General features: G+C 51.3%; 408 protein-coding genes, 6 tRNA genes, 1 other RNA gene, 1 pseudogene and 2 riboswitches (2 of these 418 running past the window's edge). Of the genes and pseudogenes, 308 read left to right on the forward strand and 108 right to left on the reverse strand.

What is annotated here, in order from left to right:
* Window positions 1–657 carry the 5' portion of a type I pantothenate kinase gene (coaA, locus tag SNR34_RS08510; protein ID WP_236416020.1) on the reverse strand. It extends 273 nt beyond the left edge of the window, so the window shows 657 of its 930 coding nt (coding positions 1–657); the start codon lies at window positions 655–657; its stop codon lies off the left edge, out of view.
* 197 nt (window positions 658–854) lie between these two features.
* On the opposite strand from coaA, the gene SNR34_RS08515 reads away from it, so the two are divergent.
* From SNR34_RS08515 to odhB, 8 genes are all read left to right on the forward strand, one after another.
* Entirely contained in the window at window positions 855–1,640 is a 786-nt protein-coding gene (locus SNR34_RS08515) for a DUF3891 family protein (RefSeq protein ID WP_236416018.1), read from the forward strand.
* Window positions 1,641–1,751: 111 nt separating this feature from the next.
* Window positions 1,752–2,240 (forward strand): NUDIX domain-containing protein, encoded by a 489-nt coding sequence (locus SNR34_RS08520; protein ID WP_486181703.1) that lies wholly within the window; start codon window positions 1,752–1,754, stop codon window positions 2,238–2,240.
* 364 nt (window positions 2,241–2,604) lie between these two features.
* A complete protein-coding gene (locus SNR34_RS08525) occupies window positions 2,605–3,090 on the forward strand; it encodes a GNAT family N-acetyltransferase (protein ID WP_236416012.1) in 486 nt (161 codons plus the stop codon).
* An 86-nt stretch (window positions 3,091–3,176) separates the two neighbouring features.
* Window positions 3,177–3,443 (forward strand): cupin domain-containing protein, encoded by a 267-nt coding sequence (locus SNR34_RS08530; protein WP_290371450.1) that lies wholly within the window; start codon window positions 3,177–3,179, stop codon window positions 3,441–3,443.
* A gap of 66 nt (window positions 3,444–3,509) precedes the next feature.
* Window positions 3,510–3,962 (forward strand): NUDIX domain-containing protein, encoded by a 453-nt coding sequence (locus tag SNR34_RS08535; protein ID WP_236416010.1) that lies wholly within the window; start codon window positions 3,510–3,512, stop codon window positions 3,960–3,962.
* 188 nt (window positions 3,963–4,150) lie between these two features.
* A tRNA-Pro gene (locus SNR34_RS08540) sits at window positions 4,151–4,224 on the forward strand.
* Window positions 4,225–5,125: 901 nt separating this feature from the next.
* Window positions 5,126–7,999, forward strand: a complete 2,874-nt coding sequence (locus tag SNR34_RS08545; RefSeq protein WP_486181704.1) for a 2-oxoglutarate dehydrogenase E1 component — start codon at window positions 5,126–5,128, stop codon at window positions 7,997–7,999.
* Between the two features lie 5 nt (window positions 8,000–8,004).
* Complete coding sequence (odhB, locus tag SNR34_RS08550) at window positions 8,005–9,279, forward strand: 2-oxoglutarate dehydrogenase complex dihydrolipoyllysine-residue succinyltransferase (protein ID WP_486181705.1); 1,275 nt, start codon at window positions 8,005–8,007, stop codon at window positions 9,277–9,279.
* Window positions 9,280–9,426: 147 nt separating this feature from the next.
* On the opposite strand, the gene SNR34_RS08555 is transcribed toward odhB, so the two are convergent.
* The 4 genes from SNR34_RS08555 to mnmL form a co-directional block, all read right to left on the reverse strand.
* On the reverse strand, window positions 9,427–10,428 hold the full coding sequence (locus tag SNR34_RS08555) for an alpha/beta fold hydrolase (RefSeq protein WP_486182431.1): 1,002 nt from the start codon (window positions 10,426–10,428) through the stop codon (window positions 9,427–9,429).
* A 57-nt stretch (window positions 10,429–10,485) separates the two neighbouring features.
* Window positions 10,486–11,463 (reverse strand): type I phosphomannose isomerase catalytic subunit, encoded by a 978-nt coding sequence (locus tag SNR34_RS08560; RefSeq protein ID WP_236416007.1) that lies wholly within the window; start codon window positions 11,461–11,463, stop codon window positions 10,486–10,488.
* A gap of 244 nt (window positions 11,464–11,707) precedes the next feature.
* Window positions 11,708–12,292, reverse strand: coding sequence for a tRNA 5-(aminomethyl)-2-thiouridylate-methyltransferase MnmM (gene mnmM, locus SNR34_RS08565; RefSeq protein WP_486181706.1), 585 nt, complete (start codon window positions 12,290–12,292; stop codon window positions 11,708–11,710).
* A 1-nt stretch (window position 12,293) separates the two neighbouring features.
* Window positions 12,294–13,247: a tRNA modification radical SAM protein MnmL/YtqA gene (mnmL, locus tag SNR34_RS08570; RefSeq protein ID WP_343259783.1), complete on the reverse strand. Its 954-nt coding sequence runs from the start codon at window positions 13,245–13,247 to the stop codon at window positions 12,294–12,296.
* 373 nt (window positions 13,248–13,620) lie between these two features.
* Between mnmL and SNR34_RS08575 the strand changes: the two genes are divergently transcribed.
* Complete coding sequence (locus SNR34_RS08575; RefSeq protein WP_236416004.1) at window positions 13,621–13,824, forward strand: hypothetical protein; 204 nt, start codon at window positions 13,621–13,623, stop codon at window positions 13,822–13,824.
* Window positions 13,825–13,973: 149 nt separating this feature from the next.
* Window positions 13,974–14,723 carry a tRNA (guanosine(46)-N7)-methyltransferase TrmB gene (trmB, locus tag SNR34_RS08580; protein WP_236416003.1) on the forward strand — a complete coding sequence of 250 codons (750 nt, stop codon included), beginning with the start codon at window positions 13,974–13,976 and terminating at the stop codon, window positions 14,721–14,723.
* Between the two features lie 245 nt (window positions 14,724–14,968).
* Here trmB and SNR34_RS08585 read toward each other — a convergent pair whose 3' ends face one another.
* Together SNR34_RS08585 and SNR34_RS08590 are read right to left on the reverse strand one after the other, a co-directional pair.
* Window positions 14,969–16,123, reverse strand: a complete 1,155-nt coding sequence (locus SNR34_RS08585; protein ID WP_236416002.1) for an MGDG synthase family glycosyltransferase — start codon at window positions 16,121–16,123, stop codon at window positions 14,969–14,971.
* A gap of 50 nt (window positions 16,124–16,173) precedes the next feature.
* Window positions 16,174–16,701, reverse strand: a complete 528-nt coding sequence (locus SNR34_RS08590) for a phosphatase PAP2 family protein (protein ID WP_236416001.1) — start codon at window positions 16,699–16,701, stop codon at window positions 16,174–16,176.
* A gap of 694 nt (window positions 16,702–17,395) precedes the next feature.
* Between SNR34_RS08590 and SNR34_RS08595 the strand changes: the two genes are divergently transcribed.
* The 9 genes from SNR34_RS08595 (at window position 17,396) to SNR34_RS08635 (ending at window position 26,095) form a co-directional block, all read left to right on the forward strand.
* A complete protein-coding gene (locus tag SNR34_RS08595; RefSeq protein ID WP_236416000.1) occupies window positions 17,396–18,634 on the forward strand; it encodes a glycosyltransferase family 2 protein in 1,239 nt (412 codons plus the stop codon).
* Between the two features lie 316 nt (window positions 18,635–18,950).
* Window positions 18,951–19,445: a translation initiation factor IF-3 gene (gene infC / locus SNR34_RS08600; RefSeq protein WP_236416326.1), complete on the forward strand. Its 495-nt coding sequence runs from the start codon at window positions 18,951–18,953 to the stop codon at window positions 19,443–19,445.
* A gap of 24 nt (window positions 19,446–19,469) precedes the next feature.
* Window positions 19,470–19,673, forward strand: coding sequence for a 50S ribosomal protein L35 (gene rpmI / locus SNR34_RS08605; RefSeq protein WP_017689665.1), 204 nt, complete (start codon window positions 19,470–19,472; stop codon window positions 19,671–19,673).
* Window positions 19,674–19,761: 88 nt separating this feature from the next.
* A complete protein-coding gene (gene rplT, locus SNR34_RS08610; protein WP_236415999.1) occupies window positions 19,762–20,121 on the forward strand; it encodes a 50S ribosomal protein L20 in 360 nt (119 codons plus the stop codon).
* Window positions 20,122–20,678: 557 nt separating this feature from the next.
* Window positions 20,679–21,719, forward strand: coding sequence for a BMP family lipoprotein (locus SNR34_RS08615; RefSeq protein WP_236415998.1), 1,041 nt, complete (start codon window positions 20,679–20,681; stop codon window positions 21,717–21,719).
* 219 nt (window positions 21,720–21,938) lie between these two features.
* On the forward strand, window positions 21,939–23,477 hold the full coding sequence (locus SNR34_RS08620) for an ABC transporter ATP-binding protein (RefSeq protein ID WP_236415997.1): 1,539 nt from the start codon (window positions 21,939–21,941) through the stop codon (window positions 23,475–23,477).
* Window positions 23,470–24,549: an ABC transporter permease gene (locus SNR34_RS08625; protein WP_236415996.1), complete on the forward strand. Its 1,080-nt coding sequence runs from the start codon at window positions 23,470–23,472 to the stop codon at window positions 24,547–24,549. Before SNR34_RS08620 ends, SNR34_RS08625 begins: the two co-directional genes overlap by 8 nt.
* Window positions 24,550–25,512, forward strand: a complete 963-nt coding sequence (locus SNR34_RS08630; protein ID WP_486181707.1) for an ABC transporter permease — start codon at window positions 24,550–24,552, stop codon at window positions 25,510–25,512.
* 208 nt (window positions 25,513–25,720) lie between these two features.
* Window positions 25,721–26,095: a hypothetical protein gene (locus tag SNR34_RS08635; RefSeq protein WP_236415994.1), complete on the forward strand. Its 375-nt coding sequence runs from the start codon at window positions 25,721–25,723 to the stop codon at window positions 26,093–26,095.
* Window positions 26,096–26,242: 147 nt separating this feature from the next.
* Here SNR34_RS08635 and SNR34_RS08640 read toward each other — a convergent pair whose 3' ends face one another.
* On the reverse strand, window positions 26,243–26,689 hold the full coding sequence (locus tag SNR34_RS08640) for a GNAT family N-acetyltransferase (RefSeq protein ID WP_339277067.1): 447 nt from the start codon (window positions 26,687–26,689) through the stop codon (window positions 26,243–26,245).
* Between the two features lie 103 nt (window positions 26,690–26,792).
* Between SNR34_RS08640 and SNR34_RS08645 the strand changes: the two genes are divergently transcribed.
* The 4 genes from SNR34_RS08645 to ilvC all read left to right on the forward strand — a co-directional run bounded on the left by SNR34_RS08645 (window position 26,793) and on the right by ilvC (window position 30,879).
* Window positions 26,793–26,921, forward strand: coding sequence for a hypothetical protein (locus SNR34_RS08645; protein WP_486181708.1), 129 nt, complete (start codon window positions 26,793–26,795; stop codon window positions 26,919–26,921).
* A 476-nt stretch (window positions 26,922–27,397) separates the two neighbouring features.
* Window positions 27,398–29,149, forward strand: coding sequence for a biosynthetic-type acetolactate synthase large subunit (gene ilvB, locus SNR34_RS08650; RefSeq protein WP_236415991.1), 1,752 nt, complete (start codon window positions 27,398–27,400; stop codon window positions 29,147–29,149).
* Complete coding sequence (gene ilvN / locus SNR34_RS08655; protein WP_236415990.1) at window positions 29,146–29,628, forward strand: acetolactate synthase small subunit; 483 nt, start codon at window positions 29,146–29,148, stop codon at window positions 29,626–29,628. The genes ilvB and ilvN overlap by 4 nt, the downstream gene beginning before the upstream one ends.
* 258 nt (window positions 29,629–29,886) lie before the next feature.
* The gene (gene ilvC / locus SNR34_RS08660) at window positions 29,887–30,879 is read left to right on the forward strand and encodes a ketol-acid reductoisomerase (RefSeq protein ID WP_236415988.1); all 993 of its coding nucleotides are present in this window, start codon (window positions 29,887–29,889) and stop codon (window positions 30,877–30,879) included.
* A 245-nt stretch (window positions 30,880–31,124) separates the two neighbouring features.
* On the opposite strand, the gene SNR34_RS08665 is transcribed toward ilvC, so the two are convergent.
* Complete coding sequence (locus tag SNR34_RS08665; protein WP_486181709.1) at window positions 31,125–32,105, reverse strand: aldo/keto reductase; 981 nt, start codon at window positions 32,103–32,105, stop codon at window positions 31,125–31,127.
* Window positions 32,106–32,325: 220 nt separating this feature from the next.
* Here SNR34_RS08665 and leuB point away from each other — a divergent pair, with 220 nt between their 5' ends.
* The 15 genes from leuB (at window position 32,326) to zapA (ending at window position 53,693) form a co-directional block, all read left to right on the forward strand.
* Window positions 32,326–33,411, forward strand: a complete 1,086-nt coding sequence (gene leuB / locus SNR34_RS08670; protein ID WP_486181710.1) for a 3-isopropylmalate dehydrogenase — start codon at window positions 32,326–32,328, stop codon at window positions 33,409–33,411.
* Window positions 33,412–33,694: 283 nt separating this feature from the next.
* Complete coding sequence (locus SNR34_RS08675; protein WP_236415981.1) at window positions 33,695–34,234, forward strand: peroxiredoxin; 540 nt, start codon at window positions 33,695–33,697, stop codon at window positions 34,232–34,234.
* Window positions 34,235–34,578: 344 nt separating this feature from the next.
* Entirely contained in the window at window positions 34,579–34,995 is a 417-nt protein-coding gene (locus SNR34_RS08680) for a hypothetical protein (RefSeq protein ID WP_236415979.1), read from the forward strand.
* A 462-nt stretch (window positions 34,996–35,457) separates the two neighbouring features.
* On the forward strand, window positions 35,458–36,564 hold the full coding sequence (locus SNR34_RS08685; protein WP_236415977.1) for an ATP-binding protein: 1,107 nt from the start codon (window positions 35,458–35,460) through the stop codon (window positions 36,562–36,564).
* A 147-nt stretch (window positions 36,565–36,711) separates the two neighbouring features.
* Entirely contained in the window at window positions 36,712–37,665 is a 954-nt protein-coding gene (locus SNR34_RS08690) for an AAA family ATPase (protein ID WP_486181711.1), read from the forward strand.
* A 1-nt stretch (window position 37,666) separates the two neighbouring features.
* The gene (locus tag SNR34_RS08695; protein ID WP_486181712.1) at window positions 37,667–38,782 is read left to right on the forward strand and encodes a DUF58 domain-containing protein; all 1,116 of its coding nucleotides are present in this window, start codon (window positions 37,667–37,669) and stop codon (window positions 38,780–38,782) included.
* Entirely contained in the window at window positions 38,779–40,095 is a 1,317-nt protein-coding gene (locus tag SNR34_RS08700; protein ID WP_486181713.1) for a hypothetical protein, read from the forward strand. The genes SNR34_RS08695 and SNR34_RS08700 overlap by 4 nt, the downstream gene beginning before the upstream one ends.
* Window positions 40,096–40,176: 81 nt before the next feature.
* The gene (locus SNR34_RS08705) at window positions 40,177–41,133 is read left to right on the forward strand and encodes an aldolase catalytic domain-containing protein (protein ID WP_236415969.1); all 957 of its coding nucleotides are present in this window, start codon (window positions 40,177–40,179) and stop codon (window positions 41,131–41,133) included.
* Window positions 41,134–41,468: 335 nt separating this feature from the next.
* Window positions 41,469–43,586 (forward strand): bifunctional diguanylate cyclase/phosphodiesterase, encoded by a 2,118-nt coding sequence (locus SNR34_RS08710; RefSeq protein ID WP_236415967.1) that lies wholly within the window; start codon window positions 41,469–41,471, stop codon window positions 43,584–43,586.
* Between the two features lie 132 nt (window positions 43,587–43,718).
* A tRNA-Pro gene (locus SNR34_RS08715) sits at window positions 43,719–43,792 on the forward strand.
* 10 nt (window positions 43,793–43,802) lie between these two features.
* Window positions 43,803–43,873: transfer RNA gene (locus tag SNR34_RS08720), tRNA-Gly, on the forward strand.
* Window positions 43,874–44,349: 476 nt separating this feature from the next.
* Window positions 44,350–46,227 carry a ribosomal protection-like ABC-F family protein gene (gene abc-f / locus SNR34_RS08725; protein ID WP_486181714.1) on the forward strand — a complete coding sequence of 626 codons (1,878 nt, stop codon included), beginning with the start codon at window positions 44,350–44,352 and terminating at the stop codon, window positions 46,225–46,227.
* 374 nt (window positions 46,228–46,601) lie between these two features.
* Window positions 46,602–47,636 carry a phenylalanine--tRNA ligase subunit alpha gene (gene pheS, locus SNR34_RS08730; protein WP_486181715.1) on the forward strand — a complete coding sequence of 345 codons (1,035 nt, stop codon included), beginning with the start codon at window positions 46,602–46,604 and terminating at the stop codon, window positions 47,634–47,636.
* Between the two features lie 98 nt (window positions 47,637–47,734).
* The gene (pheT, locus tag SNR34_RS08735) at window positions 47,735–50,188 is read left to right on the forward strand and encodes a phenylalanine--tRNA ligase subunit beta (protein ID WP_486181716.1); all 2,454 of its coding nucleotides are present in this window, start codon (window positions 47,735–47,737) and stop codon (window positions 50,186–50,188) included.
* A 364-nt stretch (window positions 50,189–50,552) separates the two neighbouring features.
* Complete coding sequence (zapA, locus tag SNR34_RS08740) at window positions 50,553–53,693, forward strand: cell division protein ZapA (RefSeq protein WP_486181717.1); 3,141 nt, start codon at window positions 50,553–50,555, stop codon at window positions 53,691–53,693.
* A 106-nt stretch (window positions 53,694–53,799) separates the two neighbouring features.
* On the opposite strand, the gene SNR34_RS08745 is transcribed toward zapA, so the two are convergent.
* A complete protein-coding gene (locus SNR34_RS08745; RefSeq protein WP_236416323.1) occupies window positions 53,800–54,177 on the reverse strand; it encodes a cupredoxin domain-containing protein in 378 nt (125 codons plus the stop codon).
* A 225-nt stretch (window positions 54,178–54,402) separates the two neighbouring features.
* Window positions 54,403–54,768, reverse strand: coding sequence for a phage holin family protein (locus tag SNR34_RS08750; protein ID WP_236415956.1), 366 nt, complete (start codon window positions 54,766–54,768; stop codon window positions 54,403–54,405).
* 194 nt (window positions 54,769–54,962) lie between these two features.
* Here SNR34_RS08750 and SNR34_RS08755 point away from each other — a divergent pair, with 194 nt between their 5' ends.
* The 4 genes from SNR34_RS08755 (at window position 54,963) to SNR34_RS08770 (ending at window position 59,855) form a co-directional block, all read left to right on the forward strand.
* Window positions 54,963–57,329: an endonuclease MutS2 gene (locus SNR34_RS08755; RefSeq protein WP_339277083.1), complete on the forward strand. Its 2,367-nt coding sequence runs from the start codon at window positions 54,963–54,965 to the stop codon at window positions 57,327–57,329.
* 71 nt (window positions 57,330–57,400) lie between these two features.
* On the forward strand, window positions 57,401–57,820 hold the full coding sequence (locus SNR34_RS08760; RefSeq protein WP_236415952.1) for a DUF350 domain-containing protein: 420 nt from the start codon (window positions 57,401–57,403) through the stop codon (window positions 57,818–57,820).
* A gap of 126 nt (window positions 57,821–57,946) precedes the next feature.
* On the forward strand, window positions 57,947–58,507 hold the full coding sequence (locus SNR34_RS08765) for a hypothetical protein (RefSeq protein ID WP_339277085.1): 561 nt from the start codon (window positions 57,947–57,949) through the stop codon (window positions 58,505–58,507).
* 130 nt (window positions 58,508–58,637) lie between these two features.
* Window positions 58,638–59,855: an MFS transporter gene (locus SNR34_RS08770; RefSeq protein WP_486181718.1), complete on the forward strand. Its 1,218-nt coding sequence runs from the start codon at window positions 58,638–58,640 to the stop codon at window positions 59,853–59,855.
* A 69-nt stretch (window positions 59,856–59,924) separates the two neighbouring features.
* Here the strand turns inward: SNR34_RS08770 and SNR34_RS08775 are convergent, their stop codons facing one another.
* On the reverse strand, window positions 59,925–61,154 hold the full coding sequence (locus tag SNR34_RS08775) for an NAD(P)/FAD-dependent oxidoreductase (protein WP_343259771.1): 1,230 nt from the start codon (window positions 61,152–61,154) through the stop codon (window positions 59,925–59,927).
* 97 nt (window positions 61,155–61,251) lie between these two features.
* Here SNR34_RS08775 and SNR34_RS08780 point away from each other — a divergent pair, with 97 nt between their 5' ends.
* The 7 genes from SNR34_RS08780 to SNR34_RS08810 all read left to right on the forward strand — a co-directional run bounded on the left by SNR34_RS08780 (window position 61,252) and on the right by SNR34_RS08810 (window position 65,531).
* The gene (locus tag SNR34_RS08780; protein ID WP_236415942.1) at window positions 61,252–61,485 is read left to right on the forward strand and encodes a hypothetical protein; all 234 of its coding nucleotides are present in this window, start codon (window positions 61,252–61,254) and stop codon (window positions 61,483–61,485) included.
* Between the two features lie 35 nt (window positions 61,486–61,520).
* A complete protein-coding gene (locus SNR34_RS08785) occupies window positions 61,521–61,916 on the forward strand; it encodes a spore coat protein (RefSeq protein ID WP_236415940.1) in 396 nt (131 codons plus the stop codon).
* 156 nt (window positions 61,917–62,072) lie between these two features.
* On the forward strand, window positions 62,073–62,573 hold the full coding sequence (locus SNR34_RS08790; RefSeq protein WP_236415938.1) for an Lrp/AsnC family transcriptional regulator: 501 nt from the start codon (window positions 62,073–62,075) through the stop codon (window positions 62,571–62,573).
* Between the two features lie 13 nt (window positions 62,574–62,586).
* The gene (locus tag SNR34_RS08795; protein ID WP_290371449.1) at window positions 62,587–63,795 is read left to right on the forward strand and encodes an aminotransferase class I/II-fold pyridoxal phosphate-dependent enzyme; all 1,209 of its coding nucleotides are present in this window, start codon (window positions 62,587–62,589) and stop codon (window positions 63,793–63,795) included.
* A 142-nt stretch (window positions 63,796–63,937) separates the two neighbouring features.
* The gene (locus SNR34_RS08800; protein WP_236415936.1) at window positions 63,938–64,207 is read left to right on the forward strand and encodes an aspartyl-phosphate phosphatase Spo0E family protein; all 270 of its coding nucleotides are present in this window, start codon (window positions 63,938–63,940) and stop codon (window positions 64,205–64,207) included.
* Between the two features lie 196 nt (window positions 64,208–64,403).
* Complete coding sequence (locus SNR34_RS08805) at window positions 64,404–64,955, forward strand: type 2 periplasmic-binding domain-containing protein (RefSeq protein ID WP_236415934.1); 552 nt, start codon at window positions 64,404–64,406, stop codon at window positions 64,953–64,955.
* Window positions 64,956–64,997: 42 nt separating this feature from the next.
* Entirely contained in the window at window positions 64,998–65,531 is a 534-nt protein-coding gene (locus SNR34_RS08810) for a bifunctional adenosylcobinamide kinase/adenosylcobinamide-phosphate guanylyltransferase (protein ID WP_236415933.1), read from the forward strand.
* A gap of 92 nt (window positions 65,532–65,623) precedes the next feature.
* Here the strand turns inward: SNR34_RS08810 and SNR34_RS08815 are convergent, their stop codons facing one another.
* The gene (locus SNR34_RS08815; RefSeq protein ID WP_236415931.1) at window positions 65,624–66,235 is read right to left on the reverse strand and encodes a DedA family protein; all 612 of its coding nucleotides are present in this window, start codon (window positions 66,233–66,235) and stop codon (window positions 65,624–65,626) included.
* 225 nt (window positions 66,236–66,460) lie between these two features.
* Between SNR34_RS08815 and SNR34_RS08820 the strand changes: the two genes are divergently transcribed.
* From SNR34_RS08820 to SNR34_RS08855, 8 genes are all read left to right on the forward strand, one after another.
* The gene (locus SNR34_RS08820; RefSeq protein ID WP_486181719.1) at window positions 66,461–67,051 is read left to right on the forward strand and encodes a cob(I)yrinic acid a,c-diamide adenosyltransferase; all 591 of its coding nucleotides are present in this window, start codon (window positions 66,461–66,463) and stop codon (window positions 67,049–67,051) included.
* Window positions 67,052–67,076: 25 nt separating this feature from the next.
* On the forward strand, window positions 67,077–68,066 hold the full coding sequence (locus tag SNR34_RS08825) for an RluA family pseudouridine synthase (protein WP_486181720.1): 990 nt from the start codon (window positions 67,077–67,079) through the stop codon (window positions 68,064–68,066).
* Window positions 68,063–68,422: an arsenate reductase family protein gene (locus SNR34_RS08830; RefSeq protein ID WP_486181721.1), complete on the forward strand. Its 360-nt coding sequence runs from the start codon at window positions 68,063–68,065 to the stop codon at window positions 68,420–68,422. The genes SNR34_RS08825 and SNR34_RS08830 overlap by 4 nt, the downstream gene beginning before the upstream one ends.
* Before the next feature lie 151 nt (window positions 68,423–68,573).
* Window positions 68,574–69,467, forward strand: coding sequence for a 5'-3' exonuclease (locus SNR34_RS08835; protein WP_486181722.1), 894 nt, complete (start codon window positions 68,574–68,576; stop codon window positions 69,465–69,467).
* A 5-nt stretch (window positions 69,468–69,472) separates the two neighbouring features.
* The gene (locus SNR34_RS08840) at window positions 69,473–70,579 is read left to right on the forward strand and encodes a phosphodiester glycosidase family protein (protein ID WP_486181723.1); all 1,107 of its coding nucleotides are present in this window, start codon (window positions 69,473–69,475) and stop codon (window positions 70,577–70,579) included.
* 24 nt (window positions 70,580–70,603) lie between these two features.
* Complete coding sequence (locus SNR34_RS08845) at window positions 70,604–71,299, forward strand: MOSC domain-containing protein (RefSeq protein ID WP_486181724.1); 696 nt, start codon at window positions 70,604–70,606, stop codon at window positions 71,297–71,299.
* A 25-nt stretch (window positions 71,300–71,324) separates the two neighbouring features.
* Window positions 71,325–72,203, forward strand: a complete 879-nt coding sequence (locus SNR34_RS08850) for an ROK family protein (RefSeq protein ID WP_290371448.1) — start codon at window positions 71,325–71,327, stop codon at window positions 72,201–72,203.
* A gap of 228 nt (window positions 72,204–72,431) precedes the next feature.
* Window positions 72,432–73,433, forward strand: coding sequence for an HRDC domain-containing protein (locus SNR34_RS08855; protein ID WP_236415925.1), 1,002 nt, complete (start codon window positions 72,432–72,434; stop codon window positions 73,431–73,433).
* 109 nt (window positions 73,434–73,542) lie between these two features.
* Here SNR34_RS08855 and corA read toward each other — a convergent pair whose 3' ends face one another.
* Window positions 73,543–74,478 (reverse strand): magnesium/cobalt transporter CorA, encoded by a 936-nt coding sequence (corA, locus tag SNR34_RS08860; RefSeq protein ID WP_236415924.1) that lies wholly within the window; start codon window positions 74,476–74,478, stop codon window positions 73,543–73,545.
* Between the two features lie 449 nt (window positions 74,479–74,927).
* A riboswitch (SAM riboswitch) is annotated at window positions 74,928–75,058 on the forward strand.
* A 256-nt stretch (window positions 75,059–75,314) separates the two neighbouring features.
* On the opposite strand from corA, the gene metA reads away from it, so the two are divergent.
* The 7 genes from metA (at window position 75,315) to SNR34_RS08895 (ending at window position 82,706) form a co-directional block, all read left to right on the forward strand.
* Window positions 75,315–76,232, forward strand: a complete 918-nt coding sequence (gene metA / locus SNR34_RS08865) for a homoserine O-acetyltransferase MetA (RefSeq protein WP_486181725.1) — start codon at window positions 75,315–75,317, stop codon at window positions 76,230–76,232.
* 24 nt (window positions 76,233–76,256) lie between these two features.
* On the forward strand, window positions 76,257–77,444 hold the full coding sequence (locus SNR34_RS08870) for a PLP-dependent transferase (protein ID WP_486181726.1): 1,188 nt from the start codon (window positions 76,257–76,259) through the stop codon (window positions 77,442–77,444).
* Window positions 77,437–78,615: an aminotransferase class I/II-fold pyridoxal phosphate-dependent enzyme gene (locus SNR34_RS08875; RefSeq protein WP_486181727.1), complete on the forward strand. Its 1,179-nt coding sequence runs from the start codon at window positions 77,437–77,439 to the stop codon at window positions 78,613–78,615. Before SNR34_RS08870 ends, SNR34_RS08875 begins: the two co-directional genes overlap by 8 nt.
* A gap of 5 nt (window positions 78,616–78,620) precedes the next feature.
* Window positions 78,621–79,010 (forward strand): YybH family protein, encoded by a 390-nt coding sequence (locus SNR34_RS08880; RefSeq protein ID WP_486181728.1) that lies wholly within the window; start codon window positions 78,621–78,623, stop codon window positions 79,008–79,010.
* A 341-nt stretch (window positions 79,011–79,351) separates the two neighbouring features.
* A complete protein-coding gene (gene mqnC, locus SNR34_RS08885; RefSeq protein ID WP_236415914.1) occupies window positions 79,352–80,491 on the forward strand; it encodes a cyclic dehypoxanthinyl futalosine synthase in 1,140 nt (379 codons plus the stop codon).
* 239 nt (window positions 80,492–80,730) lie between these two features.
* Window positions 80,731–81,696, forward strand: coding sequence for an aldo/keto reductase (locus SNR34_RS08890; protein WP_486181729.1), 966 nt, complete (start codon window positions 80,731–80,733; stop codon window positions 81,694–81,696).
* Complete coding sequence (locus tag SNR34_RS08895) at window positions 81,693–82,706, forward strand: zinc-binding alcohol dehydrogenase family protein (RefSeq protein ID WP_486181730.1); 1,014 nt, start codon at window positions 81,693–81,695, stop codon at window positions 82,704–82,706. Before SNR34_RS08890 ends, SNR34_RS08895 begins: the two co-directional genes overlap by 4 nt.
* Before the next feature lie 355 nt (window positions 82,707–83,061).
* Here SNR34_RS08895 and SNR34_RS08900 read toward each other — a convergent pair whose 3' ends face one another.
* From SNR34_RS08900 to SNR34_RS08915, 4 genes are all read right to left on the reverse strand, one after another.
* Entirely contained in the window at window positions 83,062–83,967 is a 906-nt protein-coding gene (locus tag SNR34_RS08900) for a YitT family protein (protein ID WP_236415909.1), read from the reverse strand.
* Window positions 83,968–84,073: 106 nt separating this feature from the next.
* Window positions 84,074–85,312: a cation:proton antiporter gene (locus tag SNR34_RS08905; protein ID WP_486181731.1), complete on the reverse strand. Its 1,239-nt coding sequence runs from the start codon at window positions 85,310–85,312 to the stop codon at window positions 84,074–84,076.
* Window positions 85,313–85,316: 4 nt separating this feature from the next.
* The gene (locus tag SNR34_RS08910; RefSeq protein ID WP_236415906.1) at window positions 85,317–85,811 is read right to left on the reverse strand and encodes a cation:proton antiporter regulatory subunit; all 495 of its coding nucleotides are present in this window, start codon (window positions 85,809–85,811) and stop codon (window positions 85,317–85,319) included.
* A 334-nt stretch (window positions 85,812–86,145) separates the two neighbouring features.
* Complete coding sequence (locus tag SNR34_RS08915) at window positions 86,146–86,547, reverse strand: hypothetical protein (protein ID WP_236415905.1); 402 nt, start codon at window positions 86,545–86,547, stop codon at window positions 86,146–86,148.
* 180 nt (window positions 86,548–86,727) lie between these two features.
* Here SNR34_RS08915 and SNR34_RS08920 point away from each other — a divergent pair, with 180 nt between their 5' ends.
* From SNR34_RS08920 to SNR34_RS08995, 16 genes are all read left to right on the forward strand, one after another.
* Window positions 86,728–87,672 carry a putative sporulation protein YtxC gene (locus SNR34_RS08920; RefSeq protein WP_486181732.1) on the forward strand — a complete coding sequence of 315 codons (945 nt, stop codon included), beginning with the start codon at window positions 86,728–86,730 and terminating at the stop codon, window positions 87,670–87,672.
* A gap of 429 nt (window positions 87,673–88,101) precedes the next feature.
* Complete coding sequence (gene thrS / locus SNR34_RS08925; RefSeq protein ID WP_339277110.1) at window positions 88,102–90,039, forward strand: threonine--tRNA ligase; 1,938 nt, start codon at window positions 88,102–88,104, stop codon at window positions 90,037–90,039.
* 460 nt (window positions 90,040–90,499) lie between these two features.
* Window positions 90,500–91,036 (forward strand): 3D domain-containing protein, encoded by a 537-nt coding sequence (locus SNR34_RS08930; RefSeq protein ID WP_236416314.1) that lies wholly within the window; start codon window positions 90,500–90,502, stop codon window positions 91,034–91,036.
* 115 nt (window positions 91,037–91,151) lie between these two features.
* Entirely contained in the window at window positions 91,152–91,337 is a 186-nt protein-coding gene (locus tag SNR34_RS08935) for a hypothetical protein (protein ID WP_236415900.1), read from the forward strand.
* Window positions 91,338–91,519: 182 nt separating this feature from the next.
* Entirely contained in the window at window positions 91,520–92,551 is a 1,032-nt protein-coding gene (gene liaF, locus SNR34_RS08940) for a cell wall-active antibiotics response protein LiaF (RefSeq protein ID WP_236415898.1), read from the forward strand.
* 6 nt (window positions 92,552–92,557) lie between these two features.
* The gene (locus SNR34_RS08945; protein WP_236415897.1) at window positions 92,558–93,595 is read left to right on the forward strand and encodes a HAMP domain-containing sensor histidine kinase; all 1,038 of its coding nucleotides are present in this window, start codon (window positions 92,558–92,560) and stop codon (window positions 93,593–93,595) included.
* Complete coding sequence (locus SNR34_RS08950; protein ID WP_236415896.1) at window positions 93,592–94,254, forward strand: response regulator; 663 nt, start codon at window positions 93,592–93,594, stop codon at window positions 94,252–94,254. The genes SNR34_RS08945 and SNR34_RS08950 overlap by 4 nt, the downstream gene beginning before the upstream one ends.
* A gap of 140 nt (window positions 94,255–94,394) precedes the next feature.
* Complete coding sequence (locus tag SNR34_RS08955) at window positions 94,395–96,023, forward strand: S1C family serine protease (RefSeq protein ID WP_486181733.1); 1,629 nt, start codon at window positions 94,395–94,397, stop codon at window positions 96,021–96,023.
* A gap of 179 nt (window positions 96,024–96,202) precedes the next feature.
* Window positions 96,203–96,892, forward strand: coding sequence for a response regulator transcription factor (locus SNR34_RS08960; RefSeq protein ID WP_486181734.1), 690 nt, complete (start codon window positions 96,203–96,205; stop codon window positions 96,890–96,892).
* Between the two features lies 1 nt (window position 96,893).
* Complete coding sequence (locus tag SNR34_RS08965) at window positions 96,894–98,354, forward strand: sensor histidine kinase (protein ID WP_486181735.1); 1,461 nt, start codon at window positions 96,894–96,896, stop codon at window positions 98,352–98,354.
* Window positions 98,355–98,421: 67 nt separating this feature from the next.
* Window positions 98,422–99,378: a 4-hydroxy-3-methylbut-2-enyl diphosphate reductase gene (locus tag SNR34_RS08970; RefSeq protein WP_236415891.1), complete on the forward strand. Its 957-nt coding sequence runs from the start codon at window positions 98,422–98,424 to the stop codon at window positions 99,376–99,378.
* Window positions 99,379–99,839: 461 nt separating this feature from the next.
* Entirely contained in the window at window positions 99,840–100,904 is a 1,065-nt protein-coding gene (gene aroF, locus SNR34_RS08975; RefSeq protein WP_236415888.1) for a 3-deoxy-7-phosphoheptulonate synthase, read from the forward strand.
* A gap of 528 nt (window positions 100,905–101,432) precedes the next feature.
* Window positions 101,433–102,857, forward strand: a complete 1,425-nt coding sequence (gene glnA / locus SNR34_RS08980) for a type I glutamate--ammonia ligase (protein WP_236415886.1) — start codon at window positions 101,433–101,435, stop codon at window positions 102,855–102,857.
* 336 nt (window positions 102,858–103,193) lie between these two features.
* Window positions 103,194–104,303: a 3-phosphoserine/phosphohydroxythreonine transaminase gene (gene serC, locus SNR34_RS08985; RefSeq protein WP_236415884.1), complete on the forward strand. Its 1,110-nt coding sequence runs from the start codon at window positions 103,194–103,196 to the stop codon at window positions 104,301–104,303.
* Window positions 104,304–104,550: 247 nt separating this feature from the next.
* The gene (trmL, locus tag SNR34_RS08990) at window positions 104,551–105,015 is read left to right on the forward strand and encodes a tRNA (uridine(34)/cytosine(34)/5-carboxymethylaminomethyluridine(34)-2'-O)-methyltransferase TrmL (RefSeq protein ID WP_236415882.1); all 465 of its coding nucleotides are present in this window, start codon (window positions 104,551–104,553) and stop codon (window positions 105,013–105,015) included.
* A 170-nt stretch (window positions 105,016–105,185) separates the two neighbouring features.
* Complete coding sequence (locus SNR34_RS08995) at window positions 105,186–105,440, forward strand: AbrB/MazE/SpoVT family DNA-binding domain-containing protein (RefSeq protein WP_236415880.1); 255 nt, start codon at window positions 105,186–105,188, stop codon at window positions 105,438–105,440.
* Window positions 105,441–105,523: 83 nt separating this feature from the next.
* Here the strand turns inward: SNR34_RS08995 and SNR34_RS09000 are convergent, their stop codons facing one another.
* On the reverse strand, window positions 105,524–106,435 hold the full coding sequence (locus tag SNR34_RS09000) for a serine hydrolase domain-containing protein (protein ID WP_236415879.1): 912 nt from the start codon (window positions 106,433–106,435) through the stop codon (window positions 105,524–105,526).
* A gap of 465 nt (window positions 106,436–106,900) precedes the next feature.
* On the opposite strand from SNR34_RS09000, the gene SNR34_RS09005 reads away from it, so the two are divergent.
* The 6 genes from SNR34_RS09005 (at window position 106,901) to SNR34_RS09030 (ending at window position 116,964) form a co-directional block, all read left to right on the forward strand.
* A complete protein-coding gene (locus SNR34_RS09005) occupies window positions 106,901–107,665 on the forward strand; it encodes an alpha/beta hydrolase (RefSeq protein WP_236415878.1) in 765 nt (254 codons plus the stop codon).
* Between the two features lie 12 nt (window positions 107,666–107,677).
* Window positions 107,678–108,637, forward strand: coding sequence for an ABC transporter permease (locus SNR34_RS09010; protein WP_236415877.1), 960 nt, complete (start codon window positions 107,678–107,680; stop codon window positions 108,635–108,637).
* 20 nt (window positions 108,638–108,657) lie between these two features.
* A complete protein-coding gene (locus SNR34_RS09015) occupies window positions 108,658–109,557 on the forward strand; it encodes a carbohydrate ABC transporter permease (protein WP_236415876.1) in 900 nt (299 codons plus the stop codon).
* A gap of 55 nt (window positions 109,558–109,612) precedes the next feature.
* Window positions 109,613–111,211 carry a type 2 periplasmic-binding domain-containing protein gene (locus SNR34_RS09020; RefSeq protein WP_236415875.1) on the forward strand — a complete coding sequence of 533 codons (1,599 nt, stop codon included), beginning with the start codon at window positions 109,613–109,615 and terminating at the stop codon, window positions 111,209–111,211.
* A gap of 178 nt (window positions 111,212–111,389) precedes the next feature.
* Complete coding sequence (locus SNR34_RS09025) at window positions 111,390–113,555, forward strand: glycoside hydrolase family 3 N-terminal domain-containing protein (protein WP_486181736.1); 2,166 nt, start codon at window positions 111,390–111,392, stop codon at window positions 113,553–113,555.
* A 40-nt stretch (window positions 113,556–113,595) separates the two neighbouring features.
* Window positions 113,596–116,964: a GH36-type glycosyl hydrolase domain-containing protein gene (locus tag SNR34_RS09030; protein WP_486181737.1), complete on the forward strand. Its 3,369-nt coding sequence runs from the start codon at window positions 113,596–113,598 to the stop codon at window positions 116,962–116,964.
* 338 nt (window positions 116,965–117,302) lie between these two features.
* Here the strand turns inward: SNR34_RS09030 and SNR34_RS09035 are convergent, their stop codons facing one another.
* On the reverse strand, window positions 117,303–118,367 hold the full coding sequence (locus SNR34_RS09035; RefSeq protein ID WP_486181738.1) for a phosphodiester glycosidase family protein: 1,065 nt from the start codon (window positions 118,365–118,367) through the stop codon (window positions 117,303–117,305).
* On the reverse strand, window positions 118,364–118,774 hold the full coding sequence (locus SNR34_RS09040; protein ID WP_236415871.1) for a hypothetical protein: 411 nt from the start codon (window positions 118,772–118,774) through the stop codon (window positions 118,364–118,366). Before SNR34_RS09040 ends, SNR34_RS09035 begins: the two co-directional genes overlap by 4 nt.
* Before the next feature lie 381 nt (window positions 118,775–119,155).
* Between SNR34_RS09040 and SNR34_RS09045 the strand changes: the two genes are divergently transcribed.
* The 3 genes from SNR34_RS09045 to SNR34_RS09055 all read left to right on the forward strand — a co-directional run bounded on the left by SNR34_RS09045 (window position 119,156) and on the right by SNR34_RS09055 (window position 121,981).
* A complete protein-coding gene (locus tag SNR34_RS09045) occupies window positions 119,156–119,812 on the forward strand; it encodes a response regulator (RefSeq protein ID WP_236415870.1) in 657 nt (218 codons plus the stop codon).
* Between the two features lie 106 nt (window positions 119,813–119,918).
* Entirely contained in the window at window positions 119,919–121,142 is a 1,224-nt protein-coding gene (locus SNR34_RS09050; protein WP_236415869.1) for an aminotransferase-like domain-containing protein, read from the forward strand.
* Window positions 121,143–121,354: 212 nt separating this feature from the next.
* Entirely contained in the window at window positions 121,355–121,981 is a 627-nt protein-coding gene (locus SNR34_RS09055) for an FMN-dependent NADH-azoreductase (protein ID WP_236415868.1), read from the forward strand.
* Window positions 121,982–122,083: 102 nt separating this feature from the next.
* Here the strand turns inward: SNR34_RS09055 and SNR34_RS09060 are convergent, their stop codons facing one another.
* The gene (locus tag SNR34_RS09060; protein WP_236415867.1) at window positions 122,084–122,947 is read right to left on the reverse strand and encodes a DUF2161 domain-containing phosphodiesterase; all 864 of its coding nucleotides are present in this window, start codon (window positions 122,945–122,947) and stop codon (window positions 122,084–122,086) included.
* A 422-nt stretch (window positions 122,948–123,369) separates the two neighbouring features.
* Between SNR34_RS09060 and SNR34_RS09065 the strand changes: the two genes are divergently transcribed.
* From SNR34_RS09065 to SNR34_RS09080, 4 genes are all read left to right on the forward strand, one after another.
* Complete coding sequence (locus SNR34_RS09065; RefSeq protein WP_236415866.1) at window positions 123,370–125,265, forward strand: PrkA family serine protein kinase; 1,896 nt, start codon at window positions 123,370–123,372, stop codon at window positions 125,263–125,265.
* A gap of 345 nt (window positions 125,266–125,610) precedes the next feature.
* On the forward strand, window positions 125,611–126,615 hold the full coding sequence (locus SNR34_RS09070; protein WP_236415865.1) for a globin-coupled sensor protein: 1,005 nt from the start codon (window positions 125,611–125,613) through the stop codon (window positions 126,613–126,615).
* A 130-nt stretch (window positions 126,616–126,745) separates the two neighbouring features.
* Window positions 126,746–127,750 (forward strand): LacI family DNA-binding transcriptional regulator, encoded by a 1,005-nt coding sequence (locus SNR34_RS09075; protein ID WP_236415863.1) that lies wholly within the window; start codon window positions 126,746–126,748, stop codon window positions 127,748–127,750.
* 328 nt (window positions 127,751–128,078) lie between these two features.
* Entirely contained in the window at window positions 128,079–130,544 is a 2,466-nt protein-coding gene (locus tag SNR34_RS09080; protein WP_339277132.1) for an EAL domain-containing protein, read from the forward strand.
* 117 nt (window positions 130,545–130,661) lie between these two features.
* Here the strand turns inward: SNR34_RS09080 and SNR34_RS09085 are convergent, their stop codons facing one another.
* Window positions 130,662–132,104, reverse strand: a complete 1,443-nt coding sequence (locus tag SNR34_RS09085) for a SpoVR family protein (protein WP_236415860.1) — start codon at window positions 132,102–132,104, stop codon at window positions 130,662–130,664.
* A gap of 247 nt (window positions 132,105–132,351) precedes the next feature.
* Complete coding sequence (gene yhbH / locus SNR34_RS09090) at window positions 132,352–133,518, reverse strand: sporulation protein YhbH (RefSeq protein WP_236415859.1); 1,167 nt, start codon at window positions 133,516–133,518, stop codon at window positions 132,352–132,354.
* Window positions 133,519–133,766: 248 nt separating this feature from the next.
* On the opposite strand from yhbH, the gene SNR34_RS09095 reads away from it, so the two are divergent.
* The 9 genes from SNR34_RS09095 (at window position 133,767) to SNR34_RS09135 (ending at window position 143,800) form a co-directional block, all read left to right on the forward strand.
* Entirely contained in the window at window positions 133,767–135,128 is a 1,362-nt protein-coding gene (locus SNR34_RS09095; RefSeq protein ID WP_486181739.1) for an MFS transporter, read from the forward strand.
* 381 nt (window positions 135,129–135,509) lie between these two features.
* Window positions 135,510–136,736 (forward strand): sulfotransferase family protein, encoded by a 1,227-nt coding sequence (locus SNR34_RS09100; protein WP_339278357.1) that lies wholly within the window; start codon window positions 135,510–135,512, stop codon window positions 136,734–136,736.
* Window positions 136,733–138,661 (forward strand): asparagine synthase-related protein, encoded by a 1,929-nt coding sequence (locus SNR34_RS09105; protein ID WP_236415857.1) that lies wholly within the window; start codon window positions 136,733–136,735, stop codon window positions 138,659–138,661. The genes SNR34_RS09100 and SNR34_RS09105 overlap by 4 nt, the downstream gene beginning before the upstream one ends.
* 33 nt (window positions 138,662–138,694) lie before the next feature.
* Window positions 138,695–138,832 carry a paeninodin family lasso peptide gene (locus tag SNR34_RS09110; protein WP_236415856.1) on the forward strand — a complete coding sequence of 46 codons (138 nt, stop codon included), beginning with the start codon at window positions 138,695–138,697 and terminating at the stop codon, window positions 138,830–138,832.
* 137 nt (window positions 138,833–138,969) lie between these two features.
* Window positions 138,970–139,911 (forward strand): aldolase, encoded by a 942-nt coding sequence (locus SNR34_RS09115; RefSeq protein WP_236415855.1) that lies wholly within the window; start codon window positions 138,970–138,972, stop codon window positions 139,909–139,911.
* Window positions 139,908–140,207 (forward strand): lasso peptide biosynthesis PqqD family chaperone, encoded by a 300-nt coding sequence (locus SNR34_RS09120; RefSeq protein WP_236415854.1) that lies wholly within the window; start codon window positions 139,908–139,910, stop codon window positions 140,205–140,207. The genes SNR34_RS09115 and SNR34_RS09120 overlap by 4 nt, the downstream gene beginning before the upstream one ends.
* A 4-nt stretch (window positions 140,208–140,211) precedes the next feature.
* A complete protein-coding gene (locus SNR34_RS09125; protein WP_339277139.1) occupies window positions 140,212–140,697 on the forward strand; it encodes a lasso peptide biosynthesis B2 protein in 486 nt (161 codons plus the stop codon).
* On the forward strand, window positions 140,687–141,877 hold the full coding sequence (locus SNR34_RS09130) for a nucleotidyltransferase domain-containing protein (RefSeq protein WP_486181740.1): 1,191 nt from the start codon (window positions 140,687–140,689) through the stop codon (window positions 141,875–141,877). Before SNR34_RS09125 ends, SNR34_RS09130 begins: the two co-directional genes overlap by 11 nt.
* A 27-nt stretch (window positions 141,878–141,904) precedes the next feature.
* Window positions 141,905–143,800, forward strand: coding sequence for an ABC transporter ATP-binding protein (locus SNR34_RS09135; protein WP_486181741.1), 1,896 nt, complete (start codon window positions 141,905–141,907; stop codon window positions 143,798–143,800).
* An 87-nt stretch (window positions 143,801–143,887) separates the two neighbouring features.
* On the opposite strand, the gene cysC is transcribed toward SNR34_RS09135, so the two are convergent.
* Window positions 143,888–144,526: an adenylyl-sulfate kinase gene (cysC, locus tag SNR34_RS09140; protein ID WP_486181742.1), complete on the reverse strand. Its 639-nt coding sequence runs from the start codon at window positions 144,524–144,526 to the stop codon at window positions 143,888–143,890.
* 217 nt (window positions 144,527–144,743) lie between these two features.
* On the opposite strand from cysC, the gene pdaA reads away from it, so the two are divergent.
* The gene (gene pdaA, locus SNR34_RS09145; protein WP_339277145.1) at window positions 144,744–145,529 is read left to right on the forward strand and encodes a delta-lactam-biosynthetic de-N-acetylase; all 786 of its coding nucleotides are present in this window, start codon (window positions 144,744–144,746) and stop codon (window positions 145,527–145,529) included.
* Window positions 145,530–145,599: 70 nt separating this feature from the next.
* Here the strand turns inward: pdaA and SNR34_RS09150 are convergent, their stop codons facing one another.
* On the reverse strand, window positions 145,600–146,448 hold the full coding sequence (locus SNR34_RS09150) for a DegV family protein (RefSeq protein WP_486181743.1): 849 nt from the start codon (window positions 146,446–146,448) through the stop codon (window positions 145,600–145,602).
* A gap of 44 nt (window positions 146,449–146,492) precedes the next feature.
* Window positions 146,493–146,927, reverse strand: coding sequence for a hypothetical protein (locus SNR34_RS09155; RefSeq protein ID WP_486181744.1), 435 nt, complete (start codon window positions 146,925–146,927; stop codon window positions 146,493–146,495).
* Between the two features lie 291 nt (window positions 146,928–147,218).
* Between SNR34_RS09155 and SNR34_RS09160 the strand changes: the two genes are divergently transcribed.
* Entirely contained in the window at window positions 147,219–147,605 is a 387-nt protein-coding gene (locus tag SNR34_RS09160) for a DUF423 domain-containing protein (protein WP_486181745.1), read from the forward strand.
* 70 nt (window positions 147,606–147,675) lie between these two features.
* Here SNR34_RS09160 and SNR34_RS09165 read toward each other — a convergent pair whose 3' ends face one another.
* Window positions 147,676–148,185: a hypothetical protein gene (locus SNR34_RS09165; protein ID WP_236421147.1), complete on the reverse strand. Its 510-nt coding sequence runs from the start codon at window positions 148,183–148,185 to the stop codon at window positions 147,676–147,678.
* A 352-nt stretch (window positions 148,186–148,537) separates the two neighbouring features.
* On the opposite strand from SNR34_RS09165, the gene SNR34_RS09170 reads away from it, so the two are divergent.
* Both SNR34_RS09170 and SNR34_RS09175 read left to right on the forward strand, forming a co-directional pair.
* Window positions 148,538–148,990 (forward strand): AAA family ATPase, encoded by a 453-nt coding sequence (locus SNR34_RS09170; protein WP_486181746.1) that lies wholly within the window; start codon window positions 148,538–148,540, stop codon window positions 148,988–148,990.
* A 73-nt stretch (window positions 148,991–149,063) separates the two neighbouring features.
* Complete coding sequence (locus tag SNR34_RS09175; protein ID WP_486181747.1) at window positions 149,064–149,306, forward strand: hypothetical protein; 243 nt, start codon at window positions 149,064–149,066, stop codon at window positions 149,304–149,306.
* A gap of 438 nt (window positions 149,307–149,744) precedes the next feature.
* On the opposite strand, the gene SNR34_RS09180 is transcribed toward SNR34_RS09175, so the two are convergent.
* Window positions 149,745–150,431 carry an MIP/aquaporin family protein gene (locus SNR34_RS09180; protein WP_486181748.1) on the reverse strand — a complete coding sequence of 229 codons (687 nt, stop codon included), beginning with the start codon at window positions 150,429–150,431 and terminating at the stop codon, window positions 149,745–149,747.
* A 214-nt stretch (window positions 150,432–150,645) separates the two neighbouring features.
* On the opposite strand from SNR34_RS09180, the gene SNR34_RS09185 reads away from it, so the two are divergent.
* Complete coding sequence (locus tag SNR34_RS09185) at window positions 150,646–151,593, forward strand: SMI1/KNR4 family protein (RefSeq protein WP_486181749.1); 948 nt, start codon at window positions 150,646–150,648, stop codon at window positions 151,591–151,593.
* A gap of 143 nt (window positions 151,594–151,736) precedes the next feature.
* Window positions 151,737–152,219: a hypothetical protein gene (locus SNR34_RS09190; protein ID WP_486181750.1), complete on the forward strand. Its 483-nt coding sequence runs from the start codon at window positions 151,737–151,739 to the stop codon at window positions 152,217–152,219.
* 504 nt (window positions 152,220–152,723) lie between these two features.
* Here SNR34_RS09190 and SNR34_RS09195 read toward each other — a convergent pair.
* Window positions 152,724–153,164 (reverse strand): hypothetical protein, encoded by a 441-nt coding sequence (locus SNR34_RS09195; protein WP_343259734.1) that lies wholly within the window; start codon window positions 153,162–153,164, stop codon window positions 152,724–152,726.
* A gap of 397 nt (window positions 153,165–153,561) precedes the next feature.
* Between SNR34_RS09195 and SNR34_RS09200 the strand changes: the two genes are divergently transcribed.
* Entirely contained in the window at window positions 153,562–153,864 is a 303-nt protein-coding gene (locus SNR34_RS09200; RefSeq protein ID WP_236421156.1) for a YunC family protein, read from the forward strand.
* Window positions 153,865–153,931: 67 nt separating this feature from the next.
* Here SNR34_RS09200 and mtnA read toward each other — a convergent pair whose 3' ends face one another.
* The gene (mtnA, locus tag SNR34_RS09205) at window positions 153,932–155,005 is read right to left on the reverse strand and encodes an S-methyl-5-thioribose-1-phosphate isomerase (protein WP_486181751.1); all 1,074 of its coding nucleotides are present in this window, start codon (window positions 155,003–155,005) and stop codon (window positions 153,932–153,934) included.
* A gap of 21 nt (window positions 155,006–155,026) precedes the next feature.
* On the reverse strand, window positions 155,027–156,244 hold the full coding sequence (gene mtnK, locus SNR34_RS09210; RefSeq protein ID WP_236421158.1) for an S-methyl-5-thioribose kinase: 1,218 nt from the start codon (window positions 156,242–156,244) through the stop codon (window positions 155,027–155,029).
* Window positions 156,245–156,518: 274 nt separating this feature from the next.
* Here mtnK and SNR34_RS09215 point away from each other — a divergent pair, with 274 nt between their 5' ends.
* The 9 genes from SNR34_RS09215 to SNR34_RS09255 all read left to right on the forward strand — a co-directional run bounded on the left by SNR34_RS09215 (window position 156,519) and on the right by SNR34_RS09255 (window position 166,035).
* Entirely contained in the window at window positions 156,519–156,980 is a 462-nt protein-coding gene (locus tag SNR34_RS09215; RefSeq protein WP_236421159.1) for a Dps family protein, read from the forward strand.
* Between the two features lie 105 nt (window positions 156,981–157,085).
* Window positions 157,086–157,664 (forward strand): DUF1802 family protein, encoded by a 579-nt coding sequence (locus SNR34_RS09220; protein WP_486181752.1) that lies wholly within the window; start codon window positions 157,086–157,088, stop codon window positions 157,662–157,664.
* Between the two features lie 367 nt (window positions 157,665–158,031).
* A complete protein-coding gene (gene sufC, locus SNR34_RS09225; RefSeq protein WP_339277157.1) occupies window positions 158,032–158,814 on the forward strand; it encodes a Fe-S cluster assembly ATPase SufC in 783 nt (260 codons plus the stop codon).
* Between the two features lie 24 nt (window positions 158,815–158,838).
* Window positions 158,839–160,143 carry a Fe-S cluster assembly protein SufD gene (gene sufD / locus SNR34_RS09230; RefSeq protein ID WP_236421162.1) on the forward strand — a complete coding sequence of 435 codons (1,305 nt, stop codon included), beginning with the start codon at window positions 158,839–158,841 and terminating at the stop codon, window positions 160,141–160,143.
* On the forward strand, window positions 160,140–161,360 hold the full coding sequence (locus SNR34_RS09235; RefSeq protein WP_339277158.1) for a cysteine desulfurase: 1,221 nt from the start codon (window positions 160,140–160,142) through the stop codon (window positions 161,358–161,360). Before sufD ends, SNR34_RS09235 begins: the two co-directional genes overlap by 4 nt.
* Window positions 161,350–161,781 carry a Fe-S cluster assembly sulfur transfer protein SufU gene (gene sufU, locus SNR34_RS09240; protein ID WP_236421164.1) on the forward strand — a complete coding sequence of 144 codons (432 nt, stop codon included), beginning with the start codon at window positions 161,350–161,352 and terminating at the stop codon, window positions 161,779–161,781. The genes SNR34_RS09235 and sufU overlap by 11 nt, the downstream gene beginning before the upstream one ends.
* Window positions 161,782–161,801: 20 nt before the next feature.
* Window positions 161,802–163,199 carry a Fe-S cluster assembly protein SufB gene (gene sufB / locus SNR34_RS09245; RefSeq protein WP_339277159.1) on the forward strand — a complete coding sequence of 466 codons (1,398 nt, stop codon included), beginning with the start codon at window positions 161,802–161,804 and terminating at the stop codon, window positions 163,197–163,199.
* 587 nt (window positions 163,200–163,786) lie between these two features.
* Window positions 163,787–165,079: a group II intron reverse transcriptase/maturase gene (gene ltrA / locus SNR34_RS09250; RefSeq protein WP_236421567.1), complete on the forward strand. Its 1,293-nt coding sequence runs from the start codon at window positions 163,787–163,789 to the stop codon at window positions 165,077–165,079.
* A gap of 239 nt (window positions 165,080–165,318) precedes the next feature.
* Complete coding sequence (locus tag SNR34_RS09255; RefSeq protein WP_486181753.1) at window positions 165,319–166,035, forward strand: M23 family metallopeptidase; 717 nt, start codon at window positions 165,319–165,321, stop codon at window positions 166,033–166,035.
* 168 nt (window positions 166,036–166,203) lie between these two features.
* Here the strand turns inward: SNR34_RS09255 and SNR34_RS09260 are convergent, their stop codons facing one another.
* A complete protein-coding gene (locus tag SNR34_RS09260) occupies window positions 166,204–167,253 on the reverse strand; it encodes an HD-GYP domain-containing protein (protein ID WP_236421166.1) in 1,050 nt (349 codons plus the stop codon).
* 116 nt (window positions 167,254–167,369) lie between these two features.
* A complete protein-coding gene (locus SNR34_RS09265) occupies window positions 167,370–168,125 on the reverse strand; it encodes a molybdenum cofactor biosynthesis protein MoaE (protein WP_339277162.1) in 756 nt (251 codons plus the stop codon).
* 119 nt (window positions 168,126–168,244) lie between these two features.
* Here SNR34_RS09265 and SNR34_RS09270 point away from each other — a divergent pair, with 119 nt between their 5' ends.
* From SNR34_RS09270 to SNR34_RS09300, 7 genes are all read left to right on the forward strand, one after another.
* Entirely contained in the window at window positions 168,245–169,675 is a 1,431-nt protein-coding gene (locus SNR34_RS09270) for a bifunctional metallophosphatase/5'-nucleotidase (protein ID WP_236421225.1), read from the forward strand.
* A gap of 104 nt (window positions 169,676–169,779) precedes the next feature.
* Complete coding sequence (locus SNR34_RS09275; protein ID WP_236421226.1) at window positions 169,780–170,862, forward strand: HD-GYP domain-containing protein; 1,083 nt, start codon at window positions 169,780–169,782, stop codon at window positions 170,860–170,862.
* A gap of 213 nt (window positions 170,863–171,075) precedes the next feature.
* Window positions 171,076–172,215 carry a radical SAM/CxCxxxxC motif protein YfkAB gene (gene yfkAB / locus SNR34_RS09280; protein ID WP_236421167.1) on the forward strand — a complete coding sequence of 380 codons (1,140 nt, stop codon included), beginning with the start codon at window positions 171,076–171,078 and terminating at the stop codon, window positions 172,213–172,215.
* Window positions 172,216–172,263: 48 nt separating this feature from the next.
* Complete coding sequence (locus SNR34_RS09285; protein WP_343259731.1) at window positions 172,264–173,649, forward strand: hemolysin family protein; 1,386 nt, start codon at window positions 172,264–172,266, stop codon at window positions 173,647–173,649.
* A gap of 273 nt (window positions 173,650–173,922) precedes the next feature.
* A complete protein-coding gene (locus tag SNR34_RS09290; protein WP_290371506.1) occupies window positions 173,923–174,162 on the forward strand; it encodes a spore coat associated protein CotJA in 240 nt (79 codons plus the stop codon).
* Window positions 174,152–174,427 carry a spore coat protein CotJB gene (locus SNR34_RS09295; RefSeq protein WP_236421169.1) on the forward strand — a complete coding sequence of 92 codons (276 nt, stop codon included), beginning with the start codon at window positions 174,152–174,154 and terminating at the stop codon, window positions 174,425–174,427. The genes SNR34_RS09290 and SNR34_RS09295 overlap by 11 nt, the downstream gene beginning before the upstream one ends.
* A 232-nt stretch (window positions 174,428–174,659) precedes the next feature.
* Window positions 174,660–175,229, forward strand: a complete 570-nt coding sequence (locus tag SNR34_RS09300) for a manganese catalase family protein (RefSeq protein ID WP_236421170.1) — start codon at window positions 174,660–174,662, stop codon at window positions 175,227–175,229.
* A 146-nt stretch (window positions 175,230–175,375) separates the two neighbouring features.
* Here the strand turns inward: SNR34_RS09300 and SNR34_RS09305 are convergent, their stop codons facing one another.
* From SNR34_RS09305 to SNR34_RS09320, 4 genes are all read right to left on the reverse strand, one after another.
* A complete protein-coding gene (locus tag SNR34_RS09305) occupies window positions 175,376–176,368 on the reverse strand; it encodes a 3-oxoacyl-[acyl-carrier-protein] synthase III C-terminal domain-containing protein (protein ID WP_236421171.1) in 993 nt (330 codons plus the stop codon).
* 58 nt (window positions 176,369–176,426) lie between these two features.
* Complete coding sequence (locus SNR34_RS09310) at window positions 176,427–176,777, reverse strand: hypothetical protein (protein ID WP_236421172.1); 351 nt, start codon at window positions 176,775–176,777, stop codon at window positions 176,427–176,429.
* A 174-nt stretch (window positions 176,778–176,951) separates the two neighbouring features.
* Window positions 176,952–177,320 (reverse strand): carboxymuconolactone decarboxylase family protein, encoded by a 369-nt coding sequence (locus SNR34_RS09315; protein WP_339277166.1) that lies wholly within the window; start codon window positions 177,318–177,320, stop codon window positions 176,952–176,954.
* Window positions 177,321–177,331: 11 nt separating this feature from the next.
* Window positions 177,332–178,969 (reverse strand): thiamine pyrophosphate-binding protein, encoded by a 1,638-nt coding sequence (locus SNR34_RS09320; RefSeq protein WP_486181754.1) that lies wholly within the window; start codon window positions 178,967–178,969, stop codon window positions 177,332–177,334.
* Window positions 178,970–179,377: 408 nt separating this feature from the next.
* Here SNR34_RS09320 and SNR34_RS09325 point away from each other — a divergent pair, with 408 nt between their 5' ends.
* Together SNR34_RS09325 and SNR34_RS09330 are read left to right on the forward strand one after the other, a co-directional pair.
* Window positions 179,378–180,349, forward strand: coding sequence for a Gfo/Idh/MocA family protein (locus SNR34_RS09325; protein WP_343259729.1), 972 nt, complete (start codon window positions 179,378–179,380; stop codon window positions 180,347–180,349).
* A 140-nt stretch (window positions 180,350–180,489) separates the two neighbouring features.
* Window positions 180,490–181,179: an HAD hydrolase-like protein gene (locus tag SNR34_RS09330; RefSeq protein ID WP_236421176.1), complete on the forward strand. Its 690-nt coding sequence runs from the start codon at window positions 180,490–180,492 to the stop codon at window positions 181,177–181,179.
* A 177-nt stretch (window positions 181,180–181,356) separates the two neighbouring features.
* Here SNR34_RS09330 and SNR34_RS09335 read toward each other — a convergent pair whose 3' ends face one another.
* The 5 genes from SNR34_RS09335 to SNR34_RS09355 are packed head-to-tail and all read right to left on the reverse strand — an operon-like array spanning window position 181,357 to window position 187,741.
* The gene (locus SNR34_RS09335) at window positions 181,357–182,592 is read right to left on the reverse strand and encodes a YheC/YheD family endospore coat-associated protein (RefSeq protein ID WP_339277170.1); all 1,236 of its coding nucleotides are present in this window, start codon (window positions 182,590–182,592) and stop codon (window positions 181,357–181,359) included.
* 38 nt (window positions 182,593–182,630) lie between these two features.
* Complete coding sequence (locus SNR34_RS09340; protein ID WP_486181755.1) at window positions 182,631–183,734, reverse strand: YheC/YheD family endospore coat-associated protein; 1,104 nt, start codon at window positions 183,732–183,734, stop codon at window positions 182,631–182,633.
* Window positions 183,734–185,107, reverse strand: coding sequence for a YheC/YheD family endospore coat-associated protein (locus tag SNR34_RS09345; protein WP_236421179.1), 1,374 nt, complete (start codon window positions 185,105–185,107; stop codon window positions 183,734–183,736). The genes SNR34_RS09340 and SNR34_RS09345 overlap by 1 nt, the downstream gene beginning before the upstream one ends.
* Window positions 185,108–185,159: 52 nt before the next feature.
* Complete coding sequence (locus SNR34_RS09350) at window positions 185,160–186,344, reverse strand: YheC/YheD family endospore coat-associated protein (RefSeq protein WP_486181756.1); 1,185 nt, start codon at window positions 186,342–186,344, stop codon at window positions 185,160–185,162.
* Between the two features lie 29 nt (window positions 186,345–186,373).
* Window positions 186,374–187,741 carry a YheC/YheD family endospore coat-associated protein gene (locus SNR34_RS09355; RefSeq protein WP_236421181.1) on the reverse strand — a complete coding sequence of 456 codons (1,368 nt, stop codon included), beginning with the start codon at window positions 187,739–187,741 and terminating at the stop codon, window positions 186,374–186,376.
* Between the two features lie 28 nt (window positions 187,742–187,769).
* Here SNR34_RS09355 and SNR34_RS09360 point away from each other — a divergent pair, with 28 nt between their 5' ends.
* The 4 genes from SNR34_RS09360 (at window position 187,770) to SNR34_RS09375 (ending at window position 190,270) form a co-directional block, all read left to right on the forward strand.
* On the forward strand, window positions 187,770–187,958 hold the full coding sequence (locus SNR34_RS09360; RefSeq protein ID WP_486181757.1) for a hypothetical protein: 189 nt from the start codon (window positions 187,770–187,772) through the stop codon (window positions 187,956–187,958).
* A 55-nt stretch (window positions 187,959–188,013) separates the two neighbouring features.
* Window positions 188,014–188,361: a YlbF/YmcA family competence regulator gene (locus SNR34_RS09365; protein ID WP_236421182.1), complete on the forward strand. Its 348-nt coding sequence runs from the start codon at window positions 188,014–188,016 to the stop codon at window positions 188,359–188,361.
* A gap of 98 nt (window positions 188,362–188,459) precedes the next feature.
* Window positions 188,460–188,744 carry a hypothetical protein gene (locus SNR34_RS09370; protein ID WP_236421183.1) on the forward strand — a complete coding sequence of 95 codons (285 nt, stop codon included), beginning with the start codon at window positions 188,460–188,462 and terminating at the stop codon, window positions 188,742–188,744.
* Between the two features lie 191 nt (window positions 188,745–188,935).
* Window positions 188,936–190,270: a DRTGG domain-containing protein gene (locus SNR34_RS09375; RefSeq protein WP_236421184.1), complete on the forward strand. Its 1,335-nt coding sequence runs from the start codon at window positions 188,936–188,938 to the stop codon at window positions 190,268–190,270.
* Between the two features lie 124 nt (window positions 190,271–190,394).
* On the opposite strand, the gene SNR34_RS09380 is transcribed toward SNR34_RS09375, so the two are convergent.
* The 3 genes from SNR34_RS09380 to SNR34_RS09390 form a co-directional block, all read right to left on the reverse strand.
* Window positions 190,395–190,724, reverse strand: a complete 330-nt coding sequence (locus SNR34_RS09380) for a YtpI family protein (protein ID WP_236421185.1) — start codon at window positions 190,722–190,724, stop codon at window positions 190,395–190,397.
* 99 nt (window positions 190,725–190,823) lie between these two features.
* Window positions 190,824–191,312, reverse strand: coding sequence for a cytochrome b-c1 complex subunit 9 (locus tag SNR34_RS09385; protein ID WP_236421186.1), 489 nt, complete (start codon window positions 191,310–191,312; stop codon window positions 190,824–190,826).
* A 27-nt stretch (window positions 191,313–191,339) separates the two neighbouring features.
* Window positions 191,340–191,666 carry a YtrH family sporulation protein gene (locus tag SNR34_RS09390; protein ID WP_236421187.1) on the reverse strand — a complete coding sequence of 109 codons (327 nt, stop codon included), beginning with the start codon at window positions 191,664–191,666 and terminating at the stop codon, window positions 191,340–191,342.
* Window positions 191,667–192,062: 396 nt separating this feature from the next.
* Between SNR34_RS09390 and SNR34_RS09395 the strand changes: the two genes are divergently transcribed.
* The 8 genes from SNR34_RS09395 (at window position 192,063) to SNR34_RS09430 (ending at window position 201,827) form a co-directional block, all read left to right on the forward strand.
* Window positions 192,063–195,788, forward strand: a complete 3,726-nt coding sequence (locus SNR34_RS09395) for a DNA polymerase III subunit alpha (protein WP_486181758.1) — start codon at window positions 192,063–192,065, stop codon at window positions 195,786–195,788.
* 232 nt (window positions 195,789–196,020) lie between these two features.
* The gene (locus SNR34_RS09400; RefSeq protein WP_236421228.1) at window positions 196,021–196,512 is read left to right on the forward strand and encodes a phosphatidylglycerophosphatase A family protein; all 492 of its coding nucleotides are present in this window, start codon (window positions 196,021–196,023) and stop codon (window positions 196,510–196,512) included.
* Window positions 196,513–196,764: 252 nt separating this feature from the next.
* Entirely contained in the window at window positions 196,765–196,953 is a 189-nt protein-coding gene (locus SNR34_RS09405) for a glutamate decarboxylase (protein WP_236421189.1), read from the forward strand.
* 418 nt (window positions 196,954–197,371) lie between these two features.
* Window positions 197,372–198,265, forward strand: coding sequence for an acetyl-CoA carboxylase, carboxyltransferase subunit beta (gene accD / locus SNR34_RS09410; protein ID WP_486181759.1), 894 nt, complete (start codon window positions 197,372–197,374; stop codon window positions 198,263–198,265).
* Window positions 198,266–199,297 carry an acetyl-CoA carboxylase carboxyltransferase subunit alpha gene (locus SNR34_RS09415; RefSeq protein ID WP_343259724.1) on the forward strand — a complete coding sequence of 344 codons (1,032 nt, stop codon included), beginning with the start codon at window positions 198,266–198,268 and terminating at the stop codon, window positions 199,295–199,297.
* A gap of 105 nt (window positions 199,298–199,402) precedes the next feature.
* Window positions 199,403–200,830 carry a pyruvate kinase gene (pyk, locus tag SNR34_RS09420; RefSeq protein ID WP_236421192.1) on the forward strand — a complete coding sequence of 476 codons (1,428 nt, stop codon included), beginning with the start codon at window positions 199,403–199,405 and terminating at the stop codon, window positions 200,828–200,830.
* Window positions 200,831–200,918: 88 nt separating this feature from the next.
* Window positions 200,919–201,425, forward strand: coding sequence for an acyl-CoA thioesterase (locus SNR34_RS09425; protein WP_236421193.1), 507 nt, complete (start codon window positions 200,919–200,921; stop codon window positions 201,423–201,425).
* 6 nt (window positions 201,426–201,431) lie between these two features.
* Complete coding sequence (locus SNR34_RS09430; protein WP_236421194.1) at window positions 201,432–201,827, forward strand: FxsA family protein; 396 nt, start codon at window positions 201,432–201,434, stop codon at window positions 201,825–201,827.
* Window positions 201,828–201,911: 84 nt separating this feature from the next.
* On the opposite strand, the gene ytvI is transcribed toward SNR34_RS09430, so the two are convergent.
* Complete coding sequence (gene ytvI, locus SNR34_RS09435; RefSeq protein ID WP_236421195.1) at window positions 201,912–203,030, reverse strand: sporulation integral membrane protein YtvI; 1,119 nt, start codon at window positions 203,028–203,030, stop codon at window positions 201,912–201,914.
* A gap of 555 nt (window positions 203,031–203,585) precedes the next feature.
* Here ytvI and citZ point away from each other — a divergent pair.
* The 4 genes from citZ (at window position 203,586) to SNR34_RS09455 (ending at window position 207,662) form a co-directional block, all read left to right on the forward strand.
* The gene (gene citZ, locus SNR34_RS09440) at window positions 203,586–204,698 is read left to right on the forward strand and encodes a citrate synthase (RefSeq protein WP_236421196.1); all 1,113 of its coding nucleotides are present in this window, start codon (window positions 203,586–203,588) and stop codon (window positions 204,696–204,698) included.
* A 156-nt stretch (window positions 204,699–204,854) separates the two neighbouring features.
* Entirely contained in the window at window positions 204,855–206,147 is a 1,293-nt protein-coding gene (icd, locus tag SNR34_RS09445) for an NADP-dependent isocitrate dehydrogenase (protein WP_236421197.1), read from the forward strand.
* A 15-nt stretch (window positions 206,148–206,162) separates the two neighbouring features.
* A complete protein-coding gene (mdh, locus tag SNR34_RS09450) occupies window positions 206,163–207,104 on the forward strand; it encodes a malate dehydrogenase (RefSeq protein WP_339277185.1) in 942 nt (313 codons plus the stop codon).
* Between the two features lie 132 nt (window positions 207,105–207,236).
* Window positions 207,237–207,662, forward strand: coding sequence for a hypothetical protein (locus tag SNR34_RS09455; protein ID WP_236421199.1), 426 nt, complete (start codon window positions 207,237–207,239; stop codon window positions 207,660–207,662).
* A gap of 226 nt (window positions 207,663–207,888) precedes the next feature.
* On the opposite strand, the gene SNR34_RS09460 is transcribed toward SNR34_RS09455, so the two are convergent.
* On the reverse strand, window positions 207,889–209,463 hold the full coding sequence (locus tag SNR34_RS09460; RefSeq protein WP_486181760.1) for a histidine kinase N-terminal 7TM domain-containing diguanylate cyclase: 1,575 nt from the start codon (window positions 209,461–209,463) through the stop codon (window positions 207,889–207,891).
* Between the two features lie 361 nt (window positions 209,464–209,824).
* Between SNR34_RS09460 and SNR34_RS09465 the strand changes: the two genes are divergently transcribed.
* The 12 genes from SNR34_RS09465 to SNR34_RS09520 all read left to right on the forward strand — a co-directional run bounded on the left by SNR34_RS09465 (window position 209,825) and on the right by SNR34_RS09520 (window position 222,991).
* The gene (locus tag SNR34_RS09465; protein WP_236421201.1) at window positions 209,825–210,694 is read left to right on the forward strand and encodes an SDR family oxidoreductase; all 870 of its coding nucleotides are present in this window, start codon (window positions 209,825–209,827) and stop codon (window positions 210,692–210,694) included.
* A 231-nt stretch (window positions 210,695–210,925) separates the two neighbouring features.
* Window positions 210,926–211,291, forward strand: coding sequence for a cupin domain-containing protein (locus SNR34_RS09470; RefSeq protein ID WP_343259722.1), 366 nt, complete (start codon window positions 210,926–210,928; stop codon window positions 211,289–211,291).
* Window positions 211,292–211,315: 24 nt separating this feature from the next.
* Window positions 211,316–213,145, forward strand: coding sequence for a two-component system histidine kinase PnpS (gene pnpS / locus SNR34_RS09475; protein ID WP_236421203.1), 1,830 nt, complete (start codon window positions 211,316–211,318; stop codon window positions 213,143–213,145).
* Window positions 213,146–213,263: 118 nt separating this feature from the next.
* Window positions 213,264–213,992 carry a response regulator transcription factor gene (locus SNR34_RS09480; protein ID WP_236421204.1) on the forward strand — a complete coding sequence of 243 codons (729 nt, stop codon included), beginning with the start codon at window positions 213,264–213,266 and terminating at the stop codon, window positions 213,990–213,992.
* 164 nt (window positions 213,993–214,156) lie between these two features.
* A complete protein-coding gene (locus SNR34_RS09485; RefSeq protein WP_486181761.1) occupies window positions 214,157–215,359 on the forward strand; it encodes a methyl-accepting chemotaxis protein in 1,203 nt (400 codons plus the stop codon).
* A gap of 213 nt (window positions 215,360–215,572) precedes the next feature.
* On the forward strand, window positions 215,573–216,328 hold the full coding sequence (gene pstB, locus SNR34_RS09490; RefSeq protein ID WP_236421206.1) for a phosphate ABC transporter ATP-binding protein PstB: 756 nt from the start codon (window positions 215,573–215,575) through the stop codon (window positions 216,326–216,328).
* Between the two features lie 55 nt (window positions 216,329–216,383).
* A complete protein-coding gene (gene phoU / locus SNR34_RS09495) occupies window positions 216,384–217,043 on the forward strand; it encodes a phosphate signaling complex protein PhoU (RefSeq protein WP_236421207.1) in 660 nt (219 codons plus the stop codon).
* Window positions 217,044–217,299: 256 nt separating this feature from the next.
* A complete protein-coding gene (gene polA, locus SNR34_RS09500) occupies window positions 217,300–219,954 on the forward strand; it encodes a DNA polymerase I (RefSeq protein ID WP_339277191.1) in 2,655 nt (884 codons plus the stop codon).
* Window positions 219,955–220,069: 115 nt separating this feature from the next.
* On the forward strand, window positions 220,070–220,900 hold the full coding sequence (gene mutM / locus SNR34_RS09505) for a DNA-formamidopyrimidine glycosylase (RefSeq protein ID WP_236421209.1): 831 nt from the start codon (window positions 220,070–220,072) through the stop codon (window positions 220,898–220,900).
* A gap of 145 nt (window positions 220,901–221,045) precedes the next feature.
* Entirely contained in the window at window positions 221,046–221,825 is a 780-nt protein-coding gene (locus SNR34_RS09510) for an MntP/YtaF family protein (protein WP_236421210.1), read from the forward strand.
* Window positions 221,826–221,834: 9 nt separating this feature from the next.
* On the forward strand, window positions 221,835–222,431 hold the full coding sequence (gene coaE / locus SNR34_RS09515; protein ID WP_236421211.1) for a dephospho-CoA kinase: 597 nt from the start codon (window positions 221,835–221,837) through the stop codon (window positions 222,429–222,431).
* Window positions 222,428–222,991 (forward strand): lytic transglycosylase domain-containing protein, encoded by a 564-nt coding sequence (locus SNR34_RS09520; protein ID WP_339277197.1) that lies wholly within the window; start codon window positions 222,428–222,430, stop codon window positions 222,989–222,991. The genes coaE and SNR34_RS09520 overlap by 4 nt, the downstream gene beginning before the upstream one ends.
* Before the next feature lie 99 nt (window positions 222,992–223,090).
* Here the strand turns inward: SNR34_RS09520 and SNR34_RS09525 are convergent, their stop codons facing one another.
* Window positions 223,091–223,309: an alpha/beta-type small acid-soluble spore protein gene (locus tag SNR34_RS09525; RefSeq protein ID WP_236421213.1), complete on the reverse strand. Its 219-nt coding sequence runs from the start codon at window positions 223,307–223,309 to the stop codon at window positions 223,091–223,093.
* Window positions 223,310–223,422: 113 nt separating this feature from the next.
* On the opposite strand from SNR34_RS09525, the gene nrdR reads away from it, so the two are divergent.
* Window positions 223,423–223,890 (forward strand): transcriptional regulator NrdR, encoded by a 468-nt coding sequence (gene nrdR / locus SNR34_RS09530; protein WP_236421214.1) that lies wholly within the window; start codon window positions 223,423–223,425, stop codon window positions 223,888–223,890.
* A 213-nt stretch (window positions 223,891–224,103) separates the two neighbouring features.
* A tRNA-Ala gene (locus SNR34_RS09535) sits at window positions 224,104–224,176 on the forward strand.
* Between the two features lie 296 nt (window positions 224,177–224,472).
* Here SNR34_RS09535 and SNR34_RS09540 read toward each other — a convergent pair.
* Both SNR34_RS09540 and SNR34_RS09545 read right to left on the reverse strand, forming a co-directional pair.
* On the reverse strand, window positions 224,473–224,949 hold the full coding sequence (locus SNR34_RS09540; protein ID WP_339277200.1) for a hypothetical protein: 477 nt from the start codon (window positions 224,947–224,949) through the stop codon (window positions 224,473–224,475).
* 212 nt (window positions 224,950–225,161) lie between these two features.
* Entirely contained in the window at window positions 225,162–225,572 is a 411-nt protein-coding gene (locus tag SNR34_RS09545) for a hypothetical protein (RefSeq protein ID WP_486181762.1), read from the reverse strand.
* 499 nt (window positions 225,573–226,071) lie between these two features.
* On the opposite strand from SNR34_RS09545, the gene SNR34_RS09550 reads away from it, so the two are divergent.
* From SNR34_RS09550 to SNR34_RS09570, 5 genes are all read left to right on the forward strand, one after another.
* Entirely contained in the window at window positions 226,072–226,791 is a 720-nt protein-coding gene (locus tag SNR34_RS09550; RefSeq protein WP_486181763.1) for an SDR family NAD(P)-dependent oxidoreductase, read from the forward strand.
* A 262-nt stretch (window positions 226,792–227,053) separates the two neighbouring features.
* Window positions 227,054–228,706 (forward strand): helix-turn-helix domain-containing protein, encoded by a 1,653-nt coding sequence (locus SNR34_RS09555; RefSeq protein WP_486181764.1) that lies wholly within the window; start codon window positions 227,054–227,056, stop codon window positions 228,704–228,706.
* A gap of 114 nt (window positions 228,707–228,820) precedes the next feature.
* A complete protein-coding gene (locus SNR34_RS09560; RefSeq protein ID WP_486181765.1) occupies window positions 228,821–229,783 on the forward strand; it encodes an iron-hydroxamate ABC transporter substrate-binding protein in 963 nt (320 codons plus the stop codon).
* Between the two features lie 11 nt (window positions 229,784–229,794).
* Window positions 229,795–230,805 carry a FecCD family ABC transporter permease gene (locus SNR34_RS09565; RefSeq protein ID WP_486181766.1) on the forward strand — a complete coding sequence of 337 codons (1,011 nt, stop codon included), beginning with the start codon at window positions 229,795–229,797 and terminating at the stop codon, window positions 230,803–230,805.
* Window positions 230,802–231,812, forward strand: a complete 1,011-nt coding sequence (locus SNR34_RS09570) for a FecCD family ABC transporter permease (protein WP_486181767.1) — start codon at window positions 230,802–230,804, stop codon at window positions 231,810–231,812. The genes SNR34_RS09565 and SNR34_RS09570 overlap by 4 nt, the downstream gene beginning before the upstream one ends.
* 136 nt (window positions 231,813–231,948) lie before the next feature.
* Here SNR34_RS09570 and SNR34_RS09575 read toward each other — a convergent pair whose 3' ends face one another.
* From SNR34_RS09575 to SNR34_RS09585, 3 genes are read right to left on the reverse strand one after another with little or no spacing between them, the layout of a single operon-like run.
* Entirely contained in the window at window positions 231,949–232,242 is a 294-nt protein-coding gene (locus tag SNR34_RS09575; RefSeq protein WP_339277211.1) for a putative quinol monooxygenase, read from the reverse strand.
* A gap of 42 nt (window positions 232,243–232,284) precedes the next feature.
* Complete coding sequence (locus tag SNR34_RS09580; RefSeq protein ID WP_236418441.1) at window positions 232,285–232,935, reverse strand: nitroreductase family protein; 651 nt, start codon at window positions 232,933–232,935, stop codon at window positions 232,285–232,287.
* A gap of 27 nt (window positions 232,936–232,962) precedes the next feature.
* A complete protein-coding gene (locus SNR34_RS09585; RefSeq protein WP_486181768.1) occupies window positions 232,963–233,382 on the reverse strand; it encodes a MarR family winged helix-turn-helix transcriptional regulator in 420 nt (139 codons plus the stop codon).
* A 385-nt stretch (window positions 233,383–233,767) separates the two neighbouring features.
* On the opposite strand from SNR34_RS09585, the gene SNR34_RS09590 reads away from it, so the two are divergent.
* The 8 genes from SNR34_RS09590 to SNR34_RS09625 all read left to right on the forward strand — a co-directional run bounded on the left by SNR34_RS09590 (window position 233,768) and on the right by SNR34_RS09625 (window position 242,815).
* Window positions 233,768–234,289 (forward strand): TetR/AcrR family transcriptional regulator, encoded by a 522-nt coding sequence (locus SNR34_RS09590; protein WP_236418430.1) that lies wholly within the window; start codon window positions 233,768–233,770, stop codon window positions 234,287–234,289.
* Window positions 234,290–234,405: 116 nt separating this feature from the next.
* The gene (locus SNR34_RS09595) at window positions 234,406–235,362 is read left to right on the forward strand and encodes an SDR family NAD(P)-dependent oxidoreductase (RefSeq protein ID WP_486181769.1); all 957 of its coding nucleotides are present in this window, start codon (window positions 234,406–234,408) and stop codon (window positions 235,360–235,362) included.
* Window positions 235,363–235,701: 339 nt separating this feature from the next.
* Window positions 235,702–237,126 (forward strand): FAD/NAD(P)-binding protein, encoded by a 1,425-nt coding sequence (locus tag SNR34_RS09600; protein ID WP_486181770.1) that lies wholly within the window; start codon window positions 235,702–235,704, stop codon window positions 237,124–237,126.
* A 217-nt stretch (window positions 237,127–237,343) separates the two neighbouring features.
* Window positions 237,344–237,817 carry a hypothetical protein gene (locus tag SNR34_RS09605; RefSeq protein WP_236418416.1) on the forward strand — a complete coding sequence of 158 codons (474 nt, stop codon included), beginning with the start codon at window positions 237,344–237,346 and terminating at the stop codon, window positions 237,815–237,817.
* 252 nt (window positions 237,818–238,069) lie between these two features.
* Window positions 238,070–238,816 carry a DeoR/GlpR family DNA-binding transcription regulator gene (locus tag SNR34_RS09610; protein ID WP_236418414.1) on the forward strand — a complete coding sequence of 249 codons (747 nt, stop codon included), beginning with the start codon at window positions 238,070–238,072 and terminating at the stop codon, window positions 238,814–238,816.
* 2 nt (window positions 238,817–238,818) lie between these two features.
* The gene (gene pfkB / locus SNR34_RS09615) at window positions 238,819–239,736 is read left to right on the forward strand and encodes a 1-phosphofructokinase (RefSeq protein ID WP_339277217.1); all 918 of its coding nucleotides are present in this window, start codon (window positions 238,819–238,821) and stop codon (window positions 239,734–239,736) included.
* An 80-nt stretch (window positions 239,737–239,816) separates the two neighbouring features.
* On the forward strand, window positions 239,817–241,784 hold the full coding sequence (locus tag SNR34_RS09620; protein WP_486181771.1) for a PTS fructose transporter subunit IIABC: 1,968 nt from the start codon (window positions 239,817–239,819) through the stop codon (window positions 241,782–241,784).
* A 236-nt stretch (window positions 241,785–242,020) separates the two neighbouring features.
* Window positions 242,021–242,815 (forward strand): class I SAM-dependent methyltransferase, encoded by a 795-nt coding sequence (locus SNR34_RS09625; RefSeq protein WP_486181772.1) that lies wholly within the window; start codon window positions 242,021–242,023, stop codon window positions 242,813–242,815.
* Window positions 242,816–242,919: 104 nt separating this feature from the next.
* On the opposite strand, the gene SNR34_RS09630 is transcribed toward SNR34_RS09625, so the two are convergent.
* Window positions 242,920–244,059: a zinc-dependent alcohol dehydrogenase gene (locus SNR34_RS09630; RefSeq protein WP_486181773.1), complete on the reverse strand. Its 1,140-nt coding sequence runs from the start codon at window positions 244,057–244,059 to the stop codon at window positions 242,920–242,922.
* Between the two features lie 78 nt (window positions 244,060–244,137).
* A complete protein-coding gene (locus SNR34_RS09635; RefSeq protein ID WP_486181774.1) occupies window positions 244,138–245,301 on the reverse strand; it encodes an oxalate decarboxylase family bicupin in 1,164 nt (387 codons plus the stop codon).
* 286 nt (window positions 245,302–245,587) lie between these two features.
* On the opposite strand from SNR34_RS09635, the gene SNR34_RS09640 reads away from it, so the two are divergent.
* From SNR34_RS09640 to tet, 6 genes are all read left to right on the forward strand, one after another.
* Window positions 245,588–246,490, forward strand: a complete 903-nt coding sequence (locus tag SNR34_RS09640; protein WP_236418387.1) for a LysR family transcriptional regulator — start codon at window positions 245,588–245,590, stop codon at window positions 246,488–246,490.
* 202 nt (window positions 246,491–246,692) lie between these two features.
* Complete coding sequence (locus SNR34_RS09645; protein ID WP_486181775.1) at window positions 246,693–247,352, forward strand: spermidine synthase; 660 nt, start codon at window positions 246,693–246,695, stop codon at window positions 247,350–247,352.
* A gap of 142 nt (window positions 247,353–247,494) precedes the next feature.
* Window positions 247,495–249,111 (forward strand): sensor domain-containing diguanylate cyclase, encoded by a 1,617-nt coding sequence (locus SNR34_RS09650; protein ID WP_486181776.1) that lies wholly within the window; start codon window positions 247,495–247,497, stop codon window positions 249,109–249,111.
* A 241-nt stretch (window positions 249,112–249,352) separates the two neighbouring features.
* Entirely contained in the window at window positions 249,353–249,814 is a 462-nt protein-coding gene (locus tag SNR34_RS09655) for a GNAT family N-acetyltransferase (RefSeq protein WP_339277228.1), read from the forward strand.
* Between the two features lie 65 nt (window positions 249,815–249,879).
* Window positions 249,880–249,942: a tetracycline resistance efflux system leader peptide gene (locus SNR34_RS09660; protein WP_445259785.1), complete on the forward strand. Its 63-nt coding sequence runs from the start codon at window positions 249,880–249,882 to the stop codon at window positions 249,940–249,942.
* A 30-nt stretch (window positions 249,943–249,972) separates the two neighbouring features.
* Window positions 249,973–251,349 carry a Tet(L)/Tet(K)/Tet(45) family tetracycline efflux MFS transporter gene (tet, locus tag SNR34_RS09665; RefSeq protein ID WP_486181777.1) on the forward strand — a complete coding sequence of 459 codons (1,377 nt, stop codon included), beginning with the start codon at window positions 249,973–249,975 and terminating at the stop codon, window positions 251,347–251,349.
* Window positions 251,350–251,383: 34 nt separating this feature from the next.
* Here the strand turns inward: tet and SNR34_RS09670 are convergent, their stop codons facing one another.
* On the reverse strand, window positions 251,384–252,376 hold the full coding sequence (locus SNR34_RS09670; protein ID WP_486181778.1) for a Gfo/Idh/MocA family protein: 993 nt from the start codon (window positions 252,374–252,376) through the stop codon (window positions 251,384–251,386).
* Window positions 252,377–252,603: 227 nt separating this feature from the next.
* On the opposite strand from SNR34_RS09670, the gene SNR34_RS09675 reads away from it, so the two are divergent.
* Window positions 252,604–252,688 (forward strand) — tRNA-Leu (locus tag SNR34_RS09675).
* 62 nt (window positions 252,689–252,750) lie between these two features.
* Here SNR34_RS09675 and SNR34_RS09680 read toward each other — a convergent pair.
* Complete coding sequence (locus SNR34_RS09680; protein WP_236418351.1) at window positions 252,751–252,942, reverse strand: hypothetical protein; 192 nt, start codon at window positions 252,940–252,942, stop codon at window positions 252,751–252,753.
* Window positions 252,943–253,094: 152 nt separating this feature from the next.
* Between SNR34_RS09680 and SNR34_RS09685 the strand changes: the two genes are divergently transcribed.
* Window positions 253,095–254,243, forward strand: coding sequence for a sn-glycerol-1-phosphate dehydrogenase (locus SNR34_RS09685; protein WP_486181779.1), 1,149 nt, complete (start codon window positions 253,095–253,097; stop codon window positions 254,241–254,243).
* 302 nt (window positions 254,244–254,545) lie between these two features.
* Here the strand turns inward: SNR34_RS09685 and SNR34_RS09690 are convergent, their stop codons facing one another.
* The gene (locus SNR34_RS09690; protein WP_236418347.1) at window positions 254,546–255,142 is read right to left on the reverse strand and encodes a helix-turn-helix domain-containing protein; all 597 of its coding nucleotides are present in this window, start codon (window positions 255,140–255,142) and stop codon (window positions 254,546–254,548) included.
* A 430-nt stretch (window positions 255,143–255,572) separates the two neighbouring features.
* Between SNR34_RS09690 and SNR34_RS09695 the strand changes: the two are divergent.
* The 12 genes and pseudogenes from SNR34_RS09695 to SNR34_RS09750 all read left to right on the forward strand — a co-directional run.
* A pseudogene (locus tag SNR34_RS09695) lies at window positions 255,573–255,983 on the forward strand (phage holin family protein); the annotation flags it as partial.
* 332 nt (window positions 255,984–256,315) lie between these two features.
* Window positions 256,316–256,603 (forward strand): Dabb family protein, encoded by a 288-nt coding sequence (locus SNR34_RS09700; RefSeq protein ID WP_236418340.1) that lies wholly within the window; start codon window positions 256,316–256,318, stop codon window positions 256,601–256,603.
* Between the two features lie 174 nt (window positions 256,604–256,777).
* A complete protein-coding gene (locus SNR34_RS09705) occupies window positions 256,778–257,227 on the forward strand; it encodes a DUF86 domain-containing protein (protein ID WP_236418330.1) in 450 nt (149 codons plus the stop codon).
* Between the two features lie 24 nt (window positions 257,228–257,251).
* The gene (locus tag SNR34_RS09710) at window positions 257,252–258,190 is read left to right on the forward strand and encodes a DUF4261 domain-containing protein (protein WP_486181780.1); all 939 of its coding nucleotides are present in this window, start codon (window positions 257,252–257,254) and stop codon (window positions 258,188–258,190) included.
* A 151-nt stretch (window positions 258,191–258,341) separates the two neighbouring features.
* A complete protein-coding gene (locus tag SNR34_RS09715; RefSeq protein ID WP_236418324.1) occupies window positions 258,342–258,737 on the forward strand; it encodes a YtxH domain-containing protein in 396 nt (131 codons plus the stop codon).
* Window positions 258,738–258,962: 225 nt separating this feature from the next.
* On the forward strand, window positions 258,963–259,772 hold the full coding sequence (gene racE / locus SNR34_RS09720) for a glutamate racemase (RefSeq protein ID WP_486181781.1): 810 nt from the start codon (window positions 258,963–258,965) through the stop codon (window positions 259,770–259,772).
* A gap of 281 nt (window positions 259,773–260,053) precedes the next feature.
* Window positions 260,054–261,280, forward strand: a complete 1,227-nt coding sequence (locus SNR34_RS09725; protein ID WP_486181782.1) for a M14 family zinc carboxypeptidase — start codon at window positions 260,054–260,056, stop codon at window positions 261,278–261,280.
* Window positions 261,281–261,434: 154 nt separating this feature from the next.
* Entirely contained in the window at window positions 261,435–261,689 is a 255-nt protein-coding gene (locus SNR34_RS09730) for a hypothetical protein (protein WP_339277240.1), read from the forward strand.
* Between the two features lie 145 nt (window positions 261,690–261,834).
* Window positions 261,835–262,137, forward strand: coding sequence for an iron-sulfur cluster assembly accessory protein (locus tag SNR34_RS09735; RefSeq protein ID WP_236418301.1), 303 nt, complete (start codon window positions 261,835–261,837; stop codon window positions 262,135–262,137).
* A 20-nt stretch (window positions 262,138–262,157) separates the two neighbouring features.
* Window positions 262,158–262,379 carry a YuzB family protein gene (locus tag SNR34_RS09740; protein ID WP_236418299.1) on the forward strand — a complete coding sequence of 74 codons (222 nt, stop codon included), beginning with the start codon at window positions 262,158–262,160 and terminating at the stop codon, window positions 262,377–262,379.
* A gap of 89 nt (window positions 262,380–262,468) precedes the next feature.
* Window positions 262,469–262,750 (forward strand): hypothetical protein, encoded by a 282-nt coding sequence (locus SNR34_RS09745; protein ID WP_236418297.1) that lies wholly within the window; start codon window positions 262,469–262,471, stop codon window positions 262,748–262,750.
* A gap of 131 nt (window positions 262,751–262,881) precedes the next feature.
* Window positions 262,882–263,712, forward strand: coding sequence for an aldo/keto reductase (locus tag SNR34_RS09750; protein WP_486181783.1), 831 nt, complete (start codon window positions 262,882–262,884; stop codon window positions 263,710–263,712).
* Between the two features lie 96 nt (window positions 263,713–263,808).
* Here the strand turns inward: SNR34_RS09750 and SNR34_RS09755 are convergent, their stop codons facing one another.
* The 4 genes from SNR34_RS09755 to SNR34_RS09770 form a co-directional block, all read right to left on the reverse strand.
* Complete coding sequence (locus SNR34_RS09755; protein ID WP_236418286.1) at window positions 263,809–264,540, reverse strand: DsbA family oxidoreductase; 732 nt, start codon at window positions 264,538–264,540, stop codon at window positions 263,809–263,811.
* A gap of 152 nt (window positions 264,541–264,692) precedes the next feature.
* Window positions 264,693–265,124: a cytidine deaminase gene (locus tag SNR34_RS09760; protein ID WP_486181784.1), complete on the reverse strand. Its 432-nt coding sequence runs from the start codon at window positions 265,122–265,124 to the stop codon at window positions 264,693–264,695.
* Complete coding sequence (locus tag SNR34_RS09765) at window positions 265,121–267,082, reverse strand: LTA synthase family protein (protein WP_486182432.1); 1,962 nt, start codon at window positions 267,080–267,082, stop codon at window positions 265,121–265,123. The genes SNR34_RS09760 and SNR34_RS09765 overlap by 4 nt, the downstream gene beginning before the upstream one ends.
* A 340-nt stretch (window positions 267,083–267,422) precedes the next feature.
* Window positions 267,423–268,571 (reverse strand): THUMP domain-containing class I SAM-dependent RNA methyltransferase, encoded by a 1,149-nt coding sequence (locus SNR34_RS09770; protein WP_486181785.1) that lies wholly within the window; start codon window positions 268,569–268,571, stop codon window positions 267,423–267,425.
* A gap of 216 nt (window positions 268,572–268,787) precedes the next feature.
* Between SNR34_RS09770 and SNR34_RS09775 the strand changes: the two genes are divergently transcribed.
* Complete coding sequence (locus tag SNR34_RS09775) at window positions 268,788–269,420, forward strand: O-methyltransferase (RefSeq protein ID WP_486181786.1); 633 nt, start codon at window positions 268,788–268,790, stop codon at window positions 269,418–269,420.
* Window positions 269,421–269,568: 148 nt separating this feature from the next.
* On the opposite strand, the gene SNR34_RS09780 is transcribed toward SNR34_RS09775, so the two are convergent.
* Together SNR34_RS09780 and SNR34_RS09785 are read right to left on the reverse strand one after the other, a co-directional pair.
* Window positions 269,569–270,780 carry an asparaginase gene (locus SNR34_RS09780; RefSeq protein ID WP_486181787.1) on the reverse strand — a complete coding sequence of 404 codons (1,212 nt, stop codon included), beginning with the start codon at window positions 270,778–270,780 and terminating at the stop codon, window positions 269,569–269,571.
* Window positions 270,781–271,227: 447 nt separating this feature from the next.
* Window positions 271,228–272,466 carry an MFS transporter gene (locus tag SNR34_RS09785; protein ID WP_343259621.1) on the reverse strand — a complete coding sequence of 413 codons (1,239 nt, stop codon included), beginning with the start codon at window positions 272,464–272,466 and terminating at the stop codon, window positions 271,228–271,230.
* Window positions 272,467–272,635: 169 nt separating this feature from the next.
* Here SNR34_RS09785 and hemE point away from each other — a divergent pair, with 169 nt between their 5' ends.
* The 9 genes from hemE to SNR34_RS09830 all read left to right on the forward strand — a co-directional run bounded on the left by hemE (window position 272,636) and on the right by SNR34_RS09830 (window position 282,810).
* Entirely contained in the window at window positions 272,636–273,700 is a 1,065-nt protein-coding gene (gene hemE / locus SNR34_RS09790) for a uroporphyrinogen decarboxylase (RefSeq protein ID WP_236418256.1), read from the forward strand.
* Window positions 273,693–274,643, forward strand: a complete 951-nt coding sequence (gene hemH / locus SNR34_RS09795) for a ferrochelatase (RefSeq protein WP_236418248.1) — start codon at window positions 273,693–273,695, stop codon at window positions 274,641–274,643. Before hemE ends, hemH begins: the two co-directional genes overlap by 8 nt.
* Window positions 274,643–276,067, forward strand: coding sequence for a protoporphyrinogen oxidase (gene hemY, locus SNR34_RS09800; RefSeq protein ID WP_486181788.1), 1,425 nt, complete (start codon window positions 274,643–274,645; stop codon window positions 276,065–276,067). The genes hemH and hemY overlap by 1 nt, the downstream gene beginning before the upstream one ends.
* 265 nt (window positions 276,068–276,332) lie before the next feature.
* Entirely contained in the window at window positions 276,333–277,781 is a 1,449-nt protein-coding gene (locus tag SNR34_RS09805; RefSeq protein WP_486181789.1) for a CapA family protein, read from the forward strand.
* A 23-nt stretch (window positions 277,782–277,804) separates the two neighbouring features.
* Window positions 277,805–278,557: a glycerophosphodiester phosphodiesterase gene (locus SNR34_RS09810; RefSeq protein WP_486181790.1), complete on the forward strand. Its 753-nt coding sequence runs from the start codon at window positions 277,805–277,807 to the stop codon at window positions 278,555–278,557.
* Window positions 278,558–278,601: 44 nt separating this feature from the next.
* On the forward strand, window positions 278,602–279,231 hold the full coding sequence (locus SNR34_RS09815) for a fumarylacetoacetate hydrolase family protein (protein ID WP_236418207.1): 630 nt from the start codon (window positions 278,602–278,604) through the stop codon (window positions 279,229–279,231).
* A gap of 196 nt (window positions 279,232–279,427) precedes the next feature.
* Window positions 279,428–280,237, forward strand: a complete 810-nt coding sequence (locus tag SNR34_RS09820; RefSeq protein ID WP_343259616.1) for a DUF92 domain-containing protein — start codon at window positions 279,428–279,430, stop codon at window positions 280,235–280,237.
* A gap of 13 nt (window positions 280,238–280,250) precedes the next feature.
* Window positions 280,251–280,829 carry a TetR/AcrR family transcriptional regulator gene (locus SNR34_RS09825; RefSeq protein ID WP_236418195.1) on the forward strand — a complete coding sequence of 193 codons (579 nt, stop codon included), beginning with the start codon at window positions 280,251–280,253 and terminating at the stop codon, window positions 280,827–280,829.
* A 49-nt stretch (window positions 280,830–280,878) separates the two neighbouring features.
* Entirely contained in the window at window positions 280,879–282,810 is a 1,932-nt protein-coding gene (locus SNR34_RS09830) for an ABC-F family ATP-binding cassette domain-containing protein (RefSeq protein WP_486181791.1), read from the forward strand.
* A 339-nt stretch (window positions 282,811–283,149) separates the two neighbouring features.
* Here SNR34_RS09830 and SNR34_RS09835 read toward each other — a convergent pair whose 3' ends face one another.
* The 5 genes from SNR34_RS09835 to SNR34_RS09855 all read right to left on the reverse strand — a co-directional run bounded on the left by SNR34_RS09835 (window position 283,150) and on the right by SNR34_RS09855 (window position 287,270).
* The gene (locus SNR34_RS09835; protein WP_339277260.1) at window positions 283,150–284,190 is read right to left on the reverse strand and encodes a M42 family metallopeptidase; all 1,041 of its coding nucleotides are present in this window, start codon (window positions 284,188–284,190) and stop codon (window positions 283,150–283,152) included.
* 137 nt (window positions 284,191–284,327) lie between these two features.
* Window positions 284,328–284,684 carry a LapA family protein gene (locus SNR34_RS09840; RefSeq protein ID WP_486181792.1) on the reverse strand — a complete coding sequence of 119 codons (357 nt, stop codon included), beginning with the start codon at window positions 284,682–284,684 and terminating at the stop codon, window positions 284,328–284,330.
* Between the two features lie 167 nt (window positions 284,685–284,851).
* Complete coding sequence (gene pepF / locus SNR34_RS09845; protein ID WP_236418163.1) at window positions 284,852–286,642, reverse strand: oligoendopeptidase F; 1,791 nt, start codon at window positions 286,640–286,642, stop codon at window positions 284,852–284,854.
* A gap of 207 nt (window positions 286,643–286,849) precedes the next feature.
* Complete coding sequence (locus SNR34_RS09850) at window positions 286,850–287,035, reverse strand: hypothetical protein (protein WP_236418152.1); 186 nt, start codon at window positions 287,033–287,035, stop codon at window positions 286,850–286,852.
* A 1-nt stretch (window position 287,036) separates the two neighbouring features.
* Window positions 287,037–287,270: a hypothetical protein gene (locus SNR34_RS09855; protein WP_236418150.1), complete on the reverse strand. Its 234-nt coding sequence runs from the start codon at window positions 287,268–287,270 to the stop codon at window positions 287,037–287,039.
* Between the two features lie 163 nt (window positions 287,271–287,433).
* Here SNR34_RS09855 and SNR34_RS09860 point away from each other — a divergent pair, with 163 nt between their 5' ends.
* The gene (locus tag SNR34_RS09860; RefSeq protein WP_236418149.1) at window positions 287,434–287,631 is read left to right on the forward strand and encodes a cold shock domain-containing protein; all 198 of its coding nucleotides are present in this window, start codon (window positions 287,434–287,436) and stop codon (window positions 287,629–287,631) included.
* Between the two features lie 124 nt (window positions 287,632–287,755).
* Here the strand turns inward: SNR34_RS09860 and SNR34_RS09865 are convergent, their stop codons facing one another.
* Window positions 287,756–288,925 carry an MFS transporter gene (locus tag SNR34_RS09865; RefSeq protein WP_486181793.1) on the reverse strand — a complete coding sequence of 390 codons (1,170 nt, stop codon included), beginning with the start codon at window positions 288,923–288,925 and terminating at the stop codon, window positions 287,756–287,758.
* A 40-nt stretch (window positions 288,926–288,965) separates the two neighbouring features.
* The gene (locus SNR34_RS09870; RefSeq protein WP_236418145.1) at window positions 288,966–290,303 is read right to left on the reverse strand and encodes a multi antimicrobial extrusion protein MatE; all 1,338 of its coding nucleotides are present in this window, start codon (window positions 290,301–290,303) and stop codon (window positions 288,966–288,968) included.
* Between the two features lie 233 nt (window positions 290,304–290,536).
* On the opposite strand from SNR34_RS09870, the gene SNR34_RS09875 reads away from it, so the two are divergent.
* Together SNR34_RS09875 and pfkA are read left to right on the forward strand one after the other, a co-directional pair.
* Entirely contained in the window at window positions 290,537–291,562 is a 1,026-nt protein-coding gene (locus tag SNR34_RS09875) for a tetraprenyl-beta-curcumene synthase family protein (protein ID WP_438286768.1), read from the forward strand.
* A 55-nt stretch (window positions 291,563–291,617) separates the two neighbouring features.
* Window positions 291,618–292,589: a 6-phosphofructokinase gene (pfkA, locus tag SNR34_RS09880; RefSeq protein ID WP_236418134.1), complete on the forward strand. Its 972-nt coding sequence runs from the start codon at window positions 291,618–291,620 to the stop codon at window positions 292,587–292,589.
* Window positions 292,590–292,675: 86 nt separating this feature from the next.
* Here the strand turns inward: pfkA and SNR34_RS09885 are convergent, their stop codons facing one another.
* The 3 genes from SNR34_RS09885 to SNR34_RS09895 all read right to left on the reverse strand — a co-directional run bounded on the left by SNR34_RS09885 (window position 292,676) and on the right by SNR34_RS09895 (window position 295,391).
* A complete protein-coding gene (locus tag SNR34_RS09885) occupies window positions 292,676–294,046 on the reverse strand; it encodes an MATE family efflux transporter (RefSeq protein ID WP_486182433.1) in 1,371 nt (456 codons plus the stop codon).
* 165 nt (window positions 294,047–294,211) lie between these two features.
* Window positions 294,212–294,400, reverse strand: a complete 189-nt coding sequence (locus SNR34_RS09890; protein WP_236418123.1) for a hypothetical protein — start codon at window positions 294,398–294,400, stop codon at window positions 294,212–294,214.
* 178 nt (window positions 294,401–294,578) lie between these two features.
* Complete coding sequence (locus SNR34_RS09895) at window positions 294,579–295,391, reverse strand: YitT family protein (RefSeq protein ID WP_438286767.1); 813 nt, start codon at window positions 295,389–295,391, stop codon at window positions 294,579–294,581.
* 322 nt (window positions 295,392–295,713) lie between these two features.
* Here SNR34_RS09895 and cshA point away from each other — a divergent pair, with 322 nt between their 5' ends.
* The 4 genes from cshA (at window position 295,714) to SNR34_RS09915 (ending at window position 299,129) form a co-directional block, all read left to right on the forward strand.
* A complete protein-coding gene (gene cshA, locus SNR34_RS09900) occupies window positions 295,714–297,279 on the forward strand; it encodes a degradosome RNA helicase CshA (RefSeq protein ID WP_236418112.1) in 1,566 nt (521 codons plus the stop codon).
* Between the two features lie 221 nt (window positions 297,280–297,500).
* Window positions 297,501–298,325, forward strand: a complete 825-nt coding sequence (locus SNR34_RS09905; RefSeq protein WP_236418101.1) for a YesL family protein — start codon at window positions 297,501–297,503, stop codon at window positions 298,323–298,325.
* A gap of 49 nt (window positions 298,326–298,374) precedes the next feature.
* Window positions 298,375–298,565: non-coding RNA, 6S RNA (ssrS, locus tag SNR34_RS09910), on the forward strand.
* Between the two features lie 171 nt (window positions 298,566–298,736).
* Entirely contained in the window at window positions 298,737–299,129 is a 393-nt protein-coding gene (locus SNR34_RS09915; RefSeq protein WP_236418091.1) for a DUF1499 domain-containing protein, read from the forward strand.
* 76 nt (window positions 299,130–299,205) lie between these two features.
* Here the strand turns inward: SNR34_RS09915 and tpx are convergent, their stop codons facing one another.
* On the reverse strand, window positions 299,206–299,724 hold the full coding sequence (tpx, locus tag SNR34_RS09920; RefSeq protein WP_343259610.1) for a thiol peroxidase: 519 nt from the start codon (window positions 299,722–299,724) through the stop codon (window positions 299,206–299,208).
* A gap of 149 nt (window positions 299,725–299,873) precedes the next feature.
* On the opposite strand from tpx, the gene SNR34_RS09925 reads away from it, so the two are divergent.
* The gene (locus tag SNR34_RS09925; RefSeq protein ID WP_343259609.1) at window positions 299,874–300,500 is read left to right on the forward strand and encodes a rhomboid family intramembrane serine protease; all 627 of its coding nucleotides are present in this window, start codon (window positions 299,874–299,876) and stop codon (window positions 300,498–300,500) included.
* A 69-nt stretch (window positions 300,501–300,569) separates the two neighbouring features.
* Window positions 300,570–301,478 (forward strand): glutamate biosynthesis transcriptional regulator GltC, encoded by a 909-nt coding sequence (gene gltC / locus SNR34_RS09930; RefSeq protein ID WP_236418077.1) that lies wholly within the window; start codon window positions 300,570–300,572, stop codon window positions 301,476–301,478.
* Between the two features lie 44 nt (window positions 301,479–301,522).
* On the opposite strand, the gene SNR34_RS09935 is transcribed toward gltC, so the two are convergent.
* Window positions 301,523–302,203, reverse strand: coding sequence for a zinc metallopeptidase (locus SNR34_RS09935; RefSeq protein ID WP_236418075.1), 681 nt, complete (start codon window positions 302,201–302,203; stop codon window positions 301,523–301,525).
* 29 nt (window positions 302,204–302,232) lie between these two features.
* Entirely contained in the window at window positions 302,233–302,661 is a 429-nt protein-coding gene (locus SNR34_RS09940; protein ID WP_236418524.1) for a MerR family transcriptional regulator, read from the reverse strand.
* 349 nt (window positions 302,662–303,010) lie between these two features.
* Here SNR34_RS09940 and SNR34_RS09945 point away from each other — a divergent pair, with 349 nt between their 5' ends.
* The 3 genes from SNR34_RS09945 to SNR34_RS09955 are packed head-to-tail and all read left to right on the forward strand — an operon-like array spanning window position 303,011 to window position 306,276.
* Window positions 303,011–304,411 (forward strand): ammonium transporter, encoded by a 1,401-nt coding sequence (locus SNR34_RS09945; protein WP_236418073.1) that lies wholly within the window; start codon window positions 303,011–303,013, stop codon window positions 304,409–304,411.
* A gap of 36 nt (window positions 304,412–304,447) precedes the next feature.
* On the forward strand, window positions 304,448–305,542 hold the full coding sequence (locus SNR34_RS09950) for a DUF294 nucleotidyltransferase-like domain-containing protein (RefSeq protein ID WP_486182434.1): 1,095 nt from the start codon (window positions 304,448–304,450) through the stop codon (window positions 305,540–305,542).
* Window positions 305,539–306,276 carry an exonuclease domain-containing protein gene (locus SNR34_RS09955; RefSeq protein ID WP_486181794.1) on the forward strand — a complete coding sequence of 246 codons (738 nt, stop codon included), beginning with the start codon at window positions 305,539–305,541 and terminating at the stop codon, window positions 306,274–306,276. Before SNR34_RS09950 ends, SNR34_RS09955 begins: the two co-directional genes overlap by 4 nt.
* Here the strand turns inward: SNR34_RS09955 and SNR34_RS09960 are convergent.
* A complete protein-coding gene (locus SNR34_RS09960) occupies window positions 306,262–306,750 on the reverse strand; it encodes a M67 family metallopeptidase (RefSeq protein ID WP_339277277.1) in 489 nt (162 codons plus the stop codon). The genes SNR34_RS09955 and SNR34_RS09960 overlap by 15 nt on opposite strands.
* Before the next feature lie 198 nt (window positions 306,751–306,948).
* Here SNR34_RS09960 and SNR34_RS09965 point away from each other — a divergent pair, with 198 nt between their 5' ends.
* The gene (locus SNR34_RS09965) at window positions 306,949–307,500 is read left to right on the forward strand and encodes a TlpA disulfide reductase family protein (RefSeq protein WP_236418058.1); all 552 of its coding nucleotides are present in this window, start codon (window positions 306,949–306,951) and stop codon (window positions 307,498–307,500) included.
* A 97-nt stretch (window positions 307,501–307,597) separates the two neighbouring features.
* Here SNR34_RS09965 and cimA read toward each other — a convergent pair whose 3' ends face one another.
* A complete protein-coding gene (cimA, locus tag SNR34_RS09970) occupies window positions 307,598–309,217 on the reverse strand; it encodes a citramalate synthase (RefSeq protein ID WP_486181795.1) in 1,620 nt (539 codons plus the stop codon).
* 370 nt (window positions 309,218–309,587) lie between these two features.
* Here cimA and SNR34_RS09975 point away from each other — a divergent pair, with 370 nt between their 5' ends.
* The 3 genes from SNR34_RS09975 to SNR34_RS09985 all read left to right on the forward strand — a co-directional run bounded on the left by SNR34_RS09975 (window position 309,588) and on the right by SNR34_RS09985 (window position 312,891).
* Window positions 309,588–310,889: a DNA polymerase IV gene (locus SNR34_RS09975; protein ID WP_290371470.1), complete on the forward strand. Its 1,302-nt coding sequence runs from the start codon at window positions 309,588–309,590 to the stop codon at window positions 310,887–310,889.
* 117 nt (window positions 310,890–311,006) lie between these two features.
* Window positions 311,007–311,249, forward strand: a complete 243-nt coding sequence (locus SNR34_RS09980; RefSeq protein ID WP_236418054.1) for a ferredoxin — start codon at window positions 311,007–311,009, stop codon at window positions 311,247–311,249.
* A gap of 247 nt (window positions 311,250–311,496) precedes the next feature.
* A complete protein-coding gene (locus SNR34_RS09985) occupies window positions 311,497–312,891 on the forward strand; it encodes a L,D-transpeptidase (RefSeq protein WP_486181796.1) in 1,395 nt (464 codons plus the stop codon).
* Between the two features lie 61 nt (window positions 312,892–312,952).
* Here the strand turns inward: SNR34_RS09985 and SNR34_RS09990 are convergent, their stop codons facing one another.
* Window positions 312,953–313,090, reverse strand: a complete 138-nt coding sequence (locus tag SNR34_RS09990; RefSeq protein ID WP_236418049.1) for a hypothetical protein — start codon at window positions 313,088–313,090, stop codon at window positions 312,953–312,955.
* 276 nt (window positions 313,091–313,366) lie between these two features.
* Between SNR34_RS09990 and SNR34_RS09995 the strand changes: the two genes are divergently transcribed.
* From SNR34_RS09995 to SNR34_RS10005, 3 genes are all read left to right on the forward strand, one after another.
* Entirely contained in the window at window positions 313,367–314,464 is a 1,098-nt protein-coding gene (locus tag SNR34_RS09995) for a quinone-dependent dihydroorotate dehydrogenase (protein WP_236418047.1), read from the forward strand.
* 249 nt (window positions 314,465–314,713) lie between these two features.
* Window positions 314,714–315,529, forward strand: coding sequence for a GTP diphosphokinase (gene yjbM / locus SNR34_RS10000; RefSeq protein WP_236418045.1), 816 nt, complete (start codon window positions 314,714–314,716; stop codon window positions 315,527–315,529).
* Window positions 315,516–316,019 (forward strand): DUF309 domain-containing protein, encoded by a 504-nt coding sequence (locus tag SNR34_RS10005; RefSeq protein WP_486181797.1) that lies wholly within the window; start codon window positions 315,516–315,518, stop codon window positions 316,017–316,019. The genes yjbM and SNR34_RS10005 overlap by 14 nt, the downstream gene beginning before the upstream one ends.
* Before the next feature lie 173 nt (window positions 316,020–316,192).
* Here the strand turns inward: SNR34_RS10005 and SNR34_RS10010 are convergent, their stop codons facing one another.
* The gene (locus SNR34_RS10010) at window positions 316,193–316,738 is read right to left on the reverse strand and encodes a thioredoxin family protein (RefSeq protein WP_236418042.1); all 546 of its coding nucleotides are present in this window, start codon (window positions 316,736–316,738) and stop codon (window positions 316,193–316,195) included.
* A gap of 218 nt (window positions 316,739–316,956) precedes the next feature.
* Here SNR34_RS10010 and SNR34_RS10015 point away from each other — a divergent pair, with 218 nt between their 5' ends.
* The 4 genes from SNR34_RS10015 (at window position 316,957) to SNR34_RS10030 (ending at window position 320,860) form a co-directional block, all read left to right on the forward strand.
* On the forward strand, window positions 316,957–318,582 hold the full coding sequence (locus tag SNR34_RS10015) for an RsmB/NOP family class I SAM-dependent RNA methyltransferase (RefSeq protein ID WP_486181798.1): 1,626 nt from the start codon (window positions 316,957–316,959) through the stop codon (window positions 318,580–318,582).
* Window positions 318,579–319,325, forward strand: a complete 747-nt coding sequence (locus tag SNR34_RS10020; RefSeq protein ID WP_236418040.1) for a pseudouridine synthase — start codon at window positions 318,579–318,581, stop codon at window positions 319,323–319,325. Before SNR34_RS10015 ends, SNR34_RS10020 begins: the two co-directional genes overlap by 4 nt.
* Window positions 319,326–319,477: 152 nt before the next feature.
* Complete coding sequence (locus SNR34_RS10025; RefSeq protein WP_486181799.1) at window positions 319,478–320,284, forward strand: Cof-type HAD-IIB family hydrolase; 807 nt, start codon at window positions 319,478–319,480, stop codon at window positions 320,282–320,284.
* Between the two features lie 21 nt (window positions 320,285–320,305).
* Window positions 320,306–320,860 carry a GNAT family N-acetyltransferase gene (locus SNR34_RS10030; RefSeq protein ID WP_486181800.1) on the forward strand — a complete coding sequence of 185 codons (555 nt, stop codon included), beginning with the start codon at window positions 320,306–320,308 and terminating at the stop codon, window positions 320,858–320,860.
* Between the two features lie 152 nt (window positions 320,861–321,012).
* Here SNR34_RS10030 and SNR34_RS10035 read toward each other — a convergent pair whose 3' ends face one another.
* Window positions 321,013–321,996 carry an MBL fold metallo-hydrolase gene (locus SNR34_RS10035; RefSeq protein WP_486181801.1) on the reverse strand — a complete coding sequence of 328 codons (984 nt, stop codon included), beginning with the start codon at window positions 321,994–321,996 and terminating at the stop codon, window positions 321,013–321,015.
* 91 nt (window positions 321,997–322,087) lie between these two features.
* Window positions 322,088–323,488: an RsmF rRNA methyltransferase first C-terminal domain-containing protein gene (locus SNR34_RS10040; RefSeq protein ID WP_486181802.1), complete on the reverse strand. Its 1,401-nt coding sequence runs from the start codon at window positions 323,486–323,488 to the stop codon at window positions 322,088–322,090.
* Window positions 323,489–323,636: 148 nt separating this feature from the next.
* Here SNR34_RS10040 and SNR34_RS10045 point away from each other — a divergent pair, with 148 nt between their 5' ends.
* Window positions 323,637–324,782 carry a glycosyltransferase family 4 protein gene (locus tag SNR34_RS10045; protein WP_486181803.1) on the forward strand — a complete coding sequence of 382 codons (1,146 nt, stop codon included), beginning with the start codon at window positions 323,637–323,639 and terminating at the stop codon, window positions 324,780–324,782.
* 95 nt (window positions 324,783–324,877) lie between these two features.
* Here the strand turns inward: SNR34_RS10045 and SNR34_RS10050 are convergent, their stop codons facing one another.
* Window positions 324,878–325,936, reverse strand: a complete 1,059-nt coding sequence (locus SNR34_RS10050; RefSeq protein ID WP_486181804.1) for a YkvI family membrane protein — start codon at window positions 325,934–325,936, stop codon at window positions 324,878–324,880.
* Between the two features lie 199 nt (window positions 325,937–326,135).
* Between SNR34_RS10050 and SNR34_RS10055 the strand changes: the two genes are divergently transcribed.
* From SNR34_RS10055 to SNR34_RS10070, 4 genes are all read left to right on the forward strand, one after another.
* Window positions 326,136–326,717: a xanthine phosphoribosyltransferase gene (locus SNR34_RS10055; RefSeq protein WP_236418029.1), complete on the forward strand. Its 582-nt coding sequence runs from the start codon at window positions 326,136–326,138 to the stop codon at window positions 326,715–326,717.
* A gap of 97 nt (window positions 326,718–326,814) precedes the next feature.
* Window positions 326,815–327,144 carry a hypothetical protein gene (locus tag SNR34_RS10060; RefSeq protein ID WP_236418028.1) on the forward strand — a complete coding sequence of 110 codons (330 nt, stop codon included), beginning with the start codon at window positions 326,815–326,817 and terminating at the stop codon, window positions 327,142–327,144.
* A gap of 143 nt (window positions 327,145–327,287) precedes the next feature.
* The gene (locus tag SNR34_RS10065; protein ID WP_486181805.1) at window positions 327,288–327,506 is read left to right on the forward strand and encodes a hypothetical protein; all 219 of its coding nucleotides are present in this window, start codon (window positions 327,288–327,290) and stop codon (window positions 327,504–327,506) included.
* Between the two features lie 131 nt (window positions 327,507–327,637).
* Window positions 327,638–327,967 carry a carboxymuconolactone decarboxylase family protein gene (locus SNR34_RS10070; protein ID WP_486181806.1) on the forward strand — a complete coding sequence of 110 codons (330 nt, stop codon included), beginning with the start codon at window positions 327,638–327,640 and terminating at the stop codon, window positions 327,965–327,967.
* Window positions 327,968–328,091: 124 nt separating this feature from the next.
* Here SNR34_RS10070 and SNR34_RS10075 read toward each other — a convergent pair whose 3' ends face one another.
* The gene (locus SNR34_RS10075; RefSeq protein WP_236418023.1) at window positions 328,092–328,556 is read right to left on the reverse strand and encodes a C40 family peptidase; all 465 of its coding nucleotides are present in this window, start codon (window positions 328,554–328,556) and stop codon (window positions 328,092–328,094) included.
* Window positions 328,557–328,562: 6 nt separating this feature from the next.
* Window positions 328,563–328,694: riboswitch (cyclic di-AMP (ydaO/yuaA leader) on the reverse strand.
* A 330-nt stretch (window positions 328,695–329,024) separates the two neighbouring features.
* On the opposite strand from SNR34_RS10075, the gene SNR34_RS10080 reads away from it, so the two are divergent.
* The 4 genes from SNR34_RS10080 to SNR34_RS10095 all read left to right on the forward strand — a co-directional run bounded on the left by SNR34_RS10080 (window position 329,025) and on the right by SNR34_RS10095 (window position 333,705).
* Window positions 329,025–329,109, forward strand: a tRNA-Leu gene (locus tag SNR34_RS10080).
* A gap of 293 nt (window positions 329,110–329,402) precedes the next feature.
* Window positions 329,403–331,010, forward strand: a complete 1,608-nt coding sequence (locus SNR34_RS10085) for an alkaline phosphatase family protein (protein ID WP_486181807.1) — start codon at window positions 329,403–329,405, stop codon at window positions 331,008–331,010.
* A gap of 702 nt (window positions 331,011–331,712) precedes the next feature.
* The gene (locus SNR34_RS10090) at window positions 331,713–332,540 is read left to right on the forward strand and encodes a GNAT family N-acetyltransferase (protein WP_486181808.1); all 828 of its coding nucleotides are present in this window, start codon (window positions 331,713–331,715) and stop codon (window positions 332,538–332,540) included.
* Window positions 332,541–332,769: 229 nt separating this feature from the next.
* A complete protein-coding gene (locus tag SNR34_RS10095) occupies window positions 332,770–333,705 on the forward strand; it encodes a divergent polysaccharide deacetylase family protein (protein ID WP_486181809.1) in 936 nt (311 codons plus the stop codon).
* On the opposite strand, the gene SNR34_RS10100 is transcribed toward SNR34_RS10095, so the two are convergent.
* On the reverse strand, window positions 333,680–334,453 hold the full coding sequence (locus tag SNR34_RS10100) for an N-acetylmuramoyl-L-alanine amidase family protein (protein WP_236418015.1): 774 nt from the start codon (window positions 334,451–334,453) through the stop codon (window positions 333,680–333,682). The two genes, SNR34_RS10095 and SNR34_RS10100, sit on opposite strands and share 26 nt — an antisense overlap.
* Before the next feature lie 194 nt (window positions 334,454–334,647).
* Between SNR34_RS10100 and SNR34_RS10105 the strand changes: the two genes are divergently transcribed.
* Entirely contained in the window at window positions 334,648–334,824 is a 177-nt protein-coding gene (locus SNR34_RS10105; RefSeq protein WP_236418013.1) for a YqzE family protein, read from the forward strand.
* Between the two features lie 62 nt (window positions 334,825–334,886).
* Here the strand turns inward: SNR34_RS10105 and SNR34_RS10110 are convergent, their stop codons facing one another.
* The 4 genes from SNR34_RS10110 to SNR34_RS10125 all read right to left on the reverse strand — a co-directional run bounded on the left by SNR34_RS10110 (window position 334,887) and on the right by SNR34_RS10125 (window position 339,380).
* The gene (locus SNR34_RS10110) at window positions 334,887–335,309 is read right to left on the reverse strand and encodes a hypothetical protein (RefSeq protein WP_486181810.1); all 423 of its coding nucleotides are present in this window, start codon (window positions 335,307–335,309) and stop codon (window positions 334,887–334,889) included.
* Window positions 335,310–335,360: 51 nt separating this feature from the next.
* Window positions 335,361–336,446, reverse strand: coding sequence for a hypothetical protein (locus SNR34_RS10115; RefSeq protein WP_486181811.1), 1,086 nt, complete (start codon window positions 336,444–336,446; stop codon window positions 335,361–335,363).
* A gap of 148 nt (window positions 336,447–336,594) precedes the next feature.
* Window positions 336,595–337,626 (reverse strand): YqhG family protein, encoded by a 1,032-nt coding sequence (locus SNR34_RS10120; RefSeq protein WP_339277305.1) that lies wholly within the window; start codon window positions 337,624–337,626, stop codon window positions 336,595–336,597.
* Window positions 337,623–339,380, reverse strand: coding sequence for a DEAD/DEAH box helicase (locus SNR34_RS10125; protein WP_236418003.1), 1,758 nt, complete (start codon window positions 339,378–339,380; stop codon window positions 337,623–337,625). Before SNR34_RS10125 ends, SNR34_RS10120 begins: the two co-directional genes overlap by 4 nt.
* A 720-nt stretch (window positions 339,381–340,100) precedes the next feature.
* On the opposite strand from SNR34_RS10125, the gene SNR34_RS10130 reads away from it, so the two are divergent.
* Window positions 340,101–342,182, forward strand: a complete 2,082-nt coding sequence (locus SNR34_RS10130; protein WP_343259587.1) for an acyltransferase family protein — start codon at window positions 340,101–340,103, stop codon at window positions 342,180–342,182.
* A gap of 272 nt (window positions 342,183–342,454) precedes the next feature.
* Window positions 342,455–345,010, forward strand: a complete 2,556-nt coding sequence (locus SNR34_RS10135; protein WP_486182435.1) for a beta-mannosidase — start codon at window positions 342,455–342,457, stop codon at window positions 345,008–345,010.
* A gap of 94 nt (window positions 345,011–345,104) precedes the next feature.
* Here the strand turns inward: SNR34_RS10135 and SNR34_RS10140 are convergent, their stop codons facing one another.
* On the reverse strand, window positions 345,105–346,220 hold the full coding sequence (locus SNR34_RS10140) for an FAD-dependent monooxygenase (RefSeq protein WP_486181812.1): 1,116 nt from the start codon (window positions 346,218–346,220) through the stop codon (window positions 345,105–345,107).
* Between the two features lie 252 nt (window positions 346,221–346,472).
* Between SNR34_RS10140 and SNR34_RS10145 the strand changes: the two genes are divergently transcribed.
* Window positions 346,473–346,955, forward strand: a complete 483-nt coding sequence (locus SNR34_RS10145) for a MarR family winged helix-turn-helix transcriptional regulator (RefSeq protein ID WP_236417995.1) — start codon at window positions 346,473–346,475, stop codon at window positions 346,953–346,955.
* A 132-nt stretch (window positions 346,956–347,087) separates the two neighbouring features.
* Here the strand turns inward: SNR34_RS10145 and SNR34_RS10150 are convergent, their stop codons facing one another.
* Window positions 347,088–347,387 carry a hypothetical protein gene (locus tag SNR34_RS10150; protein ID WP_236417991.1) on the reverse strand — a complete coding sequence of 100 codons (300 nt, stop codon included), beginning with the start codon at window positions 347,385–347,387 and terminating at the stop codon, window positions 347,088–347,090.
* Window positions 347,388–347,533: 146 nt separating this feature from the next.
* Between SNR34_RS10150 and SNR34_RS10155 the strand changes: the two genes are divergently transcribed.
* The 5 genes from SNR34_RS10155 to SNR34_RS10175 all read left to right on the forward strand — a co-directional run bounded on the left by SNR34_RS10155 (window position 347,534) and on the right by SNR34_RS10175 (window position 352,535).
* Window positions 347,534–349,555: a Na+/H+ antiporter gene (locus SNR34_RS10155; protein WP_486181813.1), complete on the forward strand. Its 2,022-nt coding sequence runs from the start codon at window positions 347,534–347,536 to the stop codon at window positions 349,553–349,555.
* Window positions 349,556–349,707: 152 nt separating this feature from the next.
* The gene (locus tag SNR34_RS10160) at window positions 349,708–350,646 is read left to right on the forward strand and encodes an aldo/keto reductase (RefSeq protein WP_343259583.1); all 939 of its coding nucleotides are present in this window, start codon (window positions 349,708–349,710) and stop codon (window positions 350,644–350,646) included.
* A gap of 114 nt (window positions 350,647–350,760) precedes the next feature.
* Window positions 350,761–351,534, forward strand: a complete 774-nt coding sequence (locus SNR34_RS10165) for a polysaccharide deacetylase family protein (protein WP_339277317.1) — start codon at window positions 350,761–350,763, stop codon at window positions 351,532–351,534.
* 165 nt (window positions 351,535–351,699) lie between these two features.
* Entirely contained in the window at window positions 351,700–351,906 is a 207-nt protein-coding gene (locus SNR34_RS10170; protein WP_486181814.1) for a YwbE family protein, read from the forward strand.
* Entirely contained in the window at window positions 351,903–352,535 is a 633-nt protein-coding gene (locus SNR34_RS10175; protein ID WP_486181815.1) for a DUF4269 domain-containing protein, read from the forward strand. Before SNR34_RS10170 ends, SNR34_RS10175 begins: the two co-directional genes overlap by 4 nt.
* Here the strand turns inward: SNR34_RS10175 and SNR34_RS10180 are convergent.
* Entirely contained in the window at window positions 352,504–353,934 is a 1,431-nt protein-coding gene (locus SNR34_RS10180; protein WP_486181816.1) for a hypothetical protein, read from the reverse strand. The genes SNR34_RS10175 and SNR34_RS10180 overlap by 32 nt on opposite strands.
* Before the next feature lie 638 nt (window positions 353,935–354,572).
* Here SNR34_RS10180 and SNR34_RS10185 point away from each other — a divergent pair.
* The 21 genes from SNR34_RS10185 to SNR34_RS10285 all read left to right on the forward strand — a co-directional run bounded on the left by SNR34_RS10185 (window position 354,573) and on the right by SNR34_RS10285 (window position 384,336).
* Window positions 354,573–356,396 (forward strand): sensor histidine kinase, encoded by a 1,824-nt coding sequence (locus SNR34_RS10185; RefSeq protein ID WP_486181817.1) that lies wholly within the window; start codon window positions 354,573–354,575, stop codon window positions 356,394–356,396.
* Window positions 356,371–357,984, forward strand: coding sequence for a response regulator transcription factor (locus tag SNR34_RS10190; RefSeq protein WP_486181818.1), 1,614 nt, complete (start codon window positions 356,371–356,373; stop codon window positions 357,982–357,984). Before SNR34_RS10185 ends, SNR34_RS10190 begins: the two co-directional genes overlap by 26 nt.
* Window positions 357,985–358,158: 174 nt before the next feature.
* Window positions 358,159–359,145, forward strand: coding sequence for an ABC transporter permease (locus tag SNR34_RS10195; protein ID WP_236417972.1), 987 nt, complete (start codon window positions 358,159–358,161; stop codon window positions 359,143–359,145).
* An 18-nt stretch (window positions 359,146–359,163) separates the two neighbouring features.
* Window positions 359,164–360,072: a carbohydrate ABC transporter permease gene (locus SNR34_RS10200; RefSeq protein WP_236417970.1), complete on the forward strand. Its 909-nt coding sequence runs from the start codon at window positions 359,164–359,166 to the stop codon at window positions 360,070–360,072.
* Between the two features lie 176 nt (window positions 360,073–360,248).
* The gene (locus SNR34_RS10205; RefSeq protein WP_486181819.1) at window positions 360,249–361,793 is read left to right on the forward strand and encodes an ABC transporter substrate-binding protein; all 1,545 of its coding nucleotides are present in this window, start codon (window positions 360,249–360,251) and stop codon (window positions 361,791–361,793) included.
* Between the two features lie 262 nt (window positions 361,794–362,055).
* Window positions 362,056–362,709 carry a hypothetical protein gene (locus SNR34_RS10210; RefSeq protein WP_486181820.1) on the forward strand — a complete coding sequence of 218 codons (654 nt, stop codon included), beginning with the start codon at window positions 362,056–362,058 and terminating at the stop codon, window positions 362,707–362,709.
* A gap of 367 nt (window positions 362,710–363,076) precedes the next feature.
* Window positions 363,077–364,831 (forward strand): sensor histidine kinase, encoded by a 1,755-nt coding sequence (locus SNR34_RS10215; protein WP_486181821.1) that lies wholly within the window; start codon window positions 363,077–363,079, stop codon window positions 364,829–364,831.
* Window positions 364,832–364,873: 42 nt separating this feature from the next.
* Entirely contained in the window at window positions 364,874–366,493 is a 1,620-nt protein-coding gene (locus tag SNR34_RS10220) for a response regulator (protein ID WP_486182436.1), read from the forward strand.
* 125 nt (window positions 366,494–366,618) lie between these two features.
* On the forward strand, window positions 366,619–368,304 hold the full coding sequence (locus SNR34_RS10225) for an extracellular solute-binding protein (protein ID WP_236417958.1): 1,686 nt from the start codon (window positions 366,619–366,621) through the stop codon (window positions 368,302–368,304).
* A gap of 245 nt (window positions 368,305–368,549) precedes the next feature.
* Window positions 368,550–369,440 (forward strand): ABC transporter permease, encoded by an 891-nt coding sequence (locus tag SNR34_RS10230; RefSeq protein ID WP_486181822.1) that lies wholly within the window; start codon window positions 368,550–368,552, stop codon window positions 369,438–369,440.
* A 30-nt stretch (window positions 369,441–369,470) separates the two neighbouring features.
* Window positions 369,471–370,349, forward strand: a complete 879-nt coding sequence (locus SNR34_RS10235; RefSeq protein ID WP_236417954.1) for a carbohydrate ABC transporter permease — start codon at window positions 369,471–369,473, stop codon at window positions 370,347–370,349.
* 37 nt (window positions 370,350–370,386) lie between these two features.
* Window positions 370,387–371,463 (forward strand): glycoside hydrolase family 53 protein, encoded by a 1,077-nt coding sequence (locus tag SNR34_RS10240; protein ID WP_339277333.1) that lies wholly within the window; start codon window positions 370,387–370,389, stop codon window positions 371,461–371,463.
* Window positions 371,464–371,505: 42 nt separating this feature from the next.
* Window positions 371,506–373,578: a beta-galactosidase gene (locus SNR34_RS10245; RefSeq protein ID WP_486181823.1), complete on the forward strand. Its 2,073-nt coding sequence runs from the start codon at window positions 371,506–371,508 to the stop codon at window positions 373,576–373,578.
* Window positions 373,579–373,751: 173 nt separating this feature from the next.
* Window positions 373,752–375,194: an NAD-dependent malic enzyme gene (locus SNR34_RS10250; protein WP_236417951.1), complete on the forward strand. Its 1,443-nt coding sequence runs from the start codon at window positions 373,752–373,754 to the stop codon at window positions 375,192–375,194.
* A complete protein-coding gene (locus tag SNR34_RS10255) occupies window positions 375,194–375,916 on the forward strand; it encodes an HD domain-containing protein (RefSeq protein ID WP_343259577.1) in 723 nt (240 codons plus the stop codon). Before SNR34_RS10250 ends, SNR34_RS10255 begins: the two co-directional genes overlap by 1 nt.
* 230 nt (window positions 375,917–376,146) lie before the next feature.
* Window positions 376,147–377,214, forward strand: a complete 1,068-nt coding sequence (locus SNR34_RS10260) for an FUSC family protein (RefSeq protein ID WP_236417947.1) — start codon at window positions 376,147–376,149, stop codon at window positions 377,212–377,214.
* A gap of 81 nt (window positions 377,215–377,295) precedes the next feature.
* Complete coding sequence (locus tag SNR34_RS10265) at window positions 377,296–377,757, forward strand: pyridoxamine 5'-phosphate oxidase family protein (protein ID WP_486181824.1); 462 nt, start codon at window positions 377,296–377,298, stop codon at window positions 377,755–377,757.
* Between the two features lie 292 nt (window positions 377,758–378,049).
* On the forward strand, window positions 378,050–380,425 hold the full coding sequence (gene helD / locus SNR34_RS10270) for an RNA polymerase recycling motor HelD (protein ID WP_486181825.1): 2,376 nt from the start codon (window positions 378,050–378,052) through the stop codon (window positions 380,423–380,425).
* A gap of 175 nt (window positions 380,426–380,600) precedes the next feature.
* Window positions 380,601–380,960, forward strand: coding sequence for a hypothetical protein (locus SNR34_RS10275; protein WP_486181826.1), 360 nt, complete (start codon window positions 380,601–380,603; stop codon window positions 380,958–380,960).
* Between the two features lie 165 nt (window positions 380,961–381,125).
* Window positions 381,126–382,967, forward strand: coding sequence for an adenine deaminase (locus SNR34_RS10280; RefSeq protein WP_339277341.1), 1,842 nt, complete (start codon window positions 381,126–381,128; stop codon window positions 382,965–382,967).
* Between the two features lie 439 nt (window positions 382,968–383,406).
* Window positions 383,407–384,336 carry a hypothetical protein gene (locus tag SNR34_RS10285; protein ID WP_486181827.1) on the forward strand — a complete coding sequence of 310 codons (930 nt, stop codon included), beginning with the start codon at window positions 383,407–383,409 and terminating at the stop codon, window positions 384,334–384,336.
* Window positions 384,337–384,432: 96 nt separating this feature from the next.
* Here the strand turns inward: SNR34_RS10285 and SNR34_RS10290 are convergent, their stop codons facing one another.
* Entirely contained in the window at window positions 384,433–385,347 is a 915-nt protein-coding gene (locus SNR34_RS10290) for a helix-turn-helix domain-containing protein (RefSeq protein ID WP_236417935.1), read from the reverse strand.
* 172 nt (window positions 385,348–385,519) lie between these two features.
* Here SNR34_RS10290 and yicI point away from each other — a divergent pair, with 172 nt between their 5' ends.
* The 4 genes from yicI to bcbE all read left to right on the forward strand — a co-directional run bounded on the left by yicI (window position 385,520) and on the right by bcbE (window position 393,447).
* Window positions 385,520–387,838, forward strand: a complete 2,319-nt coding sequence (gene yicI, locus SNR34_RS10295; protein WP_486181828.1) for an alpha-xylosidase — start codon at window positions 385,520–385,522, stop codon at window positions 387,836–387,838.
* A 77-nt stretch (window positions 387,839–387,915) separates the two neighbouring features.
* Entirely contained in the window at window positions 387,916–388,932 is a 1,017-nt protein-coding gene (locus SNR34_RS10300; RefSeq protein WP_486181829.1) for a phosphotransferase family protein, read from the forward strand.
* A 21-nt stretch (window positions 388,933–388,953) separates the two neighbouring features.
* Entirely contained in the window at window positions 388,954–391,842 is a 2,889-nt protein-coding gene (locus SNR34_RS10305; protein WP_486181830.1) for a glycoside hydrolase family 3 C-terminal domain-containing protein, read from the forward strand.
* Between the two features lie 294 nt (window positions 391,843–392,136).
* Window positions 392,137–393,447 carry a bacillibactin exporter BcbE gene (gene bcbE / locus SNR34_RS10310; protein WP_486181831.1) on the forward strand — a complete coding sequence of 437 codons (1,311 nt, stop codon included), beginning with the start codon at window positions 392,137–392,139 and terminating at the stop codon, window positions 393,445–393,447.
* An 89-nt stretch (window positions 393,448–393,536) separates the two neighbouring features.
* On the opposite strand, the gene SNR34_RS10315 is transcribed toward bcbE, so the two are convergent.
* Entirely contained in the window at window positions 393,537–394,820 is a 1,284-nt protein-coding gene (locus tag SNR34_RS10315) for an MFS transporter (RefSeq protein WP_486181832.1), read from the reverse strand.
* Between the two features lie 6 nt (window positions 394,821–394,826).
* Window positions 394,827–395,273, reverse strand: coding sequence for a MarR family winged helix-turn-helix transcriptional regulator (locus tag SNR34_RS10320; protein WP_236417922.1), 447 nt, complete (start codon window positions 395,271–395,273; stop codon window positions 394,827–394,829).
* A 246-nt stretch (window positions 395,274–395,519) separates the two neighbouring features.
* On the opposite strand from SNR34_RS10320, the gene SNR34_RS10325 reads away from it, so the two are divergent.
* The 3 genes from SNR34_RS10325 (at window position 395,520) to SNR34_RS10335 (ending at window position 397,264) form a co-directional block, all read left to right on the forward strand.
* Complete coding sequence (locus SNR34_RS10325; RefSeq protein ID WP_236417921.1) at window positions 395,520–395,972, forward strand: RbsD/FucU family protein; 453 nt, start codon at window positions 395,520–395,522, stop codon at window positions 395,970–395,972.
* Between the two features lie 141 nt (window positions 395,973–396,113).
* On the forward strand, window positions 396,114–396,584 hold the full coding sequence (locus SNR34_RS10330) for a GNAT family N-acetyltransferase (RefSeq protein ID WP_339277357.1): 471 nt from the start codon (window positions 396,114–396,116) through the stop codon (window positions 396,582–396,584).
* Between the two features lie 59 nt (window positions 396,585–396,643).
* A complete protein-coding gene (locus tag SNR34_RS10335; protein WP_486181833.1) occupies window positions 396,644–397,264 on the forward strand; it encodes a TraX family protein in 621 nt (206 codons plus the stop codon).
* Between the two features lie 68 nt (window positions 397,265–397,332).
* Here SNR34_RS10335 and SNR34_RS10340 read toward each other — a convergent pair whose 3' ends face one another.
* Together SNR34_RS10340 and SNR34_RS10345 are read right to left on the reverse strand one after the other, a co-directional pair.
* On the reverse strand, window positions 397,333–401,040 hold the full coding sequence (locus SNR34_RS10340; RefSeq protein ID WP_486181834.1) for a non-ribosomal peptide synthetase family protein: 3,708 nt from the start codon (window positions 401,038–401,040) through the stop codon (window positions 397,333–397,335).
* 47 nt (window positions 401,041–401,087) lie between these two features.
* Window positions 401,088–402,827, reverse strand: a complete 1,740-nt coding sequence (locus SNR34_RS10345; RefSeq protein ID WP_339278362.1) for a methyl-accepting chemotaxis protein — start codon at window positions 402,825–402,827, stop codon at window positions 401,088–401,090.
* Window positions 402,828–403,357: 530 nt separating this feature from the next.
* On the opposite strand from SNR34_RS10345, the gene rpiA reads away from it, so the two are divergent.
* From rpiA to SNR34_RS10395, 10 genes are all read left to right on the forward strand, one after another.
* Window positions 403,358–404,029 carry a ribose-5-phosphate isomerase RpiA gene (gene rpiA / locus SNR34_RS10350; protein WP_236417914.1) on the forward strand — a complete coding sequence of 224 codons (672 nt, stop codon included), beginning with the start codon at window positions 403,358–403,360 and terminating at the stop codon, window positions 404,027–404,029.
* Between the two features lie 130 nt (window positions 404,030–404,159).
* Window positions 404,160–404,621, forward strand: coding sequence for a MarR family winged helix-turn-helix transcriptional regulator (locus SNR34_RS10355; protein WP_236417913.1), 462 nt, complete (start codon window positions 404,160–404,162; stop codon window positions 404,619–404,621).
* Between the two features lie 232 nt (window positions 404,622–404,853).
* Window positions 404,854–405,201 carry a hypothetical protein gene (locus SNR34_RS10360; RefSeq protein ID WP_236417912.1) on the forward strand — a complete coding sequence of 116 codons (348 nt, stop codon included), beginning with the start codon at window positions 404,854–404,856 and terminating at the stop codon, window positions 405,199–405,201.
* Window positions 405,202–405,215: 14 nt separating this feature from the next.
* On the forward strand, window positions 405,216–405,929 hold the full coding sequence (locus SNR34_RS10365; protein WP_486181835.1) for a class I SAM-dependent methyltransferase: 714 nt from the start codon (window positions 405,216–405,218) through the stop codon (window positions 405,927–405,929).
* Window positions 405,930–406,090: 161 nt separating this feature from the next.
* Complete coding sequence (locus tag SNR34_RS10370) at window positions 406,091–407,077, forward strand: N-acetylglucosamine kinase (RefSeq protein WP_486181836.1); 987 nt, start codon at window positions 406,091–406,093, stop codon at window positions 407,075–407,077.
* 79 nt (window positions 407,078–407,156) lie between these two features.
* A complete protein-coding gene (locus SNR34_RS10375) occupies window positions 407,157–407,591 on the forward strand; it encodes a GNAT family N-acetyltransferase (protein WP_486181837.1) in 435 nt (144 codons plus the stop codon).
* A gap of 207 nt (window positions 407,592–407,798) precedes the next feature.
* Window positions 407,799–408,257, forward strand: coding sequence for a MarR family winged helix-turn-helix transcriptional regulator (locus SNR34_RS10380; RefSeq protein ID WP_339277368.1), 459 nt, complete (start codon window positions 407,799–407,801; stop codon window positions 408,255–408,257).
* On the forward strand, window positions 408,254–411,421 hold the full coding sequence (locus SNR34_RS10385) for an MMPL family transporter (protein ID WP_339277370.1): 3,168 nt from the start codon (window positions 408,254–408,256) through the stop codon (window positions 411,419–411,421). Before SNR34_RS10380 ends, SNR34_RS10385 begins: the two co-directional genes overlap by 4 nt.
* Before the next feature lie 240 nt (window positions 411,422–411,661).
* A complete protein-coding gene (locus SNR34_RS10390) occupies window positions 411,662–412,288 on the forward strand; it encodes an SGNH/GDSL hydrolase family protein (RefSeq protein WP_236417904.1) in 627 nt (208 codons plus the stop codon).
* A gap of 167 nt (window positions 412,289–412,455) precedes the next feature.
* A complete protein-coding gene (locus tag SNR34_RS10395; protein ID WP_486181838.1) occupies window positions 412,456–413,508 on the forward strand; it encodes a phosphotransferase in 1,053 nt (350 codons plus the stop codon).
* Window positions 413,509–413,597: 89 nt separating this feature from the next.
* Here SNR34_RS10395 and SNR34_RS10400 read toward each other — a convergent pair whose 3' ends face one another.
* Entirely contained in the window at window positions 413,598–414,275 is a 678-nt protein-coding gene (locus SNR34_RS10400) for a tetratricopeptide repeat protein (protein WP_486181839.1), read from the reverse strand.
* Window positions 414,276–414,354: 79 nt separating this feature from the next.
* Window positions 414,355–415,239 carry a helix-turn-helix domain-containing protein gene (locus SNR34_RS10405; RefSeq protein WP_339277376.1) on the reverse strand — a complete coding sequence of 295 codons (885 nt, stop codon included), beginning with the start codon at window positions 415,237–415,239 and terminating at the stop codon, window positions 414,355–414,357.
* Between the two features lie 179 nt (window positions 415,240–415,418).
* Here SNR34_RS10405 and SNR34_RS10410 point away from each other — a divergent pair, with 179 nt between their 5' ends.
* Window positions 415,419–416,939, forward strand: coding sequence for a tagaturonate reductase (locus SNR34_RS10410; protein WP_486181840.1), 1,521 nt, complete (start codon window positions 415,419–415,421; stop codon window positions 416,937–416,939).
* Window positions 416,936–418,450: a UxaA family hydrolase gene (locus tag SNR34_RS10415; protein ID WP_339277379.1), complete on the forward strand. Its 1,515-nt coding sequence runs from the start codon at window positions 416,936–416,938 to the stop codon at window positions 418,448–418,450. The genes SNR34_RS10410 and SNR34_RS10415 overlap by 4 nt, the downstream gene beginning before the upstream one ends.
* A gap of 50 nt (window positions 418,451–418,500) precedes the next feature.
* Here SNR34_RS10415 and SNR34_RS10420 read toward each other — a convergent pair whose 3' ends face one another.
* From SNR34_RS10420 to SNR34_RS10430, 3 genes are all read right to left on the reverse strand, one after another.
* Window positions 418,501–419,184 (reverse strand): AlkZ-related protein, encoded by a 684-nt coding sequence (locus SNR34_RS10420; RefSeq protein ID WP_486181841.1) that lies wholly within the window; start codon window positions 419,182–419,184, stop codon window positions 418,501–418,503.
* Window positions 419,185–419,203: 19 nt separating this feature from the next.
* The gene (locus tag SNR34_RS10425; RefSeq protein WP_343259556.1) at window positions 419,204–420,175 is read right to left on the reverse strand and encodes a helix-turn-helix transcriptional regulator; all 972 of its coding nucleotides are present in this window, start codon (window positions 420,173–420,175) and stop codon (window positions 419,204–419,206) included.
* Between the two features lie 404 nt (window positions 420,176–420,579).
* The gene (locus SNR34_RS10430) at window positions 420,580–422,607 is read right to left on the reverse strand and encodes a beta-galactosidase (protein ID WP_486181842.1); all 2,028 of its coding nucleotides are present in this window, start codon (window positions 422,605–422,607) and stop codon (window positions 420,580–420,582) included.
* Between the two features lie 131 nt (window positions 422,608–422,738).
* Here SNR34_RS10430 and SNR34_RS10435 point away from each other — a divergent pair, with 131 nt between their 5' ends.
* From SNR34_RS10435 to SNR34_RS10505, 15 genes are all read left to right on the forward strand, one after another.
* Window positions 422,739–423,572, forward strand: a complete 834-nt coding sequence (locus tag SNR34_RS10435) for an AraC family transcriptional regulator (protein WP_236417891.1) — start codon at window positions 422,739–422,741, stop codon at window positions 423,570–423,572.
* 192 nt (window positions 423,573–423,764) lie between these two features.
* Complete coding sequence (locus SNR34_RS10440) at window positions 423,765–424,562, forward strand: alpha/beta hydrolase (RefSeq protein ID WP_486181843.1); 798 nt, start codon at window positions 423,765–423,767, stop codon at window positions 424,560–424,562.
* Between the two features lie 58 nt (window positions 424,563–424,620).
* The gene (locus SNR34_RS10445) at window positions 424,621–425,283 is read left to right on the forward strand and encodes an SGNH/GDSL hydrolase family protein (RefSeq protein ID WP_339277388.1); all 663 of its coding nucleotides are present in this window, start codon (window positions 424,621–424,623) and stop codon (window positions 425,281–425,283) included.
* A gap of 132 nt (window positions 425,284–425,415) precedes the next feature.
* Window positions 425,416–426,303: an SMP-30/gluconolactonase/LRE family protein gene (locus tag SNR34_RS10450; protein ID WP_486181844.1), complete on the forward strand. Its 888-nt coding sequence runs from the start codon at window positions 425,416–425,418 to the stop codon at window positions 426,301–426,303.
* 547 nt (window positions 426,304–426,850) lie between these two features.
* The gene (locus tag SNR34_RS10455; protein WP_486181845.1) at window positions 426,851–429,934 is read left to right on the forward strand and encodes a X2-like carbohydrate binding domain-containing protein; all 3,084 of its coding nucleotides are present in this window, start codon (window positions 426,851–426,853) and stop codon (window positions 429,932–429,934) included.
* A gap of 406 nt (window positions 429,935–430,340) precedes the next feature.
* The gene (locus SNR34_RS10460) at window positions 430,341–431,894 is read left to right on the forward strand and encodes a response regulator (RefSeq protein ID WP_486181846.1); all 1,554 of its coding nucleotides are present in this window, start codon (window positions 430,341–430,343) and stop codon (window positions 431,892–431,894) included.
* A gap of 18 nt (window positions 431,895–431,912) precedes the next feature.
* The gene (locus SNR34_RS10465; protein ID WP_486181847.1) at window positions 431,913–433,685 is read left to right on the forward strand and encodes a sensor histidine kinase; all 1,773 of its coding nucleotides are present in this window, start codon (window positions 431,913–431,915) and stop codon (window positions 433,683–433,685) included.
* Between the two features lie 378 nt (window positions 433,686–434,063).
* A complete protein-coding gene (locus SNR34_RS10470) occupies window positions 434,064–435,362 on the forward strand; it encodes an extracellular solute-binding protein (protein WP_486181848.1) in 1,299 nt (432 codons plus the stop codon).
* 145 nt (window positions 435,363–435,507) lie between these two features.
* Window positions 435,508–436,395, forward strand: coding sequence for a carbohydrate ABC transporter permease (locus tag SNR34_RS10475; protein WP_236418479.1), 888 nt, complete (start codon window positions 435,508–435,510; stop codon window positions 436,393–436,395).
* Window positions 436,388–437,218 (forward strand): carbohydrate ABC transporter permease, encoded by an 831-nt coding sequence (locus SNR34_RS10480; RefSeq protein WP_236417878.1) that lies wholly within the window; start codon window positions 436,388–436,390, stop codon window positions 437,216–437,218. The genes SNR34_RS10475 and SNR34_RS10480 overlap by 8 nt, the downstream gene beginning before the upstream one ends.
* Before the next feature lie 143 nt (window positions 437,219–437,361).
* Window positions 437,362–440,412 (forward strand): beta-galactosidase, LacZ type, encoded by a 3,051-nt coding sequence (lacZ, locus tag SNR34_RS10485; RefSeq protein ID WP_486181849.1) that lies wholly within the window; start codon window positions 437,362–437,364, stop codon window positions 440,410–440,412.
* A gap of 275 nt (window positions 440,413–440,687) precedes the next feature.
* Window positions 440,688–441,803: an RNA-guided endonuclease InsQ/TnpB family protein gene (locus SNR34_RS10490; RefSeq protein ID WP_486182437.1), complete on the forward strand. Its 1,116-nt coding sequence runs from the start codon at window positions 440,688–440,690 to the stop codon at window positions 441,801–441,803.
* A gap of 218 nt (window positions 441,804–442,021) precedes the next feature.
* Entirely contained in the window at window positions 442,022–442,315 is a 294-nt protein-coding gene (locus SNR34_RS10495; RefSeq protein WP_486181850.1) for a hypothetical protein, read from the forward strand.
* 99 nt (window positions 442,316–442,414) lie between these two features.
* Window positions 442,415–442,750 carry a helix-turn-helix domain-containing protein gene (locus tag SNR34_RS10500; protein WP_339277401.1) on the forward strand — a complete coding sequence of 112 codons (336 nt, stop codon included), beginning with the start codon at window positions 442,415–442,417 and terminating at the stop codon, window positions 442,748–442,750.
* A 49-nt stretch (window positions 442,751–442,799) separates the two neighbouring features.
* Window positions 442,800–443,672 (forward strand): methionyl aminopeptidase, encoded by an 873-nt coding sequence (locus SNR34_RS10505; RefSeq protein ID WP_486182438.1) that lies wholly within the window; start codon window positions 442,800–442,802, stop codon window positions 443,670–443,672.
* A 271-nt stretch (window positions 443,673–443,943) separates the two neighbouring features.
* Here SNR34_RS10505 and mraY read toward each other — a convergent pair whose 3' ends face one another.
* Window positions 443,944–444,897: a phospho-N-acetylmuramoyl-pentapeptide-transferase gene (gene mraY / locus SNR34_RS10510; protein WP_486181851.1), complete on the reverse strand. Its 954-nt coding sequence runs from the start codon at window positions 444,895–444,897 to the stop codon at window positions 443,944–443,946.
* A 302-nt stretch (window positions 444,898–445,199) separates the two neighbouring features.
* Here mraY and SNR34_RS10515 point away from each other — a divergent pair, with 302 nt between their 5' ends.
* From SNR34_RS10515 to coaD, 6 genes are all read left to right on the forward strand, one after another.
* Window positions 445,200–446,135, forward strand: a complete 936-nt coding sequence (locus SNR34_RS10515; protein WP_486181852.1) for a LytTR family DNA-binding domain-containing protein — start codon at window positions 445,200–445,202, stop codon at window positions 446,133–446,135.
* Window positions 446,136–446,314: 179 nt separating this feature from the next.
* On the forward strand, window positions 446,315–447,160 hold the full coding sequence (locus SNR34_RS10520) for an ABC transporter ATP-binding protein (RefSeq protein ID WP_486181853.1): 846 nt from the start codon (window positions 446,315–446,317) through the stop codon (window positions 447,158–447,160).
* Window positions 447,157–447,882: an ABC transporter permease gene (locus tag SNR34_RS10525; protein ID WP_236417866.1), complete on the forward strand. Its 726-nt coding sequence runs from the start codon at window positions 447,157–447,159 to the stop codon at window positions 447,880–447,882. The genes SNR34_RS10520 and SNR34_RS10525 overlap by 4 nt, the downstream gene beginning before the upstream one ends.
* Window positions 447,883–447,923: 41 nt before the next feature.
* Complete coding sequence (locus SNR34_RS10530) at window positions 447,924–450,212, forward strand: preprotein translocase subunit SecA (protein WP_486181854.1); 2,289 nt, start codon at window positions 447,924–447,926, stop codon at window positions 450,210–450,212.
* Between the two features lie 409 nt (window positions 450,213–450,621).
* Window positions 450,622–451,227 (forward strand): 16S rRNA (guanine(966)-N(2))-methyltransferase RsmD, encoded by a 606-nt coding sequence (gene rsmD / locus SNR34_RS10535; protein ID WP_486181855.1) that lies wholly within the window; start codon window positions 450,622–450,624, stop codon window positions 451,225–451,227.
* Window positions 451,220–451,735 carry a pantetheine-phosphate adenylyltransferase gene (gene coaD, locus SNR34_RS10540; protein WP_236417856.1) on the forward strand — a complete coding sequence of 172 codons (516 nt, stop codon included), beginning with the start codon at window positions 451,220–451,222 and terminating at the stop codon, window positions 451,733–451,735. Before rsmD ends, coaD begins: the two co-directional genes overlap by 8 nt.
* Here coaD and SNR34_RS10545 read toward each other — a convergent pair.
* On the reverse strand, window positions 451,713–453,035 hold the full coding sequence (locus SNR34_RS10545; RefSeq protein WP_486181856.1) for a nucleoside recognition domain-containing protein: 1,323 nt from the start codon (window positions 453,033–453,035) through the stop codon (window positions 451,713–451,715). The two genes, coaD and SNR34_RS10545, sit on opposite strands and share 23 nt — an antisense overlap.
* 208 nt (window positions 453,036–453,243) lie before the next feature.
* Here SNR34_RS10545 and SNR34_RS10550 point away from each other — a divergent pair, with 208 nt between their 5' ends.
* Window positions 453,244–454,284 (forward strand): SepM family pheromone-processing serine protease, encoded by a 1,041-nt coding sequence (locus SNR34_RS10550; RefSeq protein WP_486181857.1) that lies wholly within the window; start codon window positions 453,244–453,246, stop codon window positions 454,282–454,284.
* Between the two features lie 1,089 nt (window positions 454,285–455,373).
* On the opposite strand, the gene SNR34_RS10555 is transcribed toward SNR34_RS10550, so the two are convergent.
* The gene (locus SNR34_RS10555; RefSeq protein WP_486181858.1) at window positions 455,374–456,606 is read right to left on the reverse strand and encodes a nucleotidyltransferase; all 1,233 of its coding nucleotides are present in this window, start codon (window positions 456,604–456,606) and stop codon (window positions 455,374–455,376) included.
* Between the two features lie 167 nt (window positions 456,607–456,773).
* The gene (hmpA, locus tag SNR34_RS10560; protein WP_486181859.1) at window positions 456,774–458,012 is read right to left on the reverse strand and encodes an NO-inducible flavohemoprotein; all 1,239 of its coding nucleotides are present in this window, start codon (window positions 458,010–458,012) and stop codon (window positions 456,774–456,776) included.
* A gap of 540 nt (window positions 458,013–458,552) precedes the next feature.
* Here hmpA and SNR34_RS10565 point away from each other — a divergent pair.
* The 5 genes from SNR34_RS10565 to SNR34_RS10585 all read left to right on the forward strand — a co-directional run.
* Complete coding sequence (locus SNR34_RS10565) at window positions 458,553–459,059, forward strand: YceD family protein (RefSeq protein WP_236417844.1); 507 nt, start codon at window positions 458,553–458,555, stop codon at window positions 459,057–459,059.
* 66 nt (window positions 459,060–459,125) lie between these two features.
* Window positions 459,126–459,299 (forward strand): 50S ribosomal protein L32, encoded by a 174-nt coding sequence (gene rpmF, locus SNR34_RS10570; protein WP_090923906.1) that lies wholly within the window; start codon window positions 459,126–459,128, stop codon window positions 459,297–459,299.
* A gap of 401 nt (window positions 459,300–459,700) precedes the next feature.
* Window positions 459,701–460,246: a transcription factor FapR gene (gene fapR / locus SNR34_RS10575; RefSeq protein WP_236418461.1), complete on the forward strand. Its 546-nt coding sequence runs from the start codon at window positions 459,701–459,703 to the stop codon at window positions 460,244–460,246.
* Window positions 460,243–461,238 carry a phosphate acyltransferase PlsX gene (gene plsX / locus SNR34_RS10580; protein ID WP_339277419.1) on the forward strand — a complete coding sequence of 332 codons (996 nt, stop codon included), beginning with the start codon at window positions 460,243–460,245 and terminating at the stop codon, window positions 461,236–461,238. The genes fapR and plsX overlap by 4 nt, the downstream gene beginning before the upstream one ends.
* 8 nt (window positions 461,239–461,246) lie before the next feature.
* On the forward strand, window positions 461,247–461,373 hold the 5' end (the start) of the coding sequence (locus tag SNR34_RS10585) for a beta-ketoacyl-ACP synthase III (protein WP_236417842.1). It continues 863 nt past the right edge of the window; the window shows 127 of its 990 coding nt (coding positions 1–127); its start codon is at window positions 461,247–461,249; its stop codon lies off the right edge, out of view.

The following is a 461,373-nucleotide window of genomic DNA, read 5'->3' on the forward strand; positions in this document are numbered from 1 at the left end:
ATAGATGGAGAAATCGAAAAAATCGCTGACCAGCAAAGGCGTCTCCTTTTTCACCTGAAGTACGTTAATGCCTTCCAGAATAAGGATGTCCGGTTGGGAGATGACCTTTTCTTCACCCGGAATGACGTCATAGGCCAAATGGGAGTAAACAGGAGCTTTGATCTCAGGCTTGCCTGATTTCACGTCTCCCATGAATTGAATCAGCGCTTTGATATCATAGCTTTCAGGAAAGCCTTTGCGATTCATGATGCCTTTCTCTTCGAGCACGGCATTAGGGTAAAGGAACCCGTCGGTGGTGACCAGGTCAACCCGCGGTTTGCTTTTGCCTCTGGCCAGCAAGGTCTGAAGCAGGCGCGCGGTTGTGCTTTTGCCCACGGCAACGCTGCCTCCGATTCCGATAATATAAGGTACGGGTACCGCTTCCTTTTTCATGAAAGAGGCCGTCAATCGATTGAGCTCGCGCGAAACTCTGGCGTATAGGTCAATAAAGTGGGTAAGAGGTAGATAGATGTCTTCCACTTCCTGAATGGATACTTCCTCGTTAAGACTTTTCAGCTGCTTGAGTTCAGCCTCCGTCAATGTAAGCGTGGCCTGCTGCTCTTTCAGTCCGGCCCATTCCTTGCGGTCAAACTCGATGTACGGTGAATATGGATTCATGAGATCCCGCTTTCTATATGTAATATAGTCTGTGACACAGTCTTTAGTGTACCAAATTTCAGGGAACTGACAACATCTTGACATGTACCATTTTGTTGCAGGGTGACGAAAGTCGCTGGTTAGCAGCTTGTCCATGAAGGCAGTTCCCTTGATTCAACACGCAAAAATATATATACCATGCGGAAGGGTGACGGCAAATGATCGTATACGAGAGAGAGCATGATTTTGTTTTGACCACGCAGCATGAACATGGACTGGCAGCAGGTGAGCTCGCGGCACATTGGAAAACGGAACTGCTGCCGGAGGGAACCCAGCGGGATGAACTCCTTCTGGCGACTAAGGAGCATGATCGAGGGTGGATTGAGCTTGATGCCGCTCCTTTCTGGAACGATTACAGCCAGTCGCCGTATTCATTTCGGGATTTTCCGCTGCGCCCGCGATTTGTCTTTTATCGAAAGGGAGTCGAAGAAGTCTGCCAAAAGAGCCCGTATGCCGGCCTGCTCTGCAGCAAGATGTACACGGATCTGTTCCAGAAAACGTTGGGGGCCAGTCCGCAAGACGATGAAAACATCCGGAATTATCTTGAAACGGAGCGAGAGTACCAGCTTGCGTTGGAAATGCGGTTGGGCGGGGGAGAAGAGATGCAGCGGAGGGTCGAACGGGATGTGGGGATTATGCTGTTCTGCGACCAGCTAAGCCTGTTTCTGTGCATGGAAGAGCCGGGAACGCCCGCGGCGCGTTACGAATTTTTCTCGAAGGGGCTGACATGTTCGTTCGATGCTTGCGCAGGGCAAGTGATTCAGGCGGAATGGTTGTCCGGTGAAAAGGTGGGATTGTCTTATTTTCCGTTTGCGGAGGATTTTATCGTTACTTTGCCTTACAAATCCGTGCCGAAGGCGAGTATTCGCAAATTTGGCCTGCTGCAGGCGTATGGGCGTGCGGAGTGGAAGGAACGCAGGGTGCGGATTACGTCAATGACGTGACGGCCTGAGCTAAGTCGGCGGACTGCGAGCTGTCAGGTGCGGTCCGCTTTTGTAATTTTTGAATATATCATCGATCGTTTGAGGATCAAGGCGTCAGGTAGGAGGACTAGCATGAGAGTGGAAATTTATACGATGTGCATGGTATGGGATAAAGCAGCCGGAAGGGTACTGTTAATGAACCGGCCGGACCGGAAAGGTTTTCCGGGGTACATTGCGCCAGGGGGAAAGGTGGACTTTCCGGAGAGCATTGTGGACGGTGCCGTGCGGGAGGTCAGGGAAGAGACAGGGCTTCAGGTGAAGGAGATCACGTATAAAGGGTTGGACGAATTTTGCGATCCTCTGCAGGAACTTCGCTATATGGTATTTAATTATGTAGCGACATCGTTCGAAGGGGAACTTCTGCCGGACCCGCCTGAAGGCGAGCTGTTGTGGGTAGCGAAAGAACAGGCGCTTGAACTGCCGATGCAAAATTGGTTCGCCGAACGGTTTCCGCGATTTTTCGAAGAAGGCACGTTCGAGCGGAGTGTCATTTGGGAAAAGTCGACGCAGCGTACGTTAAAGGAAACGTTTATGACATTTAACGACGCCGTCATGAAATAAAGGATGCTTGGTTTGCTATAGACCCATATTATCCTTTCTGTATATTCATATCCATATATTGTGATATAATGAAGATTGGCTTTGCTGAAAGAAGGAGGAAATCTATGGGGATTACATATCAATCCGATGTAGAGGGAATCAAGCATGATCAAGTTGCGGAAGGCTATTTTATGAACGAAAAGGAATGCGCAAGGCTTCGGGCATGATGATCCGACATTATGCCAATCAAGCAGGGAAAGGCGAGGCATGAAATTTGTTTTGCATTTCAAACAGATCGTTAAGTACATACGTTATTAAGAATGAATGCTGGATTTCGCAAGCAAGGCGAAAAGAATATTGAATGGGGAAAAGGTGGAGAGTCGAAATGAGGCTGTCGTTCCGGATCTTGAATTGGGAAGAAGAAAAACCGTACGATCTATTATTGATGGCGGACCCTTCCAAAGCGATAGTTGACGAGTATCTGAATCGAGGCGTTTGTTTTATCGCGGAATATGAAGGAGAGATGGTGGGGGAATTCGTGCTGCTCAAAACCCGTCCGGAGACGGTGGAGATCGTCAACATTGCCGTTCAGGAGGAATTGCAAGGACAGGGTGTCGGCCGGCACATGATCAAGGAAGCGATTAAGGCCGCACGCAAAATGGGCGGGAAAACCGTTGAGATTGGTACGGGGAATTCAAGTCTGCATCAATTGAAGCTCTATCAACGCTGCGGCTTCCGCATTGTGGGGGTCGATCGCGATTTCTTTATAAGGCATTATGATGAAGAGATTATTGAGGACGGCATTCGCTGCGTGGACATGATTCGTTTATCAATGGATCTGGAGCAGGTTGGAGAGGAGCATGAGGTATAGAAATTTATAGCTTGAATGTAGAGGACGGTCGTATCATTACGGCATTTGGAAGCGAGGGAGCTCAAATAACCCCGGTATTGAGAAGCATGGCGGATTGTCATGTAGCCTGCCTGAGACTTGCTGCCGGAGGTCATCTTGGTTTGCATCCTGCAGTATCAGAGCAGGTGTTTCTGGTGCTGGAAGGTGAGGGATGGGTAGAAGGCGCCGATGGACAACATGAAAAGATCCGTGCAGGCGAGGCTGCTTATTGGAGAAACGGAGAGAACCATCAATCCGGTTCCGATCAGGGCCTTACCGCGTTGTTGATTGAAGGAGAGAACTTGGCCATGCGCCTGGCTCTGCGGAAGCAATAAAAGGGGACGAGCGTAAAGTTAGTGTATGGCGCAAACCTGAACAGGAACGAGTAAAGGAGCCGATCCATGAATCGACATACACACTTGGGTGTTTATGGTTTGATCGAATGCGAAGGGAAATTTTTGCTGATTCGCAAAGCGCGAGGCGCTTATCAAGGGAAATGGGATTTGCCGGGCGGCAGGCCCGAATTCGGCGAATCTCCGGAATCTGCCTTGCATCGCGAGATTGAAGAGGAAACAGGGCTCACGGATGTTGAAGTCGCTATCTACGGTGCTCAATCCAACGTCGTTCACTGGATGTATCAGGGGCAACCCGAAGAACTGTATCATATAGGCATTCTGTATGATGTGAGATTGAAGTTTGCGACAGATGCGACGAAGATCAGAAAAGAACCGGACGGACACGATTCGCTCGGTGCCGGCTGGTTTACGCGGGATCAAGTTCACGAGGTAGCTTTAACCCCTTTTGCGGAGCACATGCTACGTAATCATGTTCAGGCGAGTTCTCGAAACGAATGAAACTGGAGAGAAGTATCGTTTACGTAGGCACGGTTTCTGAAGCCTTCTTTCTATTTTGCTTCTGTTAAATATTGCAAGAATGCTAATGTATGCGCTATAATAGGGTCATACGTGGCAGTCGGTTTGGGTGAGACGAACAGAACTGCCGCATAGGGAAACAGTGCATGGGGCTGGAAACTGGCCAATATCGGGGTATAGCGCAGCCTGGTAGCGCGCACCCTTGGGGTGGGTGAGGTCGTGGGTTCAAATCCCGCTACTCCGATTGTCATTTTCTTTGGCCTATTGTAAGGGAGTTCACTTTGGAAAATCGATGAGCAATTGATCTATAACGCGCGATACATTAAATGGAGAGCATACAATACTTCTCATGTTGGATCATTCCGATGTGAGAAGTATTTTTGTTGTCCCTACACATGCGGGTGAGGCCCGAGGCTGACCTATAAAACTTTATATAACAATTAGTTATATGTTATTATACTATTTAGGCATAAATTACGAGGCAAACTTTGGTTTTAAGCATACGATGGAACATCAAAAAGCTTCTTGACAGCAAACTTGAAGAATCAGGATTTCACCAAAACGTGGATAAACGGCCCGTGCCCGGCTTATTTTACATAATTGCGGCACGGACGGGTGAAGGGTTCCATGACAGGTCGAAATCCTTCACGATGCTAAAATCCGATGATGGGCAATGAATTGCATGTAAACCTATTTTTTTGCGAGCTGCTGTTTGTTCAAGGACATAATGGTCCAAAATTATATCAGGAGTCCTTTTTTTAAAGTGTTTTATGCCGTAATGCTCCGATTCATCTAATTTATGCATCAATCGGACTAAAAATAGGAAATGCTCCTGAGCGAGAAAGTTTATAGAATGGTATTAGAAACATGAACTTCATCACAGCATGATCGAAGAAAGTGTGGCCCTCGAACGGATCAGGACAATACTCGATATCTGTGCGATGGCATACCGAAAAAACTTGTTTTGAGCATTTTTGAAAACGCAGACAAACGTTGACGGAAGCGTCGGAACAACGTAATTGCCACAGTCAGCACGATGATTGGACTTCATGAAAAATTTCGCTTAAAATGTTGATCGAACGCGAATTTAGGCGGTCAATGATTTCCGTCAAAACAACGACTAAATCAAGACGGAGGGAACGTCGATGACGATCGAGGAAGGCAACAAGAAACCCTGGGAGAGTTACTATGGACCTAACCTGGGATACGTACAGGAGCAATACGAATTATTTTCTCAAGATCCAGGATCGGTAACCCCGGCCTATCAGGAATTGTTTGAACAATGGGGTGCTCCGCCGATGCCCGGCAGAGATGCACATATAGCCACGCAATCTGGTTCTGCCCAAAACGCGACCGGAAGCGTGGATATCCAATTATTACAGAAAGCGGTTACAGCGGGTAAGCTGGTATGGAATATCCGGACTTACGGTCACCTTGCTGCGGACATCGATCCGCTTGGCATCAGTGAGTCGGCGGATACATCGCTGTTGGAACCAGAGCATTTCGAATTGAACGAAGAGGACCTCAAGGCGTTGCCGGCTTCCCTGATCTGGGAAGGCGCTGACGGCCAGACGTTAAACGGATGGGATGCCATTCAACGTTTGCGCCAGATTTACACGGGGCCGATTGCTTATGAATTCAGCCATGTCCATGACGTCCGTGAACGCGAATGGTTGAACCGGCGGGCGGAATCCCGGACGTCTCCGGCTCCGCTTACCCATGAGGAACGCAAGGCATTGCTGAAACGTCTCGTGGAAGCCGAGCAGTTCGAGGATTTCCTTCATAAAACATTTGTGGGTCAGAAGCGTTTCTCCATCGAAGGTAACGACGTGCTCGTACCGATGCTGGATGAAGCTGTGCGAATCATGGCGCATTCGGGCTCAAGCCACATCCTGATGGGGATGGCTCACCGCGGTCGTCTGAACGTCCTTGCCCATGTGCTGGGGAAACCTTATAGCAAAATTTTCGCTGAATTTCATCATTCCCCGAACAAGGATCTCGTTCCGTCGGAAGGTTCGACCGGCATCAATTACGGCTGGACGGGGGATGTCAAATATCACTTAGGGGCCAATCGCTACGTCAAAGAAGGCGAAACGGTGCAGGCTCGCTTGACGCTTGCCAACAATCCGAGCCACTTGGAATACGTCAATCCGGTAGTGCAAGGGTTTGCCCGTGCCGCACAGGACGATCGCAGAGACCCAGGCTATCCGAAACAGGACGTAAGCAAAGCGGCAACCATTCTGATGCACGGCGACGCAGCATTCCCGGGTGAGGGAATCGTGGCGGAAACGCTCAATTTCAAAGCATTGCCAGGGTATCAAAATGGCGGGACCATTCACATTATCGTTAACAACCGCCTCGGGTTTACGACCGATAGTTCCGATTCGCGGTCCACATATTACGCCAGTGACCTTGCGAAAGGGTATGAAATCCCGATCGTGCACGTCAATGCCGACAACCCGGAAGCGTGTATCGCGGCCATTCGCATGGCGGCTGAGTATCGCAATCGTTTCAAAAAGGATTTCCTGATCGACCTGATCGGGTACCGCCGTTACGGCCATAACGAAACGGACGATCCGGAAACGACGCAGCCGACCGTATACGAAAAAGTGAAAAACCATCCAACCGTCAGCCATCTGTATCAGGATCAGCTGAAAAAGGATGCCATTGTCGACGATGCCCTGATCGGGAGCATTCGCGAGGATGTAGGCAATCGTTTGAAAGAAGCTTATGAGCAGATGAAAAACAATGAAGTACGTGAGAAAGGGCAGCTGCAAGCTGCGCAGCCGGAAGCCGTATCTCTCATGCCAACGGCTGTTCCGCTGGACCGATTGCGCGGCATCAACGCCGATTTGCTCAAATGGCCGGAAAACTTCAACGTGTATCCGAAGCTGCAGCGTATTTTGCAGCGTCGCAAAACGGCGCTGAACGAAGGGGAAAAGGTCGATTGGAGCCTTGCGGAAACGCTGGCCTTCGCGACCATTATCGCCGACGGCAAACCGATTCGGATCAGCGGGCAGGACGCGGAGCGCGCCACGTTCGCTCACCGGAATCTTGTGCTTCACGATGCGGTCAACGGGTCGAAATATTGCCCGCTTCACCATCTGCCGCAGGCGAAAGCTTCGTTTGCCATCTACAACAGCCCGCTTTCCGAAGAATCGGTGTTAGGCTTCGAATACGGCTATAACGTGTACTCCCCCGAGACGCTAGTGATCTGGGAAGCGCAATTCGGCGATTTTGCCAACTGTGCGCAAGTTATTTTCGACCAGTTCGTATCTGCAGGCCGCGCCAAATGGTCGCAAAAATCAAGCCTGGTCATGCTGCTTCCGCACGGCAATGAAGGTCAAGGTCCGGAACATACCAGTGCCCGGTTGGAGCGTTTCCTGCAGCTCGCGGCCGAGGATAACATGATGATCGTAAACCTGAGCAGATCGTCGCAATATTTCCATTTGCTGCGCCGCCAGGCTTCGCTGACCGACACCGAAGACGCCAAACCGCTTGTCATGATGTCGCCGAAAAGCCTGATCCGCAATCCGCGTGTGGCTGCTCCGGCATCGGAATTCAGCGAAGGCCGCTTCGAACCGATTCTGGAACAAGCAGGCCTGGGGACGAAAGCGGATCGCGTTGAACGCATCGTACTGTGCAGCGGCAAAATCGCCATCGATCTGGAAGATGCGATCGAAAAAGACAAGAACGATTGGTCATGGCTCCACATTATCCGTGTTGAGCAGCTCTACCCGTTCCCTGCCGAAGAAATCAAGCGTGTGCTGGCCCGTTTCAGCAATGCGAAGGAACTGGTGTGGGTGCAGGAAGAAAATAAAAACATGGGCGCATGGACGTACATGGAACCTCGCCTCCGCGAGATTGCTCCGGAAGGGACAACAGTGCGCTATGAAGGCCGTCCTGAGCATGCAAGCCCATCCAGCGGGTATCAGCGCGTACACAGCCTGGAACAGCAGCAGATCATTACGGCAACCTTGAAGCAAATGACAAAGAACAATATTCCACTGGGGAGGTAACAGCTGTGAGTGAAATTAAAGTTCCCGCCATGGGCGAATCGATTACGGAAGGAACCGTATCCAGATGGCTTGTCAAAGAAGGAGATGCCGTCAATCAGGGAGATGTTCTTCTGGAGCTTGAGACGGATAAGGTAAACATCGAGATCAGTGCGGAAGAGAGCGGGGTTTTGGAAAAAATCCTTCGGCAGGAGGGAGATACCGTCGAGATCGGCGAAGCGATCGGTATCATCGCTGTTGGAGCGGGAGCCGCAAGTGCTCCTGCCTCCCCAGCTGCTTCCGACCCTGCGCCTGAACCGAAGAAGCAAGCTCCGGCTCCACAGGCTGTTGCTCCCGCATCGGCGGCTCCGGAAGTTTCCGAAGCGGGCGTGAAGGCAGCTTCTCCTGCTGCGCGAAAGCTTGCCCGCGAGCGCGGCATTGAGCTGGATCAAGTGCAAAGCAAAGACCCGATCGGACGTGTTTACCAAGAGGACGTCAAAAATCACGGCAGTCAACCGGCTGCTCCGGCTACTCCGGCCGCACAGGTACCCAGCAAGCCGTCTGCGCCGAGTGCGCCCGCTCCTAGCGCAGCTACATATGCGAAACCCGTTGAGCGCCAGCGCATGACGCGCCGCCGGGCAACGATTGCAAAACGTCTGGTGGAAGCACAGCAAACGGCAGCGATGCTGACCACGTTTAACGAGGTCGACATGACGGCGATCATGGACGTGCGCAAACGCCGCAAAGACAAGTTCAAGGAGAAGCATGACATCGGCCTTGGCTTCATGTCCTTCTTTACCAAAGCGGTCGTTGGGGCGCTGAAAAAATTCCCGATGATCAACGCTGAAATCGATGGCGAAGACATCATTCTCAAAAAATACTATGACATCGGCATTGCCGTTTCGGCGAAGGAAGGTTTGGTTGTGCCTGTCGTCCGTGATGCGGATCGCTTGAGCTTTGCCGAGATCGAACGCAGCATTGCAGATCTGGCATCCAAAGCACGTACGAACACGCTGGCCTTGTCTGACCTCCAGGGAGGAACGTTCACCATCACTAATGGCGGTACGTTTGGCTCGCTGTTGTCCACGCCGATTCTGAATACACCTCAAGTAGGTATTCTCGGCATGCATAACATCCAGCTTCGTCCGGTGGCGATCGATGCCGAGCGCATGGAAAACCGTCCAATGATGTATATTGCGTTGTCTTATGACCATCGCATCATTGATGGTGCGGATGCCGTACGCTTCCTGGTGACGATCAAAGAACTGCTGGAAGATCCGGAATCGCTGCTGATTGAAGGATAATTCAAGCGTACAAGCAGGTAAGCGATGATGCTTTCCTAAGCACTTATTGACATTTCAAAAGAATGAACGAAGAAGCCCCTGATCGGGGACACAGCCTGTGCTGTGTCCGATCAGGGGCTTCTGTCTTTGATAGAGTTAACGTGTCCCTCACAAGGAGTCGGCCGGAAAATTGTCGGCGATGGCGTTTGTTTCTGTGCCTGTGTCTGCAGCAGCGCCGCTGAGCAGCGGTAAATGCCGTTCCAGCCACTCCAGGATGTCCTGGGTCACCTCCGCTCGGTTCGTTTCGTGCAGCATTTCATGGCGTCCACCCGGGTACAGGCGAACCTCGATATCTTGCAGCTGCAGCTTGCGATATTGGGCAACGAGGTTCTGAACGCCTTTGCCATGCAAGCCAACCGGGTCCTGTTCGCCGGAAAACAGGAAAACGGGTTTATCTTTGGGGATGCCCGCCATGTTATGGGGAAGATGGATTTCCAGCAGCAGCCGGAAAAAATCCCGGAAAAATCCTGCGGTGCAGATGCTGCCGCACATGGGGTCATCAATAAATTTTTTGACTTCGGCCTGATCCCTGGAGAGCCAGTCAAAAGGCGTTGCCGCGGGGCGGAACGCGCGATTAAAGCCGCCAAATACGATGGCGTTAAGCAGCAAGCTATGATGTGCGGCCCCTTGGAGGCTGCATTGCAGCCAGGCCAGTTTTTCACCCAATTGCAGCAGGCTGCGTTTACCGTTGGTACCTGACAAAATAAAGGCCGAATAACGTTCATGACCCGCATACATGAGATGCTGAACCAAAAAAGACCCCATGCTATGTCCCATCAAAATGATGGGTACCCCCCGATGCTCCTGGGCGGCAACTTCCCCCAGGTTCATCATGTCGCTTGCCATCCAGCGAAATGCATCTGAGCCTGCATCGCCCAGCATATCCGGGCTTCCAGCCGTTTTTCCATGCCCGCGGTGGTCATTGGCATATACGGCGTATCCGCTTTGCGTGAGCGATTGGGCAAACTCTGCATATCTGGCCGCGGTTTCAGCCATGCCGTGTCCAATCTGGAGCACGCCTTTAACGGAAGTATCCGAAGAGGGCAGCCAACGATACACGTGGATTCGGCTCCCGTCATTGGCGATGAGGTCAAAGGTCGATTCCTGCATGAGCATAGCTCCCTTCTTCATGATACAAACCTCGTTCCTATTCCCGTCCGATGCCAATTAAGGAAGGTATGAACGGAGCACAGTGGCGTTCCCATCCATCGTATAAGCGCCGAGATTGGCCGGAAGCAGGTAACATTGCCCTGCCTTCAGTTCGACGCGCTCCGCGTCGCTGTTGCCCCATCTCAGCAAACCGCTGCCGTCGCAAACGACGAGAATGGTGAAGCTTTCCGCATCCGTGGTGAGCTCCCATTGATTGCGCACGACGCCTTTTTCGACGACGAAATAAGGGCATTCCGCAAGTTTCAGCCATTCTCCCGGAACGGCGTTGCCTGTTTTCATCGTTGTGGCACCTGCGCCTTCGTAAGCTGTTACGTTAAGGGAATCCTCAATGTGCAGTTCGCGCGGCTTTCCGTCAAGACCAGGGCGGTTGTAGTCGTAGAGACGATAAGTGGTATCCGAATTTTGCTGGATTTCGGCGACGACCACGCCAGCGCAAAGGGCGTGAACCGTTCCCGCAGGGATGAAGAACGTGTCGCCTGCTTCAACGGGAACTTGGCGCAGCGTATCCATCACCGTTCCGTTTTCCAGCGCGGATTTCAACGTTTCCCGATCCACGCCGTCGTTCAGGCCATAAATGATGTGCGCGCCCGGTTTGGCATCGAGTACGTACCACATTTCTGTTTTGCCGAGCTCTCCTGGAGGAAGTTCTGCGTAGTCGTCGGTCGGATGGACTTGAACGGATAAATCGTCATTGCAGTCCAGCAGTTTGATTAGAAGCGGGAAGCGTCCGCCTTTTTTGGAAACGCCTTTGGTTCCGAGCCATTCCGTGCCGAGCAGTTCGCGCACTTCATCCAAGCCTTTTCCCGCCAACTCGCCGTTGATCACTTTCGTTGTTCCGTTCGGATGGTCCGCAATCATCCAGCCTTCGCCGATATGTCCTTCGGGCGGGGTCAGGCCGAATTGCTCCAGCGCACGCCCTCCCCAGACGCGCTCTTTAAATTCAGGTTGAAATTGCAAAGGATATGGTTTAGTCATCGTATAGTTCTCTCCTCTATTATATAAAATGGCGAATCACTTTAATCAGCACATGTTGCTGAACAACATGTATACGGTTGCATGATGATATGTATAGCAGGCCATTGCGCCAACGGCGTCAAACCGGGCCTCAGAGCCGGGATGGCTTCTGTTGGCAGACAGCGGCATGCAGTATAAAACGACAGGATGACAGTGGGCAAGGGCTAAATGCTGCACATAGCCCTTTAGACCGTGACCGTGCAAATTACTTTTTTTCGATGCCGATCAAAAAAGGTGAGGTTTCCCGCTGCAATTGACGGTAAACGACCGTCTGGGCTTGCTCCACCGGCAAGGCAGACGCCCACTGCCAAACGGCATCGGCTTCCTGGGCCCCTCCGTCATGGCCCGGATAGAGCACGGTGGTTATGATGCCACGGGGCCGCAGGAGCTGCAGGGCGGCTTCCAGAGCACCAATGGTACTATCCGTCTGGGTAATGATAGACGAATCTGCCCCTTCCGATGGCAGATAGCCAAGGTTGAACATCACCGCGCCGACCGACCCATGCCAATCTTCGGGAACGGCCTCGGCCATGCGTTCATGGCCAAGCTGCAGCAGGGAGATGGAACCCAGCTTGGCTGCATCCTCTTGTTTGCGAATGCGCGCTTGAGCGAGCGCGAGGGCTTCGTTTTGAATATCGAAACCGATCACCTGTCCGCGCGGGCCTACCCTTTGCGCAAGAAACAATGTATCCGCTCCAGTGCCAACGGTCGCGTCAATGGCGAGATCCCCGGGCTGCAAACGAGCGGAAATCCATTGATGGGCACAACTGAGCACCGATAAAAATCCCATATCAGCATCTCCTCCAATACTTGCCCTGCCAGGAATCCCGTTCACGAAGCTCCCGGTCAATGGAATTGAGCACTTCCCATTTCTTGAGCGACCACATCGGTCCGATCAGCAGATTGCGTGGCGCGTCGCCGGTCAGGCGGTGCACGATCATTTCCGGAGGCAGCATTTCCAACGTATCCACGATCAACTTGATATACTCGTCCTGCTCCAGGAAACGCAGCAGCCCGGCTTCATACTGTTTGACCATCGGCGTTTTGCGCATGAGGTGAAGCAGATGGATTTTGATGCCCTGCACATCCATATTGGCTACCGCGCGCCCGGTATCGAGCATCATTTCATGCGTTTCCTGCGGCAATCCGTAGATGATGTGCGTACATACGCGGATGTTGTGCCTGCGCAGTTTGACGACGGCTTCCTCGTAACATCGGGTATCATGTGCCCGGTTGATCAGGGTGGAGGTGGACTCGTGGATTGTTTGCAATCCCATTTCGACCCATAGATAGGTTCGCTCGTTCAATTCAGCCAAATATTCAACCACGTCATCGGGCAGACAGTCGGGACGCGTCGCAATCGAGAGGCCGACCACGCCGGGCTGCCGCAGGATGACTTCGAAGTATTCACGGAGGACTTCGACAGGGGCATACGTATTCGTATAAGCCTGAAAGTAACCGATATATTGGGCGTTCGGCCACTTTAGATGCTGCTTGTCCCGAATAGTATTAAACTGCGTTACCAGATCGTCGCGTCTGCTGCCGGCGAAATCCCCTGATCCGCGGGCACTGCAGAAAGTGCAGCCGCCTTTGGCAATGGAGCCGTCGCGATTGGGACAAGTAAAGCCGGCGTCCAGCATGACTTTGAACACTTTGTTGTTGAATTCGTTTTTCATTTCATGGTTCCAGGTATGAAACCGTTTATCCCCCCATAGGAGGGGAGTATCGATTGCAGGTGCGTTCATATTGTTTCGGGTGCTCCTTTAACGGCCATCCTCCATACGCGAAAAAAGGAAAGGCTCTTATCTGTTCACGATCAGGAACGGATTTCGGAAATCCGCATCTGTATGGACTGCTATTATTGTATCAAAAAATGGGGGCAGTGTGCATCCGTCGTCCGGACGCGATATCGAGGCCTTCATCCAAGCTGTAATGCTCCATTTTAAATCGCTTTCAACTCTCAAAAATAGGCCGGAAATTCAACGATTTCACTTGAAATAGTTCACATGATGTGTTATATTTAAACCAACGTCAGACACATCCAAAGGGTACTTATTCATCACGGCAATTGAATGAATTTTGACGTCATGGACCATATTATACCGTGAGGTGATATGAATGAATTCCCAAGTCAAAAATAATAATGATGTTCATCGCGTTTCCGTTGAGTTGACGGCAGAAGAGGCGCTGGCCCTGACAGGTGTTCGTTTTAATGGCAATCCGAAAGTGAAAGCGGCTGCAAGGCAAAAAGTTCGCGATGCTTTCGAAAAGACATTTGATTTTTCACACCAAGATAAGGTAGACTATGAACTGTTAAAGTAGTTGGACCCCAATTCCAAATATATCGGAAAAGGAATCTTTGTTATTTGCCTCATCGGCAATTCAAAGATTCCTTTTTCTTTGCCCTTTACAATTCGCCGCTTCTTCGGCACAATGATTCTGAGACAAGTATCAGCAAACGGAGGAATAAGATGCGTTTACGTGGAAGAAAAGGGATCCGGGAAAGCCTGGAGCAGCAGGAAGACCTCGTGATTTTGGATCCCAAACAATACAAGGGACAATGGTCCAAACTGTTTGGCAATGATCGTCCGATCTTTGTGGAATTCGGCATGGGCAAAGGCCAGTTCATTAGCCAGATGAGCCATAAACACCAACAGTACAATTTTATCGGTTTTGATATGTTCGATGAACTGGTGCGAAGAGCCAGTGAGAAGGCGAGAAAGGCATGGAATGAGGACGCGGTCGACACGCCGCCGAACCTCAAGCTGGCTTTGGCTAACATCGAGAGCATCGAAGAAATATTCGAACCTGGCGAGCTCGAACGCATTTATTTGAATTTCAGCGATCCGTGGCCGAAGGCAAAACATGCACGCCGCCGTTTGACGCATCCCCGTTTTTTGAAGAAATACGTCGAATTGCTGAATGCCAAAGGACAAATCCATTTCAAGACCGATTCGGAGACGTTGTTTGAATTTTCCCTTAACGCATTTGCGGACTTTGGCTTGCAAATGACGAATCTATCGCTCAACTTGCATCGGGATGGATTGAACGAAGAGCATGTCATGACCGAGTACGAGCAGAAATTCATGGGCAAAGGCATGAACATCCACCGCGTTGAAGTGATCGTTGGGGAAGAGGCTTTGCGTGAATATCAGCAAATCCGTCTGGACAAATACAAAGTACGTGAAGCGAAAGACAACAAGGAAACGAGTGAAAAGTAGAAAAACGGCACCGGGTTGGCTGCAACCTGTGTGCCGTTCTTTTTGCGCTGGCAGGTCGCGAACGGAGCATTCTGATTCGAAATTTTGCTTTTTGCGCCTGCATTGAACTTTGGTCATCGGGGTTTCGTTGGTGGAGTCGGTTCCGTCCTAGGTTTAGGCAAAGCTGGTGCGCACACAAAGGCGCCTTCAAGCATGAAGGCGCCTTTGTGTAGAATGATTGAAATTGCACGATAAAACCGCGATCATTACGGGGCAGGGTTCGCGTTCTGGTCAGGCTGCGTGCGAAAGTCAAGCAGATCGAGAATGCTCTGAGCGCTTTGCAGCGGGTGGTACTTCGCGATCTGCGCCAAATGACGCTTCCGCCTGCGAACGATATCCGGGTATTTGTGGAGCAGTCTGTTCATCCATTTGACGATCACGTCGAAGGAAGAGATAGACTCCCCGAGTCCTCTGGAAGTAAAATACTGCACATTCTCTTCTTCCTGGCCCGGAATGGGATTGTGGAACAGCATGGGAATGCCTTTGGCAAGCCCTTCCGAGCATGTCATGCCGCCGGGTTTCGTGATGAGCAGGTCCGAAACTTCCATTAATTTGTCGATTTCTTTGGTATAGCCCATGATATGAATGTTTTCTTTCTGATAAGTAGGGTTCTGCTCCATGTCCGTTCTTGCTTTGTCATTGCGGCCCAAGCAGAAAATAATCTGAATATCCTCGTGCCAGCGCGTCAAAAACTGGTTGATGACTTCATCGCTGAGCATGCCCCAGCCGCCACCCATAACAAGTACGGTAGGCATGTCTTTTAAGCCGAACTTGCTGCGGATTTCATCTTTGCCTGGATGCTCCCAAAAACTCGGGTGCACGGGAATGCCTGTAACCCGAATGCGGTCTGAGGACACTCCGCGCAGCAGCAGTTTGGATCGTACCTCTTCGGTAGAGACGAGATACAGGTCGACTTCGGGGCTGATCCACGTTCCGTGCGCATCGTAATCGGTAATGACCGTGCACAGCGGCACCATGATGCCCAAACGTTTCAAGCGGGAGATGACCGCGCTTGGTATCGGGTGGGTGCATACGATGACATTGGGCCGAAGCTGGCGCACGATGCTGCGCGTATGCGTATAGAACAACTTGTGCAGGGCGAGCGTCGTGAACCGGTTCAGCGATTTTTTATACTGGTGTTTGTATACGTAACCCACCAGCTTCGGCTGTTTGGTTACCGTTTTTTTGTAAGCTGTAATGATCAGCGGCGCAACCCTGGGATTCAAAAAGCTTCCCAGTTCAAGCACCTTCGTCTGCACGCCAGGCGATAGCTTGCGCAAACTGCTGGAAAGTGCATAAGCTGCCTGGGTATGACCTGCACCAAAGCCTTCGGATAATAGGAGTATTCGTTTCTTTTCCACGCTTGCTTCACCTGTTCCTGCTAGGTTTTCCTTAGTCTAACATATCTGCTTTATGCCCATAATGCAACTGTTGCCAGTGCGACTAAAGTACCGATTGTTGCCCCTGCTAGTACGTCTGAGGGATAGTGCAGCCCGAGATAAATGCGAGAAAATCCGACAATAAGTGCAACCGGCAATAAAGCGCATAACAGAATGAAGTCCATGGCCATAAAAGGGACGGTCACCGAAAAGATGGCTGTAGTATGCCCGGATGGAAAAGAATGATCCGTAAGCGGGTTGCGGAACGTGATCGCATCCGGCAGTGCGAGATACGGCCTGATGCGAGGGTACAGCTTTTTGGCGATGGCAACAGGAATGTGGCTGACTGCCAAAGCGATGCAGGCCTGCAGCCCGGTTGTGCTCCACGGTGCCGGAGCCAGCAGCCATATCAACAAGGATACGGTGATCGAAGCGGTCGCTCCGCCGAGATGAGTGAAATAGTATAGCCAAAAATTCATAAAGCGATTATGAAGTCGACCATTAATCCACATGAAAACATTGCGATCATACTCTTGAAACTTAACGAATAAACGGCTCATTTTGGCCTCCTGCCAGTCAGGCCGCCCAGACGGCGGCGGTATTTCTGTCATTGTGCTTCCGGATCGCCCTGATTGTTATATAACCGTTTTTCGTGAAGTCGGGGTTATTCAGGTACATGTTTATCATATTTTTAAATGATGTCCTTTTCAAGAAGAAGACATGTAAAGAACGTAAAATGAATGTTAAACTATGGTTGCCCAACCAGTTTGCTTTTTGACTTGGACGAGCCAAAACGGCTACAATGATTCAATGTGGCGGAATGGGGTAAAGAAAATGTGAGTTTCTTTAGAACTTTTTGCCGGCCGTAAACGTTATTTTAGTGAAGTCTCTTTCCGACCAACGGCAGGAGGGTGAACACAAACAGGGACTTTAGAAATAAAAATAAAGGAAACGGCTGAAAATAGGATATAACGGGCATGAATCCAAGGGTGTGGTGCAACGGATTGCCAATTCAGCGTTTTAAGATCACATTTCTGCTTCAATACGTGGAATCGAGGTTTTGACAAATGGCTGAAAAGCATCCAAAATCGATAAAGCAGCAAACTGCTGGCAACCATGCCTGAGACATCTGCGTAGTAATCAAAGCAACGGGTCATATTCTGCATCAAACAAAAACAAACAACATGCAGAAACAAAAAAGACAAAAACGAAAAGCAAAAAAGGGTCTGAAAAAAAAGGGGGTAACAGAGAACGATGTTGGACGCTATATTCGTCACGCTGCAGGTCATTCTCGCGCTGCTGGCTGTGTACCAATTCACGTTTTCACTGTTCGGTCTGTATAAGAAAAAGAAAAAGAAGCATTACCCTGCGACAAAGTCCTTCGCGGTGCTGGTAGCGGCCCATAACGAAGAGCAGGTTATCGGGGCATTGATGGAAAATCTCAAGCAGCTGGATTACCCGAAGGATCTGTACGACGTATTCGTCATTTGCGACAACTGTACGGACAGCACGGCGCAAATCGTGCGCGAGCACGGATGGAATGCCTGTGTGCGCACCAACCCGGATCTGCGAGGCAAAGGATATGCCATCGAGTGGATGCTTAAATATTTATGGGGCCTGCCGCGCCAGTATGATGCGGTTGTCATGTTTGATGCGGACAATCTGGTTGACCGCAACTTCCTGCTCGAAATGAACAATGATTTGTGCAACGGAGCTCGCGTTATCCAAGGTTATATCGACACGAAAAACCCGGAAGATTCCTGGATCACTGCGGCTTACGGCGTATCGTACTGGTACATCAACCGTCTGTGGCAGCTGTCCCGCCACAACCTGAATATGGCGAACTTCCTTGGCGGTACGGGAATGTGCTTTGAGACCAATCTGCTGAAGGAAATCGGATGGGGCGCCACAAGCTTGGTGGAGGACCTGGAGTTTACCATGCGAAGCGTGCAACGCAACGTATATCCGGTATTCAATTACGATGCCAAAGTGTTCGACGAAAAGCCATTGACGTTCAAGGCTTCGGCCAGACAGCGCCTGCGCTGGATGCAGGGTCACTTTACCGTCGCGCGCAGATATTTCTTCCCTCTGTTGTGGAAAAGCATCAAGGAACGCAGTCTGGTCAAATTCGACCTTGCCATTTACGGTGCGAACGTTTATGTTGTCTTGCTGACGTTTTTGCTGACTGCGATAATGTGGGTCGATACAGCCGTCTTCAACGGTCCGAACATCGCCAATATTTATGGATACTTCCCGCTTTGGGTCGGATTTCTGGCAATCGGTTTGAACATTTTGACGTTCCTGTTGTCGATGGCTCTCGAGAAAGTTAAATTTGCCAAAGTGTACATGTACCTGATCGTATTCCCGATCTATCTGCTCTCCTGGTATCCCATCACGTTCTATGCGTTCTTCACGCAGAACAACAAGCAGTGGAGCCATACGCAGCATACGCGGGTTGTACGTCTGGATGAGGTGCAGAGCAAACAAGGATAACGTTGAACGAGGCATGCGGCCATCGGCTGTGCGCCTTGATTCATAAAATGGTTGACAATGCTTTTCCAAAGTGATATATTGTTCTAGTGCTTTGAAAGAGAATAGACTGGAATCACAAGCAGAAGTCCGACTTCTCACCTGACCAACATATGTTGGCTGGTCAACGATCCCAATCATTATGAATTTATGTGAAGTATGTTCATGAGGAATGGTGTTGATTACAGGGATGTCGGTAGCTAGACCGGCATCCCTTTTATTTTTGTGTAACAGGATATTCAAAATGACCTGGAGGTGGACTGTTATTAGTAAAGATCACATGATTAATGATGAGATTCGGGCGAAGGAAGTACGCCTTGTCGGAGCTGAGGGAGAGCAAATCGGGATTAAGCCCATTCGTGAAGCGCTGCAAATGGCGATTGATCTGAACCTGGATCTGGTCAATGTGGCTCCGCAGGCTAAACCGCCGGTATGTCGCATCATGGACTATGGCAAATTCCGCTATGAGCAGCAAAAGAAAGAAAAAGAAGCCCGTAAGAACCAGAAAATTGTGGATATTAAAGAAGTATGGTTCCGTTCCAATATCGAGGAGCATGATTTCCAAACGAAGCTTCGCAATGTAGTTAAGTTTTTGAAAGAAGGCGACAAAGTGAAATGTTCCGTGCGTTTCCGCGGACGGGAGATTACACACGCTTCGGTTGGTCAGAAAATTTTGGAACGCGTCAAAACGGAAGTTGCAGAACTCTGCACCGTTGAGCGCCAACCGAAACTGGAAGGCCGCAGCATGATTATGATTCTGGCTCCAAAAGCCTGATAACATTGAAGGAGGAAACACAACATGCCTAAAATGAAAACACACAGCAGTTTGAAAGGACGCTTCAAAATCACCGGTTCCGGTAAAGTCCTGCGTTACAAAGCTCACAAAAACCACTTGCTTTCCCACAAATCCAAACGTGCTAAACGCGTCCTGAACGGCAACCCGGTTATGGCTGCTGGAGACGTAAGACGTTTGAAACAAGGTCTGGCTAACCTGAAAGGCTAATTCAAAAATTCGTACGTGATATGGGGGGACGGCCTCGGCTGTACGCATATCAGGATACATTTAATATTTATTTGGGAGGTTCTTTAATATGGCAAGAGTAAAAGGCGGTTTTGTAGTACGTCGTCGTCATAAGAAAGTATTGAAACTGGCTAAAGGTTATTTCGGTTCCAAACACCGTATTTTTAAAACAGCTAACGAGCAGGTCATGAAATCCCTGGTATACGCATACCGTGACCGTCGTCAAACGAAACGCAACTTCCGCAGACTGTGGATCGTTCGGATCAACGCAGCAGCTCGTCAAAACGGACTGTCCTACAACAAGCTGATCCATGGATTGAAATTGGCTGGCGTAGACATGAACCGCAAAATGCTGGCTGATCTGGCTGTTAACGACATCAACGCGTTCAACTCCTTGGCTACTGTAGCCAAAGGCAAACTTAACGCTTAATCAAGAAACGCAATTCCAAGCCGCCGTACCTATATGGCGGCTTTTTCTACGCCACAATCCTTAATTGCATACTCTGCCTGAACGGAGGAGACACTGGAAATGTAGTGGCGGAAAGGATATCAGCTTAGTCACTTACATATCATTGGCTGTGTGAAATAATGCAAGTTTTTTTGAGTGAAATCAAGTTGGAAATATAACAAGAGTCACATTTTTGTCACATAACGTAACATCGTTTTGACGTTAGTGTGTTAAATCGCTAAATTTTAAAGCGTTTCCAACAAAAAAAGTACAAAAATAAGTGAACTTTGCTAAGGAACATCTAGATTTATACACTGGTTAAATGTATAATCACCTCTGTAGGCTAGTCCTAAACTTTTCTTTCTTGGTCATAATGTTCGGTTTTTCGACAGATCAACGGGCTGGATCAGCAAGGAATTAAGGTTTATTGCTTGATAAACCATACATTCCAATGATTATCTGCGTCTGATATCTGTTCATTTCGTCCAATATGGCTCGGATTGGAATTAGGTATATATCATTAAGGGGGAACAGATTAAATGAAGAAGTTTTTGAGCTTGTCCTTGTCGATGCTGCTTGCCGGTTCCGTACTGCTTGCAGGTTGCGGCAGCAAACCTGCTGAAGAAAATAATGCAGGTGGAAGCACTGAAGCACCTAAAACGGAAACTGCCAGCGATGTGACGATCGGTATGGTAACCGATGTCGGCGGCGTTAACGACAAATCCTTTAACCAATCCGCTTGGGAAGCTCTGCAAGCAACAGAGACTGAAACCGGAGCGAAAGTAAAATACCTGCAATCCAAAGCTGATGAAGAGTATATTCCTAACTTGAACGAGTTTGTTAAAAACAACTACTCCTTGACTTGGGGAATCGGGTTCCAATTGGCTGATGCGATCAAAACGGTTGCTGACCAAAACCCGGATGCCAAACTGGCCATCATCGACAGCGTTGTGGATGCGCCAAACGTTAAATCCGTAACCTTTGCTGAAGAAGAAGGGTCTTACCTCGTAGGCGTTGTTGCCGGACTGAGCACAAAAACGAACAAAATCGGTTTTGTCGGCGGTATGGACAGCCCGCTGATCAAGAAATTTGAAGTTGGCTTCAGAGAAGGCGTAAAAGCTGTAAATCCGGATGCCGAATTTATTTCCAACTACACAGGCGCGTTCGACAAGCCTGACCTTGGTAAAGCAGCGGCAGCGACACTGTACAACAAAGGCGTAGATATCATTTTCCACGCTTCGGGCGCAACAGGAAACGGTGTGTTCAACGAAGCGATCGCTCGCAAGAAACAAGGACAAGACGTATGGGTTATCGGTGTCGACAAAGACCAATCCCTTGAATTTGGCGACGATGTGACCCTGACTTCCATGATCAAAAAAGTTGACGAAGCGGTTAAACGCGTGAATAAAGAAGTGATCGACGGTACGTTCAAAGGCGGAGCAGAAAATCTGACTCTGAAAGAAAACGGCGTAGGCATCGCAGACACATCCACGAAAAACGTATCCAAGGAAATCCTGGACAAAGTGGAAGAGTACAAACAAAAAATCATCAGCGGCGAAATTAAAGTACCTACCGAATAATATGGTTTGCAAATAAGGAAATACGTCATTGGGCCGGTCTTGACCGGCCTTATGATTGCCCGCAGCTTATCTTGGCCAGCGAAGCCTCCAAAAGGAGCGTTTCAGACATATTGCATGAAGAACAATCGCAAGAAGCATTCGGTCTAACAATTAACGTCGATGGACGTTTTTCTTTCGTTTTGCGGAACCACACACTATATCAGTTATAAGGGTGATTACATGGGTGCAGGAACCCCCGTCGTTGAGTTAAAACAAATCACGAAGCGTTTCCCAGGCATTGTTGCCAACGACGCTATCAGCCTTCAGCTTCGAAAAGGCGAGATTCATGCTTTATTGGGCGAAAACGGTGCTGGTAAGTCAACATTGATGAATATTGTATTTGGCCTCTATCAGCCGGATGAAGGATCCATTGAGGTGAACGGCAAGCCGGTGATCATTGATAGTCCAAACAAAGCGATTGAGCTTGGCATCGGCATGGTGCATCAGCACTTTAAGCTTGTCCAGCCGTTCACGGTAACAGAGAACATTATTTTGGGATCTGAGCCTACCAAAGGTCCCAACATTAACTATAAAAAAGCAGCAGCAGAAGTACAGCGCCTGTCCGAACAATATGGACTTCAGGTGAACCCGCATGCCAAAATCCACGATATCTCGGTGGGTATGCAGCAGCGCGTTGAAATCGTGAAGACCTTGTATCGCGGTGCGGACATTCTGATCTTTGACGAGCCTACGGCCGTATTGACTCCGCAGGAAATCAAAGAATTGATGCAGATCATGAAGAAGTTGGTGGCCGAAGGCAAATCCATTATTTTGATCACGCACAAGCTGAAAGAAATCATGGAAATTTCCGATACGGTTACCATCATTCGCCGAGGCAAAGTTATCGATTCGGTGAAAACGTCGGAAACCAACCCGAACGAGCTGGCCGAAAAGATGGTTGGACGCAACGTAACGTTTAAGGTAGACAAAAAACCTGCGACTCCGGGTGCGAACGTGCTGGAAGTCAGCAATTTGTCGTCCAAAAACAAGGAAGGCATTTCCGTTCTGAATCAGCTTAACCTGAATGTGCGCGCCGGAGAAATCGTCGGCATTGCAGGCGTTGACGGCAACGGCCAGAGCGAGTTGATCGAAGCGCTCACCGGCCTGCGCAAAGTGGACGGCGGCTCCATTCGTTTGCAAGGGAAAGAACTTGCCAACCAGTCTCCGCGTTATATCTCGGAATCCGGGTTAGCGCATATTCCCGAAGATCGGCATAAACATGGACTTGTTCTCGATTTTTCCGTTAGTGAAAACATTGTTCTGGAGTCTTATTACAAGGCGCCTTATACCCGCAGAGGGTTCCTCAATTTTGACGCGATCAAAAAACAAGCCAAAAGGCTGGTCGAGGCGTTTGACGTGCGTACACCAAGCATTGAAACGAAAGCCCGCTCTTTGTCGGGAGGGAACCAGCAGAAAGCGATTATTGCGCGCGAAGTCGACAAAAATCCGGAGCTTCTTATCGCTGCTCAGCCAACCCGCGGTTTGGACGTTGGTGCGATCGAGTTTGTGCAAAAGCAATTGATTGCCCAGCGGGATCAAGGGAAGGCCGTTTTGCTGATTTCGTTCGAACTGGATGAGATCATCAACGTGTCTGACCGCATTGCCGTCATCTACGAGGGACGGATTGTGGGCGAGGTGCTGCCGGAAGAAACCAATGACAGGGAGCTCGGCTTGATGATGGCGGGCAGCACCCAAAAGAGAGGTACTGTGCATGAGTAACATATTGAAATGGTTTACCCGAGATTCCTTTATTTTGCCTGTTGTGGCCATCGTCATGGGATTGATTTTGGGCGGAATCGTCATGCTGTTCGGTGGATACAACCCGGTTGAAGCATATAGCGCGCTGTTCACCAAAGTGTTTGGCGATATGTACAACTTCGGCGAAGCCGTGCGGGAGATGACACCGCTCATCATGACCGGGCTTGCGTTTGCATTCGCTTCGCGCGCAGGTTTGTTTAACATCGGGGGAGAAGGTCAATTTCTCGTAGGTATGACGGCTGCGACGTTTGTCGGGGTTAAATTTGCAGGTCTGCCTATTTATATCCATGCACCGCTCGCCATGATCGCGGGAGCCCTTTTCGGTGGACTGTGGGCGGCGATTGCCGGTTATTTGAAGGCTGCGCGTGGCGTAAACGAAGTTATCAGCAGTATCATGCTGAACTGGATCGGGCTTTATCTGGCTAATTTGATCGTGCGCCAATTTCTGCTGCTTCAGGGCGAAAACCGTTCCGTCGATATTAGCGAATCGGCTTCGATCAGTTTGAACTGGCTGTCTGAGTTGATGGGCAATTCCCGCGTGCATTTGGGTACGCTGATCGCTCTCGTTTTGGCCGTGGTCTTTTATATTTACATGTGGAAAACGAAACAGGGTTATGAAATCCGTGCTGTAGGTCTCAACCCTAATGCGGCCGAATATGCGGGCATGCACGTAAATCGCAACATTGTCAAAGCGATGTTCATCAGCGGTATGCTTGCAGGTCTTGGCGGAGCGTTCCAGGTTCTGGGCGTATTCCAATATCAGACCGTGATGTCCGGTTCTCCGGGAACGGGCTTTGACGGCATCGCGGTAGCGTTGATTGGTTTGAATCATCCGTTCGGCGTTCTGCTCGGAGCTTTGTTGTTCGGTACGCTTACTTATGGCTCTGCGGGGATGAGCTTTGCCGCGGATGTGCCGCCTGAAATCATTCGGATTGTGATCGGTTCGATTATCTTCTTCATTGCGGCACAAGGCATCGTGCGCTGGGTACTTAAACCGTTCTATTCCAAGCGCAAGAAAGAGAAGGTGTTGTAGATGGACTTGTTGACAATTGGGCAAATTATCAATACGACGCTTGTCTTTGCCACGGCATTGATTTTTGCATCCCTAGGCGGAATTTTTTCGGAAAAGTCCGGTGTAACCAACCTCGGAATTGAAGGTTTCATGGTCTTTGGCGCGTTTGCGGCAGGGATTGGTGCACACTATGCTCAGGAAGCGGGCATGGGAGGAACGACTTCGGCATGGATGGGTGTACTGTGCGCTGTTTTGCTAGGCATACTGGTATCCTTGATTCATGCGGTCGCGTCCATTACGTTTAAAGCGGATCAAATCATCAGCGGGATCGTGATCAACTTCCTGGCGGCAGGAAGCACGCTGTATTTGGTTAAATTGTTGTTTGAAGGTTCCGGGGACTCCCCGTTGGTGCAAGGTTTCAACAAATTCGACGTGCCGCTGCTCAAGGATATTCCTTTGCTCGGTGAAGCGTTGTTCAAGAACGTATATCCGACAACCTATCTGGCGATCGTATTTGTTTTCCTGACGTATTACATCATGTTCAAAACACCTTTCGGTCTTCGGTTGCGTTCCGTGGGCGAGCACCCGAGTGCAGCGGATACTGTCGGTGTGAAAGTTCGCCGTTACCGTTATGTTGCGGTGATGATCAGTGGCGCGCTCGCAGCAGTTGGCGGGGCGGCCATTACATTGACAACGACAGGAACGTTCTCCCATAATACGGTATCCGGACAGGGGTATATTGCGATTGCAGCCATGATCTTTGGTAAATGGAACCCGATCGGTGCCTTTGGCGCAGCCGTATTCTTCGGTTTCTCGCAAGCGATCCGGAACTATGTACAGTTGTTCGAATGGACGCAAAGTATTCCCCAGGAAATTATTTATATGCTTCCATACCTGCTCACACTGATTGTGCTGATTGCTGCGGTAGGGCGTTCTTCCGCGCCATCCGCATTGGGCGAACCGTACGATCCCGGGAAAAGGTAGTTTCACCGACAAATGTGAACATCACCATATCAGGTTTTACCATAAAGGGCCCGCGCTTGCGGGCCTTTTTCTGTTACATTCATTCGTTTGGAAGCCGCTCAACAGGGTAGGGGGAATCCCCCAAATTTTTGGGCATGGACAAAGAAACAGGCGAACCATGCTTTGGACGAATACACTGTTTTGAACGATCCGAGGAGGAGGGGAAAGTATGAGATCACGAATTACGCGTACTGATGCGATGAAGTTTGTTGGCCAAAATATCGTTGCGGTCAAAAAGGACGGAACTCGGGTTACTGGAAGACTGGTGAAGATATCCGGAAACAAGCTTGTGTTGAAACGCATAGACGGCAAAAAGGTTCGCACAAAAGCAATTTTGCCACTCGTTTTATTTGATTTGTTGGCTATTGCAACCTTGCCGTATGCTTATGGCCCTGGTTATGGAGCACCTGGACCAGGTTATGGGCCGGGTCCGAAACCGGGATGTGGAGCGGGGTATGGCCCTGGCTATGGGGCCGGGTACCCTGGGATTGGTCCTGGCTTCAGTCCTTATGGACCGGGCCCGCGTCCACCAGGATTTTACTAAAGACGATTGATTTCGCCCTTCCGGTCGAATGAATTATACCGATAGACGGTTGTTTGGGGGAGCAGAGGCGGCGACAAGGACCACGAAGGACGGCAAATGCCTAAATTGGTTTCGGGGAGACGGCGAAGAGTGCTCCTCTTTTCGAGCTCAGATGTTTTTTTCGAGCTCAAAGCAGCGGCTGATCATGATATATCGGATGATGCGATATCCTTGTTTTTGATAAAACTGAAGTCCTTTCATATTTCCTTCGTCCACCATGACTTTGGATATTTTGCAGCCGCGTGATGTGGCGAATGTTTCTGCTTTATGCAGGAGCGTTTGCCCGTATCGTTTGCGCTGTTCTTTGGCGGAAACGGCCATCATGTCGATGTACAGCAGCTCGCCATGCATGAGAAGATGGATGAAGGCCAAGGCTTCTTTGTCGGGACTCGGAGAAATCACGAAGGTCATGCCCCTGCTCATCCGCAGGGGTATTTCTTTGCGAATTTTGTTGATATCGTTCTCACCCATATGGGACAACGGAACAAGTTCGGTATCGATTAACCGCATGATGGCGGCATCGTCCAGTTTGGATTTGCGCTGCCGAATGACCATGCCGGGCCTCCTTTCGTAAGAGGTCTTGGTGCTCGTATATTTTATGCCTGGATGAAGTTGAAAGGTGACTGAATGAAAGAGTGAAAATGGGTTATGTTAAACGATGGAAGCGTTGAAAGAAATGCTTAAGCTATGTCCTGTTCCCAATATTGCGTATTGGATTCAGGGAGAAAAAATATTTTCATTTTGGAAAGCGCTGCGGGAAAGCGCCGTGTTTGTTACGAGCATATGAAACGGGCGTTCTGAAATTAATTAAAATCAGGTATTGACTTATCTGCTGCCGGGGTCATATAATGTTCCTAACATTTAACGAGAATATTTTATCGGCTATGAAGAGGACGAAGTTTTAAGGGCTCTTTTGCTCAGAGAGTGGCTGGATCTGCTGAAACCACCACCATTACCCCTTATATACGAGCTCACCTCGGAGCTGTTTTCCTGAAAAGCAATGGAGATCATTCCTTGCCTATTAGGGGGAATCGTATGCCTGCGTTACAGGCAACAGGTACGGGAACGACTTTGATCGTTTTACGTCATCGTCTTTTTAGTACCTGGTAAGGTCCGTTATTGCGAAATAGCGGGCAAAGTTGGGTGGTACCACGGAAGAACAACCTTTCGTCCCTCGCAAGCATCATTATGTTTGCAGGGATGGAAGGTTTTTTTGTAACTTCAAATGTCAGAATGGTGTAAATTCCGAGAGGAGGATGACTGATGGGAGCTCATATTCCAGAAGTACGATCAACAGATGAATTACGTGAAAAATGGATGAAGCCGGAGGTCATTAGCGGTTCTGAAATTTTGCTGAGAAGCTTGCTGCTGGAAGGCGTCGAGTGTGTCTTTGGATATCCGGGCGGTGCCGTATTATATATCTACGATGCGATGTACGGCTTCGAAGATTTCAAACATGTGCTTACGCGCCATGAACAAGGTGCCATTCACGCAGCAGACGGTTATGCGCGGGCAAGCGGCAAGGTTGGCGTGTGCATCGCGACTTCCGGGCCGGGGGCGACGAACCTGGTTACAGGCATTGCCACGGCTTATATGGATTCCGTACCGCTCGTCGTTATTACGGGGAATGTCGTTTCCAGCTTGATTGGTTCGGATGCATTCCAGGAAGCAGACATTACCGGCATCACGATGCCGATCACGAAACACAGCTATCTGGTCAAAGATGTCGAGGATCTGCCGCGTATCATTCATGAAGCATTCCACATCGCGAACACAGGACGCAAAGGTCCGGTGCTTATCGACATTCCGAAAGATGTTTCGGCCAATAAAACGTTGTTCGAACCACTGACAGGTCCGGTTACGCTGAGAGGATACAATCCAACGACGGTACCGAACAAGCTGCAGATCGATCGTCTGGCCCAAGCGATTCAGGAAGCGGAACGTCCAATGATCATCGCTGGCGGCGGTGTCGTTTACTCGGGCGGACATGAAGCGCTGTTGGAATTCGTGGAAAAAACGGGCATTCCGATTACGACAACATTGCTTGGACTCGGCGCTTTCCCAAGCGGTCATGAACTGTGGACGGGAATGCCGGGCATGCACGGAACGTACACGTCCAACCAAGCCATCCAGCAAGCCGATTTGCTGATCAACATCGGGGCACGCTTTGATGACCGGGTAACGGGCAAGCTTGACGGCTTCGCACCGCTTGCAAAAATCGTGCATATCGACATCGACCCGGCAGAGATCGGTAAAAACGTTGCCACTGACATTCCGATCGTAGGAGATTGCAAAACGGTTTTGGAATTGGTCAACAAGGAAGTGCAGCGTGCAGAACGTGCGGATGCCTGGAGAGATCAGATCAAGCAGTGGAAACAGGAAAAACCTTACCGTTACAACGATTCGAACGAAGTGCTGAAACCGCAATGGGTTATTGAAATGCTGAATGAAACGACCAAAGGCGAAGCCATTGTAACAACGGACGTCGGTCAGCATCAAATGTGGGCGGCCCAGTATTACAAATTCAACCAACCACGTTCATGGGTAACTTCAGGTGGTTTGGGAACGATGGGCTTTGGATTCCCGTCGGCGATCGGCGCGCAGATGGCAAACCCTGACAGACTGGTTATTTCCATCAATGGCGACGGCGGCATGCAAATGTGTTCCCAAGAGCTTGCAATTTGCGCGATCAACAACATACCGGTCAAAATCGTCATCATCAACAACCAGGTGCTCGGTATGGTTCGTCAGTGGCAGGAGCTCATTTACGACAACCGCTACAGCCACATCGATCTGGCAGGAAGCCCGGATTTCGTAAAATTGGCTGAGGCTTACGGCGTTAAAGGCCTTCGTGCAACCAACAAAGAAGAAGCGCAGCGTGCTTGGCAAGAAGCCTTGGACACAGACGGTCCGGTCGTTGTAGAATTTGTTGTAAGCAAGGAAGAAAATGTGTACCCGATGGTTCCGCAAGGAGCAACGATCAATCAAATGCTGATGGGAGATGCTGAGGAATGATAAGACATACGATATCGATTTTGGTCAACGATCAGCCTGGTGTCCTGCAGCGTGTTTCTGGATTGTTCGGTCGACGCGGTTTCAATATTGAAAGCATTACAGTAGGTCAATCGGAAGAGCCGGGATTGTCCCGGATGGTCATTGTGACGGTCGGCGATGACAAAACGATCGAGCAAATCGAGAAACAACTGTACAAAATTATTGATGTCATCAAAGTTGTAGACTTTAGCATCAAGCCAATGGTTGCCCGCGAGCTCGCTTTGATCAAAGTGAAGTCCGAACCGGCGGAACGTCCGGAAATTATGGGCGTCGTAGAAACGTTCCGCGCAGCGGTCGTGGATATCGGTCCAAATAGCCTGATGGTTCAAGTGGTTGGGGATACCGACAAAATCGATGCGATGATCGAGCTGCTCAAGCCTTATGGCATTCGCGAATTGTCCAGAACCGGCGTAACGGCCCTTGTTCGGGGAAATGCATAAAGCGCATCGAGCAATGAGGATTCCTCCTCACCCGCGAATGTAAACGAATAAGTTAACCAATGGATTGATACAAGCTAACATTTTAGTGATGTAACGCTTGAAAAGAGAGATACATCCCCGCTTTAATGGGCGGGTGTCTGAATGGATCGGAGCATGTAAACCCCATGCATCACGGTTTCGCCGGCTATGGTCCACGGTCCCTTGAGACACCCGCTCATTATTGAAGGGTTCTTTACAAAATAAAGGAGGACTTAAAACATGGCAGTTACTACTTATTATGAACAGGATGCAGAGCTTAGCGTATTGAAAGGAAAAACGATCGCCGTTATCGGTTATGGTAGCCAAGGCCATGCCCAAGCACAAAACTTGCGCGATAGCGGACTGAATGTGGTTATCGGACTTCGCGAAGGTAAATCGTACGATGCAGCAAAAAACGACGGCTTTGAAGTATTGTCTCCGGCAGAAGCAACAAGCCGCGCTGACGTGGTTCAAATCTTGCTGCCTGACGAAACACAAGCAGCTGTATACAAAAACGAAATCGAACCAAACCTGAAAAAAGGCGCAGCTTTGCTCTTCTCCCACGGTTTCAACGTTCATTTCGGCCAAATCGTTGCTCCGAAAGACAGCGATGTATTGCTGGTAGCTCCTAAGTCCCCTGGCCACATGGTACGTCGTACGTACGTGGAAGGATTTGGCGTACCTGGCTTGATCGCGATCGAGCAGGATGCAACAGGCAAAGCCAAAGAAATCGGCCTTGCTTATGCAAAAGGTATCGGCTGCACGCGTGCAGGCGTGATCGAAACTTCCTTCCGTGAAGAAACAGAAACAGATCTGTTCGGTGAGCAAGCTGTTCTGTGCGGTGGCGTAAGTGCCCTTGTAAAAGCAGGATTCGAAACGCTGACAGAAGCAGGATATGCTCCTGAAATGGCATACTTCGAGTGTCTGCATGAGCTGAAACTGATCGTTGACCTGATGTACGAAGGCGGTCTGGCTAGCATGCGCGACTCCATCAGTAACACGGCTGAATACGGTGACTATGTAACGGGTCCTCGCGTCGTAACTGAAGATACGAAAAAAGCAATGAAAGAAGTGCTTTCCGATATCCAACAAGGTAAATTCGCTCGCGACTTTATCCTTGAAAACCAATCCGGTCGTGCGTTCTTGACAGCAACTCGCCGCAACGAGTCCGAGCACCCAATCGAAGTGGTTGGCGGTCAATTGCGTGAAATGATGCACTGGATCAAAAAGTAAGTCCCGTTTTCATTTGATCTTAATCTTACAGCTTCAACAGAAAATAGCGGCCATGCTTATGCGTGGGCCGCTATTTCTGATACGAGAAAGGTACCGTAAGGAGAGAAGATGCCATTACGTCCTCTGTCGACCAGCACAAAAATAAAGTCTGACCCGGCTTTTTTGCATAAGGGTCAGACTTTATTTGCGTTAATTGCGTTATATGATAAATGCTATTGCCTAAATCTGTTCATGCACAGCAGACGTTACCAAGCATAAGCGTTTGGTGCGTGTCCACCAGGCCCTGGGAAAATCTCGTCCAGGCGCTTGAGCACTTCCGCATCGAGCGTAACCTCAAGGCATTTGAGCGCCGTTTCGAATTGCTCCAAAGTACGTGGGCCGATAATCGGTGCGGTAACCGCCGGGTTGGCGGCAACCCAGGCCAGGGCGACGGTATCCTGCGGTTCGCCAAGCTCGCGGCACAGGGCGGCGAATTGTTCCAGCTGCTGCTGCTGACGGTCGATGCGTTCGGCAATGCCGCTGCTGCGTGAGCCTTCCAGCTTCTGGAGCGCGTTGCGTCCGAGCAATCCGCCATCCAGCGGGCTCCACGGAATGACGCCAAGCCCGAGCTCTTTGGCGGCAGGCAGCACTTCCAGTTCCGGCAAACGGCAATTTAGGCTGTATTTGTGCTGTTCGGACACCAGGCCGAGAAAATGGCGGTTTTTGGCTTCGCTCTGGGCAATGGCAATCTGCCAAGCGGCGAAGTTGCTGGAACCGACGTAACCGACTTTTCCTTGATGGACGGCATTCTCGAACGCTCCCCACAGCTCGTCCCAAGTAACGGCAGGGTCCACATGATGCATCTGGTACAGTTCGATATGATCCGTTTGCAAACGGCGGAGGGAGCCTTCCAGATGGCGCCTGATTTTATATGCAGAGAGACCGCTTTCATTGTTGGGACCATCGGTGTCGTCGTGCATGGAGCCGTATACCTTGGTGGCAAGCACGACTTTTTCCCGGCGGTTGCCGCCTTGTTTGAACCAGCGCCCGATGATTTCCTCCGTTAGCCCGGAGTTTTCTCCCCACCCGTAAATGTTGGCCGTGTCGAAGAAGTTGATTCCGGCGTCCAATGCCGCATCCATGATGCGGAAAGCTTCCTTTTCATCCGTAGCGGGTCCAAAGTTCATCGTGCCGAGACAGATCCGGCTTACCTTGAGTCCTGATTTTCCCAAGTACGTGTACTGCATGATTACAATCCCTCCTGTACTAACCTGAAATGGAATTACCGTTTCCATTGTAACCCATACGGAAGGGGACGAACAACGACGCTCACTCTCTTATAGGCAAAATCTATTAAAGTCATAGATTGTATATCTTGGTCAAATGGACGTGTAATATGATAAAAAGGAGAGAGTTGATTCAACGATACGTTTGAAATGAATGAAACGATGTAAGGAGAGGACAACCATGGCAGATGTAAAAAAGATTGCAGTTATCGCGGGTGACGGAATCGGACCCGAAGTTGTGGCCGAGGCGGAAAAAGTATTGAAACGCACCGAGGAAGTATTTGGTTACCGTTTTGAAACAGAGCATGCTCTGTTCGGCGGAATCGCCATCGATGAGAAAGGAACCCCGCTTCCTGAAGAAACGCTGGCTGTATGTAAAAGTGCTGACGCGGTCCTGCTTGGTGCCGTTGGCGGTCCGAAATGGGATAATAACAGCAAGGAGCTTCGCCCGGAAACCGGTTTGCTCGGCATTCGCAAAGAGCTTGGCTTGTTCTCGAACCTGCGTCCGGCGGTCGTGTTCAATTGCCTGAAGGATGCTTCCACGCTTAAACCTGAAGTGTTGGAAGGAACGGACCTGATGGTCGTACGGGAACTGACGGGCGGGATTTACTTCGGGGAGAAGTTCAGACGCGAAAGCGATCAAGGTCAAGAGGCCGTGGATACATGTGCTTATAATGTTACGGAAGTGGAAAGGATCGTCCGCCAGGCATTCGAAATCGCGCAAGGACGCCGCAAAAAGCTGGCTTCCGTAGACAAAGCGAACGTGCTCGAAACCTCCCGCCTCTGGCGCGAAGTCGTTAACCGCGTGGCTCCGGACTATCCGGACGTTGAACTGGAGCATGTATTGGTCGACAACTGCGCGATGCAATTGCTGCGCCGCCCGGCCAGCTTTGACGTGATCGTTACGGAAAACATGTTCGGCGACATCCTTAGCGATGAAGCAGCGATGCTGACCGGTTCGATCGGCATGCTCGCCTCCGCGTCGCTGGGTGAAGGCAGCTTTGGCCTTTATGAGCCGGTGCACGGCTCCGCTCCGGATATCGCCGGCCAAGGCTTGGCGAATCCGATCGCTACCATTCTTTCGCTCGCCCTGATGTTCCGTACAACGTTCGGTTATGCGGAAGGCGCCGATGCCATCGAAGCGGCCGTATCCGAAGTGCTGAATGCCGGACACCGCACGAGTGATATCGCCGTGGACAAGAGTGCGGCGATCAGCACCACCGAGATGGGCGACCTGATCGTTGCAGCGATCAAAAAACAAGCTTAATATGTATTGACCGTTCAAGCAGCCTTTTGCTTTCCGACAGGATCGTAGAGGGCTGCTTGTTTTCACGATTGCTGCACAGAATGTCAATAAATTTTCTTATTTATAATAATTATAAAAAAATAACGTTTATAATCTTGACTTTGATAAGTCCGAATGATAACATTTTAAATGTACTCGTTATGCGGTACACAACATCATTCATCGCAGGACAAGCGACTTAGCGTGTCCTGATCTAAGCACTCCGCAAGGAGGCTTACATAATCCCAAAGGAGGAATTTTAGTTATGGCAGAACGTTTGGTTGGCAGACCAGCACCTGATTTTGCAATGGAGACAGTAACAGGAGACGGACAAGAATTTGGTTCCGTTAAACTGTCCGATTACCGCGGTAAATGGCTCGTATTTTTCTTTTATCCTTTGGATTTCACATTCGTGTGTCCTACTGAAATCACTGCTTTGAGCGATGCTTACGAGCAATTCAAAGCTTTGGATACCGAAATTCTCGGCGTGAGCGTTGACTCCGTGCACAGCCACAAGGCATGGATCAACACGCCTAAAGACAGCAACGGTTTGGGCCAACTGAACTTCCCGCTGGCTTCCGATATCACGAAACAAGTTGCTAAAGATTACGGCGTTCTGATCGAAGAAGAAGGCGTTGCATTGCGCGGGCTGTTCATCATCGATCCAGAAGGCGAATTGAAATACCAAGTGGTGAACCACAATGACGTAGGCCGCAGCGTTGAAGAAACGTTGCGCGTACTGCAAGCATTGCAATCCGGCGGATTGTGTGCAATGAACTGGAAACCAGGCGACAAAAACCTGTAAGCCGAATCAACTTGAACAATACAAGTTCAAGCCCTCACCCCGTAAGGGATGAGGGCTTTTTGCACCCTTTTTGTGAAAATTGCCCATGATTGTTGTTTAATAGAAGATAAATACGTGTTATTAATGTAAAATATAAATGTTAGGTATTTGGGGCTTCAAAAGAGGAATCGCTCCATGTAGAGTCGAATAGGGTATGAAAACCAGAATCATGTTGAACCATTGCTGAACATACTATTTTATAAATGTTGAATACGGATGAAACCATCCCCGGACGGAAGAGCCAGAGATACCCTGAAGGTCAATATCGGTTAATTTTCGGCACGTTAGAAGGAGGATGAACAAGAATGAGTTACTGCTGTGGGGCAAGTATGGTGGGAACAAAGGGCACACTGAAGCACTACCGAACCCAGGTTCATAATGTTCCCCTGCTGTTTTGCCCGGTATGCCACCGGGTCGAGGTGCATTACAAAGTGGAAAACGAATATGAGATTTTGGCTGAATACGCGCATGGAGACGGTGCTTCCGAAATCGACTTTCAAGACTACGTCACCGAGGACGAAGACGCCATCTTCGAAAACTGCATCAGCAGGGAGAGCGAGGATGCGCTTGTCATTGTACAGCGCCAGATCGACATGTCGCTTGATTTGCTGCGGCTTGCCAAGGAAATGAAGGATGAGAAGTGGGAAAGCGAGCTGAAACGACGCCTTGCCGTTATGAGCCAGCGCAGATTGAAGATTCAGCATAACAAAAGCGGACTCTAGGTGATGCCTTTATCCGCTGAATAGATGTTTTTTTCTGAAGCGAAGCGGATTCGCAGTTTGCGGATTGGCTTCGCTTTCATGCATTCATTTTGAATACAGCCGTCCGCCGATTCGAGTTTTTTCTTAAAATAATTTCCATTCGACACTTTCTCCGATTGACTCTCTTCCATAAACTTGTCTATGATAAAAACAGACTTGCGAAAGTGGCGGAGCAAAAATTGGTTTGTTTTTTGGAATAGGATAAGCTTAGAATGGAACCTTCATCTTATTTTTCGGGATCGTTTACTGGTTACCGGGAATGCAGAGCAGCCTGAGTTCCGGACATGCAATCCATATTTCGGCTAAGCTCCCTTAATGAAAGGGCACCGGTAATGAACAACAAAAATCGGCCCTTCCTGTTTCTGTGATGATATGATGTCCGAATGGCAAGTTTATCATTTACGTGAAAAGGAGGAACCTGACATGATTAGTGAATTTCAGGAAACAGTGATTCAACCAACAAACGGGCTTCCTAACGTGCATCTGGATAATAATAAGTATGAGAATGTGCTGGAGCATCTGGATAGCGGGATCATGTTGTTTGACAGCAACGGTGTTCTGACATTCATTAATGTTCAGATGGCGAAACTGTTGGAGCTGCCCAGAAGTTTGTTGAGTGGCTGCACCCTGATGGAAATGCTGCATCATCCGCAAATGAGCCGATACAAAAAAAAGAAGATCCTGCGTATTTATCGGGAGACTATCTTTCACCGTAAGCGCTATCATGAGCTTATTGATGAGTATGGAAGGCATTGGCTGGTTACCGTAACCTATGGCGACCAGATGGATGGAGATTTTTTATTCAGCGTTAAGGACGTGTCCGACTATAAACAAATCGAACAAACCGCTTATCAAAATGACAAGCTTGCGATGCTGGGACGTATTTCGGCTTCGATCGCCCATGAGATCCGCAATCCACTAACGGCCATCCGCGGCTTCATTCAGCTGCTCCGTCCCCATCTGCTGCAGCTCGGCAAGGATGAATATGCCCGAATCATACTGACCGAGATCGATAGGGCGAATGATATCATTTATGAATTTCTGAACTCTTCGAAGCCTTCGGCACCTCAGAAGACCATTATGTCCGTGGATTCCCTTCTGAAAGAAGTGGTATTGCTCACAGAGAGCGAAGGTTTAATGAAGGGATGCGAGATCACGCTGGATGTGGCGACCGATGCGTCGATGAATGTGTCCATTGATGTCAAGCAAATTAAGCAGGTTATTCTGAATATGGTAAAAAACGCGATGGATGCCATCGAAGATGTAGGGGAGGAACATGCGGGGCTCATTCGCATTTCCACGGCCATAGAAAACCGATACGTTAAAATCTCCATCGCCGATAACGGACAGGGCATGGACCATAACACGCTTGTTCGCTTGTTTGATCCGTTCTTTACGACTAAAGAAAGCGGAACCGGACTTGGACTGTCGGTCAGTTACCGAATCATCAAAAACCATGGAGGCACGATTGCAGTGGAAAGCCAAAAGGGCGAGGGGACCCTTTTTATCATCAAGCTGCCACTGGTGTAACCCATGCCAAACAACAGGAGTCCGGCGAATTTGGCGGATGCCTGTTGTTTTTTTATTGGATGAAATGAGTTATCGTTATAAGGAATACGTTTACATAAATAGCGTTTTTGGAGAAAGGAAGGTAGGTGCGTCTTGGATATTCGGGAAATGGAACAGTTGAAAAATCATGTGTTGGAGCATGTCGGGCAAGTGATTGTAGGCAAAGATTTTACGGTGGAGCTGGTGTTGACGGCGATGGTTGCGTCAGGGCATGTGCTGCTTGAGGATGTGCCCGGCACGGGGAAAACGATGCTGGCCAAATCGATCGCTGCTTCGGTGGATTGCTCCTTTCAACGCATTCAGTTTACGCCGGATTTGTTGCCATCCGATCTGACGGGCATTCACTTTTTCAATCAAAAGCAAGGGGATTTCGAATTCCGGAAAGGCCCTTTGTTCGCGAATTTCGTCCTTGCCGATGAAATCAACCGAGCCACACCGCGTACCCAGTCCAGTCTGCTGGAATGCATGGAGGAGGGCCAAATCAGCATTGACGGCATAACCAAACGGCTTGAAAAGCCGTTTGTCGTAATCGCGACCCAAAATCCAGTCGACAATCAAGGAACGTTCCCGTTGCCTGAGGCGCAGATGGACCGTTTCATGATGAAAATCCGTATGGGATATCCCAGTTTGGATGAAAGCGTCGAGATTTTGAGACGTACCGTGGCGGGGAGATCTGCAGCTGCCTTAACCGCAATCGTCACGAGGGAGCGGTTACTGCAGGCTCAAGAAGCATATCGTTCCGTGCGAATCGAGGAAGATCTGCTGCGATACATTACCCATTTGGCGGAAGAAACCCGCAGCCATCCCGAACTGTCTCTCGGAGTCAGCCCCCGTGGAGCACAGGCGCTGCTAAAAGCTAGCCAGGCTTGGGCAGCGCTGCATGGCAGGGATTATGTGCTTCCTGATGACATCAAGCTGCTGGCCAAGCCCGTGCTGGCCCACAGATTGGTGCTGCGGAACAGAGTGCGCCAACAGGAAGGCATGGCGGAACGCATCATTGACGATCTGCTTGGCCGAATCGACGTACCTACTGAAAATGCCGCTCTAGGCAGTGGGCGATAAGATGGCACTGCTATGGCTAATCGTTGTTGGAGGGCTTGTCATCGGACTGCATGGTCTGGTGTTTGGGCGCCCGGCTCTGCGAAGGATGACATATGCCAGGGAATTCAGCAAAAGGCGTTGTTATGCCGGGGAACAGGTTGAAATGATTGAAACGATCGCTAACGAGAAGCGTTTCTCGGTTCCTTGGCTCAGATTGGAGGCCATGATGCCAGGCTCGTTTATATTTCGAAGCGGCTCGGGTGTGGATATTAGCCAGGGAGACATCTATCAGAACCATAAAAGCATATTTACGTTAAAACCATTTACCCGCATTACCCGGAGGCATCCTTTTACATGCGCCCGTCGCGGGATTTACACCATGAATACGGTCACGATGACGGGAGGAGACTTGTTTGGGTTATGGAGTTTCTCCAAACCGCTGCCCGTGGAACTCTCTATGGTGGTATATCCTGCTTTGGTCGCTGAAGAGGATATGCCGGCCATATATCAGATCTGGCAAGGCGAGGTGGAGGTCTCGCGCTGGATCGTGGAGGACCCGTTCCTTATTTTAGGGGTGAGGCCATATGGCCCGACGGATCCGATGAATCGGATTCATTGGAAGGCAAGCGCGCGAACCGGCGAGCTGCAAGTGTATAAACAGGGATGGTCGGCTGATCCGCAGTCATGGATTATCGTGAACGTTCAGGAATCGGCAGAAATGTGGAGCGTGGTGACCCGCCCGGACGTAATCGAACGCGCGCTAAGTTATGCAGCCACGGTTGCAGGAGATGCTGTCCGCAGGGGGCTTCCTGTCGGTTTCGCGCACAACGGCTATCGGGCCAAAGGGGGACAGGATCCGCTGCGCATTGAACCGGACTATGGAACGCCGCACCTGGAACTGCTGCTGGAGGCCATGGCTGAGGTAGAGCTCAAATGCATGACCCCGATGGAACAGTTTCTGCGGACCGAAGCAGAATATGGTGAACTTGCCGAGCAGGCGTACAGCTACCTCCTGATCACATCTTATGTTTCCGAAGCGATGGAGCGGGAGATTGCACGTTTGCAGGAACAGGGACACAAGGTGACTATTCTTCCTGTCGTCGAGGTACAGACTGACAGCAGGGCGGTGAGTGCGTGACAAAGGTTGAATTTTTTTCCGACGATCGTTGGTTCTGGCGTTCATTGTGGGCAGTATGGCTGCAAGGCATTTATATGTACCCGCTGCTTGTTGTCACCGGGCTATACTCAGGCACGCGTCTGCCTTTCATTCTCTTGATGGTTCATGGCGGGGCAGGACTGCTGGGCGTAATCGTAGGGAGAAGATATAGGGGGACACGGAGAAAGGCATGGTTGCGCTTGGGCGCGTCATTCGTCATGGGCATGTTGGCCATGGTTGTTGCCTTGCCATTCTCATTACCCTTATTGGATCTGGTTTCAGTGGCGGTATGGGGAGCATTCGCCGCATATATGGGATTGACTCCCGAGCCTGAACTGAGATCCACGTTGAGCTGGAGGCTGCAAATGTTTGGCGTCGCTGGAGCAATTGTGGCAAGTGCCGTCTCCAGTCTGGAACCTTTCCGTGTTTTGCAGCCGTATAACAACACGCTCTATGTATCGGGGGGGATCAGCTTTGTTGCCTGGTTGCTTGGCATTTATTTCGCCCAACTGGACCGGGCCATGCTGAACGACGGCAATCGGAGAATGGTGCTGAAGGAATTTGTCAGGGCCAATCATGTTCGTTTGCTTGTCCTGTTGGTCGTGATTGGCGCCATTGGAGCTTTTCCAAGCTTGGCCGCCTGGCTGGTTCCGCTGCGAGACCGTTTGCTGTCTTGGATCCGATCGCTATTGGGTTCGTCTTCTTCCTCTGAACCGCCTCCGCCTCCTTCCGCTGCCAATGAGCCGTTGATGTTTCCTGGGGAAGCCGAGGGTTCGCCGGGAGAGCCGTCCATGCTGTGGAATATTCTCGGTTGGGCAGTCTTGGGACTCGTCGCAGTGGTCATCGTCTGGCTGGTTGTGCGCTTGGGCAAAAGAGTGTTCATCAAATGGGTTGAGCGTTTTAAACGTTGGCTGGAACCTGCCGAATCCAAGAAAGAGCCGATTACCGCTTATATGGATGTCAGCGAATCGCTGCAAGTGCCTGCGAAGAAACGAAAACCATGGTTTCGGAAAAAGGATTCGCTGCCGTCGGAAGATGCTGAACGTGTGCGTTATTATTACGGGCGCTGGATCAGAAATGCCAAGCGGTTGGGTGTGCGCTTACCGGATTCCTCAACCCCTTTGGAGGCGGCTGAGGTCATCGGTCGTGAGCGGGGCACCCATAAACGGGAGGAAAGCAGGCTGACCGAGGTTTTGCCGCATGCTTATAATGAAGTGCGATATGGAAATAAAGTTCCGGACCATGAGGCGCTGAAGGAAATCGACCGGATCTGGAAGTCCGAAAGAGCAAAATAAACCCGTAATCCCTTTACTTTTCTTGTGTCGTTCAAGTATCATGAGAGGAATACACAAGATGGTGAGAAAAGGAGCAAATAAATGAAGACAAATCATAGCAAAATTGTGGATTGTACGATCCGTGACGGCGGATTGGTCAATAACTGGGACTTTAGCGTGGATTTCGTTCAGCGGTTGTATGCCGGATTGAACGAAGCCGGCGTTGATTATATGGAAATTGGCTACAAAAATTCTCCCAAACTGCTCAAAGGCGCAGAAAACGCGGGTCCATGGCGTTTCCTGAACGATGATTTCCTGCGCAAAGTCATCCCGAACAAAGGCAACACAAAGCTGTCTGCTCTGGTTGATGTCGGCCGCGTGGACGAGAGCGACATTTTGCCCCGCAGTGAAAGCATGCTGGATTTGATTCGCGTGGCATGCTACAGCAAAGATGTGGACAAGGCGCTTGATCTGGTACAAACGTTCCATGATCGCGGATATGAGACAACGCTGAACATCATGGCATTGTCCAACGTGATGGAAAATGAATTGTTGGAATCGTTTGAACTGATCAAAGAAAGCTCGGTGGATGTAGTCTACATCGTGGATTCCTACGGCAGCTTGGATCACAATGACATGAAATACCTGGTGGAGAAATTCAAAACGCATCTGCCGAACAAACGTCTGGGCGTGCATACGCACAACAACATGCAGCTTGCCTTCTCCAACACGCTGGTGGCTGCCGAGCTCGGCGTAGAACTGCTCGACGCCTCCGTCTACGGCATGGGGCGTGCAGCGGGCAACTGCCCGACCGAATTGCTCGTTGCGCATCTGAAAGGGACCAAGTACAACTTGCGTCCGGTGCTTGGCGTACTGGAGGAATTGATGGTTCCGCTCCGTGAAAAAGAAGAGTGGGGTTACATCTTGCCTTATATGATCACTGGAACGTTGGATGAACACCCTCGTTCGGCCATGGCGCTTCGTTCGTCCGAGAACAAGGATAAGGTTGTCGATTTCTATGACAAGCTTACAACGCCAGAAGTGAATTTTGACAAATAAAATAGGTCCATTTGCTGTTGTAGAATTTGAAAACACGAACTTCCTCAGGGGGTTCGTGTTTTTTTTAGTTCTTATTTCCTTGGTTTTTAATATTTATATGAATAATTGTTCCTATAGGCTCATTTTTTTTAGTTCACGTCCGCAAAATAAAATGTTATTATGTACCAGATAGCATGTTAAACATGGGAATTGAACGTTAGTAGAAGAGAAATTGTCGAATGATGTAGAAAATTACGGTCAATCTTTCCGCGATGATCTCACTAACGGAGATTCCGACGTATGTTAGGGTTCAGCTTATTTCAGGATAGGTAATCCAGGGAAGGACAAAACAAGGCATGAAGGCTAATCTACAGGATCAGAGAATGGTAGGCTGGGTCGCCATTGGCGGTCTGATATGTTTCATCGCAGCTCAATGGTTTCGTTCCTCCGAAAGCTCTGATCTGATCGTATCGGCATATCCGGTTCTTATGTTATTGGGAGGGTTTGCAGCAGCTGCGGCGTGTATCGGCATATATAATCAGAGCTGGCTGTTCCAGACCCAGAAGCTGACCTTACGCCGAATTTCGTTAACGACATTGTTTTTGCTGATCGGACTGTTTGAACTTGTTCACATTGTGTCGTTTGCAGAGGGAATTCCGAACGGAGCGATGCTGGAATCGGAATTTTCGCTCAGAATGATGACATGGGGATCGCTGTTATGCGCATTGGGTTTGCTACTGATTTATGCGATGGGAGACAAGGAAGTTGCGTCTCCACGCAAAATTTTGCTTTTTGGCGGAACGTTGGTGACTTTTGTCGTTTTGTATACGTTGGGCATTCAGGAGTGGAACGGGTTCCCTAAGCTGATGCAAGGCAGCGTCCTTAGCCCAACGTTTATGCAAATCCATTTTGCGATTGGATTGCTGTACGGCGTTGCGGCCATTATTTTGTTCGTTAAATGGAAACAAAATAAAGAAGCTGAACTAGCCTCCCTTTTGTGCGGGGTCATGTTTTTTTTCTATGCGGAATGTTATTACGTTGCTGCAGTACGTTTTGATGATCTGAACTTGTGGTTTGGTCTGGTCAGCAATTGCCTCGGTTACTTTCTGATTCAAAAAGGACTTTATGTGTCCGTTGTGGATACGCCATTTCTCAAACAGCAGGTCGCCGAAGCCAAGATGAATTATATCGCTCATCATGACGATGTAACCGGGCTGCCGAACAGGCGTCGCCTGACGCAGCGTCTGAGAAGCATGATGGACGAAGCGGTGGAGAAAGAGCAGCTTGTCGGGGTTTTGGTCTTGAATATTAATCGTTTCAAAAACATTAACGATTCGCTTGGGCAGAAGGCGGCCAATGACGTTTTGCGCCAAGTAGGGCAATTGCTGAAAAACTCGGCTCTCCCCGACGAAGAAGTATTCGGGTTGGGGCGGGATGAGTTTGTCGTGACCATAACCGGATTTCCGGAAGCCGAAACGGCATTAAGGCGGGCGAGAACGGTCATGCAATTGTTCGAGAAACCTGTTCAAGTGGACGGAAACGAATACCATTTGACGCTTGGCGCAGGACTCGCCCTGTACCCTCATGACGGCGATTCGCCCGAAGAGATTATTCAAAACGCGGATACCGCGCTTCATTATGCGAAGGAGCAGGGCATAGAGCTGAACCGCTATGCCCATTCGATGCAGATGAAAGCGCTGGAACGGATGCAGCTCGAGAATGACCTGCGCAAGGCGCTTGATCGGGGGCAATTTTATCTGGTGTATCAACCTCAGGTTAATTTGGCGAGCGGCCTGATCGTAGGCATGGAGGCATTGGTACGATGGCAGCATCCGGAGAGAGGCTCGGTATCGCCAGCGGATTTTATTCCATTGGCCGAAGAGAGCGGGTTGATCGTTCCCCTTGGAGAATGGGTGCTCAGGGAGGCGTGCAAACAGAACAAGCTCTGGCAGGAGGCCGGTTATCGCAAGTTATGCGTATCGGTGAATTTGTCCATGAGGCAATTCAGGCACTCACATCTGTTGGACAATATCCGCAGCATTTTGGAGGAAACGGGACTTGATCCGGCATGGCTGGAATTGGAGATCACGGAAAGCATGACGTTTGATAAAGACCGTGCTTTTGAACAACTGCGCAATATTAAAGAGATCGGTGTTCACATCAGCATCGATGACTTCGGAACGGGCTATAGCTCCTTGCACTATCTAAAGGATCTGCCAATTGACCGGCTCAAAATCGACCGTTCTTTCGTCAACGAGGTGATGGTGGATCGCAACAATGCGGCAATTGTATCGACCATTACTTCCATGGCCCATCACCTGCAGTTGAAAGTGACGGCGGAGGGCGTGGAAAATGAGGAGCAGCTGTCCTTTTTGCGTGACCAGCATTGCCATGAAGCGCAGGGTTATTTTTTCAGCAAGCCGATCGAGGCTGCCGATTTCGAACATTTGTTTTTGCGCGATGCGGCAGGATAAGCATGGGGCAGCGGCGTGATGACGCTTCTGCCCATTTTGGCATGATCGACTTTTCATTGAGCTAAAAACCGTTGCACGGGAAAGGTGGACATGATATATTGAATTATGTAAAAACGATGTTAAGCGCGTTGTCGGGACGTAGCTCAGCTTGGTAGAGCACCTGGTTTGGGACCAGGGGGTCGCATGTTCAAATCGTGTCGTCCCGATCTTTTTCATGCGGGTGTAGTTCAATGGTAGAACTCCAGCCTTCCAAGCTGGTAGCGTGGGTTCGATTCCCATCACCCGCTTTATGATGAGGCAGCACTCCAGCCCTTGCGACAGCAAGGGTTTTTTCGTGGTTTCACGAGATGGAGGGGAAGGGGCTTAAGGAGCTTCGCGGGAATGGGCTTTGCTTTTGGAGGAGTTTCTGATACAATGGCGGAGTAACGATACTCCGCATGAATGAGAGGTAACCATACGTCCCATGAAGTAAGACACATGAAATCGAACCTTATGAACTGCACAGTGTTATTGACGCAGTCAGCCGCAGCGGCTGAGCAATGAGGGATTCGTGTGTCCAATTCGGCATTTGGGATCAGATATGGGAGTACAGTGTGCGTATGCATATTTTTACGCAGCACCCTGTTTTTAGGGTTGCTCTGTTCATGTCTTGGCGTATCCATATGTCCGTTTGAGATTTCATGTATTTTCGAATTGCCAGACCGCCGGCTGCTGCCGGTGGTTTTTTTGCTTTTTAATTCGAATTCAGGAAGGATGAGAGCTCATGACGACATTGGTACGCCTGCATGAAGTATCGAAGGATTGGAATGGGATGGAGTTGTTTTCAGGGTTGAGCCTGGAAATCAATGAAGGAGAACGGCTGGCGATTCTAGGCCGAAATGGATGCGGCAAAACGACGCTGCTGCGGATGATTCTTGGTGAAGAAGACGGCGGGGGGCGTATTGAACGGCACCTTCCCCAGCGGGAATGGAGTTATATGAGGCAGCGCTCCAGCATTGCTCCCGGGACGCTTGTACTGGATGCGGTGCGGCAGGAAAGCGGGGCGCTTCATGAAGTGAAATGTAAGCTGGAACGTTTGGAACAACGCATGAGCAGCGGGGAAGGAGATGATGAGCAGCTGCTTGCCGACTATGCTGCGGCGTTGGAGCATTACGAGCGGTTGAACGGGTACATGTGGGAGACCGACGTGGAAAAAACATTGGGCAAGTTGGGGTTGACTCAGGAACACTGGAATCGGACATATGATTCCCTGAGCGGCGGGCAAAAAACAAAAGCGCGTCTAGCCGGCCTGCTGGTCAGCCGTCCCCGGTTCCTCATCCTGGACGAACCGACGAACCATCTGGATGAGGAGAGCATGCGCTGGCTGGAAGAATGGCTGGTTTCCTATGAAGGGACGCTGCTGTTTGTATCGCATGACCGGACGTTCATCGATCAGGTCGCCACGAGTGTCGTTGAGTTTACGAATAAGGGACTTACGAAATATAAAGGCGGATATTCGGATTACAAAACGTACAAGGAGCAGGAGCTGCGCAAGCAAGAAACGCTTTATCGCAACCAGGAACTGGAGCGAAAAGCATTGCAGGAGGCGATCCGCAATTATCAGCAGTGGTTCCATAAGGCGCACAACTCGGCAACCGATGTTGAGGTGAAGATTACCCAAAGCTTTTACAAAGCGAAAGCCAACAAAAACATATCCCGTTACCATGCCAAGCAGAAACAGTTGGATCGTTTGGAACGAGATCGGGTGGAAAAGCCGCGCGAGGCGCCCAAGCTGAACATGGAATTGCAAGTGAATACGCTTCACGCCCGGCAATTGCTTGCGATGGAAGGGGTCAATTTTGCCTATCCGGGCGGGCCGCCGCTGTTCAGCGATTTACGGTTTGCCGTGGAACGCGGCGACCGGTTGGCCGTGCGCGGGCCAAATGGTACGGGTAAAACAACACTGCTCAAACTGCTGATCGGCGAACTGGATCCGGTGCAGGGCCATGTAGCGCGCCATCCGCAATTGAAGATCGGTTATTTTTCGCAGGAGCTGGAAGGATTGCCCGAGGATGTTACGCTGCTGGACAGTCTGCTGACCCTGCCGTCCATGACGCAAAGCGCAGCGCGCACGCTTCTGGGATGTTTCCTGTTCTCGCGGGATGATGTGTTCAAGCGAATCGGAGATCTGAGTATGGGAGAGAAATGCCGGGCGGCGTTCCTGCGGTTGTACTTTGGCGGGGCCAATCTGCTCGTTCTTGATGAACCGACCAATTATTTGGACATCGATACGCAGGAAGTCATGGAGGATGTGCTGAAACGGGCTTCCGGCGCGTTGGTTCTTGTCTCCCATGACCGAATGTTGACGAAGGCGCTTGCCAATCGACTGCTTGATCTGGAGCCGGGAGGCAAGGTACGCCGATTTGAAGGAAGCGTGGAGGAATTGGAGGAATCGTTGAAGCTGCGGGATAGCGCGTTGACCATCCGGGATGCCGACGACGAAAGACTGCGACTTGAACTGCGGTTATCCGAGCTGCTGTCGCCGTCCCTTCATCCTGGAAAGGGAACGGTTGCCGATCCGGAACAGGAGGCCGGGCGTGCGGCGGAGACAGCCGAGATTCGGGAAATTCAATTCCGGCTCAAACAGTTGCAAAAGGGCTGACTTTTGCTTATAATTATGAACATTCAACGCTTGAGTTAACCTAAACCAACTTATGCAAACGTGATGATGGAGATAAGTAAGCAGTGCCTCTGGACAGGGAGGAAGCGCCGCGGATTGAGAGCGTTTCTGTAGAAAAGGGCTGTTGAAATTCACTCCGGAGCGGTTCCTTGAACATGGCTGCGTTCATTGCTGCCATCAGTAGGGGCAAACGGCTAACGGTCGTTATTCCGTTTAGAGTGAGACATACGGGCTGCGCGGTAAGCGGCGTGGCAGAACGGGATGTCTAACAAGGGTGGTACCACGGTCTTTTCGTCCCTTTATGGGGAGAAAAGGCCTTTTTTGTTGCAATAAAACCACATGAGGGGGCTGTTCACATGAAAGAACGTTTGGAGGCATTAAAGATCGAAGCGCTGGATCAATTGTCCAGTGTTAACGATCCGCAGACGCTTGGTGATCTGCGCGTAAAGTATTTGGGTAAAAAGGGCGCGTTGACCGAGATTTTGCGCGGTATGGGCGCGCTGAGCGCGGAGGAGCGCCCGGTCATCGGCCAAGTGGCCAACGACGTTCGCGGCGCCATCGAAGCCGTGATCGAGAGCAAACAGGAGCAGTTCACGAAAGAAGAGACCGTAAAACGTCTCCAATCCGAAACGATCGACGTTACATTGCCTGGCCGCCGTGGGCGCCAAGGGGGATTGCACCCGCTAACCAAGGTGGTGCAGGAAATCGAAGATATTTTCATCGGTATGGGTTACCGCGTAGCGGAAGGTCCGGAAGTCGAAACCGATTATTTCAACTTCGAGGCATTGAATCTGCCTAAAAACCACCCGGCCCGCGACATGCAGGATTCGTTCTATGTCACTGAAGAACTGCTGATGCGTACCCATACTTCTCCGGTTCAGGTTCGCTCCATGCAAGCGATGCAGGGTGAAGTGCCGCTGAAGGTCATCTGCCCAGGCAAAGTGTACCGTCGCGATGATGACGATGCAACGCACTCGTTCCAGTTCAACCAGATTGAAGGCATCGTGATCGGCGAAAACATTCGCATGAGCGATCTGAAAGGCACATTGCTGCAATTCGTACGCGAAATGTTCGGGCCTCATACGGAGATTCGCTTTCGTCCAAGCTTCTTCCCGTTCACCGAGCCAAGCGCTGAAGTGGATGTCACTTGCGTGCAATGCGGAGGCAGCGGCTGCCGGATGTGTAAACAAACAGGCTGGCTTGAAATTCTCGGTTGCGGCATGGTTCATCCTAAAGTGCTTGAAATGGGCGGTTACGACCCGGAAAAATACAGCGGTTTTGCCTTCGGCATGGGCGTTGAGCGTATTGCCATTCTGAAGTACGGCATCGACGATATTCGTCATTTCTACAACAGCGACCTGGCATTCCTTAAGCAGTTCGGGCGGTTGTAAGCGATAGAACCATACATTCTTCTGCGCGTGTCAGCATGATTTGGCATGATCGCGCCCAGGATCGAAACATCAAATATAGATTAAGGAAGTGAACGTGCATGCGAGTATCGACGGATTGGCTGTCTGATTATATTTCCCTGGAAGACGTGGCGCCACAGGAGCTGGCGGAGAAAATCACCCGTTCCGGCATCGAGATTGACGTGGTGGAGAACCGCAACCAAGGCGTGAACAAGGTTGTTGTAGGTTATGTGAAAAGCAAGGAAAAACATCCGGATGCCGACAAACTGAACGTTTGCATCGTGGATGCTGGGCAGGAAGAGGATTTGCAGATCGTCTGCGGCGCGAAAAACGTGGATGCAGGCCAAAAAATCGCGGTTGCCCTTGTGGGTGCCAAATTGCCTGGCGGGCTGGACATCAAAAAAGCCAAGCTGCGCGGCGTTGTATCCATGGGCATGATCTGTTCGGCGAAAGAATTGGGTATGAACGACAAATTGCTGCCGAAGGAACAACAGGAAGGCATTCTGGTGCTGCCTGAAAATACCGAAATCGGAACGCCGATTGCCCAGGTTCTCGGTCTGGACGATCATGTCCTGGAACTGGACCTGACGCCGAACCGTTCGGATTGCCTCAGCATGCTGGGTGCGGCTTACGAAGTCGGTGCCATCCTGGGACGCGACGTGAAGCTGCCTGATCCGCAGCAGCATCTGGTGGAGATTTCGGATGCGGCGGCAAACCACATTTCGGTGCAAATTTCGGCTGCGGAGCAGTGTGCTCACTATGCAGCTCGTTATGTTACGGGCATCAAATTGGGAGCGTCCCCGCTCTGGATGCAAAATCGCCTGATGGCAGCGGGCATTCGCCCGATCAACAACGTCGTCGACGTAACCAACTATGTCATGCTGGAATACGGTCAGCCGCTGCACGCATTTGATGCGGATAAATTGGAAAAAGGGCACATTGACGTGCGTATGGCGCAGGAAGGCGAAACCATCGTGACGCTGGATGGCCAAGAGCGCAAACTGGAGCCGCACATGCTCTTGATTACGGATGGCGTGAAACCTGTGGCGATCGCCGGAGTCATGGGCGGCGAGAATTCCGAGGTTGCGGAAGGCACTGTCAATCTGTTGCTTGAATCTGCCAAGTTCGATGGCGGAACTGTACGGAAAACGTCGCGCCAACTGGGGCTGCGTTCCGAAGCGAGCCTGCGTTTTGAGAAGGAAGTGGATCCTGGAGCAGTCATTGCTGCATTGAATCGGGCTGCGGAATTGATCCAACGTTATGCGGGCGGCGAAGTTCATCAGGGGATCGTTCAGGCAGGAACGGAATCCGCAGAGAAACGCGTCGTGAAATTGTCGCTGGACAAACTCAACCGTTATCTTGGAACAGATCTGTCGCTGCTTGAGGTTAAAACGATATTCGCCCGTCTGCACTTCGCCTGCGGCGATGCCGAACAAGGCATCCTGGACGTGGAAGTTCCGACGCGCAGAGGGGATATCACACTGGATGTGGACTTGTTCGAAGAAGTAGCACGCCTGTACGGGTACGACAACATTCCGACTACGCCGATCGAAGGGCCTACGACGCCTGGGGCATACACGCGCGCTCAAGCAATGCGCCGCACGATCCGCGGTTTGCTTGCAAACAGCGGCTGGCAGGAAATGATCAGCTACTCCTTCGTACATCCGGATAAGGCATCCTTGTTCCCGTCCCTGACGGCAGGCAGCAAAACGGTAAAATTGGCCATGCCGATGAGCGAAGACCGCAGCGTGCTCCGTACAAGCGTACTTCCGCAAATGCTGGATGCCGCGGTGTATAACATGAATCGGAAACAGGACTCCCTGGCGGTATTCGAAGTGGGCAGCGTGTTCTTCACGGAAGAGGAGCAGTTGACCAAACAACCGCATGAAATTCCGGTTTTGAGCATGCTGCTTACGGGCCATCGTGCTCCTCAACAATGGAATGCCGGTGCGGAAAAAGTCGATTTCTTCGATTTGAAGGGGGCTTTGGAGGAACTGTTTGCTTATCTGGGTCTGGAGAGCCGTATTCGTTTCGTGGCCAACCAGCCGGAAGGATACCATCCGGGACGTTCCGCATCCGTATATTTGAGCGATCTGCATGGCGGCGAGGATAAGCTGATCGGAACGATGGGCCAATTGCATCCGGAACTGCAATTGCAGTATGATCTTAATGATGTGTATTTGGCAGAGATCGGTCTTGAAGCGATTTACAGCGATGCGGATGGGGATATCCGTTACCGCGAGCTTCCGCGTTTCCCTGCGGTTGAACGGGATATTGCGGTCGTTGTCGGCAAAGACGTCGAAGCGGGAGCCATGCTCCATGCCATTCGTGAAGCAGCTGGGGAATTGATGCAAACCGTACAGGTATTCGACGTGTTCACCGGAAGCAAATTGGGAGACGACAAGAAGAGCGTAGCAATGGCTCTCGTGTACCGTCATCGCGAGCGCACGCTGACCGATGAGGAAATTACCGAGGTTCATTCCCGCGTCGTTTCGCGCCTGGAAGAACAGTTCGGCGCGGAGCTGCGCAAATAGGGACGAAGCATCTTCTCACTGAGTTAACAAACGAAGCCGTGCTGCCCAAGCGCCATGAAGACCGGACAGAGGGGGCTTTCGGTTCAGTCTCGCCTCTCACCTTCGGCTGAATGGATTGCAAATAAGCTGATTGTGGCCGCTAAAATAAGATGGATTTGCAAGGAAGACGGAACGTGCTTTAAATGAAGTCCCTCTTGAAATATCAGGAAGCCGATTCCTTGGCGCTTTTACTTTCTGATATTATGAAAAAGAATTAGCAGGAATTGCTTAAAGTCACATCGAATCCTTAGCATTAGAGGATTGATGTGACTTTTTTTTGCTGACAGCCAAGAATCAACATACAGACTTGAAGGAGGGCACAACTGTGACTACACCTGATCGTACTCGCGTCACCGTAGAGATATACGGGACTTCTTATAAATTGGTCGGCAGCAGTGCCGAATACATGAAACAAGTGGCCAGCTTGGTGGATGAACGAATGAATACCATCTCCAAAAACCACTCCCGCTTGGACACGCCGCGCATCGCGGTCCTCGCGGCTGTACATATGGCCGAGCAGTCGCTCCAGGCTCAGGAGATCCGGAATGAGCTGAAGATGTTGACCGGCGAACGGACGGAATTGAGAAACGAGCTTAATCGCTTGAACGCAATTCAGAGTGAACACCGCAAGGAACTGGAACAGCGTGATCAGGCCATTGCGGAAGCCATCAAACAAAAGCAGGAAGCCGAGCAGGCCCAAGCCAAAATGGCGGCGGACAACAAGGCGGAGATTGCACGATTGAATGCGATGTTGGAGCAGGAAAGGACCCGGTTTGCTGAACGCGAGAAATCGATGCAGGCCCAGCATGCTGCCCAACTTAAGCAAGAGGCCGAGAAGCAGCAGGCAAGGTTGAGAGAAGCAGAAGCGAAAGCAGCCAATCAGCTAAAAGAAGCGCAAGCTCAAGCAGCGGCGCAGCAAAAGGAAATGCAGAGCCGTGCTGCCGCAGAACTTCAACAGGCTCAAGCGAAGGCGGCGGAGCAGCTGAAGGCAGCGAAGGAGCAGCAGGCGCAGGCGGAAGCACGCCTGAAAGAAGCAGAAGCTCGCGCAGCCACGGAGCGCCAGCAGCTTGAAGCGAAAACGGCGGAGCAGCTGAAGGCAGCGAAGGAGCAGCAGGCGCAGGCGGAAGCACGCCTGAAAGAAGCGGAAGCTCGCGCAGCCGCGGAGCGCCAGCAGCTTGAAGCGAAGGCGGCGGAGCAGCTGAAGGCAGCGAAGGAGCAGCAGGCGCAGGCGGAAGCACGCCTGAAAGAAGCGGAAGCTCGCGCAGCGTCGGAACGCCAGCAGCTTGAAGCGAAAGCGACGGAGCAGCTGAAGGCAGCGAAGGAGCAGCAGGCGCAGGCGGAAGCACGCCTGAAGGAAGCGGAAGCACGCGCAGCCGCGGAGCGCCAGCAGCTTGAAGCGAAGGCGGCGGAGCAGCTGAAGGCAGCGAAGGAGCAGCAGGAGCAGGCGGAAGCGCGCCTGAAAGAAGCGGAAGCTCGCGCAGCCGCGGAACGCCAGCAGCTTGAAGCGAAGGCGGCGGAGCAGCTGAAGGCAGCGAAAGAACAAGCAGAGGCTGCTATACTAGCCGAACTGGAGCAGGCCGAAGCAGAGCTGAACAAGGTGCAGTCGGAAGCGGCCAAACAGGTCGAAGAGCTGCAAGCCACCATGGAACGGCGTTTGCAGCAGGCTGAAGAAGAGAAGGCCCGGCAAATTGGTGAGCTCCAGGAGAAGGCCGATAAAGAACGTGCAATCATTCAGCTTGAAGCAGAACAAAATCTTCAGAACGAAATCGGTCGGGTTACGGTTGAATTCCGTGAAGCCAAGGAGCAGTCGGAACTCGAATGGATGGAAAAAGAGGTTGCCTTTGAGGCGAAGCTGGAGGCTGAAGCGAAACAAAAGAATGAACTCGCGGCGGCAGCGGCTGCCTTGGAAAAAGAACAAAGCAAGTTAAAACAGCAGTTGGAAGAGGAGAGACAGGAGGCAGAGGAGCTGCTGCGCGACGTCGAAGCTCAGCTTGGCGCCGTTCGTGAGCAGCTTGCGAGCACGCAGCAGCTGGTCACGGAGCAGGAAGAGAAAATTGCGCAGGAACTGGAACAGCTTCAGTTGTTGCAGGAAGAAAAGGCCGCGCGCATTCAGGAGAAAGAAATCCAAACGCGGCGAATCGCCGAACTGGAGCAGCAGCTGAACGAGCTGAAGCAAGATAGCGCACGCCTGCAGGAAAAATTGCGTACAGCCGAAGCGGAAACAAGCCAATCCCGGGAAGCCGAACAGCAATGGAAGCAGCAGTATAATGAAGTCGTCGAGCGGGAATCTGCCTTGTCCGCGCAGCTTCGCAAAGCACAGGATCATCAGGCGCGGCTGGATGACGAGGTTCTGCGCTTGCAGGCAGCGGCATCGAGATCCGAGGAAGAGCAGCGCGGTCTGCAAAAGGTGCTGGAACAGGCTCATGCAGCCGTGCGTACGCTTCAGAACGAAATCGGCATGCTGACCAAGAGCGAGCAATCGTGGAAAGAGCTTGCCGAGCAGCGGCTTGCGGAGATCGGCGAATTGGAAACGCAAGTCCTGGAGGCCGTGGAACAGAACGAAACGCTTGAAGCCGGGGTGCAGTCCCTTCACGATGAATTGTCCGTCATCAAGGAAGAGGCGGATTCCTTCCGTAAAGAGGCCAACCGTTACAAGCAGGATTTTGCCCGCATCAATGATGAACATCAGCGACTCGCAGCAGAGCTGCACGACGTAACGGACGAACTGCATTCGCTGCAGGAAAGCTACAAGCAAATTCGCAGCGATTACGACGATGCATTGCAGCGCGAAGAGATCGGCGCGAGGGAATTGGAAAGACTGCAAGCCGAGAATCGCTCCATCAAGCAGTCGCTTGTAGAAGCAAACGATCAGGTAAAGATGCTGTCCGAACAAGTGGGCGAACAAGCAGCACAAATTTCGCAGACGGAAGAAGAAGCATTGGAGTGGCAGATCAAACACGAAGATTTGATGGCCAAACATGCCGAGCTTTCCGCACGGGTCGAACAACTGACTGCGCGTGAAGAGCAAATGCAGCAGAAGCTTGACGAGGCTTCAAGGAACGACCAGGTTTGGCAGCGACGTGCAGACGAATGGGCGGTGCAGGAGCAGGCTTGGCAAGAACGTTGGACTGCGCTGGAGAACGAATTGAACATGTGGCAGCAGGAAAGTGCGGTCAGCGTCGAAAAGGTAGAACAGCTGGAGAAAGAATGCAAGCAGCTGGAGCAGCTGCATGCAGGTGCGGTTGAAGAAAAGCAATCGATGGAAACGGAACTTCACGATATCGGCGAACGATTCGAGCTCGCAGCCAATCAATTGCGTCTGCTGCAGGTGGAGCGCGAAATAGAGCGTGAGAAAGCCGAGCAATTGAACACCGAATATCGGCAGCTGCAGGACGAGTATGCGAAACTCCAAACCGAATACAACGAGTGGATCGAACTCATCGAGCAGGACCAAAGTCAGCAATAACAGATACGGATATAACATTCAGGGTATGATCACTTGTGCGATCTGTTATAATACAAGAAGAGCTCCCGTCTAGTTGCGGGGGCTCCTTGTGATTGAACGTTTATGTTTATTCCTCAACGATGATTTTGGAGATCATTCTGCTATGACCGCTTCCGCACCATACGGAGCAGGACACCTGAAATTCTCCGGCCTTATCGGGAGTAATCACTTTTGTGTTTTTCTGGGAATCGAGCGACAGGTTTAGTTCTGGCACGAGAATGCCATGGTTTCCTTCCACATTCTCATACACGATTTTGACCGGGACGCCTTTTTTGATACGGTATTCCGGCTGATCGAATTCATAATTGCTCGCTTTGATGACAAGCTCTTCGCTTGCGGTCACGTTCGCTTCGGACTCGGCGCTGTCGCTGGAGCCTGTCCCGCCACAGGCGGTGAGCATGAGTGCCAGCATGCAGATCGCTAGCCATGCGATTCCTTTTTTCATCATGTGCCTCCTTTAGCCTGTTGAAATAGATGGAATTTGAATGATTTCCTCAAATCATCATACTTCATTCCATGAGAACATGACCATGCCGGCTTTGTCATCTTTTTGAAAAATGCAAAGCGCAAAAACCTCTTCAGGCGGAAAGCCTTCGGAGGTTTATTGGACAAGCCTTTTCAGTTGTCGAGACGTGAATCAAAGTCCCTCGAGATTAGACCGATATTTCGGTTACGAATTGTTTTTGGAACTTCGACCGGCTTCAAACGGCGTGGATACCGGGATAAAGAGGTCGATGATGCCGATCACCAGAGCCGCCAGAATGGCTCCGAGCAAAGTGACTCTTACATGATCGACCACATACTGGCCAAGCCAGATGACCAGGGCACTGACGATGAAACCTACGATGCCTCGGCCAAACGGAGTAACCCGTTTGCCAAATACGCCTTCAATGATCCAACCAAGCAAGGCGATGACCAAGGCCAGCATCAATGCGCTCCAGAATCCGCCAACGGCAAATCCCGGCACAATCCAGCTGACTACCATCAACACGATCGCGGCAATGACGAATCGTACGACATGTCCCAGGAAATTCATACGGTTTACCTCCTTTTCATCAGATCGGATATGCATGGGACATCCAGTTCACAATGTTAATGTAGATGTTGCAATATCCTGACACCCGTAGTTTGTGGCGGAATGCTGCAACTTATGTGTGGAAGGATTCGTTAAATAGCGCAGCTACGATTCATTCGTTATAATACAGATATAGCTTGGAAGGAGTTGTACACTTGGACACGAAAATTTTGCACACATTAGAATACCGGAAAATTTTAAATACATTGCAGGGCTTTGCCCAAACCTCCATGGGGAAACGCAAAGCCGAACAGTTGGAGCCGGTGAGTGAGCTGGAGGAAGTAAAACGGCTGCTTCAACAAACCGATGAGGCTGCGACCTACGATCGCCTGAAAGGAATGCCTTCTTTTGGCGGTATCGTGGATATCACGGCATCCGTTAAACGTGCGGAAATCGGCGGTACCCTCAATCCGCATGAATTGCTGGGCATTTCCAATACAACCCTTGCGGCCCGCAGGCTGAAACGGCAAATTGCGGCTTTGCATGAGGATGAGCCATTGGAAACACTGGTTTTTATCAGCGACCAGCTCTCGGAGCAAAAAGCGTTGGAGGATTCGATTCGCAGCTGCATCGATGACAGTGCCGAAGTCGCCGACACGGCGAGCGTGACGCTGGCTCAGATCCGTCGTGAACTCCGGGGCGGGGAAGCGCGTATCAGGGAGAAGCTGGATTCGATGATCCGTTCCTCTACGGTGTCGAAGATGCTTCAGGATCAGTTGATTACGATTCGGGGCGACCGCTTCGTGATCCCGGTCAAAGCGGAGTATCGCTCTTACTTTGGCGGGATCGTGCATGACCAATCGGGTTCGGGGGCAACCCTTTTTATCGAGCCGGAATCCATCGTAGCCATGAACAACAAGCTGCGGGAGACGCGGATTCGCGAGGAACGGGAAATAGAAGTCATTCTGCAAAAATTGACGGCGTTAGTCAGCGAGCAGGCCGAATGGCTGCTGTACGATGTCGATTTGCTCGGTTCGCTCGACTTCATATTTGCCAAGGCACGCTTGGCGCGTGAATTAAAGGCAACGCTTCCGCGCATGAATGACCGCGGGTTCATCAAGTTGAAAAAAGGCCGCCATCCGCTCATTGCCATCGAAAATGTAGTGCCTACCGACGTTGAACTCGGAAACGATTATACGTCGATCATCGTCACAGGACCGAATACGGGCGGTAAGACGGTTACCCTCAAAACGATCGGATTGTTGAGTCTAATGGCCATGTCCGGATTGTTCGTTCCCGCTGAAGATGGCAGCCAGCTCTGCGTATTCGATGCCATTTATGCGGATATCGGCGACGAACAAAGCATTGAGCAAAATCTCAGTACGTTTTCCAGCCATATGACCAACATTATTCGGATTTTGAAAAACATGACCCCGAAAAGCCTGATCCTGCTTGATGAGCTTGGTGCGGGAACCGACCCGGCCGAAGGCTCGGCTTTGGCTATATCCATTCTGGAACACATGCATAGCTCCGGCTGTCGCATGGTTGCGACGACGCACTATAGCGAATTGAAGGCCTATGCGTATGAGCGGAAAGGCGTGATCAATGCAAGCATGGAGTTTGACGTAAACACGTTAAGCCCAACCTATCGTCTGCTTGTTGGTGTGCCGGGCCGCAGTAACGCGTTTGCCATTGCGGAGCGTCTGGGACTGCCCGGCCACATTCTCGACTATGCACGCGGCGAAGTGAAAGAAGAGGATCAGCGGGTTGAGCATATGATCGCTTCTTTGGAAGAGAACAGACTTACCGCCGAGCAGGAGCGCGAACGCGCCGAACAGCTGCGTCAGGACATGGAGAAGCTGCGCAGCCGTTACCAGTCCGATCTGGAAAAACTGGAGCAGCAGCGTGATCGTCGAATTGAGAAAGCCGAGGAAGAAGCGAGAAGCATTATCGACAAAGCCAGAGCGGATGCGGAAAAAATCATTGCCGATTTGCGTCAGTTGGCCATGGAAGAGGGAGCTTCCGTCAAAGAACACAAACTTATCGCGGCACGCAAACAGCTGGATGAGGCAGAGCCCGAAAAACGCAAAAAAGCGGTCAAACGCACAGGCTCCGTTCCGAAGACCCGTGCGATCGGCCCGGGGGATGAAGTTCTTGTGTACAGCCTGAACCAAAAAGGGCATGTGGTTGAACTGGCGGGAAGCAAGGAAGCCTTCGTGCAGCTCGGCATTATGAAAATGAAGGTCTCTTTGGACGATCTGGAATTGCAGCAGTCCGCTCCGGCGGTGAAGCCTAAGCAGAAACCGGTAACGGGCGTGAAGCGCACACGCGATGACAATGTCCGCAGCGAGTTGGATCTGCGTGGGGCCAATTTGGAAGAGGCGTTAATGGAAACGGACCGTTTCATTGATGAAGCCTTTCTGGCTAACTTAGGCCAAATTTACATTATTCATGGTAAAGGGACCGGTATTTTGCGTTCGGGTATTCAAGAATATCTGCGCAAGCATAGACATATTAAAAGCTACCGGTTAGGCAATTACGGAGAAGGCGGTAATGGTGTGACCGTAGCAGAGTTGGAATAACAGGGCGTAATCAAGCATGTTCCGCTGGATCGGTTGCGCTTGACAGCAGGAACGGGGAAGGAGAGCGATGAGTGAAGGGGACGATTGACCAGCTGCTGTCCCATCCGCTAGGGATGGTTCTCGGTTTTTTCTCGGTTGCGATTATGGAGTTGCTTGTTTTTCTGGCTTGTTTCGAGTTGGTCACGAAATACAAATGCTGGGATGAAATCAGAAAGGGCAACGTGGCGGTAGCTATGGCTACGGGTGGCAAAATTTTTGGCATTTGCAATGTGCTTCGTTTCTGCATCCAGGCCAAATCTTCCGTGTATGAAGCGATGATCTGGTCGTTTGTAGGTTTTATTTTGCTGCTGATCGCCTATTTTCTATTTGAGTTTTTGACGCCGGTCTTCTCCATTGACAAAGAGATCGCGGCGGATAATCGGGCCGTTGGATTGATTTCCATGATTATTTCGGTCGCGCTGTCTTTTGTCATCGGCGCAAGCATCATGTAAGGAGGCCTTGCATGAAAATTTTAATACGTATTTTGTTTGCGGCATCGATTGTATTTTTTGCCATCGGTGTGATCTACGTCATGAACACGTGAAATGATGTTTGAATAAAGAAAGGTTGATCAGGTTATGGAGAAAACAATATGCCCTTGGTGCCAAACCGAAATCGTATGGGATGAGGAACTTGGGCCAGAGGAAGAGTGCCCTTATTGTCATAATGAACTGAACGGGTATCGCACACTCAACATCACGCTGGGTGACGAGGAAGGTGCCGAGAGTGTTTATGACGAAGAGAACGAAGTGGAGGATGACGATCAGACAGCCGATCTGACTGCACTTTGGGGAGAAGAGGTTGAACTGAAGATGCCTGAACTGCGCACGTTAACGAAGTATGCGGACGAAGGCCATGATTTGCTTCAATATGAAGAAGGTGTGGAGAAGCAGCTCGACGTGCAGGAGGAGGTACCGGAGTGCCCTCACTGCCGGGAATTTATGGTGCTGACCGGCACACAAACCACGACTGCAGAACATTTTGCCTCTGTTCACAACCATGCATCGGGTTCCGGTCTCCTGATGCCAATGCCATTTACGGTTCAGATGTATGTCTGTTCAGGTTGTTTCCAGGTTCAGTATAGTCTTGCTGAAGAAGATCGGATGCGTCTGATTCAAAACCTGAGTGCTCGTAAATAACAGCAAACGCGTAATTCACTGAAAATCGTATAGACTTCCAGAGGTTTCATCATGTTTTTCTTCACCTTGGGGCAGGTTAACGTTATGACTGCCTGCTACCTATATTTCAGGTGGATGAAGGAGGAAGCAGATGAAGGTTACTCTGGGCCGACAATCCATTCTGCTGCTTGGCGTGAATGGATTGTTTGCGTTAGCCGGGGCTTTGTCCGGAACATTTCTGAATGTCTACTTGTGGAAAAGCCGGCCCGATTACAGCATGCTGGGATGGTTCACCGTGAGTCAACAGCTTGCTCTTGGCGCAACATTCTGGCTTGCCGGAAAATGGGTCAAGGAACATGACAAAATGATCGCTTTGCGTCTGGGCACCGGGTTATCGGGCTTGTTCTACATGCTTGTCCTGTGGGCGGGGCCAAAGGCGGTGGATTGGATCTGGCCGCTGGGCATCCTGCTCGGCTGTTCATTGGGGTTGTTCTGGCTTGCCTTTAACGTTGTATATTTTGAGGTGACTGACCGTGAAAACCGGGATTTGTTCAACGGATGGGTGGGGCTGCTGGGCTCCGTGACGGGCATCGTTGGTCCTTGGTTCTCCGGTTTGATCATCTCACGGATGGCTGACAATACCGGGTACCGGCTCATATTTACGGTATCGCTTGTCATCTATGTCATTGCCGTCGTGTGCAGCTTTTTCCTGAAAAAAAGAAAGGTCAGCGGTACATACTGTTGGACGGAACCGCTGAAGCAGTTATCCCGTAAGGGCAGCCCCTGGAGACCACTTGGCGTGGGGTTGATCGCTCAGGGGGTGCGAGAGGGTGTTTTTGCATTCTTGATCGCACTGCTCGTATATGTCGCCACCCAACAGGAGTATAAGCTTGGGCAATTCTCATTGATCACTTCATCCGTCGCGCTGGTGAGTTACTGGGCCGCAGGAAAATGGTTCAAACCTCGTTACAGGTCTATGGGGATGCTGTCCGGAGCGATATTGTTGTTCTTGGTTCTTCTGCCTCTATTATGGAAGGTTGGTTACGGCACCTTGCTGTTCATGGGAATCGGTTCGGCCATCGGCATGCCGCTGTACATGCTGCCGATGATTTCGGCAGGTTTCGATCTGATGGGGACAAGTGACGAAAACGTGGAGAAAAGAGTGGAACTTGTCGTATTGAGAGAGCTATGCCTCATGACCGGAAGACTGTTGGGGTTGGCATCGTTTTTGGTCATCGTTCAGAGTCAGCCATCGTTGCAAGAGATGGTATGGTTGATCGTTGCCCTGGGTGCATTTCCGCTTGTGGGATGGATTGCCATCCGCAGTTTGCTTAGCACGCATGATCCGAGGGCACCTCAGCGAAAATAAAAGAATAACAGGGTACTTGCGCCGAGTTCAGTTCTCGGGCAAGTACCCTGTTTTAGTTTGCTCCATGGCTTATTTCCATGATGCGGGAGAGGGTTTGTTGGTTCGTGTAAGTGAAAAGAGCTCCATATCTCCGTTTGGAGTACCCGTAACGGCGTCTGCCAGTATGGAGGCTGCAATCATGCTGTATACCGTCCCATTCCCTCCGTAACCCTCAAGAAAATAGGAATGAGGGAATTCCGGATGGGGGCCGATTAATGGCAGCCCGTCATGGGTATTGCCGAATACGGCCCCCCATGTGAAATCGACTTCCAGGTCTGGCAGAGGGAAGTACGCACGAACCTTCTTCAAGAGTTGTTCGCCGCAATGCTTGGCTCGGTGCTCTCTCTGATCCTTGCGCGGCAAATCTTCATCCATCCCGCCTGCCACGATTCTTCCGTCCATCGTTGTCCGCATGTATGTGTATGGAAGCGCGGATTCCCAAATGAGATAGCGGTCATACCAACTGCTCAGATCCGGCAAAGGTTTGGTTACAATGACATAGGAAGTCTGGAGATAGGCCGTTTGATCCTTCTTGATGGACTGGGTTTCGTATCCTGTCGCAAAAATCACTTTGCGAGCATGAATCCGTCCACCCGGCGTATGGCACAACACGCCGTCTTTGAGGAAATCGCAATGGATCATGGCCGTTTTTTCGAAGATCCGGACCCCTTTTTTCGCAGCGGAATGAAACAAACCGTGTACGAAACGAAACGGATTCACCTCGGCATCGCCTCGGGTTAAAAGAGCAGCTGGTTTGCTAATCGAGAGGTGCTTGTTAATACGGCCGGCATCCCAAAACGCTGCGTCGAAACCGTATCGCTGCAAAGTCCGGGCCTCTTTCTCCAGTATGTGAATGTCTTCTTGACTGCTGGCAAAGCGAAGACTATTTCTTGGGATGAAACAAGGATCCGTATCCAGCGTACCCGCGAGTCGTTCGAGCTGCGCCATGGCATCCCGGCAAAGTTCGTAAAACCGGACGCCGGTATATTCGCCGAATGTATGGATGCAAGAGGTCAACGTTTTGTCATTTGTGTTTTGCAGCAGACCGGCACTGGCCAAACTGCTGCCGTGAGCAATGTTTCTTTTTTCAATGACGACCGTATCCACCCCCTGATCGGCAAGCAGCCGTGATGCTAATGCGCCTCCCATGCCGCCACCGATGATGAGGCAATCGCATGTAAGATCCGTTTGCAGCACAGGGTATGTTGGCGCATCGGTCATCGTGGAAGGCCAGAAGGGCGTACCATATACAAGTTCCAAGAGGGGCAACTCCTTTTCGGTAAGGGATTCTGTATACTTTCGGAAGACAAGGTAAAAATAATCCCGCATGCACTTCAGGTTAAGGAGGATCATTCCTATGCAACATGCGCAAATCCAGGCACTCAGTCCCAAAGAGCTGAATTACATCGCGGACTCCATTTCCAATGAGGAACTGTTGATCAAGCAGTGTGCGGCAACGGCCTCAACCACGCAAATTGCACAAATCCAGCAAGCTTTGAACCAGTACGTTCGCTCCCATGAACAGCATTTGAACACGCTGACTGCCGCGCTGCACCAGCATCAGTCCATTGCTCCTACGCAACCCCAGTAAGGCCCAAAATCAAAAACGCTGAAGGAGGAAGCCCTGTGTATTCTCAATCTTTGTCATCCGGGGGAAGTTTTATGCAGGAACAAGACCTGCTCAGTTCGATTCTCGCAAACCTGAGACGCACGGCGCGCGAGTATACGACCGCCACAACGGAAGCGGCTTGTCCGGCGGTTCGCCAAATGTTTATGGATTTGACGAACGATACGCTCAGGCTGCAGGGCGAGCTGTTCAATCTGATGCAGCAAAACAATATGTATTCCGCTTCGTCGAAGGCGCTCCGCCAGGACATAGACAAGCAAATCCAGTCTGCCCATCAAGCGCAGCAGAAATGCCAGCAGTTCGTGCAGGAGAAAAGCACGCAATCTGCCACGTACAACCATGCACCCAACGTTCCGCAGCATCCGGCAAATTACGGCAATCCCTATTACGTGTAATTTCCCGGAACGAGTTTTGAATCCGAAAAAAGCAGAGCATACCACCGCTTGCCTGAATTCCGAGCAGGCGGTTTTTGTGTTTGCACAGACGTTAAATTCATGTAATATTAGTATTAATTCATTTTCAGGAACCTGATAAGTGCTGGAGGGAAAGGCATGAAGGATTTGAACGATTTGCAATTGAAAGTTCTCGATCTGTTGAAGGAAGATGCTAGAAGAACTCCTGCATTGTTGTCGACACTGCTCGGCGAACCGGAGGAACATATCAAAAAGGCTGTCGAAGAACTGGAGCAAGAACACGTCATCGTGAAGTACGCCACGGTCGTAAACTGGAGCAAAGTGCACGACGAGAAGGTCACGGCGTTGATCGAAGTGCAAATTACGCCTGAACGGGGGCGCGGTTTTGAAGGGATTGCGGAGCGGATCTATCTGTATCCTCAGGTCAAATCCGTTTACTTGATGTCTGGCGCGTATGACCTGCTCGTCGAAGTCGAGGGCGGCAACCTGCGCGAGGTAGCCAATTTTGTGTCGGAGAAGCTGTCTCCCATCGATTCGGTCCTTTCGACCAAAACCAACTTTATTCTCAAAAAATACAAGCAGGACGGGATTATTTTCGAGGACCATCAAGAAGATAACCGTCTCATGATCTCGCCGTAAAGGAAGATGTGTCATGATATTGAATGAACAGACAACAGGAAGCACCAAAACCATGAATTCATATTTGTCGCCACTGGTTCAGCAAATTCCTCCTTCCGGCATCCGCAAGTTTTTCGACTTGGTCGGAGACAACAAGGATATCATTACGCTAGGGGTCGGCGAGCCGGATTTCATCACGCCGTGGCATATGCGCGAAGCGTGCGTGTATTCGTTGGAACGCGGCATGACCAGCTACACCTCCAATGCGGGCATGCCCCAGCTGAGGGAGGCGCTCAGCGAGTATTTGGATACTCAATTCCATACGAAATATGATCCAAAAAACGAAATCATCGTAACGGTCGGCGGCAGTGAAGCCATTGACTTGGCCTTGCGCGCGCTCATCGTGCCAGGAGACGAAATTTTGATCCCGGAGCCGTCGTATGTAGCGTATTCTCCCATTGCTTCCATAGGCGGCGGCGTGCCGGTCGGCATCGAAACGTATGCGAAGGACCAGTTCAAACTTACGGCAGAAGCGCTTGAGGCCAAGATCACGCCTAAATCCAAGGTCGTCATTCTCTGTTATCCAAGCAATCCGACGGGAGCGATCATGACGCATGAGGATTGGCTGCCGATCGCTGAGGTAATCAAAAAGCATGATCTGATCGTCATCGCGGATGAAATTTATGCCGAGCTGACGTACAACCAAAAGCATGTCAGTTTTGCAGCCGTCCCCGACATGAAGGATCGCACGATTCTGGTCAGCGGTTTTTCCAAAGCATTTGCCATGACGGGCTGGAGAATCGGGTACATGTGCGGGCATCCCGAGTTGATCTCGGCGATGCTGAAGATTCATCAATATACGGTGATGTGTGCGCCGGCCATGGGTCAGGTAGCTGCTTTGGAGGCATTAAGGAACGGAATGGCCGAAAAAGACCGGATGGTGGAATCGTATAACCAGCGGAGACGATTGATCGTGCAAGGATTCAGAGACATCGGTCTCGATTGTCACGAGCCTCAGGGCGCGTTCTATGCGTTCCCGAGCATTCAAAAGACGGGGCTCAGCTCGGACGTATTTGCCGAACGCCTATTGACGGAGAACAAGGTAGCCGCCGTGCCAGGAAACGTATTTGGGCCTCAAGGTGAAGGCTTCTTGCGGTGTTCCTATGCGACATCTGTCGCGCAGTTGAATGAGGCATTGGATCGGATTGGAAATTTTGTCCATAAAGTGTTGAAAGAGGGATAACAGATTGTAGCAAAAGCTGTTGATGTTACATTTCGGATATACGGAAAAAATAACTTTCTTTTACAAGATTTTATGATATAATTTCATTTTGAAATAAGTTTTCATAAAATTGAAATAAAATCCATTCCAAGGAGGGTTAGCTTTGTTCTGTGTTGAATATGATTTACCGACGAATCGTGGACATTATTTGGCAGAAGGCGATCATGGCGACCGATGGTCGGTGAACCCTGACCACGCATCTTTGCATAACGTTTCCTTGGAAGAAGAGATCCATATGTTGCGATGCAAAATGGAACAGTTATTTTTGGAGGAGAAATCCTTCACTTCGGATATCGTTATTGAAATCAGCAGCTTGCTCGATCTGAAAATCAACGAATATTACATGAAGCAGAAACCGACAAAAGGCAAATAATTTTGTCCTTGAGCGAAAACGTTACCTGTAAGGAAATGAGACCCCCATCCGGGGTCTTTTTTGATGATCGTTGAGAAAAGACAAATGATACAAAATGGTCTTGTAAAAGGCATAAGAGGCCTGGACGGGCACGCTGTTTTTGCGAGTGGGATAATTGTGATATATTTGTAGTTAGGAGAATAGAGGGGGAATGGGGATGAAAAGGTTTTGGGGAATGCTGTTCATCGTTTCGATCGTTTTGATGCTGTCCGGATGTGGCGGCAAGGATGGTTTTACCATTTTCATCATTGATAATCAAGGCAATCCGTCGGTCATTTCCGAACAGCTGCAAACCAATTTGCAGCAAAAACTGGGTGAAGAACCGAAGGTTGAAGTCATTACTAGCGCGATGTACGACGTGCAAAAAATTTTGGTCGAGTATGCGGCCGGTGGACATGACATTTTCATCTTGCCCGAGGCAGACATGAAACAATATGGAAAAAGCGGGTCCAATGTTCCGCTGGAAGATACGTTTGATGCCGAGAAATACAAACGGGGTGTGTTTGACGGAGGCGTCCTGGTTGAGCAGGGCGAGGGAGACAACGGTTCTGACATCAAAACAGAATCTCATCTCTACGGTATTCCGCTGGAGGAGATGCAAATGTTCAAGGACGTGAAATATGCGGCCAGCAATTTGTTTGCCACGATTCCGGTGTCCGCTTCCAATGTGGATGAGGCCAAAAAAGTTTTGAAGGCGTTGACAGAATAAGAGAGCTTCCATTCAAACACATCGACAGAGGAGGAGAGCGGATTGCTGATAACGGTCACAGGCGGCGTCGGCAGCGGCAAAACCCGGTTTGCCCTCGACTATGCAGCCCGGATTAGCCGGGAAGGGATCTATTTGTCCACAGGCGACCATGATCCAGTGAATCCGGAGCTGCCGTCCGCTCATTACCGGGCCATATCGGCAGTGAAAGGGCCCCAATTGGCCCAGGTTATTGATCAGATCAACCGGGAATCGAATCTTTATTTGGCGGATCAGCGCATTCTTATTGTGGATAGCCTAACCGCATGGATGGCGGCGAGCTTCGACGTCTGTGACAATCTGAACGAACAGAGGAACGATACCCAGAAATTGCTTGGCGCATTGCTTTCGTACCAGGGAAAACTGCTCGTCATTACGAACGAAATGCATGCATCGCTGCAACCTTCCGAGAAAGAGCGAGTTTTCGCAGCTCGCATGGCGTCCGTGAACCGGATGCTTCAATCTCACTCGGATCGGATGTTTATGCTCGTTTCAGGGCTGGCCATTGATTTGAAATCACATGCGCTGCGATATGAATAAATGTTGAACCCATGCAATAAGCCTCGGCCATTCCACTTAGGGAGGGACCGAGGCTTTACTCATGTATATCCGTATCTATTTAAGCGAGTTTGTTACTTGCGGGATTTGATCCGTTTGATCCACCAGATGACAAAAATAATGGCTGCAATCGCAACAATGACATAAACAACCAGTGAATAGACATCCATGAACTCCAAAATGCTCTCCCACGATGCGCCAAGCGCGGCGCCGACCGAAACAAGGATGATGTTCCAGACCAGTGTGCCAATCGTTGTAAAGAGAATAAACAGGCCAAATTTCATGTTGGACATGCCTGCCGGAATGGAAATCAGGCTGCGAACCAGCGGCACCATGCGGCAGAACAATACCGTCCATATCCCATACTTGTCGAACCAAGCATCGACGCGGTGGATATCTTCCTTCTTGATGCGCAGGATATGGCCCCAGCGATCCACGATTTTTTCCAGGCGTTCAACGTCGATCAGCAGCCCGATGCCGTACAGGATGATGGCACCAAGCACCGAACCGATCGTTGCCGCGATAATAACGCCGGGAAGGGTGAGGCCGGTATAGGTGGTCATAAATCCGCCAAAAGGCAAAATAATTTCCGAAGGAATGGGCGGGAACACGTTCTCCAGGGCAATGATCAACGCAATGCCGATGTATCCGTATTGTTCCATGAAATCGGTGATCCAGTTTTGCATAATCGTCTCCTCTACTATAAAATGACATAGATTTGGCGCGCATTCGCAGAACATACCAATTGTGGTATACGTATAGGGCCTGAGGTTGGTTTCTGAAAATTTGCATTTCCGTCACACCCGCAGGTCAAGTATACTGGTAAAGTTGAGGACAAGAAGAATGTAGTCGATCTTACCCATGCTCATGGGAACGCTGACGTTAAAGATTTAGCCAATGGAGGGATCAAGATGGGCATATATACAAGAACCGGTGATGAAGGGCAGACTTCGGTGATCGGAGGACGAGTGGTCAAGGACGACGATCGGGTGGAGGCTTATGGCACGATTGATGAGTTGAACTGTTTTGTCGGTCAGGCCATCAGCCTCATCGATGATGCAAAGGGCTCGTTCGAAGACCTGAAAGAACAGCTGTCGGAGATTCAACAGGAGCTGTTTGATTGCGGCTCCGATCTGGCGTTTGTCAACATTACGGAAAATCGGTATAAAGTAAAAGACGACAAGGTTGCGCGGCTGGAGCAATGGATTGATCTGTTCGATGCCGAAAATCCGAAAGTGGAGCGGTTCATCATTCCTGGGGGCACCCTGCTGTCTTCTGCGCTTCACGTATGCCGCACCGTGTGCCGTCGTGCCGAACGCCGGGCAGTCACGCTAGGGCAGCATACCGACATCAATCCGTCTGTGCGTCGTTACTTGAACAGGCTGTCGGACTATTTCTTTGTGGTTGCCCGGACCGCCAATGCAAGACAGCAGGTACAGGATGTTGAATACGTTCGCAGCAAAAAGGTTTTCCGCCGCAAAGAGGCAAAGAGTGAGGAATGAACGGCAAAGGAATGAAAAGGAACCAATGAACGGTTATTACACACCAATCACATACACGGTATCCGAGCAGGAGGAAGGTTGGCTGCTGAAGACGGTCCTTCAGCGACGCCTTCACGTATCGCGCAAACTTCTGTCACGACTGAAGCTGACAGAGCACGGCATTATGTTGAATGGAGAGCGAGTGTATATCAGCGTCAAGGTGGCTGCAGGAGATCTCGTCGAAATTCGGATGGAGCAGGAGGAGTCGGATGATATTCTTCCCGAAGAACTGCCTTTTTCCATTTTATATGAGGATGAGCACCTGCTGATCGTAAACAAGGATGCAGGCATCATCGTACATCCTACGCATGGTCACTATACGGGAACATTGGCGAACGGCGTCGTGCATTATTGGAAAGCCAAAGGCGAACGTGTCCGTTTTCGTCCGGTGCATCGGCTGGATCAGGAAACGTCGGGCGTGCTGGCCATTGCCAAAAATCCGTATGTGCATCAGCATGTGTCGGAACAGATGATAGCAGGCACGGTAGACAAGCGTTATATCGCTTTTGTGCACGGCAGCCCTACCCCGGAAGAAGGGACGATCGACGGTCCGATCGACCGCGACCCCGAGGAGCCGCATCGCCGGATCGTCACGCCGGACGGTTACCCTGCCCGTACGCTCTATAAGACATTAGCGAAATGGGATGGAGGAACGGCGAGCGAAGTGAGCCTTAAGCTGGAAAGCGGCAGGACGCATCAGATTCGCGTGCATATGACGTCGATCCACTGCCCGCTGATCGGGGACAGCATGTACCAAACATTGCCGGACGCGGGCATTGACGCCCGAACGGTGGCCTTGCGAGCTGAGCGGGACGGTTGGATCGATCGGCAGGCTTTGCATGCATGCGAGCTGTCGTTCGAGCATCCGATTTTGCGTAAGCGAATGACGTTCCATGCCCCGCTTCCTGCAGACTTGCAGGATCTGAAGCAGCGCTTGCAGCAAGAGAACGAGAATACGGAGGAACAGGAATCATGAGCCGATTGAAAGTTTATCAATATGCCAAATGCGGCACCTGCCGCAAAGCGGTCAAATGGCTGGAAGGCAAGGGGCACGAGTTGGCATTGGTGCCGATCTTTGACGCCCCTCCTTCCGAGGCGGAACTGAAACAACTCATCGAGCTGAGCGGGCTTGACGTGAAGAAGTTTTTCAACACCAGCGGTGAGGTCTACAAGGAGCAGCAGCTCAAAGACAAGCTTCCGGGCATGTCGACGGACGAGCAAATTCGTTTGCTTGCATCGAATGGCCGCCTTATCAAACGTCCCATCGTCACGGACGGAACAAAGGTCACTGTCGGATTCAAGGAAGAGACGTTCGAGCAGGTATGGAGTTAGGTTTGAAGCATGCCCTGATCGACAAGACGTTTCCGGTATCGTCCAAAAAACAGGGCTTTTTTGGCTGGCCGCCGCTTGGCGGAACTATGCTATAATGTTAGAATTATAGCGGTCATTTTTTGATATAGAAGACAGGAGAGATTAATTCGAAGTGAATCAACGTAATGAACCTACTTTGTTGCTGGTAGACGGTATGGCAGTGTTGTTCAGGGCGTTCTATGCGACATCTGCGAGCGGATATATCAGACGTACAAAGGCAGGATTGCCGACCAACGCGGTGTACGGGTTTATCCGTTACTTCTGGGATGCGGTCCAGACTTTTGGGCCAAGCCATGTCATCTGCTGCTGGGATATGGGAGGCAAGACGTTTCGCGGTGAAGAATATGCGGCATACAAAGGGAACCGGGCGGAAGCGCCGGATGATCTGATTCCCCAATTTTCGCTGATTCGTGAGGTCATGGACTGTCTTGGCGTTCCGAATATCGGGGCTCAAGGCTTTGAAGCCGACGATTGTATCGGTACCCTCGCCAAATACTACACCGAGCAGAACAACATGAACGTCATGGTGTTGACCGGGGATCATGACATGCTGCAGCTGATCAATGACCGGACAAGCGTGATCATCATGAAAAAGGGACACGGCAATTACATGGTATACACTCCCGATTCCTTGATGGAAGAGAAGCAGCTTGCCCCGCGTCAGATCATTGACATGAAGGGTCTTATGGGCGATGCCAGCGACAATTATCCGGGCGTTCGCGGCATTGGCGAGAAGACGGCGCTCAAACTGGTGCAGGAGTACGGCTCCATTGAGGGAATTTTGGATAATTTGGATCAATTGACGCCTTCGGTCCGGAAAAAGATCGAGAACGATCTGGACATGCTTCATTTATCCCGCAGATTGGCAGAGATTCATTGTGAAGTACCCGTAGCTTGCGCATTGGATGTATGCGAGTTCCAACTTGACCCGGATGCGGTCATGGACAAATTCGAGCAACTTGAGATGAAGAGCCTCGGCTCTTGGATGGGAGTGGCGACAGGTTGAGCAGCATGAACACGCGAGGAATCGGCAAAAAGTGGTGGACCGGGGCAATGGCCCTGATCCTGGCTTTGCCGGTATTATTGTCAGGAGCCGTGGGCGCTCCCGAAACAGCAGAAGCCAAAGCGGCAATCAGCACCAAAGTACAAAAAGTGAAAACGGCAGGACGCACCTTTACGGTGCAAACGGTCAGCATTCCGAAAGGAACGCCGGTGACGGTGGGACTTGCCAAAAAACAAGTGGGACAGACAGCTACGCTGCCATCGATCGTAAAGGCTTACGGTGCGCAAGCCGCGATTAACGGAGCTTTCTTCGAGGCCTATAACGGGGCACCGGACCCATACGGCATGCTGATTGCCAATAGCAAAGTGATACATATCGGAAGATACGGAACAAGCATCGGTTTCAAAGCGGACGGCACGGCGATCATGGATTCATTGCAGGTGAGCCTGACGGGCAAGGTTACCGGCAAAGACGGCAAGCCGCGCAGCTGGTACGCTACCTTTGTCAACCGCACGCCAGCGGAAAACGCCAACATCAGCATGTTGTATACGCCGGAGCGAGGCGGCAAGGTCGGATTCAAAGGCGGGATCGCCGTGGTGATCGAAAAGGGTGTCGTGACGAAGAAGTTAACAAACAATAACGTCTCCATTCCGAAGAACGGATCGGTTCTGGTCTTCTCAGGCACGCTGAAATCCATGGCAGATCGTTTTGACGTGGGCTCTGCCGTAGAGATGAACTATAAATACACGAATGCCTCAGGCAAGGAGATTCCTTGGGAAGATGTTGTGACAGCGGTAGGAGCCGGTCCACGTTTGGTAAAAGACGGGAAAGTGGCGGTGAATCCGGTGAGCGAGGGCTTTAAGGATACCAAGATTCTGAACGCTTCAGGCGCTCGAAGCGGAATCGCCATCATGGCTGACGGCTCCGTAATGCTGGCTACCGTTCCGGGAGCCACGATCAAGGAGTGGGCTGCCGTCATGCAGAAGCTTGGAGCCAAACAAGCGATGAACCTGGATGGCGGAGCCTCTTCAGGCCTTTATGCCGGCGGCAAGATGCTGACTTCCCCAGGGCGGTTGCTTAGCAACACCCTTGTATTCGGCGGTTCGGTGAAATAAAACGGAGAAGCATAGGAGGTTGTCATGATGAAGATGACGCATCATCCGAAGTCAGATCAGGCTGGCCCAGCCGTGCTTGCGGTCAACGTTGGGCAGCCCCGGCCGTTGCCTGGCCAGAAGCGGGAAGTTTTGAGCGGCATCGTGAAAACGCCCGTGTCGACACAGGTATTCCTGTCGTTCACCGGTTTGGCCGGGGATGGCCAGGCCGACCTGGTGCACCATGGCGGACCGGACAAGGCCCTCTGCGTTTATGACTACAGCCGTTACCCGGCTTTGGAGCAGCTGATGGATCGCAGGCTTGACTGGGGGGCATTTGGTGAAAATCTGACGGTGGCGGGCTGTCCGGAAGAAGTGATTCGGATTGGCGACGTGTTTGAACTCGGTGAAGCCGTCGTACAGGTCAGCCAACCGAGGCAGCCATGTTTCAAATTGGGCGCCAGGTATGATTACAAAGAGCTTCCGGTCTATTTTCAGGAAAGCGGGCATACCGGATTTTATTTTCGCGTACTCCGTGAAGGTGAAATCGGCCCTGGTTCGGCGTTTAGACGTGTGACCACGGATGAAACATCGATGACCGTAATGGAAGCCAACCGGATCATGCATCAAGGAAAGCAGGATGCTGCTGCGATGCGTTCGCTTTTGACTATTTCCGCGTTGTCGGATAGTTGGAGAGAAACATTGCTCCAACGGCTGGACAAGCTGGACAACGAAAACAACTGATGATCTGAATGGGAGCGTGACTGAATTGACGATTTTAGGTGCAATTGAAGCAGGTGGTACCAAATTTGTGTGTGGAATTGGGACAGAGCAAGGCGAGGTGCTTGAACGGGTAAGTTTTCCGACGACAACGCCGGAAGAGACGATGGCTCAAGTCATCGCTTTCTTTGAAGGCAAAGATATCGCGGCGCTTGGGGTAGGATCCTTTGGACCCATCGATCCGATCGAAGGAAGTCCGACCTATGGCTACATTACGACAACGCCAAAACCGCATTGGGGGCAGTACAACCTGATCGGCAAACTGAAAGAGCATTTCGACGTGCCAATGACGTTTGATACGGATGTTAACGGGGCAGCATTGGGTGAAGCTACTTGGGGGGCTGCTCAAGGGTTGGACAGCTGCTTGTATATCACCGTGGGGACAGGCATCGGGGCAGGTGCGGTCGTCGGGGGCAAAATGGTTCACGGTTTATCCCACCCGGAGATGGGACATATCGTGGTGCGCCGTCATCCAGAAGATGCGTATGAAGGCTTCTGCCCTTATCACGGCGATTGCCTGGAAGGGTTGGCAGCAGGTCCGGCGATCAACAAACGTTGGGAGCAACCGGCTTATGAACTGTCGCCGGACCATAAGGCGTGGGAGCTCGAAGCCCATTATCTGGCACAGGCATTGATGAACTTTGTGCTGATCCTCTCCCCGCAAAAGATCGTTATGGGTGGCGGGGTCATGAAGCAAGAGCACCTCTTCCCGATGATTCAGGGCAAACTGCAGGAGCTTCTGGCTGGATACGTCCAGCATCCTATGATTCAATCCGAAATCGATCAGTATATCGTTCCGCCTGGACTGGGCGATAACGCGGGCTTGTGCGGTTCGCTTGCGCTTGCGAAATTAGCATTGGAAAAATAGGTTTGTTCTATTTGCAATATAGAAATAATGCCTCTTTTTACCTTCGAAACGGTTGACGAATTTTTCCAATATGGTATGATATGAACAACAGCATAGCACGGTTGATGAGGAAGCACCTCTCTTGCATTACATTGCAGGAGGGGTGCTTTTTGTGCTGCCCATCAGCATGATGGCCTGGCATGGTGTCTGGTTGGCTGTGCTCTGCTATAACATAAGGAGGAGTCCAAGATGGAAATTATTTTCATGAACAGATTAACCAGAATGTTCGAGCAGGAAGAGCAGCCTGCCCAGTTGTGGATCGGTGAAGAAGAGGGAAGCTGGCAGTTGGTGTGGAGCCGTTATGAAGCAGGAGATCGCGAGGATATGGTCTGGTACGAGGGGGATTCATGGGACGAATTGCTGCATGTTTACCGCCATCAGTTGGCTACGCGCATGGGTGAAGGATATCGACCGCTGCTGCAAGGCTTGTTTCATGACGGCGACGAGTTGAAAGATCGCGGTTATGGCGGACAGCGTCTGCAATGTTACAGCGAATTGCACAGCAATGAGGTGTTGTACGAGGATCTTTGCGCCTGGCGCAGGCAACGAGCCGCTTCGGACCGCAAAGCCCCGTATTTCATCGCGACGAATCGCTTGCTCCGCATGATTAGCGCATATGTTCCTCAAACGTTGGAGGAGTTGATGCAGCTCCCGGGCGTGGGCGAGAGCAAAGCGTCCGAATACGGCCAAGAGTGGCTCGAGCATACGCATGGCATGCAGCGATCTCATGATTTTCCGCTCGATTGGGTATATGCCGCGCTCAAGGAAGAAGAATACGAGAGTTGGCTGTACAAACAGAAGGAGCATAAATACAAGCAGGAACTGGAAAAATTTACGACGCGCAAACAGGTGCTTGAAGGCATGAAAGAAGGACTTACTTTGGAAGAGATCGTCAATCGGTCCGGTTTGTCGCGCAGGGAACTGATTGAATGGCTTGAAATTTTGGATGACGAAGGATACGACACGGATTCCTTGCTGGATGCCGAACTGGCCGTGATGCCCGAGGAAGAACAGGAAGCAGTGTGGAATGCGTATGAAGTGCTTGGCGATTCGTTTCTTAAACCTGTGATGCAGAAAGTATATGGCCCGGACAGACCTAGCGGAACGAATTTGGAGCAAGTGTACGAGCGTTTGCGCATGATTCGCATTCGTTTTCGCCGCTCTGCAGAAACCGCGAAAAATGCAGGATAACACCGGGAGAACGGAAACGGGAGGGGTGTTGTGACGGAGGCAAAAAAAAGACGAGGCATACCCGAAACCAGGGCTGCCTCGTCGACCGTTTGACAGTTGCATAGGTTGTTCAAATCCAGTCTTTTTTGCGGAAAATAAAGAACATGCTCAAACCTAAAGTAATCATGATGCCGATGACGACGAAATAACCATATTTCCAATCGAGCTCAGGCATGTTCGTGAAGTTCATGCCGTAAATTCCGGTAATGACCGTCAGCGGCATAAATACCGTCGTGATGGCGGTAAAAACACGCATGATCTCATTCGCGCGGTTGGCGATGCTGGATTGATAGGCTTCGCGCAAGTTGCCCATCAGATCCCGGTACGTTTCGAATGTCTCCGATATTTTAACGGCGTTCTCGTAGATGTCGCTGAAATATTTTTGCAGCTGATCATCGATGAGACGCAAATCTTTTTTGTTCAGCGTATTGATGACCTCTTTCTGAGGTCCCAGTACTTTTTTCAACCATAAAATCTCACTGCGAAGCCCGATGATTTCGTTCAGGTGGGATTTTTTGGTGTGCATCAGAATGTCTTCCTCGAGCTTCTCGATGCGGGCCTCGATCCGATCGCCCACCGTGAAGTAATTGTCGACGATCAAGTCGATCAACAAGTACAAGAAACGGTCCGGCGTGTTGGCTTCCTGTTCCCATAAGATGGGCTTCAGTGTACGCAGCTCGCTGACCTTTTGTTTGGTCACGCTTATAATGAAATGTCTGCCCAAAAACAGGTTGACAGCCCGCAAGAAGATTTCCTCATCATCGAATCGAATGCTGTTAATGACGATAAAATAATGATTTTCGTAAATTTCGATTTTTGGACGCTGTTCGTCCTCGCTGAGGCAGTCCTCCACCGCCAGGTCATGGATCATGAACAGGGGCTGGAGCACCGCCAAATCGTCAACGTCTGCATCGATCCAGTAGAATCCCTCTGCTGGTGGCGTCAGCGTTTGTTCAATATCGTCCACCGGGATAAATACACCGTTGTTTACCAACCGGATTTTCATCGTTATCCACTCCTTCTGCACCCGCCACTATGGCGGATCACTCTTGAATTAGGGCGCAAAGGAACAGATCAGCCGGTCGGCAGCGGGGTCTGGAGATCAGACGGGATGACTTGGTATCCAAACGGAATAAACGTCCCGCTGCCGGCATGCTGATGTCAATTCACTATGCAGTTTGCTGGAACTCGTCTGCCAATCAGGCCTCGGGTCGCCATCCATTGAATATGTCACCTCTCACATAAGGGTATGCAACACTTGTCTAGTATACCGCTCGTACATGGTGCTTTCAAGCGTAAAAATGTGTCGATTTTGGCGCCACACAGCAGTCTATGAATGTAGGGAACAAACGGTTCCGCTTCATAAAAACAGACCTGCAAACATATGCTTGACGAGTAGGCGTTATTGTTTTAAAGTATACGTTAAACATGCTATCAACAATTGAATACGGCGAAATCTTATCAAGAGTAGGTGGAGGGACTGGCCCGATGAAACCCGGCAACCGGCGGCATAACCGCACGGTGCTAATTCTTGCAGCGACTAAGTGCACATACATTGAGGCACTGTTGTTACTGAGAGATGAGAGAGGCGCATATCCGTTTTACATATGACCTTTCTCGGAGTCCGAGGAAGGTCTTTGTTATAATTATCGGAATGACTGGGCTTTGGGCATCCGATTGTTCTGGTATATGCACCGACTTCTCAGCACTGATTTTCGCTAAGCAATTTAAGGCTGTCCCGTAGACGACAAGGGCTGCATGTGGACATTGCGTCTGCGCTCGGAGACCAGCTCTTGGCAGCTAAGCCTGCATCTATCTATGCTTAAGGAGGAGTTACACACCATGCCGATCAAAATACCAGATGCCTTGCCCGCAAAGGAAGTGCTTGCGGGAGAGAACATTTTCGTAATGGATGAATCGTCTGCTTACAAGCAGGATATTCGCCCATTGCGCATTGCTATTTTAAACCTGATGCCGACCAAAGAAACAACGGAAACCCAATTGCTCCGCCTTGTGGGGAATACGCCGATTCAGGTGGACATCGTGTTGGTGCATCCGAAATCCCATACCTCCAAAAACACGTCTCAGGAATATCTCAACCTGTTCTACAAAACGTTTGACGAGATTGAGCATCGCCGTTTCGACGGCATGATCATTACCGGCGCCCCAGTGGAACAGATGGATTTCGAAGACGTGAACTATTGGAAGGAAATCCAGGAGATTTTCGAATGGACCAAAACCAACGTTACGTCGACCATGCATATATGTTGGGCTTCGCAGGCGGGTTTGTATCATCATTTTGACGTGCCGAAAATTCCGCTGGCCGAAAAATGCTTCGGCGTTTTCCCGCACACGGTGAACAAATCCCATGTTCCGCTCCTGCGCGGATTTGACGAAGTGTTCAACATCCCGCATTCCCGCCATACGGAAGTACGGCGCGAAGATATTTTGAAAAACGACAATCTCGAAATTTTGTCCGAGTCGGAGGAGGCAGGCGTGTTCCTGGTAGCCACCAAGGACGGCAAGCAAATTTTCGTGACAGGCCATGCCGAATACGATCCTCTTTCGCTGAAATGGGAATATGATCGTGATGTGGCCAAAGGATTGAACATCGATCCGCCGAAATATTACTTCCCGAATGACGACCCTTCCCGTGTTCCTCCGGCAACCTGGCGGGCGCATGCAAACTTATTATTCTCTAATTGGCTCAATTACTATGTGTATCAGGAAACCCCTTACGATATTGGTCCGCAAATTTAATTGTGATAACAGGAGGATGCAGCAATGGAAGACAACAAGCTGAAAATTGAAAGTCGACTGGCCCAAATCGGGTCCGTCAATGAACCGGTCACGGGCGCGGTGAATTTTCCGATCTATCAATCAACGGCGTTCCGCCATCCAAAGCTGGGGCAGAGCACCGGGTTCGATTATATCCGCACGACCAATCCGACCCGCAAAGTGTTGGAGGAAGCAGCAGCTGCATTGGAATCCGGCGATGCCGGGTTTGCGTGTAGTTCGGGCATGGCTGCCCTGCAAACGATCTTCTCCCTGTTCGGACAGGGGGATCATCTAATCGTGTCGCTGGATCTGTATGGCGGAACCTATCGCCTGCTGGAACGGATTTTATCCCGTTTCGGCGTAACAGCCAGCTATGTAGATACCAATGACCTCGCGGCGCTTGAAGAAGTGCGCAAACCGAATACAAAGGCGGTATTCATTGAAACACCGACAAACCCGCTGATGATGATCACAGATATAGAGGCCGTTAGTGCTTGGGCGAAAAGCCATGGTCTGTTGACCATCGTCGATAATACGCTCTTGACGCCGTTCTTCCAACGTCCGATTGAGCTTGGAGCCGACATCGTCATCCACAGCGCGACCAAATATTTGGGCGGTCACAATGACGTGCTTGCCGGTCTGATCGTAACGAAAGGCGAGCAATTGTCTGCCGAAATGGCATTCCTGCATAACTCCATCGGTGCCGTGTTGTCCCCGAGCGATTCTTACCAGTTGATGAGAGGGATGAAAACGCTGGCTCTCCGCATGGAACGCCATGAGCACAACGCGTTGACGATTGCGAAGTATTTGCTGGAGCATCCTGCAGTGGCCGAAGTGTTCCATCCCGGTCTGTCGGATCATCCAGGCCATGAGCTGCAAAACAAACAGTCCAGCGGTAACACCGGGATTTTCTCCTTCAAGGTGAAGGATGCCCGTTATGTAGAGCCGGTCCTGCGCCATATCAAGCTGATCGCTTTTGCCGAAAGCCTGGGCGGGGTCGAATCGTTGATGACGTATCCTACCGTGCAGACACATGCCGACATCCCGCTTGAAATCCGCGACGCCGTAGGCGTGGATGACCGTTTGCTTCGCTTCTCCGTTGGCATCGAGCATGTGGATGACCTGATTGCCGACCTGGGCGGTGCGCTTGAGGCAGCGCAGCGCGAAGTTGAAGGAGGGGAAAGCCATGAGTGAGCAGAACCATAACGGGAACGAACAGGCAAGCCGGCTGAAATTCGATACCAAATTGCTTCATTTCGGCGATGAGGTGGACAAGGCCACCGGCGCTTCCAGCGTGCCGATATATCAGGCTTCGACGTTCCATCATTTCGATATTCACAATCCGCCGCAGCATGACTACTCCCGTTCGGGCAACCCGACACGCCAGGCGCTGGAAGATTATATTGCCCTGCTGGAAGGCGGCGTACGAGGCTTTGCCTATTCATCGGGCATGGCGGCGATCTCCAGCGTGTTTATGATGTTTTCTGCCGGGGACCATGTCATCGTGACGGAAGACGTATACGGCGGCACTTACCGCCTGCTGACGTCCATTTTGAACCGGATGAACATTGAGACGACATTCGTGGACATGACGAATCTCGGCGAGGTGAAGGCGGCAATCAAGCCAAACACCAAAGCAGTATATATTGAAACACCGTCCAACCCGACGCTGAAAATTACCGACATCGGCGCGGTAGCTTCATGGGCTCAGGAAAATAACCTGATCAGCATTTTGGACAACACGTTTATGACACCTTATTACCAGCGTCCGATCGAGCTTGGCGTTGATATCGTGGTGCACAGTGCGACCAAGTTTCTGGGAGGACACAGTGACGTGCTGGCAGGTCTTGCCGTTGCGCGTACGGAGTCGCTGGGACGCCAGTTGAAGCAGCTGCAAAACGGTCTGGGCACCGTGCTTGGCGTACAGGAATCGTGGCTGCTCATGCGTGGGATGAAAACGCTGGGCGCACGCATGGCGCACAGCGAACAGAGCACGGCCAAACTGGCCGCATGGCTCAGCGGACGCAGTGACATCGAGGCTGTCTTCTATCCAGGGCTGCAGGAGCATCCCGGCCGCGAAGTGCATGAGCGTCAATCGAGCGGATATGGAGCCGTTGTATCCTTTGATGTAGGGTCCGGTGAGCGTGCCAAAGCCGTATTGAACCGCGTGAAACTTCCAATTGTTGCCGTGAGTCTCGGAGCGGTCGAAAGCATCCTGTCCTATCCTGCGATGATGTCGCATGCCGCCATGCCTGCCGAAGTACGGCGTGATCGCGGCATTACGGACGGATTGCTCCGGTTCTCCGTCGGGCTTGAGGATATCGACGACCTGATTGCAGATCTGGATCAGGCATTACGGGGGTAATTTTATTGGGATCTATCGAGGCAGAGGATTATATCCAAGCATTGGAACGTTATATCGAAGCAACGAATACGCATGATTTCCAAAATGTTAGACAGCTGCTGCATCCCAATGCGGTTTATTGGTTCTCGGATAAAACGTGTACATCGCCAGAAGAGATCCAGGCTTATTTTGAACATGCCTGGGATATGATCAAGGAAGAGGTCTACTCTGCAGCAGATGTCCAATGGATTGCCGTTGACGGGAATACGGCGACCTGCGTTTACCAATATAAATATGAAGGATATTTGCAGGGGAAATTGGTCAAGGGCAGTGGACGGGCAACCAATGTCTTCATTAAAGATACGGAGCTAGGCTGGAAACTGATCCACGAACATTTAAGCAGCATTCCGGGTTAACGTAACCCGGGAATAGGATGCTCTTTGGGAAGTATTCCAACTGTTTCAGGCAATTTCAGGGCTCAAGCATCGCTGCCATTATCGCGTCTTTTGAATATTCATATTTTTACTTATTTTTAAAGCACCTTATTCATAAGGTGCTTTTTTTCACATGTAACCTGTGTTACGATAGATAGAGCATTAACGAACTGCGATGTTGCCACCAGAACTTGCCTATATATGAAACGCATTTTGCAATTGCATCCAATGATCGATATGCAGGTTGGCCTGCTGCAAAATGCCATTGAACAAGTCGGGACGGATCGTGATCATATTTCTCTTCATGAGGGAGGCTTTTCACAATGAGTACGGTAGACCGTATCCTAGATAAAGCCCTTCGGGGCGAACGTTTGGACCTGGAAGACACGATTCAGCTGTTTGAATCGAACGAGATCGACAAAATCGGGGCTGCTGCCAATGTTATCATGAAACGCATGCATCCCGAGCCTTACAGAACTTTCGTCATTGGGCGTAACGTCAACTACACCAACGTGTGCGACGTCTACTGCCGTTTTTGTGCTTTCTATCGCCGGCCGGGTTCGGATGAAGGCTATGTGCTTCCGGATGAGGTGATTTTCCAGAAAATTCAGGAAACCGTTGACGTTAACGGCACCGAAATTTTGATGCAGGGCGGCACCAACCCCAATCTGCCATTCAGCTATTACACCAATTTGCTCAAAGCGATCAAGGAGCGTTTCCCTGAAATTACGATGCACTCCTTCTCGCCGGCTGAAATCCGCAAAATGGTCGAAGTGTCGGACGGCCTGACATTGGAAGAGGTTATGCGGGAAATTCATGCTGCCGGACTCGATTCCTTGCCTGGCGGCGGAGCGGAAATCCTCGATGATCGGACTCGCCGCAAAATCAGCCGCCTGAAAGGTTCCTGGCGGGATTGGATGGACGTCATGCAGACGGCTCACCGCATCGGCATGAACACAACCGCAACGATGGTGATCGGGTTGGGCGAAACGATGGAAGAGCGTGCGCTGCACTTGATGCGCGTCCGCGAAGCACAGGATGAATGCATCGCGAACAACTATGATTCCGAAGGTTTTCTGGCCTTTATTCCATGGACCTTCCAGCCGGATAATACAAATCTGAAGCTGGAACGCCAAACGCCGGAAGAGTACTTGAAAACGGTCGCGATCAGCCGCCTCGTGCTCGACAACATCAAAAATATCCAGTCTTCCTGGGTAACGATGGGACCGGAAATCGGCAAAAAATCGCTGGAATTCGGATGTAACGATTTCGGCAGCACGATGATTGAAGAAAACGTCGTTTCTGCCGCAGGTGCGACATATAAGGTCAACATTGGCTCCATTTTGCAGCTGATTCGCGAATCCGGCTATATTCCGGCACAGCGTAATACCAAATATGAAATCCTGCGCATGTTCGACGAAGAACAGAATGCGGTAGAGCATGATTTCGTGATGCAAAACTAGGATGTAAACGTCATTATAATATCTTCCGGCCCGCCTTTTTCTCTTCAAGAGAAGGGGCGGGTTTTTTCAGGATGATCATGTACCTACAAAAAATATAATCGAATAAAGCTCAGAAAAAGATCAAAAAAGAGTACATATTGCACGTTGAACGCTATTTTATAATCATTTTAAGCTGATAAAATGAAAGGGCATTCAGAACGGAAGAAGTATATATCATCATGAAAGGAGTGGGCTTCCTTATGAAACAAAGAGTGTTGGGCAATACAGGCCTGAAGGTGCCCGTGCTCAGTTTTGGTGCATCCTCCCTGGGTTCGGTATTTCGGGATATTGATCGCAGCGAAGGCATACGGACCGTGCATGCGGCGGTGGACGCAGGAATGAATTATATCGATGTTTCCCCTTATTATGGGTTGACCAAAGCGGAAACGGTGCTCGGCGAGGCGCTTAAGTCGCTCCCGCGCAGTTCGTATACGCTCTCTACCAAAGCAGGACGTTACGGTGAAAACGCATTTGATTTCTCCCGCCAACGCATATTGGACAGCGTGCAGGAAAGTTTGGCGCGGCTCCATACGGATTATATCGATATCCTTTTTCTGCATGATATCGAATTCGTTCCGGCCGACATCATCATTGAGGAAGCGTTTCCGACGCTGTTGCAGCTGAAAGAACAAGGCATTATCCGATATGCGGGCATTTGCGGCTTGCCCCTGCAGCTGTTCGAATACATGCTGGCTCGGGTTGAGGCGGATGCCATCATCTCCTATTGCCATTATGCGCTGAACGACAATTCTTTATTGTCCTTGCTGCCGCTTCTGGACAAAGAAGGCGTGGGCCTGGTCAACGCCTCTCCTCTTTCGATGGGATTGTTAAGCACGAGAGGAACGCCTGCTTGGCATCCTGCGGATGACGAGGTGAAGCAGGCATGTCTGGACGCAGCCCGCTTCTGCACGGAACAGGGGAGCGATATCGCCAAGCTGGCCGTGCAGTTTGCCACAGCCCACGAAAGAATTCCGACCACGCTGGTGAGCAGTGCAAATGAGCGGAACATTCGCAACAACGTGGCCTGGATCGAGGAGCCTATGGATGAGGAATTGCTGAACGAGGTGCTCCGCATTTTGGCTCCGATCCATAATGTCACCTGGACGAGCGGACGGCCCGAATATAACGAAAAAAGGCAGCAGACAGCCAAGGGGGAACCGAAATGAGAGCGATCGTATGCGAAGAGATTAACCGTCTGGCCCTTCGGCATGTGGACGAGCCTGTCATGGGTGATCAAGAAGCGCTGGTATCGATTCGCAGAATAGGCATTTGCGGCACCGATCTTCATGCGTATAAAGGAAATCAGCCTTTTTTTACTTACCCGCGTATTTTGGGGCATGAATTGGCAGGCGTAATTGATCAAATCGGAAACAATGAAGCCGGTTTGCAGCCGGGAGATCAGGTTAGCATCATTCCTTATCTTCACTGCGGTCAATGCATCGCGTGCCGAAGAGGAAAAACCAACTGTTGTGTTTCCATGCAGGTGATGGGCGTGCATGTGGATGGCGGAATGCGCGAGCAAATTGCCGTTCCCGTGTCACACCTGGTCAAGGCAAACGGCCTGACCCTGGACGAAACGGCCATGATCGAACCACTCAGCATTGGCGCGCATGCCGTCAGAAGGTCGGCCATACAACCTGGAGATCAGGTCGTGGTCATCGGAGCCGGACCGATCGGTCTGGGCGTTATGGCATTTGCGAAGCAGGCAGGAGCGAGGGTCATTGCTGTCGACCGAAATGCGAACAGGCTGGAACTCGGCCGGACCTGGGCCGGGGCGGATGAACTTGTTATTGCAGCGGACGACGCAGCAGGCCGGATTGCCGATTTAACCTCAGGGGATTTTGCAACCTCCGTTTTTGACGCCACCGGAAACGTGCAATCGATGAATGAAGCGATTCGTTATGTTGCTCATGGTGGGCAATTGATTTATGTCGGTTTGGTGAAGGCGGACATTGTTTTGCATGATCCCGAATTTCACAAACGCGAGATGGAAGTGCTGGGAAGCCGCAACGCCACGCGTGAGGACTTTGAACGTGTGATGGCTGTATTGCGCGGGAAAACGTTGAATATGGACGGCTTCATTACCCACAGGGCACGCTTCGAGGAATTGCCTGATTTCATGAATCGGCTGCTGCTCCCTGAAACGCAGGCCGTAAAAGCCGTTGTTGAACTGTAAATAAATGTGCCGACCGGGAATTTGGCGGACGTGTGCTGCAAAATAAATATATAAACGGCAAAAAATATACACACGTTAACGAAGAGGCAGAACCAATCTGAAGAAGCGAAGCGTTCGCTTAAAAGCTTTCTGAAAGAAAGCTGCATCGGAAGCAGAGGCTTATCACCGGATTACTCCTTAGAAAAGGAGATTCAAAATAATCTGGGGATAACAGCGATCGGAAGATGGTACTGCACTCGTAGTGGCCTAGTGTGAATGATTAATGCAATTTCTATAACAACAAAAAACTCTCTCTGATCTGGTGCGGAAGCATGCCACACACAGATCAGAGAGAGTTTTTATTTGAATCCCCTGGTTATTTTTCAGGGTGGGTAACGATGCCGGCATGCGGATCGATATGCCGTACGACCGATTTGAGCCAGATCATTTCCAGAACGTGGATTTCATAATAGAGCGTGCCGGGAATTTGCTGAATCCAGCCATCCGCGTTAGCGGGTTGCGTTATGTCTGCAGCTGCAAACGGTATTCCAGGTTCACGACGCAGTCGTTTGCGCAGCGCGGCCTGCACCTGATCGCTTTTGGAGGTCAATATATACAACTTGCGCTTCGACGTAAATCCCCGAAAAGCAATATACACCATCTCGTACGCAATCAGGTAGGCAATCACGGAATACATCGCTTGATCCCAGCCGAATACAACACCGGCTGCCGTCAGAATCAACAAGTTGATCAGCATAATTATTTTTTCAACCAGCATCCGCTTCCCGCTAAACAGGCGTTCCGGCGGACGGGAGGACGGATCACCGATTTCCAGCGTATCCAGCGTTCCGCCATACCTTACTACAAGTCCGATGCCTAGTCCAAGGCACAGACCGCCGAAGATGGCTGCAGCCAGAGGATGCTCTACCAGTGGCGGCATTGGATAAAGCACGAGGGCGCCGATCGAAAAGACAACCAGCCCGAGAACGCTGACCAATACGAACTTTTTTTGAACGATCCGATAGGACAGAAAAATAAAAGGTACATTAAACAAAAACAGGAACAAACCGATTCGCATCTCTGTCCAGTGAGCGAATAGCGAGGACAGGCCCGTGATTCCGCCGATAATGATTTTGTTCGGATGTAAGAACAATTCAAGGCCCACGGAGGCCAGAATGCCGCCAACGACCACCAAAAGCAGGTTAAGCAGACGATGCGTAGGCTTCGTTCGGGTCTTGGCGGGCGATTGCGCCGGATTAGCCGAGATCAGAGGTGCTTTCATGCGTCATCCTCCTTTGCGGCTGCGAGCCCTTCTCCCCGGGTGGGTTACAGAAAGAACGGCGAATGAGCCGCGATTGGTTTCAAGGGATTGCCTGGGTCAGAAGGCATCAGCCTTCTTCCTGAAGCACCTTGGTTTCTTCTTTCTTTTTACGAGGGTTCTTGAACTTGAATATTTTGTCCAGCAATCGGAAGACGTGCTTGGATTCTTTGGTCAACAACGGCCCGAGTATAGCCAGAATCAGAACGTACAGTGCCGCGAAAGGCTGCAGAATCGGCAGTAGTCCGCCTGCTTTACCCATGTTGGCCATGATGATAGAAAACTCACCGCGTGAGACAATAGTCAGTCCGATATTGGCGGAAGCTTTCGGTGAAAGTCCGGCGCTTCGTCCTGCCAGCATGCCTGCCAGGAAGTTGCCGAATAAGGTAACGATCACCGCGATCAAGGCAAGCCATACCGCTTCCCCGCCCAAGGCCAACGGATCGATGGACAGACCGAAGCTGAAGAAAAAGATGGCGCCGAAGAAGTCGCGGAATGGCAGAATCAAGTGTTCAATGCGTTTCGCATGCTCCGTTTCCGCCAGTACCAGACCGACGAGCAAGGCTCCGATGGCTTCCGCAACGTGAATGGTTTCGGAGAAGCCGGCGACCAGGAACAATGCACCGAAAACGACAAGCGAGAATAGCTCGTTGGAACGGATTTTGAGAGCTTTGTTCAGCAACGGCGTCGCTTTGCGCCCCAGTATGATGACGATAAGCATGAAACCAAGTGCGACAAGAGCGGACATGAGCACGCCTCCGATGGAAGACGAGTCGCTGAGCACTAGTCCGGACAGGATGGAAATATATACGGCGAGGAACACATCCTCGAACATAATAATGCCAAGAATCATTTCCGTTTCCGGGTTTGCCGTCCGTTTAAGGTCAACCAGCACTTTTGCCACAATGGCACTGGAGGAGATGGTCGTGATTCCAGCGATAACTAGCGCTTCCGCTACCGGAAATTGCGCAGCAAAACCGAGTACCAAACCTAGCGTAAAGTTGATGGCGATATAGATCGAACCACCGACCGCGATGGAACGGCCGGATTTGATCAACCTCCCGACCGAGAATTCCAATCCGAGATAGAAGAGCAGGAACAGAATCCCGATTCGTCCCATAAAGTCGATGAAGGGTTGGCTTTCGATAAAACGAAAATCCAAATGCCAGATTTTCATCGCATGGGGGCCGACGGCCATCCCGATCAAGATATAGAACGGAACGACCGAAAAGCGCAGTTTTGCCGAGATCAGGCCCGCAGCCGCGATGAGCACAAGGGCCAAACCGATTTCAAATACCAAATGGTCCATGCAGTCACCCCCTTCCGGTCAGAAGGAGAGACTTGAACAGCTTCTGCTGGTTGCGTTCGCCAACGGCAACAACCGTGGATTCTGCCGTGATCACGACCTCCGGACCGGGGCTGATATGTTTTTTGTGATTTTTCTCTACAACGGCAATGACTGTTGCCCCGGAGTTCTGACGCACATCCAGTTCTCCGATGGATTTGCCGATGCAGCCAAAAGAGGATTCGATTTTATACCATTCGATGATCAGGTCATCGAAAGTGACTTCAATGTTTTCGAGCTGCTTCGGTTTGTAGGTCAATCCGCCTACAATGGCGGCAATTTGTCTTGCTTCATGATCATCGAGCGTAATCATGGAGATACTTTGATCAGGGTCGTCGTATTCGAAATGATACATTTCCCGTCTTCCGTCATCATGGATAATGACAACGATTTTGTCTCCGCTGCTCGTTTCAATCTGAAATTTTCGGCCGATTCCCGGCAAATCTGTTTCACGTACATCCATTCGTTAAATGCCTCCTTAATATTGAAGGCCGGTCGAAAGTCAGGCGATTACCCGAAAATCAGATGATAGTCCACCGAGGAACGGGGGATTGAGGACGTGAAAATACGCCATGCTCAGACAGGTAAACAGAGCCGTGACTTTCAACTACACAGCCTTTATCGTAATTTGGGTGAGCAAGGTACAACAATTACAGCTCAAATAAGACGATGCTATCGAACAATCCAATCATTAACGTTTGCATAATGGGTATTAAGTTATGCACAAGCGCACCGTCGTGCCAAGAGGGCAGAGGCGACTCTATGCAAGGCAGCCTAAAATACGGATTACGTCACAATCAGAGCGCATTCGCGTACTTTGGTGCAAAGGAAGGGGATGACACAAACAAACTCGTGAATTTGATGGGCAGCAGAAATAATCTGCGTTTAAACAGATAAATCAACGGTTTAAAGGGCAGACGGGGAGCGGGAATTCGCAGCAGCAACAATAAGTTGACCACAAGAAACACAGGCCTGCTATGCGTAACCGCCAGCAGCTTGGACATGATTTGCGGATATTTGCGAATTAAAGGCTTTTGCTGGGACTCCGTAATTTGAAGCGCCGCCTCCTTGTTGGAGGTTGCATCCACAGACACACCTACAGCAGATTCCGACTGCATGGGAATAGGGAAGCACAAGCCCTGAAATACGCACAAAATAACGATCATGAGGCATCTGAGCAATTCCGAATATGTTCTCATCTTGGCTTCCCTCCTTTTCCGTGAAACATACTGTTATAAAAATAATAACACATTTTTGTCTTTTCTCCAAACCGGATTATTCGATGTTGAGAAATCATGACACCCTTTCCATCAATCCGCTTCGTATATCCCTGTTGGCCTTGCCATATACTTTGAACAGGATGGAAAGGAGTGAGCGACGTGGAATTGTTCAATGTATGGACAGAGGTGTCCGGAGCGGATGAGGCTGAACGTTTTTACCGGTGCGTCAAAGAGAAAACCAAAGGATTACATATAAGCAAAAGAGGTTTTCGGCTCACGTTCAAACATAAGAACGGGAGAGCCGTCTGGGTATGCAGAGGCAATGAAAAGCATGCCGATTTTCAGCAATGGCTGCCCAAAATCAGCGAAGTGCTGGCATTCGGCTTGGCGGATTTCATTATGGAAACCCAGGAACGATCCATCGCGGAACGCCTGATCTCCAAAGCCTGCTCGGTGATGGAGCAAGACGAGATCGAGAAGGTTAAACGGATTTTCATGCCGCTCCTTGATCAACATGTGATGGGGCAGCAGGGAATGCGGGAACGGAGACGAAATACATTGGCCAGCAGTTTGCGAAAGGATCTGGAGGAGGTCCATTTTTTTTCGCTGGAAGGCATCATCCGTTTCCGTATAAAGCAGTACAGACAGGAGCTTCAGGAGCTGGTGGAATACGCCATTGACGAGTTCTGGATGGATCGCCAGTACGAGGAGTTTATGGGGCTGCTTAAATACTTTGTATTTTTCCAGGAAGCGAAGGTGCCATTGGTACATCTTGTGCACAAAGGCTCCCATGAGTTCCGGGTGTTTGATGCTTCGTTCAATCCGCTGCCTGTTCAAAAAGACGAGCAGGTTGTCGTCGAAATGCCGGGACTGGAGCTGGAAATGGACATTGAGGACATGATTGTCAGCACCTTGATCTCCATCTCTCCCGAAAAAGTGCTGCTGCACACACGCACCCCGGATCTCCCTATTATTTCAACGATCCGCAACATTTTTGAGGACAAGGTTCAGATCTGCCACCAGTGCCCCGAGTGCGAGGTGCTCCGGACGGGACTGATGACAGGTCTTGACGCAAGTGATCTTGGCAATTATAATAACTGTTGATTCATGAAGTCTTCACTTCATGGCCGTACGATTCAATCTATAATAAAAGCGTTGACAAAGACATGAGCCATGCGCAAGGTTGGTGCAGAGAGGGGAAACAAGGCTGAAATTTCCTCCGAAAGCCACGTTTGGTTTACCCCTTTGTAGCTGCAGTTTTGAAAACGGCTAAGCCTGTGCATCTGACGACAGGCATTCGTCGCAAGTAAGGACTTGCCGGGTCATGCCCGTTATCGACATGCCAATGAGGGCTGCATGCCATAAGTTTTGTGAAAGGCAGCCGAATTAGGGTGGAACCACGAGTATGATCACACTCGTCCCTTGACCGGGACGGGTGTTTTTTGCGTTTTTGCCGAAATGGCGGGAACCGCATAGATTTCAGTCCGTCTCCGTGAGGACACAGCTCTAACATTCATAGGAGGAATGAGACCAATGACAGTAAACATTAAACTTCCGGACGGCTCCGTCCGCGAATATGCCGAAGGAAGCAACATTGAGGACGTAGCAGCTTCGATTAGCAGCGGATTGCGCAAAAATGCGGTAGCCGGCAAATTGGATGGCATCGTGGTAGACTTGTCCACACCGCTTCATGAAGGAGCTTTGGTCGAAATCGTGACCCAGGATACTCCCGAAGGACTTGAAGTGATGCGCCATAGTACCGCACACTTGCTCGCTCAAGCCGTTAAACGCTTGTACGGAAGCAAAGAGGTTCATCTCGGCGTGGGACCTGTTATCGAAGACGGATTTTATTACGACATGGATTTGGAACATCCGCTTAACCCGGAAGATTTGCAAAAGATCGAGAAGGAAATGGAACGCATTGTTGGCGAAAACCTGCCGATCGTTCGTAAAGAAGTTAGCCGCGAAGAAGCGATCCGCACCTTTGAAGAGGTGGGCGATCCGTACAAGCTGGAACTGATCCGTGACCTGCCCGAAGACAGCGTAATTACGATTTATGAGCAAGGCGAGTTCTTTGACCTTTGCCGTGGTCCGCACGTGCCTTCCACAGGCAAAATCAAAGTGTTTAAACTGATGAACGTTGCCGGGGCTTACTGGCGCGGAGACAGCAAAAACAAAATGCTGCAGCGTATCTACGGAACGGCTTTTGTGAAAAAGGCACAACTGGACGAGCACCTGCGCCTGCTGGAAGAAGCCCGCAAGCGGGATCACCGCAAGCTGGGCAAGGAACTGGAAATCTTCACCTTCTCCCAACTCGTGGGTCAAGGCTTGCCGATCTGGCTGCCGAACGGGGCGAAGCTTCGCCGTACACTGGAGCGTTACATCGTGGACCTGGAGGAAAGCCTGGGATACCAGCATGTCTACACACCGGTTCTGGGTAACGTGGAATTGTACAAAACGTCCGGTCACTGGGAGCATTATCAAGAGGACATGTTCCCGAAAATGGAAATGGATAACGAAGAGCTCGTGCTCCGCCCAATGAACTGTCCTCACCATATGATGGTGTACAAGTCCAGCATGCACAGCTATCGCGACCTTCCGATCCGCATTGCCGAACTGGGCATGATGCATCGTTACGAAATGTCCGGTGCACTGACAGGACTGCATCGCGTGCGTGCAATGACGCTGAACGATTCCCATATTTTCTGCCGTCCGGACCAGATCAAAGAAGAATTTGCACGCGTGATCGAACTGATTCAGACGGTTTATAAAGATTTCGGCATTGACGAGTACCGTTTCCGTCTCTCGTACCGCGATCCGCAGGATACGGAAAAGTATTTCCAAAACGACGAAATGTGGGAAATGTCCCAGCGTATGCTGCGTGAAGTCGTAGAAGAGCTTAACCTGCCGTTCTATGAAGCCGAAGGCGAAGCGGCATTCTACGGTCCGAAGCTGGACGTTCAGATCAAAACCGCTCTGGGCAAGGAAGAAACGCTGTCCACTGTACAGCTCGATTTCCTTCTCCCTGAACGCTTCGAACTGGAATATGTCGGAGATGATGGACAGAAACACCGCCCAGTCGTTATTCATCGCGGCGTAATCAGTACGATGGAACGTTTCACGGCATTCCTGCTGGAGAACTTTGCGGGCGCACTGCCGCTCTGGCTCTCTCCGGTACAGGCTAAAGTTATTCCGGTATCCACCCATTTCGACGACTATGCCCGCGAAGTGGAGGCCAAGCTGAAACGTGCAGGCATTTCCGCCGAAGCCGATCTTCGCAACGAAAAGCTGGGTTATAAAATTCGCGAAGCCCAATTGGAGAAACTTCCATATATGTTCGTTGTCGGAGAGAACGAGCGCAATGCCGAAGGTGTATCCGTGCGTAAACGGGGCGAAGGCGATTTAGGCATGAAGCCTTTGGATGAAATCGTGGCTCAATTGAAAGAAGAGATTGCTTCAAAACGGGTGTGACGTTCTACACGTTCTACACTGAAATCTAAACTAACATCTAAACTAACTCGGGAAAGGCGATCGATGATAAGCAGCCCGTGATTGGAAGATCCGTCATTCAGTATGCGGTTATGGCCGCGTGCTGGGTGCGGGTCTTTTTTGATGGATATTGATTTTAGAGTTATTGGGATTGGTATAACAACAGGGCATTTTGGAAAACCTTTGCAGTAAGGGGGAGGTTATATCCATGTCCATGTTCAAAACAAGTTCAATCCGAACCGTACCATTTCTGTTTATGTGCAGTGTCATCTTTGTTGTACTGATGTTTATAGAGGGAAGACAGGCGTTAGCTTACACGTTCGAAGAGGATAATGGCGAACGATTTGTCGAGCATATGAACCCTCCGCATCTCGTTTCTGCAGGCATAAGCAGCCATTATGCACAACGACTCATCACCAATGACCATGTTCGGGTGACGACGATGGGAGTATTATCCTTGCTGTGGTCCTCGAATGTGAACGATTCCAATGCAGGGAAACTGGCCAAGAACGGCGATGAATCATCCATACCTGTGTTGGCTCCGCGATCCGAACAAATACTGGATACACATAAAGTAACGGCAACCGGTTATACGGCAGGCGTAGAATCCACGGGCAAAGGGCCCAAACATCCGCAGTACGGGATAACGTATTCGGGAGTGAAAGTGCGGCGGGACAAGGAAACCGTATCCACGATCGCTGCAGATCCGAAATTGTTCCCCATGGGCTCCATTCTATACATTCCTGGGTATGGCTACGGAATCGTTGCCGATACGGGTTCAGCCATCAAGGGCAACAAAATCGATCTTTATTTCCCGACCATCAAACAGGTATATAAGGAATGGGGCAAAAAAGACGTTGAAGTGCAGGTCATCAAACAAGGAAACGGAAAGTGTACCGAAAAAATGCTGGATGAGCTGACAAAAACAATCAATGTGTATCGAAGCATTCCGGATTCTTGGTTAGACAAGGCCATCTAGGGTGATTTGGACGATGAATAACGGCAAAGGACTCTACACATAATACTTCTGGGGACAAGAGCGTTTGTGCATATCGTGCTTGAATCCCAAATACTAAAAGTGAGGTGCATTCATCGTGCCAAAAAATTTCCAAACAGGTCAAACTCCTAACCAGAAGTTCAATGCAGAATTTGGTCAAGAAAACGTAAAAGGAAAAGTGCAAAAGGCTGCGCAAAACAAAGTGCAGGAAAACTACAAAACTCCGGATGAAAAATTCAACTCCGAGTTTGCCGTAGAAGACCAAGGCCTTAACGAAAAGTAATCAAGTAACGATCAACGCCCTGGAGCTGATGTGCTCCAGGGTGTTGTTTTATTTATTTTTTTACATAAATGCCCATTCACATCGGTCTCGAGACGGAGTGGGGTTCCATCTGCCGCCGCTGTTCATGACTCCTTGTCTGCGTTAAACTGGTTACAGAATCAATGAAGAAGGAGAAATGAGCGATGAAACATTCTATGCGGGACCGTTGGTGGATTGGCATACCGTTGATCGCGGTCGGTCTGGTCATTCTGCTCAAACAAATGGGTTACGATATTGACATCGGATACGTGTTTAGAACATACTGGCCGGTATTTTTGATTTGGTGGGGATTCAAGGGCCTAACCGAAATCCGGCGAAACGGAGGTTACGCGGCGATCGGACCGGTCATCGTGCTTGCCATAGGCGGGTACTTCCTTGCGCGTAATCTGGATTGGATCGACTATTCCATGGGTGAGTTTATCCGGTACCTCATTCCCGTCATGCTGATTGGCGGAGGATTGTTTGTTTTGATCGGGCCACGCCGAAGAGACCGCAAGCATAAAGACCAAATGCAGTCCCCTCCGCCTGAGGCATCCGAAACCTACAAGCCGCTTACTCCGGAAGAATTGGAGATGCCTTCCACGTTTGACGAGCAATTCGAAAAAACGTTCGGCAAACCGAATGGCGGAGAAACAAGCGGAGTGCAGGGTAACGCCTCAACGCCACATGGTTCACACCATTCCGGGGAACAGCAATCCTGGAAACAATTCTCCCACGATTCCAAAGGTTACGAAGATGGCCAACATGGGAAACATGGGCAGCACGGCTACGGCTATGAAGATTACGGCGACGGCAGAAACATCAATAAATCCACGTTCATCGGAGACCTTCATCTCGGACAGGACGTCTTCCAATTGAAGCCGATGAATATCTCGACATTCATTGGAGACACGGTCATTGATCTTACCAAAGCCCAAATCCCTTACGGTGAAACCAAAATTAACATCTCTTCCTTTATTGGAGACGTCAAGGTGTTTGTGCCGGCCGACATGGACCTGGGGATCACGGTAACCACCAACTCGTTTATTGGCGACATGAGTTTGCTGAATCAGAAGCGGGGCGGATTTTTGAGCAGCGCACAGACAGAAACTCCGCATTACCGCGAAGCCGGCAAAAAAGTTCGCATCGTAGTCAGCGTATTTATTGGCGACGTCAAAGTAAACAAGGTGGGGTAAGATAAAATGCTTCGAACAATTCTAAAGGCGAATAAATGGGAGCTTATGATGTACTTTGTCCTGACCGGGCTGATTACGCTGGGGGGCTTCTATCTAATGTACGGCGATGTGCTGGCCGAGGCCGGCCGTCACCGTGCATGGACGTATGCCGCAATCGTCGTACTGGCTACGATGATTACCGGATACATCGCGGCACTGCGGCTGCAGCGCAAGATCGATCTGCTGGATCTCAACATGCTCAAAGTGTCCAAGGGGAATCTGGCCGTTCGCATGCCGGAGACGGAAGATTCTTCTTTTGGCCGCGTATATGAAGAATTCAACGTTATGATGGAGTCCATCGAGAAAAAGATGAGGCTGCTTCAACGTCTTGGAGAACACGAGGTGATCGAGAAGGAAAAGGCGTCCGAACACGCGGTCCTGGAAGAGCGCAGGCGGATGGCGAGAGATCTGCACGATACGGTCAGCCAGCAGTTGTTCGCGATCCACATGTCGGCTTCTTCCCTGCCTAAACTGCTGGAAATCAATCCGGAGCATGGCCGCAATGTGCTTGCCCAGCTTATCCAAATGTCGCATGTCGCCCAGCGTCAGATGCGGGGATTGATCGCCCAGCTCCGTCCGGTTGAACTGGAAGGACGTAATCTTGCCGAAGCGCTGGATAGCTGGTTTCCCGATTATTGCAGGCAAAATGGCCTTAGGGGCGTCAAAGAGCTGGAACTGGATGGCGGAGTGTCCGAGGCCATTGAGCACCAGCTATTTCTCATTATTCAGGAAGCTGTGGCCAACGTGGTAAAGCATGCCGAAGCTTGCATGGTCAGTCTTTCGATCAGGGAAAGCGAGCATCAGATCAGCGTCAGCGTCAGCGATGATGGGCAGGGTTTTTTGCAGCAAACCGACCGCCCTGGTTCTTATGGGCTGTCGACGATGCGGGAACGGGCCGAGAAACTGGGGGGACAGGTTCAGATTATTTCCAAACCGGGAGCGGGAACGACGGTGCGCGTGTTCATCCCGAGATTCCAGGACAAGTTTGAGGGGGAAACGGTATGAGCGGTAAAGTCAACATTATGATTGTGGACGATCATGACATGGTTCGCATGGGGCTCAAGACGTATTTGATGCTGGAGCCTGCCTTTCATGTCGTGGCTGAAGCGGGAAATGGCCAGGATGCGCTGGATCAGCTGCGTCGATTGGGCAAAGAGGAACTGCCTGATCTGATCCTGATGGATCTTATGATGCCGATTATGAATGGAGCAGAAGCTACGCAGGCGGTTATGTCCGAATTTCCGGGTATGAAAATCGTCATGTTAACGAGCTTTCTCGAAGATGATTTGGTCGTGCAGGCGATTGAGGCAGGCGCGGTAAGTTACGTACTCAAGACCGTATCGGCGGAGGAGCTGATTTATGCGCTTCAAGGCGCCCATCGCGGCATGCCTGTCATGACGGGAGATGTGTCCCAGGCGTTGACAAGGGGCATTCGGCAGCGCACGGCAAGGGAGAACGAATCCGGACTTACGGAACGGGAGAAAGAGGTCCTTTTGCTTATTGCCGAGGGAAAAAGCAACAAGGATATCGGTGAGGAACTACATATCAGCATCAAAACGGTCAAAACCCATGTGAGCAATCTGCTGATGAAATGCGAGATGGATGACCGCACCCAATTGGCCATTTATGCCTATCGACAAGGATGGGTAAAGCCGCCTCAATGACATAAACCGCGAAAAATGCAGTCGTGATGCGGTTTTATCTCCTTTTTAATTGTTTTTAAGGTACAGTTAAGGTTTAAAGTACAAAATAAGGACAGTTAAAGAATATCTCTTGCAAACAGGAGATTGGGAGGTAGAATGGCATGGATGAACGTACTTACAGACCTAACCGCCAAGATGGACAAAACGAACCTAATCAGGCGGACAATCGCAATACATCCGGAACGGAAGACTCCTCATATTATTACTCTTATGGACCTTTCCAGTCCGTGAACCAAAATGATACATCGTCTTCGAATCATCGTGAAGAAGGAACGGTTGAGATTACAAGACCCGAGCCGGTGAAGGCTGTACCCGCATTCTACAGTGCAGGGCCATCCGAACCTCCTCGCAGCCAAGGGAACGGAGGCAACGACGGGAATGGCGGCAACGGCAATGGGAATTGGAATTTCAACAATAACGGAGGCAGCGGCAAACCTCGTCGTTCTTCGATCCGTTCGCTCTTGTTTTCCTTTATTGCCGGCATGCTCGTTATTACGGTGCTGATGTACACCGCAGATCGTACAAATATGTTTACGCCGCAAGAGGCGCTGACCAGCACGCAGACTGAAAGCACCAGTGAGACAACGCCAACGAATTCGGGAAACAGCAACAACGTGACGGCATCGCTGCTGCCGACCGGCAAAACGGATGTATCCACCGTTGTTAGCAACACAAGTCCTGCGGTAGTCAAAATCGAAACGCTGGCCAAACAATCTACGCGCAGCAGTCAGGGCGGATCGACTTTGAGCGACCCGTTGTATCAATACTTCTTCGGGGGCCAAGGCGGTATGAATGGCGGCCAAAGCCAACAGCAGCAGCAAAGCACCAACCAGCTGACTCCGCTCGGCATCGGTTCGGGATTTATTTTCGATAAAGCGGGCTATATCCTCACCAACCAACACGTGGTACAGGGCGCTGACGTCATTCAGGTAACGCTGGAGAACAACAGCAAGCCATATGAAGCAAAACTGCTCGGCAGCAGCTTCGATCTTGACCTTGCCGTGTTGAAAATCGAGAAAAATAGCGGGGACGACGATTTCCCTGTAGCTCCCCTTGGGGATTCCAACAGCACTCAAGTCGGCGAATGGCTGGTTGCCATAGGTAACCCGGAAGGCTTTGAACACACGGTTACTGCAGGTGTATTGAGTGCGAAAGAACGTACAATCAGCATTCCGGACGAAGATACGGGCAAAACGCGTGAATACAGCCACTTGCTGCAAACCGATGCTTCGATCAACCCTGGTAACTCCGGCGGCCCATTGCTTAACCTGAATGGGGAAGTCATCGGGATGAACGTTGCGGTCAGCGCAGATGCACAAGGGATCGGCTTTGCCATTCCGTCCAGCGTCATTTCGGAAGCCGTCAAATACCTGAAAGAAAACAAAGAGGTTCCAAAGGAGCCGGTTCCGTTCATCGGCGCTTCTCTTATGGCTTTGACTCCTGAAGTGGCAAAACAAATGGGCACGGACATTACCGAAGGTTCCGTCGTGGCCAGCACGATCTACCAATCCCCTGCTTATCAAGCGGACCTGCGTCCGTACGATATCATTACAGGTGCGAATGGCACAGCTTACAGCACGAGCCAAGATTTGATCGATTTCATCAAAACGCAAAAGATTGGCAGTGAAATCACATTAAATGTGGTGCGTGATGGCAAAAAAATGGACATCAAAGTGAAAGTCGGCAACAAAAACGATTACGATACAACACAAACGACCGAGCAACAATAACGGCAGCCTGAAGGAACGAAATGTTTGGATTCGAGGCTCGGGACGAACGGGAGGGCTTGAATGCCCTTCCGTTTTTTTGTCCGAACCAAAGGCAGCTCAGGCATAAAGATGCAGACGGGGTGACAGCCTGCTACAATGGAAATACAACTATAAAAACGTCAAGATAAAGGGGAAAGACCATGCGATCAACGATACTGATTGTGGATGACGACGAAAAAATCGTGTCCATGCTCCGGCGGGGACTGGCATTCGAAGGGTATGAAGTGCAGACGGCGTCCAATGGCGCCGAAGGGTTGAACAAATTGATGGATAAGGAACCGGACGTTGTCGTGCTGGACGTCATGATGCCGCAGATCGACGGATTTGAAGTATGTCGCAGGCTGCGTGCGGCAGGAAGCAAGGTACCCATTTTGATGCTGACGGCAAAAGATGAGGTGCAAAGCCGGGTGATCGGACTCGATACCGGCGCGGACGATTATCTCGTAAAACCATTCGCTTTGGAGGAACTGCTCGCGCGAGTACGCGCCTTGTTGCGTCGCAGATCGGATATCGCCGATGCAGCGGACAACCGGCTGACGTATGAAGATCTTATTCTGGACAATGATTCGCGTGAAGTGCTTCGCGACGGCAAACGGCTTGAGCTTACCGCCAAAGAGTTCGAATTGCTGAACCTGTTCATGCAAAATCCGAAAAGGGTGCTGTCGCGCGATCTGATCATGGATAAAATATGGGGCTACGACTACAGCGGCGAATCCAACGTGCTTGAGGTTTACATTGCCATGCTCAGGCAGAAAACGGAAGAACATGGAGGCAAACGTTTGATCCAAACGATCCGTGGAGCGGGTTATATTTTGCGAGGTGACTCCTGACATGTCCATCCGGTTAAAATTAACCGCTTGGTATTCAGGCATCCTGGCTGCGGTATTGATCTTCTGGGGAGTTGTCATCTATGCGTTCGTCTATTTCAATTCCTATCAGGAAGTGGAACAGCAATTAAAGGTAAAGAGTGCCCGAATTACGGAACAAATCGGCGTAAACCCGCTGTCCCAGTCGCTGGATCTGGATCAATTAACGGAAAATCAGCTTCAGGAAGCGCAAATATATATCCAGCTGGTGGATTATCAGAGCCGATCCGTGAAAATATCTGGCAATATGGAGAGGCTCGGCATCCAGTTTCCCGTGCTGAGCACAATAGAGATTTTGAAAGAACGCGGCATATCCAAAGTATACGTTAATGGAACGCCATTTCTGGTGAATCAACAGCCCTTGTCCCTTCAGGGAACCAATGAGATCAGAGGCGCACTGCAGGTTGGCGCCAACGTGAGCTCTCAGGAAAGATTGCTTGAGGCTTTGCTCAACATTCTTATTTTCGGCTGGCTTGTCGCGATGGCTCTGGCGATTACGTCCGGGCTGATCTTGGCGCGCAAGTCGATGCGCCCACTGGTCAACGTGATCGATGCCGCCAATCAGATTCAGTCGGGAGATGACCTGAGCGTCCGCATCCAGTATTCGGGACCGAAGGACGAGATCGGTCGCCTCATCGAGACGGTAAATAATATGCTGGAGCGCACGGAGCAGTCTTTCCGCGGACTGGAGGAGACGAATGCGGCACAGCGGCGGTTCGTATCGGACGCTTCGCATGAGCTGCGCACGCCGCTGACGACGATCAGGGGCAATGTGGATTTCCTTAAAAAGCTATGGGACGTGGAAAGCTTGGAGCGATCCAATCTCGACGAGGAAACGATCAAGCAAATGTCTTTGGAAGCCATTGATGACATGGCTGACGAAGGCAAGCGCATGAGCAGGCTGATCAGCGACATGTTGTCCCTGGCCAGGGCGGATACCGGCCAAAAAATCGAGCTGCAGCCGATTCCGCTGCAGATTCTGGTGCAGGAAGTGGCGCGCAGATCCCAATTCCTCGATAGGCAGGCAGAGTGGCATCCGGGGGACTTCTCCATCCTGAACGGCATCTACGTGAACGGCAACAAGGATTATTTGCAGCAAATGCTGTTTATTTTTGTTGAAAATGCATTCAAGTATACACCGGACGGATCGGTGACGATGGATGCCATTTTGTACAAGGGGCAGGTGGGACTGCGAGTCAGCGATACGGGGATTGGCATGGAACGGGATGAAGTGCCTCACATCTTTGATCGCTTCTATCGCGCGGACGAGTCGCGCGGGGCAACGCCTGGCATCGGCCTCGGCCTGTCCATCGCGAAATGGATCATTGAGGAACACCATGGTTCTGTGGAAGTGGTGACGAGACGCGGCGAAGGAACGACCTTTATAATCTGGCTGCCGGTAGTCTTTGCTCCGCCTATTGAATAAAGGTATAATGGAGTAGACTGCAAAACCATTGGCAGCAATGCCAAAAAAGAAAGCGGGTGGCAACCAAGTGGAAGTATTGCGAATTTCGCCGCGGGGGTATTGCTACGGGGTTGTGGATGCGATGGTGTTGGCACGCCAGGCAGCGCGCAACCTTGATTTGCCCCGGCCTATATATATATTGGGCATGATCGTGCATAATCAACATGTAACGGATTCCTTTGAGGATGAAGGCATCATAACGCTGGACGGTCCGAATCGAATGGAAATCTTAAGCCAGGTGGAGAGCGGAACGGTTATATTTACGGCTCATGGCGTATCGCCTGAAGTACGCAAACTGGCGCGGGAGAAAGGTTTGACCACCGTTGACGCGACCTGTCCGGACGTGACGAAAACCCATGATCTTATTCGGGAAAAAACGGCCGAGGGATACGAGATCATTTACATCGGCAAAAAGAATCATCCTGAGCCTGAAGGAGCGATCGGCGTTGCGCCAGACAAGGTTCATCTGATCGAAAAGGAAGAAGAGATCGCCGAACTTGACGTGCCGGCAGGCAAAATATTGATTACCAATCAGACCACGATGAGCCAGTGGGACATTAAGCACATTATGAGCCGGCTTTTGGAGAAGTATCCGGGTGCCGAGATCCACAATGAAATCTGTCTCGCGACCCAGGTCCGTCAGGAAGCCGTGGCAGAGCAGGCCGGTCAGGCGGATTTGGTTATTGTGGTTGGCGACCCGCGCAGCAACAACTCCAATCGACTGGCACAGGTGTCGGAAGAGATTGCGGGCGTTCGCGCTTACCGCGTCGGCGACGTGACCGAAATCAAGCAGGAATGGCTGCAAGACGTGGCCAAAGTGGCGGTAACTTCCGGCGCGTCGACGCCGACGCCGATTACGAAAGAAGTCATCGCTTACCTCGAGCAGTACGAACACGACAAACCGGAAACGTGGGAAATCAAGCGGACGGTGAACATGAGCAAGCTGCTTCCCCCTGTGCGCGAGAAGGCGCGCAACCATTCATAATGGGGTAAATGCATTCGGTTGAATGAAGCCGGCTTTTCAGATCTGAGATCTGAGAGGCCGGCTTTTTTGAGGTTATAGACATACATTCCATATGAAGTATGATTGAAAAATGCAGTTAAAACGTTGAAGCGGCATGCAAGACATTTTCCAAGGGGGAAAGCAGAGCATTAACAAAACTTTTCTACATATATATAGCGACATTGATAGGGTGATGTACCAGATGAAGAAAATATTAAATTGGAGCATGCTGCTTTGCACAGAAAGTCTGTATACCAGAACAGATGGATGTGTTTGTGGTACGAAAAGGTTTGACGATAAGGAAAAAACATGGTATATTCACTTTAACGGATAAAAGCTAAAAAGCTTAAAAGCGAACAAGCGTTTAAGTGGAAGAGAATTTGATCGTATAATGACATCGATACATCTCAAGCGAGCTCTCATATATGAAAGGATGGATAATCATGATCGTAATTGCAGGCAAGTCAGCCGCGGAGGAACAAATTCAGGAAATCGTGACCGTAATCGAAAAGGAAGGGCTTCAAGCTCATGTATCCCGAGGGGAAGATCGTACGATTATTGGTCTCATCGGCAAGGTGGAGCCAAAGATGGCCGAGCATTTGCGCCAAATGAAGGGCGTCGAAAATGTTGTGAAAATCTCGAAATCCTATAAACTGGCAAGCCGTGATTTCCACCCGTCCGACACGGTCATCAACATTAAAGGCGTCGAAATCGGCGGAAAAGAACTGGTTGTCATGGGCGGACCTTGTGCTGTTGAATCGGCTGCACAGATCGACGAAATTGCCGGATTGGTCAAAGCTGCTGGCGGACAGGTGCTTCGCGGCGGAGCGTTCAAACCGCGCACAGGTCCATACAGCTTCCAAGGAACAGGCGTGGAAGGCTTGATCATGATGGCCGAAGCGGGCAAGAAGCATGACCTGTTGACCATCACGGAAGTCATGACTCCCGAATACGTTGATATTTGTGCTGAATATGCGGACATTCTGCAGGTAGGCACACGTAACATGCAGAACTTTGACTTGCTGCGCAAATTGGGCGAGTGCGGGAAACCTGTTCTGCTAAAACGTGGATTCAGTGCGACATACGATGAATTCCTTAACGCTGCCGAGTACATTCTGGCGGGGGGGAATCCAAATGTTATGCTGTGTGAACGTGGCATTCGTACGTTTGAAACGTACACGCGCAACACGCTTGACCTGTCTGCAATCCCTGTTCTGCAGTCCCTGAGTCATTTGCCGGTCATTTCCGACCCTAGCCATGGCACGGGCCGCCGCGAGCTCGTAGAGCCGATGACGAAGGCCTCCGTGGCAGCTGGCGCGAACGGACTGATTATCGAGATGCATACCGACCCGGACAATTCCATGACGGGCGATGGCGTGCAATCCTTGTTCCCTGACCAATTTGCGGGCCTGCTGCAGGATCTGGAGAAGTTGGCTCCATTGGTGGGCAGAACGTTCAGCACGGCCAAACAGCCGGCAGATTTCTTCCCGGCCAGAGTGGGCGTTTAACGTTTAATTCAATGATGTTTCGATTTTGCGCATAGACATATGATGTTGGGTAGCTGCCTAGATTGCCAAGTATACTGGTGATCGGGGCAGGTGCCCTTTTTTTTAGATTAGAGATTAACTATCGTTTGGGTAAAGAGGAATGGAGCTGCCCCCATAAAATAGACCGCAAATTGTGGTAGAGCTCCGGGAAAAGTCCATATTTCGATGTCACATTTCACCTCCATTGAACGTATTTATTAATCAATACTGATAAGAAACATTTATATGGCAGGTAATATCCAATATTTAGGACAAGATAGTGCCTGCTTTACCGCATTAAACTGGTCAAATACTGCATTTGCACTTTGTTACGAGAATTCAGAGAATTTATAAAATGTGAGCATATCTTACATCTCCGCAAAAAATACCTTACATAAGTATTGACGGTGTAAAGTCTGAGATTTATAATGACGACAGAAAAAAATTCGAATATGAACATTTTCTTTAGCGGGGCTGTTTAATGTTCGGAAAATTTGGGAGGACGAATACATGTCGGTAGAAAACGTATTGAAATCAATTCAAGAGAACAACATCGAGTGGGTAGATTTTCGTTTCGTAGATTTGGCTGGTCGTGCGCATCACATTTCCTTGCCGGCTTCCGCCGTTGACGCAGACACCTTTGTGAATGGAGTTGCCTTTGACGGTTCCTCGATTGCAGGTTTCCGTGGAATTGAAGAGTCCGATATGGTTATGATGCCAGATCCTGAATCGACTTACGTCGATCCGTTCACTGCACATCCTACGCTGAATGTTATGTGTGACATTTTCACACCGGACGGAGAGCGCTATGAGCGTGACCCACGCAGCATCGCTGTAAAGGCTGAAGCTTACCTGCAAGAAACAGGCATCGGTACAGCTGCATTCTTCGCACCAGAATCCGAGTTCTTCATTTTCGACGACGTACGTTACGAGAGCGGCACGAACAGCTCTTCCTACTACGTTGATTCCGAAGAAGCTTCCTGGAACACCAACCGTAAAGAAGAAGGTGGAAACCTGGGCTTCAAGGTACGTACCAAAGGTGGTTATGTACCGGTAGCTCCAGTAGATACACAACAAGATATCCGCAGCGAAATGTGTCGCCTTCTTGAAGAAGCAGGCCTGTCCGTTGAACGTCATCACCATGAAGTGGCGACAGCAGGTCAAGCCGAAATCAACTTCCGTTTTGATACCTTGGTAAAAACAGCAGATAACCTGCTCGTATACAAATATATCGTTCACAACACAGCTCGCCAGTATGGCAAAACGGCAACGTTCATGCCTAAACCGCTGTTCGGCGACAATGGTAGCGGAATGCACGTTCACCAATCGATCTTCAACGGCGATATCCCATTGTTCTATGAAAAAGGCGGATATGCCAACCTGAGCGAAATGGCTTTGCACTACATCGGCGGTATTCTGTACCATGCACCTGCGCTGATCGCTTTGACAAACCCAAGCACGAACTCGTTCAAACGTTTGGTTCCTGGTTACGAAGCACCGGTTAACCTGGTTTACTCCAAAGGTAACCGTTCTGCAGCGGTACGTATTCCGGTTGCAGCCGTGACACCTAAAGGTTGTCGTATCGAGTTCCGTACACCTGACTCCACAGCTAACCCATACTTGGCGTTCGCAGCCATGCTGATGGCCGGTCTGGACGGAATCAAACGCAAAATCAACCCGACGGAGCTGGGTTACGGACCGCTTGACAAAAACATCTACGACCTGTCCGATGCAGACAAAGAAAACATCCGCAGCGTACCTGCTTCCCTCGAAGAAGCATTGGATGCTTTGGCAGCAGACCATGAGTTCTTGACTGAAGGTAACGTATTTACAAAAGAATTCATCGATAACTACATCAACCTGAAACGTGATGAAGCAAAATCCGTTGCGATTCGTATTCATCCACACGAATACAGCCTCTACTTCGACTGCTAATCAGCCGACGAAGAATCGTGCTATTAATGAAGGAAAAACCTCCGGAACAACGTTTCCCGGAGGTTTTTTCCTGATAAGATGGGGCGGGAAGTGGAATGGAAATTCGAATGAAGCGCATTTCCGGATTTTGCAGAAGCTTCTATCCAATATAGGCTGTCTTTTCACTCGGCGTATGGTGGCAGAATATTTTTATTTTGATGTGGCAGTGCATTAACTTTGCAGGGCGATAAAGGAATTTGATTGCCCGGATCGTCGGCTACGGTGCTTATTGCCCTTGAAGTGGACAGGGAATACTGATATCATAGCGATAATATTTACTTCATATGTCAGTTACGGATGGAAAGGGTGGGGGAAGTTTTGACAAAGAGAGCTTACAATTTTAATGCAGGACCAGCAGCATTGCCATTGGAGGTATTGGAAAGAGCCCAAGCCGAGTTCGTAGATTTCCGCAATACGGGCATGTCCATCATGGAGATGTCTCACCGTGGAGCCGTGTACGAATCTGTACATAACGAGGCGCAGGAACGTTTGCTGTCGCTGCTGGGCAACCCAAAAGGATACAAGGTATTGTTCCTTCAGGGCGGAGCGAGCACCCAATTTGCCATGCTGCCGCTGAATCTTCTTAGCGAAGGGAAGACTGCGAGCTACGTCATGACGGGCAGCTGGGCCAAAAAAGCGCTGGCTGAAGCGAAGCTGATCGGAGAGACACATATCGCCGCATCTTCCGAAGCCGACAAATACATGCGTTTGCCTGACGTTTCCAACCTGGATCTGCCTGCAAATGCGGCTTATGTGCACTTGACGTCCAATGAAACGATTGAAGGCACCCAGTTCAAAGCATTCCCGGACACAGGAGCCGTGCCGCTCATCGCAGACATGTCGAGTGACATTTTCTGCAAGCCTTTCGACTTGAATCAATTCGGCATGATTTATGCCGGTGCTCAGAAAAACCTGGGGCCGTCCGGAATTACGGTGGTCATCGCCCGTGAAGAGCTGCTGAGCAGCTCGCCAAAAACGATCCCGACGATGTTCCGTTACAGCACGCACCTGGACAACAATTCCCTCTACAACACACCGCCTTCCTTCTCGGTATACATGGTAAATGAAGTGTTGAAATGGATCGAGGAGCAGGGCGGACTGGCTGGCATCGAACAGAAAAACGTCAAAAAAGCAGAGCTTCTTTATAACGCCATCGATGCTTCCCAAGGCTTCTATCGCGGTTGCGTCGATGCTTCCGATCGCTCTCTGATGAACGTGACGTTCCGTCTTGCTACGGAGGAGCTGGAAAAACAATTCATCAAAGCGTCAGAACAAGAAGGGTTCGTCGGTCTGAAAGGACACCGCAGCGTAGGCGGTCTTCGTGCCTCCATTTACAATGCGGCACCTTATGAGAGCGTAAAAGCATTGACCGATTTCATGAACCATTTCCAACAAACGAACGGTTAACGAGCAGTATCGCAGCATTGGCTGGCGGCCATGGCTATGGACGCGCGGCATAATGTGATGCCAAGGCCCCCCACATTTGACGTGTGGGGGGCTTTTCTTTTAAGATAGCAGAAGCATGCGCATCGGAGCAGCGGACGCATTAGATGGCGAACAAGCAGCCGTTGAGGGGAGTGCGCCGAATAAAAACGACTTGAAGCGTGTACATTACATTACATTTCATGAACACATAAAAGGAGATTGAACACATATGGCATTACACATCGTTCTGGTTGAACCTGAAATCCCGGCAAATACAGGCAATATTTCGCGGACTTGCGCAGCAACGGGTGCGCATCTTCATCTGGTGCGTCCGTTGGGCTTTAGAACGGATGACGCTACATTGAAACGTGCCGGATTGGATTATTGGCATGCCGTGCATATCGAATACCATGATTCGTTTGAAGAGGTACAGCAGAAATACCCGGAGGGGCGTTTTTTTTATGCGACAACCAAGGCGAAAAACCGGTATAGCGACTTCGAGTTCCGTGACGGGGACTTTTTTGTGTTTGGCAAAGAAACCAAAGGTTTGCCGCCCGAGCTGATTGCCGCCAATCCGGAAACGGCCATGAGAATGCCGATGACAGGGGATGTGAGATCTCTCAATTTATCCAATTCCGCGGCGATCATCGTATATGAAGCATTGCGTCAGCTCCAATTTCCGGGTCTGGACTAATCGTTGACACCAGAAAGAGCGCGGGTAAAATTCAGCAAAAAAACAATTTTCAAAAAAAAGGACAAAAAATGTTTATTTCCAGCAGGATTCGACAAATGCCCGGCGAATCTATAAACATAGTACAAATGTACCTAGAAATTTAGAGTTCGATAGGAGAGGTGTGCCTTAGCATGAAACCAGCAGGAGTTGTCCGCAAGGTTGACCAATTGGGTAGAATCGTATTGCCTAAATCTTTGCGCAAAAGGTATCAAATGAATGAAGGGGATCCAGTAGAGATTTTAGTCCAAGGGGACCATATCATTTTGGAGAGATATCGTCCGAAGTGCATTTTCTGTGGATCGATGGAAGAAGTGAACGAGTTCAAAGAGCGTTACATATGCGCACAGTGTTTGACGGACATGACCCAACTTCCGCAACTTGGGTAATTCAATAAAGCCATGGAGTCTCGTGCTCCATGGCTTTTTTAGGTTGCAGAGAACTCGTATATTTTCAGCCGGTCTGAAGGAAATTAATTCAAGAGCGGTAAAATGCTGTCCCAGATCGCGTTCAAAATGCCCTGCATGTTCTCTTCCTGACTATTGACGGCAACGACCGCCTGCTGCTTGGGCAGAACCACACAAAGCTGGCCATAAGCGCCATCCGCACGGTAAGCATCATGGGAACACATCCAGAATTGATAACCGTATCCTTCCCCCCAGTCTCCGTCGCCCGTTGTTTCGATTTGTTTGCGGGTTGACCTACGAATCCATTCGGCAGGCACCAGCTGCGAGCCTTTCCAGCTGCCTTCCTGCAGCAGAAATTGTCCGAAGCGGCTGAGTTCCTCGTTGCTGATCTGCAAACCGGCACATCCCAGCGTTATGCCAAGCGGAGACGTTTCCCACGCTACGTTATGAATGCCTAGCGGTTCGAACAAGCGCGGGGTCAGGTAATCCTTCACCGTCTGACCAGCGGCTGCCTGGAACAATGCCGAAATCATGAACGTATCGCCGCTGCTGTACGTGAAATGCTCGCCAGGCAAACGATCCAGCGCTAGGGACATATAATGTTTGACCCAATCGTTCTCCTTCAAAGCGGCCCGTTCATCTGCAAATAAAGGAGGAGTGTCATGTCCGGAAGACATCCGGAGCAAATCGATCAGGCGAAGCTCTCTTGAAGACAAGGCAGTTGGATGATTCTGGGGTAATACATCATAAGCAAAGTACTCCCCAAGCCGGGTATCCAGCCGCAACAGGCCTTCTTCAAGCGCAAGCCCGATCGCCATGCACGTAAAAGATTTGCTGATCGAATGCTGCACCCGGCGGCAGTCCTTGCTTCGATCCCAGGCCGAGATGAGTTCTCCATGCTGGAGGACACGAATGGAATATACATTCAAACCTTGTTCATCGATCGAACGAACAAACTGATTCGGCAGAGTAGACATCAGGTGCTCCTTTCCATGATCCAATCCGCGAGGGAAGGGAGGTGAAACGTTTTCTTAAATCCGTTTACAAAATTCGAATTTATGTTAGTACAATCCGCGAATGATGTCAATGAACAATGTACATTGGGTTACTAATCGGATGAAAATTAGTAATAAAAGGGTGGAATCCAAGGTGATTTCCATTTAAATCGAGCCAATATCCATAAAATAACGCAAAAAAACAAAAAGGTTATTGACAGGATTTACTCATCGGGATTATGATTTACTCGAAACGATTCGAAGAAATCGCTTCCAAGTGAAAAGTGCTGTTTTTCAGTCTATGTAAATAAACGTCAACCTACTTTTGAAACGATTCGAGAAAATCGTTTCGAATCGTTAGCACATTTTGGGGGATTCACGAAGACTGCAACAGAAAAGGCTGCGAGAGAACAGTACACCAACAGCCAAACAAGAAAGGAGTTGCAAATGGCACATATCACGATTGAAACGGGATCGGCCACCTTGTGCATGAACACCAGCATTCATGTCGTGTCCTGTGACTCCGGAAATACTTCTGGAGGGACGATATACCTATTGCACGGGGCAGGCGATAATGCGAGCACTTGGCATCGCTTGACTACGATTGAGATGTATGCGCAAAAATACGGCTGTACCGTCATTATGCCGGAAGCAAACCGAAGCTATTACACCGACATGGAGTATGGCCTGAATTACTTTTATTACATCACGCAAGAATTGCCCGAACTATGCAGGCGCCAGTTAAACCTGAACCCTGATCCAGACAAAACCTACGTAGCTGGGTTGTCGATGGGTGGATACGGAGCGTTAAAATGCGCACTGACATATCCCGAACGTTACCGTAAGGTCGTTTCGCTTTCCGGCGTGACCGATCTTCAAACCCGGCTTCAAGACCCGCAAATGCCTCCGGGTATGATCAAAGAAATGAAAGCGGTTTTTGGAGAACGTTTGCAGGTCAAACCCGACCAGGATTTGTACGCGCTGTCCGCCAAGCTGCTGCAAGAGGGCCGAAGATTGCCGGAAATTCTTAACTGCTGCGGTGAAAGCGACCCGTTCGTGGACATGAACCGCCGCTTTGCGGAGTACATGCAAGGCACTGCATACGATTTTCGATATGTGGAATCCCCGGGAAGCCATGAGTGGACATTCTGGGAGCACCATCTGGAAACGATGTTTCATTTTTTGTTTGAAGATAAGACAACAGTAGAGTGAGGAGATGCAAAATTGAAACCTGCAGCCGAAGGACCTAGCAAAAAGCTGAAGGGAAGCCCTGGCGGCAATCCGCTCTGGAAAGAGATGTGGAAGCACAGAATGACCTATACCCTGCTTATACCGGGGCTCGCGTGGTTGATTCTGTTCGCTTACATGCCGATGGGCGGTCTGTCTCTGGCTTTCAAGGACTACAAGGCCAACCTTGGCATCTTGGGCAGTCCATGGGTTGGATTCGAGAATTTCAAATACGTGTTCCGTGACCCGACCTTTATCGATGCCGTATGGCGTACGTTGTACATTAATATCCTGAAACTGATCATCCAGTTCCCGTTCCCGATCATTCTGGCCTTGCTCTTGAACGAACTGAGAATGCGCAGAGGGAAAAAATGGTTCCAGACCATCCTGACGTTCCCGCATTTCCTGTCCTGGATCATCGTGTCCGGGGTCGTTATCAACGTTCTGGCTTATGACGGACTGGTCAACAGCACGCTGGCCTTGCTTGGATTGCCAACCATCAACTTCCTTGGTTCGGAATCCAACTTTGTACCGATGCTGCTGCTTACGGATATCTGGAAATCGACGGGATGGAGCGCAATCATCTTTATGGCCGCCATTTCGGGGATTGACCAGGATCAATACGAGTCCGCACAGATTGACGGTGCGTCCCGTTTGCAGCAAATGTTCCGCATCACATTGCCGAATATTATGCCAACGATCACAGTCATGTTTATCCTGTCCGTCGGCGGTCTGATGTCTTCCGGTTTCGACCAGATTTTCAACTTGGCCAACGCCGCAACCAAAAACGTATCGGAAGTGCTGGACGTTTACATCTACCGCATTACGTTCCAGTCTTCAACCGACTTCTCGTTCTCGACAGCAGTCAGCTTGTTCCGTTCCCTCGTGAACATGATCCTGTTGATTCTCGCTGACAGATTTGCCAAGATGCTTGGCGGAGACGGTTTGTTCCGATAAGAGAGGAGAAGAAAAGCCAAATGAGCAAGAAAAGATCCAAATCCAAAATCGGCACGGATAGAATGACCGCTCTCGATTATTTCATTTTTGCCGTTCTGCTTGTGCTTGCGCTCATGATTCTGATTCCGTTCTGGAATGTCATCATGATTTCGTTCGCAACGCAAAAAGAATACGCGAGCAACCCGCTCTTGATGTTCCCGAAAGAATTCACGCTGGATTCATACCGAGCGCTGTTCGCGGATGGAAGTATCTTTACGGGATACAAAAATACGCTGATCCTGCTCGTCATCGGTCTGCCGCTCAGCATGTTCTTGACCACGAGCATGGCATATGGACTCAGCCGCAACAAGTTTCCTTTTAAAAGGTTCATCTTCTTTCTGGTTCTGTTCACCATGATCTTCAACGGAGGGATCGTGCCGCTGTACCTGATCATGAAAACACTTCATCTGACGGGAACGTTGTGGTCCGTCATCCTGGCAGGCAGCTTCAGTGCCTTCAACATGATCCTGATGATGAACTACTTCTATACCGTGCCTGAATCGCTGATGGAATCGGCGAGGCTGGACGGGGCGGGAGAATGGAGAATTTTGTTCTCTGTCGTGCTTCCGCTGGCAACGCCGATTATCGCAACCATTACACTCTTCTATGGCGTCGCTTATTGGAACAGTTGGTACGACGCGATGATCTTCCTGAGAAAAGCGGACCAGCTTCCGCTGCAGAACGTATTGCGCTCCATCATCGTTCAATCGCAAACGAACGCGTCCAACGCATCAAGCCTCGATGCCGTCAAAGCCAGCAACTTCTCGATGGGCATGAAGATGGCTGCCGTATTCGTAACGATGGTACCGATTATGTGTTTCTTCCCGATGCTGCAAAAGCACTTTGCCAAAGGGGTATTAACAGGGGCTATCAAGACCTGATTATACAATAGGATTTATAACCCGACTTCTACCAAAATCAAATGGGGGTAAAAGCATGAAAACGAACAAAAAGTTGTCCGTAAAATCCATCTTTGCCATCACGCTCTGTATGCTGATGCTGGTGGTATCCGCTTGTTCCAACAATAGCGCGCAAGGCGGCAACGAAAAGGATGCGGATGGGAATTACAAAGACAATCTGACCATCTCCGTAGCCAATCTGACCGAAGTGAAGGACGGGAATCTGGATAACGATTTCCACAAATTCTGGACAGACAAGTTCAACGTGACATGGGATTACAACTACGTGGATTGGGATTCCTGGGGTGAGAAACTTCGCTTGTGGATCAACTCCGGCGACCTGCCGGACGTCGCCGTATGGAACTACGTGCATGGCGATGCCATGAATTATATCGACCAAGGTTTGCTCTACAAATTCCCGGATGACTGGAAAGAGCGCTGGCCAAACGTGGCTGCAGCCTACGCGCTGACAGGCCTCGGAGACAAGCTGGAAGAATTGACGGGCGGTACTTACATTTTGCCTAGACCAATCTACTATGAAAACAAACCAGCAGATCCGCTGACGAACCAAATCGGCGTTATTGCCCTTCGCAAAGACTGGGCTGAAGCGGTAGGTTTTGAGTTGAAGGATGCGTATACCACATCCGAATTGAACGAATATGCAAGACTGGTGAAAGAGAAGGATCCGGGCAAAGTGGGCAACAAACTTGTACCACTGTCCTACAATGCCGCTGACGCGATGACAAACATCATCATGCCAAACAGCGTACATGCCATCACGGATGCACCGTTCTATAAAGGCGAAGACGGCCAATTCCATTGGGGACCGGCAGAACCTGAAACATTGGAAGCATTGAAAATTATGCAAGACGCATATAAAGAAGGTTTGTTGAATCCGGAGTTCTACACATGGAAGAACAATGAGGGCCAAAATAACTTTAAAGTGACGGGAACAGCCGCTGTAACCAGCTTGGGCGGTCTTGCTTCTTACAGACAAGGCCTGGATACAGATATCAAGAAAAACCTGGGCGTAGATAGCGATGATCTGGTACACACTGCCATCGTATTGGGCGAGGACGGTAAATACCGCAACCTGGAGCAAGCCAACTTCTGGTCTGCCCTGATCTTCAATCCAAACATCAGTGACGAGAAATTCGAACGGATCATGGATCTGCTGGATTACTCCACAAGCAAAGAAGGCCAAATGCTCATTAACATGGGCTTTGAAGGAACAGATTGGAAATACGACGAAAACAACGAATTGGTTAGCTTGCTGCCTGAAGGCACAACGCTGGAAGACAAATACCCAGCACGTTTTGAAGGACTGTACCTGCTCGGAGACGACTTCAGCGTAATCAACCCGGCAATCAAAAAAGATTATCGCGACAGAGCGGTGAAATTGTTCCAAGAAAAAGCCGAGCTGGGATCGAAATCGAACTCGCTTGCCGCGTATGATTGGGATGTACAGCTCTACGATTCCAAAGCGAAAAACCAAGCTACATTCGATTATTCGAGCGAATACGCCAACCTGATCCTGAAAAGCGGCGATCTCGAAGCCAACTGGAAGGAATGGGTAGCCAGCAAACAATCTCTGGTTCAACCTTACTTGGATGAACTGAACGAAAAATTCAAGTAATGCTTCAGCTACACAATGATGGGATGTGACAGCAGGTCTGTCGGTCCGATCATCCGGACCCGGCGCGTAGTTTCACTGCAGCCGGGTCTTTTTAAAATAACGAATGGCATGATTTCCGGTAATAACGGTTTGTAACGCGTTTATTTTTGACTTCAACGACTTGCGGAGGATGGAACGGATGGATAATCAGCAACTACAAGACCTGGTCAGCCAAATGACCCTGGAAGAAAAAACGGCCCAGCTTCTTCAGCTTACGGCCAACTTCTACGAAGGCACGGACGTCGAGGGGCAAATCACGGGCCCGATGGAGGAAATGGGAATCACCGAACAGTCGGTGAACGCCAGCGGTTCGATTTTGGGATTGTCGGGAGCGCAGGCAATCATCGATGTACAGCAAGCTTATTTGAAGAAAAGCCGTTTGGGCATTCCATTGCTATTTATGGCAGACGTGGTGCACGGGTATAAAACCATTTTCCCGATTCCGCTGGCCATCGGCTGCTCGTGGGATGTCGAGCTGGCGGAGAAAAGCGCGGAGATCGCGGCGCGTGAATCGGCCGTATCGGGTCTGCACGTTACTTTTGCACCCATGGTTGATCTGGTTCGCGACCCGCGTTGGGGCCGGGTCATGGAGACCACGGGTGAAGACCCGTATCTCAACAGTCTGTTTGCCGCTGCATTTGTGCGCGGTTACCAGGGAGACAGCCTGAAGGATGAACTGGACCGCCTGGCTGCCTGCGTGAAACACTTTGCTGCTTATGGCGCGGCGGAAGGCGGCCGGGATTATAACACGGTGGACATGTCGGAACGGCAGCTGCGCGAGTATTATTTGCCTGCATACAAGGCGGCGCTCGACGCAGGGTGCGAGATGGTCATGGCCTCGTTCAATACGGTGGACGGCATTCCGGCCAGCGGCAACGAAAAACTGATGAGAGGCATTTTGCGCGAGGAATGGGGATTTGACGGCGTACTGATCTCGGACTGGGCATCTGTCCGGGAAATGATCGCGCATGGCGCTGCCGAAGATGATCGCGAGGCAGCTTATCGTGCGATCCGTGCAGGTCTGGACATGGAAATGATGACACCATGTTATGTTCGCCATTTGCCGGAGCTGGTCGAGAACGGTGAAGTGGATGTGAAACTTATCGATGAAGCGGTACTCCGCGTGCTGCAATTGAAAAACAAGCTGGGTCTGTTCGAAAACCCGCTGCGTGCCGCCGATCCGGAACGTGAACGCGAAATCGTGTTTTCGCAGCAACATCGCCAGGTATCGCATGAGCTGGCTGCCAAATCGGCGGTGCTGCTCAAAAACGACAATGGCGTTCTGCCGATCAGGCCGGAAGCGAGCGTGGCATTGATCGGACCGTTCGCTCAAAGCGAGGACATTCTGGGCTGGTGGTCATGCGAAGGCGTCAAGGCGGATGCAACGAAATTGGGCACGGCGCTGGAAGCGCGCCTGCCATCGGGGAAATTGCATATCGCCGCAGGCAGCGGAGTTCACACCATTACACCGGAACAAATCGCCGAGGCGCTTGAAGCCGCGAGCCAAGCGGATACCGTCATTCTTGCTTTGGGCGAGGATTCGGAAATGAGCGGCGAAGGCGGATCCCGTACCAATATCCGGCTGCCGGAAGCGCAGCTGGAACTGGTCAGACAGATCAAGCAAGCAGGCAAACCGATAGCGACCGTGCTCTTCAACGGACGTCCGCTGGATTTGCAAGGGGTGTTCGAGGAGTCTGACGCCGTGCTCGAAGCCTGGTTCCCGGGCAGCGAGGGTGGTGCGGCCATCGCCGATGTGCTCACAGGCGCGGTGAATCCGTCTGCACGGCTTACCATGTCTTTCCCGCGATCGGCAGGCCAGATTCCGGTATACTACAACCATTTCAACACCGGACGTCCGCTGGATCCGCAGAAAACCGAAGAACGTTATGTATCGAAGTACATCGACAGCCCGAACGAACCGCTGCTTCCCTTTGGTTACGGCTTGTCATATACAACCTTCGAGTATGGGGAACTGCAAATATCCGGTGCGGAAATGAGTGCCGGCCAGCCCCTGACCATTCAGGTTTCGGTGACAAACACAGGCGATCGTGCCGGCGTAGAGACCGTTCAACTATATGTTCGGGACGTAAGCGGTGAAGTGGTTCGTCCGATGCTTGAATTGAAGGGGTACGTGAAATTGCATCTGGATGCCGGAGAGAGCGGAACAGCTGCATTCACGTTGAAAGAGGAGCAGCTCCGTTACCATCACTCCGATCTGTCTTACCGCAGCGACAAGGGCGCTTTCCGTGTCTTCGTTGGTCCGAATAGCCGCGATGTGCAAGAAGGCAGCTTCAGACTGGTTTAGTTTAACAGGGCTATGATCATGGGAGGAAATAAATAGACATATGAAAACAATAACGAAATCACAGATCAACGTGCGCTCCGGAGAGCTTGACTTTACTTTTTGGGAGAGCGGCGACCTATACCAGGCCAAGAGCGGGCAGACGATGATTAACCAATGGCTGTCCAGTCCGGTGGACGGCTCCATGAATAATGTATACTTGCGGTTCCATAATGATGGAACGATCAGCTACGTGCCGCTGCTTGGCATTCATGCCAATAGCGCAGTCCGTTCGGACGGAAGCGGCATCGTGTGGACAGGCCGCGCCAAAGGCGTTGCGTACGAGGTTGTATTTGCACCGACCGGGCACGGCGTGTGGTTCTGGGACGTCACGCTTCGGGGCGAAGGACAGCGCGTCGATGTCGTGTACGGGCAGGATGTCGGTCTCGCTGATCCCGGTGCCGTGCGCAGCAACGAGGCGTATCTGTCCCAGTATATCGACCATGCCGTCTTCGAGCACGAAGACTATGGTTACATTGTGGCTTCCCGGCAGAATCAGCCGCAGGGCGGCGCGTTTCCTTATATGCAGCAGGGTTCATTGACAGGCGCGGCAGCATATTCGACGGACGGATTTCAATTTTTCGGGCTGAGCTACAAAGAAACAAACGTACCCGTCAGCCTGACCCAATCTTCGTTGGCTAACGAAATCTATCAGTATGAGTTTGCGTACACAGCGTTACAGTCGCGCAAAACGACATTGAACGGCGAAGCGCGTTTTGTATTTTACGGGTTGTTCCAGGCGGATCATCCCGAGGCGGTCAAGGCGTTGGAGTATCAAGACGTCGTGCAGCAAGCATGGCAGGAATACGAGGGCAAACGCCACCGGATCTTGGAAGGCCTTCGCGCTGCCGCTGCACTGCCAGCAGTGTCTTTGAGTCCTGCATTGGGCGAGCCGCTGCGCACGCTGCCGATGACAGAGGAAGAACTGGGCGCATTGTTCCCGGAAGCAAACAGACGCCAGGTGGAGCAATCCGCTGGCCGATTGCTGGCATTCTTCACCGATACGCATGAACATGTCGTATTGAAAGAAAAAGAACTTCGCGTGGAACGTCCGCACGGGCATATTTTGATGAGCGGCAACAACGTGAAGTTGGGACAGCAAGTCATAACGACCACATCGTACATGTATGGTATCTTCAATTCGCACGTCGTCGTGGGCAATACCAATTTCAATAAAATGATGAGCAATGCCCGCAGCGCACTCAACATTCCGAAGTCGTCCGGCCAGCGTTTGTACGTCGAGATGGATGGCGTGTTCCGCTTGCTGACGATGCCTTCGCTGTTCGAAATGGGCTTCAACTATGCCCGCTGGTACTACAAAACAGAACAGGATACGCTGGTTGTGACCAACTACACCACATTGGATACGCCGGAAATCCGCATGCATGTGAAATCGGTGCAGGGCCGCGAATATCGTTATCTGGTGACCAACCAGATTACGATGAACGTGAATGAATACGAAACACCTGCCCGGATCAGCGAGCGGGATGGCGTGCTGGTGATCCAGGCCCACACGTCTGCCCCAAGCGCGGAAAAATATCCGAATCTCGAGTACCGCATGCGCGTGGACGGAGCGGCAGTGAAGATCGGGGATGAGACACGTCTTGCCAGCGGGGTTCATCCGGGAGACGGTTCGCTGATTACGCTGCAGCTGGGGACGGCCGCAGAATGGACGCTCACTATGGAAGGAGTGTTGGAAGGCGAAGCCGTCCTGCCTTCTATGCGAAGCTTTGAGGTAGAAAAGGAAGCGTATCGCGCGTTTTATGCCGAAGTCATGAACGGGTTCCGTCTCTCCTTGCCAAATGAAGCCATCGGTGAAGACCTGTTCAAGGTAAACGCGCTTGCCTGGTGGTACACGCATAACATGCTGGTACATTATTCGGTGCCGCATGGGCTTGAACAATATGGCGGCGCGGCTTGGGGGACACGCGACGTCTGCCAGGGGCCGATCGAATACTTCATGGCTACTCACAAATTCGAACAGGTGCGAGACATTCTCAAAATGGTGTATTCCCACCAATATGAAGACGACGGCAACTGGCCGCAGTGGTTCATGTTTGACCGGTACTTCAACATTCAGCAGGAAGAGAGCCACGGCGACATCATTGTCTGGCCGCTCAAAGTGTTAAGCGATTATTTGATAGCAACGAGGGATTACGCCATCCTTGACGAAGAAGTACCGTTTACGGTCAAACACGGGTTCCATTTCACCGAAGATAAGGCGACGATTCTGGCGCACGCATTGAAAGAGCTGGAATATATCCGAAGCCACTTCCTGCATGACACGTTCCTGTCTTCTTATGGCGACGGGGATTGGGATGATACGCTGCAGCCTGCCAATGCCCAGCTTAAACGCTACATGGTCAGCAGCTGGACCGTGGCACTGACGTATCAAACGCTGACGCAGCTGTCCAAAGCGCTGGGGACGGTCAAGCCGGAGCTTGCCGAGGAATTGGCCAATATGGCAGCAGGCGTGAAGAGAGACTTCACCAAATATATGCTGAGCACGGATGTCATTCCGGGCTTCATCTATCTGGAGGATCCGGAGCAGGCCAAACGTATGCTTCATCCGGACGACCGAGAGACAGGCATCCAGTATCGCCTGCTGCCGATGACGCGCAGCATGATTGCCGGGCTGTTGGAACCCGAGCAGGCGGATGCCCATTATCGTCTCATCAAGAAGGAATTGTTCTGTCCGGATGGGGTAAGGCTCATGAATCGTCCAGCACAATATGATGGCGGAGTCAGCACGCATTTTAAACGGGCAGAGCAGGCCTCCAATTTTGGACGTGAGGTAGGCTTGCAGTATGTGCACGCGCATATCCGTTATGTGGAGGCAATGGCGAAGCTGGGACATGCGGAAGAAGTATGGAACGGACTGGGCATCATTAATCCGGTCGGCATCCAGGAAATCGTTCCCAACGCGGAACTTCGTCAGAGCAATGCTTATTTCAGCAGCTCTGACGGCAAATTCAACAGCCGTTATGACGCACAGGAGCAATTTGGCAAGCTCCGTTCCGGTGAAGTTCAAGTCAAAGGTGGTTGGAGAATCTATTCCAGCGGTCCTGGGATTTATATGAATCAGCTCATCTCGAACGCGCTGGGCATTCGCCAGGCTGAGGAAGACCTGATTATCGACCCGGTATTGCCTGCCCACCTGGACGGATTGCGCTTTGACTTCGAATTTGCGGGCAAACCAGTAACGTTTGTCTACCATCTGAGCGGTTCTCGCGCCAAACGCGCGGTGCTGCACGGACAGAAGCTTGAGGCAGAAAAGATTGACCAGCCATACCGAGCAGGCGGATTGCGCATTTCGCGCGAATTGCTTGAGCAGCGCTTGGGAGACCACAACGTGATCGAAATCTATAGTTGATCCGGCATACGGTTGCAAACAACAAGGTTTGAGGGAATGGCGACATTCCTTCAAACCTTGTTTGGCGTGAGGTTCGACAGGGGCATTGGTAAGAATAACGAGGATCATCCGAAAATGAAAATGAAAAAAAAGCCTCTCGGGGAGAGGCTTGGCCGATCAAAGGCCTTTTGTTTTGTCATTGTTGTAGGCTGCAGTGAGAATGCCTGTCATGTACAAAGCGAGCACGATTGCAATAATCCAGAACGTCAATGAAAACGACATGCCTGCCACCTCCCTGAACCATGTTCATTTACCTCTATTATAACCGTAAAGGAGAGAAAAGAAATGCTTTTCAGGGATCATTTGTAAAATAAAAAATGGGTAGGCACGGGTCTCAGTGAACCATCTGACGGATGGTTGACGACCCGATTGTTCAAAATAAGGGAGGACGAGCCGCCTCCATCCAAATTGTAGGCATCCATGACGCCCAGCTTGTACAATCTTGCCTGGAGCTCCTCCAGTGTCGCTCCGGAACTGCCGCTTTCGTTGTAGCCGTCGACGACGACGACGAGCAGCTGGTCATCCTTGTAGTTGCCGATGACCGTCCGGGGTGCACGTTTCGGAGATACCTTCCATTTATCGGGGATGGCAGTTTTCTTTCCGTCCTGAAGCAGCACGGGAACAAATGTGGCCCCAAACTGAGGCTTCAGGCGATCGAGTGCACTTTTGTCGTAAAATTTGCCGCCGATCAGCTTGCCTGCATCATTCAATCCGACAAAGAACAGGTCCTTGAAGCTGGGCTGGAAGCCGGTAACGTATTTACCGTCCATGACCGTGGTGCTGAGCGGATAACGTTTGCCGCCGCTATCGGCAAAGCCGCCTGCGTTAATGCCGGCCACGGCACCGCTGCGTTTGACGGCCTGCATGGTGGTTTCGGCTTTTCCCAGCTCGCTGTTCAGAGCCATTTGCATGGCGGAAGGGTCCTTCAGCTTAATTTTCATGGCATAACCTTTATAGGTCCCGGGATTAACCCTGTACAGCTCGATCGTCAACCGATCGCTGTTGACCCGTTCGATGGGCGTCCCCAGTTTGGATGAAATGCGCTGATTATAGATCGACTCCGGGCGCGCTGCCTGGTTGGTCGCGGTTTGTACGATGGAGGACATGGCGCTTGTTGTCTGATTGTAAAGCTGGGTCGTCTTTTTAATGGAAGAAGAAGTTTGAACGGCCGTATCCTTGGCACCCTCAAGCTCTTCGCGAATCGCCTGAGTCTGAAGGGTAATGTTCTCTTTGACCCAGGCATCTTCCAACACGTCTCCCGGATCGACCGCAGGCCGAAACAAGAAAAGACATAAAACAAGTCCAATAAAGGGAGCGAGTGCAAGCATAAAAAAACGATTTACCTGTTTAACGTGGGTAATCATTTGAGCAGATCCATCTTTTTCTGGAGGGTCTCCAGTTGTTTTTTGACTTCGCTCAGTTGGGTGTACAGCTTGTTGCTGTTATCCGTCTTATTGCTTGCATTATCCTTGGTAAAGGTCAACAGCTCATTAAAGGCTTGTACCTGCTCTTGCAGGCTGGATACTTCCTTTGAGATCGTTGTTAGCTGCTTCTCATAGTCTGCTTTTAACGCCGCGATCTGCTGTTGATTATGTGTCTGCAACTGCGCAATCATCTGTTTCTGAAGGTGGTTGCTGTAAAAATAGGTCCCTAGGACTCCGATGATAATAAATATAATCCACAACGCCAGAAACAGTTTAACAGAAGCTCGGCCTTTACCTTTGGCGCTCCGGGTGTGATGGATGTCATCAGGCTCCACTACGGGGTTCATGTCATCACTCCTGGTCATCTGAAGATAAAGGAAAATTTCCAATCTTCATTCTAACATGCGCCTGTCGATTACGCAAAAATGAAGTTCTTTAACGTTGAGCGCAAAAAGAGATTGCATCGGAAGGAAGTCCTAGGATACAATTTCTTATAGATGCAATAAGTAGGAAGTTTGGGCAGGTTTTTCGACTTTTTTAGCTAGAAATGCAGGATATTTATACTATATTAGAATGGTTTGGAAAGGAAAAGAAATGTGGACAAAAAAAGAAGGTCGTTATTTGTCGGGGAAGAAAAAGGGGAATGGAAAGATAGATTGTATTCGATGATTTTTTCATTCGACATATTTCGACTTTTGTCCAATACATAATCAGGGGGAAGAAGGAAAATGGAAAAAGTATGGCAGGTGGTCATCGTCGATATCCACCCCACCAGCATGCTGGGCAGCAAATTAATTTTGGAAGAACAACAGGACTTAATCGTTCGCGGAATGACTTCTTCAGGAACTGAAGGCTTGGAATTGGTAAGCCGGCATCAGCCGGATATCGTTCTGATGGATTACAGGCTGCCGGAGGGACAGGCCGATCCGTTTATTACCCAGATGAAAGCGCGTTCGGCTCATAGTCACATCATTATTCTGACGGATGAAGACAATGTGAAGTTATTTCTCCATCTGATGGGACTAGGCGCAAGCGGGATGCTGTCCAAGCAGGCTTCCCCTGGCCAGCTGATCCATCTCATCGCAGGGTTGAGGGAAGGCTGCGTATCCATTCCGCTGACGTGGCTGGCCAGCACGGATTGGGTCAAGCCGATCGAAGGCGAGGGAAAAGAATTTGCAGCCTCATTGACGGAAACGGAAACTTTTATTATGGAAAGAATTGTACAGGGTGTAACTTATGATAAAATAGCCAGTGAAATTAATGTCAGCCGGCGCTCGATTGACAATTACTTGCGAAAAATCTATGTTAAGCTGGATGTAAGCAGCAGAGCCCAAGCGATAGAGCGTTACGCCCTGTATGCAAGGCAGATCAAAACGATCTCCTGATGATCCGGAACGGTCTGGTCGTCATATTGAACATGATCCAGGAATACCTTGTAGGGGCTGCGGACTGCGAGCATAGTTCGGAATAGGATGAAAGGGGACAGGATTGATGAAATATTTCTTCGCCTCCCGTACGAACAGACTGTTGTCATCCCCGCTTCGGGATATTCGCAAAATGTCTGATCGGGATCATTTCATTTCTTTGGCTGAAGAGCTGCCGGCAGAGGAATTATTTCCATTCAAGCTGCTGGAGGAGGCAGCCGTCTCTGTTTTTAGCTCCGGGCCATCTGCACTCCAGTATGGCGAACCGGCTGGCTACAGGCCGCTCCGTGAATGGCTGGATCAAGATTGGAACAGCCGTAAAGGCATCCGTACGGTCCCTGAGCAAATTTTGCTCACAACGGGAACACAGCAGGCGATCGACCTGATTATGAGGCTTCTGCTCGAGCCGGGAGATTCCGTGTTGGTGGAACATCCAACGTCTCCCGGCTGTCTTGAGGTTCTGGAAATGCAAGGAGCCACCATCATTCCGGTCACCGGGGATGAAAACGGAATATTGCCCGACCTTCTTGAGCACCACATGCAGCAGGCGCAACCCAAGCTGCTTTTTGCCGCGCCCAGCTTTTCCAATCCGACGGGGGCGTTATGGAGCATGGAGCGTCGTGAGGCAGTATTGGAGCTATGCTCCCGTTATGGCGTATTGTTGGTGGAAGATGACTCTTACGGTGAGCTTCATTTCGATGGACGGTCCAACTCGGACTTCTATCGTCATTACCCTTCCCTGTTTGCCATGGATACGGCCGATCAGGGTGGACATGTTCTATATATCGGGTCCTTCAGCAAAACCGTCGCTCCTGCCCTGCGTACCGGTTGGGCTGCCGGCCATCCAGCTTTGATTGAAGCCATGGCTTCCGTGAAGCGGATTGCGGATGGACAATCCAGTCCCATGAACCAGCGGTTATTGCATCGGCTGCTGGACCAATCTCCTTTTAAATGGAACGATCATTTGTCCCTGCTCAATCGGGAGTACAAAACCAGGCTGAAGTTGATGCTTGAGTTATTGAAAAGACCCGGTTGGAGGGGGACGCATTATGCGGTTCCAAAAGGAGGAATGTATCTCTGGGTACGATTGCCCGATGGTCTGGACAGCGTCGCCTTGCTCAAAGCCGCCTTGCCCAAGGGCGTATCTTTTTTGCCGGGTTCGCTGTGTTCGACGGGGGATGCCGATCGGGGTTACATTCGTTTAAACTTTAGCCATCCTGGACGTGATGCGCTTCTGCTCGGCATGAATTTGATCAGCGAAGCGATCGGAGAATTCACGGCACGGAACTGATCGGGCATGCTTTGCTTCTTCAGATGGGTTCTGCCTCTCCGTGAACGTGTGGACGTTTTATGCGGTTGATATGGATAGTAATTACGTTATTGCATCCACTAACATTTTTATATATAATGTGTATTAATAAGTTGCGGCTTTGTTCATCATGCTGCAGTTTAGACCGGTGCACCCATTGGCACTGAATTATTTTATATAACGGAGGAACGAACATGTCTAATATTCTTTTTATCAAAGCCAATGACCGTCCTGCAGATCAGGCAGTCAGCGTTAAATTGTACGATGCATTCTTGAGCGCATACAAAGAAACACATCCAGGTGACACCGTTACCGAGCTGGACTTGTACAGCGCGAATTTCCCATACTACGGCAATGATGTTCTCGCTGGCGGCTTCAAAGCGGCTAACGGCATCGAAGCTACGGAAGCTGAGAAAAAAGCGGCTGCACTGGCAGCTGAACTGCAAGATCAATTCCTGGCTGCAGACAAAGTTGTGTTTGCATTCCCGCTCTGGAACTTCACTGTTCCTGCACCGCTGGTAAACTATATCTCTTACCTGAGCCAAGCTGGCAAAATGTTTAAATATACAGCAGAAGGTCCGGTAGGTCTGGTTGGCGACAAAAAAGTAGCGATCCTGAACGCTCGTGGCGGCGTGTATTCCGTTGAGCCTATGGCTTCTGCTGAAATGTCCGTTAAATACGTAACCAACGTATTGAACTTCTGGGGCATCAAACACCCTGAAGTTGTGATCGTTGAAGGACACAATGCATCCCCTGACCGTGCAGAAGAAATCGTGGGTGCTGGCGTGAAACTGGCTGCTGAAACTGCAGCAAAATTCTAATTGCAGCCCGTTATCGACCATATTCAAAAGCCGTCGTTCCCGTAAGGGAGCGACGGCTTTTGAAGTTTGTGGAACTGACGGGTCAGCTCCCGTGCTTGAAGGTCAAGGACGGGGGATATAGGTTTGCACAAGCTCGGCAATGCGTTCAAGTTTCTCCACGTCCTCCTGTCCTTCCCGCTCGAACAGCAGTTCCACGGCGTCGCGATCGGGCATGCTTGACTCCGGATCCGATGAAGAGAGTGGTTCCAGCATGAACGCATGCTCCGTCAATGCTTGAATGCCTTTAATGGTAAGTCCATACTTACCGCGCCGTATTCGCTCAAACCAGCCGTAATAGTTTTTTTGCAAAATGGATGCGGCAGAAGCCACGTTTGCCAATTGGGCCAACGCTGCCGGAGAAGCTTCACCTTCTATCCGCAGCGCCGACGCCACGCGCAGCGCCTTTTCCCTGTATGCGGTCACGAGCGGTTTGCCTGTGCTGCCTCCGACGTTGAAGTCCCCGCTGCGTCCATCGAATTCCCGCATCAGCCGTTGTCTTCGGATGCCGCCCTTGCGGCTGGACAAAGGCGCGGCCCCTGTTGAACTTCCTTCCGGCCGACGCGCGGGCTCGCACAATACATCAATAAGCGGAGCTTTGGTTTTGTAAAAGGTCACGGTCATCAGACCGAGCCCAAGCTGGCTGCAGAGTGCCGTCAATTCCCCCCAACGCTGATTCACCGCGCCGCGTTTGTTCCGGTTTCGTTCCACAGCCAGATAAACGATGGGGCTTAGCTTCAATCGCTGCATCCCTTGCAGCAGCAGGGACAGATTAAACGTTTTTTTCATTTCCACGATCAGCGGTTCATCCAAGTCTGATCTAATGCCAACCAGGTCACAGTGCCTAACCTCGGCTTTGACCACGAATCCGCGTTGTTCAAAATATGCCTTGATCGGCGAATACAGATCCGTTTCATATTTCACTGCCATGATCAACGTACTCCTTCCGCCATCTCCCTTTTGACAATGTCTGGCTCTGTTCCACGCAGAACCCGGAAAGCGAATTGCTCCGTATCGCTGGTTTCCAGGAACAAAGGACATCCTGCTTTAACTACATATACCTCTGATAGTATCATAAACCGGATTTTTTTTCGGCACTGCCGCCGCGGTCTTGGTGCATCGGGCGGTGAAGTTTCGCGGTTCAAGATTAAAAAAAGTGGTCAACTTATCCGGTTTGCCGCATAGGTATGTAATACACTTTTTACAGCAAGAAGACGCCGCACAGATGCAGCGGGACCGAGGTCAGGACCGCGAATTTGGATATTCAAGCAAGAGTTGCAATTCTATGGATTTATTCATACCATTCGGGATGGTTGTCAATCACACTAAAGGAGCCATGGGAGGTACCAAGCATGAATATTTTTGAACGCGTTGCGGAGCATCGGGCAGAGAATGACCGTCTGTCATGGAACGGAACATTCGAAGACTACATCGAACTGCTAAAAAAAGACCCAACCCCGGCAATGACGGCTCACGCCCGAGTATATCAAATGATCGAATCGTATGGCGTGGAAGAGGTGGATGGACATAAACGATACAAATTTTTCGAACAGGAAATTTTCGGATTGGACCGTTCCATCGAAAAGCTGGTGGAAGAATACTTCCATTCTGCCGCACGCAGACTGGATGTACGCAAACGCATCCTGTTGCTGATGGGACCGGTAAGCGGTGGTAAATCCACGCTGGTTACGCTGCTGAAACGGGGATTGGAACAGTTTTCGCGGACGGAGAAAGGGGCGGTGTATGCCATAGAAGGCTGCCCGATGCATGAAGAGCCGCTGCATCTAATCCCGCTTGAGCTCCGGGCAGAGGTGGAAAAAGAGATCGGCGTGCGCATCGAGGGCAATCTGTGCCCCTCCTGCCAAATGCGTCTTCGTACCGAATATGACAATGACATCAGTAAAGTGCGGGTAGAACGGGTGCTTATTTCCGAAGATAACCGCGTGGGAATCGGAACGTTCAGCCCATCCGATCCGAAATCGCAGGACATTGCGGATCTGACGGGAAGCATCGACTTCTCCACCATTACTGAATATGGTTCGGAGTCGGATCCGCGGGCGTACCGGTTCGATGGGGAGTTGAACAAAGCAAATCGTGGTTTGATGGAGTTTCAGGAAATGCTGAAATGCGACGAAAAATTTCTATGGAACTTGCTTTCCCTGACCCAGGAGGGCAATTTCAAGGCAGGGCGCTTTGCCTTGATCAGCGCGGACGAGATGATTGTGGCGCATACGAACGAATCCGAATACAAATCGTTCATTGCCAACAAAAAAAATGAAGCGCTGCAATCCAGGATGATCGTGATGCCGATTCCATATAACCTGAAGGTTTCGGAGGAAGAAAAGATTTATGCCAAGCTCATTCAGCAAAGCGACATGAAGCATGTCCATATCGCGCCGCATGCCTTGCGGACCGCGGCCATTTTTTCCATACTTACCCGTTTGAAGGAAACGAAAAAGCAAGGCATGGACTTGGTCAAAAAAATGCGCATGTACGACGGCGAAGAGGTGGAAGGCTACAAAGAGGCCGACCTGCGCGAGATGCAAAGCGAATATCTGGACGAAGGCATGTCCGGCATTGATCCGCGCTATGTCATCAACCGGATTTCCAGTGCTTTGATTAAACAAAATCTTCAGTGCATTAACGCGCTGGACATCTTGCGGGCCATCAAGGACGGTTTGGATCAGCATGCTTCCATCACGAAGGAAGAGCGGGAGCGTTACCTGAATTACATCGCGCTGGCACGGAAGGAATATGACGAACTGGCGAAGAAAGAAGTGCAGAAGGCCTTCGTTTATTCTTTCGAGGAGTCGGCCAAGACGCTGTTCGAAAATTACTTGGACAATATCGAGGCCTTTTGCAACTGGACCAAAATTCGAGACCCGCTTACCGATGAGGAACTCGACCCGGATGAGCGCTTGATGCGTTCGATCGAGGAACAGATCGGCATTTCCGAAAATGCAAAAAAAGCGTTCAGGGAAGAAATTTTGATCCGCATTTCGGCGTATTCCCGCAAAAAACGCAAATTCGAGTATAACAGCCATGACCGGTTGCGCGAAGCCATCGAGAAAAAACTGTTTGCCGACCTTAAAGATATCGTCAAAATCACGACTTCGACCAAAACACCGGATGCGACTCAACTGAAGCGCATGAATGAGGTGATTAGCCGCCTCATTGATGAACACGGATATACGGCGGCCAGCGCCAACGATCTGCTTCGCTATGTGGGCAGTCTGTTGAATCGGTAAGATGATTGTAAAATAACCATTCCGAATAAGGTTCCTGTGGTTAGCTGTGATGCTCCTTCACAGCGTCAACAGGGACCTTTTTACTATTAATGCCGCTTTTTTTGACTGTATTTTCGGGAAAATCGAGAAAAATATACGTAAACTTTGTGTAAATGGTTCTAAAGGTTTATGTAAACTTAGGGCGATTCGTCTATAATTAATACAGTTATTTACATTTGAAGTGAAGTTTTATACGTCGAAGCTAATATTCACATAGCAGCGGAGTAGCAGGAAGACCGTCGAAGTGGATTGACAGGTGGATTCGTTCGACGATACAGAAGCAATAAGGAGCTGACGGAATTGGTTATGAGTGCAAGTGCAGCAAGACAGAAACAACTAGATTACATCGGACTGACCGCAGGCGACCTTCAAGTGCTTGCCGGGCATCGTCCCGTCTTTGAGAAAGTGGTTGAAGAGGTGGTGGACCATTTCTATTGCCATCTGGGGAAATATCCGAATCTGATGGAGCTGATGGAACGGTTTTCTTCCGTGGAACGACTGAAGCAGACCCAACGGATGTACTGGCTTTCCATGGCTGACGGCGTCGTAGACGATGCTTACATCGACCAACGGATTGCCATTGGGCAAGTGCATTCCCGCATTGGCTTGTCTACCGACTATTATCTGGGTACATACATGGTTTATCTCGATATTGCCACAAGCATTTTTCAGCAGGTCATTCCCGATATGTGGCATCGCGTCATTCAGGCCCTTAGCAAAATGTTCAATTTGGACGCACAGCTCGTGCTCGAAGCTTACGAGATCCGGGAAAAGGACAGGCTGCGCCGGCTTGCCGACGACCAGAAGCACACCTTGCAGGCGATTACGCAAATTACGCAGCAGCTGACAGGTATGATCAGCGAGCTGAACGAGAACGCACAGGCCATTTCCGACGTGGCCAAAGATACCGCCGCTTCCCAGAGACAGGCGCATGGGTTGTTGGAAGACCTTACCGCCGAGATCCATCAGATCGGAAAAATGGGTGAGCTGATCCGTGAAATCTCTGACCAGAGTCACTTGGTGGGCCTGAACGCGGCCATCGAAGCCGCGCATGCGGGAGAATTCGGGCGGGGCTTTGAAGTGGTGGCGGCCGAAGTGCGCAAACTTGCAGCCAGCTCGAGGGAAGCCCAGAGCCAAATTCAGGCCAATCTGGAGCAGATCATGAAAAAGCTGGTCCGTGTACGCGAAGAGTCGGAACAAACGGCTCAGGGTGCCAGCAGCCAAGCTTTCCGTTCGCAGGAACTTGCCGTATTTGCAACCACGATGGAGAATTTGGCAGCGGATTTGCGTGAGTTGCAGCATCAGGAGTAGATTCGGGAACCGGCTTGGAGCCGGTTATACCGTTTCTCCGGAATTTGAGCTATAATAGGAAAACAAACCTGCCGTTGTAACAGTGAATGCAGCTTGAGACAGGGGATTTGAAAGAGGTTGAGGTGATCAGGTGGCTTCTATCCATGATGTGGCCAAAGAAGCGGGCGTATCTGTTGCAACCGTTTCCAAAGTGCTGAATGATTATCCCGATGTAAGTGACAAAACGCGCAAAAAAGTCAATATGGCGATCGAATTGTTAAAATACCAACCCAATGTAGTTGCGCGTGGACTGGTGAAGCGCCGCTCTTGGACGGTAGGGGTTTTGTTGACGGTTCCGTTTACGAACCCTTTTGTGTCGGAGCTGCTGGAAGGCATCAAAACCGCCTTGGAGAACAGCGGCTACGACCTGGTCCGGTTGTCCACGCGTTTTGAGGACCCTGCGTATTCGTTTATCAAACATTGCCGCAGCCGGAACGTGGACGGCGTTGTTGTATTCGGGGAAGGCAGGGAGAACAAGAGCATTGAAGAATTGATTCATGCGGAGATTCCGACGATGTTCATTGACACCGACCTGTTCGGCAAGCGGGCCGGGTACATTACGACCGACAATGCCAATGCCATTGCGATGAGCGTCAAACATCTGTACGAATTAGGCCACCGGAAAATTGCGTATATTTCGGGTACGCTGGGACCGGCCGTCGCCAATCTGCGCCTGGAGGGATACCGCGAAGGTTTGCGGCAATGCGGACTGCCGTACTCCACCGTGCACATGGAAGTATGCGATTATTCCTTCGATGGTGGAAGCAAGGCGGCCCGGCGTTTGCTTGCGCAGAGGGACCAACCGACAGGCATTGTATGTGCTTCGGACATGTCCGCTTTTGGGGCGATCCACGAAATCGAAAAGCATGGGCTGCGTGTTCCCGAGGATATTTCGGTCGTCGGTTTTGACAATACGTATTATGCGCATGTGTTCAAACCCGGACTCACAACCATTAACCAAAACATATATTCCATCGGAATCAAATCGATCGAATATTTGATCGCGATGATCGAGAACCCGGATTATACGCCCCCGGTTGTTACGGAGCCGTCCCATCTCGTTATTCGCCAGACGACGGCACCCGTTCAGGGGTGACACACTTCGCAAGGGGCACGGCCGAGAGGCTGTGCCTTTTGTCTTGAAGTTCACGAAACGTCAGGTATCAGCGACACAATTCAACACGAAATGCTGGGGAAAAGTGTTGATTTTCGACCCTGTGACGTTTAGACTATACTCATTATGATAAACGGGTCTTCTATGTATGGCTTTCGTTTGAGTTTGCTGGCAAATACCATGATGTTGTTGCGAAGGGAGTGCCTGTCGCCTGACAGTGCACTCGCTTCTTTTTTAAGATTCGCTTCATTAGCTATGAAAAGCATGAAACATACATACAAGATTGATCCCGGTTGAAAGGAAAGACGGAGTGGAGCACCTACACGGAACGTACAACATTGAACTGGTCGTTTTGTCTTACATTATTGCCGTTTTGTCTTCTTACGTCGCGCTTGACTTGGCTGGCCGCGTTAGTCTGGCCCGAGGAACCTCCCGAAAGGTTTGGCTTGGCTGCGGGGCCATGGCGATGGGGCTTGGCATATGGTCGATGCATTTTGTCGGCATGCTGGCCTTTGTGCTCCCCAATCACGTTTCTTATTCGTTGGGTAAGGTTGTGTTGTCCGTTCTCTTTGCTGTCGTGGCCTCCGGAGTCGCCCTGCACATTGCAGGCCGAAAGGGCGGGCATGTGAAGCAGATTGCCATTGCAGGTTTGTCGATGACGATCGGCATTAGCTGCATGCATTACGTCGGCATGGCGGCGATGTCCGTTCCAGTGAGCTATGAACCCGCCAAGGTCTGGTTATCCATCCTGATTGCAGCCGCCGCCTCGTTCACAGCGTTGTGGCTCATGTTCATTTTTCGCCAACGCCATTCCAAGCGGCTGTGGATGTATAAACTCGGTAGTGGATTGATCATGGGTTTGGGCATTACGGGCATGCACTATACCGGTATGTCGGCAGCTCACTTTCACGTTTCGGAGGGAGGCATGGGGGTGCCGGGCTTGCGGATCGAACCGTTGTTTCTTGGATACACGATTGCGATCGGCACGTTCATTACCCTGGGTTTGGCATTAAGCGGCATTATCATTAACCAGCGTTTTTCCCAGAAAGACCGCCGTTTGCAAGAAAACGAGCAATGGTACCAGGCTTTGTACGACAATCATGCCGATGCCATTATTTCCGTAGATTGCGAAGGGTACATCAAAGGAATCAATTCTGCGGTCACTCGCATTACAGGATATTTGGAGAAGGATGTCATCCATTGCTCCATAGACGAGATCGTAGAGCGTATCGACATCCACTGGACGTCCGACCCGGCGGACATTTCTTGGGAAGACGGCACTCGCAGCCAGGAGTATTACACGGCTACGATGAAGGGGCTTCACGGTCAGTTGATCGATCTGCACATCACCGTAGTTCCGGTCCTGATTGAGGGGAGTCATGTGGGCAGCCATATCCTGATCAAAGACGTCACCAAGGAAAAGCAGGCCCAGGAACATATTCGCCATCAGGCCTTGCATGATCCGCTTACTGGCTTGCCGAACCGGCGCAAGCTGGACGAAGTGCTGGAGGAAGCCATCGCCACCCACAAGGCCGCGGGCGAAACGTTTGCGGTGATGGTTATGGACATTGACCGTTTCAAAATGATCAACGACTCCCTTGGACATTCCATCGGGGATATTTTTCTGAAGGACGTAAGTGCAAGGATTGTTGGCGCGATTCAGGCTTTCGATTCCGATGCGATGGAGAACGTCATGCTTGCGCGCATGGGCGGGGACGAATTTACGTTGGTCGTCAAAAATGAACAGGGCCATGCGGATCGTGTTCAAGAACTCGCGAAACGAATCGTGCGGGCGATCCAACTGCCCTACCGGCTTAAGGACAATGACTTCTATGTGACTACAAGTATCGGCATCGCCATGTTCCCGGAGCACGGGACAGAAGCGGACATGCTGCTCAAGCATGCTGATACAAGCATGTACGAGGTCAAAAAAAACGGCAAAAACGGCTACAAATTCTATTCGGCCGAGCTGGATTCGGCGTTGTATGAACGAATCGAACTTGAGGGATATTTGCGCAAAGCGCTGGAACGCGATGAAATGGTGCTGTATTACCAGCCTCAGATTCGTACTTCGGACCGTCGCATGATCGGCGTGGAGGCGTTGATTCGCTGGAAGCATCCGCAGAAAGGAATACTGACGCCCGACGTCTTCATTCCGATCGCGGAAGAGACCGGCATGATCTATGACATCGGCAATTGGACGCTGCGTGAAGCATGCAAGCAGATGAAGCGCTGGCACGCGAGCGGGGGGCCGCTCATTCCGGTCTCGGTCAATTTGTCTTCGCAGCAGTTCCATCAGGCCAATCTGCTCGAGCTGGTCAAAAATGCGCTGGAGGATTCCGGGTTGGAGGCTCGTTACCTCGAACTCGAAATTACGGAAAGCATGATGATGGATGCATCCGTATCGACCAGCATTCTGAACGAATTGTCGGCGCTCGGCGTCAAGATCAGCTTGGACGATTTCGGCACGGGTTACAGTTCGCTTAGTTACCTGAAGCAATATCCCATCAATAAACTGAAGATCGACCGTTCTTTCGTGACGGACATTACGGAGAATGTGAGCGATCAAGCCATTGTGGCCACCATCATATCGATGGCGCAGCATTTGAATATGGAAGTGATTGCGGAAGGCATCGAAACCAAAGGACAGCTGGATTTCCTGATGCAGAACGATTGCCGGGAAATTCAGGGCTATTATTTCAGCCGGCCGCTGCCGGCAAGCGAAGTAGAGAATGATTTCTTCATGCCGCTGCGCCAACATTTCAGCAAAGCGTAACATGGCGTGGTTGGCAAACGACAGGCGTTGATCCAGTGACAAAAGGCTGCCCCCTGTAGGGCAGCCTTTTTGGCATTGTACCAACCAGGTTCTGCTTCGCAGCCGGTTCGTCGGCGATTACATAAACTTGCGATGATGCTTTTTCCCGTCATAGGAAAACCAGATCGGTTTATCCTCCACCTTGGTTTCCAGATGAACGGTACGTCCCCATAACCGGTACACGTAAGGGAGGGTACGCTCCATGTATTTGAGGTCAAGCTCAATCCCTTCATAACGGTGCTTGAGCACAAGCTCGCCTGTGCGCAAGTAGTCGGCATCCTGGACGACAAGATAAGGGGAACCGCCGTTAATGCGCGAAAATACAAGCTGATCCCGAATGTTCTCCCACGATTTGTCCGTGATTTTCCATTCAGGCCCCTTTTTTTCGAACACATACAAGTCCAGATCTTCGGTGAGCTGTTTGGTCATGTAGTTGCGAATGAAGGACGTATCGGAATCGAGCTCGCGGACCTCGAATATTTTGGCGCGTCCTTGGTCCGGCAAACGTCCGAACCGTTCGCGTTCCTCGCGGCTGGGATGATCCCACCGGCGTTCGATATCCTCGAAAATTTTCAACCCCAAATAATAAGGGTTCAGGCTTTGGGTGGATGGCTGCACGACCGAGGAATTCAGCTTGGCGAATTCGATCGTCTCCTCGCTGGTCAAGTCCATTTCGCGGATGATGCGCTGATGCCAATAGGACGCCCAGCCTTCATTCATAATTTTGGTTTCCATCTGCGGCCAGAAATACAGCATTTCTTCCCGCATCATGCTCATGATATCCCGCTGCCAATCGGTCAGCACCTCGGAAAATTCCTGAATGAACCACATGATGTCCTTCTCGGGTTCAGGCGGAAAGTGGTGAACTTGGATCTGGGATTCCGGAGCGGGCACCTCCGCTTTGGATTCGTCGAGGGCCCACAAATCATCGTATGGCCCTTCGGGTTTGGGCGGTTTCTCTCCGCGCTGCTCTTTCAGCTTCAATTCCATATAACGCTGTTTATCCAGATGCCTTGGCTTGATCAATTGTGGATCGACATGCTCTTGGATGGCCAATACGGCATCGATGAACGATTCAACGGCTTCTGTACCGTATTCCATCTCATAATTGCTGATTCGGTCTGCCGTCGCGGCCATGCTTTCGACCATATTGCGGTTGGACATGGAGAAGCGGGCATTGTTTTTGAAAAAATCACAGTGGGCCAGCACGTGCGCAACGATCAGCTTATTCTGAATCAGGCTGTTGCCATCCAGCAGGAACGCATAACAAGGGTTGGAATTGATGACGAGTTCATATATTTTACTGAGCCCGAAGTCGTACTGCATTTTCATTTTATGAAACGTTTTTCCAAAGCTCCAGTGACTAAAACGGGTAGGCATGCCATAAGCTCCAAAGGTATAGATGATGTCGGCAGGGCATATTTCGTAACGCATCGGGTAGAAATCCAAACCAAAGCCTGCGGCAATTTCGGTAATTTCGGCAATGGAGCGCTCAAGCGCGGTAATATCGTCCTGCTTCATGGGTTACCTCCTCGGATTGCATTTTCGGCCGAATGCAGCACACGGGCTGCACGCCTGGGAATCAAGGTTGTCATCATCATATGAACAAGCCGTACAGGATATGCTTAGCGAAAAAGTGACCCTTCACGGGTCACTTGATTAACGGCCGGATATTGCCGTGCATACAATAGTTGTTGGGGCGTGATTGGGATTGGCCATTCGGCCTTGAAAATCAATGGCCAGAATCCGAATGCTCCGCTCTGCTTGTTTACGTGGCGACTCCGTTTTCCTGTCTATGAAAGAAGCTGCGCAAAGCCTTATACACTTCGCCTTTTTCTTTGATGACGTAGTACATGAAATGATCGAGTTTGATATGGCGGTAGGCCGACATCAACGTGCTGCTGCGGTTATATTGATTGACTTCGCCGTAACCGAACATGTTGCTGCGCTTCAGCAGCTCGCCAATCAGTTTCACGCATCGTTCGTTATCGGAGGTCAGATTGTCTCCATCGGAGAAATGGAACGGATAGATGTTGTAGCTTGAAGGCGGGTAACGGGAATCGATGATATCGAGTGCTTTCATATATACGGAGGAGCAGATCGTTCCTCCGCTTTCCCCGCGCGTGAAAAATTCCTCTTCCGTCACTTCTTTTGCTTCCGTATGGTGGGCGAGGAACACGATCTCTACTTTTTCATACTGGCGCCGCAGAAAACGGGTCATCCAGAAGAAAAAGCTGCGGGCGCAGTACTTTTCGAATGAACCCATGGAACCTGACGTGTCCATCATCGCGATAATGACGGCATTCGATTGCGGGATGACTTTGTCTTCCCACGTTTTGTAGCGCAAGTCGTCCGGACTGATGTGATGAATGCCCGGATTGCCGCTGGTGGCGTTGCGGCGAAGGTTTTCAAGAATGGTGCGTTTTTTGTCAATGTTGGACTGCATGCCTTTTTTGCGGATATCGTTGAAAACGACCGTGTGCGTTTCGATTTGGTCTTTGTCCTTTTGTTTCAGGTTGGGCAGCTCCAGCTCGGAAAAAAGAATATCCTCCAGCTCTTCGATGCTGACCTCGGCCTCGACGATGTCGTAACCCGCCTGGTCACCTGCCTTTTCGCCTTTGCCAGGCTTTTGCGCAGCCGGATCGCGTCCGATCACATCGCCGACTTGGGTGTCGCCGTCCCCTTGGCCTACATGCTTTTGTTTTTGAAAGTTATACACGAAACGGTACTCATCCAGACTGCGGATCGGTACCTTGATGATTTGTTGTCCATCGGACATGATGATGTTTTCTTCGGTGATCAGATCAGGCAGATTTTGTTTGATGACGTCTTTCACTTTTTGCTGGTGTCGCTGCTGGTCCTGGTACCCTTTGCGGTGAAGCGACCAATCCTCCCGGGAAACAACGAACGAGTATGGCTGGCGTGAATTTGACATGTAGGCACCCCCCAATAATTACGTGGCACAGTTTGACCTGTCGGTAATTAAGTATATTCACGGACAGGGACGATATGTGATGAGCGGGAAGATAAAATGAAACCATTTGTAGCAAAAACGATGCATAGTCCCATCGGAAGCAACATTTTCGAAATAATCCGATGGCTATGTTTTTACAAATCCGGTGAACAAACGAAATGCACATCCTGTACAATGGAAGGAGTTACCCGATTGTTAACAATTGGAGGATGTATGTAAAGGAAGGATTTCCATTGGACAAACGTGCGGTTAGAGCTTGGATCACCTATGATTGGGCTAATTCGGCATATGCAACGACGGTATTGGCAGCAGTACTGCCCGTCTTCTATGCTTCGGTTGCGGCAGCTTCTCTCGATGCGGACACGGCCGCATCCTACCTGGCATATACCCATTCCGTCGGGATGCTGTGCGTGGCGTTGCTGACTCCGCTGCTGGGGGCGCTTTCGGACCTGTCCGGCAGAAAAGGAGACTTTTTGCGCGTATTTACGCTGATCGGTATTTTTTCTACGTTGGGCTTCAGCCTTGTCGGTGAGGGAGACTGGCTGTTCGCTTCCATTCTGCTCGTTGTATCTACGATCGGTTTTGCGGGAGGAAACACCTTTTACGATGCCATGCTGCCCGACCTTGTTCCCATCAGGGAAAGAGAAATGGTATCTTCCAAAGGGTATGCCTACGGCTACATTGGCGGCGGCATTTTGCTGGCGATCAATCTGTTGATGATTCAACAGCCCGGCTGGTTTGGACTGGAAAATACGCTGGCCGGGACAAGACTCGCCTTCATTTCGGTGGCAGCATGGTGGCTGCTGTTTTCCATTCCTATCTTTCGGCATGCTCCCCGCAGGCCTGCAAGCACGGATCGCCCCTCTTCCTGGATGGGGTATGCCAATATGGGCGTATCGAGGCTGCGAGGGACATTCAGTCAAATGCGAAAATTTCCACAGCTGATTCGCATGCTGGTCGCCTTCTGGTTCTTTAATGATGGCATTAACACGATAATCCTGATGGCGACCATCTATGGAACGAGCATCGGCATCGGCACGACCGATCTGATGCTGGCCTTGCTGCTGACGCAATTTGTCGGTTTTCCGTGCACGCTGCTGCTAGGTGCATGGGCGAGGCGGTGGGGGGCCAAGCAGGTACTGATGATCAGTTTGTCGGTGTATGTATGCATCGTGATTCTCGGTTACTTTATGAAGGAAGCGTCCCATTTTTACATGCTAGCCGGATTGGTCGGCGTAGTGCAGGGAATCAGCCAGTCAACGGCCAGATCTTTGTTCAGCAACCTGATGCCTGCAGGTAGAACCGGGGAGTATTTTGGATTCGTTAATATTACGGGCAAATTTGCCTCCATTTTCGGTCCGTTCGTTTTTGGCTGGGTTGGCCAAATCACCGGCTCTGCGCGCTGGGGAATTCTTTCCTTGCTCTTCTTTTTTATCGCAGGCATGGCGGTACTGATGACCGTGAAAGTGCAGAAGGGCGTGGAGGATGCGCTGAACGCCGATCGCGAAGATGGGCCCGGCTGGCCGGGGCACGGTTTGCCGCAGTCGCCGGAGCCTCGTTCCGTTACATGATTTCGCTTGGCATGTTGTGTAATGTCCAAACCTCTAGAAACTCCGGAGCCTGTTCGCTGTAGAGCAGGTGTCCGGGGTTTCTTTCGTTGGAAGGTGTCATAAATCACGGCTTGAGAGGAATAAAGATATATGGGCATGGGGAGGAAGGTCAAAAAATGCAGGATAAACAGAGAAAATATGAAAAAGAGAAAATAAAAGATTGACATGATACAAATCGTATCATAGAGTGTAGATATAGACAGTTTGTATCATGAAAACTCATTAATGATACACCTCATTATTTACGTTCCCCTTAGCTTTGCCACTACATAACTTCGTTTTAACGGAACGAGGAGAGGAGTAGGGCCATTGGTAGACTCTCTAGGAAACGGACTTATATTTTTGCTCTGCGTCCCTCGAAGCGGAAGCTCGCTTTCAACCGTGATGCTGCAAAATCACAGTCGCATCTTTGCTACGCAGGAGATGTGGTTCCTGATGAGCCTGGTTGATCTTCCAACAAACGAGCCGCGAGCATACGGCGGTCATTCGATCATTCGGCAATTTTATAACGCCATGGTATCCGAAGAAGTATTCGAGCGAGCGTGTCGCAGTTTCGCCATGGAAATATACAACGGGTTCTTGGAAGGAAATTCAGCGGAACTCGTCGTTGACAAATCCCCGCGTTACTACTGCATGCTTGAATGGCTCGATCGGCTTTTTCCGCAAGCCAGCCGCATTCACCTCCAACGCAATCCACTTTCCATTGCAGCATCCTATAAAAAAGTGAATCGCAGGACAGGCGAAGGCTTCGATCTGATCGGCAGTCTGAACAGCTCCAAGTTGAATATGAAGGCCGTGGATCTGACATTGGGCATCATGCGGTTAAATGATTATTTCGCGGAAGAACATGCCGGAGCCTACGAAATTCAATATGAGCAGCTGGTCGTCGACCCGCAGGGAGAACTTGAAAAAATGTGCCATTTCCTTGGCGTGGACTATGAACAGGGGATGGAGCAATACGGACGTTTCCTGGACAGTGCCAAGTCCGATATGTTCTACAGCATGGGTGTGGGAGATCCTTATCTCTCCGGGCATCAGGAAGCTCATAAAAATTCTGTTAACAACTGGAATGAAATATTAACCAAACAAGAAACGGAAACGTACTGCCGTGCTCTCGGTGCAGGACTTTTTCATCGAATGGGATATGCGGAACAGCTGGAAGCAGCTGAACGATGGACGGGCGTGCATTATGAACAGCATCCGGACGAAGAACTCGTGCAGCGCTTGACGAACCAATTCCGCAAAGCTACAAACTGGGACTTGCAGCGAGGATATCGTATGCAAACTGGAAGCCGAAGCGCCGAGGCCACCAATTCAATACGTTCGTCCGTAACGGATGAAAAAGAGGATTCCGGGCTGGAGGCACTGGCTACGATCAGGCAGCTGCAAGCCGCTCTTCGTGCAGCCGACCTGAGGCTGGAACAGGGATACCGGGAACGGGATCGGTTGAGATCCCAACTCGCTTCGGCGAACGGCAAAATACAGCGCATCAAGGCATGGGTGCCGTTTGGACAACAGATCAGCGCTTGGGCTTCCCAGCGCAGAGGCATGCGGGGTGAAAAGCCATGAGTGCCATTGCGGGCATTGTTCATCCGGGAGGCAGAGAGGCGTGTTGGGAGGATACTTGGCGCCTGTACGAGGGCCTTGGACACATCCCGGTGGATACCACCGGAATGTGGAAGGGAGATGAAGCTTATTTCAGCTGTCACGCGCAATGGATCACGCCGGAGTCGGTTCTTGAAAAGCTTCCTTTCTATGAAGAAGAGAGCGGATTATGCATAACGGCAGATGCGATCCTCGATAACCGTGAACAGCTTGCGGACCAGCTTCAACTATCGCGTGCGGATCTCGACAGGTTATCCGACAGCGAGTTGATCCTTCGTGCATACCGTCGCTGGGGTGAAGACGTGGCCAGCAAACTGCTGGGGGATTTTACGTTTGCCATCTGGGACGAACGCAAGCGCAAGCTGTTTGCCGCGAGGGACATCATGGGCATGCGGACGTTGTATTACCGACTGGATGGGCCGCGCTTGTCTTTCTGTACGTTGATGGGACCGCTGCTTGGATTGCATGGGGTGCGCAAACAGCTGAACGAAACCTGGTTGTCCGAATTTCTCGCGATCCCCGAGATGTTCGACTCGGCAGATATCGGATCTACCGTATACCAGGGAGTGCAGCAGATTCCTCCGGCACACACGTTGACGTTTCATGAGGGAAAGTTGAGCTTAAAGCAGTATCACCGCTGGGATGAAGTCGAACCGCTGCGACTCAAATCCGATGGCGAATATGTTGAAGCTTTTCGTGAGGTGTTTGCCCAAGCCGTCGATTCCCGTCTGCGAACCCATCGGCAAGTGGCGGCAGCATTAAGCGGAGGGCTTGATTCCGGCGCCGTCGTCGGGTTTGCTTCAGGCACGCTCCGCAAACAGGGCAAGCAGCTGAATGCTTATAGTTATGTGCCCGTGTCCGACTTTAAGGACTACACGTCCAGGACACTGCTGGCCGACGAACGGCCATACATTCGTTCTACCGTGGACCATGTCGGAAACATTGCGGAGAACTATTTGGATTTTGAGGGCAGAAGCCCGCTCAGCGAAGTGGATCCATGGCTTGAAATGATGGAAATGCCATATAAATATTTCGAGAATTCGTTCTGGATTCGCGGTTTTTACGAGAAGGCCAGCCTGCAGAATGCGGGTGTCCTATTGACAGGTGCCAGAGGTAACTTCACCATTTCGTGGGGGCCTGCCCTGGATTACTATGCCAGGCTGCTGAAAAACGGCCGATGGCTCCGTTGGATCCGGGAAATGCAGCAATACAGCGCTCATACGGGCATGCCGTTTACCCGTATCGCGAAAATTACGGGACGCAAAGCGTACCCGAGCTGGTTTCAGAAGACGTCAGCAGGCGAGGCACCTGCCCATCCGCAAATGATTCACCCGGACTTTGCGCAAAAAACGGGAGTGCTTGAACGGCTCAACACGTTGATCGTGCTTCAGGGCGGGGCACGTGCCGACGCGATCAAGGTAAGGGCGCAGAAGTTCAACAATTTGGCGATTGCCAACAAAAACGGTGCCGTAGCTACCAAATGCTCGCTTCGATATCGGGCATGGGAGCGCGATCCCACCAGCGATGCACGGGTGGTCCGCTTTTGCTTGTCTGTCCCGATCGAGCAGTATGTAAGGAATGGCACGGACCGGGCTCTGGTTCGCCGGGCGACTTCGCCGGAACTGCCGGACAAGGTCAGGCTGAATCAGCGTGTGCGAGGGGTACAGCCTGCCGACTGGCTGCACCGCATGATCCCGGATTGGAAGGCATTCATCGCCGAGATGCATGATCTATGCACAGACAGCAGGGTGGCGGGCATTCTGAATACGGAACGCATCCGGACCGCGATGGCGAACATCGGGGAACCACGGCCTGAGCTGGCCTCCCATCCGGATCTGAGGCTGATGATGCACAGCCTGATTGTATACCGCTTTATGCGCCAGTTCTGAACCAACGTGAATTCTTTAAAGGAGGTGATGACGATGAACGCTGAGAAAAAAGAATGGCAAGCGCCAGCTCTTGAAGTATTGGAAGTCAATCAGACGATGGCTGGGATTGGTTGGAGACAAATCGACTGGATCTCTGATCACGATGCTGACCTGTACAATCCGGTTTCCTAATAATTACATGTGATTCATGTCTGATCATACTTAAAGGGCGAAAAGACGGAACATCGATCTTTTCGCCCAGCCCTTCTATTTTTGCGAATAAATATAAGGGCTTTTTTCATATATGTGGTGCAAAGGAGGGCCTGAGCTTGTTGCCTGTACAATACGATGCGTATGGATTGCGCTGGAGCAGCTATATTTCGATGCCCGAACTTCAGGTTGCAAGAAACCAAACCGAACCGGGTCACGCCGATGTACATATTGAAACAGCCGAGCTGCACGACTTGTGGGCCGAGTGGAATGTAGGGAATGGCAATTTTGTAGCAAGAGACGGATGCTTTCTTTTTCGGATTGACCATGTCGGCATGTTTTGCATGGAACGGGGGCGGCGCATCTTGATCAGCCCCGAGCCTGATGCCGACGAGAAAAAGACGAGGCTTTACATTCTGGGCACATGCATGGCCGTCATTATGATGCAGCGCGGGGTTCTTCCCCTCCATGGAAGCGCAGTCGTCATCGATGGATGGGCATATGCGTTTGTGGGACATTCCGGGGCAGGCAAGTCGACCCTGTCGGCAGCCTTGGCCTCACGGGGATATCCTTTGTTGACCGATGATATCGTTGCATTGACTTGGGATGCAGGAGGAAGAGCGATCGTATCTCCGGGGTATCCCCAACAGAAGCTGTGGCAGGCCAGTCTGGACGGCTTTGGCATGGAATCGCAGCATTATGCTACGGTGCATGCGGAGATCACCAAATACGCCATTCCGGTTCAGCACTATTTTCATGACAGTCCGGTACCTCTGGGAGGCATATTCGAACTTGCTCCTAAGCCGGATGCGGCGCCAGGCCCGATTCAACTGCATGAAGTAGAGGGGCTTGAAAGGCTGCATCTGCTGTGCACGCATACGTTTCGCAGCAGCCTGATTGCCCGCCAGGGGTTGGCGCAGTGGCTGTTTGAGACGGTGTCACGGCTCTCGGCAGGTGTGGAAGTATCCAGAATTACGAGGTCTGGTACCGAATTCACCGCATTCGAGATGGTGGACCGGATTACGAATCACATAAGCAAAGGAGTGTATACCGCACAATGACGGCAATCAAACCATTGGAAGAGCAAGACCGGATTACGCGCAAAGAGGGCAATCTCGTTAGCGATATGGGTGGAGAGAAAGTGATGATGAGCATCCAGAGCGGAAAGTATTACAATTTGGGGACCACCGGCGGCCGGATTTGGGAACTGTTGTCCGAAGAGCGAACGGTGTCCGGAATCGTTGATGTGCTGTCTTCCGAATACGAGGTCGATCCTCAGGTGTGCTTGAGCAGCGTGACTGCATTTTTGGAGCATCTGTCCCGCGAAGGATTAATCGACGTGCTCCCTGGAGAATAGGACGATGCTGCTCCGCAAACTCAGAACGTATCGTTCTTTGCCGAGCGAGATGCGTTCGTTGATCTGGGAAGCGTATTTCGGACTCGGCTGGGCCAGAATTCTCAAAGCGATGCCGTTTGCCAAAATAGCACCGGGCCTTGGAACACCTATGGTAGAGACGTCATCGGACGGATTAAATCGCGCCGATGTCTTAACCGTACGCAACATATCCAAAGCAATCCTCATGGCGAGCAAGTTCGCCTGGTGGGAGAGCCGCTGCCTGGTGATGGCCATCGCCGCGATGAAAATGCTGGAACGGCGCGGCATCGACAGCACGCTGTATATGGGCACTGCGCGTGACAAACAGGGACGGATGGCTGCCCATGCCTGGCTGCGCAGCGGCAAACTCATCGTGACCGGTGCCGATACGATGGAACAGTATACGGTGGTAGGCGTGTTTGGCAAACATTGTTCGAAGAAGGAGTCTGGGGAGATTGTTTATGACACATGAATTTGAACGCTGCACTGCCGGTTTTCCACAGGAGCTCAAGCTCATGCTAAGCATGTTGAACGGAGATTTTCGGAAGCTCTCGTCCGAAGAGGGGAGGGAACGGCTGCAAGGCGTGGATTGGAATCTCTTTTTGCAGCTTGCGATGCACCATAGATTGTACGCCGTCCTTTATCTGAACATCACCGCGATGCATGACGTGCCATTTCCTCCGGCTGTTGTGGAAAGCCTGAAGCAGGAATATACGGCAAATACGTTTCGCATGCTGCATTTGACGGCAGAGATGGAACGGGTATGCGGAAGACTGACGCAAGCCGGGATCCGCAATATTACGATGAAGGGTCCTGCCTTGGCCCATGACCTGTATGGAGATGTTTCCCTGCGCACCTCCAAAGACCTGGATCTGTTAATCCCGTTTGACGATGTGGAACAGGCGGAAGCCGTGCTGCTGGATCTCGGTTACATATGCAAGGACGATAAAGGAAGACGAAGCGTAAGCAGCTGGAAGTGGCGCGAGCATCATATCTGTTACAAGCATCCGGTTCGAAAAACGCAGGTGGAGATTCATTGGCGACTAAATCCGGACACGGGCCGGGAAGCCGGTTTCGAAACGTTGTGGCAGAGGAGCAGGGTCAGCGCATATACCTCGACTCCGGTTCGCATGCTGGAGCGCGAGGATTTGTTTGCGTACTTGGTCACTCATGGAGCAAGACACGGCTGGTTCCGGCTGCGCTGGCTGTATGACATTGACCGTATGCTGCGAACGATGCCCCTTGACCTGGATGCTGTTTCCCGGCGAATGAAGCTCGAAGGACGCTTGCCGATTGCCGGACAGGCGCTCATTCTCTCCGCAGCGTTGTTCAATACCCCTTTGCAGCGTTGTCAGGGGGAGCTGCAATCAAGTATGGAGGGAAAAGGAGAGCGGCTTGCCCGACAGGCGTTGTTGTTTATGCAAGGCATGCTGGCTGCGCCCGACGATCTCAAGATCTATCGCTCCTATCTGTTCGCTCTCCGAAGCCCTGGCCAGAAGCTTCTCTTTTTCAAAGAACGCTTGTATCCCAGCACCTGGGACGTAGCCCAACTGCCGCTGCCCAAGTCCCTGCATTTTCTATATTTTCCGTTACGTCCGTTTCTATGGTGTTGGCGCCGTATGAAACGCAGTACGATGACGGAAAGGGGGTAAGTCATGATTTCCGAGCTGCGATTTTATATGCGTAAACTGCATGAAATTACCGGACCGATTCTGTACTGGAACCTGATCGGCATGATATGCATCAGCCTGATGGAGGGTATCGGCATTTACATGCTTGTACCCATGCTCGGGTTGATCGGCGTTTTCGATCCTGGCAGCGCAGGCATTCAATTGCCGTGGGCTTCGGAATGGCTCGGCCGTTTCCCCGAACATACACGCCTGATTCTCGTGCTGCTTGCTTTTGTGCTGATCGTAGCCGGGCAGGCATGGTTGCAAAGACTGCAGACGGTGCGGAACACCCGCATACAGCAGCAATTCGTGCGGACGCTGCGCCTCGATACCTATCGTGCGTTGATCATGGCCAATTGGCCATTTTTTCTTCGGAAACGAAAAGCCGATTTCAGCCATGTGCTGACGACAGAGCTTGCCCGCGTAAGCCAGGGAACCGGCATTGTGCTGCAGATGGCAGCATCGATCATTTTTACGGCCATCCAGATCGGTCTGGCCTTCCTGTTATCGATAAAGTTGACCTTGCTGGTGATTGTCTGCGGGCTGCTGCTGTTCGTTGCCCTGAAAAGGTTTGTCAAGCAGGCCAAACAAATCGGGGACCAGACGACGGAATATTCGCAGCATTATTACAACGGGATTACGGAGCATTTCAACGGCATCAAGGATATCAAAAGCAACATGCTGGAATCGTCCCATATCAGCTGGTTCGAGCTGATGTGCAAACGGATTGAACAGAACGTGGTCCAGTTCATTCGTTTGAACAGCAGAACGCAGTTGATTCACCGGGTGTCTGCAGCCGTGATGATTGCTGCCTTTATTTATATTTCGCTGCGCGTTCTTGTCGTTCCGCCTACCAGCCTTTTGCTGATTATTCTGATTTTCTCCAGATTGTGGCCGCGATTTACGTCGATTCAGTCCAATCTGGAATACATCAGCTCCATGCTGCCTGCATTCCGGATCGTTCGCGAGCTGCAGGTGGAGACGGAGAACAGCCGGGAAATCAGCGATGGCATCACCGAAGGCACCTTGCAGAAGGAAGCTGGTGAGCGGGAGCCAACCATCCCTGGACCGCGGAAAAGCAGAGGCAAAGCGGACATGGCTTTCCAAAGCCATACAGCAACGGGCATGACATTTGACCAGGTACAGCCTCTGGAGTTGACGAGAAGCATCGAATGCCGCAATGTCAGTTACCGGTATGCAGGCAGTCCTTCGTACGCGCTGCATCAAGCAAACATTTCGATTCCGGCCAAAGGCATGACGGCGATCGTAGGCAAATCCGGAGCGGGGAAAAGCACGCTGATCGACCTGATCATGGGGCTGGTACGTCCCGAAGAGGGACAAATCGTGATCGACGACCTTCCGTTGTCGGAGGACCGATTGCTGAAATGGCGGAGCTCGATTGGTTATGTGTCCCAGGACCCGTTCCTGTTTCACTCAAGCATTCGCGAAAATTTGCAGTTGGTCGATCCCCATGCAAGCGAGGAGCAGATGTGGCGGGCATTGCAATTTTCGTCTGCCGGAGCATTCGTCCGCAAGCTTCCTCAGGGCCTGGATACCGTCATAGGCGATCGCGGTGTTCGGTTGTCGGGCGGCGAGCGCCAACGGCTTGTTTTGGCCAGGGCGATGCTGCGCAATCCGTCCGTACTGGTGCTGGATGAAGCAACGAGTGCTCTAGATAGTGAAAATGAACAGCATATTCATGCCGCGTTGGAACAATTGCGGGGACGCATAACCATTATCGTCATTGCGCATCGTTTGTCCACGATTCGTACGGCGGACCGGGTCATCGTTTTGGAGGAGGGCAAGGTCATTCAGCAGGGTGGCTACCAACAGCTCTCGGCGGATCCCGTTGGGACCTTCAGCAAACTGCTTAGCATGCAGACAGGCATGGCAGGACAAGGATAAGGATAAGGTGCGATAGGATTACGTTAAAAGCAGGGCATGCGAAAGGCGCAGACTACAGCTGCGCCTTTGCATTTTGCGGAAATAAGTTCATGATGTTGTGCCGCTGACCGATGAGAGTGGCAAAGAAAGGGCCTGAATATGCTCCAAATGCTGCATGATTTGGTCCACGGCGTCCTCCAGCGGCAATAATTCCGTGTCAATGATGAGAGAAGGGTTAGAGGGAATGTCATAAGGGGCTGAAATGCCTGTAAAATGAGGGATCTCTCCGTTGCGTGCCTTTTTGTACAGTCCCTTGGGATCGCGTCGTTCACATTCTTCGATCGAACAACGGACATAGATTTCAACAAAATCTCCGGGTTCAAACAGTTGCCTAACCATCTCCCGGTCCTCTGCGTTAGGCGAGATAAATGCGGACAGTACCACCAACCCGGCATCCACCATGAGCTTCGAAACCTCGCCGATCCGTCTCAGATTTTCTTGCCGATCTTCGGCATTGAAACCCAGATCCTTGTTCAACCCATGCCGGACGTTATCTCCGTCCAATACGTAACAACGCAGGCCCTGCTGATGCATTCTTCGTTCCAGGGCAAAGGCCAGAGAAGACTTTCCTGCGCCGGACAATCCGGTAAACCATAAGGTGAGACTGCGATGGCCATTACCGTGTTCCCGTTCCGTTCGACTTAAGCTTGAATGCTGCCAGGTAAGGTTGCGTTCTTGTGCTGACATTGGTATCCCCCTTGTTCCCACTCTGAATATATTATATTTTAACATATTTTCAATATTATAGCTATTTATTTGAGAGACTGCTTCCGTTATTTGGTGGAGGAAAAGGCTGGCTGCACCGTTACATATATTCGAAAGTCCTGTGGCATATTACCTGTAGATGCGTGTACGTCTGTGTCGGAGAACGACGCGCCTATACTCAGGAACAGGAGAGAATATGATGAAGCGATTTTTACTTTGCGCCAAATTGACCTTGCTGGCCATTGGCATGTTGGTGGGCACGGGACAAGTGGATGCATCGCCGATTAACGGGGCTTATCATTTTGGTTTCAAAAAAAGCGAGAACGGCCAGCTGCCGTCCATTGATCAAGAAGGCTTCAAAGCCATTTTGCAGCAGAATGATGCCATTTTTTTGGGAGATACGAAACAAAAGGAATTGTATTTGACGTTTGACAACGGGTATGAGAATGGGTTTACGCCGGCGATTCTGGATGTTTTGCGTGACAAGAAGGTGCCTGCCGCGTTTTTCGTTACAGGGCATTATTTGAAGGATCAGCCGGAACTCGTAAAACGCATGGCAGCGGAAGGGCATGTCGTGGGGAATCATTCCTGGAGCCATCCGGACATGACTCGCATCTCCAATGAAAAAATAAAAACGGAGTTGGCACAGGTTCAAACGGAAATCCATCGTCTCACGGGCCAACAAACGTCCTATTTGCGCCCGCCGCGCGGCATCTTCAACAACCGTACATTGGCCGAGAGCCGTGCCCAAGGATATGTGAACGTTTTTTGGTCCGTAGCTTACAAGGATTGGGATACGAACGTTCAGCGGGGGACGGATTATGCGCGTCAGCAAGTGCTCAAGCAATTACATCCCGGGGCGGTCATCTTGCTTCATTCGGTCTCAAAGGATAATACGGAGGCGCTGGCATCCATTATCGACGAAGCGCGCAAGCAGGGATATGTATTCAAACATTTGAACGAGCTGAAGACGAAGAGTTATTGATTCATATCAAAAGGGCATCCTGTCCGGCGTACGACGTCCGCGTGCAGGAATGCCCTTTTTCGATGTTTGGTTAGACTACGGTATGATAAATGATGCCGATCGTTTTTGGACCACAATGGCTGCATATTACGCATCCGGCGGTCGTGATTTCTACGCGGGCCCCCGTTTGCTCCTGCAGCGTTTTTTGGAGAGCAAGCGCATCCTCCTTCGCCATGGTGTGCACAACGATGATCAGGTCTTTATCGATCTGCTCTTTATCGGCCAGACTGTTCTGGAGCATCTGATCCATCGCTTTTTCCCGTTTGCCGCGCACTTTGTAAGCCGGAGTCATTTTCCCGTCGGCCACACGAATGACCGGACGGATCTTCAACAGGCTGCCGATCAGATTTTGCATGCCGGAGCAGCGTCCGCCCTTATACAAATATTCCAGGGTGTCAATGACAAACTCTGTTCGCACATGGAGCCGCACGCTTTCCACCAGCTTGGTGACCTCAGCCAAGGTTTGCCCTTTTTCAGCCGCCTGCACCGCCTTCATGACGAGCAAACCAATTCCGGAAGACAGATTAAGGGAATCTACGACGGAAATTCGCCCCTCCGGGAATTCAGTGCTGGCAATTTTGGCGTTCTGATATGTGGAAGAAAGCTCGGAGGACAGGCTGATATACAGGATGTCGTCTCCCTGTTCTATGTAGGGTCTGAAAGCAGCCATGAAATCGGCCGGGGAGGGTGCAGCCGTTTTGGGCAGCCGTCCGTCCTGGTCCACTCGCGCATATAGTTGTTCAGGGGTGATTTCCACCCCATCCTTTAGCGATTCGTCCCCAAAAACGACGTAAAGGGGAATGACGCCGATGTCATAAGTCTGAATCCATTCGGGATTCAAATCGCTGGTGCTGTCCGAAAAAATTTTGATTCGTGGCATGTCGATCTCCTTTGTCCAATTGGAATGTTGAAAACGTTACATCATTAAAGTAGATAGATCCCGGCGAACACAAGAGCTGCGCAGGCCAGAATCATCAGGCCATTCAGCAGGGTTCCAATGACGGCGAATACTTTCCTGCGATTCCGTATGACCAGGCCGACGATCCCGACGATTAAGCCGGCCAGGTTAAGAATGATGCAGGCCAGCATCGAGACGGAGGCCAGGATGATGGCCGGGTGCAATGCAAGCTGTTCCACTTGCTCGGGAGTGAGCGCATGGCCCATGTAGCTGCTTATCGCGGCTGTCACCAGAACAAATATGACGATGTAGGCAAGCAGCGCCGTGATGCCGATCACGAAACTGGCGATTCCGGGACCGGAATGTTTTGTTTTTGGGTTAGATGATTGATCGTTTGCATGATAATCCTGGTTGGGGGATGCTTCAGGGAAGTCAAATTCATGCCCAGGCTTTTGATCCATAACGTAATGTCCCTCCTTATCCGTTATAGTAGGGTTTTAAACTTCATTTTCTTTCATTGACGGAGCTGCAATCCTTAGCTCGCTGCAATTTTACCTTATAACTTTTCCATAATTAACGATAAAAATCAAGGTTTTGTATGCATGCAGCATGTATACGAGATTAAGCCTCATCCGTGCCGGGAGGAAATGAACGGCGTCATTCTGCGCAACTGGCAAATGCCCCGGCATTTCGTTACAATAAACATGGTGCAGAGTGAAGGTTGGAAGACTGAATCAAGAGGAGAGAAGAACATGCAACGAAGATGGATGACGGTTGGCGCCGTATTGACGATGCTGTCCGTAGCCATAGGCGCATTTGGAGCGCATATGCTGAAGGAGTTCGTTGGGGCCGATGCCATCGCCGTATATGAAACCGGGGTGCAGTATCACATGATTCATGCCCTCGGTTTGCTGATCATCGGGCTGACGGCAGGGCAACTCGGTGAATCGGCCAAACTTCGCTGGGCGGCGAGGTTGTTGTTGAGCGGCATTATCGTTTTTTCGGGAAGTTTGTATACACTCACCATAACAGGGGTCAAAATGTTGGGAGCCATCACGCCCATCGGAGGCGTAGCGTTCATTCTCGGATGGCTGCTGTTCGCGCTCGATTTGTGGCAGCGCGGAGCAAGCCGGAAATGAAGGAAAAAGCAGCTTACGGGGAAGTGATGACGTTTCCGGCGTAGGCTGCTTTCGTTTGTTTTTGGCGATATTATAAAAACTCATCGATTTCATTGGTTTTAAAAGAATAAACCTGTTTTTCATCCACATGATATACGCTGACCATATCGTTGTCCCGGTCAAAATTTAAAATTCGGCATGGAATGCTCTGATGTTTGCCTTTTTTGTTGTTCACAACGATCCGCGTCAGTCGTTTTTCCTTGATTAGCGTTTCAATCCATGCATCAAACGAATTGCCGGTAGGCGAACCGGTCTCTTTGGAAGCAGGAGCCTCCGGCGGAGCGGTCGGTTGTGCTTGTGCCTGCACTTGCACTTTTTTTCCTTGCCGTGCAATAATGGAGTCTTTTTTCGCTTGGATGGTCGCTTCGATAATTTTGCCAAGCTCGATGCCGGATTGGATCCGAAAATCCGCGATCGGTTCCCCTGCATTTAAGAGTTCCAAGAGGGACTGCATTGCCAAAGCGTTCGAGCGGCTCTTGATTAGAATATCGACGTTAAACAAATAGCCGACGTCTTCACTATTGGATAAGTTTTCTTTCATTGATCCCAGCCCCGTTAAAAGATATGTGTCGTCTGACATTGGCCTTGTACACGATTACATCCAGACATTGCCTTTGCCGAAACTTATGTAAATTGCACTGCGTAGGCAGGTGCCTTGACAAATGCAATGATGAACATCATTAACTATATCATTAAAATTGTAATAATCCTAGTGTTCAATACAGAGAAAATAGGGTGTGTATATGGGGTTTGAGCACACAGACACTAGCATTGAAAGGAGCACGTGATGAAAAAGACGATTTTGGGGACAGAATGAAAGGATACGAAATACAGCTTCAGGCAAGTTGATTGTGGAAAAGGAATCATATTTATTTTTCAAGGGATGAGTAAGCATGGAATGCGTCATTTTTATCGGGATTCAGGCTTCTGGGAAATCGACGTTTTACAGGGAGAGGTTTTTCCAAACACACATGAGGATTAATCTCGACATGTTGAGGACGAGAAATCGGGAGAACTTGTTTATACAAGCTTCGCTGGAGGCCAAGCAGCCTTTTGTCATCGACAACACCAATCCGACCATGGAAGAGCGGCAGAAATATATAGGCTGTGCCAAAGAACATCGATTTAAAGTCATCGGTTATTTTTTTGAGCCCGACTATGCCCTCTCGTTGGAAAGAAGCGGGAAAAGGACGGGGGAAGAAAGAATTCCGGAAATCGGCATCAAGAGTACTTTGAAGAAAATGCAATCCCCATCATATCGTGAAGGATTTGACGAGCTATATACCGTTAGGTCGACGGGTGGACATTTCTTCGTTGAGAAAGCAGACCCCAAGCTAGTAGAGTAAACGTTTGTCTCTTATATTTTTTATGGATTATACCGATGATATAATGACTGACGTAAAAAAAAGGATGATCGGCATGCCACCTAGAGACAGCATTTTCGAGAAAATCATGAAATCAAAACGAAGCCAGCTCCCTAAACGGGCTCAGCCGGGCAGAGCTGCTCCGCCTCAGAAGCTTGGTGGTCAAGGACCTGTTGAAATGGATGCGCATCATTTGAATCAGGCGAACGAAGAGCAGAACCGCAAAACGGAACTTGAACGCATATTGGCCATTCGAAAGGAATTATCGGACATAAGGCATATGAAAAAAAAGCAGTAACCAAATTCCATGGGACCACTTCATGATGCTTGAAGTGGTTTTTTCGTTAGGCTACGTACATTGGGATATCGATTTTTAACTGTGTAACGCATCAAATCGTGAGTAAAGAAGATTTTTTTTCAATCACAGCTTTTATTGTTGAAACACTTTGTTCGATGGATTGATGGGTTGTGTCAACAATATTGGATTCATAGCAACCCAAATTGTTAAACTGCTCCCACATGTTCTCTACCAACTCAATGTTGGAGTTGTTGTCCGGTTTGGTGCGATTGATGGCTCTAAGAACCAAGGACCAACAATTCCATCTATAATGACATCGAACCCGCCACGTGCAAAACATTTTGCAGCTTCCAAAAAGGCTCTAACGCCAAATAGCCCCCACCAATTTTGAAAGGAGCGGGAGGGCTATGCGTCAAAAAATAAAAGAGCGTTGTGCCCTTAATTTCCCTTAGGGGTGTTCAGACCCTGATACACAGCAACGGCCAATGCCGAGCCGACAAGCGGGGCGATTAGAAACACCCATAATTGGGATAAGGCCTGTCCACCGACCAAAAGTGCCGGTCCCAGGCTTCTTGCAGGGTTGACGGACGTTCCCGTCAAGGCGATGCCAAGAATATGTACGAAAGCGAGCGTCAGTCCGATGACCAGACCGGTGATGTTTCCATTGCTTTCATTGGAGGTCACGCCCAGAATCGTGTAAATAAATACGAAGGTTAAAACGACCTCGACAATGACCGCCATGAACGCTGTAATCCCGATCCCGTAGCCGGGGCCGAAACCGTTTTGACCGAGCCCCGTCGCAGGCATGCCTGCGGAGACGATGATGGCGTACAGAAGGGCAGAGGCCGCGATCGCCCCAAGGATTTGCGAAATAACGTACCCGATAAAGTCGCTACCCTTTAATTTACGGCTCATGAACATGGCGAGTGAAACCGCCGGGTTGATATGGCATCCCGAAATCGGTCCGATCACGTAGGCCATCGCCACAATAGACAACCCAAATGCCAATGCAATGCCCAAATATCCAAGCTCTCCCCCTGCCGTTGCGGCACTGCCACAGCCGAATAGAACCAGAACAAAAGTTCCAATGAATTCAGCAGCATACTTCTTTAATGAAACGTTCATAACCTACCTCCCAAGAAATAAAAATCCTTTTTGATATTAAACGAAACGAGTATACAAAAACTGTACAAGAAAAGAGGACATGGACCCGTTTTCAAAATGAAGAGAAGTCTGCACGGTTTTAGACGACGGATGTTTGGTATCGATCGCCTTTGTGGAGTGTGCAGCACCTAAATGATATAATTTCTACAAAGAATAGGAGAGGGAGGCAAGGCCAATGAAAGATGAGTTCTTGGAACGGCTTGAAGCTTGGCATGAACAGGATGAATTCGAGGAGATCGTGGATGCGATTACAGAGATCAAGGAGGAAGAGCGGGATTATGCCCTGGTCAGCCATCTGGGGAGAGCACTGAATAATTTGGAGCGTTACGAAGAAGCAGTCGAGCAGTTCTTGTCGGTTGCGGAAGAGGGACAGGATGACCCGCTCTGGCATTATCGCATCGGTCTGGCTTATTATTATTTGGAGCAATATGAACATGCCCGTGAAGCCTTTGAAAAGGCAGACCGACTGGAACCGGGAGATGAAGATACGCAAGAATTTCTGGAATGGATTCGGAGTAAAACCAAAACCGATGAGAAGGCTGTAGGGACAGCCCAATCTGCCGCCGGAACCCCAATCGAAACGGCAAGCATTGGCGAAGCGGAAATCGGGGATTTTTGGGATGATCACGCAGAAACCGCAGAACAATTTGTGTTGGCCCCGCCGACCGATGAGCAGATTGCTGCCGTGGAGGAACAATTGGTTTTCAAGCTGCCCGCATCCTATATTAAGATGATGAAATTACATAATGGTGGAGTTCCGCGTTATCGGTATTTCGCTGTCAGCGATGCGGACGCTACCGAGAAGAGACGCATTGAGGTTTCGGGCATGCTGGGCATCGGGCGGGAGAAGAGACACTCGCTGTGTGGAGAAGCCGGCAGCCGATTCATCATCGAGCAAGGAGGCTACCCGGAAATTGGCGTAGTGCTATGCGAGTGCCCGGCTGAGTCAGAGGTGGTGATGCTGGATTATCGGACAGCCGGGAATGCTGGCGAGCCCGAGGTTGTTCATATCGATAAAAACCAAGGTTACAAGATCACTTGGCTCGCTCCCGATTTTGACACCTTTATTCGCGGTCTGGTGAATGAGGAAAATCGTTCTTCCAACTTCCAAGGTTCACTGTAAGGAAGCAGGCGAATCTTCCCTATGCTGTTCATTTAAATGAGAAATATGGCTTACTCCCCAGTCGTTCATCGCTAGGCGGAGGATCAAATAAAGCAGGTGATCGGATGAGGTTTAGCACTACGCCATACTTCAGCGTATTCCGGATGGCGCCGGTTCTGGCTCTGGTTCTCTTCATGACGGCGTGCACTTCGTACACCAAAGTGTCTTCGGAAGGGGTTAAAGCTTTCAGGCAGGATATCAAGCAGAATTTTCCACTTATCCAAAAGACGGAGATTCGTTACTCCACTCCTAGGGTTGAAGTTACTTACACGCTCAGAGAGGAACTTAACGAAGCAGAGGTGCAGCTTCTTTTTACGAAAACCAGAGCATTCATGACGAGTCCATCCTTTCAAAGCGAGGTGATTGATGGTCAGTACCGTATAAAGTATCCAAGTTGGGGCGACCCGGAGCTTGCAATTACTTTAACGGTTCGCGGAGAAGATGCTGCGGTCTACCGGTTCATCTGCATGCCAGAGAACGTCGAAACGGATAAAGATGAACCAGTGTACACTCACTGGTATGTATACACTGAGGATGATGCGGAAGGAAAACCTTATCCCGATCAAAAAACGGAAATCAAAAAATGAAGGTGGCCTGAGCCTCTCAACGAGGGTTCAGGCTATTTATTTTGTCCTAGGGTTGAGGCACCATCATTTTGGTAGAAAGAGAAAAGGAGCAGGTAGAACTTGCCCCATACATCATGTTATTTTAATTATTACATATTCACGGCTGAGGGATTAGCGGCTGCAAAAATGACGACGATCATTGCAAGGGTCAATCGGTTGAAGAGAAGGAACACATAAAAGAAACCTAGCCACATTGGCTGGGCGTTATGTACTGTTGTTATTTGATGTTAGTTGTACCTACCGAATCTGTATAGATTGTATAAAGATAAAAGAATAGTTAAGGAGCAGATTATCTTTACTGTCACTCCTGTAACGCTGCTGCTGGTTTCTATTAACATACAGCTTATAGATGTGATTATTGTTGAGATGCACATGATGAGCATATAATGGTTCTTCTTCTTTGGTCTAGCCATCTAATTCACTTTCTTTCTGTTTCGGATTAGGTTGGTCTTTATATGTACCTTTTTAAAATTGTCTTGCGCTGATGGTTATATCCATCTTATGTCCCGTTTTGCTGTAAACATAAACTTTGACATCGGTTGTTTTGGTTGCACCCATTTTAATTGTTTTTTGGCTGTCCTTATCAATTGAAACCTCAAGTGGGCTGTTACTGCCCATCGTAATTCTCGCATAAAGTGTGTCCGTGCTGGTATTTTTAATCCACAGGTTTGCATCTTCACCGTTATTAGGATCTAAAGTAAAAGATTTTTCATAAGCATTATAACTGCTATAAGTGCCTGAGATGATAAGTTGAACATCCTTAGGCGCAATGATTGAATCACTAGGATTCGCTACAGTGATAAATCGGTTAGTATAGCTGTAGATTAATTCACCAGCGTTAATTGAAGTGTCAGGTGCTAGTACGGACAGGGCTACACTAACACTTAAAATTATGTTAAAGAACATTGGAGTTCCTCCCTTATAATCAAGAAAGTAACCGTCTTTTGCTTACATAATGGTATTGCCAATACATGGAGTTTTATATAGTTCCAATTGTCTAATTGTGAATTAAATACATATAAACCCTACATATAGGAAAAGTTCTGCTTATATCATATCATATTAAGACACAAATGGTTGCAATATGATTAATTAAGACAACTTCAAAAACGGAACGACGAATCCGTATTCTTGAGGTTCGCTTCGAACCGTAGGTGCACAGTAAACCTATTAGATTAACGTTGATAAGTTAGGTTGCGGCCCATCATCGAGATCTTATTAAACCCGGGCAGATGTCCACACAGCCGCCCTGATTCAGGCATACACTTTATCGTGATCTGCGATGAAGAGGAGGAACGAACAGATGGTGACCATGGAACCGATCGTGGTGGAAGGGCATGTTCTGACAGGCGTGGAAGTGAAGCTGCCCAAAACCACTTTGCTGACGATAAATACGTCGAAGGGATACATCATGTGTGGTGCCTTGGACGTTGGGCTGCTGAATGAGAAGCTAGGGGACCGTAAAATCATTGCCGCCCGTGCGGTCGGCGTACGCACGTTGGATCAGCTGCTGCATGCGCCTATGGAATCGGTAACGACCGAAGCCGAAGCGATGGGCATTACCGTGGGCATGAGCGGCGTCGAAGCTCTATTGAAAATGATTTAATTTCGATTTAATTACGACATGATGACAAAAGGCTCCCGGAGGGGAGCCTTCTTTATTTTTATTATTATTAAGCCTGTTCGTCCGCAAACAATGCGGCAAGGTTTTCGTTAAACGGTGCGCGCACGACGCCTTTTTCCGTGATGATGGCCGTTACATATTCGTTCGGGGTCACGTCGAACGCAGGATTGAACACTTTGACGCCTTGCGGCGCCGTACGTTTGCCAAATCCTTCGGTGACTTCCTCGGCTGCGCGTTCTTCGATCGGAATGAGATCGCCGGACGGCGTGGACAAGTCGATGGTGGACAGCGGGCTTGCCACATAGAACGGAATATTGTGGGCCTTCGCCAATACGGCGAGGCTGTACGTGCCGATTTTGTTGGCTACGTCGCCATTGGCCGCCACGCGGTCCGTACCAACGATAACGGCTTGAATCCATCCTTTGGACATGACCATGCCGGCCATGTTGTCGCATAGCAGCGTAACGTCGATGCCGGCTTGCTGCAGCTCGAATGCAGTCAGGCGTGCGCCTTGCAGCACGGGACGGGTTTCGTCCGCAAATACCTTGAGTTCGATGCCGCGTTCCTTGGCAAGGTACATCGGCGCGGTCGCCGTACCGTATTTGGCCGTAGCGAGTCCGCCGGCATTGCAGTGCGTCAGCACGCCCATGCCGTGCTCGAAGAGTGGCAGCGCATTTTCACCGATCATACGGCACACTTCCTCGTCCTCTTTTTGGATCAACAAGGCTTCCGCTTCCAAGGCGGCGCTGCCGTCATCGATGGAAGCTCCGGCTTGAGCCAATTCCTGCGCTTTGTTCAACATGCGATCCAGTGCCCAGAACAGGTTCACGGCTGTAGGACGCGATGTAGCCAGGTGGGCGCAGATCGATTTGACATTTTCCAGCCATCCTTCGATGGATGAGCCGTCATAAGCTTTGGCACCCAGCACCACGCCAAAGGCAGCAGCGATGCCAATGGCTGGCGCTCCGCGGACCTTCATGGAGTGGATGGATTCCCATACTTCTTCCGGCGTGTACAGCTTCAGCATAACGATGCTTTCGGGAAGCAGTCGCTGATCCAGCATTTCAAGCTTGTCCTGTTTCCATATAAGGGAAGACAGAGGTTGATAATCGGTTGTTGTCATGGTGTTCCCCCGTTCCTGTTTTTAGCGTTCCAGCGTGGATCCGGCCGCAGCCACGGTATCGAGCAGTTCGTCGATCGAATTCAAGCTGCGGTTGCTTTTAATCAATGCTTTGCCGATGGCCAGCGATTTGCGTTGGGCCCGCTCGCGGGAAGCGGCATCCTTAATCGTGTCGATATCCGCGACGTGGGCAAGGCCGACGATGCGCCGGACCATTTTGGCGCCGGCAAAACCGGCAGTGTCACGCAGCAGTTTTTGTACATAATGATCCTCATAGCCCGGGGCTTTCGCCACAGGATCGAGCAAATGGGTTGTCCATAAGGCACGGAAACGGGATTCGAATTCGGTCCATACATCCCGTACCATGTCCAGCATTTCGATTTCGCGAGCCTTCCGGGCAGCGTCATCCTGAATCCACCCCGGCACGGCAGCGTAATGAAGCAGCAAATTGGCCAGCACCGCGCCGATATCGAAACCCATCGGTCCGTAATAAGCAAATTCCGGGTCGATGACTTTGGTCGATTCCGGGGTAACGAAGATGCTTCCAGTGTGAAGGTCACCGTGGATTAAAGCTTCGCCATGGGTCAAAAACTTTTCCCGCAGCAGCGCAACTTCAAGATGCAATGCTGCATCCGTGCGAAGGGCTTCGGCCTCATCCTCGATGGAGGCTTCATAGTTGTTTTTTTCCGCAATGCGGTAAGGTTCGTCGAAAATCAAGTCTTCCGTAATCTTGCACTGGTCAGGGTTGATGAAGCGGCCCTGTTTCTCTTTTTTCGATTTCTGATCCATGCCCAGGTCCGAGGTGAAAAACAGCGTCCGCGCCATGAATTCTCCGATATGGCGGGCGAAGAGCGGATAAGACATGCCGTCGATCAGGCCTTTGCGCATAATGGTGTGATCGCTCAAATCCTCCATCACCGTCAAAGCAAGAACGTCATCATAATGGTAGACCGCCGGGACCGATCCCGGACAAATGCGATATTGCTCCTGCAAAATTTCCCTTTCAATCCGGGCGCGCTCCAAGGAAAGGGGCCAAGACTCACCGACGACTTTCGCATAAGGGAGGGCTTGTTTGATAATGATACTTTTATCGGAGTTTCGGTCCGTGATGTGAAAAACCAAATTCAGGTTGCCGTCGCCGATCTCGCGGCATTCCAACTCGGAATCGGCCGTGAATGGACCGGGTATCGTTTTTGCGAGTTCCATCGCGTCTTGGGAAGTCAATGGATGATATTGAGTCAAGGATGCCACCTCCATGGTTAAGAAAACAGAAAACCTACTTCTCTGCTTGGTATAAGTGTCAGTATATCGGAAATACCCGCGTTTTTGTACTTTTTTTTGCTGCAGGGCGTTCAAGCTTGGTTCAACCCGGGGAAGCATGGGTAAAATCAGGATAGGCCCGACGGAGAACGTGCCCGGGAGATCACGAATCATTGGTAAAGTCTCTGTGGTGCCCGCGCATGAACCCGGGAAGCATGGCATGACAGGCTAATTTTAGATAAAGGATGGGATATGCATGGCTACAACAAATAAAACCAATCAAGCAAAAACCGTTCAAGAAATATTGAATCGTCAGGTGGCCAACCTGAACGTTCTTTACGTGAAAATCCACAACTATCACTGGTACGTCAAAGGTCCGCATTTCTATACATTGCATGTGAAATTTGAGGAATTTTACAACGAAATTACGGCACAGATGGACGAAATCGCCGAGCGTTTGCTGACCCTGAAAGGCAGCCCTGCCGCTACGATGAAAGAGTATCTGGAGCTTTCCACCATTCAGGAGGCATCCGGAAAAGAAGATGCAAACGCGATGGTCCAGAATTTAATCGAGGATTTCGCAACGCTGTCGAACGAGTATCAGGAGGGCATTGACGCTGCAGAGGAAGCGGAGGATCAACCGACCTCGGACATGTTGACCGGCTTTAAGGCCGATCTGGAAAAACACATGTGGATGCTGCGCTCGTTCCTTGGATAATAAATACTCACCCGGCTTGAAGGTTCCTCTTCCGAAAGGATAAGTTGTCAGAAATGCGCCAAGCATCTATACTGCTGACAAAGACCGATTCGGGAGGGGAACGACATGTCACAACCAACGGCTCCGGCTCTGAAGGAATGGGCTTCTGCGATCAAAGAGCTGGAAAGCGGCCGCCAAATTTTGGTGATGCGCAAAGGCGGCATCGTGGAGGAAACGAGGCATTTCGAACTGAAAAGCCCTGCTTTCTATTTGTATCCGACCTATGAGCACCAGCGCAAAGAATTGATCAAGCCGACAGAACAACCGCGTGTAGATGAATCCATGGCGGGGTGGTCCCCGGATCTGCAGGCGATCCAATTGACGGCGTACGCCGAAGTGACGAAGGATCTTGAAATCCGGGATCAGGAAACGCTGGAGCGACTGCAAGAATTTCATATGTGGACTTCGGATTTTGCGGAAGCGCGTTTAAAATGGAAAAGAAAAGATCCGCTTCATGTGCTGCTGCTTCGCGTATATCGTCTGAATGAGCCGATGGAGATCCCTGTGCTGCCCGAATACAATGGCTGCAAATCTTGGATTTCCGTTCCTAATGGTCCGGTGCTGCGCGAAATGACGCCGGTGCTGGACGTTGCGGAATATGACAGACGGGTGAAGAGAATTGAAGAAGCGCTGCGAGCGGATTAACGCGGAAAGGACTTGTCCATAATCTGGATAAGTCCTTTTTTTGGCTTTACAAAGAAAGGGTCCAAGATGCCGTTTGTCAATTTCAGTGATTTTTCTCACTGTTCAATTGCCGCGGCACCGCATTCTAATTTGATTCAAGTCCCGATTTATTATAGAATCATGTAGAATAATGTTTGAAGGAAAGACATCCTTTCTTTAGGAAATGTCTTGATAATCAGTGAGAATCAGATTAGAATTATTCTAAAGTTCTATGCTGATGGTTGAAGACAACCGGAAATTCAGGGGAAGCCCTGTTCAGATACAATGATGGGTGCTTTTTCGTTTTGACAGCTAACATCAATTCTACCAATGGAGGGAAACAATACACATGGCTACGAATTTCGTCATCGAAGGTCTGAAAGCGGAGATCGAAGGCAAAGAAATCCTGAAAGGAATCAACCTGCAAATGAAAGGTGGAGAAATCCACGCAATCATGGGTCCGAACGGAACCGGTAAATCCACGCTGGCTTCCGCATTGATGGGACATCCTAAATATGAAGTAACCGATGGAACCGTAACGTTGGACGGTGAAGACCTGCTGGAGATGGAAGTGGATGAGCGCGCACGCGCCGGTCTGTTCCTGGCCATGCAATATCCGAGCGAAATCGCAGGCGTAACCAACTCCGATTTCCTCCGCAGCGCAATCAATGCACGTCGCGGCGAAGGCAACGAGATCTCCCTGATCAAGTTCATTCGTCAAATGGAAGGCAAAATGAAAGATCTCGACATGAACCCGGAATTTGCGCATCGTTACCTGAACGAAGGTTTCTCGGGCGGTGAGAAAAAACGGAACGAGATTCTGCAAATGATGCTGCTTGATCCAAAAATCGTCGTACTGGACGAAATCGACTCCGGTCTCGATATCGACGCTTTGAAAATCGTAGCGAATGGCGTCAATGCCATGAAGAGCGAAGATCGCGGTTTCTTGATCATCACTCACTACCAACGTTTGTTGAACTACATCACGCCTGACTACGTTCACGTTATGATGCAAGGCCGTATCGTCAAATCCGGCGGTCCTGAGCTTGCTGAACGCCTTGAAGCAGAAGGTTACGATTGGGTTAAAGAAGAACTGGGAATTACAGACGAAACTGTAGGCCAAGAAGCGTAAAGACTAAACGGAGGAGGAAATTTCATGACTACACAAACCATTCTTCCGGTTGAATCTGAAGCGCTTCGCGCCTTGTCGGAAAGCAATCAAGAACCCGGCTGGCTGACTGAGCAGCGTCTTGAAGCACTGAAGCTTGCAGGCGAACTCGCGCTTCCCAAACTGGAAAAGCAAAAAATCGAACGCTGGAATATCAGCGAATATGGAACATATAAAGCAGCGGAAGCCCTGACTTCCCTGGATGATGCTCCTGCGAGCATCAAAGACCTGGTACAGGATCAAAACGAAGGCGGTCTGGTCATCCAGCGCAATTCCGGCAACGTATACGCGAAACTGTCGGAAGAGCTCGCGGCCAAAGGTGTTATTTTCACGGATCTCGCTACGGCGGCTCGTGAACATGAAAACCTGGTGAAACCGTACCTGAATACGGCTGTCAAAGCCGATGAGCATTCAATTGCTGCGCTGCATGCAGCGCTTTGGAACGGTGGAGTATTCCTTTATGTTCCTAAAAACGTGGAAATCGAAGTGCCTCTGCAAGCCGTTTTATTGACCGATGATGCTTCTGCCACATTTGCGCCGCACGTGCTGGTTGTTGCGGATACGAACAGCTCCGTTACTTACGTGGATAACTATGTTTCGAGCGAGCTGTCTGCACCTGTATTCCATAACGGCGTCGTAGAAGTCATCGCCAAAGCTGGCGCGAAAGTGCGTTATGCGACAGTCCATCAAATGGATGCTCAAGTGACGGACGTATCGTTCCGCCGCGCTGTTCTGGAGAACGACGCAACGATCGAATGGATCGTCGGGGAAATGAACAATGGAGATACGGCGAGCAACACGATGAGCGTGCTTAAAGGCAATGGCTCGAACTCCGATTCCAAAGTAATCGCAGTAGGTTCCGGTTCGCAGAAAATCAATTACACGACCGAAGCACGTCACTTCGGGAAAAATACGCCATCCCAAATGATCACACGCGCTGTGATGCGCGAAGAAGCTTCGGCGATCATCAACGGAATCACGAAGATCGAAAAAGGCGCAACCAAAGCGGACGGACAGCAAACCGAGAAAGTGTTGATGCTGAGCCCGAAAGCACGCGGAGACGCTAACCCGATCCTCCTGATCGATGAGGATGACGTAACGGCAGGTCACGCAGCTTCGGTAGGCCAAGTCAATGCAGAGCAGGTTCATTACTTGATGTCGCGCGGGATTAACCGTACGGATGCGGAACGCCTGATCATCATCGGCTTCCTGGCTCCGGTGGTGGCGGATATTCCTTTGGAAGCATTGCGTACCCAATTGCAATCCCTGATCGAACGGAAGCTGGGTCGATGAACCCATCCATCCGCGAGCAGTTCCCGATCCTCCACCAGGAAATCAACGGACACCCGCTCGTATATCTGGACAATGCGGCGACGTCGCAGAAACCGCAGTCGGTTATCGATGCGATTAAGCATTATTATGATTTTGAGAACTCCAACGTGCATCGCGGAGTTCATACGCTTGGAAGCCGGGCAACGGACGCCTACGAAGGCGCTCGCGAGAAGGTTGCCAAATTCATCAATGCCCGTCGCACGCAGGAGATCATTTTCACCCGCGGCACAACGACGGCTTTAAATATCGTCGCTTCTTCCTATGCACGCTCCGTGTGCAAGGAAGGCGACGAAATCGTGATTACGGCGATGGAGCACCACAGCAACCTGATTCCATGGCAGCAAGTGGCCAAGGCAACTGGAGCGACGTTGAAATACATTCCGCTTCAGCCGGACGGCAATATCGATCTGGCTGATGTCGAAAAAACGATCACGGGCAATACTAAAATTGTCGCGATCGCTTATGTATCCAATGTGATGGGTGTCATCCATCCAGTGAAACAAATTGCCGAAATTGCGCATCGCAACGGTGCCGTTATCGTTGTGGACGGAGCGCAAAGCACACCGCACATGAAGGTTGACGTGCAGGACTTGGATTGTGATTTTTATGCGCTTTCCGGCCACAAAATGTGCGGTCCTACCGGAATTGGTGCGCTTTACGGCAAAAAGGCGCTGCTGGAGTCCATGGAACCCGTCGAGTTCGGCGGTGAAATGATTGACGATGTCGGTCTTTACGATTCCACCTGGAAAGAGCTGCCGTGGAAGTTCGAAGGCGGTACGCCGATTATTGCCGGTGCAGTAGGGCTTGGCGCTGCGATTGACTTCCTGGAGCAGATCGGCATGGACGAAATTGCCCGGCATGAGAGCGTGCTGGCGGCGTATGCCACAGAACGCCTGTCTGAAATCGGTGGACTGACCATCTATGGACCTGCCAAACGCCATGTCGGTGTCGTTACCTTCAATCTGGGCGACGTTCACCCGCATGATGTGGCAACCGTGCTTGACGCCAGCGGAGTCGCCATTCGTGCCGGACACCACTGCTGCCAGCCATTGATGCGTTGGCTGCAGGTCAGCGCGACGGCTCGCGCCAGCTTTTATCTGTATAATACCGAACAAGATGTGGACCGGCTTGTCAGCGCCTTAATCCAGACAAAGGAGTATTTTGGCGATGCAACTTGATGATCTGTACCGGCGAGTCATAATGGACCACTACAAAAACCCGCGCAATCGCGGAACGTTTGATAATGAAGCCGTCACGGTGGACTTGAACAATCCAACCTGCGGCGACCGGATTTCACTGCAGCTTATGTTGAAGGACGGAATCGTTCAGGAGGCCAGATACACGGGAGAAGGCTGTTCCATCAGCATGTCTTCGGCGTCGATGATGACCGAAGCCATCCAAGGTAAAACGATGGAGCAGGCGCTCGATCTGGCGAACCGTTTTTCCTCACTGATGAAAGGGGAAGAAGTTGATTTCGACGATTATGAAGATCTCGAAGCCCTATCCGGTGTGAACAAGTTCCCTGCACGCATCAAATGTGCCACTCTGGCCTGGAATGCACTGCGCAAAGGAATTGACGATGAGGACAATGTACAATAACGATAGGGAGGTAGAGCAAGATGGCTAAAAAAGCACCAGAATTGGAAGAGTACAAATATGGTTTTCGCGACGAACACAAATCCATCTTTCAAACCGGTAAAGGTCTGACGGCTGAAGTCGTCACCGAAATTTCCCGGATCAAAAACGAACCGGAGTGGATGCTGGAGTTTCGTTTGAAAGCTCTGAAACAATTTGAAAAGATGCCAATGCCGAAATGGGGCGGAGATCTGGACGAATTGGATTTCAACGATATTCAATACTATGTTCGTCCTTCCGAAAAACAAGGGAAAACATGGGAAGAGGTACCTTCCGAAATCAAGGAAACGTTCGACAAACTCGGTATTCCTGAAGCAGAGCAAAAATTCCTGGCAGGGGTATCCGCTCAGTACGAGTCCGAGGTTGTATACCATAACATGCAAAAGGAACTAGAAGACCAAGGCGTGATCTTCATGGATACGGACACTGCGCTCAGAGAGCATCCAGAAATTTTGCGCGAATATTTCGCAACGGTCATTCCGCCGGCAGACAACAAATTTGCTGCATTGAATAGTGCGGTATGGTCCGGAGGCAGCTTCATCTACGTTCCAAAAGGCGTGAAATGCGAAGTGCCTTTGCAAGCCTATTTCCGGATCAACTCCGAAAATATGGGACAATTCGAGCGTACGCTGATCATTGCGGACGAAGACAGCTTCGTTCACTATGTTGAGGGCTGTACGGCTCCGATCTACAGCACCAACTCGCTGCACAGTGCGGTCGTTGAGATCATCTGTAAGAAAAATGCCCGCGTTCGTTACACAACGATCCAAAACTGGGCACCAAACATCTACAACCTCGTAACCAAACGTGCGGTTGCCGAAGAAAATGCAACGATGGAATGGGTCGATGGCAACATCGGTTCCAAACTGACCATGAAGTATCCTGCGGTTGTATTGAAAGGCCGCGGAGCGAAAGGTTCCGTTCTGTCCATCGCGGTAGCAGGCAAAAACCAACATCAGGATGCAGGGGCGAAAATGATTCACCTTGCACCTGATACAACGTCCACGATCGTATCCAAATCGATCAGTAAACATGGCGGTAAAGTAACGTATCGCGGACTGGCTTCATTTGGCCGTCAGGCTGAAGGCGCCAAAGCCAACATCAAATGTGATACGCTCATTCTCGACAATGAGTCCACATCCGATACGATTCCTTACAACGAAATCATGAACGATAACATTGTGCTGGAGCATGAAGCAACGGTATCCAAAGTATCCGAGGATCAGCTCTTCTATCTGATGAGCCGCGGATTGACCGAGGCCGAAGCAACGCAAATGATTATCATGGGCTTTATCGAACCGTTCACCAAAGAACTGCCGATGGAATACGCGGTAGAGATGAACCGTTTGATCAAATTCGAAATGGAAGGCAGCATCGGTTAATCGATCGTTGGCATCCAACAGGACCAAGGGATATCCCTTGGTTCTTTTTTGCGTTTCGCGTGCCCAGCTAAGCACGCATCTTCTAGCCGGTGAAAGTCCGGTCGCAGGAGGGGCCAAGCCCCTGCGTAGCTAGGATACTTGCGTATAGCGAAATCTGTGCGCAAAAGCGTATCGACGAAAGTACCTGTCAGAGACAGGGCGAGCAACAAGCCAGGCTGTAACATGAAGTGAATCCTGCCGCGTCGTTAAAAAGGCCTCGCAAGAGGGACAAGAGGAAGCCGAGTCTCGCGAATGTGGACGAAGGCCATGGAAGCTGCAAAGAACTTGGAACAACAGCGAAGAATCCTCCGGCGTATAGGGAGCAGCATGGAATGAAAGAGGATGCAGTGAACTGGGGAGACCCTCCCCCACACGGAATTTTTTTTAGGAATTCGTAAAGAGACATTCTATAAGTCTAAAAGACGAAGTGAAACGTCTGTGGGAAGGGAGTCCGAGGGGCTCATAGTACCGAAGAACCCAAGGACAACATAACCTTGGGGAGGGAAGGAGCCCTGCTTTGTTTATGCTTTTGGAGGAGGTACGAGTGAGTGAATGCCAGACGGCTAACAACACCAAAGGAAAAAGTTCAACAACTCCAAGAAAAGCTAGGTCATGTGGCCAAGAAGAACAACAAGCGTAAATTCCATGCTTTGTACGACAAAGTCTACCGGTGGGATGTCTTGCAGGAAGCCTGGAGACGAGTGAAAGCGAACAAAGGAGCGGCAGGTGTAGATGCTGTGACGCTGGCTGACATAGAGGAACAAGGAGAACTGACTTTCCTCAAGGACTGCGAAGGAGCGTTGAAAGAAGGCAACTACCATCCACAGCCTGTACGGCGGCACTACATCCCAAAGAAAGATGGGAAGCAAAGACCGCTGGGCATACCCACCGTGCGCGATAGAGTCATCCAGATGGCAACGAAACTCGTGATCGAACCTATCTTTGAAGCAGATTTTGAGGATGTATCTTATGGATTTCGTCCGAAACGAAGTGCGAAAGGAGCGCTGGAACGAATTCGGAAAGCCTGCAACCGCAAAGGGAATTGGGTAGTCGACGTCGATATCCAAGGTTACTTCGATAACATGAATCAAGAGAAGCTCATGAAATTGGTACAAATGCGTATCAATGACAGGAGGATCTTGAAGTTAATCCGGAAGTGGCTTGAAGCGGGAATCATGGAAGAAGGAAACGTACGGCGTTCTGATTTAGGAACACCGCAAGGTGGTGTCATATCTCCACTGCTCGCGAATATCTATCTGAACTACTTTGACCGATTGTGGGAGAAACACGGAAGTGGAGTGGGAGAACTGACAAGATATGCAGACGATTTTGTGGTGGTTTGCAAAACCAAAAAGGACGCGGAGCATGCGTATGAACTTATACGCAGAATCATGGAACGTCTAGAGCTAACCCTGCATCCGACCAAAACCCGCATTGTAGGCTTATGGACGGGAAACGAAGGATTCGACTTTTTAGGGATGCACCACCGAAAAACGAAAGCAGAAACGTCGCAAGGGAAGGTATATTACACCACGCAGCAATGGTTAACCAAAAAGGCAGAAGAACGTATTCGTGGAGTCGTTAAAGAGCGATTATCCCCGCCAAGTATGCGATCCAGATCGTTTGCAGAACATGTGAAATGGCTCAATCTGAAGATTCAAGGGTGGAGAAATTATTATTACACAAGCTACAGCCAGAAGAGACTAGCAAAGCTGGATTGGTATATTTTGCAACGGTTAACCCGGTGGTACGCGAAGAAGAGACAACGCAGAAAATGGATGGGTTCAGTAGCTGAGGTTAAAAATATCGCCGCCCAATATGGACTAAAAACGCTGTTGTAATTTGCATGCCCATGAACGAAGAACATCGGAAAGCCGTATGAGGGAAAACCTCACGTACGGTTTGATGAGGAGGGGCTGGGTTTTGCCCAGCCTTTTACTCTAGAAATCGGCAGGATAACTTTGTTATTTTTTAGCTTTTCATAGGAAGATGGGGAGTATAATAGGATCAAAAACACAGTCAAATTGTGGGACATGTGCATCTACTAATCGAAAAGGATGGTGATTCCATTTCCATGAGCATGAATCCATTCGAAGGATACCGCGTCACAAGTTCATTTGGCTATCGGATCCATCCTCTTCATGGAGGGCAGACATTTCATCGGGGGATAGATTTGGTCAAAGTGCCTTGGAATGCGCCTGTATTTGCATTTATGGGCGGCATTGTGCGCTTTGCTGCCGAGGGGGCTACTGGTTCGGGATTCGGCGGTTACGGCCTTACAGTAGCGTTGGAGGACCATCGGGGCTACCTGCATTGTTATGCCCATTTGTCCAGCATTGGCGTACGGACAGGCCAAAAGGTAAAACGTGGACAGCGGATCGGCAATCAGGGAAGCACCGGGCAGAGCACGGGCCCTCACCTTCACTACGAAATACGCAAAAATAGCGCCCCTTCCTATGGCTATACGGCTAGTGAAGACGGTGTAGTGGAACCGGAAGCCTACTTGAAATCTGAATACGGCACGAACGGGGAGGAGCATGCGCCCATGACAAATGAAGAGAAGCTGGCCTTTGAGGCGTTGCAGAAAAAGGTGGATGCTCAGGCAGCTTGGGTGGAGCAGCAGAAAAAGTTAGCCAATATGAGCTGTCCGGCCTGGGCAAAAGACGCATATGACTATTATCGTAAATATATGCTGACGGAGACGGGCAGTTATGATTTTTGGCGGATGCTGGTGATCATGTATCGTAAAGAAAAAGGGTTATCGGTGACTTCGCAGTCCGATGGGGGAACAGCCTAAGTAGAGTCCTAAAATCGTCCTAAAATCGTCCTAAATTCATCCTAAATTCATCCGATGGACTGCGTGGTATGCAAGTGTGAAGGAAGGGGCCGGAAGCGAGTGTGGATTTAAAAAAGGGAGGCCTGTGGTCAGGCTTCCCTTTATAGCGTTTTGCTGGACGGTCATCGATTAATTCGTATAAATTTCAACAATGGCAATATCCCTTTCCTTGGCCAAATCGATAAAAGCGGAGGAGGTTTGAACCAGTGGCCGGAAGTAATCGGCAGGATTATTCATGACGATCAGGCCGTTTTCCCCTGTAGAGAGCAGGACGCGCTTGCCGATAAAATTCGGAAGCATATGCTTGATTAATTCCTGTGTGGCTTCCCCATTCAGTTGTCCGAAACTGAGGCTGTACAGCTCGCACAGAACTGAAATCAGTTCCTGTTTAGTCTGATATACCCTGTTTGTGGTCATCGCGCTGTATACGTCTGCCACAGCCGTGATGCGGGAGTACGGATGAATTTCATCCCCCTTCAGGCCCAAAGGATATCCGCTGCCATCCTCGCGTTCATGATGCTGCAGCGCTACGGTAGCAAGAATTTCGCTTTGCGTGGATTTCTTGATAATCTCATATCCATAAGAGGTATGTTTCTTCATCTCTTCGAATTCTTCGTAAGTCAGCTTGCCTGGTTTATGTAGAATTTCAGCAGGGATTTTTGATTTCCCGATGTCATGCAGGTAGCCTGCCTTGGCTACGGTGAGGCATTCATCCGGATCGTATCCCATCCAGCAGGCGATGTAGAATGATAGCATACCTACTTGCAGCGAATGGTTATATGTGTATTCATTGTCTCCATCCAGCATCAGGAGAAGGGAAACAACGTCTTTTTGTTTTTCCAGTTGGGTGGTGAGGGGAACGACGATCTCATTCACCTGCTCATCGTCAATGAACCCTTTCTCCAGCGCTTGTTTGAATAACACTTCAGTACCTTTGATCGTATCGTCAAACAGAGTTTGTAACCGACGGGTTTGATCGGAAGGCAAGGTTTGTGCATCAGAGTGTTCGTTGGATGCTGTGTGCTCTACATCTGCATAATCGATTCCATGTTGCAGCAATTTGAAAATATCGTCTTCGCTGAGTGTGGAACCTTTCATCAGCATGTGGAGACCTGTACTGTTGTATACATCGCTTTTTAACAGATCGCCAGGTTTAAGATCAGTAACATGCACTCTCACGTATAAACCACCTTTTCCTCGACTTATATCGACACATATAGTAATAATAACAAGAAAAAAATGGGTTGACAACGACTTATTTACTGATCCATGTGAGCTTTCAAGAGATGGAAAGACTAATTATCAAGGTTTTTGGTAGGGTCCCATGGACCTAGTTGGTGCCCTTTCCATTCAGCACCATCTTCCCATATTTCTTTTTTCCAGATCGGTACGGCCTGCTTCAGCCTTTCGATCGCATAACGGCTGGCATCATAACAATCGCTGCGGTGCGGAGAGGACACCGCAATGACAACGCTAATCTCCTCGACATCCACTTTACCTATGCGATGGCTGATCGCACACTGCACGCCAGGCCAGCGTTCGGAAATTTCCGCTCCGATGGCCGCCATTTGAGATAAGGCCATCGGAACATATGCTTCATATTCCAGATGAACCGTTCGTTGTTCTCCCGTCATTTCGCGCGTCGTGCCGACGAAAGTCAGCGTTGCTCCATGGTTTGCGGTGATCACCAGTCTGGTCGTGGCCTCGACGGATAAAGGGGAGGAAGTGATCATGTACATGCCATCCGGCGTCCGGTGCTCGGCGGCGGTGATGGCGGGCTGGTCAGGCGATGCATCGGAGCCGTCTCCTCCGGATACAGGCGGAATCAATGCAAGCTCATCCTGAGCCTGGATTGCTGCACTCGCCGGGGCATACTGCTGATTGACGGCCAGAAAAGCGGAGCGGATTTGCGCAGCCGCCTCAGGATAGGCGAGGGCAAGGCTTTCTTTTAACGAGGCAGCCGTGGGCTGTTCCCCGGGATAGTCATGTTCAAGGACAGACGTGCCGATTCGTTCGGCAATGCCTGCAAATAACTGAATTTTCAATTTCATGCTGGAGTTCACCTCTTTTTGATCTCTAAACCCTTTCAATATATCATAACGACGCCGAAAATGTTATGCTTATCTATTAGAGGAATATACGCATGTCAAGACCTATAATTGGCGGAAGGATGAGCCTGATGGAAAATGAGCGATTAACGATACTTCATACCAACGACATTCACAGTCATTTTGATTCCATGAGTTCCATCGCCGCTATGATTGAACGGGAACGGCGCGAAGCCGGAGCCTTTTTGGTTTTGGATATAGGGGACCACATGGATCGCATGGCGGTGGAAACGGAAGGAACACTGGGGTCGGCGAACGTCGACGTGATCAATCTGACGGGATATGACGCCATTACGATTGGCAACAACGAAGGTTTGACTTTTACGCCGGAGCAGCTGGCCAAGTCCTATTCGGGTTTGCAGTGTCCGGTCGTATGCGGAAACGTTCTGGATCAACGGACGGGCCTCCCTCCTGCCTGGATGAAGCCCTCCCTGATCGTGGATAAAGGCGGTTTCAGAATCGGCCTATTAGGTGCTACGGCGCCGTTTACGTCCTTTTACGAATTGCTTGGCTGGGATGTGCTGGACCCGGTGGAAACGCTTCGTAAACAGGCCGAGGCGATTCGTCCCGAGGTGGATGTCGTCATCGTGCTGTCCCATTTGGGACTGTCCACGGACCGCAGGCTGGCCGAGCAGACGGATAGCATCGATCTCATTTTGGGCGGACATACCCATCACGTGTTGGAGGAGCCTTTGATCATTGGCGGGACGGCGCTCGGAGCTGGCGGGAAATTCGGTCAGTGGCTGGGTAAAATGGTGCTCGAACGCAAAGCGGAATCGAGAAGGCCGGTTTTGGTGCACGGCGGCTGCGTTCCGGTCGACAGGTCGTTGCTGGAGGAAAAGGTGGTGCTCGCGATCGAAACGGACCGGATGGCTGCCAATGAAGCGCTTCGGCAGACCGCGGTTATTAGCGACAGGACGCTAGCCATCGATTACGTGCACGAATCGCCTTTTGCCAATCTGCTGGCCCAAGCCGTGCGCCGCTTCACCGGCGCGCGGGTTTCGGTAGTCAACGCGGGCCAACTGCTGGGTGATTTGCCTTCAGGCGACATTACGAAAGGAATGTTGCATTCCCTATGTCCATCTCCGATCAATGCTTGTACAATAGTGTTAAAAGGCCGTCATCTCCGGGAGGCTTTGGAGCAGTGTCTGCTGCCTGAGTACACGGACAAGCCGATTATCGGATTCGGGTTCCGCGGGAATATTCTTGGCACGTTATGCGTGGACGGATTAGAGATCACTTTTGACCCTGATGGTGGTCCATATGAACGGATCCGTTCGATCTCCCTGGACGGGGAACCGCTTGGCGGCGAAGAGGAAATCGTGATAGGGACCTTGGACATGTTTACGTTTAATGTAGGGTATCCCTCCCTCGCCCAAGGAACAGAGACGAGGTACCGTCTTCCCGAATTCATACGCGATTTGATTGAAACGGAACTGAAAAGACCAGGGGCGCTGGACGAATGTTTGCGAACCCGCTGGCAACATATTTAACGAGACTTGCCTTCTGCTATAACGGCGGCTGTTGGCAATTACATCTACGGAGCGGGAGAGGATAGGCTGTGCGTCTGGTACATATAAACCTATTGCAGCCTGGCATGAAGCTGGGAAAACGAATATTTAGTGAAGAAGGTTTGGTCTTGCTTAGTGAGGGGGTCGAATTAACCAGTCGCTTGATTGCACGCCTCAAAGAGTTGGGGATCGGCTATGTATATATCAAGGACGCGGCCACGGACGACATTATCGTTCCCGACATGCTGCACGAAGACACGAGGCGCAGGGCCCTGGTGGAGATCAGAAAGCAGTTCCAGAACATGTCGACGGTCAAAACAAAGAGCCGGATGCCGCATTTCGGCAAAGCGTTCAGCGGTTTGATGGATTCAATTCTGGACGATATCGGCGGCCAGAAGGAAGCGATGATCATGCTGATGGACATGAACACGAGCGATTTTGATCTATACAATCATTCTCTCAATGTATGTGTCTATACCCTGGTACTGGGTGTGGCTTCGGGGTATACAAGGCATCAGCTGACGGAGATCGGGCTTGGCGCCCTGCTGCACGATATCGGAAAAACCCAGGTTCCGGCAGAAATTCTGCATAAGCCTGCCAGATTGAGTGATGAGGAGTTCAAAATCGTTCAGCAGCACACTACATATGGACACCGCATTCTGAAAGATGAACCCGGAATCCCGCTTCTGGCCGCCCATTGCGCACTGCAGCATCATGAACGGATTGATGGCAGCGGTTATCCTTTCGGTTTGAAAGGAAACGAGATTCATGAGTATGCCAAATGGCTGGCACTCGCCGATTCGTATGATGCGATGACAAGCAACCGGGTGTACCAGCAGGCCTTGCTGCCCCATCAGGCGGTTGAAGTGTTATACACGGGTTCGGGAACGCTCTACGAACAATGGATGCTGGCAAAATTTCGCGATTGCGTGGCCATTTACCCGATCGGTATATCCGTTATGCTCAGTACGGGCGAAGTCGGGGTAGTGTCCGCGATTCATCCGCGCATCCCGCAGCGCCCGCGGATCAGGGTGTTGAAAGATGCCGATGGGCAGATGCTGGCTCAGCCGTATGAGATCGATCTTACTACAGCGCTGTCGGTAATGATTACCGGTGTAGAAGGAGCGGAAAAGATCCCGCCCCAAATGGACTGCAATGAATTTTCCTAATTGCTCACATATGCGATTCGGAGGCGCTCAGATGCAATATCCAGGGCAGGCATGCCTGGAATTGCCGGGCGTTTTTGTCATGTAATGGACAGAGGCCTTCATCCCGAAGCCCGCAAAATTGTGCTATGATTAAAGGTAATTCCCATAAGATACAGATGGGATATGATATGAATCGAACTTTTTAGGTTAAGAAAAGGAATAAGGTGAAGAACAATGACCATGCTAAACTCAGGAGCGCCAGAATCAATCTTGCCGTTATCGCCTGCAAATGATCCGTGGGACCCGATCGTCTCACTTCGTAAATATGGCCGTCATGTACTGACCAGCGTAGAAATGACCGTAACCCATCTTTGCAATATGCGCTGCGAACACTGCGCGGTAGGAGATATGCTGACGATGCGGGAAGCGCCGTCCATGCCCATCTCCCTTATGCTGAAACGGCTGGATGAAGTCGAACACCTGCAAACGATCAGCTTGACGGGCGGAGAGCCCAGCTTCAGCCAGAAGACGGTGGACGAGATGATCATTCCTTTGCTGAAGTATGCGAAGGAACGCGGCATCCGTTCCCAGATCAATTCCAATTTGACGCTGGACATCGGCCGATACGAGAAATTGCTTCCTTACTTGGATGTCATGCATATTTCATTCAATTATTTGAATGCAGACGATTTTCATCAGGTTGGTTTTGCCAACAGCAACAGACCGGTTAAACGCGAGGTTGCTGTGAAAATGTACGAGAAAATGATTGAAAACTCGCGCAAGCTGAGTGAGGCAGGCATGTTCATTTCCGCCGAATCGATGATTAATTTCCGCACGCATGAGAAACTGGAAGGCATTCATCAACTGATTCGCGAAATGGGCTGCGTCCGCCATGAAGTGCATCCGATGTACAATTCCAATTTCGCGTCTTCGTTGCCGGTCCTTTCTCTGGAACATATGAGAGCAGCCATTCACCGATTGCTGGATGTGCGTGACAAGGACATGTGGATGCTGTTTGGCACATTGCCGTTTTTTGCTTGCAGTGCATCGGAGGAGGACCGGAAGTTGATCAGCCGCCTGCGCAGCGAGCCCAATGTGACGGTCCGCAATGACCCTGACGGGAGGAATCGCGTCAATGTCAACATGTTTACAGGGAACGTATACGTCACCGACTTCGCAGACATTCCCGCCTTCGGCAATGTGCAGGACCGGAAGCTGGACGACATCTTCCATGAATGGTCTGCGGAACATCCGCTAAACCAAACCGTCAACTGTTTCTGCGATGAGGCTTCCTGCTGCGGACCGAATCTGCTTGTGGCAGACATGTATTATAAAGGGATCGATTTCAAATCCCGAAAAGCCATTCTGCGTTAGGAATCCAGGTTTAATTCCTGCAAATAGATCATAAAGGGGAGCTTCGACTTGGATATTCATACGGAATTTCATTTCGGACAGCTGCTGTTTAATCTGTTTTGCGTGTTCATGCTCGTTTTTTTGAACGGCGTGTTCGTGGCAGCTGAATTTTCGCTCGTCAAGGTGAGGCAGACCCGGCTGACACAACTTCTGACCGAGGGGCATCGGCTTGCAGGCTACGCGCTCAAAGTCAACAGCAAGCTGGACGCGTATTTGTCTGCAACGCAATTCGGCATCACGCTGACATCCCTCGGGCTTGGATGGCTCGGCGAGCCGGCCATTTCCGAGCTGCTCGTTCAGCCGTTGATGAGCAAGCTCGGCATCACGGATACCGCATTGATCTCGACGGTTTCCGTGATCGTCGGCTTTTGCATCATTACCTTTTTGCACATCGTTCTCGGAGAGCTTGCGCCCAAGTCGCTGGCGATTCAAAAAACGGACGGCATCGCGATGCTGTTGTCGGCGCCTTTGCTCATATTCTATAAGGTGTTTTTCCCGTTCATTTGGGTATTGAATGCGTCGGCCAACGCATTGCTGCGCTTGGTCGGCATAGAACCGGCGAGCGAAAGCGAGGTCCATTCCGAAGACGAGCTTCGAATTCTGATGAAACAGAGCGCCAAGAGCGGCGTGATCGACAAGGATGAGATCAAATTGATGGACAACATTTTTGATTTCTCGGACATGCTCGCCCGCGAGGTCATGCTGCCGCGAACGGACATGCACTGTCTTTACGCGAATTTGCCGCTTGAAGATAACCTGAAAATCATTAACGAAACGAAGCATTCCCGCTATCCGGTTGCCTTGGAAGACAAGGACCAAATCATCGGATTCATCCATATCACGGACCTGCTATTGGCCGAACCTGAACGGCAGCAGGATTTGGCTTCGCTCGTCAGACCGATCCTGAATGTGCCCGAATCGATGGAAATCAGCCATGTATTACGTTTGATGCAGAGTAAGCACTCCCAGATGACGCTTGTTGTTGACGAGTACGGAGGCACGGCTGGACTATTGACTGCGGAGGAGATTTTGGAGGAAATTGTCGGCGAACTGTATGACGAGTTCGAGGATGAACGTCCGGATGTGGAGCGCAAGGACGGTATCTTTTCCGTGGACGGCCGCTGCCTGATTGAAGAAGTGAACGAGTGGACAGGTTCGGCGATCGAAGATGATGAAGTGGACACGATCGGGGGCTGGCTGTTCAAAGAGCTTGAAGGGAGCCCGTCTAAAGGAAAGGCCAAGAAACTGGACGATTACGTATTTGAAGTGGAAGAGTCTACGCGTCTGCGCATTACGAGAGTGAGGATATATAAGGATCTGCAATCCGAAGGACAGCTTGCGGATCAAGGTTTGGCGGGGCAAAGGCCGTCGCCACCGGGAGATTCCTTGAATTGAAGGGTGCAACGTTACACGGGCTCTACTTGCTTGCGGCATACCTTATGAACATATTTGGACCTTTGGCTGTTGCGCATGGAGGCAACAAGCCAAAGGTCTTTTTTGCTTTTACGCATCCAGGCGACAGGACAAAATTCCGGTACCTCCAAATCTCAACCCTTAATAAAATTCGGATTAACTTGGTCCGTAACGACATAAGGTTATAGTGACGCAACGGATTCGGCATATAGCGTTGTGCCTAAGAATCGTTTTTATTAAGGGAGGCGAGTTTCTTTGATTGATCCTCAGATTCGCGCATACAGGCCGTTTATTGGACCGTTTGACCCATGCAAACCGATGGAGATTCGAACCTATCTTGTCCCGCCCCAGCTGTTTATTCCGTTTCAGCCCATGGGTTGGCCCCAGTTCAGCCCGTCTGAGGCATTGAGAGCAGGCACGTTGTGGCCTGCGCTGTACAGTCCGTACACGTCGAAAAAGTTTGTGGAAAGCGAGGTGAAGGGGGATGGATGCTGACAAACCGAAGGCTGGCGACCTGAAATATTATGAGTTGCTTGAAGAGCTTCAGGCCTTGGATTTTGTGCTGGTAGAGCTGACGCTCTATTTGGATACGCATCCCGGGGATTATCAAAGCATCGAGCAATTCAACAAGTTTGCGCAGGAGCGGATGCGGGTTGCCCATGAATTCCAGCAGTTGTACGGCCCGCTGCAGAACTTCGGCAATTCATTTTCCAAATACCCCTGGGAATGGTCCCAGTCTCCCTGGCCTTGGCAGGTATAATCGATGCCCGGATCGGCTGCTGCATCGTATGGGCTGTTTTGCGGACCATGAAAAAAGGCACTTCAACGATTTTCTTCCATCGGTTGAGGTGCCTTCGCATCGCCAAGTTGAGTTGCTGCTTCTAGCCATTTGCCATACGACATACACATGTTCTGAAGAAATGAAAACGTAGCGGCCCTGAAGCGGAACGGGAGCAAGGAACCACTTTGAACGGTAAAAGGAGGCGTATTGCATGTTTATCTATGAAAAAAAGCTGCAGTATCCCGTGCGGGTAAGCAAATGCGATCCCCATATGGCAAAGCTGCTCATGGAGCAATATGGCGGGGCGGATGGAGAGCTGGCTGCAGCGCTCCGATACATGAACCAGCGGTATACGATTCCGGATAAAGTCATTGGTCTGCTTAACGATATCGCGACAGAGGAATTCGCGCATCTGGAAATGATTGCCACGATGGTTTACAAGCTCACCAAGGATGTTACCGTCGAAGAGCTGGAGAAAGCCGGGCTGGACGCGCATTATGTCAATCACGACCGGGCGCTGTTCTACAGCAATGCCGCCGGCGTGCCGTTCACCGCAACCTATATCCAGGCAAAAGGTGATCCCATTGCCGACCTCTACGAGGATATTGCAGCAGAAGAGAAAGCGCGGGCTACATATCAATGGCTGATCGACATGACGGATGACGTGGATTTGCAGGACAGCCTCAAGTTTTTGCGGGAGCGGGAAATCGTGCATTCATTGAGGTTCCGCGAGGCCGTGGAAATGTTGAAGGATGACCGGGAAACGAAAAAAATATTTTAGCGTCTGCGGCCGAATGCCGTTTGCGATTCCCTTCATGGCAAAAATGACTCATATGCACAACATAAAGCCCTCCATGGATCATATAGGAGGGCTTTCTCGTGATATGCTGGCCGTGCGGCCGTGTCGGCCGAATGGGCCAACCCTTTTCAGTATTCCACCACCATGGCAACATTTTGCCACCCTGCGCCGACCGTCCAGAACAGAACCTTGTCGCCGCGCTGGATCTGGCCTGACGTAATGGCCCGATGAAAGGCGATAAATGGACTGCTGGTCGAGGTGTATCCGAACTCATCGCCGATATATACGGCAACATCATCGGAGATTCCGATGTTTTTGGAAACGGCGCGGATGTTGGCGATGGAAAGCTGCGAGAAGCAGGCAGCTTTGATCTCGTCTACGCCGATTTCATTGCGTGACAGCATGGTAAGAATGGATTCGGAAGCGGCATCCACGCAGATGGAGTCGTCGAACGGAATGAACTTGACATGAAGCGCACCTGCATCCACTCCTGTTTGGCCAAGCTTGGCCAAGCCTTCTGCCGGAAACAGGGAGTTGTTGTACACGCAAGTATCCGTCTGATAGATGGAATCGATAAAACCGACAGCATGCTCGTCACGTTCGACGATGACGGCTGCCGCGGCTTCCCCGAAGTTGGCGAAATAGACCGGATCATCCGGGCTTGCATGAGGAGCGACATAATCGGAGCCGATGATCAGTGCCCGCCGTATGCGCGGGTTGCCCAGCATCTGGCGGCTCACCTGTTCAAAGGCCGCGGTCATTCCGGCACAGTTGGCATTGCTGTCGATGCAGATGGTATGGGAAGCTCCGTTGATCAGGCGATGAATCATCAAGGAATTCGTAGGGAAAATGTACTCCGGCGTTTGACTTGCGTAAGCGATAAGATCGATATCGGCGCCGGACAGCCCGGTTTTCTCCAGCACGTTGCTGGCGGCTTCAAAAGCCATGCTGAGCGAGTTTTCATCCTCGTTGTCGATTTTGTAACGCTGATCGCGACCCAGTGCTTTTAACAATCCGCGAATATCCACACCCCTTGCATCAAAATGATCAATGTAAAACGCATTGCCCACCTTGTTTGCTGGATGATAGATATCGATGTCTACGATACGAATTCCGGCCATGTTAATCTCCTCCCGCGGATGGATGACACCAGATGGTTCCGCCTGATTTATTGAGTGTTTAAGAAGTAACGGTCGATATGATTTCTAGGTTGTCCAGACCAACGGTGCGTCCGAGACGGGATAGCTGCATTTTCAGAATGGCATTGTTTTCGAGCGTCAGAATAACCTTTTTGAAGCCGTCCTTTTTAAACATGGCCAAGCAGCCTTCCAGAAGGGGGACAATTTCCGGTGCAGTGACGTTCAGCTTTTTGCAATCGATGTGCAATTCGTATTCCGCCGGAGTGAGCTTTGCAACCGTGTCCTGATATGCCGAGATCGAGCGCAGCCCGTCCTCTTCGGAGAAAGAACCCTCCAATTCAATGTTTAACAGCTTTTTGGATACATCGGGTTTCAGAATAAAACTTCCCATAATCGTTCTCTCCTTCAAAATGAGTTAAGCTACCCTGCGGACAAAATGACTGGTCGTAACAATACGTTGAGTACCCATATCATAGGTCAGGATAATTTAACCATATTATAAAGGCGGCCATGTTAAAAGATCAATAATAAAGTCGAATCGTGTATATAAATGTAGAAAAGTGAATCATTGGATTTCCTCCAGCGTAGCCAACAAAACATTAAATGCGCTGATAATGCGCGGAGCTCCTACGCATGGCGCAAGATGCAGCAGTACGCCTTTAAGCTCGTCCACCGTCACGCCAACCTGAAGGGCCATCGCATAATGGACCCCCAGCTGTTCGTATTGTCCTTGCGTAATGAGCGAAGAGATGATGGCGACTTCCTTCCATTGCTCGCTGATTGTGGTCCGTTGAAAAATGTCGCCGTAAGCTGTACCCATAATAAATTCGGAAAGCTCGGGAAAATGCTCTTTAATGGGAGCAAGCGCTTTGGCTCCATAATTTCCGGACAGCTTGGCGAAGCGCTCCAACCCTTGATTCACCTGTTCGTTCATGCTTTGTCCTCCTAGTCCAAATTCAGCGTGCGGTGAGCCGTAGGCGGAATCTCATCGCGATCCGTCAGAAGCTCAATGACAGCGACCTGCTGCAGACGCTGGGCAGATTGCAAGGCGGTAGCGAACTCCGCTTGGGTCTCGGCCCGATATGCCGCCGCACCCAGCGATTCGGCAAACTTGGCTGCATCCATGGGGACTTCGTACAACGTGCCATCGATTCGCCCGGTCGTTTTTTGCATGCCTTTTAAAGCCATGTCCAGTTGTTTATTGTTCACGACGATGAAAATGACGGGAAGCTGGTTGCAGACCGCGGTATGAATTTCGGTACCCAGCATCATGAAGCAGCCATCCCCTGTAATGCAGACGATCGTTTCCTGGCGCGCGGCCGCTTTTGCGCCAATGGCCATGCCGATGGCGTTGCCCATGCAGGCAAAATAAGCATCAAAGACAAAGCTTCCCGGTTTCTTCACTTTATAACGTTGAACCGCATGGAAACCGTGACTTCCGTCGTCAACAAACAGCATATGATCATAGGGGAGAAGGTCGCTCATATTCTCCAATATGGAAGCAAGGGACAGCCCGGTCAGTTCCGGCAAAGGCAATGTGTAGTCAGGGGGAAGCGGTTGTTCTTTTGGTTTCGGAATCGGGTGTCCGGATATCGTGCCCAGCAAAAACTGCAGACTGTCTTTCAGATCACCGGTGATATGTAAGGTATGCGAGTCGAGGATTTTACCGATGAATGTCGGATCCGTATCGAATTGAATCAGATGAGCAGGGTGGTTTTCGCGCTTGAGATTGCATATCGTCATGTCGCTCAAGCGTGAACCAAGCACGATGAACAGATCGCTCCGGTTCAGCATTTCGTCAGCATGGGGAACGCCGCCAACGCCGCATGGGCCGTGGTAGAGCGGGTGGTCCCAGGCGATTGCGCCTTTTCCGCCAGGCGAGGTCACGACAGAGATGTTGAACGTTTCGGCGAAATGCACCAGTTCATCGTGTGCCCTTGCCCGGTTAACGCCTTTTCCGGCAATGATCAGCGGCCGCTCGGATTGCTGCAGCAGCGGAAGTACGCGATTCAGATTGGATACGCTGAGCAATGGTTCGTGTTCCGGCAGGACAATGCGGCAGTCGTTCAAGCGTTCGGTCTGTACATCGAATGGAAGACATAAGTGGACAGGCCCTTTATTAGGACCAAGTGCAATGGATAGGGCATGGTTCAGCAGCGTGCCGAAATGGTCGCCGCGTTCCACAAGCTTGCTGAAGAGCGTTGCAGGTCGGAACATCTCTGCCAGGTCGGCGAGATAGGACGAGGAATCTTGGCATTGGGGGATTCCTAATTCCTGTATAGATTGGTGGCCGGTAATGAACAGCACAGGCAGGTTATTTGCCTTGGCATGTGCAGCAGCTGTAAGCAGGTTGGTGCCGCCAGGTCCCGAAGTGGCAAAGGCAACGCCGAGTTTGCCTGTCTGAAGGGCGTAACCGGCAGCTGCGAAACCCGAGCTGGATTCGTGTCTGCCGGGGATCATTTCAAGTCCGTAATCCACCATTTTCAGAGCAGCCGGGCATATGGATTTTCCGATAATTCCAAAAAAGTGGGTAACGCCCAAATCATAAAGAGTTTTCGCCAAAATATCTGCTACGGTTGTCATGTGAAACACCTCGCTTCGCAAATAGGTTGATAGACCCAAAGGGTGTGTTCTGTGTTCAAATGATCGTCGTGATGAAGATATGAAAGGAAAAATCCTTTGTTAATAGGAAGAGTAGCTTTTTTTGTGGTTTTTTGTCAACTTGTTTTGTGGGTAAATTTTCCTGAATCTAAAGTTGTAAACGGTTTATTCCTTATGGCTGCTGGAAAAAATAAATAGTCGCATAAGCCTGTCTTTCTATTTTGAGAAATTATAATTAATAGTTTTTATGTAAAATAAAATCGAAAAATATCATAATATGGTTGTTTGGCGGAGCATGCTTCGCATGTTCGCATTTCTGTGTTCATTTATGCAATAAAGCCATGTTTCCTACATTTCTGGTATACTGGAGTCTGATTGGAGTGAAGTGGGATGACAACAATTAGAATGGCGATGATCGGCTTGGGCAAAATGGGAAATCACATGCTTGAGCAGGCTGGTCGAAATGACCTTGGCGCTTCGATCGAAATCGTGGCTGCATGCGATACGGACGAGGCGGGGCTGCGTGCTTTTGCGGATTCCTACCCGGGAGCGAGTATATATACGAATTATAAGGCACTATTGGACGAATGCCAGATCGATCTGTTGTACGTTGCGGTTCCGCCCAAGGTTCATTACCAGGTCGTTATGGAAGCGCTGCAGCGCAAAATCCCGGTATTCTGCGAGAAGCCTCTGGCGAACAGCGCGCAGGAGGCGGCTGAAATGTTAGCCGCAGCGGAAAGCGCTGGGGTGATGCACGCCGTGCATTTCTCCATGCCCCACGAGCCGGCCGTCCTGAAACTGCAGCAGCTGTTGGACCAGAGAACGATTGGGTCAATCCGCAAAATCGAACTGATTCTGCAATTTCCGCAATGGCCGCGGAGCTGGCAGCAGAATGAGTGGATTACGGGGCGCGAGCAGGGCGGCTTTATTCTGGAAGTCGGCATTCATTGGATCCACGTCATCCAGAATGTGTTTGGCAGCATCACCGTCCTTCGAAGCGAAGTGGATTATCCCGAAGATGCCCTTGGATGTGAGCGAGAGGTGCATGCGGATATGCGACTGGATGACGGGACACGGGTTGAGCTGAAAGGCATCTCCCATTTTTCGGGCGAGGAACGTGTCTCCATGATCGTATATGGAGCGGAAGGGACGCTGGCTTTGGAAAACTGGGAGGAGTTGATGGGCGGGGCCATTGGCGAACCGCTTATGCCCATCGAGACCCCGGAATCCATGAGCGAGCTGCCTGTGCTGAAACATGTGATTGCGCGCCTTCAAGGCAAGCCCGGCAGAATCTATGATTTCAACGACGGTTACCGGGCCCAGCTTGTGCTGGAAGCGCTGCGTAGTCCGAAGCTTTCCTGATTCCCGGCCAATGTTGCAGGGTACGGCGATTCGTCGATGGTTTGCAAAACAGCTCAAGTTTACATTGGTGAACCTTTAAGTATATCATGGGGAAAAACGGAAAAATCCTATCAACATTTCAAGCCGAAAGGAATTCTGATATGACGAAAGAAACGACATTGCGCAAACCGGAAGCGATGATTTTTGACATGGATGGAACGCTGTTTCAGACGGAAACATTGTTGATGCCCGCGTATCACCGTCTGTTCGATACGCTTAGAGCCGAAGGACATTTTGAAGGAGAAACGCCGCCGGAGGAGCGAATGCTCGGCAGTCTAGGCATGCTGCTGGAGGATATCTGGAAGGTCGTCATGCCGGACGCTTCCGAGGCAGCCCATCGCCGCGCGGACGAACTGCTGCTTCAGTTGGAGATTGAAGGGCTCGATGGGGGCGATTCTCGACTATATCCGCAGGTCAAAGAGACGCTGGAAGCGCTGAAGGAACAGGGCGTGCGCCTGTTCGTGGCGAGCAACGGGCTGGAGGATTACGTGAAAGGCGTAGCTTTTGCCCACGAAATCATGCCGCTGTTTGAAGGTGTGTATAGCGCAGGCCAATACAAGACGCCATCCAAGGTCGATCTTGTGCAGATCTTGCTCAAGAAGCACCACATTCAGGATGCCTGGATGGTCGGAGACCGTTCCTCGGACGTCGAGGCGGGCAAGATGAACGGACAGACCGTCATCGGCTGCGCCTATGCCGGGTTCGGCCGCGATGAGGAGCTGGCCGGATCGGATGTGTTGATCTCCGACTTTACGGAATTGCTGGGCTTGTATCGGAATGCTGCAGAATAACTACGTCATGCACGATTGCTGTATGTTCAGCTTGACCATTGAATCGCGATCATCGCTGTATTGCGATTCGCTTCATTGGACGGCAGACGCGCTTATGGATCGTTGAGGCTGCTTTACTCCAAAAAGGATCGGGAACTCTGGAATGCCAGAGTTCCCGATCCTTTTTCGGTGACGGGGTTATCTCGTTCTTCTCTTCTTTCTAGACGGGGTGCCTCTGCGTATGGCCGGTGTGGCTGGTTTGACTGGTGTGACTGGTTTGACTGGTGTGACTGGTTTGGTCGGTGCGGCTGTTTTTGGGCGCGATGAGGTCGAAGAAACGGGACGATGCCGGTAAAGCCACAAGGCATATTCCAACGGCTGGGTGATGGCTTTTTCATATATTTCGCTTTCCCCGATTCTGGAAAAAACTTCGCGTGCCGGCTTCGGGTTGACCTCGAGCAAGTAGATTTGCCCGCTTTTGTCTATGGCCAGATCGAGCGCCAATTCGCAGAGGGCGCCATAGGTTTCCTCGAGAAAGGAAGCGATAGCAATGCCGAATTTTTCGGCGGTGCTCGCAATTTCGGCCTGCTTTTCCTCTTCCGGAATCCATTGTTTCATGAGCCGCTTCATTTCAATGGCTTGGCCGCCGCCGTGAAGATTGGAGGTGACGCTCTTTTCCGCCCCGATCCTTCCGGCACAACCGGTGAATTCCCATTCCCCCTCGCCGTTTTTCTGAACAAGCATGCGATAGTCGTGCACGCGCTGGTTGGGGAGCTGAAGCTGGATCCCTTGCTGCACGAGATATTTGTCCTTCATGTCCCAGTGCTGCAAAAGGGCTCCGAGGCGAGACATATGCACATTGCGCGGCGTGATGATTTGTCGTTTCTGGTTCCGTCCGCGTACCAGAACCGTGTTGGGCTCCTTGTTGCTGTGTTCGATGCGCAGAATGCCGCGACCGCCCGTGCCGTTGATCGGTTTGAGATAGATTAGCGGGTAGGTTTTCAACATTCGGTTCACGTCCGACATATCCTGAAACAGGCAGGTATCGGGAAGGTGTTCCCGAAAAGCGGCTTTGGTTGCAAGGAGCTGGTGAATGGTCCATTTGTTGCGCAAGGGGCGGTTCAAATACAAAAGATGTCCGTATTTTTTGCGGAAATCCTGCAATTGTACAAACCGGTGGTTTCTCTGGATCCGGCAGCGGTCAAAGATCAGGTCCGGGAATGAACGCCACTCCCTGGACCAGCCTTTTCCCGGATTATAAACCATCGCATTGATATGCTTGCCGCCGGAATGAACGTCTGCCGGCGTGAATACGTACACATCCAGTCCCCGCTTTCGACCTTCCAGTATCATCTTGCGGTAAATGCCTCGCTCCTCCAAGCCGCGATGATCGTTCAAATATAGCGTCATGATGCCGAGAACAGGTGAGGACACAAACAATCACCTTCTTTAGCGGTTATTCCTTTCCAAGTTCATTTGGGTTGGCGGGCCAGGTAAGTGCTGTATTGAAATATGCGTTCCAGCGATCGGCGGCGAATCTGGGGCTCATCGAATTTCATCGGCTTGGCGTTTGCCTCGAAAAACCAAAGCTCGCCAATAACGTCTATGCCGAGATCCATCGACATTTCGCCCAGCGTGCTTCCCGATCCACGCTCGATCTGCTTGGCGATCATGATCGACGTGGATTTGACTCGTTTCATCAGTGTTGCAGTCATTTCTTCTCCAAAGAGATCGGCCAGCAGCTTTTCTGGATCCTCCACGCTGCCTCCGCGGGGAACATGGGTCGTAATGCTGCGGGAACCCGCCAGCCTGGCACCGATTCCGGTTACGCTCCAGTGGCCTTTCCCGTTTTTTTGCACGAGCACGCGCAAGTCGAAAGGACGTTTGCCGGAGGAAGCCAATTCAATGCCTTGCTGCAGGATATAGGGCGTTCGGCCGGACTCCTGGCGCACGCGTGCCCACAGTTTTTGGAGCGTGATGGCCTTATACGTGGTGCTTCGTCTTTTGCTTTGGATTTTGAGTTTGTAGGGAAATTGATCCTTCTCCTGAAACTTGAGCATCATGATCCCTTTGCCCGCTTTCCCGCTTTCCGGCTTCAAATAAAGGTAAGGGTACTGCTGCAGCACTCTGCCCAGACCGGATGCGCTGCGCATCCGGCGGGTGTATGGAACGAGCTGTCGGGTCGTCTTCGATTTTTTCAGCCATTCGAAGAGATTCCATTTATTGAAGTAAAACGGGTTATACAGGCTGACGCCGGATTGAAGGCACTCTGCGATTTTGCGCTGGACAAACGGCTTGCTTTCATCCTCGCGGCTCGGGATGCGATTATACAACACATGAGGCAAAGGAAAGAGCTGTGAAATCCATCGTTTGCTTCCTTTGCCGAGCGTGTAGCCTTTGACGGTGGGACCGCTCATATCCAAGTCGCGGACGGTCACGACGTATGCCAAACAACCCATATTTTCACCGGTGTTTATGATATCCTCGAAATTTTGATGGTTTCCCCTGAACATTCGCTGAGGATCATGCATGGTCAGTATGGCAATGACAGGTTTGAAATCATCGTGCAGGCTCATCAAATGTCGTCCCTCTTCCGGAACTTGCTTAAATACAGGCAGTGTTCCAAAATGTGCTCCACCGACGATTTGCCCTCCATTCGGAGGGAAGGGTGTCGGAATATGGAGCGTCCGGGTTTGGCGTTCGCTTCGAACATCCATACGTGCTCCTCCTGATCAATGCCCAGATCAAAGCCAAGTTCACCAATGAGATGCTGGTGTTGATTTTCGATCGCCTGGGCCAATGTGATGGCGACGGATTTGGCTTGCTGAAGAACCTCGCTTGCGCGGTCGCCGAAATTCTGGCTGAGCGCCTTTTCCGGGGTCATCAGGGAACCGCCGTTCTTGATATGTGTGGTGACGCTGCCGCGGCCAGCCTTTTTGGCACCGATCCCCACAACGACCCATTGGTTGTTCCCGTTCTTGTGCATATGAAAGCGAAAATCGATCGGGCAATGGTCAATCTCGATCAGCCGGATGCCTTGCTGAACGACATAACCGCGCAAGTGTCTGCCATGTTTCCCCTGAAGCATGCGCATGAGGCCGTTGAAGGAACCGAAGCGCATCAGGACATTTCCCTTTTTTGTACGGTAACGTGCAAAATAGCCGCGTTTGGGCGAATAGGTCAGGCGATAGATCCCGTTGCCGAGGCTGCCTGCCGTAGGTTTGTAATATACGAATTGATGGCGTTCCAGCATGTCTTTCATCTGTTCCACCGTCGGATTCGTGATGGATTCCGGGATATGAAGGCTAGCGGCCGGTTCGTTTTCGAGCAATTTGTAGATATCCGATTTATTGAAGAAGCTCCAGTTAAAGAACGGGATTTTGCGCCGGATGAATCGTTCCCGCAGCTGGTTGATTGCAGGGGAAAAGTCCGAACGGCGGCTGGGCAGACGGTTATACACCACGTCCGGCAAAGGCACGGTTTTGCGGGTGAATCCGCCGCTGCTGCTCAGGAAGAAACCGTTCACTGTTTCGTTTTGCCAGTTGATGTCCCGGGGCGTAAAGGCGAAAATATAGGATTTCCGGCTCCCTTCGCGGAGCAGTTGCTTGATGAATGCGGTACGTGAACCGAACGGATTGGAACTGCTGGCCATACCGTCGGTAAGGATCCCGATCAGCGGACCAAGTTGAACTTCGTCATTTTGCAAATTGCGGAGGTAGACGCTGCTCCTCTTCGGAACGTTCATCAGGTTGCGAATGCCTGAGGCAAGATATAGATGTTTGCCTGCTTTTCGGATTGGCTTGATGGTTGCCGGCACCCGGTCCCTCCCAAATCGCAGATGAATCTTTTTTTTGCCGGACAGATTCAGGCTTTTCATTAACGAACTGGATACATAAATCACTTTATCCGGTTGCTGCGTGAAATGCAGGTTGCAAGTGGTCAAACTCATGATTTATCCTCCTATCCTGAAAATATCCTTCAAGGCAAGCCGGCGACACGCCTTAGCTGCCGTGATTCCGGATGGGTTTCAGGCCAGCTATGCTGGATGTATTCGGCATTTTCGTTGGACGGTAAACGTCAGCGAGAACATGTTGCTGCAGCAGATAACGGGCATAGGCAAGCGGCCGGGTATGGACCCTTCGAAATAACTGCGGGTCATCTGCTTTTGCAAACGAGGAGCGGCCCGGTTTGGAGTTGGCTTCAAGCAGCCACAGGCGCCCATCGGAGTCCGCTCCGAAATCGAGGCCCAACTCGGCGAGTCTGCCGAAGTGCCTTTCCAACAGCGGGGGGATCCGGCCCGCGGCCTGCTTTATTTGTTCAAGCAATGCATTTGCTTCGGAAGCTCCGAACCGGTCTTGGAGATAAGGAAGCGCAGGGTAGGCCTTCCCGCCGCCATGAAGGTTGGACGTCAGTGTTTTCTCCGGGCCCTCCCGTACCATACATCCCGTGAGCAACCAGCGTCCGCGGCCGTCTTTCTGCATCAGCGCCCGAATATCGAACGGACGTCCATGATGGCTAAGGTCAAGGTAAGGCTGTATCAGAAGCCTGCGTCGGGAGCTGCAGGCATGAAGCCGGGAGGATACGTGTTCGGGCGTTTGAAATAGCCAATGAAACGGCTCGTTGGAATGGTTGCGGCCGTCGATGACCCAAGTGGACGGCTCGGTGCCGCGAGCCAGGCGAAAGGTGTTTTTCCCGTGTGTTCCGGACACGGGCTTGAAGAACAGGCCCTGCGGCCATCGTTCCAGCCAAGTCTCCCACCGAACGTGCGGTTGAAACAGCGCCGTCTGGGGAAGAAGCTCTTTCGTTTCCGAATCACGGCTTAGAATCTGATGCACCTTCCATTTGCCGGGCAGTGAAGCGGACCAGTACGTCGTTCTTGCTCCAGGGCCAGGAGCGCTCAGCTGCTGTCTCCACGTCTGGGGCAATGGCTGCAGACTGCGATCCATCACCAGCTTGGTTGCAGGCAGAGGCACGGCTCTCCACTGATCATCAACGAAAACGAATCCTTGCTTCGGCAATGCTGCTTGGTTGTCATCAGGCAACGGAAGCACAACGATGCGAATTCCGTAAGGCCCGCTCTCCAGACTAAGCCGGCGGCAGAAGGGTTCATCCGAAAAGGAAGGTGAGCCAGCTGCTTCACGGACCAGAATCGTCAGGATGTCGGGCGGGAAAGTTCGGTTTGGCAACGGTTCAACACCTCCAGCGGAATTCGCCTCTAGAAACCGGCGAGATACGTCGAATATTCAAGCATCGCCTTCACGGAAGGCCGGATCTTGCTATCTTTCAACGGAGTATTATCATTTTTGGACGGCTTGGAGTTGACTTCCAGCAGCCAGACGCGTCCGTTCGTATCGAAGGCCAGATCGACGCCGAGCTCTCCGAAATGGGCGGGAATGGAGCTTTCGATGCCTTTGGCGATATCCAATGCCGCTTGTTTCAGGTTGGCGTAAGCTGAGGATTTGACGGAAGAAGACAATGAGGTCCGGGACACGGCTTCTTTGACCGTGCTCAGCGACCCGCCCCTGGCGAGATTGGAAACATAATGGCTGCCACCCGCAATCCGTGCCACGATGGACGTTACATTCCATTTGCCGGTACGGTTTTTCTGAACAAGTGCACGAAAATCGACGGGTCTGCCGTTATTGTCGATCAGATTCAGGCCTTGTTGGATTTGATATCGCGTGGATTTGTTTTTGCCGGATACGCTGGCATACAATTTATCCAGCGACGAGTACGTTTGCTTCCGTGTACCGCCAACGCCGGTCGTAAGGGTCAGGAAGCTTCCATCATTTTGCCGGGTGACCCGAATGATGCCTTTGCCCAGCGACCCGCGTACAGGCTTCAGGAACACGACCGGGTATCGGCCGCACATGGTTTTCAGCGTGGCCGCGCTTTTGAGCAAATGCGACTCGGGAAGGACGCGTTTGAGCGATGAAACGGACTTCAAGGCATCGAACACTTCGTTTTTGTCCAGAAACTTTTCGTTGAAGGTTTGGGTGCCGTAGAGTGATTTTACTTCTTTGATGAAATGCTGTACGCTAGGTTTGTTCTCGAGTTTCCGGGACGTGAGACGGTTGTTGACGACATCTGCAATGGGCAGCTCCTTTTTTTTCCAGCCGTCATCGTATACCCAGCCCTGCATGCGGCCTTGAATATCTCCGATATCCTCTGTGGTGAAGAAGGATACATAGGCGCCTTTCTTGCGGCATGCATTCACCAATTCCCGGCAAAACATGGTGATGGAGCCGAAAGGCCGATCGGGCTGATCGGGGTAATCCCGGCTTACCAATACACAGATGAATGGACCGAGGCGAAGCGTGCGGCTGCCTGGACGATAGGACATTTTCAAGACTGAACCGTGAATCAGGCCGGTTCTGCTGGCTACAGTTTGATTGATCCGCAGGCCGTCATACTTTGGCACGGGAATTACGGTGACTTCACTGCGGAAAGAACCGAATTGCAGCTTTAGCGGTCGACCAGAAGGGATTTTAAGTGTCTTGAGCACCCCTTCGCCCAGCATGATGACGTCGTCCTGCAGGATGCCCGAGCCGATGACCTGTATCGTTACTTTTTTAGTGGACATCTCGGATCTCCTTCCGGGCGGCAACTTGATGTCTGATGTTAAAGTTGAAGCGGCATCTGAACATGGATGTGCTTCATCATATGAGGACATAAATCCCTTGGTGATTGACCCATTTGGATTAAATGCAATCTATGTATCGAGCGACGCGGCGGTTAGGCATGGACAGGTGCAGCTGATGGATGTGTATCCGCGTGTTGCAGGTGAATGGACGTTTTGATGGAAATGAAAATGAACGAAGTAGGCCGTAACGGCGAATCAAGGAGGAAATGAACATGAACATTTACGACAAGGCCAACGAGTTGGCAAAAGCATTGAAAGAAAGCAGCGAAGTGACGGAGATCACTTCAGCGATGAAGCTGATCGAAGCGGATCCGGAAGCCAAAAGCATGCTGGACAATTTCCGTACGCAGCAGATGGAGCTGCAGCAGCGCATGATGAGCGGTGACATGCCTGCTCCCGAAGAAATGGAGAAAATGGAGAAATTGTTCGAGGTACTCAGCCTCAACTTGAACATTCGCCGCTTGTTCGATGCAGAGCGTCGTCTGAGCGTAATCATCGAGGATGTTAACAAAATTATTTCTGACAGCCTGAGCCATCTGTACGGAGGCCCGCAAGCGTAATCGGGGACGTTTCGTGTACAAACCTTTCATAATGCATGGCCTGCGTTCATAGACTAGAGATATAGAGTCTACCAAGGACGCGAAGGAGCTGTGTAACCGTGAAAAGGTTTAAAAAAGTAAAACATGTTGTCTACCTGCTGATTGCCTTGTCTATGCTTGTCATTGCACTGCCGCGAATTTCCTTTGCAGGCGGAATGGACTGGGTGAACGTTTTCGGCATCGTTTGGGTGCTGTTCTCCCTGCTCGTCATCGCCGCGCATCTTCATTTCATCCTTGGTGTGGATGAGGAGAAGAAGCGGGCGCTGGAAGCCGTACGGCGCGCCAAAATGCGTCAGTGGGAAATTAAACTGCTGGACAAGCAGGAGCAGGGAAAATCGGTATAATCTGCGTATTGCTTGCCTGAAAAAGGCCGGGCTCCCATTCCGTGTGGTAGGGAGCCCGGCCTTTTTCCATATTGCCAAAGATAATCCGGGCACGATGCTTAGGGACAACATGTCGGACATGGGGTTATTTTCCTAAAGCCGTGTTATAATAGATACAGAATAATACAGATTCATCTTCGGGGGTGGTACAGATGGACGGCCAGGAAGAAAACATAACGAAGCACGAGCAGTTATTGCAGCACATCGAACAACTCAAGGTAGGCAGCAAAATATCGGTTCGCGGCCTTGCGCGCGATCTTGGCGTCAGCGAGGGAACGGCCTATCGGGCCGTGAAGGAAGCGGAAAATTTCGGGCTGGTGGTCACCAAAGAACGGATCGGGACGGTACGGATCGAAAAAAGACCGCGCGGCATGTCGGAGCAGCTAACCTTTGCCGACGTCGTCACCATCGTGGAAGGCCACGTTCTCGGCGGGAGCGACGGGCTGGCCAAACCGCTTCACAAGTATGTCATTGGGGCAATGAAGGAACAGGCCATGGCCCGATACATCGATGCAGGAAGCCTGCTGATTGTCGGCAACCGGGACAATGCACATTCCCTGGCGTTGGAGCAGGGGGCAGGGGTGCTCATTACGGGAGGATTCGGGACGAGCCGTGAGGTCAGGCTGCTGGCGGATGAACTGGGGTTGCCGATCATTTCGTCGCGACATGATACGTTTACCGTGGCTTCGATGATCAACCGGGCGATTTTTGACAGGCTTATCAAGAAAAAAATCATGCTGGTTGAAGATATTATCGGACAGAAGCCAAGGCTTCAAGTCCTTAAAGTGAGCAGCCTGGCTGCGGATTTCCATGCGCTTGTGGCAGAGACGGGAGAACATCGCTTCCCTGTCGTGGATGAGTGGAACCGGGTAATCGGCATCGTCAGCCTCAAGGATGTCAGCGAGCTTCAGGCCGGTCAAAGCATCGAAAAGTGCGTCGTCCGCCGCCCGGTTACTGCCTCGCTGCAGACATCTCTCGCTTCCGCCGCCCAGATCATGACGTGGGAAGGCATCGACTTTTTGCCGATCGTCGATCGGAATCGCAAGCTGATTGCGTCCGTGACGCGCAAAGAAGTGCTGCAGGCGATGCGGGATGCCCAGAAGCAGCCGCAGCTTGGAGAGACGTTTGACCATTTGATCTGGAACGGCTTCGCCGAGGAACGCGGGGAACAGAACGAACTGATCTTCCATGGATTCATCATTCCGCAAATGGCGACGGATCTGGGTACCATCTCGGAAGGCGTACTGCTTAACATCATGACCCAAGCCGGAAGACGTGCTGCCTGGGACGTGACGGGCAATGACCATGTCGTCGACAATATCACGACCTACTTTGTAAGGCCCGTGCAGATTGAAGACCAGATCATCGTCCGCCCGGTCATCCTGGAAACGAGCCGGCGAACCTGTAAAATGGATATCGTCATTTCCAGCGAGGGCAACACGGTGTGCAAGGCGGTCATGACGCTGCATTCGATCGATCATGCGTAAGTTATTGCGAGAATAAGGGGAGATCACTGGCGAATGCGTATAAAACGCTGAATGCATTTGTTTCGCCTGATCTCCTTACCCGCATTGGAACGCAACCTGCATCCTCTAACGCGCCAGTCCTTTTTTACCGGGGTCCGGTGCCGGCGCCTTGCGCTTGGTCTATTCGTCTCGCATAATGGCTTCGGTTGCGGAGGCCGGCGAACAGATTGAAAGCACCGATAACCAGAAATAGCGCTTCCACAATAACGGACAGGGTGGAGCCCGTAAACACAAACATCAGAATAAGGGCGAGCAGAATTAACATAATGCCCATCCAAATGTTGGTCCACGAACGGTACAATCCCGTTTGGGCGGCGCCGGAAGAACGATGTGAACGAATGCTGTTCAGGGCGGAACAGATCATGGCAAGGGCAAATGCTGCAATGAGGACCATCTTTAAAACTTCAATCAGCATGCAGTGCATCTCCTTTTCTGGAAAACATTCACTGCTCTCAGTGTACCATGCCCTTTTGGACAAGGATATCTTTTTGTTTCCATCCGATCGGCCGACTGGCTAGGTAGGAACATGCAGCCGAATCTGCACCCATACATGCAGCACGCCTTCCATGACCAGCATCGTTTTGACCTGCACGCTGTACTGCTTTTCGCGAACGGTGTACGTTTTTTGATTCAGCATGATTCTGGTCATTTTGCTGTACTCGTCAATGTTAAAGACGTCCCGCCCGCGCAGCACTTCAAGTTCGTCGCCCAGCTTTTGCAGCATGATTTTGAGCGCTGCCTGATCCGGCCCGTTGTCGGATTCCTCCGACAGCACTTTGATCTCTTTAATCACGGTTTGCCGTTTGCTGTATTTTTTCAGCGTGATGATATCCTTTTCGTTTTGATGCAGTCGAAGCTGCAATTCCTGATTCGTGAGCCAGAGCTTGTTGTAGCTTAGATGGAAAATCCCGTTATATACGATGCTGCCGGCGATCGCTCCGAGTACAAAAACAGCGGTCATGCGCATCAGCGGCCGATAGCGGGAAAAGGGAGGGATTCTCATACACGTCGCCCCTTCCTCATCCTCATGTCAACTCCGCCCCCCGCAGATCCACTTGACCAATTCCGTTCCCATATGAGCGCCCATGAATGCCGAGATCAGATACAAAATCTGTTTGACCGCCGGAGACATGTTGCCATCGAGGAAATTGCTCTCGATCACCCGCATGGGATCAATGGTACCTCCCACGGCAGCCGCCAGCGCCCATATTTTGATTTTGCTGGAAATGTCAAGCATCGTCTGCGTCGGAGGCTGCATGGACAGAACGGCTCCGATGCCTCCCAACATGGCTCCACCCAGCACGATGCCGAACGCGATGAAAAAATCGAGAATGGCTTTGGACAAAAATGTGCTCACCTGTAAAACACCCCTTTCAGACCCAGCGGCGCACCTCCTGTCTTCGGTCAGAGGCAGGGGGAGCAGCTTGTACTTCTATATGTATGGGCATGCCCCCGAACGTTATGATAAACTTTAAAGATTCGTTCGGGATTCCTTCATTTTCATAGTCGTCGGGACGGACGGAAACGCTTTTCCGCTTTGACTCTGCTGCGCCGATGAATTATGATGGAAACAAGTGTTTGTATGTCCTGATATCATGAATATAGCGATGATGAATAGACGGGAATTTGGGGAGGACAGAAGCTCGATGGAGCGGGAAATCGCCGTCCCGAGAGCGGAAAGCCGAGCAAATAAATATAACGATAGAGACGAAGGAATGTGGAATAGCAATCCGCGGCGAAAGGAAGACAAGCCATGAGTTCTTTTGTGCATTTGCACGTTCACAGCGAATACAGTTTGCTGGACGGCGCTGCGCGTATTCCGGATCTCGTGAACAAGGCCGCAGATCTTGGAATGACCGCATTGGCGCTAACCGATCACGGCGTCATGTATGGCGCCATACCTTTCTATAAAGCTTGCGTTCAGCGCGGCATCAAGCCGATTATCGGATGCGAAGCTTATATGACGGCAGGTTCCCGGAAGGAAAGGGGAAGCCGGAAAGACCAGCCGATCCATCACCTGATTTTGCTGGCCAAAAACATGACCGGTTACCGCAATCTGATGAAATTGTGCTCCATCGGTCATCTGGAAGGATTTCATTATAAACCCCGCATCGATATGGAGAGTTTGGCCGAGTACCATGAGGGGATCATATGCATGAGCGCGTGCCTGGGCGGGGAAGTGCCGCAGCATTTGCTTCACGGGCGCGAGGAAGAAGCGCGGCGCGCGGCGCTGCGTTACAAAGCGATCTTTGGCTCCGACTTCTATCTGGAACTGCAGGATCATGGCCTGCCCGAGCAGAAACGGGTAAACCCTCAGTTGATCCGACTGGCGGAAGAACTCGGCATCCCGCTTGCCGCGACCAATGACGTTCATTACTTGAACGAGGAAGATGCCGAGCTTCAGGACGTGCTGATTTGCATCGGCACGGGCAAAACGGTGGACGACGACACCCGCTTGCGCATCGGCACCAACCAATTGTACCTCAAAAGCGGACAGGAGATGGCCCGCCTGTTCCCGCATGTGCCGCAGGCTTTGGAAAACACGGTCCGCATCGCGGAAGCGTGCGAATTGGAACTGGAATTCGGCAAATCGATTTTGCCGGAGTACCGTCCGCTTCCCGATGGCATGACACCTTCGGAATATTTGCGTCAGCTGTGCGTGGAAGGCATGCACTCCAGATACGCGGAAACGCCGCGCTGGACCGATCCGGAGCTGAAATCCGAACTGGAGCAGCGGCTTGACTACGAGCTACAGGTCATCGACAGCATGGGATTCTCGGATTATTTTCTGATCGTATGGGACTTCATTGCGTACGCCCATCGCGAGGGGATCGTGACGGGCCCGGGCCGGGGTTCCTCGGCAGGCAGCCTTGTTGCCTATACGCTGCGCATTACGGACGTTGATCCGATGAAATACAACTTGCTCTTTGAACGTTTCCTGAATCCCGAGCGCATTTCCATGCCCGATATCGATATCGATTTCAGCGACGAACGCCGGGACGAAGTGATCGAATACGTGGCCCAAAAGTACGGCAAGGGACACGTCGCCCAGATCATTACCTTCGGGACGATGGCGGCCCGTGCGGCTGTGCGGGACGTCGGCCGCGCCCTGAACGTGCCGTACGGCGAGGTCGACAAAGCGGCGAAGCTCATCCCTGCCCAACTCGGCATCAGCATCGAGCGGGCGATGGAGGCGTCTCCGGAGCTGAAGGGTTTGTACGAAACCAAACCAAGGACGCGCGAATTGCTGGACATGGCCGTGAGAGTGGAGGGCAAGCCAAGACACGCATCGACGCATGCGGCGGGGGTCGTCATTTCCCGCGATCCGCTGACGGATGCCGTGCCGCTCCAGGAAGGCAGCGAAGGGACGGCGCTAACCCAGTATTCCATGGAAAACCTGGAAGCGATCGGATTGCTCAAAATGGACTTTCTCGGTCTGCGCACCCTGTCGATCATCGAACGGTGTTTGCGGTGGATCGGCGAGACGGGTGAGGTTCCCGATTTCCGCCATATCCCGGATAACGACGCGGCGACCTACGAAATGCTCGGCCGGGGCGATACGATGGGCATATTTCAGCTGGAGTCCGCGGGCATCCGCCGGGTGCTGAAAGAACTAAGGCCCAGCGTGTTCGAGGATATCATTTCGGTGCTCGCCTTGTATCGTCCGGGTCCGATGGAGTTCATTCCGAAATATATTCAGGGCAAGCATGGAGAGATTGAGGTGGAGTATCCGCACAAGGACCTGGAGCCGATCCTGAAGGATACGTACGGCATCATTGTGTACCAGGAACAGATTATGCAGATTGCGTCCCGCATGGCGGGTTTCTCGCTTGGAGAAGCGGATTTGCTGCGCAGGGCAGTATCCAAGAAAAAGAGGGAAGTACTGGATGAAGAGCGCGGCCACTTCGTGCAGGGAAGCTTGAAGCAAGGGTACGGCGAAACGGAAGCCGATCATGTCTACGACATGATCGTACGCTTCGCGAACTACGGCTTTCCGCGCGCGCATGCGGCGGCGTATGGCGTGCTGGCGTTTCAGACCGCCTACCTCAAGGCGCATTATCCGGTACATTTCATGGCATCCATGCTGACGGCCGTCATGGGCAGCCACCGCAAAGTCGCGGAATATGTCGTGGAATGCCGGCGAATGGGCATCGAGGTGCTTCCGCCTGACGTCAACCAGAGCGGCATTCTTTTTACGCCGGTGTTCGACTTCACAGAAGGCGGGGATAACCGAATTGCCAGTGAAGGCATGCAGGCGCACAGCAAACGGGGCTCCATTCGTTTCGGTCTTGCTGCGGTCAAAAACGTAGGCACGCAGGCGATGGAAAGCATCATGCAGGTGCGGAAGGAGCGTCCGTTCGACAGCCTGCTCGATTTTTGTCGCCGCGTGGACTTGCGGGTATGCAACAAACGGGTGATCGAGTCGCTGGTTCAAGCAGGGGCTTTCGACACGCTGCCTGGTCATCGGGCCCAGCTGCTGGCCATGCTGGACGAAACGGTAGAGGCGGCGTTGAAATGGCGGAAGGAACGTGAGGATTTGCAGATCCAACTGTTCGATTTTGTGGAAACGCCCAACTGGGAAATCGATTATCCGGAAATTCCGCCATATTCCGCTACCCAGCAATTGGAGCTCGAACGGGAGCTGCTCGGACTGTACCTGTCCGGCCATCCGCTGGACGATTACGAGGCGCTGCTGGAATCCAGCGGGGCCGACCGGATCATGGAACTGACGGAAGCGGCGGACGATGCGATGGCCGTCGCGGCCGGGATGGTGGTGTCCGTGAAGTCGATCACGACGAAACAGGGCAAGGCGATGGCGTTCATGGAGCTGGAAGACCAGATCGAACGCTGCGAAGTGGTTCTCTTTCCCGAAGTATGGCGGCGGAGCCAGCAGTATGTCGGGAAAGGCGAACTGCTCGTCGTGCGTGCGCGCGTGCAGCACCAGGACGAGGGGTTCAAGCTGCTGGCCGAGGAAGTGGCGCCGCTCAATCCGGCGGCACTGGAGCAGCAGCTGCGCAGCCGCGAACGGCGCGGCCGGTCCGGCAGCGGCAGCGCCTCGCGCCCGGCAGCCGGGGCACGGCAGCCGGTTGGCGCGGGAGCCGCTCAGCAGCGGAGCGGGGCAGGCGATGGCGCAGCAGGGCCGCGCGGCGGAGCCAGCTCAGGCAGCGGCGGCGGAGGATCGGCAGCTGCCCGAGCGGCGGCTGGCCAGGCCGATGGCGGAGCCGTGCAGGAGCGGCGCGCCCCGGCAGCGGAGCAGCGGGTGTTCGTGAAGATCACGCCGCAATCGGAACAGCCCGAGTTGCTGGAGCGTCTGAAGCAGCTGCTGCAGCGGCATCAGGGACCCGTGGCCACGGTGCTCTTCTATGAGCGGCAGCAGAAGCTGCTGGCACTCAGCGATGCTTACCGCATCAAACCTTCGCCGGAATTGTTCGCCGAGATGGAGAACATGCTGGGCAAGGACACGGTCCGAATCAAATGATCCGAGGCCAACGCGGGCCTCAAGGCATCATGTCAAGCCTGTCCGGAACCGGACAGGTTTTTTGATCCTTGTCATCATCCGGGGTGACGCAGAGGACGGAATCCGTATGGAGAAGCGAAGCGCTGGGCGCCATTCGTCGCATTTTTTATGAACATTTCACCGGCTTGCCGCATACACTTGAGAACACCAAAGAACCTGACGGTCCTTGAGGAGCGAGACGGGAGGCCAAATGATGTCATATGAAATTGTCGAAGCGATGCTGTCCAGACGGGGCGTCGGGCTTGATTCCATTGCGAAAATTGTTTACCAGCTGCAAATCGGGTATCATCCTGATCTGACCATGGACGATTGCGTCAACAGCGTAAAGGCCGTGCTGCATAAACGTGAAGTGCAGTATACCCTGTATACGGGAATTGCGCTGGATGAGCTTGCGGAGAAACGCTTGCTGCCCCAGCCGCTTCAGGCCATTATGGAAGCCGACGAATCCCTGTACGGGGTGGACGAGACTCTGGCCCTGGGCATTACCCATGTGTTCGGCATGATTGGTTTAACCAGCTTTGGTTATTTGGATAAAGAAAAAATCGGGGTGATCCGGGATCTGAATGAGCATGGTACAGGCATCCACGTCTTTCTTGACGACCTTGTCGCTGGTCTGGCCGCGGCCGCCTCTGCAAGAATCGCCCACAACAACGTCAAGGCCAAAAAATATCCTGCTGGAGAATGAACATGGATCTGCCGCATTTCTGAAAACAGCCATGGGCGGCATGCGCTGCCCTGCCGGGTAAGGCTGCTCCCCATCAGGAAAATTCAGGATAGATGAGCCGGTCGGACCGTGTTGCAATACAGGACGAATGTCCTTCAAATTGCAGATTTCTTCCGTACAGTCCCGAACCCTTCCTTGCAGAAAAAAAGTGAGGTATGTTATCATTAGTCCAATATACGGGCTCTGAACATTAGCTTAGGGGGCGGACGAGGAATGTGGACGGTGATTTACATTGCACCGACAGCAAAGGTTGCGGACAAGATCAAAACCAAGCTTTCGGAAGAAGGTTTTCTGGTACAGACCCGTCCCATCAGTGTATCCAAGCAACAATACGAGATTCGCGTCCCTTCCGGGGAGTTGGAAGAGATTCAGGAAGTGCTGAACTCGATTCTGCATTCCTGATTCGTTCAATAGAAGACGTGCCTTGGCGCATGAAGGAGTACCGATGAACCGGTACATAAGGGATTGACCGCACAGGGAGAGAGAGGAATCGACTTGCACGTATCGTTATGCTGCTGTCCTTCCTTCTTTTTTTGTTAGGACAAGATCGGACCGGTGATGCCGTGCCCTTGCGCCAGCACAGATTCAAGCATTCGCTCAGGCAATCTTTCGGTGATTGCGGCAGCATAGGGCGGTAATGATGCTGACCGCTGGTGGCTGCCCGTGCCGGCGGATTGTTTTGTTGTGGACGGATGAGACAAGCCCCGCGGCACCGTGCTGCTCGTAAGCGGTTTACCGCAGTCGTTCAGACTATTGAGGCATTAATGTGATGGGCTGAGTGTGCTGCGGATATCAAATCAACAGCTGGAGAGGTGTAGTTGTGTTCAAAGATATATTCCAGAAGAAACGGAAGTACGCTACCATACCTTCCGAGCGTGCAGTTCGTGGCGAAGGCCAGGAAACTGAGGAACGCCCAAAACGTGAAATACCCGAAGGGCTTATGAACAAGTGCAGCAAATGCGGCACGATTCAATATAGCAAGGAACTGGAGAAAAATTTGAAAGTTTGCCCTGCATGCGGCTACCATATGCGCTTGAACGCGATGGAGCGCATTGCCATGGTGCTCGATGAGACGGGGTTCGTGGAATACGATGCCGACATGGTATCGGTAGACCCGCTCGGCTTTCCGGGATACAGCACCAAACTGGAGCAGCAGCGGTTGAAGTCCGGGCTGAAGGAAGCGGTGATCACCGGCGAAGGCACCATCGAAGGACTGCCTGTCGTCGTTGCCGTCATGAGCTTTGATTTTTTTACAGGCAGCATGGGCTCGGTAGTGGGTGAAAAAATTACGCGTGCGATCGAGAAAGCGACGGAAAAACGTCTGCCTTTGATCATTTTCTCCACGTCCGGCGGTGCCCGGATGCAAGAAAGCATTCTCAGCTTGATGCAGATGGCGAAAACAAGCGCGGCGCTGTCACGCCTTGACGAACAGGGCGGATTATATATATCGGTCATTACGGACCCGACGACGGGTGGTGTATCCGCAAGCTTTGCGAGCCTGGGCGACATCATTATCGCAGAACCGGGAGCCGTCTTTGGTTTTGCGGGTCGAATCGTCATCGAGCAGACGATCCGCCAGAAGCTGCCGGACGATTTTCAGACTGCGGAGTTCAATCAGCAGCATGGACAGCTGGACCTGGTCGTTCATCGCAAGGAATTGCGGTCCACGCTGGGTAAACTGCTGTATATGCACAGTGAAAAGGGAGGGGTCTGAATGGCGGGTGAGTTGCCATATGAAGCGCCTCTGGTTGAGATGCGCAAAAAGATTGAAGAACTGATCCAGTTCGGCCAGGAGAAAGGCATCGATTTTACGGAGGAAATTGCCAGGCTGGAAGAGCGATATCAACGTTTGGAAGAGGAAATCTATTCCGGAATTACGGCTGCACAAAAAATGCATTTGGCGCGGCATCAGCAGCGTCCGACCGCTCTTGACCTGATTCAGCTTGTTTTCACCGATTTCATAGAATTGCATGGGGACCGCATGTTCGGCGACGATTTGGCCGTCGTAGGGGGCCTTGCCAGATTGAACGGACAAACGGTGACCGTGATCGGGCAACAGCGGGGGAAGGATACGAAAGACAACATCGCCCGTTTTTTCGGGAGCGCGCATCCAGAGGGATTCCGGAAAGGGCTGCGCCTGATGAAACAGGCGGACAAATTCGGCCGCCCAATTATTACGTTTATTGATACTAAAGGGGCGTATCCGGGTAATACTGCAGAAGAGAGAGGCCAATCCGAAGCCATTGCCCGCAACCTGCTGGAAATGGCCAAGTTGTCCGTGCCCGTCATCGTTGTGGTGATTGGCGAAGGCGGCAGCGGCGGTGCGCTGGCTTTTGCCGTGGGCAACCGCGTGCTGATGCTTGAGCATGCCATCTATTCGGCCATTTCCCCGAACGGCGCTGCGTCGATTCTGTGGAAGGACGCTTCCAAGGCAGATCAGGCGGCAGAGGCGATGAAAATTACCGCGAGCGACCTGCTCGATATGCAGGTGATTGAGGAGATCGTTCCCGAGCCGCGCGGAGGAGCCCATCGCAATTACGAAGAAACCGCGGAGGTTATTCGCGAAGCCATTGTTCGTCATTTGGGCGAAATCGGCAGCTGGAGCGGGGAGCAGCTTAGACAGGATCGTTATGAAAAATTCCGCAAAATCGGATCCGTTTCATTCGAAAAGCCAGCGGAAGCGGAGGCCTCCGAACCGCCCGTGGAAGCTGAACCGGTGAGAAATTTGTCGGGAAATGCGGAATGATGTGACGAAATTCCTATACAAATGCTCAAAAATGTAGTAAATTTAATAGTTGGAAAAAGAAAAAAACAGATAAAGAGAGACCTTTAAAATCGGAGGAAACCCAAAATGCGCAAAACGAAAATCGTTTGTACCATCGGACCATCCAGCGAATCGCTGGAGAACACGAAGAAATTGATTACGGCCGGCATGAATGTAGCCCGTCTGAACTTCTCCCACGGTGATTTCGATGAGCACGGCGGACGGATCAAAAACATTCGCCAAGCAAGCGAAGAATTGAACAAAACAGTAGCTATTCTGCTGGACACCAAAGGACCGGAAATTCGGACAGGTAAACTCGAAGTTGAATCGATCGATTTGGTTCAGGACGAGTACATCACGTTGACAACAGAAGAAATTCTGGGCAACAAAGATCGTATTTCCATTACGTATGCAGATCTCCCGAAAGATGTAGCGCCGGGATCTACCATTCTGATCGACGACGGTCTGATCGGACTTACCGTTGTGGAAGTACAAGGCACCGAGATCAAATGCCGCATCGTTAACGGCGGTACGATCAAAAGCAAAAAAGGTGTTAACGTTCCAGGCGTTGCCATTTCTCTGCCGGGTATTACGGAAAAAGATGCGAACGATATCGTATTCGGTATCGAACAAGGCGTCGATTTCATCGCGGCTTCTTTCGTGCGTAAAGCAAGCGACGTGCTGGAAATCCGCGAATTGTTGGAAAAACACAATGCAGGCCATATTCAAATCATCTCCAAAATCGAGAACCAACAAGGTGTCGACAACCTGGACGAAATCCTTGAAGTGTCCGACGGCCTGATGGTTGCCCGTGGAGACCTGGGTGTTGAAATTCCTGCGGAAGAAGTGCCATTGGTACAAAAACGCATGATCGAAAAATGTAACGTTGCTGGCAAACCGGTTATTACGGCAACACAAATGCTGGATTCCATGCAGCGCAACCCGCGTCCTACTCGTGCGGAAGCTTCCGACGTAGCGAACGCGATATTCGACGGCACGGATGCCATCATGCTTTCGGGCGAAACGGCTGCCGGTAAATATCCGGTAGAATCCGTTCTGACGATGTCCCGCATCGCCGAAAAAGCGGAATCTGCGCTTCCTTACCAGGAGCTGTACCTGAAACAACGCGTGGCTCAACAAACGACGGTTACGGAAGCGATCAGCCAATCGGTTGCGCTGTCCGCTCAAGACCTGAACGCCAAAGCGATCATCACTTCCACGGAATCCGGCCATACGGCTCGCATGGTATCCAAATACCGTCCGGAAGCTCCGATCATCGCGGTAACAACGGAAGACAGAACTTCCCGCCGCCTGGCGCTTGCTTGGGGCGTTACGCCGGTGAAAGGCAGACGTTGCGATTCGACGGATTCCTTGTTCGAGAACGCAATCGAAGGCGGTCTGAAATCCGGCATTGTCAAAGAAGGAGATCTGGTTGTCATCACTGCGGGTGTACCTCTGGGCCGCTCCGGTTCCACCAACCTGATCAAAGTTAGCCAAATTCCAAACAACGCTTAATGGTTCGTTAGAACATCGAAGCAGCATGAAGCAATGGGGCGTTTTGCGCCCCATTGCTTTTTATTTCGAATCAAAGGAGGCAGGGACAATGCAGCATTCGGGCAATGGCAATTGGTACATGACAAAGCTCCGCGTTCGGTATCAGGAGAGCGACCAGATGGGGGTCGTGTACCATATGAACTACGTGAACTGGTTTGAGATCGGCAGGACCGAGACGATTCGCCAAATGGGGTATTCATATCGTAAAATAGAGGAGCAGGGGTTTCTGCTTCCCGTCACCGGATTGGATGTAAAATATCACAAGCCGGCCCGGTATGATGATGAAATCATGATTTTTACCCGAATTGCTGCGTTTAGCGGCTTGCGCCTGAATTACGAGTATGACGTGAGACGCATGACTTCAGACTCTCCCGGTCAGGCTGACGGCGAGCTGCGGGTATGGTCATCCGAGGAATCGCTTCCCGGAGAACGTTTGGTTACCGGTGCTACCCAGCACGTATGGGTGAACCGGGACTGGAAGCCGGTCAGGCTGGATAAGGCAGCCTCTGAGCTTTACAGCGCGCTTGAGAAAGTGTGGCTTTCAGGAAAGGGGTAATTCGCAATGCGAAGATGGATGTGGGGCATATTATTGATTGTTCCGGTCATCGAACTGTTTGGTTTTATTGTTATGAGCGACTGGATCGGGGCTGGAAAGACGCTGCTGCTCATGCTTCTCACGTCCTTGATCGGTATAGCCATGCTGCAATTTGAGGGACGGAAAGTGCTCTATGACGCAAGAGCAGAAATGGAGCGCGGACAGGTGCCCGGCAGAAAAATGGTGGATGGGCTGTTGGTGTTCGTTGGCGGTTTTCTTTTGCTGATTCCCGGTTTTGTTACGGATCTGATCGGGTTCACGCTTGTCTTTCCGATAACACGCGCCGTATACCGCTTGTTCTTCCTGGGGTGGCTTGAGAAAAAAATGAAAAACGGCAGCATCACATTTTACCGCCGACGGTGACATGAAGGTTGTCCGGAACTGGCGTATTCATTGAAAAGAGGCTTCGTGCTGCAGCATACGCTGCAAGCGATGCCTCTTTTGCGTTCAACGAACCTTCCCGTTGACAACGTAGTTGCGTAAATCACGAAATACGTTGGCCCGGTTGAAGGCATCAAGAATGACCAGGCTGACCGGGCCGATGATCAGCCCAAGCACGCCGAACAGCTTGAGTCCGACAAACATGCCGACAAGGGTAGCGAGCGGGTCCAATCCCACGCTGCTGGCCAACACTTTCGGTTCGATCATCTGTCTGGCGACGAGCACGATCAAATAGATCACGGCGATGCCGATGCCCAGATAGGGATCGCCGTTCATAAGCAGATATGCCGCCCACGGAACCATGACCAGACCAACGCCGAGGTAAGGCAGCAGATCGACAAGTCCAATCATCAATGCAATGGTAAAGGCGGATTTGACCTGAAGGACGAGCAAACCGATCATCACGAACAGAGCCGTAATGGAAATCATGATGAGCTGGGCACGGACGTAACCGAACAAAGCCTTTCTCAAATCATTCCAGATGTCAACGATCGGTCTGCGAATGGCCGCAGGAACCCAGCGTGAAACGGTATCGCCATGTCTGGCCCAGTTCTTGCTGATGAAGAAGGCGGCCAGCAAAATGACAATGAAAACTGCGCCCATACTCGGCAAGGAGGTCAGGAAGTTTACGATGCCGTTGAAAAAACCGGTGACGAGATCCGTGACGGCTGTTCCGACCGTTTCCGTCGTTTTGCTGATATTGTTGTTGATGGTTTCCCGATAGTTGGGGTTATCTCTGTAAAAGCTGCTGATTTGCTCGATGAGGTTCTGGATCGTATCGCTTTGGGTCCAGCGAACCAATGCATCCCTGAGTTCGTCGATATGCAAGTCAAAGCTTGCCGTCAGCGAGATAACCTCCCGCACAATGCGGGTGACCGCGGCAGATAAGATGACCATTACGGCTCCGAAATAAAGAATGAGCGAAAAAGTCGCGGCCAGCCAGCGGGGAAAACGGACTTTCCTCTGAAGCACCGATACAAGCGGGTTCATGGCATAAGCGATGAGCCAGGCAATAAGGAAAGGGTACAAAAGCGGGAACAGCAGATAGATGGACACGGCAGCCAAGAGGGTCGCAATAATGACCCACAGGCCGCGGAGCAGTCGTTTCGCTACAATTCTGTCCACAATCACGTCTCCTTCCGAATGGGCAAGCATCAGGCTTTCGTAGACTGCAGGGGAGGCAAGAGAAAACGGAATACGAGGTTACCGATCGATCCGCTCCATTCTTTTCCTGCTTCCTAGAGTATGCCAGATCAGGAAGAAACATAGCAATGGGGGACGGAAGAATTCACAGTTTTATATAAGTTGAATAAAATGTCAACCTTGTTTTTGTAAAGGTTTTCAAAAATGCTTTATCACACTGATAAAGAAGTTTAATGCCCTAATGACCCTTGACGATGTTCACATAAACGACAAAATCCAGTATGATGTTATAAGGAAATGACGATTGACAGATAAGAATTGCGTAATTTGGAAATTTTACCAACTCATTTAATGTAAATGTTTTCAAAAGTTTGTTGATGCTTGGCCGTTGCCTGTGAACCCATGGATCGGAGATGTCTGATCTGAGCAGAACGACCTCATGCGCGAGAACCACTCCTGCCAGACCCGGTCTGGCTTCTCTGCAAGTACGACGATAGTTGTTTTTCTTATTTCGCTTATTAAAAGGAGAGATGTAATATGACAGCTACCAAAGGCTTGGAAGGCATCGTTGCGGCGACCTCTTCGATCAGTTCCATTGTGGACGGCGTGCTCACGTATCGCGGTTACAATATTGACGATTTGGCTGAGCATGCAAGCTTCGAAGAAGTGGCCTACCTGTTGTGGTTCGGCAAACTTCCAAACGCTAATGAACTGGAAACCCTGAAGAACAGCCTGAGCGAGTATGCGGCGATTCCCGACGAATTGATTGCGCAAATTCGGCTGTATCCAAAAAGCATGAACACGATGGCGGCACTTCGTTCCGCGATCTCGGCATTGGGCCTTTACGACAGTCAGGCAGACGAAATGACGGCCGAGGCCAATGAGAACAAGGCAGTCAAACTGCAAGCGCAATTGCCTACCATCGTTGCAGCGATAGCCCGTATACGTCAAGGCAAAGACCCCGTGTCTCCAAAAGAAGGCGCTTCCATTGCGGAAAACTTCTTGTATATGCTGACAGGCGAGGAGCCGTCCGAAACGGCTGTTAAAGCGTTCGACCAGGCACTCGTCCTTCATGCCGATCACGAGTTGAACGCGTCGACATTTGCTGCCCGCGTAACGGTAGCGACTTTGTCTGATATTTACTCCGGCGTTACTTCTGCCATCGGAGCGCTGAAAGGTCCGTTGCACGGCGGCGCGAACGAAGCGGTGATGAAGATGCTGAACGAAATCGGTACGCCGGATCGTTTGGAATCCTTCATTCAGGAGAAGCTCAACAACCGCGAGAAGATCATGGGTTTCGGACACCGCGTTTACAAAAACGGCGATCCACGGGCCAAACATCTGCAAAAGATGTCCAGAGAGCTCGGGGAGATGAACAACGATACTCGTCTTTACGAAATGTCCGTCAAAATCGAAGAGATGGTTACGGGCCAAAAGGGACTGAAACCAAACGTGGATTTCTATTCCGCATCGGTGTACACACAACTGGGCATCGATCACGAATTGTTCACGCCGATTTTTGCCATTAGCCGCGTATCGGGCTGGACGGCTCACATCCTGGAGCAGCTTTCCGATAACCGGATCATTCGTCCACGCGCGGAGTATACGGGACCTGCCGAGCAGAAGTACGTTGCGATTGGGTTTCGCTAATTGATGGAAAAACCAGTATAATAAACAACGATGAGGCGAAGGGGCTGCTCATACCGGGTTGAAGAGCCATGCATGGGCTCCCCTCCTTCAACATAAGTACAAGCACGGCATGTATATGCCGGGGATATTATTACACTTAGGGAGGAATTAGTGACCATGAAATTAGAAAAATTTGCTCATCCAACTGAAGGAGAAAAAATTCAGATTGATAACGGCGCATTGCAAGTGCCTAATAACCCGATTATTCCATTCATCGAAGGCGACGGCACGGGCCGTGACATCTGGAAAGCGTCCAAGCGCGTTCTGGATGCGGCTGTGGACAAAGCTTACGGCGGCAGCAAAAAGATTGCATGGTACGAAGTATTTGCCGGAGAGAAAGCATTCAATACATACGGAGAATGGCTTCCAAACGATACACTTGAAGCAATCCGTGAGTACATTGTAGCGATCAAAGGACCTCTGACAACACCGATCGGCGGCGGCATCCGTTCCCTGAACGTTGCGCTGCGCCAGGAACTCGACCTGTATGTTTGCCTGCGTCCTGTACGTTACTTCAACGGCGTTCCATCCCCGGTAAAGCGTCCTGACCTGGTAGATATGGTCATTTTCCGCGAAAACACCGAGGACATCTACGCAGGAATCGAGTATGCGGAAGGTTCCGAAGAAGTGAAAAAAGTGATCCAGTTCCTGCAGCAGGAAATGGGCGTCAACAAAATCCGTTTCCCTGAAACTTCCGGGATCGGCATCAAGCCTGTATCTTCCGAAGGCTCCAAACGTTTGGTACGTGCGGCAGTGCAATACGCCATCGACCACAACCGCAAGAGCGTAACGTTGGTACACAAAGGCAACATCATGAAATTCACCGAAGGTGCTTTCAAAAACTGGGGATACGAAGTAGCTGAAGAGGAATTCGGCGATAAAGTGTTCACTTGGGCTCAATACGACAAAATCAAGGATGAGCAAGGCACGGATGCTGCAAACGCAGCGCAAAAAGCGGCAGAAGATGCAGGCAAAATCATCATCAAAGATGCCATCGCCGACATCGCTTTGCAGCAAGTCCTGACTCGCCCAGCCGAGTTTGACGTCATTGCGACATTGAACCTGAACGGTGACTACCTGTCCGATGCACTGGCTGCGCAAGTTGGCGGAATCGGTATTGCTCCGGGCGCAAACATCAACTATGTGACTGGCCACGCGATCTTCGAAGCAACTCACGGTACTGCACCGAAGTATGCGGACAAAGACGTGGTAAACCCAGGCTCGGTTATTTTGTCCGGCGTGATGCTGCTTGAGCATCTTGGCTGGCAAGAAGCGGCTGACCTCATTTACAAAGGCATGGAAACTGCCATCAACAACAAAACGGTTACTTATGACTTTGCACGTTTGATGGAAGGCGCAACCGAAGTGAAATGCTCCGAGTTTGCCGACCAAATCATTAATAACCTGTAAAGGGAGACGATCACGTTGACGATCCAGCGCAAAAAAATCACCGTTGTCGGCGCCGGGTTTACCGGAGCCACGACCGCTCTGATGCTTGCCCAAAAAGAACTTGGGGACGTCGTACTGGTAGATATTCCGCAATTGGAGAACCCGACAAAAGGCAAAGCGCTTGACATGATGGAGGCGAGTCCGGTTCAAGGGTTTGACAGCAATATCATCGGTACTTCCAGCTATGAGGATGCTGCTGGTTCCGATATCGTCATCATCACAGCCGGCATTGCCCGCAAACCGGGCATGAGCCGCGATGATCTGGTCAACACGAATGCAGGCATCGTAAAGTCCGTTTGTGAAAATGTGAAGGTGCATTGCCCTGATTCCATTGTCATCATTTTGAGCAATCCGGTAGATGCGATGACCTACGCGGCGTACCAGACTTTAGGTTTTCCTAAAAACCGGGTTATCGGCCAATCCGGCGTGCTTGATACGGCCCGTTACTGCACATTTATCGCTCAGGAGCTGAATGTATCGGTAGAAGACGTTCGCGGTTTCGTCCTTGGTGGCCATGGAGATGACATGGTGCCTCTGGTGAGATATTCCAGCGTCGGCGGCATTCCGATCGATACGTTGATTCCTGCGGACCGCATCGAAGCGATCGTTCAGCGCACGCGCGTGGGCGGCGGCGAAATCGTCAATCTGCTGGGCAACGGCAGCGCCTATTACGCCCCGGCAGCCTCTCTCGTGCAGATGGCCGAGGCGATTTTGAAGGATAAGAAACGAATAATTCCGGTTATTGCATACTTGGAAGGCGAGTACGGCTACAATGATTTGTTCTTGGGCGTACCAACCATCCTGGGCGGCGACGGCATTGAAAAGGTGTTTGAACTGGAGTTGACGGAAGACGAGAAAGCGGCTTTGGACAAATCCGCCGAAGCTGTTCGCAATGTCATTTCAGTCGTGAACCTTTAAATTTGAACATTTCCCAAACAGCAATCAAGAAACCTTCGGAGATTCCGGAGGTTTTCTTTTCTTTGGATAACTTCACCAGTATAATGGGATGTGATGAATAGCACACATTGCTTATTGAGGAGGATGAAGGGTTTGGGTATGGTGATGTATTTGCTCCATATTGTCGGAGCGCTGTCTATGGGGTTCTATTTAATCTTGCCGTTTGTGGTTGGTAAAATTCGCACGCTGAGCTCTGCTGCGCAGGAGGGAACGTTCACAACGCTTCGTTCGCTGAACAAAGTGGCTCAATATGGTCTGATCATTCAACTGCTTACCGGGGGTTACCTCATGACCAAAGGGGAGTACTCCCATCTATGGATGACCATTGTTGTTCTTTTGCTGCTGGCCATTGCGGCGATCGGTGGCATTATGGGCAAACCGCTGCGACTCGCGGCAGAAGGCGCGAGGAGCAATCAGGATGTCCGTTCGTACCAGAGCAAAATCAGTACATTCAGCGCATTGCTGGCCGTATTTTTGCTCGTCATGGTTTATCTGATGGTAAACCCCGGCGTGATCTAAGCCGTCTTACGGCTTGAGGAATGTAGGATTCGAGCGAAGATTGAAGCGTTTGCATTATGCTGGTAACTCAGGGCCAGGACAAGCTGTCCGCTCAAAAGTGGATTTCAAAAGGAAACGCAAAAAAACAAGACAGCCTTTACTCTGTCTTGTTTTTTTGCGTTGTTCGGACAGTGCTCAGCATCCTGGAGATCATAACGACAGGCTGTTGTCCACCCTTATTCCGAATTCATCGTTCTTTCAGGCAGGGTTTGCCGTAAAAAGCAAAGACGGTGTTGCGTCCGTTCCGTTTGGATTGATATAACGCATGATCGGCATCACGCAGCAGCGATTCCAGCGAATCCGATGGATTCTGGCAGGACGTTATGCCGAAGCTGGACGTAATGGTGATGTTTTTCCCATCCCACTCCATAGGGTGTTCCAGCAAAGCCATGCGCAGTTGTTCGGCCAGTTGTTTGCCTTCCGCCAGCGTCATCTCGGGGAGGGCAATGACAAATTCTTCGCCGCCGTAACGCGCAAACAGCATATCTTGTCCGAGGTAACGGTTGCAGATTGAAACGACGTGCACGATCGCTTTGTCGCCTGTCTCATGTCCGTAGGTGTCGTTGATCCGTTTAAAATGATCGATATCGAACAAAATCAAGGATAGGGGCTGCCCATTCGCTAAAGCGTTCGTGAGCAATTTTCGCGCATGATGCAGAAATTGGGTTCGATTGTATATTTTGGTCAACCCGTCGAAATAGGCAAGCTGCTTTAACTGTTCCTGCAAAAAGCGCTGTTCGGTGATGTCAATGAGCATGATGAGGCTGCCCACGGTCTGACCGCCCTTATTGTGGACATAAGACGTACGGACCTGATAACAGACCGTTTGACCGTGCAGTTGCCAATACAAGTCCTGCTGCAGTCCCTCTTTGTCATTACCGAGCGGGAAAGGGTTCCCAGACAGGTTGATCCAAATGTCATCCATTTTCTGACCGATCATGCCCATGTCGAGCTCAGGCAGCATAAGCTGCAAGGCTTTGTTGTAATCGACCAGCCGATTGGAGCTATCCAGCACGATAACGCCCTCTCGCATGCTTTCGAAGATGCTGTCTTTGGCGATCGGTACGATCGTCAGGAGACGGGATGACAGGATCGCCCAGATATACATGGCAGAGGTAATACACATCAGAACGGGCACAGGGTCCATGCCGCCGGGAGTCAGCCCGAGCAAGTACACAAAAGCCCCGACCATCGGGATCAATTGGGAAGTAATCAGCGTAAACAGCTGCCGGCGATACGTTTCTTTGGTGTGTCTCCATTGGGCAATCAGGATGAGGCAGGCGCACAGCAGGCAGGAAAAGGTGAAGGCGCCGTGAACGACATACCATTGTCCTGCGGCGATTTCCATGACGGGCACGGTGCTGTTTTCACGCAGCCACACTTTTTTGTAAAACAGATGATGAACATCGTTCGTGGCCACCATAATCAACGTTACGGAAGGGATCACGAACAATGCGGTTGTCATTTTGCGGGACAGGAACCTGCCCGTATATTGAATCATGAGCAGCAGGCCGAGGGAGGCCGAGAAAGGCATGCCCATATATTCCACGACCGTCCAAAATTTCATCTGTTCCAGCGTATTGCTGGCCAGTCCGATGGCGTAACCAAAGGCGTAGACCGATAGTGCCGCCGTGTAGAGAATAAACGTTTTTGCGCTGGGAATCTCCGCTCTGCGAAAATAGGTATACAGGCACAAAAACACGTTAAGGACAGCAGAAGTTGTTACCAGGGTTATATAAGCATTAATGTGCGATTCTTCCATGTTCACTTCCCCTGTTCTTCGATCAGTGTTTTAAGAAGCCTTATGAATAAGCTTTGGACAGCCATGCATACAGCCATGCATAATGTACATTGTACATCAGCCCATCCGGCTTGTGGAATACAAATCGTGACTTAAGCTTTCTTTTTTGGATCGAAATGTGTATATTTCGACTCGCTTTCGATGTAAACCCCGCGGGAGGTTGTTATTTGTCGTTTAATTCATGAGCAGAGTGGTAATAAAATGATGAGCCGACAGGCTATTTGATTGGTGAAATGGACCTTGGAAAGGAATAATATGCAGGGTTCATGCCATCCTACACATGGAGACGTGCAAGAACACCATTTTGAAGGGAGAATGCGAGATGTCAACGACAACCCCATCCAAACAAACGCTGCCGCCACAGCATCAAAATCAGCAGCCAGGCATTGAATCGAAAATGAATCCCAAACCGGAATTCGAGAAGACGAAATATAAGGCGGCCGATAAACTGCTGGACAAGGTAGCTTTAATTACCGGAGGAGACAGCGGTATTGGACGTGCAGTGGCCGTCACTTATGCGAAGGAAGGCGCCGATGTTGCCATCGTGTACCTGAATGAGCATCAGGATGCCGAGGAGACGAAACGCCAGGTGGAGCAGGAAGGACGCAAATGCATTCTGATTGCCGGCGATATCGGCGATGTGTCCTTTGCCAAAAAAGCGGTGGAGCAGACGGTCAAGGAACTGGGCAAGCTGGACATCGTCGTGAACAACGCGGCCGAACAGCACCCGCAGCAAAATATTGAAGACATTACGCCGGAACAGCTGGAGCGCACGTTTCGCACCAATATTTTCGGCATGTTTTATTTGACGCAGGCGGCGATGCCGCACTTGAAAAAAGGCAGCTCGATCATTAACACGACATCGATTACGGCCTATCGGGGCAACCCGACGCTCATCGACTACTCCTCGACCAAAGGGGCCATCACTTCGTTCACGCGGTCATTGTCCATGAATGTGGTGGAGAAAGGGATTCGGGTAAATGCGGTAGCACCAGGTCCGATCTGGACACCGTTGATTCCGTCCACGTTCGATGCGCAAAAAGTCAGCGAATTTGGATCGACGCAGCCGATGAAGAGACCGGGCCAGCCGGAAGAGCTCGCTCCTGCTTATGTTTATCTTGCTTCAGACGATTCTTCATACGTCAGCGGGCAAGTCATGCATATTAATGGCGGCGAAGTCGTGAATGGATAGAAACAAGGGGATGATGAAGACGCACTGTGCCGGCTTGTCGGGCAGTGCGTTTTTTATTTTGAACAGGATGAAGGCGTGATCGAACAAAAATAGTTATTTCCTATTTTATATAATCAGCGATTTTAACGGACTTGTACATGATATAGTTGAATTGATCTGTACTCGTATGAATCCGAACAAGCCCTGTGATATGATGTAGTGAACGTTCTATACATACAGGGGGGAACAACGTTGAAAATCAGCAAACAGTATGCGCCGCATTATATCTGGGGAACGAATTGCGATGGATGGCACCTTATGCAGCATGAGGGATTAAGCATCATTCATGAACGGATGCCTGCCCATACGGCGGAGGTTCGCCATGTTCATAACATCAGCCGCCAATTTTTCTTTGTGCTGAGCGGAGAAGCCTGCATGGAGCTTGATGGTGAAGACATGATCCTGGAGGCACAGGAAGGCATTGAAATCCCGCCGGGCAAGCCTCATCAAATGCAGAATCGAAGCAGCGAAGACGTGGAATTTCTGGTTATTTCCATGCCGGGCACGCGGGGGGACCGCATCGAACTCGCTGCTGACCAGACGGATTCATTGAATTGATTATATAACCAAAGGAAGAGATCCATGAGAACGTTTCGCAACCGGCTTTCCATCATCATGATGGCCCTCATCGGCGTGTCCGTCATCGTGGCGGGAATCACGATGGGCAGAGTATTCAAAACAACGCATATCGAAGTATTGGAGCAAACGATGATCCGCGAGATCAATTTGCTCAAAGCTACGTTTCCTTTTCATGATGCAACCGATCCTTCATCGCTCGCCACCCAAAAGTACTACTCGGAAAGGGCGTCGGAGCTGGAACGTCTGACGGATTCCCGCGTCACGTTTATCAATAAGGATGGCGTTGTGATCGGCGATTCGGAAAGTGATCCAGGGACGATGGATAACCACTTAAACCGGGAAGAAATCAAGGGAGCCGCAGAAACGGGATACGGGAGGTCCATTCGATACAGCGAAACATTGGGCGAAGACATGCTGTATGTGGCGTTACCCGTGAATTCCGCGCAAAGCGACATGATCGAAATGCCGAACGGCAAATTCGACGGATTCATTCGCTTGTCCATGAGCCTTGAGGCTGTCAATCAGGGACTGCAGCGGGGATGGATCATCATGTTCATTGCTTTGGGCGTGTTGTTCGTCGTTGTTGCGCTGGTCAGCTATCGGGTAGCTCGTGGGCTGACGTCCCCGATTGAGCATATTACCAAGGTGGCCCATCGGATCAGCAAGCTGGACTACGATGCGAGAGTTAAAGTAACCCGCCGGGACGAGATTGGCCAGCTTGGTTTGGCCATTAACGGCATGGCCGACAGCCTGCAAACGCAGCTGAAAACGATCCGGGATAACGAGGCGCTGCTGCAAAGCGTCCTGGCTAACATGACCGGGGGCATCATTATGATCGATGCAGGCCAGTCGATAGCGCTTGTGAATCGCGAAGCGGAGCGCATGCTCGGCATTCAGGCCGCGCGCGTGACGGGCAAACCTTATACGGAGCTCAAGCGGCATTACGAGCTGACTCACACGATCGAGGAAAGCGTTGAACTGCGCGAACGGATGTCGGAGGAAGTGAGCATTTATAATCCTGAACAGCATCTGCTGCGCATCGACGGGGTGACGATGTCCGAAAATGACGGAGGATACCGCGGCATGCTTTTCCTGCTGCAGGACGTTACCGCCATCCGGCGGCTGGAAAAAATGCGGAGCGAATTCGTGGCCAACGTCTCGCATGAGCTGAAAACGCCTGTCGCCGCGGTGAAAGGATTTGCAGAAACGCTGCTAAGCGGCGGGGTTCAGGACAAGGAGACGGAGCGTTCCTTTTTGCAGATCATTTACGATGAAGGAGACCGGTTGAACCGTTTGATCGGAGACATTCTCGAGTTGTCCAAAATCGAATCCAAACGGGCTCCGCTGGAGTGTTCTCCGGTCCATGTCCATTCCTTCTTGGAGATGGTGCTGGAAACCTTGTCGAAGGTGGCCGAGAAAAAGCAGATCCGTTTGCAGATGATCGTTCCCGAGGAATTGTACATCGAAGCCGACGAAGACAAGATGAAACAGATTTTCATCAATCTGCTGTCCAATGGCATCAACTACACGCCTGAGGGCGGACGGGTCAAAGTACAGGTTACCGTTGAAAACGACGGGGAGCGGGAAGAAGTCGTCTTTGCGGTGTCCGATACGGGGATCGGCATCCCCAAAAAGGATTTGCCGCGCATTTTCGAACGGTTTTACCGGGTCGATAAAGGACGTTCCCGCAATTCGGGCGGCACGGGCCTTGGTTTGTCCATCGTTAAACATCTCGTGGAATTGCATCATGGCAAGCTGTCCGTAGAGAGCGAGCTTGGCATGGGATCCACGTTCCGTGTCATCCTTCCATTAATTCAGGAAGAAACGGTGTAGCTCGTTTGGAAGCGAAATGTAAAAAGGATGTGCTCACTTTACACAGCGTTAACAAAAGGGTGCTATGATTAAAAAAGTGTTGTGGCAACAGACAACCTATAAGGAGAGAAGGGGTATCATGGCACAGCGTTTGCTCGTTATCGAAGATGAACCTACATTATCAAGATTGCTTACGTACAACCTGACGCAGGAAGGTTATGACGTGACGGCCGAAGATCACGGCTCGGCGGGATATGACCGCGCGGTATCGCAGGAATTCGATCTGATTTTGCTTGATTTGATGCTGCCGGGAATGAATGGCCTGGACATCCTGAACAAGCTCAGATCCCAAGGCGTAACCACGCCGGTGATCATTTTGACGGCCAAGAACGGAGAAGCGGAAGTCGTGCAAGGGTTGAAATCCGGCGCAGACGACTACATCACGAAGCCGTTCGGGGTTTCCGAACTGCTTGCCAGGGTGGACGCCGTACTCCGCAGATCTTCAAGCGGCGAGGACTTGCCGCAGCAGGAGGATAAAGACGGGTCGCGCATCGTGCTCGGCGAGTTGGAAATCTACCCTTTAAAATACGAGGTAACGCTGGGCGGCCAATCCATCAGCTTGCGTCCCAAAGAATTCGAAGTATTGCTCTATCTGGCGAAAAAGCCGGGCGTGGTGCTTACCCGCGACGATTTGATGAATGCAGTCTGGGGCTTCGATTATATCGGCGGGCAGCGGACGGTCGACGTTCACGTCAGTTCATTGCGCAAAAAACTCGAGCTCGATCCCGAATCGGTACATATCGATTCCATTCGTGGCGTGGGCTATAAATTGGTTGTCAAAAGAAAAACTCCCCATCATTCGAGCTGACAATGATTGGGGAGTTTTATTTTGTCACAATATTTTTACGTTCCATTCACAAAAAGAAAAAGCTTCCTTTACTCAGAAGGGGTAGCATGATACTGTCTGAGTAATACTTAGGTCCTATTAATAGACTTATGAAGCAGCTCATACGTAAAGGAGATTGAGCATTTATGCCTATGTTGCTTGAAGCGAGGCCTGAGCAAGCCGAGGATGCAGCGCTTGTGCGGGAATCTGTAACCGCAAGTGCCGATGTTGTTGCCGACGTTCCGAAGGAACAGCCGGAATCCGGTCCGAAGAAGCGCTTGTTGATCCGGGACTATTGCCGTCAAGTCCCTATAGTCGGAATACATACCACCTGCGGCGAAGCAGCTAACATGTTGAACCATGAGAAGGACAATCCCTGCATTCTATTGTGCGACGACCTTATGCAGCCTGTAGGCATGGTGATGAGAGAAACGTTATATCGCCTATTGAACGGCCGTTTTGCCGCCGATCTGTTCTACGACAAACCGCTGATGAAAGTAGCCGATTCTTCTCCTGTCATCGTCGATGTGCATGCCGATGCCAAACACATGATCGATATTGCACTTTCGCGCACGGAGCAGCATTTCTACGACTGCCTGATCGTCACCGAAGAAGACCGATTGGTCGGCGTGTTGACGGTGAGGGACGTGATGACCCTTTCCCGAAACTTGCAGCACGAGGCCAGCGAAGAACGAACGGCCACGATCACGGAGAGCCGGCAGGAAATGTCCCGGATTCACGAATCGATTACCGGACTTGTTCTAGGCGCCAGCCAGACCCAGAAGGAAGCTAAACGGATCCTCTCGTTGTCGGAGCAAGGGGAGCAGAGCCTGATGCAGGTCGAAGCTTCCTATCACCGGGTGAATCGGCACATGCTCGCACAGCGTGAACATGCCGAAGACATGCTGGCATCGATTGAGACAGGCTCCAGCATGGCCGGATCGATCCGGTCGCTGGCAGACCAAAGCGGGCTTCTGGCGATGAATGCTTCGATTGAAGCGGCGCATGCCGGGGAATACGGACGCGGTTTCCAAGTGGTCGCCAGTGAAATCCGGGCTTTGGCCAAGCAAACCCGCGAGGTGGCGCAGAACATGTCGGGATTGCTTGAAGGCATCGGCGAATTGACCCGGCAGACCGTTGAGCTGGTGCGCGCAAGCGCGGCCGAGATCGAGGGCAGCTTGGGCCATGTTACGGAAGGGGAGACCGCTTTCAGGGAATTGAACAACGCGGTGGCGGGAATGTCCCGGATTGCGGAAGAGATCGGCGAGGAAGGCAAGCGGTCGGGAGAAGTCGCGGATTATATCCGAAACAAATTAAATGACATGGTTTCCGGGAATACCCCGGCCTAGCCTGCTCAGGCATCGTTTCGCATCATGATGGCGCAGCATCATGGTCGTGAAAGGATGTCTTTTTACATTCCGTTAACATGAAAATGATACTGGTTTTACAATCAAAAGGTAGGATGTTAAAGATGGCCGGACATGTTGGATTGGCATTAATGGGCCCGGTCTCAACGTAAGGGACAGCAGCTTGCCCCTGAAACGAAGGAGAAGTGAACATCCATGAAGGATCTCATTCATATCGAAGGACTGAACCTGTACTATGATACGCATCACGCGCTTAAAAATATATCGATGGATTTGCCGGAGCGGACCGTCACCGCGTTCATCGGGCCGTCAGGCTGCGGCAAATCCACATTGCTGCGCACGCTGAATCGCATGAACGACATGATTCCAGGCGTGCGCGTGGAAGGACAAGTGCTGCTGGACGGATCGGATATCTACGGCAACGAGATTGAAGTGGAGACGCTGCGTAAACGTGTGGGCATGGTCTTTCAGCAACCGAACCCTTTCCCGAAATCCATTTATGACAATGTCGCTTACGGACCGCGACTTCATGGGGTCACGCAAAAGGCCGAGCTGGATCAGATCGTGGAACAAAGCCTTGCTCACGCAGCCCTGTGGGACGAAGTGAAGGACGTGCTTAAAAAGTCCGCGCTCAGTCTGTCGGGCGGGCAGCAGCAGCGTCTCTGCATAGCGCGCGCGCTTGCCGTGCAGCCGGACGTGCTGCTGATGGACGAGGCGACTTCGGCGCTGGATCCGATTTCCACGCTGAAGATCGAGGAGTTGGTCAAAGAGCTGCACACCAAATTCACGATCGTCATGGTCACGCACAACATGCATCAGGCCGCGCGCGTGTCCGGACGCACGGTGTTCTTCCTGAATGGCGAAGTCGTTGAGGCTGCGGATACGGAGACGCTGTTCTCCACGCCGCAGGACTCCCGGACCGAGGATTATATATCGGGAAGGTTCGGTTAAGAAAACAATGGATCCCGGCTATGCCGGAGATGATGGACAAGGGGGCAATCTAACCATGATTCGCAGAAAAGAATTCGACCAGGAGCTTGAAGAACTGCGCGTACTGCTTCGGCAAATGGGTGAGCATGTCGGATCGGCACTGGACGGTGCCATTGAAAGTTTGCAAACGATGGATGCAGAAAAAGCGCAGGTCATCATCAAAAACGATGCGAATTTGAATGCCCTTGAAGACAAAATTATGGAGCTCGGCTCCAAGCTGATCATTACGCAGCAACCTGTGGCGAAAGATTTGCGCCGCATTATCGTGGCCTTCAAAATTTCGAGCGATCTGGAACGCATGGGCGATCTCGCGCTGGATATTGCCAAAGTCACGCTCCGCATGGAAGGACAGACATTGATCAAACCGCTGGTGGATATTCCGCGCATGGCTGAAATCGTGAAAGGTATGATCGACGAGTCCATTGAGTCGTTTCTGAAGGAAAATACCGATCTGGCCTACAAAATGGCGCAGACCGACGATCAGGTGGACCAGCTTTACAGCAGCATGATTCGCGATCTGTACGAATTCACGACAGATCATCCGAACCATGGTTCGCAGGCTATGCTGCTCATGATGGTTGGACGTTACATCGAACGGATTGGCGATCACGCAACCAACATTGGCGAGAGCACGGTATATCTGGTCACGGGCAAACGCCCGGATTTGAATCAATAAGTCGATGAACGAATTGGAATTGGGGAATCGTTTCATCGCATCGCAATTGTATCGGTAATAAGCGATCTTCGCGAAACAAAGAGGGACTTTCTTCCGGTGGCCTGCACGACAGGCGACAGGGAGAGGGTTCTTTTTTTGCAAATATGGAATGTGGCGCGAAAAAGATGCGGAATCTTTTTTGTTGTGGAAGTGGTGTATGTTATCATGGAGAAAGATGAAAATTGCTGGGTTTGACCCTGATACGCGAGGTGCTGGAATGGACAAGTTGATTCTTATAGATGGAAATAGCATTATATATCGGGCGTTTTTCGCGATGCCGCCGCTGACCAATTCCAAGGGCTTGCATACCAATGCGGTATACGGTTTCACCACGATGCTGCTGCGGTTGCTGGAAGAGCATAAACCGACCCACATGATGGTGGCATTCGATGCGGGCAAGATTACGTTCCGCCATGAGGGATATCAGGAATACAAAGGCGGACGCGAAAAAACGCCGCCGGAGCTGTCGGAGCAATTTCCGGCCCTGAAGGAGCTGCTGCAAGGATTGGGCATCCCTCAATTTGAGATTGAGGGTTATGAGGCCGACGACATCATCGGCACGTTAACCAAACGCGCGGACGACGCGGGCAAACAAGTGCTCGTCGTTACCGGAGACAAAGACATGCTGCAGCTCGCTTCCGAGAACGTAAACATCGCGCTTACGCGCAAAGGCGTCACCGAGATCGAATTGTACGACCCTGCCCAGATTCGGGAGCGCTACGGATTGACGCCGCTGCAAATCATCGATCTCAAAGGGCTGATGGGCGATGCTTCCGATAACATTCCGGGCATTCCGGGCGTAGGGGAGAAGACGGCGCTGAAGCTGCTTCACCAGTTCGGTTCGGTCGAGGAAGTGCTGGCCGGAACGGGCGAACTCAAAGGGAAAATGAAAGAAAAGATCGAGGCTCATGCGGAGGATGCGCGGATGAGCAAACGGCTCGCGACCATTTACCGCGAGGTTCCGCTCGAGAAGACGTGGGAAGAGATGCAATTTGACGGCCTGAAGGAAGAGCAGGCCGGTCCGGCTCTCGCGAAGCTTGAATTCAAATCGCTGCTGGAGCGCTTGTCCTTTAGCGGAACGGCAGGCTCGGCGCAGGAGCAGGTTCCTGCCGTAGAAATTGAAGCCATCATTGCAACCGAAGATACGATAGGCCAGCGTTTTGCGGAGATGGAGACGATCGACATTTTGCATGTCGAAACGCATGGCGACAATCCCCATGTGGCCGAATTGATCGGCATGGCCGTCGGTTCGGGTTCGGCGTATGTCTTTTTGTCCCCGGAGCTGCTTCGCTCTCAGGCGGCTGCTCCGGTGAGGGAATGGCTGGCCAGCCCCGATCAGCCGAAGCGTGGATACGATCTTCATAAGGTGGATCTGGCATTGCACGCCCATGGCGTGGAATTTGCCGGAGCGGCTTTTGACGTGCAGCTCGCCGCTTATTTGCTGGATCCGACGGAAGCCAATCAGACGCTGAGCGGCTTGACGGCGAAATATGGTCTCCCTTCCCTGGCCGAGGATGAGGCCGTTATGGGCAAGGGTGCCAAGTATAAGGTACCGGAGACGGAGATTCTGGCCGACTTTGTATGTCGTAAAGCCGCGGCAGCGGCAGCCATCGTTCCGCTTCAGGAGCAGGCGCTGGAAAAGGACGAAATGAACGCCCTGTTCCATGAGATGGAGATGCCGTTGTCGCGCATATTGGCCGACATGGAAAAGCAAGGCATCAAGGCTAACGTTGCCGATTTGCAGGCTTTGGGCCGCGAGTTCGAGGAGCAGATCGCCAAGCTGATGGCTGACATTTACCGATTGGCCGGTACTGAATTCAACCTGAATTCGCCGAAGCAGCTGGGTGAAATTTTGTTCGATAAATTGGGCTTGCCTGTCGTGAAAAAAACGAAGACCGGTTATTCCACCGATGCCGAGGTGCTCGAAAAGCTGGCGCCGTACAACGATGTGGTGCAATTGATTTTGCAATACCGCCAATTGGCCAAGCTGCAGTCCACGTACGTGGAAGGCTTGCTCAAGGAGATTTCGGAGAAGGACGGCAAGGTGCACACGTATTACCGGCAAACGATTGCGGCAACCGGGCGCCTCAGCAGCCAGTTCCCGAATTTGCAGAACATTCCGATCCGCATGGAGGAAGGCCGGAAAATCCGCAAGGTGTTTGTGCCGTCCGAGCCTGGATGGTCCATTCTGGCGGCGGATTACTCACAAATCGAGCTGCGGGTGCTGGCTCACATTTCGGACGACGAGCGCCTGAAGGAAGCGTTCCTGCACGATATGGACATCCATACCAAGACGGCATCGGACGTTTTCGGCGTCAAACCGGAGGACGTGGACAGCAATATGCGCCGCTCTGCCAAAGCGGTCAACTTCGGTATCGTTTATGGGATCAGCGATTACGGACTCTCCCAAAACCTGAACATTACCCGCAAGGAAGCAGCGCAGTTCATCGACCAATATTTTGACGTGTTCCAGGGGGTGCGCCGTTATATGGACGATATCGTGAAGGAAGCGCGCCAGAACGGCTATGTCAAAACGCTCCTGGAACGCCGGCGTTATTTGCCGGAGATCAATGCGAGCAATTTCAACCTGCGTTCCTTTGCCGAACGCACGGCGATGAATACGCCGATCCAGGGTACGGCTGCGGACATCATCAAGCTGGCCATGGTTCAGATGGACGAAGCGCTTCGTACGCGTGATTTGAAGAGCCGCATGCTGCTTCAAGTACATGACGAGCTTGTGTTCGAAGTGCCGGCGGACGAACTGGAACAAATGAAGGAACTGGTGCCTGCGGTGATGGAACAAGCGCTGAAGCTGTCCGTGCCGCTTAAGGCGGAAGTCAGCTATGGAGACAACTGGTACGAGGCGAAATAGATTGGGTTTGCTTTGATTTCCGATATATGGAATTCCTTTTGCACAAGGTTTCGGCACAAGAAGGGTCCCGTTTCGCCTTTTCTTCCGTTATAATAGAGACGAGGTGAATAACACTATGCCGGAATTGCCGGAAGTCGAAACTGTCAAAAGAACGTTGAATCAATTGATCGTCGGCAAAACGATCGATCATGTTACCGTGAATCTGCCGCGAATCATTCAGCGGCCTGATGATATACATGCATTTGCTTTGGAACTTGCGGGGCATACCGTGGTCGGCGTGGAGCGCAGGGGCAAGTTTTTGCGGATTTTGCTGGACGGGCTTGTGCTGGTGTCCCATTTGCGCATGGAAGGGCGGTACGGCCTGTACAAGCAGCATGAAGAGGTGGAAAAACACACACACGTAATTTTCCATTTCACCGACGGCACGGAATTGCGCTACAAGGACGTGCGCCAGTTCGGTACGATGCACCTGTTTAAAGCAGGCGAAGAGCTTGTATCGAAACCGCTGCTGAAGCTGGGGCTCGAACCGCTCGATCCGGCGTTTACGTTGGATGCGTTCCGGGAAGCCGTTGGCAAACGGACAACGAAGATCAAGGCCGTTCTGCTAAATCAGGCATATGTCGTGGGCATCGGGAATATTTATGTGGACGAGGCCTTGTTCCGGGCGGGCATCCATCCCGAAACGATTGCCAGGACATTGAGCGAAGCCCAGCTCGCCAGATTGCATGAAGCGATTGTGGTGACGCTGCAGGATGCCGTCGATGCAGGCGGTTCCTCCATCAAATCGTACGTCAACGGACAAGGCGAGATGGGAATGTTTCAGCATCAGTTGAAGATTTACGGTCGCAAGTCCGAGCCGTGTACCGTGTGCGGCACCTTGATTGAAAAAAGCGTGGTCGGCGGCAGGGGCACGCATTATTGTCCGACATGCCAGCCGTCAGAATAAGCTGAGCCAAGCGGCAGGATCAATGAAATCATCCCATCGTAGCACCCATGGACTCCTCTCTCCATATACTGATATGGCAGAAATAAGCGGGCGAATACCTACTTCCGGGTAGGTGGATGTGATCCGCACAGGGGAGGAATCCGGGGTGCTGCCTCATTTTATTTCGTTGTTCGTGCTGGCCTTCGCGGTGAGTCTGGATGGTTTTGGAGTCGGAATTACATATGGATTGCGCAGGACCAAGATCCCGCTCTTATCCATTGCCGTCATTTCGTTGTGTTCGGGATTGGTCATTGCCGTATCGATGCAGGTCGGCGTGCTATTATCCCGTTTTGTGTCTCCGGACGTGGCTTCCGTTGTCGGCGCGGTCATTCTGATCGGCATTGGCGGCTGGTCGCTCCTTCAGCTTGTACGAAAGAAGAGCAAAGATTCGGCCGAAGCCAACACTTCCCTTGAACAGGAAGGGATGAGGGCGTCTTCGGGATATGGAACGGAGATTTATGGTGGAGAAGAACAGGTGACCAGAAGGCAAAGTCAGGTCATGGCACTGGAACTGGAGCAATCGGCTTCAGGCGGATCATTGGAACGCATGGTGTTTACGTTGGAACTGCGCAAGCTGGGCGTGGTGATCCAGATTTTGCGCAGTCCCTCCAAGGCGGATATCGACAATTCGGGCAGCATATCTGCCCAAGAAGCGATGTGGCTCGGCATAGCGTTGTCACTGGATGCTTTTGGTGCCGGACTCGGGGCTGCTTTGCTGGGGTTTCCGACGTTCTGGACCGCATTGGTGATTGCGCTGTTCAGCGGGGCGTTTCTTTCGCTCGGGATGAAGGTGGGATTGCGCTTTGCCGACCTGCGCTGGATGCAACGTTTGTCGGTGCTGCCTGCCATTTTGTTGGTGGCTATGGGAATAATGAAGCTGTTGTGAGGTGAAACGATGAATATGGGCTTAACCGGCGGGATCGCAACCGGAAAAAGCAGTGTTTCCGCCTTTCTTGCAAGCAAGGGGGCGTTGATCATTGACGCAGACGTGATTGCCCGGGAGGTTATGCTGCCCGGGCATCCGGTTTTGGCTGCCACCGTGCAGCGGTTTGGACAAGCCATATTGCATGAAGACGGTACGTTGGATCGCAAAAAACTGGGCAGCATCGTTTTCGGGAACCCCGAAGAGCGAAAAGCGCTGGAAGCGATCACGCACCCGGCAATCCGTCAGGAGATGCGGGAGCGTGCCGTCGCATATCGGACAGAATATCCGGACAAGCTTGTGGTATCGGATATTCCTTTATTGTACGAATCGGGATTGGAGAATGGGTTTGACGAAGTTATGGTTGTATATGTCCCCCGTTCCGTGCAAAAGGAAAGACTGATGATTCGGGATGGATTGACGTCAGAGCAGGCTGATGCACGCCTTGGGGCGCAAATGGATATCGAACTGAAAAAGCGGCGCGCAGATATCGTCATTGACAATAGCGGTTCATGGCTTGAGACGGAAAAGCAGTTGGCAGCGTTCTGGCATCGTAAGGGTCTGTCATGAAGCTGCTGCGCAAAAAGAGAGTGCTGCTGCTGCTGTTTGTGTCATTTGTGCTCGTGTTGTTCCTGAATACGAACTGGATGGCATGGTTTTATCCGATCCAATACAAAAACGAAATTCGGGCGCAATCGCAGAGTTATGAAGTGGACCCGTTTCTGATCGCTTCGATTATCCGGGTGGAAACGAATTTCAAAACAAGCAAGGAATCCAGAAAAGGCGCCATCGGTTTGATGCAGCTCATGCCCGATACGGCGAACTGGATCATGGAACAGGCCAAAATTCCGCATACCTCGCTGGACGAGCTGAAGCATGAGCCGGACAGGAACATCCAGCTGGGAACGTGGTACTTGAAAAATTTGTCCGAGCAATTCGATGGCAATCCCATCGCGATGATCGCTGCATATAACGCAGGTCCGGGCAAGGTCAACGAGTGGCTTAAGAACGGCGTATGGGACGGAACGTTGGAGTCGATCAAGGATATTCCTTTTGGAGAAACCCGGCACTATGTACAACGCGTTATTTATTATTATAATCAATATGTAGATATCTATGATACGTTCTAAAAGAGACAGAATCCGGATGAAAAGAGCAAGAAAAACAGAGTGGCCGGCATGCTGCCGACCACTCCGTGCTCCTCTGTATTACGTATTCCCGAACGGATATTAGTATTGACCTGCCAATTGCTGTTCTGCAATTGTTACCAGACGCTTCGTGATGTAACCACCGATCGAACCGTTCTCGTAAGAAGTCATGTTACCTTGGTATCCGTCCTGTGGGATGCTAATTCCGAGTTCTTGAGCAACTTCGTATTTCATTTGCTCGAGAGCTGCGGAAGCTCTAGTTACCACCAGATTATTGGAGTTACCATTGCTTTGGGCCATTGCTGTTCACCTCCTCGCGGTTGGTAAAAGTATTATGTGTCCAAGCTTCGATTTTCATTACGAATGTCTATAGGGAATTTGTTCCAAAAGAAAAACATGGGAAGTGATCTGATTTGAAATGTCCTTATTGCGGCTACTTGGGCACTAAAGTGCTGGACTCAAGGCCGGCCAACGAATCCAAGTCGATTCGGCGCCGCCGCGAATGCGAGCAGTGCAGCCGAAGGTTTACTACGTTTGAAATGGTGGAGGAGACTCCGCTCATCGTGATTAAGAAGGACGGAAGCCGGGAGGAATTCAGCCGGGACAAAATTTTGCGCGGTTTGATCCGTGCCTGCGAGAAACGTCCGGTTTCCGTCGAAACGTTGGAAATGATGGTTTCCGAAGTGGAGAAATCGCTGCGCAATACGGCGGACGCCGAAGTGGAAAGCCGCCAGATCGGCGAATTGCTGATGGAACAGCTGTTTCCGGTGGACGAGGTGGCCTACGTTCGATTCGCCTCGGTGTATCGCCAGTTCAAAGACATCAACATGTTCATGAAAGAACTGAAATCGCTGCTGTCCAACGAGGACATGGAAGATTGAAGGCTTAAAGTGAAGGGTTGAGGGAGAAGAGCAGTCCAGAGTTATCGTTACACGTTGTGCATAAAGGTTGTTCTTCTCCGATCACTTTAGGGTTAGGTATGGATTGAAATGAATTAATTTTTAAAAAGATGTTGACAACATGGGCTGAATTTTATATGATATAGAAGTCGCCTGAAGCAAACGATATGGCGATGAGGAATAAATACATATCCTGGGGCCTTAGCTCAGCTGGGAGAGCGCATCGCTGGCAGCGATGAGGTCAGGGGTTCGATCCCCCTAGGCTCCATACATATTGAACTGTTGAAACCCTTTGTATATAAGGGTTTTTCTTTTTTTCTGTGATATTAAAATGAGTCATTCTACATTTTTTCTCAGTTGGGGACAGGTTGTGTTTAACTTGCAATTGTGATTTGCATCACGGTTCAATTTTTCAATTGCGTGTGTATACAATATTTCTCGTAGAATCAACCTTTGATTGAGTAAATGAGTATTTTATGTCTGTAGTACGTTGAATAGTGGTGGGCCAATGTCTGTGATTCGAATTTATAGTAGGTAAATAGGAAGGAAAATTCTTCTCCGGTGCTATTTTGGTTCTATGATAAATCGTTGCCAAGAACCAAGACATGGAAAATAGCCTCGTAAGTAGTTTTGACTACTCATATCAACACCAATATAGTGTTGTTGAACTGGTGAAAAGATGACATTCCAGCTAGTTCCATCTAATGTTTCAGTATGAAGTGTGAATTCTTCAGTTGGACCAGCGCCTGCTTCGCTTGCTGTCAACCACCCATACTTTATTGAAACATAACGTTGCATGCTAGGTGAGTACAAATTGAAGAGTCTGCTGTCATTTCCTCCTAATTGTCGCATTTCAAATTCTGCCAATCCATCGGAGTTGGGTTGAAATGCAATAAGTTTGTTGACATTGTTTGCGCCTGGCTCTGCAATGACGTATTGATTTGTTTCACTGAAAAGTATCGACACTTTCCCGTTAATTGGTAAGTCCATTGGTTCTTGCCGATATCCAAAACGAATCCAGTAACGTTGATGGTAATACATTGTAAAAAACCTCCTGAAGCGTATTTTTTACACACTGTATGTATCAGCGCTTGCCTAGGTTCGGGATACTTAATTGTATAAGTCAGGTTCGCCCTCCTAGGCTCCATACCAAAAGAACCCGCTAAACACAAGGATTTCCGAGTGTTTGGCGGGTTTTTGCTATGTAGAAATTTGTTTGATTTCATGGTCGTGGTCATACACTAACCATTTTTTTATTCTGTTATATTTATTTCTTTGGCAAAAGATGTTGGAGGAATCGTATCCAGATGCTCTTTATCAGCAACAAAATTGATTTTCGCCCCGATCTTCAGGGCATTAAAATCATCTTTTCCCGGTGAGATGTTTTTTAGATCCAGCCATTCTAAGTTATATTTATTCGCCTTTAAAATCTCTTGGACGGTCTGACCCGTAATTTCTTCTAGGTTTGACTGTAACTCGGGATTTTTTGTGTCCAACGCAAGAAGAATTTTCTTTTGTCCCTTTGACTCCTGTTTTGCAAGAACAATAGCCTCAGATGTCTTCAGTGCATCTTGCGGTTCTTTTGATTGGTTAGCATGATCACCTTTGCCACTGCAACCTGTAACCATAAGAACCAAAATGAAAACAGACAATATCGATTTCATTTCCCTTTCTCTCCTTCCCCAAAGGTACTTATTACATAAACTGAAAAAACATCCACACGTTAACGGAGAGGCAGAACCAATCTGAAGAAGCGTAGCGTTCGCTTAAAAGCTTTCTGAAAGAAAGCTTCATCGGAAGCATAGTCTGTTCACCGGATTTTCCCCTTCAAAAAGGGGATTCGAAAAATCTGGGATAAACAGCGATCGGAAGATGGTACTGCGCTCGCAGTGGTCTAGTGTGATTGATTATTGCGCTTTATTAGACGGTTAAAGGGATACGAAGGTTGCACTCAAACGAAAAGGAGAGGTGGTTAAACCAACAGCGTGTAGTAAAGTCAAACGACAGCCTGGGGCCAGGAAGAAAGGTTAAGCATCCGTCCCCAAGATCGTTTCAGTACCGAATCCAAGGGTAACGAGAAACGATCTTTCTTTGTTCGGGAAATCCATCCAGTTATAATAGATTAGAAATCAAACATATCACTTTCATTAAAAGGAGAAATAGATGAAAAATTATATCATTTTTGGCGCCAGCAAGGGATTGGGCGATGCATTCGTCAAAGGGCTGCCGGAGCAGGGGGATCAAGTATGGATCGTGTCCCGGAGCAAGCCGGGCAGCTTGGCACTGAACGATGGCGTCAAACGGACATGGATCGAAGCGGATCTGGCGCGGCCGGATGCAGCACGGAAAATAACGGATGCTTTGGCATCTGAACCGATCGATGTTCTGATATATAACGTGGGCATTTGGGAGAAGGCAGGATTCGAGGAGCATTACGACTTCGAGAAGGATGACCCGGCAGACATCGCCAACATCGTTCATGTGAATATCACCACGACCATCACTGCCATTCAGGCGTTATTGCCGAACGTTCGCATGTCGGGGGCGGGAAAAATTATTCTGATCGGATCTACCGCCGGATTGGAGCATACGAATAATGCACAAGTATCGTTTGTGGCCTCCAAATTCGGACTGCGCGGCATCGCCAATGCTCTAAGAGAACATGTTCGCAAAGATGGCATTGCGGTAACCTGCATCAATCCGGGAGAATTGGCTGCCGCAGTCCCTTATGAGGAAGGGGCGGACAAGGCAATTGCCCTGTATGGGGGAACCCGTATTCCGGTTCAGGACATCGTATCCATCGTTAAATGTATTGTCAGTCTCTCCAGCGCAGCTTGTGTAAAGGAAATCCATGTTCCGGCGATCACGGATTTGAATGCATGACGGACTGAAGTTACGCGATCCGCGCCAAAGACATCAACTTAAACACGCTCCCTGCAGCGTGTTTTTTTGCCATTCGACCCGTTAGCCCATATACTTGCGCCGAAGCCGCAAAGCGAAAATGATGTATTCGTCCCAAGGTTCGAATGATAAAATAGATTACGGCTCTGCCAAACGGGATATTCCCGCTCGGGCAGAGCCAAATGAACGGACTAATCCTTAAATCATACACTTACTGTCATTAACGATACGGAGGAAACCCTCAATGAAAAACTCTGAGTGGTCGGGATCATACTTTCCCAATTTTGTGATGGAAGGCATTCAATCCCTATACTTCACTTCCAATCGGCCGCTCCATACCATTCATGAATATGTTCCCGTGCTGCTGGCGGTAAACAGCGGCGCGGGTTCGCTGCAACGGGAACAAGAAACCTATGAATTGTCGCAGGGCACGTCTGTTTTGCTTCCGCCAGGCACCAAGGCGGTCGTGACGGCCGGGCCTGGACAGCCATTGCACATATATATGTTGACGATCAGCACGCAAGCGCAGGCATGCGCGACCCATGAGGGCTCCATGAGCCGGGTGAGCATGATTGGTTCAGCCAAAAACGTGGAGTATTTCATCGACGCACCGGCGATTGCGGCCCGGCTGGAAGAACTGTTTATACATCGCTTGCCCGAAAGCGAGACCCGGCATATGCGCAATCAGATCGTATTTCACCAGGTCTTGCTAGCATTGCTGGAACGTATGGAAAGCGGGGATTCTTTTTCCGATCTGCCCTCGATGGAACGAAGCTTGGCCTATATGGAAGGCCATTTCAACGAAAAAATTACGACAGAGCTTTTGTCCGAGATGGCCGGGGTCAGCCGTTCACATTACTCCATTTTGTTCAAGCAGATGACCGGATTCTCTCCGAACGAATATTTATCCAAGCTGCGCGTGCATCGGGCCAAAGAATTGATCATTGGCAGCACGTTATCCCTAAGGGACATTGCGTTAAAGGTAGGCTACAAGGACGAATTCTATCTCAGCCGCCGTTTCAAACACCAGACGGGAGAAAGTCCCTCATCCTATAGTCGATCCCGAAACGTTCAACGGGCTGCAGTATGGTTTGCGCCATATGCAAGCCACCTGTTTTTGCTTGGCGTGGAGCCATCCATCGTTATTTCGGAAAGCAGCGAATACGTAAGGGCAGATGGTCTGCTGACTCCGCAAACCGTGCGATTTATTCATATGGACACCCCTCCCGAGCAAATAAAAGCTGCTTTGCAGGAGGAAAACGTCGATTTGATCATTGCTGCAAAGCAACATCTGCAGGAGACCGGTTTGACTGCCGAGCAATTGAGATCGGTCGCCCCGATCATTGAGGTTCCATGGATGGAACTTGGGTGGAAAGAACATTTGCGTATGATTGCCCACGCGATTCGAAAGAGCGAAATAGCAGAGCGTTGGTTAGCCGATTTCGAACAACAAGAACGACGGGCAAGGGAGACGGTGCAGGAGCAGAAGGTGGTTGATGAAACCGTAACCATTGTCGTCATCAAACCGGAAAGGCTGCAAATTTACGGGGCAAGGAATGCAGGTTATGTCCTGTACCATTCGTTGGGATTGCAGCCTTCGGCAAAGATTGCCCAGGAAATAGAACATTTCGGGGATGAGTTTCATTCCGTTTCCATCGAACGATCCGAACTGAAGGAGTACGAAGGAAATTGGTTTCTGGTTATGGTGTTCCCGGATGAGAAGGGGGCTACCGCCCATGCCGAGCGGATTTTTGCCTCCGAGGAATGGCAAGGTCTGAGCGCGGTTAAACAGAATCGGGTGCATGTGTTGGATCAAGAGGAATGGATTCCGTATAATCCCGTTTCTGTTCGTCTTCAGCTTGAACGGGCGCTCAAGCTTTGGGCGGGGAATCAATAATGCAAGTCATTTTGCAAACAAAAAGGCATGGTTAGCTTCATTCGCCATGCCTATAATTAGCTATGTTAATGAGAATGATTTTCATGTTCAAACAAAAAGGGGAGAGAGTCATCCATGAAAAAGAGTTTTGCGCCTGTATTACTTGCCTTGATGATGCTGCTTGCGGCATGCGGAAACAACGGCAGCGAGGATGCCCAAGCAGGCTCCAGCACAACGGAGGCGGCAACTTCGTCCGCGTCCACCGATTCGGCCAAGTCGGGAGACACCTTTGTATACGAGTCCGAGAATGGACCTGTGGACGTTCCTACACATCCGCAGCGTGTAATCGTGCTGACGCGTTTTTTGACGGGAAATGTGATGCAGCTTGGCGTTCCGCTGGTGGGCGTGGACGAAATGTCCAAGGAAAACCCGAACTTCAAGGAAAAGCTGGCTGAAGCCGAAGCGGTGACGGACGAAAGCTTGGAGAAAATCATCGAACTGAATCCCGACCTGATCATCGGCCAGTCGGATATCAAAAACGTGGACAAGTTGAAACAAATCGCTCCCACCATAACCTACACTTACGGCAAGCTGAATTTTCTGGAACAGCAGCTGGAAATCGGAAAACTGTTGAACAAGGAAACCGAAGCTCAAGCCTGGGTGGACGATTTTGATGCACGCAGCAAAAAAATCGGAGAAGAAATCAAGGCCAAAATCGGTGCGGATGCCACCGTATCCGTCATCGAAACCTTCAATAAACAGCTGTACGTGTACGGCGAGAACTTTGGACGGGGAACCGAGCTGCTGTACGGGCAGTTTGGTCTGGCAATGCCTGAAAAAGTGAAAGAAGCAACCAAAACGGACGGATTTTTCGCCGTATCGACCGAAGTGCTGAAGGACTACATGGGCGACTACGTGATTTTCAGCAAAAACACGGACGAAGACAACACTTTCCAGACCACGGAAACCTACAAAAACGTGCCGGCCGTGCAAAACAACCGGGTGTTTGAGGCCGATGCCAAAACGTTTTATTTCAACGATCCGCTCAGCCTGGAGTATCAGCTTGAATTCTTTGAAAAACAATTCCTGGGCAAGTAACTTGAACCGCCATGAAAAATAAACATGTTTCGAACCGCTTTTGGATCAAGCTGGCGGGCAGCGTGGTCGTGCTCGTTCTATGCTTTGTCCTTGCCATCAAGTATGGGGCGGAGCAGGCGGACTTTCGCAGCATATGGCTGGCATTCACCGCGGCGGAGCCGGATGATCAGGTCATGATTTTGCGCGAGATCAGGCTGCCGCGGGAAATCGCGGCCATGCTGATCGGGGCGGCGCTCGCCGTATCCGGTGCGATCATGCAGGGAGTGACGCGGAATCCACTCGCCGATCCGGGGCTGCTCGGCCTGACGTCAGGCTCCAATCTGGCGCTGGCCATCGCTTTTGTTTTTGTGCCGTCGCTCGGAACCTTTGGCATTATGGTCGCATGTTTCGTCGGAGCCGCCTTTGGCGCAGCCATCGTTGTCGTGCTCGGAGTCTTTGGACGAGGCAGGCTTTCACCGCTCCGCGTCGTCCTGGCGGGAGCTGCCGTATCTTCATTTATGTATGCCATTGCGGATGGGGTGACCCTCTATTTCAAAATATCCAAAGACGTATCCATGTGGACTGCCGGCGGATTGATCGGTACGACGATGCAGCAGGTGCAGACGATCGGTCCGGTCATCCTGATCGGCCTGTTCCTGGTCCCTTTTTTGGCACATCAAATGAATGTTCTCAGCCTGAGCGACGATGTCGCAACCGGTTTGGGTCAGAAGCTTGTTTTCGTCAAATTGATGCTGTTCCTTTTGGTTATCATCCTCACCGGCGCTTCGGTGGCCCTGATTGGCAATATGGTTTTTGTAGGGCTCATGATTCCGCATATTGTACGCAAGGTGGTCGGCACGGATTATCGGCACATATTGCCGCTATCCATCTTTGCCGGAGCAGCGTTCATGCTGCTGGCCGAAACGTTGGGACGCACGATCAACGCGCCGTACGAAACACCGGTTGTTGCGATTGCCTCCATGCTGGGACTGCCGTTTTTTCTGTTTGTGGTGTGGCGTAAAGGAGGGAAAGCATTCTCATGATGATGTCTGCCCGCCTTCGCAAGCAGCGGCTGATCTTGCTCGCATGTTTGCTGCTGATTGCATTAACCATCGTCATCGGCATGAGCTGGGGGTATTCTTCTTTGTCAGTCAAACGGCTGCTTCCCGTCCTTGTAGGACAAGGAACATTCAAGGAAGATTTCATCCTGTTTTCCGTGCGCTTGCCTCGAATCTTTATTACCGTTCTGGCAGGCATGCTGCTTGCGCTCTCGGGGTCCATCCTGCAGAGCGTCACGCGCAACGACCTTGCCGACCCGGGCATTATCGGGATCAATTCGGGTGCCGGGATTGCCGTAGCGGTCTTTTTTCTGTATGCACCCCTTGAACCAGGCTCATTGGCCTATATGCTGCCACTCGCTGCATTGCTGGGTTCGCTGGTTACCGCTGCACTGATCTATCTTTTTTCATACAGCCGTACGCGAGGACTCGATCCCATCCGCATGGTGTTGGTCGGCGTCGGGTTTTCGATGGCGCTCTCCGGTGTGATGATCGTAATCATTTCTGCGGCGGAGCGCACCAAAGTGGATTTTATCGCCAAATGGATCTCGGGCAGCATCTGGGGAACGGACTGGCCGTTTATATGGGCTTTGCTGCCTTGGCTGCTGGTGCTGCTTCCGATTGCGCTGCTTCGTGCAGGGCGGCTGGATTTGCTTGCTTTGAATGAAGAAACCGCAATCGGTTTGGGCGTGCGCATGGAAAAGGAAAGATTGGTGTTGGTGCTGGTCGCCGTAGCCGCTGCCGCCTCGGCGGTATCGGTTACGGGCGGCATCGCTTTTGTCGGCCTGATGGCTCCCCATATTGCCAAAGCGTTGGTTGGGCCGCGAAGTTCCTTATTTATTCCGGTCGCCGTTTTGCTTGGTGGATGGCTGCTGCTTGTCGCGGACACCATTGGGCGCAATCTCGTCGATCCCGACGGCATCGCGGCCGGCATTATGGTTTCCTTGATCGGCGTGCCTTACTTTGTCTATCTGTTGTTGAAAAAGTCCTGATCGGGGCAAAGCGCAATGGCAGGTATTAAGCGAAGACACCGTGGATGGACAGGACAGCAAAAGCTGGACAACCCAAAAAAGATCGGTTTGGATCACGTCTGTGTGACCCGAAACCGATCTTTTTTGCTCACGGAGATTAGTTTACTTTCTCTCCAGCGAACACTTCCACGTTCATTGGCGCTGCCATGAAAGCAGCGGCTTGCTGCACGAAACCTTGGAAATGCGCGCTTGCGTTATGTGCTTGAGTAGCAGCTTCGTCTTTCCATTGCTCGACCATGATGTATTGGTGTTCTTGCTCGGTGTGTTTAACCAGCGTGTAGGAAATGTTGCCTTCCTCCTGGCGGGTTGCGGCAACCAGCTCCTTGGCGGCAGCGAGGAAAGCTTGCTCTTGATCGGGTTTAACGGACAGATGTGCGTGAATGATAATCATAATGACAACCTCCAACGTTTTTTTGTGAAAAGCAGGGGACGATTATGCCCAAGTCGTAATGGTGTCCACAGGCAAGCGGTAAGAAGGATGCCCTTCTTTGGCCGATTTGCCCATCGAAATCAGCATGACCGGTTGGAAGCGGTCTTTGTCCAGGCCGAACGCTTCCGCGATCTGGTCCTTCTCATAACCGCCAATCGGATTGGTGTCGTATCCATGGGCGCGCGCTACGAGCATCAGCTGCATCGAAACGAGTCCGGAGTCGATCAGGTTCACGTCGCGCAGATCGGACGCAGCCATGTTCGCATAATATGGTTTCACTTTTTGCACCTGCATATCCGCGATGTCTTTCGGCATGTATCCGAGTTCCACCGCTTTGCCAAAGATTTCATCCATGTGCTCGATATTGTTGGCATCATAGAATACGGCGATGACCGCCGAGGACGTCAGCACTTGCGTCTGGTTGAAGCGAGCGAGCGGCGCCAGTTTTTCTTTGCCTTCCGCACTGTCGATGACAAGAAAACGCCAAGGCTGCAGATTGATGGATGAAGGTGCCCGGGAAGCTTCTGCCAAAATCTCCGTCATTTCCTCACGGCTGATTTTTACTTCGGGATCATACGCTTTGACGGAACGCCGTCCCAGCACAATTTCATTAAAATCGTTGGTTTTATGAAACTTGCCTGTCGTTGTGCTCATATTCGTTTCTCTCCTCTGTCTATCGGTTTATAAATTGTTCTGCATGCGTTCAAGATACCCCGCCAGGTCATGGATCTCTTCCTGGCTGAAACCCTCAAGGATTTGGTGGATCAGGATATCCTTTTCCGCCTTATAGCCATCGATCCGGTGGCGCCCCTCATCGGTGAGGGAAACGAACGTTTCGCGGTTATCGTCCGGATTTTTGCGCCGGCTGACCATGCCGTCCAGCTCCAGTTGTTTCAGATGGCGGGTAATGGCCGCCCCGTCGATATCGACGTTTTTTTGCAGCGCGGATTGATTGATCTCGTCGACCAGATTCAATTGGCACAAAATTTCGAAGCGGGATGAGCTAATGCCCGTGCAGCGCTCGAACTTGGGACTGATCTTGTTGCCCAGCCCGTTCAGCAGCGTCAGAATCAGTTCTTCTTTGGAAACGATACGTGTCATGTCTGGACCTCCCGGGTAAATCTCATCCATGGACAAGGGCGTATGTTAACAAATTAATGGTAAAGTGCCACATACAGGGCCATTGCATAATGATGAACAGGGCCATCATCGTTGAGTGCTCAAAATTTGAGGTATCAATGATTGACGGCTCAATCAATATAGCATGGTTCATTTGTTTTTGCAACCATCCTCCAGATGAGACGAAATCAAAGGCCGATATGAAAAGGGACCTCCTCAGTTATTCTATCCGGAGTCTAGGACATTATTATTTCGTTTTTTTCTTTTATTGAGAAGGGTATGGGCCGGAGTATTTTGCAATGGGAGCGGTGATCCGCTATACTTCTGGTTATTGATTCATTCATAACCTATGTGGAGGTACATTAAAATGGCAAAAGACGGAGCGGCATCGGTCAACCGCCGGAACGAAATTATTTCTGCAGCCATCGAGGTGTTTGCCGAAATCGGATATTACCGGGCCACGACCGCGCAGGTCGCCGAAAAGGCCAGAATCTCGCAGCCGTACGTTTTTCGTTTTTTCAAAACGAAGGAGGCATTGCTGCTCAGTGCGCTGGAAGTATCCTGGACGCGGATCATCGATTCTTTTCGTGCGGTGGTGGAGACGGCATCGGCAGAGGCGCTTGAACACGAACTGATCGAGGCATACGAACGAATTCTGGAAACGCATAAAAATGAAATCCTGCTCCAGATGCAGGCGCAGACGATGCGGGAGGAAGAGATACGGCATGCGATGCAAAAAGCATTAGGCGAGGTACGCAATATGGTGCTGAATGCTTTCACCCAGGCCGGATATGCAAACCCCAAATACAGAACGCTGACCTTTTTGGCGATCGGCATGCTGTGCAACATTTCTTCGGCGTTGGATATGCCTGAACTTAAGGAACGTTAAAGGGACGAAATGCCCCTTTTCGATTTAGTTATTGATCAATCACTAATTATGCGTTATGATATGGTCATCAGATAAGTAATTGATCAATAACACATCAGAAGGAAGGATGAAAGAAGATGAAAAAAGCGCTGGTTATCGGAGCTACGGGAGGAACGGGAGCAGCAATTACGGAGGAGCTCGTGAAACGAGGTGTAGAGACGATCGTGTTTGGCCGTTCGCGGCAAAAGTTGGAGCAGCTGATCCACCGTTTGGGGAATCCGGCACATGTTCGCATCCAAACCGGTGATGCCTTCCGCAGCGAGGATATTGTGGCTGCTTCGGGCGGAGCCGATGTTATGTTCCATTGCGCCAATGTCCCTTATCACGAGATGGAAAGCAGGTTGATTCCGCTCGGCGAATCCGTCATGCGGGCAGCAGGGCAGCTTGGCATCAAGGTTGTTGTCATGGACGGCATCTATCCTTACGGGAAAAGTCAGATGGATGAGGTCACCGAAGAGCATCCCAAACGGCCGCATACGCGAAAAGGGAAAACCCGGCTGGCTTATGAGCAGATGTTATTCAGCTACTCTTGGGCGAGGGAACGTCTCATGATTGTGCGCCTGCCCGATTATTATGGCCCGACCGCCAATGAAGCTTCTTACTTGGGTTCCACGCTGGATGCAATCGCGAAGGGGAGAATGGCATTTTTTATCGGAAACATGAGCATTCCCCGCGAATATGTATATTTGCCGGATGCAGCGGCGATGGTGGTGGAACTGGCGAGCAAGGAAGACACGTACGGTGAGAACTGGAACATTCCCGGATCGGGAACGATCTCAGGCAAAGACATCGTGCGCATTGCTCAGCAAGCGGCAGGCGTGAAAAAACCGGTGCTGGCATTGGGGAAAATCGGGTTGTCGCTGCTCGGGCTGGGTGTGCCGGTGATGAAAGAAATTGTAGAAATGCTCTATTTGACAACGGAACCTCTGCGATTAAGCCGAAAAAAATACGAAACAAGGATCGGACCGATCGTATCCACTGCCTTTGAAGAAGGGATTGCGGCAACGGTAAGAGAGATCAGAAGATCGTTGTAACTTTCTAAGTTATTGATCAATCACTAAATTCATTTGAAGTGTTTAGGAAATAGTCATGATCTTTTGGTTATTCCAGTGCTTCTCAGGTTGGATGCAGACATAAAATCGCTCTTTCCGCCCTTTCGTTTCGATCAACAAGCATGATAGCTATTTTTAGGTTCAATGACAATTAACCTTCCATATACTTCAAATATGCCATTCGAGCTTCTATAATAACGCTAATATACGGATGGGAAATGCAAAAGAACGGTTTATTACCGAATGAACATAACTTATATATAACTCGTTAAGTTATGTTTTTCCTTTGTTGCCATGCTTGTTTGGAAAGGGTGAATAATCATGAGCCTGGAAGCATTGAATGAACGCGTCAAAACTGACCTTGCCTATTTGGCATATGGAGGAAAGGACTGGCTGCAGCCCAAGCAGCACCCCAATGGGCATGTTTATGATGTCATCATTGTCGGCGGAGGACAAAGCGGCCTTGGGGCAGCGTTTGGGCTGTTGAAAGAAAGGATATCCAACATTCTGGTCATTGACGAAAACGAGGCTGGCAGCGAGGGGCCTTGGGAATCCTATGCCCGTATGGTCACTTTGCGTACGCCCAAACACCTGACGTCGATTGATCTCGGCATTCCGTCCTTGACGTTTAGGGCCTGGTGGGAAGCCCAGGCTGGACGTGATGGTTGGGACGGCATGGACAAAATTCCGCGCGGAGCCTGGATGAATTATTTGCGCTGGTACCGGCAAGTGCTGAATCTTCCCGTCCTGAACGAAGTGAAGCTGAGGTTGATCGAACCGCTCCCGGACGGAATTCACCAGCTTCACGTGGAAGGTGCCGGCGCGGATGCCGAGGTGCTGCTTGCCCGAAAAGTCGTGTTGGCCACAGGCATTCAGGGCGGCGGGGGATGGCATGTGCCGCCAATGATTGCAGACAGTCTGCCGAAGGAACGGTATGCGCATACGTCCGAGGCGATCGATTTCGAACGGTTGCGCGGAAAACGGATTGCGATCCTTGGCGGGGGAGCATCCGCCTTCGACAATGCCGCCCATGCGCTTGCGGCAGGCGTGACCGAAGCTCATGTTTTCGTGCGCCGGGAGCAGCTGCCCCGCATCAACCCGATTCGGCAGATGGAGCAATCCGGCATGATCGAACGATTCCACGCATTGTCCGTCCCTGACAAGTATGCGGTGATCGCTCATTTTCTCCAATATAATCAGCCGCCGACGAACGATACATTCAACCGGGCTGCCGCGTGGCCGGGATTCGAACTGCATCTGGGGGCGCCTTGGTTAAGTGTGGCGGAGACTGGAAAAGAGGCTATCGTAACGACATCAAAGGGAACGCTTGCGTTCGATTTTCTGATCATCAGCACCGGATTGCTCAGCGATCCCGGATTACGTCCGGAGCTTCAGCTTGTGGAGCGTCATATTGCCCGTTGGGCGGACCGATACGACGCGCCCGAAGGCATACGCAACGCCCTGCTCGACGCACATCCTTATCTAAGCCCAGGCTTCGCGATGACAAGCAGGGATGAAGAAGGGGAGGCGCTGCTGTACGGACTGTTTGTTTTCAATTATTCGGCACTTGCAAGCTGCGGTCTCTCTGCATCGGCAATATCAGGCACCCGCAGCGCCATTCCGAAGTTGGTGGCGGCGGTGGCCGACCAATTGTTTTTGGATGAGCGGGAGTCCATCCTGGAACGGTATTACGGTTATGAGGAGAAAGAGTTCACCGCGACCTGGGGAGAAAGCATCAACGTATGATGATAAAGGGAGCCATGCTCCGATATGCGAACCGCGCAGTATTCTAATGCTGTGCGGTTTGTTTTTTTGGGGGGAACGGATCCGGATTGCAGGGATTTTCCTGTGCTGGCCTGTTAGAAGACGTTTTTCTTTGGCAGGACGGTTACGTCGAAACTGTTTTTGTTGTAAAATGTCGAATGTAGGATGTTGAAGGCAGGTGTAAGGAAGTATGAAAGAGATGAGCTATGAACAATTCAGGGCTCACTTGAAAAAGGCATCACGTCAGCGAGATGTACCCATCATTAAAATCATTGCTTTTCAGGAAAAGTATATGAAGCTGGAAGAAGTGCAGTTTTTCGACGTAGAACAAAATTATATGAGTGTACAGGCTTGCAACACCCTGTGGATGAACCTGGAAAACAAATCGTTCCGCAATCTGGTGTCGCAAAAGCTCCAATTGTATAAGGATATGGAGAACCTTGGCCGGCAATCGTTTGAAAATTTGCTTCGGGAATTGTACGATACGGCGGTCCCGCTACTGATCGAGTATGACCCAAATGAGTATTATACGTCAGCACAGTTGGCCGACATTCTGAGCGTTGACGAAACCAAGCTGATTGAACAACTGGAGATGGGGCGCTTCAAGGGCGCATTCATCAACGAAGAAGGCCAATGGCTCAAACCCAAACCAAGACGTGAGAAGAACCGTTAGCGAAATCTCGCGGATGACGACGAAATGACGGAAGCGGATCCTGCAGCGTTGTGCTTTGCACAGCGTTTGCGGGATTTTTGCCGTTGAAGGGTTTTGAATGAAATAGGCCGCTTGAACGTGTAAAATAAGGATATTGTGTGTACAAATTCGTCAAACCGTGCAGGATGATGAATGTTTTTAGATTATTTTGAAAGAAAATGATTGTTTTTTGCGGATTATATGATACTATAGAAAGCAGTTGGAGGAATGGCTATGTTAACAGAAGAGAGACATGCTGCAATTATAGAGCGCTTACATCAACGGGGTATCGTAAAGCTTCAGGAGCTTGTTGAGGTGCTTGGCGCCTCGGAATCCACGATAAGACGAGACTTGATCGACTTGGAGAACCGACAGGTACTCAAACGGATCCATGGGGGAGCTTCATTGATGAACGAGAAAGCGCTGGAACCCGGCATGGAAGAGAAAACATCCAAAAACATTCAACAGAAAATGATGATTGCCCGTTTGGCGGCGCAAGAGATCAAAAATGGCGAATGCATTTATCTAGATGCGGGAACCACTACATTAGCGATCATTCCGTTCATTGAAGCCACAGACGTCACGGTAGTTACCAATGGTTTGTCTCATGTCGAAGCATTGGTGGGCAAACGGATCCGCAGCTATCTGCTTGGCGGCATGATGAAAATGCATACCAAAGCCGTCATTGGAAGCATCGCATTGCAAAATATGGACCATTTCCGATTTGACAAATGCTTCCTTGGGACCAACGGGGTGGATCCAGAGATGGGATACACAACGCCCGACCCGGAAGAAGCGATGGTCAAAAGACGTGCCCACCAATTGTCAGGCAAATCGTACGTGCTTGCGGATTCCAGCAAAATCGGAGAGATCACTTTTGCCAAATTGTTTGATTTGGAGGAAGCCGACCTCATTACCGAGCAGATGCCGGAGCATTGGCGGAACGCAATCGCGCAGAAAACTAAAATAATTGAGGGATAACCATGATATATACCGTAACGCTAAACCCTTCCATCGACTACATCGTGGAAGTGCACGATATCCAGCTTGGAGGACTGAATCGCATGAACCGGGATCTCAAGCTCCCGGGAGGCAAAGGCATTAACGTATCGCGTATTTTGAACCAGTTGGGCGCGGAGAATACGGCGATCGGATTCCTGGGCGGATTCACGGGACGTTTCATCAACGATAAACTCCGGGAAGACCGGATCCGGACCGATTTCGTGACCATTGCGGACGATACGCGGATCAACATCAAACTGAAGCACGGAGAAGAGACGGAAATCAACGGTTTGGGCCCGGCGATCACGACCGAAGAAGCCGATCGTTTGGTAAGCAAATTGTCCGCCCTTCATCAAGGAGACATCGTCATCCTCTCCGGCAGCATTCCGCCATCGCTCGGCAACGATTTTTACGAAAAACTCATTGCGGTGTGTCGGCAAAAGGGTGCGGAGTTCGTGATCGACACGACCGGGCCGGCACTGATGGATGCGCTCAAGTATCAGCCTCTGCTGGTGAAGCCGAACCACCACGAGCTTGCCGAACTGTTCGGCGTCAACATCGAAACGCGTGAGGAACTGGTCGTTTATGGACGCAAATTGCTCGCAGCGGGTGCTCAGCATGTGTTGATCTCGATGGCTGGGGAAGGCGCTTTGCTGATTACCGAAACGGATGTTTTTCATGCCACAGTTCCGAAGGGGACGGTGAAAAACTCGGTAGGTGCAGGGGATTCCATGATCGGCGGATTCGTAGGTACATGGGTGCTGAACGGGAATTTGCAGGAAGCATTTCGAACGGGCGTCGCTTCGGGAAGTGCAACCGCCTTCTCCGATGATCTGGCCGAACGTGCATATATTGAGGAACTGCGTAATCAGGTAGGCATAACGCAATTGCAGCCGTAACGACCTGGGTATGAAAAGAAAAGTGAATGACGACCGGTCCGCAAGTGTCGGGCCGGAAGCGATTTAGGGGAGTGTAACCAATGAGAATAACAGACCTGATGATCCAGGAAGCGATGATCATGGACCTGCAAGCCACAACCAAGGATGAAGCCATTGACGAGCTGATCTCCAGCCTGAGCAGAACGGGACGCATCAACGATCCGGTAATGTTCAAAGACATGATCTACAAACGGGAAGCTGAATCCAGCACGGGCATCGGTAACGGAATCGCGATGCCGCATGCCAAAACAAGCGCGGTCAACGAACCTACCGTAGTATTTGCCAAGAGTCGAAAAGGGCTGGATTTCGAAGCGCTGGATGACCAGCCAGCACATGTGTTTTTTATGATTGCTGCGCCTGAAGGTGCCGGAAACACCCATTTGCGCACACTTGCGGCTCTTTCCAGGCTGTTGATTGATAACGATTTCATCGCTCAACTGATGAACACGGATTCCCCGGCTGAGGTCAGCGCGCTGTTTGACGCGAAGCAGGAGGAAGCCGAGAAGAAGGAAGCGGCGAAGCAAAAGGCAAAGGCCGATAAAGAGGCCAAAGCGGCAGCGGAGGCAGCTGTTCAGTCCAAGCCTGCCGGAATCATTGAGGGCAACCCGTCCTCGGAAGATTTCGTCGTTGCGGTTACCGCTTGCCCGACAGGCATTGCGCATACATTCATGGCGGAAGATGCGCTCAAGAAAAAAGCACAGGAAATGGGCATCAACATCCGGGTCGAAACCAACGGCTCCGAAGGCGCACAAAATGTGCTTACACCGGAAGAGATCGCGCGGGCCAAAGGCGTCATCATCGCAGCCGACAAAAAGGTCGACATGGATCGTTTCGACGGCAAACCTCTGCTGCAGCGCCCGGTCAGCGACGGCATTCGTAAGACAGAAGAACTGATCAGCAAAGCGGTGAAGGGCGATGCCCCGATCTATCGCAGTCAAGGTGCAGGTAAGGTCGGTTCCGATGAAGGCGCTGCCGAGAAAATGAGCGTGGGCAGCAAAATTTACAAAGATTTGATGAACGGGATTTCGCACATGCTGCCATTCGTCGTCGGCGGGGGCATATTGCTGGCTTTGTCTTTCCTGATCGAACAGGTAGCAAGCCCGGATAATCCGCTCTTCCAATTACTGCAGACGATCGGCGGCGGAGAGGGTGCATTCCACTTCCTGATTCCTGTATTGGCCGGATTTATCGCAATGAGCATCGGCGATCGCCCGGCATTGATGCCAGGTATGGTCGGCGGTCTGATGGCGGTCAACTCCAATGCCGGTTTCCTTGGCGGGTTAGCTGCCGGTTTCCTGGCTGGTTACGTCGTTGTTGGTTTGCGCAAAGCTCTTAAAGGATTGCCGAAAGCAATCGATGGCTTGAAGCCGATCCTGCTGTATCCTGTGCTTGGACTCTTGATCGTAGGTGCAATCAGTTATTACATTTTTGATCCGATCTTCGGCTCCATCAACACATGGATGGTGGATGCCCTGCAAAACATGGGTACAGGAAATGCCGTACTGCTGGGCATCCTGCTGGGCGGCATGATGGCGATCGATATGGGCGGTCCGTTCAACAAAGCGGCATATACGTTTGCCATCGGCGTGTTCACATCAAGCGGCAATACGGATGGTGCCTGGATGGCAGCCGTTATGGCTGGCGGTATGGTTCCGCCGATTGCGATCGCGCTGTCCACGACATTCTTTAAATCGAAATACACGGACCAAGAGCGCAAATCCGGTTTGACCAACTATGTGCTGGGCTTGTCCTTCATTACCGAAGGTGCGATCCCGTTTGCGGCAGCAGATCCGCTGCGCGTCCTGACATCCTGCATTATCGGTTCCGCCTTAGCTGGCGGCTTGACGCAGCTTTGGAGCATTAACGTGCCTGCTCCGCACGGGGGTATCTTCGTAGCCGCACTGGCGAACCATGCACTGTTGTTCCTGCTTGCCGTAGCCATCGGCTCGGTCATCTCCGGCCTGATTTTGGGCGTATGGAAGAAAAGACCAACGGCAGTGAAATCATAAACGTTCGAAATGTTGTGCTGCACACTGCATTTCGGGACACTTCCACACTTTGTTTCCGCAACATTCAAAAAAGCATCGCCCGAGTGGGTCATCACTGGGGTGATGCTTTTTTGTGTTGTCCTATTGTTCGGGAAGCTTGACCTATGATAAGCTGAGGGTATACCGATAAATGAAACATAGTTTTATCTGGTGAAACATAATGAGTCGGGCTATATCAAACTAAAGGAGGACGCGAAATGAGTGATGAGATCAAAAGTCGTGTTCGCAAACAATTTGGCGAGAATGCACACAAGTATGTAACCAGTGCAGGACACGCCAAAGGGCAGGATCTGGCCTGGTTGGTTGAGGCGGCGGGAGCCGAACCGGGAATGAACGCCTTGGACGTAGCCACTGGCGGAGGGCATGTAGCCAATGCGCTGGCTCCTCTCGTCAGCAGGGTGACGGCGCTGGACATGACGGAAGATATGCTGCAAGCAGCCGGGCAGTTCATCCGGGGCAACGGCCATTCCAACGTGGATTTTGTCCCAGGGGATGCGGAAAAGCTGCCTTTTCCGAATGAATCGTTCGATCTGGTGACATGCCGGATTGCCGCGCATCATTTCCCGCATGTTCGTGATTTCGTCGCGGAGGCCTACCGGGTAACTCGGACCGGAGGGAGATTGCTGCTTATTGATAATGTGGTTCCGGAATCGGGGGAAGCGGATCGCTTCTATAATGAAATCGAGTGCCGGCGGGACCCTGGCCATGTTCGGGCATGGCGCAAGACGGAGTGGATTTCGATGCTCGAATCTGCCGGGTTCCGTGTGGAGACGATGGAGGTTTTCCGGAAAAACTTCGTTTTTACCGAATGGTGCGAACGGATGGCGCTTCCCCGCGCTGAACAGATCAAGCTGGAAGAAACGATGCTGACAGCACCGGACCATCTTCAACGGACGTTTCGGTTTCAAAGCCGGGAGGATGGTACATTGTTTGGGTTCGAAGGCCAGAGCATGGGCATTCGGGTTGTGAAGGAGCAAACTGCACTCCCCTAACGCTGAATAGGCAAGCCGGGTTGCGGTTGCCTCGGCTTGCCTATTCGATCGAAGCATTACAGGCCAAGCGGATGTCCGCCCTAAAGCACGAAACGGCCGGAAGACTACGGTTTAAGCACCACTTTGGTGCATTCGTCTTCGTGCTCGGAGAACATCCGGTAGGCTTCGCTAGCCTGATCCATCGGAACGCGGTGGGAAATGATTTCCGTCGGATCAAGCTCGCCGGCCGTAATTTTGCGGAACAATTCAGGCATGTAATGGATGACAGGAGCTTGTCCCATTCTCAAGTTGATGTTGCGTTCGAACAGGTTGCCGAGGGGGAACATGTTATACAATGAGCCGTATACGCCCGTAAGCTGCAGCGTGCCGAATTTCCGTACGGCCTTCATACCGATTTCAAGGGCGCTCAGGGTACCTCCCTGGAGCTTGAGCTTTTGCCCGATCTGTTCCAGCACCGTTTTTTTGCCATCCATGCCGACGCAATCGATGACAACGTCGGTACCCCCTTTCGTGATTTCACGAATATGTGCACCCATGTCCTCGAACTCTTCGAAGTTATATGTCTCCACATCGTTCATGCGTTTGGCTTTATCCAATCGATAGGCAAGACGGTCGACGGCAATGACGCGCCTCGCTCCCTTCATCCAGGCAAATTTCTGCGTCATGAGGCCAACCGGCCCGCTGCCGAGAACCGTGACGGTATCCCCGGGTTTGACGCCCGCATTTTCGACGCTCCAATAAGCGGTCGGCAGCACATCCGACAGAAACAGCAGCGCTTCGTCCTCCAATTCGCATGATTCGGGAATGACGAACGGCACAAAGTTTCCGTAAGGGACTCTTAACAGCTCGGCTTGTCCGCCTGGATAATTTCCGTAACGGTCCGTAAATCCGAAATAACCCCCGGTATGGATGTCGGGATTACGGTTGGAGTTGTCGCACTGGCTCTCCATGTCGTGGCTGCAGTAGAAGCATTGACCGCATGCGATGTTGAAAGGAAGGACCACGCGGTCCCCCTTTTTCACGCGCGTAACGTCAGGGCCTACTTCTTCGACGATGCCCATCGGTTCGTGTCCGATGACATAATCCTTCTGTGCAGGCAATGCACCCAGATAAATATGAAGATCGGAGCCGCAAATGGCCGTGGACGTAATCCGGACGATGATATCGTCCTTTTTTTCAATGGTCGGGTCCTGGACTTGCTTGACTTGCACGTCTTTGATGCCTTGAAACGTAACAGCTTTCACGATGCAGCCTCCTTTGTGTTCGGATTCTTTCTTTGTTTACCCAAAAAGATGCTGGCCGATCGACGACATTGCGGATGTTCAAACCACCGGCCATTTGATTTTGCGCAGCGAATGAAGCAGCTCGGGTGATGCATTAAGATTGCTTTGCACCAGTTGGGTCGGAGTCAACGCCATCCATTGATTCAGCGAAATATCCTCGAAACGGTCGCTGCGGAAAATTTCCAGAAACCACAACGTATCATTTCCGGTATTCTCAATGTAATGCCCCATGGCCACGGGAACGTATCCGACATCTCCGGCCCGGTAATCAAACGTGCGGGCCGTTCCATTGCCGGCGAATACCGTCATTCTGCCTTGCCCCGTCAAATAGTATTGCCACTCATCCGCATTGGGATGCCAGTGCATCTCGCGCATGGCTCCAGGCTTAATCTCGACCAAGGCAGCAGCAACCGTCGTCGAGATGGGGAAATTGCGCGAATCCACGATTCTTACGCTTCCTCCCGGCGTAACGAGCGGCTCCTGCGCCAACAGCCGATGGGTGAATGTCAGCGGAACCGTCCCGTATGGCGACTGGACTGCCTGGTTTTCGATCGAACCCGGTACTTGGTCTGGATAGATATATACCTGGTCTTTCGGAAGGTGGGCAAAGGCATTCTCCGGCACTCCGAAATTGCGGGACAATACTTCAGGCGGAGTGTGCGCGAACCAGTCGGAGATGGATAACGTATTCAGGTCCGAGAACGTCCCGTCGTCAAACACCAGCAAAAATTCGCAGCCTTCTCCGAGGCCTTGTATGGAATGGGGAAGCCCTTTGGGAAAAAACCAAAGATCGCCGGGGCCTACATCCGCAATAAAGTTGCGACCGTCCTGATCGACAGAAGTGATCCTGGCGGTTCCCCAAATCATGTATGCCCATTCCGACTGCTGATGCCAGTGGAGCTCGCGCACGCCTCCGGGAATGAGGCTCATGTTCACGCCGGCCAGCGTGGTAGCTACGGGAAGATCCCGCACGGTAATCTCGCGCGACCAGCCGCCTTGATTAAGCTGCATATGGGTGTTCGAGAAAGACATCTTCAGATTGGGCAGCAAGCCGGAGTCGGTCGCCGGCGGCACGAGCATGTTCGGATTTTGCCGGTCGAGCATTACGTTGCGCGGTCCAAGGTCTGGTCCGCCAGCCCCGTCCTTACGGATCGGCTGAGGCACGTTCACGTTTTTGAGATGGGTATGATCCGGATTGGTCATTGTTTCTTGTCCTCCTTGCAGGGTTAGTGCTTATTTTGGATACGCCTAATTCTCGTTATTTACACCTATGATGGGGGGCCTGCTCAATATGTGGGACAATGACCGGATAAAACATTCTGGCGACGCTTTTTGGGAGAACGTGCCGTGACCCACCGCCCTTGGGTTTGTAAGTTTCGGGTTCTTTCTTTGATGGCGGGTTAAGGCTATTATGATAAAGAGGGATGTGGACGGTTTTTTGCCTGAGATGTCCCTGAGAACTGGGATACGTTTGAAGGGAGAATCAGGAATGACGCTGCAGCAATTAAAATATGCGATCGAAGTGGCAACGCGCGGCTCGATGAACGAAGCGGCCAAGCGGCTGTTTATTTCGCAGCCCAGTTTGTCGAACGCGATTCGGGAATTAGAGCAGGAGCTCCGTATTACTATTTTTGAACGAACCAACAAGGGGATTACATTGTCCAAGGAAGGCGTCGAATTTCTTAGTTATGCCCGTCAGGTCGTCGAGCAGGCCGAACTGTTGGAGAATCGTTATCTGAATGCCAAGCCGTCTCCGCAGCATTTTTCCGTATCCACGCAGCACTATGCGTTCGCGGTCAATGCTTTCGTGAATTTGGTCCGGCAATACGGGCATGAGGAGTATGAGCTTGCCTTGCGCGAAACGAAAACGTACGAGATCATTCAGGACGTGCGCAGCATGCGCAGCGAGATCGGGATTTTGTACCTGAACGAGTTCAATGCCAAAGTCATCAACAAGCTGCTCAAAGACGCCGGGTTGGAGTTCAACAGCTTGTTTACGGCGAAACCGCATATATTTATCAGCATTCACAATCCGCTTGCCAAGCAAGCTTCCGTAACGATTGAGCAGCTTCGGGATTACCCGTACCTGTCTTTTGACCAGGGGGAGTACAATTCGTTTCATTTTTCCGAAGAAATATTAAGCACGCTCTCTCATCCCAAAAGCATACAGGTCAATGACCGGGCGACGTTGTTCAATCTGCTTATCGGGCTGAACGGGTATACGATCTCTACGGGCGTGTTAAGTTCGGATTTAAACGGAAATGAGATTATTCCGGTTCCGCTGGAGTGCGAGGAGTCGATCAATGTAGGCTGGATTCGCCATAAAAGCGCCTCCTTGTCCATTCTGGGCGAGGCATACGTCCATGCGCTGCATGAAGCGATCGGCTCCTGATTCGTTCCCGGTTGGAACGGTTTTTGTCATTTTGATGGAGCGGAGCATCCAGTGACTGTTATAATAGAAGTAATGTACTTATATTTAGCGGAATGAGGGAACGTCACACGTGCGAGTGTTATATCGGAATCGGAGCGAACAACATGACTTGGTGGTATACGATATCAAGAAACTTTACGGGGAGAAGGGGCAATTTCGGGTTTTGGAATTTTCAGGCGAGGCCGTTCAAGGAGCGATGGATCTGGAGCAGCCTGCCCGAATGGTGCTGGAGTACCCGCGAGCGATGGTTCATTTAATGGAACGGAACAATCCGGAATTCGAGACGGCGTTTATTATAGGGCATGGCATCGGCACATTGTCTGCCTATTTGGCAAACCGGCGGCTCAAGGTGGCTGAACTGGATGCCGAAGTGGTTGAAATCAGCAGGACGTTTTTTGGTTACGAGGCGAATGATGTCATTGTGGGCGATGGACGGGAACTGCTGGAACAGCAACCTTCGGGGATGTACGACGTAATCGTCGTTGATGCGTTTACGGCAGCAGGTACGCCTGCACAGTTCATGTCCAGCTCTTTTTTTCGTTTGGTGAAGGACAGATTGCGACCGAATGGCCTGTTATTGATGAACGTTTTTGGACGATCGGGCAATGACAGGCAAGTGAATGCCATCTGTGCTACGCTTTCGGAACATTTTGAACGCACACGCCTGTTTGCTTTGCCGACGGAATCCGGCGATGAGATCCAGAATCGCATTCTGGCCGGAAGCGACTCCGCAATTCATTATCAGGCGCGGCAAATGGCCGGGTTCGTGGAGCAGCAGCCTGGTGAAGGGCATGTCATTCAAAATGAAGATCATTGGCTGTAAAACCTCCTATTGGATTTGGAATGGCCCGGCGGCAATGCCGGACATCATGGATGATAAATGTTTGCGAAATAGTCATACCTTCTTAACAACTTTCGTGTAAAATATTACGATATGCCTTTCATGAAATTTCGGGGGAACAATCATGATTTCACAGAATGCAGCATCCAGATTTCGGAGGAAGATCAGGACGTTCAAAAAGATAAGTCTCACCGCATTGCTCGGTGGGCTCGTTACGATTTCGGTTCTGATGACGTTAACCATTATGTTTATATCGTCGTACACTTCCCAGAAACAATCTTTGATCAACACAACGTTATCCTTGAATTATTCGAATGCCGTGCAGATGAGCAATACATTGGATGCGCTATTCAAATCCATGCAGAACAATCTGGCCCATGATGCCAGGTATTTCGCCGATATCGACTACTCTGATTCGCCAAAGCTGAATTCCGCACTGGACCTGATCAAGAACAGCAGCAATTACTTCAACTCGATGACATTGGTGGATTCGGACGGGCTTGTCCTTAGCATATCGCCGTATTCGGCCGATTCGGTTGGTTACCATGTTTCGTCAGAGGCTGCAAAGACAGCGCTCCGATTACAGGAACCGTACATATCTGAAGCGTACAAGACGCCCCGGAAGAAACGCAGAATCGTATTTGTCAGCGAACCCGTCTTTGACGCGCATGGCAAATTCAAAGGAATGATCGGGGGCAACATCTATTTGCAGGATCAGAATATTCTGAATCTGTTGTTCGGAAGCCAGATGAAAACAAGTCAAGGATCTCATTTTTTCATCGTGGACTCGAAAGGCACGCTCATTTATCATCCCGACACAGCGAGAATCGGGGAGAACATTAGCCGCAATACGGTCGTTTCCAAGCTGCTGAACAACGAGAAGGGCAAGGCACAATACAGAAATCTGGCTGGCGTCGATTCTCTCGCGGGTTACTATAAGGTGCCCACAACGGATTGGGGAGTGGTCGTGGTATCTCCGACCCAGACCGTATATGACCAGTTGAATCATCAAATCGGGCTGCTTATCCTGTACACATCCGTTCCTTTTTTGCTGCTGACCCTGATCGTCATTCGTGTTGCGAGACAACTCGCTCGTCCATTCGTATCGCTGACCGATCTGGTGCAGCAGGTGGATCAAGGGAGAGTGGACTTGCCGATCATGAAGCCGCATTGGAACCGGGAAGCGGACTTGCTGAATCGTACGGTGCTGTCGGCATTGGCCAATTTCCGCAAGCAAAGGGAGCAGCTCACTTATGATGCAAGAACGGATGTTTTGACCGGAATGACCAACCGCAGAACGTTTGAAGAGGTCATCCAGAATTGGTTGGACGAAGGCATCCGCTTTTCAATCGTGGTGCTCGATATCGACCGTTTCAAATCCATTAACGACACGTATGGGCACCATGCAGGTGACGAAGTATTGAAGCATATCGCCAACCTGATCCGGTTATCGGTGCGCCCGGAGGATGTGAGTTCGCGATTCGGGGGCGAGGAATTCGTGGTATTGCTTCGTGATGCAGATACCAAAGAGGCCTATCAGATTGCGGAGAACATTCGCGTTTCGGTTGCAGGCAGCGTTATGCCAGTGGATCGGCAAGTGACGATTTCGGCAGGCATCGCCGAGCATCCCCTCCATTCTTCGTCCGCGAGCGAGCTGTTTCATCTCGCGGATACGGCCTTGTACAGGGCAAAGGAAGAGGGACGCAACCGTACCGTAACGATAAAGGCTTTGCGAAAATAGCGAAAAAAAAGAAGCTGATCCCGGACGAACGGGGTCGGCTTCTTTCTGTGAAGATCGGCCTGCACGTCCTGCTGTTTGCTCTGAACCTCGTTGGTGACTAGGCGTTGTTGATGAGTTAGACCTTGGATGAAAAGAGTTTTATAATAGATTGAATGAAGGAAAACGATGGATCAAGTCTGCAAGAGCTATTACATAAGGTATCTTAACGGACGATTATGCAAGCGGATAAGGGGGGATTAGCGTGGTATGGGTTGACAAACTATTGCCGTTTACGGAACACAATCTGCCGATGCTGGAGGATTGGTTTAAAGATGCAGAGGTTCAGCAGCGATTGGAGGGAATGCTTCCGTTAGGTGAATGGTACGAGCATGTGGAACGGCATCCCGGTTATCACGTGCGGATCGCGTATGCGGAGAGAGAAGTCGTGGGCATAATTATGCTCGAGCAGGATGAGCAAAATACGGGCAGCATTGCCGTCATAGTCAAACCATCCGTCAGGAACCAGGGATATGGCAGGGCAATGCTTGAAAAAGCAATGCAGCTCCCCGAGCTCAGGACGATTCATAAGTGGTATGCGGGGATCGAAGCTGACAACGTCGCTTGTTTGAAATGTTTTCAGTCTGCCGGTTTTGTATTGGAAAACGAAGCTCCCGATGAAGACGGGTACTACTCTTTATGGTATTGCTCCGATATTCAAGCATAGAGCGACAATGAAGAGCAGCAACTAAAAATGATAAATATAATTAATTTTATGTGGAGGGATTACTTATGAAGTGCAATAAATATAACAGGGTACAAACCGAAGAAGGGAGCGTATCACTGACCCTATAAACTACGCTGCCTCATGTTTGGAGGTAGAATGTGAATACATCTCATTCACAATCAACTTTGCGACACAACCCCATTTTAATTTGGCTTTGTGTGCTTTCTTTTTTTAGCGTATTAAATGAAATGGTTCTGAACGTCTCATTGCCTGATATCGCCAATGATTCGAATAAACTTCCAGCGAGCACAAACTGGGTGAATACAGCTTTTATGTTGTCCTTTTCGGTTGGAACAGCGGTATATGGAAAGTTATCGGACCAACTGGGCATCAAAAAACTGCTCTTGTTTGGGATTATCGTCAATTGCTTCGGATCGGTAATCGGTTTTGTTGGTCACTCGTTCTTTCCCATCCTTATTCTTTCACGGTTTATTCAAGGGACGGGTGCAGCCGCATTTCCCGCACTCGTGATGGTTGTAGTTGCGCGCGATATCCCGAAAGAAAACAGGGGTAAAGCATTTGGTCTTATCGGATCCATAATCGCCATGGGGGAAGGGGTTGGACCGGCCATTGGTGGAATGATTGCCCATTACATCCATTGGTCATATTTGCTGCTTATCCCAACGATGACGATAATCACTGTGCCGTTTCTTGCAAAACTGTTGAAAAAGGATGAAGGAACCAAAGGTTATTTTGATACGACGGGGAGTATATTGATGTCACTAGGCATTATATTTTTTATGCTGTTTACAACGTCATATACAATTTCTTTTCTTGTCCTCAGCATTCTCTCTTTCCTGATATTTGTAAAACATATTAAGAAAGCCGAAAACCCTTTTGTCGATCCTGCATCGGGTAAAAATATTCCATTCATGATTGGAGTCCTTTGTGGCGGGCTAATCTTCGGTACGGCAGCAGGTTTTGTCTCCATGGTCCCTTATATGATGAAAGATGTTCACCAGTTAAGTACTGCGGCAATCGGAAGCGGGATTATTTTTCCCGGAACGATGAGTGTCATCCTCTTCGGTTACATTGGAGGATTGCTTGTTGATCGGAAAGGTCCTTTGGTTGTATTGACCATGGGAGTTGCCTTACTTTCCATCGGTTTTTTGATCGCTGCCTTATTTGCAGAAGCAGCACCATGGGTTATGACCATGGTATTGGTTTTGGTTTTTGGTGGGCTTTCATTTACTAAAACCGTTGTTTCTACAATAGTGTCAAGCAGTTTAAAACAAAATGATGCTGGTGCCGGAATGAGCTTGCTCAATTTTACTAGCTTCTTATCAGAGGGAACGGGTATTGCGATCGTTGGCGGATTATTATCCGTCCGTTTACTAGATCGAAGGCTGCTGCCTACAATAAAGGAACCGCCTGCGTATTTGTATAGTAATATGCTCCTGCTTTTTCTGGGAATCATGATCATTAGCTGGTTGGTTACCATAAGAATCTATAAGCGAACTCAGAGAAATATATAATAAAGGCCAATTCGGTCCACCGCTACAGCCAAACCTACAGAATCGATGTCAATATGCGGTCGCATAACGCCATCGTGCCAATGTTGTCTTTCCCGCTGCTAAGAGGGGTTGCTCCGGTACGGCAGCATGCCATGAAATGGGCCATTTCGCCCACGAATCCCCGCAAATAAAGGTCGCGGTATGCACCGGACATCGGCGAGGCTGAAGGAGTGAAGACAGTATCCTGCTCTTCAAGGGATTTCCATGGGATATTCGATGAAGTGCGGGAGGAGTGCACGGTCAGGGTGTTGATCTCATCCGCAGAAGCAAACCCGTTATCAAAGGTGACCAGCAGGCTTTCGCTTTCGCGGGACCATGCACTCATGCCGGTAAAATAAATGCTGCCTGCTACGCCGCTGTCGAACGCGATGGAAATGCTCTGGTTGATTTGACGTCCCGTGGTGGCCCGGGTTCCCGTTACCTCTACCGCTTCGCCGAAGAGGAAACGCATCAGATCGACCATGTGAATGGCGGCCAGTTTAATGAACTGTTCTTCATCTTCGCAAAACGGCGTGGAATCCACGGCGAAGCGCATTTGAAACGAACGGGCTTGTCCCAATTCGCGCCGGTCGATCAAATCTTTTAATTTCATGTAAACGGGAGCATATCGTTTCATGAAACCAACCATGAGCACAACGCCGGCATCCTCGGCCAAGCGGGATAATTCCTCCGCTTCGGCGGCATTCCATCCCAGCGGTTTATCTACGTATACATGTTTGCCCGCACGAATGCAGTCGCGAACGAGAGCCGTCTGGTCATGCGGCTGTGCAACGACAACGACGCCATCGCAGTTTTCGTTGCGCAGCATTTCGAGCGCGTTGTCATACGCTTGGCCTTCGCTGCCGAATCGAAGCAACGCGGCCCGTGAACGTTCGATGCTGCGGGTGGATATGGCCTGAATCTTGGCTCCTGCTTCTACGGCAGCGGGCAGGATGTTGGTGGTGGCATGGAATCCTGCTCCGATAAAACAAAGTTTGGTCTGAGGCAACGCCAATCTCTCCTTGAAAATTTGATTTGTACATGATTTGGCTGATCTTGATGACATCATGTTTTAAGATAGCGGGTTCGCATTCGATTAAAAAGGACATATGTCCTTTTTTTTGATACAAAAATATATTGCAATCGTGTAGAATAACCTGTATACTCTTAATTACGGTGAAACAAGCAATGGTTTGACCGGAGCATTTTCACATCAATGAAAAAGCTGCATATTATGCGGTCGTGGCGGAATTGGCAGACGCGCACGGTTCAGGTCCGTGTGGGCTAACCCCCCGTGGAGGTTCGAGTCCTCTCGACCGCATCTCAGAAAAAGAATGGAAGAGTTGCACACGCAATTCTTCCATTCTTTTTTGTTTATTCAACTCAACTTCGTTTTGTCTGCTGCTGTAAGTAATCTGCTGCCCAGAGGCCGGCAATCACGCCGGCCAGACCGCAAATCGCGACCGTGCCCATAAGGTGGTTTGGCTGGAAACGGAACAGGAACGAGATGCCGCTGCCCAGCGTCGTGCCGGCAAGAAAGCCGAGGGCGATGCCGATGTCCTTCGTGAATTTCATAGATTCACCTGCTTCTGTTGTGGTAAGTGGTTGCAAAGTAGCAGAACTAGCGGTAAAGTGTGATCAGGAAAAATATAACATCGTTTTCCTTGTTTTCATTGTGCGCTTTAACCGAAGAAATATGCATGAACCCAGGACAGGAGGATGGAAGAATGAATATGAACGAACGAATTGCGGACTGGAACAGCCGAGCCCAGGAATGCGATTGCGGACATGAGCATCGTGCGGTGGAAATCCAGGTGGTCATGGAGCATGGTGCGATTCGCAAGGTGCCTGACTATTTGAGCCGGAAGTCATATCATCATGTGACGGTCGTTTATGATGCGAATACGGGGCCCATTGCCGCTTTTGGCGTGGTGCGGAGCCTTCGAGCAGTGGGAAACCGGGTGGATGAGATCTGTTTGAGACCTGCGGCTGCCGGAGATGTCATTGCCGACGAGGCGGCCATCGTACAGCTGCTTTTGGGCGTGCAGCAGAGAAGTCAAGCGATCATTGCGATCGGTTCCGGGACGATTCACGATGTCGTTCGTATCGTGTGCGCCAAAATGAACAAATCGTTTCTGTCAATTCCAACGGCAGCATCGGTGGATGGTTTTACGTCTGCGGGAGCGCCGCTCATCGTAAACGGGGTAAAGCAAACGTTTCAAGCGGTTCCGCCGGAAATCATTTTTGCCGACATCGACGTGTTTGCATCGGCACCCCAAGAGATGACGGCAGCAGGTTTCGGAGACATGCTCGGCAAATTTACGTCCCTTGCCGATTGGGAAGTATCCCGCGATCTTGGAGGAGAGCCATTCTGCCCTGTTGCATACCGGATGACCAAAGAGGCATTGGACGCGTGCATCGATCAGGTGGATGCGATTGCGGAGGGAAGTCAGGAAGGCGTGACTGCGCTGATGGATGCATTGATCATGTCAGGCATATCGATGCTGATCATCGATCACTCTCGCCCGGCCTCCGGAGGGGAGCATCATGTATCCCATCGCTGGGAGATGGAGCTGATGGAGCTGGGTCGCAAACCGATTTTGCACGGGGCCAAAGTGGGTGTGGCTTGTGCGTTGTTGACGGGGAAATACAAGGAGCTTGTACGTACAACAAACGAGCGAGCCTTTCAGGTATACCACTCATTGCCCGAACAGGAGCAATTGTCTGCATGGTTGGGACAAGTTGGCGGGCCGACCACAACGGAAGAACTGGGCATTTCTCCGGAGATGGTGGAACGCGCTTTTGCGACCGCGCATACGCTTCGTGATCGCTATACGGGACTCAAATATATGAACGAAGTCCTTTGTTCCAAATAACGGGTGCGAGATACATTTGTTTCGCGATGGCGGGGTTATTTGTCTTTCTATTAGTTGTACGTACAATTGTCTTTATTTTTAATTTATGGTCGAACAAATTTTTTTGGATTGTGTGTAATCAGACTTTTGTATGTATTATTCACAACAGGCTTCAGGTTATTGAAGTTGAATTGCTCGACAAAACAAAATCGACAAAACAAAAAACACGGGATTTGGCCATTTCAGCCATATACCCGTGTTTTCTGTATTTAAGGTGACATTGGTTGTCGCAGGGTGCACTGCACCCGGACAGTCTGCTCCATTTAGTTGCTGCGGCGATCTTTCAAGATGACATCTGCAAACAATATCGTTTTTGGAATGCGGAAAAATTGTTCCGCCTGTTCCTGAAACGCAGCGGAAGGCAGCGTTCCCTGATGCAGCCATTTGCGAAAAGTGCCGGGGTGAACCCCGATCCAGTGGCTGACATCTGTCACCGACAAATCATGGACCATGCATAAGCCTGTCAGAATACGGTTGCTAACCGGAGAACGGGTCACCGTACGCTTCATGAAACGGGAAGGCTCAGGCTGGCAAATTACCGGGCTTTTGCGAACGACTTCTTCATTGAAAAGAATGTGGCGCGGGTAGCCGAGCAATTGGCAGGCCTTGTCCAGATTGGTACTGCCGGGTATCCGCCCTTCGTATACCCAAGCGCTTACGCTCCGGGACGAAATGGACAGGTCTTCGGCCAGCTGGGACAACTTGATGTCATTGGCCATCAGCACGGCAAGAAGAACGCGATTACGGATTTGACAGCGTGTCGGTTTGCGGAATCGTTTCACACGGACGCCTTTACCCAAGTATTTACGGTTGATCAGAGACCACGCCTGGATGGAATGTTGTTCTGGTTGATTAGGCATATTTCCTCCGATTTTTTTAAACAAATACTACAATAAGAACAGGGGTACTTTCAAGTGCCAGGTGCACCGTTTTGCAAACGCGAACCGCGATGGCGCATGGCCGGGGGGGAGTTATGGACTAGAAGTTTGCCCGTGGACTTCCTAGTATATTCCTAGATTACAATGATTCACTAAATTTTCAGAGTTAAAAGAAGCTGTAGAAACATCAAAATGATTCTATAAGACTATTCTTAGGACTATTTTACTTTTTCCGAATTTTTGTTGATATGATGCGGTTTGTTTACCTCTATTAGCCAATGTTTTCCGGATTCACCTTTCACTTTTTAATGTGATTATGCGCAAATCGGCAATCGCATTTCCACGGTTTGCACCAGGCAACTGGTTGGTCAAAATCTCTTAACCGTGCATATCTTGTACAGAGGATCAAGAGATGGGGGGGAGCATTGTGCAACCAGCCGTGAATACCTTTGCAGCCATTTCAGGAGCTATTGTTACGTTTGCTTTTGGTGGATGGGATCAGCTGCTCAGTCTGTTGGCCGTTGCCATGGCCATAGATTACATTACGGGTATTGCTGCAGCTGTAAGGTCGGGTACCGGTTTGAACAGTAATGTCGGTTTCTGGGGGCTTGCCCGCAAGGGGCTTATGCTCACGGTCATCCTTCTCGCTCACCGGATCGATCTGTTAATGGGAATGGATATCATCAAGGGCGGGGCGATTTATTTCTATTTGGTCAACGAGCTGATTTCGATTACGGAAAATTATGCCAAAATCGGTCTTCCGCTGCCCGAGAAACTTCGTCAGGCCATTACGGTACTGAAAAAGAAAGAAGGCATCTCGGATCAGGAATGGTCACGGTCTGGCGCCAAGTCTGAGTCGGAGAGCGAAGCCAAACCGCCGGTTTCTGACCAGAAGCAGCCCGAATCCCGGTTGCCCGAGTCGGAACGAGCGAAGAACGTGAAGGACTCGGACGAGTCCAACTAAATCCCTGCCTGAAATGCTTCTCGTATTCTCTGGGAGAACGTTTCCAGTATCCTTTTACAATAGCAAACGTTATGGTATATTTTGAATACAGCAACGTTGCTCCGATCTTCCGCTTAAGAAGGAAGCACCCGTGGATCAACGATGGATTTACGCAAGGATATGGATTATACGCAGAAGAGGAGCCGTCTACGATGATTAAGCATATTGTTCTTTTTAAAATGAAGGAGCGTTCTCCGGAGAATATTGAAGCCGCTGCGCAAGTCCTTCGAAACCTGGAAGGCAAAATCGACGTCCTGATTTCCCTGGAGGTTGGCGTGGATGTTTTGCGGTCGGACAGGTCTTTTGACATTTCGCTTACAGCGGAATTCGCTTCTTTGGAAGACTTGCAGGCGTATCAGGTCCACCCATTACATCAGGAAGTCATCAAATACATGAACGAAGTAAGAGAACAATCGATTGCGGTGGATTACGAAATCTGATCTTTTTCATTCCATTTACAGAAGTAAAGGGGACTGGATATGAGCGATTTGAGAGACGTTATGGAATTTTTGTACATTTTTATCGTGTTTCTGATCGCTTGTCCAGTCATGCTATTCTGGCTGAAGCGCAGAGGCAAGCGGAACCGATAATCTAGGGAACAGAAGGTGAACGTGTTGTATTACGTAAACAGAGAGCAGATTGCCCATAGGTTGGCTGCAGTGCCGGAAATCGCCGAGGGGCTTCGTCATGCGGTACATTCGTGGGATGGCGGGCTTGTGCTCGGCTTGGTTCAGGAACGATGCCTGCATCTGGCCATCGAAATCGTGACCGATGTAGGAAGTTACCTTATAGACGGGTTTATTATGCGGGATGCAAGCAGTTATGACGACATCATCACGATCAATCACGAGGAAAAGGTGTTCGATACGGCGACATATGAGGTGTTAAGCCGTCTTGTTGCTCTACGAAAGCCGTTAGTACAAGAATACTTCAGCTGGAATCGGTCCGAGCTGCATCCGTTAAGCCGGGAGCTGCCGGACGTTCTCGAACGTTTTGCAGAACACGTCTCCGATTACGTGGACCGGGAACTCGGTCCATTTCAAAACGTGCAGGCAAAGGGTTAGCAGCACAAGGAAGAGGGAAGCAGCATGATGCATGAAAGCAACGAACTTTTGCAAGAAAAAGAAAGCGCAAAAACGACTTCGGGATTTCATCCCGTATATATGGTGGAGCTGCTGTTCAAAACCCCGCCGCATGTCGATCGCCGCCGACTGCATGATGCGATAAGCCGGTATACCGGTCAAGTTCGGTTAGCCGTGAAGCAGCGCCATGATCAGGGCGAAACCGCGGGGGATCAGGAACTCCCCGGAGAGAAAAATGCTGTGCAGCCGGATCCGGAGTACAAGGAAGAGTTGTTGGTCTTCTATCACTTGGACCATCTGGTTTCTTTTGAGGAAGGGGCCGTTCCTTCGCAAACCTGTGTTCTCGCCGTGCAGAAAATCGAGGATCGTTCCCGTTTTAAAGGAGCGATTCAGCAGGCTTGGCATTGGTCCGAAGCAGAGCGGGCTGTGTCGTCTGCCGAATATTCCATGCGGCTGCATGACATGTTTGCGGCGGCGATGCCGCGGAAACAGCGGCTGGAATTGTTTCAAAAAACGCTCCAGGCGATCCTTGAGGTCCTGCCGTGCGAGGCGATCTATTGGTACGGCAGCGACAAAGTGGTTGAACCAGCGGCTTATCGCCAGTCGCAGGAGAGGGAAGAGCATCTGTACGGCGCCATGAACGTGCGGATGTATCAGGCTGGCGGGGACGAGGAACAACGTGAACTTGTGATGGACACGGTGGGACTTTCCGCGCTCGGCATACCCGATGTCCAATGTCATTTCACGGGAATTGATCCGGATACGGTTGCCCAAACGCTTCTCGGGGCAGCTTATTACATATTCGATCAAGGCGATGTGCTTCAAAATGGACAGCTGCTGGGCTCCTCCGGCGGCAGGCGTTGGCGGTGCGAGCGCCAGGCGGCATTGATTGCGCCGGGGCGCTATGTCATTGATCTTCAGCCTGGAGAGAAGGCCGAGGCATAGTTGCTTGTACTCCAACTTTTTTTGTTTAGGGAGTGTCAGGACAAACCGGTGCTGCTTATAATGCATCAACGGAATAGGCATTCGCCCGGTTTAGCGAAACGAAAATGTTGGGTTAAATCGGTAACGACAATTCGAAAGGGAGAGATGCAACGTGAAGGATTCCAACAAAAGCCTGTTATGGGGAGCGTTAATTGGTTCGGTGGTTGGTTCGGTGACAGCTTTGCTGCTTGCTCCGAAATCTGGGCGCGAGCTTCGTCAGGACATTTCGGAAGGTGCGCGCCAAGTCACGGAGAAAGGCCAGGAATTGGTCAGCAAAGTGGGCGAACAGGGCACGAATCTCGTGTCCAAAGTCAAAGAAGCGGCTGATGTCGTGATCCATGATATCCAATCATGGCGGAGCGGCAGCAGCTCCAAGGAATTGCTGGTTTCGGCGATCCCTGCTAATCCAGCCTCAGAAGATCATCTGTCGACTGGAAAAGAGGTTGATGAGATTGGCAAGGATGCGGCCCTCCAGCTTCCCGAAGACGAGTCGAAAAACCAGAATTAAGCAAAAAGGCTTGGGTTTAAGCAGGCTTTCCCTCAGAGGAGAGCCTGCTTTGCTGTGCGGAAGGGAATAAACCCCAGTCGGGGGTTGTATCCGGAATTTGAAGCCGACGATGAAATCGGGTAAGATGTAGGTACCTTTTTGCCCGAAAACTCATAAAGTAGGATGAAAGCTCAGGCAAACATGCATTTCAGAACAATTTTAATCGAAGAAGGAAGCGGTGTGTTCGTGCAACAAGCTATCGCTATATTAGACTCCGGTGTCGGAGGTTTGACGGTCGCGAAGGAAGTGATGCGTCAGCTTCCCAGGGAAAAGATCATTTATTTTGGAGATACTGCCCGGACACCGTACGGACCCCGTTCGTCCGAACAAGTGAAACAATTTACAGAACAAATTGTAGATTTTTTGATCCAATTCGATCCAAAGGTGATCGTTATTGCCTGCAATACGGCTACGGCGGCAGCTCTGGATTATATCCGGGCCAAGGTCCCGATTCCGGTCATCGGCGTCATTCATCCCGGAGCGCGGGCGGCCATTACGGCAACGCGCACAGGTAAGATTGGAGTCATTGGAACGATCGGCACGATCAGCAGCGGTGCGTATACGGCGGCCCTTAAAGAGCTTTCCCCTTATATCGAAGTGGTAAGCCAGGCCTGCCCGGATCTTGTGCCGCTGGTGGAGAAGGGGGAATTCCGCTCCGTCAAGACGACCGGCATCGTGAAGCGGTCCATCGATCCGCTCAGGCATGAGCCTCTCGATTGTCTCATTCTCGGCTGCACCCACTACCCGTTTCTGATGGATACCATTCAGGAAGTCATCGGTCAGGACGTGAAGCTGATCAGTTCAGCGGATGAGACCGCAAGGGAAATAAGCACGATTTTGTACGATAAACGAAAACTGGCAAGCGGAGACGAGATTCCGGTACACCAATTTTTCTGCACGGGAGACCCGGGCATGTTTCAGAATATTGCCCGTCAATGGCTGGGAGAGCAGATCTCCAAAACGCCAGTAGTATGGCAGGTCACGCAATTATCATAACCATTTTGACGTTCTCGATCATTGCGACAAGGGGTGCGATTGATCCCGGGGCCATGAGGCTCCGGGATCTTTGTCGTGCGTTCATGCCGACCCGTCGATGACTGCATGGCGACCACATGTCGGACGACTTCATGCGCATATACATTATCAATGCTATGCAATAGCATGATGAACCATGCTGCATGCGATTCGTGATGTTTTGAGAGCCTGCAGCTAATCAGGAGAAGACGGCAGGGGCGACGGTCAGACATCAAGGGCTTCCTGCCGGGAAAGGGGAGCGCATGGAATCGAAATGGATCATCGTACAGCCGGGAGACACGATATCCCGCATCGCTGCCGTACATCGCATGACCAGGGAACACCTCGCAGCACTTAATCCGGAGGCCGCGGCCCAGCCCTACTTGTTGGCAGGACAGATGCTGCGCATCATTCCGGGCACGGGGCGTCGCTATGCGGTTCAGCCTGGAGAAACCGCAAGCGGAATCGCGAAGCGCTTCGGGATGACGGAGGCTGAATTGCGAAACGCAAATGCCAATATTGCAGAAATGGACGATTGGCACGGACACTGCATTCATATTCCGGATGCAACGGGCCAAACTATAATCAGAATCCAGGGTGAATATGGGTACCGTGACATGAACCGTGACATTCGGGAGCTTGAGAAACGTTATCCATTTATCCATACGGGCACGATCGGTACGAGTGTGATGGGCAAACCGCTGCATTATGTGCGGATCGGGGAAGGAGCCCGGCATTTTCATGTTAATGCCTCCATTCATGCAAACGAATGGTTGACGACTCCGGTTTTGCTGCGGTTTATTGAGCAGTATGCGGCTGTCGTCGGCACGGGTTCTTCCTGGTATGGTTTCTACCCGAATCAATGGTTTAAGGAAACGACGCTTTGGATCGTGCCGATGGTGAATCCGGATGGGGTGGAGCTCGTTCAGGAAGGTGTTGTGAATGGACACCCTTATGCCGATGAACTGCTTGCATGGAATGCGGGCCGTGCCGATTTCAGGCATTGGAAAGCAAACATTAGAGGCGTGGATCTGAATGACCAGTTTCCGGCTTACTGGGAAGAAGAGGTGGTCAGGAGAGGGGTGGCTTCGCCTGGGCCGCGCGATTATGCGGGGAGAACGCCGTTGTCCGAACCGGAGGCTCTGGCCCTGGCGCAATGGACGGACCAGCATGATTTTTCGGCGGTTGTAGCCCTCCATAGTCAAGGCAAGGAGATTTACTGGAATTATCGCGATCTGGAGCCTGTGGAAAGTGTTTGGTTATCCCGCAGGTTGGCCAAAGCATCCGGATACAAAGCCGTGAGGCTTAGCGGTAGCGATGCAGGATACAAGGATTGGTTCATTCAAAAGTTCGGCAGGCCGGGCTTTACGGTTGAAATGGGATTAGGCGTGAACCCTCTCCCGGTGGAGCAGTTTGATGATCTTTGCATGGAGATCGGCATGCTGCTCGGAGAATTGCTTTCCGGCGAAGGGAAAAAGGGGACGCCGTAAAACGGGTGAAACCTTCAGGTTTCATTTCCGTAACGAAAAAAACGGATGCCGCACACCGCGATCCGTTTTTTTCAATTCAGCTTCCTGATCCATAGAGCATGGGTGGTGCAGGGTCTTGTGCTTTCGGGTAAGGAAGGGATAGGAGGTCATGTCGATGAAATGGAGAAGATTGTTGTCATTTAAGCGGTGGGGAGAGGTATTCACGAGATTGCCTCGTTTGTTGCGGGCCCCCGAGATTCCGCTCTGGGAAAAACTGCTGTTTGCCGTGCCGGCGTTGTTGTATTGGGTGCTTCCCGACGTGATGCCTTTTATGCCGATCGATGATATTGGCGTGACGCTTTTGCTGATGAACTGGTTTGTCAGTCGGGCCGAACGTAAATATCCGGCGCTGCCGCCTGCTTCAAAATAAAGAGTATTGCCGCAAATGGGGCATTATGGCACGATTTTGCATCAATGTTATTGCACAGCGGGTTAACTTTCTTTAAAATAGATGCTGGAGTTTCGAAAATGCTGCAATTGTTGGATCCAGCAATTACGATATAGGAGATGAACAGATGAATTGCAAAATTACGCGCAATGCTGCCAAAGTATTGAAGCTTGAATTGGACAAGCCTGAGAATGAAGGGAAAAAGCTGCGGGTTGTCATTACTCACGCCCATGGCGATCACGCCCATTACGGGCTCGATCTGGATACCCCGGGAGATCACGACGAAGTCGTGTCTACGGATAAAGAGATCGACGTAATTCTCGAGAAAGATCAGCCGATGCTGGATGGCGTTAAAATTGACTATCTGTATTTCCCGCAAGAGGGATTTGTCATTACGAACCCTTCCAAAGGCAATCACGGCGACCATTAAGGCGCAAAGAAGGGGAAATCATGGCTAACGATATCCGCGTCTGCGAGAAATGCAGGCATATTAAATTGAAATCGATCGTACCTAAACTGGAGAAAATGGCTCCAGGCACCGAAATCAAGGTGGGGTGTAAATCGTATTGCGGACCTTGCGCCAAACGTGCATTTGTTTTCGTCAATGGCCGTTACATTAGCGCTCCTACGGAAGAAGAAGTGCTGGAGAAGGTTGCAAAATTCGTGAAATAATGGTTTTGGGCGCGAAAGGGCATAAGGCGGATAAACCTAATCCATCCTAAAGGGGTAACAGGAACATGATTCCCAAGGAGGGTGTATTCATGCCGAAGCGTTACGATTCCAGCTTGCAAGCCAATACGACCGTATCTCAGGCGCAAAATGCGGTCAACAAACTGCATTTCGCCGTTTCCCAGGCGATGTCCCATCCGACCGAGCAAACCATCGAACAGGCCGAACGGCGCTTGGCTCATACCGAGCAGGCGATGCGTCAAGCCGAACGTTCTTTGGGAGGTCAGGGCGTCGAGCTTGCCGAAGAGATGTTGGCCGTGGAGAAGAGACGATTCAGCTCCATCCGCAGCCAGAGCGGCCAAGGGAATTCATAATTCGTTCCTGTCACACCGGAACCCGCAGGGCAGAATGCTTCCTGCGGGTTTTTTGCGCCCGGTGACCGCTTCATTTTTCGCGAGGAGGTTAATAGACCAAGAGCGGGTTAATTCCAATCGGGAGGTATAGGATGACAAAACATATTACGGATTGCACCATACTGAACAATGGAGTCACGATGCCTTGGCTGGGCCTGGGGACTTATCGGGCCAAAGGAAAAGAAGTGCAGGAAGCGGTGGAGACAGCGCTGGAAGTGGGTTATCGCAGCGTGGATACTGCATCCGTGTACGGCAATGAGGAAGAAGCGGGACAGGCGCTTGCGGGCAGCGGGATTGCCCGGAGCGAGTTGTTTGTCACAACCAAGCTGTGGAATGAGGATCAGGGCTATGACCAAACGCTTCGTGCGTTTGAGGCGAGCCAAAAGGCGCTGGTTCTGGACGTCATCGATTTGTATTTGATCCATTGGCCTGGCAGGGACTGGTATAAGGATACGTGGAGAGCCTTCGAGCGTCTATATCATGAGAAAAGTGTACGAGCTATCGGCGTAAGCAATTTTCAGATTCATCATTTGCAAGACTTAATGGACGAAAGTGGAATTGTGCCTGCGGTAAATCAGGTCGAGCTGCATCCTGGTCTGGTCCAACAGGAATTGCAGGATTTTTGCGGGGAGCATGGCATCCAGTTGGTTGCATGGAGTCCCATCATGCGCAACAAGCTGGACAAGGAGTCGACCCTGAAGGCGTTAGCCCAGAAGTACGGGAAGAGCACGGCGCAAATCATCTTGCGCTGGGACATCCAGAATCAGATCGTGACGATTCCAAAGTCGGTTACGCCGGAGCGCATTCGCGAGAATGCCGACATCTTTGACTTTGAGTTAACGCCGGACGAACTGAGTTTGATCGATGCACTCGATGCCGACAAGCGAACGGGCCCGCATCCGGACCAGTTGTTTTGGGATTAGATTGACATGGACGGCATTTCGGGGAAACGTAGTTTCATCGATATAAAAGCAGCAGGCCTTGGAGTATGCCAAGTCCTGCTGCTTTTTCGTCGACGTTCAGTTCGAAGGTTTTTGGGGCAGCTCGCAGCCTTCATCCGTGCAGAGACCTGCATCGGCAGTGTTGTCTCCGGCAGACTCCACCATAGTGAAAGGAGTACGCTCATCCCAGGCTTTTTGCAACGCGTTTCGGAATACGTCTTCCGGTTGTGCGCCGGAGACGGCGAATTTCCGGTCGATGACAAAGAAAGGAACGCCGCGAACCCCCAGCTGCGCAGCTTCGGCTTGATCCGCCCGCACATGGTCCGCGTATTGATTGCTCGCCAGCACGGCAGCGGCTTCCTGGCCGTCCAATCCCACTTCTTCAGCGAGTTGGATCAGCGTGTGATGATCTCCTGTATCTTTGCCTTCGATAAATACGGCTTGGAACAGCCGCTCGCTGAGTTCCAGCATTTTGCCTTGGGTGCCGGCCCATTGAGATAAGCGGTGAGCGGCGAAGGAATTGGTCGGAACCATCGAGTCGATGTCGTATTCCAGCCCCGCGGCTCTGGCATTGGCATTCATTTGGGCATTCATGGCCTGGGCTTGCTCGGCGCTGATGTTATACTTTTCCGTCAAATAGTCGGTGTTGGATTTGCCGCTGTTCAATTCGGCGTTCGGGTCGAGCTCAAAGCTTTTGAATTCAACGGTAACGTCGCCACGATGCGGAAATTGTTCCAGGACTTGCTCCAGACGGCGCTTGCCGATATAACAGAAAGGGCACATATAGTCAGACCATATTTCAATATTCATGTTGGACCTCCAATGTAGTTGAAACTATTTTGGTTACAATTATAAAACAGCCGATCCGTATTCGCAAGTTTCCTTGCGGACGTTTGAATCAAAAAATGCCGAAACACGCAGCGAGGTGCGGCTTCGGCACATTGCATTCACCGAGGGATGCTTTATTGGTCGCGAAAGGCTTTGAACCAATGAAAGGGCTGAATCTCATCCAGCCTTTTGTAAATTAACCGACCCTCCGGATCGTAGATGGCGGCTTTGACGTCTTCTCCCCAAAAAAACAACCGTTCCTGGCAAACGCCGCAAGGCGTCAATACTTTGAATTCGGATTGCTCGTCATCGCGGGCCACGCAGATGGAATGGGTGACGCGTTCGTTGAGCTTGTGGGCTTCCAGAAAGGCTCCGGTCTCCATGCACAATTCGGTCGCGGCATTGATCACTTCGGGAGCAACGCTGATGAGGACCGAGCCTTGTTCGGTGTAGACGGCAGCTGCGCCTCCCCAACCCTGGGGATATCGATGTTTTACAAAGGCGGTTGCCTCATCGTACAGCTTTTGTTCAATGGAATGATGTTCAATGGTTGTTTTCATCGTCATTTGGGTTCTCCTTTTTCCTGCCGCAAGCGCGGAATGAGGTCATAGGTAATGACCGTATCCGACACCTGCAATCGTTTCTGCGCTTCTTCATGTCCAGGGCGGCATGCATTGATGCCTGTTGGTGCGCTTGTGCTTATATCGTAACATGAACCGTTCTCGAACAGGTAGTCGTCCGAGGGGATGTAAAACAACGAGCCGTCCGTAAATGCGCCGCTGCGCAGCACGACCGTCCGCGGCGACCCGGAGTACAGGTCGTTCCCCATGTGGTAATATGCTTGATCGGGGATGCCGAGCAGGTGCAGCACCGAAGGCGTAATGTCGAGCTGTCCTGCGGGAGCGTCGATGGTGCCTGCGCCTGCGCCGTCCGGAAGATGCACGAGCAGCGGCACCTCGTTCATGATCTGTTCCATGTCCAATGCATTCAACGAGCGGCCCAAAAATTTCTCGTAATCATCCTGTTCAGTGATTGAATTGTCATGATCCCCGTAAAACATAAATATCGTATTGTCCCACCAGCCGCGGCTTTTAAGATCCTCTACCATGCTGCCGAGTGCGGCGTCGACATAATGGACCGATTGCAAGTAATTCCCGAGCATCGTGCCCTCGAATTCGCCGACATCCAGTTGGCGTTTATTCTGCGGAAGGGAGTAAGGGTGATGGCTGCTAAGCGTGATCAGGAACGAATAGAACGGGGCCACGGCCTCGCCGCTCATTTTTTCGACAGATTGACGGAAAAAGGACTTGTCGGATAAGGACCAGCCGAGCGGGTCATCCTCCACAAAGTCGTTTTTGCTGTAAAATCGGTCATACTTCATATTTCGATACATCGTATACCTGTTCCAGAAGCCGCTCTCATAGGCGTGAAACGCGTTGGTGCTGTACCCTGAATCTTTCAGGATGGAGGGCAGCGAATCATACGTATGGTCGGCGTAGCGAACGAAGACCGAGCCGGACGGCAGCGGATGCAGCGAAATGTTGGCGCCGAAGTCGGCATCCGACGTTCTTCCTTGGCCGGTTTGGTGGTAAAAATGGCTATAGTACTGGCTTTCTTTCATCAGCTCGTTAAAATGGGGCGTAATCTCCTGGCCGTTGATGCTGCGTCCGATCATGAAGTTCATGAAGGCCTCGCCCTGCACGATGATGACGTTGCTGTTTTTGTATTTGCCAAACCACTCGTCCTGCGGCGAACCGGCTTCTTGCCGAACCGAGAAATAGGAACGAACCTGCTGCAGTTCGCTCTCGCTGGCTTCCGTTCCTGAACCGATGTGGTCCCGGGCGAAGCTGTACAGATCGTAACCGTGAAAGGCGATCAGACCGGTCACGTTGTACATCGATACGTTCCACCAATTATTGTCGAACAAGCCTTTTGCCCAGGTCTGGCTGTAATAATAAATTGGCCCGACAGCCAGGCCTAGTCCAAGCACAAGGGCGATGCAGCCCGACGCGAATCTGCGAATGCGCGTTTGCCTGCGAGTCCCTTTCGTTCGAACTGAAGAGCTCTCGAAGGCGTGCAGGCTGTAATGCCGTGGAGAGCGACGACCAAAGAGAACGATGATGCCATATGGGATGACGAGCAGCCAGTCGGCAAAAAACAAGATGTCGCTAACATGAAGCAGCGTGGCGATGCTGTCTCCCAGCGCATTGACTTGTCCGGCTTGCATAAGCACAGGAATGGTCAAAAAGTCTTGGAAATACCGGTAGTAGACCATATCCGCATAAATCAGCGCCGTGAGGAACAGGTGCAGCAGGACAAGTCCTGCCATTCTGCCTTTGGGCGGAAGCCACCAGGTCCAGAAGGAGACAAGCAGCAGGGAACCCACGGCGATCACTTTGTCAAAAAAGTCCATCGTAATGTTGTATGCATGCAGATTGTGATGCAGCCAGATCAGTTTGAATAGGATGAGTGCCAGAAACACAAGGTAAATCGTCAGCGGATGGTTCAGCAGTTTGCGCAGCATGCCGCTCGGTGTTGACCGGGTAAGGACCACGATGATGTTCCTCCTGTAAATTCATTTGTTAACGCAGTGTAAAACGGGACTCCATTCATTATAGCGCGGCCTCACTCCATTTCAACCGGGCGGAAATAGACGGAAGGTTATCTCTCCCATTCATAGGATGGGTAACGCTGTGTCTGGATATGTGGAGGAGCTCTCAAGGGGGGCGAGGTATGAGAAGATCGCGATCATCGGTGCCGCAGCGGAACGAAAAAAGCCCTTGCCTGAGGAAGGCAAGGGCCGGCTAAGAGGGACCTGCACCGATTGCGGTTGATCGCAGTGCCAACCGAACCATGCTCTCGTTTTATTCGGGTTTAGGTCCGCGCGGAGGCAATGGGCCGAGATATTGGTAAAATTGGGTCTCAATGCGTCCGTTGAACAGCTTGCGCCGTTTGTCCGCTTTCCGGCCGAAATAATGCTCGAACGATTTGGTGGACGTGATCGCAAAAAAGGACCATGTCGGCATTTCCAGGGCGGAGCGTCCGAGAGAACGAATGAGTTTCTCGACTTCCTTGTCGTCGCCAAGACGTTCGCCATAAGGAGGATTGGTCATTAACACGCCATATTCTCCCTGTGGTCTTGCGCGATGCGCAGGCATCACGCTGAGCTGAATGTCTTTGGCGAAGCCGGCGCTCTTGACGGCTGCTTTGGCGACTTCGATGGCTTCCGGATCGATATCGCTGCCGGCAATTTGCAGCGGCACGTCGTCTTGAACGGCATCGAAGGCTTCCTCGCGGGCCTGTTCCCACAGTTCTGGCGGAACGACGCCCCAATGTTCCGCATTGAAGGAACGGCGCAGTCCCGGCGCAATATTCCAGCCGATCATGGCCGCTTCGATGAGCATCGTGCCCGAACCGCAGCACGGATCATAGAACGGGCGATTCACGTTCCAACGGCTGAGCTGGATTAGCGCGGCCGCGAGCGTTTCCTTGAGCGGTGCTTCCGTTACCAGTTTGCGATACCCGCGTTTATGGAGCCCTGCACCTGTCGTGTCCAGCGTAAGCAGGGCGCGATCGTTGAGAAGAGATACCTCGATCACGTATCTCGCGCCATTTTCGGGAAACCACTCCGTGCGATGCGTCAGCTTCAGTTTTTCGACGATCGCTTTTTTGACGATCCCTTGGGCCGCGGGCACGCTGCTCAGTTGGGATTTGTGGGAACGCCCTTCGACAGGGAATTCGCCGTTTGCCGGAATCCATTCTTCCCATGGGAGCGCCTTGGTCCCTTCGAACAATTCGTCGAATGTGGTCGCATCGAATTCGCCCATTTTGACGAGCACCCGATCCGAGCTTCTCAGCCACAGATTGCAGCGGCAAATGTCGATGTAATCCCCTGTAAACGTGACCCGCCCGTTCTCTGTCTTGACATCCCCGTATCCTAGTTCTTTCAGTTCCCTGGCGACGACCGCCTCAAGCCCCATCGCCGAGGTGGCGATCAATTGCAATTGAGCCATTGCTAAATATTCAACTCCATTTCAGGCTGGAAGGAAATATGCCTTTCCGATGCCGTATAGTAGACGGTGCGGCCTTGCCGCTTGCCGTGAAAAAACTTACAATGAGTAATGCGGTATGTATTCAAGCTTAACCGCCTGTATCAATAACAAACATTCATTATAGAACATTGGCATGCAGATGGAAAGCGGTCCAAGTGTCCGAGGGAGGATATTGCGGTGAATTTGACACCTGACGAATATGTGAATCAATTATATCAAGAGGATGAGCTCTTGTTGAAAGTGAAGGAGGCCATTCGGGCGAGCGGGATGCCTGAAGTGTCCATTGCCCCGGCGTACGGCCGTTTGCTGACTTTCCTGGCGAAAACATCCGGCGCTTCGGCCATTCTCGAAATCGGGGCTCTGGGAGGGTATAGCGGCATCTGCCTGGCCCGCGGCTTGGGGGAAGGCGGCAAGCTGACCTCGCTCGAATTGAAAGAAGCTTACGCAGCGATGGCGAAAGGCCATCTGGAAGAAGGCGGTTTCGGAGATAAAGTGGAGTATCGCATCGGTCCTGCCGCAGACAGCTTGCAGCGGCTCGAAGAGGAAGGGCGCACGTTCGATTTCGTTTTCATCGATGCGGACAAGGAAAACTATCCGGTCTATCTCGATTACGCAATCCGGCTGGCCCGTCCGGGAACGGTCATCGTAGGCGACAATTGCTTCCTGCGAGGCCGTACGTTGAATCCGGACAAGCAAGGCCCGGCCGTGCTCGCCGTGCGCCGTTTCAACGAACAGATGGCCAGCGACCCGCGCCTCCTGACCACGATGCTGCCGGATTACGATGGTTTGGCCTTGGCCTGGGTGAAGTGAAAAAATAGGTACATCGTTAAGAAAGACCACGCCTGTTCTTCCTGAGGGCGTGGTCTTTCTGCGGGTTTGAACGGTTTTTTAAATGTATGATGGCTGCTGCATGTTCATTAAGATCGTCTATGGGTTGGCCGGAATCGGCGTATCCTTATTATACTTCAGGCGTTCCGTAGGTTTCGAACCATTTCTTGATCGTATCGAAATCGCTGCTGAACGAGAGGGAGAGCATCAGCAAGATCCGAGCCTGCTGCGGGCTAAGGTTGTCTCCGGCGATGATGCCGTCGCTGCCCCCGTATACGCTTCCCGAGCCTGTACGGGTTGTCGTCACGAAAACGACGCCTTCTTCGATCGCTTTGGTGCGTGCTTGACCCATCGCTTTTGAAATGCCGCCTGCGCCGGTGCCTGACGTTACGATGCCCTTGGCTCCGCCTTTAACGAAGCCTTCGATGGCTTCTCCTCCGGCTTCCTGGTAAGAGATCGCGATCTCGACCTTGGCGAGGTCGGATTTTTTGATTTTGCTCAGATCGAAGACCGGTTTGCCTGCCCCGGAAGGCTGCATGGCCCGCGAAGGTGCGCGGTATATGCGAATGTTGTCTTCATCGATGTAACCGACGGCTCCAAGCATCGGGGTTTCAAAGGTGTCTGTGCGATAGTCGTTCGTTTTGGTTACGCCGCGTGCCAGTTGAATGGTGTCATTCAACATGAGCACGGTGCCGAAGGAAGTGGTGCGACCGCTCGCGGACAATTTGATGGCGTTGTACAAGTTGGCCTGCGCATCGGAACCAATCACCGTCCATGGCCGCATCGATCCGGTGATCACTACCGGTTTGTCGCTTTGGACCGTCAAATCGAGGAAATAGGCGATTTCCTCCATGGTATCCGTTCCTGTCGTGACGACAACGCCGTCATATTGTTTGAGCGCTTCGTCTACGGATTGCGAGAGATCATAGAGATCGGCCATGGTATAGGAGCCTGAACCGGAATTGCCGAACTGGAGCGTATTGACATCCGCGATCTTCTGTTTATCGGGCAGTGAATCCACCATATCGGCTATGGCCAGCGTACCGGCTTTGTAGTTTTGAAAGCTGGTTTCGTCCTTGGACTGGCCGGCGATGGTTCCCCCTGTACCGATGACGAGAACGTTAGGCAGCTGGGATTGTTTGGCGGCATCAGTGACAGGAGGAATGGTTGTGTTGCGCGCCGGCGTGGACGATGTCGTCTGCACGGGAGCCGTCGTACCGCTCGTTTCGACGATGGCGGCAGAGGCTGCGTAAGTTCCGATTGGGGATAAGGAGATGGTCAGTGCTGTCAAAGCGGCTGTGCTCCATACAGCCCAAGGGCGAAGATTTGAACGTTTTGTCATAGTAACACGCTCCTTCAGGTCAATGGTGTGTGAGGTATTATGTAATGATTGTAGGGTTATTGTATTATGTGTTAGAAAATATGACAAACTAAAGATTGCATAAGGAAAGCGGTTAAATTGAAAGATTGAAAGAGTATATTGCATATTTATTTGAAATTTTGAGGAAAAATACGACGTTGAAATGATTGGGTTTTCATCTGATTATGTCAGATAATATTCCATAATAGGCTTGAGGTTGTGCTGTCATGATCGGTATAGGCGAGAAATGAAATCGTCTATCGATAAACTCAGAGAGGTTGGGCCGATTATTGGTCATCGTAGCTTCGTATATAACGGGCGGATGCAGGACATTCCTTTGAAAAAAAAGAGCTCCCCTCCAAGTCTTCCTGTATAAGGAAGCTCGGAGAGAAGCTGCATGTGGGATTCGTGGTCCGGGGAAGCTGCATGTCAAGGATCACGCAGGGATGCTGGTTTGCCGTACAGCTTGAATCGGACCCAGATCATATTCAGCAACAATAGGGCGCCCGACAAAATGAAAAGTCCTTCGATTCCGATAAAGCCGGCCAGGAAACCGCCGAACACGGCGCCGAGCATGTTGCCCAGTGCAAGCGTGCTCGTATTGAAGCTGAATGCACGGCTGATCATGCCTTCCGGCGAATAGGAACGGATCAGCGCATTGACGCTTGGCAGCAGGCCGCCCATGAACACACCCATGACGAAGCGTACAAGGATGAGCTGCCATACCGTCTGTACAAAGGCCTGCGGAATCAACATGAGGCCCGTGCCGATAAGTGAAAAGGTCAACACCTTGTGGGCCCCGATCTTGTCGCTGAGCTTGCCGAGCACGGGGGACATAGCCATGTTGGACATCCCGGTCACGGCACCGACCAACCCTGCCCAGAACGCTACGTTGACGTCGGACGCGTGAAGCTTCTGCACGTACAGCGGCAGCAGAGACATCGGACTGATCATGGCGAACTGAAGCAGGAACGTTACGGCGAACAATGCAGGGAGCTGCGGAAACTTGTTCAGCTCTTTCAAACCGGACAGGACCGATTGCTCTGGCAGCTTGGCCGCTTTTTCGCGGTCGAATGTCTCCCTAACGAAAAACAGGGCCAGCATCGAGGCCGTAAAGATCAGTCCGCCCGTAATGTAGAAAATCGGACGGAAGCCGACTTGGTCCGCCAGCAAACCGCCGATCAGCGGGCCGAGAATCGTGCCGGCGACCTGGCCGGACTGGCTGATCCCCATGGCGAAGCCCATGCGGTCTTTTGGTGTCGTGCTTGAGATCAGCGATACGGCGGCCGGGTTGAAGCCCGAAATCGTGCCGTTCAACAGGCGCAATAGCAGCAGCTGCCACGGGCTTTGCGCGAGTCCCATCAAGCCGATGACGATCGCCATGCCGAAGCCCGAACGCAGCAGCATGATTTTGCGGCCGTATTTGTCCGACAGCTTGCCCCACAGGGGCTGGAACAAAAAGGAGGTCAGGAAATTGGCCGCAAAGATGATCCCCGCCCAGATGCCGATTTCATGCTCGCCTACCACGCCGAGGTCTTGTGCCAAATAAAGGGACAAAAACGGGGTGATCATGGTCATACCGGAGTTGGCCAGAAATTGCCCGAACCAAAGCACGATGAGGTTTACTTTCCAGGTTTTCAAAGTGCTTTTCACTCCTTTCTGGATCATTTCTGAAACACCTAAAAAAACACGATTCTTTTATTATACCATAATTGGCATATGGGCATCGGGATGTAAGGAATGTCATAGTATTGTCATCCAGACGTGGTTGTTACTGGTCTTCAAAAAGGGCATAATGGTAGTTATGAGTCCAAAACGAGTTGGAGGCATCTTAACAATGAGCTATAATGACCGTCTGATTCGGGCGAGCTTCGGACAGCAGGTGGACCGTGTTCCGGTGTGGTACATGCGTCAGGCTGGGCGTTACGATCCCGATTACCGCAAGATCAAAGAGAAATATTCATTGCTTGAAATTTGCCGCCAGCCCGAGCTGGCTGCTGAAGTGACCCTAATGCCGGTACGCAAACTCGGCGTGGATGCGGCTATTTTGTATTCCGATATTATGAATCCGGTTGCGTCAATCGGCATTGATTTCGATATTGTCAAAAACATCGGTCCCGTCATCGATAATCCCATCCGCAGCGCTGCGGACGTGGATCGGCTTCGTCCCATCGACGTGGAGGGGGATTTGTCCCATATATTAGAGACGATCCGGATTCTGGACAAAGAGCTGGACGTTCCTTTGATTACGTTTGCGGGTGCGCCGTTTACGATCGCCAGCTATCTGATCGAAGGCAGGCCGTCCAAAGGATATATTCGCACCAAAACGTTGATGTACAGCGAGCCTGAAGTATGGCATCGGCTGATGCAGAAGCTGGGCGACATGGTCATTACATATGTACGAGCCCATATCGGCAGCGGCGGCAAAGCGTTCCAGTTGTTCGACAGCTGGGTAGGCGCGCTCTCACCGATTGACTTCAAAACCTATGTCCTGCCAACCATTACCCGTATCTTTGCCGAATTGTCGGATTTGAATGTACCCAAAATTTATTTCCCTGGCGTTGCTTCGGGAGAATTGCTGCCCGCGCTGCTTGAACTGCAGGCGAACGTCATTGGATTGGATTGGCGGGTATCCATCTCCGAAGGACGCAAGAGACTGGGGGGCAAGTTTGCCGTGCAAGGCAACCTTGACCCGTACGTGCTGACCGCGCCGATGGATGTCATCAAGCAGCAGGCCAAAGCGATCATCGACGAAGGCGTTAAGGAGCCGGGCTATATTTTCAATCTGGGTCATGGATTGTTCCCGGAAGCCTCGCTTGATAAATTGAAAGAATTGACGGCGTATATTCACGAATATTCTGCTGAAGCATTGAGAATGGGAGTGAAAGTTACCAATGACTAATACAGTAGGCGTACTGGTGATGTCTTATGGCACACCGGAGAGCATGGAAGGCATCGAAGCGTACTACACGCATATTCGCCGGGGGCGTCCTCCCGAGCCGGAGCAATTGAAAGAATTGACGGATCGGTATGAGGCCATTGTCGGCGGTGTGTTCCCGCTCAGGGAAAACACGGACAACCAAGTGAAGGCCCTGCAGGAAACATTGAACCGGGATGAGCGCACAACAGAGGTGGAATTCCGTTGTTATCAGGGATTGAAGCATGCCCGCCCGTTCATCGAGGACGGCGTTGAACAGATGGCCAAGGACGGCATCCGGACGGCGGTTGGCATCGTGCTTGCTCCACACTATTCCACGATGAGTGTGGGCAGCTACATTAAGCGTGCCCGCGAGAAGGCGGAGGAGCTCGGCATTCAGATGTCTTTCGTCGAAAGTTATCATCTGCATCCGAAGTTGATTCAGGCTTTTGCGAGCCGTGTCAATGCCAAGCTGGATGCGTTTGAGGAAGCTGGCGCAAAACGCGGGGAGGTTCGGGTCCTGTTCAGCGCACACAGTCTGCCCGAACGGATCGTCGGCATGGGCGATCCTTATCCGCAGCAGCTGCTGGAGACATCGGAAGCGATCGCTTCCCGCACGGGGATCAGCAATTGGCAGTTCACATGGCAGAGTGCGGGAAGAACCGCAGAGCCGTGGTTGGGACCGGACATTCTGGACACGCTTCAGAATCTGGCGCGCGAGCAGGTGGAGGACGTCCTGGTGGCACCCGTCGGATTCGTGTCCGATCATTTGGAAGTGCTCTATGATCTGGATATTGAAGCCAAAACGATCGCCAAGGAAATCGACATACGTTTGATGCGCATTGATTCGCTGAACAGTGATCCTCTGTACATGGAAACGCTCAGCGATGTAATTATAGGCCGATGGCAGCAAGGAACAGATGCGTAATGGTTGATAAGAAACGGCGTGTCGTAGTCATCGGCGGCGGGTTGACCGGCCTCAGCGCGGCATTTTACATCCGGAAACATTACCGGGAAGCAGGGGTAGAGGCCCAAATTACGCTTGTGGAAAAAAGCTCGTCCATGGGCGGCATGATTCAGACGCTTCATCGTGACGGTTTCGTGATCGAGAAAGGCCCGGATTCCTTCTTGGCCCGCAAAACGGCTATGGTCGATCTGGCCAAGGAACTGGAAATCGACCATGAACTGGTCAGCCAAAATCCGGAATCCAAAAAAACCTACATTATGCAGCGCGGCAAGCTGCATCCGATGCCTGCGGGACTGGTGCTTGGCATACCTACGGAACTGGCGCCGTTTCTGCGAAGCGGGTTGGTGTCTCCACAAGGCAAGCTGCGCGCATTGATGGATTTCTTCATCCCGCCGCGTCGATCGTCAGAGGATGAGTCGCTCGGGTACATGATCGAGCGCAGGCTTGGGCCGGAGGTGCTGGAGAACCTGACCGAACCGCTCTTGGCCGGCATTTATGCCGGGGATATGCGCAAGCTGAGCCTTCAGGCCACCTTTCCGCAATTCGGCGCGGTGGAGCGGGATTACGGCAGCCTGATTCGCGGCATGATGACCGGACGCAAGCCGGCAGAGACCCATACGGGAACGAAAAGAAGTGCGTTTCTTACGTTTCGTCAGGGGCTGCAAAGCCTTGTTCACGCGCTTGTTCATGATCTGCATGACGTGAAGCAGCTGCTGAACACCGGAGTGCAATCTTTTGAGAAGCACGACGAGGGAGAGGCAAGATACCGGGTCCATCTGGATAACGGGGAGTCGCTGGCTGCCGAAGATATCATTGTCACCGTGCCGGCTTTTGCGGCAGCGCCGCTGTTGAAACCCCATGTGGATACCTCCGCGCTCGATGCCATCAATTATGTGTCCGTGGCCAATGTGGTGCTCGCATTCCAGAAAAAGGACGTGGAGCACGTCTTCGACGGCTCGGGATTTCTCGTGCCGCGCAAGGAAGGGCGCAACATCACGGCATGCACGTGGACTTCGACGAAGTGGCTGCATACAAGTCCGGATGACAAAGTGCTGCTTCGCTGCTATGTCGGCCGTTCCGGCGACGAACAGAACGTGGAGCTTCCGGATGACGTGCTGACTGACCTCGTGCTCAAGGATTTACATGAGACGATGGGGATTGATGCCGTTCCGCTCTTCACAGAAATTACGCGGCTTCGCAAATCGATGCCGCAGTATCCGGTCGGGCATCTGCAGCATATTGCGGCGCTTCGGCAGGAACTCGGCGACAAATTGCCGGGCGTTTATGTTGCCGGGGCTGCGTATGAAGGCGTTGGTTTGCCGGATTGCATCAAACAGGCGAAGGAAATGTCCATGCAGGCTGCAGCCGCGCTTGCGGCGTTGTAACATTCATCATGGGGCTGTCTCGAACGTTGAAATGGATACGTGGAGACGGCCTCTTTTTTTTCAGGCGGTCTGTCTACTTAGGGAGTGCATCGATAGTTATTTTTCTTTAGATTATGGAATTTCGCGGGTGTGAGCGAAGTTGAAGGCCATAATCGCAAGAAAAATTTCTGCTAAAGGCGGTCTGTCTACTTAGAGAGTGCATCGATAGTTATTTTTCTTATATAATGATAGCGATTGGGTTGAAATGGAATAGAAGAGGTGGTCTATGTATCCCCCAAGATCCGAACGAGGTGCAAGGAAGAAAAAGCGAAAGCGCATAAGCCCGCAAAAGGTAGTCTGGAGCATTAATCTGCTGCTTTTTGTCTGTATCATCCTGGTCTCGCTCTACTATATTCTCGGGATGAAGGAGCAGCAGGCAAGCACAAACCCGCAAGATGAGATTGTAAGTGAGGTTCCGGAGGATCGCGACAATACCGAGGAGAACCAACCTGCTGGTGAATCAGATGCAAAACCGGTAACTGGCGGAACGTTGGATGAAGAGCCTGACCAAACGCCTCAGCCTGACCATCAGGAATCCCCTGCTGCAAGTGGAGGGAAGCAAGGTTCAGAGCCTGCGAATGCATCCGGAACTTCCGAGGCCGTCAAGACAGACCAACCTGCGAAACAGCCGGAAAAGCCAGAGAAGCCTGCGTCATCCAATACTTCGGCTGCTCAGGACAACGATAAGTCTTCGGGTAGCAGCGTTGTTGCGCCTCAGCCTTCGGGTACCTCCGGTGATGTCATTATTAATATTGTCGGAGATATGCAATTTTCGGGCAAGGTAGCGGAAGTCCTCGATAAAAACGGCTATGACTATGCCTTTGCTCAACTTGGAGGCATGTTTAAGGAAGACGACCTGACCATCGGCAATTTGGAAACCCCTGTTACGCTTGGCGGAACCGGGGCTGCCAACAAAACCTTTGTGTACAAATCTTCACCCAAAGCGCTTGCCGCAATGGTCGCTGCTGGATTTGACGCCGTAAACCTGGCCAACAATCACATTTTGGATCAGGGCGTGGAAGGTTTGGTGGATACGCTCACCTATCTCAAGGAGTATGGCATCGAACATGTCGGCGCGGGCATGAATCAGGACGAGGCGTATGCTCCTGTATACATGGAACGCAAAGGAATGAAGATTGCCCTGCTTGGTTTCAGCAGGGTCGTTCCTGAAACGAGTTGGAAAGCCGAAGGAAACCGGGCTGGCGTTGCAGAAGCTTACAGCTCGGCCGCGGCTGTAAATGCAATCAAGGAGGCCCGCAAGCATGCCGATTTGGTCATTGTGGTCGCCCATTGGGGAGAGGAACGTGTAAGCACCCCCAACAGTGACCAGACGAGACTGGCTCATGAATTCGTTGACGCTGGCGCGGATCTGATCATCGGGGGACACCCTCATGTACTGCAAGGCGTCGAGCTGTACAAGGGCAAATGGATCGCTTACAGTACAGGCAATTTCATTTTTTCAAGATCGACCACGGAGGAGACCTGGAAAACGGCTGTCTTCCAAGCGCGCTGCAGCGCGGATGCCAAATGCAGCATGAAAGTGGTGCCTTATGAAGCAGGGCTGGGGCAAGCCATTCCGATGGAAGCCGACGCTGCACGGTTGCTTCTGGAACAGATGACCACGCTTTCTCCTGGCATCCGTTTTGAACCAAACGGAGCAGCTGTGACGAAATGACTATCATTTTAGGGGGAAACCTAGTGAAAAACATATGTGTCGCGCACCGCGGATACTCCTCGGTAGCGCCCGAAAACACGATGGCGGCCTTTTTGCTGGCCATGGAGCAGCCGCAAGTGCAATGGATCGAGCTGGATGTTCAAATGTCGCGCGATGGTGTTCCCGTCGTCATTCATGATTTTTCGTTGGAACGTACGACAAATGGCGAAGGTTTGGTCCGGGAGACAGATCGTTCCACTATGGCATCGCTTGATGCCGGATCATGGAAAAGCAAACAATACGCAGGGGAGCGCATACCGACTTTGGCGGAAGTGCTGGATCGCTGCTGCGGCAAAGTACGGCTCAATATCGAATTGAAGACGGTAGGGAACATGTACCCCGATTTGCCGGAAGCGGTCATTCGAGAGGTGAAGAAGCGTCATATGCAGAACGACGTTGTTTTGACCTCCTTCGAACCGAAGGCTTTGATCAAAGCAAAGGAGATTGACCCCGGGATTAGGACCGGGTTGATCATTGATGCCTATCCAGCCGATCTTCCCGAGCGTTTGCAGGAAATGAAGTGCAGTTTTCTGTCTATTGGACACTCCCATGTCAATCGCAGCATGATGAACGATTTGCGGAGCAGAGGCATCCAAGTCATGGCTTGGACGGTGGACGATCCGGCCGTCATGCAGCAGCTCGCGGCGGTCGATCCGGAAGTGATGATCTGCACGAACGATGTGCATGCGTGGCAGGTAGCTTTCCGTGATTCGCATGACCGGTTTATCAAACGTTAGAGGCAAAGCTTTGCATAACGAATCCGACAAAGGTGGTTGTATTCATGCTGACAAATATTCGCAACGTATACTGTGTAGGACGCAATTATAAACTTCATGCCGAAGAACTGGGCAATGCCGTTCCTGACGAACCGATGATTTTCATGAAACCTTCCCACGCGGTCATCCCCATGACTGAAGAGGTCATTGAACTGCCGGCCGGAAAAGGTGAAATCCATTATGAGGCCGAGCTGGTCATCCGCATCGGAAGCAGCTACGAGCCGGGAGTCAAGGTAGATGAGCTTGTCGATGCTTATGCTTTTGGCATTGATTTCACGCTTCGGGACGTACAGTCCAAGATTAAACAAAAAGGCCATCCTTGGACGGCGGCCAAAGGGTTCCGCAATTCGGCGCCGATTACCGATTTTCAGCCTTTTCCTGGGGTGAAAGACTTGCTGGAAAGCGACTTTACGCTGACCAAAAATGGGGAAACGGTGCAGCGCGGCAACATCCGCAACATGATTTTCAGCTTGCAGGACATCGTGGATTATGTTGGCCATCATTATGGCCTGGGAGCTGGTGATGTGATCTTCACCGGAACACCTGAAGGGGTGGGACCAACGACGGCAGGAGACGTGCTGGAATTGGGCTGGAATGGCCAAACGGTGGGCAAATGTTCCATCGCATTGAAGTAGATGACACCAACATGTGATCTGTCTATAACGGGAACAAAGCTGCAAGGAGCGCGAAGGCGCTCCTTTTGGTTTTGCGGCATTTCATCAACATTTCGGCATCACGGGAAACCGTGTTATAATCAGTGTACTGTTGATCAACTTTTAAAATGGGAGAGCGTCCGTTGCATTTAACGCATGCTGACGTACAGGAGAACATATGGACTGGATCATCGGCGCCGTGTGCGCCTTTATTGTAGCGGGCGCCGCCTATGCCAAAAAATCGCTTACCCTGTCGGGAGCGCTTGCGGCTGTCATGATGGGAACCATCTATTACGGCGCGGGGAACTTGTTTTGGTTTGGTACGCTGCTGCTGTTTTTCATCACTTCCACGGTGCTTTCGAAGTATCGAAAGGATCGCAAGCAGGAGCTGGAGAAATCGTACGCCAAAACGGGAAATCGTGACGCGGGACAAGTCATGGCCAATGGCGGCATCGGCATGATTCTTTGCCTTGCATACTGGTTGTATCCGCATCCGGCTTGGTTGTATGCGTTCATCGGTGTCATGGCGACCGTTACCTCCGATACCTGGGCGACTGAACTGGGTAGTTTAAGCCGCAAGCCTCCTCGTTCCGTGCTGACATGGAAGGTGCTGACACCCGGAGCTTCCGGAGGTGTATCGATGCTTGGCACCACTGCTGCTGCTGCAGGCGGGGCCATGATCGGCGCGGGAGCCTCCTTCTTTGGCTGGATGGCCGGCATGGAACATGCTCATGTGTTGGGCTGGATATGTACGGGACTGGTCGGCGGGCTTGCGGGGGCTTTTGCCGATTCCTATCTGGGAGCAACCGTGCAGCGTATGTATCGCTGCACCGTATGTGGGCGCGACGTGGAGGTTGGAACGCATTGCGGGCATGATACGGTGCGAGCGCGAGGCTGGTCATGGATGAGCAACGATCTGGTGAACGTAATCAGTTCCCTTGTCGGTGCAGGCGTGGCCATTGGATTAGGGAACATTTTTGCGCTATAGGGGGAGTTGCATTTTGAGCAGCGTGCAGGGAGACAAATCGGAAGCCATTTTGGATGCGGCTTACACGATATTTGGATCGAAGGGATTTTACGAAACCAAGATGTCCGATATCGCGGACGAGGCGGGGATCGCCAAAGGCACGATTTATTTATATTTCAAAAGCAAAGAGCAATTATTTGTGGCCGTATCGAAAAGGGACTGCAATGAATTCATCAGCCGGCTGGGCCGAGCGCTGGAAGCTCATGAAAGCACGGGCGACAAGCTTGGGGCCATTGCCGAAACACATCTGACGTATTATTATGAGCGCCGCAATCATACCAAGCTGTTTTTTATGGCCCCGAACAATGATCCGGATCTGATGCAGTTCATGAAAGGGTTCATGCGCGAGTACATGGGCGTGGTACGCGAGGTGCTGGAGCGGGCAGGCGTGCCGGACCCTGTGTTGCTGGCAGAAGCTTATATCGGCATCCTTGACCGCCTGAAAATGGATATCATGCTGAATCCCGAGTTCGGCGAAGAGGATCTGAACAGACGGATTGCGTTTGCGGCAGCATTATTCCTGGATGGGTGCCGTTCTTTTTTGCAAGCATGAGTGGAGCGGGGACACCATCAACTAATTTACGGAGAAGTGGGTAACGAGCATGAATATAATGACTGTGGAGCAAATCTCCAAGAGCTATGGCGAAAAAATATTGTTTAAGGATGCCTCATTCGGCTTGAACGACCAGGACAAAATCGGCATTGTCGGCGTAAACGGGACGGGGAAATCTACGTTTTTGCGCGTCATTGCCGGGATTGAACAACCCGACGAAGGGCAGATCGCGATCGGCAATGACGTGCGCATTCAGTTTTTGGCACAAAATCCCGACTTTAACCCGGATAATACGGTGCTGCAGCAAGTATTTGAGGGTGACAGCCCGGAGATGAAGACCGTGCGCGATTACACGGAAACGATGGAGCTGCTGGAGCTTCATCCTTCCGACACGGCTTTGCAGGAAAGACTGCTGCGACTGAACCAGCAGATGGAACAGCTCCAGATCTGGCAGTTGGAGAGCGAAGCCAAAAGCATTTTGTCCAAATTGGGCATCCGGCAGTTTGATGCACGCATGGGGACCTTGTCCGGTGGACAGCGCAAAAGGGTGGCATTGGCCTCAGCGCTTATTCATCCTTGCGAACTGCTGATTCTGGACGAGCCGACGAACCATATCGATAACGATTCGGTGGTATGGCTGGAACAATATTTGCAGAAACGGCGCGGCGCGCTGCTTATGATTACGCATGATCGCTATTTCCTGGACCGGGTAGCGAACGTGATGCTGGAATTGGACCATGGCCGTTTGTACCGCTATGAGGCGAACTACACCCGTTTTTTGGAACTGAAGGCTGAACGCGAAGAGCGTGAGATCGCTTCCGAGCAGAAGCGGCAAAACCTGCTCCGCACGGAGCTGGCGTGGATTCGGCGCGGTGCCAAGGCGCGTACGACCAAACAGAAGGCGCGGATCGACCGTTTCGAACAATTGAAAGACCAGCAGGGCATCCAGCGTTCGGGGGCAATGGATGTGTCCGTCGGTTCCACGCGGTTGGGCAAAAAAATTCTGGAGATCGAGCATCTCTCCAAATCGGTCGGAGATCGCAAGCTGATCAGCGACCTGAATTACATTGCCGTTCCCGGCGATCGGGTGGGGATTATTGGCCCCAACGGCAGCGGCAAGTCTACCTTGCTGCAGATGATTTCCGGCAAGTTGGAGCCGGATGAAGGCGAAGTGGTCCTCGGACCAACCGTGAACTTGGGTTATTTCACGCAGGAGCATCAGGAGATGAATGAATCCCTGCGCGTGATTGAATACATCAAGGAGGCGGCCGAGAACGTGAAAACAGCCGATGGTTCGGTTATCACCGCCTCGCAAATGCTGGAGCGTTTCCTGTTCCCTCCTGCCTCGCAGTGGACGCCGATTTCGCGCCTGTCCGGCGGGGAGAAGCGGCGGCTCTACTTGCTGCGCGTGCTGATGGGTGCGCCGAACGTACTGCTGCTGGATGAGCCGACCAATGATTTGGATATTCAGACATTGGCCGTGCTTGAGGATTACCTGGACGATTTCCCGGGCGTCGTATTTGTCGTATCCCATGATCGGTATTTCCTGGATCGGACCATCGATAAAGTGTTGGCCTTCGAAGGCGCGGGCGTAGTGCGGGTGCATGTGGGCGATTACAGCGAATACGCGGAATGGATGGCCCGTAATGTCCCGGCCCCGGCGGGATTGGAAAATGCCGCAGGCGGTGCCAAGGCACAAGCTGAAACGGCTGACGTCAAGCCTGCTTCCGCGTCCAAGCCGAAGCTGAAGTTCAGCTTTAAGGAGCAGCGCGAATATGAACAGATCGATGATCATATCGAAAAGGCGGAAGCCAACATCGCGCGGATCAATACGGCCATGGAAGAAGCTTTTAGCGATTCCGCCCGTTTGCAGGAATTGATGGCCGAGCAGGCGGAAGCCGAACGGCATTTGGAGCAATTGATGGAACGCTGGACCTACCTGAACGAACTTGCAGAACAGATCGAGCAGAGCAAATCGTAACCACGGACACGAATTTGAAGCAAGGATGCCATCTGTTCGGGGCATAAACCGATATGAACACCTTTCTGATCAAGCGCGGCTTTGCTGTCGCACTGAGCAGGAAGGTGTTTTTGCATTGTCCGCTAGTAAGGCGCTCAGCAGAAATTTTGTACCTTTTCCCTGGGTCTATTCCAACCTGGAGGGCTTGATTTGAAACATTTGATATGAGGAGTGCGTGGGGGAGAATGCGCAGCGTGGTGTCGATTTATTTTTCCAAAAGCAAAGGATGCCGCAACGGAATAAGAAAAGTCCGTAGGCATCCTTTTTTTTGCGGTGTATATCGTCGCGATATTATGGGGCTTAAGGGGTTGTGATATATGCCGTTAGCAGCCTTGCCGTGTTCAGTACCGCATTTTTGTGCGTACGCTCCATGGAATGGGAAGCATGAACGCCTGGACCGATGAGTGCGGCGCGGATATTGTTGCCGCCGCGGAGCGCTGCGCTGGCGTCCGAACCGTAATCCGGATAAATGTCGACGGCATGATCCAGGCCGCCTTTTTTGGCCAATTCAATCAGACGGCTTGTCATGGCATAATCGTAAGGCCCGGAAGAATCTTTGGCACAGATCGAAACGTCGGTTTCTTTGCAGCTCAGATCATCCCCCATGGCGCCCATATCAACGGCGATCATTTCACTGATCTCCGCTGGGATGTGCGCGGCGCCATGACCGACTTCCTCATAGTTCGAAATGAGCAAAAGAACGTCATGCGCCGGCTTCCAACCCTCGCGTTTGGAAGATTCCAACAAGCCGAACAGTGCAGCCACGCTGGCTTTGTCATCCAGGTGTCTCGATTTGATGTAACCACTTGGCGTAATAACGGCCCGGGCATCAAAGGAAATAAAATCCCCGACGCCGATTCCGAGCGCGAGAACGTCCTCTTTGTTGTTCACGAGTTCGTCGATGCGTACTTCCATATGGCTTTCCTTGCGCTCGAACGTGCGGGCGTCAGGGTAGACATGGACCGAAGGATGCAGCGTAAGGATAGTGCCTGTATACGTTCTGCCGTCACGGGCATGGATCGTGCAATATTCGTTTTCGATGCTGTGCATGGTAAATCCGCCAACCGAAGTCAGTTTGAGCGTGCCGTAGGACGTAATGGAGCGGACCATGGCACCCAACGTATCGACGTGTGCGCTGAGGCCGATCGTTTTGCTGTTGTCTTGCCCGGGCAAACGCAGAATGGCGCCGCCTTTGTTGTTCAGTTTGGATTCAATGCCTAGAGATTGGGCTTCCTTGCAGATCATATCGATAATATGATGGGTATAACCGCTGGGACTAGGAGTGTCCAACAACGTTTTTAAAAAATTCAATACGTATGATTCATCGATGGTATGATGCATGGGTCATTTGTCCTCCTTCATTGAAACTCACAATTTAAAAAAACAGAAACACAGCCTGGCAGGCGGAAATGCAGTGCATCACCAAGTACCCGGCAGGCTGCTTCGAGTGCTACCATGTATTGTTCCGCTCTAAATCCCTACTCCTTTTTATGCAAGGAATCTGGCTCCTCCGTTCCGATCGTAGCAGCTGTTTGAGATGGTTCCGCGGAAGCAAACGAATCAGGCGAGAATGGGCTCGCCGCAGATTGCTCTAGTTCGGTAATACGCAGCTTCAATTGTTTGTTTTCGCGCTGAAGCCGGTATTGGCGGTAAATGCCGTAAGATCCCACGATAACGCCGCCGATCAGCGTGCAGCCGAGAATGAGCAGAATCAACGGAATCTGGAACGTGTTGAACAGCAGGTTGACCTTCACGGCGTTGACGTTAATCACCGCAAAAATGCCGGTTAATAATGCAAAAACGAGACCTGCAATGAGGGACCATTGCATTTTCATGATGTTGCCTCCTTGTTAGGACCGTCCTTTTCCTTGAAGGAAAGGCTATGCAGCATTTTAATTCTTTCCTGGGTCCTGAACGTTTGCAGTCTGATCCGATGATAAAATCCCCTGCCCGACAAGGGCAAGGGATGAACCGTTTCAAACCGTTCAAACAGGGGTCCGCCTTACTTGGTGAGCTGTTCCATCTGCTCGATCAGTTCCTTGAAAACGCTCATGGCTTCGCGAATCGGCTGCGGCGAGGACATATCCACGCCTGCCTTTTTAAGGATGTTGATGGAGAAGTCGCTGCCGCCGCTTTTCAGGAATCCGAGATAACGATCTACCGCAGGTTGGCCTTCCTCAAGAATTTGCTTGGAAAAGCTGGTTGCCGCAGAGAATCCTGTTGCGTATTTATAAACGTAAAAGCTGTTGTAGAAATGGGGAATGCGAGCCCATTCCATCTCGATATCTTTATCAACGACCATGCCGTTTCCGTGATATTTGACGTTAAGGTCATAATAAATTTCCGACAGCAATTGCGGCGTAAGAGCCTCGCCCTGCTCGGCACGTTCATGAATGATTTTCTCGAATTCCGCAAACATGGTTTGACGGAATACGGTGGTGCGGAATTGGTCCGCATAGTAAGTAAGCAAATACAGCTTTTCTTTCGGATCTGTCGATTTTTTGAGCAAGTAATCCATCAGCAGCGCTTCGTTGGTCGTGGAAGCGACTTCGGCCAAGAAAATGGTGTACTGCGCATCACGGTAGGGCAGCGCGTTGTCCGAATAATACGAATGCAGCGCGTGGCCCATTTCATGCGCCAACGTGAACATGCTGTTCAAATTGTCCTTGTGGTTGAGCAATACATAAGGGTGCGTGCCATAAGCGCCCCAAGCATAAGCGCCTGACCGTTTGTTTTCGTTTTCGTACACGTCGATCCAGCGATCGTCGTATCCGGATTGCAGGACGGAGGCATAATCCTCGCCCAGCGGCTTTAGGCCTTCTTTCACGATTTTCTTCGCTTCATCATAGGTGATGTCCATTTTGTATTCGTCCACGAGCGGGGCGAACAGATCATACATGTGCAGTTCGTCGACCTTAAGCAGTTTTTTGCGTAATTCCATGTACCGATGCAGCAGCGGCAGGCTTTCGTGGATGGTGTCCACAAGATTGGTATACACTTCTTTCGGGATGTTGTCGCCATATAGGGACATTTCCAGCACGGAAGGGTACTTTCGCACATTGGCGTAGAACATGTTTTTGGTTACGTTGGCATTTAAGGCTGCGGCGATCGTATTCTTTTGTTTGGCGTACGTTTCGTAAACGGCTTTGAAGGCACGTTCCCGGACCTCGCGGTTCGGATTCTCAAGCAATTGGATATAGCTGCCGTGAGTGAGTTCGACTTCCTTGCCGTTTTCGTCCTTCACTTTCGGGAACTTTAAGTCGGCGTTGTTCAACATGCTGAAAATGGTTGACGGAGCCTGCGAGAGGTTCCCCACCTGGGCCAGCAAAGCTTCCTCGGCCTGGGTGAGAACATGCGCTTTTTCGCGTTTCATTTCCTGTAACGTAAATCGGTAGGGTTTGAGATCGTCGTTGGCAATGAAGGCATCAAGCTGTTCGTCCGGCAGGGACAAAATTTCAGGCGTTACGAACGAAAGCGCTTCGCCGACCTTGACGCTCAGTTTCTGAGCTTTCTGGGAGAGACTCTGGTATGTAGGGTTGGCGGTGTCTTCATCCTGATGCATGCGTGCATAGACAAACAAGCGCTCCAGCTTCAGGCTGACTTCGTCTTCGAGCTCAAAGCTTGCCTTCAGCGATTCGGGTTTGTTCAGCTTTCCCTGGAATTCGGAGGCTTTTTTGATTAAAGCAAGTACTTCCTCATATTCCTGATCCCAAGCCTTTTGGTCTGCAAACAAGTCCTCCAGTTTCCATGTATGCTCAGCCGGCACCTCGGAACGTTTCAATAATTGACTCATGGGAATCCTCCTTTGTTGGGATAATGGAAGGGATGTATGTATGGGCCGGTCTGTCCTTGCCACGTTCGCTTGTGCGGGGAGAGGCGAAGGGATCAGACTGAACGCCATCAGAACGAGCAACGTGTTTCGCCATTTCAAGCGGTTTCCTCCTCGTCGGTAAAATACCCGAATAGTATGGCCGGAGGGTCGCTGAAATATTTGGGAGCGTCAAGCGCCCATGTTGAACAAGAAGTAAACGATCAGAAAAAAGGCGAAGCCGATCATGAGGGTGGCTATGAGGGCCATGCCCCGTTTCAGCTTGGCCGGGATGGACTCCCGCCCCAGGATCAGTACGATCCCGAGGGAGAAGGCCAGAATAATGAAGATGAACGCATTGCTTGAATCAAGCTGCATATCAAACCTCTTTGAAGGCGGCCATCAGACGCTGCCATTCTTCCTCGCGGTTTTCGAAATCTTCTTTCGGGAAGCGGCGTTCGGCCCACTGCATCAAGGCAGGACGGCTCAGAAACGTATGGCATTCCTCGCCCCACTGGTCGGAAATTTCGCGCAGCACCAAATATTTGCCCTGCACTTCAACGGTCATCATGTTCCACTTGTCGGTTTTGTATATTTCATGTTTTTTGATCATAGGTCGTCTCCAAACTTACGGTTTTGGTAAAATGATACCGTACCCTTAGATGCAAAGCAAATTTTTTCGCATTCTTTGGAAAAGATAAATTGCAATGTGCATGGTCATACAGTATAATGATGGTATTCACCACAGATGGTGATATTTTTAGGAGGTTGTTCATTTGAAAGGTACAGTTAAATGGTTTAACGCAGAAAAAGGCTATGGCTTTATTTCCGTTGAAGGCGGCGAGGACGTATTCGTACATTTCTCCGCAATTCAAGGCGACGGTTTCAAAACTTTGGAGGAAGGTCAAGCGGTTGAATTCGAAATCACTGAAGGAAGCCGTGGTCCTCAAGCAGCTAACGTAATTAAATTGTAAGATCTATCCGCCCGGCGGATCTCTTATAAATGATTGACCGATAGCTGAACATTAGCAATCAAGCACAGTCTCCCTTATGGGTGGCTGTGCTTTTTTTGGTTCGGTTCAACCAAGCCCCACCCGATTACGTGCGGCGGAGCATGTGGAAGAACAGTTGGAGCGCGAATCCGATCAGGGCGGCGAATGCAAAAGCCATCGCCGTCAAATAGAACGTTTCCCTGCCGGCATGTTCCAGAAGCAATCCGCCCAATGTGCCGCTGAGCAGTCCTGATGCGCTGGACCATACAATCGTGAACATGGCCATGCCGGTCGCCCGGTAATTGTCGGGAACGAGCCGAGTAATGTAGCGGACAGCGGTCACATAGAAAACGCCGAAGGTCAAGCTGTGCAGAAACTGAACCATGATGACGGTAGCAGGCGTATCGGCCATGGACATCAAGAACAGCCGGATCGTGTACATCAGTGCGGCAAGAGCAAGCAAAGGCAGCTCTTTATAGCGGTTGCCGTACTTGCTGAGCAGCAAAAACACGGGAATTTCGCTTACGGACCCAATGAGCAGGGACCAGCCGATGACCCCTTCGTTCGCTCCGAGTTCCTTAAGCGTGATCGTCAGAAAGGCTTCGTTCATTCGGTGGCCCAGGGCAAGCAGGAAGGTACAGCCGAAAAAAAGCAATACCTCCCGGCTCTTCAGAATCGACCATAGCCCGGAAAGCTCCATCTTGCTGCTGCTCGCCACAGGCTGATCCTGAAGCTTGAATCCGATAAGCAGCGTGGTTGTCACGATGGCAATACATATCCACATCGTCCAACCCGGTCCGAAGGAGCCGAGAAAATATCCGATGGCCAATGCAAAGAAGGCATACCCGATCGAACCAAAAACCCGAATGGACGTAAAGTTTTTGCCGTATTTGCTGGCCGTAGTGATCGCCATCGTATCAGCCAGGGGGTAGACCGGATAATAGAAAAAATAAAAAAGGGTGACCAGGACAAACACTTCGCCAAACGTTGTTGCATTGGCAAGCAGCACACCCATGATCAACTGCCCGGCCAGCAAAATGATCATCACTTTCCGCACCGTTTGGTATCGGTCGCTGGCCATGCTCCAAAACATGTTGGAAAACACGGAGATGAGCGGACCGATTCCATACAGGTAGCCAATTTCGGCCCGGCTGAAGCCCAGATGGCTGAAAAACAGCTGGAAATAGGACACAACGAGCACGGTGGACCCGAAAATGGTGAACATGAGTGCCCGCAGCCAGTTTTGATCCGGACGGGCGAGAGGACTTGAATTCATGGTTGACATACTCCAATCTCGTAGTTGAAATCCGTTGTTCCTAAAGGGCGGAGGATTTTCCGCCCCTGCCTGCCGATCTCATCGTAGGCTCCTGCTGCGTGCGCCGGATGACCAGCCACACGATGACCAGTTCGGCAAACAGACCCAGGGATTGCGCGATGGCGCCGATCATGCCGTTCCAGGACGGAAACAGGTTAATCAGGATAAGCAGAACAATCATAGTGCATATTGCATTGGCGGCCTGGGATCGGAACATCGTTTTGGTCTGCCCGCGCAGCAAAATGAGGCCGTTGCTGAAATCCAGGAACGGGGAGATCAGCGGAAACAGCACAAAGGCGCGCAGGGTCCATAAGCTCTGTTCCAGCAGATTGCCTTCCACGCTCATGATATGTTCCAAAACCCATGGGCCTAGCGGCGTATAGGCGATAGACGTCGTCATCGCAAACGGAACGAAGCCCGTGACGAGCGCGAACTTTTTGACGAGCGTGGCATTGACCTCATAGAAGTTCAGCACGATCTGGTGAATATAAGTAAAGAAGCTCAGCATGAGCTGCATCAGGCTGCTTGCTACCGCAAAGGAGGAGATCGCCAGTGCGATGCCCGTCGTTTTGCCAAGCGCGATGTTAATGACCGGGCCGATGAACAGCGCCACGAAGCTGGACAGGAGCAAAGGTTTGTAAAAGCGAAATACTTGCCCCTTCGTTTCTACCGGATGATCTTCCAATTTGGCAGGCATGTTCCGTTTGATGCTGTTTCCTTCGACAAAACTAACCAACGCCTCAATAATCATGCCGACCGCAAAAATGATAGCGCCTACACGACCGCTGTTAATGGTATCCGTATAGATGAAATAGAGGGAAAGTCCATACATGCCGGCAAGCCGGAACAACATGCCGAACGTTAGCCATTTCGTGCGGTTATTCGTAATGATGATGCCTTGATAGATGTTACGGATGACCGAAAATATGCTGACATACATCAGGATCTCGTATACATCGATGACTTTGGTCAAGAGGTCGGGACTAACGCCGAACAAGTATTTGAACACGAGCGTTCCTACGGGGGAATACACGATCGCAAAACCGATCAGAAGCACGCAGGCCAAAAATATTTTCGTGACGAAAGCGAGCGCCTGAAAAGAAAGGCGGTCACGAACCAGCGCAGAGCAGGTTTGCCGCAATAAAGTGGAAGGGCGCTCGGTTAAGGTCAGCAGGCTTCCGGCGATTGCATAACTGGCAATGACCGTTTCCGGGTGCGCCGAGCGCGCCAGCGTGCTGTTAATGATTACGTGAGAAATGGTGACGAGAGAGGCGGAAATGCCGAGCGGCACGAAAAAAGCAAATAACCGTCTCCATGAGAGCGGTTCACCTGACGTCATGTCAACGACTCCTTTTATGGATGAAATAAAGTTAGTATACCATAAAGCTTATGCAGTGGATGCGATTTTTTGCCGTGCCGGCAGGGCAGATCATTTGTACAATTAGGGGGATCATATTATAATAGTAGTGGTTTAAAATCGCTTTATTACGTATTCAATCAAGTGGAGGCACATTTAATTTGAGCCAATTCAATCAAAGCCGCCATCAATATCCGCGGGGACCGCTCGATTTGATGAGGAAGGTGTACAGGAACACCATTCCGGAAACCCGGAAGGAACTGGACGGTTGGAGAGCAGCGGCGGAGCGTATTCCGAACGAGGAGCTGCGCAATCAAGCCTTGGCCAGCCTCAGGGACAAGCAGTTTCACTGCGAAGGGGGCACGGTATATGCTTTGCCCGACATGAACCAGAGGCACATTCTGATCCCGCTTATCGTTTCTTATCAAACCATTAGTGATTATTTGGACAATCTATGTGATCGCAGCACGTCGATGGATCCCGGCGATTTTCGCCTGCTTCATCAATCGATGCTTGATGCGGTTAACCCGGAGGCTTCGCCTGTCAACTATTACGCGCTTCGCGAGGAGCAGGATGACGGAGGATACCTTCATTCCTTGGTGACGCGGTGTCAGGAGCTGACGCGCCAGTTGCCCGGCTACGAGGCCGCCAAACCTCAAATTCAGGATCTGGCAGGTCTATACACGGACCTGCAGGTATATAAGCACATCAAACCCGAGCTGAGAGAAACGGCGCTGCTTGAATGGTGGTCGAAGCATCGTCACCGCACGCCTCAGCTGCGCTGGAACGAATTTGCTGCCGCGACCGGTTCCACGCTGGGCGTTTTCATGCTATTCTTGGCTGCAAGCGACGGGCACCTGACGGAAGAGCAGGCTGCTTTGATTCATAGAGCCTACTTCCCGCATGTGTGCGCACTGCACATCTTGCTTGATTATTTGATCGACCAGGATGAGGACCGTGTGGGCGGAGATCTCAACTTTTGCAATTATTACGATCATGTTGAGACCATGCTGGACCGCATTGCTTTTATCGTGGAGATGGCACGCAGCGATGTGCGGAACATTCCGGGGAATTCGTTCCACCGAATGATTATCGAGGGACTGCTGGCCATTTACCTGTCTGATCCCAAAGTCAGCGAACAGCAGGAAGTTCGCGCCGTATCCAAGCGTTTGATGAAGAAGAGCCCGATGACCCGGGTGTTCTTCTTCGCGTTCAGCCGCTGGATTCGCAAAAAAATGTAAGTCAGGCGTTTTTGTTGCGGGAGCCTGAAGTGAAACTAGAGGAGGAAGAAACATCATGTCAGCAGTAAAAAAAATCGCAGTTCTAACGAGCGGTGGCGACTCACAAGGAATGAACGCAGCTGTTCGTGCCGTCGTTCGCAGTGGTTTGTACCATGGTCTGGAAGTCTACGGCGTGCAGCGTGGATACCAGGGTTTGCTCAACAACGACATTTTCCCTATGGATTTGCGCAGCGTTGGCGATATCATTCAGCGCGGAGGAACCGTCTTGCAATCGGCCCGCTGCAAAGAGTTCTACACCGCTGAAGGACAACAAAAAGGGGCGGACATTCTGCGTGCGCGCGGCATTGACGGCCTGGTCGTGATCGGTGGAGATGGCTCCTACAACGGGGCAAACAAATTGAGCAAATTGGGCATTAACACCATGGGACTTCCTGGAACGATCGACAACGACATTTCGTTTACGGATTACACCATTGGCTTTGATACAGCGGTTAGCGTAGTTGTCGATGCGGTTAACAAATTGCGCGACACGATGTCCTCCCATGAACGTTCTTCCATTGTTGAGGTTATGGGACGCCATTGCGGCGATATCGCACTGCATGCCGGCCTGGCTTCCGGCGCGGAAACGATCCTGGTGCCGGAAGTTCCATTCGACATGGACGAAGTGGCAGAGCGCATGAAAGCAAACTTTTCACATGGCAAACGCCACAGTATCATCGTTGTTGCCGAAGGTGTAGGAAAAGGCGAAGATGTAGCCAAAGAATTGATGGAACGCTGCCCGACCTATGAACCGCGTGTAACCGTGTTGGGACATATCCAGCGCGGCGGGACTCCAACGCCGTTTGACCGCAACCTGGCCAGCCGTCTGGGCGATTTCGCCGTACGCTCACTGATTGAGGGAGAAACAGACAAAGCTTGCGGAATCATCAAAGGCGAGCTTGTGTTGACGGACATCGATAAAGTGGTCAACACCAAAAAACAATTCGATTTGGACACTTACGAGCTTGCGATTCGTCTGTCCCAATAAATCCGGCATCATGCAAGAAAGAGCACGGCACCACTTGAAGTGGGCCGTGCTCTTTCTTTATGCACCGCATGCAGAGCGTCATCGGTTTATCGTTGCTGAACGTGGTTGCTGCTCTGCTGTGCCGCCATACGCTGCACGACAAACAGGCGATACAAGAGAGCGACAGCCCCCACAGCAAGACCAGTGATCAGGCCGATCCAGTACCCAAACGGGCCGAAGGATGTGTACGTTGCCATGAGATAGCCGACGGGCAAACCGATAATCCAATAAGCGACAAACGTAATGATCAGAGCAGGATTTACATCCTTGTACCCTCTGAGTGCGCCTTGCGTCGGGGTTGCAATGGCATCTGAAATCTGGAAAAAAATGGCGTAGATCAAAAAGTGCTGAGTTAGCCCGATGACGTCGGCTTCTTTGGAGTACAGCCGGGCTACCGTTTCGCCGAATATCAGGAGCAGAGCGGCGGTAACCAGAGAAAGCAGCACTGCGCCTCCAATGCCTAGGAGACTGTATTGTTTGGCGTCCTTCACGCGGCCTGCTCCCGATTCATAGCCGACAAGGATGGTAAGTGCCATGCATATGCTTACCGGAAGCATGTACAAGGTTGATGCAAAATTCAGCGCAGCCTGGTGCGCCGCTATAGTTACCGTATCGAATCGGCTCATGAGCAACGTGACGGCGGCAAAGATCGAAGTTTCGAAAAAGGTGGCAAACCCGATCGGGATGCCGATTCGCAGCAATTCCTTCCATTTGCTCAGCGATACGCCACACCATTTTCGGAAAACTCCATATCGGGCAAACGGCTGAATCCGGTGCACAAAAAATATGCTGATCAGAAAAATCAACCAATAGGTGCTTGCCGTTGCAACGCCTGCTCCGACCCCGCCCAATGCGGGAAAACCCCAGCGTCCGTAGATCAGCAAATAATTCAGAACAATGTTGATCGGAAGGGAGATCAACGTAATCAGCATCGTGACTCTCGTTTGTCCCAGCGCATCCATGAAACTGCGGAGCACGGTATACCCGAACAGCGGTAGAATGCCGAAAGCAAGCGCGCTCAAAAATCCATGAGCGACTTCTGCAACCCGGAAGTCCAGAGGCATGGCGTCCAGAACGGGGTTTAGCAGCAGAGCGCCAGCGACGAGCACAATCAGTGCAACCGCGAGGCCAAGGTATAGGGCCTGCAACGTGCTGCGGCCGATCTCGTCATAGCGTTTGGAGCCAAGAAGGTGCGAAACGATGGGAGTGATCCCCATCAAAATGCCGTTAAGCCCGGTCTGAACGGGCATCCAGAGGCTTGTGCCGATAGCGACGCCGGCCAGATCGGCGGGAGAGAAGCGCCCTGACATGTTCGTATCGAAGAACGACATGGCAGACAGCGATATTTGCGTCGTGAAGATCGGTAAAAATATGATCAAAAACGGTTTGATTTTTTGCGAAAAACTCGTTGTTAACATGTTCACGTGAAAGGCCTCTCTGTTCTGAATAATATCATCAGGCTGTCGTATTGAAAGCGCACAGCTATTCATTGTAGAGGATTTTCATTCGTTTGAATAGACGGGGAAACAAAAACCGCCTCCAACCGGGCATTCCCGGCTGAAGGCGATTTGTTCATCTTTGAATTATTGAATAAAACTTTCGTTCTGATGTTCGCAAATACTGTATTGAATAATTTCCATTGCGTCCCCTTGCTCCAGAATGCCCATTCCATCCCGGAGGACAATGAGTGAGTCCAGCTCATTCGGTTTCAAGAAAGGGAGCATCTCAGGGCACCATCTGTTGACGATTTCTAACAGTTTCACCGTTTCCATCTCCACAACAATCACCCTTTCCTACTCGAATTCCAAACATGGTAACTCATTCGGCGAGAATTGGAAAAGCATAAGGCCTGTGAAATTGAAGGGCAGTTCCCTGCTATACAATCATATTTAGGAGCTGTGCACCATTATTATACCACAAAGTTACGAATTGTTAACCGGACAGAAACCTTTATCCTCTACGGAACGAGCCCATTACGCCAACCGTTTCCACAATGTTAACAAATGCGTTTGGGTCGGTTTCCTTGATAATGCGTTTGACTTCGACGAGTTCATACCGCGTGGTTACTGTCATTAACATGTCCTTTTCAATGTCGGTGTATGCTCCTTGCGTTTTGATTTTGGTGACGCCGCGCTTGTGTACAAGCATTTTTTTGAGCATGGCCTCGGTTTCGTTGGTCACAATATACAGCGTGACTTTGACATGGCTGATATGGATGAGATCGAGCACTTTGCCTGTAATGTATATCGACAAAATGGAGGCCAGGGCGATGTTCCAGTCATCGTTCAGGTAACCGGCAAGCAAAATAATGGCCCCATTCATGCCGGCCATTACGGTTCCGATCGGAAAATCGCGATTGCGGGTAAAGATCGAGCCGACAATGTCAAGACCGCCGGTCGAGCCGCCAACCCGGAATGAAATGCCTGTTCCCAGTCCGACCAGAACTCCCCCGAAAACACAGCTCAGCAATGGGTCGTCCGCTACGGTAATGATTGGCAGAAAGCCGATAAACCACGAAGTGGCGAGGACCGAAACAATGCTAAGTATAATAAAGCGCCTTCCGAGAATGAACCAGCCTGCAATGAGCAGTGGAATATTCAGGACAAAGTACATCACGCTCAGATTTAATGCCGTAAAGTAGCCAAGAAGCATGGATATGCCGGAAACCCCGCCGCTAAGGAGCTGATGGGGAATCAAGAACCAGTTAAAGCCGCACGCAATGGCAGCCGCGCCAACGATGATCGCCAGAAAATGCCAAATCATTTTGGGCAATTTAATCACCTCATTTTAGTTTTGAATCAGATCGCTGGTAATCTTGATTTGTTTTGTGATATAATAATTTGTGGATATTCTTGAGTAGGAAACTTTTTCCAATTGGAACGGTTAAAATTTAAAGTGTTTCAACGTATGCTATGTAGTTTTAGTCTTATGTTGGGGGCCCATTCACGAATTCGGCAACAAGGTAAAATTGGTGAAATGAAATCGGCGTTGTGGGAAACCCTATAAATATTAACGCTACTTAAGAATACAGACAACAAAGTGGATTGTCCACCATGTCCACCCTATAGAAGGAGTATGAATAATTTTGACAAATTTCTCAGAATTCAATTTGGAACCACTGGTGCTGCAAGCGATCACCGAACTCGGATTTGAAGAAGCGACTCCGATTCAGGCAAAATCGATTCCAGTAGCTCTGACGGGCCGTGATTTGATCGGTCAAGCTCAAACAGGTACAGGTAAAACGGCTGCTTTCGGTATTCCGCTGATCAGCAAAATTGCCAAAAACGACGAAAAAATCCGTGCCCTCATCATGGCGCCTACCCGCGAACTTGCGATTCAGGTTGCCGAAGAGATCGAAAAACTTACCCGCTTCAAGGGCCTGCGCTCCCTGCCTATCTACGGCGGACAAGACATCGTTCGCCAAATCCGTGCCCTGAAAAGAAAACCACAAATTATCATCGGTACGCCAGGACGTCTCCTGGATCACATCAACCGCAAAACGATTAAGCTTGAAGACGTACAAACCGTTGTACTGGACGAAGCGGATGAAATGCTGGATATGGGCTTCATGGAAGATATCCAATCCATCCTGAAGCAAGTGCCGGACGATCGTCAAACCATGTTGTTCTCAGCGACAATGCCTCCTAACATCCAAAAATTGGCTCAACAATTCCTGAACAACCCAGAGCATGTTTCCGTCATTCCAAAACAAGTTAGTGCACCTCTGATCGACCAGGCTTACATTGAAGTGCCTGAGCGCCAGAAGTTTGAGGCGTTGAGTCGTTTGCTCGACATGGAATCCCCGGAGCTCGCCATCGTGTTCGGTCGTACGAAACGCCGTGTGGACGAATTGGCTGAAGCGTTGCAAAAACGCGGTTATTCCGCTGATGGTCTGCATGGTGACTTGTCTCAAAATCAACGCGATACCGTTATGCGCAAATTCCGTGACGGCAGCATCGACGTTCTCGTGGCAACGGACGTTGCGGCGCGTGGTCTGGACGTTTCCGGTGTAACTCACGTTGTGAACTTTGACCTTCCGCAAGATCCGGAGAGCTACGTTCACCGTATCGGCCGTACGGGCCGCGCTGGTAAAGAAGGCGCAGCATGGTCGTTCGTTACTCCGCGCGAGATCGATCACCTGCACTTCATCGAACGCGTGACGCGCCATCGCATTCCGCGCAAACCGCTGCCTACGCTTGCTGAAGCAGTAGAAGGCAAACAGCGCGTAACTGCAGAACGTCTGCTTGAAATCATGCAAACCGGCGAGTTGAACGAATACAAAGGCATTGCCATTCAATTGCTGGAACAATACGATTCCGTTCAATTGTTGTCTGCGGCATTGAAGTTGCTGACTGGCGACAAAAAGGATGCGCAAATCGAATTGACGCCGGAAGATCCGATCCGTGCAAAACGCCGCAGACCAGATGTGCGTTCCAGCGGACGCAAACCATCCGGTTACAACGGCAACCGTAGCGGTGGCGGCGGCGGATATAACCGCGACCGCAACAGCAATGGAGGACGTGGCGGATATAACCGCGATCGCTACAGCAGCGGAAGCAGCAACCGCGAAGGTGGCTATAACCGTGACCGCAAACCGCGCACAAACAACAATGAAGGACGTCGCCCTGCACGGGAGTCTTCTTTCGAATAATAAAGCATGACTAAGAATGGAGCAGGTTTCCTGCTCCATTCTTTTGTTTTGCCTTCGGGCAGGGACTTTCTGAGCCGAGGTTAACGATACGGATGATTTGCTTATGCAGGCAGCTCGCTTAGACAGCTCTTTTCGGGAAGTGCTGGCTTTTCCTATCCAGAATAGAGTATATTAATATTAGAGTTTACGTTAGAAGCAAGGCTGTGGAGGAGGAGAAATGTTTGGAATTTAAAGGAGCTATGGGCGGGATCTATCGGCTGACAGAGTGGATTACGAGACTGGCCGCAACCAACCTGTTGTGGGCGATTTGCTCGTCGCCGTTCTTGTTTTTCTTGGTCATGAAGCTGCTGGTGATGCAGCAGAATCTCGCCAACGAATCATTGCAAATGAACTGGGCTATCGGTATTGTGGCACCGCTTACACTTTTTCCGGCGACTTCGGCACTGTTCACGGTTGTCCGGAAGTGGAATATGGGAGATACGGATGTACCGATTTTCCGTACTTTTTTTAAAGGGTACAAGGAAAATTACAAACAGAGCTTGCTCGGGGGTATTTTCTACACGGTACTGTTTGTTGTCATGTATCTGGATTATACGGTTTACATGACGCAGTTTCGAAACATGCAGCTTGTCGGTATTATTATGTTGATTTTGCTGCTGCTGCTGTTTGTGTCCTTGTTCAACTTTTTCTCGATGGTTGTTCACTATCATATGTCCATCGGACTCATTATCAAAAATGCGGTGCTTTTGACACTGATCAGACCGTTCCGCGTATTTTCCACACTGCTCGGAAGCGGATTGCTGTTCTATATCGGCTTTAGTTATCCTGTATTGTTTATCTTCTTCATCATTAGCATTGTTGCCTGGTTTGCCTTCTTCAACTTCTATGCCACATTTAACAAGATGCAGGAACAAATGCAGAAGATGCAGCTGCAGAAGGAAGAAGAGGAAGCGGCTCTGGCTGAGGAAAAAGGGGACGAACGGGCAGACGGAAATCCGGCCAGTGAGGGACCTGCCGATAAATCCGATCGGGAGCAGGTTAAATAATCTTGATGAGCGGCATTTACTTTTGCCGCGGTTAGGGATATAATAACTGTACATCCTGCGATGTACGTTTCGGTTAATCGTTGTTTTGAACCAATGATGATGTCTTCGGGAGATCTACATAGAATGTTGCTGAAAAGCCCTGTCTATATGACAAGGGGACTTCAAACACATTTTTGCGGTCACCCACCTGCCAAGCAGGTTCATAAGACAATGTAGCCGGACGGCATAGGCGGGTTCTCTAACAGACGTACAGCACCCTGACTGCTTCCTTTGGAAGGAATTCAGGGTGCTTTTTTTGTGCGTAAACCATTCTGGTTTTGTTAAAAGTGCTTCATGCTCTTTTGTTACTACCTGAACAATGATACACTAGTATACATAAATGGAACGGTTACATTTAAAGGGGGAAGGGTCTTGTCATTAAAGAGAACGTTCGTTGGCATCATCCGAAGTATGGAAGGGACCAGTGATCGAGCCAAGGATCCCAAGATGAAAACGCGGTATTATAACATGTCCAAAGATAAAGCCTTTGAAGAAGTGTCTTCGACGCTGAAAAAGATTCCCGGATACCGTGTGCTGCATGAAGTGCCTTCGGTAGGAGAAATTATTCTGGAAAAGCGCACGTCGTTTGGCAGAACGATGGATATTACGGTGTCGATCATTTCGGTAAGTCCGGTACGCAGCGCGGTGGATATGTACTCGGCTTCCCGGGGATCTTTTGGGGATTTGGGCTCCAATTATCGAACGATCCTGAACTTATTCTCGGTGCTCGACAAGAAGCTGGCTCAGTTTAAAGTGCATGAATGAGTGACTGAGGATCAAAAAAACAAAAGCGAGAGAAGGTAAACCTTCCTCGCTTTTGTTCTGAATGCGCAGCATTGTTTTACAGCAAAGCTTTGACGGCAGCAATAGCCTGTTCAAAGTTCGGGGAATCCGCCATCTCAGGCAAATATTCCACATATGTAATTTTGTCGTTGGCATCTACAACAAAAATGGAACGCATGTCCAATTGGAATTCCTTGATCAGGACGCCGTAGCTTTGGCCGAACGAACGCGTTTTGTAGTCGGACAGGGTGACAACGCGATCCACACCAGCAGCCCCGCACCAACGCTCTTGCGCAAACGGAAGGTCAACGCTCACGGTCAACACAACCACATTTTCTCCGAGCTCTCCGGCTTCCACGTTGAAGCGGCGTGTCTGTGCATCACATACTCCGGTGTCCAGGGAAGGAACAACGCTGATGAGTTTGATTTTTCCGGCATAGTCTTTCAAAGTTGCGTCTTCGAGCAGGTTTTTGCTCAGTGTGAAATCAGGTGCCTGATCGCCCACTTTCAATTCAGGGCCGATCAGAGTAATAGGGTTGCCTTTGAATGTGGCTGCGCCTGTACGTTCTTGTGACATAATAATGTTCCTCCTTTTAATTGGTGATCCGTGCCAAAATCCATTATAATCTTTTATGAGAGGCATTGTCCAATATGGAGGCCGTTTCATGATTATGATTCGGTTCACCGAATGGTGTTCCGAAAAGGGTGGAGTGAACCTATAGACCTATGATATTTATTCGGTACGAGAACTGGCGGAGTTATTTGAAATTTTTCCCGCTGACATCTTTGTTGTTGTTGGCCAACGTTATTATGTTCATCGTGCTGTCCTTTAATGGCGGTTCGACAGATTTTAGAACGTTACTGGAGTATGGCGCCGTGACGAACGATCCGTCTTTTGACGGAGAGTGGTGGCGTTATATCACGTCCATTTTCATGCATTCCGGTTTTGACCATTTATTTTTCAACAGCTTTGCGTTGATTGTGTTTGCACCTCCTATGGAGCGGCTGTTAGGATCGTTAAGGTATGGGGTGCTGTATCTTGCAAGCGGCGTGTTAGGGAATGTGATATCGGTGGCATGGTATAATTCCGCAAATATGCTCACGATATCCGTAGGGGCATCAGGGGCGATCTATGGCATCTATGGGGCATTTTTGTACGTCGCCTTATTCCAACGGTCGATGATGGATGAAGCGTCGCGCAAAACCCTGTATACGCTGCTTGTGTTCGGGATCATTTTTTCGATTGCTATGTCGGGTGTTAACTGGATGGCTCACCTCGGCGGTTTGCTCAGCGGATTTTTCATTTATGGCCTAATGATCAGACTATGGAAACCCCGCATGTTGAAGAGGTAGCGTTTAAAGTTTCATGAAGTATACAAAGTAGGATAAGAAGGGTAATAGCAGATTGGAGAGATCAGGCGAGTGGAATTAAGACAGTTGCATTACTTTGTGAAGGTGGCACAGAAAGAGCATGTAACTCAGGCTGCAGAAGAGCTGCATGTGGCGCAATCTGCCGTGAGTCGCCAAATTCACCAGTTGGAGGAGGAGTTGGGTGTTGACCTTTTTATGCAAAAGGGTCGTAATTTGCAGCTGACTCCGGTTGGCCAGCTTTTTTGCAAACGGGTCGAAGGTATTTTGAAAGACCTTGATAAAGCCGTGGGCGAAGTGCATGAATTTCTGGACCCGGAGCATGGCGAGATTCGCATCGGTTTTCCGCACAGTCTGGGCATTCATTTGATTCCCTCGGTTGTGGCGGCATTTCGGCAGCGTTATCCAAACGTTAAATTCAGATTTAAACAGGGCATGTTTCCCACGCTCATTCGCGACGTATTATCGGCTGAAGTGGATCTGGCGTTCATTTCTCCGTTTCCCGAAAAGCATGATCAGGTAGCGGGGGACATTGTGTTGACGGAAGAGCTGCACGCCATTCTTCCTCCGAATCATCCGTTGGCCGGCGAGAATGAAATCGAGCTGCAGCAGCTTAAAGATGACAAATTTGTATTGTTCAGCAAAGGTTACTCTCTGCGCCCGATTGTTTGGCATGCCTGCTTGGAGGCAGGGTTTACGCCAAAAATTGCCTTCGAGGGGGAGGAGACGGACACGATTCGGGGACTGGTAGCTGCAGGAATGGGTGTTAGCTTGCTTCCCGAAATGTCCCTCTTTGAAACCAAACCATTGCAGCCGGCCCATGTGGCTATTTCCCAACCGAAAGTGACGAGAACGATTGGGTTAATTCATCGTGCAGATGACAAACTCCCGCTTGTCGCTCAATCTTTTCGCACATTCCTGCTTAATTATTTCGGCTTGCACAAAAACAATACCCCGTCCTGATCAGGACGGGGTATTGTTTTTGTTGTATGATCTACAAACGACCATTAGTCGCGGTTGTTGAAGATACCGATATAGCGGATCAACTCCAGCAGGGAGATCAGTGCTGCTGCCACATAAGTAAGAGCTGCGGCATTAAGTACCTTCGCTACGCCTTTCTCCTCTTCATTGCGAATGTAACCTTCGGATACCATAATTTCTCTGGCACGGTTGCTGGCATTGAATTCGACCGGCAGCGTAATAAGCTGGAAAGCCACGGTGACCGAGAAAAAGATGATCCCCAGACCGATCAGATTGAATGCGTTGAAGATAAATCCGCCAAGCAGCAGGAAAGGAGCGAGTCCGGATGCAAAGTTCACGATCGGGAAAATCCGGTGACGCAGCGCCAGCATAGGGTAACTTTCCTTGTGCTGGATGGCATGGCCTACTTCGTGGCAAGCGACCGAAATGGCCGAGATCGAATTTTCGTAATATACAGGTTCCGAAAGCCTGACGACGCGGTTAATTGGATCGTAGTGGTCAGACAACGCGCCGCGAACAGGTTCGATCGGAACGTCGTGCAGGCCGTTGGTATCCAACATGTGGCGTGCTGCATCATATCCGGTCATCCCGCGTTGGTTCGGTACGTCAGACCAGCGGTTAAATGTACCTTTAACGCGGAATTGCGCCCAAACAGAGAGGCCGAATGCCAGCATGATCAGTATTAGCATACCCGAGTTAAAACCCATATTCATTCCTCCGTTTTCTTTCTTAAATATTACATCATGGTGTTTTCGAGCAAGATTTTCAACGCTTCCATCGTGCCGGCGCTTTTCGCAAGAAGTCCGGTGATCATCTTGCGTGATTGTGAGGGTTTCATCTCCCCAAGCAGCGGCTTAAGTTCGTTGACTTCCCGCTCGAGCTGTTGAACATGAAGCTCCAGGCTGGACAGTTTGCTTGCAACCTGTTCTTCGGTGCTTACCAGGCTCCACTTTTCCAGCGTCTGTTTAATCTCTTCGAGACTATACTTCTCTTGCTTCATCTGTACAATACGTTCCAGCCTAGTTAAGGTTTCATTACTATAGAGACGATAATTTTTTTCGGTGCGCTCTTCTGGAGCGATCAGGCCCAATTTGGTGTAATAATCAATCGTCCGTTCGCTCACACCAGCGGTCTTGGCAAGTTCGCCAATCCGAAACAGTTTCATATCCCCCAATGATATTCACCTCTTTTGCAGTTCAAATGTAGGGAATTGGTCATTCCGATTGCGGTAAAGCGGCATCCGCCCCATTACGATCTATAGATATGATACATGATTTTTAACCATACAGTCAAACGTTACGCTTTAGCAAAAAGGGATCGTGTTATCTATGTCTATGTGCTTATTGGACATGATTATGTACTTAAGTACAAGAAAAAGACGTAAGACTTTATGGCTATAAAATATTTTCGGATTTGCTGAAAAAAACCTTGTCAACTTTCCTGACTCCTGCTTATAATGACATTAAGAATTTCACAACATGTGAAGAAAACTAACACTTGAGGGAGTGGGGTACATGAGAAAGAAATGGTTGGTTTCGATGTTAGCAATGCTTACCTTGTTGGCTTTCCCGGTCAGTGCTTTTGCGGCAGCCGAGGGGCCGACGAACGTCGAACTCCAAAGCGGGTTGAACTCGGCCTTTACGTTTCTGGCGGTAGTGCTGGTGTTCTTTATGCAAGGGGGATTTGCTTTACTTGAAGCAGGCTCCACAAGAATGAAAAATGCAGGACATATTGCGGGTAAAACCATCCTGACATTGGGAATTTCGGTCATTGCCTTCTGGGCATTCGGATTCGCTCTTGGCTTCGGCAACGGAAATGGATTTTTCGGAACGACAGGTTTCTTCCTGAGCGGAGATCAAATGGCAGCATCTTTTGAATCCCTGGCCTTTTCCGATGTACCGCTGACCGTCAAATTTGTATTCCACCTCGCTTTTGCGGCGGTATCCTTGGCCATTGCGTGCGGTGGCATGGCTGAACGTGCAAAAATGAGCGTATATATCGTATTTGGAGCCCTGTACACCATCATCATGTACCCTGTTGTCGCTCACTGGGTATGGGGCGGCGGCTGGCTCGCGGAACTGGGCATGCAAGACTTCGCAGGTTCCACCGTCGTTCACTTGACGGGTGCGACTGCAGCGCTGGTAGCAACGATTTTATTGAAACCTCGTATCGGTAAATACAACAAAGACGGTAAACCTAACATTATTCCAGGTCACAACCAAGTCTATTCTGTGCTTGGCGTCATCATCCTCTGGATCGGTTGGTTCGGTTTCAACCCGGGCAGCACGCTGTCTGCAATGGGTGATGGATTCTTCGGTTACGTCGCTTTGACGACCAACGTAGCTGCTGCGGCTGGTGGTGTAGCTGCACTTCTGATTTCCTGGGCAGTACTTGGCAAATCCGACATTCCTAGCATGTTGAACGGTGTGCTTGCGGCGCTCGTAGCCATTACAGGTGCTTGTGCCTTCGTTGAGCCTTGGGCAGCGCTGGTCATCGGTGCTTTGGCGGGAATTATTACATTCTTTACGGCTCAATGGTTTGATCGGAAAGGCATCGATGATCCAATCTACGCGTTCTCCGTACATGGTATAGCCGGTATGTGGGGCGCAATCTCCACAGGTTTGTTCGCAACGCCGGAACTTGCCGAAACAGTAGGAGTAGGCCAAGCGGGTCTGTTCTACGGTGGTGGATTCCATCAATTGGGAGTTCAGTTGCTCGGTCTCGTAGGCGCATTTGCCTTTGTGCTGGTATTATCCTTCATCATCCTGGGCGGAATGAAAGCGATTATGGGTATTCGTGTTACGGAGGAAGAAGAGACTATGGGTCTGGACATGAGTGAGCATGGGACTTACGGTTATCCTGAGCAAATGAAAAGTCTGGAAAATAAATCGGGAAGTGGAACGTTCAGCTCCTAAAAGGTGGGCATTGAAATGAATCACGCTGCAAGGAGGCTGGACATGATGGAACCCATTCCGTATATCAATCAATCCTGGTCCTTTGAAGGAATTGACGGTGCTTCTTCTTTTGAAGAACTGCGCCAGGCGCGCGTATTATTGCAGAATGAGCTCCAGGGATTGTTGTCCGCTTCCTTGTCGCCGATCGAGTGGTACCAGACGGTAAATGAGCTGCATGACCGGATTTATCGGAAAGCAGTGGAGCTGTGCATTCAGGGGATGGTAGAGGAGGGCTTCGGTCAGCCTCCCGTCCCCTATGCCTTTATCGTGTTTGGAAGTTCGGGCAGGGAAGAGGCAACATTGTGGAGTGATCAGGACAACGGCATGATCATCGATGATGCCCCGCATGACGGGAAAGAAGCCTATTTCGCGGAATTGGGACTTCGGCTCAGCGATACGCTGGAACAACTAGGTTATGCCAAGTGCGAAGGGAAGGTCATGTGCTCGGAGGCGTTGTGGCGCAAAACGCTGGAGGCGTGGAAGAAGCAATTGCATGATTGGCGAACGGATCTGGCTTGGGAACCTGTCCGCAATCTGATCATCGCATCGGATATGCGATTTGTGGCAGGTGAGCGGAGTCTTGCCGAACAATGGATTGCCGCGTTCTACGATGGGTTTAGAACCGTGCCGGAGTTATCGGATGCCGTGCTTCGCAATACGGTAAAACATAAAGCTACGCTTAACATTCTGGGCCAGGTCGTCACTGAGCGGTTTGGCGAACACGCAGGCGGTTTCGATGTGAAATACGGCGTTTATATTCCTCTCGTGAATAGTGCACGTTTCCTTGCACTCCAGCATGGAATCAAAGAGACGTCAACGCTCAAACGGCTTCAGCGGCTGATGGTGCTTGAAGCCGTGCCGATGACGCTGTCGGATGCGGCGCAGCGGGCATTCATGAGCGCGCTCAAGCTGAGGCGCAGCACGCCGATTGCTCTAAAGGACGGGTTGCAGCACAGCAGCGGGTTTTTGGATGAAAAACAGCTAAAGCAAAAACAAGTGCATTTTGAGCTCAGGGAAACGCTGGGACTGGTTCGGAGGGTACATCGTGCCCTTCAAAGACAGCTGCGCTTCACGGAAAGGAGACGTTCATGAGAGAGCCGGCTAGGGGCAATACTGGATTCTGGAATTCGCTGCGTCAGGGAGGGGTGCCTTCCGCCATCGCTTCCATGATGGGGGCCCCTACGGCGCAACACATGGCGTTTATTCGCTCGATGATGCGGGAGCAGCGGAAGCCGGAGGCGCTGCATACGCCGCTGCGCGAACTGAATGCGGTCGTGTTCGATCTGGAAACGACGGGTTTTTCCCCGCAGCACGGGGATGAAATTCTTTCGTTCGGTGCGGTACGCATTTGCGGCGGGGAGGTTGTGGAAGGAGAACATTTTTATACGTTGGTCCAATCCAAAACGGCCGTTCCTCCGCACATTACCGAATTGACCGGCATCACTCAGCAAATGACATCGGATGCGCCTACATTGCTCGAAGGGCTTCATGATTTCATGTCCTTTGTGGGCGGCAACGTTCTTGTCGCCCACGCGAGTGCCCATGATCGCGCTTTTCTGAACGCTGCATTATGGAAAACATCCAAGGTAAGGCTGACCCACAGGTTGATCGATACGATGATGCTGGCACGCTGGCTGGAGCCGCAGCGCCCGGGATATGGGCTGGATGAGCTGCTGGAGTCCCGCGGCATTCCGATCCAAGGCCGGCATCATGCGCTTGAGGATGCGAGAATGACGGCGCAGCTGTGGTCATGTTATTTGGAAGACATGACTCGCAAAAACGTGGAAACGTTAGGCGATCTGTATACTCAGTTAAGTCACGCTTAGGGGGGTTGGTTGCAAGGCATACGATTCAGTCGAGGCTGACAGGCTGCCTTTTTCCGGCGCTTTCATGATTTCATAGCCGCCGAGCAGCATCCGGGCATTGGATGAGCTTGCTGGAACGGGTGACCCGATGAGATAGATACGCAGCAGTCCCGCAAACGAGGGGAGGTTGTCCAAGTCTCTCGCCGATGGAATCGGAGAGGTGCGCGGATGGGAATGAAATATGCCGATGAGCTGCTTTTCCTGGAACACGCAGCGTATCCATTCAGCCTCGTCCATGACGAAGTGATGCAGCGGGTCAGGCGCTACGTTGCGAATGGGCTTAAACCGGCTGATTCGCATGCCGCCCGCTGCAGCTTCACCCAGCACAACCCCGCAGGCTTCTTGCGGCAGTGAAGAGAACATGTGCCTCGCCATTTCCTGCTCTATGGAGCGGGGGATGTAGATCATGTTTTGCTGTCCGTGAAGTGCTGCCATTTGTATTCACCCCTCTCTCTTCGGCTCCTGCTTCGGCAGGGGTCCTTTTTTGTCTGGTGTCGATTGTAAAATTTTAAACGAAAAGGGTACAATATAAAAGGACGAATGTCATCGTATTCAAGGAATGCGTTTGCAGCATGGAGGGGACAAGTCCGGATCGTAGCTTTGTTTTGCGATTACAATCAAAGGTGGCTTGCCATGAGAAGAAATCTGTACATCATTTTGGGGGTTGTGCTGTTGGTAGGCATAGCCGTCGCTCAAAATAAAGGTGAAGAGATTGCCGCTGTGTTCAGCCAGGAGAAGCCGTTGCCCACGAAGACCGGGCCGCAGGCCGGTTTGCTGGCGCCTGCTTTTTCGCTTCAGGGTATGGATGGCCGGACGTATACGGCAGGAGGAGCAAAAGAGAAGCCGATCCTCGTCAATTTCTGGGCCTCATGGTGCGAGCCGTGCAAACAAGAGGCGCCTGGACTCAACCAGTTGGCTGCCAAATATCAAAATGATCTCGACGTCTACGGTGTGAATGTAACGCCTTATGACAAACTGAAAGATGCGATGGCATTTGTGGACAACTATAAGCTTACGTTTCCGATTTTACTCGATGAGGATGGATCGGCCTACGCCAAATATAACGGTGTTGCTTTCCCGACGAACGTGTTGATTGATGGGAATGGGGTCGTGCAAGAGATTATTCTCGGCATCCTGCCTGAAAAGGAATTGGAGAAGAAGATCAAGAAATTGATTAAAGGATAATGGCAAGAAAAAACAAAAACACCTGTTTTCCGAATGGAGAAACAAGGTGTTTTTGTTGTGCAATGCATCATATTTTCCGGGAAATAGCCATTTCGCCTTAATGATTGCTAAGACCATGAGCGGCAGTGTGCACGATGCCGGGCCCGTCCTGCAATTCTTCCTGAAGCAGCGCATAACGGAAGCTGTGTACGAGAGCTTCCCAGGAAGCTTCGATGACGTTTTCCGAAACGCCGACGGTATTCCACGTATCTTCCGTGTTCTTGGATTCGATCAATACACGAACCTTGGCGGCCGTTGCATCTTTTTCATCCAGTACACGCACCTTATAGTCGGACAAGTGCATATGAGCAAGGGAAGGGAAGTATTGCACCAACGCTTTCCGAAGGGCGTTGTCCAGCGCGTTGACCGGACCGTTTCCTTCTGCAGCAGTGTATACGCTTGAACCAGCTACGTTCAGTTTCACGAATGCTTCGGAAACGACCGGCTTGCCGGCTCCTTTTTCCACGAGCATTTTGAACGACTCAAAGGCAAACAGCTCCTGAATGTCTCCATTCGCTTCACGGATCAGCAATTCAAGGGAGGCATCCGCACCTTCGAACTGATATCCTTGATGCTCCAGATCCTTGATTTTGTTAATGATCTGGCGGGAATCTTCACTGTTCGGATCGAATTCAAGACCCAGCTCCTGCGCTTTGGATACGATGTTGCTTTGTCCCGCCAGCTCCGACACCAGCACGCGCTGTTTGTTGCCGACGAGTTCCGGTTCGATATGCTCATATGTGCGGGAATCCCGTAAAATCGCGGAGACGTGGATGCCGCCTTTGTGCGCAAAAGCCGAATTGCCGACATAAGGCTGGTTGGTTGGCATGTTCACATTGGCGATCTCGCTGACATAACGGGCCACATTGGTCAGTTGCTTCATGGATTCCTGGGAAACGCACTCGTATCCCATTTTTAATTGCAGGTTCGGAATGATCGAGGCAAGGTTTGCATTTCCGCAACGCTCGCCATACCCGTTCATCGTACCCTGCACCTGTCTGGCGCCAGCTTGTACGGCACTTAACGTGTTGGCCACCGCCAATTCGCAGTCGTTATGCGTGTGGATGCCGAGATAGGCCTCGGGCAGGCGGTTTGCCATGCCGGATACGATTTCATACACCTCATGCGGCATCGTTCCGCCATTCGTATCGCACATCACCAGCCAATCCGCTCCGGCCTCGTGGGCTTTGCTCAGGACGGCTTTTGCATAATCGGGATTATGTTTATACCCGTCAAAAAAATGCTCGGCATCAAAGATGACCTCCATGCCGTTTTGTTTCAGAAAGGCGATGGAATCATATATCATGGACAGATTCTCTTCCAATGTGGTTTGCAGTGCCGTATGCACGTGGAAATCCCATGATTTGCCCACCAAAGTAGCCGCATGCGCGCCTGATTCGAGAATTCGCTTCAGGTTTGCGTCTTCGCTTGCAATGCTGCCTTTGCGGCGCGTGCTGCCAAATGCAACGATTTTGGCGTTGAGATGCAACTCTTTGACCCGTTTGAAAAATTCAATGTCCTTGGTGTTGCTGCCCGGAATTCCGCCTTCAATATAATGGGCACCCAGATCATCGAGCTTTCTGGCAATTTTGAGCTTGTCGTCCGCGGACAGACTGACGCCCTCTCCTTGCGTGCCGTCACGTAAAGTCGTATCGAAGATGGAAATGGCCTTTGACATGAAGATCCTCCTTTAAAGGTAAAGCTACTTTTTTTCGTTATGTTTGGGTGAATCCTTCGATCCTGCAACGCTACACTGTATTAAATTCGCAAGATGAATTTGTCCCACCTTCGGGAATTTGTATAATTTATTATTATAGCACCATTGCCGCCAAATGCCACATGCAATTCTCATTTTGATGTTACAAATGGTTTTGCGTGACGGTGAACACACTTTGCGGCAGTTGAAAAGCATACAATAGGTGCATTCCGATGATTGTGCATGCCCAGCCCTTTCGCTGCATACATGATTTTACATAACGTTCCTTGGTATAATGGGAAGCAGGTCTATAGAAAATAGACGATAGGACCGTACGAAGGGCGGGATGTCATTGTCTTCCGAAAGAACCCGGCATGCTGATGTGGAGCGTTACTATCCTGCAGCCGGAAGGGTTATTTTGCATGTCGACATGAACGCATTTTACTGTTCCGTGCATGAAGCCGAGGAACCGGAGTTGTACCGGGGCAAGGCAACGGCCGTAGCTGGAAGCAGCGAGGTGCGCAAGGGCGTGATCGTGACCTGTTCTTATGCGGCCCGAAGCAAGGGGATTTCTACAGGTATGGTCGTCCACCAGGCACTGCGCAAATGCCCGGATTTGATCGTTATTCGCCCGGACTTTCATTTGTATCGGCAGTACTCGAGAGCATTCATGCAAATTGCATATAGCTTCACGCCGCAGTTGGAAGCCACCTCGATCGACGAGTGTTACCTTGACATTACGGGATCGAAGCAGTTTGGAACCCCGCTTGACATTGCCGAAACGATTCAGCGCCGCATTCGTGACGAACTCGGGCTTCCTTGCTCGATCGGCATTGCGCCTAATAAGCTGTTGGCCAAAATGGCATCCGATATGAAAAAGCCGAATGGCATTTCGATACTGCGCATGAGGGATGTGCCTCATATCCTGTGGCCGAAGCCGTGCGGGGAGCTGTTTGGCATCGGACGAAAAACGGCGGAAAAATTGAAAAAAATAGGAATCGAAACGATTGGCCAGTTGGCGCAGTCGGATGAACGGATGCTGGTCGACGTTTTTGGTATCAACGGGACCTGGTTGAAAAATTCGGCGCAAGGCATCAATCATTCGCCCGTTCAGCCGGAGCGGGAAGCAAACAAGTCCATCGGGCACACCACCACGCTGCCTGCCGATATCACCGAAATAGACGACGTGCATCGGGTCCTCCTGAATATAAGCGACCAAGTGGGAAGGAGACTGCGCCGGCACGAGATGCTGAGCCAAGGCATACAAATCACCATTCGAACACCCGAGATGAAGACGATTACCCGATCCCGCATGCTGGATGTGCCAACCGAAGACGCAACCGTCATTTACCGCGAAGCCTGTGCCCTTTTCGCCAGGCACTGGGGGAACGGAAAGCCTGTCCGGATGCTGGGGATCACCCTTCAGAATCTGATTCCACGCGAGGAGAGCGCGGTTCAGCTGGATTTGTTCGATTATGAGCAAAAGCCAAAAAAGGAAAACCTGATTCGCATCATGGACCAACTTCGGGACAAGTTCGGGGAAAATGCCGTCGTCACCGCAGGCATGCTTGGGGATGACCCTTCCGTCCTGCTTCGAAATCACAAGGTTCGCGGAACGTCGCTTCAAAAAGACAACTTGCAAAGTCCGGAGTAAATGAGGCATAATGAAGTCTTGAGTCGTTAAAATGATTTGTAATTATTCTTGCTTTGTATTAATATGTTTCTAGATAAAATCACTGTTCGTTTTTGAATTTTAGGAGGAGAGATTGTAATGAGCAAATATACTTGGGTTGAAAAAGATACATGCATCGCATGCGGCGCTTGCGGAGCAACGGCACCCGACATCTACGATTACGACGATGAAGGTTTGGCAGAAGTGATTTTCGACGGCGATGCCAACAGAGGCGTGGTAGCCATCCCGGACGACCTGTTCGACGACATGCAGGATGCATGCGACGGCTGTCCTACAGATTCCATTAAAATTGCGGACGAGCCTTTCAATAAAGAAGGTTAATCTTTATCATATGTTGTTTTGCAGAGAAAGCATGTTCTGCTGTCCCGATGACAGCGAATATGCTTTTTTTTTTGCCATTGAAGCTCTTCATTCATATTGGGTCGGCAATTTTTGTCGAACGGGTAAGGGGTCCGGGTACTGAAGTCCTATGGATTTGTTGACTTCTTTTGCCGATATACATAAGGTATAACCTGAAAAAGGCAAAATGACGGAGGACCGGATGCAAAATACTCATTTGCGAAGTTATGTGAAGAAACATCCAGATAATAAGATGGCCTGGTATTTGCTGGGCAAAGAATATCTTAATGAAGGCCAGGAAGCCAAGGCCAATTATTGTTTTCAGCAGGCCGGAGAGGTATATGAAGCGTTCGAGCGCAGCAAGGCGCCGGCTGACATTTGGGTAGATTACCAGAACAAACTCGTTGAAGCCGCAGAGCAAAAGGAGAAAAAACGCCGCATGCGCAAAATGTGGCTGACGCTGCTTATGCTGCTCATGCTGGCTGGATTGCCTCCCGCAGACGCGCCGGGTTTCGCCCGGGATGCGGGCGATGCGCTGGCCGCGGCGCTGGATTCCGCGGAAGACGAGGAATCGGCCGCGAAAGATCAGGATGCCGCGGCCGCTCTGCAAGCATCCAATACGTTTACCGCTGCCGGCTTCGGCGGAGGCAGCCTGGGGGAAGGTGCACTTGCTTCAGCGATGTCGGATGCGAACGAGGGGGTGCGGACTACAGCGGTGCTCGGGATGAAGGCCTCTGGGGACTGGATGCTGTGGAAACGCGACATGCCCGTAAAATATATCGTGCAGACGACGGGCAAGGGCAGGCTTACCGCTCAGAGCTACGACCCGAAGCAATGCGAATGCGAGCCTCCGGACGTTTCGAATAAAATCAAGCAATTGGCCCAGGCTTGGACAGAGAAACAGGAATCGGCAGCCGCCTTGTCCAGTGCCATCGCTTCCTACCATAAGAAAAACGGGGCATGGCCCAAAAGCTTGGGCAACCTGACGCGGCCGTTTCCAAATAACATCTTGGGTGAAACCATGCCGGGCATGAGCGAAATGTTTCCTGAACTGCTTGCGTTGAACCAGAACGCAAATGCATCGAATCCATCAGGCGGTAAGCAGGGTAATGGCGGCGATACGGACTCCCGAGCAGGCGTTTTTGGCGATACGCTCGGAGGGCAGCCGTTTTTGCAGGAACGATTGCGAATCGTGGTGGATAAGAAAAAGCACAGGCTTGCGGTAATCAGCGGCACAACCATCATCCGCAATTATGAAGTGGGTTTGGGAGGCGAACGAACGCCGGAGGGGAGTTTCGCCATTTCCGACAAAGTCGTCAACCCCAACGGTCGCTCTGACGGAGAATTCGGGACGCGAGGCATGCAATTATCGGATACGAATTATGCCATTCACGGCACGAACGAACCTGACAGCATCGGTCTGGATGAATCTTTGGGATGCATTCGGATGAGCAAGGGGGATGTGGAGGAGCTGTTTGCTCTTGCTCCGCAAGGGACCCCTGTTCAGATCGGGAATGACCTGCTGCCCGAGGAAACGCTCGTTCCTGGCGACAAGGACCGTTACCGGGATACGCTGGTTCCCAAGCAAAACAACCCGAATAAAACGTATCACTGGTTGAATTGACCTGGCAGCAGATCATTCGTGAAGCGTGGTTATGTAGATGAGCAGGCCTGGATTGGATTGGTCACAGGTTGGCGATAATAATAAGCGCGCTGATGATGATGATCAACCCTACAACGCTTGCTGCCGTCCAAATAATGGCTTTGCGATTGACTTCTTCTTTTTTCTGCTGCAGCGTGGGCGGTTTTCGTTTGGGAGCCATGGGCATATCCTCCTTTATTAACATCGAGCCTTGCAGTCGAGGCCACTGCTTTCATTGTAAATAAATCATCTCGTTATTTCCAGTATGCGGTTGTATTTGTTCCCCGGGCGCTGCCGATATGAGACATGGTTTCAGTAGGGCAAATGCCTGCGTCTATGCGCAAACTACTTTCCTTTTAGGTCAGAAACGGATAGACTTGGGAGTAGGGTGTTTTTACATATAAATGGACGGGAAAGCATGTTAACGGCGTACCGGACGAGAACGGAGTGAGTGGATTTGTTATACAAAAGTTTGGCTAAACCCTTGTTGTTCAAAATGGACCCGGAGAAGGCCCATCATCTGATTATCGGGGGACTCAGCGGAATGGGCAGCATTCGCCCGGTTCCTGCCGGGCTGCGAGTGATGTACGGCGTAAACGAAACGGAGGACCTCGCCGTGGATCTGTTTGGCTGCCATTTCCCGACGCCGGTAGGCCTGGCTGCCGGTTTGGATAAAAACGGACAGGCCGTCGCCGGCTTTTCTTCCATCGGTTTCGGATTCATGGAGGTAGGCACCGTGACTCCGCTGGGGCAGCCAGGGAATGAACAGCCGCGTTTGTTCCGTTTGCCTCCGGATGAGGCGCTGGTGAACCGTATGGGCTTCAACAATTTGGGGGCCGAGGCCATGGCAGGTGAACTGGCGAAGCTGAGGGAACGACGGATCCCCGTAGCCGTAAATATCGGAAAAAACAAGGCGACCCCCAACGAAGAAGCTCATCTCGATTACGCCAAATGCATCCGTGCGCTCTATGATTATGCCGATCTTTTTGTCGTGAACATCAGTTCACCAAATACGCCGGATTTGCGTAATCTGCAGCATGGAAACGAATTGAAGGAGCTGCTCGCAGCCGTTATGGTCGAACTGAAGGCACAGCAGCAAAGAGCCGGGGGAACGCTCAAATCGGTCTTGGTCAAAATCGCACCCGACGTCAATGAGCAAGAACTCGAATACATGGTTGGCACCATCGTGGACAGCGGCGTGTCCGGCATCATTGCAACCAATACAACGATCAGCCGCGAAGGACTGTCCCACGAACATGCAAAGGAAACGGGAGGGCTTAGCGGGAAGCCGCTGCGCGAGCGTTCCACGGAGGTCATTCGCCAAATTTATCGTCAGACGGAAGGAAAGCTGCCGATCATCGGATCGGGCGGCATTTTCACGAGCGAGGATGCTTACGAGAAAATAAAAGCAGGTGCCAGCCTGGTGGAAATCTATACGGCACTGATCTACGAAGGGCCCGAGATCAACCGCCGGCTTCACGCAGGGTTGCGGGAGCTGCTGCGCAAGGACGGATACAGCCATATTTCGGAGGCTGTCGGCGCGGATCACCGCTAGTGGTGCATGGGCCGATAAAGGCGCTGAGAAAACAGACCGCGTATTGCGGCTGTTTTTGCTGCAATCGCCCAGACTTTGGGCCGCGAACGGCATGCTTTCTGCTAAGATAAAAGACAGTGAGAGCGTGTAATGACTACATCCCCAGAAAAAAGAAGCAGGAAGAGGGCAATATGCGCGGAACTCTTCCCCCCGCCCGACATCATGTATAATGGAACATAGGGGACGCTATAGAGACAGGAGGCATTAAACATGGACGGTAGAGACTGGGGTACATTTTTACTTCCTTATGAACAAACGGTAGAGGAATTGAAAGTCAAGTTCAAAACGATGCGGGCAGAACTCAAAAAGAGAGAAGAATATGCGCCCATCGAATTTGTAACAGGACGGGTCAAAAAAATATCCAGCATATTGGAGAAATCCAAACGTCTGAGCGTGCCGCTTGATCAAATCGAAACAGGAATCGAGGATATTGCGGGCATTCGCATCATGTGCCAGTTCGTGGAGGATATCCGCCGCGTTGCCGAATACATCCGGGCCCGCAAGGATCTGACCGTGCTGATCGAGAAAGATTACATTACCAATTTCAAGGAAAGCGGTTATCGCAGTTTTCATATGATTATCGAATATCCCGTGCAAACGGCGCTCGGACAGAAAAAGGTGCTGGCAGAAATCCAAATTCGCACGCTGGCCATGAATTTCTGGGCGACCATCGAGCATTCGCTCAGTTACAAATACCGGGAGAGTTTGCCGGACGATATGAGAGAGCGGTTGAAGAAAACGGCGGAAGCCGCATTTGTCCTGGACAACGAGATGTCGGCCATTCGGCTGCAGATCCTCGAAGCACAGAAGGAGTTCGAAGACGATTCCAACATCGTGTCCAAGACGTTATCGATCATTCATCAATTGTACTTCTATCATTTGGTGAAGGAAGCGATCGATGCACAGCAGCGATTCAACGAACTCTGGGAACGCCATGACATGGAGGGTCTCAAGCAGCTGCTGGATGACGTCAAAACGCTGCTGAATACGGCCAGGAAGGGCGACAATCCCGATGAATCCCTATGAGCCGTTATATATTGACTATCTGATCTATTTCAACCGCGACCAGGATTATTTCGAATGCCATGAAGCGTTGGAAGAGTTATGGCTTGAGAAGGATCGGGATGCTTTATATAAAGGTTTGCTGCAGGTTGCCGTCGGACTGTACCATTTCAGGAACGGCAATTTGCGCGGCGGCCGGATGATGCTGCAGAGCGCGCTGCAATTGTTGCAGCCGTACCCTGATGATGCAAGGGGAATTGATCTTGGACGTCTTGTGGAGGACGTGAGGGAGTTGGCTGAAGAGCTCTCCGGCCGGCATGCTGAACCTGTTCCGTATCGGGATCTTGTGATTCATATCCAGGATGAAGCGTTAATGCAAGCAATCCGGCAGCGTTCCTCTCAGCTGAAGGCGAACGTTCCGCAGCGGCGCAGCCCGACGCGTGGACGCATTTATGAGGAACGAATGAAGGCAATGCAGCAAGGGAACGCACAGTCGGAAGGCCGTCGGAGTTAGGATGCTAGCTAGGCCCATTCTGACGTCAAAGAGCAAGGCAAAAACACCCCGGGTGGCTCCGTCATGGAGCCGCCGGGGTGTTTGCATCATGCGCCATAATTAGAAGTGCGGTAGGCTTGTCCAAAGATTTTTGGACACGGAATCTTTTCGGACCATGTTGCCCGGAAAATGGTTTAGCTTGCTGCTGGCGTCAGGTTAGCCTTGTATTTATCAAAAAATTGCTTGTAATCATCCAACGTGTACCCGTTGTCGGAATTTTGCTCACTCAATCCGCCAACCATGCGGTCTTTCTCGACGCCTTTCTCGTAATAAACGAGCGTAGGCGTAAACTCGATGTTGTAATCGGTCCAGCCGGACTCGAATTCGCGCAGATTGAACTGCGGCAATTTGATGCCTTCTTCGTCGACGAGCGGCATCAATTGAGGCGTCGTAGCCCGGCAGTGCACGCAATCGGAGGCAAAGAAGTAAACGAAAAAGCTGTCTTTGTTATCGATCTTGGACTTGAGCTGGTCGGGCAAAATGATTTGTTGGTAATTCGGATCGTCAAGCAGTTCCCTGGTCGCCGGATTAAGCTTGGAGGCTGCGATGCCGTAGGGGTTCGGCGTAGCGTCCAACTGCTTTTTGGATTGCTGGTTCACCAAAGCAAGCGCAGCGAGCAGAACGACAAATGCGCCCAAAAAAATAAAAATGGCGGCGCTTTTCTTTTTCTTCGATTTCATCGGACATCCTCCATTGATCATATCAAGATATGGTTTCGGCAAAAATTCTGGGATAATATTCATAAACACCCTGAATTATGCTCGTTCATCAACCTACTTGTCATTATACAACATTACAGTGTGTAGTGGAATACGTGAACAAGATCAATAGGAAAGCGATCGCGGGATATGATAACATAGAGCAATATGCATTTTAACGAGACAGGATGAGTGGAAATATGGCTGTACAGTTGCCACCAAGCTTTGCCGGACGCATGGAAATGCTGCTTGGCGAAGAATTCGAACAATTTATGACATCATATCAGCATTCCCCGTATGCGGGTTTACGGGTGAATACGTTGAAAATATCGGTAGAACATCTGCGTGAGATCATTCCTTACGAATTGAGACCTATACCATGGTCTGAAACGGGCTTTTACGTTCCGCATGGCGTCAAACCTGGACTGCATCCGTATTACCATGCGGGGTTGTACTATATTCAGGAACCGAGTGCCATGGCACCCGTGGAGGTGCTGGGAGTGGAACCGGGAGACCGTGTTCTGGATCTATGCGCTGCACCTGGCGGCAAATCGACGCAGATTGCGGCCAAATTGCAGGGCGAGGGCGTTCTGGTCACCAATGACATTCATGCCGAACGGACCAAGGCGCTTGCCAAAAACGTGGAGCTCTATGGCGTCCGCAATGCCGTTGTACTGAATGAATCGCCGGAACGCATCGCGGAGGCGTTTCCTTATTACTTTGACAAAGTGCTGATCGATGCGCCTTGCTCTGGCGAAGGCATGTTCCGCAAAGACGAGGACATGGTGAAATCCTGGGAGCATCATTCGGTCGAAAAGTGTGTGCTGATGCAGCGCGATATCCTCAAAACCGCGGCCCGTTTGCTCGCCCCCGGCGGAACGATCGTTTATTCAACCTGCACGTTTGCTCCGGAGGAAAATGAAGCGATGATTGCCGAGTTCCTTGCTGCAAATCCCGAATTTGCCGTGAAGCCGATTCCGGCGGAGGCAGGATTTGCCCCCGGCAGACCTGACTGGGTGCGCCGGATGCTGCCTGAAACGGCTGAGCAGACCGAAAGGGTGCTGGATCAGGTGCGGGGTACGGCACGGCTGTGGCCTCATTTGCTCGAAGGGGAAGGACACTATTTGGCGGTGCTGCAGCATAAGGGCGAACCGGCTATGACAACTGACGTCGTGGAGGAAGAAGTCGCGATCCACGCCTCGGCTGCGGGAGAGCCATGGACTGATGCCAGAGGTCGGAAGCATGAACGGTTGACCAGGTACGAGGGACGTGATCGCCAGCAGGATTCTGGAGGCAAAAGCGGCGGCAAACATAGCAAAGGCAAGGAACGCGGCGGAAACAAATCCGATCGTGGCACGAAACGTGTCGAACAGGGTGGTGCGGACGCCGGACAAGTGTATTCCCGCTTCATTGCGGAGCATACAGAGATCGAGCTGTGTGGGGAGACGGTGTTCTACGGCGATCGGGTGTATCAATCCGCAGTCGGAGCAGCAAGGCTGGAAGGGTTAAAGGTCGTTCGCCCGGGTTGGTTTATGGGTACCGTCAAAAACGGGCGTTTCGTGCCTTCCCATCCGCTGGCCTGTGCGCTCCGCGCGCAGGAAGCAAAGAGAGTGATCCATCTATCCTCGGCAGACGGCGAAGCGGTAAGATATCTCAAAGGCGAGACGTTAAACGTGGACGAGGATCGGGTCGAGGTGGAAGCTGGTATTGCCCGTAAGGGCTATGCGCTTATATGCGTGGACGGATATGCCCTCGGCTGGGGGAAATGGCTGGACGGCGTTTTGAAAAATGAATATCCTGCAGGCTGGAGGTGGACATCGGCATGAGCAGCAAAGGCAAGAAAACGCAGCGATTGGATAAAATATTGAGCCATATGGGCGTAGGTACCCGCAGCGAGCTTAAAAAAATGGTCAAACAAGGCCGAATCCACGTGGATGGCAAAGCGGTAAAGGACAGCGGCATTCAGGTTGATCCGGATGTCCATGTCATTGAGGCAGACGGGGAACGAATTGTTTACCGCGAAATGATCTATCTGATGCTGCATAAACCTCCCGGCGTGGTGTCTGCGACAGAGGATACCAGGGATCGTACGGTGCTTGACTTGTTGAAAAAAGAGGACCGCAGCTTCAATCCGTTCCCTGTGGGACGGCTGGACAAGGATACCGAAGGTTTGCTCATCCTGACCAATGATGGGCCGCTTGCGCATGACCTTCTATCTCCACGCAAGCACGTGCCGAAAACGTACGAAGCCCGAGTGCTCGGCAACGTGGACGAAGAAGACGTCAAACGTTTCAAACAAGGCGTGCAGCTGGATGACGGATACGACGCGATGCCTGCGGAATTGACCGTACTGAACCATGAGGATACGGAAGAAGGGGTGGTATCCCATATTTCGCTTATTATTCATGAAGGGAAATTTCATCAGGTAAAGCGAATGTTCCAAGCGGTGGGCAAGCGCGTTATTTATTTGAAACGCGTGGCGATGGGCGGCTTGCAGCTGGACCCGGATCTGCCGATCGGGCGATATCGCGAGCTGACCGAGGACGAGTTGAATTTGCTGCGGAAGTAGGCAGAACCAATGTGGAGAAACGAAGCGTTCGCTCAAAAAGCTTTCTGAAAGAAAGCAGCATCGGAAGCAGAGGCACTCGCAGTGGCCTGGTGTGATTCATTAGGCGGTTCACACTAGGAGAACATATTTGAGGATTGGGGATAGAAAGACAAATGACTTATAAATTGATCGCGCTGGACGTAGACGGAACACTTTTGAATGATCATCACGAATTGACCGAGTTCACGCAGGAGACGTTGATTCAGGCTTCGCGTCAGGGCGCAGAAATCGTTCTCTGCTCAGGCAGAGGGCCAGCCAACACGATTCCGTTCATGGAGCGCATGGGTTTGGACGGTTATGTCATTACGCATAACGGTGCAGTGACAGCCGAAGTGCAATCCCGCGAAATCGTGCATCGTTTTGCGTTGGACGGACAAGGTTTGCAGCCCATCATTGACTATTGCCGCAGCAATGCCGTTCATTTTGACATCAACACGGCGTTTGGGCTATATGTAGATCAACCTGAAGGCTTGGCCCTGAACGTGCAGGAGATGTATGCCAATTTCATGATGGAGCCGTTAAAACTGCCGACATGGGCGGATTTGTCGGAGCCATTGGCCAAATTTACCGCATTCGGTCCGCTCGAACAGATGAACGCCGTCCAGCAAGAATGGGAAACCTGGGACCTGCCTTATTACATGACCCGCAGCGGCGACTTTTTCATCGATCTGATGCATCCGGAGGCATCCAAAGGCGCAGCGCTGAAACGTTTGGCCGAAACCAAAGGCATCGCTCCAGAGGAGATCATGGCGATCGGAAACTATTATAATGACATTACGATGCTGACCTTTGCCGGCAAAGGCATTGCGATGGACAACTCGCCGGAGGAAGTCAAGGCGGCTGCCGATGAAGTGACATACTCCAACAACGAGCAAGGCGTGGCGCATGCCATTCGAAAGCACGTGCTGTCCGAAGGTTAAATAGGGAGAGGGAGAGAAGCCATGGAACAACCAACCTATACCATTCAGCAGCATGATCTCGGCGAAGCGTTTTACATCGACCGGGCCCATCCGGACGATACCGATGCCATTATGCGCATGCTGGTTGAAATTGCGGAGTGGTTAAACAGCCAGGGGTCGAGCCAATGGGGCGCGCTTCTTCGGGGAGAAGACTCTCATGATACGGTCGGAGCGATTCGCCGGGGCAACGTATTCGTCGTAAAGCAAGGCGATGAGGTGGCCGGGATGGTGACCTTGTTGCGTAGTCCGAGCGAGTGGGATGAGCGACTGTGGGGAGAACAAGCGGGAACAGAGGATGGAGCGCTATATTTGCACCGGTTGGCCGTAAGCCGCAAATATGCCAGCGTCGGGTTGGGTAAACGCATATTGAAATGGAGCAGTACCGGCATCCGGTTTGAGAACAAGGATCGGGTCCGGTTGGACTGCGTGGCCGGCAATGATACGCTGAACGCGTTCTATGCAAGGAACGGATATACATACCTTGGGGAGAACGACGGGTATAGCATTTATGAGAAACTGCTCGGCGATGAAGCTTGACGAAGATCTGCTGATTTGGGCACCAACCTTTGGAGCATGTTTGGGTAAAACTAAAGACGTGACTGGACGGATTGTTGTGAACGATCTGTCCGGTCACGTCTTTTTGCGCTTGTTTTTTATGCCATCAAATGCATCCCTAACTATTTCATCGGTTAACCCCGGGGTTCAGGGTATCTCCACCATGGTTGGCTCGGGTAATCCGCCGTATATAGCCTGACCTTCTCACCAATTTTGGGTGTGGCGATGTTAACCTTCAAGGCTTGTGCTGCCTTGGTGACCCGTTCAACCGGCTCGTTCCAGGCATGAAAGGCCAGCGTAAATGCGGCCCAATGAATCGGGATGAGCAGTTCGCCACCTACATCCAAATGAGCTTGTACCGTTTCTTCCGGCATCATATGAATGTTGGACCAACGCTCGTCATATTGTCCGCACTCCATCAAGGTCAGGTCAAAAGGCCCGTATTTTATGCCGATTTCCTTGAAATGAGGGCCGTATCCGCTGTCGCCGCTAAAGAAAACCTTCGTTTCCCGTCCAGCAATGACCCATGAGCACCACAAGGTGGAATTGCGATCAAACAAGCCTCGGCCTGAGAAATGACGCGCTGGCGTGCAAGCAACGGTGAATCCCATGAAGGAGAACTCATTCCACCAGTGGTGCTCGGTAATCTGTTCCGCAGGAACACCCATTTGGATCAATCGTCGGCGAACGCCGAGCGGGACGATAAATCGTTCTGTTTTATCCTTTAATCTGCGGATGGAGGAAGAGTCCAGATGGTCATAATGGTCATGCGAAATAATGATTGCATCGATGGCCGGGAAATCCTCCGGCTCGATCGGCAAACGGGTGCTGTACCGTTTCGTACCCGCCCAGGATACAGGGGAAGGGCGTTTACCCAGCATCGGGTCAAAAAGCAGCCTGCGTCCTTCCATTTCAAGCAGGAAAGCCGAATGGCCGAACCATGTGACCTGTGGGTTATCCGATGCGTTCAACGATTCGGCAGGTTCACATTTCACGATCGGCATGTCGGCTGCCGGCCTCCGTTCGGCACTGCCTCGGATCGAGTCTCTTAACATGCTTATTAACGAGTTGAAGCTCATGCCTGCGGACGTCGGAATCTGATTTTCGTATTTTGTCATGATTCAACCCTTCTGTTCTCTATGATCAAAAATTGAATTTTTGAAAAAACAGTGCCGTCTTGCAGACAGGCTGATACCAGCCGAACACGGCTTACTGCATGCGGCGCAAGCCTTTCGGCAGACGGTTCTTCAGCTGTCCGCCACTGGCTTTGCCCCATCCGAGCGGCAGTCCATCCACCGTTACCAGCGTCCAGCCTTTCAACACGGCATCCGCCGGCAGACTCTCGCCACGCAGATAAGCGGCTGTCAGATCGCTGTCCGCCTCCAGGGTCACATGCTGCATTCGGGCTGCCGCATCGGGTGCAATGGACAAGGCCAGAGCATGAGCAGGCTCAAAGCGCCCTTTTTTCCAGTCGCCGACATGCAGCCCGGCCCGCGGAAGCTTCAAGCCGCTCAAACGCTCGTCGCTGAGCAGTGCCGCGCCGCTGTCCGGCAGGGCATACAAGGCTTCGCCGAAAAGGAGCGGGCGACCCGTTCGCACAACGTGATCCGGCATATGCTCGTCGCTCCAGGCGATGAACGCGTCCCATGCGGATTGCGTTTCTTTGCCAGGGTTATTTTGGCGTCCGGCTTTCCCCTTTTTGCCATGACGTTTGGCTGTGGACATGCTTTCTTCCGATTCGCCGATGTTTGCATGTCGGGCTTCCGCTTTGGTCAGGACCGCAACGAAGTGTCCCTCTCCGCGGTTCAAATGAGGCCAAATTCGCTCTGTACGCACAAGAGTCAAGTCCGGATAGGCAGCGACCAATCGCTCCATCATGCCCTCGTTTTCCTCGCGATTAAAAGTACATGTAGAGTAAGCCATCGTTCCGCCGGGTTTCAGCATCGTATATGCATCCTGCAAAATATCCCATTGCCTGTTGACGCACAGCGTGACCAGATCCTCGGTCCAATCCGTCACTGCATCGGCGTCCTTGCGGAACATGCCTTCGCCCGAACATGGGGCATCCAGCATGATGCGATCGAACGTTGCAGGGAAACGAGCTGCCAGCTCGCCGGGCGCAGCGCAGGTGACAACCACGGAGGCCAGTCCCATGCGTTCCACGTTTTCGGCCAGTATTTTGGCCCGGGCCGGATGGATTTCATTGGAGATCAGCAGTCCCCGGTCTTGGATGAGGGAGGCGATATGCGTCGTTTTTCCACCCGGTGCCGCCGCCAGATCAAGGATCGTTTCGCCGGATTGGGGGTTCAGCATTTCTACGGCCGACATCGCTGAAGGCTCCTGAATATAATAAAGGCCTGCTGCATGATATGCATGCTTGCCTGGCCGTTGGTCCTCGTCATAATAATAACCCGATTCGCACCAAGGCACGGGAGTAAGGGAGAACAGCTCCGTTACCTGCTGCAATCGTTCCGGGGTTGCCTTGAGTGAATTGAAGCGCAATCCATGTGTGCGGGGCTGTTGATAGCTGTTGATAAAAGCATCTGCTTCTTTGCCAAGCATTTGCCGCATATATTGTACATACGCATTGGGAAGTTGGGGCTTGCCCATTTCGAAACATTCTCCTTTCATGAAAAACAGGGGATTAGCAAGGTGGAACGTACAAAGGCCGTACTCTCTTTGACTGAAACATACGTTCCAATATATCATGTTTCAAGTTATACTGAAAAGACCGATGCAAGGAAGGGGGAAACTTACGGTGAAATTGCTGCAGGCGCTATTCTTTCCTCCGGAACAGCCCGGAGGTGTATCCTCTATGGTTCCCTATATGCAGGAGAGGTTCACTTCTCCAAGATGGGAGATGGACCTGTTTTCGCTGCCCAAACGGATTCGTAACAAGGGCGTGGAGGAAGTCCGGTTCGAAACGTTCGATTGGACGCAATACGGGGACAGTCCAATCGTGCAAAAATACATGCAAACCTACCGGGACTATCTGTGGTGGACCAAGCTGCGCATCCAGAAGTCCTATGATCTGATTCATGCTCATCACCCGATCGCCGGGCTTGCGATGAAAAAGGTTTTTCCGGAGGTGCCCCTTATTCAAACCATTCACTCCAGTTATGAGCGGGAGCTGATCCTGAACGGGCGCATTGAACCGGATGGACCGGAGCATCGTTTCCTGCTGTCGATCTATGGCGAACTGGAGCATCACGCGGACCGGCTGCTGACGGTATCGAATTCGTTCAGGTCGTATCTGGCACCTCTGCTCCGGAAACCCGAAGCGATCGGAGTGATTCCGAACGGATTTGACGAGAAACGCTTCAAGCCGATACCGCATGATAATGCGATTCCGCAGCTGGTTACGGTTTGCCGGCTCGTTCCGGCGAAGGGGCTGGATATTTTGTTCAAGGCATGTGCCGAGCTGAAGGAGCGCGGCCATGAATATGTTTTACATATTATCGGGGATGGCCCGATCCGGCCCGATCTGGAAGAACTGGCGCAGCGGCTCGGCATTTACAATGAGACCATATTTTACGGGTACACGCTGCATCCGGAGGAATTCATGCCGTTTTTCGATATTTTCGTACTCCCATCGCGTGCAGAGGCGTTCGGATCTGTGTTCGCCGAAGCGGCGCTCAGCTGTCTTGCGCTTGTGGGCACCGACGTGGGCGGGATTCCCGAGCAGATTGAGGATGGGAGCAATGGCCTGCTTGTGCCTGCCGAAGACCCGCTTGCGCTTGCCGAGGCATTGGAGAAAGTCATGCTTGATCCTGCTTATCGGTATGAGCTTGCCCGGTCAGCCTGTGCCAAGGCAAAGGCAGAGTACTCCTTGGGCCAATCCGTCAATAAGCTGAAAAAGCTATATTTGCAATTGGATCGCCGGACTTCCGGCATAGAAGATTGAATCGAAAGCGGGAGGCGATCCGCCGACTGAAAGCCGCCAATGAGCAAAGGAGCGAAATGCCGGGTCTGCTGCCCGTTTATTTCGCTCCTTTGCTTTTATTGATTCTTGCCGGTTTTGCGAAAGCTTCCCCAATGGTTCATGATCAATTTGGTTGCCCAGACCAGGGCGAGGCAGCCGAAGATCGGGTACAGAACGGAAAGCAATGAACTGAACCCCAGTTGGCTGAGCAGGTAACACAGCAACATGATCGTCAGGATAAGCAGTTTGGGCGGAACCTGGACATGCTGTTTAAGCTGGAGCGTCATGCCATAGATATCGGCAACGAACGTGCTGAAGATTTCCATAAAAATCAGAGACACGTAGATGGATTGCACAACCCATCCCAATTGAAAGGCAATGCTGCCCATCGGAATCTCGAATTGAGTAATTCCAGGCATATAGGCCGACATCGCAAAATGTGCTGCCATCAGCATGAAACCGACGCCAACGCCCCCTACAATGCCGCCCCACTTCAGTACGTTACGATCACGGATCTGACTGCCTAACGGCACGAGCACCGCCTGAGCCAGGGCAAGGTTAAATGACGAATACAGCAAGGGGGATAGCCAGACCCTAACCGGATTAGCATCCGTCGTCAGCGTAATGAACCGCGTGGCGGCTGGATGATGAATGGTGCTGACAATCATGAGCAACGACAACAGAAGCATCATGGGCACCACGATGCTGTTCATCTGCAGAATCGCTTGTATGCCTCGTCCAAGCAAAAGGTATGTACCGACCAGCGTAATGAGTAGTCCGGTTTGGTAATGCATCCCCAGATGCTCCACGAATACCGAGCCTGCGCCAGCAAGCATCACGCTGTTGACGCCAATGAGGACCAGGAGGGTAACCCAGGTAATCCATTTGCCTGCCTGCTGCCCGAACAAATGCTTGTTGAGATCCTCATAGGAGCGGGATTCGGTATCGTGGGCAATCAGCATCATTTTGGTGCCCAGCCAGACAAACAGTATGGTGGATAAACCGATGGTGATGGTGGCCCATTTGCCATACTGGGTGAAAAACTGCAATATTTCCTGTCCTGTCGCGAAGCCGGCGCCGACAACCGTTCCGATGTATGTGAATGCGATCTGCAGTACCCGGAAAGCCTGTTTCATGCGTTTCCCCTCTCAGGCACCAAATTAGTTTGGACATGCGGGTGCCATGGTACAAGGTATGCTTGACCCGAAAAAGTCATGACAAGCGCGTAGAGTCGACAACTTTTTCCTTCGTCATGAAGACTGGGGCGATTTCGCTTGAACTATGGGCAGGATGTATGATACTTTTACCTCATAGGATAGGCTGGGAGGTCAAAACATGGAAGTATTGAAACAACGGATTTTGGAAGAAGGCGTGGTTATTTCGGACCAGGTTCTGAAGCTGGACGCCCTGCTCAACCATCAGATCGATACGGAATTGACGATGGAAATGGGACGCGAATTTGCAGCACGTTTCCGCGAAAGCGGGGTAACCCGGATCATTACGGTTGAATCGTCGGGCATTCCGGTCGCTTTTGCCACAGCGCACGAACTTGGCGTGCCGCTCGTATTCGCAAGGCGCAAAAAAACGCTTTTGGCTGACCCAGACGCCTACTGTGAGCGCGTACCTTCCTTTACCAAAGGAATCGTAACCGATATAATGGTATCCCGCGAGTTCATCCGGGAAAATGATCGAATCCTGTTCATTGACGACATCATTGCCAATGGGGATGCCGCGCGCGGCATCATCAAAATTATAGAGCGTTCGGGGGCTGAGCTGGTCGGATTCGGAGTCGTGGTGGAAAAATGCTTTCAGGCCGGCGCACGCACCATTCGCGAGTTGGGCGTTCCGGTGGAAGCGTTGGTTCGGATCCGTTCCCTGGAGAACGGTACCGTGCAGTTTGACGATTCGGAATGTTGACCATTCGAAGGAAAGACTCATTTTTTCTTAACTATACCTTTGCATGACCGTGCATTTGTTTTATAATGGGGTTATGTTAGGGAGAGGAGGCAACACCATGGGAAACCAACCGGCAACAGAACAGTTTTTTATGGATAAGCTGGCTGAATCAAAAGTTCATTTTGAACGTGCCCTGGATTGTAAACATACGGAATTTGATGACCTTTATCCCTATATGATTGAACATCCGCAGTTTTTCTGGTACAAACGCTACGTTGCCTGGTCAGAGCTGCTGACGATCGTGGGCTTGTGCGAAGAGTTGTCCTTCTCTTGGAAAGAACAATTTACGCCGCATCAAGTGGAGTACCTGGAATCACGCGTGATGTCCGCCAAGGTGCTTGATTTCTGGTTTGAGAAGAACGACAGCAAAGAGCACGCTCAGCGATAATTTTCAGTAGGGAACCACTTAGGAATGACACGGCAGCAGTCACGCGAGACCTAAATGAATTTCATTTAGGTCTCTTTTTGTAGCACGTTGCCGTTTAGCACAGATACAGACCATCATTTTATAGAAAGTCGAGGCCATGAATCATGATTAGCGATGAAGAATTGAATGCGCTCCGCTTGTCGGGAGAAAAAGTGAGGGTAGTGCGCGACGAGTTGGAATCCAACGACGTGAAAGGCATTGTCGTTGCGTGGGACGATGAGCAGGTGCTCATTCGCCGTCAAAATCGGCGAGTGGTCAAGCTGGATCGCCGTTACAGCTTCCAACGTTTCAGCGAACCCCGTCGAAGCCAGCTGAAGGAGTAGCGGTCTGCCATCAGGATTATTCCTGAGGTTAACTGGATTTACCATGGACGTTTGGGCATAGTTGTCTGCTCCGGGAGACAGGATAAGGTCGGTGAGTGACTGGAACCTATCTGTGAGGGGATGATTGCAACATGACACTGATGAACGATAAAGTCCATGCGTACAAGGATCAGATTGGCGAATTGGAGAGTTTGCTTCCCGGTGTGGTCAAGTCTTATCACGAATTTACGGGGGAGTGTTTTCAGCCAGGCGCAATCGACGCCAAAACGAAACAATTAATCGCGCTGGGCATTGGATTGTTTGCCAATAATGAAGTGTGCACGCTCTACCACGTGCAGGAGGCCCGTGCCAAGGGAGCATCCGATCAGGAAATCCTAGAGGCCGTTGCCGTCGCCGGAGCCGTTGGAGGCGGACACGCCCTGTCTCAGGGGGCTCTTAGGGTTCAGAAGGCGCTGCATTAATCCGATAAGCCCATATTTGCACCAAAAAAACCAGACAAGGCTCGAGCCCTGTCTGGTTTTTTTGGCATTCTTGGTTAGAGTACAATGTTTCTCAAGTGATCTGGATGAACAAGTGCGGTATCGTTTAAATTTTTCCAAGCATTTTGTTATACATGAATTCGCCGGTTACGCGGCGTGCAGTGACGTAGCGGTCGCTGAAATAAGGATTGGACAATTTGGTGATGCTGACGCCTTTGCTGCTTGAAGCATGAGCGAAATTGCCTCCACCGATATACACGCCTGTATGAGAGATGCCTTTTCCAGTGGTGTTGAAAAATACAAGGTCGCCTGTGCGAAGGTTGGCTTTGGAAACAGCGGTGCCAGCCTTGGCTTGTGCCTGCGAGGTACGCGGCAGTTCGATGCTGTATTTGTTGAACAGGTATCTCATAAATCCGGAACAATCGAAGCCGGCCATTGTTGTGCCGCCCCACTTGTACGGAATGCCAGTCATGCTGTTGACTACGGTATTGATGCTGCTTGCTTCGGTTGCTGTTGCACCGGAAGTAAATAAAACGGCTGCGCCGAATAAGGACAGGATAAGCTTTTTCAAAATGTTATGTTCTCCCTTCGATGCCTACGGAGTTAGCTAAGGGTTCGGTAGAAGGTTCCCTATATTTCCTATGTATCGGAATAATTCACCCGGTATGGTTCCCCCGTTTTCACTAATGAAACTCGGCACATGAATAATGAATATTTTGTAACCATTTGAAATGATATTGCATAAATACGAAATTGTCAAATCGTTCTGAAACGGTTATCTGCACCGCCATGTTAACGGAATTCTCATTTTTTATGCTCAAATTGCGAAAAAGCTGTCGTTTTTCGGTTACAAAAAAGTAACCACCGTTTCAACAGCTAATGGAATGGACAAATAAATAGTTTGTCGCCTGACTACAGCATCCATTTCCTTTTGCGTCATTTTGCTGTTCATCATGGCTGTTAATGTGTTGACAGAGTTTCGGTTTCTATGATATATTCTTCCTTGTCGCCGTGATATTTCCGGAGATATACCACATATGCGGTCGTGGCGGAATTGGCAGACGCGCACGGTTCAGGTCCGTGTGGGCTAACCCCCCGTGGAGGTTCGAGTCCTCTCGACCGCATCAATACAACCATAAGAAAGCTCTTGAATTTCCTTATTTGGAGATTCAGGAGCTTTTTTCATCTTTAGGAACGCCTGTGTAACGCGGTCACGCTGTACCGGGGTGCCATTAGCCATCATTTCGTCCAGTGCGGCGGGAAAGATTTGCCGCGAGACGCTGTATTTGTCCTGAATCCAGCCATACTTTTCACGGAACGGATGTAATTGTCATCTTGATTATGTTCATAATGGAAAAAATAACCTCGGATACCCCCTAGATTTCAAGACACAATGTACATAAAGGGGTGAACCGTTATGAAGAAAAAAGGGATTCGAATGTGGCCTGTGATCCTTATATCGATCATGCTGATCGGATGCCAGAACTCGAAACCCAAAGAACAGGATTTGATGCGAATAAATTCCGCCAGTGGAGAAAATGCGAAGAAAGTCATTTTCCTGATGGTAGACTCTTTGATGGTTCAGGCGATTGACCAAGGAATCGGCAAGCAGGAGCTTCCGACATTAAAATTTCTGATCGAACACGGACAATATTATAAAAACCTGGTCAGTTCCTTTCCCACGATGTCCGTCACGATCGACAGCTCATTGCTTACCGGTGCGTATCCGGACATTCACCGTGTGCCGGGTCTGACGTGGTACTCTGCGGAAACCAAGAGAATGATCAACTATGGAACCGGACCGATGGAAGTGCTCAGGCTCGGAGTGAATCGGGTACTTGCTGATGCGCTGATCCATTTGAACGGGAGTCATTTGAGCAAGAATTTGCCTACGATCTATGAGGACTTAGCCCGGCAAGGGTTTAAGTCTGGTTCGATCAACGGCCTGATTTACAGGGGGGCGTCCGATCATAAGTTGTCGATACCCGATTGGATTCAAGGTCCTGCTTCTTTACCGAAAGAGATTCATGTGAAAGGGCCGGACCTGTTGTCCCTGGGTTCGTTGTCTAATCCGTTTCAGGGGATAAAAAACTTGCCGGACGGTGTAACGAATCGGTTGGGCATCCATAATGACTTCGCTATTGAAGCCGTAAAATATTTGATTCACTCCAATACATTGCCGGATTTTTTGTTTGTTTATTTGCCGGACTTGGACCGGGAGTTACATAAAAAAGGTCCCACTGGACTTCGTGGAGTCAAAAAGTTGGATCAGCAGCTTCAATCTGTATTGGAAACATTCGGTTCTCCGGAGAAAGCCTTGAAAGAGGCCGTTTTTGTCATTGCAGGCGACAGCGGAATGACACAGATTTTGCCTGCCAAGCAAAATCCGGTCATTGATTTGCCTTCTTTGCTCGGAGACGCCACCATTTTGCGTCCGGGTGAAGCCGTATCGGAAGATACGGATATCGTGCTCGCCGTCAATGAAACGATGGCCTATGTATATTCATTGAAAGCGGATCGATCCCTGAGAGACACGGCAAATGTATTGAAGAGCGATCCGCGCATCGATTTCGTTTCCTGGAAAGACCAGGAATGGATATACGCCATTCAGGGGGCAACAGGCAAACAGATCAAATTTAAAGCAGGCGGCAATCTAACTGATCCATACAACCAATCATGGACGGTCGAACAGGATCAAGAGGTGCTGGATTTAAGCATAAACACGGCCACACATTCATTGAATTACGATCAATATCCCGATGTTCTGAAACGTTTGTCAAGCGCGCTCCGTTCACACCAAGGCGAATTTTTGGTTGTCACGGCAAAACCGGGATATGAATTGACAGGAGGCAGTTCACCTGCGCATAAGGGCGGAGGCGGTCATGGTTCCATTCGCAAAATGGAATCGCTTGTTCCCTTGATTATCAGCGGAACAGACCAAAAGCCGGAACACTTGCGAATGGTCGACTTAAAAGCTTATTTGCTTAATCTCGTAACAAAGAATGCCCAGAAAAGCAATAGGTGAAAAGAGAAGGCGTTTCAAATGCCCTCTTTCATTATTGGTGACCGTGTTGATAAACAAACTCTTTGATGAATTCGTTCAAGGTATCCGCAGATTTTGTAGGGATCTTTGCAGATTTCATGCATTGATCATGAGACCACCGGTATATTTTTATACCGGTGGTTGTTTTGTGTTTATTGCTGCTGTACCTAGAACATTTTTCGAACAGGCGACATCATTGGACGCCAGTCAATGCTGTTTTATCTTAGCCGCCGTGTAACCCCATAGGTAGCCAATCCAACTCCTACAGCCAATAACGACATTAGGATTCCCCGATTATTTAGGAGTCGCGTCCATTGCATGCCATTTCACCACCTTTTTGAATGGTTATTCTTATCCGAATAACGGTCTTTATTTTTCGTACAGTCCGATCTCTTCATTCATGGGAATGTAACCTTTGACTTCCTGTAACTTCAATTTGGAGTTTGTTGTTCAATAAAAATAGGTTGACCCCGTAATTAATACACGGTATCTTAGTCTTTGTTGCAGGTTCGAGTCCTCTCGACCGCATCCACAAATCATAAGCAAAACTCCAGAGAAACTCTGGAGTTTTTTCATAATATAAGTAGAGGCGGGGAAGCGCATATGACCAATCATAGAATTGAAGCTTTGAGCCAGGAAACTCTGGGGAGCTTTTTAGCATATTGCAGGAAGCACCGTAATGAAGTGGATGATTCGTTTTTATACGAAGAGGACTTGCGCGACTTTGCCATCCATGAAGACAATCCGACCTATATTGCCCTGGATTCGGCGGAGGAAGTGGTTGGCGCAGTTTCGCTCATTAAAGATGCTTATCACCGCAAAGGGCGGCGTGGGCGGTTCCGCATTTTTCACGCCGAAGTGAGTGATCTCACTCTACACGGCCGATTGTTGAAGTCGATTATACAGCATGGGAAAGGGCTGGATTACCTGTTTGTTTTTGTGCCAACCGTACATCACGAATTTATGGAAACGTTGAAAAAGCTGGATTTCAAGCTGGAGCGATATGCCTTTATTCTGGTACATCATCAGCTCGAAAAGCCGGCTTTCGAGGTACCTGACGGATATCGATTGGAAGCTTTCCGTACGGGATTGGATGAAGAGGCATGGGCAGAGATCCGAAACGCGGGTTTCGCCAAGCTGAAAGGAAATGAAACACCGGTAACACCGGACATGGTAACCAAAATGGTTGCGGAGGAGGATTACCTTGAGGGCGGGATGCTGATGCTGTATCATGGGGACCGGCCTGTTGGAATCGTGCGGGGTTCGGACGATGAATTCCAAGGAGCATCGATCATGAACATCGGGCCGGTTGCGCTTGTTCCTGAATACCAAGGAAAAGGGCTGGGGAGAATTCTCCTTAGAGCGGCAATGGCGTTCGCGGTTGAACAAGGGTACTCTCAAGCGATCCTGTGCGTCAATGCCGAGAATGAACGAGCCAAGAACCTCTACCTTCAGGAAGGCTTTCAGCAAGTGGAAGCTGCCGCCAATTTAAGGTATGATCTCACTAAATGACGGATAAGCTGCGGGATATCCGCTCTTGAATCTTTGTTCATTGCTGGGGCGCTAACATAGTGATTCGTCCTTGTATCAGCATAAATATGACGTGACAGGCTTGCGTTCCAGCGATATTGGCAAGCCTGTTTGACGTGCAATTTTTTACCGGAAAGACTGGGTCAGCAGCGTACATATTCACTCCTCCAATATGAAACAATGAGTACACGGACATAAGGAGGGGGTTATGATGAAAAAGCAAGATGTAGGCCAACAAGCGCGAAAAGGCAAAAACAGGGCCGTAAAAGTGATCATGGCCGGTGCGATGGTGCTAATGCTGCTGCAGGGCTCCGCCGGGGCATTTGGAGCTGCGGCAGGTCGCTCCGACTTGATTGAACATGCCAATGCTGGATGGAACATGCAGAAGCCAGCCGGCAAGGATGGTTCAGGCATTGAATCCTCTGAACCGCATAAGCGGCTTGCCATTATTATCGACGACGCAGGCAACGACATGAAGGGCACGGCGGAAATATTGGCTGTGCCTGCGAAGCTGACGGTGGCGGTCATGCCTTTTTTGCCGACAACGAAAAAGGACGCGGTCGCTGCGCATGAAAAGGGCATGGACGTCATTGTCCATATGCCCATGGAACCGAAAAAGGGAAGACCTGAATGGCTCGGTCCGGGCGCCATCACGTCAGGACTAAGCGATGAGGAGGTCCGGGAGCGGGTAGAAAGAGCAATCGATGACGTTCCTTATGCCATCGGCATGAACAATCATATGGGCTCCAAAATCACTTCAGACAAACGCATTATGTCCGTCGTACTGGATGTGTGCCGGGAGCGAGGGCTGTTTTTTGTGGACAGCCGCACCAATTTCCGCTCGATCGTCGGCGAACTGGCCGTCCAGAAAAACATGCCTCCCATCGGCAATGACATATTTCTGGATGACCGCAATACGCAGCAGCACATCCGTAAACAGATGGACGCTGCCGTGAAACATACGCTCGATAAAACCAATTGCGTGGTGATCGGTCATGTCGGCCATACCGGATTGAACACATCCGCCGTCGTTCATGAGGCGATGATACGCTACAAAGGACAGGTTGAATTCGTCGGTATTGGCGATTTGGCCCGGGAAGTATGGAGTTGGAACGCTTTTCCTACACAGCCGATAGATAAAAAATAATGCCGTCAGCGATAGCCTCTGCGATCCGCTTCTGTCCTTCGGAATCGTTGATCATGGTCAGATCCTTCGCATTGCTCAAAAATCCTGTCTCGACGATAACGGCGGGCTGTTTTACCTGGTTAAGCAAATAAAACGGTTTGCCCCATTCTACGCCATGCCGGGTTCCGTACAAGTCATTGAGGCGGCTTTGAATGGCTTCGGCCAGCAAATAACTGCGGCCTTCCTTTTGGTGCAAGACGACGGGACCGCGGATGGCCGCTTTTTTGCTCCAGTTGGCATGGATGCTGACCACAATGTCGGTACTGACTTCCTCGCTCAAGCTTTTCCGTTGGGCCAGGTCGCGATGGTGCCTGGAACGGCTGTTCAGCCAACGATTATCATCGCTGAGCGCATAATCGCCGAGCCGGTTAATGATTACCGCGTATCCTTTGCTGCGCAGAAGCAGATAAAGTTTCTGGCTGATGGCAAGGTTGATGTCTTTTTCCAAAACGCCTTTCGCACTTGTACCGCCATCAATTCCGCCATGGCCCACATCGAGTAAAATCACCGGTGTGGCAAATGCGTGGTGGGAGGAGCGATAAGCATCCCCGTCCATGAGAGGCAAAAGGGAAGGACTTTCGCTTTGTTTTTCGGTAGATGGTGAAGAAACGGATTCACGCTGGATTCCTGCACTTGCAAAGGCAGTGGAATGGGATAGTGTGGAAAGGCCGATGAGCAGTGCCATCGTCGCGGATAACAGCTTTAACATGTTAACGCACACTCCTTATCTAAATAGGCACCTCACGCATGAACTGGATGCAGTGGAACCCTTTGACATTAGGCTGTGCATTCTGACGCTTTTCATACTTTGCGAGCCGGAAAAATGTTTACCTGCCGGATGTCCTGCGCACACTATAACTAACCGGCGGCGATCCGCCGGTAGAATAGTGAGGAGGCGAAAGAATGGCTAAGAGCGATGAGTTGGTGAAGTACATTACGCAGCGTGTGGTCCATTATATGGAAACCCCGCGGGAGGAACGAAAGGGACAGCGCAAAACGAAGGAACCGTGGGCGGTTAAATGGTTCGGCATGCTTCCCTACGGCCTATCCATGTGGGTCAGAAGAAAGGACCGTAAATAAGTGGTCGGCGGGCAGCTCTGGCTTCACTTAGATCGTACAAAGAAAGACAAAAAGACGCTTTCCTAGAGTGAGTCTGAGGAATGCGTCTTATTTGTTGTGGATGGGTCGGCAATGTTAACGACATTATGCTGCACCTGAATTTGAATGAATTTCCGGTGCATGATGCGGGTTGTGACGACCGCGGTTTGCCGGCCTTTTTTGAAAAAATAACCCGAACCTTCCTGTCCGGTATACGTCCAGCCTTGTTGGCTCATGCGCTCCTGGAACAGTTGAGTGGTACGCTGTAAGTTGTTCCGGGTCAGAAACAGTCCGTGGCCTTGTTCGTTCGTTCCAAGTGCGCCAATGTCCAGGTTGGTTGAATTCAGTGTCTGCATCAACCGGACTTGGGGGACACCTACGTTTTGAATATACGTAACCATCCAAAAAAATCCCGCGGCAAAACATACGATTACGCCAATGCCAACACCGAAGCCCCACCTCTTCATGAATCATGCCCTCCATATCGATAGAAATACTGGATATAATGACCAATTGTATCATTGATGATGCACGGAGGCGAGGGGATCGAACACGTAAAAATGTCCGTCATGGATCAAGGTTTGCAAGGGCACCCTTCGTTGAAGGGTCGAACTGCCGCCTATGGCAGCATACGCAATCTTCATCCCGTCCGACAATGATGTCCAGACTTGAATGCCGCCGACCGGCAGTGGGCCGCCATAATACATGTTGCGTTCGCCAGCCGAGAATACGATGGATTGGCCTTGACCCCATAGTTTGAACAGATCGTCAGTTCCCTTCACAGGAATCGCAGGCGAGGTGATCCATGACAATTGTTCAACCGGATCGTACAAGGGGACAGCATGCAGCTGGTCAACCGTAAACGTTGATGCATCCAGGACGTGGGGGTCAGGTGAAGATACGATCTGCTGCTTTTCCTTAAACGAAAGGCTCCAAAAGGAATGGGGATCGCCGGCGGCGAGCCGTTGTTCCGCGGCCTGCACAACTTCGAACGGAAGCAGATCACCTCCTGCAGCGTCGATATATAAAGAATCTCCGTTTTTTTGCTTCACGGACCAGTAGGCCAGCATAGGCGGCATGTAGCGAAGCTCGATTGACCCGCCGCCTGCCGTGACCACCTGCGGATCGAGCTGTTGCCTCCGCAGAGCCTTTTTCAGCAAAGTGAAACTGTACAGCGGCTCTTTGCCTTCGCCATATTCGCTTAGAACCAGGTCCCCCTGTTCGCTGGCAACGATGATCATATATCCTAGAGCCGCATCGTCCACATAAGCATGAACCAACCAGCCGTGTGTCCCCGGCCCCAGGGGAAAGAAACGCAGCTCTGCACGACCCCATATATGGGATGATTCGGGTGATCCGGCTCCGAGCACCCGTGCCTGATCACGGGCAAACTGCTGCACGGATTCGGGCGCTTGTACAGAAGAAGGGAGCGTAAATTCGGGATTAGCCGCAGAGGCAGCATATGCCGAGGACTCCCGCTGTTGCTGCCGTTCCGCGCCTTCTGCATACATCGGGAGGGATGACACGAACAGACCGGTCAGGCTTATTCCCAATCCGATCAGAAACCCGTGGAGTATGCGCGGCCTGCAGAGAAGCTTGTTCAATGGACTCACACCTTCTTTTTCGGTTCGATTCGATTCCAGTTCCTATTCTAGGGGACAGGCCGTGCAAAGGGTGCTGCAACCTGTCGTCAGGCGGCTCAGGAATAAACACTACTTTTGCCGTCATTTGCTGGAAAAGTAGCATCCACGTCTATCTTAAATGAAACATGCCGCAACTGATTGCCGTAACCTTCACTTTGGGCTCATACTGCCAGATCATTTCGGTTCGACGTGTTTCATACTGCTGTTTCAGGGCTTCGCGCGCCAATGCGGCTTGCTCTACCTTGTCTTCGTCAGGGGAAGCATCCTTCGCTTCGGCACGTTTGGACGTTGTCGTTTCGCCTTCCTCTTCGTTGAAAACAGCTTCGTAATAGGCATCCAGCACGGACAGCTCCAATTCCAGACGCTGCTTCGCTTGTTCGGCCCAGCTGTAATCCAGCAGCATCAGCTGGTTGGTCAGATGGGTTTCCAGCGCGTCTCCGGCGGCGGCCAGCGACATTTTGGCCGTTTGGACGTGCATGTTTTCGGCCAGCCGCGGGCTGAGGACGCGCCGGTTAAGCTTGGAGCCGAATCGTTCGACGATTTCGCCGGACCGTAAGGAAATGCCGAGGAAATGCAGTTCTTCCCGCTTCAGGTCGCAGGCAAATTCCACCTTGAAGCAGACGCCGAGCCAGGGCTCGTACAGGGATGGGGCAGAAGCGTTCAGCTGCCGCTTGGCAGGCTGCTCGAACAAATTGACATAGGAGCCGCCTTCGCGGGCAGCGCCGAAAATCTGCTGCAACCGCCGGCTGCCGTACACGACATCCTCGCGCAGGATGCGCCCTGGTCCGAGCTGCGGAAGGGCAGGAGCAATGCCGAAATACCGGCCCAAAATGCTTTCCTTTGCTTCACCGCCTGCTGCAGGTGAATTGGGCGCCTGCGAGGCGGCGGAAGCCGCTTCTGCTGCTTCAAGGGAGCGTTGATAGGCTTCGGGATCGAAAACGAAGGTGAACGACATCGTTTCGGCCGGAGCGCCGGTGCGTTCCACAAACCCCCAGTAATAAGGGCGATTCGTCAGGGCTTTGTCTGCCTCCGGAGAAAGCTTGACCGTAACATGGGCCGGGGATTTTTCCAAAATGTCGCAATCCGTTGCTTCCAGATAGGTCAGCACGTAAGCCTGCACTTCGTTTGGCGCCATGCTCATCGTGATCTTCCTCCTTCCCGTAATTCCCGCTCGGGCACTTCACTCTGTACTTCGCGCTGAATGGAATGGAGCGATTGGCCGAGGGAATCCATTTTGCGCCGGATATCGTCTTCGTTTTGGGATTCCAGCATGATTTTGTACAGGCTTTTTTCGATGGATTCTTTCTTTTCCAGCCGTTCCAGAATAACGTCCAGGCCGCCAATAACCATTTCGAACATGTTGATTTTTTCATGAAGCAGGTTCAGGATATGCTCCTCAATGGTGCCTGTCGTCGAAAGGTTATAGATATTGACGTCGTTCTGCTGCCCGAGCCGATGTACACGCCCGATTCGCTGCTCGACCCGCATCGGATTCCATGGAAGATCGAAATTGATCATATGGTGGCAGAACTGCAGGTTGATGCCCTCGCCGCCCGCTTCCGTGGCAATCATGGCTTGCACGCGACCGCGGAAGAGGTCCATCATCCAATCTTTTTTGCCCCGGTTCATACCGCCGCGGTAGGGAACTGCCGTCAGCCCGTTATTGCGGAAATAGTTCAGCAGGTATTCCTGCGTGGCCCGGTATTCCGTGAAGATGATCACTTTTTCGTTCATGCCGCGAATGAGTTCCATCGTTTTTTCCGCTTTGGAATTGGCCTTAATGGCTTTGATGTGGGCAACGAGCTCCCAGATCTTGTCCCGCAGCGGAGAATCCAGCGGAAGCTTTTTGGCCAGGTTGACCAGGGTGACAAAGACGGCATCGCGGCTGCTGCATACTTCACGCTGCAGCGTGACCAGTGACAGCATGCTGTTTAAGTTGCCGCCGGCCTCCTGGTATTGATCCTTCACGAAGGCCGTAACCGCATCATAAAGAGCCTGTTCGTCTGGTGACAGCTGCAGGTTCACGTTGGATACATTGCGTTTCGTGAACTGAACGGGGCCTTCACCGCGCCGATTGCGGATCATGACCTTGGACAGCTCGTCCTTGAGCTGCTCCTGATTTTTCGGTATACGTTTGTCGACGACGAAGTTGGCGGCAAAATCGCCTTGCTTGCCGAGCTGCCCGGGCTTCAGCAGGTTGATGAGGTTAAACAACTCGCCCATGTCGTTTTGCACCGGGGTAGCGGTAAGCAGCAGGCAGTACTTTTTTCGCATTTTGAGCATGAATTGATAGTTCGTCGTTTTTTTGTTTTTGAGCTTGTGGGCCTCGTCGACAATGATCATGTCGTAGTCCGTGCCCAGCAAAATATCCTTATGCGGATCGCGTTTGGCCGTATCCATGGAGGCAACGACGACTTCGGATTGCCAGGAGTAGGCTTTTTTCTGCGCGACTGCGGGAATGCCGAACTTGGAATTCAGCTCTCGCACCCACTGCAGGACAAGGGATGCGGGCACGAGAATAAGCACTTTGGAGACGAGTCCACGGATCATGTATTCTTTGAGGATCAGCCCGGCCTCGATCGTTTTGCCCAGACCTACCTCGTCGGCAAGAATGGCACGGCCCGACATTTCAAAGAGTACCTTGCGGGCAGTATCCAGTTGATGGGGGAGCGGAGTAAGCCCTTGCAGATGTTTCAGGCACTGGATTTCGTCAAAATTGGGAATGAGATTCGTTTCTTCGGCTTGATTGGCCAGTTGAAAGAGCCGGTAATCGCCCCAGGGACCGCCTTTGTCAAGCCGGGATTCGAGCTGGTTCAACCAGGTGCGGTCCAATTCCAGCGGAACGGGCAATTTCGGTGGTGCAGGTTGATTGTTCTGCGGTTGTTTCCGGTTCATGTTGCATCCTCCCTGCCATGGTTCATGACGTAGTATTCGTAGGTTATAGTATGGACGAACGGGAAGCAGTTCATAACCATATGCGTAATGTACGCGTTTGGTCCGGGCATGAGATTTCATAGAATTGCAGAACTTTCATCAATATGCACCTTCTTGGCGATTCCGTACGCTAATGCGTACTCTCTCCCTGGTCCTAGGTATCTGGACGCAATTCGGGGCAAAACTTTCAATCTGGCAATAATTCGGTTTATAATGGGTAATGGCTGTTAGACATGGTTTGCAGCCTTTTTTTGTCGGACGAAGTCGGGTTTTCACGACATCTGTGGAAGTGCTTCTGCATTGCGGATGAAAACGCGGCCATGAAATGACAGGTAATATTGTCCAGTACGAGAAAAACATTGTATTAAACGGCGGTTTTGCAGTATGATTTTACAGCTAGTTGAATCTGGCAGAAAAGGTTACATCGTTTCATTGATTTGTAATGGTTGCTGTCATTTCTTCCCGGAAGCATCGGCGTATAATGCTAAACGGGAAGCGATGCGGATTCAATAAATATAGATGCAACGCGAACAGAATATGACGCGTCTTTGTTGTGTGGAAATGAAGGATGGAAGGTGCAGTACGAATGTTAATGATGTGGATGACAACCAGAAATGCAACAAGCACGGCAACGCTACAGACGCTTTCGGCGTCGGCTCCTGCTGACAAGGAGGGGCTTGCATGTCACAAGTAATGAATGGCAGACGCCACATGAACGGGCTGGATGGCATGAGGGCCATCGCGGTGATGGCGGTCATCGCCTATCACCTGAATTTAGGATTTATTCCCGGCGGTTTGCTCGGAGTAGGCATGTTTTTTGTTTTATCGGGCTATCTCATAACGGATATTCTACTGTCTCAATGGAAGGCGCACGGGCGGATCGCCCTTGGCGACTTCTGGCTGCGCAGGGCAAGGCGGCTGCTCCCGGGCATGCTCACGATGACGGCGGTTGTAATGATCTGGTTGTTGTTTACTGATCCTTCCCGGCTTGCGGCGCTTCGCGGAGACATCATTTCGGGCATTTTATACATAAGCAATTGGTGGTACATTTTTCATCACGTTTCTTACTTTGAGAGTTTTGGGCCGCCATCGCCGTTCGGCCACTTCTGGTCACTGGCCGTGGAGGAACAGTTCTATATCGTTTGGCCTTTGATTCTCATTGCGTCGATCGCATTGTTTAAACGGAAAGGATGGCTGGTCGTATTCATCGTGGTGGTTGCGGAATTGTCCGCCGGCATGATGGCGATCCTGTACGATCCGGATCTCGATCCAAGCCGCGTCTATTATGGAACGGACACGAGGGCATTTGCCCTTCTCGCAGGCGCAGCTTTGGCTGTCGTATGGCCGAGCCGCAAACTGTCCGCATCGATTGCCGCCAGGGGCAGAATGATGATGGATGCGGTGGGACTGACCGCCTTAGGCGTGCTTGTGGTTATGCTGTTGACCAGCAGCGAGTACGATCCTTCGTTATATATGGGCGGCATGGCATTGCAGGCTCTTGCTACCACGGTGCTTGTGGCAGTGCTGGCCCACCCCGCGTCGTTGCTGGCACGCGTCATCGGCGCAAAGCCGCTGCGCTGGATTGGTGAACGTTCATACGGGCTATACCTGTGGCATTATCCAGTCATTGTGCTCACCAGCCCTGCCGTGGACACGGATGGAGCAGACCCTGTACGCATGCTGCTGCAAGTGCTGGCGACGTTTGTGCTGGCATCGTTATCTTTGAAGTATATCGAAAACCCGATTCGGCATAACGGGTTTCGCCATGCGTTTTCCGGATGGTGGGGTAAGGGGCGGCAGAATGTTCCGCAGCACCAATTGTGGGGAAAACGTGCTGCTCTTATGATGGGCTTGCTGTTGTTTTGCTTCACCATTTCGCAGATGATGGTTACATCGGCCGCCAACGTGGATTCCCATTCGGAATCGGTCTCGGCCACATTCAACGGAGATCGTGAATCGAATGAAGAAGAAGGCCATACGCTGCTCCCCAACGATGCGGGCTCTACCCCTGCTGAAGAACAGCATGTAACTGCAAGCGAGAAGCCTTCATCCGGTTCAGACCAATCGGCGAATGGAAGCAACGATCAGGGAGAGCCGCAGTCAAGCAATGATAAGCCGGCCGCTGGAGCGGGTTCCGGCGAAGGAAAACAACCGGTGCAGGAAGATGCGCCGGTCGTTTCGGGGAATGAACCGAAGGGAAACGTCCCCGACTCCAAAGGCAGCAGAGGGGGGAAAGCGCCGGAAGCTCCGTCCAATGAAGCGGGCAAGGAAGATGTCGTTCCACTGTCGGCCAAGGACGGAAAAATTGCATATACCGTGATCGGAGATTCGGTTATTCTGGATGCCAAACCTTATCTTGAAAAAGGCATAGCCGGCGTATACGTGGACGGGCATGTCGGCCGCCAGATGTGGGAGGCTGCCGACGTTCTGGCGGAACTGGCACAGAATCGGAAATTGGGCAGCCGGGTCGTGCTTGAGCTCGGAACGAACGGTTCCTTTAACTCGAAGAGTCTGAATGCCGTACTTGACTCCCTCAAGGATAAAGAGCGGGTATATCTCGTGACGGTAAGGGTGCCACGTCCTTGGGAGCGTACGGTCAATAAAGCATTGAACGATGCGGAAAGCAGCTACGACAATGTATCGCTGATCGATTGGTATAGTGCAAGCGAAGGGCACGACGAATATTTTGAGCACGATGGCGTGCATTTGACGGTGGAAGGGTCGGAGGCTTTTGCCGATCTCGTGAAAAGCAGCATCGAATAAACCGGAATCATATCATCCTAATTTTACGATTCAAAACGAAAGGCGTCTTTGCAGGAGCTCTCGAAGGAGGGCTCCTTTTTTGTGAACGAAATTTTTTGGACGCAGGGCAATGGTCTGTGTTAAGTTAGCTATGTATGCGTTATCTTTGAGTGTTGGGTGAAATCAGAGGCAATATATTTGTATATTTTTCGTTTCATTTTCTGAAAACGGTTTCTGCACGACTATGTTTAATGCTGGGAGAGAGGCACATGATGACGTTGAAGAATTCAGATCTGGATTTGTCGGGAGAATGGAAAATACAGCATTTCGAGGTGGGCGAAAAACGGGCCATGGAATTGGCGGCGGCCGGATTGGACGACCGTTTTTGGATCGGAGCGGACGTGCCGGGGGATGTGCACACAGCCCTGATTCAACGCGGTATTATTGATCCGCCGTATTATGGGCATAACGATGCCAAAAGCCGTTGGATCGAACATAAGGAATGGTGGTACAGAACCAACTTCAACTGCGTGAAGGAGATGAACGCGGAAGATCGCTTTGAACTGGTTTTCGAGGGGCTTGATACCTTTGCAACGGTATACGTCAACGGGCATGAAATCGGCAAAACAGCCAACATGCTGATGTCCCATACGTTCGACGTCACAACGATCATCCGCAATGGATGGAATGCTGTCGCCGTAAAATTCGATCCGCTATCCATCCATCATCGGGATAAGGAGCAGTTTGACTGGTCCTCCTATACGAAGGAACGACCCTGGTTACGCAAGGCGGCCATGAACTTCGGATGGGACTGGGGCCCGCGCATGGTCACTGTGGGGATCTGGGGAAAAGTATGGCTGAAGCGCAGCACCCGTGCCCAGCTAAAGAGCGTGTATGCGCAGACCCGTGCTGCGAGCAAGCAGCAGGCCCTTGTCGACGTTACGGCAGAAGCCGCCTCCGTTGAGTCTTTTCGCAGCAAGAAACGAAGGGAGCATCCGATCTCCCTTACTTGCGATGTACGACTGCTTGATGCACAAGGAAACGAAGTCGCATCGGCTCACGGCCTGGACGTGCTGGCAGGACAAGCGAAGGCTACTTTGTCAGTGTCATCACCGCGTTTATGGTGGACGCATGATCTTGGCGAGCCGTATTTGCATACGCTTGAAGTTGTTCTTTATGCAGATGGCCGGGAAGCGGATCGGTACAGCGAACCGTATGGCATTCGCACGATAGAGCTTGCCCTGCACAATGAGCAAGGAGAATCTTCGTTTGCGTTTGTGCTGAACGGAGTGAAGATATATGCCAAGGGCGCCAACTGGATTCCCGCAGATCATCTGATCGGTTCGATTCCGGAGCACCGTTATCGCGAATTGATCGAGCTGAGCGTGGAAGCCCATATGAACATGCTCCGGGTATGGGCGGGCGGAATCTACGAGAAAGACGTGTTCTATGACGAATGTGACCGTCAAGGCGTGCTGGTATGGCAGGATTTTGCGTTTGCCAACGCATTGTTCCCGGATTTCAATCAGGATTTCATGGAGAACGTGCGCAGGGAAGTGGAAAACAATGTAGTGCGTTTGCGCAATCGGGCCTCGCTTGCCCTGTGGTGCGGCAATAACGAAATCGATTGGCTGTATGATATGAAATCGGCTAGCGGAGATATAACAAGCCCGTTCTATGGCGAATTGATCTATCACGAGCTGATTCCGGAAGCGTTGGAACGGCTTGACCCGTCCAGGCCATATTGGCCATCCTCGCCTTTTGGCGATAGCCACGGCATGGATGCCAACGATCCCGGCGTCGGTGATCGGCACAACTGGCAGGTGTGGCATGGATCGGTGTATCCGCGAAAACAAGGCGAACCCCCGTTGTTGGACTACAGCGTCGAAGGCGTAACGTTCAAAAACTATAAAAAGGATATGGCGCTGTTTAGCAGCGAATTCGGCATGCATGCCTCGGCGAACAGGTATACGCTTGAAAAAAACATGCCTCCTGGCCAGTTCTATTGGGGGAGCCCTGAGATGGCTTACCGAAATAAAGACACGAACCACCAGAAAGGCATTTTGCTGATGGAAGGCTACACAGGCATTCCGCAAAACATCGATGAATACATGAACTTTTCGATGTTGACACAGGCCGAAGGCTTGCGTTACGGCATTGAACATTTCCGGCGGATCAAACACCGCAACAGCGGTGCGCTGGTATGGCAGCTGAATGACAGTTGGCCGGGCACGAGCTGGTCGATGATTGATTATGAGCTGCTGCCTAAGGCTTCTTTTTATTATGGGAAAGTGTTCTTTCACCCTGTTTTATTGTCCTTGGAGCATGAACCGGGCGAACCGCTTGCCCTCTGGGTGGTGAATGATACGCTGGAACCGGTGCGTGGGCAGCTTCAGCTTCGGGTGTATGATTTTGAAGGCGGAAACGTATACTCCAGCAGCTATGCCGCTGAGGTGGGCCCGCAATCGGCGGTCTGCGTGGCGAAGTTGAATGAAGCGGAGGCGCTTATGGGCCGGCGTGCCCAAGACGTTATTGTCGAACTGAGCGCGGAAGGGTTCGCGGCACCTTCCAATCGATATTTCTTGCGCGATCCGAAGGAGGTGGCATTGCCGGAATCCCGGCTGAGCGTGCACGTCAACGAAGAGGAGCTATCTGTCACGGTGACGGCGCATCATGCGATTGCCCGTATGGTCAAGCTGGAACTTCCCTTGGGCCGCGTCCGGTTCAGCGACAATTATTTTGACCTGCTGCCGGGGGAGAGCCGGACTGTGCGCTTGCGCCATCCGGAACGGGGCAGCTTGCCTTTAAGCGAGCTCAAGGTGAGCGCCATGAACGGGCGAGAAGGCTAATTGCGTTTGCCCCAAAAAAACAGCCGGTTGCCCTCACAGGCATTCCGGCTGTTTTTTTTATTCTTGTTGATGCAGTCAGGCATTTTTGCAAACACTAAACCATAAAGGAGGCATAACGCTCCTGGAAGGAATTCTCCATGTCGACCTGTTTGGCCAGCTGTTGTTTCACTTTCTCCCCACGAGCGAGCTGCAGCTGCTGTAATGGAGCCATATTGGTAAAGTGGTCATCAGCCATTCCGATCAGCAATTCAGCTAACACGTCGGCATCCTCGATGGCGGCGTTCAGGCCAAAAGCACCCGTAGGCGTCATGGTGTGTGCCGCATCGCCGAGCAGCACAATATTGCCATGCGTCCACGACTCGCAGTAACTGCTTTCCACGGATAATAATACAAAATCGCTCCATGACCGGATATGGGCGGCCACGGAATCCGAAAGGCACGGAAACGCGGCAACCAGTTGCCGGATGAACGGCTCAAAATGCTGCTGCCGCAGTTTCGGATAGGAGCCTTGCGGAATATTCCAGCCAATCTGCACGTAACCGCCGAACTGGGAGAAAAGCGCGAGCTGCTCGCCGTCCATGCTGGCCAGGCGCACGGCTGGTTCCCATGCCGCCGGAGCAGGGATTCGCGCCCATAACAGATCATACCCGTGCTTGCGGACGTCCGGAACCAAACCCGCATGCCTGCGGACGGCCGAATAACGCCCGTCTGCGCCCACGATGACCGAAGCCTGAATGGAGGCGGGCGATCCGTCTTGCCGTACGTGAATCCCGATCACGTTATCCTGCTCGTCTTTCAGCAGACCGGTCATGATCGTATTGAACAATACATGTTCCCGGTTGCCTGGAAGCCGGCCGGACTCGGCAACGATGACGTCGAGCAGATGATGCTGAGGCACATGAATGCCTACATGGGACTCGTGTTCACCTGGATAGACGGTGTGCAGAATGCTCCCGTTTTCCCAGTATTCTATTTTTGCGAGCGGAAGCGTGCCGCTCTGGGCAACGAGAGAATATAGCCCGTATTTGTTCAGGACAGCCTCGCCGTCCTGGTTAAGCACTTCGCCGCGAAATGACTTATGCAGGTTCGCCTGCCGTTCGACCAATGCCGTGGATATTCCTTTTCGGTTCAAAAGATGAGAGAGCAGCGTTCCGGCAGGACCGGCTCCCACGATGCACACATCAACGTGTAACGGAGTATTATTGTTCATGTCTGTAAGTTCCCTTGCATTAAAGTAGCTTGCCATCAGTATATATAATTACTTAATGATAACAAATTTACAAAAATCATTAAGTAACTAAAAGTAACTTAAACGTATATGTTATTATAAACAAATCTTTTGAACGATTGCAACTGCCATTTCATTTTTTTGGCGAAGCCGTAAGGGTAAATTGCTCAAACCGTTTTCGTTAAATATGTTACAATAAAAGACAGGTTATGATTTTAGTCGGGAGGAAAAGGTATGCGCCCAGAACCGGAGCAAAGCTCGCAATTGGCAAATGTGGATCAATTGATTGAAGCTTTTTTCAGATATAAAAACAAAGTGTTGGAGCAAAAACAGAAAACGGACACGAATTGCAAACTGAACCCAACCAAGAGTCACATTCTTGGCATGATTTTGCGCGAAGGCCGCTGCATGGCTGTCGACGTGGCCAGGCAGCTCAGCCTCTCTTCAGGGGCAACGACGATTGTGCTGAACCAGTTGGAGAGCGAAGGCATGATTCGGCGCGTACGCAGCGAGGAAGACCGCAGAATCGTCTGGCTTTCCCTTACGGAAGAAGGAGAACAGCTTGCGCAGGCATTAAATGCAAATCGCGGACGCATGACGTGGGAGCTTTTGCAGGCGCTTACGGAAGAGGAGCAGCAGCAAATGCTGGGTATGCTGAAGAAGATTGAACTGAAGCTGTTGGAGAAAATGAAGCAATTGGAGCACGCGAACCGTTGAACGGGCATGTGCAGGAAGACGTCAGTATTCAGGGATGCCCCGTGCAACGGGGGCCATCCCGAAAACTGGCGTTTTTTCTTGTTCCCGCACAAGAAGCAGGGGCCGGGTGGAATGGATGAGCGACCGACAGCATTAAAGACGGAAACGTTCAATGTGCTCGGTTAACCCCTCTTCGAGCAGGATTTCCTTTTGCCGCCTGCCGAGCAGGTCAAAGTGTGGGTAGGGCTGTCGCCGGTGGATGTACTGCGGGTCCAATCCGTGATCCCTGCACCACTTCTCCAACCGATCCAGGTCGGCGCATCCCACCTTGGTCACGGTTGTGACGCCGGGGAAACGGGAATCGATCCAATAATGAGTCAGATAAGCCAGCTCGCCTTGAGCGACGCGTTTTTTCCATTCGGCCAGTTCCTGCCGTTTGATTCCGAAGGCCATAACATCAAGATCCTTTCCAATGCAGGTATTGTCCGGTTCTTATTGTAACATCTTATAGTCAGAATCGGTCTTTTGGGTTTGAGGTAAGCGTCAAACGATATAACATGCGAAACGTCAAACTTTTGCCTGCGGAAAGGAAGGTCATCATGGAACTGTTTATCCCTGTGCTCGTGCTTCTTGTGCTGATCGGCTTATCGAATATTTTAAACCGGTTCGTACCGTTTATCCCCGTTCCGCTGATCCAGATCGCGCTGGGCGTTGTCGTTGCTTTGCTACCCCAAGGCGTGAAGCTTCCGCTTAGCCCGGAATTGTTTTTTGTGCTGTTCATAGCACCGCTGCTATATAACGATGGCAAACGCACGCCCAGGCACGAGTTGTGGAACCTGAGGGCTCCCATTCTGCTGCTGGCGTTAGGCCTGGTTTTTGTTACCGTTCTGGTTGCCGGATATGCGATTCATTGGTGGATTCCCAGCATTCCGTTACCGGCTGCTTTCGCGCTCGCCGCGATTCTGTCGCCCACGGACGCGGTTGCCGTCGGAGCGATGGCAGGCAGGGTTCATTTGCCGAAAAGCATACATAGGCTGCTGGAAGGCGAAGCCTTGATGAATGATGCTTCCGGTCTGGTCGCGTTCAAATTCGCCATCGCGGCCACGGTTACAGGCGTCTTTTCCCTGGCGGAAGCATCGGTCAGCTTTCTGATTATCTCGATTGGCGGACTGCTGCTCGGGGCGATTTTGTCGTTTTTGCTCATTCGCCTTGGCGTCTGGGTCCGCAGGCTTGGCATGGAGGACGTCACCGTCCATATGCTCCTGCAGATTCTAACGCCGTTCATCATTTATATGGTCACCGAGGAGCTGGGCGTTTCCGGTATTTTGGCTGTGGTGGCGGGAGGTATTATCCATGCGATTGAGCGGGACCGTACCGAATCCGTGCAGATCAAGATGCAGGTGGTATCGGCCAGTACGTGGTCGGTCATTCTGTACATTCTGAATGGTCTCGTCTTTGTTATTTTAGGGGTGCAGATGCCTGACGTATTGGGCAAAATTTTCTCGAGTGCCTCGTTCGACAACCTGCAGGTGCTCGGATACGTCGTTCTGATCTCGGTTCTGCTGCTGCTGCTGCGGTTCGCCTGGATTTATTTGTTCTGGCAAGGCAGCGACGCGCTGCTAGGCAAATCGTTTATTGGCAAACCAAAGGTGAAAGAGACAAGCATCATCACATTGTCCGGGGTGCGCGGGGCCGTTACGCTGGCAGGGGCGTTCTCCATTCCGTATGTTCTTCAGGACGGTTCTCCTTTTCCGGAAAGGGATCTGATCATCTTTTTGGCGGCGGGTGTTATTTTGTTCACGTTGATTGCCGGCAGTGCTTTGCTTCCTGTATTAGCCAAAAAGGATGAATCCGTCGGCGAGGAAACTCCTCAGAAGACGGAGCGCAAAGCGCGGAACATGATGCTCAAGGCCGCCATACGCGCCGTCAAGTCGGAGATGACCGACGACAACAAGGCTGCTGCCCTTGCTGTGGTCTCTGACCTTTCCAAAACCATTCGCCAAGCTTCCGGCTTGGATGCACGGAAACAGAAGGAATTTTTGAAACAAGAGGCGGATATCAGCCTGATCGGCACCCGGGCAGAGCGCAAAGAAATCGAAAGCATGATGGATGAACAAGTCATCTCATCCGATGCGGCGTTCAAATGCAATAGTTGGCTGGACAAAAAGGAAATGATGCTCTCCAGCCGCACGAATGCACAGATGATGTATTCGCTCGGCGAGATCGGGCGCATGTTCGGCCATCTGTTTGCCAACCGGGCGGGCAAACCGGACAAACCGTTTGCCATCGAAAATGCGGACCTGTATCGCCAGGTCAAATTGCGGAGCTCCGAAGCGGCGATCAAGGCTATCCGTGCACAGATGAACGACAGCAATCGCTCTGCGGCGTTATCCGTCATCGCTAAATACGAACGCCTCGTTGCGAAGCTAAGGTCATGGAATGAGGATGAGACGGAAGATCCGTTCGATCAGGAAAAGCTGCAGCTGCAAATGGTAGCCGTTCAGGAACAGCGCAATACCGTGCAGCAGCTGTACGAAAACGGCGAAATCAACCGGGACGTTGCGGCGAAGCTGCGCCGCTTCATCAACGATGTGGAGGCAACCGTTTTGAAGAATAGCTGAAACCGATAAATCCGATATTTTAAATCCGATTATGCTTCTGGTATAATCTCATCACAGCCGATCCTCGTCCAGGGATGCTGCGGGTGCCTGATTCATCCGGTTTGATAGATGGGTACCTACATATCAATTTCAATAAAGGAGATGCGTGAGACATGACAGAACAACAGACACGTCTGGGTAAGAGCGAGCTGGTGGTTAATCCCATCGGGCTGGGGGCAAATGCGGTCGGAGGCCACAATATTTATCCGAATTTGCTCAATGACGAAACGGGCAAGGATGTCGTTCGCACGGCACTGGAACAAGGCATTAACTTTATTGATACGGCCTTTATTTATGGACCTGAACATTCGGAGCGCTTGATCGGCGAAGTGTTGAAGGAAACCGGAAAGCGCCAGCAGGCGGTCATCGCCACCAAAGCTGCGCATAAATTCGTGGACGGCAGCATCGTTCTCGACAATTCCCCCGCCTTTTTGAAAGCTTCAGTGGATGAAGCGCTGAAACGGCTGCAAACGGATTACATCGATCTGTTTTACATCCATTTTCCGGATGAACACACACCTAAAGATGAAGCAGTCGGAGCATTGGCCCGATTGAAAGAAGAAGGAAAAATCCGGGCGATCGGTGTTTCGAACTTCTCGATCGACCAGCTGCGCGAAGCGAACCGTGACGGTTACGTCGACGTGCTGCAATCGGAGTATAACCTGTTCAAGCGGGAGGTGGAGAAGGAGATTCTCCCGTATACGACGGAGCAGCATATTTCATTCGTTCCGTATTTCCCGCTGGCTGCCGGGCTTCTTGGCGGCAAATACACCAAAGATACGACATTCAAGGACGGCCGGGCCAAAAATCCGCTGTTTACCGGGGAAGCTTATATTCGAAATCTGGACAAGGTGGACCAGCTTCGGAGCATCGCCCAGTCCAAAAACGTGGAGGTCGCGCATCTGGTGCTTGCCTGGTACCTTACCCAACCATCCATTGATGCATTGATTCCGGGCGCCAAAAAGCCGGAACAAGTCGTATCCAATCTGAAAACCTTGGAAGTTCGGTTGTCCGCCGAGGAAATTGCGGTGATTGATCAGATTTTCCGTTAATTTAGAAGCTGCAAGGAGACTGCAGGCACTTGTTTCGTCCTGGTCTCATAGTTCCGCGAATTCGGGAAATGCTAACAGGGAGTTTACGTTTGAACATAAAGTGAGGACAACGACATGAACCTGAAGGCAGCCCGAATGATCGGACTTGTCATGATTTTGCTGTTAAGCAGCAGTACAGCGCAGGCTTCGCCGGTAAAGAAAAACCGCGATTACTACGAGCAGCGCGGCGAGATCGTGTGGGAAGTGCCGACTCAGGGCAAATTGATTGCGCTGACGTTCGACGATGGTCCGGACCCGGTCCAGACTCCGCAGATTTTGGCTTTGCTGAAACGGTATGATGCCAAGGCGACGTTTTTTGTGCTCGGAAAATGGGCGGAAAAGTATCCTGAGCTGATCGTCCAGGAGCAGCGTGAGGGCCATGAGGTGGCCAATCACACATTTAACCACATGTATTCCAACAGATCGACCGGTGCAAGCAAGGTGCTGCGCGAGATGGATGAGGCGGAGAAATCCATTATCGAGGCCGGAGCCGAGCGTCCCGTCTTGTTTAGGCCCCCCGGCGGATTTTACAATGATACGCTGGTGCAAATGGCGAAACAGAAAGGGTACACCATTGTGCTCTGGTCCTGGCATCAGGATACGCGGGACTGGGCCTCTCCAGGGGTGGGGCGTATTACCAAAAAGGTGCTGACCAATGCCCGTAACGGGGATATCGTTCTTTTTCACGATAAGGTTGAAGGCAAGTCCCACACGATCGCTGCCCTGGAGCAAATTTTACCTGTCTTGCAAAAGCGGGGATACCGGTTCGTCACGGTCTCCGAGCTGCTCGCCCTGAAAGCAAGGGAAGCTGCGAACGATGACGTTTCGGCGAAGCATCACCGTCCATAAGCATGACAAAGCCGCGGACTCCCGAAAGGGTGCAGTCTGCGGTTTTGTGTTTTTCACAGCAAGCATTCTCCCTTGGCAAAGGCGGGCTGGAAGCTCTACAATAAATGCAGCGCGACGAATGATGTTCTTCATGCATGAACAAATAACGGAAGGAGAGAACGGCATATGAATGGACAACAACGGGCAAACATCAGACCAGGACTTGAGGTGGATATCGTCCTGAAAGAGGATCAGCGGTCCGGCAAATTGACGAGGGGCCTCGTCAAGGACTTGTTGACCAACTCCCCCACACACCCTCACGGCATCAAGGTACGCTTGACGGACGGGCAAGTGGGAAGAGTGAAACAAATCATCACGGGTTCACCCGAATGAGCAATGGCGAGATGCGACCGGACTTGACGAGTGCGGCAGGCGTCATGACCCATCTTGCATCAGGCAACGAAAGACAGCGATCCGCTTATCGGGCACTGAAGCAGAGCGGGTTGATGGAGCTGTTGGCGGCGTACCATCCATATCCCGCGGGAACCGTGCCCATCGATATCGATGTGCCGGGCAGCGATATCGATCTCTTGTGCGAAGCCGAGGATCTGGAGCGGTTCAGAGCTGTGGTGCATCAAGCGTTGGGAGAGATGGAAGGCTTCCAATGTACCCTAGTAACCCGAGAAACGGGAGTGTCGCCTTACGTCGTCTGCAGCGTGTCTACAGGAGGCTGGCCTGTGGAAATATTCGCCCAATCCATGCCGGTCCGGCAGCAAAATGCCTACAGGCACATGCTGGTCGAATGGGCGTTGCTGACGCATTGGGGACGTGAAGGGCATAAGGAGATACGCAGACTGAAAAATAAAGGAATGAAGACGGAACTGGCATTTGCATATGCGTTGGGATTGAATGGGGATCCCTATGCTGAATTGCTGAATCTGGCGGACAAGAGTGATGAAGAACTGGCTGATCTTGTTCGTTTACGACCAGTTACATCAGAAAAATCGCAACCACCGTTGTGACGATCAATCCCAGCAGCACCGGCTTCAGATTGCGTCTGGCCAGCTCGAACGGGCTAACCCCGCAGATCGCCGCGGCCGGAATTAACGCCCACGGAATCAGCGTACCGCCACCGACCCAGATGGCGGCAATCTGGCCGAGCGCAGTCAGGGTTGGGGCTGCATCCGCCGTTCCGGCAAACATCAATGCCACGGAACCAACCAGCGATATGCCCGAAAACCCCGATCCATCCATGCCGGTGATCGCCCCGGTCAACGTTAGCGTCACTGCGCCCACCGTATGGTTTAATGGCACAAGGCCCGCAAGGGCTACCCCCAAATCGTTTACGATGCCGTGCGATCCGTCCGGAAGCGGACTGCTGAACAATTCGTTGATGGCGGCATCTCCGAGGTAGAAAAAAGCCGCTATGGGAATGACCGGCCCGAACACCTTGAACCCGAATTGAAACCCCTCGATCAAATACTCCGTGGTCTGCTCGGGTCCTTCGTGACGATGCGCCGCGAGGGTTACCGCGATCAAAATGAGGATCGCCGTGCCGCCGATCAGCGCCGTGGCATCTCCCCCTTGCAGCTTCAGCACAAACATGAGCACAACATCGACCGCAAACAACAAAGGAATGCTAATGGCAAATACGTGCCGAAGCCGCGAAGGTAAAGGGCGGACGCCGGCATTCGCTTCGTTCGTTGGAGCTTCCTGCGTCGGCGTGTCCGTTACGGCTTCCGGCGAAGAGGACGGGAGAAGGTTGCCCGTTCCTTGGTTTGAACGCATCTCCCGCTGAAGCATCCAGAACGCAGTGAGCGTGGAGACGGTGCCCATAACGATGACCAGGGGCAGGCTCGCAGACATGACGGAAGTTACGGATAATCCGGCTGCATCTGCGGTCAGCTTGGGCGCGCCTTGAATGATGAAATCTCCCGACAAAGCGATGCCGTGCCCGAACAGATTCATGGCGACGGCCGCGCCGATGGGCGGCAGGCCGACCCGGACCGCGACAGGAAGCAACACGGCTCCCACCAGCGCCACTGCCGGAGACGGCCAGAAGAACAGGGATACCGTCATCATGATGAGCCCGATGCCCCAATACGCAACCTGAGGCGATCGGATAAACCGGGTGAGCGGCGCAACCATCGTCTCGTTGATGCCTGTTCGGATCAGTACCCGGCTCATGGCCACGATGATCGAGATGATGAATATGGTGCTGAGCAGCTCTTTGGCCGCATAAACAAAGCTGTTGAAAATGCCGGTAACCGACCCGCTTAATGTTTCGGTCGCAAGGATTCCGATCGTCATTACTCCGGCCACGCAGATGATCGTTGTATCCCTGCGGCGAATCATGACGGCCATGATCAGGACGATAAAAGCAAGATATACATAATGCAACGAAGTGAGCTGTATATGCATGCTGCAGGCCACCCTTCTTCTTGAAAGTCAACGTATCATATGCTTGGGTGGGCGCTCAGGTGTACGTGCCGAACTACGAATTGTACAACTCTGCTCATGGCTGCCGAAGACAAGGGGGATTGCCGGACATCACCTGCCCCTCTGCTCTAACCGAAGGGTTGAAGGATTTTTTTTACAAATGGAGAACTATCTATGTAAACCGCAAAAAACATACACACGTCAACGGAGAGGCAGAACCAATCTGGAGAAGCGAAGCGTTCGCTGAAAGCTTTCTGAAAGAAAGCTGCATCGGAAGCATAGGCTTATCACCGGATTTTCCCCTTAGAAAAGGGGAATCAAAAAATCTGGGGATAACAGCGATCGGAAGATGGTACTGCACTCGCAGTGCCTTGTGTGATTGTTAGTGCGGTAAAGAGAAAGTCGACTTTCGAAGCAACACGAGGCGGCAAAGCGATTCGAAAGGAAAGTCACCATAATGTTCAGAAACAGGTCACGGAATGACATAGACAATGAACAATGACCGTGATTACAATGAAACATGCCATAAAAGGAAGGAAATTGCAGATGCCGTACATTCGAGGTTGACATGCCCTGCGTACAGGCACTTTTGATAACGCTTTCGAAAAGGGCGGGAGACGATGAATTTTATCCGTTCATTACGCTTCAAATTCATAGTTGGATTGACGCTGATCATGCTTCCGCTATTTTTGCTGATGTATTACAACAACGTGTATGCCATGAATGTGGTCAGGGATCAAGTGTCTCTTACCAGCATGAACCATCTGGCAAAGAGCGTGGAGCAGAATGAACGCGTGCTGCAGGAAACCAACCGTTATTTATACAGTCTGGGTGAACGCGATCCCGACATCATTTCATTATTCTTCCTGAAATACGGCAGCGGCGATTACATTATCGCGAAGCAGCGGATCATGAACAAATTTATGACCGATCTCGGATTCTACAGCTTGATCGATTCTTTTTTTCTGTATGACGCCGTGAACGACGACCTGCTGCTCGCCACATCGGGCAGTTATGATGTCAAAATGTCGCTGGTCCGCGAAAACATGCCTGCGCAAATGCAGCAGTTCGAAGGTGAAATTCAGCAGCCGGAGTGGGATATCGTGCAAGGACCGACATGGAATGCGCTCGCGAAGACGGTCCGGATCAATCAGCAGTTTTACGCCGGAGCGCTTGTGGATATGAACGCGCTGAATCATCCTGAACAGTTCACGGAAGCGGGAGGGCGGGGCGGCGCCGTCATCGTGGGCGAGGACGGGAAGGCCCTCTCGGATTCCGCCCTGAAAGAGGGTCAGATCCGTCTCGCGGCCGCGCACCTGTCCGGCCTGCAGAGTCCGTATCAGGTTATCTCGGAGGATACGTCCGCGGGAGAGACCAAGCAATATCTTATGTTGGGCATCCCTTCGGCGATGTCGGACATGAACTACATTGTGCTTCTGCCCGAAGAGGACATGATGCGCAACCTTCCGTTTTTTCAACGGATCATTCGCCTGCTGCCCCTGGGGGCGGCAATCATTCTGGTCACTGCGCTCGTGTTTATGCGCCAGCTCCTGTTCCGGCCGATCCACATGCTGATTCGCGCCATGCGGCGGGTGAGCCAGGGGGAGCTTGAAGTCCGGCTTCCGACTCCCTCCTCGTCCGAATTAGCCTTCGTGACGAGCAGCTTCAATCAAATGACGAGCCAGATCCAGCATTTGAAGATCGATGTATATGAGGAGCAGCTGCGAACGAGGGAGGCGGAGTTCAAACAGCTGCAGATGCAGATCAATCCTCATTTTTATCTAAACTCGCTTAATATCATTCACAGTCTGGCCTCGCTGCAGAAGCATGAACTGGTGCAGCAGATGGCCGGCCATCTTGCGGATTATTTCCGCTTCAGCCTGCGTGCGGGCAAACGCGAAATCCGGCTTGGCGAAGAGATGGAGCATATCCGGCACTACCTGGAAATCCAGAAGCTGCGCTTTCCGAATCGCTTGAACTACGTGCTCGACATTGACCCGGCCATCTCGCAGTACGTTCTCCCTCCTTTGACGCTGCAGCCTTTTGTCGAAAATGCCATTATCCATGGCTTTCAGCGGCGATCAGAGCCATTTATCATTGAAATCGAAGCCAAATGGGCGCCTCAAGAAGACGGCGGGGCTTCCGTTGGAGCCGGAACGCCTCCTGCCCGCGGCATGCTTGAGCTGTGTGTCAGGGACAACGGCGTCGGCTTTGACCCGGAGCTGTTGGACCGGTTGCAGCAAGGACAATATGCAGAAAATCCGGATGGACAGCACATTGGCATCTGGAACGTTGCCCACCGTTTGCTTGTAAAGCACGGCGATCAGGCCGGCATTTCATTTAGCAATCAGCCCGCAGGAGGGGCGGCTGTCGTCATTCGATTGCCCGCCCAGACCGAAGAGGAAGAAGGAGGAAACTATGCGCAACCTGTTGATCGTGGATGATGAAGTGTACGCGCTGCAGGCCATGATGGAAGGCATCGACTGGAGCAGAGCCGGAATAGACCGGGTGTTCGGCGCAGGTGATGCCGAGGAAGCCAGAATGATTCTGAAAAGCCATGCCATCGATATCATGGTCTGCGATATTGAAATGCCTGGCGAAACGGGACTTGACCTGCAAAGCTGGGTATTGAAACATGATCCGGGCATGCTGACGATTTTTCTCACAGGGCATGCGCTGTTCGACTACGCCCAGACGGCCATCAAGTTGAACAGTTTCGATTATGTGCTGAAGCCTGCACCGGCCGATCAGCTGCTGAAGACCGTTTCCCGGGCGGTGGAAAAAATCCGGGCAGGCGAGCAGAGCAAACATACCAATGAAATCTATGAAACGGCGTATAAACGCTGGCAGGCTCATAAACCGCTATTGACCGAACGATTCTGGAAGGATGCCGTTTCGCAGCGCGTCGCGTTGACGACAAAGCGACTGGAAGAATTGGCTGAGGTTTACGGAGCGGAGATCGATCCCCATGCCCGCGTGCTGCCTATTGTGATTTCGGTAGAGGAGTGGGTGCGCGAGTTCAATCTGCGCGATGAAGAAGTGCTGGAATACGCTTTGCGCAATGCGGCCCGGGAGATGCTGCTCGGAGTACGTCCGGGAGAGGTATTTCAGGATCACGGCGGATTAAACGTCGTTCTCGCCTATGAGCAGGACGGCATCGTTCCTCTGGCGGAAGACATTGAGAAAGACTGCCAGCTGTATATTCAGGAATGCGGCAGCTACTTCTATTGCAGGCTTTCTTGTTATGTTGGCGCCCCTGTGGCCGTGACGGAGCTGCAGGGCATGTTAAACGAATTGATGGACATGGAGCGGCGCAATATCCGGGAGCTCGAAGGGGTTTTTACGTATGACAGGAAAGCCCGCCAAACGGAGGATCGTTTTTTGCCGATCCCTTGGCTCCCGGAACTGTCGATCCTGTTCGAAACGGGCAAAGTCGCAGATTTGCGCACGCGCGTGGATGAAATCTTTGAGCTGCTGGAAACCGAGGAGCATCTGTCGCCGGAAATGCTGAGGCTCTACTACCATGCGATGCTGCATATGGTTTATCCGCTGCTGCACCAGAAAAACGTGTCCGTGCGCAGCTTGTACGGGGATGAGCGGGAACCGGAAGAAGGCGTCGTGACGCGTTCGTTGCCCCAATTGAAGCAGTGGACGTCTGATTTGATCGATCGCGTCATTCCCGTGTTATATCCGGATGACCAGAACCCGATGACGGTGGTGGACCAATTGTGCGTATATATTGAGAATCATATCGGCGAGGAACTCATGAGAGAGGAACTGGCTGCCTTCGCCGGATTCAATCCGGCATATCTCTCCCGCCTTTTCCGCAAGGAAAAGGGAATGTCGCTCTCCGAATTCATCCTGCAGCGCAGGGTGGATATGGCCAAAACGCTGCTTTCCCAATCCACGGTCAAAGTAACGGATATCGCGGGCAAGGTGGGGTATTACAACTACTCGCATTTCACAAAAATGTTCAAGAAGTGCACAGGCATCACCCCGCAGGAGTTCCGGAAACAGTCCCGCACCGTATAAACACTGACGCAGCATGCTGCGTCTTTTGTTTTTGCGGCAAAGTCATAATTTGACCATGAATTGGTAACCACAGCAGATATAGCAGCGACGCTTGCCCGCCGTATACTTGAACCACAGGAGAACCATCCGATGTTCGATCCTGAGGAATTCAAGAGGAGTGAGGGAGACGAAGCCATGATGACACAACCCCGGGCGGGCAAACGAGCCGGAATTTCGGAAGTCCCCGAGAGGACTACTCGGAAACGAAAGTCTGTTTGGTACAACCTCGGAAAATACAAAGTGCTGTACCTGATGTTTTTGCCAGGTGTCCTGTTTCTGCTGGTCAACAACTATATGCCGATGTTCGGCGTGCTGATCGCCTTCAAAAACGTAAATTATGCCGACGGCATATGGGGCAGCCCGTGGAGCGGCTGGGACAATTTCAAATATTTGTTCTCCACCAGCGATGCTTGGGAAATTACCCGCAATACGCTTGCTTATAACACGGTTTTTATATTGCTTAATCTGGTTGTCGGCGTAGGCTTGGCCATACTGCTGAACGAAGTAAAGAACAAGGGCATGTCGAAACTGTATCAATCGCTGATGCTGCTGCCCTACTTTTTATCGATGATCGTGGTCAGTTACCTGGTGCTAGCCTTTCTCGGAAAGGATTCCGGGTTTATGAACTCGACCATTCTGCCCCTGTTCGGCGGGGAGCCTGTAGATTGGTATTCGGAGACGAAGTATTGGCCCTACATTTTGCCGCTGGTGAACACGTGGAAAAACATCGGGTACTACGCGGTGATTTACCTGGCAGCGGTCGTCGGCATCGATGAAGAGTATTACGAAGCGGCCGTGCTGGACGGTGCGAACAAATGGCAGCAAATTCGTTCGATTACGATTCCGTTTCTCGTGCCGCTCATCATCATTATGACCCTGCTGCAGATCGGCCGCATTTTCTACGCGGATTTCAGTCTGTTCTATCAGGTTCCGCTCGAGTCGGGCGCATTGTTCCCGGTCACCAACGTATTGGATACCTATGTGTACCGCACATTCCTGATCGGAGGGGACATCGGAATGTCCTCCGCAGCCGGATTGTATCAGGCGATCGTCGGTTTCGTGCTGGTGCTTATATCGAATTCCATCGTCCGAAAAATCGATAAAGATAACGCACTATTTTGAGAGGAGGCACATCAGCCTGTGAAAACACGTGATCCGCTAGCCATATCGCGGCGTTCGGCCGCGGTCATTCACGCCATGTTCCTTTTTTACGCCATCGCCTGCATCGTGCCGATCCTGCTTGTCTTTGCGATCTCCTTTTCGGACGAAACGACGATTGTGGCGAACGGCTACAAGCTCATTCCCGAGAAGTTCAGCCTGCAGGCTTATGAATACTTGTTCAAGGATATGGATCAGATTATCCACTCTTATGGAATTTCCATTATCGTCACGGTCATAGGCACCGTCACCAGCGTGGCATTGACAGCACTGTATGCCTATCCGCTATCCCGGAGGGATTTGCCGTACCGCGGCTGGTTCGCGTTCTTCATTTTCTTCACCATGCTGTTCAACGGCGGTCTCGTTCCCTGGTATCTCGTCTATGTGAACGTGCTGGACCTGAAAAATTCGATTCTCGCACTCATTTTGCCGCTGCTGATGTCACCGTTCTTCGTGCTTGTCATGCGCACTTTTTTCGCGAATTCCATTCCGACGTCCATCCTGGAATCGGCACGGATCGACGGCGCTGGAGAGATCCGGACGTTCGCGAAAATCGTGCTTCCGCTCTCGCTGCCCGTTCTGGCAACGGTCGCCCTGTTCAGCACATTGAACTACTGGAACGACTGGTACCTCAGCATGATTTTCATTTCCGATAACCGGACGATCAGCCTTCAGTACCTCATGTACCGGACGCTGCTCGATATTCAATATTTGACGTCCAATTCCAACGTGTCTTCACAGATCTCTTCGCAAGGCGGATTGCTGAATCTGCCGAACAAAACGCTGCAGATGGCGATGGCGGTCGTCGGGATCGGCCCGATCGTGCTCGCGTATCCGTTCTTTCAGCGCTATTTCATCAAAGGACTTACCGTAGGAGCTGTGAAAGGCTAACTCCGCCCGGTTAACGGAGGGGAAAATGGACTCAGGCCTGGATGGACAATGAAAGGGCATATACAAACCGACTGTGCATACAGTCCTGCCGACTTAACGGCTATGCTTGGCGAATGAACCCTGTGCGCATCAAGCGGAATTGGGGAAATGCTGCGGGCAGGGTTCTTCACAAATTCATGGGAGGGGTTCATGTGTTGAAATCGATCAAGGTATGGCCGCGAATTGCGGCGGCAATCATGGCGCTCAGCCTGGTGCTGGCGGGCTGCTCGTCCGACAAGGGAGGAACGACTCCGGCAGCGGAAGGCGGCGGAGGGGGCGAAAGCGCAAGCACGCCTTCGTATGAGGTAACGCTTTATTACCCGGGAACGCCGCAGAAGGACGTGGCGTTGGTGGAAGCGGAAATCAACAAAAAAATGGAGCCCAAAATCGGCGCGACGCTCAAAATCAATGCGATCGATTGGGGACAATGGGACAACAAGCTTAATCTGATGATTTCTTCCGGCGAAAAGTCGGACATCATCTTCACCGCGGCGTGGCAGAACTACACCGTAAACGTGGCCAAGGGAGCATTCCTGCCTTTGAATGATCTGCTCGATCAATACGGCCAGGACATCAAGAAAAACCTGGACCCGGCCTTCCTGGAAGGTTCCCAGGTGGATGGCGTGAATTACGGCGTTCCGACCAACAAGGAGCTGGCGGCGACCCGCGGAGTGCTTGTGCGCAAAGATCTCGCCGACAAGTACAACATGGACCTTTCGGCGGTGAAAACATGGGCAGACCTCGAACCGCTGCTCAAAACGATCAAGGACAATGAACCTGGCGTCACGCCGTTCTACATGTCCAACACCAACGGCAACGGGTTGCTGGAGAATCTGGACTGGGATTATCTCGGCGATGCTTCCGTGCCTGGAGTCATCTCCAAAACGGCCGGAACGACGACCGTGCTGAACGAAGTGGAAACGCCTGAATTCAAGGAAGCCGCGGCGCTCGCCCGCAAATGGTATCAGGCAGGGTACATCAACAGCGATGCGGCGACGTCCAACGTATTCCCGAAAGACCAGGCCAAAGCCGGCAAAGCATTCATGTGGACGGACGGCATGAAGCCCGGCAAGGACAAGGAAGAGGAAGGATACGTCGGATATCCCCTGACTCAGATCGAAATGACGCAGCCGACCATTACGACAGGCGATGCATCCGGCGCGATGCTGGCGATTTCCCGTTCGTCCGAACAGCCTGAAAAAGCGATGCAGGTCATCAACCTGCTGCACTCCGACAAAGAAATCAACAACTTGCTGAACTTCGGCATCGAGGGCAAACATTACGTGAAAAAAGAAGGCGAAGACAACATCATCACCCTGCCTCCAGGCGTGGATGCCAACAGCCGTACCTATAATCCAGGTGCCCAATGGCAGCTCGGGAATCAATTCCTGAACTACCTGTGGGATAACGAGGACCCGCAGAAATGGGAGAAATTCAAGGAATTCAATGCCAAAGGCGTCAAATCGCCTGCGCTTGGATTCACGTTTAACAGCCAATCGGTCAAAAACGAAATCGCGGCGGTCAACAACGTGAACAAACAGTTCAAACCGGGCATGACATCCGGCGCAGTCGATCCGGACGAGATGATCCCGAAATATTTGGAAAAGCTGAAAGCGGCAGGCATCGACAAAATCATTGCTGCCAAACAGGAACAGCTGGATGCATTCCTTTCCAAAAAATAGACCGTGAATTACAGGCAGCAATTTCAGCGTTAGCCATAAATTCGGCCAGCCAAGGCGTCCCGACATGTTGTCGGGGCGTCTTTGTGTGCAGGACCGGCTTCCCTGCATGCGTGGCTTGTTTCTTGTGCAAGGCTTTTCTCTTTTTTTGCTGAATTCAGTTGGATTATAAATCATTTACAGGAAAAATATGATATAATAGGGCGGATCATTAGGGGGTGTTCCGGTGTCGAGGGCAAGGCTGGTCTGTTCCGCAATATTGTTGATGTTTGCGATTATGTTTACGTTCAAGCATCATCTGGGTTATTCCGTGGGGGATACGATATTGTCGCATTTAGGGGTGTCCCCGTATACCAAGTCCTATATCAGCGGCGTGCACGTTACGTTTTTTGTCGGCATAGGGCTGATATGGTGCGGATATTATGTTGTGCGCAGAGAGTTGATGCAGGCCTACCCTCGTTTGGCAAAGAAATTATGGCTGGTCGTCCTTCTTGTTATTGTTAGCTACCCCTACGTCAGCGACAAAATGATGTATTTGACCAAATGGGGCGCAACCGGCATGGATGGTGTGTATTTCGTTCGGGACGAGAGTTCCTGCATCTACAACGTTCAAGAGAGCGGCGTGACCGGAGCGGCGTGCACGATTACGCTTAAAAACTATGGCAGACATGATGTAAGCGTGGCGCTCAAGCCGGATCTGGCTCGTACGTATGGAAATCAGGATGACCCGTTGTTTAATACGTTAAACTCGGTGGAGCTTAGCCCGGTGCATCTGGATCTAAAGGCACATGCCGCATTTAGCGGCAGATTAGTGTTCAAGGGGCAAGCCAAGGCGCCTTTTCAAGTGGGTGGGCGGCTGACGGATATCGTGTTCGACGTCACGGCCGACGGAAAAGATATTGTATTGGAAGAACCTTGATTAAAGTGTATTTCTAAAAACAGCAATGGATTTATTGGTTCTATACATAGAAGAAACAAACCTAGAAATGATGTTTATTACTCTGGTTCTCTTGAGAAGAGCTGGCTGCGGCCGGCTCTTTTTTTCGTACGACCGGAAGTTGTATTAAGTGCAGAAATATTGGTTTTGTCGCCTTTAACCGCTTATTGACAACGCTTACCCTATATAGAGACCGCTGCCATGGAAAGGAATAAAGGGCATGGGTCCTTCAAGAAGGCCGAAAAAAGGAATTGTAATTGGCTTTGGCATCGCTAAAATAGAATACACTGACAAATTAAGCTAAGGTGAGATGAGAAAAATGTCGTACCGGACGAACTTGTTTTCCAAAATGATGATACTGATCTTGATCATGCTGATTCCGGTCGTGCTGCTATATGGGTATTCCAACCATAAAACGACTGCCGTGCTTCGCGCCGAATTGAACCGTTCCAACAGTACCCAGCTCGAATTTTTTCAAAATCAGGTCAATACGCATTTCGAGCTGCTGTCCTCGTGGCCCAACCTGCTGATTCACGATCCGGATATCTCGAGCTTTCGCCGGATTTACGTCGACAGTGAATACTTTGACCTGGACATGATCAATTTGGTCAAACGCATTCAAAAAAAGCTCAGCATCCAAGAGAGCTCGTCCAACTGGACGACCAAACTGTATCTATACTCCCCTTCACTGGGCAGGGTGGTGTCGGAACGGGATGCCCGTTCCTATGATCCGAAATCGCTTCAGGGCAACATTGCGACAGGTTGGAACGTGCGAAAAGTCGAGGAGGGCGAAGACACCAAATTTGTGTTCAGTTGGATTACGTCTTCGCCGTATTGGATCAACGACCCGGCTCAAAATGCCGAAACGCTGATCAAGCTTGAGTTCAACAGCGACAATATCCGGGATATGCTGGACAAGTTCAAAGGAGATGGACGCCACGATCCCTTTTATTATCGCGAAGACATGGGCGTCGTATATAACCGGACGTCGGATCGCGAGTTGACGGGTGAACTGATCCGGGAGCTATCTTTCGACAAGCTCAAAAACGTGGACAGCCGGACCGTCGTCATCGATGGCGAGCCCTATATGGTAAATACGGTGAAATCCCGAACGACCGGATTTTATCTGGTAGATTACATGCCGCTGTCCGATATTTTAAAACCGATCCATCAATCGAACACGCTGTTCTATGGCTCGATGATCTTTTTGTTGATCACCGGCGCCCTCGTCGCCTATTTGCTGTACGTACAGGTACAGATGCCGGTCAAACAGCTGATCCGCGGTTTCCAGCGACTGAAGCAGGAGGATTATTCCGTACGGATCAAACCCAAGGGCAAAAACGAGTTCAGCTTTCTGTCCGAACGGTTCAATTCCATGGTGGAAAAAATACAGCAGCTGTTCGAGCATGTCTATCTCGAGCAGATCCATGTGCGGGAAGCGCGCTTGAAACAGCTGCAATCGCAGATCAATCCGCACTTTTTTTATAATTGCTTCTCGTTCATCACTAGCATGGCGAAGCTGAAGCGCGTGGATGCCGTCGTGGCTATGTCCCACAACCTGTCGAGATATTATCGGTATACGACCCGGCAGGAACGCGATCTGGTCCCTCTCAGGGAAGAGATCGAATTTGTGACGTGTTATCTGGAAATTCAACAAATGCGCATGGAGCGAATCCGCTATACGGTAGAATTGCCGGATCGTTTGCTCGGGCAGGACGTGCCCCCGCTGATCGTGCAGCCGCTCGTCGAGAACGCGGTGATTCACGGCATCGAAACGGACGCCGAAGCCGGCCAAATCCGGGTTTCCGGCGAGATCCGGAACGGACTGATGGTGTTGGCCGTGGAGGATGACGGGCAGGGCATGGATGAGCTTGCTCGCGCAGAGCTGCAGCATAAACTGACGGGCGCAATGGATCAGGAGATGGGCTGCGGTCTTTGGAACGTGAACCAGCGCCTGCAGCTCAAGTACGGCGACCGGGCTGGCATGAGCATTGCGGAATCGCCGCTTGGCGGACTGAAAGTGACCTTATTCTGGCCTGCTTCCGATGGCGAGTTATTCGACGAAATGGAGAAGCAGCATGGACAAGCGGAGTTAGACGAGTAACGATGAAATCAAACATGACGATACAGACAGGGAGTGACGAAGGTGATCGACATTTTGCTGGTGGATGATGAAACGTATGTGACGGAAAGTCTGGAAATGACCATTCCGTGGGGAGAGCTTGGCGTAACGACCGTGCTGCGCGCGGCTTCGGGAAACGAAGCGCTGCGGATTCTGGAGGAAAACGCAGTGGACGTCGTGGTCACCGACATCCGCATGCCTGGCATGACGGGGTTGGAACTGATCGCCGAGATCGGCAGCCGCTGGCCGCACATTCGCTGCATTTTGCTTACAGGACATAGTGATTTCGAATATGCAAAGAGGGCCATTCAGCTGCAGGCTGCCGACTACATCCTCAAGCCGGTGAACGACGACGAGTTCATGTCTTCCGTTACGGCTGCCATTACGGCGCTGCGCGGGGAATGGGATGAATTCGACAAATACCACAGACTGCTCTACAGCCGCAAGTCGGACTACAAAATTTTGCGGGAAAATTTGATGCACGATCTGCTGTTGGGGCGCGAAATGACAACCAAGGCGCTTGGCGAACAGTTGTCCGAATACGAAATTCCGCTCCAGCCGGACAAGCCGTCGGTCATGATGCTGATCCGTCTGACGGGACGGTTCGCGGCCATGGATCAGCAATCGCTCGACCTGATGGATTTTGCCGTCGGCAATATCGCCGAGGAAGTGTTCGGGCAGCAATTCAACGTATGGTTCGCACGGGGACCGCACGACTGCCTCGTCATGCTGATACAGGACCCGGAAGGAACGGAAGGACCGTTGGAAGCGTCCGAATTAAAGACATGGGCCGCAAAGTTCCGCGAACATGTCATCCGTTATTTGCAGGGAGATCTGTTCCTTGTCGCCACCTCGCCTTTTCCATTCGGCGAATTGCCGGTCGTTTACCGCAAAAGCCTAGGTTCATTGGTACTGTCCGGCCCGGATCAGGATGCCATCGTTTTGCTGGAAAAAGACATGGACAAGCGGCCGGAGAACGATGCGGCGCAAGTGTTGGAGGAATTGTACAAACCGCCGATGCTGCCCCAATTGTTGGAAACGAAGCAATGGGATGAGGCCGCCCGCAAACTGAACGCGGTTTTTGATGCCGCTGAACGGGTTCGGCTCGCAAGGGAGCACGTTTACGAGATGTATTTGTCGGTCACGAACGCTTTTATGTACATTGCGCATAAACAAGGCCATTTGGTGCATGAAATCGATCATGCGGGCTTTGATCTTCTGCTTGCGCATCAACTGATCCAATCGCCGGAGCGATTGCGCCGCTGGGCGATGGAAATGCTGGCCAAGCTGCAGGAGGAACTGTCCGACCAGGATGGCACGCAGAGCCGCAGGCATGTGATCAAACAAGTGCAGGAATTGGTGGCAAGGGATGCGGGACAAGAGCTGTCCGTCAAGATGATCGCCGACAAGGTCTATTTGCATCCCGTCTATCTGTCCAAAATCTACAAGGCGGAGACCGGCGAAGGCTTGGGCGACTACATGATCCGGATGCGAATGGAGCGCGCGCTGTATTTGCTCAAACACACGAACAAAAAAATATACGAGATCACCAGCGAGCTGGGGTATCAAAATCCCCAATATTTCAGCAAAATGTTCAAAAAACATTACGGTATGACCCCAAACGAATTCAGGGACCAGGCATAAATGCCATCTTTCATTCGTCATATAGGTTGCATAAGGTGCAGAAATCTTGTTTTCGTGACATAGGCTGAAAGCCTTGGCACACCTATAATGAAAGGGTAACCAAAATGATCGAAGGGGGAACAACAATGAGAGCGAATTCTACGAAAAAGAGATGGCTGTCGCTTCTCGCCACAACAACCTGTCTGGCCGTCGTTCTGGCCGGATGCGGAGGGGGCAATGGCAGCAGTGATAGCGCAAGCTCAAGCTCGTCTGCCACCCAAAATGAATACAAAGAAAAATATGATCCGGAAGTGACCATTTCCACGGTATGGGGGATCGATCCGGAGCTGAAATTCAAAAACGGGGAATCCATTGAAAATAGCGTAGCTACCAAATGGGCCAAGGAAAAATTCGGGATCAACATCAATTCGCTGTGGTCCGTGACCGACACCAACGGTGCGTTTGCAACCAAGCTGCGGCTCGCGATGTCCTCCGGCCAAGAGATGCCGGATGTCGTTACCGTCGGGGATAACCTGCTTGCCCAGGATTTGATCGATTCCGGCATGTATCAAGAAGTGGGTCCGTTGTTCGACAAATACGCATCCGATACATGGAAAAAAGCGATGGAACAGGATCCCAACGTATGGAACCAATACATGCGCGACGGCAAACGCATGGGGATCCCGGTCCTCGATTATGCGTACAACAACGACTACCTGCTCTGGATTCGCCAGGACTGGCTCGACAAGTTGAACATGGAAGCTCCAAAAACGATTGACGAATTAGAGACTGTTATGGAAGCGTTTAAAAACAAAAATCCGGACGGCCTTGCACCGGATAAAGTGACGCCGCTCAGCATCGGATTCAAAACATCCATGAACACCTGGATGGGGGATCCTTCCTGGATCTTCGGTGCATACGGCACGCTGCCGTTCCAGTGGAATGAAAGCGCAGACGGCAAGCTCGAATACGGGTCCATCCACCCGGGCATGAAAGAAGGTTTGGTCAAACTGAGCGAATGGCTGAAAAAAGGCTACATTCCTCAGGAAGCGGCGCTGTGGGACGAAAATAAAACCGCAGAGCCTGCGGTTGCCGGCACGGCGGGGATTATTCCAGGTCCGTACTGGATGAGCGGATGGCCATTGAAAGACACAGTTAAAAACGCTCCAGGAGCGGTATGGAAACCGATTCAGATTCCGACGGGGCCGGATGGCAAAGCGATGCGTCATGGCACGCCGTTCGTCAATGGCGTCATCCTGATCAAAAAAGACATGGAGCATCCGGAAGCGTTCTTTACCTATGAGAATTACCTGTTCGACAACTACGCCAATCCTGAACCGGGCAGCCCTTACGATAACGGCTTGTTCGAAGGGTATGATTATCAGCTGGACGCCAACGGCAAACAACTGCCGATCGAAGAAATCGACGGCGGTTATGTCAATGTCGTTCGCTATCTTCTCGTTCGCGACGGCGCACGCATTCCCGATGCACAGATGAAAGCACTGCTTAACCTTGCGGACGGCAAAGAGCCGGAAACGAAGCTGGAGAAGGACGTTGCCGTCAACTACGGCAGCGAAACGCCTGCGGCAGCCAAAGTGCTGCTTTCCCAAGAAGATATTTCGTACAAAAACATGTTTACCGGTCCTACGACCCAAACGATGAAGTCGAAACTGGATTACCTGAACAAAATCGAGAATCAGGCATTCAACGAAATCATCTATGGAAAAAGTCCGGCCGATGCGTTCGACACGTTCGTGCAAACGTGGAAATCGGGCGGCGGCGACCAGATTACCCAAGAGGTCAACGATTGGTATGCTAGCGTGAAAAAATAAGCTTTGCAGCGCGCGGAACTCGGCTTCCGCGCGCTTTTTTTGCGCATGCTTCCGAGGGCGGAAACGACTTGGAACGCGGATAAAGGCGGGTTTTTCCCCTTTTTGTGCCGATGCCCGAAAGTGGTTGCTTTTGTGCCATTTATATTGCTTTTATGTGCTGTTTGAGCGTCCGGACAGGTTGATATAATCGCACTATAAGCCACCCGGAAACAGCTTGGGTAGGAAGAACTACAGGGGGAGCACTCATGAGAACATTGAAACGAACTTGGCCATTTCACGTAATGCTGCTGCCGGCCGTCATCTTTCTGATCATTTTCAGTTATGTGCCGATGGGCGGCATCGTGATGGCTTTCCAAAATTACAAACCTTGGTTGGGCATCGGCGGGTCAGAGTGGGTAGGACTCGACAATTTCCGCTTTTTATTCGAACGCGAGGATAGCCTTCAGGTCATCTGGAATACGCTGATTATCGCGGTGCTGAAACTGATCTTTAACCTGGCGGTACCGTTTGTGTTCGCCATTCTGCTGAACGAGGTGCGCAAGACCGCCATACAGCGGTCCATCCAGACGTTGGTGTATTTGCCCCATTTTCTGTCATGGGTCATCCTGGGCGGCATCCTGATCGACCTCCTGTCCAACGAGGGCTTAGTGAATCGGGTGCTCGGCACATTTGGATTGGGTCCTTACTTTTTCCTCGGCGATAATAATTGGTTCCGGTTTACGGTCATCCTGACCGACGTATGGAAAGAATTCGGGTACAACACGATCGTGTTTCTGGCAGCACTCGCAGGCATCAATCCGGCCTTGTACGAAGCGGCTGAAATCGACGGGGCGGGACGCTGGAAACAAACGCTCCATATTACGGTTCCTTCGCTCGTGCCGATGCTGATGGTCGTGGGAACGCTGGCGCTCGGAAACGTGCTTAACGCAGGCTTCGACCAAATCTTCAACCTGTACAACCCGCTGGTCTACCAAACAGGCGACATCATCGATACGTTCGTGTACCGCTCCGCGATGGTGAACGGCGAGATGGGCTTTGCGACCGCGATCGGATTGTTCAAATCGGTCATCAGCATGATCCTGATCCTCGTATCCTACGGCTTGGCCAAAAAATACGCCGGATACCGCATATTCTAATCGAATCGAACAGAGAAAGAAGGGACTACGATGTATCATAAATCAACGCCGTACCGCGTGTTCAGCATAGTCAATACTTGCTTCCTGATCCTGCTCGCCATCATGTGCATCATTCCGCTCATCCACGTGCTGGCCGTATCGTTCAGCACGAAGGCGGCAGCGGATGCGAACCTGGTAAGCCTCTGGCCGGTCGGATTCTCGCTGGAAGCGTACAAAAAAACGATGAACAATCCGATTTTCCTCAACTCGCTCTGGATTTCGCTGCTCCGCACGGTGGTAGGCACGGGGATCACGCTCCTCATTACCTTTTTGGCAGCTTATCCCCTGTCGAAGGAAAATAGTGAATTTAAAGGAAGAACGATCTATTCATGGCTGTTTGTTTTCAGTATGATTTTCAATGGAGGACTGGTACCGTTCTACATGGTCATCCAGAAGATCGGCCTGATGAACTCCTTCTGGGTTCTGGTACTTCCCGGCGCCGTTAACACGTTCCTCGTCATCCTGATGCTGAACTTTTTCCGGGGCATCCCGAAAGAGCTGGAAGAAGCGGCACTGATCGATGGCGCGAATCATTTCCGGACGCTGTTCAGCATCTTCCTGCCAATCTCCATGCCGTCCATTGCGACGATTGCGCTGTTCAGCATGGTATTCCACTGGAATTCCTGGTTCGACGGATTGCTCTACCTGAACAACGCCAAAGATTATCCGCTCGCGACCTTCCTGCAGACGGTGATCATCGGACGGGACATGAGCACGATGAGCATGGATCCGAAGGAGATGGATGCGATCTCGCAAACGACCGTGCGCGCAGCGCAAATTTTCATCGGAAGCGCGCCGATCCTGATCGTGTATCCGTTCCTGCAGCGTTTCTTTGTTAAAGGCATGACCCTGGGCTCAGTGAAAGGCTGAGCCCGGTATTTCCGAAAATGCGATGGAGGTTGATGAAGTGAGTAACCACAAGGAACAGCCGTTCATTCTTGGCATGGACGTGTCTTTCATGGACGAAATCGAACAGCACGGCGGCAGTTACAGCGACGTGGACGGCAAAGAACAGGATCTGCTGTCCATCCTGAAATTGAATGACGCCAATGCAATCCGTTTGCGGATCTGGAATGATCCTGTCGGCGGTTATTGCAACCTGGAACGCACGGTGGAGATCGCAAAGCGCATCAAGGCGCACGGCCTGCATTTCCTGCTGGATTTCCACTATTCGGATCGCTGGGCGGACCCGGCCAACCAATGGAAGCCGAAGGCATGGGAAAGCTTGTCCTATGAGGAGCTGCAGCGGGCAGTATGCACGTACACGGCCGATGTGCTGAACACGCTGAAGGATAATGGCGCCCTGCCGGACATGGTGCAGGTCGGCAACGAGATCACGCCCGGCATGCTCTGGAACGAAGGCCGTGTTGGCGGAGAAGAGAACGATACCGATGAGCAATGGGAGCGGTTTGCCGGTCTTGTGAAGTACGGCATCGCGGCAGTGAAGTCGGTGGACGCGAACATTCAGGTCATGATTCATATCGACCGCGGGGGAGACAATGCCGAGAGCGTGAAGTTTTATGACCGTTTCGAGCAGCTTGGCGTGGAATTCGACGTCATCGGCCTCTCGTTCTATCCATGGTGGCACGGCACGCTGGAGGCATTGCGCGATAACCTGCACGACCTGGCCGCGCGTTACGGCAAACCGATCAATGTGGTTGAAACCGCTTATCCTTGGACGCTGGAGCAGCCGGAAGGGCACGAATGGATCTTCAATCAGGAAGAGATGCTGCTGCCAGGATATCCCGCAACGGTGGAAGGACAGCGCAAATACTTGCAGGACTTCCTGCAAATCATCCGCGACGTGCCGGGCGGGCTGGGAGCCGGATTCTATTATTGGGAGCCCGCCTGGATTCCGAGCAAACCGGATTGGTCCGTGGGACATCCGAACAATTGGGGCAACCTGACGATGTTTGATTTCAAAGGACGCAAGCTGGAATCGTTCTCGGCGTTATCGACCGTACGCGAACAGCCAGCGACGTAATCGTGGGCAACATCAAGAAACGCGAAAAGGAGAGTTGTACTCATGACATATAAATATTCACCCGCAAGTTCCAAAGTGCCGCATATGCTGCATGGTGCCGATTATAATCCAGAGCAGTGGCTTCGTTATCCCGAGGTGCTTGAAGAAGACATCCGTCTGATGAAGCTGGCCAAATGCAACGTCATGTCCATCGGTATCTTCTCATGGGTTTCCCTTGAGCCGGAGGAAGGGGTTTATACGTTTGAATGGCTGGACCGTATTTTGGATGCGTTTGCAGCGGAAGGCATTTATGCCTTTTTGGCTACGCCGAGCGGAGCGAGACCGGCCTGGATGTCGGCGAAATATCCCGAAGTGCTGCGGGTAGGGGCTAACCGCGTGCGCAATTTGCACGGTTTCCGGCATAACCACTGTTATACTTCCCCGGTATATCGGGAAAAAGTGAACCAAATGAATACCAGGCTGGCTGAGCGGTATGCCGATCATCCGGCTGTCATTGGATGGCATATTTCCAACGAGTACGGCGGGGACTGCCACTGCGATCATTGTCAGGAAGCATTCCGCGGCTGGGTGCAAAAGAAATACGGCACGCTGGACGAATTGAATCACGCCTGGTGGACGACATTTTGGAGCCACACGATCACGGATTGGAGCCAGGTCGAATCCCCTGCGCCGCATGGGGAAACCCAAGTGCATGCGATGAATCTGGATTGGCGCCGCTTCGTGACGGATCAAACCGCCGATTTCATCGTGCATGAGACCAAGCCGCTCAAAGCGAAAAATCCGAATCTGCCGGTAACGACCAACCTGATGGAGTTCTATGAAGGGCTTAACTATTGGAAGTTTGCCGACATTCTTGATGTCCTGTCCTGGGACAGCTACCCGACGTGGCATGATGCCGACGATGATGCCAAGCAGGCCGCGCGCATCGGCATGATGCATGATATCGTGCGTTCCATCAAGGGAGGGCAGCCATTCCTGCTCATGGAGAGCACCCCGAGTTCCACCAACTGGCAGGATGTCAGCAAACTGAAACGCCCCGGCATGCATCTTCTATCCTCCTTGCAGGCGGTAGCGCACGGTTCGGACAGCGTGCAGTACTTCCAGTGGAGAAAAAGCCGCGGCTCAAGCGAGAAGCTGCATGGCGCGGTCGTGGATCATGCCGGGCATGAGCATACCCGCGTGTTCAAGGATGTCTCGGATGTGGGCACCGTGCTGGAAGGCATGGATGCCATCGTCGGAACGTCCGTGCCGGCAGAAGTTGCCATCATTTTTGATTGGGAGAATCGTTGGGCCGTCAAAGATTCCCAAGGTCCGCGCAACATTGGCGTGAAGTACGAGGAAACGGTGCAGAGCCACTATGAAGCGTTTTGGAAAAAAGGCGTGGCGGTCGACGTGATCGACATGAATGCCGACCTGTCCAAGTACAAGCTGTTGATCGCGCCGATGCTGTACCTGATGCGGGAAGGCGTAGGAGAGCGAATCGAACGGTTCGTGGAGAACGGAGGCACGTTCGTGGCCACGTATTGGTCCGGCATCGTCAACGAGAACGATCTTTGCTTCCTGGGTGGATTCCCGGGCCCGCTTCGCAAAACGCTCGGCATCTGGTCGGAGGAAATCGACGGCTTGCACGATCGCGACCGGAACGGGATTACCCCGCTGGAAGGGAACGAACTGGGGCTGGACGCATCGTACGATGCGGTGGAATTGTGTGACCTTATTCACCTCGAAGGTGCGGAGGCGCTCGGAACATATCGCTCGGATTTCTACGCGGGCAGACCGGCATTGACGGTCAACCGTCTGGGCTCCGGCAAGGCGTATTACATCGCGGCCCGTTTCACGGAACCGTTCCATGACGATTTCTACGGCAGGCTCATCCGTGACCTGAACATCGAGAAGGCATTGGATACCGAGCTTCCGGCCGGAGTAACGGCCCATGTGAGAACCGACGGCACGGCAGACTACGTCTTTGTACAGAATTACACGCCTGACAGCAAACAGGTCGGGTTGGGCAGCCTGTCTTATACCGACTTGTTGACCGATGAACCGGTGGAATCCAATCTGGAATTGAAACCATACGACATTTGCGTTTTGCGCAGAGCGGCGGAGCGTGTCTAAGCACGCTTCTCCCGGCAGCCCTGCATGTCCTTCACCGGATGTGCAGGGTTTTTTGCATGTTCTCTGTTACATGGACCACTTTTTCGGGAAGGATAAAGGAAAAGGGCGGCTATGCATCGAAATGAAAACGGGTAGCAATATAACTCAAGACATTCGGTCTGGGAGGAATAGACATGAATCAGAGAAATCTGGACGGCAACAGCATGATTATTCGGCTGGAAATGACAACAAAGGACATCAAGTTTGGCGAAGTGGCTTCGGCCATCTCGGAAGCTGGGGGCGACATCATTGCCATTGACGTCATTTCGACCAATCAGGATGTCACCGTACGCGATCTTACGGTTGCGGTGACGGACGCTCAGGATAACCAAAAAATCCTTGAAGGGGTACGCCAGCTCAAGGGCGTCTCCATCATTAACGTATCGGATCGCACGTTCCTGCTGCATCTGGGCGGCAAGATTGAAGTCACGCCAAAAACGCCGATTCATAACCGCGAGGATCTGTCGAGGGTGTATACGCCTGACGTGGCGCGTGTATGTACCGCGATTTCCGAAGAGCCCGGCAAGGCTTTTTCGCTAACCATCAAAAGAAATACGGTTGCCGTAGTTTCCGACGGCAGCGCCGTACTGGGACTGGGCAATATCGGGCCAAAGGCCGCCATGCCGGTCATGGAAGGCAAAGCGATGCTGTTCAAACAGTTTGCTGGAGTGGACGCGTTCCCGATCTGTCTGGATACCCAGGATACCGAAGAGATCATTCGTACTGTGAAAGCGATATCACCCGCGTTCGGCGGCATTAATCTCGAGGATATCTCCTCGCCGCGCTGTTTTGAAATCGAGCGCCGTTTGAACGAGGAGCTGGACATTCCGGTATTCCACGATGACCAGCATGGCACAGCAGTGGTGTTATACGCAGGTTTGATCAATGCCTTGAAGCTGGTCGGCAAATCGATCGAGGACGTAAAAATCGTCGTATGCGGCATCGGTGCGGCCGGCGTGGCATGCAGCAATATCCTGCTCTCGGCGGGAGCGACCAGGCTGATCGGCGTGGACCGCGAAGGAGCCCTGGTGCGCACGCAAACTTACGAAAGCGATGTTTGGAACGATTATGCCGCCAGGACGAATCCCGAACTGGTGACAGGGTCTCTGCAAGAGGCGATTCGCGGAGCCGACGTGTTTATCGGTTTGTCCCGAGGCAACCTGCTGACGCGGGAGGACGTGCAGACGATGGCCGCAGACCCGATCGTGTTTGCCATGGCCAATCCCGTGCCGGAAGTCATGCCTGCGCTGGTCGAGGATATTGTGGCGGTTATGGCGACGGGGCGCTCCGATTATCCGAACCAGATCAACAACGTGCTTTGCTTCCCGGGCATGTTCCGGGCGGTGTTGGATTGCCGTGCGTCGGAAATCAACGAAGAGATGAAGCTCGCCGCGGCCCAGGCGATCGCCTCATCCATTTCGGATGAAGAGCGGAACCGTTACTACATCATTCCAAGCGTATTCAACGACAAAGTGGTGAAATCCATCCGCCGCCGGGTCGTGGAAGCGGCCGTAAACACGGGCGTGGCCCGGCGCGTACCGCGTGAACAGGCCCGCGAAGACAAGGAGCGGGAATGATGGACGAGGCATCCAGGAACCTTCCGGTCCCGGGCTTGGAGTCCTCTGCGAATGGAGAGAAGGACGAAACATCGGCAAGGGAAGCCGTGCTTCAAGCCGCTCGAACCTTCGTTCAAGGCGATACAGCAGGCAATGCCGACGGCCATGATTGGCCGCATGTAGAGCGGGTAACGGCGCTTGCGGTCGAACTTGCGCACCGCGAAGGAGCGGATCCGTACATTTGCGAGCTGGCCGCCCTGCTCCATGACGTGCCTGACGAAAAGTTGAACGAGAGCCTGGAGGCAGGCATGGCGAAACTGAATGCCTGGCTGGACCTGCAGCCGCTCGAACCGGGCGTAAAGGAAGCGGTGCTGAGCATCATCCGCACGATTTCCTTCGCTGGGGGCGATCGTGTTCCGGTCAGCTCGCTGGAAGCACAGGTCGTCCAGGACGCCGATCGGCTTGATGCTCTCGGCGCGATCGGCATTGCCCGCACGTTTGCATTTGCGGGTGCCCGCGGCCGCGAAATGTATGATCCTTCCCTGCCGCCGCGGGAGAGCATGACGCGGGAGGAATATCGGAACGGGCGCAGCACCACGATCAATCATTTTTACGAAAAACTGTTCAAGCTGAAGGATCGAATGAATACGGCGGTCGGCAAAGAACTGGCACAGCAGCGCCATGACTTCATGGTTCAGTTCGTGGAACGGTTCAAGCAGGAATGGGAGGGCATCGTTCCCTAGTCCTCACCGGAAAACGGGGGAGATGGCCTGACATGAGACAATCCTCGGTGCTTGCGACGAGCAGGCGGCGGGGATTGTTTGCGTTGCAAGATCAGGAATGGCATCTCTGTGCCTTCCATGATAAAATAAATCTTTCTCTTGAACTTGTCAGGCAAAAAAAGAAATATGGGGTAATAATGATAATGATCATCCAACGAACACAACCGGAACCTGGAAAAGGAGGGGCTTAGATGTCTTTTGGTGCGCGCGTGCTCAAAACGGGTATCGCGGTGACGCTGGCCTTGTACCTGAGCAGCTTATTCCTGAACCCGCAATCCCCGGTTCCCGCCGCGATCGCGGCCATCTTTGCCATGCAGCCGTCCATCTACAGATCGTGGAAATACTTCCTGGACCAGCTGCAAACGACGACGCTCGGAGCCATCGTTGCTCTGATTGGCGGCATGGTGTTATCCAATGAACCGATCGCGGTCGGTCTGATCATCGTGCTGGTCATCATGATCTGTTTGAAATTGAACATGGGAGAAACGGTGGGGCTCACGCTGGTCACCGTCGTTTCCATTATGGAGGCTTCGGGAGACTGGCACTTTGCGCTTAATCGGTTCCTGTTGACACTGGTGGGCATCATTTCGGCTTTTTTGATTAACATTATGGTTTTTCCGCCCAAGCCCAAGGTGCAGTTTGTGAAACAGATCCAAAGCGTATTCAACAACATGTCTCTTCTCCTGCGGACATCCATTTCCGATGAGATCAAGGAAGCGGTTTTTCGCGATCAGAAGAACGAATTAGGGGCAGCCATCAAGTCGCTATCTGACAAATACAATCTGTTCGAGGAAGAGCAGAAGAAGATGAAACGACCGAAATTCAGCGAAACCCGCCAAATGGTCGTTTATAAACAGATGCTGCTTAGTCTGCAAAAGGGATACGACGTCCTGGATTCGGTCGAGCGCCATTACTTTCAAGCACAGCGCACGCCGGAAATGGACCAGTTCTTCGATAACCATTTGGAACGCGTCATCAAGTTTCACGAGCATGCGCTGCTTAAGTTTGAGGACAAGCTGAAGCCCAACGATGAAGAAGCAGCCCAATTCAATGAGGACAACGACCGTTTCATGGAGCAGGCGATTTCCCGTTTCGACGTGAAACAGGAAGGCATGCTGAGACTGTCCATCGCTGCGGCTGCAATCTACGATTACGGCTACCAGCTTGAACGGCTCAACCGGCTTGCGGAGCATGTACACAGTGCAGCCGACGACAAGGAGTCTCATGACCATTTGCTGAATTGGCTGAGATGGCCGTAGTGGATTGCACCAAGGAACAAACAACCTGGCCCAGCAGCGGTGCCCAGGTTGTTTTTGCAAATCAACCGAAGAGAGGGAAGTATGATTATGCATGAACTTAACAGCGAATTGGCGGAGTGGCTGAACGGGCGGAATTTGGAAGGCAAACAGCACGAAGCAATGCAATTGCTGACCGTATCCCCGGAAGGCTGGGCACACCAGGCGATGGTCAGCGTCGGCGAAGTCGTGGCATTGGGCCCGGACCGGATCAGATTGGCCTTATGGCCAGGCACGCAGACCAGCCAAAACATGCATCATACGGGAAAGGCGGTCCTGGTGTTGGTATTGAACGGAGAATTGATACATATAAAGCTTGAGGTTGAGCCGCTTCCCCGGCTGAAGAATGCCCGCCATCCGCGAGACCGATTCGAAGCAAAGATAACGCAAGTCAAAGTGGATAAGGCTCCCTATGCGGAGATTACGTCCGGTATCACGTTTGAATTAAAGAACGTGGACGAAGGAGTTTCGCGCTGGAAAGAAACCGTTGAAGAGCTTCGGCAGTAGAATGCAGGAAACGCAGCAGGCTATATTTCAATTCGATGCGGATTATAATAGGAAGGCGTGGTCGGAGCAGAAACGGGAGGTTGAGGCTTTGTGGCGATCATCAACGAGAACGAAAGCAAAAATAACGTCTCCGCTTGCAACGGGACGTTGTGGCTGGTACAATAAAAAAACGACGCATGAATTAGAATTAATTCACAAAATACCAAAATAATTACTTTATTAATTTGACTATAACATGGCATTTTCAGATTGTCAAATTGCCATATTGGGGGATAAAGGGGCGTATGGACAAATGAGTGCAGATCGGCAGTGGCTTGAGGAGCAGCAGCGCGTAGACAGCGTGACGAAGCAGATCGAACGGAAAATTGCGGCGCTTGAACAGGAGGTAAGCACCTTCCGGGAAGAAGTCGTTGAGATGAGAAAGGATTTCTGGGACGAGGTTACGATGAACTTCAGCGAGGCGGACGATGTCGGGGAAACGTCGACGAGCATGCGGCAGCAATCGCAGGTCCTCTCCGACCGGGAGCGGAGCCACCTGAACACGGCAGCTTCCCTCAGCAAAATGAAACGGCTGCATTACTCCCCGTATTTCGGCCGCATCGATTTTACGGAGACCGGTTATTCGGATACAGAAAAGGTTTACCTCGGGATCGCCTCCATGTTGGATGAGAAAGAGGAGAACTTCATCATCTACGACTGGCGCGCGCCGATTTCCAATCTGTATTACGATGGCGCTCCAGGACCGGCCGCATACCACACGCCGGGCGGAGAGATTCGCGGCACTATTGAAATGAAGCGGCAGTTCGTCATTCGGGACGGGCGCATTCGTTTTATGTTTGACACGGGAGTCACGATCGGTGATGAACTGCTGCAGGCCGTGCTGAGTCGAACGTCCGATGCGCAGATGAAAAGCATCGTGGCCACGATTCAACGGGAGCAGAACCGGATCATCCGCAATGACCGGGCTCGCATGTTAATCGTGCAGGGAGCGGCAGGCAGCGGCAAAACGTCGGCCGCCCTGCAGCGGGTAGCCTATTTGCTGTACAAATACCGGGAGCATTTGCGGGCAGACCAGATGGTTCTTTTTTCGCCGAATCCGATGTTCAACAGCTATGTATCGACGGTACTGCCCGAGCTTGGAGAAGAAAACATGCTGCAGACCACCTTCCAGGAGTACCTGGAGCGGCGGCTCGGCAAGGAGTATCAATTGGAGGATCCGTTCATCCAGCTGGAATACGTATTGACGGCCACGGCTGACCCGGGATACGCGGCGCGCATGTCAGGAATCCGTTTTAAATCGTCGGAATCATTCCTGAACGTTATCACAAAATACAAGGACGGTTTGATGAATGGCGGCATGAAGTTCAAACCTGTGCGTTTTCAGGGACAGGTAGTCGTTCCCGCAGAGGCGATGCTTGAGAAATTTTACAGTTTCGAGCCGTCCGTCAAACTGGTCAGCAGACTGGAGCTGCTGCGCGATTGGATGCTCAAGGAGTTATCGGCGTTCGGCAAACGGCAGTTGGAAGCGGATTGGGTCGATCAGCAGCTCGATGTGATGGATGCAGAGGATTTGCAGAAAGCCTATCAACGCCTGAAACGTAAACAAAAAGGCAAGGTGGACAGTTTCGACGATTTCGAACAGGAACGCGGCATTTTGGCACGCATGGTCGTAAGCGACCGGCTGAAACCGCTGCGCAAATGGATCAAAGCGCTTCGTTTCGTTGACGTCCGCCAAATGTATGCACACCTGTTCCAGGACCAGGCGCTGATGACGCGTTTGTTGGAAGGAGAAGCGCTGCCGTCTCACTGGCAGGACATTTGCGATGTGACGCTGGGCAGGCTGAAGGTTCAGGAGCTGGCCTATGAGGACATTACGCCGTACCTGTATCTGCGGGAATTGCTGCTTGGATTTCACATTAATTCCGCCATCCGTCACGTCATCATCGACGAAGCGCAGGATTACTCGGCTTTCCAGCTTGCATTCATGAAACGTTTGTTTCCGCGTTCGAAATTTACGGCACTCGGCGACTTCAACCAGGCCATCTATGCGCACTCTTCCGTGCTTAAGGGGACGGGGCCGCTGACAAAGCTATACGGACCTGAAGAGACTGAACTCATTGAGCTGACGCGGAGTTACCGGTCAACGCGCGAGATCGTGGAGTTCACGAAAGGAATGATTCCCGGCGGGGAAGAGATCGTGCCGTTTAACCGTGCCGGAGACAAACCGAAAGTGGTTGTAACTTCTTCGGCACAAGAACATATCGACGCCATGACAAAGGATATCGAGGGCCTGGTGAAGGAAGGTTTCGAGACCGTTGCCGTTATATGCAAAACTGCTGAGGAGAGCAAAAAAGTGCACGAGGCTTTAAGCAAAAGGCTGGAACAGGCACCCAAGCTCATCAAAAAAACGACGCTTTCCTTTGAGCAGGGCGTACACGTTATTCCAGCGTATCTCGCCAAAGGCGTCGAGTTCGACGCCGTGCTTATTCACGACGCCTCTGCCCGCAGATACGGCCAGGAGCATGAGCGCAAGCTGTTCTATACGGCATGTACGCGGGCGATGCATTTGCTGCATGTGTACTGCAAAGGCGAGCCAAGCCCGTTCATTACTTCCCAGCCGGCAGAGCTGTATGCGATGGCAGATGTCCCCATGGCCCAAACGGAGTAAAACGTTGATATGACCCGGCAGACGAATGAATCCTTCGACTGGTATTAATGACTACCGGCTTCCGTACTCTGGGTACGGGAGCTTTTGCTTATGTGCATCGTACAGCCCTTGCACGGTTTCATTGCTGCATATATGCTCGGATGGAAACAGAAACGAACGAAAGAGGAGGATGAACGTGGATTACGCAAACGTCACTTACACATTGGAAAGCAATGGGATCAAATATCAAAATGAGGACATGAATGCTTCATTGTTCGACGAACTCATCACGAACTTAGACTTGATGGACTATCTGGTGCTTGTGCCGTCACAACCTATAGATAAGAGCATCTATTTACAGGCTGCGACCACGGATAATCCGGAGGAATTCGTCGTAGAAGTGCGATTCGTATTCGATGACGAAAGATTCGAACATTACAGTTACATATCTGAGGATCCTCGTAAAGTTATAGCGATTTTCCTGGACTATTGGGGACTGCAAAAGCTGCCGAATCTGGGCGATTGGCAGGATATTACGGAACAATTTCTAACATAGGCATGTCGGAGAAATACCAATCATTGTTTTGGTTCATCATATTTGCCGTGCATTTTATCATCAAAAACAAATCAAGTGAGGGTTCTTTACACCCAGGATGCGGACTCTTATAATCGTAACAATATACTTTTTTGCAGGGCGTACTGGAACGGAGGAGGATGGAAATTGAAAAAAACACGTTTTGAGCGGGTGCCATTGGCAGATTGCGTACCCGACCTGGTTGCGACGGCGCGGGGAGATTTGCCAGCGACGCTGGTCATTCGCGGGGGCACGCTGGTAAACGTCATTTCGGGCGAAATTTTACCGGGCATGTCCGTTGCGATTCAAGGCGCACGTATTGCCTATGTGGGCAAAGATGTCAGCCATGCAATCGGCGAGCATACCCGAATTATTGAAGCAGAGGGACGATATATTGCGCCTGGATTGTTGGATGGGCATTGCCATATTGAAAGCACGCAAATGAAGGTATCCGAATTTGCAAGAGCGGTACTGCCATCCGGGACGACGGGCGGATTCTTCGATCCGCACGAAATTTCCAACGTACTTGGCTTGAAAGGGCTGCGCATGATGCTGGACGAGGCGCGGACAACGCCGCTGGCTGCCTATTTGCAAGTGGCTTCCTGCGTGCCTTCCACCCATCCGGGTCTGGAAACGACAGGGGCGTACATCGGGCCGGAGGAGGTTGCCGAGGCCCTCTCATGGGGGCCTGACATGATTGGCCTGGGGGAAGTCATGAACTTTCCGGGGGTCGTCTACGGCGACGACACGATGCTTGGCGAAATTCAGGCCACGCTGCGCGCAGGCAAAGTGGCCGATGGCCATTTTACGTGGGCAGCGGATGACTGGCGTCTTCCTGCTTATGCGGCAAGCGGGGTTTCGGGAGATCACGAGTGCGTGACGAAGGAAGACGTGGTTGAACGGCTGCGTCTGGGCATGTATGCAAAAATGCGCCAAGGATCGGCCTGGCATGACGTTGCCGAAACGATCAAAGCCTGTACCGAGCTGGGGCTTGATACACGCCGCATGCTGCTTGTCACTGATGACCGGAGTTCGGAGTCTTTGCTCAAGGAGGGCCATATGGATTTCGTTGTGCGTCTGGCCATCTCCCAAGGGGTGAAGCCGGTGACCGCGTTCCAGATGGCGACGATCAACACAGCCGAGAGGTTTGGGGTGGCCCGCGATATCGGCGCCGTCATTCCCGGAAATATGGCGGACATCATTTTGCTGGACGGAAGGCTGGCCGACGTTCGGGTCGGCATGACCATTGCAGCGGGCCAGATCGTTGCCGAGCATGGAAAAATGACGGCAGCATGGGAGCCATTCATCTATCCGGACGAAGCACTGAACACGGTAAAGCTGAATCCGGATCTTCAGCCGGGTGACATGGCTTTGGCCGCACCGATTGCCGAAGGCACCATTGCTGCCAAAGTCATTCAAGTGACCGAAAATCATGTGGATACGAAAGAGAAGCTTGCCCACGTTGAAGTAAAGCAGGGGCTTGTGCAGGTCCCGACCGATGGTGACGTATGCAAGATTGCCGTGCTCGAACGGCATAAGCAAACAGGCAACCGCGCGGTTGCGCTTGTAGGAGGCATTGGTTTTAAGAAACCGGCTGCCATTGCCATGACCGTTGCGCATGATAGCCACAATCTGCTCATCATCGGCAATGACGATGCACTGATGGCAGAGGCAGGAAACAGGGTGATCGGCATGCAGGGCGGCGTCGCCGTGGTGACGGCATCGGGCAGCACGGAGTTTCCGCTGCGGATTGCCGGCCTGATGTCGACCGAGCCTTTCGAGCAAGTGGCTGCACAGTCCGAAGCCGTCAGCGAGGCGCTGCAATCGGCAGGCTGCACGCTGAACAATGCCTTTATGACGCTGTCCCTGCTGGCACTAGTCGTCATTCCCGAGCTGCGTTTGTCCGACAAAGGACTTGTTCGGATCTCGTCGGAAGGCATTGAACAGGTATCCCTGTTTGAGGAGGTCAACGAGGTAAAGGCTCAATGAAGCGGCTTGCATAACCCTGAGGTGTGATCGTGTCCAACGCGAACAGGACGTTAACCATTGAACTGGAGATATGTTGCCACAAAAAAACCTTGCGCTGCATTGCGCAAGGTTTTTTTTGCATGTCAATTTCCATGTCCATGAGGCGAACGTTTACAAGTTTTGTAACTCCTTATTAGAAGAAATCCAGCATGGAATCCGCTCGTCTCTCATCATATGGCTAAAATTCCAGTCCCAAAAATAGGGTCTAAAGAACTATTAATACAGAAGTGTGAACGCCCGAAATATGTTTAAGTGATTCTTTTGTCGTGCGTCTATAAGGTGGTATTGCATATATAAGAAATGCAATAAAGTCCTATATTCGCAGAGGTTCCATGAGCCGGGAGCAGCACATGATCTCCCTGATCGGCAGAGGAGTTAACAAGCAAGGGAGTGTTCAAACATGAAAAAAAACCGGGGTCGTCGTTTTATGTTGTTGTTCAGCAGTCTCTTTCTTCTCATTGGCGCGTCGTGTTCGACGCCAAGCGTCATCGCGGAGAGCTCTCCGGGGGAAATTCCCACGGTGCAGGGAACAGTTCAGAAGGAGGGACCCATAAGGGCAACCTGGTTATGGGATACGATGCAGATCGTCGATCACACCGAAAGCATCTTGCAATTTGCGGCAACCCATCAAATCAGCGCCATTTATTTGCAAATCAACAGGGACGTGAAATTGCCTTATTATAAGGAATTCATCCGCAAAGCAGGTGAACAGGGCGTTGTCGTAGATATTATGGATGGACGTCCTGCATGGGGGCTGAGCGAAAACGTGAATCAGATTGCAGCTTTTTTGGATTGGATAGAGGCGTACCAGTCCCAAGCGGAAGCCGATGAACGGTTTGCCGGAATCCACCTGGATATCGAGCCGCATGTGCTTCCCGAATGGAAGACCGACCAGGAACGGGTCATTTCGGAATGGCAGGGCAATGTGCGTTATATCATGAACCGGGCGGCGAAAATGAACCTGCCTGTGGCGGCCGATTTACCTTTCTGGCTGGATAACTACAAGATTCCGGGATCGGACATGGCCGTCAGCAGCTGGATGATCCGCCAATACGATGCCGTGACCATCATGGCATATCGGGATACGGCGAAGGCCATCTTCGATGTGGCCAAGACCGAGCTCGCCGAATCGGCCGCGCTGGGCAAAAAGCTTTCGATCGCCGTCGAGACGAAACAGAGCAAAGAAGGCCAGTTCATAACGTTTTACGAGGAAGGCAAAGCATACATGGAGAGCCAGCTGAAGCTGGTAGAAAGCATGGCAAAAGGCTACGATTCCTACTCGGGCATATCGGTGCATGAGTATAGCGCATGGAAATCGTTGATCCCTTAATACGTGCTTAAAGCTGTTTGGGCGCAAAAAAGAGGAAGGATCCCGGCAAGTCCGGAATGCTTCCTTTTTCGTTTGTTCTGTTGCCATCTCGGCGTTTCAAATCGGAAGGGGCTCCATGGCCAGTTTTTCATAGAAGAGCTTGCGATATTGGGACGGCGTAATGTTTTTGTGTTTTTTGAAGGTCGTGATGAAATAACTCAGGTGCTCGAACCCGACGTCCATGGCGATGTCGACGATTTTGTGGTCGGTGTTCTCCAATTGGTAACAGGCCTGCTGCACACGGTAATAATTGATGTAATCGACAGGGCTCTTCTGTACCATCTGTTTGAAAAAGCGGCAGAAATGCCCTTCGCTCATGTTGGCTTCGTCAGCCAGCTCTTTCAGCTTGAGCGGTTCCGGATAACGGCGGTGGATGTATCCAAGCACGGATTTCAACCGCTCGATTTTGTCATGGCTGCCGGTCGGGACTGCGCTTTTGAGCGGAGCAGGCTTCATATGCTCGAACATGCGGGCGAAAATCAGATACAGCAATGCTTTGGTCGTCATTTCGCAAGTGTCGGATCCTTGCTCATGCTCGGCAAAAATCCGCTGCAAGTAAAGGAGAATTTCCTGGCCCCACGCCTCATCGGACTTGATATGACAGGGAGGGACGAGCGTTTTGTGCATCAGCGGGCCAATGAACTTCTCCTGAACGGCATCGAACGTGCGGCTGCCGAGCAGCTCCGGGTTAAAGACGATGGAAGAAAACACACATGGATCCTCGCCCTTGAGGTAGCCTGCATGAATTTCGCCGCGATTGACAAAGATGGCTTCCCCGGCTTGAACTTCAACCGTATTCATATCGATCTGAAAGACCGCGCTTCCCTGAATCATCATCGTAAATTCCATTTCGTCATGCCAGTGGCAGTCAAGAATGCTGTCCCCGTTCAACTGCTGAATATCCGGATAGACGCTGACAGGATACATGGCATTGCCGTGAATGCGGTCCTCCCGCAATCGTTCTCTTTCCATAGAGAAGGCCCCTCTCATTTCAGTATTAATGTAATCGTTTCCATTGTTTAGGCATCATGTGGCGGAAATGATCATCAAATATCAAAATCGTGATATATTTGGTCAAAATATGATAAGAAAACACGCTTTAATATCAATATTATTATAGTATAACCAAAGGGGGTAATGATCAATGAAATTTACGGACGGTTATTGGCAAATCCGTGAAGGATACCATGTGCAAAATCCTGCAGATGTTCGAGATATAGTACAAAAAGGCGATACCATGACGGTATACGCGGCAACCAAACGCATTGAACGCAAAGGAGATACCCTGAACGGAACGCTGCTCAAGGCGACTTACAGCTCTCCGATGCCTAACGTTATTCGCGTGCAGCTGAACCATCACAAAGGTCAAGTGAACCAAGGGCCGGAATTCGCGCTGAACACGTTCAATACCGATGTGCAAATTACACGCGATGAGCAGGGTGCCGTGCTGAAGAGCGGCGATCTGAGCGTGACTGTGGACAAAACCAAAGGTTGGGACATCGGCTTCTATTATAATGAGAAACGTCTCACTGGCAGCGGCTGGAGAGGCGCGGGATACATTCAATCCAAAGAAGAAGGCGCATTCTTCCGCGAACAGCTGGAGCTGGGCGTAGGCGAGTATGTCTACGGCTTGGGCGAGCGCTTTACTCCGTTCGTGAAGAACGGACAAGTCGTGGATATTTGGAACGAAGACGGCGGCACAAGCAGTGAGCAAGCTTACAAAAACATTCCGTTCTACCTGTCCAACAAAGGATATGGCGTCTTCGTCAACCATCCGGAAAAAGTATCGTACGAGATCGCTTCCGAGAACGTATCGAAAGTGCAATTCAGCGTAGCTGGAGAGTCCCTGGAATACTTCATCATCGGTGGAGCGAACCCGAAAGAAGTGCTTGATAATTACACCAAATTGACAGGCAAACCTGCACTGCCGCCGGCATGGACGTTTGGCCTGTGGCTGACGACTTCGTTTACGACGGATTACGACGAAGCAACGGTAAACCATTTCGTGGACGGCATGGCCGAGCGCGATCTGCCGCTTTCCGTATTCCACTTCGACTGTTTCTGGATGAAGGAGTACCAATGGTGTGATTTCGAATGGGACAAAGACATGTTCCCTGATCCGGAAGGCATGCTGAAACGACTGAAAGAAAAAGGTCTTAAAATCTGTGCATGGATCAACCCGTACATCGCCGAGAAATCCTACCTGTTCGACGAGGGTATGGAAAACGGATATCTTGTTAAACGCGCCGACGGCAGCGTATGGCAGTGGGATATGTGGCAAGCCGGCATGGGTCTCGTGGACTTCACGAATCCTGCGGCTGTGGACTGGTACAAAGGCAAGCTGAAAACGCTGATCGACCAAGGCGTGGATTGCTTCAAAACGGACTTCGGCGAAAGAATTCCGACGGACGTCGTTTATTATGACGGCTCCGACCCTGTGAAAATGCACAACTACTATACATTCCTGTACAACAAAGCCGTATTTGACGTATTGGAAGAAAACCTGGGCAAAAACGAAGCGGCGTTGTTTGCGCGTTCCGCAACCGTAGGCGGACAACAGTTCCCTGTGCACTGGGGCGGAGACTGCTCGTCCAACTATTCTTCCATGGCGGAATCGCTGCGCGGAGGCCTGTCCCTCGGTCTTTCCGGTTTCGGGTTCTGGAGTCATGACATCAGCGGTTTCGAAAGCACGGCAGAGCCTGACGTGTACAAACGCTGGGTACAATTCGGACTTCTTTCTTCCCACAGCCGTCTGCACGGTAACGAGTCGTACCGCGTACCTTGGTTGTTCGACGAAGAAGCGGTGGACGTGGTCCGCGACTTTACGAAGCTCAAGCTGAGCCTGATGCCTTACCTGTTCAATTCCGCGGTGGAATCGAGCGTGCAAGGTCTGCCGATGATGCGTGCGATGGTGCTGGAGTATCCGGAAGATCCGACATGCGCCACGCTGGACCTGCAATACATGTTCGGTGACTCGATCCTTGTGGCACCGATCTTCAACAAAGAGGGCGACGTTCGTTACTATCTGCCTGAAGGTACATGGACGAACTACCTGACTGGCGCAAAAATCGAAGGTGGACGCTGGATCAGCGAAAACCACGATTTCAAAACGCTGCCAATGATGATCAAACCGAACACGCTGCTTGCGGTCGGTGCGGTTGACAGCAAACCGGATTACGACTTTGCGCAGGATGTATCCTTGCATTTGTTCGAATTGGCAGACGGCCAGGCTGCAGAAGCTGCCGTCGTGAACCAAGCCGCAGAACAGGAACTGAAAGTACAGGTTTCCCGTCAAGGCGAAGTGCTTGAAGTACGTGCCGAAGGCGCGGGCAAACCATGGAGCATCGTTCTGCGCGGCATCGAGAGCGTATCCGGCGTAGAAGGCGGTTCTTACGCTGCCGGCGAGCATGGCGTGGTTGTAACGCCTGCAGCAGGCGCGAGCAAGCTGACGATCCAGTTGTAATCTGTTATTGTAAGGACGGTACCTCGTAAGGTGCCGTCCGTTTTTAAATTCTTTGGGGGCATAGGAGTTTGATGATCATGAACGCAACAAGAAGCACAGGGTTGCATCAACCCGTTACACCGGAAACGATTCAAATTTTGGTAAAACATCATTTTGGAACCGCTACCAATATAATCAGCCAACACATCATGCAGGGCGGACTTTTTAATACGACCTACAAGCTTGAGCTGGAGCATGAGGTATACCCGCATGTCATCCTGCGACTGGCTCCCGAACGGATCTGTTCTTCTGCCGATCCGGCAGCGGATCCGCTCTTTTCGTTTGAACGGACGATGATGTCCGCTGAACCCGTGATTTACGAGCATTATCGAAACGTAGGTATACCTGCCCCTCATGTCATTGTTTGTGATGACAGCGGAAAGCTTGTACCACGAACCTACATGTTCATGGCATTCATCCCGAGCGTGCAGCTGGACCACCCGTCGATTTGTGCAGAGCAAAAGGATCGTTTGTACCGCCAGCTTGGTGCTTATACTGCGGCGATGCACCAAATTAAGGGCCACTCTTTTGGCTGGCCGCAAAAAGACGGAACCATCCGGGGTTCGGAGAGATGGTCGGACGTGCTGCTTGCGTATGCCCGGGAAACTGCCGATAAAGCAGCGGCGGCGAATTACATGCCTGAGGCCGGGGAAGAGATCGTAACGCTGTTTGAGGCGCATCGCGATTTGTTCGATCAAGTCACCCAACCCGTGTTGGTCCATAACGACTTGTGGGAGGCCAATGTGCTGATCCAAACGCCTGTGCAGGATCGGCCCGTTATCGCGGCCGTGATCGACGGGGACCGCTCCATGTTTGCGGACAGGGAATATGAAGCCATCCTTTCCGGCAAATCCGCTTCGTTCCATGCAGGATACGGAATGGAGCTGGACATGTCCCCGGAGGGACAAACGAGGCGGCTCGCTTATCGGATCCTGTCGTCTTTCTTTAACGCATATGTGCATGAGCATCAGGTAAATCAACCCGAGGATGGGGAAGTATACCGCCAGCGGACGCTGAGTTTGCTGAAGGAGTGGAAGCAGCTTCTTGTCAACTAAACAATTGAGGGAGGAATTTCCGTGCACGAATATTACGATTACCCCATGTGGAACGCTTCGCTTTCGCTGGAGGAACGACTGGACGATCTGATCTCAAGGCTCACGCTGGCGGAAAAAATAAGTTTGATTCCGACGCGCGAAGCGGCCGTTCCGAGATTGGGCATTCCCAAATACAACGTGGGCGGCGAGGCTGCGCACGGGGTAGCCTGGAAGGGCGTCGCCACCGTATTTCCGCAGCCGCTCGGACTGTCGAGCACATGGAACCCGGAACTTCTGCGCCGGATCGGTTCCGTCATTGGCGATGAAGCGCGGGCATATCATCACAGGGAGCCCGAGGTTCACGGTTTGACCCTTTGGGCACCCACGGTAGATCTGGAACGGGACCCGCGTTGGGGAAGAACCGAGGAGGGTTACGGGGAAGACCCTGTGCTGACGGGAGAAATGTCGAAGGCACTGGTGCAAGGCATGCAGGGCGAGCATCCGTTTTATCTGAAAATGGTTGCGACGCTGAAGCACTTTTTTGCCAACAACAATGAAAAAGACCGCTTGAACTGCTCATCCAGCATCGATCCGCGCAATTTGCGCGAATATTATTTGAAAGCCTTCGAAGCTCCGTTCGTGGAAGGCGGTGCCTTGTCGATGATGACGGCGTACAACTCCATCAACGGCACCCCGGCCATCGAGAGTCCATATATCAACGATGTCGTTAAAGGAGAATGGGCGATGCCCGGCTTCATCGTGTGCGACGGAGGAGACTTGTCCCAGACGGTCGATTACCACAAGTACCACGCATCCCATGCAGAGTCGGCGGCAGGAGCGATCAAGGCGGGCGTGGACTGTCTTACGGATGAAGTGGACATGGTCGTGCCTGCCCTGGAAGAGGCGCTCCAACGCGGTCTGCTGCAGGAGAAAGACCTGGATCGGGCCATTCGCAACATTTTCGGCGTACGCATGAGATTGGGGCAGCTGGATCGGACGGGAGCGAATCCGTATGCATCGATTTCGGAGGATGTGTTGTGTGCGCCGGAGCATGCCCGGTTGAGTTATCGCGCGGCTGCCGAATCCGTCGTATTGCTCAAAAATGATGGACTGCTCCCGCTGAAACCGGAAAAGCTGCATAAAGTCAGCGTCATTGGGCCGCTTGCGGACGCGGTGTATACCGACTGGTACAGCGGCACGCTTCCGTACAAAGTTTCCGCATTGGACGGATTGCGAAGCCGATTGAAGAATGTGGAAATTGCCTATGAAGACGGCAATGATCGGATTTCCCTGAAAACTGCAGACGGAAAAGTGATTGTGCATGGAACTCAAGGAACTTTAGCTGCCGTTGAGGAAGAAGGAGCACAGCCGGCGGAGTTCGTACATCAGGATTGGGGCTGGGGGAGCCATACGCTTCGCAGCAGAAGTAACGACCGTTACGTCACATTGACCGAGGAAGGCATCTATCAGGCTTGTGCGGAACAGATCGGCGGATGGTTCGTCAAAGAAATTGTACGATTCGAGGAAGACGCTTCCGACGGCCATCAGACGCTGCGTTCATGGAACGGATTGCCTCTGGGCCTTCGCGAGCACAAGGGACAGTTGGTTCTCGCACCTTTGGCGGAGGAAGCGGAACAAGGCGCTGCAGTCCCGTTTGTGCGCGAGCTGCGGCTCGACGGGGTAGAGCGGGCGGCGCGTATCGCACAGGATAGCGACGTGTCCATCGTCGTGGTGGGTAACAACCCTTACATCAACGGCAAGGAAGAAATCGACAGACCGGGCCTCACACTTCCGACGGAGCAGATTCGGCTTGTGAAAGAAGTATGCGCGGCCAACCCGAACACCGTGGTCGTCATCATAGGCAGTTATCCGTTTGCCCTTCACGATCTCAAGGATGTGGCCCCGGCCATCGTGTACCTGACTCATGCGGGGCAGGAATTAGGCAGTGCCCTCGCCGATGTGCTTACAGGTGCTTATGCTCCGGCAGGGCGGCTCAACATGACATGGTACGAAGATGAATCCCAGCTTCCGGATCTGCTGGAATACGATATTATCCGTAACGGATGGACTTATCAATACCATGAAGGATCGGTGCTCTACCCGTTCGGGCATGGATTGACCTATTCCGAATTCGAATACGAATCGCTGCAAGCGGAACGAACGGTAGACGCGGAAGGCAAAGACGTGCTGAGCGTTGAAGTAAGCATTCGGAATGCCGGCTCTGTTGCAAGCGATGAGGTGGTACAGGTCTACGGTTCCGCGCAAACCTCCAGGGTCAGACGCGCCCGCAAGCAATTGCTGGCCTTCCGCCGGGTCCATGTTGCGGCCGGAGAACAAGCGATCGTGCGCCTGACGGTTCCCGTACAGCGTTTGGCCATGTGGGACGTGACCCGTGACCGTTACTGCGTGGAATCCGCCGTCTGGTCCATCATGGCCGGCCGTTCCTCCGCAGACGCCCGGCAAACGCTGGCGTTAGCCATTGAAGGAGAGACGATTCCCGCACGGAAGCTTCATCTGCCTACACCTGCGGAGAATTACGACGATTGCCATGCCGTTTTGCTGGATGAATGTTTGGAAGGAAGAACGGCCGTCCGAGCCATCGCTCCGGGAGAACCGCTATACCGTGAGGATCAGATCGCATGGATCGTGTTCAAGGATAATGGCACAGAAGACGCACGGCAGTTTGAAGCACGTGTATCGGATTTTGCAAACGCTGGCGACGCCCGTCTTGAGATCCGTTCAGGTGCGCCGGACGGCGAACTGATTGGCGAATGCGACGTTCCGAGCACAGCATCCGGTCCGATTCGGTACATGAAAGAGCGTGTCTGGACAACGGTACGATGTGAACTCAAGGCAAGTGATTCCGTGGAACAACTGTACATTGTGTTTAGAGGCGGGGCTGCACTGCAGCAATTTTGCCTGATTCCATAAACCAGCCTCGGCACATTTGGTGCTGCACTGAATGACCATGTTTACGTTGGGCTGAACCGCTTTGCATGCTGAAAGTTATGCAAAGCGGTTTTTTTCTTGCGAGCAACGTGTCTTCGGCTACGAAATGTTAGAGAAATCAAACCCGCCGTATATTAAAGTGAGCAATCATCCACAATAAAACCGTTGTTATTGGAGGAGATTCGTCAGTGGACCAGGCAGTAGCTCCATCCGGAATATTTCGGATGATGGAGTCGCATTGACCGGGGTTTCCTATCTCGTAAAGGTGGTTGTGGCATGAACGAAAAAAAGCGGGACCTTGCTGCATTGGCATCTATACCGGTTATTATGACCTTGGGAAATTCAATGTTGATTCCCATCCTTCCGCAAATTGAACGTCAATTGCATGTATCCTCCTTTAAAGTGAGCATGCTGATCACGGTATATGCGGTCGTTGCCATCTTACTTATCCCGCTTGCAGGTTACCTCTCGGACCGATTCGGGCGCAAGGTTGTCATTATCCCCAGCTTAATCATCGCGGCTGCAGGAGGGGCTGTAGCCAGCGTAGCGGCAATGATGCTTGCCGGCTCTGCCGCATATTGGACGATCCTTGCGGGCCGCTTGCTGCAGGGGATCGGTGCGGCAGGCGCGTTTCCCATCGTGATTCCACTGGTCGGAGACATGTTCGATGACGAGAAACAAGTGAGCAAAAGCCTTGGCATTATTGAGACCTCGAACACGTTCGGCAAGGTCGTTAGTCCGATCCTTGGTGCGGCGCTGGCTGCCTGGCTCTGGTATTTGCCTTTTATCGCCATACCGGTGCTGTGCGTGTTTTCCCTTGTGCTGGTCATCATATTTGTCAAAGCTCCGAAGAAAAAAGAACGTCCGCCATCCTTTTCCGAATTCGTGGCTTCGGTCAAAAAGGTAATGAAAGAGAATGGCCGCTGGTTATATGCTTTGTTTGCCATCGGCGGCATATGCATGTTTATCCTTTTTGGCGTGCTGTTTTATTTGTCCGAAATGCTGGAATCCAAATACAAGCTCGCCGGGGTGGTGAAAGGCCTTGTATTGGCGATCCCCTTGGCCGCGCTTTGTTTGGCGTCCTTTCTGGCCGGAAAGTGGATCGGCAAAAGCAAAGTACGCATGAAATGGATCGGATTTGCCGGTCTCGCCATTGTGACGGCGTCCCTTCTACTGATGGGATTCTGGAACAACATCTATCTAGTGGTCGGTTTGTTTTCCGCAGGAAGCGTCGGGATCGGGGCCACTTTGCCTTGTTTGGATGCCCTGATTACGGAGGGGATCGACAAAGAAATGCGGGGGACCATTACCGCGCTGTTCAGCAGCATGCGTTTTATCGGCGTATCCCTCGGCCCACCCGTCATTTCATTGTTGCTGGGCAGCGCTCACATGCTCCTCTTTGGCTTGTTGGCAGCCATAAGCGCGGTGGGCGCTCTCCTGAGCTTCTTTGCGGTCAAACCGGAGAAAGAAGAGCAGGAAAAAGGCGGGAAAAGCCAAGATCAGCAGCAGCGAAGCGTTTACGAAGAACCGAAAAATGGGTTTGAACAAAAGGGAATCCGGTCCAAACGAAACAAAAGCCCGTTCTGAACTGTCAGAAACGGGCTTTTTCCAATGCTTGCCGCCAGAGGCGCATGCTCATTGCATGTAAGGCTGCAACGTTGTTTCGGGGCTTCGCCTCAATCGTTTGTTTCCTTGTCTTTACCTTCGATGTGAGTATGCGCCAGCAGTGGATGAACCTGCACGTCGAAGCTGCCGCTGCGTTTGCCTTGAATGAGATAAATGATCAGGAAGAGCACCACGGCAACGGCCGAGTAACGATACATTTCGGTATAACTCGTCAATGAGGCAATGCCGCCCAGCAGGAGGGCACCCATGGCAATACCGAAGTCGAGCGAGTTCAGGAACATGCCGTTAGCCATCCCGCGCTGCGACGGAGCAACGATTTGAATCATCCACGTTTGCAGCGAAGACTGCATGGACCCATATCCGATGCCGTAGATGAAAGCAGACAACAGCATGAGTGGCATGGAGGTCGCGAACGAAAGAAGAATCAAACCGCCGGCCATGAAGAAGGTCCCCGGAATCAACAGCGCCTTCGGTCCTTTGCGATCATATAACCGGCCTGCAAAGGGACGGACAATAAGAATGGCGATGGCATTGAACAGGAAAAAGAATGCCGGATTGGACAAGTTGGCTTCTTTACCGTAAAGGACGATAAAACCGACGAGACCTCCATACGTAACGGCCAAGAGGGCGTTCAATATGCTGGGCAGAAACAGTTTCCGGTTGAACGGCAGCTTCTCTCCGGTGCCTGACACCGATGCGGCCTTGGGCTGAGCATGCGGCACTGAGCCTGCAGAAGAGGCGACTTTGTTCGCTTTTTTACGCGTTAACGATAAACTTAGCGGATAGATGACTGCAATAACGCCAGCCGTGCACAACATAAGCGTTGTGAAGCCTGCGCCTTGCAGGAGGGTGACCCCGATCATCGGGCCAATGGACATGGCCAGGCTTGTTGACAAGCCGAAATATCCCATTCCCTCGCCCATTCGCTTAACGGGAATAATATCCGAGGCCATCGTGGGGAAAGCCGTACTGGTCATGCCAAAGCCTGTGCCGAAGATCATGCGCAGGAGCAGCAGCAGGGCGATTCCGCCGGCAAAATAATAGCCCAGCGTGGCAAGCAGGGCGACGGTCAACCCAAGGTAGATCATGGTGTTGCGAAGCCCTCTTTCCAAAGCTTTGGCCGAATATAGGCGAGCAGCGATGGCGCATAGGGCGAACAGGCACGTAAATAGGCTTACTTCAAAGGCGTTCGCATGAAAACGCTCCTGTACATAGGACGGGAGCGGAGAGACGATCATATGCAGCTGCAAGAAAAGCAGAAAATTACAGAGCATAAGCAAAATAAAATCGATGGTCCATAGTTTGACGCGTGAAGCTTGTGGCGATTCGTTCATTGGTTGTTATTCCCCCTGAGTGTCTATTCGTTGAAGGTTGCGGTTGATGAGGGAGAGAACAGTTTTGAATGTTTCCATTTGCTCTTCCGGAATGTCGGCGGCGAGGATATCATTCATTCCTTTTTCAATCGGAATCAATTGGTCGAGCAATGCCCTGCCGTCTTCGGTAAGATAAAGAAGGTATGCCCTGCGATCCTGCTTGCTGGTGCGGCGTTCGACCATCCCTTTTTTTTCTAAAAGATCGATGATGCGGGCAGTCGTGGGCTGGTCTTTGCACACACGGGCAGCAAGCTCCTTCTGGTTGACCCCTTCCCCCCGGCCAATGTTAAACAGCACAGAGAATTGCTCTGTCGTGATGTCGTACGGCTTGAATCGATTGGCAAGAACGACAGCAGCCTTTCGATGGGTTAATCCCATGAGAAAACCGACAGATTGGTCCAGTGAATATTCCATGTGTGCGAGGCCTCGCTTCCTTCAAAAAAGTTGTTCGCAGAAATAGTTGTTGCAACAATTATATGTTGACTAAGTAGTTTTGTCAAAGCAAATTTATGCAAAGTGCACCATGCGATGGCAAGCAAAGCCTGTTACAATGTAAATGTGCATCCGTGCGCTGATAAGCCTCCGAACCTACCCAGACATGCAGATGGACAAATTCGATCCGCACCGGTCTTTGAACCGGGGAGTAAAAGGAGATACGTTATGCTGAAAAACATTCCGGCCATCCTGCCACCCGAGCTGCTTAAAATCATGTCCGAGATGGGACATGGGGACGAGCTTGTTTTGGCGGATGCCAATTTTCCGGCGGCGAGCCATGCCAAGCGGCTGATCCGCTGTGACGCCGTGGGAGCGGTCCAATTGCTGGATGCGATGTTAACCTTGTTTCCGCTTGACACTTACGTCGAACATCCCGCAGCAGTCATGCAAGTCGTTCAGGGAGATCCCGTCGTACCTGTCATTTGGGAGGACTTCCGAAAGAGCATTCAGCGCCATGAAGGTGTCGTGAATCCGCTTGAGGAAGTGGAGCGCTTTGCATTTTATGAAAGGGCTTCCAGGTCGTTTGCGATCATCGCTACCGGGGAAGGTGCGCAATATGCCAACCTGATTTTGAGAAAAGGGGTCATTCGTTCGAGGGTAAATAACCTTTTCCCCTAAGAGGCATGACTAAACCTGTCGAATGACGATAGATATTACAAACTTTGAGACGGATGATGTATGGGACCAGGGTCGATGCCTTGCTACAATAATGGAAACGATACAAAGGCAGGAATCATCGGAAAAGGGAGGTTGCACGCGATGCAATATAACCTGAAGTTGGCTGGCCCGGATGACGTCGTCCGGCTTGGAGAGCTGTTCAACCAATATCGAATGTTCTATGGGCAGGAATCGGATGAAGAGGGTGCCGTTCGTTTTATCTCAGAACGCATGGAACGCGAGGAATCTGTCATTTTGGCAGCCGTGTGCCCAAGTGGCATTAACGGCGTTGAACAAATAGCGGGTTTTGCACAACTTTATCCGAGCTTCAGCTCGGTATCCATGGGGAAAATATGGATTCTTAATGACCTGTACGTACACCCGGATCATCGCGGGCAAGGCATTGCAGGCATGCTGCTCGACGCAGCACGGGAAATGGCGTATCAGGATAAAGCAATCCGGATCGTGTTATCCACGGCGAAGGATAACGGGCAGGCTCAGCGGATCTACGAAGCCAAAGGGTATGTTCAGGACGCCCATTTCCTGTATTATGAACTTGATCTGCTGCCATAGGATGAACGCTGGCACAGCCGGAACAACGGAACATAACAAAGAGGAGGATTACAGCCAAAATGATGCAATGGATCGCGATGATCACGATGCTGATCGATCATATGGGCGCTATCTTTTATCCCCAGGTGCATGAGCTGCGCATCATCGGCCGTATTGCCTTTCCCATTTATGCTTTTGCCGTCTACATCGGTTACAAGCATACTCGGAATGTACAAAAATACATATGGAGATTGTTCTGGATCGCGGTCATTTCACAGGTTCCGTTTATGGCTGCCTTTAATCATGTCTCGTTAAACGTGGTGTGGACGTTATGGTCTTCCCTGCTGGTATTATTCGTGCTGGATCGGCTTCCAAACCGGTGGCTTGGCATTCCTCTCGTCATCGGGGCGGGGATCATCATGGAGCTTTCGACGATGGATTATGGCATGTATGGTTTGCTGCTGGTGCTGTTGTTCCGTTATTTTACGGGCCCGGTGCTGGTATTGGGACATGTTCTGATTACGGCAGTCTATATTATGGGATACAGCAGCTCCATCCAGATGTATAGCGTGGCGGCCACGATCGGTATCGCCGTTGCGATGCATTACGGAGCCCATTTCCGGATGCGAGGCCCGCGTTGGGTCTGGCGTTATTTCTATCCGGTACACTTGACGGTAATTGCCTTGATCAGGTGGATGTAAAAAAGGCCATTCTCCGCAAACATGGGAGAATGGCCTTTTCAGGCGTAAGGATAGGAAGAATGAGGTCGTTAATCCAGAGCCGAGGTGGCGTCCGAAGACGGCAGGATGGATGAAGGGAAATATCCGATGTCCACCGCATGCTTCAACATGGTCGTTACAAAGCGGTCATCCGCTTTCGCGCATATAATGCCGGCCGGCTCTACGTAGGCTGTCGTTACAGGGCAGGCATACATATATGCCGAATCCTTCGCGCCGTCTCCTTCGAGCTGGGCAATCGCGAGCTGCAGCGCCTCTGCATCTTTCTCCACGCTGGCGTCGAACAGCCACTGGGTATATTCCGCAAACGGCATCGTCTCCACCTGATATCCGGCACGCCGGATGGAGGCAATCAAGTCATCGTAGCGGATCGGTTCCGGGTTGCAGATGTGGAATACCCGTCCTGCCGTATCTTCGCGCATGGCCAGGTGGGCAATGGACTGGCTGGCGTAATCAATCGGCGTGAAGTCGACCATCCATTCCGCCGCCGGCGCTTTGCCGAGCAGCAGCATAGCTTTGATCATGCGGTAGAAGGCGTTGCTGTCAATATTGGTCTGGAAACGGCCGGTTTCCGAATGGCAAGTGAGATTGCCCGCCCGATAAATGCTTACAGGCACGCCTTCCCGGGCCGCCTGCATCAGAACCTTTTCCGCCTCAAGCTTACTGTCGGAGTACAGGTTGTCTACATGCAGATCTTCCGGGAAGCTGTCGTATTGCAATGAAGATTCCCATTGCCCGCTCAGCGCGAGATCTTCAGGTATGCCCATGGTGGAGACATGGTGGAAGGACGCACCCGGTTTGTGTCGGATCAGGCTGAGCAAGGAAACGGTGCCTTCGACATTGGTCTTGGCAAATTGCTCCGCCTCCCCGAAATGCCGAACGTCTGCCGCACAATGGATGATACGGTCGATGCGGGCCTGCACATAAGCGGCCTGCGCGTCGGACAGCCCCAGTCCTGGACGTTCAAGATCACCTTCTATGATCTCCACTCTCGCGGCAAGCATCGATTCGATGTCGTTTCCGAAATAACCTTTCATCACGCCGTTCAAGCGTTCCCTGGCCGTACTGCCATCGGATGGACGACGCACCAAGGCGTAAATGGTTGCATCGGAGCGCATGAGCAGCTGCTCCAGCACGTGGGATCCGAGATAACCGGTGGCACCGGTCAGCAGGACATGCTCCGGTTTCAATATCTCGGGATAACCCAGTCGGGTCTCCAGCTCCACCGGATGTTCCGCCAAACGGGTGATCGTACCTGCGTTCTTTGCGATCGAAGCCGAATCATCGTTGGCAGAAAGCGCCATGGATTCCGCGCGCTTCGCCAGGGCGCGGATTGTTTTTTCTGCAAAGAAGTCAGCGATTTTCAATTGTGGATAATGCCGCTTCAGGATGACCAGGACGTGGATAACGCGAAGGGAATCCCCGCCTACGGCAAAAAAGCTGTCCTCCACGCCAAAATCGTCGTGCCCCAGAATTTGCTTCCAGGCATCATATAGAATGGACTCTGTCCCGGTTGCAGGCATGACGCGGTCAGGCTGGTTCTCGTGCCGCTCTTCGTTAGGGAAATCCACCATTGCTTTGCGATGGATTTTACCGGTAGGAGCAATCGGCATCTCATCAAGCTGGCACACCCACTTTGGCACAAAATAGGAAGGCAGTTTGGCTGCCAGCTGTGCTTTGATGTCAGCGACGGAAAGGGTGGACCCGTCTTTGGACGTAAAGTAGGCGACCAGCATGTTTTGGCCATCGCTTTCCTTTTTGGGAATGACAACGACATTCTGCACTTGGTCCAGACGGGCAAAATGATCCTCGATCTCCCCGATTTCAATCCGATGGCCCCGGATTTTCAACTGGGAATCGCTGCGGCCGACATATTCGAGCAAGCCATTGTCCAACACTTTGGCAATATCGCCGGATTTGTAGATTTTCTCGTTTATGGCAAACGGGCTGTCAATGAAAGACTGGGCTGTACGCTCCGGCAGGTTCAAGTATCCTTTGGCAAGAGCAGGCGTGGCGATATATACTTCTCCCGGCACGCCTACCGGACAAAGCTGTTGCTCTTCGTTGACGATGTACACTTTGTAGTTGTGGATCGGTTTGCCGATCGGAATGTGGACCACATGATCCGGAACGCGTTCGCTAATGCGATGCGTCGTTGTAGCAACGGTGCACTCCGTAGGCCCGTAAACATTCACGATGTCGATTTGATCGCCAAACTTGCGTTGGAATGCACGAACCTGCTCGCCATAGAGAGCTTCGCCCGCAACGGTAATGATTTTGACCTTCGACAATCGGTGGAACCCTTCTTCCGACAAGTACGAAGCCAGCTGATTGAAAAAGATGGTCGGCAAAATCGTAATGATCGTGGTGCCTGTCCGCTCAATGGCGATTGCAAAGTCCTCAACGGACACGCGCTCTTCCGCGGACAGAAGATAAAGCTCTGCCCCGTAGAAGAGGGCCCCGATCGTATCCCACACGGATGCGTCAAAGCTGTATGTAGCAAATTGGGTTAATACGTCGCCTGGTTTAATGTCACAATCCCGCTGCACGACACTGCCCAAGTTCGTCACGCCACGATGAGCGATAAGCGCGCCCTTCGGTTTGCCCGTGGAACCGGAAGTATAGATGATATAAGCGAGGTCGTCGGGATGGACGTCGACGTTCGGGTTGCTGGCTGCAAATCCGGCGAGACGCCCGTCAACGGCAACAATTTGCCGCACGGTCGAGATGCCGGAGAATAATCGGGTTGCTTCAGCGAACGATGATTCCGTGGTCAGAACGAATGAAGACGAAGTGTCTTCGACGATGTAGCTGTTACGCTCCTCGGGATGCTCGGGATCGATCGGAACGTAGGCACCTCCCGCTTTGAGAATGCCAAGCAGGGAAATGATCGTTTCCAGGCTTCGCTCCATAAAAATGCTGACGAACTCGCCTTTTTTCAGTCCGTTGGACAGCAGGACGCGTGCCACTTGGTTGGCCCGTTCGTTAAGCTCGCGATACGTATACCGGCCGGATCTGGACGTGATCGCAGGCGAATCCGGGAATTCGGCGGCAGTGGCTTCAAACCAGCCATGGATCGTTTGGTGTTCCGGCTCGAGCACGGCGGTGTCGTTCATTTCGCGGTACACGAGCCGATCGGAAGCAGACAGAATGTCCACCGAGCCCAGTGCCCTGTCTGCACTGCGCAGGGCGGACCGCAGCAGGGTTTGGTAGTATTCCGCATAGCGGAGCACGGTGTCCTCCCGGAGAAGGGAGCGGTCATAGAATATATCCAGGGCAAATTGGCCCTGAATTTCGCGCATGTTCCAGCTTAGGACTTGCGGCCTTTGAGGGAGCTGGACGCTATTTAACATAAATAATGTTTCAGGATATTCCGCAGCAGAAGGATCTTGTTCGTGCTGCAGTTGCGCAGAAACCTGATCGTTTAATTCCCGGAACGCCATTTTACCATGAAGTTCCAGTCTAAGCGTGGCTGTCCGCTCCGGGCATACCGCCCCCACCGCAATTTCGCGTTCTCCGGACAATCGATACAGCAATGCCGCATAAGCGGTGAGCAAGACAGGATATAAGGAATCTGCTCCAAGCTTTTGGCTCAGCTCTGGGATCAGGGAAGAATCGATCTGAACATGAGCCGATTCATAGGAAAAGGTTTGATGCCGGCGTCCAAAATCCAGTGGAATCTGGAGAACCGGAAGATGAGATTCTGCGGCATGGTTTGTCGTCGTTTGGTTATCAATCACTTATGGGATCCTCCTTGTTTCCATTGTATGCATGTTGGATTTCAGGTTTATTTTTTGACGTTGAATTGTGAAACGAGCTCCTGCAGCTCTTCGGACATGCTGGTCAGGCGGTTCGACGAATCGACGAGCGTGCTAAGGGAAGACTTCTGCTCATTCACGGATTCCGAAATTCGCACGCTGCTCTCGGCTGTTTTGCTTACGCTTGCGGACAAGTCGTCGGCGGTTGCCGTCATCTCTTCGGTCCCGGCGGAGATTTCCTGGGTTGCGCTGGAAACTTCCTGGATTTGCGAAGACACTTTTCTCGCTGCAGCCAAAATATCGTGGAACAGCTGTCCGGTCTCGGCGGCCACGGCCAGTCCCGTATCCACTTCGGAAGTACCTTGCTCCATGGCGCGTACAGCCTGTTTGATCTCTCTTTGGATTTCTTCGATGAGCACGGCAATTTGACTCGTTGCTTGTTCGGACTGTTCGGCCAGCTTGCGAACCTCGCCTGCCACGACGGCAAAACCTCGCCCTTCTTCACCAACGCGGGCAGCTTCGATGGAAGCATTCAGGGCAAGCAGGTTGGTTTGGCTTGATATCCCCGAAATGATATTAAGAATATCGCCAATCTCTTGCGAGCGGCTTTCCAGCACTTGGATGGCAGATGCCGTGTTTTTAACCGACTCGGTAATCAGCGTCATTTGCTCGGAAACCTGATTAACGACGGCATTCCCTTGCTCGGAGCGGCGTTCCATCTCATAGGCTTCGTCGGCGACATTGGACGAACTGCTGGCAATGGTCTGAATGACGGTAGCCATTTCGTTCATGGCGCGGGCGCTGTCGATGCTGGCCTGCTCTTGGGCGCGAATGTTGGATGTAATATGATTGACGCTGGTGTTGATGATTTCTGCGTTATCGCTATTTCTTTCCGATACATCGTACAATTCTCTTGCAGAAGCATTGACTTCATGGGAAGTGGATTGCACTTTGACGATCGTATCGTTGATTTTGCCGACCATGACATTGAATTTTTCGTTGACAATGCCCAAATCGTCTTTTCCAGTTGGAAGCTGGACATCCAAATTGCCCCGGCTCACATCATCGATACCTTTAATCAGGTGACGGATCGGGGAGAGCGTATTTTTCACGACAAGATATTGGATGATCAAGAACAACAACAGGAAGGCAACCAGAATGATAATGCTGTTTCTAAGCATGGATGCCAGTCCTTCCGGCACGGCCGAAGCATCCGCATCCACGGCAAAATACGAGAAGATCTTCCCGTTGCTGTCTTTGATCGGATAAGCGATGGTGGTCCAGGTTCCGAAATCGTCGTCATAAAACGTGGTGAACGTTGGACGGTCGGTGCTCAACATTTCTTTCAAGGCATTGGCCACGGTCACCGGCTGCTCGTACATGTCGCCGATATTGACGCCATCGCTTTGGAAAGCTTCGCGCAAATTGGTCGGCATGGCAATCAATGAAGTTTCCCGTTGGGTGTTCCCGCCGAGTTCTGTTCCAAATATGTAAGCCTGCGCCACGTTAGGATAATACTCATGCATCTCGTCCAGGAAAGCCCGAAGCTTGGTCTGTACAGGCCCGTCGTAACTGCCTTCCGTGATGGCTGCCTGCACTTCGGACGGTTGGATTTCTTCCGACCATTTTTTCGTGATGAGCTCGACCTGATCATGCAACTGCTCAATCAGCACGACTCTTTGGAAATAATAACTGCTTGCGATCAGTGCCACGCCAATGATGACAATGTTGGTGAATGAAAGCAAAAGGTTTTTCGAAAAGAAAGACATGTTTTTCCAGCTGAATGATTTCACTAAATTCCACTCCTGATTCTCTTGGTATTGACGCTTTGAATGGCTTGCATGAATGCAGCTAATCAGGTCATGTATATATCCTCCTTCATAGATTAGGTCTGCGACCATGGTCTTGGTTCGTGGTCGTAAATATGAAGATTTATCCCACTTATTAACCATGGGTGTCTAATAATTAAAACACATCCACTTTTAATATGTCGTATAAAATGTCCCCAAACTGAATAGTTTGATTAAAACTTTTTTAATATTCTGCATAAATGCGGATAGATGACCACCACCAATAGGTATATAGCACTATGGATTTGGAGGGTTACCATTTTTTGGCGTTCCATTTGTATTTTATCGCATAGGATCCGATCATGCATCGTTGTTTCCGAGCTGCATTCCGTTCTGCATGACGGCGGCGGGCAGACAGATTGAGCTGTCATGATATACATCGGAAGCGGTTTTATCTATAATAAATACAGTATGTATTTTAAATTCATAAGCAGCGGGGGTCTATGGAGATGAATCTGAAACAGATTGCAGCAGAACGGGCGGCTGAATACATTCAGGATGGCATGAAGGTGGGACTTGGAACCGGATCGACGGCATACTACGCTATTTGCAAGCTTGGAGAGCGCGTGCGCGACGGTTTGCGTATTCAGGCTGTTGCCACATCGGAAGCCTCGGACAAGCTGGCACGGGAGTGGGGAATCCCCATCGTCCCGTTTGACCAGATTGGCCGGCTTGATATTACGATTGATGGCGCGGATGAAGTGGACCCGGATTTTAATCTGATCAAAGGCGGCGGCGGCGCATTATTGCGTGAAAAGATCGTAGCTGCCAACAGCGACAAACTCATCATTGTAGCAGATGGAAGCAAGGCGGTTAAACGGCTCGGCCGTTTCCCGCTTCCGGTGGAAGTGGTGCCTTTTGCCTCCGAGTGGACGTTCAGCGCGCTGGAGAAGCTGGGTTGCCGTCCGGCCTGGAGAATGAATGGAGAGGAACGTTATCTGACGGATAACGGAAACTTGATCGCTGACTGCCATATGGAGGCCATTGAACATGCGGCTGAACTGAACGTTCGCTTGAACATGCTGCCTGGCGTCGTGGATAATGGATTGTTCGTGGATATGGCAGATACCGTCATTTTGGCAAAGGAAGACGGAAGCATCGATGAACTGCACCGTCCCTAGCCTGAAAAGCGAGGCGTGATTCGAGATATGACTGACATCCCTCTTGTGAATCATGAGGCATGCTGCGGGCAGAGTGGCAGACCGCAAAAGATAGCATTACAATGTAAATCAGTGATGGAGGATTAGGGAAATGCCGAATACGGAGGACAATCGGGAACTGTCTTTGCAATTATTTGTGGTTCTTGTCCGAGCATATAATTCAGTGACTTCAAGGTCCAACCGGGACATTCAAAGCCATGGACTGAATTCAACGGAATTCGGGGTGCTTGACTTGTTGTATCACAGGGGGCCGCAGGCCCTCCAGAAAATCGGCGAAAAGGTGTTGATGTCGAGCGGCAACATTACGTATGTCGTGGACAAGCTGCAAAATAAAAAGCTGATTACAAGACGTGCCTCCAAGGAGGATCGGCGCGTTATTTTTGCCGAATTGACTGAGACGGGGAAGGCCTTCTTTGAAGAGGTTTTCCCGCAGCATCATCAGGTCATCATCGATGCCCTGGAGGGGCTTTCGCCGTCCGAGAAGACAGAGGCGATCCGGTTGTTGAAAAAACTTGGCCTGGCTGCTGCAGGAAAAACCGACGTGCGTTCGTAACGCGTCGGTTTTTTTGTTTTTGCTCGCAATGGGAGGACGGCTTTCGAGCCGGCTAAGCTCGGTCAAAGCAGATTGACATCCAATCCCTGAAATTGGAGAATGGGTATATATGGATTCATTGAAATGAAATGCCTGAACGAACCATTCTGCCCATTAGGGATTCATTGGGATCGGAAGCAGGCTGGCTGCAGAGTGCAATACATGAGTAAGGCTTATGAAAAGGAGGGATTTTATGCCTCGACCAGCAAGGGTGTGTTCGTATTGTCAGCAAGAAATGGCAGAGGACGAATTCAAATGCAAAGCATGCGGCAATCTCGTAGAAACAAAGACGGCGCCGCCTGAACGCGTGTACATGCAGGAAGAGGGAAAGCCACTGGATCGCTATTCCATTGTGCTGCTGGTCATCATGACGCTGTTATTCGCGCCAATCGCGATGACGATCGGGGGAGTGCTGCTGTTTCACGATGATCCCTATCGGAGGGATACGGGCAAATTGATCGTGACCGGTTCGATGGTGGTCATGGCGATCCTATGTTTGGTTTTTGTTGCCGGATCGGGAACGCTAACGGTCCGCTTCTGAAAGGGGAGTGTCTAATGAATCGGGAGCGCTTTAATGCTGCACGCAGGGCGGAGGCCGATTATCATGACAGGTTCTATCGTAATCATGAACTGTTCGCGGAAGGTACCTGGATGGCGAAACCGATGCCCGTCGTGATGGAAATGCTGGAACGACTATTGACCCGTCATTCCAGGTTGAATGTGCTTGATCTCGGATGCGGCGTCGGACGTCATGCCATTGCGATTGCGCAGCGTCTGAAACAGACGGAAAGCAGGATCGTCGGGGTTGACCTGATTGATGCGGCCGTAGATGGTCTGTGCACCTATGCGCAGCAATACGGGGTTGATCACTTGATTAAGGTCGAAAAGGCAGACGCAGAGCATTATCCGATACCAAAAGCGCATTTTGATTATATCGTTGCCTGTTCTTGCCTGGAGCACATGTCAAGTAAGGAAGCGTTCCTTGGAACCATTGAACGGATGCAGCAGGGCACGCGGACAGGCGGAATTCATTGCATTGCCATGAGCACAAACGTGAAGGAACAAGAGATACGCACCGGACGGCCGCTTTTGCCTCTGATTGAATTGAACCTGTCCACCGAGGAAGCCATGGATCTGTTATGGAAGAGCTATGCCGGATGGGAGATTCTCCACCAGAAGACGACCGAACACAAAATAACAGAGATGAAGTATGATGAAGAATCGCAGTTTAGTTCTGTTTTTCTCCGTTTTGCGGTGCAGAAGAAATAAACGAATGCCTAAGCAGACCGACCCATTTTCCCGGGGAATGACCCGACGGAAAGAGGGAGAGCTAGATAACAGGCGATGGGAAGATGGTACTGCACTCGCAGTGACCTAGTGTGATTGATTAGTGCGGTTCATATAGACAATGTTGGAGGAGGAAATGAGCAATGGATACATATGTCATCGGGATCGATGGTGGAGGAAGTCATACACGGGTAGCGATCGCAGATCATCAAGGGCATGTCCACTCTTACGTGCAAAAAGGAGGCTGCAATCGTTATCACGATGACCGTGCCGAACAGAATGTGCTCGAAGGGATCGCCGAAGCCATTCAGAAGGCAGGGTTGCAGGTACAGCAGATTGCCTCCTTGACGGCGGGGATGGCCGGACTGGATCAGGACGAACACTATGCATGGGCAGAACAATTATTGCGCAGAACGGGGATCCAAGGCAGCATCCATGCTGTAAACGATACGCGCATCGCCCACACGGCGGCTTTCCATGGCGATCCTGGAATTGTTGCCATCGGAGGTACGGGTTCCTTAATCCTTGCCAAGACCGAGAAAGGGCAGTGGATTCGCAATGACCAGTTCGGACATTATGCTCCGGTGGCGGCGCGTTTCCTGTCTTACGACACCGTGCACTCCATTTTGGCAGGTCGTTATGGTCAGGCGGACATCGCATGGATTGAACTCGTTTTGAATTATTGGAACGTAAACACGATACAGGAACTGGCACGACTCGGCTCAACGGGATTCGGAGGAAACAAGCAGGAAACCAATCGGCGGTTTGGGCAGATGGCTCCATTGGTTACCGAAGCTGCAGGCAAAGGAGTACCGCTTGCTGTAGATGTATGTGATCGAGCGGCCGATACGGCAGTGGTAGGGATCGCGATGCTTGCAGCCTGCTTTCAATCCGATTCGGTTGCCGTCAGTCTGACGGGCAGCTGCCTGGAAACGCCGTATATGCGCGAAGCGATCCGCAAAGGGCTTGCTTCCGCAGGCGAGGCAGGAGGCAGGAGCTTCCGGCTTGCAGCTGGCGATCTGACTGCAGTCGGCGGCGCTTTGCTCGAGGCATGGGATACGGCAGGCATTCCGGTGAGTGAAAACATGCTCGCCACGCTTCGATCAGAACTTGCCACAATTCGACCATAAGGAGTGCAGCTTGAACTTTGGCGTACGAACGACTACAATACGATGGCGGAAGATAGCAAGCAGTAGGAGGAATGACAAAATGTTGATTGATTTGAAAACGCGCATACAGGAGCCGGTTGTGCAGGAACTGTTATCCTATTCGGTATTTCCGGATCCGGACCGGTTGGACCACGCGCTGCAACAATATATTCTGAGTGATGATTTGCATCTGGAAGGGTATGAAGACGAGCAGCAATTGGTAGGTCTGATCGGTTATGAACAAACGGGAGACAGCGAGATCACCATTCGGCATATCGCGGTGCTGCCGGAAAATCGGTTCAAAAATTATGGCCGGGGCATGATTGCCCAAGTGCTTGAGAAGCACAATCCGGACTTGCTGGTTGCGGAAACGGATCAGGAAGCGGTCGACTTTTACCGGAATTCCGGATTCGTCGTTTATAGTTTAGGGGAGCCTTATCCTGGCGTGGAACGATTCCGCTGTGTGCTGGAAAAGGATGAGGAACAAGAGGCGTAATTGCGATATCGGTTGCAATGAAATGAAGATGGACTAGGGCAGGACGTGGGATCGGGTGAATGACCCGAGTAAGGCGTCCTGTTTTTTTGCTTTTTAGGGACGGAAGATGCAGGAAAAAGTATTGCTTTGGAATAAAGTTTCATTATAGAATAGTTTCGTTATGAAATAGTTCGTCTAGTGAACTTTATGAGAAAGGAGAATTGAACCATGCAGAAACCGGATGCCAAGCACTTGGTCAATCGATATTTGGATGCCTCGTTTTTAGTCACCAAGCAGTTTGAAATTCGTATTCGGGAACAGGTCGGGCAGACGATGTCGACAGATCAATTTTGCGCCCTGCGCCTGATTGATGAAAAACCGGATTGCACGCCCTCGGATTTGGCGGATCTTCTCTGCGTCGGCAAGAGCAGCATTACGGCATTGGTCAACAAGCTGGTGAGCCGAAATCTGGTTCATCGCTCGGGGGATGAACGTGACCGCAGAGTGGTGTATTTGTCTTTGACAGACACGGGGCGCAAAATTTATCAGGAAACGGAGCAGGAGATTCACAAGCTGCTTGAGCCTTACCTGGTGCATTTCAAGCCGGAAGAGATACGAAATTTCATTGAATCTTTCGAAAAATTGGCGCTGCTGCTATCCGATGAAGGAGGACAGGACGAAGCATGAGAACGATTTTGAAAGCAAGATGGTGGCTGATGGGGCTATGGATTGCCGTAGCTGCCGTACTGATGTTCACGGCTCCAGGCATGAGCGACCTGATCCGGGAAAAAGGCCAATTTTCCGTGCCTGACGGGTATTCTTCGACCCAGGCTGCGGCTATTCTGGACGAAGCCGCCGCACAGAAGGGGGAACAGCCGGGGACACAGCTGGCGCTTGTATTCCATAACCCTGACGGACTGGGCACCGCAGGAAAGCAAGAAGCAGAAAATGCGATCAAACAGTTGGAATCCAACAAGGATAAGCTGGGTATCTTGTCCATACTCGATCCGTTTTCCCAGCCCGAGCTCGCCGAGAAAATGATTTCGGCCGACGGGAAGACGATCCTGACGTCCCTTTCCGTGGATCAGGGCAAACGTACCGTCAAAGAGATGAGATCCGACCTGAACGGGGCGCTCCAATCCGTTTCCGTCGAGCATTACATTACGGGCAAAGGACTGATCGATGAAGATACGATCGAGAGCTCCCAGGAGGGGCTCAAAAAGTCGGAATACATCACGGTCGCCTTTATTTTGATCATTTTGTTCCTTGTCTTCCGTTCGTTCGTAGCCCCATTCGTTCCATTGCTTACGGTGGGCATCAGTTACCTGGTGGCACAGCAGATCGTAGCCTTTCTGGTCGATGGGGTCGATTTCCCGATATCGACGTTTACGCAAATTTTCATGGTTGCGGTCATGTTCGGGATCGGAACGGATTATTGCATCCTGCTGATCAGCCGTTTTAAAGAAGAACTGGCCCATCATGAAAACACGTGGGAAGCGATCATTGCGACCTACCGCACCGCCGGAAAAACGGTGTTTTTCTCCGCACTCGCGGTACTCGTCGGTTTCATAGCGATCGGTTTTGCGCAGTTTATGTTGTACCGGTCCGCCGTTGCGGTTGCCGTCGGCATTGCCGTTATGATGGTTGCGCTCGTCACGATCGTGCCTTTCTTTATGGCGGTATTGGGCAAAAAACTGTTTTGGCCTTCGAAGGGTTCGCTGGAGCATGCAGAGAGCCGCATTTACGGTGCTGCCGGCCGCTTCTCTCTCAAACGCCCATGGGCGGCGCTGCTGATTATCGCTGCCATTTGTGTACCGCTTCTTTCCACGTATGACGGCAAGCTGTCGTTTAACAGTCTGGATGAGATCGGCGACAAATACGACTCCGTCAAAGCGTTTAACATCATTTCGGACAGTTTCGGTCCAGGTGAATCATTGCCGGGGCAAATCGTCATTCAAAATGACGAACCGATGGATAACGCAAAAACGATGGCGATCGCCGAAAAAATCAGCCGCGAAGTGGAAAAGGTGGCTGGCGTATCCGGTGTTCGGAGCATGACCCGGCCCACCGGCGACGAGATTAAGGATTTTGAAGTGACCCAGCAAGTCGGAACGCTGTCTGATGGTTTGGGCGAAGGTAAAACGGGTCTGGATAAAATTCGCGACGGTCTGAGCGAGGCCAGCACCCAGTTGAGCAAAAACCAACCACAGCTCAAAGAAGCTGCGGATGGAGCAGGGGAGCTGACCAAAGGAACGGCACAGCTGCAATCCGGGATCACTCAGCTGTCCGATGGGCTTGCACGAATCGAAAAAGGCATCCGTGATGGCTCTTCCGGCGCAGGCGAGCTGAAGGCTGGGCTTCAACAGGCCAAAACGAGCGCCGACCAACTAGCGAAAGCCAGCAATCAGCTTCTTCAGGCCTATCGCCAGGCAGGCAAAGGTGTTGCGGCGATCGGAGACGGGGTTGGCAGCTTGCAAAAGCAGCTCGCCGGAGTGTCTGCGGCCCTTACAAGCTTGAGCGAATCCTTTACGGCGCTTGAGGCGCGTTATCCGGAATTGGCGCAGGATCCGGATTATCAGCGCATCAAGGGAACGATCGGGGAAACCGGCACGGGAACAGCGCAGCTGTCGCAAGGACTGGGACAAATCCAATCCAGCTTGGGCGAAGCGGCTGCAGGAATCAGCCAGGCCAACGAAGGTTTCGCTTCCGCGACTGCAGGCCAGAAAGCTCTCGCGGACGGTTTGGACCAAATCGTCGCAGGCATCGGCCAGCTTGAAACAGGCTTGAAGCAGGCGGCTGATGGCCAAGGGCAAGTGATTCGCGAAATTCCTTCCATTCAGGACGGACTTGGCCAGCTTCAGGGAGGCCAGGAAAAAATAAAACAAGGCTTCACCGATCTGAGTGGGCAATTGACTCAATTGACCGACGGTTTGAACCAGAGCGTGGACGGGATCAGCCAAGTGTCCGGCGGACTTGAATCCGCCCAGGACTATCTGACCCAGCTTCAGCAGTCTCCGGATTCCGATTTGGCCGGATGGCATGTGCCTGAGGAAGCTCTGAACAGCAAAGATTTTGAACAGGTATTCGATACGTATCTGTCCAAAGATCGCAAAACGATGACCATTGATGTCATTTTTGCCGAAAATCCGTATGGGACCGAGGCTATTGATCGCGTACCCGATATCGAGGCTGCCGTGCAGCGCGCCGTTCAGGGAAGCGCGCTCGAAAAAGCCGATATAGCCATTGGCGGAGTAACCAGCACATTCGCGGATTTGCAGGAGATTTCCAACAATGACTACACGCGTACCGTCATGTTGATGCTGGCAGGCACGCTGATCATTTTGATCATTCTGTTACGCTCGGTCATCATGCCGATCTACCTGATTCTCTCTTTGCTGCTGGCCTATTTCTCTTCCATGGCTATCACGGAAGTCATTTTCGTCAACATGCTCGGGTTTTCGGGAATCAGCTGGGTAACGCCGTTCTTTGGATTCGTCATGCTGATCGCTTTGGGCGTCGATTACAGCATCTTCCTGATGGACCGTTTCAATGAAAACAAAGGTATGCGAGTACAAGAAGCGATGCTTTACGCAATGAAAAACATGGGCACGGTCATTCTGTCCGCTGCCGTGATCTTGAGCGGGACGTTTGCTGCAATGTACCCGTCTGGCGTTCTGTCCATGATGCAGATTGCCACGGTCGTGCTCAGCGGATTGATTCTGTATTCCTTGTTGTTCCTGCCATTGTTCGTGCCTGTGATGGTGAAGATGTTCGGGCGCGCCAACTGGTGGCCATTCCCGAGCAAAGAACAGCAGGACGCTGCTTCTTCCGATCGCTCGATTGGCATGTAGCATGCTGCACCAATAAGGACTTGCAACCATCCAATCGCTTTTATGAGGCCCTGTCGGCTTGCCGACAGGGTTTTGTCTCGTTTTTCGTGAGTTCCCGGACTATGGTGCCCGTTGCAGGGCATGTGACATCACCTGCAAAATTAAGGTGGCTGCCTAGGGACAACGTCCCGCGCTTTGATTTCCCATTGTACATATCATGGAACATAATCAGTCAGAGATGGGCGGAAGGGGGCTACAGCGATGGTTTATCGATATGCAGCTATTGGGGACTCGCTTACGGTAGGAACGGGAGCGCTGCTGGGTACCGGCTTTGTTCTACTGTATCGGCGAATGATCGAAATGAACGTGCGCACCTTTGTTTCGGTTGACAATATGGGGGTAAACGGCTTGACTTCCGAAGAATTGCTGCATATGGTATCCAACTATGCAAGGGTAAGGCAAGCCGTGCGAGAGGCGGACGTCATCACCATGACCATCGGGGGGAACGACTTGATTCGCACGTTCAAAGCGAGCGGAGGAATGCCCGGAGCCGAGCGTATGACGCAAGTGCTTGGGGAAACGCGAAACAATGTCACCCAGATCATGAAGCATATTCGCCAACTGAAACGAGGCCATAGATATATGATACGAACGGTCGGATTGTATAATCCGTATCCCCGTTCGGCGGAGGCTGCTTATTGGGTCAAGCAGTACAATTCTTTCCTGAATGGCGCCGGCTCGGGGTATTACGGCTGTGCGCAGGTGTACGACCAATTCGAAGGGCGTGAGCGCGACCTGCTATTTTGGGACAGGATGCATCCCAATTCGAGAGGGTACCGTGTGATCGCCGACCAACTGGGCCGAATGGGATACAGACCTTTTGCCTGAAAGCGATGAACGGAGCGCGAAATGCTGAATAGGAGGAGCGGACTGGACCGCTGGATACGCTTCCGTTAAGATAAACGAATAGCGAACGCGTTTCGAATCTATGAATCATTCGTAAAGACATCCAGGATAATGCAGCAGAAGATACATCAATAAAGGAGATCGATTTAATGCAGCACATTCATTTGCGATCCGAGAAGGATTGGGAATACCGACGCGTACGGCAAGTGCTGTCGGTATACGCTCCCGGCTCCGAGTGGGAGGCGATTCGGGGAAGCGGAGGCATGAACAACTCGACGTATTTGCTGCGGATTGACGGTAAACGCTTTGTGTTGCGGCAGTACGAAACCCATAACGACGTCGCCAAAATTGCTTTTGAGCATGAAATCCTAGATGCGTTGGCCCGTTCCGGTTTTTCGCTTCGCCTGCCTTCGCCTGTGAAGGCGCCGGGGAACGGGCAAACCTTTTATACCCTCGTTAACGAAGCCACCGGGCAGAAGAAAGTCGTCGCCTTGTTTCGTTATCTTGAAGGCCGCAACCCGGTCTGGGGCGACCCGGAGCAGCTCCGCGAATTGGGGATGGCTGCAGGAAAGCTGTCGCAGGCATTAGCGGGCTTGAAGGTGTCGCTTGATCCGGTTTATCCGCCGTATTATCAAATTCAAGACGCTTATCCGCTCTGTACGCCAGACAAGCTGCTGCGGATGTGCATTTCCCCGCCGGTCCAGCTGCACGCCGTACGGAACGATATGAACGAGCTGGCATATACGCTGCCTGCGCTTTTTGACGCGTTGGCAGGCATGGAGCATTTACCGCATCAACTGGTGCATGGGGATGTGAATGCGTCCAATGTGCTCGCAGATGAAGAGGGGCGCGTGTGCGCCGTGTTGGATTTTGAATTCGCAACGTGGGACTTGCGCGTTATGGAGCTGGCCGTTCCGCTGTCGGATTTGCTTACCATAGATCGCGGCGAGGTTTGGTTATGGAGAGCACTGGAGAGCCTGATCCGTGGATTTCGTGCACATGCCGTCCTGGAGCCCGCGGAACTGGCGGCTCTTCCTCAGCTTGTGCTGCTGCGAAGCCTGGACGTGGTCATGCATTTTATCAGCCGGATGTTCGAGGAGACGGATCCGCCAGAGGTAGCGGCCGTTCAGATTCGAAAGCTGAGGGAACGCATGGACTGGATGAAGAACAATGAAGCGCGTCTGCGGACGTTGCTGTCCTGAAATGAAAAGGAGTGCCGAATTCAGCCAGATGGCGAGCTCGGCACTCCTTTGATTATTTCGGAATGATGCCAGGCCAACGCAGGCTAACATTACGATCCGTTTTTGCGGACCCAACTGCGAACCGCCCAGCCGCGTTCCTGGCGTTTCTTGTATTTGGGCAGGGAACGATACACGTTCAGCGACTGCTCGTAAGCCTGTTTGGCTTCAGCCGTGCGGCCGAGCGAGCGATAAACCGAACCGAGCAGGTAATATGCTTCGCTTGAGGATGAATGCACATTCTGGAAACGGTTTACATAGTTCAGCGCTTTGTCTTGGTCGATGTCCTTGAAAACATTGGCGAGCTTAAGCAAAGGTCGGCCGTATTTCACTCGCGGATTAAGCTCCAGCGCATGCAGGATATGGCGCTCTCCCTCCTGCACTTTGCCAAGATGCAGCTCGGATGTGCCAAGCTCTTCCCAATACTCGGCGGATAGCTCATAAGGCCGCTCAAGCTCCAACAGCAACGCGTAGGCCTCACTGTATTTTTTTCGCTCGTTCAGCAAACGGGCCAGGTCAAGTTTGGCGGATACCTCGTTGGGATTCAGGGCGATTTGCTGCCTGAGCCTGGAGATGCTGCGCATACGCCCAAGCGGCTTCAGGAAGTTGGGAAATAACCCGACGTAACGTCGATCAGCCACATACAGGATGACCAGCAAAATAAGGACGGCTACGAGCGGATTGCCAACAATCTGCCACAGCAAGCCAAAGATGAGAAACTTGGTCAACACGTTCGGGTCAACTCCATTATGATGAAATAAGTATTGCCACGGGCAATGCAGATCTATATTTTATCACATATCAGGAGGATTATGGAAGAGTTGGTCGCGCTCTCGCCATTTTGCGATAAGCCGCAGGCGTGGAGCCGGTCATTTTTTTGAATTGGCGGTAAAAATGGGGCAAGCTCTCGAAGCCGCAGGCTTCGGCAATGGCCGCCATCGTGTCGTCCGTTTGCAGCAGGCATTCTTTGGCCATGATGACCTTCCGGGCCAGCGCATAATCCGTCAGCGTCATGCCCGTATGTTTCTTGAAGGCACGGCTGAAGTGGGCGGGGGAAACGGCAGCTCGCTTAGCCAGTTCATGCAGGGACATCCCTTTTCGCAGCTTGTCGTCGATATTTTCCAGAATGCCGGACAGCCATCCCGGTCCTGAAATGGACCGGACGGGAGGCGAAGCGTCCGACGGCTGCAGGCGTTCCAAATGGATCAGCAGCAGCTGAAGCTGGAGCAGGGCGGCATGCGCGCTCAGGGAATGGTTCAACCTGAATTCGTCCCGGATGGCGTCGATGAGGGCGATTACTTTGGTTCGTTCGTGCATGGCCAGATGGCGCTTGTAGGTTCTGGTTCTCCGGCAATGCTCGAACACGGATAACAAGGCAGCCGCGCTGCCTCCCGCTGCCGACGCCAACAATCCCGGACTGAAGAAGAGCGCGGATGACGTAACCGGGTTGCGTTCATCCGGCAGCGCCCGGTGCACGGTGCTGCCCGGGATAATAAACAGATCCCCCTCTTCCATGTCCTCCAGTCCGGTATCGATGAAAATGCTCCCCTGTCCTCTATACACGTAGATCATCTCGTGCCAATCATGCAAATGATCAGGCAATTCATTTTGAGGGGCCTTGGTATCGGCATAGACCAGACGGAAAGGGATGCCTGAATCGGCGAGAATGGTTGTGCGAACGGGCGAACGTTCCATGAAAGCTCCTTTCTGCTTGCTTGGTTGCAAATGAATGGATTCGAAAACGCACAATAGATCATGAAAGAGTATATTTATCGCAATATAAGCAATTTAAATTCCTTTTAATGATGATACAATGAATTTAAAGCGTTTACAACGCGTTGTTGTAAGACCATTAATCAATGAGGTGAGTGTTCATGTCGGCGAGCACCAAACGACCCAAGCTGAAGCTGAATCTGTTGGGCAATGATGGACAACGCAAGTGTAAGGAAATGATGGAGCGTCCCGTTAAGGTATTGCAAATCGGGGAGGGCAATTTTTTGCGCGGATTCGCGGATTGGATGCTGCACGAGAGCGCAAGGCAGGGTAAATTCCACGGAAGCGTGGTCGTTACCCAGCCGCGTCCGGGAGGCAAAGCCAAGCTGGAGCAAATCCGTGAACAGGATGGGTTGTACACGATGATCACACGGGGGTTATCCCAGGGCGAACCCGTGGAGCGCGCGGAGATGATTTCAATCTTTGCCCGCTGCCTGAACCCTTATGAAGAATGGCAGGAGTTTCTGGAGCTTGCGGAACTGCCGTCTCTGGAGTTCGTCATTTCGAACACAACCGAATCGGGATTGAAATACGTGCCATCCGAGTACACGCCCGGGGAACCCGTGCTTTCTTATCCGGGCAAACTGACGGTCTTTCTCCATCGCCGCTATGAACGATTCGCGGGCGACCCTTCCCGGGGGCTGCTTCATCTGCCGTGCGAACTGCTCGAAGGCAACGGGGACGTGCTGCGGGATTGCGTGCTCCGGCACAGCGAGGATTTCGGATTTTCCGAGGATTTCCGTACATGGGTCAAGGGGTGCAACCGGTTTTTGAACAATCTTGTGGACCGGATCGTGACCGGGGCTCCCTCCAGGGAAGAGGCGGACTTGTTAACGGATCGCTGGGGTTACGAGGATCAGTTGATCAACACGGCCGAACCGTATCATTTATGGGCCATTCAAGGGGAAGAAGCCTTGGACAAACGGCTTCCATTAAAACAGGCGGGGCTGAACGTTCATTGGGTCAAGGATCTGAAACCGTTCCAGCTGCGCAAAGTTCGCATTCTGAACGGTGCGCACACGTTGATGTCGTCCCTTGGCATCCTGCATGGCGTAGAGCACGTCAGGGAAGCGATGGAGGACCCGCGGATCGGACCGTGGATCAAGGAAACGGTGCATCAGGACATCGTGCCGGCACTGAACATGCCGGAGCAGAATCTGGACGAATATGCCGAAGAGGTGTTCGAACGGTTTCTCAATCCATATCTCCATCATAAACTGCAGGATATTGCGTTAAATATGGTGGGCAAGTTCAAGGTGCGCGTTTTGCCTACCTTGTTGTCTTACGAAAAGAATCAGGGAGTCTGGCCCGCCCGGTTGATCCGCGGGTTTGCGGCGATGCTGCTTTTATATCGGGCGGTGCCTACACCGGATGGATATCAAGGACAGCGTCTGAACGGCGAACCTGTCGCATTGAGGGATGATCCAGGTGCATTGGCCTCGTTCGCGTCACATTGGGAAGGGTACGATGCTTTGGGGAGTGATCGAAAGCAGCAGTTGAACTTGCGGGTAGGAGCCCTCCTGTCCGACCCGGAACTATGGGGCGAGAATTTGGATGAACGCGATGGCTTGCGCGAGGCGATCGTTGAAGAAATGTTACTGTTGGAAGGGGTTAAGGCATGAATACGACGAGCACGACCAAGGAATGGATTGCCATTCAGCCGCAGGATGACGTCATTATCGCGCTGCGCGATTTTGCCAAAGGAGAAAAGGTTGAACTCGCTGAAGGCGTTTCGCTGGAACTGCTTGACGAGGTGCCCAAGGGGCATAAAATTGCCGTTCGCGAAATTTCTCCGGGGGAGGACGTATTCAAGTACGGTTTTTCCATCGGGGTAGCCAAAGAGCGCATCGAGCCGGGAAGCTGGATTCATACCCATAATCTGAAGACAGGGCTGCACGGTTTGCTGGAATACGAATACCGGCCCGGACAGGCTGCCCAACTGGAAATGCCTCCCGAACGCTTGCTTACCTTTGACGGATATTTGCGCCCCAACGGGGAAGCGGGCATACGGAACGAAATTTGGATCATCAATACGGTCGGCTGCATCAACAAAGTGTGCGAAGCATTGTCTCGCATGGGCCAGGCACAGTTCGGGAGCCGCGTGGACGGAGTCTATCATTTTCCGCATCCTTTCGGCTGCTCGCAGCTGGGCGATGACCTGAAATACACGCAGCAGTTGCTCGCCTCCCTGGTAGAGCATCCCAATGCAGGAGGCGTGCTCGTGATCGGGCTGGGCTGCGAGAACAACCAGGTTGATGAATTTCGCGAATGCATCGCCCCCGAATATCGGGAAAAGGTTCGTTTCCTGAAGGCGCAGGAAGCCGATGACGAACTGGACGAAGGTTTGCGTTTAATGGAGGAACTGGTTGAAATGGCCGAGCAGGCCAAGCGTCAGCCCTTGCCGCTGAGCAAGCTCAAGATCGGGCTCAAATGCGGCGGGTCTGACGGCTTGTCGGGCATTACGGCGAATCCGCTCGTCGGGGCAGTGGCCGATCTGCTCGTCGCTGCCGGCGGAACCGCGATTTTGACAGAGGTGCCGGAAATGTTCGGGGCCGAGACGATCCTCATGAACCGGGCTTCGAATGAAGGGGTCTTTCATGATCTGGTAGACCTGGTCAACGGCTTCAAGCAGTATTTCGTCAATCACGGCCAGAACATTTACGAAAATCCTTCACCGGGAAACAAAGCCGGAGGCATCACGACCCTTGAAGAGAAATCGCTCGGCTGTACCCAAAAGGGAGGACTTTCCTCCGTCGTGGATGTGCTGCGATACGGCAAACGTGTGACCCGTCCCGGCCTCAACATCGTGGAGGCTCCAGGAAACGATCTGGTGTCGGTTACCGCATTATCCGCTGCCGGCGCCCATATCGTGCTGTTTACGACAGGACGCGGAACGCCGTTCGGAGGACCGGTGCCGACCGTCAAAATCGCGACCCAGTCCGACCTGGCGAACCGCAAAAAGCATTGGATCGACTTCAATGCAGGCCAACTGCTGGAAGGAGGAACGATGGAGGACGTAAAAGTGCAGCTGTTCAGCCAACTGATCGACATCGCCTCAGGCAGAAGGCAAACGCTGAGCGAGCAGCATGGATTTCGCGAAATTGCCATCTTTAAGGACGGCGTCATACTCTAAATCAAAAAATCCCGGGGCAGGCTGAGGCTGCTCCCGGGATTTCGTCTGCATTAAACGACGTCGATCAAGGCTTTTTTTATTTTTGAGAGGGCCGCCGGTGAAGTATGGGCTTCAAGCTTGCAGAGCAGCAGGGAACGTGCTTCATCAATACTGCCTTCGAAAGGCTTGATCCCCTGACGCTCCATCCAGTGTCGGGTTGTTTCGTAAGCCGAGCTGTTCCAGGCAGCTTTGCCTTCGGCAAGCCCTTCCTTTTCCTTGGTGCCGCTGATGACGATGGCTGTTTTGCTTTGAAGGTCAAGCAGCCCTTGATCGAACGCTTTTTTGTCTTCTTTGGCCCGCAAGTTTGCTTGCGACCTCAATGTCCTGCCATCGATCCCCTCTTTGTTTTCGATCAATTCGTAGAGCCTCAGCGCTTCGCGGGATAACTTACCGGCATCATACTGCTCTGTGACGGAATCGGTGCCGGCCAGTATGCGATGAAACCAGGGAAAACATTCACGGGAGACCAGTACGGCTTTCTTTTTCACGAATTTTCCGTAAGCCGCAATGCCTTCCTCCGCCAGTCTGGAGCGCCATAACCAGGGGTCGAGCTCTGTGTCCCGGTGCCAGTTTTCCTTGGGCGTCAACGAGGATAGGGACGGGTAATCGGGAAAAAGCGGAGCCAGCGGCAATATGCCGGCCTGTGTGATTCGTAAAACAGCTTCCTCAAACGTTACCAATGGTTCATTGATCATGATTTCGTCATTCTCCTCATTAAGGGGATGTACATCCACTCCGGCTGGAAGATTGGTACATGCAGCAAACCTCCTCGGCCTGACGCTTGATCTCCTCCCGAAGTTTTTCCGGCTCCAGCACTTCGGCTTCCCTGCCCAGGCGGTAAAAGAAACGAACGGCCCAGTCCCATTCCGAGGGAGGGCAGTGAAACGCGAGTTCCCATAGATCCGGAGCGATCTCCGTCATGCGTTCGCCGATATGTTCGTCCTGCTCGGCTTCAATCATGGCTCTATAGCTCAAGTGGGCCCGAATGGGAATGTCCAGTCCTTCTGGCGGACGCGCCAGGGCCAGGTGTTCGCGAACCGATTCGTTCAATTGCGGCCATTTGCTCTTTTCGATGCTGCGGGCTTCCATGATGCGGTCGACCCGGAACAGACGCACTTCTCCATGTTCCTCGGAATAGGCATCGCAGTACCAAAAGCCGGCAGAAGCATATAAACGTTTCGGATGGATCTGCAGCCAGCGCTGGCGTGAGGCAGAGCGATAAAGAATGGATAGCCAGCCTTGCTCGGGGATGCAGGCAAGAAGGGGCTCCAGATGCTGAAGGCTGTACTGGCGTTGCGGTACATGATGCTGCAGTTGTTTGAGCATCGGATGGATCCGATTCATGACCTCGTCCGGGATAATGCTCTTGATTTTATCGATCAGCGTCCAGCGTTTCTCCTGAAAAGGAGTGTCCGCATAATGACTTAGTCCTTCAAGCGCAAATAGGAGCGTAGCGGCTTCGTCCGGGTCCAATTGCAATGGGGGAAGCACATAACCGTCCATGAGCCTGAAGCCGCCCCCCGGGCCGGAAATGGCGATAATGGGCACATTCATTTCTGACAGGGACTGAATATCACGCAAAATGGTACGGCGGGACACTTCAAATTTTTCTGCCAATGAATGCGCCGTTTCATGACCTTGCTGCAATGCCATCACAATGGCAGCCAGCCGGTTTATCTTGTTCATGTCAGCCACTCCGTTTCGAGGGTTGCGCCGCCGCCGGAAAGGATGATGGTGCAAAGCCATTGTAACAGCAGATCAGTGACAGCTTGCATGTCACTAATGGGACAAGGCTTTTGTTTAAAAATGCAATGATTCTTGGAATCGTCAGGTATTTAAACGCTTTCCGGCAGGTGGCGATAAGTGTTGTCTCGTCCAATTCGCTTCGGGAGAACTTTTTTCCTTCTGACTTGCCGGTCGGCTTTGCTGGTAAAAAAAACCGTATCCGTCTAAACGGATACGGAAAGTAGCGGATTGCAGATATAAATCCCCTTTCTTATGAAACAGGAGGAGCGAAAACCAGATTAGTTGGCAGGATTACTCGGATCCAAAGGGCCGGATTGTAACAGTTTGTATCTTATCCACCGGGTCTATCCCCTTTGCAGCAAATGTACGTCACGACCGGCAATTTCGACCTTGCCGGAAAGCTTGCGTTTCGTCAGCAGCTCATAAGCCGTTTCTTCGCCGAGATCGTATGTCTGCAGGGAAGCATTATGATTCATGACAAACAAGAACGATTTGCCGTCTTTAGTACGGGCACTAACCTCAACGCCGTCCGGTGTCTCCAACAAGGATTCGACGTTGTTGTCCGCGGCTATTTTGCCCAGCAATGCATCCAGGAAACGTTCCTCCGGATCCGTAGCTACGTACCATGCTTTTCCTTTGCCAAAGGTGTTGCGGGTAACGGCAGGCATGCCTGCATAGAAATCGTCGCCGTACCTGGCGATGATGTCGGCACCTTCGCTGTGCAGCAAATCGCACAGCATGCCGCATTCATATTCCTCTTGCAGCAGGCCGGAAGCGGCCTCGACGACGATGCGGTTTTTCTGCTCAGGCAGCAGTGCGTCGATTTCTTCGACCCAGATGCCAAGCAGCTTGCGCAGCTCGCCCGGGTAACCTCCGGTGGTTACGAGATCGTGCTCGTTCACGATGCCGCTGAAGAACGTGGTCAGGAATGTGCCACCGGCAGCCACGAACCGTTCCAGCTTTTCGGCAAAACCCGGCTTGACCATATAGAGCACCGGGGCAAGCACGATGTTGTATTTGCCGAGGTCAGCGTCGACGCTGACGATGTCCACCTGGATGTTGCGGCGGAAGAAGGCCGCATAGTATTTGTGGATCTGGTCGACGTATTTTAGCGCAACGGTAGGTCCGCTTGATTTTTCGATAGCCCACCAGTTGTCCCAGTCGAATACGATGGCCACTTTGGACTCGACGGTGGCATCCAAAGTGGTGTCGCCCAGCATCTGCAGTTCCTGCCCCAGCTGTGAAACCTCGCGGAACACGCGCGTGTTCTCGTGACCGACGTGTTCAATGACTGCGCCGTGATATTTTTCGCAGGCTCCAATCGAACGGCGAAGCTGGAAGAACATGATCGTATCCGCGCCGTGGGCTACCGTCTGATAACTCCACAGGCGCATGACGCCGGGGCGTTTCAGGGAGTTGTACGGCTGCCAGTTCTGCTGGCTTGGCGTCTGCTCCATCAGCATGAACGGCTGGCCGGCCTTCAGGCCGCGCATCAGGTCATGGGCCATGGCCGTGAAGCTGACCGGCGTGGCCAGGCCGGGATAGCTGTCCCAGGATACGATATCCATGTATTTTGCCCACTTGAAATAATCGAGCTGTTTGAAAAAGCCCATCAGATTGGTCGTAACGACGGAATCCGGTACATGTTTCTTGATGGCGTCGTATTCCAGGCGATAACAGTCAAGCATGCTGTCGGAGTTAAAACGCGAATAATCCAACGAGATGCCCTGGAACGTAGAGTTGTTCTCGCCCCAATGCTCGCTCAGATTGCTTGGCAGCACGATTTCGTCCCAATCATAGAACGTATGGCCCCAGAAGTTGGTGTTCCAGGCTTTGTTCAGATGGTCCAGGGTGGAATAACGCTGCTTCAGCCATACGCGGAACGCCTTCTCGCAGTTGTCGCAGTAGCAGTCGCCGCCGTATTCGTTGGAGACATGCCATACGAGCACGGCGGGATGATCCTTGTAACGCTCGGCCAGTTTGTCCGCGATTTTCTCGGAATATTTGCGGTACGTGGGGCTGTTCGGGCAGGAGTTGTGTCGTCCGCCGAATTTGCGCTTGCGTCCATCCGCATCCACGCGCAGCACGTCGGGGTAACGTTTGGCCATCCATGCCGGGTGTGCCGCAGTGCTTGTAGCCAGGCAAATATATATGCCTTTTTCATACAGGCTGTTAATGATCCGGTCAAGGCCCTCGAAATCGTAGGTCACCTCGTCAGGCTGAATCAATGCCCAGGAAAATACGTTGACCGTGGCGATGTCGATGCCGGCCAGATTGAACATGCGCAGGTCTTCCAAATGTGTCTCGTGGTCCCACTGTTCGGGATTGTAGTCACCGCCATAGAAAATTTTAGGCAGTTTGCCGCTGATCATGATGCCCACCTCTTGTATAAGAATAATTCTATATTATTTGAATCCTAAAACTATTAAAATATAAGAAAAGTATTGAAGGATATAAGAATATGGAAATACAATTCCGAGGGCGAACCGAGAGGAGGCACCATATGTTGATTTCACCGCAGCATCAGCGGTATTTCATGACGTCAAGGGACCAGCCCTTGCCCTTATACATTGAGAGCATCGGTTACAATGGCAACCAGGAAAATGTGACAAGGCCTGCCGGATATCCTTGCTACCATTGGCTTCAGACGGTGAAAGGGGCAGGCAAATTCAAGTTTGCGGGTTCTACGGTCGTTCTGGCGGAAGGTTCGGGCATTCTTCTCCCGCCCAACGTTCCTCATGAATACGTGCGGTCTCAGGGACGATGGGAGACGCTGTACATCACGTTCAGCGGCTCCCAGTGCCCAGCGATCACGGAGGCGCTGGGCCTGGGCGAACCGGCGCTGCATCAGTGGGAGCTGAACAGCCCGCTGGAGCACTACGGACGGGAGGTGCTGGCGTCCATCGGCAGCGACCAGGATTTGTCCGGGCTGGAGGCGTCGGCGGACATGTACCGATTTTTGATCTTGCTCAAAAAACACGGCATGACCGGCAGCCGCTCATCGATCTCGCATGCGGTGGAACGGCTGGCCCCGCTGATCGCATTCATGGAGCAGCACTATGCCGATCCCGACATCGGGCTGGAACAGATGGCGGCGATTCCGGGCATTTCGCCAAGGCATCTGAATACGCTGTTCAAACAATCCTTCGGCATGACCGCGTACAGCTATTTCATCCTGCTCCGCATCCGCAAATCGAAAGAATGGTTGACGGGTGATACCAAGCTGACCATCAAGGAAACGGCGGCGAAAGTGGGGTTTCGGGATGTCAGCCATTTTGTGGCAACGTTCCGGCGCATCGAAGGAGTAACCCCGGAGCAGTTTCGAACGTTGTACTGATATGCTACGGGTATGGGTGTGAGAAGGGGGATTGTCGAGAGGGCCGATTTTCCTGTAAGCTGTTACAAAGTGAACAACACTCATGCCAGTCTGATATTGCTACACGGCTGTCATTGCCGTTATGATGATATCGATTCTTTGGAAATGGGAGAAGCGCAGGCGGACGCTTAGCGTCCGTTAGCAGAAGAGAGGATGATTGATTTGACACAGACGATACCATTGTGGGATGGCGCTGCGCCGCATGCGGCCCAGGGTCGCGAAGAGGAAATGCCGCATTTGATTCCGTTTATCCAGCCTGGGTCCGATAGCGCTGTCATCGTGTGCCCCGGAGGAGGTTACGGCTTTCTGGCCGACCATGAAGGCGCACCGATCGCCGAACTTCTGAATCGTGCAGGAATCAGCGCATTTGTACTGAAATACCGCGTTGCTCCGCATCAGCAGCCGGCACCGCTGAGCGATGGACAACGCGCGATTCGCCATGTCCGCGCACATGCGGATCAGTACGGCATCGATCCTTCCAAAATTGCCGTGCTCGGCTTCTCGGCCGGAGGACATTTGACGGCCATGCTTGGAACGGCTTACGATCCGGGGCAACCGGACCATGAAGATCCGGTGGAGCGTGTGAGCTCCCGTCCGGACCGCATCATTCTTTGCTATCCGGTCATCACCATGGGCCATTACGGCCACGCCGGATCGCGGGAAAACCTTCTTGGAGCGGATGCATCCGAAGCACTGATTACGGCGTACAGCGCGGAAAAACAGGTTAAGGCCGATGCTCCGCCAGCTTTCCTGTGGCATACCAGCGAAGATGGGCTTGTTCCGGCAGAGAACAGTTTGCGTTTCGCACTGGCTCTTGCGGAGCACGGGATTCCGTATGAACTGCATGTCTTTGAAAAAGGCTCTCACGGCCTGGGGCTTGCCGATGACATGCCTGCTGTCCGCGTATGGGCGGACCTGTGCTTGACTTGGCTTAAAAACCAAGGCTGGTAATGCTGCCGGACAGGCTTGCACCTTTATAATGCCAATGGGCGCGAAGGAGATATCGAAAATGAAACTGCAAAAAAACGATACATTGCTTTTTATCGGCGATTCCATCACGGATTGTGGCCGCCAGCATCCGGTAGGAGAGGGCAGCCATGGACTCGGTCACGGTTATGTGGCCCAGGTTTACGCACTGCTGCGCTCCATCTATCCGGAACTGATGCTGCGTGTTCGGAACGTGGGAACGAGCGGAAATACGGTTCGCGACTTGAAGCACCGTTGGGATCGCGACGTCCTGGACCTGAAGCCGGATTGGTTGTCCATCATGATCGGCATCAACGACGTTTGGCGCCAGTTCGACCATCCGATATCCGGTGAACCGCATGTCTTCCTGGAGGAGTACGAAAACACGCTGCGCGAGCTTGTTGCATCCGTACGTCCGTCTTTGAAGGGGCTTGTGCTCATGACACCGTATTACCTGGAAGCCAATCCGGAAGATCCGATGCGGGCAACGATGGATCTTTACGGAGAGGCCGTTCGCCGGATCGCGAGCGAATACGACGCCGTATTCGTGGATACGCAGGCTGCGTTTGCGCCGTTCTGGGACCATTTCTACACGTCGGTGCTCACGCATGACCGGGTTCATCCGGATGCGACGGGACACATGATTTTGTCCAAGGCATTTTTGGATGGGATCGGTTTCGAATGGTCGGGCGCGCCGAAAGCGTAACAACAATGAACGAAGCGAGGCGTTGTCGGGCAGCCGGCGATTTGCCGCGGCAATGTTTGCTCGCCATGCTGCGCTGGTTTCATCCCCAAGCATATCTGGCAAATTCAACAATATCCAAAAGGACGTGATTGCATGAGTAACGTGAACGTTGCAATACGAGTACCGGCCTTGTTGGGCGAAGGTCCGAGCTGGGACGCGGAGAACGGCCGTTTGTTATGGGTGGATATCGAAGGCTTCAAGGTGCATGCGTATGACCCGGCTACAGGACTGGACGAGGCATTCGACGTAGGACAGCATGTTGGCGCGGTGGTTCCTTATCAAGGCGACGAGGTTATGGTGGCGCTGCGCAGCGGGTTCCATGCGTTTCATTTGCGCACAGGCCGATTGCAGCTCATTGAAGATCCCGAGCAGGGATTGGATGGAAACCGCTTCAATGATGGCAAATGCGATGCTCACGGCCGCTTCTGGGCAGGCACGATGAGCATGCGAAACGAAAGCGGAACAGGTGCATTGTATTGTCTGGAAGAAGGCCAGCCTGTACGCACATGGGTGAAGGGAGTCTCGACTTCCAATGGGCTCGGTTGGAGCCCGGATCGGACGGCGATGTATTATATCGATACGCCGACGCGTTGCATCGATCGTTTTGATTTCGACCTGACGAGCGGGACGTTAAGCAACCGGACAACCCTCATCAAGGTGCCGGAAGCATTGGGGTTCCCGGATGGCATGACCGTGGACGCCGAAGGCATGTTATGGGTAGCCCATTGGGGCGGAGGCTGCGTGACCCGCTGGAATCCGGACACGGGAGAACTTTTGCAGCGAATCGATGTGCCAGCGGACCAAGTGACCTCCTGCTGTTTCGGCGGAGAAAACCTCGAAGACCTGTACATAACGACTGCCCGAACCGGAATTCGTGAGGAACGGCTGCAAGAAACGCCGGATGCAGGCTCCGTCTTTGTTGTTCGGCCAGGCGTTAAGGGGCAGGAAACACATGCATACGGTAAACGGAATGGAGCGTAAGATGGAGTTGCCCCTGATGGAATGGCTTGTACCGATACCGCGGAACACAGAATGATCACCGCGTAACGCGGGATGGAAGCAGACCGGGTTTAGCATGGCGACAACCATGATGTCCTGGCTGAATAGGCTGACCAGCATTTGCTGTTCAGTCTATTTTTTTTGGTTTGGCGTGAGAAGAGCATCGCCTTTAGTTCCATGCGTATGAGTTGTGCGATTGCCAATCGACGGAAAAAGCTGCGCGGACCATCAGTCAATGGCGGGTGGCCAAAAAAATGTTGAATTACGGAAATAAGGCAGAAGGTAAAAGAAGATTTCCATCGAATGTTATTTATTGAGAAAAATATCCATATTCAGTCATCGAACACAAGGTTATGAAAGCGCTTAACGATCGAGAATCCATTGGAATGGAGGTGAGGACTGACAGTTACGGAACATTGCCATATCCGTTTCAGAACGTGCATGAATCTTCCTGGTTCGGTAGGTTGTGAGAGATTGGATTGCCAATGAACGATCGGCTTGGAATATAACGTAGAGGAGGCTGAATGTAATGAAAACGTTTTTAGGAAAAAAACTGCGGGTGGCAGGTTTGGCGGTAGCCTTGGCTGCCGGCTCCTTTGCTGCATTGCCTGAAATGACATCTGCTGCCCCGAGTGAGCCGTATACGTGGAAAAGCGTAGTGACCGGTGCGGGCGGCGGATTTGTGCCTGGCATCATTTTCAATGAATCCGAGAAGGACCTTATCTATGCACGGACGGATATCGGGGGCGCTTACCGTTGGAATCCCGAAAATGAGAGCTGGATTCCGCTAACCGATTTCGTCGGATGGGACGACTGGAACAAAAACGGTGTGGATGCGCTGGCTACCGATCCCGTCGATCCGGATCGCGTGTATTTGGCAGTGGGTACGTACACGAACTCCTGGGACAAAAACAACGGGTCGATTTTACGCTCGACGGATCGGGGCAATACGTGGCAGACGACAACCTTGCCGTTTAAGGTGGGCGGCAACATGCCGGGCCGATCCATGGGAGAACGTTTGGTCGTTGATCCGAACGACAATCGCATCCTTTATTTCGGCGCTCGCAGCGGCAACGGGTTATGGAAAAGCTCGGATTATGGGGCAACCTGGAGCAAAGTAACGAGCTTTCCCAATCCGGGTACTTATGTTCAGGATCCTGCGAACGAATATCAAAGCGACATCGTCGGCCTCGCGTGGATTACGTTCGACAAGTCATCCGGCCATGCCGGTCAAGCAACCCAAACGATCTATGTCGGTGTTGCAGATACGGCACAGAGCATCTATCGCAGCACGGACGGCGGGGCGACTTGGACAGCGGTGCCAGGACAGCCGACGGGGTACTTGCCGCATCATGGCGTGCTTGATGCGGATGGAAGCCTGTATATCACCTACAGCAACGGCGTTGGCCCGTATGACGGAACCAAGGGAGATGTATGGAAACTGAACACATCCACGGGAGCCTGGACCAACATCAGTCCCATACCAAGCAGCAGCGCGGACAATTATTTCGGGTATGGCGGGCTGGCCGTGGATGCCCAAGAGCCGGGCACGCTGATGGTTGCGACGCTGAATTCATGGTGGCCGGACGCCATTTTGTTCCGCAGCACGGACGGCGGAACGACATGGACCCGCATCTGGGAATTCGACGGTTATCCGAACCGCAAGTTCCGTTATGCCCAGAATATATCTGCAGCACCTTGGCTGACGTTCGGCACGACCCCGGCACCGCCGGAAGTATCGCCGAAGCTGGGGTGGATGATCGGCGATCTGGAGATTGACCCCTTTGATTCAGACCGCATGATGTACGGCACGGGAGCCACGATCTACGGTACGAACAATTTGACGAACTGGGACAATAATGAAAAGATCGACATTTCGGTCATGGCCAAGGGAGTAGAAGAAATGGCCGTCCTTGACCTGGTCAGCCCGCCGAGCGGAGCCCATCTCGTGAGCGGCTTAGGCGACGTTAACGGCTTCCGTCACGATGATCTGGACCAGCCGCCGGCGAAGATGTTCTCCAGTCCCAACTATGCTTCGACCGAAAGCCTGGATTTTGCCGAGCTGAATCCAAGCACCATGGTTCGGGTAGGGAAAGCGGATTATGCGGCAGACCCGAATGCCAAATCCATCGGCTTGTCCTCCGACGGAGGAACGAATTGGTACAAAGCGAACGCCGAACCGGCCGGCACGGCAGGCGGCGGCACCGTGGCCATTTCGGCCGACGGCAGCAAGCTGGTATGGAGCACGTCCGACAAGGGAGTCCATTATTCGTCAACGGGCGGGAATTCATGGACGGCGAGCACGGGTATTCCTGCACAGGCCAAAGTGATTTCCGATCGGGTGAACCCGAACAAGTTTTACGGCTTCGCTGCCGGAAAAATCTATGTCAGCGTAAACGGTGGAGCCGCGTTCAGCCAAACGGCGGCAGCGGGCTTGCCGGTGGATGGCAATGCCGATCTGGATGCCGTTCCCGGGGTGGAAGGCGAACTCTGGTTTGCCGGAGGTAACGAAGACGGTGGTCCGTATGGGCTATGGCATTCGACCGACTCGGGAGCGAGCTTCGTGAAGCTATCCAACGTTGAGGAAGCCGACAGCATCGGGTTCGGCAAAGCCGCGCCTGGCCGGAATTCCGTTGCGCTGTATGTCGTTGCCCAGATTGACGGAACGCGCGGGTTTTTCAGGTCGGACGACGGCGGAGCAAGCTGGGTGCGCATCAATGACGACGCGCATCAGTACGCCCGGGTAACCACGATTACGGGTGATCCGCGCATTTATGGCAGAGTGTATCTGGGCACCAACGGCCGGGGCATTTTGTATGCCGATCCTGTAGGCGGAAACAACGGCGGAGGAACGCCGCCGGTGTCCCATTCCGGCATATCGCCCCAAACCGCTGAATTTGACATTAACGCAGACAAGCAGGCCGACATTCCCGTAGCGCTTACCTTGAACGGGAATACGCTGGCTTCGATCCGAAACGGCAATCATGTGTTAGTGCAAGGATCGGATTATACGTTGTCCGGAAACCAGGTGGTGTTGAGCAAAACGTATCTTGCGACGCTGTCTAAAGGCGTGCAATCGCTCGTTTTCCAGTTTAGCGCAGGCAACGACGCCACGCTGAGTGTAACCGTCAAGGATACTACCCAGGTTCCTCTGCCTGAAGGAAGCATTCGAATCGAAATGTACAATGGAACAACGGCCGCCACCGCCAATTCGGTCAACCCGAAGTTTAAACTGACCAACACCGGAACGGGCCCGCTCCAGCTGGCGGACGTAAATATCCGTTATTATTACACCATCGATGGCGAAAAGCCGCTGAACTTCTTCTGTGACTGGGCCACGGCGGGAAGCGCAAATGTGACGGGCACGTTCAGTGCACTGCCTGCGGCTGTGAACGGTGCGGATCATGTCCTGGAAATCGGCTTTGCCCCTTCGGCAGGCACATTGGCCGCAGGGCAAAGCACCGAAATTCAGGTCCGGTTCTCCAAAACCGATTGGACGAACTTTACGCAGACGGACGATTATTCGTTTGCCGCAGGGAGGACCGCCTACGAAAACTGGTCCAAAGTAACGGGATATGTGTCCGGCACGCTGCAGTGGGGGATTGAGCCCTAACCGTCATCCGTAGGAGAATGTTGGAAGAAGTCATGAAACGCCTGATGTTCCGGGCGGAACATGGCTTCTTTTTTTGGGACAACTTGTTGTAAAATAAGCAAAGGGGAGCATACAGATTGCCGTGTTCCAGAGTCTTCCGGACGGCTCGATCCAATCTTAATCCCATTGCTTAAACGAATATTTTGGGATATAACAAGATGTACCGACTTGGTATCGGATTTTGAACATATTGTAACCGCTAACAGAAACGGAGGCAGCACCAATCTGGAAAAGTGAAGCGTTCGCTTGAGGGAAGATGGTACTGCTCTCGCTGTGGCCCGGTGGGGTTTATCTGTGGTTTTCTATAGCGTAGAAACGAGTATCCGCAGAGACATAGAGGAAACACTAGAATAAGGGGGTCGCGATCATGAACCGTTTGTGCAAGGTACTGATTGTGGACGATGAATTTCTCGTAAGGCAGGGCATCAAGCATCACATGAATTGGGAGGCCGAAGGGTTTCAGATCGTGGGTGAGGCTTCCAACGGCGAAGAGGCGCTTGAACAGGTCCGCAGGTTGATGCCGGACATCGTTATTACGGATATTGTCATGCCGGTTATGGACGGCGAGACGTTCGTCCGTACGCTGAAAGCGAATCATCCGCAGATCGAAGTGATCGTACTCAGCAGCTTCAGCGAATTCGAATATGTTCGTTCAACGCTTCAGCACGGGGCCGCAGATTATATTTTGAAACCAAAGCTGGACACGAACGAGTTGTTGGAGGTGCTGCAGCGAACTGCGGGCAAAATTCCGGAATTGCAATTCGAGCCCGCCGAGGAAGGGTGGAGAATCGGCCATTTGATGGAGAAAATGCTGTCCGGATTCACGCTGGAGGAAGATGCGGAACTGGATGTGGTCAACGAAGCGTTTCCGCATGGGTCTTTTCGCTTGCTTGCGTGTCCGTGGCCCGAAGAATCGCTTCGGCAGGCCGGTGCCTTGACGGGCCGGGAATATGCAGAATCCGGACTGCGGAAATCTTTGCCGGATGCGGTGATTTCCCTCCTCCCCGCAGAAGGGGAAATGCCTGTCTTCATTTTGAATACGGAAGCGTCCCTCGACGAAAGCCTGGTGAAACAGATCAGGCAATTGGCATTGGGTTCGGGGGCTGGTGTGAACGCTCCTGCTTGGGTGCTGACCGACCGTTTTCCGTCCATTCAGCATATGGGGGCCGTTTACCGGGATCGTCTGCTGAAGCTGCTGGAATACCGCTTTTATTATGAGCATCAGGCCATATTGGTAGAAACCGATCTGCCAGCGCTGCATCCTGCCGGTTACCAGTTTAACGTAAACATGTTTGTCCAGCACGTCAGACGGAACCGCACGGAAGCGGCCCGGGAGTATTTAAAGCAATATGCGCAGTCGCTCGGACGCGATTACATCGCGGACGTATTCGAGATCAAGTCCTTTTTGGGCAACCTGATCTTTAACGTAACCATCGCACTGGCGGATCTGGACGTACAGTCCGGTTCGCTTGACGAGAGCAAGTATGCCTACTTCAAAAATGTGGACGGAGCATCCAGTTTGAACGAGGCGTTGGACGTGCTCGAAAAGTTCATGCTGGAAGTGGAAGAATGCCTGCAAGGCGGCGGGAGAAAACGCAGCGATCCCAATATGAGCATGCTGCTGGAGTATATGCATCAGCATTATGACCAGCCGCTCGGCCTTGCCGACGTCGCCAAGCATTTCCACTTTAATCCATCCTATTTGTCGAGTTATTTTTCTTCCCACCAAAAAGAGGGGTTCAACGAATATTTGAACAAAATCCGGATCGAAAAGGCGGAAGAGCTTCTTCGCAACGGGGATGTCACTATTTCCGAAATCAGCAGCATGGTGGGATATTCGGACCATAGTTATTTTTGCAAAGTATTCAAGAAATTCACAGGACAATCGCCAAGCCGATACCGTCGCAAATTTTGGGCATAACGTCAGAAGGAATGGACTATGAAGAAATGGATGAACGGTTTTTCCCGCCTTGGCCTGTTTCCGAAGCTGATCCTGGTCATGGTCGTCAGCATCGTCCTCGTATCCGTCCTGATTCTGTATACGACCATTCACATGTCTACCAAACTGTTTACCGAAACGTTCAGCATTACGAATTCGAAGGTGCTCAGCCAAATCAAGGCCAATTTCGAATCATTCAATGATGCGATCGCGGCGGTGTCCAACAACGTCAGCCAAAGCGGGGCGATCCGCGCTTATTTGACCGAAGGGGACGGGGATTCGCTGTCCATGGCCAAATCCTACTACAACATGAGGGAGACGATGGATCGGGTGCAGTCCATCACCGGGAGTTACGAGGTGGGTATTACCATTGGCGGTATCAATGGGCGGACATATTCGACGGACCAATTGCAATATACGATGTTCAAGGACGTATTGAAGGACCACCCGATTACGCGTGAGGCGGCAAACACACCGAATCGCATCATTTTTGACGATTTTACGAGAGAGACCAGTTCCGGGACAGAGCAGATGATTTCAGCGACCAAAGCGCTTGCGGACCGTTCTCAGGGCCGCATTTACGGTACGCTCTACGTCACGATGCGCGAGAGTGTGTTTCGCCAGTTTTACGGCAGTTTTACGAGCAGGGGCAATGACGTCGTCATCCTGAACGAAAAAGGCGAGATCGTTTCATCCAATCGTGAAGAATGGATTGGCACGAGGGAGCTGGACTTGCTGAGCCATGCCCGGAAAATATACAATGAAGGCTTGAGCAGCGGCATCAACGCGCGGGTGATGGATCAGGACAGCATCGTGTTGTCCGAGTACCTGCCTTTTTACCGATTCTATATCGTCAACGTGGTGGATAAGGAAGAGTCGATGGGTCAGTTGTTGAACATGAAGGCGATTGCCCTGATTTGCGCCGCTATCGTTGCGGTTGCCCTTATCCTTGTATTTCTGATTACCAATCAGATGACCAAGTCGCTCCGCAGGTTAGTCAAACAGATGTCAAACATCACGAAAAGCGATCTGGATAACTATATTCCCGTAAGCGGCAGTTATGAGAGCCGGCAGCTTAGCCATGCTTACAATTACATGCTTGACGAGCTGCATGATTATGTGGACCAGCTGGTCCAGACCCAGCGCGAACAGCGCAATGCCGAGCTGGCCGCATTGCAGAGCCAAATCAATCCGCATTTTCTATACAATACGTTGGCCTCGGTGAAGGTGCTGGTCCAGCAAGGGAACAAGGACCGGGCGGCAGAGACGATCCATGCGCTCATTTCCCTGCTGCAGAACACGATCAGCGATGCGAGCGAGACCGTGACGGTGGAACAAGAAGTCGAAACGTTGAAAAACTACGTCTTCATCAATCATGTGCGATACGGCGGACGGATCAAGGCAGCCTTCTACATCGCTCCGGATTGCACGCAATACCATGTGCCGAAGCTGGTTATCCAGCCCTTTATCGAAAATGCCTTTTTCCATGCCTTCATCCGCAAAGAAACCGGAACCATTCACGTGATGGTATCGAAGGACGGGGAATCGCTGATCTGCGAGATTATGGACAACGGGGACGGCATTGAAGGATTGACGATGGGCGAAGCATTGCCCAATCCCAAAAACAACCGGCAGCTGTTCAGCGGAATCGGCATACGCAACGTGCATGACCGCATCGAGCTGATGTATGGACCGCCATACGGCGTGACCATCATGAGCAAACCGGGAGAAGGAACAAGAGTGACCGTGACACTTCCGCTCATTGGCGGCTGAACCAAACGTATTAATTGCCTAGAAGGAAGCCGGGAGCCCATTTGCAGAACATGCAGATGGGCTTTTTTTTATGGCTTTTAAAACAGCGTCTGGTCTTTAGAAGTTTGCGGGTCAGTGGTGAGCAGCGGATTGGGCACCCTTTTTTGTACTATTTTCAGATGTACAAATTCCAAGATCAAAAGAAATTACAAAAAAACAAATTTAATGCAAGCGTTTTCTGGAAGTGCTTTCATTGAGGCGATAGGATGACAAATCCGCACAAAATTATTACTAACGAATCGCGAAAAGGGGATGATAAGATAAATGCATAGAAAGCAAACGCTTTCAAATAACACAAAAATCACTACACATAATGAGGTTAAAGGGGAGTTGAACGGTTTGAAAAAAATGTGGGTATTGATGCTGGTTACTGTACTGCTGCTGTCCGCATGTTCGTCTGGCGGTGGAGGGGGCAACGCATCAGGCGGCGAAGGCGGAAAGAGCGCTAACGAAATCACGATCTGGGCTTGGGATAAAGCCTTTAACGTTGCAGCGTTGAATGAAGCCAAAGCAGCTTACGAGAAACAGAATCCTGATCTGAAAATCAACATTATCGAATATGCGCAAGCGGATATTATCCAAAAGCTGAACACAGGCTTAAACTCCGGAACGAGCAACGGACTTCCGAACATCGTGCTGATCGAGGACTACCGCGCTCACAGCTTCCTGAACGCTTATCCGGATGCCTTCAAGGAAATCGGCTCGGCAATCAACGTATCCGATTTTGCAGACTATAAGCTCGGGCCAACTTCGGCGGACGGCAAACAATACGGCGTACCGTTCGATTCCGGCGTAGCGGGTCTGTTCTACAGAACCGATCTGCTGGAGCAAGCGGGCTACAAAGCCGAAGATTTGCAAAACATCACTTGGGACGACTACATCAAAATCGGTGAAGACGTCAAAGCCAAAACAGGCAAACAAATGCTGTCCCTGGACCCGAACGATCTGGGCATCCTTCGCATGATGATCCAGTCCGCCGGTTCCTGGTACTCCAAAGCAGATGGCAAAACGCCGGATCTGGCTGGCAACGCCGCGCTGAAAGAAGCATTCGAAACGTACAAAAAAATGATGGATGCCAACATCGTGCGCCTGCACTCCGACTGGAGCCAATTCGTAGCTGGCTTTAACAGCGGCGATGTGGCTACCGTACCGACAGGCAACTGGATTACGCCTTCCATCAAACAAGAGGCTTCCCAATCCGGCAAATGGGCTGTTGCTCCGATGCCGAAAATGGCTGGCCAAGCCAATTCGGTTCATGCCTCCAACTTGGGCGGCAGTTCCTGGTATGTGATGAACAACGTGCCTGGCGCAGATCAAGCCGTTGATTTCCTGAGCAAAACATTCGGTTCCGACAAAGACCTGTATCAAACGCTGCTTAACAACATCGGTGCTATCGGCACGTACAAACCGGCTGCCGAAGGCGAAGCGTTCAACAAAGCCGACGAATACTTCGGCGGCCAGAAAATCTTTGCGGACTTCGCAAAATGGACGACAGAAATTCCTAACGTAAACTACGGCATTAACACTTACGGCATCGAGGACATTCTGGTTGTCGAAATGCAAAACTACCTGAACGGCAAAAGCATCGATGACGTTCTGGCAGACGCGCAGAAACAAGCAGAAGCACAATTCAATTAAGATGATCCACGGTAACTCATAAAACCCAAGGAAGCATCGGAGCCGTTCCACCGTCTGGCAAGCCAACCGCCGACCGGACCTCGGTGGAGGCTCCATGGGTTTTATGCATGCTGCATGGAGAGAGAGGAGCCATACTGTGAAAGCCATGAATACGGGAGACAGTCTCCATAAAAAAAGCAATTTGACTGGATGGGCTTTTATCGCGCTTGCTGCCATCGGGATCCTCGTGTTTTATTTCTATCCGATGATTCAGGCACTGCTCTTATCTTTTAAGTCGGGTGCGGGTGCCAACCTCGAATATTCGGGCCTGAGCAACTACAAACGGTTGTTCATCGACACCACGTTCCGGACAGCGCTATCCAACACGTTTATTTACCTAATTATTCAAGTACCGATCATGATCATTCTCGGCTTGTTCATTTCCGTTCTGTTGAACGACAGCACACTCAAATTTCGCAGCTTTTTCCGCGTGGCCATCTTCTTGCCCTGCGTTACCTCGCTGGTAGCTTACTCTGTGGTATTCAAATATTTGTTCGCACCGGACGGCATGGTGAACCAGTTCCTGATGGGATTGCACATCATCGGCGAACCGATTCAATGGATTACCGACCCGTTCTGGGCCAAAATTACGATCATTATCGCCATTACATGGCGTTGGACCGGATATAACATGATTTTCTATCTGTCGTCGCTGCAAAACATCGACCAATCCATCTATGAGGCTGCCCGGATCGACGGCGCGAATGCCTTCACGCAATTTTTCAAAATTACCGTTCCACTGCTGAAACCGATCATTCTGTTCACTTCGATTACGTCGACAATCGGTACACTGCAGCTCTTCGACGAAATCATGAATATTACGAAGGGTGGTCCGGGCAACGCCACCATGTCGATCTCCCAGTACATCTACAACCTTTCGTTCAAATATTCGCCGGACTTCGGATATGCGGCAACCGTATCGTATTCCATCGTTCTGATCATCATTGTGTTGTCCTTTATCCAGTTCAAAGTGGCAGGTGACCGAAATGGCTAAATTGAAAGTGAAACGCTTCTTTATCTATCTGTTCCTGACGATTGCGGCATTTGTGTCGATCTTCCCGTTTTTCTGGATGGTTGTCAGCTCCACCAATGCTTCGGTCGACGTTACGAAGGGCAAATTGCTGCCGGGTTCCTTTTTTATCGAGAACTTGAACAAACTTATGGATGAAACAAACCTGCTGCAGGCGCTCGGCAACTCGGCCATTATCGCCATTGTTACGACGGTGCTGGCTTTGCTGATCGGTTCCATGGCCGGATACGGTTTTGAAATCTTCCGTTCCAAGTCGCGGGATATCGTGTTCAACATCTTGCTGTTGTCCATGATGCTTCCGTTCGCTGCGATCATGGTACCGCTGTACCGCATGTTTGCCAGCATTTCCGGCATTGCGCCGGGTATCGGCATCAACACGATGGCGGCCGTCATTTTGCCGACCATCACAACGGCATTCCTGATCTTTTTCTTCCGTCAAAACACCAAGATGTTTCCGAAAGAAATGCTGGAAGCCGGACGCATCGACGGTTTGACCGAACTCGGCATTTTCCTGAAAATTTATTTGCCAACGATGAAAACAAGTTATGCCGCTGCGGCGATCATCACGTTCATGAGCAGCTGGAACAACTATTTATGGCCGCTCATCGTGCTGCAAACGCCGGATCAGCAAACGATCCCGCTTCTGATCTCCAATCTGGGTTCAAGCTACGCGCCGGATTACGGGGTCATCATGACAGCGATCGTTATTGCGACATTGCCGACGGCCATCGTATTCTTCCTGATGCAAAAACATTTTGTAGCGGGCATGGTCGGGTCTGTGAAATAATGGTATCGTGGCAGCAACCGCTTCCAAGATTGCAGAGAGAGGGGAGAACGCCACCTATGGCGTTTCTCTGCCTTTCTGTTTGCATGTAAGGATTATCGTTCCAAACATTTAATAAGTTCAAAAGATGGAGAGGGAGAGAGTCGATGAAAGCAGCAAAGGCAGATTTGAAATGGCTCGGTGATGTAAGCGTATTCGAGGTAAACCGTTTGAAGGCTTATTCGGACCATCGATATTATCGAACAATGGAAGAGGCATTGAAGTCGGATGAAATGGACATGCGCTACAGCCTGAACGGCATGTGGAAGTTCAACTACGCGGTTCGACCGGATTGCCGTCCAGAGCATTTCTATGCAGCCGATTTCTCCAGCGATGGATGGGATGACATTGAAGTACCTGGACATATCCAGCTGCAAGGCTACGGCCAAATTCAATACGTAAACACCCAATACCCATGGGACGGCTTGAATGAATTGCGTCCACCGGCTCTACCGGAAGACAACAATGCGGTGGGCAGCTACATCCGGACGTTCCACCTGCCGGCAGGTTGGGGAAACAGCCCTGTATATATTTCATTCCAAGGCGTGGAGTCGGCCTTTTACGTTTGGTTAAATGGCCACTTCGTCGGTTACGGCGAAGATAGTTTTACGCCATCCGATTTTGACCTGACGCCATTCCTCCAAGAGGGCGAGAACAAACTGGCCGTCGAAGTGTACCAGCGGAGTACGGGAAGCTGGCTGGAAGATCAGGATTTCTGGCGTTTCTCTGGCATTTTCCGCGAAGTGTACCTGTACACGGTTCCAGCTGCGCATATCCGGGATGTTCGCGTGCGCACAGACCTCGATGCATCCTATTCGAAAGGTACGCTGCAGCTGGACCTGAAGCTTGAGGGAGCAGCGGCTGCAGGCGCTCGCGTGGAGGCTGAATTGCGCGACGCACAGGGAAATGTGGTTCAAACGTTTGGCGTGAATGTACAAGATGGCCAAGCTTCCGTACGCAAAGAAGTCGGTGAGGTAAACCTGTGGAGTGCGGAAATTCCTTATTTGTATCGTTTATACCTGCGTGTATACGACTCGGCCGGGGAACTCGTTGAAGTGGTGCCTCAAGCCGTCGGCTTCCGTGTATTCGAAATGATCGACAAGGTGATGCACATCAACGGCAAACGAATCGTCTTCAAAGGCGTGAACCGTCATGAGTTCAACCCGCATCGCGGCCGGGCCATCACCAAGGAAGACATGCTGTGGGACATTCGGACCATCAAGCAAAACAACATGAATGCGGTGCGTACCTCCCACTACCCGAACCAAAGTTTGTGGTACGAGCTGTGTGATGAATACGGCGTGTACGTGATCGACGAAATGAATCTTGAAACGCATGGATCCTGGCAAAAGCTCGGTGCCGTCGAGCCATCATGGGTGATTCCCGGCGACCGGCCGGAATGGTTGGATATCGTCATGGATCGTGCCGTATCCATGGTAGAGCGGGACAAAAACCATCCATCCATCCTGATCTGGTCTTGCGGCAACGAATCCCATGGCGGCGAAGTGATCTTCAAGGTTTCGGAGTACTTCAGAACGTATGATCCGACCCGGCTGGTCCATTACGAAGGCGTTTTCCATGACCGCCGCTTCAATGACACGAGCGACATGGAGTCGCGCATGTATGCCAAACCTGCGGATATCGAAGCCTATTTGAACGACAATCCGGAGAAGCCTTATATCAGCTGCGAATACATGCATGCAATGGGCAACTCGATCGGCGGCATGCACAAATACACGGAACTGGAAGACAAGTACCCGATGTATCAAGGCGGATTCATCTGGGATTACATCGATCAGGCCATTTACAAAAAGGATCGTTACGGCAAGCCGTTTCTGGCCTATGGCGGCGATTTCGGAGACCGCCCGTCGGACTATTCGTTCTGCGGGGACGGCATCGTGTATGCGAACCGTCAAGTCACCGCAAAAATGCAAGAAGTCAAGTTCCTGTACCAGAACATCAAATTGTTCCCGGACCGCGGCGGCGTGCGCATCGTCAATGGCAATCTGTTCGCGAATACATCGCAATATGCGCTAACGTACAGCCTGGAGCGCGAAGGCGTAACCGTATTAAGCGGAACATTGGAAGCAGCCGTTGCTCCGGGAGAGGAAGCGTTCGTGGAGCTTCCGCTCGCTACCGAGCAGCTTGCGCCGGGCGAATATGCCGTCAATGCGGCGTTCGTGCTTCGTGAATCCACGCTGTGGGCGGAAAAAGGGGACGAAGTGGCATTTGGTCAATTCGTGTTTACGCAGGAAGCCGCTGAAGGGGCGTCGGTAACCACTGATCTGAATCAAGTGAACGCTATTCAAGTGGTTGAAGGCGACGTCAACATCGGGGTTCGTGCGGGAAGCACCCATGTGTTGTTCTCCAAAGCGTTCGGAACGCTGGTATCGCTGAAGTTCTCCGGTCAGGAGACGATTGCCCAAATGCCTGCACCGCTCTTCTGGCGTGCAACGACGGATAACGATAAAGGAACGTCCATGGGCTTTGAGCTTGGGGCATGGTATGCGGCAAGCCTGCTGCCGAAATGCATCGAATGGAAAGCCGAGCAACAGCAGGGTGAGTACCGGATCGAATTTACGTATAAGCTGAATATTTCCACTGAAGTTAAAGCAAAGGTTGCTTATACGGTTCGCGCGGATGGCAGCGTTCTTGTACAGAACACCTATCAAGGAACAGCGGGATTGCCGGATCTTCCGATCCACGCTCTGTCATTCAAAACATCGCCTGAGTTCGACCGTGTACAGTGGCTGGCATTGGGGCCTGAGGAAAACTATGCGGACCGTGCTTTCGGTGCCCGCCTAGGCATCCACGAAAGCTCTGTCGCCGACACGGTAGCGCCTTACCTTGTGCCTCAAGAGTCCGGCAACCGTACCGGCGTACGTTGGGCGAAGCTGACGGATGCGGCCGGACGCGGTTTCCGCATCGAGGCGGCTTCAGCTCCAATCGAGCTGAACGTGTCGCCGTATACGGCTTTTGAGCTGGAGAACGCGCAGCATGCCTATGAACTGCCGCCAGTCCACTACACGGTTGTAACGGTGGCGGGCAAACAAATGGGCGTCGGCGGCGATGACAGCTGGGGCGCTCCGGTGCATCCGGAATACCGCATCCCGTCGGACGGCGAGCTTCAATTCGAGTTTGTCATTCGGGCATTGTAATTCGGTTTTGGGAAGTCGGCAATGAATAGAGTTTTGACTGAGAGGTCTCCGTTACGGAGGCCTCTGTTTTTGTTCTAAACCATGAAGCTCCATTATTCATAACTTCGTATGGGCACAAGCGACTTTAGTCGTGTGAGGAACTGCGCTCGGCATAAGGGCTACCATCGGAAGCTCGAAAACCGAATGTCCATGCTTTCTTCATTTGTCATGGAAAATTAACCGTTGTTCACTGGATACCATGTTATACTTATTCCAATAAAAGACAGGTGAATCCGATACCGACCCTTACAGCAAAAATCCAAATCTATGTCCCATCTGAACATACAGACATACTCAGCAAGACCATCCATACCTACTGTGAAGCATGTAATTATCTTTCTGCAATTGTATTTCAAACCAAAGAATTAAGTCAGCGCACACTCAATGACTTGTATTATCGAGAGCTGCGAAGTCGTTTTCGTTTAAAAAGTCAGATGGCGCAATCGGTGATCAAAACCGTCATCGCCCGATATACATCTACTCGATCCAACGGGCACGATTGGAACTTGGTCAAATTCAAACGACCTGAATATGATCTGGTATGGAATCGAGATTATTCTTTGAACCATGATCGGTTTAGCGTAAACACACTAAACGGACGAGTGAAGCTCCGCTACAAAAAACAAGGAATGCAGCACTTCTTTGACGGCACGTGGAAGTGGGGTACGGCCAAATTCGTGTATAAACACAGGAAATGGTTCCTACATATTCCCATGACCATAGAGTTCCCTGAATTAGGTTTTACGAATGTCAACCACATTGTAGGCATTGACCTCGGAATCAATTTTCTGGCCACAACCTACGACAGTCAAAGCCGGACCACGTTTTATCCTGGACGAACGGTGAAACACAAACGTGGCCAGTATAAGGCCTTACGCAAACAACTCCAGATGAGGCAAACCCCATCGGCTCGAAAACGACTCAAACAAATCGGTTCAAGAGAAAACCGTTATGTTACGGATGTCAACCATCAAGTAACCAAGGCACTCGTTGAAACGTATCCGAAGGGGACCCTTTTTGTGATCGAAAATTTAAAGCATGTTCGTTCCGCTACTGAAAAAGTATGTGTTCGCCATCGGTATGTGTCGGTATCCTGGGCATTTCACCAATTCCGTGAAATGTTGGAGTATAAAGCTCAACTGAACGGGCAGCGCGTCATCGCAGTAAACCCTAAATATACTTCTCAAGCCTGCCCAAAATGTGGACATATTGAACGAGCCAATCGAAACAAAAAGACACATACCTTTGAATGCCGAACCTGCCACTATCGTTCGAACGATGACCGAATCGGTGCCATGAATCTGTACCGCAAAGGAATCGAGTACATCGGTACAGTTACAGCAGGAGTATAACTTTTGTTGTAGGGGCGAGGTCAACCGTCCTGATGTTCCAACACACTAAGGTAGGAGCACTGTGTGCGTTTGCACTACCGGTTAGGAATAAGTCTAAAAGGCTTGTGCAAAACGCAAGCACTGTCTACGAAGTAGGCAGAGACAAGCTCGTGACTTTAGTCATGAGTTGTTGCCATGTTATTATCAAGAGGTGGAATACACCGGGAGGAGGATGGGAAATGGACATGATGACGATTTTGGCGTTTGCTGGCATTTTCGTGATGTTTGGGTTCTATGCTCTCGCTGGTTATTATCTAATTCCATTCATTTCAAAAAAAGCGTTCAAACGTCAGCTGGATGCGTATCAAATTTTGCTAATCATTTTGTTTGGAGTGATCATTGTTCAGGTTGTGCAAGTGCTCATGTATGGGGAGTGGAGAAATTTGGTCACCTCAACAGGAGTATTATTGCCGTTAATGAGCCTGATCCTGGCCCTTCGCATGAGGAAGCGAAACGGAGTGCCAAAGGGCTGAGGTGCTGGCATGCCAAAAACTGCCCGCGATATCATTATTGCAACTTAGATCAGGAAACTGGCTAAACCCGTTGATATAATGAGTTGGGGAGTGAGGGAAATGTCAATTCAAACGATGGAATCGATGGTTAAATGGGTCGACGATAACGTCATGCAGAACCCGTCATTGGAGAACATGTCCTCATATGTAGGCTATTCTCCGTACTACTGTTCCTCCAAATTTCGCGAATTTACTGGAATCACTTATAAACAGTACTTGGCTAAACGAAAGCTGCTTTGCGCGGAACAACTGCTCATTTCGACCGAGGATAAAATATTGGATGTGGCACTAAGGTGCAATTACTCATCACCAGAAGCTCTGGCAAGAGCCTTCATTAAAGTATACAAATGCACGCCGACGCAATACCGGGAACGCTATAAACAGAATAAATGTTAAACCAGTAATTCACTCACTCCTAAATTACAGATCAGGGAGTTTAAGAATGATGGATGAAATCGGCAGAAATAATCCGTGCTGGTGCGGAAGTGGACTGAAATACAAGAAATGCCATGCCCATATTGAAGATCGGATGACTAGTTATGCTCTAAAAGGATACAAAGTTCCCGCTCGCCATTTACTGAAATCCGTATCCCAAATCCATGGCATTCGGGAAAGCGGCAAGATCAATACGGCTATTCTGGATTATATCGGCGATTTTGTGAAGAGCGGCATCCATACCGAAGAAATCAATCGACTGATTCACGAAAAAACGATCGAACTGGGCGGCACGCCGGCACAATTAAATTTCAACGGATATCCCAAGAGCGTTTGCGTATCGGTCAATGACGTTGTATGCCATGGCATTCCTTCAGATAAAATGGTGTTAAAGGATGGGGATATCGTAAATATTGATGTATCTACCTTATATCATGGCTTTTATTCCGATTCCTCTCGCATGTTTTGTGTCGGTGCCGTATCCCCCGAGAAACAGCGGCTTGTGCAAACCACGAAAGAGTGTATGGAATTGGGAATACAGGCCGTGAAGCCATGGGGATTTCTTGGTGATATCGGGCATGTCATCAACGAACATGCAAAACATAAGGGCTATTCCGTGGTGAGGGAACTCGGAGGGCATGGCATCGGCTTGCAGCTGCATGAGGAGCCATGGGTAGGACATGTTGGCAGAGCTAATACAGGCATGTTATTAGTACCAGGTCTTATTTTTACGGTAGAACCGGCCCTGAATGTAGGAAGCGCCAAAGTATATACGAGCGAGCAGGACGGATGGACGATGTATACGGCAGACCAAAAACCCTCCGCACAGTGTGAAAGCATGGTCTTGGTTACTCCTGATGGCTGTGAAGTGTTGGCTTGGTAATCCACTAAATACTACATCAAAACCCGCCAGAAATGATTCTGACGGGTTTTGATGCTATATATGTTGAACTAGACATTTACACGTTAACGGAGAGGGCAGAAAGAATCTGGAGAAGCGGAGCGTTCGCCTTTATCACCGGATTTTCCCCTTGAACAAAGGGGGTTCAAAAAAATCTGGGGATAACAGCGATCGGAAGATGGTTCTGACCACGTAGTGACTCTGTGTAATAATCATTAGTTCAACTTATATAGCCCCTTTTTAAAGGGCTTTTTTATGAGAAGGCATATTTCCAAATCAACCAACAGATCAGAACGGAGGCCCAAGAAATGAAACCAAATACGATGACAATCCTATTCTCGCTCCAGCCGTACTTCAAGCTGAAATGATAATGAATCGGAGCCATTTTGAATAGGCGAAATTTCGTGCGTTTATAATACCAGACCTGCAGGATGACCGAAAATTGTTCAGCCAAATAAACGGAAAACAGGATAGGTATTAATATTTCTACCTTCTCAATTACCGCTAGGATGGAGAGTGAACCTCCAATGGCTAGTGACCCGGTATCCCCCATAAATGCTCTGGCCGGATAAATATTATAGAAAAATAATCCGAGCAGACAACCAATCATGACAAGCGAAAATGTTTGTACTTCCTGCTTGTCTGATATTAGAAAAAAGAAAAAATAAGTTGGGATCGCAACATTGATCAATAACCCGTCTAGGCCATCTGTGAAATTGATTGCGTTTGCTGATCCAACCACAAATAGTAACATGATCGCTATGTACACATAAACGGGCAAGTGTAGTTGAAAACCATGGAATAACGAAATATCGCTCGTCATCGTAAACGAATGGAACAAAGTGATCAACAGAATTCCGGTAAATGCGAATTGAAACATAAGTTTCGTCCGTCCGGATATGCCTGATGGATCTTGCCACACCGCCTTTTTGAGATCATCCATAAAACCAACAGAACTGAACAAGAGAAACGTCATGCACAAAAAAATCATCCATGGTGTAGGATGAAATTGTAGAGATGTTACCACGCCTACAAGTAAAATGAGACCCGCCATCAGTGGTGTCCCTTGCTTGGCTTGATGATCAGGGGGTAACTCAGACCGGATGGGTTGTGTTAATTTCAGATTGCGTAATCCCCAGATGAGTAGTGGTGTTAAAAACGCTACAAGCAAGAACGAAAGACCGGATATTCCCAGTATTCCAAACACGCTGAACTCCCCCCCTTCCTTGTTAGATGATGAAATCGCCTGCAAACGATTCAGTTATCCCTCAAAATCAACTATACCTAAGGCTTAGAATTCATTAAAGTGAAAGTTTGCACGGCTTTTTTTCCTATTTTCAGGATAAGTCGGTGACCGGGATGATCGTTTAAGCAATCAGGGATTCAAGTACGAGTCTCTGCTTACCATGACATGTTTGCTGTTGGATTCTCTAATAGAAACTGACAAAAAAGGATTTCGACAGTATAATTGTTTTGAATATCCTATACGGCACTGACCTGGAGGACGGCATGCAATTTCAACCAATCTATGATGATGGGAAAGTACTTTTACCGAAGATCGAATTAAATATGGCATCGGACCAAGCGATTGGCATCATAACGGACTTGAAGCGAAAGCAGCTTTTCATCAATCAACTCGTGGACCATTCCCAATATTACATATTTCGAGCCGGGCAAAATGAATACATACGTTTAACGGTGGAAGAACTGATCCATTTTTTAATCCAAGTATCGGAGAGCAACGAGCGTGTTGCTTCGTTACTGGATTATTTTACTTTAAAAGAAGAACGAAAAGTAAAAATCAAAGATTTAAGCTCATCGAAAAGGATGTATGTGACCTTGCTGCGCGTCTTTTTTGCGCATCAGCCTACACTTGTCCTGGAGGAACCTTATTTTTACTTGGAGGAAGAAGACCGTCGTCATTTTAAACGGATTTTAGATGACCTTTCGAAACAAAAGCAGATTTTAATGTTAACTTCGAACTTAGAGGATGCCATGATTTCCTGTGACGCCATTTATCGATGGAACGAGCTCGGTTTTCATCCATTGGATATACGGGACTCGGAAGAGGATAAGCAGGAAGCACAGGAACATGATCGAGCCAATATCACTTTGCAAAAGATTTATACGAAAAGAAATGACAAAGTGATTTTATTTGATCCGCCTGAAGTCGATTACATCGAAAGTATGGATGGTTCGATTGTTGTACATGTGGATGGAGAAAGTTATACCTGTGCTTTGACGCTAACCGAGCTTGAGCAGAGATTGAACCATTTCGGATTTTTTAGGTGTCATCGATCCTACATCGTTAACTTGCAAAAAGTAAGAGAGATTATTACATGGACGAAAAATAGCTACAGCTTGCGTTTAAACACAGGTAAAGATGCGGTGGTTCCGTTATCCCGTTCCAAATTGCAGGAATTAAAAGCGCTGCTTAACATTTGAAATGTTTGGGAAGCAAACATCACTTCGTAAGCCTATATCATTTCCGGGGCAATAATCGAACCGATCAAGCATTCCGGGGTACCATTCAGGCGATAAAAGCTACATTTCGGCGGGTTTTGATGGCTGAAGGCATGCCATCTTTATATGCTTAAGGCATCAACGCTAAGGAAGTGGTGTTCATGGACGTGATTCAAGTGGAACATATTCGAAAGAGATTTGGAAATAAGGATGCGTTATCAGACGTGTCCTTTTCCATTCCGAAAGGAGAAATTTTCGGTTTCCTGGGTCCGAGCGGTTCGGGAAAAACGACATTAATCAAGATTTTGACGGCGCAATTACATCCGACAAGCGGACAGGCAAGTGTGTTTAACGAGCCAGCGGAGATGATGCAGCAGTCTGTACAGAAGATGCGCTTTGGCATATTAACGGATAACAGCGGACTGTATGAGAGATTAACGATTGAGGAAAATCTGGAGTTGTATCGTAAGTTATACGATCTTCCTCAATCTTCGGTCGATAAGGTTCTGCAGTTTGTAAACTTAAGCGGAGAGCGCAAGAAGAAAGTCAATCGCTTATCGAAAGGGATGCGCCAACGTGTCATGTTGGCATGCGCGGTGATCCATGAGCCGGAATTGTTATTTTTGGATGAGCCTACCTCCGCTTTGGATCCGGTAAACTCGGCACATATTTATAAAGGCTTACGCAGCTTGAATGAGAAAGGCACAACGATTTTTTTAACCACGCATGATATGGCTGAGGCAGAATGGCTATGCAACCGTGTAGCGATTTTGCATCAAGGACGAATCCAAACCATCGGCTCGCCTAAAGAGCTTAAAAAACAGCATCGGGAAAACGTACTTTGTGTGGACTTAATCAATGGAGAAGCCTACGAGCTGCCGATCGATGAGGGAACGGCTGATCTAATCGCAGACTGGATGAAACGAGGGTTCATAGATCGTTTGGAAACGAAAGAGCCAAATCTGGGTGAGATCTTTATTAAAATGACAGGAAGTGAGCTGCTGTGAGTATCTCATTAAAACGTGCGCGAGCGATATTTGTGAAGGATTACAAAGAGTTTTCACGCAATTATGCGCTCTCCATTATGTTGATTTTCCCTATTATTCTCGCGCTTCTTATCCGTGGTGTAGACTCGTCTTTGCCTTTAGCTTCCGTGGCCGGAACTTTCGCTACCGTTCTTAATCTTTCGTTTGTGTTGCTGACCTGTTTCGCGCAAGCATGCTTGATTGCGGAAGAAAAGGAGCGTAACACTTTACGATCATTAATGATGACTCCAGCCACGGCCCTGGACGTTTTAATCGGTAAAAGCAGTCTGGTCTTTATCATGTCTGCTGTCGTTCTGGCTGTTTCTACGTATATATTCGGCTTTGTGCCAGCTAGTATATGGGCTTTTGCAGCGGCCGTTATTCTTTCGATGATTCTATACATCGCGGCCGGAACGATCTGCGGCTTATTTTCCAAGACACTGCTGGATGCATCGTTATCCATCCTTCCTGTGGCGTTCATATTCACCGGGGCACCATGGGGTGTATTTTTGGCGGATGATTATCCGATCTTCAACGTACTGGAATATGTTCCAAGCAGTCAGCTGGTGCATTTGCTGGGTATAAGCGATACAGGCTTTGCGACGGGAGATGTATTAAAACCCCTCCTTATTATTTTGATATGGACAGTTGCATTAACGATTGTGTCTGTCGTTTTGTATCAACGAAGATTAAAGGATGAGTAGAGTAAATTCGCGTATTTCTACGAAGGAGGGATCCATTTCCGATGAATGCAGCCGTCAAGTTGATGCAAAAGCTCAAAGACCGCGTTACCCGGAACAAGTTGAAGTTCTACCGGGATCAAGTGGAGCTTATCAGGAACCGGAATTTACGTGCATGGGACGATGGGCAGCTTCAAGCGGAGTCCCTCCGGCTGCGGAAAGAAGCACAATCGGGCACGCCTTTAGATGAGCTGCTTGTCGATGCTTATGCGTTAGTGTGCGAGGCGGCGCAGAGAAAGCTCGGATTACAGCCTTACGATGTGCAGATCATGGCTGCCATCGCTCTGCACGAGAGATTTTTGATCGAGCAGCATACCGGTGAAGGGAAAACGCTCTCTGCGGTTATGCCTGCTTATCTAAACGCGTTGACCGGCAAAGGCGTTCATGTGCTGACGTTTAACGATTACTTGGCAAAACGGGATGCGGAGTGGATGGGCCCGATCTATCGTTTCCTCGGGTTAACGGTCAATTCGGTCCAAGCAGGCATGAGCCTGTTCGAGAAACGGGAAGCCTACGCCAAGGATATCACCTATGTTACGGCTAAAGAGGCGGGATTCGATTATTTGCGGGACACGATCGCGCTGAGCGAAGCCGATACCGTACATCGTCCTTTCCACTACGTCATCGTCGATGAGGCGGACTCCCTGCTTCTTGATGAAGCGCGGGTGCCGCTAGTCATTAGCGGCGATTTGGAGGTTTCCGAAAGTGACGGCATTCTTTTCGCAGAAGTGGCCCGGCAGCTGCAGCCTGCAGAGCATTACGACTTCGACGAGTTCCGGCGGAACGTGTACTTGAATGATGCGGGTGCTGCGAAAGCGGAACTGCTGCTGGGATGCGGTAATTTGTATGATAGCCGTAACAGCCATTTGTTAACGTCATTGAATTGCGCGCTGCATGTGGAGTCGTTACTAAAAAAAGACGTCGATTACATCGTCCGGGACGGTGAAATCGAGCTCATCGAAGAATATACCGGCCGTGTGGCCGAGAACAGGTATTTGCCGGACGGGCTGCACGCCGCGCTTGCCGCCAAAGAAGGGCTGGAGTGGAAAGCCGGCGGGAAAGTTCTCGGGACGATTACCATTCAACACTTCATTAGCCTGTATCCGGGCATTTGCGGCATGACGGCTACAGCGCACGCTTCCGCAATGGAATTCGAAGATATTTATGCGCTGCGGGTCGTGCAAATTCCGCCGCATCGACCAAACATCCGGATTGACCATCCGCACCGGATTTACACCCATAAAGAAGCCAAATATAAGGCGCTTGTACAAGACATCACGTCTGTCCATAGGGTGGGACGCCCTATTCTTGTGGGTACATCAAGCGTCGAGGAGTCTGACATGCTGGCCGAGGCGCTGGCGGTTGCCGGCGTGCCATGCCATGTTCTGAATGCGAAAAACGATGCGAAAGAAGCCGAAATCATCGCCAAAGCGGGAGAAATCGGCGCCGTAACGGTGTCTACGAATATGGCGGGACGCGGCGTCGACATTCGGCTCGGCGGCGGCGATCCTGCACAGGCCGAAGTGGTCGCCAAGCTGGGCGGGTTGTACGTGATGGGTACGCATGTGAACGAAAGCGTGCGAATTGACGACCAGCTGCGCGGACGTTCCGGACGCCAGGGCGACCCGGGAGCTTCCGTATTTTATATAAGCCTGGAAGACGAGTTATTGCTTCGCTTCGGCACCCATAAAGCAGTTCGCGTTCCCAGGCAGGATGAGGCTCTTGAAGATCCGGCGCTCCGCAGCCAGATTACCCATATTCAGCGCGTGATTATGGGCCAGAACTTCGATATCCAGCAGGAACTGAACGCTTATTCGGATATGGTGGAGGATCAGAGGCGAATGTTATACGCGGAGCGGCTTCGCATTTTGAAAGGCGAGCTGCCGATGAGTCCTTCGGAGCAGCGGGTACGGCTTTTTTATATCGACGAGTTCTGGGCCGAGCATCTGTCATTCGTTTCTTACCTTCGCGAAAGCATCCACTTGGAGAGCATTGCAAGCCGCAATCCAATCGACGAATTCCACACCCAAATCACCCAGGCTTACGAGCAAATTCCGGCTAAGATCAATCAGGAGTCTGCGAATATGCTTCGAAGACTCGCAGGTTCAAATGATCCGGCGGAATGGGAAAAGCTCGGGCTGAAAAGCCCTGCCTCCACCCGAACCTATATGATCAACGATCAATACATCCAGAATAAGCGCAGCTCATGGACCGGAACGACTGTATTCGCGTATTTGGGCCGCAAGATTTTGAGGCTGGTGCTGTGGCCGGTATACAGGCTGTCGAAATATTGATGTACGGTAAAAATCGAAAAAAGCCGATTTTACGTTATCGTCAACAATTCGTCAGCAACTCGGCATTGTACAGGAATTCAGCAATAAAGAAAAACGGGAAACCCCTTGTCATATAAGAGATGACAAAAACAAATTCGGGCGCCCCTTTCGGGACGCCCTTTCATGGGAGAGGAGAAACCGGACGAAGAGCTTATGGGGAAACGTAAGTCTTCTCCGCGGTTGTCTACGACACTTTTGATGTCGATAATTATAGAATGGCCGGAACAGGGACATTTTATACATGCATTGCCAAAATGAGTTTCACTTTTTTTGCCTGTCCAGAAGACGGGCCTTTTATTTTTCAAACCGTTCCCGAGTGTGGTACGATAGCTTTATCATTAAACTTACATAGAGAAAAGGTGACTCGTCAGTGAGAGTGGTATCGGGAAGTGCCAAAGGAAGGCCGTTGAAGGCTGTTCCCGGCACGGGAACGCGACCGACGACCGACAAGGTGAAGGAAGCGTTGTTTAGCATGATTGGACCTTATTTTGATGGAGGTACAGCGTTGGATCTGTTTGCGGGCAGTGGGGGTCTCGGCATCGAGGCGCTTAGCCGCGGCGTGGACAAGGCTGTTTTTGTTGATTTGGAACCGAAGAGCATTGAAACGATTCGTGCCAATCTAAAGGCAACCAAACTGGAGGATCAAGCCGCCGTATACCGTAATGATGCGGGGCGTGCGCTCAAAGCGCTGGCAAAGCGCGGCACGCGGTTTGATCTCGTATTCCTGGATCCGCCTTACCGCATGAAAAACGGGGACGAGCTGATGCAGACGATGCATGATCTGGAGCTGCTGGAGCCGGAAGCGACGATTGTGCTTGAATACGAATGCAAGTATGAATATCCGCAGCAGTTCGGCCCGTTTGAACAGACGCGCAAATCGGTTTACGGCGAAACGGCGGTTTCCATCTACCGTTATGAGCCGAACGAGGCGGAAACGAAAGAGGACATCACAGAGGAGGCACAACCTCATGACTAACGCGAAAACAAATGGCGAACGGATTGCGGTCTATCCCGGGAGCTTCGATCCCGTGACGATGGGACATCTCGATATTATCGAGCGGGCTTCCAAGCAGTTTGATCGCGTCATTGTGGCCGTTCTGAACAATATGAGCAAAAATCCGCTTTTCACCGTCGAAGAGCGCACGGATCTGATTGCCGAAGTTACGGCTCATCTGCCCAATGTGGAAGTGGATACGTTCCGTGACCTGACGGCGAATTATGTGCGGGAAAAGAATGCCCAGGCTATCGTTCGCGGCGTGCGCTCGGTGACCGATTTCGAATACGAACTGCAGATCGCTTCCACGAACCGCAAATTGAACCCGGACGCGGAAACGATTTTTATGATGACGAATCCCAAATATTCGTACTTAAGCTCCAGCATCGTCAAGGAAATCGCCCATTACGAAGGGGATGTGACCGACCTTGTATCGCCGGAAGTGGAGATCGCGCTGCGACGCAAAATCAGGGAGAAACGCGGCGATTGATCCACAGGAGCAGTCCTGACAGGACGGCCATAGCGAGCAGTAAAGCAGACCAAATGACAAGTGCCGCCGGAACAGCATGCCACAAGGTGTAAGTTCCGTCGGCGTAATGCCGGAACAGGGAATATCCTTGGGACCAGTCCACACCATCGGCATTTGCATGAGGATGGAAGGTTGCTTGCGCTCCCGGGAGGTATCGGGCAAACGGCGTCCAGAGCAGCACGGCAGCTCCAAAAGCAATGAGCCCATGAAGGACGCGGGCTGCCGCAAAACGGAACAGGTGGCCTTTCGTCATGGAAATGGATTTCAAGGCTGCAAATACCTGCAGGTGAGAACAAAGCCCTCCCCAGCCGAGAACGGCAGCGGTCAAGGCAATGAGCACAACTTGATCCAGATGGGATTTGCTTAAATGGTATACGCCCAGGTGCATCTCAAGAAAAGCGGGCCACATCGCGACCGGGGAGCCGGGCGTCAGGAACAAGCCGAGCAGGCGGATCAGAACAGCGAAAACAATGATGTAACCTCCCGTCATCATCAAGGTTTGCACAGCCTGAGATACGGTATCGCCAAGCAGTTTGCCGAATGAACGGCCGTCGAGAAGGTGCGCCTCCCGGGCTGCATTCAGCATTCGGCGAAGGAGGTTTCTTGGTGGATCGAGGGAGCTTGGGGCAGTCTGAGAGGCTGTCCTGTTTTTGGACCCGATCGGTCCTTTATGGCTGTGCTGCGGCGGCGTTGTCTGTGTAGACGATGCTTCCTGACTGGTCGCCATCGGAGTTAATCGGCTTAAGAGGATGGCCGTGATCCAGGCGCTAAACCAGTGGACGAGCAGCAGAAAATATCCGGCAGCCGGCTGCTGAAGAAATACGGCTCCGATCACCAATACAATGACCATCGGATTGGCGAAATGGGCGAATGACGCAAGCGCTGCGGCCTGCCTGTCGGATAATTTTCCTTCTTCCGCAAGCCTTGCCGTCATATCTGCGCCTGCCGGGAAACCACCGATCATGCCAAAGGCAAAGACAAGGCCGGCCTGACCGGGGAGACGAAAGCATGTTTTCATCAATGGCTCGAACAGTACGCCGAGGGCAGCGGTAAAACCGAAAGCATGCAGCATTTGGGACAGCATCAGGAACGGCAGCATGGAGGGGAAAATCAGTTTCCACCAAATGTCCAGTCCCTGAATGGAAGCGTCGAAGGCTTGTTTGGGCGAGAGGACAACGGCGACAACCAGCAATAAAGCACCTGTGCTCATAAGTATGGTACGTAATGGGCCGGATCGGGCGGCCTGGGTCTGCATTATCATCGGTTCACCTCAATATGATAATAGGCGTTTGCTTTCAAACGCGTTTGCTTCCGGGGTGGACGGCCGAATGGCGTCCGCAGACGATTCGGCCTTGACCGGACAGGCGGCAAAGAAAGGGCGGCCTACCCGGCCTGTACCATTGTATGCCCGAGCATGAGGGTGTTAGACTAATAAATATCGTAGGAAACGTTAAGAACGGGGGTGTGCAATGAATCGGATTCGGAAATCGGGCGGTTTCAGAGTTTCGATCTTCGTGATCGTGGTTGCTCTGATCGTTTACGTAACGGTGTACATGCCGACGCCGTACATCATTTACATGCCCGGCAGCGCGGATGAGGTCAAACCCATGGTTACCGTGAAGGACGGGGACAGCGAAGAACGCGGGACATTTATGATGACGACGGTATCGGCCACGTATGCCAACGTGTTTTTGCTTGGCGCCTCGTTGTTTAACAAAAATGCCGAGATCGATAAGAAAGAGGATCGGTTGCGGGGCAAAACGGAGGCAGAATATTCGGCGGAGCAAGTATGGTTCATGAGCGATTCGCAGTCTTCTGCCATGGAAGCCGCGTACGAGAAGGCAGGAATCAAATATGCCATCGTACCGGAGCATATATTTGTGTTCGGTTTATCGGAAGATCCAAAACCGCAGGGGGACATCACGCCGGGAGACATCATCTTGGGTGTAAACGGAACGGCGACCCCGGACAACACGGTGCTCTCGGCTCAACTCAAAAACCTGAAGGTCGGTGACACGGTTGAAATGCAGTTGGAACGGGGCGGCGAGACGATTAGCCGGGACGTGAAGCTGGTGGAAGTAAAGGACAGCAAAACCGGAGAAACCCGGCCAGGGCTCGGCGTGATGATCGGCACCGTGCAAAAGGTCAAACCGGAAGATTCCAGCAAACAAATCACGTTTACGGATACCCGGGTGGGCGGTCCATCCGCTGGTTTGATGTTTACGCTGGAAATTTACAACCAGTTGACCCAAGGGGACCTCACCCATGGACACCGGATTGCCGGGACGGGTACGATCACGAAGGACGGCGTTGTTGGCCCGATCGGCGGGGTCGTGCACAAAATCGTGGCCGCCGACCGGAAAAATGCGGAGGTTTTCTTTGTCCCGCAGGACAATTATAAGGATGCTGCGGCCAAAGCCGAGCAGATTGGCAGCAAAATGAAAATCGTTCCCGTGAGCACGGTAGACGATGCATTGGCTTATTTGAAGACATTGACCGTGAAATCGTAAGATCATGTTCCGCTGATGGACGGTGTCGGGAAAATAACCTGATTAGGCTAATTTCACTTCGATAGATCATTTGGGTGTATTCCCGTTTCAGCAAAAAGAGCGATCAAGGAGCAGGCTGCTGCCTGACCTGGTCGCTCTTTTTGGTTTTCCAAGGTGCCAAGGGACGCGAAACTGCGTTAAAAGAGGGACATGCCGGGCTGAGATCGAGAATGGCCTGGGACGATTTGCGGCACAGAGCAAGTTATACAAGCGTCTGAACGCAGCGGAATGGTTCATGCATTACGGCAGCCTTTACTGTGCGCAGGTAGGACGAAATATCCCCTCCTCAGAGACCTTATCTGCCTCGTTTGGCATATTGTGCGCCGATTTTTGCCCTGGAATGTAGTATGATGCGCTGGAGGTCGATGGCGTTATTCATTTCTAACGAACCCTAGGCACGTTATCGGGAGCTGATCGTGGGTTGAATCTGTAACGAACTTCAGGCACGCTAATCGTGACGAAATGAGCTGAAATGCAGCTAAAATGCTGAAATAAGGTGCGTCAGGTTCGTAAGCCACAGAATTACGCGAAATATGGCGAAATAAGGTGTGTCAGGTTCGTAAGAGCTCGGGATGACTGATAACGAATAACGAATGACTATATAGATTGAACCGGAAATTTACACGATAACGAAGAGGGCAGAAAGAATCTGGAGAAGCGAAGCGGTCTAAAAGCTTCTTGAAAGAAAGCTGCTTCGGAAGCATAGGCTTATCACCAGATTTTCCCCTTAACTAAAGGGATTCAAAAAATCTGGGGATAACAGCGAACGGAAGATGGTTCTGACCGCTTAGTGTCTCTGTGTAAAAATCTTTGGTTCAACCTATATAATAACCAATGACTAGTGTCCAAAACTGAAAATGATCAAATGGCTGATGGGGCAGTAAGCATCTGATCAAATGGCTAATGGACCACGAAGTAAGTAAGTGAACCATGACCAAGCAGCAATGGTGTCAATGAACCAATGAAGGCCCGCAATCATACGAATGACCGCGAGCCTTTTTGTCATTGCAGCTCAAATAGAAGCAATTATGTTTGGGATTTCATGATGGATTACAGCCTTACCGGAGGCTCGAAAAAATCGCTGAACATCATGCGGGAGCTTGTCTGTTCATATGCAAGGGCATATGCTGCCTGTGCTTGGATATCCATTTCCAGGTGAGGGTGCGTGAAGCCGGAAGGTTTCATGACCACAGGCAAGGAGGCCGTTTTTTTCATTTGTTTTAATAACGTTTGGCCAGTGGCATTGAAACCGAGCACGCGCAGATAACCCGGACCTTCGGATAACGACATGGGCGACAGCTCTTCCTTGCCGTGATTGAGCAGCACATGGGTAAGCATGCGCTGCAGCTTGGTGCGCGTATAACGTTTGGTTTTGAGGGCGGCCAGCAGCGCTTCGACGCTGGGATCCGGCAGTTGGGCCAGGGCACGGCCCAACCGGTGTTCGAGGCCTTCCGTGACCTCGGCGATGCGCGCCAGCTCGGAGGCACGGCGCGTGGCCGCGATGTGCAGCAGCGGCCGCGCCAGGCGCTCCCAATGCACGGGAGCGCGCCCTTCCTGCCATTCGCGCCGCAGAATGGCAAGCGAAGCCGCCGGCACGTACGGCGCGGCGGCTTCGGGCCCGTCCGCCAGCAGCAGGCGGCGGACGGCCGTGGCACTGGCGATCGCCCCCGGCCCGGGCGTCGCCTCGTGGTAGGCGGCACCGGTACGCGCCGCCGTCAAAGGCGTGATCGCGCTGCCCAGCCGCTGCAGCGCGATCAGGTAGTGCAGCCCAAGCGAATTGTTGGGCTGCCCGAGCAGTGCGGCGGCGGCATCCGCCTCGACGCCGCCGGGCGCCAGCGCTGCCGCCGCGCCTGCGTACGCGGCGGGGTAGCTGGCGCCTTCCCGCAGGCGGCGCGCGATGTCCTCGCGCAGCCCTGCGGGCTCCACAGCCAGCACGCGCGCGATGCGCTGCAGGCTGTCCAGGTCGCCGGACTCGCTGCCAAAGCAGAGCGAGTCCACCACCCCGGTGCGGTCCAGCAAGGACACCGCACCGAAGGCAAACCACTCTGCCGGCTGCACCGCATACGCCACCGGCAATTCAAACACAAGATCGGCGCCTGCGTGCAGCGCCATCTCGGTGCGCGCCCTTTTGCCCACGATCGCGGGTTCCCCGCGTTGAAGGAAAGGGCCGCTCATGACGGCCACCACGGCGTCCGCTCCGCTCAGCCGCCGGGCCTCTTCAAGATGATAAACATGCCCGTTATGCAGCGGGTTGTATTCCACAATGACGCCAACAACCTTCATAGGTTCCCGTGCTCCTTTCTCTGTTTCGGTTGGCTGAACACATATCTTGTTCAATAATAGGGCAATGCTCATGCATGTTCAAATCGGAAGATGCGCAAATGGCAAAAAAGACACGCTCCCGACATCGTTTTCGATGCAGGGCGTGTCTTGTCAGACGTGGCTGAGGGTTATCTGCTCTCTGCTGCAGCTGAGACCAGACTTGCCTTTGGTCCAAAGAATTCGTAATGAATGCGGTCTTCCGCAACTCCCAATTCGCGTAGTGCCTGATACGTATCGCGCATGAACGAGACAGGTCCGCACATGTAAACCGAAGCATCCGATTCAGGAAGGATCGATTTCAGCCAAGCAGCGTCCAGATGACCTTCCTTTTGGAAACGAAGCTGTTCCTTGTCCGTGGACGATGGCTGTGTATAACAGTAGTGTGCTTGAACGTTGGCGTGGGTATCGGCTAAGGTGTCCACATGTTCCCGAAAAGCGTGCAGCTGGCCATGGCGGGCCGCGTGTACAAAAGTAACGGATGCATTGCCGTCCGCTTGCACCAGTGCATTCAACATGCTGACCATCGGCGTAAGTCCGACACCGGCGCTGAGCAGCACGACAGGCCGCGGGTCTGCCAGGTCGAGCGTGAAGTCCCCGGCTGGCGCGGAAACTTCGACGAGACTGCCCTCGTCAAGGTCATCGTGCAGATGGTTCGAGATGACGCCGTCAGGCCGTTCCGAAGTACCCTGCTCCCGTTTGACGGAAATGCGGTAATACGGTTTGCCGGGTGCATCCGAAAGGCTGTATTGGCGAATATGCGTATTGGATTGCCCCAGCGGGGTCAGTTTTACGCTGATGTACTGTCCGGGAACAAATGCAGCGATGGCAGATCCATCCTCCGGAACGAGATAAAATGAAGTGATCAGGTCGCTCTCCGGCACCTTTTTCGCGACGCGGAACGAGCGGAATCCTTGCCATCCGCCAGGCTGGCTTGCAGCTTCGGCATACATCTCCCGTTCAATGCCGATGAATGCATCGGCAATGACGCCGTAGGCATCCGCCCAAGCGGAGAGGATTTCATCCGTTGCGGCATCGCCGAGCACGTCTTTAATCGCCTGGAGCAGGAATTTGCCCACAATGCCGTATTGCTTCGGCGTGATGCCCAGACTGCGGTGTTTGTGCGCGACTTGGCGAACGGCCGGCAGGATCGAGGGCAGGTTATCGATATGTTTGGCGGCGGCGTAGACCATGTTGGCAAGCGCGGCTTGCTGACGCCCCTGCTTCTGGTTGGCATGGTTGAATACGTTCAGCAGCTCGGGATGGGCGGCGAACATCGTTTGATAGAAGTGGCGCGTAATGGCTTCGCCGTGGACTTCGAGCACAGGAACCGTGGATATGATGACGTTGATCGTATGATTGCTTAACATGGGCAATACCTCCTGGCAAAGGGTTGAATATCACTACATCTCTTGGCGGTACGCATCAGTGCCGCTGGTGTAACGCAAGTATAGTTTTCAAATAAAGGCGTCTGTGTGATCTAAATCACACTTATCATTAACGATCTGTGACCAAATGGATATTCCTATAGAAGAAACAGATGTGTTCGGCATATTCGATACCGTTTGCAACCTAAGCCCAAAACGATATAATAGATCAGGCGTGACGGACATCATCGCGAAAATGTTTCGTGACGTTTGTCTGCAAGGATGTCTTTGGGCGGCATTGGAGGACATCGTCGGGGAAAGCCTGTTTTCAAGAAGGGTGTAAAGTTAAAAGTGTTGACAAACGTCTCGGGAAATCGGTATAATGATTTTTGTTTGTTAAGTCCATTTCATTATGGTTTTCCGGACACATGGTCAGAATACATACAGTAGGGACCGGGAGCGCATGGTGCGCGGGTCCATTCTGTAAATTTGGCAGCTAGTGACTTAGGTTCATAATGAAATTGGTCGTCTGGAGTGATGGTAATGTTAGTGTCGTTTCGCAAAGCGGCAACCAGCGGCAGACCTTTAAGCTTTAATGAGCAGTGGGATGTCACACAACTGGTTTCTGACCGAAAAGATATCACAGCCGTTACCCCGCTGACTGCGGATTTGTCCGTTCAGCCAGAATCGGGGGGCGTGGTGGATGTTCAAGGCACGTTGACGGCAGGAGTGGACATGTTGTGCTCCCGTTGTCTTAAGCCGGTTAACGAACATCTTCATATTGATTTTCATGAGCAATTCAAGCAGGGAGACCAGCCGGAGGACATGGAGGAAGACGATGATATCATCTATGTGGATGAGGATCAATTCGACCTGAAACTGTACGCCGAAGAGGCTTTTCTGCTGAACCTGCCGTTTATACCGCTATGCAGCGATACATGCAAAGGGCTCTGCCCAACGTGTGGCCATGAGCTGAACGAAGGGGATTGCGGCTGCGATAACGAAGTTATCGACCCGCGACTTGCAGGGCTCAAAGATTTTTTCAAATGAGCATCAATGAAAATCGAAAAGTTTGAACTGCCTGTAAAGGTTGATTTTGATAAGGAGGTGGGAATAATGGCAGTACCTCAACGGAGAACGTCCAAGACACGTCGCGACAAACGTCGTACTCACTTTAAATTGGCTGTGCCGGGCATGGTGAAATGTGAACAATGCGGCGAATTGAAGCTTGCTCACCACGTGTGCAAAGTGTGCGGAACGTACAAAGCAAGAGAGATCATCTCTCAATAATAGCAACAACCGGGTAGTATCTCATTTCGGTGAGGTACTACTTTTTTGTTTTCGTCGTAGCGAAAGTGATAGAATGGATACAGTGGACGGTGAATCGGGCCGGAAGTCCCATTGGCAAGCGGATTTAAGATGTGCATCTTTCTTTTTGGCGGCGTATGATATATACTATAGTTTAGTACCAGGTTCTAAGATTTGACGTTACATAGATACGAAAGCGACAAAGCTGCCTTTAGCGTAGGCGGCGATGAATTCAAATATAGCAACGAACAACGAACATTGGAGTGGCAGGATACACCTGAATGGCCTGCTTCGGTACGGCCGGTTTCAGGTACAGATTTCAGCAGGGGGTGTCAGACATCGAACGTTTACCCAAAAAGCAGAGGCAGCAGCAGTTAACCAAAATGATCGAAGACAACCCGTTTGTAACGGATCAAGAGCTAACGCGCCAATTAAAGGTGAGCATCCAGACGATTCGTCTCGACAGGCTTGAGCTCGGAATACCCGAGCTGCGCGAACGGATGAAGCTGATGGCCGAGCTGTCCTATGACCAGGTGCGTTCCCTTCCGCTGCATGAGATCATTGGTGACATCGTGGACCTGCAATTGGATAAAAGCGGCATTTCCCTGTTTGAGATCCGGGAAGAACACGTATTTTCGCGGACAGGCATTGCGCGCGGGCACTATGTGTTCGCGCAGGCCAATTCCCTTGCGGTCGCGGTCATCAATGACGAGATTGCTTTGACGGCTTCGGCGGACATACGCTTTGTGCGCTCCGTTCATTTGGGCGAAAAGTGCATTGCCAAGGCTTACGTAAGATCGATCCCTGGCCAGAAAGGGAAAGCTAAGGTCGAAGTGTTCACGTATGTTGGCGAAGAGATGGTGTTCCAGGGCAATTTTGTGATCTACCGTTCGGGTGGAGAAGATACGGAAGGAGAGGCTTCGAAATGAGAATCGTGATTGATGCCATGGGGGGCGACAACGCCCCTGCGGCAACCGTGGAAGGCGCGTTGTCCGCTGCCGCGGAATGGCCTGACGCACAGATCGTATTGGTCGGCGACGAAGGCAGGCTGGAGCCGATCCTGAGCAAGGCAGCGACGAAACCTGCGAATTTGTCTGTGCGGCACGCATCCGAAGTGATCGGTTCGGACGACGAACCGGTCAAGGCGGTCCGTCGCAAAAAAGACGCTTCCATGGTCGTTGCCGGCCGCATGCTGAAGGAAGGCGAAGCAGACGCCATGATTTCGGCCGGCAATACCGGCGCGCTCATGACGACGGGGTTGTTGGTTGTAGGCCGCATGGAGGGCATTGAACGTCCCGCGCTTGCGCCGATGATTCCAACGATCGACGATGTCGGCGTGCTTGCGCTGGATTTGGGAGCCAATATGGATGCCAAACCGGAGCATCTTGCCCAGTATGCGCTCATGGGGAGCTTGTACCGCCAGAAAGTTCAGGGCATCGACTCGCCGCGAGTGGGCCTGCTTAATGTCGGCACGGAAGAAGGGAAAGGTAACGAGTTGACCAAAAACGCGTATCCTTTGCTGAAGGAACTGCCGATTCGTTTCGTGGGCAACGTGGAAGCGCGCGATGTGCTGACGGCTGAGTGCGACGTGCTTGTGTGCGACGGTTTCGCCGGCAACATTTTGCTGAAATCGATGGAAGGTACGGCTGGAGCGATCTTTTCACTGCTCAAAGAGCAGTTTTCATCTTCTTTAAAAAGCAAGCTCGCCGCTGCCGTGTTAATGCCTGAACTGCGCGGGCTGAAACGCAAACTGGATTACACGGAGCACGGGGGCGCGCCGCTGCTTGGCCTGAGCAAACTCGTTGTGAAGAGCCATGGCTCGGCGGATGGCAATGCGATCAAAAACGCGGTGCGTCAGGCGAGAATCGCCATTCAGAATCAACTGGTGGAGAGCATATCCAAGGAAATTAGCGGGAAGTGAGTGAAGACATGAATAATTTGCGCCCGGTAGGGGTTATTGGAACTGGTAAATATGTCCCTGAGAAAATTTTGACGAATAGCGATTTGGAAAAAATGGTGGATACCAACGACGAGTGGATCGTCAGCCGCACGGGCA

The sequence above is a fragment of the Paenibacillus sp. XP01 genome, from assembly GCF_057364885.1.

What these genes read in the sequence shown, in the direction of transcription:
- SNR34_RS08515 (WP_236416018.1), top strand. Translation starts at nt 855, where the DNA reads ATGATCGTATACGAGAGAGAGCATGATTTTGTTTTGACCACGCAGCAT.
- SNR34_RS08520 (WP_486181703.1), top strand. Translation starts at nt 1,752, where the DNA reads ATGAGAGTGGAAATTTATACGATGTGCATGGTATGGGATAAAGCAGCC.
- SNR34_RS08525 (WP_236416012.1), top strand. Translation starts at nt 2,605, where the DNA reads ATGAGGCTGTCGTTCCGGATCTTGAATTGGGAAGAAGAAAAACCGTAC.
- SNR34_RS08530 (WP_290371450.1), top strand. Translation starts at nt 3,177, where the DNA reads ATGGCGGATTGTCATGTAGCCTGCCTGAGACTTGCTGCCGGAGGTCAT.
- SNR34_RS08535 (WP_236416010.1), top strand. Translation starts at nt 3,510, where the DNA reads ATGAATCGACATACACACTTGGGTGTTTATGGTTTGATCGAATGCGAA.
- SNR34_RS08545 (WP_486181704.1), top strand. Translation starts at nt 5,126, where the DNA reads ATGACGATCGAGGAAGGCAACAAGAAACCCTGGGAGAGTTACTATGGA.
- SNR34_RS08555 (WP_486182431.1), bottom strand. Translation starts at nt 10,428, where the DNA reads ATGCAGGAATCGACCTTTGACCTCATCGCCAATGACGGGAGCCGAATC.
- SNR34_RS08560 (WP_236416007.1), bottom strand. Translation starts at nt 11,463, where the DNA reads ATGACTAAACCATATCCTTTGCAATTTCAACCTGAATTTAAAGAGCGC.
- mnmM (WP_486181706.1), bottom strand. Translation starts at nt 12,292, where the DNA reads ATGGGATTTTTATCGGTGCTCAGTTGTGCCCATCAATGGATTTCCGCT.
- mnmL (WP_343259783.1), bottom strand. Translation starts at nt 13,247, where the DNA reads ATGAACGCACCTGCAATCGATACTCCCCTCCTATGGGGGGATAAACGG.
- SNR34_RS08575 (WP_236416004.1), top strand. Translation starts at nt 13,621, where the DNA reads ATGAATTCCCAAGTCAAAAATAATAATGATGTTCATCGCGTTTCCGTT.
- trmB (WP_236416003.1), top strand. Translation starts at nt 13,974, where the DNA reads ATGCGTTTACGTGGAAGAAAAGGGATCCGGGAAAGCCTGGAGCAGCAG.
- SNR34_RS08590 (WP_236416001.1), bottom strand. Translation starts at nt 16,701, where the DNA reads ATGAGCCGTTTATTCGTTAAGTTTCAAGAGTATGATCGCAATGTTTTC.
- SNR34_RS08595 (WP_236416000.1), top strand. Translation starts at nt 17,396, where the DNA reads ATGTTGGACGCTATATTCGTCACGCTGCAGGTCATTCTCGCGCTGCTG.
- infC (WP_236416326.1), top strand. Translation starts at nt 18,951, where the DNA reads ATGATTAATGATGAGATTCGGGCGAAGGAAGTACGCCTTGTCGGAGCT.
- rpmI (WP_017689665.1), top strand. Translation starts at nt 19,470, where the DNA reads ATGCCTAAAATGAAAACACACAGCAGTTTGAAAGGACGCTTCAAAATC.
- rplT (WP_236415999.1), top strand. Translation starts at nt 19,762, where the DNA reads ATGGCAAGAGTAAAAGGCGGTTTTGTAGTACGTCGTCGTCATAAGAAA.
- SNR34_RS08615 (WP_236415998.1), top strand. Translation starts at nt 20,679, where the DNA reads ATGAAGAAGTTTTTGAGCTTGTCCTTGTCGATGCTGCTTGCCGGTTCC.
- SNR34_RS08620 (WP_236415997.1), top strand. Translation starts at nt 21,939, where the DNA reads ATGGGTGCAGGAACCCCCGTCGTTGAGTTAAAACAAATCACGAAGCGT.
- SNR34_RS08625 (WP_236415996.1), top strand. Translation starts at nt 23,470, where the DNA reads ATGAGTAACATATTGAAATGGTTTACCCGAGATTCCTTTATTTTGCCT.
- SNR34_RS08630 (WP_486181707.1), top strand. Translation starts at nt 24,550, where the DNA reads ATGGACTTGTTGACAATTGGGCAAATTATCAATACGACGCTTGTCTTT.
- SNR34_RS08635 (WP_236415994.1), top strand. Translation starts at nt 25,721, where the DNA reads ATGAGATCACGAATTACGCGTACTGATGCGATGAAGTTTGTTGGCCAA.
- SNR34_RS08640 (WP_339277067.1), bottom strand. Translation starts at nt 26,689, where the DNA reads ATGGTCATTCGGCAGCGCAAATCCAAACTGGACGATGCCGCCATCATG.
- SNR34_RS08645 (WP_486181708.1), top strand. Translation starts at nt 26,793, where the DNA reads ATGGAAGCGTTGAAAGAAATGCTTAAGCTATGTCCTGTTCCCAATATT.
- ilvB (WP_236415991.1), top strand. Translation starts at nt 27,398, where the DNA reads ATGGGAGCTCATATTCCAGAAGTACGATCAACAGATGAATTACGTGAA.
- ilvN (WP_236415990.1), top strand. Translation starts at nt 29,146, where the DNA reads ATGATAAGACATACGATATCGATTTTGGTCAACGATCAGCCTGGTGTC.
- ilvC (WP_236415988.1), top strand. Translation starts at nt 29,887, where the DNA reads ATGGCAGTTACTACTTATTATGAACAGGATGCAGAGCTTAGCGTATTG.
- SNR34_RS08665 (WP_486181709.1), bottom strand. Translation starts at nt 32,105, where the DNA reads ATGCAGTACACGTACTTGGGAAAATCAGGACTCAAGGTAAGCCGGATC.
- leuB (WP_486181710.1), top strand. Translation starts at nt 32,326, where the DNA reads ATGGCAGATGTAAAAAAGATTGCAGTTATCGCGGGTGACGGAATCGGA.
- SNR34_RS08675 (WP_236415981.1), top strand. Translation starts at nt 33,695, where the DNA reads ATGGCAGAACGTTTGGTTGGCAGACCAGCACCTGATTTTGCAATGGAG.
- SNR34_RS08680 (WP_236415979.1), top strand. Translation starts at nt 34,579, where the DNA reads ATGAGTTACTGCTGTGGGGCAAGTATGGTGGGAACAAAGGGCACACTG.
- SNR34_RS08685 (WP_236415977.1), top strand. Translation starts at nt 35,458, where the DNA reads ATGATTAGTGAATTTCAGGAAACAGTGATTCAACCAACAAACGGGCTT.
- SNR34_RS08690 (WP_486181711.1), top strand. Translation starts at nt 36,712, where the DNA reads ATGGAACAGTTGAAAAATCATGTGTTGGAGCATGTCGGGCAAGTGATT.
- SNR34_RS08695 (WP_486181712.1), top strand. Translation starts at nt 37,667, where the DNA reads ATGGCACTGCTATGGCTAATCGTTGTTGGAGGGCTTGTCATCGGACTG.
- SNR34_RS08705 (WP_236415969.1), top strand. Translation starts at nt 40,177, where the DNA reads ATGAAGACAAATCATAGCAAAATTGTGGATTGTACGATCCGTGACGGC.
- SNR34_RS08710 (WP_236415967.1), top strand. Translation starts at nt 41,469, where the DNA reads ATGAAGGCTAATCTACAGGATCAGAGAATGGTAGGCTGGGTCGCCATT.
- abc-f (WP_486181714.1), top strand. Translation starts at nt 44,350, where the DNA reads ATGACGACATTGGTACGCCTGCATGAAGTATCGAAGGATTGGAATGGG.
- pheS (WP_486181715.1), top strand. Translation starts at nt 46,602, where the DNA reads ATGAAAGAACGTTTGGAGGCATTAAAGATCGAAGCGCTGGATCAATTG.
- pheT (WP_486181716.1), top strand. Translation starts at nt 47,735, where the DNA reads ATGCGAGTATCGACGGATTGGCTGTCTGATTATATTTCCCTGGAAGAC.
- SNR34_RS08745 (WP_236416323.1), bottom strand. Translation starts at nt 54,177, where the DNA reads ATGAAAAAAGGAATCGCATGGCTAGCGATCTGCATGCTGGCACTCATG.
- SNR34_RS08750 (WP_236415956.1), bottom strand. Translation starts at nt 54,768, where the DNA reads ATGAATTTCCTGGGACATGTCGTACGATTCGTCATTGCCGCGATCGTG.
- SNR34_RS08765 (WP_339277085.1), top strand. Translation starts at nt 57,947, where the DNA reads ATGGAGAAAACAATATGCCCTTGGTGCCAAACCGAAATCGTATGGGAT.
- SNR34_RS08770 (WP_486181718.1), top strand. Translation starts at nt 58,638, where the DNA reads ATGAAGGTTACTCTGGGCCGACAATCCATTCTGCTGCTTGGCGTGAAT.
- SNR34_RS08780 (WP_236415942.1), top strand. Translation starts at nt 61,252, where the DNA reads ATGCAACATGCGCAAATCCAGGCACTCAGTCCCAAAGAGCTGAATTAC.
- SNR34_RS08790 (WP_236415938.1), top strand. Translation starts at nt 62,073, where the DNA reads ATGAAGGATTTGAACGATTTGCAATTGAAAGTTCTCGATCTGTTGAAG.
- SNR34_RS08795 (WP_290371449.1), top strand. Translation starts at nt 62,587, where the DNA reads ATGATATTGAATGAACAGACAACAGGAAGCACCAAAACCATGAATTCA.
- SNR34_RS08805 (WP_236415934.1), top strand. Translation starts at nt 64,404, where the DNA reads ATGAAAAGGTTTTGGGGAATGCTGTTCATCGTTTCGATCGTTTTGATG.
- SNR34_RS08815 (WP_236415931.1), bottom strand. Translation starts at nt 66,235, where the DNA reads ATGCAAAACTGGATCACCGATTTCATGGAACAATACGGATACATCGGC.
- SNR34_RS08820 (WP_486181719.1), top strand. Translation starts at nt 66,461, where the DNA reads ATGGGCATATATACAAGAACCGGTGATGAAGGGCAGACTTCGGTGATC.
- SNR34_RS08825 (WP_486181720.1), top strand. Translation starts at nt 67,077, where the DNA reads ATGAACGGTTATTACACACCAATCACATACACGGTATCCGAGCAGGAG.
- SNR34_RS08830 (WP_486181721.1), top strand. Translation starts at nt 68,063, where the DNA reads ATGAGCCGATTGAAAGTTTATCAATATGCCAAATGCGGCACCTGCCGC.
- SNR34_RS08840 (WP_486181723.1), top strand. Translation starts at nt 69,473, where the DNA reads ATGAACACGCGAGGAATCGGCAAAAAGTGGTGGACCGGGGCAATGGCC.
- SNR34_RS08845 (WP_486181724.1), top strand. Translation starts at nt 70,604, where the DNA reads ATGATGAAGATGACGCATCATCCGAAGTCAGATCAGGCTGGCCCAGCC.
- SNR34_RS08855 (WP_236415925.1), top strand. Translation starts at nt 72,432, where the DNA reads ATGGAAATTATTTTCATGAACAGATTAACCAGAATGTTCGAGCAGGAA.
- corA (WP_236415924.1), bottom strand. Translation starts at nt 74,478, where the DNA reads ATGAAAATCCGGTTGGTAAACAACGGTGTATTTATCCCGGTGGACGAT.
- metA (WP_486181725.1), top strand. Translation starts at nt 75,315, where the DNA reads ATGCCGATCAAAATACCAGATGCCTTGCCCGCAAAGGAAGTGCTTGCG.
- SNR34_RS08870 (WP_486181726.1), top strand. Translation starts at nt 76,257, where the DNA reads ATGGAAGACAACAAGCTGAAAATTGAAAGTCGACTGGCCCAAATCGGG.
- SNR34_RS08875 (WP_486181727.1), top strand. Translation starts at nt 77,437, where the DNA reads ATGAGTGAGCAGAACCATAACGGGAACGAACAGGCAAGCCGGCTGAAA.
- mqnC (WP_236415914.1), top strand. Translation starts at nt 79,352, where the DNA reads ATGAGTACGGTAGACCGTATCCTAGATAAAGCCCTTCGGGGCGAACGT.
- SNR34_RS08890 (WP_486181729.1), top strand. Translation starts at nt 80,731, where the DNA reads ATGAAACAAAGAGTGTTGGGCAATACAGGCCTGAAGGTGCCCGTGCTC.
- SNR34_RS08895 (WP_486181730.1), top strand. Translation starts at nt 81,693, where the DNA reads ATGAGAGCGATCGTATGCGAAGAGATTAACCGTCTGGCCCTTCGGCAT.
- SNR34_RS08900 (WP_236415909.1), bottom strand. Translation starts at nt 83,967, where the DNA reads ATGAAAGCACCTCTGATCTCGGCTAATCCGGCGCAATCGCCCGCCAAG.
- SNR34_RS08905 (WP_486181731.1), bottom strand. Translation starts at nt 85,312, where the DNA reads ATGGACCATTTGGTATTTGAAATCGGTTTGGCCCTTGTGCTCATCGCG.
- SNR34_RS08910 (WP_236415906.1), bottom strand. Translation starts at nt 85,811, where the DNA reads ATGGATGTACGTGAAACAGATTTGCCGGGAATCGGCCGAAAATTTCAG.
- SNR34_RS08915 (WP_236415905.1), bottom strand. Translation starts at nt 86,547, where the DNA reads ATGAGAACATATTCGGAATTGCTCAGATGCCTCATGATCGTTATTTTG.
- thrS (WP_339277110.1), top strand. Translation starts at nt 88,102, where the DNA reads ATGACAGTAAACATTAAACTTCCGGACGGCTCCGTCCGCGAATATGCC.
- SNR34_RS08930 (WP_236416314.1), top strand. Translation starts at nt 90,500, where the DNA reads ATGGGAGTATTATCCTTGCTGTGGTCCTCGAATGTGAACGATTCCAAT.
- liaF (WP_236415898.1), top strand. Translation starts at nt 91,520, where the DNA reads ATGAAACATTCTATGCGGGACCGTTGGTGGATTGGCATACCGTTGATC.
- SNR34_RS08945 (WP_236415897.1), top strand. Translation starts at nt 92,558, where the DNA reads ATGCTTCGAACAATTCTAAAGGCGAATAAATGGGAGCTTATGATGTAC.
- SNR34_RS08950 (WP_236415896.1), top strand. Translation starts at nt 93,592, where the DNA reads ATGAGCGGTAAAGTCAACATTATGATTGTGGACGATCATGACATGGTT.
- SNR34_RS08955 (WP_486181733.1), top strand. Translation starts at nt 94,395, where the DNA reads ATGGATGAACGTACTTACAGACCTAACCGCCAAGATGGACAAAACGAA.
- SNR34_RS08960 (WP_486181734.1), top strand. Translation starts at nt 96,203, where the DNA reads ATGCGATCAACGATACTGATTGTGGATGACGACGAAAAAATCGTGTCC.
- SNR34_RS08965 (WP_486181735.1), top strand. Translation starts at nt 96,894, where the DNA reads ATGTCCATCCGGTTAAAATTAACCGCTTGGTATTCAGGCATCCTGGCT.
- aroF (WP_236415888.1), top strand. Translation starts at nt 99,840, where the DNA reads ATGATCGTAATTGCAGGCAAGTCAGCCGCGGAGGAACAAATTCAGGAA.
- glnA (WP_236415886.1), top strand. Translation starts at nt 101,433, where the DNA reads ATGTCGGTAGAAAACGTATTGAAATCAATTCAAGAGAACAACATCGAG.
- serC (WP_236415884.1), top strand. Translation starts at nt 103,194, where the DNA reads ATGGAAAGGGTGGGGGAAGTTTTGACAAAGAGAGCTTACAATTTTAAT.
- trmL (WP_236415882.1), top strand. Translation starts at nt 104,551, where the DNA reads ATGGCATTACACATCGTTCTGGTTGAACCTGAAATCCCGGCAAATACA.
- SNR34_RS08995 (WP_236415880.1), top strand. Translation starts at nt 105,186, where the DNA reads ATGAAACCAGCAGGAGTTGTCCGCAAGGTTGACCAATTGGGTAGAATC.
- SNR34_RS09000 (WP_236415879.1), bottom strand. Translation starts at nt 106,435, where the DNA reads ATGTCTACTCTGCCGAATCAGTTTGTTCGTTCGATCGATGAACAAGGT.
- SNR34_RS09005 (WP_236415878.1), top strand. Translation starts at nt 106,901, where the DNA reads ATGGCACATATCACGATTGAAACGGGATCGGCCACCTTGTGCATGAAC.
- SNR34_RS09015 (WP_236415876.1), top strand. Translation starts at nt 108,658, where the DNA reads ATGAGCAAGAAAAGATCCAAATCCAAAATCGGCACGGATAGAATGACC.
- SNR34_RS09020 (WP_236415875.1), top strand. Translation starts at nt 109,613, where the DNA reads ATGAAAACGAACAAAAAGTTGTCCGTAAAATCCATCTTTGCCATCACG.
- SNR34_RS09025 (WP_486181736.1), top strand. Translation starts at nt 111,390, where the DNA reads ATGGATAATCAGCAACTACAAGACCTGGTCAGCCAAATGACCCTGGAA.
- SNR34_RS09030 (WP_486181737.1), top strand. Translation starts at nt 113,596, where the DNA reads ATGAAAACAATAACGAAATCACAGATCAACGTGCGCTCCGGAGAGCTT.
- SNR34_RS09035 (WP_486181738.1), bottom strand. Translation starts at nt 118,367, where the DNA reads ATGATTACCCACGTTAAACAGGTAAATCGTTTTTTTATGCTTGCACTC.
- SNR34_RS09040 (WP_236415871.1), bottom strand. Translation starts at nt 118,774, where the DNA reads ATGAACCCCGTAGTGGAGCCTGATGACATCCATCACACCCGGAGCGCC.
- SNR34_RS09045 (WP_236415870.1), top strand. Translation starts at nt 119,156, where the DNA reads ATGGAAAAAGTATGGCAGGTGGTCATCGTCGATATCCACCCCACCAGC.
- SNR34_RS09050 (WP_236415869.1), top strand. Translation starts at nt 119,919, where the DNA reads ATGAAATATTTCTTCGCCTCCCGTACGAACAGACTGTTGTCATCCCCG.
- SNR34_RS09055 (WP_236415868.1), top strand. Translation starts at nt 121,355, where the DNA reads ATGTCTAATATTCTTTTTATCAAAGCCAATGACCGTCCTGCAGATCAG.
- SNR34_RS09060 (WP_236415867.1), bottom strand. Translation starts at nt 122,947, where the DNA reads ATGGCAGTGAAATATGAAACGGATCTGTATTCGCCGATCAAGGCATAT.
- SNR34_RS09065 (WP_236415866.1), top strand. Translation starts at nt 123,370, where the DNA reads ATGAATATTTTTGAACGCGTTGCGGAGCATCGGGCAGAGAATGACCGT.
- SNR34_RS09070 (WP_236415865.1), top strand. Translation starts at nt 125,611, where the DNA reads ATGAGTGCAAGTGCAGCAAGACAGAAACAACTAGATTACATCGGACTG.
- SNR34_RS09085 (WP_236415860.1), bottom strand. Translation starts at nt 132,104, where the DNA reads ATGAAGCAGGACGATATTACCGCGCTTGAGCGCTCCATTGCCGAAATT.
- yhbH (WP_236415859.1), bottom strand. Translation starts at nt 133,518, where the DNA reads ATGTCAAATTCACGCCAGCCATACTCGTTCGTTGTTTCCCGGGAGGAT.
- SNR34_RS09095 (WP_486181739.1), top strand. Translation starts at nt 133,767, where the DNA reads ATGTATGTAAAGGAAGGATTTCCATTGGACAAACGTGCGGTTAGAGCT.
- SNR34_RS09105 (WP_236415857.1), top strand. Translation starts at nt 136,733, where the DNA reads ATGAGTGCCATTGCGGGCATTGTTCATCCGGGAGGCAGAGAGGCGTGT.
- SNR34_RS09110 (WP_236415856.1), top strand. Translation starts at nt 138,695, where the DNA reads ATGAACGCTGAGAAAAAAGAATGGCAAGCGCCAGCTCTTGAAGTATTG.
- SNR34_RS09120 (WP_236415854.1), top strand. Translation starts at nt 139,908, where the DNA reads ATGACGGCAATCAAACCATTGGAAGAGCAAGACCGGATTACGCGCAAA.
- SNR34_RS09125 (WP_339277139.1), top strand. Translation starts at nt 140,212, where the DNA reads ATGCTGCTCCGCAAACTCAGAACGTATCGTTCTTTGCCGAGCGAGATG.
- SNR34_RS09130 (WP_486181740.1), top strand. Translation starts at nt 140,687, where the DNA reads ATGACACATGAATTTGAACGCTGCACTGCCGGTTTTCCACAGGAGCTC.
- SNR34_RS09135 (WP_486181741.1), top strand. Translation starts at nt 141,905, where the DNA reads ATGCGTAAACTGCATGAAATTACCGGACCGATTCTGTACTGGAACCTG.
- cysC (WP_486181742.1), bottom strand. Translation starts at nt 144,526, where the DNA reads ATGTCAGCACAAGAACGCAACCTTACCTGGCAGCATTCAAGCTTAAGT.
- pdaA (WP_339277145.1), top strand. Translation starts at nt 144,744, where the DNA reads ATGAAGCGATTTTTACTTTGCGCCAAATTGACCTTGCTGGCCATTGGC.
- SNR34_RS09150 (WP_486181743.1), bottom strand. Translation starts at nt 146,448, where the DNA reads ATGCCACGAATCAAAATTTTTTCGGACAGCACCAGCGATTTGAATCCC.
- SNR34_RS09155 (WP_486181744.1), bottom strand. Translation starts at nt 146,927, where the DNA reads ATGGATCAAAAGCCTGGGCATGAATTTGACTTCCCTGAAGCATCCCCC.
- SNR34_RS09160 (WP_486181745.1), top strand. Translation starts at nt 147,219, where the DNA reads ATGCAACGAAGATGGATGACGGTTGGCGCCGTATTGACGATGCTGTCC.
- SNR34_RS09165 (WP_236421147.1), bottom strand. Translation starts at nt 148,185, where the DNA reads ATGAAAGAAAACTTATCCAATAGTGAAGACGTCGGCTATTTGTTTAAC.
- SNR34_RS09170 (WP_486181746.1), top strand. Translation starts at nt 148,538, where the DNA reads ATGGAATGCGTCATTTTTATCGGGATTCAGGCTTCTGGGAAATCGACG.
- SNR34_RS09175 (WP_486181747.1), top strand. Translation starts at nt 149,064, where the DNA reads ATGCCACCTAGAGACAGCATTTTCGAGAAAATCATGAAATCAAAACGA.
- SNR34_RS09180 (WP_486181748.1), bottom strand. Translation starts at nt 150,431, where the DNA reads ATGAACGTTTCATTAAAGAAGTATGCTGCTGAATTCATTGGAACTTTT.
- SNR34_RS09185 (WP_486181749.1), top strand. Translation starts at nt 150,646, where the DNA reads ATGAAAGATGAGTTCTTGGAACGGCTTGAAGCTTGGCATGAACAGGAT.
- SNR34_RS09190 (WP_486181750.1), top strand. Translation starts at nt 151,737, where the DNA reads ATGGCGCCGGTTCTGGCTCTGGTTCTCTTCATGACGGCGTGCACTTCG.
- SNR34_RS09195 (WP_343259734.1), bottom strand. Translation starts at nt 153,164, where the DNA reads ATGTTCTTTAACATAATTTTAAGTGTTAGTGTAGCCCTGTCCGTACTA.
- SNR34_RS09200 (WP_236421156.1), top strand. Translation starts at nt 153,562, where the DNA reads ATGGTGACCATGGAACCGATCGTGGTGGAAGGGCATGTTCTGACAGGC.
- mtnA (WP_486181751.1), bottom strand. Translation starts at nt 155,005, where the DNA reads ATGACAACAACCGATTATCAACCTCTGTCTTCCCTTATATGGAAACAG.
- SNR34_RS09215 (WP_236421159.1), top strand. Translation starts at nt 156,519, where the DNA reads ATGGCTACAACAAATAAAACCAATCAAGCAAAAACCGTTCAAGAAATA.
- SNR34_RS09220 (WP_486181752.1), top strand. Translation starts at nt 157,086, where the DNA reads ATGTCACAACCAACGGCTCCGGCTCTGAAGGAATGGGCTTCTGCGATC.
- sufC (WP_339277157.1), top strand. Translation starts at nt 158,032, where the DNA reads ATGGCTACGAATTTCGTCATCGAAGGTCTGAAAGCGGAGATCGAAGGC.
- sufD (WP_236421162.1), top strand. Translation starts at nt 158,839, where the DNA reads ATGACTACACAAACCATTCTTCCGGTTGAATCTGAAGCGCTTCGCGCC.
- SNR34_RS09235 (WP_339277158.1), top strand. Translation starts at nt 160,140, where the DNA reads ATGAACCCATCCATCCGCGAGCAGTTCCCGATCCTCCACCAGGAAATC.
- sufU (WP_236421164.1), top strand. Translation starts at nt 161,350, where the DNA reads ATGCAACTTGATGATCTGTACCGGCGAGTCATAATGGACCACTACAAA.
- sufB (WP_339277159.1), top strand. Translation starts at nt 161,802, where the DNA reads ATGGCTAAAAAAGCACCAGAATTGGAAGAGTACAAATATGGTTTTCGC.
- SNR34_RS09255 (WP_486181753.1), top strand. Translation starts at nt 165,319, where the DNA reads ATGAATCCATTCGAAGGATACCGCGTCACAAGTTCATTTGGCTATCGG.
- SNR34_RS09265 (WP_339277162.1), bottom strand. Translation starts at nt 168,125, where the DNA reads ATGAAATTGAAAATTCAGTTATTTGCAGGCATTGCCGAACGAATCGGC.
- SNR34_RS09270 (WP_236421225.1), top strand. Translation starts at nt 168,245, where the DNA reads ATGAGCCTGATGGAAAATGAGCGATTAACGATACTTCATACCAACGAC.
- SNR34_RS09275 (WP_236421226.1), top strand. Translation starts at nt 169,780, where the DNA reads ATGAAGCTGGGAAAACGAATATTTAGTGAAGAAGGTTTGGTCTTGCTT.
- yfkAB (WP_236421167.1), top strand. Translation starts at nt 171,076, where the DNA reads ATGACCATGCTAAACTCAGGAGCGCCAGAATCAATCTTGCCGTTATCG.
- SNR34_RS09295 (WP_236421169.1), top strand. Translation starts at nt 174,152, where the DNA reads ATGGATGCTGACAAACCGAAGGCTGGCGACCTGAAATATTATGAGTTG.
- SNR34_RS09300 (WP_236421170.1), top strand. Translation starts at nt 174,660, where the DNA reads ATGTTTATCTATGAAAAAAAGCTGCAGTATCCCGTGCGGGTAAGCAAA.
- SNR34_RS09305 (WP_236421171.1), bottom strand. Translation starts at nt 176,368, where the DNA reads ATGGCCGGAATTCGTATCGTAGACATCGATATCTATCATCCAGCAAAC.
- SNR34_RS09310 (WP_236421172.1), bottom strand. Translation starts at nt 176,777, where the DNA reads ATGGGAAGTTTTATTCTGAAACCCGATGTATCCAAAAAGCTGTTAAAC.
- SNR34_RS09315 (WP_339277166.1), bottom strand. Translation starts at nt 177,320, where the DNA reads ATGAACGAACAGGTGAATCAAGGGTTGGAGCGCTTCGCCAAGCTGTCC.
- SNR34_RS09320 (WP_486181754.1), bottom strand. Translation starts at nt 178,969, where the DNA reads ATGACAACCGTAGCAGATATTTTGGCGAAAACTCTTTATGATTTGGGC.
- SNR34_RS09325 (WP_343259729.1), top strand. Translation starts at nt 179,378, where the DNA reads ATGACAACAATTAGAATGGCGATGATCGGCTTGGGCAAAATGGGAAAT.
- SNR34_RS09330 (WP_236421176.1), top strand. Translation starts at nt 180,490, where the DNA reads ATGACGAAAGAAACGACATTGCGCAAACCGGAAGCGATGATTTTTGAC.
- SNR34_RS09340 (WP_486181755.1), bottom strand. Translation starts at nt 183,734, where the DNA reads ATGAGCCTGCACGATGATTTCAAACCTGTCATTGCCATACTGACCATG.
- SNR34_RS09345 (WP_236421179.1), bottom strand. Translation starts at nt 185,107, where the DNA reads ATGAGTTTGACCACTTGCAACCTGCATTTCACGCAGCAACCGGATAAA.
- SNR34_RS09355 (WP_236421181.1), bottom strand. Translation starts at nt 187,741, where the DNA reads ATGTCCACTAAAAAAGTAACGATACAGGTCATCGGCTCGGGCATCCTG.
- SNR34_RS09360 (WP_486181757.1), top strand. Translation starts at nt 187,770, where the DNA reads ATGTCTGATGTTAAAGTTGAAGCGGCATCTGAACATGGATGTGCTTCA.
- SNR34_RS09365 (WP_236421182.1), top strand. Translation starts at nt 188,014, where the DNA reads ATGAACATTTACGACAAGGCCAACGAGTTGGCAAAAGCATTGAAAGAA.
- SNR34_RS09375 (WP_236421184.1), top strand. Translation starts at nt 188,936, where the DNA reads ATGGACGGCCAGGAAGAAAACATAACGAAGCACGAGCAGTTATTGCAG.
- SNR34_RS09380 (WP_236421185.1), bottom strand. Translation starts at nt 190,724, where the DNA reads ATGCTGATTGAAGTTTTAAAGATGGTCCTCATTGCAGCATTTGCCCTT.
- SNR34_RS09385 (WP_236421186.1), bottom strand. Translation starts at nt 191,312, where the DNA reads ATGAGAATCCCTCCCTTTTCCCGCTATCGGCCGCTGATGCGCATGACC.
- SNR34_RS09395 (WP_486181758.1), top strand. Translation starts at nt 192,063, where the DNA reads ATGAGTTCTTTTGTGCATTTGCACGTTCACAGCGAATACAGTTTGCTG.
- SNR34_RS09400 (WP_236421228.1), top strand. Translation starts at nt 196,021, where the DNA reads ATGTCATATGAAATTGTCGAAGCGATGCTGTCCAGACGGGGCGTCGGG.
- SNR34_RS09405 (WP_236421189.1), top strand. Translation starts at nt 196,765, where the DNA reads ATGTGGACGGTGATTTACATTGCACCGACAGCAAAGGTTGCGGACAAG.
- SNR34_RS09415 (WP_343259724.1), top strand. Translation starts at nt 198,266, where the DNA reads ATGGCGGGTGAGTTGCCATATGAAGCGCCTCTGGTTGAGATGCGCAAA.
- pyk (WP_236421192.1), top strand. Translation starts at nt 199,403, where the DNA reads ATGCGCAAAACGAAAATCGTTTGTACCATCGGACCATCCAGCGAATCG.
- SNR34_RS09425 (WP_236421193.1), top strand. Translation starts at nt 200,919, where the DNA reads ATGCAGCATTCGGGCAATGGCAATTGGTACATGACAAAGCTCCGCGTT.
- SNR34_RS09430 (WP_236421194.1), top strand. Translation starts at nt 201,432, where the DNA reads ATGCGAAGATGGATGTGGGGCATATTATTGATTGTTCCGGTCATCGAA.
- citZ (WP_236421196.1), top strand. Translation starts at nt 203,586, where the DNA reads ATGACAGCTACCAAAGGCTTGGAAGGCATCGTTGCGGCGACCTCTTCG.
- icd (WP_236421197.1), top strand. Translation starts at nt 204,855, where the DNA reads ATGAAATTAGAAAAATTTGCTCATCCAACTGAAGGAGAAAAAATTCAG.
- SNR34_RS09460 (WP_486181760.1), bottom strand. Translation starts at nt 209,463, where the DNA reads ATGGAAGAATCGCACATTAATGCTTATATAACCCTGGTAACAACTTCT.
- SNR34_RS09465 (WP_236421201.1), top strand. Translation starts at nt 209,825, where the DNA reads ATGTCAACGACAACCCCATCCAAACAAACGCTGCCGCCACAGCATCAA.
- pnpS (WP_236421203.1), top strand. Translation starts at nt 211,316, where the DNA reads ATGAGAACGTTTCGCAACCGGCTTTCCATCATCATGATGGCCCTCATC.
- SNR34_RS09480 (WP_236421204.1), top strand. Translation starts at nt 213,264, where the DNA reads ATGGCACAGCGTTTGCTCGTTATCGAAGATGAACCTACATTATCAAGA.
- SNR34_RS09485 (WP_486181761.1), top strand. Translation starts at nt 214,157, where the DNA reads ATGCCTATGTTGCTTGAAGCGAGGCCTGAGCAAGCCGAGGATGCAGCG.
- pstB (WP_236421206.1), top strand. Translation starts at nt 215,573, where the DNA reads ATGAAGGATCTCATTCATATCGAAGGACTGAACCTGTACTATGATACG.
- phoU (WP_236421207.1), top strand. Translation starts at nt 216,384, where the DNA reads ATGATTCGCAGAAAAGAATTCGACCAGGAGCTTGAAGAACTGCGCGTA.
- polA (WP_339277191.1), top strand. Translation starts at nt 217,300, where the DNA reads ATGGACAAGTTGATTCTTATAGATGGAAATAGCATTATATATCGGGCG.
- mutM (WP_236421209.1), top strand. Translation starts at nt 220,070, where the DNA reads ATGCCGGAATTGCCGGAAGTCGAAACTGTCAAAAGAACGTTGAATCAA.
- coaE (WP_236421211.1), top strand. Translation starts at nt 221,835, where the DNA reads ATGAATATGGGCTTAACCGGCGGGATCGCAACCGGAAAAAGCAGTGTT.
- SNR34_RS09520 (WP_339277197.1), top strand. Translation starts at nt 222,428, where the DNA reads ATGAAGCTGCTGCGCAAAAAGAGAGTGCTGCTGCTGCTGTTTGTGTCA.
- SNR34_RS09525 (WP_236421213.1), bottom strand. Translation starts at nt 223,309, where the DNA reads ATGGCCCAAAGCAATGGTAACTCCAATAATCTGGTGGTAACTAGAGCT.
- SNR34_RS09540 (WP_339277200.1), bottom strand. Translation starts at nt 224,949, where the DNA reads ATGTATTACCATCAACGTTACTGGATTCGTTTTGGATATCGGCAAGAA.
- SNR34_RS09545 (WP_486181762.1), bottom strand. Translation starts at nt 225,572, where the DNA reads ATGAAATCGATATTGTCTGTTTTCATTTTGGTTCTTATGGTTACAGGT.
- SNR34_RS09550 (WP_486181763.1), top strand. Translation starts at nt 226,072, where the DNA reads ATGAAAAATTATATCATTTTTGGCGCCAGCAAGGGATTGGGCGATGCA.
- SNR34_RS09555 (WP_486181764.1), top strand. Translation starts at nt 227,054, where the DNA reads ATGAAAAACTCTGAGTGGTCGGGATCATACTTTCCCAATTTTGTGATG.
- SNR34_RS09560 (WP_486181765.1), top strand. Translation starts at nt 228,821, where the DNA reads ATGAAAAAGAGTTTTGCGCCTGTATTACTTGCCTTGATGATGCTGCTT.
- SNR34_RS09565 (WP_486181766.1), top strand. Translation starts at nt 229,795, where the DNA reads ATGAAAAATAAACATGTTTCGAACCGCTTTTGGATCAAGCTGGCGGGC.
- SNR34_RS09570 (WP_486181767.1), top strand. Translation starts at nt 230,802, where the DNA reads ATGATGATGTCTGCCCGCCTTCGCAAGCAGCGGCTGATCTTGCTCGCA.
- SNR34_RS09575 (WP_339277211.1), bottom strand. Translation starts at nt 232,242, where the DNA reads ATGATTATCATTCACGCACATCTGTCCGTTAAACCCGATCAAGAGCAA.
- SNR34_RS09580 (WP_236418441.1), bottom strand. Translation starts at nt 232,935, where the DNA reads ATGAGCACAACGACAGGCAAGTTTCATAAAACCAACGATTTTAATGAA.
- SNR34_RS09585 (WP_486181768.1), bottom strand. Translation starts at nt 233,382, where the DNA reads ATGACACGTATCGTTTCCAAAGAAGAACTGATTCTGACGCTGCTGAAC.
- SNR34_RS09590 (WP_236418430.1), top strand. Translation starts at nt 233,768, where the DNA reads ATGGCAAAAGACGGAGCGGCATCGGTCAACCGCCGGAACGAAATTATT.
- SNR34_RS09595 (WP_486181769.1), top strand. Translation starts at nt 234,406, where the DNA reads ATGAAAAAAGCGCTGGTTATCGGAGCTACGGGAGGAACGGGAGCAGCA.
- SNR34_RS09600 (WP_486181770.1), top strand. Translation starts at nt 235,702, where the DNA reads ATGAGCCTGGAAGCATTGAATGAACGCGTCAAAACTGACCTTGCCTAT.
- SNR34_RS09605 (WP_236418416.1), top strand. Translation starts at nt 237,344, where the DNA reads ATGAGCTATGAACAATTCAGGGCTCACTTGAAAAAGGCATCACGTCAG.
- SNR34_RS09610 (WP_236418414.1), top strand. Translation starts at nt 238,070, where the DNA reads ATGTTAACAGAAGAGAGACATGCTGCAATTATAGAGCGCTTACATCAA.
- pfkB (WP_339277217.1), top strand. Translation starts at nt 238,819, where the DNA reads ATGATATATACCGTAACGCTAAACCCTTCCATCGACTACATCGTGGAA.
- SNR34_RS09620 (WP_486181771.1), top strand. Translation starts at nt 239,817, where the DNA reads ATGAGAATAACAGACCTGATGATCCAGGAAGCGATGATCATGGACCTG.
- SNR34_RS09625 (WP_486181772.1), top strand. Translation starts at nt 242,021, where the DNA reads ATGAGTGATGAGATCAAAAGTCGTGTTCGCAAACAATTTGGCGAGAAT.
- SNR34_RS09635 (WP_486181774.1), bottom strand. Translation starts at nt 245,301, where the DNA reads ATGACCAATCCGGATCATACCCATCTCAAAAACGTGAACGTGCCTCAG.
- SNR34_RS09640 (WP_236418387.1), top strand. Translation starts at nt 245,588, where the DNA reads ATGACGCTGCAGCAATTAAAATATGCGATCGAAGTGGCAACGCGCGGC.
- SNR34_RS09650 (WP_486181776.1), top strand. Translation starts at nt 247,495, where the DNA reads ATGATTTCACAGAATGCAGCATCCAGATTTCGGAGGAAGATCAGGACG.
- SNR34_RS09680 (WP_236418351.1), bottom strand. Translation starts at nt 252,942, where the DNA reads ATGAAATTCACGAAGGACATCGGCATCGCCCTCGGCTTTCTTGCCGGC.
- SNR34_RS09685 (WP_486181779.1), top strand. Translation starts at nt 253,095, where the DNA reads ATGAATATGAACGAACGAATTGCGGACTGGAACAGCCGAGCCCAGGAA.
- SNR34_RS09690 (WP_236418347.1), bottom strand. Translation starts at nt 255,142, where the DNA reads ATGCCTAATCAACCAGAACAACATTCCATCCAGGCGTGGTCTCTGATC.
- SNR34_RS09700 (WP_236418340.1), top strand. Translation starts at nt 256,316, where the DNA reads ATGATTAAGCATATTGTTCTTTTTAAAATGAAGGAGCGTTCTCCGGAG.
- SNR34_RS09710 (WP_486181780.1), top strand. Translation starts at nt 257,252, where the DNA reads ATGATGCATGAAAGCAACGAACTTTTGCAAGAAAAAGAAAGCGCAAAA.
- SNR34_RS09725 (WP_486181782.1), top strand. Translation starts at nt 260,054, where the DNA reads ATGGAATCGAAATGGATCATCGTACAGCCGGGAGACACGATATCCCGC.
- SNR34_RS09730 (WP_339277240.1), top strand. Translation starts at nt 261,435, where the DNA reads ATGAAATGGAGAAGATTGTTGTCATTTAAGCGGTGGGGAGAGGTATTC.
- SNR34_RS09735 (WP_236418301.1), top strand. Translation starts at nt 261,835, where the DNA reads ATGAATTGCAAAATTACGCGCAATGCTGCCAAAGTATTGAAGCTTGAA.
- SNR34_RS09740 (WP_236418299.1), top strand. Translation starts at nt 262,158, where the DNA reads ATGGCTAACGATATCCGCGTCTGCGAGAAATGCAGGCATATTAAATTG.
- SNR34_RS09745 (WP_236418297.1), top strand. Translation starts at nt 262,469, where the DNA reads ATGCCGAAGCGTTACGATTCCAGCTTGCAAGCCAATACGACCGTATCT.
- SNR34_RS09750 (WP_486181783.1), top strand. Translation starts at nt 262,882, where the DNA reads ATGACAAAACATATTACGGATTGCACCATACTGAACAATGGAGTCACG.
- SNR34_RS09755 (WP_236418286.1), bottom strand. Translation starts at nt 264,540, where the DNA reads ATGAATATTGAAATATGGTCTGACTATATGTGCCCTTTCTGTTATATC.
- SNR34_RS09760 (WP_486181784.1), bottom strand. Translation starts at nt 265,124, where the DNA reads ATGACGATGAAAACAACCATTGAACATCATTCCATTGAACAAAAGCTG.
- SNR34_RS09765 (WP_486182432.1), bottom strand. Translation starts at nt 267,082, where the DNA reads ATGCTGCGCAAACTGCTGAACCATCCGCTGACGATTTACCTTGTGTTT.
- SNR34_RS09770 (WP_486181785.1), bottom strand. Translation starts at nt 268,571, where the DNA reads ATGGCTCAATTGCAATTGATCGCCACCTCGGCGATGGGGCTTGAGGCG.
- SNR34_RS09780 (WP_486181787.1), bottom strand. Translation starts at nt 270,780, where the DNA reads ATGACAAAACGTTCAAATCTTCGCCCTTGGGCTGTATGGAGCACAGCC.
- SNR34_RS09785 (WP_343259621.1), bottom strand. Translation starts at nt 272,466, where the DNA reads ATGATCCAGAAAGGAGTGAAAAGCACTTTGAAAACCTGGAAAGTAAAC.
- hemE (WP_236418256.1), top strand. Translation starts at nt 272,636, where the DNA reads ATGAGCTATAATGACCGTCTGATTCGGGCGAGCTTCGGACAGCAGGTG.
- hemH (WP_236418248.1), top strand. Translation starts at nt 273,693, where the DNA reads ATGACTAATACAGTAGGCGTACTGGTGATGTCTTATGGCACACCGGAG.
- hemY (WP_486181788.1), top strand. Translation starts at nt 274,643, where the DNA reads ATGGTTGATAAGAAACGGCGTGTCGTAGTCATCGGCGGCGGGTTGACC.
- SNR34_RS09805 (WP_486181789.1), top strand. Translation starts at nt 276,333, where the DNA reads ATGTATCCCCCAAGATCCGAACGAGGTGCAAGGAAGAAAAAGCGAAAG.
- SNR34_RS09815 (WP_236418207.1), top strand. Translation starts at nt 278,602, where the DNA reads ATGCTGACAAATATTCGCAACGTATACTGTGTAGGACGCAATTATAAA.
- SNR34_RS09820 (WP_343259616.1), top strand. Translation starts at nt 279,428, where the DNA reads ATGGACTGGATCATCGGCGCCGTGTGCGCCTTTATTGTAGCGGGCGCC.
- SNR34_RS09830 (WP_486181791.1), top strand. Translation starts at nt 280,879, where the DNA reads ATGAATATAATGACTGTGGAGCAAATCTCCAAGAGCTATGGCGAAAAA.
- SNR34_RS09835 (WP_339277260.1), bottom strand. Translation starts at nt 284,190, where the DNA reads ATGCATCATACCATCGATGAATCATACGTATTGAATTTTTTAAAAACG.
- SNR34_RS09840 (WP_486181792.1), bottom strand. Translation starts at nt 284,684, where the DNA reads ATGAAAATGCAATGGTCCCTCATTGCAGGTCTCGTTTTTGCATTATTA.
- pepF (WP_236418163.1), bottom strand. Translation starts at nt 286,642, where the DNA reads ATGAGTCAATTATTGAAACGTTCCGAGGTGCCGGCTGAGCATACATGG.
- SNR34_RS09850 (WP_236418152.1), bottom strand. Translation starts at nt 287,035, where the DNA reads ATGCAGCTTGATTCAAGCAATGCGTTCATCTTCATTATTCTGGCCTTC.
- SNR34_RS09855 (WP_236418150.1), bottom strand. Translation starts at nt 287,270, where the DNA reads ATGATCAAAAAACATGAAATATACAAAACCGACAAGTGGAACATGATG.
- SNR34_RS09865 (WP_486181793.1), bottom strand. Translation starts at nt 288,925, where the DNA reads ATGAATTCAAGTCCTCTCGCCCGTCCGGATCAAAACTGGCTGCGGGCA.
- SNR34_RS09870 (WP_236418145.1), bottom strand. Translation starts at nt 290,303, where the DNA reads ATGACGTCAGGTGAACCGCTCTCATGGAGACGGTTATTTGCTTTTTTC.
- SNR34_RS09875 (WP_438286768.1), top strand. Translation starts at nt 290,537, where the DNA reads ATGAGGAAGGTGTACAGGAACACCATTCCGGAAACCCGGAAGGAACTG.
- pfkA (WP_236418134.1), top strand. Translation starts at nt 291,618, where the DNA reads ATGTCAGCAGTAAAAAAAATCGCAGTTCTAACGAGCGGTGGCGACTCA.
- SNR34_RS09885 (WP_486182433.1), bottom strand. Translation starts at nt 294,046, where the DNA reads ATGTTAACAACGAGTTTTTCGCAAAAAATCAAACCGTTTTTGATCATA.
- SNR34_RS09890 (WP_236418123.1), bottom strand. Translation starts at nt 294,400, where the DNA reads ATGGAAACGGTGAAACTGTTAGAAATCGTCAACAGATGGTGCCCTGAG.
- SNR34_RS09895 (WP_438286767.1), bottom strand. Translation starts at nt 295,391, where the DNA reads ATGATTTGGCATTTTCTGGCGATCATCGTTGGCGCGGCTGCCATTGCG.
- tpx (WP_343259610.1), bottom strand. Translation starts at nt 299,724, where the DNA reads ATGTCACAAGAACGTACAGGCGCAGCCACATTCAAAGGCAACCCTATT.
- SNR34_RS09925 (WP_343259609.1), top strand. Translation starts at nt 299,874, where the DNA reads ATGATATTTATTCGGTACGAGAACTGGCGGAGTTATTTGAAATTTTTC.
- SNR34_RS09935 (WP_236418075.1), bottom strand. Translation starts at nt 302,203, where the DNA reads ATGGGTTTTAACTCGGGTATGCTAATACTGATCATGCTGGCATTCGGC.
- SNR34_RS09940 (WP_236418524.1), bottom strand. Translation starts at nt 302,661, where the DNA reads ATGAAACTGTTTCGGATTGGCGAACTTGCCAAGACCGCTGGTGTGAGC.
- SNR34_RS09945 (WP_236418073.1), top strand. Translation starts at nt 303,011, where the DNA reads ATGAGAAAGAAATGGTTGGTTTCGATGTTAGCAATGCTTACCTTGTTG.
- SNR34_RS09955 (WP_486181794.1), top strand. Translation starts at nt 305,539, where the DNA reads ATGAGAGAGCCGGCTAGGGGCAATACTGGATTCTGGAATTCGCTGCGT.
- SNR34_RS09960 (WP_339277277.1), bottom strand. Translation starts at nt 306,750, where the DNA reads ATGGCAGCACTTCACGGACAGCAAAACATGATCTACATCCCCCGCTCC.
- SNR34_RS09965 (WP_236418058.1), top strand. Translation starts at nt 306,949, where the DNA reads ATGAGAAGAAATCTGTACATCATTTTGGGGGTTGTGCTGTTGGTAGGC.
- cimA (WP_486181795.1), bottom strand. Translation starts at nt 309,217, where the DNA reads ATGTCAAAGGCCATTTCCATCTTCGATACGACTTTACGTGACGGCACG.
- SNR34_RS09980 (WP_236418054.1), top strand. Translation starts at nt 311,007, where the DNA reads ATGAGCAAATATACTTGGGTTGAAAAAGATACATGCATCGCATGCGGC.
- SNR34_RS09990 (WP_236418049.1), bottom strand. Translation starts at nt 313,090, where the DNA reads ATGGCTCCCAAACGAAAACCGCCCACGCTGCAGCAGAAAAAAGAAGAA.
- yjbM (WP_236418045.1), top strand. Translation starts at nt 314,714, where the DNA reads ATGGACGGTAGAGACTGGGGTACATTTTTACTTCCTTATGAACAAACG.
- SNR34_RS10005 (WP_486181797.1), top strand. Translation starts at nt 315,516, where the DNA reads ATGAATCCCTATGAGCCGTTATATATTGACTATCTGATCTATTTCAAC.
- SNR34_RS10010 (WP_236418042.1), bottom strand. Translation starts at nt 316,738, where the DNA reads ATGAAATCGAAGAAAAAGAAAAGCGCCGCCATTTTTATTTTTTTGGGC.
- SNR34_RS10015 (WP_486181798.1), top strand. Translation starts at nt 316,957, where the DNA reads ATGGCTGTACAGTTGCCACCAAGCTTTGCCGGACGCATGGAAATGCTG.
- SNR34_RS10020 (WP_236418040.1), top strand. Translation starts at nt 318,579, where the DNA reads ATGAGCAGCAAAGGCAAGAAAACGCAGCGATTGGATAAAATATTGAGC.
- SNR34_RS10025 (WP_486181799.1), top strand. Translation starts at nt 319,478, where the DNA reads ATGACTTATAAATTGATCGCGCTGGACGTAGACGGAACACTTTTGAAT.
- SNR34_RS10030 (WP_486181800.1), top strand. Translation starts at nt 320,306, where the DNA reads ATGGAACAACCAACCTATACCATTCAGCAGCATGATCTCGGCGAAGCG.
- SNR34_RS10035 (WP_486181801.1), bottom strand. Translation starts at nt 321,996, where the DNA reads ATGACAAAATACGAAAATCAGATTCCGACGTCCGCAGGCATGAGCTTC.
- SNR34_RS10040 (WP_486181802.1), bottom strand. Translation starts at nt 323,488, where the DNA reads ATGGGCAAGCCCCAACTTCCCAATGCGTATGTACAATATATGCGGCAA.
- SNR34_RS10050 (WP_486181804.1), bottom strand. Translation starts at nt 325,936, where the DNA reads ATGAAACAGGCTTTCCGGGTACTGCAGATCGCATTCACATACATCGGA.
- SNR34_RS10055 (WP_236418029.1), top strand. Translation starts at nt 326,136, where the DNA reads ATGGAAGTATTGAAACAACGGATTTTGGAAGAAGGCGTGGTTATTTCG.
- SNR34_RS10060 (WP_236418028.1), top strand. Translation starts at nt 326,815, where the DNA reads ATGGGAAACCAACCGGCAACAGAACAGTTTTTTATGGATAAGCTGGCT.
- SNR34_RS10065 (WP_486181805.1), top strand. Translation starts at nt 327,288, where the DNA reads ATGATTAGCGATGAAGAATTGAATGCGCTCCGCTTGTCGGGAGAAAAA.
- SNR34_RS10070 (WP_486181806.1), top strand. Translation starts at nt 327,638, where the DNA reads ATGACACTGATGAACGATAAAGTCCATGCGTACAAGGATCAGATTGGC.
- SNR34_RS10085 (WP_486181807.1), top strand. Translation starts at nt 329,403, where the DNA reads ATGAAGAAAAAAGGGATTCGAATGTGGCCTGTGATCCTTATATCGATC.
- SNR34_RS10095 (WP_486181809.1), top strand. Translation starts at nt 332,770, where the DNA reads ATGAAAAAGCAAGATGTAGGCCAACAAGCGCGAAAAGGCAAAAACAGG.
- SNR34_RS10100 (WP_236418015.1), bottom strand. Translation starts at nt 334,453, where the DNA reads ATGTTAAAGCTGTTATCCGCGACGATGGCACTGCTCATCGGCCTTTCC.
- SNR34_RS10105 (WP_236418013.1), top strand. Translation starts at nt 334,648, where the DNA reads ATGGCTAAGAGCGATGAGTTGGTGAAGTACATTACGCAGCGTGTGGTC.
- SNR34_RS10110 (WP_486181810.1), bottom strand. Translation starts at nt 335,309, where the DNA reads ATGAAGAGGTGGGGCTTCGGTGTTGGCATTGGCGTAATCGTATGTTTT.
- SNR34_RS10120 (WP_339277305.1), bottom strand. Translation starts at nt 337,626, where the DNA reads ATGAGCATGGCGCCAAACGAAGTGCAGGCTTACGTGCTGACCTATCTG.
- SNR34_RS10125 (WP_236418003.1), bottom strand. Translation starts at nt 339,380, where the DNA reads ATGAACCGGAAACAACCGCAGAACAATCAACCTGCACCACCGAAATTG.
- SNR34_RS10130 (WP_343259587.1), top strand. Translation starts at nt 340,101, where the DNA reads ATGTCACAAGTAATGAATGGCAGACGCCACATGAACGGGCTGGATGGC.
- SNR34_RS10140 (WP_486181812.1), bottom strand. Translation starts at nt 346,220, where the DNA reads ATGAACAATAATACTCCGTTACACGTTGATGTGTGCATCGTGGGAGCC.
- SNR34_RS10145 (WP_236417995.1), top strand. Translation starts at nt 346,473, where the DNA reads ATGCGCCCAGAACCGGAGCAAAGCTCGCAATTGGCAAATGTGGATCAA.
- SNR34_RS10150 (WP_236417991.1), bottom strand. Translation starts at nt 347,387, where the DNA reads ATGGCCTTCGGAATCAAACGGCAGGAACTGGCCGAATGGAAAAAACGC.
- SNR34_RS10155 (WP_486181813.1), top strand. Translation starts at nt 347,534, where the DNA reads ATGGAACTGTTTATCCCTGTGCTCGTGCTTCTTGTGCTGATCGGCTTA.
- SNR34_RS10160 (WP_343259583.1), top strand. Translation starts at nt 349,708, where the DNA reads ATGACAGAACAACAGACACGTCTGGGTAAGAGCGAGCTGGTGGTTAAT.
- SNR34_RS10165 (WP_339277317.1), top strand. Translation starts at nt 350,761, where the DNA reads ATGAACCTGAAGGCAGCCCGAATGATCGGACTTGTCATGATTTTGCTG.
- SNR34_RS10170 (WP_486181814.1), top strand. Translation starts at nt 351,700, where the DNA reads ATGAATGGACAACAACGGGCAAACATCAGACCAGGACTTGAGGTGGAT.
- SNR34_RS10175 (WP_486181815.1), top strand. Translation starts at nt 351,903, where the DNA reads ATGAGCAATGGCGAGATGCGACCGGACTTGACGAGTGCGGCAGGCGTC.
- SNR34_RS10180 (WP_486181816.1), bottom strand. Translation starts at nt 353,934, where the DNA reads ATGCATATACAGCTCACTTCGTTGCATTATGTATATCTTGCTTTTATC.
- SNR34_RS10185 (WP_486181817.1), top strand. Translation starts at nt 354,573, where the DNA reads ATGAATTTTATCCGTTCATTACGCTTCAAATTCATAGTTGGATTGACG.
- SNR34_RS10190 (WP_486181818.1), top strand. Translation starts at nt 356,371, where the DNA reads ATGCGCAACCTGTTGATCGTGGATGATGAAGTGTACGCGCTGCAGGCC.
- SNR34_RS10195 (WP_236417972.1), top strand. Translation starts at nt 358,159, where the DNA reads ATGATGACACAACCCCGGGCGGGCAAACGAGCCGGAATTTCGGAAGTC.
- SNR34_RS10205 (WP_486181819.1), top strand. Translation starts at nt 360,249, where the DNA reads ATGGGAGGGGTTCATGTGTTGAAATCGATCAAGGTATGGCCGCGAATT.
- SNR34_RS10210 (WP_486181820.1), top strand. Translation starts at nt 362,056, where the DNA reads ATGTTTGCGATTATGTTTACGTTCAAGCATCATCTGGGTTATTCCGTG.
- SNR34_RS10215 (WP_486181821.1), top strand. Translation starts at nt 363,077, where the DNA reads ATGATGATACTGATCTTGATCATGCTGATTCCGGTCGTGCTGCTATAT.
- SNR34_RS10225 (WP_236417958.1), top strand. Translation starts at nt 366,619, where the DNA reads ATGAGAGCGAATTCTACGAAAAAGAGATGGCTGTCGCTTCTCGCCACA.
- SNR34_RS10230 (WP_486181822.1), top strand. Translation starts at nt 368,550, where the DNA reads ATGAGAACATTGAAACGAACTTGGCCATTTCACGTAATGCTGCTGCCG.
- SNR34_RS10235 (WP_236417954.1), top strand. Translation starts at nt 369,471, where the DNA reads ATGTATCATAAATCAACGCCGTACCGCGTGTTCAGCATAGTCAATACT.
- SNR34_RS10245 (WP_486181823.1), top strand. Translation starts at nt 371,506, where the DNA reads ATGACATATAAATATTCACCCGCAAGTTCCAAAGTGCCGCATATGCTG.
- SNR34_RS10250 (WP_236417951.1), top strand. Translation starts at nt 373,752, where the DNA reads ATGAATCAGAGAAATCTGGACGGCAACAGCATGATTATTCGGCTGGAA.
- SNR34_RS10255 (WP_343259577.1), top strand. Translation starts at nt 375,194, where the DNA reads ATGGACGAGGCATCCAGGAACCTTCCGGTCCCGGGCTTGGAGTCCTCT.
- SNR34_RS10260 (WP_236417947.1), top strand. Translation starts at nt 376,147, where the DNA reads ATGTCTTTTGGTGCGCGCGTGCTCAAAACGGGTATCGCGGTGACGCTG.
- SNR34_RS10265 (WP_486181824.1), top strand. Translation starts at nt 377,296, where the DNA reads ATGATTATGCATGAACTTAACAGCGAATTGGCGGAGTGGCTGAACGGG.
- helD (WP_486181825.1), top strand. Translation starts at nt 378,050, where the DNA reads ATGAGTGCAGATCGGCAGTGGCTTGAGGAGCAGCAGCGCGTAGACAGC.
- SNR34_RS10285 (WP_486181827.1), top strand. Translation starts at nt 383,407, where the DNA reads ATGAAAAAAAACCGGGGTCGTCGTTTTATGTTGTTGTTCAGCAGTCTC.
- SNR34_RS10290 (WP_236417935.1), bottom strand. Translation starts at nt 385,347, where the DNA reads ATGGAAAGAGAACGATTGCGGGAGGACCGCATTCACGGCAATGCCATG.
- yicI (WP_486181828.1), top strand. Translation starts at nt 385,520, where the DNA reads ATGAAATTTACGGACGGTTATTGGCAAATCCGTGAAGGATACCATGTG.
- SNR34_RS10300 (WP_486181829.1), top strand. Translation starts at nt 387,916, where the DNA reads ATGAACGCAACAAGAAGCACAGGGTTGCATCAACCCGTTACACCGGAA.
- bcbE (WP_486181831.1), top strand. Translation starts at nt 392,137, where the DNA reads ATGAACGAAAAAAAGCGGGACCTTGCTGCATTGGCATCTATACCGGTT.
- SNR34_RS10315 (WP_486181832.1), bottom strand. Translation starts at nt 394,820, where the DNA reads ATGAACGAATCGCCACAAGCTTCACGCGTCAAACTATGGACCATCGAT.
- SNR34_RS10320 (WP_236417922.1), bottom strand. Translation starts at nt 395,273, where the DNA reads ATGGAATATTCACTGGACCAATCTGTCGGTTTTCTCATGGGATTAACC.
- SNR34_RS10325 (WP_236417921.1), top strand. Translation starts at nt 395,520, where the DNA reads ATGCTGAAAAACATTCCGGCCATCCTGCCACCCGAGCTGCTTAAAATC.
- SNR34_RS10330 (WP_339277357.1), top strand. Translation starts at nt 396,114, where the DNA reads ATGCAATATAACCTGAAGTTGGCTGGCCCGGATGACGTCGTCCGGCTT.
- SNR34_RS10335 (WP_486181833.1), top strand. Translation starts at nt 396,644, where the DNA reads ATGATGCAATGGATCGCGATGATCACGATGCTGATCGATCATATGGGC.
- SNR34_RS10345 (WP_339278362.1), bottom strand. Translation starts at nt 402,827, where the DNA reads ATGTCTTTCTTTTCGAAAAACCTTTTGCTTTCATTCACCAACATTGTC.
- rpiA (WP_236417914.1), top strand. Translation starts at nt 403,358, where the DNA reads ATGAATCTGAAACAGATTGCAGCAGAACGGGCGGCTGAATACATTCAG.
- SNR34_RS10355 (WP_236417913.1), top strand. Translation starts at nt 404,160, where the DNA reads ATGCCGAATACGGAGGACAATCGGGAACTGTCTTTGCAATTATTTGTG.
- SNR34_RS10360 (WP_236417912.1), top strand. Translation starts at nt 404,854, where the DNA reads ATGCCTCGACCAGCAAGGGTGTGTTCGTATTGTCAGCAAGAAATGGCA.
- SNR34_RS10365 (WP_486181835.1), top strand. Translation starts at nt 405,216, where the DNA reads ATGAATCGGGAGCGCTTTAATGCTGCACGCAGGGCGGAGGCCGATTAT.
- SNR34_RS10370 (WP_486181836.1), top strand. Translation starts at nt 406,091, where the DNA reads ATGGATACATATGTCATCGGGATCGATGGTGGAGGAAGTCATACACGG.
- SNR34_RS10375 (WP_486181837.1), top strand. Translation starts at nt 407,157, where the DNA reads ATGTTGATTGATTTGAAAACGCGCATACAGGAGCCGGTTGTGCAGGAA.
- SNR34_RS10380 (WP_339277368.1), top strand. Translation starts at nt 407,799, where the DNA reads ATGCAGAAACCGGATGCCAAGCACTTGGTCAATCGATATTTGGATGCC.
- SNR34_RS10385 (WP_339277370.1), top strand. Translation starts at nt 408,254, where the DNA reads ATGAGAACGATTTTGAAAGCAAGATGGTGGCTGATGGGGCTATGGATT.
- SNR34_RS10390 (WP_236417904.1), top strand. Translation starts at nt 411,662, where the DNA reads ATGGTTTATCGATATGCAGCTATTGGGGACTCGCTTACGGTAGGAACG.
- SNR34_RS10395 (WP_486181838.1), top strand. Translation starts at nt 412,456, where the DNA reads ATGCAGCACATTCATTTGCGATCCGAGAAGGATTGGGAATACCGACGC.
- SNR34_RS10405 (WP_339277376.1), bottom strand. Translation starts at nt 415,239, where the DNA reads ATGGAACGTTCGCCCGTTCGCACAACCATTCTCGCCGATTCAGGCATC.
- SNR34_RS10410 (WP_486181840.1), top strand. Translation starts at nt 415,419, where the DNA reads ATGTCGGCGAGCACCAAACGACCCAAGCTGAAGCTGAATCTGTTGGGC.
- SNR34_RS10415 (WP_339277379.1), top strand. Translation starts at nt 416,936, where the DNA reads ATGAATACGACGAGCACGACCAAGGAATGGATTGCCATTCAGCCGCAG.
- SNR34_RS10420 (WP_486181841.1), bottom strand. Translation starts at nt 419,184, where the DNA reads ATGATCAATGAACCATTGGTAACGTTTGAGGAAGCTGTTTTACGAATC.
- SNR34_RS10425 (WP_343259556.1), bottom strand. Translation starts at nt 420,175, where the DNA reads ATGAACAAGATAAACCGGCTGGCTGCCATTGTGATGGCATTGCAGCAA.
- SNR34_RS10430 (WP_486181842.1), bottom strand. Translation starts at nt 422,607, where the DNA reads ATGATCAGCGGCAAACTGCCTAAAATTTTCTATGGCGGTGACTACAAT.
- SNR34_RS10435 (WP_236417891.1), top strand. Translation starts at nt 422,739, where the DNA reads ATGTTGATTTCACCGCAGCATCAGCGGTATTTCATGACGTCAAGGGAC.
- SNR34_RS10440 (WP_486181843.1), top strand. Translation starts at nt 423,765, where the DNA reads ATGATTGATTTGACACAGACGATACCATTGTGGGATGGCGCTGCGCCG.
- SNR34_RS10445 (WP_339277388.1), top strand. Translation starts at nt 424,621, where the DNA reads ATGAAACTGCAAAAAAACGATACATTGCTTTTTATCGGCGATTCCATC.
- SNR34_RS10450 (WP_486181844.1), top strand. Translation starts at nt 425,416, where the DNA reads ATGAGTAACGTGAACGTTGCAATACGAGTACCGGCCTTGTTGGGCGAA.
- SNR34_RS10455 (WP_486181845.1), top strand. Translation starts at nt 426,851, where the DNA reads ATGAAAACGTTTTTAGGAAAAAAACTGCGGGTGGCAGGTTTGGCGGTA.
- SNR34_RS10460 (WP_486181846.1), top strand. Translation starts at nt 430,341, where the DNA reads ATGAACCGTTTGTGCAAGGTACTGATTGTGGACGATGAATTTCTCGTA.
- SNR34_RS10465 (WP_486181847.1), top strand. Translation starts at nt 431,913, where the DNA reads ATGAAGAAATGGATGAACGGTTTTTCCCGCCTTGGCCTGTTTCCGAAG.
- SNR34_RS10475 (WP_236418479.1), top strand. Translation starts at nt 435,508, where the DNA reads ATGAATACGGGAGACAGTCTCCATAAAAAAAGCAATTTGACTGGATGG.
- SNR34_RS10480 (WP_236417878.1), top strand. Translation starts at nt 436,388, where the DNA reads ATGGCTAAATTGAAAGTGAAACGCTTCTTTATCTATCTGTTCCTGACG.
- lacZ (WP_486181849.1), top strand. Translation starts at nt 437,362, where the DNA reads ATGAAAGCAGCAAAGGCAGATTTGAAATGGCTCGGTGATGTAAGCGTA.
- SNR34_RS10495 (WP_486181850.1), top strand. Translation starts at nt 442,022, where the DNA reads ATGGACATGATGACGATTTTGGCGTTTGCTGGCATTTTCGTGATGTTT.
- SNR34_RS10500 (WP_339277401.1), top strand. Translation starts at nt 442,415, where the DNA reads ATGTCAATTCAAACGATGGAATCGATGGTTAAATGGGTCGACGATAAC.
- SNR34_RS10505 (WP_486182438.1), top strand. Translation starts at nt 442,800, where the DNA reads ATGGATGAAATCGGCAGAAATAATCCGTGCTGGTGCGGAAGTGGACTG.
- SNR34_RS10515 (WP_486181852.1), top strand. Translation starts at nt 445,200, where the DNA reads ATGCAATTTCAACCAATCTATGATGATGGGAAAGTACTTTTACCGAAG.
- SNR34_RS10520 (WP_486181853.1), top strand. Translation starts at nt 446,315, where the DNA reads ATGGACGTGATTCAAGTGGAACATATTCGAAAGAGATTTGGAAATAAG.
- SNR34_RS10530 (WP_486181854.1), top strand. Translation starts at nt 447,924, where the DNA reads ATGAATGCAGCCGTCAAGTTGATGCAAAAGCTCAAAGACCGCGTTACC.
- coaD (WP_236417856.1), top strand. Translation starts at nt 451,220, where the DNA reads ATGACTAACGCGAAAACAAATGGCGAACGGATTGCGGTCTATCCCGGG.
- SNR34_RS10545 (WP_486181856.1), bottom strand. Translation starts at nt 453,035, where the DNA reads ATGATAATGCAGACCCAGGCCGCCCGATCCGGCCCATTACGTACCATA.
- SNR34_RS10550 (WP_486181857.1), top strand. Translation starts at nt 453,244, where the DNA reads ATGAATCGGATTCGGAAATCGGGCGGTTTCAGAGTTTCGATCTTCGTG.
- SNR34_RS10555 (WP_486181858.1), bottom strand. Translation starts at nt 456,606, where the DNA reads ATGAAGGTTGTTGGCGTCATTGTGGAATACAACCCGCTGCATAACGGG.
- hmpA (WP_486181859.1), bottom strand. Translation starts at nt 458,012, where the DNA reads ATGTTAAGCAATCATACGATCAACGTCATCATATCCACGGTTCCTGTG.
- SNR34_RS10565 (WP_236417844.1), top strand. Translation starts at nt 458,553, where the DNA reads ATGTTAGTGTCGTTTCGCAAAGCGGCAACCAGCGGCAGACCTTTAAGC.
- rpmF (WP_090923906.1), top strand. Translation starts at nt 459,126, where the DNA reads ATGGCAGTACCTCAACGGAGAACGTCCAAGACACGTCGCGACAAACGT.
- fapR (WP_236418461.1), top strand. Translation starts at nt 459,701, where the DNA reads ATGATCGAAGACAACCCGTTTGTAACGGATCAAGAGCTAACGCGCCAA.
- plsX (WP_339277419.1), top strand. Translation starts at nt 460,243, where the DNA reads ATGAGAATCGTGATTGATGCCATGGGGGGCGACAACGCCCCTGCGGCA.